Source organism: Actinosynnema sp. CS-041913, assembly GCF_050942485.1.
Classification (GTDB): Bacteria; Actinomycetota; Actinomycetes; order Mycobacteriales; family Pseudonocardiaceae; genus Actinosynnema.
Map to the genome: position 1 here is coordinate 2639632 of NZ_CP192037.1, position 454743 is coordinate 3094374.

Annotated in this window: 440 protein-coding genes, 3 pseudogenes and 1 riboswitch (2 of these 444 cut by a window edge); of the genes and pseudogenes, 259 read left to right on the forward strand and 184 right to left on the reverse strand. The window is 71.5% G+C overall.

All coding sequences use genetic code 11. From position 1 onward, the window contains the following. From ACQPZF_RS12730 to ACQPZF_RS12775, 10 genes are all read left to right on the forward strand, one after another. A protein-coding gene (locus tag ACQPZF_RS12730) for an ABC transporter substrate-binding protein (RefSeq protein ID WP_433271569.1) crosses the window boundary here: on the forward strand, positions 1–159 show its final stretch. Its footprint begins 1377 nt before the window's first position; 159 of the gene's 1536 nt are visible here — the last part of the coding sequence; the start codon falls outside the window, past its left edge; the stop codon is at positions 157–159. A 61-nt stretch (positions 160–220) separates the two neighbouring features. Next, positions 221–1162 (forward strand): ABC transporter permease, encoded by a 942-nt coding sequence (locus ACQPZF_RS12735; RefSeq protein WP_433271571.1) that lies wholly within the window; start codon positions 221–223, stop codon positions 1160–1162. Further along, complete coding sequence (locus ACQPZF_RS12740; RefSeq protein ID WP_433271573.1) at positions 1159–3012, forward strand: dipeptide/oligopeptide/nickel ABC transporter permease/ATP-binding protein; 1854 nt, start codon at positions 1159–1161, stop codon at positions 3010–3012. Before ACQPZF_RS12735 ends, ACQPZF_RS12740 begins: the two co-directional genes overlap by 4 nt. Further along, positions 3009–3848 (forward strand): ABC transporter ATP-binding protein, encoded by an 840-nt coding sequence (locus tag ACQPZF_RS12745; RefSeq protein WP_433271574.1) that lies wholly within the window; start codon positions 3009–3011, stop codon positions 3846–3848. Before ACQPZF_RS12740 ends, ACQPZF_RS12745 begins: the two co-directional genes overlap by 4 nt. A gap of 24 nt (positions 3849–3872) precedes the next feature. Then, positions 3873–4463: a TetR/AcrR family transcriptional regulator gene (locus ACQPZF_RS12750; protein ID WP_433271575.1), complete on the forward strand. Its 591-nt coding sequence runs from the start codon at positions 3873–3875 to the stop codon at positions 4461–4463. Between the two features lie 40 nt (positions 4464–4503). Then, the gene (locus ACQPZF_RS12755; protein WP_433271576.1) at positions 4504–5235 is read left to right on the forward strand and encodes an alpha/beta fold hydrolase; all 732 of its coding nucleotides are present in this window, start codon (positions 4504–4506) and stop codon (positions 5233–5235) included. 321 nt (positions 5236–5556) lie between these two features. After that, positions 5557–7854 (forward strand): hypothetical protein, encoded by a 2298-nt coding sequence (locus ACQPZF_RS12760; RefSeq protein WP_433271577.1) that lies wholly within the window; start codon positions 5557–5559, stop codon positions 7852–7854. An 88-nt stretch (positions 7855–7942) separates the two neighbouring features. Next, the gene (locus ACQPZF_RS12765; RefSeq protein ID WP_433271578.1) at positions 7943–8686 is read left to right on the forward strand and encodes a hypothetical protein; all 744 of its coding nucleotides are present in this window, start codon (positions 7943–7945) and stop codon (positions 8684–8686) included. A 49-nt stretch (positions 8687–8735) separates the two neighbouring features. Then, positions 8736–9422, forward strand: coding sequence for a hypothetical protein (locus ACQPZF_RS12770; RefSeq protein WP_433271579.1), 687 nt, complete (start codon positions 8736–8738; stop codon positions 9420–9422). 52 nt (positions 9423–9474) lie between these two features. Continuing rightward, a complete protein-coding gene (locus ACQPZF_RS12775) occupies positions 9475–9849 on the forward strand; it encodes a hypothetical protein (protein ID WP_433271580.1) in 375 nt (124 codons plus the stop codon). A gap of 30 nt (positions 9850–9879) precedes the next feature. On the opposite strand, the gene ACQPZF_RS12780 is transcribed toward ACQPZF_RS12775, so the two are convergent. After that, positions 9880–11052, reverse strand: a complete 1173-nt coding sequence (locus ACQPZF_RS12780; protein WP_433271581.1) for an MFS transporter — start codon at positions 11050–11052, stop codon at positions 9880–9882. Positions 11053–11140: 88 nt separating this feature from the next. Here ACQPZF_RS12780 and ACQPZF_RS12785 point away from each other — a divergent pair, with 88 nt between their 5' ends. The 3 genes from ACQPZF_RS12785 (at position 11141) to ACQPZF_RS12795 (ending at position 13523) form a co-directional block, all read left to right on the forward strand. Beyond that, positions 11141–12037, forward strand: coding sequence for a LysR family transcriptional regulator (locus tag ACQPZF_RS12785; protein ID WP_433271582.1), 897 nt, complete (start codon positions 11141–11143; stop codon positions 12035–12037). An 87-nt stretch (positions 12038–12124) separates the two neighbouring features. After that, a complete protein-coding gene (locus ACQPZF_RS12790) occupies positions 12125–12652 on the forward strand; it encodes a hypothetical protein (protein WP_433271583.1) in 528 nt (175 codons plus the stop codon). Beyond that, positions 12642–13523: a hypothetical protein gene (locus ACQPZF_RS12795; protein ID WP_433271584.1), complete on the forward strand. Its 882-nt coding sequence runs from the start codon at positions 12642–12644 to the stop codon at positions 13521–13523. The genes ACQPZF_RS12790 and ACQPZF_RS12795 overlap by 11 nt, the downstream gene beginning before the upstream one ends. A 43-nt stretch (positions 13524–13566) precedes the next feature. Here the strand turns inward: ACQPZF_RS12795 and ACQPZF_RS12800 are convergent, their stop codons facing one another. The 4 genes from ACQPZF_RS12800 to ACQPZF_RS12815 all read right to left on the reverse strand — a co-directional run bounded on the left by ACQPZF_RS12800 (position 13567) and on the right by ACQPZF_RS12815 (position 17165). Further along, complete coding sequence (locus ACQPZF_RS12800; protein ID WP_433271585.1) at positions 13567–14226, reverse strand: hypothetical protein; 660 nt, start codon at positions 14224–14226, stop codon at positions 13567–13569. Positions 14227–14383: 157 nt separating this feature from the next. Next, positions 14384–15400, reverse strand: a complete 1017-nt coding sequence (locus ACQPZF_RS12805) for a HEAT repeat domain-containing protein (RefSeq protein WP_433271586.1) — start codon at positions 15398–15400, stop codon at positions 14384–14386. Between the two features lie 25 nt (positions 15401–15425). Beyond that, positions 15426–16202, reverse strand: a complete 777-nt coding sequence (locus ACQPZF_RS12810) for a zinc-dependent metalloprotease family protein (protein WP_433271587.1) — start codon at positions 16200–16202, stop codon at positions 15426–15428. 12 nt (positions 16203–16214) lie between these two features. After that, complete coding sequence (locus ACQPZF_RS12815) at positions 16215–17165, reverse strand: hypothetical protein (RefSeq protein ID WP_433271588.1); 951 nt, start codon at positions 17163–17165, stop codon at positions 16215–16217. Between the two features lie 254 nt (positions 17166–17419). Here ACQPZF_RS12815 and msrA point away from each other — a divergent pair, with 254 nt between their 5' ends. Beyond that, positions 17420–17923 carry a peptide-methionine (S)-S-oxide reductase MsrA gene (msrA, locus tag ACQPZF_RS12820; protein WP_433271589.1) on the forward strand — a complete coding sequence of 168 codons (504 nt, stop codon included), beginning with the start codon at positions 17420–17422 and terminating at the stop codon, positions 17921–17923. After that, positions 17902–18426, forward strand: coding sequence for an MOSC domain-containing protein (locus ACQPZF_RS12825; RefSeq protein WP_433271591.1), 525 nt, complete (start codon positions 17902–17904; stop codon positions 18424–18426). Before msrA ends, ACQPZF_RS12825 begins: the two co-directional genes overlap by 22 nt. 45 nt (positions 18427–18471) lie before the next feature. On the opposite strand, the gene ACQPZF_RS12830 is transcribed toward ACQPZF_RS12825, so the two are convergent. Together ACQPZF_RS12830 and ACQPZF_RS12835 are read right to left on the reverse strand one after the other, a co-directional pair. Continuing rightward, positions 18472–20922 (reverse strand): hypothetical protein, encoded by a 2451-nt coding sequence (locus ACQPZF_RS12830; RefSeq protein WP_433271592.1) that lies wholly within the window; start codon positions 20920–20922, stop codon positions 18472–18474. An 8-nt stretch (positions 20923–20930) separates the two neighbouring features. Next, positions 20931–21575 carry a peptidoglycan-binding protein gene (locus ACQPZF_RS12835; protein ID WP_433271593.1) on the reverse strand — a complete coding sequence of 215 codons (645 nt, stop codon included), beginning with the start codon at positions 21573–21575 and terminating at the stop codon, positions 20931–20933. Between the two features lie 253 nt (positions 21576–21828). On the opposite strand from ACQPZF_RS12835, the gene ACQPZF_RS12840 reads away from it, so the two are divergent. Then, positions 21829–22713, forward strand: coding sequence for a class I SAM-dependent methyltransferase (locus ACQPZF_RS12840; RefSeq protein WP_433271594.1), 885 nt, complete (start codon positions 21829–21831; stop codon positions 22711–22713). A gap of 326 nt (positions 22714–23039) precedes the next feature. Here the strand turns inward: ACQPZF_RS12840 and ACQPZF_RS12845 are convergent, their stop codons facing one another. Next, entirely contained in the window at positions 23040–25940 is a 2901-nt protein-coding gene (locus ACQPZF_RS12845) for a M36 family metallopeptidase (protein ID WP_433271595.1), read from the reverse strand. A 146-nt stretch (positions 25941–26086) separates the two neighbouring features. Continuing rightward, on the reverse strand, positions 26087–26674 hold the full coding sequence (locus tag ACQPZF_RS12850; RefSeq protein WP_433271596.1) for a TetR/AcrR family transcriptional regulator: 588 nt from the start codon (positions 26672–26674) through the stop codon (positions 26087–26089). 74 nt (positions 26675–26748) lie between these two features. On the opposite strand from ACQPZF_RS12850, the gene ACQPZF_RS12855 reads away from it, so the two are divergent. Both ACQPZF_RS12855 and ACQPZF_RS12860 read left to right on the forward strand, forming a co-directional pair. Then, positions 26749–27591: a class I SAM-dependent methyltransferase gene (locus tag ACQPZF_RS12855; protein ID WP_433271597.1), complete on the forward strand. Its 843-nt coding sequence runs from the start codon at positions 26749–26751 to the stop codon at positions 27589–27591. A 175-nt stretch (positions 27592–27766) separates the two neighbouring features. Beyond that, positions 27767–28789: a hypothetical protein gene (locus tag ACQPZF_RS12860; RefSeq protein ID WP_433271598.1), complete on the forward strand. Its 1023-nt coding sequence runs from the start codon at positions 27767–27769 to the stop codon at positions 28787–28789. Between the two features lie 4 nt (positions 28790–28793). Here the strand turns inward: ACQPZF_RS12860 and ACQPZF_RS12865 are convergent, their stop codons facing one another. The 3 genes from ACQPZF_RS12865 to ACQPZF_RS12875 all read right to left on the reverse strand — a co-directional run bounded on the left by ACQPZF_RS12865 (position 28794) and on the right by ACQPZF_RS12875 (position 31200). After that, positions 28794–30596, reverse strand: a complete 1803-nt coding sequence (locus ACQPZF_RS12865; protein ID WP_433271600.1) for an asparagine synthase-related protein — start codon at positions 30594–30596, stop codon at positions 28794–28796. A 21-nt stretch (positions 30597–30617) separates the two neighbouring features. Next, positions 30618–30824, reverse strand: a complete 207-nt coding sequence (locus tag ACQPZF_RS12870; RefSeq protein ID WP_433271601.1) for a lasso RiPP family leader peptide-containing protein — start codon at positions 30822–30824, stop codon at positions 30618–30620. A 121-nt stretch (positions 30825–30945) separates the two neighbouring features. After that, positions 30946–31200, reverse strand: a complete 255-nt coding sequence (locus ACQPZF_RS12875; protein WP_433271602.1) for a hypothetical protein — start codon at positions 31198–31200, stop codon at positions 30946–30948. A 240-nt stretch (positions 31201–31440) separates the two neighbouring features. Between ACQPZF_RS12875 and ACQPZF_RS12880 the strand changes: the two genes are divergently transcribed. The 6 genes from ACQPZF_RS12880 to ACQPZF_RS12905 all read left to right on the forward strand — a co-directional run bounded on the left by ACQPZF_RS12880 (position 31441) and on the right by ACQPZF_RS12905 (position 38405). After that, positions 31441–32565, forward strand: coding sequence for a sensor histidine kinase (locus ACQPZF_RS12880; RefSeq protein WP_433271603.1), 1125 nt, complete (start codon positions 31441–31443; stop codon positions 32563–32565). Further along, entirely contained in the window at positions 32558–33220 is a 663-nt protein-coding gene (locus tag ACQPZF_RS12885; protein WP_433271604.1) for a response regulator, read from the forward strand. Before ACQPZF_RS12880 ends, ACQPZF_RS12885 begins: the two co-directional genes overlap by 8 nt. 106 nt (positions 33221–33326) lie before the next feature. Then, positions 33327–34049: an ABC transporter ATP-binding protein gene (locus ACQPZF_RS12890; protein ID WP_433271605.1), complete on the forward strand. Its 723-nt coding sequence runs from the start codon at positions 33327–33329 to the stop codon at positions 34047–34049. A gap of 2 nt (positions 34050–34051) precedes the next feature. Next, positions 34052–34837 (forward strand): ABC transporter permease, encoded by a 786-nt coding sequence (locus ACQPZF_RS12895; RefSeq protein ID WP_433271606.1) that lies wholly within the window; start codon positions 34052–34054, stop codon positions 34835–34837. Positions 34838–34851: 14 nt separating this feature from the next. Beyond that, entirely contained in the window at positions 34852–35571 is a 720-nt protein-coding gene (locus tag ACQPZF_RS12900; protein WP_433271607.1) for a hypothetical protein, read from the forward strand. Positions 35572–35594: 23 nt separating this feature from the next. Further along, positions 35595–38405, forward strand: coding sequence for a BTAD domain-containing putative transcriptional regulator (locus ACQPZF_RS12905; protein ID WP_433271609.1), 2811 nt, complete (start codon positions 35595–35597; stop codon positions 38403–38405). 11 nt (positions 38406–38416) lie between these two features. On the opposite strand, the gene ACQPZF_RS12910 is transcribed toward ACQPZF_RS12905, so the two are convergent. Further along, on the reverse strand, positions 38417–38926 hold the full coding sequence (locus ACQPZF_RS12910; RefSeq protein WP_433271610.1) for a hypothetical protein: 510 nt from the start codon (positions 38924–38926) through the stop codon (positions 38417–38419). Positions 38927–39212: 286 nt separating this feature from the next. Here ACQPZF_RS12910 and ACQPZF_RS12915 point away from each other — a divergent pair, with 286 nt between their 5' ends. Then, the gene (locus tag ACQPZF_RS12915; protein WP_433271611.1) at positions 39213–40355 is read left to right on the forward strand and encodes an alpha/beta hydrolase; all 1143 of its coding nucleotides are present in this window, start codon (positions 39213–39215) and stop codon (positions 40353–40355) included. Positions 40356–40480: 125 nt separating this feature from the next. Continuing rightward, on the forward strand, positions 40481–41272 hold the full coding sequence (locus ACQPZF_RS12920) for an AfsR/SARP family transcriptional regulator (protein WP_433271612.1): 792 nt from the start codon (positions 40481–40483) through the stop codon (positions 41270–41272). A 24-nt stretch (positions 41273–41296) separates the two neighbouring features. Here ACQPZF_RS12920 and ACQPZF_RS12925 read toward each other — a convergent pair whose 3' ends face one another. Further along, positions 41297–44413: an ATP-binding protein gene (locus ACQPZF_RS12925; RefSeq protein ID WP_433271613.1), complete on the reverse strand. Its 3117-nt coding sequence runs from the start codon at positions 44411–44413 to the stop codon at positions 41297–41299. 164 nt (positions 44414–44577) lie between these two features. Here ACQPZF_RS12925 and ACQPZF_RS12930 point away from each other — a divergent pair, with 164 nt between their 5' ends. Both ACQPZF_RS12930 and ACQPZF_RS12935 read left to right on the forward strand, forming a co-directional pair. After that, positions 44578–46281 (forward strand): RecQ family ATP-dependent DNA helicase, encoded by a 1704-nt coding sequence (locus tag ACQPZF_RS12930; protein WP_433271614.1) that lies wholly within the window; start codon positions 44578–44580, stop codon positions 46279–46281. Between the two features lie 53 nt (positions 46282–46334). Continuing rightward, entirely contained in the window at positions 46335–46820 is a 486-nt protein-coding gene (locus tag ACQPZF_RS12935; protein ID WP_433271615.1) for a general stress protein, read from the forward strand. A gap of 137 nt (positions 46821–46957) precedes the next feature. Here ACQPZF_RS12935 and ACQPZF_RS12940 read toward each other — a convergent pair whose 3' ends face one another. The 3 genes from ACQPZF_RS12940 to ACQPZF_RS12950 form a co-directional block, all read right to left on the reverse strand. Continuing rightward, the gene (locus tag ACQPZF_RS12940; RefSeq protein ID WP_433271616.1) at positions 46958–47119 is read right to left on the reverse strand and encodes a hypothetical protein; all 162 of its coding nucleotides are present in this window, start codon (positions 47117–47119) and stop codon (positions 46958–46960) included. Positions 47120–47407: 288 nt separating this feature from the next. Further along, positions 47408–47650, reverse strand: a complete 243-nt coding sequence (locus ACQPZF_RS12945) for a WGxxGxxG family protein (RefSeq protein ID WP_433271617.1) — start codon at positions 47648–47650, stop codon at positions 47408–47410. Positions 47651–47804: 154 nt separating this feature from the next. Next, positions 47805–50108 (reverse strand): LuxR C-terminal-related transcriptional regulator, encoded by a 2304-nt coding sequence (locus tag ACQPZF_RS12950; RefSeq protein WP_433271618.1) that lies wholly within the window; start codon positions 50106–50108, stop codon positions 47805–47807. 85 nt (positions 50109–50193) lie between these two features. On the opposite strand from ACQPZF_RS12950, the gene ACQPZF_RS12955 reads away from it, so the two are divergent. Beyond that, positions 50194–51285 (forward strand): cytochrome P450 family protein, encoded by a 1092-nt coding sequence (locus tag ACQPZF_RS12955; RefSeq protein WP_433271619.1) that lies wholly within the window; start codon positions 50194–50196, stop codon positions 51283–51285. 222 nt (positions 51286–51507) lie between these two features. Here the strand turns inward: ACQPZF_RS12955 and ACQPZF_RS12960 are convergent, their stop codons facing one another. Then, entirely contained in the window at positions 51508–52608 is a 1101-nt protein-coding gene (locus ACQPZF_RS12960; protein WP_433271620.1) for a hypothetical protein, read from the reverse strand. Between the two features lie 400 nt (positions 52609–53008). Here ACQPZF_RS12960 and ACQPZF_RS12965 point away from each other — a divergent pair, with 400 nt between their 5' ends. The 9 genes from ACQPZF_RS12965 to ACQPZF_RS13005 all read left to right on the forward strand — a co-directional run bounded on the left by ACQPZF_RS12965 (position 53009) and on the right by ACQPZF_RS13005 (position 58540). Then, complete coding sequence (locus tag ACQPZF_RS12965; protein ID WP_433271621.1) at positions 53009–53803, forward strand: hypothetical protein; 795 nt, start codon at positions 53009–53011, stop codon at positions 53801–53803. Then, complete coding sequence (locus ACQPZF_RS12970; protein WP_433271622.1) at positions 53790–54281, forward strand: phage holin family protein; 492 nt, start codon at positions 53790–53792, stop codon at positions 54279–54281. The genes ACQPZF_RS12965 and ACQPZF_RS12970 overlap by 14 nt, the downstream gene beginning before the upstream one ends. Further along, positions 54257–54901 carry a DUF3618 domain-containing protein gene (locus ACQPZF_RS12975; protein WP_433271623.1) on the forward strand — a complete coding sequence of 215 codons (645 nt, stop codon included), beginning with the start codon at positions 54257–54259 and terminating at the stop codon, positions 54899–54901. Before ACQPZF_RS12970 ends, ACQPZF_RS12975 begins: the two co-directional genes overlap by 25 nt. Before the next feature lie 299 nt (positions 54902–55200). After that, positions 55201–56112 (forward strand): hypothetical protein, encoded by a 912-nt coding sequence (locus ACQPZF_RS12980; protein WP_433271624.1) that lies wholly within the window; start codon positions 55201–55203, stop codon positions 56110–56112. Between the two features lie 241 nt (positions 56113–56353). After that, the gene (locus ACQPZF_RS12985; protein WP_433271625.1) at positions 56354–56782 is read left to right on the forward strand and encodes a YbaB/EbfC family nucleoid-associated protein; all 429 of its coding nucleotides are present in this window, start codon (positions 56354–56356) and stop codon (positions 56780–56782) included. Continuing rightward, positions 56779–57096, forward strand: coding sequence for a type VII secretion target (locus tag ACQPZF_RS12990; protein ID WP_433271626.1), 318 nt, complete (start codon positions 56779–56781; stop codon positions 57094–57096). Before ACQPZF_RS12985 ends, ACQPZF_RS12990 begins: the two co-directional genes overlap by 4 nt. Before the next feature lie 15 nt (positions 57097–57111). Continuing rightward, on the forward strand, positions 57112–57813 hold the full coding sequence (locus ACQPZF_RS12995) for a WXG100 family type VII secretion target (RefSeq protein ID WP_433271627.1): 702 nt from the start codon (positions 57112–57114) through the stop codon (positions 57811–57813). Positions 57814–57820: 7 nt separating this feature from the next. Next, complete coding sequence (locus ACQPZF_RS13000) at positions 57821–58312, forward strand: DUF6883 domain-containing protein (protein WP_433271628.1); 492 nt, start codon at positions 57821–57823, stop codon at positions 58310–58312. A gap of 39 nt (positions 58313–58351) precedes the next feature. Beyond that, a complete protein-coding gene (locus ACQPZF_RS13005; protein ID WP_433271629.1) occupies positions 58352–58540 on the forward strand; it encodes a DUF4926 domain-containing protein in 189 nt (62 codons plus the stop codon). A 252-nt stretch (positions 58541–58792) separates the two neighbouring features. On the opposite strand, the gene ACQPZF_RS13010 is transcribed toward ACQPZF_RS13005, so the two are convergent. Next, the gene (locus ACQPZF_RS13010; protein ID WP_433271630.1) at positions 58793–59173 is read right to left on the reverse strand and encodes a hypothetical protein; all 381 of its coding nucleotides are present in this window, start codon (positions 59171–59173) and stop codon (positions 58793–58795) included. Between the two features lie 131 nt (positions 59174–59304). Then, complete coding sequence (locus ACQPZF_RS13015) at positions 59305–60354, reverse strand: polysaccharide deacetylase family protein (protein WP_433271631.1); 1050 nt, start codon at positions 60352–60354, stop codon at positions 59305–59307. Between the two features lie 391 nt (positions 60355–60745). Between ACQPZF_RS13015 and ACQPZF_RS13020 the strand changes: the two genes are divergently transcribed. Genes ACQPZF_RS13020 through ACQPZF_RS13030 form a run of 3 tightly spaced genes read left to right on the forward strand, consistent with a single transcriptional unit; the run spans position 60746 to position 64133 of the window. Next, positions 60746–62059: a putative glycoside hydrolase gene (locus ACQPZF_RS13020; RefSeq protein WP_433271632.1), complete on the forward strand. Its 1314-nt coding sequence runs from the start codon at positions 60746–60748 to the stop codon at positions 62057–62059. 56 nt (positions 62060–62115) lie between these two features. Then, positions 62116–63297 carry a hypothetical protein gene (locus ACQPZF_RS13025; protein ID WP_433271633.1) on the forward strand — a complete coding sequence of 394 codons (1182 nt, stop codon included), beginning with the start codon at positions 62116–62118 and terminating at the stop codon, positions 63295–63297. Next, complete coding sequence (locus ACQPZF_RS13030) at positions 63294–64133, forward strand: DUF3152 domain-containing protein (protein WP_433271634.1); 840 nt, start codon at positions 63294–63296, stop codon at positions 64131–64133. The genes ACQPZF_RS13025 and ACQPZF_RS13030 overlap by 4 nt, the downstream gene beginning before the upstream one ends. 82 nt (positions 64134–64215) lie before the next feature. Here ACQPZF_RS13030 and ACQPZF_RS13035 read toward each other — a convergent pair whose 3' ends face one another. The 3 genes from ACQPZF_RS13035 to ACQPZF_RS13045 are packed head-to-tail and all read right to left on the reverse strand — an operon-like array spanning position 64216 to position 67551. Beyond that, complete coding sequence (locus ACQPZF_RS13035; RefSeq protein ID WP_433271635.1) at positions 64216–65178, reverse strand: sporulation protein; 963 nt, start codon at positions 65176–65178, stop codon at positions 64216–64218. A 25-nt stretch (positions 65179–65203) separates the two neighbouring features. Continuing rightward, on the reverse strand, positions 65204–66247 hold the full coding sequence (locus tag ACQPZF_RS13040; protein ID WP_433271636.1) for a hemolysin family protein: 1044 nt from the start codon (positions 66245–66247) through the stop codon (positions 65204–65206). Continuing rightward, positions 66244–67551, reverse strand: a complete 1308-nt coding sequence (locus ACQPZF_RS13045; protein ID WP_433271637.1) for a hemolysin family protein — start codon at positions 67549–67551, stop codon at positions 66244–66246. Before ACQPZF_RS13045 ends, ACQPZF_RS13040 begins: the two co-directional genes overlap by 4 nt. 149 nt (positions 67552–67700) lie before the next feature. Here ACQPZF_RS13045 and ACQPZF_RS13050 point away from each other — a divergent pair, with 149 nt between their 5' ends. Next, a complete protein-coding gene (locus ACQPZF_RS13050) occupies positions 67701–68099 on the forward strand; it encodes a MerR family transcriptional regulator (RefSeq protein WP_433271638.1) in 399 nt (132 codons plus the stop codon). On the opposite strand, the gene ACQPZF_RS13055 is transcribed toward ACQPZF_RS13050, so the two are convergent. Beyond that, positions 68019–69362, reverse strand: coding sequence for a hemolysin family protein (locus ACQPZF_RS13055; RefSeq protein WP_433271639.1), 1344 nt, complete (start codon positions 69360–69362; stop codon positions 68019–68021). The two genes, ACQPZF_RS13050 and ACQPZF_RS13055, sit on opposite strands and share 81 nt — an antisense overlap. Before the next feature lie 154 nt (positions 69363–69516). Continuing rightward, positions 69517–69870 (reverse strand): MmcQ/YjbR family DNA-binding protein, encoded by a 354-nt coding sequence (locus ACQPZF_RS13060; protein WP_433271640.1) that lies wholly within the window; start codon positions 69868–69870, stop codon positions 69517–69519. Between the two features lie 149 nt (positions 69871–70019). On the opposite strand from ACQPZF_RS13060, the gene ACQPZF_RS13065 reads away from it, so the two are divergent. Together ACQPZF_RS13065 and ACQPZF_RS13070 are read left to right on the forward strand one after the other, a co-directional pair. After that, a complete protein-coding gene (locus tag ACQPZF_RS13065; protein ID WP_433271641.1) occupies positions 70020–70718 on the forward strand; it encodes a hypothetical protein in 699 nt (232 codons plus the stop codon). Between the two features lie 2 nt (positions 70719–70720). Further along, on the forward strand, positions 70721–71335 hold the full coding sequence (locus ACQPZF_RS13070) for a hypothetical protein (RefSeq protein WP_433271642.1): 615 nt from the start codon (positions 70721–70723) through the stop codon (positions 71333–71335). Between the two features lie 6 nt (positions 71336–71341). On the opposite strand, the gene ACQPZF_RS13075 is transcribed toward ACQPZF_RS13070, so the two are convergent. The 7 genes from ACQPZF_RS13075 to ACQPZF_RS13105 all read right to left on the reverse strand — a co-directional run bounded on the left by ACQPZF_RS13075 (position 71342) and on the right by ACQPZF_RS13105 (position 78398). Then, the gene (locus tag ACQPZF_RS13075; RefSeq protein ID WP_433271643.1) at positions 71342–72448 is read right to left on the reverse strand and encodes an ABC transporter permease; all 1107 of its coding nucleotides are present in this window, start codon (positions 72446–72448) and stop codon (positions 71342–71344) included. After that, positions 72448–73332, reverse strand: coding sequence for an ABC transporter ATP-binding protein (locus ACQPZF_RS13080; protein ID WP_433271644.1), 885 nt, complete (start codon positions 73330–73332; stop codon positions 72448–72450). Before ACQPZF_RS13080 ends, ACQPZF_RS13075 begins: the two co-directional genes overlap by 1 nt. Positions 73333–73433: 101 nt before the next feature. Next, on the reverse strand, positions 73434–74102 hold the full coding sequence (locus tag ACQPZF_RS13085) for a response regulator (RefSeq protein WP_433271645.1): 669 nt from the start codon (positions 74100–74102) through the stop codon (positions 73434–73436). Beyond that, entirely contained in the window at positions 74099–75412 is a 1314-nt protein-coding gene (locus tag ACQPZF_RS13090; RefSeq protein WP_433271646.1) for a sensor histidine kinase, read from the reverse strand. Before ACQPZF_RS13090 ends, ACQPZF_RS13085 begins: the two co-directional genes overlap by 4 nt. A 25-nt stretch (positions 75413–75437) precedes the next feature. Next, positions 75438–76907, reverse strand: coding sequence for an amidohydrolase family protein (locus ACQPZF_RS13095; protein ID WP_433274542.1), 1470 nt, complete (start codon positions 76905–76907; stop codon positions 75438–75440). Positions 76908–77030: 123 nt separating this feature from the next. Beyond that, positions 77031–77594, reverse strand: coding sequence for an EF-hand domain-containing protein (locus tag ACQPZF_RS13100; RefSeq protein ID WP_433271647.1), 564 nt, complete (start codon positions 77592–77594; stop codon positions 77031–77033). Positions 77595–77984: 390 nt separating this feature from the next. After that, positions 77985–78398 carry a VOC family protein gene (locus tag ACQPZF_RS13105; protein ID WP_433271648.1) on the reverse strand — a complete coding sequence of 138 codons (414 nt, stop codon included), beginning with the start codon at positions 78396–78398 and terminating at the stop codon, positions 77985–77987. 139 nt (positions 78399–78537) lie between these two features. On the opposite strand from ACQPZF_RS13105, the gene ACQPZF_RS13110 reads away from it, so the two are divergent. Continuing rightward, positions 78538–79437 (forward strand): sigma-70 family RNA polymerase sigma factor, encoded by a 900-nt coding sequence (locus ACQPZF_RS13110; RefSeq protein WP_433271649.1) that lies wholly within the window; start codon positions 78538–78540, stop codon positions 79435–79437. A 90-nt stretch (positions 79438–79527) separates the two neighbouring features. Beyond that, complete coding sequence (locus tag ACQPZF_RS13115) at positions 79528–79944, forward strand: VOC family protein (RefSeq protein ID WP_433271650.1); 417 nt, start codon at positions 79528–79530, stop codon at positions 79942–79944. A gap of 399 nt (positions 79945–80343) precedes the next feature. Here the strand turns inward: ACQPZF_RS13115 and ACQPZF_RS13120 are convergent, their stop codons facing one another. The 3 genes from ACQPZF_RS13120 to ACQPZF_RS13130 form a co-directional block, all read right to left on the reverse strand. After that, complete coding sequence (locus ACQPZF_RS13120; protein ID WP_433271651.1) at positions 80344–81222, reverse strand: GNAT family N-acetyltransferase; 879 nt, start codon at positions 81220–81222, stop codon at positions 80344–80346. A gap of 309 nt (positions 81223–81531) precedes the next feature. Beyond that, a complete protein-coding gene (locus tag ACQPZF_RS13125; RefSeq protein ID WP_433271652.1) occupies positions 81532–81711 on the reverse strand; it encodes an RGCVC family protein in 180 nt (59 codons plus the stop codon). 278 nt (positions 81712–81989) lie between these two features. Then, a complete protein-coding gene (locus ACQPZF_RS13130; RefSeq protein ID WP_433271653.1) occupies positions 81990–82559 on the reverse strand; it encodes a snapalysin family zinc-dependent metalloprotease in 570 nt (189 codons plus the stop codon). 294 nt (positions 82560–82853) lie between these two features. On the opposite strand from ACQPZF_RS13130, the gene ACQPZF_RS13135 reads away from it, so the two are divergent. Beyond that, positions 82854–84566: a glycoside hydrolase family 13 protein gene (locus ACQPZF_RS13135; RefSeq protein WP_433271654.1), complete on the forward strand. Its 1713-nt coding sequence runs from the start codon at positions 82854–82856 to the stop codon at positions 84564–84566. Between the two features lie 37 nt (positions 84567–84603). On the opposite strand, the gene ACQPZF_RS13140 is transcribed toward ACQPZF_RS13135, so the two are convergent. Further along, complete coding sequence (locus ACQPZF_RS13140) at positions 84604–85062, reverse strand: MarR family winged helix-turn-helix transcriptional regulator (protein WP_433271655.1); 459 nt, start codon at positions 85060–85062, stop codon at positions 84604–84606. Positions 85063–85166: 104 nt separating this feature from the next. Here ACQPZF_RS13140 and wrbA point away from each other — a divergent pair, with 104 nt between their 5' ends. The 7 genes from wrbA to fxsT all read left to right on the forward strand — a co-directional run bounded on the left by wrbA (position 85167) and on the right by fxsT (position 97821). Further along, entirely contained in the window at positions 85167–85775 is a 609-nt protein-coding gene (wrbA, locus tag ACQPZF_RS13145) for an NAD(P)H:quinone oxidoreductase (RefSeq protein WP_433271656.1), read from the forward strand. Between the two features lie 51 nt (positions 85776–85826). Then, on the forward strand, positions 85827–87218 hold the full coding sequence (locus tag ACQPZF_RS13150; RefSeq protein WP_433271657.1) for a 3' terminal RNA ribose 2'-O-methyltransferase Hen1: 1392 nt from the start codon (positions 85827–85829) through the stop codon (positions 87216–87218). Further along, positions 87218–89704 carry a polynucleotide kinase-phosphatase gene (locus tag ACQPZF_RS13155; RefSeq protein WP_433271658.1) on the forward strand — a complete coding sequence of 829 codons (2487 nt, stop codon included), beginning with the start codon at positions 87218–87220 and terminating at the stop codon, positions 89702–89704. Before ACQPZF_RS13150 ends, ACQPZF_RS13155 begins: the two co-directional genes overlap by 1 nt. 164 nt (positions 89705–89868) lie before the next feature. Beyond that, a complete protein-coding gene (locus tag ACQPZF_RS13160) occupies positions 89869–90777 on the forward strand; it encodes an effector-associated domain 2-containing protein (protein WP_433271659.1) in 909 nt (302 codons plus the stop codon). Between the two features lie 60 nt (positions 90778–90837). Continuing rightward, positions 90838–92334 carry an effector-associated domain 2-containing protein gene (locus tag ACQPZF_RS13165; RefSeq protein ID WP_433271660.1) on the forward strand — a complete coding sequence of 499 codons (1497 nt, stop codon included), beginning with the start codon at positions 90838–90840 and terminating at the stop codon, positions 92332–92334. 52 nt (positions 92335–92386) lie between these two features. Next, positions 92387–93442, forward strand: coding sequence for an AAA family ATPase (locus ACQPZF_RS13170; protein WP_433271661.1), 1056 nt, complete (start codon positions 92387–92389; stop codon positions 93440–93442). Beyond that, complete coding sequence (fxsT, locus tag ACQPZF_RS13175) at positions 93442–97821, forward strand: FxSxx-COOH system tetratricopeptide repeat protein (protein WP_433271662.1); 4380 nt, start codon at positions 93442–93444, stop codon at positions 97819–97821. Before ACQPZF_RS13170 ends, fxsT begins: the two co-directional genes overlap by 1 nt. A gap of 39 nt (positions 97822–97860) precedes the next feature. Here fxsT and ACQPZF_RS13180 read toward each other — a convergent pair whose 3' ends face one another. From ACQPZF_RS13180 to ACQPZF_RS13190, 3 genes are all read right to left on the reverse strand, one after another. Beyond that, entirely contained in the window at positions 97861–99621 is a 1761-nt protein-coding gene (locus ACQPZF_RS13180; RefSeq protein ID WP_433271663.1) for an aKG-HExxH-type peptide beta-hydroxylase, read from the reverse strand. Positions 99622–100051: 430 nt separating this feature from the next. Beyond that, positions 100052–101539, reverse strand: coding sequence for an amino acid adenylation domain-containing protein (locus tag ACQPZF_RS13185; protein WP_433271664.1), 1488 nt, complete (start codon positions 101537–101539; stop codon positions 100052–100054). Continuing rightward, the gene (locus ACQPZF_RS13190) at positions 101536–102660 is read right to left on the reverse strand and encodes an acyl-CoA dehydrogenase family protein (protein WP_433271665.1); all 1125 of its coding nucleotides are present in this window, start codon (positions 102658–102660) and stop codon (positions 101536–101538) included. The genes ACQPZF_RS13185 and ACQPZF_RS13190 overlap by 4 nt, the downstream gene beginning before the upstream one ends. Positions 102661–102857: 197 nt before the next feature. Here ACQPZF_RS13190 and ACQPZF_RS13195 point away from each other — a divergent pair, with 197 nt between their 5' ends. From ACQPZF_RS13195 to ACQPZF_RS13220, 6 genes are all read left to right on the forward strand, one after another. Beyond that, positions 102858–103127, forward strand: coding sequence for a phosphopantetheine-binding protein (locus tag ACQPZF_RS13195; RefSeq protein ID WP_433271667.1), 270 nt, complete (start codon positions 102858–102860; stop codon positions 103125–103127). A 16-nt stretch (positions 103128–103143) separates the two neighbouring features. Then, the gene (locus ACQPZF_RS13200; RefSeq protein ID WP_433271669.1) at positions 103144–104490 is read left to right on the forward strand and encodes an NAD(P)/FAD-dependent oxidoreductase; all 1347 of its coding nucleotides are present in this window, start codon (positions 103144–103146) and stop codon (positions 104488–104490) included. A 14-nt stretch (positions 104491–104504) separates the two neighbouring features. Beyond that, the gene (locus ACQPZF_RS13205) at positions 104505–105872 is read left to right on the forward strand and encodes a TrpB-like pyridoxal phosphate-dependent enzyme (RefSeq protein ID WP_433271670.1); all 1368 of its coding nucleotides are present in this window, start codon (positions 104505–104507) and stop codon (positions 105870–105872) included. A gap of 11 nt (positions 105873–105883) precedes the next feature. After that, positions 105884–106933, forward strand: a complete 1050-nt coding sequence (locus ACQPZF_RS13210; protein WP_433271671.1) for an amidohydrolase family protein — start codon at positions 105884–105886, stop codon at positions 106931–106933. A 1-nt stretch (position 106934) separates the two neighbouring features. Further along, positions 106935–107414, forward strand: a complete 480-nt coding sequence (locus ACQPZF_RS13215; protein ID WP_433271672.1) for a MaoC/PaaZ C-terminal domain-containing protein — start codon at positions 106935–106937, stop codon at positions 107412–107414. Positions 107415–107513: 99 nt separating this feature from the next. Beyond that, positions 107514–107975, forward strand: coding sequence for an aminoacyl-tRNA deacylase (locus tag ACQPZF_RS13220; protein WP_433271673.1), 462 nt, complete (start codon positions 107514–107516; stop codon positions 107973–107975). Positions 107976–108032: 57 nt separating this feature from the next. On the opposite strand, the gene ACQPZF_RS13225 is transcribed toward ACQPZF_RS13220, so the two are convergent. The 3 genes from ACQPZF_RS13225 to ACQPZF_RS13235 are packed head-to-tail and all read right to left on the reverse strand — an operon-like array spanning position 108033 to position 110737. Further along, positions 108033–109229 (reverse strand): cation:proton antiporter domain-containing protein, encoded by a 1197-nt coding sequence (locus tag ACQPZF_RS13225; protein WP_433271674.1) that lies wholly within the window; start codon positions 109227–109229, stop codon positions 108033–108035. Continuing rightward, the gene (locus ACQPZF_RS13230) at positions 109226–110122 is read right to left on the reverse strand and encodes a DMT family transporter (protein ID WP_433271675.1); all 897 of its coding nucleotides are present in this window, start codon (positions 110120–110122) and stop codon (positions 109226–109228) included. Before ACQPZF_RS13230 ends, ACQPZF_RS13225 begins: the two co-directional genes overlap by 4 nt. A gap of 3 nt (positions 110123–110125) precedes the next feature. Further along, on the reverse strand, positions 110126–110737 hold the full coding sequence (locus ACQPZF_RS13235) for a response regulator transcription factor (protein WP_433271676.1): 612 nt from the start codon (positions 110735–110737) through the stop codon (positions 110126–110128). Positions 110738–111546: 809 nt separating this feature from the next. On the opposite strand from ACQPZF_RS13235, the gene ACQPZF_RS13240 reads away from it, so the two are divergent. Genes ACQPZF_RS13240 through sbnA form a run of 4 tightly spaced genes read left to right on the forward strand, consistent with a single transcriptional unit; the run spans position 111547 to position 116726 of the window. Next, positions 111547–113772, forward strand: a complete 2226-nt coding sequence (locus ACQPZF_RS13240) for a non-ribosomal peptide synthetase (RefSeq protein ID WP_433271677.1) — start codon at positions 111547–111549, stop codon at positions 113770–113772. Beyond that, complete coding sequence (locus ACQPZF_RS13245; protein ID WP_433271678.1) at positions 113769–114752, forward strand: TauD/TfdA family dioxygenase; 984 nt, start codon at positions 113769–113771, stop codon at positions 114750–114752. Before ACQPZF_RS13240 ends, ACQPZF_RS13245 begins: the two co-directional genes overlap by 4 nt. Then, positions 114749–115771, forward strand: a complete 1023-nt coding sequence (gene sbnB / locus ACQPZF_RS13250) for a 2,3-diaminopropionate biosynthesis protein SbnB (RefSeq protein WP_433271679.1) — start codon at positions 114749–114751, stop codon at positions 115769–115771. Before ACQPZF_RS13245 ends, sbnB begins: the two co-directional genes overlap by 4 nt. A gap of 10 nt (positions 115772–115781) precedes the next feature. Beyond that, complete coding sequence (gene sbnA / locus ACQPZF_RS13255) at positions 115782–116726, forward strand: 2,3-diaminopropionate biosynthesis protein SbnA (protein WP_433271681.1); 945 nt, start codon at positions 115782–115784, stop codon at positions 116724–116726. A 78-nt stretch (positions 116727–116804) separates the two neighbouring features. Here the strand turns inward: sbnA and ACQPZF_RS13260 are convergent, their stop codons facing one another. Continuing rightward, positions 116805–118754, reverse strand: coding sequence for a BTAD domain-containing putative transcriptional regulator (locus ACQPZF_RS13260; RefSeq protein ID WP_433271682.1), 1950 nt, complete (start codon positions 118752–118754; stop codon positions 116805–116807). A 269-nt stretch (positions 118755–119023) separates the two neighbouring features. Between ACQPZF_RS13260 and ACQPZF_RS13265 the strand changes: the two genes are divergently transcribed. From ACQPZF_RS13265 to ACQPZF_RS13340, 16 genes are all read left to right on the forward strand, one after another. After that, positions 119024–122389: an amino acid adenylation domain-containing protein gene (locus ACQPZF_RS13265; protein ID WP_433271684.1), complete on the forward strand. Its 3366-nt coding sequence runs from the start codon at positions 119024–119026 to the stop codon at positions 122387–122389. 63 nt (positions 122390–122452) lie between these two features. Further along, a complete protein-coding gene (locus tag ACQPZF_RS13270; RefSeq protein WP_433271685.1) occupies positions 122453–122974 on the forward strand; it encodes a hypothetical protein in 522 nt (173 codons plus the stop codon). Beyond that, positions 122971–123441 carry a hypothetical protein gene (locus ACQPZF_RS13275; protein ID WP_433271686.1) on the forward strand — a complete coding sequence of 157 codons (471 nt, stop codon included), beginning with the start codon at positions 122971–122973 and terminating at the stop codon, positions 123439–123441. The genes ACQPZF_RS13270 and ACQPZF_RS13275 overlap by 4 nt, the downstream gene beginning before the upstream one ends. Beyond that, positions 123431–123916 carry a hypothetical protein gene (locus ACQPZF_RS13280; protein ID WP_433271687.1) on the forward strand — a complete coding sequence of 162 codons (486 nt, stop codon included), beginning with the start codon at positions 123431–123433 and terminating at the stop codon, positions 123914–123916. The genes ACQPZF_RS13275 and ACQPZF_RS13280 overlap by 11 nt, the downstream gene beginning before the upstream one ends. After that, positions 123916–124521, forward strand: a complete 606-nt coding sequence (locus tag ACQPZF_RS13285) for a GNAT family N-acetyltransferase (protein ID WP_433271688.1) — start codon at positions 123916–123918, stop codon at positions 124519–124521. The genes ACQPZF_RS13280 and ACQPZF_RS13285 overlap by 1 nt, the downstream gene beginning before the upstream one ends. Then, positions 124518–125852 (forward strand): ATP-grasp domain-containing protein, encoded by a 1335-nt coding sequence (locus tag ACQPZF_RS13290; RefSeq protein WP_433271690.1) that lies wholly within the window; start codon positions 124518–124520, stop codon positions 125850–125852. Before ACQPZF_RS13285 ends, ACQPZF_RS13290 begins: the two co-directional genes overlap by 4 nt. Continuing rightward, positions 125849–127129, forward strand: coding sequence for a type III PLP-dependent enzyme (locus tag ACQPZF_RS13295; protein WP_433271691.1), 1281 nt, complete (start codon positions 125849–125851; stop codon positions 127127–127129). Before ACQPZF_RS13290 ends, ACQPZF_RS13295 begins: the two co-directional genes overlap by 4 nt. Then, on the forward strand, positions 127126–127389 hold the full coding sequence (locus ACQPZF_RS13300; RefSeq protein ID WP_433271692.1) for an acyl carrier protein: 264 nt from the start codon (positions 127126–127128) through the stop codon (positions 127387–127389). Before ACQPZF_RS13295 ends, ACQPZF_RS13300 begins: the two co-directional genes overlap by 4 nt. Beyond that, complete coding sequence (locus ACQPZF_RS13305; RefSeq protein ID WP_433271693.1) at positions 127386–128330, forward strand: 3-oxoacyl-[acyl-carrier-protein] synthase III C-terminal domain-containing protein; 945 nt, start codon at positions 127386–127388, stop codon at positions 128328–128330. Before ACQPZF_RS13300 ends, ACQPZF_RS13305 begins: the two co-directional genes overlap by 4 nt. Next, a complete protein-coding gene (locus ACQPZF_RS13310; protein ID WP_433271694.1) occupies positions 128330–128887 on the forward strand; it encodes an acyl-CoA dehydrogenase family protein in 558 nt (185 codons plus the stop codon). The genes ACQPZF_RS13305 and ACQPZF_RS13310 overlap by 1 nt, the downstream gene beginning before the upstream one ends. Further along, positions 128884–130020 carry an acyl-CoA dehydrogenase family protein gene (locus ACQPZF_RS13315; RefSeq protein ID WP_433271696.1) on the forward strand — a complete coding sequence of 379 codons (1137 nt, stop codon included), beginning with the start codon at positions 128884–128886 and terminating at the stop codon, positions 130018–130020. Before ACQPZF_RS13310 ends, ACQPZF_RS13315 begins: the two co-directional genes overlap by 4 nt. Next, the gene (locus ACQPZF_RS13320) at positions 130013–130699 is read left to right on the forward strand and encodes a hypothetical protein (RefSeq protein ID WP_433271697.1); all 687 of its coding nucleotides are present in this window, start codon (positions 130013–130015) and stop codon (positions 130697–130699) included. The genes ACQPZF_RS13315 and ACQPZF_RS13320 overlap by 8 nt, the downstream gene beginning before the upstream one ends. Then, a complete protein-coding gene (locus tag ACQPZF_RS13325) occupies positions 130692–132017 on the forward strand; it encodes an MATE family efflux transporter (protein ID WP_433271698.1) in 1326 nt (441 codons plus the stop codon). The genes ACQPZF_RS13320 and ACQPZF_RS13325 overlap by 8 nt, the downstream gene beginning before the upstream one ends. Further along, on the forward strand, positions 132014–132418 hold the full coding sequence (acpS, locus tag ACQPZF_RS13330; RefSeq protein WP_433271699.1) for a holo-ACP synthase: 405 nt from the start codon (positions 132014–132016) through the stop codon (positions 132416–132418). Before ACQPZF_RS13325 ends, acpS begins: the two co-directional genes overlap by 4 nt. Beyond that, positions 132393–133877 carry an AMP-binding protein gene (locus ACQPZF_RS13335; RefSeq protein WP_433271700.1) on the forward strand — a complete coding sequence of 495 codons (1485 nt, stop codon included), beginning with the start codon at positions 132393–132395 and terminating at the stop codon, positions 133875–133877. Before acpS ends, ACQPZF_RS13335 begins: the two co-directional genes overlap by 26 nt. Before the next feature lie 15 nt (positions 133878–133892). Beyond that, a complete protein-coding gene (locus tag ACQPZF_RS13340) occupies positions 133893–135155 on the forward strand; it encodes a LuxR C-terminal-related transcriptional regulator (RefSeq protein ID WP_433271701.1) in 1263 nt (420 codons plus the stop codon). Here the strand turns inward: ACQPZF_RS13340 and ACQPZF_RS13345 are convergent. The 8 genes from ACQPZF_RS13345 to fabG are packed head-to-tail and all read right to left on the reverse strand — an operon-like array spanning position 135122 to position 140695. Further along, positions 135122–135826, reverse strand: coding sequence for a 2-hydroxychromene-2-carboxylate isomerase (locus tag ACQPZF_RS13345; RefSeq protein WP_433271702.1), 705 nt, complete (start codon positions 135824–135826; stop codon positions 135122–135124). The genes ACQPZF_RS13340 and ACQPZF_RS13345 overlap by 34 nt on opposite strands. Then, positions 135823–136590 carry an alpha/beta fold hydrolase gene (locus ACQPZF_RS13350; RefSeq protein ID WP_433271703.1) on the reverse strand — a complete coding sequence of 256 codons (768 nt, stop codon included), beginning with the start codon at positions 136588–136590 and terminating at the stop codon, positions 135823–135825. The genes ACQPZF_RS13345 and ACQPZF_RS13350 overlap by 4 nt, the downstream gene beginning before the upstream one ends. After that, the gene (locus ACQPZF_RS13355; protein WP_433271704.1) at positions 136580–137650 is read right to left on the reverse strand and encodes a beta-ketoacyl synthase N-terminal-like domain-containing protein; all 1071 of its coding nucleotides are present in this window, start codon (positions 137648–137650) and stop codon (positions 136580–136582) included. The genes ACQPZF_RS13350 and ACQPZF_RS13355 overlap by 11 nt, the downstream gene beginning before the upstream one ends. Then, positions 137647–138867, reverse strand: coding sequence for a beta-ketoacyl-[acyl-carrier-protein] synthase family protein (locus tag ACQPZF_RS13360; RefSeq protein ID WP_433271705.1), 1221 nt, complete (start codon positions 138865–138867; stop codon positions 137647–137649). The genes ACQPZF_RS13355 and ACQPZF_RS13360 overlap by 4 nt, the downstream gene beginning before the upstream one ends. Beyond that, entirely contained in the window at positions 138855–139112 is a 258-nt protein-coding gene (locus ACQPZF_RS13365) for an acyl carrier protein (protein ID WP_433271706.1), read from the reverse strand. The genes ACQPZF_RS13360 and ACQPZF_RS13365 overlap by 13 nt, the downstream gene beginning before the upstream one ends. Further along, positions 139109–139573, reverse strand: coding sequence for a 3-hydroxyacyl-ACP dehydratase FabZ family protein (locus ACQPZF_RS13370; RefSeq protein WP_433271707.1), 465 nt, complete (start codon positions 139571–139573; stop codon positions 139109–139111). Before ACQPZF_RS13370 ends, ACQPZF_RS13365 begins: the two co-directional genes overlap by 4 nt. Continuing rightward, positions 139566–139949, reverse strand: coding sequence for a 3-hydroxyacyl-ACP dehydratase FabZ family protein (locus tag ACQPZF_RS13375; RefSeq protein WP_433271709.1), 384 nt, complete (start codon positions 139947–139949; stop codon positions 139566–139568). The genes ACQPZF_RS13370 and ACQPZF_RS13375 overlap by 8 nt, the downstream gene beginning before the upstream one ends. Continuing rightward, a complete protein-coding gene (gene fabG / locus ACQPZF_RS13380) occupies positions 139946–140695 on the reverse strand; it encodes a 3-oxoacyl-ACP reductase FabG (RefSeq protein ID WP_433271710.1) in 750 nt (249 codons plus the stop codon). Before fabG ends, ACQPZF_RS13375 begins: the two co-directional genes overlap by 4 nt. Before the next feature lie 130 nt (positions 140696–140825). On the opposite strand from fabG, the gene ACQPZF_RS13385 reads away from it, so the two are divergent. Next, positions 140826–141794 carry a beta-ketoacyl-ACP synthase III gene (locus ACQPZF_RS13385; protein WP_433271711.1) on the forward strand — a complete coding sequence of 323 codons (969 nt, stop codon included), beginning with the start codon at positions 140826–140828 and terminating at the stop codon, positions 141792–141794. Here the strand turns inward: ACQPZF_RS13385 and ACQPZF_RS13390 are convergent. Then, positions 141735–142691 (reverse strand): NAD-dependent epimerase/dehydratase family protein, encoded by a 957-nt coding sequence (locus ACQPZF_RS13390; RefSeq protein WP_433271712.1) that lies wholly within the window; start codon positions 142689–142691, stop codon positions 141735–141737. The two genes, ACQPZF_RS13385 and ACQPZF_RS13390, sit on opposite strands and share 60 nt — an antisense overlap. A gap of 33 nt (positions 142692–142724) precedes the next feature. Next, positions 142725–143708: a LysR family transcriptional regulator gene (locus ACQPZF_RS13395; RefSeq protein ID WP_433271713.1), complete on the reverse strand. Its 984-nt coding sequence runs from the start codon at positions 143706–143708 to the stop codon at positions 142725–142727. A 73-nt stretch (positions 143709–143781) separates the two neighbouring features. On the opposite strand from ACQPZF_RS13395, the gene ACQPZF_RS13400 reads away from it, so the two are divergent. Further along, on the forward strand, positions 143782–144582 hold the full coding sequence (locus ACQPZF_RS13400) for an ATP-grasp domain-containing protein (protein ID WP_433271714.1): 801 nt from the start codon (positions 143782–143784) through the stop codon (positions 144580–144582). Positions 144583–144614: 32 nt separating this feature from the next. Here the strand turns inward: ACQPZF_RS13400 and ACQPZF_RS13405 are convergent, their stop codons facing one another. The 4 genes from ACQPZF_RS13405 to ACQPZF_RS13420 form a co-directional block, all read right to left on the reverse strand. After that, positions 144615–145877 (reverse strand): YeeE/YedE family protein, encoded by a 1263-nt coding sequence (locus tag ACQPZF_RS13405; RefSeq protein ID WP_433271715.1) that lies wholly within the window; start codon positions 145875–145877, stop codon positions 144615–144617. A 55-nt stretch (positions 145878–145932) separates the two neighbouring features. Beyond that, positions 145933–146148, reverse strand: coding sequence for a hypothetical protein (locus ACQPZF_RS13410; protein ID WP_433271716.1), 216 nt, complete (start codon positions 146146–146148; stop codon positions 145933–145935). 66 nt (positions 146149–146214) lie between these two features. After that, entirely contained in the window at positions 146215–147909 is a 1695-nt protein-coding gene (locus ACQPZF_RS13415) for a hypothetical protein (protein ID WP_433271717.1), read from the reverse strand. Continuing rightward, entirely contained in the window at positions 147909–149690 is a 1782-nt protein-coding gene (locus ACQPZF_RS13420) for a hypothetical protein (protein WP_433271718.1), read from the reverse strand. Before ACQPZF_RS13420 ends, ACQPZF_RS13415 begins: the two co-directional genes overlap by 1 nt. Positions 149691–150096: 406 nt before the next feature. On the opposite strand from ACQPZF_RS13420, the gene ACQPZF_RS13425 reads away from it, so the two are divergent. From ACQPZF_RS13425 to ACQPZF_RS13450, 6 genes are all read left to right on the forward strand, one after another. After that, a complete protein-coding gene (locus ACQPZF_RS13425; RefSeq protein ID WP_433271719.1) occupies positions 150097–150882 on the forward strand; it encodes a hypothetical protein in 786 nt (261 codons plus the stop codon). A 67-nt stretch (positions 150883–150949) separates the two neighbouring features. Then, positions 150950–151360, forward strand: a complete 411-nt coding sequence (locus ACQPZF_RS13430) for a VOC family protein (RefSeq protein WP_433271720.1) — start codon at positions 150950–150952, stop codon at positions 151358–151360. A 1071-nt stretch (positions 151361–152431) separates the two neighbouring features. After that, positions 152432–153433, forward strand: a complete 1002-nt coding sequence (locus ACQPZF_RS13435; RefSeq protein ID WP_433271721.1) for an efflux RND transporter periplasmic adaptor subunit — start codon at positions 152432–152434, stop codon at positions 153431–153433. Beyond that, a complete protein-coding gene (locus tag ACQPZF_RS13440; RefSeq protein WP_433271722.1) occupies positions 153430–154128 on the forward strand; it encodes an ABC transporter ATP-binding protein in 699 nt (232 codons plus the stop codon). The genes ACQPZF_RS13435 and ACQPZF_RS13440 overlap by 4 nt, the downstream gene beginning before the upstream one ends. Continuing rightward, the gene (locus ACQPZF_RS13445; protein ID WP_433271723.1) at positions 154125–155435 is read left to right on the forward strand and encodes an ABC transporter permease; all 1311 of its coding nucleotides are present in this window, start codon (positions 154125–154127) and stop codon (positions 155433–155435) included. Before ACQPZF_RS13440 ends, ACQPZF_RS13445 begins: the two co-directional genes overlap by 4 nt. A gap of 109 nt (positions 155436–155544) precedes the next feature. After that, positions 155545–156054, forward strand: a complete 510-nt coding sequence (locus tag ACQPZF_RS13450) for a hypothetical protein (RefSeq protein ID WP_433271724.1) — start codon at positions 155545–155547, stop codon at positions 156052–156054. 85 nt (positions 156055–156139) lie between these two features. Here the strand turns inward: ACQPZF_RS13450 and ACQPZF_RS13455 are convergent, their stop codons facing one another. Genes ACQPZF_RS13455 through ACQPZF_RS13465 form a run of 3 tightly spaced genes read right to left on the reverse strand, consistent with a single transcriptional unit; the run spans position 156140 to position 158489 of the window. Further along, on the reverse strand, positions 156140–156754 hold the full coding sequence (locus ACQPZF_RS13455; protein WP_433271725.1) for a pentapeptide repeat-containing protein: 615 nt from the start codon (positions 156752–156754) through the stop codon (positions 156140–156142). A 48-nt stretch (positions 156755–156802) separates the two neighbouring features. After that, positions 156803–157552 carry an ABC transporter permease gene (locus ACQPZF_RS13460; protein WP_433271726.1) on the reverse strand — a complete coding sequence of 250 codons (750 nt, stop codon included), beginning with the start codon at positions 157550–157552 and terminating at the stop codon, positions 156803–156805. A 1-nt stretch (position 157553) separates the two neighbouring features. Further along, complete coding sequence (locus ACQPZF_RS13465; RefSeq protein ID WP_433271727.1) at positions 157554–158489, reverse strand: ATP-binding cassette domain-containing protein; 936 nt, start codon at positions 158487–158489, stop codon at positions 157554–157556. Positions 158490–158553: 64 nt separating this feature from the next. Here ACQPZF_RS13465 and ACQPZF_RS13470 point away from each other — a divergent pair, with 64 nt between their 5' ends. Next, positions 158554–159252, forward strand: coding sequence for a TetR/AcrR family transcriptional regulator (locus ACQPZF_RS13470; RefSeq protein WP_433271728.1), 699 nt, complete (start codon positions 158554–158556; stop codon positions 159250–159252). A 28-nt stretch (positions 159253–159280) separates the two neighbouring features. Here the strand turns inward: ACQPZF_RS13470 and ACQPZF_RS13475 are convergent, their stop codons facing one another. The 7 genes from ACQPZF_RS13475 to ACQPZF_RS13505 form a co-directional block, all read right to left on the reverse strand. Further along, positions 159281–160042 carry a phosphotransferase gene (locus ACQPZF_RS13475; protein ID WP_433271729.1) on the reverse strand — a complete coding sequence of 254 codons (762 nt, stop codon included), beginning with the start codon at positions 160040–160042 and terminating at the stop codon, positions 159281–159283. 91 nt (positions 160043–160133) lie between these two features. After that, entirely contained in the window at positions 160134–161381 is a 1248-nt protein-coding gene (locus ACQPZF_RS13480; RefSeq protein WP_433271730.1) for a DUF1501 domain-containing protein, read from the reverse strand. Next, positions 161381–162640 (reverse strand): DUF1800 domain-containing protein, encoded by a 1260-nt coding sequence (locus ACQPZF_RS13485; protein WP_433271731.1) that lies wholly within the window; start codon positions 162638–162640, stop codon positions 161381–161383. The genes ACQPZF_RS13480 and ACQPZF_RS13485 overlap by 1 nt, the downstream gene beginning before the upstream one ends. A 64-nt stretch (positions 162641–162704) precedes the next feature. Then, positions 162705–164024: a carotenoid oxygenase family protein gene (locus tag ACQPZF_RS13490; protein ID WP_433271732.1), complete on the reverse strand. Its 1320-nt coding sequence runs from the start codon at positions 164022–164024 to the stop codon at positions 162705–162707. Further along, on the reverse strand, positions 164021–165445 hold the full coding sequence (locus ACQPZF_RS13495; protein WP_433271733.1) for an MFS transporter: 1425 nt from the start codon (positions 165443–165445) through the stop codon (positions 164021–164023). The genes ACQPZF_RS13490 and ACQPZF_RS13495 overlap by 4 nt, the downstream gene beginning before the upstream one ends. Positions 165446–165526: 81 nt before the next feature. Continuing rightward, positions 165527–166093, reverse strand: coding sequence for a TetR/AcrR family transcriptional regulator (locus ACQPZF_RS13500; protein ID WP_433271734.1), 567 nt, complete (start codon positions 166091–166093; stop codon positions 165527–165529). 73 nt (positions 166094–166166) lie between these two features. After that, positions 166167–166499, reverse strand: coding sequence for a hypothetical protein (locus tag ACQPZF_RS13505; protein WP_433271735.1), 333 nt, complete (start codon positions 166497–166499; stop codon positions 166167–166169). On the opposite strand from ACQPZF_RS13505, the gene ACQPZF_RS13510 reads away from it, so the two are divergent. From ACQPZF_RS13510 to ACQPZF_RS13520, 3 genes and pseudogenes are all read left to right on the forward strand, one after another. Further along, on the forward strand, positions 166492–167319 hold the full coding sequence (locus ACQPZF_RS13510) for a hypothetical protein (RefSeq protein ID WP_433271736.1): 828 nt from the start codon (positions 166492–166494) through the stop codon (positions 167317–167319). The two genes, ACQPZF_RS13505 and ACQPZF_RS13510, sit on opposite strands and share 8 nt — an antisense overlap. A 302-nt stretch (positions 167320–167621) precedes the next feature. After that, positions 167622–168413: pseudogene (locus tag ACQPZF_RS13515) on the forward strand (S1 family peptidase); the annotation flags it as partial. 171 nt (positions 168414–168584) lie between these two features. Beyond that, a complete protein-coding gene (locus ACQPZF_RS13520; protein WP_433274544.1) occupies positions 168585–168779 on the forward strand; it encodes a proprotein convertase P-domain-containing protein in 195 nt (64 codons plus the stop codon). Here ACQPZF_RS13520 and ACQPZF_RS13525 read toward each other — a convergent pair. Further along, positions 168749–168916, reverse strand: a complete 168-nt coding sequence (locus ACQPZF_RS13525) for a hypothetical protein (protein ID WP_433271737.1) — start codon at positions 168914–168916, stop codon at positions 168749–168751. The genes ACQPZF_RS13520 and ACQPZF_RS13525 overlap by 31 nt on opposite strands. A 56-nt stretch (positions 168917–168972) precedes the next feature. Beyond that, the gene (locus ACQPZF_RS13530) at positions 168973–169392 is read right to left on the reverse strand and encodes a helix-turn-helix domain-containing protein (protein WP_433271738.1); all 420 of its coding nucleotides are present in this window, start codon (positions 169390–169392) and stop codon (positions 168973–168975) included. Positions 169393–169662: 270 nt separating this feature from the next. Here ACQPZF_RS13530 and ACQPZF_RS13535 point away from each other — a divergent pair, with 270 nt between their 5' ends. From ACQPZF_RS13535 to ACQPZF_RS13570, 8 genes are all read left to right on the forward strand, one after another. Continuing rightward, positions 169663–171198, forward strand: a complete 1536-nt coding sequence (locus ACQPZF_RS13535) for a sensor histidine kinase (protein WP_433271739.1) — start codon at positions 169663–169665, stop codon at positions 171196–171198. Continuing rightward, positions 171186–171827 carry a response regulator gene (locus tag ACQPZF_RS13540; RefSeq protein WP_433271740.1) on the forward strand — a complete coding sequence of 214 codons (642 nt, stop codon included), beginning with the start codon at positions 171186–171188 and terminating at the stop codon, positions 171825–171827. Before ACQPZF_RS13535 ends, ACQPZF_RS13540 begins: the two co-directional genes overlap by 13 nt. 82 nt (positions 171828–171909) lie before the next feature. Next, positions 171910–172980: a hypothetical protein gene (locus tag ACQPZF_RS13545; RefSeq protein WP_433271741.1), complete on the forward strand. Its 1071-nt coding sequence runs from the start codon at positions 171910–171912 to the stop codon at positions 172978–172980. Then, complete coding sequence (locus ACQPZF_RS13550) at positions 172977–173753, forward strand: hypothetical protein (protein ID WP_433271742.1); 777 nt, start codon at positions 172977–172979, stop codon at positions 173751–173753. Before ACQPZF_RS13545 ends, ACQPZF_RS13550 begins: the two co-directional genes overlap by 4 nt. Next, positions 173750–174067, forward strand: a complete 318-nt coding sequence (locus tag ACQPZF_RS13555) for a hypothetical protein (protein ID WP_433271743.1) — start codon at positions 173750–173752, stop codon at positions 174065–174067. The genes ACQPZF_RS13550 and ACQPZF_RS13555 overlap by 4 nt, the downstream gene beginning before the upstream one ends. After that, entirely contained in the window at positions 174064–175158 is a 1095-nt protein-coding gene (locus ACQPZF_RS13560; protein ID WP_433271744.1) for a hypothetical protein, read from the forward strand. The genes ACQPZF_RS13555 and ACQPZF_RS13560 overlap by 4 nt, the downstream gene beginning before the upstream one ends. A gap of 315 nt (positions 175159–175473) precedes the next feature. Beyond that, positions 175474–176232 (forward strand): hypothetical protein, encoded by a 759-nt coding sequence (locus tag ACQPZF_RS13565; RefSeq protein WP_433271745.1) that lies wholly within the window; start codon positions 175474–175476, stop codon positions 176230–176232. Continuing rightward, positions 176229–177479 carry a hypothetical protein gene (locus tag ACQPZF_RS13570; protein WP_433271746.1) on the forward strand — a complete coding sequence of 417 codons (1251 nt, stop codon included), beginning with the start codon at positions 176229–176231 and terminating at the stop codon, positions 177477–177479. The genes ACQPZF_RS13565 and ACQPZF_RS13570 overlap by 4 nt, the downstream gene beginning before the upstream one ends. A gap of 6 nt (positions 177480–177485) precedes the next feature. On the opposite strand, the gene ACQPZF_RS13575 is transcribed toward ACQPZF_RS13570, so the two are convergent. Next, positions 177486–177821 (reverse strand): ArsR/SmtB family transcription factor, encoded by a 336-nt coding sequence (locus ACQPZF_RS13575; protein WP_433271747.1) that lies wholly within the window; start codon positions 177819–177821, stop codon positions 177486–177488. Positions 177822–177906: 85 nt separating this feature from the next. Here ACQPZF_RS13575 and ACQPZF_RS13580 point away from each other — a divergent pair, with 85 nt between their 5' ends. Then, positions 177907–179313, forward strand: a complete 1407-nt coding sequence (locus ACQPZF_RS13580; RefSeq protein ID WP_433271748.1) for an MFS transporter — start codon at positions 177907–177909, stop codon at positions 179311–179313. A 142-nt stretch (positions 179314–179455) separates the two neighbouring features. Beyond that, entirely contained in the window at positions 179456–180577 is a 1122-nt protein-coding gene (locus ACQPZF_RS13585) for a DUF418 domain-containing protein (RefSeq protein ID WP_433271749.1), read from the forward strand. 89 nt (positions 180578–180666) lie between these two features. Here the strand turns inward: ACQPZF_RS13585 and ACQPZF_RS13590 are convergent, their stop codons facing one another. Beyond that, positions 180667–181116, reverse strand: coding sequence for a nuclear transport factor 2 family protein (locus ACQPZF_RS13590; protein ID WP_433271750.1), 450 nt, complete (start codon positions 181114–181116; stop codon positions 180667–180669). A 188-nt stretch (positions 181117–181304) separates the two neighbouring features. Here ACQPZF_RS13590 and ACQPZF_RS13595 point away from each other — a divergent pair, with 188 nt between their 5' ends. After that, entirely contained in the window at positions 181305–182057 is a 753-nt protein-coding gene (locus ACQPZF_RS13595) for a DUF427 domain-containing protein (protein ID WP_433271751.1), read from the forward strand. A 42-nt stretch (positions 182058–182099) separates the two neighbouring features. Here the strand turns inward: ACQPZF_RS13595 and ACQPZF_RS13600 are convergent, their stop codons facing one another. Together ACQPZF_RS13600 and ACQPZF_RS13605 are read right to left on the reverse strand one after the other, a co-directional pair. Beyond that, positions 182100–182486: an SCO5389 family protein gene (locus ACQPZF_RS13600; protein WP_433271752.1), complete on the reverse strand. Its 387-nt coding sequence runs from the start codon at positions 182484–182486 to the stop codon at positions 182100–182102. A gap of 25 nt (positions 182487–182511) precedes the next feature. After that, positions 182512–183441: an ATP-binding protein gene (locus ACQPZF_RS13605; RefSeq protein ID WP_433271753.1), complete on the reverse strand. Its 930-nt coding sequence runs from the start codon at positions 183439–183441 to the stop codon at positions 182512–182514. A gap of 127 nt (positions 183442–183568) precedes the next feature. Here ACQPZF_RS13605 and ACQPZF_RS13610 point away from each other — a divergent pair, with 127 nt between their 5' ends. Both ACQPZF_RS13610 and ACQPZF_RS13615 read left to right on the forward strand, forming a co-directional pair. Then, the gene (locus tag ACQPZF_RS13610) at positions 183569–184189 is read left to right on the forward strand and encodes a uracil-DNA glycosylase (RefSeq protein ID WP_433271754.1); all 621 of its coding nucleotides are present in this window, start codon (positions 183569–183571) and stop codon (positions 184187–184189) included. Positions 184190–184306: 117 nt separating this feature from the next. Next, positions 184307–184543: a hypothetical protein gene (locus ACQPZF_RS13615; protein WP_433271755.1), complete on the forward strand. Its 237-nt coding sequence runs from the start codon at positions 184307–184309 to the stop codon at positions 184541–184543. Between the two features lie 40 nt (positions 184544–184583). Here the strand turns inward: ACQPZF_RS13615 and ACQPZF_RS13620 are convergent, their stop codons facing one another. Further along, positions 184584–185573: a helix-turn-helix transcriptional regulator gene (locus ACQPZF_RS13620; RefSeq protein ID WP_433271756.1), complete on the reverse strand. Its 990-nt coding sequence runs from the start codon at positions 185571–185573 to the stop codon at positions 184584–184586. 21 nt (positions 185574–185594) lie between these two features. Next, positions 185595–186647: an ATP-dependent DNA ligase gene (locus ACQPZF_RS13625; RefSeq protein WP_433271757.1), complete on the reverse strand. Its 1053-nt coding sequence runs from the start codon at positions 186645–186647 to the stop codon at positions 185595–185597. 111 nt (positions 186648–186758) lie between these two features. On the opposite strand from ACQPZF_RS13625, the gene ACQPZF_RS13630 reads away from it, so the two are divergent. Then, positions 186759–187262, forward strand: a complete 504-nt coding sequence (locus ACQPZF_RS13630) for a DinB family protein (RefSeq protein WP_433271758.1) — start codon at positions 186759–186761, stop codon at positions 187260–187262. Positions 187263–187374: 112 nt separating this feature from the next. Next, on the forward strand, positions 187375–188379 hold the full coding sequence (gene fgd, locus ACQPZF_RS13635) for a glucose-6-phosphate dehydrogenase (coenzyme-F420) (protein ID WP_433271759.1): 1005 nt from the start codon (positions 187375–187377) through the stop codon (positions 188377–188379). 23 nt (positions 188380–188402) lie between these two features. On the opposite strand, the gene ACQPZF_RS13640 is transcribed toward fgd, so the two are convergent. Together ACQPZF_RS13640 and ACQPZF_RS13645 are read right to left on the reverse strand one after the other, a co-directional pair. Next, on the reverse strand, positions 188403–188603 hold the full coding sequence (locus tag ACQPZF_RS13640; RefSeq protein ID WP_433271760.1) for a DUF397 domain-containing protein: 201 nt from the start codon (positions 188601–188603) through the stop codon (positions 188403–188405). Beyond that, positions 188600–189472 (reverse strand): helix-turn-helix domain-containing protein, encoded by an 873-nt coding sequence (locus ACQPZF_RS13645; protein ID WP_433271761.1) that lies wholly within the window; start codon positions 189470–189472, stop codon positions 188600–188602. The genes ACQPZF_RS13640 and ACQPZF_RS13645 overlap by 4 nt, the downstream gene beginning before the upstream one ends. Positions 189473–189761: 289 nt before the next feature. On the opposite strand from ACQPZF_RS13645, the gene ACQPZF_RS13650 reads away from it, so the two are divergent. Then, positions 189762–190208, forward strand: a complete 447-nt coding sequence (locus tag ACQPZF_RS13650; RefSeq protein ID WP_433271762.1) for a hypothetical protein — start codon at positions 189762–189764, stop codon at positions 190206–190208. 75 nt (positions 190209–190283) lie between these two features. On the opposite strand, the gene ACQPZF_RS13655 is transcribed toward ACQPZF_RS13650, so the two are convergent. From ACQPZF_RS13655 to ACQPZF_RS13665, 3 genes are all read right to left on the reverse strand, one after another. Then, positions 190284–191318 carry a sigma-70 family RNA polymerase sigma factor gene (locus ACQPZF_RS13655; RefSeq protein WP_433271763.1) on the reverse strand — a complete coding sequence of 345 codons (1035 nt, stop codon included), beginning with the start codon at positions 191316–191318 and terminating at the stop codon, positions 190284–190286. 70 nt (positions 191319–191388) lie between these two features. Next, positions 191389–191835 carry a cupin domain-containing protein gene (locus ACQPZF_RS13660; RefSeq protein ID WP_433271764.1) on the reverse strand — a complete coding sequence of 149 codons (447 nt, stop codon included), beginning with the start codon at positions 191833–191835 and terminating at the stop codon, positions 191389–191391. Continuing rightward, complete coding sequence (locus tag ACQPZF_RS13665) at positions 191832–193355, reverse strand: diguanylate cyclase domain-containing protein (protein ID WP_433271765.1); 1524 nt, start codon at positions 193353–193355, stop codon at positions 191832–191834. Before ACQPZF_RS13665 ends, ACQPZF_RS13660 begins: the two co-directional genes overlap by 4 nt. Positions 193356–193537: 182 nt before the next feature. On the opposite strand from ACQPZF_RS13665, the gene ruvC reads away from it, so the two are divergent. From ruvC to ACQPZF_RS13705, 8 genes are all read left to right on the forward strand, one after another. Continuing rightward, the gene (gene ruvC, locus ACQPZF_RS13670) at positions 193538–194143 is read left to right on the forward strand and encodes a crossover junction endodeoxyribonuclease RuvC (RefSeq protein ID WP_433271766.1); all 606 of its coding nucleotides are present in this window, start codon (positions 193538–193540) and stop codon (positions 194141–194143) included. Continuing rightward, positions 194140–194730 carry a Holliday junction branch migration protein RuvA gene (gene ruvA, locus ACQPZF_RS13675; RefSeq protein WP_433271767.1) on the forward strand — a complete coding sequence of 197 codons (591 nt, stop codon included), beginning with the start codon at positions 194140–194142 and terminating at the stop codon, positions 194728–194730. The genes ruvC and ruvA overlap by 4 nt, the downstream gene beginning before the upstream one ends. Next, on the forward strand, positions 194727–195791 hold the full coding sequence (gene ruvB, locus ACQPZF_RS13680; RefSeq protein ID WP_433271768.1) for a Holliday junction branch migration DNA helicase RuvB: 1065 nt from the start codon (positions 194727–194729) through the stop codon (positions 195789–195791). Before ruvA ends, ruvB begins: the two co-directional genes overlap by 4 nt. 104 nt (positions 195792–195895) lie before the next feature. Continuing rightward, positions 195896–196240 carry a preprotein translocase subunit YajC gene (gene yajC / locus ACQPZF_RS13685; protein ID WP_433274546.1) on the forward strand — a complete coding sequence of 115 codons (345 nt, stop codon included), beginning with the start codon at positions 195896–195898 and terminating at the stop codon, positions 196238–196240. A gap of 336 nt (positions 196241–196576) precedes the next feature. Continuing rightward, the gene (gene secD, locus ACQPZF_RS13690) at positions 196577–198406 is read left to right on the forward strand and encodes a protein translocase subunit SecD (protein WP_433271769.1); all 1830 of its coding nucleotides are present in this window, start codon (positions 196577–196579) and stop codon (positions 198404–198406) included. A 4-nt stretch (positions 198407–198410) separates the two neighbouring features. Continuing rightward, on the forward strand, positions 198411–199595 hold the full coding sequence (gene secF, locus ACQPZF_RS13695) for a protein translocase subunit SecF (protein WP_433271770.1): 1185 nt from the start codon (positions 198411–198413) through the stop codon (positions 199593–199595). Beyond that, complete coding sequence (locus tag ACQPZF_RS13700; RefSeq protein WP_433271771.1) at positions 199592–200110, forward strand: adenine phosphoribosyltransferase; 519 nt, start codon at positions 199592–199594, stop codon at positions 200108–200110. Before secF ends, ACQPZF_RS13700 begins: the two co-directional genes overlap by 4 nt. Before the next feature lie 438 nt (positions 200111–200548). Next, positions 200549–202843 (forward strand): RelA/SpoT family protein, encoded by a 2295-nt coding sequence (locus ACQPZF_RS13705; protein ID WP_433271772.1) that lies wholly within the window; start codon positions 200549–200551, stop codon positions 202841–202843. Positions 202844–203228: 385 nt separating this feature from the next. Here ACQPZF_RS13705 and ACQPZF_RS13710 read toward each other — a convergent pair whose 3' ends face one another. Continuing rightward, entirely contained in the window at positions 203229–204092 is an 864-nt protein-coding gene (locus tag ACQPZF_RS13710; RefSeq protein ID WP_433271773.1) for a peptidylprolyl isomerase, read from the reverse strand. A 144-nt stretch (positions 204093–204236) separates the two neighbouring features. Here ACQPZF_RS13710 and ACQPZF_RS13715 point away from each other — a divergent pair, with 144 nt between their 5' ends. The 3 genes from ACQPZF_RS13715 to ACQPZF_RS13725 are packed head-to-tail and all read left to right on the forward strand — an operon-like array spanning position 204237 to position 206823. Then, positions 204237–204935: an MBL fold metallo-hydrolase gene (locus tag ACQPZF_RS13715; RefSeq protein WP_433271774.1), complete on the forward strand. Its 699-nt coding sequence runs from the start codon at positions 204237–204239 to the stop codon at positions 204933–204935. Between the two features lie 5 nt (positions 204936–204940). Next, on the forward strand, positions 204941–206203 hold the full coding sequence (gene hisS, locus ACQPZF_RS13720; RefSeq protein ID WP_433271775.1) for a histidine--tRNA ligase: 1263 nt from the start codon (positions 204941–204943) through the stop codon (positions 206201–206203). After that, a complete protein-coding gene (locus tag ACQPZF_RS13725) occupies positions 206200–206823 on the forward strand; it encodes a hypothetical protein (protein ID WP_433271776.1) in 624 nt (207 codons plus the stop codon). Before hisS ends, ACQPZF_RS13725 begins: the two co-directional genes overlap by 4 nt. A gap of 93 nt (positions 206824–206916) precedes the next feature. Here ACQPZF_RS13725 and ACQPZF_RS13730 read toward each other — a convergent pair whose 3' ends face one another. From ACQPZF_RS13730 to ACQPZF_RS13740, 3 genes are all read right to left on the reverse strand, one after another. Then, positions 206917–207780: a spermidine synthase gene (locus ACQPZF_RS13730; protein ID WP_433271777.1), complete on the reverse strand. Its 864-nt coding sequence runs from the start codon at positions 207778–207780 to the stop codon at positions 206917–206919. A 156-nt stretch (positions 207781–207936) separates the two neighbouring features. After that, a complete protein-coding gene (locus tag ACQPZF_RS13735; RefSeq protein WP_433271778.1) occupies positions 207937–209289 on the reverse strand; it encodes a YibE/F family protein in 1353 nt (450 codons plus the stop codon). 72 nt (positions 209290–209361) lie between these two features. Further along, entirely contained in the window at positions 209362–209937 is a 576-nt protein-coding gene (locus ACQPZF_RS13740; RefSeq protein WP_433271779.1) for a hypothetical protein, read from the reverse strand. 275 nt (positions 209938–210212) lie between these two features. Between ACQPZF_RS13740 and ACQPZF_RS13745 the strand changes: the two genes are divergently transcribed. After that, on the forward strand, positions 210213–210839 hold the full coding sequence (locus ACQPZF_RS13745; RefSeq protein ID WP_433274548.1) for a nitroreductase family protein: 627 nt from the start codon (positions 210213–210215) through the stop codon (positions 210837–210839). Between the two features lie 135 nt (positions 210840–210974). Here ACQPZF_RS13745 and ACQPZF_RS13750 read toward each other — a convergent pair whose 3' ends face one another. From ACQPZF_RS13750 to pnuC, 4 genes are all read right to left on the reverse strand, one after another. After that, positions 210975–211421 carry an Imm1 family immunity protein gene (locus tag ACQPZF_RS13750; protein ID WP_433271780.1) on the reverse strand — a complete coding sequence of 149 codons (447 nt, stop codon included), beginning with the start codon at positions 211419–211421 and terminating at the stop codon, positions 210975–210977. Continuing rightward, positions 211409–212200 carry a DddA-like double-stranded DNA deaminase toxin gene (locus ACQPZF_RS13755; protein WP_433271781.1) on the reverse strand — a complete coding sequence of 264 codons (792 nt, stop codon included), beginning with the start codon at positions 212198–212200 and terminating at the stop codon, positions 211409–211411. The genes ACQPZF_RS13750 and ACQPZF_RS13755 overlap by 13 nt, the downstream gene beginning before the upstream one ends. A 99-nt stretch (positions 212201–212299) precedes the next feature. Continuing rightward, complete coding sequence (locus ACQPZF_RS13760) at positions 212300–213379, reverse strand: AAA family ATPase (RefSeq protein ID WP_433271782.1); 1080 nt, start codon at positions 213377–213379, stop codon at positions 212300–212302. After that, positions 213376–214014 (reverse strand): nicotinamide riboside transporter PnuC, encoded by a 639-nt coding sequence (gene pnuC, locus ACQPZF_RS13765; protein WP_433271783.1) that lies wholly within the window; start codon positions 214012–214014, stop codon positions 213376–213378. The genes ACQPZF_RS13760 and pnuC overlap by 4 nt, the downstream gene beginning before the upstream one ends. A 46-nt stretch (positions 214015–214060) precedes the next feature. Here pnuC and ACQPZF_RS13770 point away from each other — a divergent pair, with 46 nt between their 5' ends. The 9 genes and pseudogenes from ACQPZF_RS13770 to ACQPZF_RS13810 all read left to right on the forward strand — a co-directional run bounded on the left by ACQPZF_RS13770 (position 214061) and on the right by ACQPZF_RS13810 (position 225694). Beyond that, on the forward strand, positions 214061–215962 hold the full coding sequence (locus ACQPZF_RS13770; RefSeq protein WP_433271784.1) for an intein-containing Rv2578c family radical SAM protein: 1902 nt from the start codon (positions 214061–214063) through the stop codon (positions 215960–215962). A gap of 503 nt (positions 215963–216465) precedes the next feature. After that, positions 216466–216867: a nuclear transport factor 2 family protein gene (locus tag ACQPZF_RS13775; RefSeq protein WP_433271785.1), complete on the forward strand. Its 402-nt coding sequence runs from the start codon at positions 216466–216468 to the stop codon at positions 216865–216867. Positions 216868–216939: 72 nt separating this feature from the next. After that, on the forward strand, positions 216940–217542 hold the full coding sequence (locus tag ACQPZF_RS13780) for a TetR/AcrR family transcriptional regulator (protein ID WP_433271786.1): 603 nt from the start codon (positions 216940–216942) through the stop codon (positions 217540–217542). Continuing rightward, positions 217539–218300 (forward strand): TIGR03084 family metal-binding protein, encoded by a 762-nt coding sequence (locus ACQPZF_RS13785; protein ID WP_433271787.1) that lies wholly within the window; start codon positions 217539–217541, stop codon positions 218298–218300. Before ACQPZF_RS13780 ends, ACQPZF_RS13785 begins: the two co-directional genes overlap by 4 nt. A 109-nt stretch (positions 218301–218409) precedes the next feature. Next, positions 218410–219908, forward strand: a pseudogene (locus tag ACQPZF_RS13790) (acyclic terpene utilization AtuA family protein). Further along, on the forward strand, positions 219905–221050 hold the full coding sequence (locus tag ACQPZF_RS13795) for an acyl-CoA dehydrogenase family protein (RefSeq protein WP_433271788.1): 1146 nt from the start codon (positions 219905–219907) through the stop codon (positions 221048–221050). Before ACQPZF_RS13790 ends, ACQPZF_RS13795 begins: the two are co-directional and overlap by 4 nt. After that, a complete protein-coding gene (locus tag ACQPZF_RS13800; protein ID WP_433271789.1) occupies positions 221047–222642 on the forward strand; it encodes an acyl-CoA carboxylase subunit beta in 1596 nt (531 codons plus the stop codon). Before ACQPZF_RS13795 ends, ACQPZF_RS13800 begins: the two co-directional genes overlap by 4 nt. Before the next feature lie 8 nt (positions 222643–222650). Beyond that, positions 222651–224519: an acetyl/propionyl/methylcrotonyl-CoA carboxylase subunit alpha gene (locus ACQPZF_RS13805; RefSeq protein ID WP_433271790.1), complete on the forward strand. Its 1869-nt coding sequence runs from the start codon at positions 222651–222653 to the stop codon at positions 224517–224519. Then, on the forward strand, positions 224516–225694 hold the full coding sequence (locus ACQPZF_RS13810; RefSeq protein ID WP_433271791.1) for an acyl-CoA dehydrogenase family protein: 1179 nt from the start codon (positions 224516–224518) through the stop codon (positions 225692–225694). The genes ACQPZF_RS13805 and ACQPZF_RS13810 overlap by 4 nt, the downstream gene beginning before the upstream one ends. A gap of 1 nt (position 225695) precedes the next feature. On the opposite strand, the gene ACQPZF_RS13815 is transcribed toward ACQPZF_RS13810, so the two are convergent. Then, complete coding sequence (locus tag ACQPZF_RS13815) at positions 225696–226658, reverse strand: hypothetical protein (RefSeq protein WP_433271792.1); 963 nt, start codon at positions 226656–226658, stop codon at positions 225696–225698. A gap of 338 nt (positions 226659–226996) precedes the next feature. Between ACQPZF_RS13815 and ACQPZF_RS13820 the strand changes: the two genes are divergently transcribed. The 3 genes from ACQPZF_RS13820 (at position 226997) to ACQPZF_RS13830 (ending at position 230549) form a co-directional block, all read left to right on the forward strand. Next, positions 226997–228166, forward strand: a complete 1170-nt coding sequence (locus tag ACQPZF_RS13820) for a S8 family peptidase (RefSeq protein WP_433271793.1) — start codon at positions 226997–226999, stop codon at positions 228164–228166. Positions 228167–228236: 70 nt separating this feature from the next. Then, positions 228237–229367 (forward strand): S8 family peptidase, encoded by a 1131-nt coding sequence (locus tag ACQPZF_RS13825; protein ID WP_433271794.1) that lies wholly within the window; start codon positions 228237–228239, stop codon positions 229365–229367. Between the two features lie 57 nt (positions 229368–229424). Further along, on the forward strand, positions 229425–230549 hold the full coding sequence (locus ACQPZF_RS13830; protein ID WP_433271795.1) for a S8 family peptidase: 1125 nt from the start codon (positions 229425–229427) through the stop codon (positions 230547–230549). Here ACQPZF_RS13830 and ACQPZF_RS13835 read toward each other — a convergent pair. Beyond that, positions 230528–230986, reverse strand: coding sequence for a GNAT family N-acetyltransferase (locus ACQPZF_RS13835; protein ID WP_433271796.1), 459 nt, complete (start codon positions 230984–230986; stop codon positions 230528–230530). The two genes, ACQPZF_RS13830 and ACQPZF_RS13835, sit on opposite strands and share 22 nt — an antisense overlap. A gap of 234 nt (positions 230987–231220) precedes the next feature. Here ACQPZF_RS13835 and ACQPZF_RS13840 point away from each other — a divergent pair, with 234 nt between their 5' ends. Continuing rightward, positions 231221–232411, forward strand: coding sequence for a S8 family peptidase (locus ACQPZF_RS13840; protein WP_433271797.1), 1191 nt, complete (start codon positions 231221–231223; stop codon positions 232409–232411). A 245-nt stretch (positions 232412–232656) separates the two neighbouring features. Beyond that, a complete protein-coding gene (locus ACQPZF_RS13845) occupies positions 232657–233064 on the forward strand; it encodes an Imm1 family immunity protein (RefSeq protein WP_433271798.1) in 408 nt (135 codons plus the stop codon). Positions 233065–233317: 253 nt separating this feature from the next. Here ACQPZF_RS13845 and ACQPZF_RS13850 read toward each other — a convergent pair whose 3' ends face one another. Both ACQPZF_RS13850 and ACQPZF_RS13855 read right to left on the reverse strand, forming a co-directional pair. Beyond that, positions 233318–233854 carry an NUDIX hydrolase gene (locus ACQPZF_RS13850; protein ID WP_433271799.1) on the reverse strand — a complete coding sequence of 179 codons (537 nt, stop codon included), beginning with the start codon at positions 233852–233854 and terminating at the stop codon, positions 233318–233320. Positions 233855–233895: 41 nt separating this feature from the next. Further along, the gene (locus ACQPZF_RS13855) at positions 233896–235248 is read right to left on the reverse strand and encodes a hypothetical protein (RefSeq protein ID WP_433271801.1); all 1353 of its coding nucleotides are present in this window, start codon (positions 235246–235248) and stop codon (positions 233896–233898) included. A gap of 336 nt (positions 235249–235584) precedes the next feature. Here ACQPZF_RS13855 and ACQPZF_RS13860 point away from each other — a divergent pair, with 336 nt between their 5' ends. Both ACQPZF_RS13860 and ACQPZF_RS13865 read left to right on the forward strand, forming a co-directional pair. Continuing rightward, the gene (locus ACQPZF_RS13860; RefSeq protein ID WP_433271802.1) at positions 235585–235932 is read left to right on the forward strand and encodes a hypothetical protein; all 348 of its coding nucleotides are present in this window, start codon (positions 235585–235587) and stop codon (positions 235930–235932) included. Then, a complete protein-coding gene (locus ACQPZF_RS13865) occupies positions 235929–236444 on the forward strand; it encodes a hypothetical protein (RefSeq protein WP_433271803.1) in 516 nt (171 codons plus the stop codon). The genes ACQPZF_RS13860 and ACQPZF_RS13865 overlap by 4 nt, the downstream gene beginning before the upstream one ends. A 428-nt stretch (positions 236445–236872) precedes the next feature. Here the strand turns inward: ACQPZF_RS13865 and ACQPZF_RS13870 are convergent, their stop codons facing one another. Both ACQPZF_RS13870 and ACQPZF_RS13875 read right to left on the reverse strand, forming a co-directional pair. Next, positions 236873–238138: an IS4 family transposase gene (locus ACQPZF_RS13870; protein WP_433267590.1), complete on the reverse strand. Its 1266-nt coding sequence runs from the start codon at positions 238136–238138 to the stop codon at positions 236873–236875. 153 nt (positions 238139–238291) lie between these two features. Next, entirely contained in the window at positions 238292–238966 is a 675-nt protein-coding gene (locus ACQPZF_RS13875) for a peptidylprolyl isomerase (protein WP_433271804.1), read from the reverse strand. Between the two features lie 161 nt (positions 238967–239127). Between ACQPZF_RS13875 and aspS the strand changes: the two genes are divergently transcribed. From aspS to ACQPZF_RS13895, 4 genes are all read left to right on the forward strand, one after another. After that, the gene (aspS, locus tag ACQPZF_RS13880; protein ID WP_433271806.1) at positions 239128–240903 is read left to right on the forward strand and encodes an aspartate--tRNA ligase; all 1776 of its coding nucleotides are present in this window, start codon (positions 239128–239130) and stop codon (positions 240901–240903) included. A gap of 39 nt (positions 240904–240942) precedes the next feature. Next, positions 240943–241884, forward strand: coding sequence for a DUF389 domain-containing protein (locus ACQPZF_RS13885; protein ID WP_433271807.1), 942 nt, complete (start codon positions 240943–240945; stop codon positions 241882–241884). Between the two features lie 158 nt (positions 241885–242042). Then, positions 242043–243242 (forward strand): hypothetical protein, encoded by a 1200-nt coding sequence (locus ACQPZF_RS13890; RefSeq protein ID WP_433271808.1) that lies wholly within the window; start codon positions 242043–242045, stop codon positions 243240–243242. Between the two features lie 51 nt (positions 243243–243293). Beyond that, the gene (locus ACQPZF_RS13895) at positions 243294–244118 is read left to right on the forward strand and encodes an SGNH/GDSL hydrolase family protein (RefSeq protein WP_433271809.1); all 825 of its coding nucleotides are present in this window, start codon (positions 243294–243296) and stop codon (positions 244116–244118) included. Here the strand turns inward: ACQPZF_RS13895 and ACQPZF_RS13900 are convergent. From ACQPZF_RS13900 to ACQPZF_RS13920, 5 genes are all read right to left on the reverse strand, one after another. After that, positions 244111–245940: an ArnT family glycosyltransferase gene (locus ACQPZF_RS13900; protein ID WP_433271810.1), complete on the reverse strand. Its 1830-nt coding sequence runs from the start codon at positions 245938–245940 to the stop codon at positions 244111–244113. The two genes, ACQPZF_RS13895 and ACQPZF_RS13900, sit on opposite strands and share 8 nt — an antisense overlap. After that, positions 245937–247190 carry a glycosyltransferase gene (locus ACQPZF_RS13905; protein ID WP_433271811.1) on the reverse strand — a complete coding sequence of 418 codons (1254 nt, stop codon included), beginning with the start codon at positions 247188–247190 and terminating at the stop codon, positions 245937–245939. Before ACQPZF_RS13905 ends, ACQPZF_RS13900 begins: the two co-directional genes overlap by 4 nt. Next, positions 247187–248977: an ArnT family glycosyltransferase gene (locus ACQPZF_RS13910; protein ID WP_433271812.1), complete on the reverse strand. Its 1791-nt coding sequence runs from the start codon at positions 248975–248977 to the stop codon at positions 247187–247189. Before ACQPZF_RS13910 ends, ACQPZF_RS13905 begins: the two co-directional genes overlap by 4 nt. A gap of 86 nt (positions 248978–249063) precedes the next feature. Next, positions 249064–250470, reverse strand: coding sequence for a sensor histidine kinase (locus ACQPZF_RS13915; RefSeq protein WP_433271814.1), 1407 nt, complete (start codon positions 250468–250470; stop codon positions 249064–249066). A gap of 10 nt (positions 250471–250480) precedes the next feature. Then, on the reverse strand, positions 250481–251218 hold the full coding sequence (locus ACQPZF_RS13920) for a response regulator transcription factor (RefSeq protein WP_433271815.1): 738 nt from the start codon (positions 251216–251218) through the stop codon (positions 250481–250483). A 796-nt stretch (positions 251219–252014) separates the two neighbouring features. Here ACQPZF_RS13920 and ACQPZF_RS13925 point away from each other — a divergent pair. The 13 genes from ACQPZF_RS13925 (at position 252015) to ACQPZF_RS13985 (ending at position 267548) form a co-directional block, all read left to right on the forward strand. Then, the gene (locus ACQPZF_RS13925) at positions 252015–252590 is read left to right on the forward strand and encodes a hypothetical protein (RefSeq protein WP_433271816.1); all 576 of its coding nucleotides are present in this window, start codon (positions 252015–252017) and stop codon (positions 252588–252590) included. 20 nt (positions 252591–252610) lie between these two features. Next, complete coding sequence (locus ACQPZF_RS13930) at positions 252611–253243, forward strand: copper resistance CopC family protein (RefSeq protein WP_433271817.1); 633 nt, start codon at positions 252611–252613, stop codon at positions 253241–253243. A gap of 31 nt (positions 253244–253274) precedes the next feature. Continuing rightward, positions 253275–253781 carry a G/U mismatch-specific DNA glycosylase gene (mug, locus tag ACQPZF_RS13935; RefSeq protein WP_433274550.1) on the forward strand — a complete coding sequence of 169 codons (507 nt, stop codon included), beginning with the start codon at positions 253275–253277 and terminating at the stop codon, positions 253779–253781. A 90-nt stretch (positions 253782–253871) separates the two neighbouring features. Beyond that, positions 253872–254093: an RNA-binding S4 domain-containing protein gene (locus tag ACQPZF_RS13940; RefSeq protein ID WP_433271818.1), complete on the forward strand. Its 222-nt coding sequence runs from the start codon at positions 253872–253874 to the stop codon at positions 254091–254093. Between the two features lie 740 nt (positions 254094–254833). After that, positions 254834–256315: a sugar transferase gene (locus ACQPZF_RS13945; protein ID WP_433271819.1), complete on the forward strand. Its 1482-nt coding sequence runs from the start codon at positions 254834–254836 to the stop codon at positions 256313–256315. A 50-nt stretch (positions 256316–256365) separates the two neighbouring features. Beyond that, positions 256366–257427 carry a Gfo/Idh/MocA family protein gene (locus tag ACQPZF_RS13950; protein WP_433271820.1) on the forward strand — a complete coding sequence of 354 codons (1062 nt, stop codon included), beginning with the start codon at positions 256366–256368 and terminating at the stop codon, positions 257425–257427. Beyond that, positions 257424–258026, forward strand: coding sequence for a dTDP-4-dehydrorhamnose 3,5-epimerase (gene rfbC, locus ACQPZF_RS13955; protein ID WP_433271821.1), 603 nt, complete (start codon positions 257424–257426; stop codon positions 258024–258026). The genes ACQPZF_RS13950 and rfbC overlap by 4 nt, the downstream gene beginning before the upstream one ends. Further along, complete coding sequence (locus tag ACQPZF_RS13960) at positions 258023–259021, forward strand: NAD-dependent epimerase/dehydratase family protein (RefSeq protein ID WP_433271822.1); 999 nt, start codon at positions 258023–258025, stop codon at positions 259019–259021. The genes rfbC and ACQPZF_RS13960 overlap by 4 nt, the downstream gene beginning before the upstream one ends. After that, positions 259022–260137 carry a DegT/DnrJ/EryC1/StrS family aminotransferase gene (locus tag ACQPZF_RS13965; RefSeq protein WP_433271823.1) on the forward strand — a complete coding sequence of 372 codons (1116 nt, stop codon included), beginning with the start codon at positions 259022–259024 and terminating at the stop codon, positions 260135–260137. Between the two features lie 238 nt (positions 260138–260375). Further along, entirely contained in the window at positions 260376–265193 is a 4818-nt protein-coding gene (locus ACQPZF_RS13970) for a DUF4082 domain-containing protein (protein WP_433271825.1), read from the forward strand. A gap of 53 nt (positions 265194–265246) precedes the next feature. Beyond that, positions 265247–265900, forward strand: coding sequence for a NeuD/PglB/VioB family sugar acetyltransferase (locus tag ACQPZF_RS13975; RefSeq protein ID WP_433271826.1), 654 nt, complete (start codon positions 265247–265249; stop codon positions 265898–265900). Then, on the forward strand, positions 265897–266991 hold the full coding sequence (locus tag ACQPZF_RS13980) for a DegT/DnrJ/EryC1/StrS family aminotransferase (protein ID WP_433271827.1): 1095 nt from the start codon (positions 265897–265899) through the stop codon (positions 266989–266991). The genes ACQPZF_RS13975 and ACQPZF_RS13980 overlap by 4 nt, the downstream gene beginning before the upstream one ends. Next, positions 266988–267548, forward strand: a complete 561-nt coding sequence (locus ACQPZF_RS13985) for an acyltransferase (protein ID WP_433271828.1) — start codon at positions 266988–266990, stop codon at positions 267546–267548. The genes ACQPZF_RS13980 and ACQPZF_RS13985 overlap by 4 nt, the downstream gene beginning before the upstream one ends. A gap of 188 nt (positions 267549–267736) precedes the next feature. Here the strand turns inward: ACQPZF_RS13985 and ACQPZF_RS13990 are convergent, their stop codons facing one another. From ACQPZF_RS13990 to ACQPZF_RS14010, 5 genes and pseudogenes are all read right to left on the reverse strand, one after another. Beyond that, positions 267737–268591, reverse strand: a complete 855-nt coding sequence (locus ACQPZF_RS13990) for an IS3 family transposase (RefSeq protein ID WP_433267953.1) — start codon at positions 268589–268591, stop codon at positions 267737–267739. Beyond that, positions 268588–268908: a transposase gene (locus ACQPZF_RS13995; RefSeq protein ID WP_433274416.1), complete on the reverse strand. Its 321-nt coding sequence runs from the start codon at positions 268906–268908 to the stop codon at positions 268588–268590. Before ACQPZF_RS13995 ends, ACQPZF_RS13990 begins: the two co-directional genes overlap by 4 nt. A gap of 21 nt (positions 268909–268929) precedes the next feature. Then, positions 268930–269130: pseudogene (locus ACQPZF_RS14000) on the reverse strand (helix-turn-helix domain-containing protein); the annotation flags it as partial. Beyond that, complete coding sequence (locus tag ACQPZF_RS14005; protein WP_433271829.1) at positions 269127–270431, reverse strand: O-antigen ligase family protein; 1305 nt, start codon at positions 270429–270431, stop codon at positions 269127–269129. The pseudogene ACQPZF_RS14000 and the gene ACQPZF_RS14005, both read right to left, overlap by 4 nt. Next, positions 270428–271603 (reverse strand): hypothetical protein, encoded by a 1176-nt coding sequence (locus ACQPZF_RS14010; RefSeq protein ID WP_433271831.1) that lies wholly within the window; start codon positions 271601–271603, stop codon positions 270428–270430. Before ACQPZF_RS14010 ends, ACQPZF_RS14005 begins: the two co-directional genes overlap by 4 nt. 93 nt (positions 271604–271696) lie before the next feature. Between ACQPZF_RS14010 and ACQPZF_RS14015 the strand changes: the two genes are divergently transcribed. Next, on the forward strand, positions 271697–272656 hold the full coding sequence (locus ACQPZF_RS14015) for a TolB family protein (protein ID WP_433271832.1): 960 nt from the start codon (positions 271697–271699) through the stop codon (positions 272654–272656). 537 nt (positions 272657–273193) lie between these two features. On the opposite strand, the gene ACQPZF_RS14020 is transcribed toward ACQPZF_RS14015, so the two are convergent. The 3 genes from ACQPZF_RS14020 to ACQPZF_RS14030 are packed head-to-tail and all read right to left on the reverse strand — an operon-like array spanning position 273194 to position 276881. Then, positions 273194–274411 carry a rhamnosyltransferase WsaF family glycosyltransferase gene (locus ACQPZF_RS14020; RefSeq protein ID WP_433271833.1) on the reverse strand — a complete coding sequence of 406 codons (1218 nt, stop codon included), beginning with the start codon at positions 274409–274411 and terminating at the stop codon, positions 273194–273196. Continuing rightward, entirely contained in the window at positions 274408–275847 is a 1440-nt protein-coding gene (locus ACQPZF_RS14025; RefSeq protein ID WP_433271834.1) for a lipopolysaccharide biosynthesis protein, read from the reverse strand. The genes ACQPZF_RS14020 and ACQPZF_RS14025 overlap by 4 nt, the downstream gene beginning before the upstream one ends. Continuing rightward, the gene (locus ACQPZF_RS14030; protein ID WP_433271835.1) at positions 275832–276881 is read right to left on the reverse strand and encodes a glycosyltransferase; all 1050 of its coding nucleotides are present in this window, start codon (positions 276879–276881) and stop codon (positions 275832–275834) included. The genes ACQPZF_RS14025 and ACQPZF_RS14030 overlap by 16 nt, the downstream gene beginning before the upstream one ends. Positions 276882–277027: 146 nt before the next feature. Between ACQPZF_RS14030 and ACQPZF_RS14035 the strand changes: the two genes are divergently transcribed. From ACQPZF_RS14035 to ACQPZF_RS14045, 3 genes are all read left to right on the forward strand, one after another. After that, positions 277028–277891, forward strand: a complete 864-nt coding sequence (locus ACQPZF_RS14035; RefSeq protein ID WP_433271836.1) for a glycosyltransferase — start codon at positions 277028–277030, stop codon at positions 277889–277891. A gap of 14 nt (positions 277892–277905) precedes the next feature. Further along, positions 277906–279165 (forward strand): hypothetical protein, encoded by a 1260-nt coding sequence (locus ACQPZF_RS14040; protein ID WP_433271837.1) that lies wholly within the window; start codon positions 277906–277908, stop codon positions 279163–279165. 66 nt (positions 279166–279231) lie between these two features. Next, positions 279232–280560, forward strand: a complete 1329-nt coding sequence (locus ACQPZF_RS14045; protein WP_433271838.1) for a beta-propeller fold lactonase family protein — start codon at positions 279232–279234, stop codon at positions 280558–280560. Positions 280561–280633: 73 nt separating this feature from the next. On the opposite strand, the gene ACQPZF_RS14050 is transcribed toward ACQPZF_RS14045, so the two are convergent. From ACQPZF_RS14050 to ACQPZF_RS14060, 3 genes are all read right to left on the reverse strand, one after another. After that, on the reverse strand, positions 280634–281473 hold the full coding sequence (locus tag ACQPZF_RS14050) for a transporter substrate-binding domain-containing protein (protein WP_433271839.1): 840 nt from the start codon (positions 281471–281473) through the stop codon (positions 280634–280636). 12 nt (positions 281474–281485) lie between these two features. Then, complete coding sequence (locus ACQPZF_RS14055) at positions 281486–282151, reverse strand: hypothetical protein (protein ID WP_433271840.1); 666 nt, start codon at positions 282149–282151, stop codon at positions 281486–281488. Positions 282152–282212: 61 nt separating this feature from the next. Then, entirely contained in the window at positions 282213–283412 is a 1200-nt protein-coding gene (locus ACQPZF_RS14060) for an MFS transporter (protein WP_433271841.1), read from the reverse strand. A 96-nt stretch (positions 283413–283508) separates the two neighbouring features. On the opposite strand from ACQPZF_RS14060, the gene ACQPZF_RS14065 reads away from it, so the two are divergent. From ACQPZF_RS14065 to ACQPZF_RS14080, 4 genes are all read left to right on the forward strand, one after another. Beyond that, positions 283509–284288 (forward strand): WecB/TagA/CpsF family glycosyltransferase, encoded by a 780-nt coding sequence (locus ACQPZF_RS14065; RefSeq protein WP_433271842.1) that lies wholly within the window; start codon positions 283509–283511, stop codon positions 284286–284288. Next, on the forward strand, positions 284285–286330 hold the full coding sequence (locus ACQPZF_RS14070) for a glycosyltransferase (protein WP_433271843.1): 2046 nt from the start codon (positions 284285–284287) through the stop codon (positions 286328–286330). Before ACQPZF_RS14065 ends, ACQPZF_RS14070 begins: the two co-directional genes overlap by 4 nt. Before the next feature lie 194 nt (positions 286331–286524). Beyond that, entirely contained in the window at positions 286525–288048 is a 1524-nt protein-coding gene (locus ACQPZF_RS14075; RefSeq protein ID WP_433271844.1) for a protein kinase domain-containing protein, read from the forward strand. A gap of 90 nt (positions 288049–288138) precedes the next feature. Next, a complete protein-coding gene (locus ACQPZF_RS14080; RefSeq protein ID WP_433271845.1) occupies positions 288139–288612 on the forward strand; it encodes an SLATT domain-containing protein in 474 nt (157 codons plus the stop codon). Here the strand turns inward: ACQPZF_RS14080 and ACQPZF_RS14085 are convergent. Further along, positions 288599–289384, reverse strand: a complete 786-nt coding sequence (locus ACQPZF_RS14085) for an enoyl-CoA hydratase/isomerase family protein (RefSeq protein ID WP_433271846.1) — start codon at positions 289382–289384, stop codon at positions 288599–288601. The genes ACQPZF_RS14080 and ACQPZF_RS14085 overlap by 14 nt on opposite strands. 76 nt (positions 289385–289460) lie before the next feature. Between ACQPZF_RS14085 and ACQPZF_RS14090 the strand changes: the two genes are divergently transcribed. Next, complete coding sequence (locus ACQPZF_RS14090; RefSeq protein WP_433271847.1) at positions 289461–289928, forward strand: GNAT family N-acetyltransferase; 468 nt, start codon at positions 289461–289463, stop codon at positions 289926–289928. Between the two features lie 156 nt (positions 289929–290084). After that, positions 290085–290576, forward strand: coding sequence for a LuxR C-terminal-related transcriptional regulator (locus ACQPZF_RS14095; RefSeq protein WP_433271848.1), 492 nt, complete (start codon positions 290085–290087; stop codon positions 290574–290576). A gap of 159 nt (positions 290577–290735) precedes the next feature. On the opposite strand, the gene ACQPZF_RS14100 is transcribed toward ACQPZF_RS14095, so the two are convergent. Beyond that, entirely contained in the window at positions 290736–293552 is a 2817-nt protein-coding gene (locus ACQPZF_RS14100; RefSeq protein WP_433271849.1) for an ATP-binding protein, read from the reverse strand. A gap of 281 nt (positions 293553–293833) precedes the next feature. Between ACQPZF_RS14100 and ACQPZF_RS14105 the strand changes: the two genes are divergently transcribed. After that, positions 293834–295057: an ABC transporter substrate-binding protein gene (locus ACQPZF_RS14105; RefSeq protein WP_433271850.1), complete on the forward strand. Its 1224-nt coding sequence runs from the start codon at positions 293834–293836 to the stop codon at positions 295055–295057. A gap of 33 nt (positions 295058–295090) precedes the next feature. Further along, complete coding sequence (locus tag ACQPZF_RS14110; RefSeq protein WP_433271851.1) at positions 295091–295525, forward strand: SRPBCC family protein; 435 nt, start codon at positions 295091–295093, stop codon at positions 295523–295525. A gap of 231 nt (positions 295526–295756) precedes the next feature. Here ACQPZF_RS14110 and ACQPZF_RS14115 read toward each other — a convergent pair whose 3' ends face one another. From ACQPZF_RS14115 to ACQPZF_RS14135, 5 genes are all read right to left on the reverse strand, one after another. Beyond that, positions 295757–297340, reverse strand: a complete 1584-nt coding sequence (locus ACQPZF_RS14115; protein WP_433271852.1) for a phytoene desaturase family protein — start codon at positions 297338–297340, stop codon at positions 295757–295759. Further along, positions 297341–298426, reverse strand: coding sequence for an NAD-dependent epimerase/dehydratase family protein (locus tag ACQPZF_RS14120; protein ID WP_433271853.1), 1086 nt, complete (start codon positions 298424–298426; stop codon positions 297341–297343). Between the two features lie 16 nt (positions 298427–298442). Further along, positions 298443–300743, reverse strand: a complete 2301-nt coding sequence (locus ACQPZF_RS14125) for a Tex family protein (protein ID WP_433271854.1) — start codon at positions 300741–300743, stop codon at positions 298443–298445. Positions 300744–300872: 129 nt separating this feature from the next. Then, the gene (locus tag ACQPZF_RS14130; RefSeq protein ID WP_433271855.1) at positions 300873–301616 is read right to left on the reverse strand and encodes a RibD family protein; all 744 of its coding nucleotides are present in this window, start codon (positions 301614–301616) and stop codon (positions 300873–300875) included. Next, the gene (locus ACQPZF_RS14135) at positions 301597–302892 is read right to left on the reverse strand and encodes a helix-turn-helix domain-containing protein (RefSeq protein WP_433271856.1); all 1296 of its coding nucleotides are present in this window, start codon (positions 302890–302892) and stop codon (positions 301597–301599) included. The genes ACQPZF_RS14130 and ACQPZF_RS14135 overlap by 20 nt, the downstream gene beginning before the upstream one ends. A gap of 477 nt (positions 302893–303369) precedes the next feature. On the opposite strand from ACQPZF_RS14135, the gene ACQPZF_RS14140 reads away from it, so the two are divergent. The 6 genes from ACQPZF_RS14140 (at position 303370) to ACQPZF_RS14165 (ending at position 307214) form a co-directional block, all read left to right on the forward strand. Next, positions 303370–303699: a hypothetical protein gene (locus tag ACQPZF_RS14140; RefSeq protein ID WP_433271857.1), complete on the forward strand. Its 330-nt coding sequence runs from the start codon at positions 303370–303372 to the stop codon at positions 303697–303699. Next, positions 303696–304043, forward strand: a complete 348-nt coding sequence (locus tag ACQPZF_RS14145; RefSeq protein ID WP_433271858.1) for a hypothetical protein — start codon at positions 303696–303698, stop codon at positions 304041–304043. Before ACQPZF_RS14140 ends, ACQPZF_RS14145 begins: the two co-directional genes overlap by 4 nt. A 79-nt stretch (positions 304044–304122) precedes the next feature. Beyond that, complete coding sequence (locus ACQPZF_RS14150) at positions 304123–304923, forward strand: LLM class flavin-dependent oxidoreductase (RefSeq protein WP_433271859.1); 801 nt, start codon at positions 304123–304125, stop codon at positions 304921–304923. Then, positions 304920–305042 (forward strand): hypothetical protein, encoded by a 123-nt coding sequence (locus tag ACQPZF_RS14155; protein WP_433271860.1) that lies wholly within the window; start codon positions 304920–304922, stop codon positions 305040–305042. Before ACQPZF_RS14150 ends, ACQPZF_RS14155 begins: the two co-directional genes overlap by 4 nt. Before the next feature lie 199 nt (positions 305043–305241). Beyond that, a complete protein-coding gene (locus tag ACQPZF_RS14160) occupies positions 305242–306042 on the forward strand; it encodes an esterase/lipase family protein (protein ID WP_433271861.1) in 801 nt (266 codons plus the stop codon). Between the two features lie 236 nt (positions 306043–306278). Continuing rightward, positions 306279–307214 (forward strand): hypothetical protein, encoded by a 936-nt coding sequence (locus ACQPZF_RS14165; RefSeq protein WP_433271862.1) that lies wholly within the window; start codon positions 306279–306281, stop codon positions 307212–307214. A gap of 90 nt (positions 307215–307304) precedes the next feature. Here ACQPZF_RS14165 and ACQPZF_RS14170 read toward each other — a convergent pair whose 3' ends face one another. Next, positions 307305–308438 carry an IS630 family transposase gene (locus ACQPZF_RS14170; RefSeq protein WP_433271863.1) on the reverse strand — a complete coding sequence of 378 codons (1134 nt, stop codon included), beginning with the start codon at positions 308436–308438 and terminating at the stop codon, positions 307305–307307. A 101-nt stretch (positions 308439–308539) separates the two neighbouring features. On the opposite strand from ACQPZF_RS14170, the gene ACQPZF_RS14175 reads away from it, so the two are divergent. The 3 genes from ACQPZF_RS14175 to ACQPZF_RS14185 are packed head-to-tail and all read left to right on the forward strand — an operon-like array spanning position 308540 to position 310338. Beyond that, entirely contained in the window at positions 308540–308863 is a 324-nt protein-coding gene (locus tag ACQPZF_RS14175; RefSeq protein WP_433264812.1) for a hypothetical protein, read from the forward strand. Positions 308864–308918: 55 nt separating this feature from the next. Continuing rightward, entirely contained in the window at positions 308919–309536 is a 618-nt protein-coding gene (locus ACQPZF_RS14180; RefSeq protein WP_433271864.1) for a hypothetical protein, read from the forward strand. A gap of 46 nt (positions 309537–309582) precedes the next feature. Continuing rightward, positions 309583–310338: an enoyl-CoA hydratase/isomerase family protein gene (locus ACQPZF_RS14185; RefSeq protein ID WP_433271865.1), complete on the forward strand. Its 756-nt coding sequence runs from the start codon at positions 309583–309585 to the stop codon at positions 310336–310338. A gap of 18 nt (positions 310339–310356) precedes the next feature. Here ACQPZF_RS14185 and ACQPZF_RS14190 read toward each other — a convergent pair whose 3' ends face one another. The 5 genes from ACQPZF_RS14190 to ACQPZF_RS14210 form a co-directional block, all read right to left on the reverse strand. Further along, a complete protein-coding gene (locus tag ACQPZF_RS14190) occupies positions 310357–310860 on the reverse strand; it encodes a VOC family protein (protein WP_433271866.1) in 504 nt (167 codons plus the stop codon). Between the two features lie 13 nt (positions 310861–310873). Next, positions 310874–311155, reverse strand: coding sequence for a DUF4235 domain-containing protein (locus tag ACQPZF_RS14195; protein ID WP_433271867.1), 282 nt, complete (start codon positions 311153–311155; stop codon positions 310874–310876). Continuing rightward, complete coding sequence (locus ACQPZF_RS14200) at positions 311152–311544, reverse strand: DUF3618 domain-containing protein (RefSeq protein WP_433271868.1); 393 nt, start codon at positions 311542–311544, stop codon at positions 311152–311154. The genes ACQPZF_RS14195 and ACQPZF_RS14200 overlap by 4 nt, the downstream gene beginning before the upstream one ends. Beyond that, positions 311541–311933 carry a phage holin family protein gene (locus tag ACQPZF_RS14205; protein WP_433271869.1) on the reverse strand — a complete coding sequence of 131 codons (393 nt, stop codon included), beginning with the start codon at positions 311931–311933 and terminating at the stop codon, positions 311541–311543. Before ACQPZF_RS14205 ends, ACQPZF_RS14200 begins: the two co-directional genes overlap by 4 nt. A 302-nt stretch (positions 311934–312235) precedes the next feature. After that, complete coding sequence (locus ACQPZF_RS14210; RefSeq protein ID WP_433271870.1) at positions 312236–313060, reverse strand: alpha/beta fold hydrolase; 825 nt, start codon at positions 313058–313060, stop codon at positions 312236–312238. A 70-nt stretch (positions 313061–313130) separates the two neighbouring features. Between ACQPZF_RS14210 and ACQPZF_RS14215 the strand changes: the two genes are divergently transcribed. Further along, complete coding sequence (locus ACQPZF_RS14215) at positions 313131–314156, forward strand: sigma-70 family RNA polymerase sigma factor (protein WP_433271871.1); 1026 nt, start codon at positions 313131–313133, stop codon at positions 314154–314156. Between the two features lie 52 nt (positions 314157–314208). Here ACQPZF_RS14215 and trxA read toward each other — a convergent pair whose 3' ends face one another. Further along, positions 314209–314571 carry a thioredoxin gene (gene trxA, locus ACQPZF_RS14220; RefSeq protein ID WP_433271872.1) on the reverse strand — a complete coding sequence of 121 codons (363 nt, stop codon included), beginning with the start codon at positions 314569–314571 and terminating at the stop codon, positions 314209–314211. A gap of 146 nt (positions 314572–314717) precedes the next feature. Between trxA and ACQPZF_RS14225 the strand changes: the two genes are divergently transcribed. The 5 genes from ACQPZF_RS14225 (at position 314718) to ACQPZF_RS14245 (ending at position 319149) form a co-directional block, all read left to right on the forward strand. Beyond that, positions 314718–315602, forward strand: a complete 885-nt coding sequence (locus ACQPZF_RS14225) for an ABC transporter substrate-binding protein (protein ID WP_433271873.1) — start codon at positions 314718–314720, stop codon at positions 315600–315602. Next, positions 315592–316407 carry an amino acid ABC transporter permease gene (locus ACQPZF_RS14230; RefSeq protein ID WP_433271875.1) on the forward strand — a complete coding sequence of 272 codons (816 nt, stop codon included), beginning with the start codon at positions 315592–315594 and terminating at the stop codon, positions 316405–316407. The genes ACQPZF_RS14225 and ACQPZF_RS14230 overlap by 11 nt, the downstream gene beginning before the upstream one ends. Next, on the forward strand, positions 316404–317162 hold the full coding sequence (locus tag ACQPZF_RS14235) for an amino acid ABC transporter ATP-binding protein (RefSeq protein ID WP_433271876.1): 759 nt from the start codon (positions 316404–316406) through the stop codon (positions 317160–317162). Before ACQPZF_RS14230 ends, ACQPZF_RS14235 begins: the two co-directional genes overlap by 4 nt. 6 nt (positions 317163–317168) lie before the next feature. Next, positions 317169–318638: an aminotransferase class V-fold PLP-dependent enzyme gene (locus tag ACQPZF_RS14240; RefSeq protein WP_433274552.1), complete on the forward strand. Its 1470-nt coding sequence runs from the start codon at positions 317169–317171 to the stop codon at positions 318636–318638. Between the two features lie 79 nt (positions 318639–318717). Next, positions 318718–319149, forward strand: a complete 432-nt coding sequence (locus ACQPZF_RS14245) for a TIGR03667 family PPOX class F420-dependent oxidoreductase (protein WP_433271878.1) — start codon at positions 318718–318720, stop codon at positions 319147–319149. Here the strand turns inward: ACQPZF_RS14245 and ACQPZF_RS14250 are convergent. Beyond that, positions 319143–320174: a hypothetical protein gene (locus ACQPZF_RS14250; RefSeq protein ID WP_433271879.1), complete on the reverse strand. Its 1032-nt coding sequence runs from the start codon at positions 320172–320174 to the stop codon at positions 319143–319145. The two genes, ACQPZF_RS14245 and ACQPZF_RS14250, sit on opposite strands and share 7 nt — an antisense overlap. Before the next feature lie 167 nt (positions 320175–320341). Between ACQPZF_RS14250 and ACQPZF_RS14255 the strand changes: the two genes are divergently transcribed. From ACQPZF_RS14255 to cobM, 3 genes are read left to right on the forward strand one after another with little or no spacing between them, the layout of a single operon-like run. Continuing rightward, positions 320342–320734, forward strand: a complete 393-nt coding sequence (locus ACQPZF_RS14255; RefSeq protein WP_433271880.1) for a pyridoxamine 5'-phosphate oxidase family protein — start codon at positions 320342–320344, stop codon at positions 320732–320734. After that, positions 320731–321900 carry a precorrin-6y C5,15-methyltransferase (decarboxylating) subunit CbiE gene (cbiE, locus tag ACQPZF_RS14260; protein ID WP_433271881.1) on the forward strand — a complete coding sequence of 390 codons (1170 nt, stop codon included), beginning with the start codon at positions 320731–320733 and terminating at the stop codon, positions 321898–321900. Before ACQPZF_RS14255 ends, cbiE begins: the two co-directional genes overlap by 4 nt. Next, positions 321897–322640: a precorrin-4 C(11)-methyltransferase gene (gene cobM, locus ACQPZF_RS14265; RefSeq protein ID WP_433271882.1), complete on the forward strand. Its 744-nt coding sequence runs from the start codon at positions 321897–321899 to the stop codon at positions 322638–322640. The genes cbiE and cobM overlap by 4 nt, the downstream gene beginning before the upstream one ends. Positions 322641–322642: 2 nt before the next feature. Here cobM and ACQPZF_RS14270 read toward each other — a convergent pair whose 3' ends face one another. Next, entirely contained in the window at positions 322643–323698 is a 1056-nt protein-coding gene (locus ACQPZF_RS14270; protein ID WP_433274554.1) for a cobalt-precorrin-5B (C(1))-methyltransferase, read from the reverse strand. A 17-nt stretch (positions 323699–323715) separates the two neighbouring features. Here ACQPZF_RS14270 and ACQPZF_RS14275 point away from each other — a divergent pair, with 17 nt between their 5' ends. After that, positions 323716–324429 carry a cobalt-precorrin-6A reductase gene (locus tag ACQPZF_RS14275; RefSeq protein WP_433271883.1) on the forward strand — a complete coding sequence of 238 codons (714 nt, stop codon included), beginning with the start codon at positions 323716–323718 and terminating at the stop codon, positions 324427–324429. Here the strand turns inward: ACQPZF_RS14275 and ACQPZF_RS14280 are convergent. The 3 genes from ACQPZF_RS14280 to ACQPZF_RS14290 are packed head-to-tail and all read right to left on the reverse strand — an operon-like array spanning position 324404 to position 327638. Next, positions 324404–326017: a precorrin-2 C(20)-methyltransferase gene (locus ACQPZF_RS14280; RefSeq protein ID WP_433271884.1), complete on the reverse strand. Its 1614-nt coding sequence runs from the start codon at positions 326015–326017 to the stop codon at positions 324404–324406. The genes ACQPZF_RS14275 and ACQPZF_RS14280 overlap by 26 nt on opposite strands. Next, on the reverse strand, positions 326014–326634 hold the full coding sequence (locus ACQPZF_RS14285) for a precorrin-8X methylmutase (RefSeq protein ID WP_433271885.1): 621 nt from the start codon (positions 326632–326634) through the stop codon (positions 326014–326016). The genes ACQPZF_RS14280 and ACQPZF_RS14285 overlap by 4 nt, the downstream gene beginning before the upstream one ends. Then, positions 326631–327638, reverse strand: coding sequence for a hypothetical protein (locus tag ACQPZF_RS14290; RefSeq protein WP_433271886.1), 1008 nt, complete (start codon positions 327636–327638; stop codon positions 326631–326633). The genes ACQPZF_RS14285 and ACQPZF_RS14290 overlap by 4 nt, the downstream gene beginning before the upstream one ends. Positions 327639–327689: 51 nt before the next feature. Beyond that, positions 327690–327759, forward strand: a riboswitch (cobalamin riboswitch). A gap of 55 nt (positions 327760–327814) precedes the next feature. Between ACQPZF_RS14290 and cobN the strand changes: the two genes are divergently transcribed. Further along, positions 327815–331378: a cobaltochelatase subunit CobN gene (gene cobN, locus ACQPZF_RS14295; RefSeq protein ID WP_433271887.1), complete on the forward strand. Its 3564-nt coding sequence runs from the start codon at positions 327815–327817 to the stop codon at positions 331376–331378. 131 nt (positions 331379–331509) lie between these two features. On the opposite strand, the gene ACQPZF_RS14300 is transcribed toward cobN, so the two are convergent. From ACQPZF_RS14300 to ACQPZF_RS14320, 5 genes are read right to left on the reverse strand one after another with little or no spacing between them, the layout of a single operon-like run. Next, positions 331510–331743 (reverse strand): ribbon-helix-helix protein, CopG family, encoded by a 234-nt coding sequence (locus ACQPZF_RS14300; RefSeq protein ID WP_433271888.1) that lies wholly within the window; start codon positions 331741–331743, stop codon positions 331510–331512. A gap of 10 nt (positions 331744–331753) precedes the next feature. Beyond that, a complete protein-coding gene (gene rraA, locus ACQPZF_RS14305) occupies positions 331754–332221 on the reverse strand; it encodes a ribonuclease E activity regulator RraA (protein WP_433271889.1) in 468 nt (155 codons plus the stop codon). An 8-nt stretch (positions 332222–332229) separates the two neighbouring features. After that, complete coding sequence (locus ACQPZF_RS14310) at positions 332230–333489, reverse strand: hypothetical protein (protein ID WP_433271890.1); 1260 nt, start codon at positions 333487–333489, stop codon at positions 332230–332232. Between the two features lie 35 nt (positions 333490–333524). After that, complete coding sequence (locus ACQPZF_RS14315; protein ID WP_433271891.1) at positions 333525–334799, reverse strand: hypothetical protein; 1275 nt, start codon at positions 334797–334799, stop codon at positions 333525–333527. A 6-nt stretch (positions 334800–334805) separates the two neighbouring features. After that, positions 334806–335195: a RidA family protein gene (locus ACQPZF_RS14320; protein WP_433271892.1), complete on the reverse strand. Its 390-nt coding sequence runs from the start codon at positions 335193–335195 to the stop codon at positions 334806–334808. Between the two features lie 175 nt (positions 335196–335370). On the opposite strand from ACQPZF_RS14320, the gene ACQPZF_RS14325 reads away from it, so the two are divergent. From ACQPZF_RS14325 to ACQPZF_RS14340, 4 genes are all read left to right on the forward strand, one after another. After that, positions 335371–335523 carry a family 1 glycosylhydrolase gene (locus ACQPZF_RS14325; RefSeq protein WP_433274556.1) on the forward strand — a complete coding sequence of 51 codons (153 nt, stop codon included), beginning with the start codon at positions 335371–335373 and terminating at the stop codon, positions 335521–335523. Further along, the gene (locus tag ACQPZF_RS14330) at positions 335520–336551 is read left to right on the forward strand and encodes a LacI family DNA-binding transcriptional regulator (RefSeq protein WP_433271893.1); all 1032 of its coding nucleotides are present in this window, start codon (positions 335520–335522) and stop codon (positions 336549–336551) included. The genes ACQPZF_RS14325 and ACQPZF_RS14330 overlap by 4 nt, the downstream gene beginning before the upstream one ends. A gap of 25 nt (positions 336552–336576) precedes the next feature. Then, complete coding sequence (gene bla, locus ACQPZF_RS14335) at positions 336577–337494, forward strand: class A beta-lactamase (RefSeq protein WP_433271894.1); 918 nt, start codon at positions 336577–336579, stop codon at positions 337492–337494. Between the two features lie 70 nt (positions 337495–337564). Further along, complete coding sequence (locus ACQPZF_RS14340; RefSeq protein ID WP_433271895.1) at positions 337565–338158, forward strand: D-alanyl-D-alanine carboxypeptidase family protein; 594 nt, start codon at positions 337565–337567, stop codon at positions 338156–338158. Between the two features lie 88 nt (positions 338159–338246). Here ACQPZF_RS14340 and ACQPZF_RS14345 read toward each other — a convergent pair whose 3' ends face one another. The 4 genes from ACQPZF_RS14345 to ACQPZF_RS14360 all read right to left on the reverse strand — a co-directional run bounded on the left by ACQPZF_RS14345 (position 338247) and on the right by ACQPZF_RS14360 (position 346067). Then, positions 338247–338648 carry a lipopolysaccharide assembly protein LapA domain-containing protein gene (locus ACQPZF_RS14345; protein ID WP_433271896.1) on the reverse strand — a complete coding sequence of 134 codons (402 nt, stop codon included), beginning with the start codon at positions 338646–338648 and terminating at the stop codon, positions 338247–338249. A 151-nt stretch (positions 338649–338799) separates the two neighbouring features. Then, positions 338800–341490, reverse strand: a complete 2691-nt coding sequence (locus tag ACQPZF_RS14350; protein ID WP_433271897.1) for an XRE family transcriptional regulator — start codon at positions 341488–341490, stop codon at positions 338800–338802. 82 nt (positions 341491–341572) lie between these two features. Then, positions 341573–344713, reverse strand: coding sequence for a BTAD domain-containing putative transcriptional regulator (locus ACQPZF_RS14355; RefSeq protein WP_433271898.1), 3141 nt, complete (start codon positions 344711–344713; stop codon positions 341573–341575). 181 nt (positions 344714–344894) lie between these two features. Beyond that, the gene (locus ACQPZF_RS14360; protein WP_433271899.1) at positions 344895–346067 is read right to left on the reverse strand and encodes an ROK family protein; all 1173 of its coding nucleotides are present in this window, start codon (positions 346065–346067) and stop codon (positions 344895–344897) included. 173 nt (positions 346068–346240) lie between these two features. Between ACQPZF_RS14360 and ACQPZF_RS14365 the strand changes: the two genes are divergently transcribed. The 4 genes from ACQPZF_RS14365 (at position 346241) to ACQPZF_RS14380 (ending at position 350299) form a co-directional block, all read left to right on the forward strand. After that, positions 346241–347617, forward strand: coding sequence for a xylulokinase (locus ACQPZF_RS14365; RefSeq protein ID WP_433271900.1), 1377 nt, complete (start codon positions 346241–346243; stop codon positions 347615–347617). Positions 347618–347657: 40 nt separating this feature from the next. Then, entirely contained in the window at positions 347658–348206 is a 549-nt protein-coding gene (locus ACQPZF_RS14370; RefSeq protein WP_433271901.1) for a hemerythrin domain-containing protein, read from the forward strand. Between the two features lie 6 nt (positions 348207–348212). After that, entirely contained in the window at positions 348213–348818 is a 606-nt protein-coding gene (locus ACQPZF_RS14375; protein WP_433271902.1) for a flavodoxin family protein, read from the forward strand. 476 nt (positions 348819–349294) lie between these two features. Further along, positions 349295–350299, forward strand: a complete 1005-nt coding sequence (locus ACQPZF_RS14380) for an NAD-dependent epimerase/dehydratase family protein (protein ID WP_433271903.1) — start codon at positions 349295–349297, stop codon at positions 350297–350299. 8 nt (positions 350300–350307) lie between these two features. Here ACQPZF_RS14380 and ACQPZF_RS14385 read toward each other — a convergent pair whose 3' ends face one another. Next, on the reverse strand, positions 350308–350544 hold the full coding sequence (locus ACQPZF_RS14385; protein WP_433271904.1) for a DUF6480 family protein: 237 nt from the start codon (positions 350542–350544) through the stop codon (positions 350308–350310). A 60-nt stretch (positions 350545–350604) separates the two neighbouring features. Between ACQPZF_RS14385 and ACQPZF_RS14390 the strand changes: the two genes are divergently transcribed. The 4 genes from ACQPZF_RS14390 to ACQPZF_RS14405 are packed head-to-tail and all read left to right on the forward strand — an operon-like array spanning position 350605 to position 352655. Continuing rightward, positions 350605–351159, forward strand: a complete 555-nt coding sequence (locus tag ACQPZF_RS14390; protein ID WP_433271905.1) for a nucleotidyltransferase family protein — start codon at positions 350605–350607, stop codon at positions 351157–351159. Beyond that, positions 351156–351404 (forward strand): BON domain-containing protein, encoded by a 249-nt coding sequence (locus ACQPZF_RS14395; RefSeq protein WP_433271906.1) that lies wholly within the window; start codon positions 351156–351158, stop codon positions 351402–351404. The genes ACQPZF_RS14390 and ACQPZF_RS14395 overlap by 4 nt, the downstream gene beginning before the upstream one ends. Beyond that, positions 351401–352141, forward strand: coding sequence for a metallophosphoesterase family protein (locus ACQPZF_RS14400; RefSeq protein ID WP_433271907.1), 741 nt, complete (start codon positions 351401–351403; stop codon positions 352139–352141). Before ACQPZF_RS14395 ends, ACQPZF_RS14400 begins: the two co-directional genes overlap by 4 nt. 1 nt (position 352142) lies before the next feature. Then, entirely contained in the window at positions 352143–352655 is a 513-nt protein-coding gene (locus tag ACQPZF_RS14405) for a hypothetical protein (protein WP_433271908.1), read from the forward strand. A 100-nt stretch (positions 352656–352755) separates the two neighbouring features. Here ACQPZF_RS14405 and ACQPZF_RS14410 read toward each other — a convergent pair whose 3' ends face one another. Beyond that, positions 352756–353274, reverse strand: coding sequence for an SRPBCC family protein (locus ACQPZF_RS14410; protein ID WP_433271909.1), 519 nt, complete (start codon positions 353272–353274; stop codon positions 352756–352758). Positions 353275–353407: 133 nt separating this feature from the next. On the opposite strand from ACQPZF_RS14410, the gene ACQPZF_RS14415 reads away from it, so the two are divergent. The 10 genes from ACQPZF_RS14415 to ACQPZF_RS14460 are packed head-to-tail and all read left to right on the forward strand — an operon-like array spanning position 353408 to position 362710. After that, on the forward strand, positions 353408–353923 hold the full coding sequence (locus ACQPZF_RS14415) for a D-glycero-alpha-D-manno-heptose-1,7-bisphosphate 7-phosphatase (RefSeq protein ID WP_433271910.1): 516 nt from the start codon (positions 353408–353410) through the stop codon (positions 353921–353923). Continuing rightward, positions 353920–354921 carry a glycosyltransferase family 9 protein gene (locus tag ACQPZF_RS14420; RefSeq protein WP_433271911.1) on the forward strand — a complete coding sequence of 334 codons (1002 nt, stop codon included), beginning with the start codon at positions 353920–353922 and terminating at the stop codon, positions 354919–354921. The genes ACQPZF_RS14415 and ACQPZF_RS14420 overlap by 4 nt, the downstream gene beginning before the upstream one ends. Beyond that, on the forward strand, positions 354918–355787 hold the full coding sequence (locus ACQPZF_RS14425; RefSeq protein WP_433271912.1) for a glycosyltransferase: 870 nt from the start codon (positions 354918–354920) through the stop codon (positions 355785–355787). The genes ACQPZF_RS14420 and ACQPZF_RS14425 overlap by 4 nt, the downstream gene beginning before the upstream one ends. Further along, positions 355787–356998, forward strand: a complete 1212-nt coding sequence (locus ACQPZF_RS14430; RefSeq protein ID WP_433271913.1) for a glycosyltransferase — start codon at positions 355787–355789, stop codon at positions 356996–356998. Before ACQPZF_RS14425 ends, ACQPZF_RS14430 begins: the two co-directional genes overlap by 1 nt. Next, positions 356995–357570 carry a D-sedoheptulose-7-phosphate isomerase gene (locus tag ACQPZF_RS14435; protein ID WP_433271915.1) on the forward strand — a complete coding sequence of 192 codons (576 nt, stop codon included), beginning with the start codon at positions 356995–356997 and terminating at the stop codon, positions 357568–357570. The genes ACQPZF_RS14430 and ACQPZF_RS14435 overlap by 4 nt, the downstream gene beginning before the upstream one ends. After that, positions 357567–358850, forward strand: coding sequence for a D-glycero-beta-D-manno-heptose 1-phosphate adenylyltransferase (gene rfaE2 / locus ACQPZF_RS14440; protein WP_433271916.1), 1284 nt, complete (start codon positions 357567–357569; stop codon positions 358848–358850). Before ACQPZF_RS14435 ends, rfaE2 begins: the two co-directional genes overlap by 4 nt. Next, positions 358851–359531: an SDR family oxidoreductase gene (locus ACQPZF_RS14445; protein WP_433271917.1), complete on the forward strand. Its 681-nt coding sequence runs from the start codon at positions 358851–358853 to the stop codon at positions 359529–359531. It begins immediately after the preceding gene. Continuing rightward, entirely contained in the window at positions 359522–360718 is a 1197-nt protein-coding gene (locus tag ACQPZF_RS14450) for a cytochrome P450 (RefSeq protein WP_433271918.1), read from the forward strand. Before ACQPZF_RS14445 ends, ACQPZF_RS14450 begins: the two co-directional genes overlap by 10 nt. A gap of 29 nt (positions 360719–360747) precedes the next feature. Beyond that, positions 360748–362211, forward strand: a complete 1464-nt coding sequence (locus ACQPZF_RS14455) for an aminotransferase class I/II-fold pyridoxal phosphate-dependent enzyme (protein WP_433271919.1) — start codon at positions 360748–360750, stop codon at positions 362209–362211. Positions 362212–362227: 16 nt separating this feature from the next. Further along, on the forward strand, positions 362228–362710 hold the full coding sequence (locus tag ACQPZF_RS14460; protein ID WP_433274558.1) for a DUF6328 family protein: 483 nt from the start codon (positions 362228–362230) through the stop codon (positions 362708–362710). A gap of 25 nt (positions 362711–362735) precedes the next feature. Here ACQPZF_RS14460 and ACQPZF_RS14465 read toward each other — a convergent pair whose 3' ends face one another. From ACQPZF_RS14465 to ACQPZF_RS14475, 3 genes are all read right to left on the reverse strand, one after another. After that, complete coding sequence (locus ACQPZF_RS14465) at positions 362736–363410, reverse strand: DUF6766 family protein (RefSeq protein WP_433271920.1); 675 nt, start codon at positions 363408–363410, stop codon at positions 362736–362738. A gap of 82 nt (positions 363411–363492) precedes the next feature. Then, complete coding sequence (locus ACQPZF_RS14470) at positions 363493–363849, reverse strand: hypothetical protein (protein ID WP_433271921.1); 357 nt, start codon at positions 363847–363849, stop codon at positions 363493–363495. Between the two features lie 17 nt (positions 363850–363866). Further along, positions 363867–365042: a zinc-dependent alcohol dehydrogenase gene (locus ACQPZF_RS14475; RefSeq protein WP_433271922.1), complete on the reverse strand. Its 1176-nt coding sequence runs from the start codon at positions 365040–365042 to the stop codon at positions 363867–363869. A 77-nt stretch (positions 365043–365119) separates the two neighbouring features. Between ACQPZF_RS14475 and ACQPZF_RS14480 the strand changes: the two genes are divergently transcribed. Then, positions 365120–365941 (forward strand): SDR family oxidoreductase, encoded by an 822-nt coding sequence (locus ACQPZF_RS14480; RefSeq protein ID WP_433271923.1) that lies wholly within the window; start codon positions 365120–365122, stop codon positions 365939–365941. On the opposite strand, the gene ACQPZF_RS14485 is transcribed toward ACQPZF_RS14480, so the two are convergent. After that, complete coding sequence (locus ACQPZF_RS14485) at positions 365913–366317, reverse strand: ChaB family protein (RefSeq protein WP_433271924.1); 405 nt, start codon at positions 366315–366317, stop codon at positions 365913–365915. The genes ACQPZF_RS14480 and ACQPZF_RS14485 overlap by 29 nt on opposite strands. 45 nt (positions 366318–366362) lie before the next feature. Here ACQPZF_RS14485 and ACQPZF_RS14490 point away from each other — a divergent pair, with 45 nt between their 5' ends. The 6 genes from ACQPZF_RS14490 (at position 366363) to ACQPZF_RS14515 (ending at position 372673) form a co-directional block, all read left to right on the forward strand. Beyond that, positions 366363–367745: an aldehyde dehydrogenase family protein gene (locus tag ACQPZF_RS14490; protein WP_433271925.1), complete on the forward strand. Its 1383-nt coding sequence runs from the start codon at positions 366363–366365 to the stop codon at positions 367743–367745. 574 nt (positions 367746–368319) lie between these two features. Next, on the forward strand, positions 368320–369051 hold the full coding sequence (locus ACQPZF_RS14495; RefSeq protein ID WP_433271926.1) for a helix-turn-helix transcriptional regulator: 732 nt from the start codon (positions 368320–368322) through the stop codon (positions 369049–369051). 158 nt (positions 369052–369209) lie between these two features. Beyond that, positions 369210–369539 (forward strand): lactococcin 972 family bacteriocin, encoded by a 330-nt coding sequence (locus ACQPZF_RS14500; protein ID WP_433274559.1) that lies wholly within the window; start codon positions 369210–369212, stop codon positions 369537–369539. 91 nt (positions 369540–369630) lie between these two features. Further along, positions 369631–371601 (forward strand): hypothetical protein, encoded by a 1971-nt coding sequence (locus ACQPZF_RS14505; protein ID WP_433271927.1) that lies wholly within the window; start codon positions 369631–369633, stop codon positions 371599–371601. Positions 371602–371616: 15 nt separating this feature from the next. Further along, positions 371617–372273 carry an ABC transporter ATP-binding protein gene (locus ACQPZF_RS14510; RefSeq protein WP_433271928.1) on the forward strand — a complete coding sequence of 219 codons (657 nt, stop codon included), beginning with the start codon at positions 371617–371619 and terminating at the stop codon, positions 372271–372273. Positions 372274–372325: 52 nt separating this feature from the next. Continuing rightward, positions 372326–372673, forward strand: coding sequence for a hypothetical protein (locus ACQPZF_RS14515; RefSeq protein ID WP_433271929.1), 348 nt, complete (start codon positions 372326–372328; stop codon positions 372671–372673). Between the two features lie 72 nt (positions 372674–372745). Here the strand turns inward: ACQPZF_RS14515 and ACQPZF_RS14520 are convergent, their stop codons facing one another. Together ACQPZF_RS14520 and ACQPZF_RS14525 are read right to left on the reverse strand one after the other, a co-directional pair. Continuing rightward, on the reverse strand, positions 372746–373348 hold the full coding sequence (locus ACQPZF_RS14520) for a response regulator transcription factor (protein ID WP_433271930.1): 603 nt from the start codon (positions 373346–373348) through the stop codon (positions 372746–372748). Next, entirely contained in the window at positions 373345–374496 is a 1152-nt protein-coding gene (locus ACQPZF_RS14525; protein ID WP_433271931.1) for a sensor histidine kinase, read from the reverse strand. Before ACQPZF_RS14525 ends, ACQPZF_RS14520 begins: the two co-directional genes overlap by 4 nt. A 108-nt stretch (positions 374497–374604) precedes the next feature. On the opposite strand from ACQPZF_RS14525, the gene ACQPZF_RS14530 reads away from it, so the two are divergent. Both ACQPZF_RS14530 and ACQPZF_RS14535 read left to right on the forward strand, forming a co-directional pair. Next, positions 374605–375507: an ABC transporter ATP-binding protein gene (locus tag ACQPZF_RS14530; protein ID WP_433271932.1), complete on the forward strand. Its 903-nt coding sequence runs from the start codon at positions 374605–374607 to the stop codon at positions 375505–375507. After that, a complete protein-coding gene (locus ACQPZF_RS14535; RefSeq protein WP_433271933.1) occupies positions 375504–376196 on the forward strand; it encodes an ABC transporter permease in 693 nt (230 codons plus the stop codon). Before ACQPZF_RS14530 ends, ACQPZF_RS14535 begins: the two co-directional genes overlap by 4 nt. Before the next feature lie 50 nt (positions 376197–376246). Here the strand turns inward: ACQPZF_RS14535 and ACQPZF_RS14540 are convergent, their stop codons facing one another. The 6 genes from ACQPZF_RS14540 to ACQPZF_RS14565 all read right to left on the reverse strand — a co-directional run bounded on the left by ACQPZF_RS14540 (position 376247) and on the right by ACQPZF_RS14565 (position 382330). Next, positions 376247–376600 carry a hypothetical protein gene (locus ACQPZF_RS14540; protein ID WP_433271934.1) on the reverse strand — a complete coding sequence of 118 codons (354 nt, stop codon included), beginning with the start codon at positions 376598–376600 and terminating at the stop codon, positions 376247–376249. A 62-nt stretch (positions 376601–376662) separates the two neighbouring features. Then, on the reverse strand, positions 376663–377913 hold the full coding sequence (locus ACQPZF_RS14545; RefSeq protein WP_433271935.1) for a UDP-glucose dehydrogenase family protein: 1251 nt from the start codon (positions 377911–377913) through the stop codon (positions 376663–376665). Then, positions 377871–378758: a glycosyltransferase family 9 protein gene (locus ACQPZF_RS14550; RefSeq protein WP_433271936.1), complete on the reverse strand. Its 888-nt coding sequence runs from the start codon at positions 378756–378758 to the stop codon at positions 377871–377873. Before ACQPZF_RS14550 ends, ACQPZF_RS14545 begins: the two co-directional genes overlap by 43 nt. 58 nt (positions 378759–378816) lie before the next feature. Further along, positions 378817–379767, reverse strand: coding sequence for a glycosyltransferase family 2 protein (locus ACQPZF_RS14555; protein ID WP_433271937.1), 951 nt, complete (start codon positions 379765–379767; stop codon positions 378817–378819). Continuing rightward, positions 379764–381380 carry a carbamoyltransferase family protein gene (locus ACQPZF_RS14560; protein ID WP_433271938.1) on the reverse strand — a complete coding sequence of 539 codons (1617 nt, stop codon included), beginning with the start codon at positions 381378–381380 and terminating at the stop codon, positions 379764–379766. The genes ACQPZF_RS14555 and ACQPZF_RS14560 overlap by 4 nt, the downstream gene beginning before the upstream one ends. 29 nt (positions 381381–381409) lie before the next feature. Continuing rightward, positions 381410–382330, reverse strand: a complete 921-nt coding sequence (locus ACQPZF_RS14565) for a UDP-glucuronic acid decarboxylase family protein (RefSeq protein WP_433271939.1) — start codon at positions 382328–382330, stop codon at positions 381410–381412. 61 nt (positions 382331–382391) lie between these two features. On the opposite strand from ACQPZF_RS14565, the gene ACQPZF_RS14570 reads away from it, so the two are divergent. After that, the gene (locus ACQPZF_RS14570) at positions 382392–383240 is read left to right on the forward strand and encodes a glycosyltransferase family 2 protein (RefSeq protein ID WP_433271940.1); all 849 of its coding nucleotides are present in this window, start codon (positions 382392–382394) and stop codon (positions 383238–383240) included. A 21-nt stretch (positions 383241–383261) separates the two neighbouring features. On the opposite strand, the gene ACQPZF_RS14575 is transcribed toward ACQPZF_RS14570, so the two are convergent. Beyond that, positions 383262–383774, reverse strand: a complete 513-nt coding sequence (locus ACQPZF_RS14575) for a winged helix-turn-helix domain-containing protein (protein WP_433271941.1) — start codon at positions 383772–383774, stop codon at positions 383262–383264. 82 nt (positions 383775–383856) lie between these two features. Here ACQPZF_RS14575 and ACQPZF_RS14580 point away from each other — a divergent pair, with 82 nt between their 5' ends. Beyond that, positions 383857–384675, forward strand: a complete 819-nt coding sequence (locus ACQPZF_RS14580; protein WP_433271942.1) for an aldo/keto reductase — start codon at positions 383857–383859, stop codon at positions 384673–384675. A 68-nt stretch (positions 384676–384743) separates the two neighbouring features. Here ACQPZF_RS14580 and ACQPZF_RS14585 read toward each other — a convergent pair whose 3' ends face one another. Continuing rightward, on the reverse strand, positions 384744–385244 hold the full coding sequence (locus ACQPZF_RS14585) for a DUF2087 domain-containing protein (RefSeq protein WP_433271943.1): 501 nt from the start codon (positions 385242–385244) through the stop codon (positions 384744–384746). A gap of 62 nt (positions 385245–385306) precedes the next feature. On the opposite strand from ACQPZF_RS14585, the gene ACQPZF_RS14590 reads away from it, so the two are divergent. Next, a complete protein-coding gene (locus ACQPZF_RS14590; RefSeq protein ID WP_433271944.1) occupies positions 385307–386065 on the forward strand; it encodes a hypothetical protein in 759 nt (252 codons plus the stop codon). Here ACQPZF_RS14590 and ACQPZF_RS14595 read toward each other — a convergent pair. From ACQPZF_RS14595 to ACQPZF_RS14605, 3 genes are all read right to left on the reverse strand, one after another. Continuing rightward, entirely contained in the window at positions 385975–386358 is a 384-nt protein-coding gene (locus ACQPZF_RS14595; protein WP_433271945.1) for a hypothetical protein, read from the reverse strand. The genes ACQPZF_RS14590 and ACQPZF_RS14595 overlap by 91 nt on opposite strands. A gap of 322 nt (positions 386359–386680) precedes the next feature. After that, a complete protein-coding gene (locus ACQPZF_RS14600) occupies positions 386681–387898 on the reverse strand; it encodes an ABC transporter substrate-binding protein (RefSeq protein ID WP_433271946.1) in 1218 nt (405 codons plus the stop codon). 87 nt (positions 387899–387985) lie between these two features. Continuing rightward, positions 387986–388141, reverse strand: coding sequence for a hypothetical protein (locus ACQPZF_RS14605; RefSeq protein WP_433271947.1), 156 nt, complete (start codon positions 388139–388141; stop codon positions 387986–387988). Between the two features lie 208 nt (positions 388142–388349). Between ACQPZF_RS14605 and ACQPZF_RS14610 the strand changes: the two genes are divergently transcribed. After that, a complete protein-coding gene (locus ACQPZF_RS14610; protein ID WP_433271948.1) occupies positions 388350–390314 on the forward strand; it encodes an amino acid transporter in 1965 nt (654 codons plus the stop codon). A 114-nt stretch (positions 390315–390428) separates the two neighbouring features. Here the strand turns inward: ACQPZF_RS14610 and ACQPZF_RS14615 are convergent, their stop codons facing one another. Both ACQPZF_RS14615 and ACQPZF_RS14620 read right to left on the reverse strand, forming a co-directional pair. Beyond that, a complete protein-coding gene (locus ACQPZF_RS14615) occupies positions 390429–392777 on the reverse strand; it encodes a glycoside hydrolase family 65 protein (RefSeq protein WP_433271949.1) in 2349 nt (782 codons plus the stop codon). Further along, positions 392774–393487, reverse strand: coding sequence for an HAD family hydrolase (locus ACQPZF_RS14620; protein WP_433271950.1), 714 nt, complete (start codon positions 393485–393487; stop codon positions 392774–392776). Before ACQPZF_RS14620 ends, ACQPZF_RS14615 begins: the two co-directional genes overlap by 4 nt. Before the next feature lie 59 nt (positions 393488–393546). On the opposite strand from ACQPZF_RS14620, the gene ACQPZF_RS14625 reads away from it, so the two are divergent. Beyond that, on the forward strand, positions 393547–394854 hold the full coding sequence (locus tag ACQPZF_RS14625; protein WP_433271951.1) for an NAD(P)/FAD-dependent oxidoreductase: 1308 nt from the start codon (positions 393547–393549) through the stop codon (positions 394852–394854). A gap of 81 nt (positions 394855–394935) precedes the next feature. On the opposite strand, the gene ACQPZF_RS14630 is transcribed toward ACQPZF_RS14625, so the two are convergent. The 3 genes from ACQPZF_RS14630 to ACQPZF_RS14640 form a co-directional block, all read right to left on the reverse strand. After that, on the reverse strand, positions 394936–395256 hold the full coding sequence (locus ACQPZF_RS14630; protein ID WP_433271952.1) for a DUF3140 domain-containing protein: 321 nt from the start codon (positions 395254–395256) through the stop codon (positions 394936–394938). Between the two features lie 164 nt (positions 395257–395420). Then, complete coding sequence (locus ACQPZF_RS14635; RefSeq protein WP_433271953.1) at positions 395421–396020, reverse strand: SRPBCC family protein; 600 nt, start codon at positions 396018–396020, stop codon at positions 395421–395423. Next, positions 396020–396364: an ArsR/SmtB family transcription factor gene (locus tag ACQPZF_RS14640; protein WP_433271954.1), complete on the reverse strand. Its 345-nt coding sequence runs from the start codon at positions 396362–396364 to the stop codon at positions 396020–396022. The genes ACQPZF_RS14635 and ACQPZF_RS14640 overlap by 1 nt, the downstream gene beginning before the upstream one ends. A gap of 117 nt (positions 396365–396481) precedes the next feature. Between ACQPZF_RS14640 and ACQPZF_RS14645 the strand changes: the two genes are divergently transcribed. The 3 genes from ACQPZF_RS14645 to ACQPZF_RS14655 all read left to right on the forward strand — a co-directional run bounded on the left by ACQPZF_RS14645 (position 396482) and on the right by ACQPZF_RS14655 (position 398899). Next, the gene (locus tag ACQPZF_RS14645) at positions 396482–397132 is read left to right on the forward strand and encodes a hypothetical protein (RefSeq protein ID WP_433271955.1); all 651 of its coding nucleotides are present in this window, start codon (positions 396482–396484) and stop codon (positions 397130–397132) included. Positions 397133–397498: 366 nt separating this feature from the next. After that, positions 397499–398326, forward strand: coding sequence for a hypothetical protein (locus ACQPZF_RS14650; RefSeq protein WP_433271956.1), 828 nt, complete (start codon positions 397499–397501; stop codon positions 398324–398326). A gap of 54 nt (positions 398327–398380) precedes the next feature. Next, positions 398381–398899 carry a sunset domain-containing protein gene (locus ACQPZF_RS14655; protein ID WP_433271957.1) on the forward strand — a complete coding sequence of 173 codons (519 nt, stop codon included), beginning with the start codon at positions 398381–398383 and terminating at the stop codon, positions 398897–398899. Positions 398900–398955: 56 nt separating this feature from the next. Here the strand turns inward: ACQPZF_RS14655 and ACQPZF_RS14660 are convergent, their stop codons facing one another. Together ACQPZF_RS14660 and ACQPZF_RS14665 are read right to left on the reverse strand one after the other, a co-directional pair. Continuing rightward, positions 398956–399243 carry a WhiB family transcriptional regulator gene (locus ACQPZF_RS14660; RefSeq protein ID WP_433271958.1) on the reverse strand — a complete coding sequence of 96 codons (288 nt, stop codon included), beginning with the start codon at positions 399241–399243 and terminating at the stop codon, positions 398956–398958. A 55-nt stretch (positions 399244–399298) separates the two neighbouring features. Continuing rightward, the gene (locus ACQPZF_RS14665) at positions 399299–400156 is read right to left on the reverse strand and encodes a MerR family transcriptional regulator (RefSeq protein ID WP_433271959.1); all 858 of its coding nucleotides are present in this window, start codon (positions 400154–400156) and stop codon (positions 399299–399301) included. A gap of 89 nt (positions 400157–400245) precedes the next feature. On the opposite strand from ACQPZF_RS14665, the gene ACQPZF_RS14670 reads away from it, so the two are divergent. From ACQPZF_RS14670 to ACQPZF_RS14680, 3 genes are all read left to right on the forward strand, one after another. Further along, complete coding sequence (locus tag ACQPZF_RS14670; protein ID WP_433271960.1) at positions 400246–401259, forward strand: chemotaxis protein CheB; 1014 nt, start codon at positions 400246–400248, stop codon at positions 401257–401259. Further along, positions 401256–401978 carry an ATP-binding protein gene (locus ACQPZF_RS14675; protein WP_433271961.1) on the forward strand — a complete coding sequence of 241 codons (723 nt, stop codon included), beginning with the start codon at positions 401256–401258 and terminating at the stop codon, positions 401976–401978. The genes ACQPZF_RS14670 and ACQPZF_RS14675 overlap by 4 nt, the downstream gene beginning before the upstream one ends. 95 nt (positions 401979–402073) lie before the next feature. Then, positions 402074–403915, forward strand: coding sequence for a CheR family methyltransferase (locus ACQPZF_RS14680; protein ID WP_433271962.1), 1842 nt, complete (start codon positions 402074–402076; stop codon positions 403913–403915). 34 nt (positions 403916–403949) lie between these two features. Here ACQPZF_RS14680 and ACQPZF_RS14685 read toward each other — a convergent pair whose 3' ends face one another. The 4 genes from ACQPZF_RS14685 to ACQPZF_RS14700 form a co-directional block, all read right to left on the reverse strand. Beyond that, positions 403950–404297, reverse strand: coding sequence for an STAS domain-containing protein (locus ACQPZF_RS14685; protein WP_433271963.1), 348 nt, complete (start codon positions 404295–404297; stop codon positions 403950–403952). 86 nt (positions 404298–404383) lie between these two features. Next, complete coding sequence (locus tag ACQPZF_RS14690) at positions 404384–404929, reverse strand: hemerythrin domain-containing protein (RefSeq protein WP_433271964.1); 546 nt, start codon at positions 404927–404929, stop codon at positions 404384–404386. Between the two features lie 52 nt (positions 404930–404981). Beyond that, a complete protein-coding gene (locus tag ACQPZF_RS14695; RefSeq protein WP_433271965.1) occupies positions 404982–405980 on the reverse strand; it encodes an NlpC/P60 family protein in 999 nt (332 codons plus the stop codon). A gap of 252 nt (positions 405981–406232) precedes the next feature. Beyond that, on the reverse strand, positions 406233–407087 hold the full coding sequence (locus ACQPZF_RS14700) for a PfkB family carbohydrate kinase (RefSeq protein WP_433271966.1): 855 nt from the start codon (positions 407085–407087) through the stop codon (positions 406233–406235). Positions 407088–407728: 641 nt separating this feature from the next. On the opposite strand from ACQPZF_RS14700, the gene ACQPZF_RS14705 reads away from it, so the two are divergent. From ACQPZF_RS14705 to ACQPZF_RS14720, 4 genes are read left to right on the forward strand one after another with little or no spacing between them, the layout of a single operon-like run. After that, the gene (locus ACQPZF_RS14705) at positions 407729–408133 is read left to right on the forward strand and encodes a YciI family protein (RefSeq protein WP_433271967.1); all 405 of its coding nucleotides are present in this window, start codon (positions 407729–407731) and stop codon (positions 408131–408133) included. Further along, entirely contained in the window at positions 408130–409332 is a 1203-nt protein-coding gene (locus tag ACQPZF_RS14710) for an RNA polymerase sigma factor (protein WP_433271968.1), read from the forward strand. The genes ACQPZF_RS14705 and ACQPZF_RS14710 overlap by 4 nt, the downstream gene beginning before the upstream one ends. A gap of 25 nt (positions 409333–409357) precedes the next feature. Further along, complete coding sequence (locus ACQPZF_RS14715; protein WP_433271969.1) at positions 409358–413176, forward strand: trypsin-like peptidase domain-containing protein; 3819 nt, start codon at positions 409358–409360, stop codon at positions 413174–413176. Positions 413177–413199: 23 nt separating this feature from the next. Then, a complete protein-coding gene (locus ACQPZF_RS14720) occupies positions 413200–413595 on the forward strand; it encodes a DUF1992 domain-containing protein (protein WP_433271970.1) in 396 nt (131 codons plus the stop codon). A gap of 30 nt (positions 413596–413625) precedes the next feature. Here ACQPZF_RS14720 and ACQPZF_RS14725 read toward each other — a convergent pair whose 3' ends face one another. Both ACQPZF_RS14725 and ACQPZF_RS14730 read right to left on the reverse strand, forming a co-directional pair. Continuing rightward, positions 413626–413811: a DUF397 domain-containing protein gene (locus ACQPZF_RS14725; RefSeq protein WP_433271971.1), complete on the reverse strand. Its 186-nt coding sequence runs from the start codon at positions 413809–413811 to the stop codon at positions 413626–413628. Between the two features lie 17 nt (positions 413812–413828). Further along, positions 413829–414686 carry a helix-turn-helix domain-containing protein gene (locus tag ACQPZF_RS14730; RefSeq protein ID WP_433271972.1) on the reverse strand — a complete coding sequence of 286 codons (858 nt, stop codon included), beginning with the start codon at positions 414684–414686 and terminating at the stop codon, positions 413829–413831. A gap of 146 nt (positions 414687–414832) precedes the next feature. Between ACQPZF_RS14730 and ACQPZF_RS14735 the strand changes: the two genes are divergently transcribed. Both ACQPZF_RS14735 and ACQPZF_RS14740 read left to right on the forward strand, forming a co-directional pair. Next, a complete protein-coding gene (locus tag ACQPZF_RS14735; protein WP_433271973.1) occupies positions 414833–415081 on the forward strand; it encodes a zinc finger protein in 249 nt (82 codons plus the stop codon). Then, positions 415078–415992, forward strand: a complete 915-nt coding sequence (locus ACQPZF_RS14740; protein WP_433271974.1) for a Scr1 family TA system antitoxin-like transcriptional regulator — start codon at positions 415078–415080, stop codon at positions 415990–415992. Before ACQPZF_RS14735 ends, ACQPZF_RS14740 begins: the two co-directional genes overlap by 4 nt. Positions 415993–416030: 38 nt before the next feature. Here the strand turns inward: ACQPZF_RS14740 and ACQPZF_RS14745 are convergent, their stop codons facing one another. Beyond that, on the reverse strand, positions 416031–416504 hold the full coding sequence (locus ACQPZF_RS14745; protein ID WP_433271975.1) for a GNAT family N-acetyltransferase: 474 nt from the start codon (positions 416502–416504) through the stop codon (positions 416031–416033). A gap of 101 nt (positions 416505–416605) precedes the next feature. On the opposite strand from ACQPZF_RS14745, the gene ACQPZF_RS14750 reads away from it, so the two are divergent. Genes ACQPZF_RS14750 through ACQPZF_RS14760 form a run of 3 tightly spaced genes read left to right on the forward strand, consistent with a single transcriptional unit; the run spans position 416606 to position 420413 of the window. Next, the gene (locus ACQPZF_RS14750) at positions 416606–418132 is read left to right on the forward strand and encodes an NAD(P)-binding domain-containing protein (protein ID WP_433271976.1); all 1527 of its coding nucleotides are present in this window, start codon (positions 416606–416608) and stop codon (positions 418130–418132) included. After that, positions 418129–419169 carry an alpha-hydroxy acid oxidase gene (locus tag ACQPZF_RS14755; RefSeq protein ID WP_433271977.1) on the forward strand — a complete coding sequence of 347 codons (1041 nt, stop codon included), beginning with the start codon at positions 418129–418131 and terminating at the stop codon, positions 419167–419169. Before ACQPZF_RS14750 ends, ACQPZF_RS14755 begins: the two co-directional genes overlap by 4 nt. Beyond that, complete coding sequence (locus ACQPZF_RS14760; RefSeq protein ID WP_433271978.1) at positions 419163–420413, forward strand: cytochrome P450; 1251 nt, start codon at positions 419163–419165, stop codon at positions 420411–420413. The genes ACQPZF_RS14755 and ACQPZF_RS14760 overlap by 7 nt, the downstream gene beginning before the upstream one ends. Positions 420414–420464: 51 nt before the next feature. Here ACQPZF_RS14760 and ACQPZF_RS14765 read toward each other — a convergent pair whose 3' ends face one another. Beyond that, complete coding sequence (locus ACQPZF_RS14765) at positions 420465–421088, reverse strand: TetR family transcriptional regulator (RefSeq protein ID WP_433271979.1); 624 nt, start codon at positions 421086–421088, stop codon at positions 420465–420467. 94 nt (positions 421089–421182) lie between these two features. On the opposite strand from ACQPZF_RS14765, the gene ACQPZF_RS14770 reads away from it, so the two are divergent. Beyond that, the gene (locus ACQPZF_RS14770) at positions 421183–421851 is read left to right on the forward strand and encodes a hypothetical protein (protein WP_433271980.1); all 669 of its coding nucleotides are present in this window, start codon (positions 421183–421185) and stop codon (positions 421849–421851) included. A 102-nt stretch (positions 421852–421953) separates the two neighbouring features. Here ACQPZF_RS14770 and ACQPZF_RS14775 read toward each other — a convergent pair whose 3' ends face one another. Beyond that, positions 421954–422553 (reverse strand): TetR family transcriptional regulator, encoded by a 600-nt coding sequence (locus ACQPZF_RS14775; RefSeq protein WP_433271981.1) that lies wholly within the window; start codon positions 422551–422553, stop codon positions 421954–421956. Between the two features lie 60 nt (positions 422554–422613). Here ACQPZF_RS14775 and ACQPZF_RS14780 point away from each other — a divergent pair, with 60 nt between their 5' ends. After that, positions 422614–423378 carry a GAF and ANTAR domain-containing protein gene (locus tag ACQPZF_RS14780; RefSeq protein WP_433271982.1) on the forward strand — a complete coding sequence of 255 codons (765 nt, stop codon included), beginning with the start codon at positions 422614–422616 and terminating at the stop codon, positions 423376–423378. An 86-nt stretch (positions 423379–423464) separates the two neighbouring features. Then, positions 423465–424388 (forward strand): aminoglycoside phosphotransferase family protein, encoded by a 924-nt coding sequence (locus tag ACQPZF_RS14785; protein ID WP_433271983.1) that lies wholly within the window; start codon positions 423465–423467, stop codon positions 424386–424388. Between the two features lie 133 nt (positions 424389–424521). On the opposite strand, the gene ACQPZF_RS14790 is transcribed toward ACQPZF_RS14785, so the two are convergent. The 3 genes from ACQPZF_RS14790 to ACQPZF_RS14800 all read right to left on the reverse strand — a co-directional run bounded on the left by ACQPZF_RS14790 (position 424522) and on the right by ACQPZF_RS14800 (position 425569). Beyond that, positions 424522–424782, reverse strand: coding sequence for a helix-turn-helix transcriptional regulator (locus ACQPZF_RS14790; protein WP_433271984.1), 261 nt, complete (start codon positions 424780–424782; stop codon positions 424522–424524). A 74-nt stretch (positions 424783–424856) separates the two neighbouring features. Beyond that, positions 424857–425285, reverse strand: coding sequence for a nuclear transport factor 2 family protein (locus ACQPZF_RS14795; RefSeq protein WP_433271985.1), 429 nt, complete (start codon positions 425283–425285; stop codon positions 424857–424859). Continuing rightward, positions 425282–425569, reverse strand: a complete 288-nt coding sequence (locus ACQPZF_RS14800) for a hypothetical protein (protein ID WP_433271986.1) — start codon at positions 425567–425569, stop codon at positions 425282–425284. The genes ACQPZF_RS14795 and ACQPZF_RS14800 overlap by 4 nt, the downstream gene beginning before the upstream one ends. A gap of 220 nt (positions 425570–425789) precedes the next feature. Between ACQPZF_RS14800 and ACQPZF_RS14805 the strand changes: the two genes are divergently transcribed. Then, a complete protein-coding gene (locus ACQPZF_RS14805; protein WP_433271987.1) occupies positions 425790–426737 on the forward strand; it encodes a tetratricopeptide repeat protein in 948 nt (315 codons plus the stop codon). An 86-nt stretch (positions 426738–426823) separates the two neighbouring features. Here the strand turns inward: ACQPZF_RS14805 and ACQPZF_RS14810 are convergent, their stop codons facing one another. Genes ACQPZF_RS14810 through ACQPZF_RS14820 form a run of 3 tightly spaced genes read right to left on the reverse strand, consistent with a single transcriptional unit; the run spans position 426824 to position 429698 of the window. Further along, complete coding sequence (locus ACQPZF_RS14810) at positions 426824–427597, reverse strand: sulfite exporter TauE/SafE family protein (RefSeq protein WP_433271988.1); 774 nt, start codon at positions 427595–427597, stop codon at positions 426824–426826. After that, entirely contained in the window at positions 427567–428877 is a 1311-nt protein-coding gene (locus ACQPZF_RS14815; RefSeq protein ID WP_433271989.1) for an MBL fold metallo-hydrolase, read from the reverse strand. Before ACQPZF_RS14815 ends, ACQPZF_RS14810 begins: the two co-directional genes overlap by 31 nt. Positions 428878–428930: 53 nt before the next feature. Next, positions 428931–429698, reverse strand: coding sequence for a GntR family transcriptional regulator (locus ACQPZF_RS14820; RefSeq protein ID WP_433271990.1), 768 nt, complete (start codon positions 429696–429698; stop codon positions 428931–428933). Between the two features lie 85 nt (positions 429699–429783). Between ACQPZF_RS14820 and ACQPZF_RS14825 the strand changes: the two genes are divergently transcribed. From ACQPZF_RS14825 to ACQPZF_RS14875, 11 genes are all read left to right on the forward strand, one after another. Next, complete coding sequence (locus ACQPZF_RS14825) at positions 429784–430557, forward strand: NAD(P)/FAD-dependent oxidoreductase (RefSeq protein ID WP_433271991.1); 774 nt, start codon at positions 429784–429786, stop codon at positions 430555–430557. Between the two features lie 81 nt (positions 430558–430638). Then, positions 430639–430959, forward strand: coding sequence for a hypothetical protein (locus tag ACQPZF_RS14830; RefSeq protein ID WP_433271993.1), 321 nt, complete (start codon positions 430639–430641; stop codon positions 430957–430959). A gap of 204 nt (positions 430960–431163) precedes the next feature. Then, the gene (locus tag ACQPZF_RS14835) at positions 431164–431292 is read left to right on the forward strand and encodes a hypothetical protein (protein WP_433271994.1); all 129 of its coding nucleotides are present in this window, start codon (positions 431164–431166) and stop codon (positions 431290–431292) included. Positions 431293–431433: 141 nt separating this feature from the next. Next, positions 431434–433284, forward strand: coding sequence for an asparagine synthase-related protein (locus tag ACQPZF_RS14840; protein WP_433271995.1), 1851 nt, complete (start codon positions 431434–431436; stop codon positions 433282–433284). A 113-nt stretch (positions 433285–433397) separates the two neighbouring features. Continuing rightward, positions 433398–433841, forward strand: coding sequence for a lasso peptide biosynthesis B2 protein (locus tag ACQPZF_RS14845; RefSeq protein WP_433271996.1), 444 nt, complete (start codon positions 433398–433400; stop codon positions 433839–433841). Positions 433842–434110: 269 nt separating this feature from the next. Next, on the forward strand, positions 434111–434233 hold the full coding sequence (locus ACQPZF_RS14850) for a hypothetical protein (protein ID WP_433271997.1): 123 nt from the start codon (positions 434111–434113) through the stop codon (positions 434231–434233). A 69-nt stretch (positions 434234–434302) separates the two neighbouring features. Beyond that, positions 434303–435088 carry a DeoR/GlpR family DNA-binding transcription regulator gene (locus ACQPZF_RS14855; protein WP_433271998.1) on the forward strand — a complete coding sequence of 262 codons (786 nt, stop codon included), beginning with the start codon at positions 434303–434305 and terminating at the stop codon, positions 435086–435088. Positions 435089–435318: 230 nt separating this feature from the next. After that, positions 435319–435828 (forward strand): hypothetical protein, encoded by a 510-nt coding sequence (locus ACQPZF_RS14860; protein WP_433271999.1) that lies wholly within the window; start codon positions 435319–435321, stop codon positions 435826–435828. Between the two features lie 94 nt (positions 435829–435922). Then, entirely contained in the window at positions 435923–436462 is a 540-nt protein-coding gene (locus tag ACQPZF_RS14865; protein WP_433272000.1) for an RNA polymerase sigma factor, read from the forward strand. Continuing rightward, positions 436462–436890 (forward strand): hypothetical protein, encoded by a 429-nt coding sequence (locus ACQPZF_RS14870; RefSeq protein ID WP_433272001.1) that lies wholly within the window; start codon positions 436462–436464, stop codon positions 436888–436890. The genes ACQPZF_RS14865 and ACQPZF_RS14870 overlap by 1 nt, the downstream gene beginning before the upstream one ends. Before the next feature lie 54 nt (positions 436891–436944). Further along, on the forward strand, positions 436945–438945 hold the full coding sequence (locus ACQPZF_RS14875; protein WP_433272003.1) for an NB-ARC domain-containing protein: 2001 nt from the start codon (positions 436945–436947) through the stop codon (positions 438943–438945). Here ACQPZF_RS14875 and ACQPZF_RS14880 read toward each other — a convergent pair. The 4 genes from ACQPZF_RS14880 to ACQPZF_RS14895 all read right to left on the reverse strand — a co-directional run bounded on the left by ACQPZF_RS14880 (position 438921) and on the right by ACQPZF_RS14895 (position 444110). After that, a complete protein-coding gene (locus ACQPZF_RS14880) occupies positions 438921–440465 on the reverse strand; it encodes a hypothetical protein (protein WP_433272004.1) in 1545 nt (514 codons plus the stop codon). The genes ACQPZF_RS14875 and ACQPZF_RS14880 overlap by 25 nt on opposite strands. Before the next feature lie 11 nt (positions 440466–440476). Then, positions 440477–441442: a TolB family protein gene (locus ACQPZF_RS14885; RefSeq protein WP_433272005.1), complete on the reverse strand. Its 966-nt coding sequence runs from the start codon at positions 441440–441442 to the stop codon at positions 440477–440479. Beyond that, on the reverse strand, positions 441439–442650 hold the full coding sequence (locus tag ACQPZF_RS14890) for an MFS transporter (RefSeq protein ID WP_433272006.1): 1212 nt from the start codon (positions 442648–442650) through the stop codon (positions 441439–441441). Before ACQPZF_RS14890 ends, ACQPZF_RS14885 begins: the two co-directional genes overlap by 4 nt. Before the next feature lie 68 nt (positions 442651–442718). Continuing rightward, positions 442719–444110, reverse strand: coding sequence for a CBM96 family carbohydrate-binding protein (locus tag ACQPZF_RS14895; RefSeq protein ID WP_433272007.1), 1392 nt, complete (start codon positions 444108–444110; stop codon positions 442719–442721). Positions 444111–444292: 182 nt separating this feature from the next. Between ACQPZF_RS14895 and ACQPZF_RS14900 the strand changes: the two genes are divergently transcribed. Next, a complete protein-coding gene (locus ACQPZF_RS14900) occupies positions 444293–445447 on the forward strand; it encodes a saccharopine dehydrogenase family protein (RefSeq protein ID WP_433272008.1) in 1155 nt (384 codons plus the stop codon). A gap of 37 nt (positions 445448–445484) precedes the next feature. Here ACQPZF_RS14900 and ACQPZF_RS14905 read toward each other — a convergent pair whose 3' ends face one another. Further along, positions 445485–446339: a LysR family transcriptional regulator ArgP gene (locus tag ACQPZF_RS14905; RefSeq protein WP_433274561.1), complete on the reverse strand. Its 855-nt coding sequence runs from the start codon at positions 446337–446339 to the stop codon at positions 445485–445487. Between the two features lie 69 nt (positions 446340–446408). On the opposite strand from ACQPZF_RS14905, the gene ACQPZF_RS14910 reads away from it, so the two are divergent. From ACQPZF_RS14910 to ACQPZF_RS14940, 7 genes are all read left to right on the forward strand, one after another. Continuing rightward, a complete protein-coding gene (locus ACQPZF_RS14910; protein WP_433274563.1) occupies positions 446409–446999 on the forward strand; it encodes a LysE/ArgO family amino acid transporter in 591 nt (196 codons plus the stop codon). Between the two features lie 158 nt (positions 447000–447157). Then, a complete protein-coding gene (locus tag ACQPZF_RS14915) occupies positions 447158–449008 on the forward strand; it encodes a hypothetical protein (protein WP_433272010.1) in 1851 nt (616 codons plus the stop codon). 19 nt (positions 449009–449027) lie between these two features. Continuing rightward, on the forward strand, positions 449028–450620 hold the full coding sequence (locus ACQPZF_RS14920) for an ABC transporter substrate-binding protein (RefSeq protein WP_433272011.1): 1593 nt from the start codon (positions 449028–449030) through the stop codon (positions 450618–450620). 346 nt (positions 450621–450966) lie between these two features. After that, positions 450967–451359, forward strand: coding sequence for a DUF1508 domain-containing protein (locus ACQPZF_RS14925; protein ID WP_433272012.1), 393 nt, complete (start codon positions 450967–450969; stop codon positions 451357–451359). A 106-nt stretch (positions 451360–451465) separates the two neighbouring features. Continuing rightward, positions 451466–452452 (forward strand): phosphate ABC transporter permease subunit PstC, encoded by a 987-nt coding sequence (gene pstC / locus ACQPZF_RS14930; protein ID WP_433272014.1) that lies wholly within the window; start codon positions 451466–451468, stop codon positions 452450–452452. 10 nt (positions 452453–452462) lie between these two features. Then, complete coding sequence (gene pstA / locus ACQPZF_RS14935; RefSeq protein ID WP_433272015.1) at positions 452463–453566, forward strand: phosphate ABC transporter permease PstA; 1104 nt, start codon at positions 452463–452465, stop codon at positions 453564–453566. Further along, positions 453563–454743, forward strand: partial view of a substrate-binding domain-containing protein gene (locus ACQPZF_RS14940; protein WP_433272016.1) — the 5' portion only. 466 nt of this gene lie beyond the right edge of the window; only the first 1181 of its 1647 coding nucleotides appear in the window; the start codon lies at positions 453563–453565; its stop codon lies off the right edge, out of view. Before pstA ends, ACQPZF_RS14940 begins: the two co-directional genes overlap by 4 nt.

Sequence of the window (454743 nt, forward strand, 5' to 3'; positions counted from 1 at the left end):
ACGGAGCTGCTCAAGCAGCTCAACACGAAGCTGGTCGACCTGGCCTGGTGGAGCGTCTGGTACCAGGCAGACAACACCTACTTCAGCGTCAAGGGGATCACGGTGACGCCGATCACCGGCATGATGTTCCCGACGCTGCGGTTCATCCAGCGCGGCTGACGCGCCCGTGCTCCGGCGGGTCCGTCCACACCGGACGGACCCGCCGGTGAGGAGCCGAGAAATGCTGTCCTTCATCGCGAAACGCCTGCTGTCGGGAATCCTGCTGCTCGTGGTCGTCACGAGCGGGACGTTCTTCCTCGCCTACCTGGCCGTGGGAGACCCGACCCCCGGGTTGCTCGGCAACAGCGCGACGCCTGCCCAGCAGGCCGCCCTGCGCGCCAAGATCGGCTACGACCAGCCGTTGCTCGTCCAGTTCTGGAACTGGTTCTCGAACGCCGCCACGGGCGACTTCGGCACCTCGTGGCGGAACTTCCAGCCGGTCAACGACCAGTTGGTGCTGCGCGTCCCGGTGACGCTGTCGGTCGTGGTCGTCGCGACCGTGCTCTCCGCCGTCGTCGGCGTGGCCGTGGGCATCGCGTGCGGCCTGCGCCCCGGCGGCCTGCTCGACCGCGGCCTCAAGCTCGCGTCCGTGGTGCTGTTCGCGCTTCCCGGCTTCTGGGTCAGCCTCGTGCTGGTCATGTGGTTCGCCATCGAGCTGAAGTGGTTCCCCGCCGTCGGCTACGTCTCACCGGACCAGTCCATCGGCGGCTGGCTGCGATCCATCACGCTGCCCTCGGTGTCCCTGGCGCTCGGCGCGATCGTGATGGTCGCGGAGCAGTTGCGCAACGGCTTCCTCCAGGTCGCCAACCAGGACTTCGTGCGCACGCTGCGGGCCCGTGGGCTCTCCGGCCGGCGCGTCACCACGCACGTGCTGCGCAACGCGTCGCCCGCCGCGCTGACCGTGCTCGCGCTGCTGTTCGTCGGGCTGCTCGGCGGCGCCATCGTCGTCGAGATCGTGTTCAACCTGCCCGGCATCGGCAGCCTGACCCAGTCGGCCTCGCAGATCGGGGACATCCCGGTGCTGCTCGGCCTGACCGCCGTCACCGTGGTGTTCGTCGTCATCGTCAACTTCCTGCTCGACCTCGTGCTCGGGTGGGTCAACCCGAAGGTGCGCGAGCGATGACCGCAGCCCCGTTCCCCGCTACGCTGGCCCCCGTCAAGCGGGTCTCGCTGTGGCGGCGCTACCTGCGCCGCCCCCTCGGGGTGACCGCCCTGGCCGTGCTGCTGGTGGTCATCGCCGCCGCGGTCTTCGCGCCGTGGCTCGCGCCGTACGACCCCAACCTGGTCGACTTCAAGCTCAGCCACGCGCTGCCGGGTGACGGGCACCCCCTCGGCGGCGACACCGCGGGGCGCGACATCCTCAGCCGCCTGCTCTACGGCGCCCAGACCACGTTGTACGGCGCGGTGATCACCTGTGTCGCGGGCCTCCTGCTGGGCGTGCCGGCGGGTGTCGTCGCGGGCTACTTCGGCGGTGTCACGGACCGCGTGTGCTCGTGGATCAGCGACGCGCTCCAGTCGGTCCCGGGCATGATCGTGCTGCTGGTGGTCGCCGCGGGCACCGGCCAGGACTTCACCGTCCTCATGATCGCGCTGGGTGTCTTCCTCGCCCCGGGCTACTACCGGATCACCCGGGCGCGGGCGCTGGCCGTCCGCCGGGAGCCGTACATCGACGCCGCCCGCGTCGCCGGCGTGACCAACCCGCGCATCCTGCGCACGCACATGCTGCGCGCGGTCTACGCGCCGATCGTCGTGCAGACGGCGCTGACCGGCGGGATCGCCATCGGCATGCAGGCGGGCCTGCAGTTCCTCGGCATCGGCTCGGCGTCCACGCCGAGCTGGGGCCAGATGATGAACGACGGCTTCCAGAACATGCTGACGTACCCGCTGATCCTGCTGTGGCCGTCGATCGCGCTGGGGGTCACGATCGCCGCGCTGGCGTTCATCGGGTCGACCCTGGCGGACCTGATCAGCATCCGCACCGAGCAGCCCTCCCGGCGGGCCCGCGCGCGGGTGCGGCAGGAACTCGCCGCGCCCGCGCCCGCGGACCTGCCCGACCGGGTCGCGAGCGGCACGCACGAGCACCGGACCGAGGACTCGGCGCTGCGGATCGAGAACCTGCGCGTCGGCTACGCCACCCGGACCGGGGTGAAGGAGGTCGTCCGCGGCGTGTCCCTGGACGCGGCCCCCGGCGAGGTGCTCGGCATCGTGGGCGAGTCCGGCTCCGGCAAGACGCAGACCATCTTCACCGTGCTCGACCTGCTGCCGTCCGGCGGGACCGCGGTCTCGGACGGCATCTGGGTCAACGGCCGGGAGGTCGGCCGGCTGTCGGCCAAGGAGCGCTCGGCGCTGCTCGGCCGGTCGATCGGCTACGTGCCGCAGGAGCCGATGAGCAACCTCGACCCGTGTTACACGATCGAGCACCAGCTCGTGGAGCCGCTGCGGCACGTGCACGGCCTGTCCAAAGTCGACGCCCGCGCCCGCGCGCGGGAAGTCCTCGTCCGGGTGGGCATCACCGACCCCGACCGCGTGCTGGCGTCGTACCCGCACCAGATCTCCGGCGGCATGGCGCAGCGCGTGCTCATCGCCGGCGCCGTCTCCGGGCGGCCGTCGCTGCTGGTCGCCGACGAGCCGACGACCGCGCTCGACGTCACCGTGCAGGCGGAGGTGCTGGAACTGCTCCGGGAGTTGCAGCAGGAGTACGACATGGCGCTGGTGATCGTCACGCACAACTTCGGTGTCGTGGCGGACATCTGCGACCGGGTCGTGGTGATGAAGGACGGCCGGATCGTCGAGACCGGCCAGGTGGAGCAGATCTTCCGCCACCCCGCGGACCCGTACACGGCCGAGCTGATCAGCGCGTCCCTGGACGACACCGAGGGGCGGCACGAACTGGACGAGGCCTGGGCCCGGGAGTCTCCGGTGGACCTGGACCGGAGCGCCGCGCACGTGGGCGGAGAGGACGACGCGCGATGATCGAGCCCGAGGACACCGCGCCGCTGCTGACGGTGGAGGACTTGGTGGTCGACTACCGGCTGCACCGCAAGCTGCGACTGCGCGCGCTGAAAGGCGTCTCGATCTCGGTCGGCCCGGGTGAGTGCGTCGGGCTGGTCGGGGAGAGCGGGTCGGGCAAGTCGACGCTCGGCAAGGCCGTGCTGGGGCTCGCCGGGGTCACCTCCGGGCGGATCACGTTCGACGGCGAGGACATCACGCACGCGCGTGGCGCCGCGCGCCGTCGGCTGGCCAACGACATCCAGGTCGTGTTCCAGGACCCGTACGGCTCGCTGGACCCCACGATGACGGTGGGCGAAGTCCTCGCCGAACCGCTCGTGGTGACCGGGACGGCACGGGCGAAGGCACGGTCGGTGGTCGCCGAGATGCTCGACCACGTGCGGCTGCCCGCCGACTCCGTGCACCGGTACCCGAGCGAGTTCTCCGGCGGCCAGCGGCAGCGGATCGCCATCGCGCGGGCGCTCGTCCGCCGGCCCCGGCTGATCGTCTGCGACGAGCCGGTGAGCGCGCTCGACCTCACCACGCAGGCGACCATCCTGGACCTGTTCATCGACCTGCAACGGGACACCGGGGTGTCGTACCTGTTCGTCTCGCACGACCTCGGCGTCGTGCGGCGGATCTGCCACCGGGTGTCGGTCATGTACCAGGGCGAGATCGTGGAGTCCGGGCGCACCAGCGAGGTCACGCGGGAGCCCGAGCACCCGTACACGCGGCGGCTGCTGCTCGCCGCGCCGGTCGCCGACCCGGTACGCCAGGCCGAACGCCGCGCCACCTGGCTCGGCCTTCGGGACTCGGCCTGACATGCGTGCATTAGGGTCGTAGCCATGCCGAAGGTCATCGACCACGACCAGCGGCGCCGCGAGATCGTAGAGGTCGCCAAGAAGCTCATCGCCGAGGGTGGCTTCGAGGCGGCCACGATGCGCAGCATCGTCACGGCCGCGGGTTTCGCCAATGGCGCCCTCAAGCACTACTTCGCCAGCAAGGACGACATCATCTCGGCGACGTTCGAGAGCGTCCTGCTGGAGACCGCGCAGCACATGTCCGAACTGGACCCGGAGGCGAGTCCGAAGGAGGCGCTGCGGGGTTTCGTCGAGGGCGCCATGCCGTTGGACGCGCACCAGATCACGTCCGCCCGCGTGCTGCTGGTGCTGTGGGAGCACTCGGTCGCGAACCCGGACCTGGCCCGGCAGTACCGCGACCTGCTGACGACCTGGCGGGCGGAGCTGACCACGCGGATCGCGGCGGCCTGGGACAAGGGGGAGCCACCGGACGCGCCGGCCGTCGGCGTCCTCGCGGACGAGATCATCTCGGTCACCATCGGCGCCAACGTGGCGAGCCTGATGCACCCGGTCGGCGAACTGGTCGACCGCTACCGCGCCTACGTCGAGGCTTTCATGGAGCGGATCGCCGGCTGACCGCCTGGACCCGACCGGACTTATTGTCTACGCTTGTAGAATGACAAGTGTCGCCGCGCTGCCGGCCACCCGCACCCAGCCCACCTCCGAGGTCACCGGCCCGCCGGTCGTGCTGATCCACGGATTCGCCGCGGCCGGCGAGTCCGACTTCCCCGTCTCGCGCTGGGCCGGACCGCTGTCCGCGGCGGGCCGGGAGACGGTCGTGGTGCACCTGCCCGGCCACGCGGGCGGCCCGGCCGTCGCCTCGGCGGACGAGGTGACCACCGCGCGCCTGCTCCAGCGGCTGGCCGACGGCATCGGCTCCACCGAGGTCGACGTGGTCGGCTACTCGCTCGGCGCCCGCCTCGCGTGGGACCTCGCCGCCGCCCACGTGCTCCCGGTGCGCCGGCTGGTGCTCGGCGGCCTCAGCCCGATGGAACCGTTCGGCGCGGTCGACCTCGCCGCCGCACGGGCCGCCGTCCAGGGTGGACCGCAGCCGGGAGACCCGTTGACCGGCATCATCACGAGCATGGTGTCCCGCGAGGGCCAGGACGCCGAGTCGCTGCTGCGGCTGGTCGAGGGGCTGGCGCGGGAGCCGTTCGACCCGGCCGGTCGCGTGCCGGAGGCGCCCACGCTGTTCCTCGCGGGGCAAGAAGATCCGATGGCCCAGGGTATCGAGCAGTTGGTCGCGCGGGTTCCCGGCGCGCGGCTGCGGCGGGTGCCCGGCGACCACATCGGCGCGTTGGCGGGCGAAGAGCTGCGTGCCGCGGTCTTCGAGTTCCTGGACCTCTGACAAATCGCCGACACGAATTCCATTCGACCTGAAATTTGTTATCGACGCGTTTTCGGTCGAACCGAAACCTCTTGCCCCCGGATCACCACCCTCGCTACGGTTCGTCCCGGTTGCCGTATACGGGGGTGGGCGTCGACCGGCCGGATCGGGGCCGGCAACAGGTGATCGAGCGCAGATTGTCCTGCCTGTCGCCGCGCGTTGATCGACGACGGCAAAAGCTGCCGTCCGGGCACAGTCGACTCCCGAAATCGGGAGGGTGTCGTGCAACGTCTGAAAAGATTCGTCCGTACCGCGTTATGCGTCGTTTCGGCGACGTCGGTCATGCTCGTGCCGGCCGTCGGGATGCCGGCGGCGCACGCCGGCCCCGCGTCCGGCGCGGGCCAGGGGGAGGACTGCGCCGCCGCGCTGGACTGGTCGAGTTGCGTGCAAGTGGTGGCGCGACTCGACCGGGCGCCCGCGGTCGGTGAGACCGCGCGGCTCTCGGTGGAGGTGGGCACGGCCGTCGACCTGCGCGGTGCGCGGATCGAGGTCGACCTCCCGTCCGCGCTCGGCTGGGACGAGCGGCCCGCCGGCTCGCGCGTCGACCGGCTCGGGCCGCTGCTGCCCGAGGACGGGGACGGCGTCCACCGCGCCTGGCGGTCGGTGGACCTCGAAGCCGGTGGGACGTTCCAGTACACCGGGTCGGTGCGCGGCGTCGCGGCGGCGGCCACGTCCGTGCGGGCCCGGCTGGTCGGGCCGTCGGACACGCCGGTCGACGACGACGAGCACCTGCTGCTGCTGACCGTCGGGGGCACGAGCGCCGAGTCGTACCTCGGCTTGGACGCCGAACGCAATTCGACCGCGCTGGAAGCACTGCCCGACGGGATGACGCTCACGCCGTCCACGCCGCACCTGGATTTCCAGGCGGTTCCGGCGGACGACCTCCCGGCCCCGCACAGTGACGACCCGCCGTCGTCCGAGCCGACGACCCAGGCCTTGTCGTGCGTGACCGGAACCGTCGGCTACGAATTCCCGGCGGCCACCGGCCACCCGTCGCCCAACATCCAGGTGCAGGCCTGGGACGACGACTCGTTCGGCGGCGACGACCTGCTCGACACCGCGCTCACCGACGGGAGGGGCGGCTTCCGCCTCTGCTTCGACAACGACGACGTGAGCGGCGGCCAGGACGTCTACGTGCGGGTCCGCGCGGAGAACGGCCTGTGGCGGGTCACCGTCGACCTCGGTTTCCTGCGGCCGGTCTACGAGTTCCGGTCGGCGCAGCGCGACGACATCGGCGACGGCCGGACGGTGGACCTGGGCCGGCTCGCACCCGCCGACCAGACCCTGCACCGCGTGCTGCACGCCTTCGACCTGGCGAACGACGCCCAGGAGTGGACGCCCGGCGAGTGCTGGGACGCCCGGGACACCGGTGACTGCCGCCGGATGGAAATCGTGTACCCGGACGACGACGCCAACGACAACAGCCGCTACACCTTGAACGACAACACGGTGCGGCTGGAGCCGGCGGCCCCCGACGACCGCACCGACACCGTCCACGAGTACGGGCACGCGGTCATGGACGACGTCTACGAGGACGCCTACCCGAACGCCGAAAGGTGCTCGCCGCACCAGATGGACCGACGCAGCTCGGAGGGGTGCGCCTGGACGGAGGGGTTCGCGAACTTCTACCCCATGGCGATCTACAACCGGGACGAGTACCGGGGCTGGCGCGTCGAGGACACCGCCCGCTACGACACCGGCGACGACACCGAGGGGCGGGTCACCGGATCGCTGTGGGACCTGATGGACCCGGCCGGTGAGGCCTATTGGGACGGTTGGCAGGAGTCGGCGCGGGACGCCATCTGGGACACGTTCCTGGACAGGAGGTCCAATGACTTCAGGGAGTTCTGGACGCACCGCGGCGAGGAGGGGCACGACGTCGGACCGGGTCCGGCCGGCGCGCTCTTCCAGAACACGATCGACTACGGCTTCCGCTTCCCGATCACCGACGGCGCGGCGCTGACCCGCCCGACCCCGGACCCGCCGCACAACTACCGCTTCGACACCACGTTCGCGTTCTGGTCGGTCGTGGCGTTGCGCCCGCCGGCGGGCGCGGACTACGACGTCAGGGTCTACGACGATTCGGCACACCAGCAGTTGCTGGGTAGCAGCGTGCTGCCGGGCTCCACAGTGGACTTCGTCGCGGTCGACTCGGCCATCAAGGGCACGGGCGACTTCTACCCGGTCGTCAGCCGACCCGCGGGTTCGACGGGCACCGGCGACTACCGGATCGAACTGGCCGCGACGGGGCGATTGCTGATCGGCCCGGTGAGCCAGACCATGGCCGGGCTGGACGACGTCGCCGCCGTCTGGGACATCTGTCCGGGGTCGGGCGGCGCCGACATCACCATCACCGTCACGCCCTCGGACCCGAGCCAGGACGCCGAGCTGTTCCTGATGGACTCGGACCCGGCGGCCCCGGCCACGGCGGTGGTCGGGAGGTCGGCGGCGCTGGCGGAGTCGACCGGCAACGGCCCGAACCAGCCGGAGTCGGTCAGGTTCACCCCTCAGGGCGGCTGCTACGGAGTCGTCCTGGTCAACAAGGCGGGTTCCGGCAGTTACAACGTGACCCTGTCCTGATCACCCGGACGTGGCCCGGGGGCGTTTCCCCGGGCCACGTCCGCCCATTCTTCCGGGAGTCGTCCTGCGTACCGATCTCATGCGCGCCGTGCCGGCCGTCGGGCTGCTCGTCGTCGGACTGGTGGCGTGCGCCACCGGCCCGGACTCGCTGCCGTCCGATCCCGCGACCCTGGTGCTGCGGGTGGACGAGCAGCACAGCGGCCTGCGTCCCTGGGAACGGGGGCCGATCCCGAAGTTCTCCCTGTACGGCGGTGGACGCGTCGTCGTGCCGGGGGAGGGCACCGACGCACTGCGTGCCGCCCGCGAGTACCGGCTCGCCGCCGACGACTACCGCGAGCTGGTCGCGGACGCCTACGCGGCGGGCCTGGACCGCGCCCGCGACCACCCGTATGACGAGCAGACCGACGCTTCCCTCCTGCGCATCACCCTCGACACCCCGAACGGCGTCCAGACCACCCGCGTCACCGCACCGGAGGCGGGCGGCAGCGGGGACCGCGGTGCGGCGCTGGCGTTCGCGCGGTCGCTCCCGGCGCCGCCGGAGTCCGCGACCGGGTACCAGCCGACCTCACTCGCCGTGCTGGCCACCGGCGGAGTCGGCCAGGACGCGCCTGCCGAGCCCTGGCCGTCGGGTCCGCTGGAAAGGGGAACGTCGACCGGGGAAGGGCTGTGCACGGTCGTGTCGGGCGACGACCTCGCCGTGGTGCTGCGGCTCGCCCAAGGCAGACGACAGGAAGACTCGCGGTGGACCAGTGGTGGCAGCACGTTCGTCGTGTCCTTCCGGCCCCTGCTCCCTGACGAGCGCACTTGTGAGGACCTGGATCGCCGGGTGTGACGTCGCCTACTCCGTGAAACGTCCACATCAGAGGGGCGATAGTGCCGTTGTGAAGATCATGGGGGGCTTGGTCGCGGTAGGTGTTCTGGCGGGTGTGCTGGTGGCGTGCGACGCGACGCCCGCGGCAGAGCCCGCGCCGACGTCGTCGTCATCACCGACGACGACCTCCGTCCCGGTGACCACGTCGAGCGCACCGTCGTTGGCCGACCGCCTCCCCGCGATGGTGGAACGCGCCACGATCCCGCGTGACGGCCTGGCCGACTACGGCGTCGCCGCGCCCACCTACCAGCAGTACGCCGTCGAGGGGATGCCCAAGCCGTGTGAAGTGGAGGTCGACGCCGAGTCCGGCTACACACCGGGCCTGTTCCGGGAGTGGGCCGATGGCCGCATCGCCCTGCGGCAGTCCGTCGTGGGCTACTCGGAGGCGACCGGCGCGGAGATGCTGTCCCAGCTCACCGCCGCGACCCGGGATTGCGATTCGTGGAGCGAGGACGACATCAAGCTGAACGTCGTCGGGAACGTGTCCGTGAACCGCCCGGAGGGGGTCGAGGGCTTCCTCGGGTTCTGCGCGTCGGCGACCAAGCCCGGTGAGCAGTACTGGATGTGCGTGGCGTTCATGGCGCGCGGCAACCTGGTGTCGTGCGTCTACACGTTCCGCGACGACGTGCCGTCGGGCGCGCTGGACGACCTGCACGCGATCCTGCCGAGGGCCGTGGACCGCCTCGTCAACGCCTGAGGCGTGCGCCCGCCGGGGCGACCTCCCGAAGGGGATCACTACCATCCACCCGGTGGACCGCACCCGGCTCGGCACGTGGCTGATGATCGTCCTGGCGACCTGCCAGGCCCTGGCGGCGCTGCTCACCAGCCCGGCCGTGGAGCCGACGGTGATCGCCGTGGCCCTCAACGCCGCGGCCGTCGCCTCGGCCACCTGGCTCCTGCGCCACCCCGACCACAACCGCTGGCCGCTGACCGCGTGGGCGGCCGGCTTCTTCGGCTGGCACGCCACCGGCCTGGTCACCCTGGCGGGCCTCGTGACGACCGGGATCGACGCCCTGTTCGTCACCGCCCCGCAACCCGAGCTGTCCACCCTCTACCAGGCCACCCTCGCCGTCGCCGCCGCCTTCGCCGTCCACCTGCTGCTACCCAGGCCCTCCCGCTCCTGACCGGCGGCACCGCGCTCCTGCCCGGACCGGTCACCGGACAGCAGGGGCGCGGCCGAGCACGAGCACCGGCAGCGCCGTCGCGGCCACCGCCGCGCCGAGCCACATCACCGCCGTCAACCCGATCCCGTCGACCACCAGGCCACCGCCGAACGCACCCAGCGCGATGGCCCCGTTGAACACGCCCGAGAACAGGGCGGACGCCGACTCGTGCGCGCCGGGTGCGGCGGCGAGCAGCCACGTCTGGGTGCTCACCGAGACCGCCCCGTACGCCAGTCCCCACACCACCAGAAGCGCCGCCGCGACCGGCACCGACGTGCCCACCACCGGCACCAGCGCCACCGTTGTCGCGAGCACCCCGCTGACGACCAGCAGCGTCGCCCTGGGTGACCGGGCCGCTCCCGCGCCGCCCGCGAAGTTGCCCGCGATCCCCGCCACGCCGTACACGAGCAGCAACGTGGCGATGGTCCCGGCGTGGGCCCCGGACACGTCCTCCAGCACCGGCCGCACGTAGGTGTACGCGGCGAAGTGCCCGACGACCAGCAGAACCACCACGGTGAGGCCGGTCCTCACCGGACGGGTGCCGGCCAGCCGCACCGTGCCGCCCAGCCGCACCGGCCCGCCGACCGGCAGCCGGGGCAGCACGGCCACCAGCGCGAGGAGGACGACCAACGCCAACCCGCCCACGACCACGAAGGACACCCGCCAGCCCACCAACTCGCCGAGGTGGGTGCCCGTCGGGACGCCCAGCACGGACGCCACGGCGACACCGCTGAACACCAGGGACATCGCCGGTCCGGCCGACGCCGGGGGCGCCAGGCGTGCGGCCAGCCCGCCGGCGATCGCCCAGACCCCGCCCACGCCGAGCCCCACCAGCACCCGGGCGGCCACCATCACGGCGAACGACGGCGACCAGGCCGCCAGCAGGTTCCCGAGCGAGAGCACCGCCATGAGCACGCCCAGCACGGTGCGGCGGTCGGTCGCGCCGAACGCCGGGATCAGCAGGGGCGCGGACACCGCCGCGACCAGACCGGTCACCGTCAGGCTCAACCCGGCGGTGCCCTCCGTGACGTCCAGTGCGTCGCCGATCGGGGTCAGCAGCCCCACGGGGAGCATCTCGGAGGTGACGACGGTGAAGGTCGCCACGGCCAGCGCCACCACCGCGGGCCATCCCCGGACGTCCTGACGGTCCTCGATCTTGTGCATGTCCCCAGCCAACCCACGGACTTCATCGGGAACAACGGCCGATCACGCACGCTTGCATTAGCGGGGCTACTGGATCGGGAGGACGTCGGTGAGCGGTCTGGAGATGCGGGAGCTGGAGGCGTTCCTCGTGCTGGCCGAGGAGCTGCACTTCGGCCGGGCCGGTCAGCGGCTGTACGTGTCGCAGAGCCGCGTCAGCCAGCTACTGCGGTCGCTGGAGTCCCGCGTCGGCGCCCCGCTGGTCCACCGGACCAGCCGCCGCGTGAGCCTGACCACGCTCGGCGAGCGGTTCCTCGCCGATCTCGGTCCCGCCTACGAGGCTCTGCGCCGGGCGGTGGACGACGTCCGCGCGGCGGCCGTCGGGATCGGCGCGTCCCTGCGGGTCGGCTTCCAGGGCACCGTCGACGGGCACCTCGCGGACGCGCTCACGCTGTTCGGCGACCGGCACCCGGACTGCGTTGTGGATGTGGTGGAGATCCCGCTGTCCGACCCGTTCGGCGCGCTCCGCCGGCGCGAGGTGGACACGGCGGTCGTGCTGCTCCCGGTGCGGGAGCCGGACCTCGTGGTGGGCCCGGTGTTCTCCCGCCACCACCACACCCTCGCCGTCCCGGCCCGCCACCCGTTCGCCGCACGGGAATCGGTCAGCGCGGAGGAACTCGCGGAGTGCCGGGTCATCGGCGTCCACAGTGACGCACCCGAGTACTGGCGTGCCGTCCACGCTCCGACGCGTACGCCGGAGGGTCGCCTGGTGCCGTCCGGGCCTGCTGTGCACACGCTCCAGGAGGGTCTGAGCCTCGTCGCGGCGGACCGGGGCGCCCTGCTGCTGTGCCGGGCGACGGCCGCCCACCACGCCAACCGCAGCTCGGTCGCGTTCGTCCCCGTCACCGGCCTGCCGGTGTCCGAACTCGGCCTCGTCCGGCACCGCCACCACGCCCAGCCGCGGGCGCGTGCGTTCGCCCAGGCCGTTGTCGACACCCTGCCGGACTGACCGGAACACCCGGAACCTGGGATCGGTAGGGGCTTCGCCCGCCGCAGGATGTGCTCACGACATCAGCGGCCCGGAAGGCGGAACACCGTGTTCAAGAAGATTCGCGACCAGATCAACGACGCGACGCGGCGGGCGACGGCGCGCGGCGAGCAGGACTTCCAGCGGCACGCGGCGCAGTTCCAGCGGGACGCCGCCGCGCAGGGCCACGACATCCGGCCGCACCTGCCGACGGACGGCATGGCCTCGCAGGCGTTCCAGGCGATGAACGAGGATCCGGCGATGGCCGCGTTCCTGGCGCTGCCCGGTGAGGAGCAGTTGCGCCAGCAGCGGGAAGTCAACGCCTACGGCCGGAACCTGCGCAGGCTCTACGATTCCGGTGAACCCGCGACCGCCGTCATCCGCACCCTCGACCCGACCGGGACGACGGTCGCCGGCCAGCAGCAGTACACCTCGGCGCTCGACGTCACCCGGGCGGACGGCACGGCGTACCGAACCACGATCACGCACCTCGTGCCGACCATGGCGTTCCCGCAGTACACGCCGGGCACCAGGCACGAGGCCCGGATCGACCCCGGTGACCCGGCCGAGGTGGGGGTGTTCGGACTTGTCGACTGACCCGCGGTCGAACCCGGTGGACGCGGCACAGGCGCGGTACGACCGCGTCGAGCGTTGGCGGGGAAGCCCGCGAATGCTCGCCGGCGCGGTGGCGGCTTCGGCGGCCACCCTCGTCCTGGGATTCGTGGCGGGACTGGGTTTCGGCGCGCTGGTCGAGCAATTCCGGACCGTGGCGGTCGACAGCGTCTTCGACGACCGCGGCGACGGCGGATCGCCGTACTGGCTGATGTGGGGGACGTTCGGCTTTTTGGGGTGCATCCTCGCGGGCAGAGCGACCGCCGGCGCCGCGCGGCGATACCAGGGACGGCCGTCGACCCCCGCGTTCCCGATCGCCTTGGCGCTGGCGGCGCACACCGCCGGAACCTGGGTGTCGTCACGGCAGTGGCTGCCGCCGCTCGCCGTGGGCGTCGAAGTCGACCCGGTCTTCCACAAGGACGAGGAGTGGGGCGTCTGGGCGTGGGTGATGTACTACGCGGACTGGTGGGTTCCCGCGCTGATGCTCGTGGTGACTTCGTTGGCGGTGCTGGAAACCGTGCGGCTCGGCCGCCGGCAGGCCGCGATGGTCGAGGAGCGGGAGCGACTGCTGGCGCAGGGCCGCCGGGTGCCGGCGGACGTGGTCGAGGTGAGGCTGCTCCGGGTGACGGACAACGAGTCCGGCAACCGGACCGTCGGCGCGGTCGTGACGGTGTCCTTTGTGGACAGCGTTGGAGTCCGGCGCAGGGTGGCCCGCCGTACCCGGGAAGTCGGGATGGTGATCGGGGCAGGTCTCGCGGAAGTGCTGTTCGACCCGGCGCGGCCGACCCGCGAGGAGTCGATCTTCGTGGCGCTCCGGCGTCCTCCTTCCCGCAGCGACTGGCTGCCCGCCGACTGAGACCCGCCGACTGAGACCCGCCGACTGAGACCCGCCGGGCCGGTCAGCCGACCGGTTCCATCAGGTTCGTCACCGAGAGCGGACCGTCGAACGGAGCGGGCCAGGCAACGGTCACGAACGGTCCCTTGGTTCCCTTGCCGGGCAAGGAGAAGCTGACGGTCGCCGCGGGCAGGCCGGCGCCGCTGTCCGGGGCCGTGCGGAGGTACACGACCGCCTCGCGGCCGTCACCCACACTGATCTCGGTGTAGTCCTGGGGTTGGCCTCCGCCGATCTCGACGTCGAGCCGCGACCCGTCCTGGGCCGCGAAGGTGACGTCGCTCAGCGTGCCGCCGATCGTGCACCGGGTCGCGGCGCGCCCGGCGAAGTGGACGGCGAACAGCCGGCTGTCCGCGCTGGGCGAGACGTGCTCGGCCGCGGTGATCTCCAGGTCGCCGGTGGAGCACCAGCCGCCGACACCCGGCACGGGGGCGGTCGGCGGCACGGCTGTGGTCCGCGGCGTGCTGGTGGTCGGCGGCTCGGCGGTGCCGGTGCGGGCAGGGCCGCCGGACGTCGGCACGCCGGTGGTCGCGGCCGTGCTCGCCGGGATGGGCTTGCCGCTGGTGTGCGTCTGCGTGGCTCCACATGCCGTCAGGGCGATCGCCCCGCCGGACAAGGCGGCGGCCAGTGTGCGCGGCACGTTCCTGCGCGGCCGGGCGAGTCTCATCGCGTCCTCCGAAGTGTCGGCTGTCCTTGTGCGGACACTTCAGTGGACGCGCTCGTCGGGCCCCGGTAGACCCGCCGGCCGCGCAGGAGGCACGAACGGGCAGCCGTGCTGCCCTCGGTCACCGGGGGTGGACCGGATCATGCGGGTAGGGGTCGGGTCAGCCGGGTGTGGTGGGCGATGGGGACCGGGTCGGTGTCGCGGGTGGGTTCCGGCGGGTGGCGGGGCGCGAGTACGCGGCGTCCCGCACCGTGAGTGTTCCCGTGGGGGTCAGGTCCGCTCGGAAGTCGAGGGCCGGCGTGCCGGGGGCGTCCACCGCCCGGAGGTGGAGGGCGGTGGTGCCGTCGCGCTCGGTGAGTTCACCGAAGTGGACGAGCTTGCCGGTCGGGCGGACGCCGAAGACCGCCGCGCCCCGGCCTTCGCGCGGGTGGCTCAGGACGTACTCGTAGACGTGCCAGCCGTCCGGGCAGGTCGACTCCTTCAACACCACCGCCGCGACGCGGTCCCGCTCGGCGACGGCCCCGGCCGGCCGGCCGGCGACCTCTTCGGACAGCACCACCCAGATGTGTGCGTTGAGGCAGCGGAACCGGAAGGAGCCCGCTTCGGTCACGGGGGTGGCCGGCAGTTCCTCGGCCAGCCACCGACGGGCGGCCCCGGTCGGGTCGGGCGCCACGCCCTCGATCCGGAACGGGGTCGCCCGGCCCGGGTCGAGCGCCAGGACGGCCTCCGGTTCGGCCAGCCGGTGCGTGCCCAGCCCGAGGCGGTAGGACAGCAGGGTCCGCGCGAACGCCACGCTGCGTGCCGCACCGCCCGCGGGACCGGCGGTGACGGAGGAGAGGGCGTCGAAGGCCGCGCGCCCGCCGATCCGGGCGAGACCGGCGGCGGCGGCGGCGACCACGTGCGGGTCGTCGGCCGTGAGCGCGGCGGACAGGACGCGCTCGTTGTCGGCGGTCGCCTGCCGGCCCAGGGCGACCGCCGCGGTCGTCCTCAGCTCGCTCGGCGCCGACCCGTCGAGGACGATCCGCTCGACCACCGGCCGGACCCGCGCCGGCCCCCGCCGCAGCAGCTCCTTCAGCGCCCCGGTCCGCTCGGCGGTCTCCCCGCCGCCGGTGACGGCCGCCACCAGCTCCTGCTCGTCCACCCCGGGACGGGCCTCCACGTCACTGCGGCTGGTCATGGTGCCCCTCTCGCGCGACGGGCGGTCAACACCCGCTCCGGACCGAACAGTGTCCCAGCATGGTGGTGCCCTGGTTGCCGGTCAGCAGGACCGCCGCCCGCGTGCCGCCTCCGCACGAGGTCGCGCACCGGGTCTGGGCCATCAGGTTGTTGCAGCCGTTCGCCGTGCCAGGGCAGTTCGGCGCGGCGCCGTGGTTGTGGCTCAGGCCGAGGTGGTGGCCGATCTCGTGGGCGAAGGTCCGGGCGAACCCCTCGGCGGCGCGCCCGATCTCGCCGGCGCACACGCCGTCGTCCTTGGCTTCCTTGTCGCACTCGCCGGGGATGTCCGACGCCTTGCCGACGAACGTCGAATCACTGATGTTGCGCACCACGAACGCGTCCACGCCGTCATTCGGCACCGACCAGTCCTCGATGAGGCTGTCGCATTCGTCGGCACTGCCGAGGTCGTCGGCGCCACCGGAATCGGCGGCCGTGATGAACCAGTGCAGCACCCGGCCGACCCCGAGATTGACCTGTTGGTAGATCGCCCGCGTCCGCATTATTGCGTAGTCCAGCTTCTGCCGCGCGACGTCCTGTGCGGGGGCGCCACCGGAAATGGCGTCGAAGCCGACCCGGATGACGTTCAGGTGAATGTGCTGACCCTGACAACCGCGCACGTGGGCCAACAAGGACACCTGGGCGGGCACCCCGGTCGGGTCGGGTGGCACCCGATTCCGGATGAATCCGAAGAAGTCGCCGAGGATCGACGTGGTGCCGCTCGTGTCGATGTCCAGGCAGTTCATGATCGCCTTAACACTGGCCATCGGCCCCACCCGTCACTGGAGTGCCACCAGGACTGGCACGAGGCCGCGTCCCGACGACAGGCCGCCCAACGCCTTGCCGAGGACGGCGCCGAAGCTGCGCCGCGGATCGGCCGCCCGCATGGCGTGCCCCCTCGTCGGCGACGTGGTGAGCATGTCGCCCAGCTCGATCGGGCCGTAGCTCGCGTCGGCCTGGCAGTACACCTTGCCCACGAGCGCGAGCGGGCACCGCGGGGACTCGGACGGCTGCCTGCCCAGGACGATGCCCGGCCGCACGCCGCCGGCGCCCGAGATCACCCCGGCGACCTTGCGGTCGTAGGGCAGTTCGCTCGGGATGACGCCGCCGCCCTCGCTGAGCACCATCACCGTGCCGGCCTCCGCGTCGCCCGCCCCGCCGCGGAGGTCGAAGTCCTCGGCGCAGTCGGCGTTGGAGAGGATGATGTCGCCGGAGCCGCCGTCGAGCTGGATCACGGCGTTGCCGGCGTTGTCGCGGACGATGATGTCGCCCTCGTTGCCCTTGGCTCCGACGGAGAGGACGGCGTTGCCGGCGTCGAGGTGGATGACGTTGGTCCCGGTGTCGTCGCGGACGACGATGTCGCCTTCGTTGCCGGTGGCGCCGACGATGACGGCGGCGCTGGTGGCGTCGAGCGTGATGACGTCCTTCTTGGCGGGATCGCGCAAATGCACGGTGCCCGCCTTGCCGCTGCCGCCGAGGAACAGATCCCCGAGACTCCCGTCCAGCCGTGCGCCGTGGTCGTCCCCGGGGCCCCAGAGGCTTAACGAACCGGTGTTGGTGAGCTGCATGACCTGGAAGCCGCCCGGCGTCTTGTGCGTGATCTGCACAAAACTGGAATCAGGGTCGAAGGTGAAGATTGTGTCGCCGTTGGTGTTCCGGAACTCGACCTTGCCGGTGAAGATTTCTGGCACGTACGGCTCCTCCTCGCCCGGCGACCCGAAGTGGGCCACGGGTTAAGACGTTCCTCCGGATGCGAGGTCCGGACAAGAACCCGATCGGGTTATTAGGGGCCATTGGCATACTTGACGATTCTTCGACATTCGGCGAGGGGGTGGCACCCCCACACGCCGGCCGACGGGTGCGGCGGCGCCGTGGTCGGGGTGTGATGAGCGTCGTCGTCGGAAAGCCGCGCGCGCGGGATGACGGGGGAGGGTGGGAGCGTTGGCCCAGGTAGGTTGGGACGACTGAGGAGCGGAGCGACCACATGGCCACGGTGACCGAGAAGGCTGTTCTCGCGGGCGGGTGTTTCTGGGGGATGCAAGACCTGTTCCGCCGCCATCCGGGTGTCATCTCGACCCGAGTGGGCTACACGGGCGGCGACGTTCCCCACGCGACCTACCGCAACCACGGCAGCCACGCCGAGGCGATCGAGATCGTCTTCGACCCGGCGCGGTTGAGCTACCGGGAGATCCTGGAGTTCTTCTTCCAGATCCACGACCCGACGACCCGCGACCGCCAGGGCAACGACATCGGCTCCAGCTACCGGTCGGCGATCTTCTACGACACCGACGAGCAGAAGCGGGTCGCGGAGGCGACCATCGCCGCCGTGGACGCGTCCGGCAAGTGGCCCGGCAAGGTCGTCACCGAGGTCTCCCAGGCCGGTGACTTCTGGGAGGCCGAGCCGGAGCACCAGGACTACCTGGAGCGCTACCCGGCCGGGTACACCTGCCACTACGTCCGGCCGGAATGGCGGCTCGGCGACCGTTGAGCACGAGCGCGGAGATCGTGGCGCTGCACGTGTCGCCCGTGCACGCCTACGAAGGACGGCCCGCCGACGGACCGCGACCCGATCCGGTGCCGGTCTCGCGCGACCACGTCGTGGTGCGGGCGGGCCTCGGCCTGGTCGGCGACCGCTACTTCAACCACGCCGCGCACCGCTCGGCCGCCGTCACGGTGTTCGCCGTCGAAGCGCTCGACGGCCTCACCGGCAGCCTCGGCCTGACCGCTGCCCCGGACCCGCTGGTCGTGCGGCGCAACATCGTGCTGCGCGGGTTCGACGTGGACGGGCTCGCCCGGCACGACGTGTTCAGCCTGGACTCCGGCGACGGACCGGTGCGGTTCGAGGCGCACCGGCCGGCGAATCCGTGCGCGTGGATGAACACCGTCATCGCGTCGGGAGCGTTCAAGGCTCTGCGTGGGCGCGGGGGAGTGCGGTGCGTCCCTCTTGACGACGGACTGCTACGGCTGGGCTCGGTGACCCTGGTCAGGTAAGCGACCCCTGTCGCACTCCGTTGCGGAGAGCGACAGGGGTCGGCGTCAGCTCGACGGCGGAACGCTGGGCGACGACGGGGCCGTCGTGCTCTCGGACGGCGGTGAAGTGGTGGTCGTCGGGTTGCTCGGCGTCACCGTCGTCGTGGTCGTCGTCGGAACACTGGACGAGCTGGTTGCCCGTGAGGTCTCCGTCGACGTCGTGACGGTTGTCGTCGTCGTGGTGGTGGGCAGCGCGCCTTCCTCTCGCAGCACGTCCAGGATCTGCGCCTTGGCGTTCTCCAGCGCCTGCTGGATCTGCTGGGCCGTCATGCCGGGTACGTCCTGCGCCAGCCGGGACAGCCGGGCCCACACCTCCTCCAGCCTCGCCTTCGTCTCCGGACCGAGGTCCGCGGGCAGGCTGACGACGAGCTGTGCGGCCAGCGCGTAGGTCACGCACGACACGCACGAGTGGTTGACGGCGACGGCGATGTTCTCCGGCACCACCACGTCCGCCTGGCCGACGACGAGGACCACCTGGAACGCGACGGCCACGGTCGTGCAGTCCCGGCACGAGGCCAGCGCGTACGCCTCGTTCCGGTTGTCCACCACGCCGTCGGTCTCCCACACCAGCGCGAAGGAGACCCGGTAGCGGACCGACCCGTCGGTGGTGTTGACGACCAGGGCCTGGTTGTCGCCCGGTCCCGGCGGTTCCGGCCGGTCGAACGGGAAGACCCACGTCGGCGCGTCGGCCGCACCGTCGACCGGCACGAGGACCAGTGCCAGCACCGGCTTGTCCTTCGTGGGCACCGGTGTCCCGCCGGGCCACGCGGTCCGGGCGGTCGCGGTCTCCGGCACGGGTGTCGCCGGCGTGACCGGTCCGGGGCCCGCCGCCAGGCCGGGCACGGCGTCGGCCACCGTGCCGCGTTCGCCGGGCTCGATCGGGCGGTACCGGTCGGGGTTCGGCCACCACGCCCACAGCAGCCCCGCGACCACGGCGACGCCGCACACCGCGACGAGCGCGCGTCGTGCGGGTTTGCCGTCGGTGGCCAGCCAGACCCTCGTGCACATCCGCTGCACGAGCCGGACCAGCAGCAGGCCGATGCCCAGCACCGGGAGGGCGATCGCGGCGACGGACAGCACCCGCACGAGCACGAGCGCCAGGTCGCCGTCGCCCAGCGCCGTGCCCGCGGACCGCCACTGCTCGCCGACGCCGTGCCACGCCGTCGCCACGATCCGGGGGAAGGCCAGCACCAGCAGCGCCGTGGCGGTGAGCAGCAGCGGCACCACGACGAGCACCCAGGTCGTCACGACGACCCGGGCCCACGGCTTGAGCACCTTCGACTCGGGTTTGCCCCAGCGGTGCGGCAGCAGGCCCAGCAGCGTGGGCTTGATGTGCCGGAACAGGTCGGGCACGCCGGTCAGGTCGGCGAGCACGTGGTAGCCGTCGTACCGGACCATCGGCGCGAGCTGGCGCACCATCTGCACGATCTGCGTCGCCACCACCAGCAGCAGCGCGTCCCAGCCGGACAGCCACCAGACGCCGAACACGGCGACCGCCACCAGCGCGTTGAAGTACAGCCCGCCCAGGTCGGTGCGCAGCCGCCCGACCCGGCCGAGCCGGTAGCTGTCGGTGACGTCGGTGTAGAAGGCGGGCCACAGCAGGTACAGGCCGAAGCCCATCGCGCCGGGCGTCGCACCGCCGTACCGGGCGGCAGCGGCGTGCCCGAACTCGTGGAAGCCGGCCGACACCACGGTGACCGCGAACACCAGCAGCAGCAGCGCGGGCTGGTGGAACGCCTGGTGGGTGGCCCCCGCGAGGCCCTTCTCGAACAGGACCCAGAAGGACACCGCCGCGAACGCCGCCAGCGCCGCCGCCACCACCGCCGGGTGGAACAGCCGGGCGAACGGCCCGGTGATCCGCCGGGTCACGGTGGGCTCGGTGACCACGCGGCGCAGGCGCAGGCCGAGCAGCGGTTCGGCCTTGCGGTGCTCCGGTTCGGCGCCGTCGGACAGCCGGAGCACGCCGAGCGGCGCGAGCTTGGTCCCGAGCAGCGTCCGCACGTCGTCGGCGGACACCCGGCGGCCGACGGCCGGCCCGACCACGGCGGCGATGCCGGCGTGGTCACGGTGCCCGTCGACGGCCTGCAACACCCGGTACAGCAGGGGCGTTAGCTGGAGCACCTGGCCGTCGGCGCGGCGGACCAGCGCCGGCGGGCGGCGGTACCCGGAGTCGCGCAACTCGCCGATCAGCTCGACGCCCTGCGCGCGGTGCGGCACGTCCGGCTGGACGCCCTGCGCCTGGTGCGGCAGGCCCGACGCGACGCTCTGCGTGCGATGTGGCGTGTCCGACGCGACGCTCTGCGCCCGGTGCGGGATGTCCGACGCGACGCTCTGCGTCCGGTGTGGCGTGTCCGAACCGACGCCCCGCGACCGGTGCGGCAGGTCCCTTTCCGCCCCGGGCGGGCGGGGCGCGGTGGTCGCGCCCCGCCCGGCCGGGCTCTCCCTCGGCACACTCATGGGATCGCTCACTGGTCGATGTCGGACCTCTGCTCGGCATTCGCCTCGGCGGTGCCGTCGATGGTCTGCTGGATGATGGCGTCCTGCTGCGCGATCGCCGTCGCCGCCGAGCCGTCGGACGCGATGTTCGCGGCCACCGCGGCGTCGATCGGCGCGGCCACGTTGGCGTTGAGGGCCACGGCCCCGTTGATCGGCGCGGCCAGGTCGAGATCGGCCGCGAGGTTGACGTCGACGTTGAGCAGGCCGCCCTCCAGCGCGGCGGCGGGATCGGTGGGCGGCACCTGGACGGCGGGCGCGGTGCCGCCCGGCTGCGGGGCCGGGGTGGTGCCCGCGCCCTGGTCGATGGCGCTCTCCTGGTCGGAGTTGGCCACCGCCTCGCCCGTGATGCCCTGCTGGATCGCGACGCCCTGGTCCGCCAGCGCCTGCGCGGTGGACCCGTTGGACAGCACGTTCGCGCCGACGGCGGCGTCGATCGGGGCCGCGACGTTGAGGTTGCCGGCCAGCGCCAGACCGATCGGCGCGGCCAGGTCGAGACCGAGGTCCAGGTCGACGTTCAGGTCGAGCAGCGAGTAGACCTCCTTGTCCGGCAACGCCGTGCCGCCCTCGGCGGCCAGTTCGTCGATCGACAGCGGGGGCAGGTTCGCTTCGCTCATTCCGTCGCTCCGTTCAGCGGTGTGGCCCGGCCGCTCGGGTGGTCGGGCGGTAGAGGTCAGGTGGTCCAGACCAGTACCCGGGTCGGGCAGGGTGAAACGGCGACGGCGGCGCGTGGTCGGAATCGGGCCGGAAAACCCTCCCGGCGGCGCGATGGCGTTCGACCGAATGGGTGGATGGAAAGCGAAACGTTTTCGCAACACGGCCTGATTAAGTCGGTGGCCCCGGACCGACGCGCGTGGCTAGCCTCGGCCGGTGATCTACGAGCACCCGTTGGCCTACCTGCTCGGGCTTGAGGGCATCGCCTTGTTGCGCGCGTTCACCGGCGAGCACGACCGCGACTTCGTGGAGTCGCGGATCGCCGAGATCCGCCGGCTGCTGGACGACGGGTCGCTGGCCGGCGCGGCCGTGGAGGTCGACCGGGTGACCGCGGTCGACGGCTACCGGGTGTGGTCGGCGACGTACGACCAGCCGGGCAACGCCGCGTTCGACATCGACGGGCCGCTGGTGGAGGAGATCGTCGACGCGCTGCCGGTGGGAGTAGCCCTGGACGCCGCGTGCGGCACCGGCCGCCACGCGCGACCGCTCGCCGAGCGCGGACACCGGGTCATCGGCGTGGACGGCTCACCCGACATGCTCGCGCGGGCCCGTGAACGGCTGCCACAGGGCGAGTTCCTGCTCGGCGACCTGAGCCGGCTGCCGGTGGGTGACGCCGAAGTGGACCTGGTCGTCTGCGGCCTGGCGCTGACGCACGTCCCCGCGCTGGACCCGGTGATGGCCGAGTTCGCCAGGGTGCTGCGCCCCGGCGGGCACCTGGTGATCTCCGACGTCCACCCCGAAGCGGTGGCGCGGGGGTCGGTTCCCTCCGTGCGCGGGCCGAGCGGGCGACCGGGCCGGGTGGCCACTTATCGCCACCTGGTCGGGGACTACCTGCGGGCTGCCCTGCCGCTGGGGCTCCAGTTGCGGCGCTGCGAGGAGCCTCGCCTGCCGGCACCGGCCGAACCGCGGCCACCGGCCACGGCATTGGGGCCTTGGGAACTGTGGCCGTGGTGCCTGGCCGACCTGGTGCCCGACGCGACCCGAGCCGCCAACGCCGACGTTCCCGCGATGGTCGTCTGGCACTTCCAGCTCACGCCGTGATCACCCGGCTGATGGCACGACGCGTGATCACCGGACGGTGGCCTGACGCGGTGATCACCGGCCGATGGCCGGGCGCGGTGATCACCCGGACGGTGGCCCGCCGCGGCCGAAGCGGTCGCGAAGCGTCCTGCCCTGCTCCAGCACGCGGGACGGAGCCTGCCGGCAGCTTGGCCGTTCGATCCGCCGTGATCCGACGAGGGTCGGGCTTTTCGAGATAGCCCTTGACCTGAGACATAGGCCAAGGGATGACCGGACGGGAGCGCCGGTACGTGACCGGCGCTCCCGTGCCCGGCCCTGCCGGAGGAGAGTCGGCAGGGCCGGGCACCTCAGAAGCGGAACGCCTGGAACTCGGCGATCCGGACCGTCTGCGCCACCGCCGGGTTGCCGGTGGTGCAGTCGCTGGTCGAACGCGGATCATCGTGCTGCTTCCCCGCGTACTCCGGCCCTCCCGTGCACTGGTTGCTCAACACCCGGATCTTCAGGTGCGTGGCCTGGGTAGCCGGAATCCGGAACGAGCGCATCGTCAGGTCCGGCGCGGTCGGCCGGGGCACGTCGGCCGGGAAAGCGTTTGCCGGGCTGGTGTACGCGACGCGGAAGTCGGCCGGGTCGGCGCACCGTGCGCCGGTGGCCGTGTTGCACGCCAGGACTTCGAACTGGCGCAACGCCGTGAACCTGTTCTGCCCGCCCGGGTCGGGGTCCGGCTCGATCGCCGGTCGCAGCAGCGCGCTCACCTGCACCCGCCGGACGAGTTGTGGACGGTCGCCGGCGAGGTCCACCGTCACGCCCTTGCCCGCGACCGGCGAGCCGACCGACGCCCAGTTCGTGGCCTCGGTGCCGTCGATGAGCTTGTCCAGGTTCACCCCGTCGCCGGTGGCGGTCGCGCCGAGGGCGCGGGAGGCGATGTTGCGGGTCAGCAGCGGCTGGATCTTGTCGTGCTCGCCCGCGCGGACCGTGCGCCGGAACCGCGTGGTGCCGTAGCCGTCCGCGGTCACCACGAAGTCGTACGTCCCCGGCACGATCTCCAGCGTGTCGGGCAGCGGCGTCGTCGGGTCGGTGTCGGCCACCGGGCGGGTGCGGGCCTCGTAGTCGCCGATGTGCAGCCGTGCCCCCGCCACGGCCGACAGCCGCAGCTTCGCGTTGCGCCCGTGCGGCGAGGCGAAGCTCGGTGTCGGGTCGGCGTCGTTGGAGCCTGCGCTCGCCGCGTCCCGGCCGAGGCCGTGCCGCGCGAACACCGCCCACAGTTCGGGCACGTCCGCGCCGCCGAAGCGGATTTCGTTGGCGGCCAGCGTGGCGTCCCTCATGTCCACGTAGCTGACCGCGCCGGAAGCGTTGAGCAGCAACGCGTCGAACGCCTGCTGCACCCACCGCCGGTTGCCGGGGCAGCGCTCGACCGGCCGCTTGCCGTCCGCGCACGCCCGCTGCGTCGCCGGCGTGCCCAGGCCGTACTTGTCGATCATCGCCTGCCGGAGGTCGAAGCTGGTCGCGCTCCAGATCTCGCCGTCGGCGTGCACCTGCTGGCCGACCAGGTCGTAGGCGATGTTGCTGTAGTTCAGCGAGTTGCGGCTCATGTCGTAGTTGCGGATGCCCGCCTTGGCGTCACCGGTGACGTACCCGCCGACGACGTACCGCGTGTCGCCGCGCGGCCGGAAGCCGTACTCGAACAGGTACTCCATGGCGAACAGGTCGGAGTGCGACTCGTTCATCGCGCCCGCCTGCGCGCCGTTCCAGCCGCTGTCGGGACCGCCGATCAGCCGGCCGCTGATCGCGTGGCCGTACTCGTGCCCGATCACGGACATGTCGTAGTCGCCGTCCACGCACGGGCCGTAGAACCCGCCGGGCGTCGGCTGCCACAGGTACATGTTGGTCGTCGGCGGCACGCCGTCGGGCGGCGTGATCTGGTTGGCGTTGTTGCGGGACGGGAACGTCGGCGGCGCGCCGCCCACCCGGCCGCCCGCCTGGGCGTTGCCGCGCTCGGCGTCACCGCCGAGGCCGCCGCGGTCGCCGTTGTCGGCCTGCATGTTCCAGGTCTCCTCGGTGAAACCGAGGTGGTACGACCAGTCGTGCATGCGGTTGTGCATGGCGAACAGGTTGCCCAGCGCCGCGTCGATGTCGTTCTGCTGCGGGGAGGCGAAAACCGCCGGGTCGCAACGCTTCTCGTGCCACTGGTTGGTCCACGGGTAGGTGTAGCGCCGGTTCTCGCTGGCCGCCGACGTCCGGGTGCCGACCGTGCCGCCGGCGAGGTCGTCCCACTTCTCGGTGGTGCGGCCGGAGTTCCCGGACGAGGTCCGGCTGGTCTTCCCGGTGGCGGGGTCGACGTCCCAGGCGACGCCCTGGTCCGCCGTGCCGACGGTCCGCTCGCAGCCCCGCGCCCGCTCCGCGCACCACCGCACGCGGTTGTCGCGCGAGGAGTAGTCGGCGGGCGGGTTGGCCGGGAACACGTCCCACGCGGCGTTGCCCGAGCCGTGGTCCGGCTCGTGGTCGTGGTCCACCAGGTCCTCGCGGACCAGCAACCCGCCGGTCCGGGCGTCCACGTAACTGGTGGAACCGGTCTCCTCACCCACCTGGACGACCTGGTACGCGGTCCGTGCGGGACCGTCCGGCATGGGCACCGCGCCCAGCCTGACCCGCGTGGCCGTGCCGAGTCCCGCGGCGGCCAGGGCTTCGTCCGGAGAGAGGGTCGCGGGCTCCGGGTCGGTCCGGGTGGGGCTCAGCGACGAGCTGAGGAACACCACCGCGCCGTCCCGGATGCCGAACGCCGCCAGCCCGTCCAGGATCGAGGGCGTGGCGCCGAACCGCTGACGCAGCATGACGTACGCGCCCTGCCCCATCGGGCGGCTCACCAACACCTCCATCGTGTCGATGCTCTGCTGCGTCAACCCGAACACGTCGCGGTTGGCGGTCAGGTAGCCGCGCGCCACCGTCGCCGGATCGCCCGCCACGCGCGCCCGGAGTCCGGCGCGGGGGATCAGCGTCGCGGGCGCGCCGTACCGGTTCCACCGGACGGTCGTGCCGCGTTCGCCCGCCAGCGCCCGCTGCCGGTCGGTCGGCTCCGCCGCCGCGGGCCGGTTGTCGAGGTCGAGGTCGCCCTCGTCGGAGGTGTCACCTTGCACGACGGACGTGCCGCCACCGGATGGCGTGGCGGACGCCGCGCCCGTCACCAGGGTGCTGACCGCCAGCACGCCCGTCGCGGCGAGCGCCGTGGCGCGCCGGAAAGCCTGTCTCCGCATGTGTGAACGCCTCTCTGAGAGCCGTACGAGACCGACGTCACCCGAGCTTTCCGGTTGTGCGCGCGCGGCGGCTAGGCCCGTTCGTACGGCTCACGCGCGGCCGTCCCGGCGAGTCGGGGCGCAGGCGCGAGCGTTTGAGGCTGCCGTCAGGACACGACGTTGGCGAGGACCGTCGCCACCATCCTGCGGAGGGCGGCGGCATCCGGTGGTGCGCTTCCGCGGTCGGCGTGGAGCAGGTGGGCGGTCCCGATCAGGGTGGGCGCGAGTGTGTCGATGTCGGCGTCGGCGGCGATGCGGCCCAGGTCGCGTTCCGCGGTGAGGTAGGCGGCGATCATGTCCACGGCTTCGGTCAGGACCGGGACGCCGGCCGGCCAGTCGTGGCGCAGCCGGGCACGCAACTCGTCCCGGTAGGTGACGAGGGCGACGACCGCGACGGCGACCGACCCGAACAGGGCGGTCAGGGCGTCGGCGAGGCGGTCGACCACGGCCCCGGAGCCGGCGGACTCGCGCAAGGCGGCGGCCTGGGCGTCCATCCGGCCGACGCGGTCGAGCACGAACGCGGCCAGGAAGGCGTCGAAGTCCTCGAAGTGCCGGTGCAGCACGCCTTTGGCGCAGCCGGCCTCGGTGGTGACCGCCCGGCTGGTCAGCGCGCTCGGCCCGGCCCGGAGCAGGATGCGCTCGGCGGCGGCGAAAAGCTGCTCGCGCACGGCGCGGATGGCTGTCCCGGTAGGCACCGCGCACCCCGTTCTTTCGCTCGTTCGGCGACGCCCGCTTGACGAGTGGGCGCTTGCCCACTATTAGTGGGCACATGCCCACTGTACCGCCGGAGCGCACTCCTCAGGCCGAACCCCACCAGGCCCGCGAACTGGCCGAGTCGTTCGGCGCGGACCCCGAGCGCTACGACCGGACCCGGTCCCGCTACCCCGACGCCATGGTGGAGGCGATCGTCGCCGCCATCCCCGGGCCCGAGATCGTCGACGTCGGCATCGGCACCGGCATCGCGGCCAGGCAGTTCCAGGCTGCCGGCTGCCGGGTGCTCGGCGTCGACGTCGACGCGCGGATGGCCGAGTTCGCGCGCCGCGGCGGCACAGAGGTCGAGGTGGCGGACTTCGCCGCCTGGAACCCCGCCGGGCGGGTGTTCGACGCGGTGGTCTCGGGGCAGGCCTGGCACTGGGTGGACCCGGTCGCGGGCGCGGCGAAGGCGGCCGAGGCACTGCGCCCCGGTGGCCGGCTCGCGGTGTTCTGGAACGCGGCCCAACCGCCACCCGAACTGGCGGAGGCCTTCGCCGCGGTCTACCGCCGGGCGATGCCCGACTCGCTCGCCGCCCGCTGGTCGGCGGCGACCGGCTCGGACGGGCACTCGGCGCTGTCCGCGCGGGCGGTCGACGGGATGCGGGCGACGGGCGCGTTCGGCGAGCCGGAGCTGTGGCGGTTCGGCTGGGAACGGTCGTACACCAGGGAAGAGTGGCTGGACGAGGTACCCACCAGCGGCGGCTTCGCCCAGCTCCCGCCGGCCAAGCGGGGCGAGGTGCTGGCGGGCATCGGGGCCGCCATCGACGCGGTGGGTGGCAGCTTCGTGCTGCCCTACACCGCGGTCGTGGTCACTGCGCCGACCCTCCCGTCGGTCAGTGCCTCGGCGGCTCGGCGGTGATGATCCCGCGCGCGCAGTGGACGATGGGCGAGGTGGCACGCGGCACACGTCCAGCCCGTCCACCCCCGGCAGCGTCAGGTCCGGCACCAGCAGGGTGTGAATCCGACCTGATCAGCGGTCGGTCAGGCGGTGCCTTGACGGTGGCAGTGTCGAAATCCACCGTTCGAGGAGCACCATGACCGTCAAACCCATGGCTCTCGTGGCGATCGCGGCCTTCGCGATCACCGTGATCTCCGCCCCGACCGCGTCCGCCGCCACGTGCACGACGAGCTACCTGCCGCTGCCCGCGGACCTGCCCGGCGGCTCCGTCACGGCCGCCGACAGCGGCGGCGGCTACGCGGGTTACGGCTACCTCGCCAAGGGCTGGTCGTACACGGCGCACGCGTTGCGCTGGTCCAACGGCCAGGTCACCGACCTCGGCATGCTGGCGGGCTCCGGCAGCGACGTCGTGGTGACCGGCGTGAACCGGCAGGGCACCGTCGTCGGCTGGGCCGCCGGCCCGCGCGGCTTCCGGTCGCGCAACGGCAAGCTGGAGGCCCTGCCGCTGCCCGCCGGCGCGACCGGCGCGCAGGTCGAGGGCATCAACGACCGGGGCGACATCGTCGGCAGCGTCAGCAGCACCCCGCCGGACACCGCGCCGTGGGCCGTCCACGCGCCGGTGCTGTGGCCCGGCGACGGGTCCGCGCCCGTGCGGCTGACCGGTCTGCCGACCACCGGGCAGGCGAAGGCCAAGGCCGTCGACCAGGACGGCACGGTACTGGTGGAGCACTACCCGTCACGCGACGACGCCTTCGGCGCGACGGCCCTCTACCTGTGGAAGGCGGGCACGGCCCGCAAGCTCGCCAACCCGTCCGGCACGGCCACCGTGGAGGGCCACGCCCTGTCCAACGGCCGTGTGGTGGGCGAGACGTACCCGGCGTCGGGCTACGACGGCAAGGGCGTGCTGTGGGACCGGAACGGCGCCCCGTCCCGCCCGTCGACCAGCGCCTCCCTCGACTCGATCAACCGCTCGGGCCAGTCGGTCGGCTGGTCGCGCGGCGGCTCGGGCAGTTACGCGGTGTGGCAGCTCGACACGCTGACCGCCACCTTGACCGACCACCCGAGCGTCGAGGTCTCCGCCGACAACGGTGTCGTCGGCGGACGCAGCGTCGTCGGCTCGGCGTCGCACTCCAGCCCGACCCTCTGGCGCTGCGGCTGACCCGTCAGGACCCGGTCGTGGTGGTCTGGCCGGTGGCCTGTGGCGTGTTGCCGGTGACGGCCCGGAGCCATGCCTCGCAGGCGATGAGGTCTTCGAGGGCGATCTCCGCGACGGGGTCGGTGCGGGATTCGGGCAGCAGCCTGCGCAGCCGCTCGCGGTCGACCAGGCCCCGTTCGACCAAGGCGGAGTCCGCGAACAGTTCCTGGACGGCGGACATGTTGTGGTGCAGCCCGGTCTGGGACTCGGCGCTGAAGTCGCCTTTGGTGTCGCGGTGGCGGATGACGTCGGGCAGGATGCCGCGCATCGCCTCGGACAGCAGCGCCTTGTACCGCCACGGAGTGGACCGCTCGTGCACCTGGACGGACAGGACGGCCTCGAAGACCGCATCATCCAGGTAGGGCATGTCCAGGAACACGCCCTGCTCGGCGAACAGCGCGGCGAGTTGCTGGTAGCCGACCGTGGTGGACCACAGGGCGAGCACCGCCTGGTGCTGCCCGGGGTCGGCGGCCAGCGGTTCGGCCTGCTCGGCGGTGCGGCGGAGCGCGGCCCGCGCGGTGGCGACGGCCTCCGGCGAGGCGCAGGCGGTGGCGCGCAGCGGTTCCAGCCCCCAGCCGAGGACGGGCGTCCACTCCGACACCGGCGGCCCGGTCAACTCGTCGGCCTGGGCGCGCCACCAGGTGCGGACCGTGCCCGGCCGGGCCAGACCGCGCAGGGTCGCGCCCAGCGGCCACCGGCCCAGCGCCATCAGGCCGCGGAGGTGGCGCAGCGCCACCAGCGGACGGCGTCGCGCCAGGTGGTGGAGGTAGCCGTGCAGGGGTAGGAACAACTCGTCGCCGCCGTGCCCGCCCACGTGCCAGTGGTAGCCGCGCTCGGCGAGCAGGCCGGCGAGGTGGCGCATCTGGGCGTCGGTGCGGGGGCAGGCGGTCGGCTGGTCGGCGTCGATCGCCCGGCACGGATCGGTGTACAGGGGCGGCAGGTCCTCCTGGGCGAGGACCAGGTGCTCGGCTCCGGGCAGGGAGCGGATCGCGTGGTCGGCGAACACACCGTCGTCGTTGCCCACCTCCGCCTCGGCCACCCGCATGGTCAACAGGTCCGGCGTGTGCGGGGCGGCCAGGAAGCACAGGGAGGTCGAGTCCAGCCCGCCGGACATGTCCGCGCTGACCCGGTCCGGCCGGTGCCCCATCGCCTCGACCAGGGCCTGTCGGACGACCTGCGCGCCTTCGGACAGCGGGAGCGCCGGTTCGGGAGCCGACCACCACCGCACCGCCCGCGCCCGGTCCGCGTCCAGGAGCAGGTAGTGGTCGGACGGCACGGCGGACACGCCCTGCCACAGGCTCTGCTCACCCAACGGCGCGGGAACGGCGTCGCCGCACACCACCCGCACCGCCAGGGCGTCCTCGTCGACCCCGGCGCCGGTGAGCGAGGCCAGCAGGTCGGCCCGGTCGCCGGCCACCGGCACCCCGCGGACCTTCGCGTGGACGACCCGACGCAGGCCGGTGACGCCGCCCTGCACCCTGATCCGGCCGTCGACCGAGGCGATCAGGTGGAAGCTGCCCGGCAGCGCGCGCGCCACCCGGTCGACGTCGGCGACCGTCCGGACCTGGGCGGCGAGTTCGGTCAACCGGCCGGTGGTGGCCGGGCAGAACCCGACCACCACCAGACACGTCCGACCCGCGCTCGCCCGCAGCACCGGTTCCGGCGGACCCCAGCACACCAGCCAGGCACGACCCGACCGGTGCGCCGCCACGAGGGCGCCGGAACCCGACACCGCCGCCGCCTGTTCGGCGGCAGCGCTGTCAGGAAGCACCGCGAATCCGCGCATCACCGGTCAGTGGTAGCGACGCCGAAGCCGACGGTCGCGCCCGCGCGGTCCCCGTCCCAACGTGACCTGCGCGAACTGACCCGCTTCGGTCAGCACCGGCCGCTCGTACGGTGTCTTCTTCGTTTCCACGATCAATTCCTCCCGACTACCTGGTGTGCCCGGGATGGCAACCCAGGGCCTCCAGCGTGCGGAGGTCCGCCGTGCGGGCACCACCCAGGGAACGCAGGTTCACCCGCCAGAACAGATATCCTCCACCGGACAGGTGCACCTTGGGGTCGCCGAACACCGCGAGCCCCCATCGCGGGCATCTCCGGATTGGACGGAATGACGGCTCTTACGGCGTGCGCTTCGCGAGATCGCAGGCTTTGAGCGCGTCCAGCGGGCGCACACGTTCCTTGAAGAGCCCGTCGACGCAGCCGTTGTAGTCGCCCTTTTCGCCCTTTGTACATGCGGTGGCGTGGGCGGCGTTGATCTCGTAGCCGTGGTCGTGGAGGTACTCCAGGCACTCCCGAGAGGTTGCCTGCGCCGAGCCGGCGCTGAGCAGGGACAGCGCCGCTGCGGTGGCGGTGGCGGCGGCGAGCGCGGCCACGCGGGCGATTGTCGACACGTCGAGCCTTTCGTTGTGCGGGAACGACCTTCGGAGTCAAACCGACCGGCGGAAGGGAACTCAATACCGGTCACCCTTCTTGGTGACGGGTGGATGCACGAGAAGTCCACAATGGACTGAAAGCCTGATGTCACCGAATGGGCGTCGCTAACACCGCGTGCGCCGTAAGGTCTGCGCGTGGTTCGACTTCGCGCCTCTTCTCCGGATCGGGCACGTGCGGTGATGACGGATGCCGGCGTGGCCGTGTTGTGCGTGCTGGTGTTCTGGCTGCCGTTCGACGAGCGGTCCGGCTGCCCCGTGCCCGTCTACGCGGGGCTGATCGCCGTGCTGGTCACGGGGCTGCTGATCCGGTCGTGGTCGCCGGCCACGGCGTTCTGGCTCGTCGCGGCGTCGACCTTCGCGGGCGTGGTGCTGGGCGTGACGCACGACCCGTTCGTCGCCGCCGCGTGGGCGCTGTACCCGGTCGCCGCCGCGCAGGACAGCGCCAAGCTGTCGTCCGCCATCTCGGTGGGGTTCGGGGCGGCCATCGTCGCGCTGGTGTTCGTGGGCAGCGCGGAGTTCGAGGACACCGTCCGGCTCGCGATGCTGAGCATGCTGGTGCCGGCCGGGGCGTGGCGGCTGGGAACCGCGGTCCGGCGGGAGCGCCAGGACGCCGAACGCGCCGCCCGTGCCGAGAACGAACGCGTGGTGGCCAGGGAACGGCTCCGCGTGGTGCGGGAGGTCCACGACGTGGTGTCGCACTCGTTGGGGACGATCGCGGTGACCGCCGGGGTGGCGGCGCACATCGGGTCGGACGACGCCGAACGGTTGCGGCACAAGCTCGCTCGGATCGAGGAGACGAGCAAGGAGGCGCTGGACGAGCTGCGTGCCGTGCTGGGCGCGGTCCGGGAACGGGGCGAGAGCGTCGAACGCGCTCCTCAACCGGGGATCGCGGACCTGCCGAATTTGGTCGTACGGGCCGAAAACGCCGGTGTGCGAGTGCGTTTGACGGTGGACAGCGTCGACGGCGTCCCGCCGAGTGCCGGGTTGGCGGTGTACCGGATCGTGCAGGAAGGGCTGACGAACACCACCCGGCACGCCCCCCGCGCGCGGTGCGAGGTGACCGTCTTGGGGACGGGCCATAGGATTCACGTCGGAATCGTGGACGACGGCGGAGCCGCGGACGCGCGGTCGAGTGGCGAGGGCGGAGCTGCGGACGTGCGGTCGGGCGGTGCGGGTGGATACGGTCTGATCGGCTTGCGAGAGCGGGTGGAGCTGCTCGGTGGTGAGTTCACCGCCGGGCACCTGGCCGAAGGCGGGTTCGCGGTGCGCGCGGTGATTCCGGTGTCGGAGGGCGGGGATGGGTGAGCGGATCCGGGTCCTGGTCGCCGAGGACCAGGACGAGCTGCGCGCCTCGCTGGGCGAGCTGGTCGCCGGCAGCCCGCGGCTGGTCCTGGTCGGTGAGGCCCGTGACGGCCGTGACGCGGTCAGCGCCGTGACGCGGCTCCGTCCGGGCGTGGTGCTGATGGACATCCGGATGCCGGTCATGGACGGCCTCGAAGCGACGCGGACGATCTGCGCGTCCGCCCCGTCGACCAAGGTGCTGATCCTGACGACGTTCGACCTGGACGAGTACGTGTACGAAGCGCTCCGGGCGGGGGCGTCCGGGTTCCTGCTGAAGAACGCCGGGCCGGCCGAGATCCTGCGCGCGGTGCACACGGTCCACGACGGCAACGCGATGCTCGCCCCGGAAGTGACCCGGCGGATGATCGCCGACTTCGCCGCGCGCCGCCGGAACCCTTCCCTGGAGCGGTTCGACGGGCTGACGGAGCGCGAGCGGGAGGTGGTCGGGGCGATCGTCCAGGGCATGTCGAACGAGGAGATCGCCGCGGAGCTGTTCCTCAGCCGGGCGACGGTGAAGACCTACCTGAGCCGCCTGTTCTCGAAACTCGGCGTGCGGGACCGCACGCAACTGGTCATCCTCGCCTACGAGTCCGGCTACATCGACACCCTCCGATCCTGACGACACCGCCCGGTCGCGTTCCGACTGCACTGTCCGGTCGCGGGAGCCGTGACTGTCAACCTTTGGCCGATGCGCCCGGAGCCGCCGTGCCCGGAGCCTGAACGGCATGATCGACATCACCCGCCTCAGCAAACGGCATGGCCGCAAGCTCGCCGTGGACGACGTCAGTTTCACCGTGGCCCCCGGCCGGGTGACGGGCTTCCTGGGGCCGAACGGCGCGGGGAAGTCGTCGACGTTGCGCGTCCTGCTCGGCCTCGACGCCGCCGACGCCGGCACCGCGTTCATCGACGGCAAGCCCTACCGTGAGCTGCGGAACCCGTTGCGCACAGTCGGTTCACTGCTCGAAACCAGCGGAGCGCACCGCTCCCGCACGGCCCGCGCCCACCTGTCGTGGGTCGCGCGCAGCAACGGCATCCCGAGGACGCGCGTGGACGAGGTGCTGGAAACCGTCGGGCTGGCCGACGACGCGGGCAAGCGCGTCGGCAAGTACTCGCTGGGCATGGGCCGGCGGCTCGGCCTCGCGACCGCCCTGTTGGGAGAGCCCGAGGTGCTGGTGCTGGACGAGCCGGTGAACGGCCTCGACCCGCAAGGCATCCGCTGGATCCGCCGGTTCCTCAGGTCCTACGCCGCCGACGGCCGCACCGTGCTGCTCTCCAGCCACCTCATGAGCGAGATGGCCGACACCGCCGACGACCTCGTCGTGATCACCAACGGCCGGGTCGTCGTCCAGGGCTCGCTGGACGAGATCACCGTCGGCCACGCGTCGCTGGAGGACGCGTTCTTCGCCCACACCTCCGGGTACCGCGCCGGTGGCGCGGGGGAGGAGTGACCGTGCGGAACTCCATCAGTGCCGAGATCCGGAAGCTCGTCTCGCTGCCCTCCACGTTCATCGCGCTCGGCATCGCGGTCGTCGGCACACTGGGTATCGCCGCTCTCACCGCGAGTTCGCTGCGCGGGAAGCTCGCCTCGGGGAACACCGAGTCCCTTGTGGACACTTCCACGATCGACATCGGGTTCGACGTCATGCCCGTCGGCACGGTCGGCGCGATCCTGCTCGGTGTCACCATCGTCAGCAGCGAGTACACCGCCGGCAACAGTGATGTGGGCGGTGGCAGGCAGATCCTGACCAGCCTGGCCTGCGTCCCCCGGCGCGGCCGGCTGCTCGCGGCGAAAGCGATCGCCCTCGCGCTCGTCACCGGCATCCTCGCCGCCGTCACGATTTCCGCCACGACCCTGCTGTCCCAAGCCTTCCTCGGCGAGTACGGGCACCCACTGGGCCGGCTGGTCGACGAACTGGGTTGGCGCGCCGTCGGTTGCGTCGTCTATTGGGTGTTCACCGCGTTGATCGCCTTCGCCATCACCGTCCTCACGCGCAGCGGCGTCATTCCGCTGATCGTGCTCATCGCCAACACCACGCTGGTGTCGGTCACCTTCCTGCTGACCAAGGTCACCTCGTGGGCGAAGTTCCTGCCCGACGTCGCCGGCGCGCAGATGTTCACGGTGGGCTATCCGGCGGAGCAGATGCTCGCCCCGGTCCCCGCGGGCGTGACGATGTGCGCGTGGACCGTGGGGCTGCTCGTCCTCGCCGGAACCGTGTTCGTCCGGCGTGACGCGTGAGCGGGGGAAGCGCTGTGAGCAACAGCCTCCGGAACGTCGTGGCGGCGGAACTGGGCAAGCTGCGAACTCTGCCCGCCGCGCCGATCACGATGGTGTCGACCGCCCTCGGCACGACGGGCCTCGCCGTCGTGCTCGCCGCCCAGACGCCCGGAACCGGACTCCACGCGATCCGCTACGGGCAGATCGGCTTCATCCTGCTCGGCGTCCTCGCCGCGGCGAGCGAGTACAGCGGTGGCCAGATCCGCACCACGCTCGCCGGTGTCCCCAGCCGGACCTTGCTCATGGCCGGGAAGACCATCGCGTACTCGATGTTCGCGGCACTGACCGCAGTGGTCACCGTCGTCGCGTCAGCCGTTGCCGCGCAGGCCGTCGTGGGCCGGCACGGCGTGCCGGTGAGTGACTTCTTCGCGGCGCAGCACCTCGGGCCGTTGCTCGGGGCCGCGGCGTACCTGGTGCTGATCGGGCTGCTGGCCCATGCCGTCGCCTTCCTGACGCGCAACCTCGTCGCCGCGCTCGTCTCCGTGCTGACGCTCGTGCTCGTCGTCTCGCCGCTTTTGATGGCGATGACGCCGTTGGCCGGATATCTTCCCGACCAGGCCGGCGCGACGCTCTACCTGACCGATCCCGTCGCCACCGACGTGCTCACGTCCGTCCAGGGCGCGGGCGTCCTGGGGGCATGGGTCGCGCTGGCGCTCGTCGTCGCCGTCGTCGTCTTCACGAGGCGGGATGCCTGAGGTCGCCGGGGGGAGAACTGGCCGTGGGGGAGTTGCGGGTCCTGGGCGCCGTCGAGGCGTGGGCGGGGGAGCGCCGGGTGGAGCTGGGGCACGCGCGGCAGCAGTGCGTCCTGGTGGTCTTGGCGGTCGACGCGAACCGGGTGGTCAGCGCCGACCAGCTTCTGGAGCGGGCCTGGGGCGACCGCCTCCCGTCGCGGGGGCGGGCGACGCTGCACGCCTACCTGTCCCGGCTGCGCCGTGCCCTGTCCGACGTGCCGGACGTGCAGATCGTGCACCGCTCGGGCGGCTGGGCGCTCCAGGCCGACCCGGACGCGGTGGACCTGCACCGGTTCCACCGCCTGCTCGCCCGCGCCCGCACCGCGGCGGAGCCCGTGACGGAGGTGGAGCAGGCGCTGGGGCTGTGGCGGGGGGACGCGTTCACCGGGCTGGACACCCCTTGGATCTGCGCCGTCCGCGAGACGCTGGAGCAGGAGCGCCGGGCCGCCGAGCTGACCCACACCGACCTGGCGCTCGACGCGGGCCGGCACGCCGAGCTGCTGCCCGTCCTCGCCATCCGGGTCCGCGAGAACCCGCTCGAAGAACGGATGGCCGGCCAGTACCTCGTGGCGCTGTACCGGTCCGGTCGGCAGGCCGACGCCCTGGCGCACTACCAGGCGGTGCGGCAACGGCTGGCCGAGGAGCTGGGCGCCGTCCCCGGAGCCGACCTCCAGGCGCTGCACCGGCGGATCCTCGCCGCCGACGGCACGCTGCACGCGATCGGCGGGAGGGCGTCGGCCCCGGCCGACGAGCACCCCGTGCCGCGCCAGCTTCCCCCGGCCCCACCGCGCTTCACCGGCCGCGTCGCCGAACTCGCCGGGCTGAGCAGCGCCCTGGACTCCGCCGTCGGCGAGAGCGCGACGGTGGTGATCTCGGCGCTGTCCGGCGCCGGTGGCATCGGCAAGACCTGGCTGGCGCTGCACTGGGCCCACCGGAACCTCGACCGGTTCCCCGCCGGGCAGCTCTTCGTGGACCTGCGCGGCTTCAGCCCCGACGGGCAGCCGATGTCCACCGGCGCGGCGGTGCGCGGGTTCCTGGACGCCCTCGGCGTCGACCCCGCCCAGCTCCCGGTCGACCCGCACGCGCAGGCCGCCCGCTACCGCAGCCTGGTGGCCGGCAGACCGATGCTGATCGTGCTGGACAACGCCGCCCACACCGGCCAGATCACCCCGCTGCTGCCCGGCAGCGCCAGTTGCACAGTGCTGGTCACCAGCCGCCAGCACCTGACCGGCCTGGTCGCCGCGCACGGCGCCCACCACCTGCCGATCGACGTGCTCACCGAACCCGACGCCCGCGCCCTGCTCACCGCGCGGCTCGGCGCGGAGCGGGTGGCCGCCGAACCCGCCGCCGTGGCCGACCTGCTGGCCTGCTGCGGCGGGTTCCCGCTGGCGCTGAGCATCGTCGCCGGCCGGGCGCAGATCCACGCCCGCCTGCCGCTGGCCACCCTGGCCGCCGAACTCCACGACGCCGGGCTGGGCGCGCTGGACGAGGACGACGACCCGGCCGCCAGCCTGCCCGCCGTGCTGTCCTGGTCCTACCGCGCCCTCACCGACCAGCAGGCCGGGGTGTTCGGGCTGCTCGGCCTCGCACCCGGCCCGGACCTCGGCCTGTCCGCCGCCGCCAGTCTCACCGGCCTGCCCGTCGCCGAGGCGAGAGCGGCGCTCCGGGGCCTGGCGCAGGTGTCCCTGCTCGACCAGGACGCCTCCGGCCGTTACCGGATGCACGACCTGATCCGCCAGTACGCCGGCGACACCGCGCGGCGCGACCAACCCGAAGCCGACCGCGCCGCGGCGGTGCGGCGGGTGGTCGATTTCTACCTCCACACCGCCCACCACAGCGAACGCCTGCTCGACCCGCACCGCACACCGATCGAGGTCGAGCCCCCGGCTCCCGGCTGCCGGCCGGACCCACCGGCCGACTCGGCGGCGGCGATGGCGTGGTTCGAGGCCGAGCACGCCGGTCTGCTCGCCGCCCAGCAGGCGGCCGTGGCGCAGGGCCTGCACCGGTCCGCCTGGCAGCTCGCCTGGACCCTGGACACGTTCCACCGGCGAAGGGGCCACCTGTACGACCTGCTGGCCGCCTGGCAGACCGGGCTCGCCGCCGCCGAACACGTCGCCGAGGCCACCATCCAGGCACAGGCCAACCGCAATCTCGGGCACGCCTACGCCCTGGTGGGCAGGTACGACGACGCGCTGCGGCACCTGCACCAGTCGATCACGCTGGCCGAGCACGCGGACGACCACTCGGAACAGGCGCACAGCCACCGGGCCCTCGCGTGGGCGTGGGAACGACAGGGCGACGACCGGAAGGCGCTCGACCACGCCACCCACGCCCTGCGCCTCGCCCGCGCCGTCGGCAACCCGACGCAGGAAGCCGCCGCGCTCAACGAGGTGGGCTGGTACGCGGCCCGGCTGGGCGAGTACGACCAGGCCCGCGTGCACTGCGAAGCCGCGCTCACCCTGTTCCAGCGGCACGACAACCGGAACGGCGCGGCCAACACGCTGGACAGCCTCGGCTACATCGCCCACCGGACGGCTCGGCAGGTCGACGCGATCGACCAGTACCAGCAGTCGCTGGCGTTGCGCCGCCGGCTCGGGCACACCTACCAGGCGGCCAACAGCCTGGAGGGGATCGGCCACCCGTACGCGGCGCTGGGCAGGCACCGGGAGGCCCGCACCGCTTGGCTGGAGGCGTTGGACCTGTATCAGTCGCAGCGGCGGGTCGCGGACGCGGAACGGGTCCAGGAGCAGCTCGCGGCGCTTGAGCGGCATCCGACCGAGCACACCGGGAGTGCTTGACCTGCCGGAGATCACGTCCCGGCGTTCGGCGCTCTCCTCCCTGCCGTGGCGAAGACGTCGGTTCCCACCCGGACGCGGAACGGTTCGAGGGCGGCCCGCTGCTGCTCGGCCCGCTCGATCAAGCGGTCGAAGTCGGTGCCGGGCAGACGAGTCCCGAGGTCGGCGAGATCGCGCAGGGTCGTCCAGAGCTGTTTCTTGCCGTCGATGCCCATGGCGAGGATCTCCAGTTCCACGAACCGGCTCAGCGGCGAGTAGCCGGTGAGCCGGCCGTTGGGCTTGAGCCGGCCGACGCGCTCGGCGACGGCCGCCAGCCCGGTCTTGACCGGATTGGTCCGGACCCCGAGCCGGCGCATGATCGTCCGGAACGTCTCGACGTCCTCCGCGATCCCCGCCGCCACCCGGCCCAGCGCCTCGCCGAGTTCGCTGCCGCGGTTGTTGCGCTGCGAGCGCCGCGCCAGCTCGCGCCACAGCACGCCCATCGCGAGCTGGTCCTTGAGGTAGATGCCCAGAAAGTCGTCCATGGCCGGGGGCGTACCCGTGGGCCGGCTGCCGGAACCACGCCCGGCGCTGCTGACGAGCGCACGCCTTGCCCGACGCGGTCGACGAGCGCACGTCTCGCCCGGCGCTGCTGACGAGCGCACGTCTCGCCCGGCGCGGTCGACCGGGCGGGGTGGACGAGAGACCACCTGCCTGGGCGTTTGTCGTACCCGTTCGGGGCTTTTTCCGCCGGATCGCGAGCGGTTCCGGCGTGCTCACGGACCAATGGGCGTGTCCTGTCCGCGGTTCGCAGCAAGGAGTTCCCCTCGCATGGTGACGAGACGTGTGCCGGTTTTCGTGGTCCTGGTGGTCCTGCTGATCAGCTCCCTGGCCGGGCAGGCCCAAGGTGCGCCGCGGGTCGTGGATCCGCCGGGGACGGTGCAGGACGTCGAGGCGCTGCCGCCCGCGCTGGGGCTGGCCGGTGTCGGCGAGGCGTATCGCGTCACCTACCGGTCCACCGACTCCCGGAACGACTCCGCCCTGGTCACGGGCGTGGTGTTCGTCCCGAAGGGCCCTGCGCCGGCCGGCGGGTGGCCGGTGGTGTCCTGGACCCACGGAACGGTCGGGCTGGCGCGGGAGTGCGCCCCTTCGGCCACCGGGTACTCGGCGCACGCCAAGGCCCACCTGGAGGCTTGGATCGCCCAGGGCTACGCCGTCGTGGCCACCGACTACGTGATCCCCGGCGATCCGGGCGTCCACCCCTACCTCGACGGCGGCACCGCCGCGCGCAACGCCGTCGACCTGGTCCGCGCCGCCCACGAGGTCGACGGGAGCCTGTCCCCCCGCTGGGTGGCGGTCGGTCACTCCCAGGGCGGGCACGCCGCGCTGTTCACCGGCTCCTCCGCCACCCGCCACGCACCCGGGCTGGACTACCGCGGCGCGGTCGCGGTCGCGCCGGCGTCGGGCATCGTGGAGCAGCTCGTGGCCCAGGCCGGCCCGACCACCCCGGACACCGTGCCCGCCGCCGGCATCGCGTACTTCGGCTACGTGCTGCGGGGCCTCAAGGCCGCCCGCCCGGACTTCGACCTGGCCGGCTACCTCACCCCCGCCGGAGAGAAGCTGATCGCGGAGAGCGAGCGGCGGTGCCTGGCCGACCTGATCGGGTGGGTGGAGGAGAGCAAGGCCACCGTCGGCGCGTCGCTGAGCAAGCCGATGTCCGAGGGCCGGTTCGCGGAGATCGCGCACCCCGTGATGGACGTCCCGCTCACCGGCTACGACCGTCCGTTGTTCATCGCGCAGGGCACCGAGGACACCGACATCCGGGCCGCCGCCACGAGGGAGTTGGTGGGCGCCTTGCGGGCCGGCGGCAACGAGCACGTCACCCACACCGAGTACGCCGGCCAGGACCACCGGACGGTCCTGAGCGCGGCGTTGCCCGACGCGACCTTGTATGTCAGGAACCTGCTCGGCTGAGCGGCGCCGGGCTGTCCGCCGCCACGCGGACAGCCCGGCCGCTCCTCGTGACACCGCGCGACACACCGGCGTCACGCCTGTACCTGTGCCGGGGAGGCAGCGGGTTCGGGTGAGGGGAGCGGCCGATGCGTGCCGGAATACGACTGTTGGGGCCGGTCGAGGTGTCGGGGCCGCACGGCCTCGTCCCGTGGTCGGGCGCCCGCCGGAGATCGGTGTTCGCGCTGCTCGCCCTGAGCCCCGGGCGGCTGGTGCCCGGTTCCCGGCTGATCGACGGGCTGTGGGGCGACGAGGTGCCGGCCACCGCGCTGAAAACCCTCCAGAGTCACGTCGCGCAACTGCGGAAGGGCCTGTCCGCGGCCGGGCTCGACGGGCTGCTGGTCACCCGCGACCCCGGTTACCTGATCCTGGTCGACAGCGCGCTGGTGGACGCCCACCGCTTCGAAGAGCACGCCCGCGTCGGCCGGCGCGCCCTCGACCACGGCGACGTCCGGGCGGCGGTCGAGCGGTTCGAGGCCGGTCTGGCGTTGTGGCGCGGTGATCCCCTGGCCGACTGCCCGGTCACCGGGTGGGCCGGGGCCGAGATCACCCGGCTGAGTGAGACCCGGGCGCTCGTGGAGGAACAGCGCATCACCGCGCTGTGCCTGCTCGGCCGCCACGCCGAGGCCATCGGCGAACTGGAGCGCCTGGTCGCCCGCTACCCGCTGCGGGAAAAGCTGTGGGAACTGCTCATGGCCGCCCAGCACCGTTCCGGCCGCCCCGCCGACGCGCTGCGCACCTACCGGCGGGTCCGCGTGATGCTGGTCGACGAGGTCGGTCTCGAACCGGGTGCCGGGCTGCGCAAGCTGGAGGCGGCCGTGCTGGCCGGTGAGCCCGAGGCGGACCTGGAGCAGGAGCTGTTGCCCGCGCGGAAGAGGTAGCTGGCGGCCCGCGGTGGGGAGCGGTCAGCGTGGCCGGTAGCCGCAGTGGTGGCCGGTGGTGACGGTGGCGCGCAACAGCTCGGCGGCTGCGGGGTCGGCGGTCGCGATGGCGTCGATGGCGCGGCTGATGGCTTTGCGGACGGCGGTTCGGGCGCGTTCGGCCGGGCCGGTGAAGTGCCGCGGTCGGCCGTTGAGCCCGGTGTTGCGCTCGATCTCGGCGGTGAGGGCGTCCAGTTCGGGCGCCAGGCGTGCCACCCGGGCGAGGTCGGCGGAGCGCCGGGCGTCGGCCATCTCCTCGGCGAGTTCGCGGGCTCGTCGGGTGTAGGCGGCGCGGGCGGTGCCGTCGAGGACGGTGTGGTCGGCGGGCTCCGGCGGCCGGCTCCCGTCGGCGAGGTCGCCGCCGGTGAGGTCCAGCGCGGAGAACTCGACGCCGGGGTGGGCGATCAGGCGGGCGAGGTGGCGCATGCCGATCAGGTCGTCCACCAGGGTCTCGCGGTCGTGGTGGACCAGGAGCCAGCGGTCGCCGGCGCGGCGGACCGCGAGGGTGGGGGAACGGCGTCGGGCCCAGCGGGCGGCACGGGCCGCCATGCCCATCGCGGTCGCGTCGGCGATGGCCAGGTCGAGCAGCTCGGCCGCACGGGCGCGGTCGCCGGGGCCGCCGCGCCGGCGCAGCGCCTCGGCGAGGTCGGCCCGCGCGCAGGCGGTGAGCGGCCGGTTGGCCAGCCGGATGTTGGCGGTGACGGCCCGGTCGAGGTGCGCGACGGCCGTCTCGACCTCGCCGAACGTGAGCGCGGCCAGCCCGAGCGAGCGCTCGGCCGAGCCGAAGCACACCACGGCCATCGACGGCGTGATCGGCCGGTCGGCGAACGGCGCCAGCAGCTCGTACGCCTGTCTGGCGATGTCCGGCTCGGCCAGCGCGGCGGCGGCCTCCACGACGTCGAACAGGCAGCCCAGCCACGTGCTGGACGATCCGCCGGCGGCCAGACCGCGGGCGGTCACGCGGTGCAGGGCGTAGCGAGCGCGGTCGTGCCGGCCCGCTTCGGCGGTGATCAAGGCCAGCGTGGCGTCGAAGACGAGTTCCCCGTCCGGCAGGGTCGGCAGGGCGGCGGTCCGCTCGGCGAGGTCGACCAGCTCGGTGACGTCGCCCCGCAGCCAGCCGATCGTCATGAGCTGGGCGCCGTGGCAGTGCCGGGCGTCCGGGTCGCCGACCTGGACGCCCAGCCGCACGCAGCGCTCGGCCTGCTCCTCGGCCCGCGTCAGCTCGCCCGCCCGGATCAGCCGCATGACCTCCATGGCGGCCTGGACGTACCGGACGCTGTCGCAGGTCAGCAGGTCCGACCGGTGGCGCAGCTCGGTCAGCGACCGCTCGGCGCGCGGGTCGCCGAGGTGGTACAGGTCGACGGTCCGCCAGCACACGCCCACCAGCGTCACGACCTCCAGCCCGGCGGCGGACGCCACCGAGATCAGCTCGTCGGCCAGGTCGAGCCGGGTGCCGGCGTGCTCGGGGGCCAGCAGGGCCTGGTGGCACAGCGACAGCGCCTCGGCCAGCACCCGCGGGTCGCCGGTGCGGCGGGCCTGTTCGAGCGCCGCGAGCAGCCCGCCGATCGGGCCGCCGGCGCGGACGAGTTCGGCGGCGAGCCGGGTGGCGAGGCGGCAGCGCAGCAGCGGGTGCCCGGCCGGCAGGTGCGCCAGCGCCTCCCGCTGCACCGCCACGACCCGCGCCCGTTCCACCCGGTCGCGGTGCTCGTTGACCCACATGCCGCCCAGGCCGAGGGCGGCCTCCGCGAACCGGACCGGGTCGCGCTCGTCCCGCGCGGCGGTCGCCGCCCGGTCGAACAGCGGTCCGGCCTCGGCCAGCCGCCCGCAGAGGTGGACCGCGTACGCCCAGTCCAGCAGCAGCCGCGCCGGCACCGGCCCGAGGTCCGCGGTCCGGTGCAGCCCGGCAGCCGTGGCCAGCAGTGTCACGGCCTGCTCGTAGGCGAAGTGGCGGACCATGGACCGGGCGGCGTCCCGGCAGGCGGCCACGGCCGCCCGCGCGTCGGCGACCGAGCGCGGGGCGGCGTTGACGGCGTGGTGGGCCACCCGCCCCAGCTTCTCGTGGGAGTCCCGGTCCGCGTCGACCCGGATGATCTCGGCCGCCCTGGCGTGCGCGGCGTGCCGCCGGTCCGGCGTGAGCCGGTCCGCGAGCGCCTGCCGGACCAGGTCGTGGCCGAACACGAACGAGTCCGGGCTCGCCGGGCGCACGAGGCCCGTGCCGGCCGCTTCGCGCAGCGCGTCCCGCACCTCCGGCTCGGCCGCGCCGACCATCAGCGCGGCGTCGGCGACGGGCACCGACATGCCCAGGACGGCGGTCGCCGTCAGCAGCCGGACCGTGGTCGGGCGCAACGGGCGCAGCGACTCGTCGACCATGGCGGTCAGCCCGTCGGGCAGCCCGGCGCCGCGCCCGGCCGGCCGCAGCGCCAGCAACCGCCGCAGGACCAGCGGGTTCCCGCCGGCGACCGCGTGCAGCGCCTCGATCCGGGCCGGGTCGGACCGGTCGATGCCGTGGCCGGCGAGGAACGCCCGCGTCTCGTCCAGGTCGAAGCTGCCGAGCACGACCGGGACACCTTCCCGGTCCAGGTCGGACAGCAGCGGCGCGGAGTCGGGGCGGGCCTCACCGGGGCGGCAGGTGGTCAGCACGACCAGCGGCAGCCGGTGCAGGCTCCGCGCGACGAACCGGGTCAGCAGCAGCGTGCCCGGGTCGGCCGCGTGCACGTCGTCCACCACCAGCACGGTCGGCCTGCCCGCGCACGCCCGCGCCAGCTTCTCGCGAACCGCGCCGAACCGCGAGAACCGTTGCAGGTCGACGGTGTCGATCCCGGCGTCCCCGTCCAACAGGGCAGCCGCGTCACCGCCGCACAGGTCGGCCAGGATCGAGTGCCACGGCCACAGGGCCGGCGCGCCGCCATCGGTCCAACACCGCCCCCACACCACCGCGAACCCGGCCGCCCGCGCCCGGTCGGCGCCCTCCTCGCAGTACCGCGTCTTGCCGACCCCACCCGGCCCGGTCACCGTGATCAGCCGCCCCGACCCCTGCCGGGCCCGCTCCAGCGCTGACTGGAGGACGCACAACTCGGTCTGCCTGCCGACGAACTCGTCCATCGCGGTCCCCCCTGAGAACGACCCCGTACCGGGGGAGCCGGGACCACCCCATGCAGATACATACGAATGTCGCCCATGTCCCGCGAGCTTGGGTGCGGCGCGAAGCCCGTGTTCCGCTGTTGGGGTCGCCGTTTCCGGCGGTCGGCTGGTGGTATGCCCACGCGATGACGACTCCGTCGGAGCATGGCAGCAGGCTGCGGCGTCTCGCTGCGGAGAAGTTCGGGTGGGAGCATCTGCGGGAGGAGCAGTCGGCGGCCATGGAGCACGTGATGGCCGGGCACGATGTGCTGGCCGTGCTGCCGACCGGTGCGGGCAAGTCGGCGATCTACCAGGTGCCCGCGTTGCTGCTGGACGGTCCGACCCTGGTCGTGTCGCCGCTCATCGCGTTGCAGAACGACCAGATGGAAGGCATCGACGGCAGCCGGGCCCCGGAGGCGGTCGCGCTGAACTCCGCTCAACGCGGGCAAGAGCGCCGGGACGCCTGGGCGGCCTTGGACGACGGGACCGCGGAGTACGTCTTCCTGTCCCCGGAACAGCTCGCCAAGGACGAGGTGGTCGACGCGTTGGACCGGCTGGGTGTGTCGCTGTTCGTGGTGGACGAGGCGCATTGCGTCTCGTCCTGGGGCCACGACTTCCGGCCCGACTACCTGCGGCTCGGCCAGGTGCTCGACCGGCTCGGACACCCGCGGGTGATCGCGCTGACGGCCACCGCCGCGCCCCCGGTGCGCCGTGACATCGTGACCCGGCTCGGCCTGCGCGACCACCGCGAGGTGGTCGCGAGCTTCGACCGGCCCAACCTGCACCTGTCCGTCGAGCGGTGCACCGACGACGCGGCCAAGCGCGCCGCCGTCGTCGCCCGCGTCCGCGCCCTGGACGCCGACCCCGCCACCCGCCGCGGGCTGGTCTACGTGGCCAGTCGCAAGGACACCGGGCACTACGCCGGGGAACTGGCCGGGACCGGGGTGCGGGTGGCCGCCTACCACGCCGGGATGAAGGCCGCCGACCGCGAGGAGGTGCACCAGGACTTCCTCGCCGACCGGGTCGACGTGGTGGTGGCCACCTCGGCGTTCGGCATGGGCATCGACAAGCCCGACGTGCGGTTCGTCGCGCACGCCTCGGTCCCCGACTCCCTGGACTCCTACTACCAGCAGATCGGCCGCGCCGGCCGGGACGGCGATCCCGCCGAGGCGATCCTGTTCTACCGCCCCGAGGACCTGGTCCTGCAGAAGTTCCTCACCGCGACCAAGGCGCCGGAGGACACCCTCGCCGAGGTGGCCCACGCCCTCGACCGGCACGACGAGCCCGTCCGGCCCGGTCGGCTCAAGGACGAGGTCGACGCCTCCCCGGCCCGCCGCACCAGGGCCGTGAACCTGCTCGAACAGGTCGGCGCGGTGACCACCACCGAGTCCGGCCGCCTCGACACCGGCCCCGGCTTCACCCCCGACGAGGCGGTCGAGCAGGCGGTGGACGCCGCGCGGGCGCACCAGCGGGTGGTCCGTTCCCGCATCCGGATGATGCGCGGCTACGCCGAGACGACCGGCTGTCGGCGGCAGCACCTGCTGGGCTACTTCGGCGAAGAGCTGCTCGACCCGTGCGGCAACTGCGACACCTGCGACGCCGGCACCGCCGAGCGCCGTTCCCCGGGCAGCGACGAGTTCCCCGTCGACAGTTCCGTGCGCCACCCGCAGTGGGGCGTCGGCGTCGTCATGTCGGTCGAGCAGGACCGCGTCACCGTCCTGTTCGACGACGTGGGCTACAAGACCCTGTCCCTGCCCGACGTGCGGGAACACGACCTCCTCGAACCAGAACCCGACGACACGACGTCGAAGGAGCCGCACCGTCCGGGGACGGGGGCCGGTGGCGGTTGAACGGCCCGTCGAGGGGAATCCGCCCGGTGAGTACTCGACGTGGAGGTGTTCCCGTGGCACGACCGCAGAGCGGGACCGGCCGGGACGAACGGGTCCTGCTCGGTTCCTACCCGTCCTACGCCGACGCGGAACAGGTTGTCGACCGCCTGTCGGACGCCGGCTTCCCCGTGCAGCACACGGCGATCGTCGGTCGCGGGCTGAACAGCGTGGAGCAGGTCACCGGCCGGCTCACCGTGCTGCGCGCGGCCGGGCAGGCGGCGCTGTCGGGCGCGGTCATCGGCGCCCTGTTCGGGTGGCTGTTCGGCGCGTTCAACTGGATCGACCCGGTGATCTCCGGGCTGCTGCTGGCGTTGTACGGGGCGATCTTCGGCGCCGTGCTCGGGGCGCTGTTCGGCGCGATCGGGCACGGCCTGACCGGCGGTCGTCGGGACTTCTCCTCGGTGGCGGCGATGCAGGCCGACTCCTACGAGGTGCTCGTCTCGGCCCACCTCGCCGACCAGGCGCTCCAGTTGCTCCAGGGCGGCGCCCCGAACCGCTGAACGTGCGCCAGGGCGGCGCTCCGAACCGCTGAACGTGCCCCGGTGCAGCGCTCCGAACCGCTGAACGCTGGTGCGGACCGGACCACGGCGGTTCTCACGAGCCACCGCCCGACCTTCGAGTGGCTCGGGCGTGCCGCTCAGTCCGGCGGCTCGACCGCGCCCTCTTCCTCGGTGACGTCCTGGGTGGCCGGTGTCTCCCGCAGGACCGCCGGCACCTCCGCGTCCAGTTCCTCCAGACGTGGTGTGCCGGGCGAGTGCGGCGGGTCGGGACTGAGCGGGGTGTCGCCGGGTTCGGTCATGAGCGCCGGTTACCCGGCCGCCGGGGCGTCAAGCCGATCCGCCGGCAGGGGCACCCGGTAGGGGGACGTCGAACATCTGCTCGGCCGCGTCACCCGACACGGCCGAGCAGGAGATCGTGCGCGGGCGGGACGCGCCCGCTGTCACAGCAGGAAGTTCAGCAGGACGGTGAGCAGGATCGACACCACGACCGACAGCACGAGCATCGTCAGACACCCGGCACGGCCTCCCAGGAACTCCACCCTGGTGTTGCCGATGCGCATGGTCGACCTCCCCGCGGGCCGCCCGCGTCACCGTCCCAGGTCGTGCCGTTCACCGACGTGCTGCTTGCGGCGCGCCAAGCCCGCCAGCCCCACCAGGCCGAGCAGCCCCAGCAGGCCCCAGTAGTTGTTCCCGTCGCCGTCGCGGTCGTCGTCCTGTGCCACGGCCACGGCGTCCGGTGTGGCGGCGTCCGCGGAGGCCACCATCGTCGGCACGCCCACCAGTGCCGCGCCGAGGGCGGACGCCGCCAAGAGCCGCTTCACACTGTCCATGTCGTTTCCTCCAGCCGATCGACGGTCGTAGAGGCCACGGGTACCGCCGACGCCGAAAGTCATGTGCCGGTCGGCGAGGACCGCCCGTTCGGGTGGGCAGCCGGTGCGCCGGCGGCGGAGCACGTCACACGTCCGAGGGACGGGCCTCCCCCGATCACCGGCCCAGCGCGTCGGCGAGTTCGGTGCGGGCGGTGATGCCGAGTTTCGCGTACGCGCTGGACAGGTGGTTGTCGACGGTGCGCACGGACGTCACGAGGGCTTCGGCGATCTCCCTGTTCGTCATGCCCCGAGTGGCCAGCGAGGCGACTTCCAGTTCGCGCTTCGTGAGTCGTGGCACGGCGAACGCGGTCAGCGCCGGCGTCCGCGCTCCCTGGCACCGCGCCGCCAGCCGTCCGCACAGCGCGCGGTTGCCCGACGCCGCGGCGGCCTCGGCCGCGTACAGGTCCGCGCCGACCGCGGAAAACCGGTGGGCGACCTGTTCCAGCGCCGCCTTGTCCTTGCGCACCAACGCTTCCGCGTGTTCGAAGTACAGCGGCGCCAGTAGCCCGTGTACGGTCGCGGCGAGTTCCCCGAGGCGGTCGACGGCCTGCCGCGGGTGGCCGAGTCGCACCGCGTCGTGCAGCATCGACGCTTCGACCGCGAGTTCACCGCGCTTCCGCGCCGCGTCGGCCGCGGCGAACGGCGACGCGCCGGTCACCCAGATCCTGGTGTGCTCCAGCGTGAAGTGGGTGTTGCCGTGCAGGTCCGGGCGCAGCGCCTCGGCCTCGGCCAGCAGGCCGCGCCCGTCGTTGCCCCGCAACACCTCCACCGCCGCGAGTTCGATCAGCGCCTGCAAGCGCCGGTGGGAGGGCATGGTGGACGGCTCGGCCTCCCACAGCAGCCGGTGCGCGTCGGACACCTTGCCGCGCAGCCGGGCGGTGGTCGCGCGGTGCACGGCCCACTGCGTGCGCATCGCGTCCCAATTGTCCTTCTCCGCGTGCGCGGACTCCGCGATCGCCTCGGCCGCGAGCAGGTCGCCCGTCATCATCCGGACGAACCACTCCGCGGACCGCACCGTGTCGAGCCCGAGCGGGATGGCGCCGAGCCGGGGCAGCGCCGGGAACTCCTTGACCGGTCGGCCCGTGATCGCGTCGATCATCGCCTCGATCACGGCCTCCCCGGGGTCCTCGCCGCGCAACGCCCGCCGCGCCGCCTCGTGCTCCCCGGCGTCGAACAGCAGGAACGCGCGCACGGCCGGGATCAGTCCGGGCAGGGCCGCCGCGTCCGCGCCGCGCCCGAGACCCCACCGCAGGTTCATCGCGCGGGCCGCCACCAGCTCGGGCGGGTCGTCGGCGGACGAGATCATGGCGTGCACCGCCTCCGCCTCCTCCGGGCGGTCGGTGAAGCCGAGGATCTGCGCGAGCAGGCGGCCGGCCGGGGGTCCGCCGCCGACGGCCCACGCCGCCCGCGCCAGCCGTTCCGCGAGACCGACGTCGAGCGTGGCGCAGGCGCGGCGGGCCGCCGTCAGGAGCAGGTCCGGGTCGTCGGCCGTGCCGCTTTCCAGGCGCAGCACCGCGACGCGCATCGGGTCGTCCAGCAGCGTCGCGAGCCGGCGCTGGTGGTTGTGCGCCCGCACGGTCGAGCACCCGGCGCGCAACGCCTCGCCGTACAGCGGGTGGGCCAGCCGGACGCCGTCGGACAGGGTGACGAGACCGGCGTCCGACAACGACTCCAGGTCCGCGGCGGCGAACAGCCCCACGTCCAGCGGCTCGCCGAACGCGAGCAGCTCCAGGATCCGCCGGCGCGCGTCGGACACCGTGCCGAGCCGGTCCTCGATCAGCTCCACCAGGCGCGGCGGCATCGACCACGGGCCGTCGAGCCGCCACACGCCGTCCCGCTGCACCATGGTGGAGGCGAGCAGCAACTCGCGCAGCAGCAACACGTTCCCCTCGGTGGCGGACCGGAAGCGGTCGACCGCCCGGCTGTCGACCGGACCGCCCAGCGCGGCGGCCAGCACCTCCTCGACATCGGCGCGGCCCAGCGGCGCGAGGTCCAGCCGGCCCAGTAGCTGGTCCTTCCACAGCGCGGTGACGGGTGCCGGCGCGCGTTCGCCCGAGCGGATGGTCACAAGCACCACCGCCTCGCCGTGCTGCACGAGCTGGTGCAGCACCACCGCGCTCGTGTCGTCCAACAGGTGCGCGTCGTCGATGCCGATCACCTTGCCGCGCAACGACTCGCGCGCCGCCCGCAGCATCGCGAGCGGGCCGTCCGGGATCTCGGCGGGCAGCAGCGGCCCCAACGCGCCCAACGGGATCGCGCGGCTCGCCGACGTGGCCCGCACCAGCGGCGTGGTCAACGCCTCCTCCAGCAGCCGGGTCTTGCCCACCCCGGCCGGGCCGGCCACGACCAGCCCGGCGCCGCGCAGCGCGGCCCGGACCGCGGCCAGCTCCTCCGCCCTCCCCACGAACGGCCACCCCATGGGACCAGGCTAGGTGGTCGGCCCGCCGAAGATGGGTGATCGCCTACTCAGGTTCCCCGGCGCGGCGCCCGCCAGGCTGGCGCCCATGCGGATCGACCAGGACTTCTACCAGGACCCGTACTCCTTCTACGCCGAGTGCCGGGCGCTCGGGCCGGTGCGCGTCGAGATGCCGGACGGGACGGAGCCGTGGCTGCTCACCCGCTACGACGACGTGCTGACCGCGTTCGACCACCCGAGCCTGAGCAGTGCGTTCATGCTCAGCGACATGCTCAACCACCTCGACTCGCCGGACCACACCAGGCTGCGCAAGCTGGTCGTGCGGGCGTTCGGCGCGCGGCGGGTCGACATGCTGCGGCCGAGGATCCAGCGGATCGCCGACGACCTGCTCGACCGGTGGGCGGACGAGCCGCTGGTGGACCTCATCGACACCTTCGCGTTCCCGCTGCCCATCCAGGTGATCGGCGAGCTGATGGGTGTTCCGCCCGGCGACCACCCGCTGCTGCGCGAGCTGACCGCGGCGATGGTGCGGCCGGCCGACATGGTGGACGGGTACACCCGGCTGGGGGAGTACCTGAGGGAGTTCGCGCGGACGAAGCCGTCCGGTGACGACCTGACCACCGAGCTGCTGGCGGCCCGCGACGACGGGCGCCTGACCCACGACGAGCTGATCGCGATGCTGATGCTGCTGATCGTCGCCGGTCACGAGACCACCGTGCAGCTCATCGGGAACGGGGTGCTGGCGCTGCTCCGGCAGCCCGACCGGCTCGCCGAGCTGAAGCACGACCCGGGGCTGCTGCCGGCGGCGGTGGACGAGCTGCTGCGCTTCGACGGGCCGATCAGTCCCGGGCTGCTGCGGCTGGCCGTGGCCGACGTCGTCATCGGCGGGGCCCGGATCGAGGCCGGCGACCTCGTGCTGGTGTCGGTCGCGGCGGCGAACCGCGATCCGTCCCGGTACGGGAACCCGGACGTGCTGGTGTTCGACCGGGGGCCGAACCTGGCGTTCGGCCACGGGATCCACCACTGCCTCGGGGCGCGGCTGGCGAGGTTGGAGGGGGAGGTCGCGCTCGGAACGCTGCTGCGCCGCTACCCGGACGTCGCGCTCGCCACCGAGGACGTGACGTGGAAGCAGGCGATCACCCGGGGGTTGACGGCCCTGCCGGTGCGGCCTCGGCCTTGAGAAAGAGGGTGTGGCCGGGACTCGGAGCAACTGGTCGGGACTCGGAGAACGCGGCCGGGGGGAGCGGCCGGGTGCCGGAGGTGTGTGGTGTGCGCGGCTCGGGGCGGGTGGCCGGGAGATAAGGCGGCCGGGTCGATTCGAGGGGTGTCGACCCGGCCTCATCGGAGCGGTGTGACGGGCGGTCGCCGGTCACCTTGTGGTGGGGTAACGCGTGGTTGTCCATCACCGTGTCGCCACCGCGCTCCACTCGTGTGCGAGCCGGCCCGCCAGCTCCATGTTGGCCGCCGCGGCGGTGACCGTCCGCCGGCCGAGTCCGCACGCGGCGGCCACGCCGGCGACCGGTCCGCCGAGGGCCTCCACGACGAGGTCGAGCGCGTGGCGGCTCTCCTCGGGGTGGGTCTCGTTCACCACCCCGGCGATGACCTCGACGCCTCGCCGCAGACGCCGCAAGGCGTCGTAGAACCCGGGATCGGTGGGCGGTGCGGCGCTGTCGTACGTCACCGGCAGGTGCACGGCCGGCACCGGGATACGGCGCTCCACCAGCACGTCGGTGAGGGCGTTGAGGAACAGCACGGCCGATTCGAGGTCGGACGGGATGAAGACCGGGCTGTGCTCCAGGTCGCCGTAGCACAGGTGCAGCACCCAGCGGGCCTGCGGCGCGGCGCCGAGCACGCCCGCCACCTGCTGGGCCAGTTGGCCGGTCAGCTCGGTCCAGGCGGCGCGCGGCGTCCGGTGGTAGGCGATCAGCAGGGCCGGGGACTCCAGTTGCAGGCGCACACGGTCGCCCCACCGCGCGACGAGGTGCGTCACCTCGCCCACGACGGCCGCCTGCGCCACGGGCAGCCACTCGCGCGCGGCTTCCGGCGACCCGAGCGCGAACATCGCCCGGTCGAGCGCGTTCGGGATGCCCACCTGCACGCGCGGCGATTCGGCCAGGCCGCTCGTGTCGAGCATGGGCAGGGCCGCGAACGCCGCCTCGGCGAGGTGCGGCCGATCCATCGCCAGGTCCGCCGGCTGGAGCCGGTGGCCGGGGCGGACCCGGTAGCACGGCATGTCGTCGTAGCCGCGGCTCGCGCCGCTCCGGACCTGTTCGAGCGCGGGCACCTCCGCGAGGTCGTGGGTGAGCCAGTCGATGACCCACCGCGGGTCGCGGTCGAAGGGCAGCGCGGTCAGCTCGGCTCCCGCGCGGTGGTCGAGGAACCAGCCCATCGCGGTGGTCGGGTCCTCGCAGAGCGGGCGGGGCACCGAGCCGACGAGGTGGACCGGTAGCGGCCGGTGCGCCGTCGGCGACGGCGGTCCGGGTCGTTCGGTCGTGTGCGGCATGTCAGGTCCTGCTTTCCCGGGAAGTGGTCGGAACGGAGCGGCGGGCAGCGTCGAATGGCGTCCCCGCGATGATCGGAGCGGGCCTCACTCTGCCGATCAGCGAGCACGTCTGTCCACTTAGGAATTGATAACAGCACTATGATTAAGATCGTCCACGCGTTCGTGTGACCGGTTGAGCGCTCCGTCGTCCCGTTACCCGAAGGTGGTTCCGAATAACGGTGTCGGTTGCGTGGTGCGACCGATGAACGGGTTTGTCCTCCGGCGCCGGCGGCGATACCCAGTGGCCGACTGCCAAAACCCCTTTGTGCGTCAACAGATTTATCGCCGAAATCGGTTGAGGGGCCCTGCGCACGGGGTAGGTCTCGCGAACAGGAACCCGCCGACTGTTGAGGAGTCAGTCGTGACCGAGAACCAGACGGGCGCGGTCCACGGGACCGCTGGACAGGAAGGCGTGGCCCGGCACGCGCAGCAGGCGGCCGGCGCGGTGGCCAGCACCGGGCAGGAGCAGGTCAAGCAGGTGGCCCAGCAGGCCGCCGGCCAGGCGAAGAGCGCCGTGCACGACATGCGGGGGCGGGTGGCCGAGCAGGCCGAGCAGCAGGCACAGCGCGTCTCGCAGCAGCTCTCGCGCATCGCGGACGAGCTGAGCGGCATGGCGGACCAGCAGTCGGACTCGATGACCGCGCCGGTGATCCGCCAGGTCGCGGACACCAGCCGGCAGGCCGCGGGGTTCCTCGACGAGCGAGGCGCCCGGGGGATGCTCGACTCGGTGCAGGAGTACGCCCGCCGCAAACCGGGGACGTTCCTGCTGGGCGCGGTGGTGGCCGGCTTCCTGGTGGGCCGGGTCGCCAAGGGCGCGTCCGGCGCGGCGCGGAGCCAGAGCGGCACGTCCGGCACGGAGCACCGCACGCCGATGGCGCACGCACCCGACGTGACGGCGCCGGCGCCGCGCACCGGCGAGCCGGCGCGGAGCCCGGTGGCGACCGGCGTGGGCGCCGGCCGCACGCCCTACCCCGGCCAGTCCGGTGTGGACAGCCCCGGTCGGCCCACGCCCGGCCCGGGAGGCATGGGTCACCCGGGTCAGTCCGGTGTGGACCCCCGCACGCGGCCGTCCGGTCCGGCGGGCATGGGCTATCCGGGCCAGACCGGTGTGGGCGGCGCCGACGAGACCGGAAGGGGGCCGGATGTCCACCGCTGAGAGCCGCAGGAGCGGACAGCCGGGCGTGCCGCCGGGTGTTCAGCCGGGCGTGCCGGCGGGCGCGACGGCGACGCCGCTGCCCCGCGCCTCCGCCGAGGACGACAACGTCACGATCGGGGAGCTGGTCGGCGAGCTGACGCAGGACCTGTCCCGCCTGATGCGGCAGGAGCTCGAACTGGCCAAGGCGGAACTCCGCCAGGAGGCCTCGAAGGCGGGCAAGGCGACCGGCATGCTCGCCGCCGCCGGGTTCGCGGGCTACATGACCGCGGTGCTGCTCAGCCTCGCGGCCGTGTTCGGCCTGGCGCACCTGATGGGCCTCGGCTGGGCGGCCCTCGTGGTCGCGGTGCTGTGGGGCATCGCCGGCGCGGTGCTGTTCACCACCGGCCGCACGCGGCTGCGCAAGGTCTCGCCGAAGCCGGAACGCACCATCGAGACCCTCAAGGAGGACGCGGAATGGCTCCGACACCCGACCAAATAAGGCACGACATCGACCGGACCCGGGCGGAGCTGGTCGCCGACGCCAACCGGCTGGTCGACCACACCAGCCCCCGGCGCATCGCGGAGCGCCGGGTGCGGGGCGTCCGACACCGCCTGACCAGGATGAGGGAGACCGTGATGGGCACCGCCTCCGACACGAGTTCGACCATGCAGGACCGCGCCCAGGAAGCCACGCACGCGGTGGCCGACCGCACCCAGGAGGCCGCGCAAGCGGTCGCCGGCCGGGCGCAGCAGGCCGCCGAGGCCGTGCAGTCCGCACCGCAGCAGGCGATGCGGCAGACCCAGGGCAACCCGCTCGCGGCGGGCGTCATCGCGTTCGGCGCGGGCCTGCTGGCCGCGACGCTGATCCCGCGCACGCGCACCGAGGAACAGGCCGTGCGGCAGCTCGGCGAGAGCACCAGTGGACTGGCGCAGCCGATGAAGGAGGCCGCCACCGAGTCGTTGCAGACGCTCAAGGAAGAGGCCTCCGACGTGATGTCGAGCACCGCCGGCGAGATGAAGGAAACCGCCTCGCAGGCCGCGCAGACGACCGCCCAGCAGGCCAAGGAGCACGCGCAGGGCGTGGCAGGACACGCCCGTGAATCGGGCCGGATGTCCTGATCCCGCGCCCGGGATCAGTCTCGGCCCCGACCTCGTCGCACGCCCTGTCCCGCCCTGCACGAGCGACCACCCCACCGCCCACGACGGCGGTCGACCGGCTGAACCGGCGCCACGCGGCGCCGGTTCAGCCGTTTCCGCGCGCCTCGGCGGCCGGTGTTATGGCGTAGTGGGAGTAGGTGCGGGCGACGGGCGTCGATACGGTCCGGACTGACGACAAGAAAGAGCAGTGCCCGGCCCTGCCATGTCCCGAGCCGCTCCGAAAAGAGGTCCCTGTGAGTCGAACACGCACCCTGCGCGTGGTGGCGGTCCTTCTCGTCCTGTCCCTGACACCGGGAACAGCAGCCGCTGCCGTGTCCACGGCCCCGGCAAGCGCCGCCGAGCCCTACTGCTACGAGGAACCCTCGCAACCCCAGGCGGACGTGAGCGACCTCAAGGCGCGCTTCACCTCCGCGAACTGGATGCAGACCCTCCAGGCCATGTACAAGCGGCGCTGGCCCAGCGGGGAGGCGCTGGCCATCGCCCAGGCCAAGGACCCGTACTGGAACCAGTTCGTGCGCAAGAACAGCTTCGAGGCGTTCGCCGAGTCGATGATGGTGGCGATCCACGAGGAGACCCACATGTGGGACCTCGACCCGTCGCGGACCAGGTGGAACGTCCACACCGCGGCTTGGATCGACGCCTCCCGGCAGGCCACGGCGGTGCCGCTGCACGACGGCTTCGCCCGCAAGGAGATCCTGCCGCTGATCACGGACAAGCTCAGCGACTCCATGGACGGCATCTACCTGCGCGACCGGACGCAGGGCGACTACCACCTCCAGGGCGTGCTGGCGGAGCTGAACGCCGGTCTGACCGGGCTGCCCGCCGTGACCGTGGTGCAGGAGTACATCAAGGGCGTCGGGGCCAGCAACGCCCGGGACATCGCCGCCACCAACCTGCGCTACCTGCTGCTCTACCTGCGGGTCGCCAAGGACCGGCACGCCACCTACTGGGCCAGGATCAAGAACGAGCCGAAGCTGCGCGAGCTGGTCCTGACCCAGTTCCTGCGCACGGCCTACTGGCTGGAGAAGTCCGCGCCGTACACCGGCAAACTGGGCAGCGTGAACGCCGACAAGATCACCGCGACGAACTACTCGCCGCAGAACATCGCGATCCTGGAGGAATTCACCGGCCGAAAGGTACGCGTCGACACCCAGAAACACTGCACCACCTGAATCACCGCACCGCCCGACAACAGCTCGTCCCGGCCCGGGAGGCGGACCTCTCCGCCTCCCGGGCCGGCCTGTGCGCGGTGGGCGAGTACATTGTGGATATACCGGTTCGCGGTCCGGTATCGGTGCGGAACAAGCCCGGAAAGCCGTGATCCGCTGTTTCGCCTTCCCGTGGCATCTTCCCGTGCTAGGCTCCCCACCTGCGAAGATGGGTGTCGGACGCAGCCCTGGGGGTAGGGGAAGCATGGACAGTCGTGTCTTTGACCCGGATGACGCTCGGCGGCGCCTGGAGGCGTGGCAGGGGCGGATCGACAAGTTGGCCGCCAACACTCAGGCGATGAGCGAGCGCTTTCAGGAACTGCGCGTGACGGCCGCCGATTCCGGCGGACTGGCCGAGGTCACCGTCGACTCCTCGGGCTCGGTGGTGGATTTGCGGCTCGGGCAGCAGATTCAGCGGATGGCGCCCGAGGCGGTCGCCAGAACGATCTTGAGCGTCATTCGGGACGCCAAGGCGAAGCTGGCCGAACGCTCGCAGGAGATAGTCGAGGAGACCGTCGGCAGCGAGTCCGGCGTGGGGCGCGCCGTCGCCGAGCAGGTGGGGCGGCAGTTGCGCCCGCCGGCCCGGGACGACCAGGTGGACGAGGACGAGCCGACCTGGCGGGGGCTCCGATGACCGACGGCTACGCGGTCGACGTCGAGCAGATCCGCGGCCACGCCGCGAACATCGAGGCGTTGAAGGCGCGGTTCGAGGCCGTCAAGGCGGCCAGCTCGCACATCTCCGGGGACGACCAGGCGTACGGGCTGCTGTGCGGGTGGATCTCCGGCGTGCTGGAGGGCAGGCACGTCCAGCAGGACGAGGTCGTCGCCTACGTCGAGGAGAACCTCGCGCTCGCCGCCGAGTCGCTGCGCCAGACCGCCGCCGAGTACGAGGCCGTCGAAGCGGAGCAGGCCACTTCGTTCAGCCGCATCGAGGGCGGACCGCGTTAGCAGGGGGGAAGCGCCGTGAACGACAACTCGCTGGTGGCCGACGTCAAGTCGACGCAGGAGGTGTGGACGGGGTCGAGTCTCGCCGACAGCTTCGAGGGCCTGGTCGACGCGATCAGGTCCGAGGGCTGGGTGGACGACCTGATCGCCGGGGCGGGCTTCGGCGTCGAGGTGGCCGCGACCGTGATGGACCCGATCAGCGCGCTGCTGGCCAACGGCCTGGGCTGGGCCATGGAGTACTTCGAGCCGCTGCGGGAGATGCTGGACGAACTCACCGGGAAACCGGATGTCGTCGCCTCGCACGCCGCCACCTGGAACAACGTGTCCGCCGAGCTGAACAGCATCGCCGCGGACCTCCAGCTCTACCTGGACGGCGACGTCCCGGACTGGCAGGGGCAGGCCGCCGACGCCTACCAGAGCATGATGGCCTACAACGCCGACGCCATCGGCGGGCTCAGCGCGACGGCCGCGGCGATGGCGGTGGCCACGGAGGGCGCCGGCGAGCTGGTGTCCTTCACCCGCGACCTCGTCCGCGACCTCATCGCGGACCTCGTGGCCCGGGTGATCGTGTGGGCCGTCGAGGCGATCTTCGTCGTCACCATCCCGGTGATCGCCTCCCAGATCGCCGCGGCGGTCGTCAAGTGGGCGGGCCGCATCCTCACGTACACGATGGCCCTGGTCACGAGCCTGACCAACCTCACCAAGCTCCTCAACGGATAGGGCGGGCATGGCCACCAAGAAGCCCGGCAGCGGCAAGACACCCGGCGGCGGCGATGTCCCCTCGAACGTGAAGGGCGCGCTCGACAAGGCGAAGGAGACCGCCACCAAGGGCCGTTCGGAGGAGGCAGGCGGGTCCGAGAGCCCGACCACGCCGACCCCGACACCGGCCAAACCGGATTTCGAGAACCCGAAGTTCGACGACCGGAAGCTCACGGACTACGCGCTCAACCCCGAGCACCCCGTCGGCAAGCACAAGGCCAAGGTCATCGAGTCCGCCACCGGCCTGGGCCGCGACGACGCCGCGGCGGTCAAGCAGCAGATCCTGGACCAGGTCAAGGGCGGTGAGACCATCACCGGCAAGGTGGACGAGCACGGCAGCCGGTTCAACAAGGACGTCACGCTGACCGGACCCGAGGGGACCATCACCGTGCGCACCGCCTGGATCGTGGACGCGACGACCGGGGAGACGCGGCTGGTCACCGTGAGCTTCCCGAACTAGACCATTCGGTCTAGAACTCCGAACTACCCAAGGAAAACCATGGAGCTCTTCGAAGTGGTCGAACTCGCCGTGGACCTGCCGGAGGACGGCCTGTCGGCGGGCGCGATCGGCACGATCGTGGACGAGTACCCGGACTCGGGGAAGTACGAGGTCGAGTTCGCCGACGACAACGGGCGGACCATCGCCCTCACGGCGCTGCGGTCCGACCAGATCCGCCCGCGGCGCTGAGCGGGGCCCGGCGATCGGACCGGGCGGCGGCCTCCACAAGCCGGTGCGGCGCCCCGCTGGGGGCGCCGCACCGGGGCCTGTCCATGACATCCGGGTCGGAACTGAAGAGGTCGTGATCGTCGCGGTGGGCGAGGAGTGCTCGGGCGACCATGGTTCGCGACGACACGTTCTTCGGCATCGCGGCGGCCTGTTGCCGGGAGATGCCGCCGAGCGGCCGAGTCGACCGGCTGCCGGGGAAGCAGCCGCGACCGGTCAGGCGCAGCGTCGGTAAGCCGCGCTGGCGAGGTCGGCCGCGTGCCGCATCGCCTGGGCGTGCAGGGCGGTCAGCGACAGCACGTCGGCCTGCTCCTCCAGGTCGCCGTCGACCTCTTCCAGGCGTTCCTCGGCGGTGGTGTAGACGACGCACTCCGCGGCGACGCTCAGCCGGCGCGCGAGGAACGCCACCGCGGTCATCAGGTGCTCCGCCTCGGCCGCGGTGATCGGCACCACCCGCTGCGGCGCCTGGTCGGCCAACTCGTCTTCGGCGGTGCCGAGGTCCGGTGGTTCGGCGCACCAGGCCAGCCTGCTGTCCCAGAGGCCGGCCGCTTCGTGCAGTGATTCGATGAACGGCTCCCAATCGATGTTCCGGTCCATGGTCTGCCACTTCCTCTCTGGCTACCAACCCGGAGTGCCCGCCGGTCACCCGGTTCATGCAGGCCTTTCCCATTCCGGGTGGAAACCTCCGGCGGCCGTTTGAGGACCGCCGGGAAGTGGGTACCGCCAGGTCAGTACGCGACCGCGCGCGCGGCGAACCGCGGTGCGGGCGCGACGCCGCCTGCCGCCGGGTAGGAGATCCGGTCGGCCACGCCGTCGGAGGTGTAGCGGTGCTGCGGGGCCGCGGCCAACTGGTCGAGCCAGACCGCCGAGCCGTACCGGGCTTCGTCGCCGCTCGCGTCCTGGGACCGGATGCGCGGGGTGCTGAGCGGGTCGAAGTCGGCGGCGAACGGCGACGGGGCCGGGTTCGACCCGACCAGCAGGACGCACGCGTAGTCGTACGACATGCCGTCGGCGGCGCCGCGCATCGCCAGCGCGCTGGTGCCGGGCACCGCGCCGAACGGCAGCGCGAGGCTGGTCACCGTGTAGTTCGGCACGGCCTGGTGGATCTCGCGCTGGCCGCGCGCGATCGCCTGCTGCACCTCCAGGTCCGACACCGAGGCGAGGTTGGTGTGGTACTGGGTGTGGTTGCCGATCTCGAAGCCGTGGTCGCGCAGCCACGGCAGGACACCGCTGCCGTCCGACGTCCCGAACGGCGCGGCGTTGACGTACAGGCTCGCCACCGGTCGGAAGCCGGGATGCCGGTCGGCCACCTCGCGCAGGATGGCGATCGCGGTGCCGGGCACCGGCTGCCCTGCGCCGTCCAGCGCGAACTGGGTGGGGTCGCCGTCGTCGAAGGTGAGCACGACCGGGTGAGCGCCGGCGGGGATGTCGATGCGGCCACTCGCGTACTCGGTGGCCGTCACCGGCACGTAGTTCTCGGCGGCCAGCCGTTCCAGCTCGGCGCGGAACGCCGCCGGGGTCCGGTCGTAGACCGACGTCGGCTGGTCGACCAGGCGGTGGTACATCAGGACCGGGACCTGCCCCAGCTCGTTGGCGCGCACGGCGGCCGGGTCCGGTGGCGGGGAGGACTGCTCGGACGGCGCGGACACCGCCGATCCCGCCGCCGGGTTGGCCGCCGGCGGCGGTTGCTCGGGCACGTCCGCGCAGGCGCAAGTGGCCGCGACGAGCACGGTGGCGGCGGCCAGGCGCAGTTTTGATGGCACCAAAGTGTTGTTCACGGTCGGCAAGGTACGCCGATGCGGCGGGGATGCCGCTCAATGTGACACATTAGGACGAATTCTGGTTTACCCACCGCCAACGGCGGTATATGCGCAATGGATAGTGGTGCGCAGATCGGAGTCCACGATGACGGATGCATCGCGAAAGATGAAACGGGTTCTGATACCAGTGGCCGCCGTCGTGGCCTTGCTGCTGGTGGCCGGGGTGGCCGCGACAGTCGTGCACAGTCAGTCGGTCGGCCTTGCCGTAGGTCAGCTTTCTGACGGAACGAGTGTCACCCGATCGGGAATGCAGCGCGTTTCTATCACCACAGCGGATCCAAGTGTTCTCGATCGGGTGACAGTCCAGGTGGATGGACAAATGATCGAAACACAGCGTGATGGAAACGGGATGACATTGAACGGGCTGGACCTGGGCGAGGGCTCGCACACCCTGTCCGTCCGCGCCGCCAACCCGCTGCCGTGGATGCCCGACGTGCTGCTGGAACGCCAGTTCACGGTGGACAACACCCCGCCCACCGTGTCGGTCGACCTGGTGGAGGCCAAGTCGCCGCGCGGCCCGCTGACCGTGCGCGGCACCGCCGACGGCGCTTCGACGGTGCTCGTCGGCGACCAGCGGGTGGACGTCCGGGACGGCCGGTTCGAGGCGCTGCTGTCGTCGGTGCCCGCCCGGCTCCGCCTGGAGGCCAGCGACGAGGCAGGCAACACCGGGCACCACGACGTCGCCGTGAAGGTGCCGCACCCCGGTATGCGCGCCGTGCACATGAGCGCCGCCGCGTGGGCGACCGCCGAGCTGCGGGAGCCGGTGCTGGCGCTGGCCCGCGAGGGCCGGATCGACACCGTGCAGTTGGACATCAAGGACGAGAGCGGCGAGATCGGCTACGACTCGCAGGTGCCGCTGGCCAAGGAGGTCGGCGCGAGCCGCAACCACTACGACGCGCGGGCCACGGTCGACCAGTTGCACGGGATGAACCTGCGGGTGGTCGGCCGGCTGGTGGCGTTCCGCGACCCGGTGCTGGCCAAGGCGTCCTGGCAGGCAGGCGCGCAGGACCGGGTGGCCCGCAACCAGGGCGGCGCGCCGTGGACGGGCCACTACGGCGAGTACGCGTTCACCAACTTCGCCAACCCCGAGGTCCGCGACTACAACATCGCGATCGCGCGGGAGGCGGTCACGCTGGGCTTCGACGACATCCTGTACGACTACGTGCGGCGGCCGGACGGCCCGATCGGACAGATGCTGTTCGCCGGCCTGGCCGGCACGCCCGAGCAGTCCATCGTGGACTTCATGCGCGACACGCGGGAGGTCATCCGCCCGCTCGGCGCGTACCTGGGCGCGTCCGTGTTCGGCATCGCCGCCCACAGCGGCACGGACATCGCGCAGGACATCCCGGCCATGTCGGCGTACGTCGACTACCTCTCGCCGATGGTCTACCCGTCCCACTGGGGTCCTGGGGAGTACGGGGTGGACCACCCGGAGGGCAAGCCCTACGACATCGTGCGAGCGTCCGTCGCGGACTTCGTGGCGTTGACCAAGGACACCGGCGCGACGGTCATCCCGTGGCTCCAGGCGTTCTCCATGGCCCACTCCTACGGCCCGGCCGAGGTGCAGGCGCAGGTGAAGGCGTCGGCCGACGCGGGCGCCCAGTCGTTCCTGCTGTGGAACGCGGCCTGCCGCTACGAGTCCGCCGGGCTGGCGCCCGGATGACCGCACGGCGCTGACCGGAGACCGGGCCGTCGCGAGTGGCAGCAGGAGGCAACGACATGACTATCGGAGATTCCGGGCCGGGGACACCGCCGTCCTTCGGCTGGCAGTGGGGTGGTTACAACCGGGAGGAAGTCGACGCGGCGATCCGGCGGCTCACCGAGCAGTTGGAGCTGCTGCGGACGGACCGGGACGCGGCGGTGGAGACCGCGGAGGACGTGACCCGGCAGCTCGACGCCGCCCGCACCGAGCTGAGCGAGTACCGGATGCTGCACGCGGGCTACTCGAAGGAGAACACCGTCTCGGGTGCGATCCGGTACCTGATGCACGTGGCGCGGCAGAAGGCGGCGAAGGAGGAACGGGCCGCGCGGGAACGCAGCGAGACCCTCCTGCGGCAGGCCGACCAGTACGCCGAGCGGCAGGCGGTGCTGCTGGACGAGACCGAGCAGGAGACCCAGCGCCGGCTGGCCGAGGCCGACCGGCGGGCGCAGGAGATCGTCGAGGGCGCGGTGGGCGAAGCGCACGCGATCCTCGCCGAACTGGTCGAACGCCGGAAAGTGCTCGACCGGTGGGCCGCGGAGATGGGCCTCCCGACACCGCGCGACTCGTCCGGCCCGATAACCACCCAGGCCGACGGCCCGCTCCCCGACGGCCCGCTCCCCGACAGAGCACTGCCTGACCGCGCACGTCTCGATCGCGCGTTGCCTGACCGCGCGTTGCCTGACCGCGCACTTCCCGACAGCGCACTCCCTGCCGGTCCGCCCCTCGCACCCCCGGCCGCCGGCCCGCCCACCGCACCCTTCGTCACCCCGCTCGTCGGGCCTGCCGTGCCCGCGCTGCCCCCGGCGCCTGCCGCGCCTCTCGCGGCCCCGACACCTACCGCGCCCCTCGCACCTGCGGCAACCGCTGATGCCAGCCTGCCCGATGATTCCGCCGCGCCGGCCGCACCCGCCGTGTCCAGTGACCCCACCGCGCCCGCCACCGAGCAGCTCGGCGCACCCGTGACCGAGCAGCTCGCCGCGCCCGCCACCGAGCAGCTCGGCGCACCCGTGACCGAGCAGCTCGCCGCGCCAGCCACCGAGCAGCTCGGCGCACCCGTGACCGAGCAGCTCGCCGCGCCAGCCACCGAGCAGCTCGCCGCACCCGTAACCGAGCAGCTCGGCGCGGACGGCCGACCCGTCGCGCCGATCCTGCTCGAAGACGGCGGCGCACCCGCCCAGTCCACGGCGGACCGCTCATGACCGATCCGGCCCGGCGGCGTCCGCCGTCCGGTTGGGCGGGCGCACTCCACTACCTGGTCGGCCTCTGCCTGGCGGCGGCGACGGTGCTGGCGCTCGACGCCCGCATGCCGTCGTGGCACGTCGTGGTCCACGGCCGGACACCCGTCGGCGTGGCGCCGCCGGAGCCGCCGTCCGCCGTGCAGCGGTTCAGCGCGGAACTGCCTCCGGGCCCGCCGTTCCCGGAACGCGGTGGCGGCACGTGGCGGACCGTGCCGGGCAAGTCCGCCACCACCGCGACCGGAACGGTGCGAACCGGCACCCCGCAGCCCTTCTCGGTCTCGGTGGAAGTCGAGGAGGGCATCACCCTCCCGCAGGGGGACAACACCTTCGCCGCGCGGGTGGACCACGCCCTGGTCCACCCGCGCGGGTGGACGAGCGGCGGCCGGTACGCGTTCCGGCGGGTCGACGGCGAGTACCCCGACCTGAGGATCAGGCTGGCCACCCAGGAGACCGCCCGCGCGCTGTGCGGCTTCGAACTGCCGTATGACACGTCGTGCCGGGTGGGTGCGGCCGTGTACCTCAGCGCGGCCCGGTGGATCCGCGGCGCGTACGCCTACGGCGACGACCTCAGGGGGTACCAGGCGTACACCATCAACCACGAGGTCGGCCACTTCCTCGGCTTCGGCCACGAGCCTTGCCCACAGGACGGCGCTCCCGCGCCGGTGATGATGCAGCAGACGTTGAGCACCGCCAACGACGAGCTGGCGACCATCATCGCCGGCAGCGACCAGGGGGTCGAGGTCGCGCCCGACGGCAAGTCGTGCGTCCCGAACCCCTGGCCCTTCCCACGTCGGTGACGCGAGGTCTACCGGAGAACGGCGTGCCCACAACCAGTCCGCAGTCGGCTCGCGGCCGAGCCGGCGCGGAGGGCGGCGCGGGTCACTCCTCCATGCCGCCGCCGTCATCCTCGAACGCGTCGCCCAGCACCTCGCCGAGCACCATGCCGCCGACCACACCGGCCGCCGCGCCCGCGACCATGCCGCCCATACCCGGACCGCGGCGGCGGCCGTGCTCGTCGTGGTGCCCATAACCCGGCTGTCCGTACCCCGGCTGTCCATAACCGGACTGGCCGGCGCGGTCGGCGATCTGGGCGAGCCACTGGCTGATCGCGCCGGCCCAGTCCGTGGTCAGCGCGTCCTCGTGCGACGCGTGGAACCGGCCGAACGCGTCGCCGCCGCCGGAGAACATCCCGCCGCGCTTGTCCGCCTCCAGCACCACGACGAGTTCGTGCGGGCTGGTGACGAAGGTCAGCTCCACCTGGTTGATCCGCCCCGCGAACTGCGCCGGCGGGAAGAACTCGATCTCCTGGTAGAACCCCAGTTCCTGGTGCACGCCGTGAATCCGGCCGGCTTCGACGTCGGCGCTGCGGAACTGGAAGCCGAGCTGCCCGAACGCGTCCAGCACCCGGTCCTGCGACGGCAGCGGCCCGACCAGGAGCGGGTCCAGGTCGCCCTTGTCCGGCGCGCCCTTGATCACCAGCTCGGTGCGCACGCCCACGGTCATGCCGGGCAGCCGCTGACCGCCGACCGCCGTGATCGGGGTCTCCCATGGGATGGGGAGCTGGAAGGGCACGGCCAGCGGCCGGCCCGCCGGGACGTGCACGCCCTGCGCCACGACGACGCGCAGGAACTCCGAGACTCCGCCGTACTCGTGGTCGCCGCGTTCGACCTCCACCCTGGTCACCAGGGAGAGCACGATCTGGTCGATGTCGGCGTCGTTGCTGCCGCCCTGGATGCGGACCTGACCGGTGATCGTCTGGCCCGGCACGGTGTGCGGGGAGTCCAGGACGGTGTCGACCGACGGTCCGCCGATGCCGAAGGCGCTGAGCATCCGTTTGAACATCTCTGTTCCTCCTGGAACGTGTGGTTCACCTGGTGTGGGGTGGTTTGTCCGTCTCGTCCTCGAAGTCGCCGATCAGCTCTTCGAGGAGGTCTTCCAGGGCCGCGATGCCGACCACGCGGTCGTTCTCGGCCACGAGCGCCAGTTGGGCGCGGTCGCCGCGCATCGCGGTCACCGCCTGGGCCACCGGCATCGTGGCGGGCAGGGTCAGCGGTGTGCTCATCAGCTCGCGGGCGGTCGGCCCGCTCCCGGCGGCGGTGGCCCGCACCGCTTCCCGGATGTGCACCAGGCCCACGAACCGGCCCCGCGCGTCGGTCACCGGAAACCGGGAGCGGCCCGATTCCCGGCTGCGGCGCTCGATCTCCCGGGCGTCGGTCGTCTCCGCCACGCTCAGCGTGTGCTCGACGGGCACCATCACCTGCGACACCGTGGTGTTGCGCAGTTGCAGCATCCTGGTCAGCAGCCGGCGCTGGCCCTCGGGGATCAGGCCGTGCTCGGCGGACTGGCGCACCAGCAGGCGCAGGTCGTCCGGCCGGTGCGCCTGAGCCAGTTCGTCCTGCGGCTCGACCTTCATCAGCCGCAGCAACGCGTTCGTGACGCCGTTGAGTCCACTGAGGACCCAGCGCACGGAGTGCGCGAACGCGCGGAACGGCAGCGCGAGCAGCAGCGCGGAGCGTTCCGGGTGCGAGATCGCCCACGACTTCGGGGCCATCTCGCCGACCACCATGTGCAGGAACACCACCAGCACCAGGCTGAGCGTGAACGCGATCGCGTACGACACGCCGGCCGGCAGCCCGGTCGCCCCGAGCAGCGGGTCGACCAGGTCGGCGACCGCCGGCTTGGCCAGCGCGCCCAGCCCCAGCGTGCACAGCGTGATCCCGAGCTGGGCGCCCGCGAGCATCAACGACAGCTCACGGACACCGGCCACGGCCGCGCGGGCGGCGCGACTGGTTTCGGCGGCCTGTTCCAGGCGGTGCCGCTTGGCGGCGATGAGGGCGAACTCGGCGGCGACGAAGAACGCGTTGGCGACCAACAGGACCAGCGACAGCAGCAGCGACCAGGTGGTGCTCATCGGGCGTCCTCCCGGTCGGCGGAGCCGATCACGACGCTGGCGGGCACGTTGCGCGCCACCGCCGTCACCCGCACGGAGACGCCGTCGAACTCGACCTCGTCGTCCACCTGCGCGGTGCGGCCCAGGCGGTGCAGCACCAGGCCGGACACGGTGTCGTAGCTGTCGTGCGGGGGCAGCTCGACGCCGGTGGCGTCGGCGATCTCGTCCACCCGCATCCGACCGGGCACCCGCCAGGCGCCCCCGCCCAGCGGCTCGATGGCGTCCTCGTCCAGGTCGTCCTCGTCGTGGATCTCCCCGACCAGCTCCTCGGCGAGGTCTTCCAGCGACACGACCCCGGCGAACCCGCCGAACTCGTCCACCACGCACGCGAGCTGCCGGCGCTCGGCCCGCAGCCGTTCGAGCACGGCGGGCAGCGGCAGCGTGGTGGGCACCACGAGCGCCGGCACGGCGATGTCGCCGATGGGCGTCGTGGCGCGGTGTTCCGGCGCCACCGTCAGCACCTCGGCCAGCCCGACCACACCGCGCAGGTCGTCCAGGTCCGCGCCGAACACCGGGAACCGGGAGTGGCCGGTGTCCAGCAGCTCCACCACGCGGGCGGCGGGTTCGTCGGCGCGCACGGTCCGCACCGCCACGCGCGGGGTCATCGCCTGCTCGGCGACCAGTTCCCGGAACCCCAGACCGCGCTCCAGCAGGCGCGACAGCTCGGGGTCCAGGTGCCCTTCGCTGCTCGCCTCGCCGATGATCTGCCGCAGGTCCTCCGGTGTCGCGCCCTGCGGCAGCTCCTCCACCGGCTCGATGCCCAGCGCGCGCAGCAGCCGGTTGGCCGCCGCGTCGAACAGCTTGATCAGCGGGCCCGCGACCTTGAGGTACCCGATCGTCGACGCGCTCAGCGCCTTGGCCAGCGCCTCCGGCCGGGCGATCGCGAAGTTCTTGGGCAGCAGCTCGCCGAGCACCATCTGCACGACCGTGGCGAACACCAGCGCCACCACCATCGACAGCGACACCGCCACGCTCGGCGACAGGCCGGTCAGTCCGAGCAGGTCGGCCAGACCGGTGCCCAGCAGCGGCTCGGCCACGTAGCCCGCGAGCAGCGCGGTGACCGTGATCCCGAATTGGGCCCCCGACAGCATGAAGGACAGCCGCTGTGTGACGCGCAGCGCGCGGTCGGCGGCCTTGTCGCCGCCCTCGGCGAGCTGGCGGAGCCGGCCCCGGTCCACCGCCATGTAGGCGAACTCCTGGGCCACGAAGTATCCCGTGGCCACGGTGAGGGCCACGATCGCGAGCAAGCCGGTGAAGATCAACACAGCGGGCTCGCCACGTGCGGTGGATCCATGATCAGCCGGGTCGAGCCCGGCCTACTACTACAGCCGTCCGTATCGGCGCTGTCAGGCATACTTCACACTAGCACGTGGCACTGTACGGTTAGCGGTGCGTACACGGAGGTGAGTCCAGGGTGACCGACGTCCTGCTCAAGATCGGCGAACTCGCCGCCCGCGCCCAGGTCAGCCCGCGCACCGTCGACTACTACACCAGCCTCGGCCTGCTCAGCCCCGCGAAGCGCACGGCGGGCAACTACCGCCTCTACCACCCGGCCGACATCGAGCGCATCCACCTCGTGCAGCGCTTAGAGGTGCAGGGGGTGCCCCTGGAGGAGATAGCCACCGCGCTGCGCAGCCCGCACGTCGACGTCGGCGCGATCCTGGACCGCATCGACGAGGACCTGCGCACGCTCCAGACCGCGGCGGAGGCGGCCTCACCCGAGGTCCACGGCCTACTGGCCGCCGTCGCCACCCGCGTCCACTCCCTGATCACCGTCGCGCTCCAGATCCCGCCCGACCTGCCCATGCCGTGACGAGCGCCGCAGCCGGACCTCGGTGATGGCGTGGTGGTCCACGCGGAGCACCTCGATCGTCCAGCCCGACACGGTGACCCACTCGCCCGGCCGCTCCGGCACGTGGCCCAGGGCGACCAGCAGGAGGCCGGCGATGGTGGCGTAGTCCCCGTCGGGCGCGTCGGGCAGTTCCACGCCCACGTCGACCAGGTCGTGCATCGGGAACGTGCCGGGCAGCACCATCGAGCCGTCGTCGGCGTTGTGCACGGCCATGACGTCGCGGTCGGTCTCGTCCATGATCTCGCCGACGATCTCCTCCAGCAGGTCCTCCAGCGTGACCATGCCCGCCACCGCGCCGTGCTCGTCCACCACCAGCGCCATCTGCTCGTGCTCGGCCTTGAACCGGCGCAACGCGTCCGACACGCGCACCGAGTCCGGGAACACCAGCGCGGACCGTGCGACGTCCGCCACGGTGGCGTCGTCGCGCAGCAGGTCACGCAGGTGCACCACGCCGACCAGCTCGTCCAGGTGCCCGCCGCGCGCCACGGGAGCCCTGGAGTGCCCGGAGGCGGCCAACTCCGCACGCGCCGACGGCACGTCCGACTCCGCCGCCAACGTGACCACCGCGAGGCGCGGCACCAGCACCTCGCGCAGGCGGCGCTCGTGGATCTCCAGCGCGCCGGTGATGATCATGCGCTGCTCGGGGTTGAGCCCGCGCTGCACCGCGACCAGCTCCCGCAACTCCTCCGGCGAGAGCTGCTCGGAATCCGCCTCCGGCTTGCCGCCGAACAGCCGCACCACCACGTTCGTCGACGCGCTCAGCGCCCACACCGCCGGCCGGGAGATCGCCGAAAGCAGGTCCAGCGGGCGCGCCACCAGCAACGCCCAGCGCAGCGCGTACTGCATGGCCAGCCGCTTGGGCGCCAACTCGCCGAACACCAGCGTGACGAACGTCAGCACGACCGTCACCAGCGCGACGGCCACCGCGTTCGCAGCGCCGCCGAGGAACTCCAGCAGCGGCACCAGCGGCTCGGCCAGCGACACCGCCGCCGTCGCGGAGGCCAGGAACCCGGCCAGGGTGATGCCGATCTGGATCGTCGCCAGGAACCGGTTCGGGTCACGCGCCAGCCGGACCAGCTTGCGCGCGGCGGCCCCTCCGTCCCGCTCCAACGCCCGTAGCTGACCCTCGCGCAGCGAGATCAGCGCCATCTCGCTACCCGCGAACAACGCGTTGAGCAGCACCAGCACCGCAACCAGCGCGATGGTGAATCCGTAGCCGTCCACACCCACCCCGCATCCCCGACCGAGTGAGGGAAACGCTACTGCCGGACCACGTCCGCCACAGCCGGAGGACAGTGGAGAGCGCCTCCGTCATGCGCCGACCGGCGAGAACGCCGTCCGCGTCCACCGGCGTCCCGATCGGAGCGCGTTCGCGGTGCTAGCGGCGGGTGGCCGGGTCGGGGGCCGTGGAGACCAGGTCGTCGGGGGCGGACAGCCGCCAGGCCTCGAAGACCAGTTCGGACAGCTCGTCGGCCTCGATGCCCGCCAGGTGGACGACGACCCAGCCGAAACCGCCGGCCGTGAACTGCTCCTCGAAGACGTCCGGCCGCTCGGACACCAGCGCCCGCTGCTCGGAGAGCGTCTGCTTCAGGCCGACGGTCTGCGTGCGCGGCCAGTAGTACCCGAACCGCTTGCCCCGCACGCTGAACGAGCTGTAGTCGCTGCCCTCCGAGCGCGCCACGTCCGCGAGCCCGCCGAGCACCCGGAAGAACTCATCACTGCCCACCGCCACCGCACGCCCCCACGAAGTCCAAGAGCTCGAAGTATAGGTCGTGGGCGGCCGGTTCACTTCCTGTTCAACCGCGCGGGGCGAATGGCGCTGGTTGTGGCAATCCGGTTGCGGTACAACGGCTTGGACAGTCCCGCTCGGGAGGTGGTCCCGTGTTCAGTTGGAGCGCCGGTGTGCAGGTGGCCGTGGTCGCCGCGGTCCTCGTCGGACTCGCGCTGGCGGGCCGGGGCATCCGGGCGTCGGCCGACGGGGCCTACCGGCGGCACGTCGCCGGGTGGGCGCGGGAGCGGGGGTGGGGGTTCCGGGTCGGGGCCGATGACCTGCCGTGGCGGTACCGGTTGCCGCACGGGGCCAACCAGGGCGTCCGGTTCCGGGTCGACGGTGTGACCGGGGACCGGCGGTTCACGCTCGCGCACGTCAGCCACAAATGGGGTGAGGACGTGGTCGGGCCGGCCCAGTCGCCCGTCGCCAAGCGGGTGGACCTGACCGTGGTGGTGCTGCACCTGCGGAACGACTACCCGGCCGTCGAAGTCGAGGAGCGGAGGGGCGGGGCCGGGGGTTACGGCGTGGTCGGGCATCCCCGGTTCGACGAGCTGTTCGCGGTGTACACCGACGTGCCCGGCGGGCCGGCGGCGGCGGTGCCGGCCGCGGTGGCCGAGGCCCAGGTCCGGGGCGAGGTCCCGGAGTGGGCGCTGCGCGGGCGGGAACTCGTGTGCCGGGAGACCGGGGGCGCGCCGGCTCGGATCCGAAACGCGAAGGTGGCCCAAGCGGTGGGTTCGCTGCCGGGGCACACGCTCGAAGAGCAGGTCGCCCGCGCCGTTCGGATCGCCGACCTGTTGGGTGTGCGGTAGCCGTGGACATCGGTGACTGGGCGGCGGTGTGGGCCGTCGGGTTCGGCGGGCTGACCGTGCTGTCGTACTTCCTGTCCCGCGGGCGGTCGAAGGACCACCTGCGGGCCGCCGCGGACTGGGCGCGGGCGCGGGGGTTCGGTTTCCGGGAAGGGGCCGGGAACCGCGGCTGGGTGTACGAGTTGCGGCGGGGCGCCAACGCCGGGGTCCGGTTCCAAGCGGACGGGGTCGTCGGGGGCTACCCGTTCACGCTCGCCTATGTGGACCACTCGTACGGCGACGCGGACTCCGGTGGTCGGGTCGAGCTGACCGTGGTCGTGCTCCACCTCCGGAACGCTTATGCCGCAACGGAAGTGGAGCAGCGACGGGGGCGTCGGAAGGACGCGGTCGGGCACGCCGGGTTCGACCGGCGGTTCCGGGTGCGCACCGAGGTGGCCGCCGGCCCGGGTGTCGTGGTGTCCCCGGCGCTCGCTGACGCGATGGTCGCCGGGGACCTGCCGACGTGGTCCGTCCGAGAGCGTGAGCTGGTGTGCTTCGTCGAAGGGCGGCAGGAAGCGGTGCTCTTCGACCGTGATCTGGAACGGGCCGTGCGGGTGGCCGGCCTGCTCGGCGTGCGGTGAGGAGGGCTACTCCTCCCGCGCCCAAGCCTTCGCCAGGCCGAGCTTGCCGCCGGTGTGCAGCAGGGAGCCGGAGTAGAGCCGGCTCGCCAGCAGCACGATCAGGACGACCGTGCCGGCCAGCAGGCCCAGTGCCACCAGCGCTTCCCACGCCGCCGCCTGGCCCGCGAACATCCGCACCGGCATCGCGATGGCCGACGAGAACGGCACGAACGACAGCACGGTGAGCACGGTGGCGTTGTCGGCGAAGAACGTCACGCCGAAGTACGGTCCCAGCACCAGCATGATCACCGGGCCCATGCTCGACCCCAGGTCCTCCTGACGGCTGACCAGCGCCCCGGCGACCGCCCACATCGACGCCAGCAGCACGAAACCGAGGATGAGGAACGGCACGAACCAGCCCAGCGCGGGCGCCACCAGGGTCAGCAGGTCCGAGTGCCCGCCCAGGCGCAGCGCTATCGGCGCGGCCACCGCGAGCACCAGCGCCTGGCCGACGGTGAGCAGCGCGTGGCCGGCGATCTTGCCCGCGAGCAGCGCCCGCACCGGGACCGTCGACACCAGGATCTCCACGATCCGGGTCTGCTTCTCGGTCACCGTGCTCTGCGCGATCGCCGTCCCGCCCATGCCGAACACCAGGAAGATGAAGCCGAACACCATGATCACCAGCCGCCGCTGGCCCTGCCCCACCTCGGACGGGTCGAGCAGGTCGACCGGTGGCGCGGTGCGCAGCGCGGCCAGCACGTCGGTGGGCGGGTCGGCGAGGGCGATCACGCGGACGCCGGTCACCGAGTTCCCGTCGGCCGGCACGATCGCCGCCTTCACGTCCTCCGACCGGACGAGCGCTTCGGCGGCGGGCACGTCGGCCACCGTGCGCACCTCGACATCGGCTCCCGCCAACACTTCCGCGGCCTTCGCGCCGACCGCCACGACCTTGGTCCGGTCGCCGCCCAGCACGGTCGGCAGGATCGACATCGCGAACAGCCCGATCACGATCACGCCCAAGCCGATCCAGAAACCCTTGCTGCGCAGGAAGGTCTTCATCTCGCGCTCGGCGATCAGCTTGGTGGCGGTCGCGAAACCCCGCGTCTTGCGGTCGTGGTCCGTCGCGGTGGTCATCAGATCGCCTCCATGAAGATCTCGTCGAGCGTCGGCACGACGGGGGTGAAGCTGCGGACCGGACCGCGCCGCAGGGCGGTCGCCAGGACCTCCTGGTCCGCGTCCGGCCGGCCGTCCAGTTCGAACACGGCACGGGGACCGTCCACATCGACCACCCGGACGCCCGGCACGTCCCGCACCCATCCCGCGTCGGAGGCCACGACCAGCTCGAAACGCGTTGTGCCGTACTGGGCCCGCAGCTCGTCGCGCGCGCCGCTGGCGGCGATCTTGCCGCCGGAGATGATGACCACGTCGTCGCACAGCCGCTCCACCACGGCGAGCTGGTGGCTGGAGAACAGCACCGGCACGCCGTTCGCCGCGCGTTCGCGCAGCACGCCCAGCACGGTTTCGACGGCGATCGGGTCCAGGCCCGAGAACGGCTCGTCCAGGATCAGCATCACCGGGTCGTGCACGAGGGCGGCGGCGATCTGCGCGCGCTGCTGGTTGCCCAGCGACAGCTCCTCCAGCTTGTCCTTCGCGCGGTGCCCCAGTTCGAGCTGGTCGAGCAGGCGTTCGGTGTTGCGCTTCGCGGTGGCCTGGTCCAGGCCGTGCAACTGCCCGAGCCAGCCGATCTGCTCGGCCACGCCCATCTTCGGGTACAGGCCGCGTTCCTCGGGCATGTAGCCGAACCGCTGCCGCACCGCCCCGGTGACCGGCGCGCCCTGCCAGGTGACCGTGCCGCTGTGCGCGGCGAGAACGCCCAGCACGATGCGCATGGTGGTGGTCTTGCCGGACCCGTTCGCGCCCAGGAACCCGGTCATCCGACCGGGCCGGACCTCGAAGGACACCCCGTCGAGGACCTGGTGATCGCCGAAGCTCCGGCCGATCGACGTCACTGTCAGCATGGCGGGAACGCTATGCGGCGGGCGGGCCCGGCACGTCCGGCGCGAGATCGACTCCTGGGGTCCTCCGCGCGGAGGACCCCAGGACTGGGACGCGGCGGATCCTAGGACTGGCCCGGCGCGACGATCCCGTGCTCGTAGGCGAACACGACGGCATGCGTGCGGTCGCGCAGGCCCAGCTTGGCCAGGATGCGCGACACGTGCGTCTTCACGGTCGTCTCGCCCAGGTACAGCGCGGTGGCGATCTCGGCGTTGCTCGCCCCGCGGGCGAGGTGGACCAGCACCTCGAACTCGCGGTCGGTGAGTTCCGCCGGGCGGCGGGACGGCGTCGCCGGGGCCGGCCCGGTGAACCGGGCGATGACGCGGCGGGTGACCTCGGGTGACAGCAGCGCGTCCCCGCGCGCGACGATCCGGACGGACTCGACCAGGTCTTCCGGTGAGGAGTTCTTCAGGAGGAAGCCGCTCGCGCCCGCCCGCAGGGCCTCGAACAGGTAGTCCTCGCGGTCGAACGTGGTGAGGATGACGACCTTGATCGGGTTGTCCGCCCTGGCCGGGCCGAGGATGCGCCGGGTCGCCTCCAGCCCGTCGACGCCGGGCATCTGGACGTCCATGAGCACCACGTCCGGCTGGAGGCGTTCGACCACGGCCACGGCTTCGAGCCCGTCGCGCGCCTCGCCGACCACCTCGATGTCGTCCTCGGTGCCGAGGATGACCCGGAAGCCCGCGCGGACCAGTTCCTGGTCGTCGGCGAGCACCACGCGCAGAGACGTCATGCCGGAAACCTCGCACGGACCAGGTAGCCGCCGTCACGCCGGGGTCCGGCTTCGAGTTCGCCGCCGTGCACCGCGACCCGTTCCCGCATCCCCACCAGGCCGAATCCGCCGCTCCGCGCCGGGGCTCCCGACCGACCGCGTCCGTCGTCCGCGACTTCGACCTCCAACGAGGTCTCCAGGAACCGCACCCGCACGTCGGCCTTGCGCGCGCCCGCGTGCTTCACGACGTTCGTCAGGGCTTCCTGCACGATCCGGTACACCGACAGGGCGACGCCCTCGGGCACCGGACGCGGTTCGCCGTAGACCCCGTGGTCCACGTCGAGCCCGGCCCGCCGCGCCATCGTGGCGAGTTCGGGGAGCTGGTCCAGACCGGGGGACGACCGCTCGCCCTCGGCCACGTCGAGCACGTCCTCCGAGGACTCGGCGCGCAGGACGCCCAGCAGCCCGCGCAGCTCCCCGATCGCGGTGCGCGCGGTGTCCTCGATGGTCCGCAACGCCTCCTGCGCCAGCTTCGGATCGCGGTCGAGCACCCGCCGCGCGGCGCCCGCCTGGACGCCCATGACCGACACGTGGTGCGCCACCACGTCGTGCAGGTCCCGCGCGATGCGCACCCGTTCGGCGACGATCGCGCCCCGCGTGTTCTGCTCCTGCGACCGGCGTAGCTGCTCCGCCCGGTGCACCAGCTCGGCCTGCCGGCGTGCGGAGAGCCAGGCCATGTCGCCGAAGAAGTACGCGGACAGGAAGAACAGCAGGTTGAACACGATGCCGTAGAGCACCGACGCGAGCAGCGGGTCCAGCGGACCGGCCGCGCCCTCGAACGGCGGGGTGGGCTGCAACAGGAACCGCACCAGCCCGTAGGCGAGCCAGCCGAACATGACCACGATCACGGCCACCCGACCGCGCCGCGCCACCGTCCGGTCCCGCGCCCACGCGCCGACCGTGTACATGGCGATGAACAACGCGATCGAGGGGACCATGTTGTCCCCGATCTGCCTGGCCTGCCCGGCGATGAACAGCGCGCTGACCACGAGCAGCACGGTCAGCGGGAAGCGCCGCCGCACCACCAGCGGCACGTTCACCGCGATGCTCCAGACGAGCTGTTCGGCCAGGTGCGGCGCGCCGCCGGCGGCGAACGCGCCCATGCTGTTGACCAGGATCGCCGACACCACGGCGCCGACCACGACGGCGAGCGTCAGCCACCCGTCGTGCCGCTGCTGGGCGGCCGTCGGCCTCGGCCGGCGCCACTGGCTCCACACCGGCTCTTGATCGTCCGAACGCGACCTGTCGTCGGCCGGCACGGCGGTTGTCATGCCCCAGAACGTAGCGCCTCGCCGGTCAGGCGGGTTCGCCGCGAAGGGGCCTGCCGGGGAACGCGTCCAACCGCATCCCGCCGTCGCGGACCACGAACTCGCCGCCCACGAGGAGGTGCTTCACGCCGGTCGACGGCCGGGTCGGGTCCAGGTAGGTGGCCGTGTCGGTGATCGCGCCCGGGTCCAGCACCACGATGTCCGCGTCCGCCCCCACGCCCAGGTGGCCCTTCGCCCGCGCGGCCGGGGCGATCGGGTCCAGCACCCGGGCGGGCAGGTACGCGCAGCGCCGGAAGGCTTCCAGCCAGGACCAGGCGCCGGTCTCGCGGACCATCAGGCGCAGCGCCTTCGCGAACGTGCCCGCCGTGCGGGGGTGCGTGCGGCCGTTCGGTGGCAGTGGCCACTCGCGACTCTCGTGGGTTCCGTCGCTCCACATGACGGGCATCGCGTCGCTGGCCACGATCGAGTCCGGGAACGCCAGGGACCGGTGCAGCAGGCCGGCGTCGACCGGGTCTTCCTCGTCCAGGAACGACACCACGCACAGCGCGGCGGGGTCGGTCTCCCGCAGTTGCCGCAGCCGGCCGACGTCGGCGATCCGTTCACCGGACTCGACCATCATGATGTCCTGCGGGCCGATACCCCAGGCGGGCAGGCGTTCGGGCGCGAGGAAGAACGCGCCGACACCGGTGCTGCCCGCCCCGTACGGGTAGCACTCCACGGTCACCCTCGACCCTTCCGCGCGGGTCTCGGCCAAGAGCCCGAGGACCCGGTCGACGTGCCGGCGCGACGTGCTGTTGACGTGGCAGTGGTGCATCGGCGCGCCGGTCTCGACAGCGGCCCGGACGATCTCCGCACTACCGTCGACAGGCGTCGTCGGGTCGGCTTCCACCAACTCGCGGACATGCGTGTACACCGGCGCGTTCGCCTTCGCGGACAACGAGGCCATGGCCAGGAACTCGGCCGGGTCAGTCCGGGGCGCGTAGCCCAAAAGCACCCCGATACCCAGCGCACCGGCCCCGATCTCCCGTTCCAGCACGGCCAGCCAGGCCCGTAGCTCGGCCGACGACGACGACCGCTGCCAACGCGGATCGTCCAACAACACGAGCCCGCTGAAGAAGTCGGCATCCGGCTCCACGCCCAACAACACCTGCGCACGCGCCGCGCTCCACGAGGCGGAGAAGCCGTAGTTCAGCGGACGACCTCGGGCAGCCGCCTCGGCATAGGCGCGGTCGACCGGAGCCAGACCCGATTCGAGGTCCAAGGCGGTGGTGACACCGTCCAAAGCCTGAAGCCGCTGGCCCGCGATGGAATGGACGTGGCTGTGCAGGTCGACGAAGCCAGGACCGACAACCAGACCGGTCACATCGACGACGGCACCGGACACGTCAAGGGACGGACCGACAGCAGCAACCTTCCCGTCCCGCACCAACACGTCCGAGACCCGATCGAGCCCGGCCCCCGGATCCACGACCCGGCCCCCACGCAACAACAGCGACATGCCCCAGTCCACCACGCCCACGCACGAGGGCACTTCGTCGCCACGGACGAACAAGCCGGCAGACTTCAGCGCACCCCACGATGCAGAACAACAGCAAGCAAGCTTTTCATGAAGGACGGGGGTTTACGCCGGATCGAGAGGACCGAGCAACCAACTGCCCGTGGAGTCCGGGGCGTCGTTGAAGTAGTACTCGCGGATGGCCTCCAACAGATCATGCGTGGTGATGAAGCCATCCGCGTCCTGGTCGAGCCGGCGGAACACCTGCCTGGCATCGCTCTCGGGCAGACTCATCAGCGACCCGGTCCACCGCACATGCTCATCGACGGCCAGTCTGCCGTCGCCGTCGAGGTCCGCGATCTCCATGATCACGTCGAGAAACGGTCGGTACCCCTCGTCGAAGGAAGTCGGGGTCTCCAGCAGGCCCGCGGCGAAGGCGGCCTTGTATTCGGACGGACCGATGCGGCCATCGCCATCGGTGTCGGTGACCGTGGACAGGTGCTGCCACAGTTGCAAGCACAGCTCGTCAAGCCGTTGCCGGGCCGGGGACTCCGGCCCGTGACCGAACTCCTCGCCCAGCCGAGTGGCCGCGGCGACGAAGTCCTCGCGTTCGATGAAGCCGTCGCCGTCGGTGTCATACGTCCGGAAGCGCCGTGCCAGCTTCCGATCAAGGAACGCCGAGATCTCCATCGTCTTCCCGTCCAGAGCGTCGCGGATAGGGCACGTTACAGGCAAGTCGGGCCCAGCGGCGACGACAAGAGCGCAACCCGGCATTACCTTGTCACCGAGTGTGACTCCGGCGCGGTCCGTCACTTCATCACCGAGCCCGCCAAGGGGACGTCGAGGCCGACGGCGTGCCGATCTGCCGGCCGAAGCATGATGGCGCTCATCTGCAGTGACACGGTTCTCTCCCGGTGGACGGCGTTTCCCTCATCAAAGGCTGGAGCGGCGCACAGGCCTCGTCCGGCAACGCGTGGATGGTTCGGCGTCGACACGATCCCGCGTCGACGCCGAACACCCGTCGGTACCGGCCCGGTGGAGGCCGTCTCGGTCACGCTCGCCGGCGGCGTTCCTCGGCGGCTATTCCGCGTAGGGCTGGTCGGTTCCCCGGTCGCTGTGGCCGAGGCTCCAGATGTAGCCGTCCGGGTCCGCGAAGGTGCCGCCGTACCCGCCCCACGGCAGGGCGCCGGCGGGCTTGAGGATCGTGGCGCCGGCCTTCTCGGCCTCCGCGATGATCTCGTCGACCCGCGCCGCACTGCGGACGACGTAGGTGAGGGCCAGCCCGCTGAAGCCGTTGCCTTCCGGGCTCGTGCCCAACTGGTCGGCCAGGCCGTCGCGGCCGTAGAAGCCGACGCGCGAGCCCCCGTCCGATTCGAAGAACACCGAGACGCCGTAGTCGTCCTTGACCTTCCAGCCGAGCCCTTCCACGTAGAACCGCTTGGTCCGGTCCATGTCCCGGACGCCGAGGAGGATCGAGCTGACGTGCGCTTTCATGCCTGGTTTCCTTTGTGCTCGGGGGTTGTGCGAGCCGCCTGAACCGGCAGGTGGGACATCCTGATCGGGCCCGGATGTCACATCGGCGTGGGTTCGCCGGTCAATCGGTATGACAGGTCCGGACGGAGGAATGTGACCGATGGTCGAACAGGACTGGCTCAGTGAGCGGTTCGCCGAGCACCAGGACCGCCTGCGGGCGGTGGCCTACCGGATGCTCCGCTCACCCGGCGACGCCGAGGACGCGGTGCAGGAGGCGTGGCTGCGGGTCAGCCGCGCCGACACCAGCGGGGTGGAGAACCCGGCGGGGTGGCTGACCACGGTCGTCGCCCGGGTCTGCCTGAACATGCTGGAGGCCCGCCGGGCCCGACGTGAGGAGCCGGCCGGGGCGCTGCCGCCCGAACCGGCCACGCCGCACACCGACCCGACCGGCCGGGCCGATCCCGAGGACGATGCGCTGCTGGCCGATTCGGTCGGTGTCGCGCTGATGGTGGTGCTGGACACGCTGACCCCCGCCGAGCGGCTCGCGTTCGTCCTGCACGACATCTTCGACGTGCCCTTCGGCGAGATCGGCGCCATCATCGAACGCTCCCCGGCGGCGGCCCGCCAGCTCGCCAGCCGGGCCCGCCGCCGGATGCAGGGAGCGGCCGTCGCGTCCGACGCCGCGCGATCCCGGAAACGGGAGGTCGTCGCCGCCTTCCTGGCCGCCTCCCAGAGCGGGGATTTCGCCGCCCTGCTCTCGCTGCTCGACGCGGACGCCACGCTCGTTGCCGACCCGGCGGCCGTGCGGATGGGTGCACCCGCACAAGCCGGCGGCGCCGATGCGGTGGCGGCCACCTTCGCCGGACGGGCCGAGGCCGCCCGGCCCGCCCTGGTCGACGGCGTTCCGGCCGCCGTCTGGGCGCACCGCGGCCGGCCGAAGGTCGTCTTCACGTTCGCCACCAGCGACGGGAAGATCACCGGCATCACCCTGCAGGCCGACCCGGACCGGCTCCGCGACCTCGACATCGTGTTCCTCGGCGCCGGCGACACGGAGCCGTGATGACCCGGGGCGGCACAAGAGACGATTCCGGCCGGTCCGGCCGCCGGTCGCCGACCAGCGCACGCCCCGCGAGAACGGAGCCTGACCGGCATGGACCTCACACTCTCGTACTGCACCCTCGCTGTCCACGACCTCGGCGAGGCGCTCGGCTTCTACCGTCACGTACTCGGCTTCCAGGTCCGCGATGACATCGAATTCGAGGGGATGCGATGGGTGAGCGTCAGCCCGCTGTCGCAGCCGGACCTGCAGATCGTCCTCATACCGCCCGACACGGTCCGAGGCGCCTCGCCGGCCGACCGGCAGGCGATCGAGGACCTCATGGCCAATGGACTGCTGGGCCGTCTCGTCTTCGAGACCGACAACTGCGACGCCACCTTCGAGCACATCGAGGCCACGGGCGCTGACGTGATGCAAGAACCGATCAACCAACCCCACGGCGTACGCGACTGCGCCTTCACCGATCCCTCCGGGAACATACTGCGCTTCACCCAACCCCGCCACCAATAGACCTGAGAGGTTGCTATGAATCAGGGTTTTACGCAGCAAGACGGCAGAAAGGCAACCACGGACTCAAAGCGCTCCATAAGCACGCACGTCCGGGCTCAAGCCGGGAACACCAAGCAAATGGACCACATCATCGATAGCCCTAAAATCTGCCAGGGGACGGCCGGAACGCAGCACGCCGCCCGCAACGCAACCCGCCCAGCGTGCCAAGCCGCGTCCAGTCGATACCGCTTCGAGTCCGAACGCAACTGACGCTGCTGGGCGGGTTCCTCTGCAGGCGGCGTGTTGCGCTGACAGCCGTCCCCCGGCAGGCTTTAGGGCCGGCGATAATATGGTCATTTTGCGTAGTGTTCCCAGCTTTATCCAAGACCTGCGTGCTCATGGCGTGCTTTGCGTGCGTGGTTACTCTTCTGCCGTCCTTTTGCGTAGAAAGATCTGCTTTTCGCTGCGGGTTATGAGGTAGTTGCCTTGGCGGTCGAAGCCGGTGATCGTCGAGCCTGCGTCCAGTTCGGTGGTCAGGGCGGTTCGTTGTGCTGACCGCCAGGCCTGTGCGATGCCGGGTGCCGTGCGGCGTAGGGACTCGATGTCCGTCGGGGTGGGGACTGCCACTCGGGGCGCGGTTTCGGTCACTGCCGTCGGTGCGGTTTTGGTGTGGTTGATCAGTGTGGGTCGTGGTTCGGTCTCGGTGTTCGTGGGGTCGGGTAGTGGCTCGGTCAGGGGCCAGGTGACCAGTAGGCGGTCGCTGGCGTCGCCGCTGTTGAGCGCGTCGTCCATGGGGCCGTAGAAGTCGGTGAGGTACGCCTCGGGTCTCGCGCCCAGTTTGGCCAGGTTGAAGTAGGCGTTGCGGCGTACCAACGGGTCGAAGGTCCAGGTGATGGTGGTGATGCCGGACGCCAGTGCCCAGGCGCGCTGGTGGAGTTTGAGCGCCAGGCCGATGCTGCGGCCCTGCGTTGCGGGTGACACGCCGGCGACGTGGCTGTGCAGGTGTCGGTGGTCCGGGAGGCCGTTCATGCCTACCGCGATGCCGACCAGATCGCCGTCCGTGTACGCCCCGGCGACGTAGTTGCCCGCCTTGGCCAGCGCGCGCAGGATGCCCACGGTCAGCGCGGTGTGCTCGGCGGCCGGCTGCCAGATCGACCGGTACAGCTCGTAGGCCGCGCCCAGTTCGGCGAGCGTGTCGAGGGTCCGGACTACGACGCCGGCCCGTGCGGCGGCGTCGTGTGCGTCGCGTCGTGCCCGGTCGAGTGGCGTCGAGGCGGTGTCCGGGAGGAGATCCGTCATGGCAGTCATCCTGGTGAGCGGGCACCGGGAAGTCTTCGGTCGCAGACACCTAAAGGCGTCGGCGCGTTCGTCCGATTCGACGAGCCCCGACCGGTGATCAGGCGGGTCGGCCCAGCAGGTTGCGGATGCGCAGCGGACCAGCTCACGGGTCTGCCCGCCGGCGACGCCGACCCCCGATCACGACGGCACGGCGGTGGTGGGTGGGACGCGGTAGCTGCCGCGCCCGGCTCTGTCATGTCGCGGAGGCACCCTTCGCCGACCTGCGGGGTAGCCGCCCCGGGCACCTCATTCCAGTACTTCGAACGCCGCTCAGCCGCTGCCCGCGCAGACACAGCCACGCTCGTGCCGCCCGGTGGCGGTCGCGGTGCAGAACCGCAGCGAGATCGCGTCGTGCTCGGTCAGCCGGTGGGGGCACACGGCGCACTTGTCCGTGTCCCGCTCCTCCACCGCCGCACCGGGGACCTGCGGGTTCACCTGGACACTCGGCATGTCGTGCTCCTCGGATCGGTGTGCTCACGGCCGGGTCGCACGTGCTTCCGTTCCCGATCAGCCGGCGACCGACTCGCGATGCGCCGAGGACGACGCCGGCTCGACTGCCGGCGCACGGAACGCTCTCGGTACCGGCGATGCTACGCCGTCGCCGCCCGCCGGTCCTGCCGGTGCCGACCCCCGGCCCCGTCGCTGCCACCGCACAACGGCTGCCCGAACAGCGAAAGGCCTCGTGGAGCGACTGGGCGCCGCCCCACGAGGCCTTCACGAACCCGGGCTCAGTACACGTAGCACTCCGTGCTCGCGTAGTTCGCCGCACGGACGTCGGTCGAAGCGAGCTGACCGCGGAACTTGCGGTCGACCTCGGCACGCTCCGCCGTGTTCGGCAGGTCGTTCTTGCAGGAAGCCGGAGCGCTGGAACCGGACATCAGGTCGGTGCACAGACCGGTCCTGCGGTCGGGCAGACCCAGGATGTGGCCGATCTCGTGGGTCGCGATGCGGGGCCGGTAGTGGCCCTGCTGGACGGCCTGGCGTCCCATGTAGACGGTGCCGTTGCCCAGCGTTCCCGGGTAGGCGCGGGGCCAGCCGTTGTCCGCGAGGATCCGGATGTTCGTCGGCGTGCCCGGACCCTTCTTGACCAGCTTGACGTTCGCCACGGAGTTGTTCCAGTTCTCCGCGGCCTTGTCCCAGTCCGCCACGAACTCCTGGGCCTGGGCGGTGTCGTAGTACAGGGTGCGCACCAGCGCCTTCGCGTCCGCCGCCGACGCGCTGGGCACGGTGACCGCCACCAGCGGCAACAGCAGACCCAGGGCCAGTACGGCGGCACGCGCGACCTTTCGCACGAGCATGGTGATCTCCTTTGAGCAGGGAACAGCAGGGAACCGGTGACAGGGAGGCTCCCGCAGCCCAAGTAACCATGGGTAGCCGACGATGACCAGACCCGTACGGAGGGTTGTGTGGGCTGGACGCGGGGATTGGTGTGTTCCGAACAAAGGTGCTACCGCCGCCCGTCGTAATCGGCTGCTCCGGATGCCGGCATACCTGTCCTTTAATCGAACACCCGCTTTCTGTTGCCGGACACCGGGGCGTCCTGCGTAGGGTGGACCCCGACGTCGTCAGGTAACCGTCTGCAAAGGACTTACATGGCACACGACCGGACGTTGGCAGCCCCGTGGTGGACCTCCGCCGTCGTCTACCAGGTCTACCCGCGCAGCTTCGCCGATTCCGACGGCGACGGGATCGGCGACCTCCCCGGCATCACCGCGCGGCTGGACCACCTGTCGCGGCTCGGCGTGGACGTCGTCTGGCTCTCGCCGGTCTACGCCTCGCCGCAGGCCGACAACGGTTACGACATCTCCGACTACCAGTCCGTCGACCCGGTGTTCGGGACGCTGGAGGACTTGGACCGGCTGCTCGCCGAGGTGCACGCGCGCGGCATGAAGCTGATCATGGACCTGGTGGTCAACCACACGTCCGACGAACATCCGTGGTTCGTGGAATCACGGTCCTCGAAGGACAGTCCGAAGCGCGACTGGTACTGGTGGCGGCCGGCGCGGGACGGGTTCGAGCCGGGGCAGCCGGGTGCGGAGCCGACCAACTGGGAGTCGTTCTTCTCCGGTCCCACCTGGACGCTGGACGAGGCGACCGGCGAGTACTACCTGCACCTGTTCGACCGCAAGCAGCCCGACCTGAACTGGGAGAACCCCGAGGTGCGGCAGGCGGTCCACGCCATGATGCGGTGGTGGCTGGACCGGGGCGTCGACGGCTTCCGGATGGACGTAGTCAACTTCCTCTCGAAGGACCCCGCGCTGCCCGACGGCGCGACCACCGGGTTCGGCGCGCTCGGTGACGGTTTCCCTTATTACGCAATGGGTCCGCGCATCCACGAGTTCATCCACGAGATGCACCGCGAGGTGTTCGAGGGACGCGACGGGCGGCTGCTGACCGTCGGCGAGATGCCCGGCGTCACGTGGGAGCAGGCCCGGCGGTTCACCGATCCCGCGCGCCGCGAGCTGGACATGGTGTTCCAGTTCGAGCACGTGTCGCTGGACCACGGCCCGGCGGGCAAGTTCGACCCGAGGCCGCTGGACCTGCGCGACCTCAAGGCGTCCCTGGGCCACTGGCAGGCCGCGCTGGCCGAGACCGGCTGGAACAGCCTGTACTGGAACAACCACGACCAGCCCCGCGTGGTGTCGCGGTACGGCGACGACGGGCGGTGGTGGCGGGAGTCGGCGACCGCGCTGGCCACCGTGCTGCACCTGCACCGCGGCACGCCGTACGTCTACCAGGGCGAGGAACTGGGCATGACGAACGCGCCGTTCGAGCGCGTCGAGGACATGCGGGACGTCGAATCGCTCAACTACCACCGGCTGGCGGTGGAGGCGGGCGGCGACCCGGAGGCGATCCTGCGCGGACTGCGCGCGATGGGCCGCGACAACGCCCGCACGCCCGTGCAGTGGGACGCCGGACCCAACGCCGGGTTCACCACCGGGGAGCCGTGGATGCGGGTCAACCCCAACCACTCGTGGCTCAACGCCGAGGCGCAGTACGACGATCCGCGGTCGGTGTTCAACCACTACCGGCGGCTGATCGAGCTGCGTCACACGTATCCCGTTGTGGCGTTGGGGGATTTCCACATGCTGCTCGGCGACGACCCGCACATCTACGCGTACCGGAGGGGTTTGGGCGACACCAGGCTGCTCGTCGTCGCGAACCTCAGCGGTGAGGAGCAGACCGCCGTGGTGGACGACGACTGGTCGGCGGAGGATCTGGTGCTGTCCAACGTCGACACGGCACGCGTGGACGGCGGTCGGGTGGTCCTGGGTCCGTGGGAGGCGCACGTCTTCGTGCGTTGAGTCCGGCCGCCGGCCGCCGGCCGCCGGCCGTCAGTCGTCAGCCGTCGCGCCAAGCCCGCTGCCCTTCGACGACCGCTCCGAAGGCCCGCTTGAACTCCGCGAACGACGCCACGCCGAGCGCCCGCGCGTGCCGTTCCTCGATAGCGGCCAGGATGGCGTCCGACCGGGTCATCTGGTCGAGCCCGCGCGCGGTCGGCACGACGAGTTTCGCGCGGCGGTCGGTGGGGTCCGGGCGGCGCTCCACGTAGCCGAGGGCCTCCAGCTCGTCCAGCAGCTTGCCGACGACCTGCTTGTGCTGCCCGGACTGGCGGCCGAGATCGGTGGCGCGGCTGCCCTCCTCGTCCAGGTAGGCGAGCACCGCGCCGTGCTGCGGGCGCAGGTCGGGGTGGCCCTGCGCGGCCAGGGTCTCGAACAGCTCCTCCTGCACCGCGAACAGCAGCCGGCTGGTCAGCACGCCCAGGTCGGGGTCGGTTCGCTTGCGGTCGCTCCGGCGCACGCTCCTCCTTCAAGTCACCTGCGGTGATAGTCACCTATTTTGACTATCACCTCGTCTGACTATACCGTCTTCGGCAGCAGATCACCCGCTGAGGAGCACAGGTCATGAACAGCCAGGTCAACGTCTCCGTCGTGTACTACTCCGCCACCGGCACCGTCGCGGCCATCGCCCGGGAGATCGCCGAAGCCGCCGGGAAGGCGGGCGCGGAAGTGCGGCTGCGCAAGGTCGCCGAACTCGCGCCGCGGGCCGCCGTCGACGCCAACCCCGCGTGGCGGGCGAACGCCGACGCCACCGCCGGCGTCGAGGTCGCCACCGCCGACGACCTGCTGTGGGCGGACGCCGTCATCATGGGCACGCCCACCCGGTTCGGCAACGTGTCGTCGCAGCTCAAGCAGTTCCTGGACACGCTGGGCGGGGTCTGGCACCAGGGTCTGCTGGCGGACAAGGTGTACAGCGGGTTCACCGCCACCGGCACGCTGCACGGCGGCCAGGAGTCGACGCTGCTCGCGCTCACCCAGACGTTCCACCACTTCGGCGGCATCGTCGTCGCGCCCGGCTACACCCACCCGGACAAGTTCGTGGACGGCAACCCGTACGGCACCTCGCACCACGACGCGGGCGGCACGGCCGCAGTCGACGAGGTCACCCGCGCGGCGGCCAGGGTGCAGGCCCAGCGGGTGGTGCGGTTCGCGCGCACGGTGAGGGCGGCGTGAGGTTGCGTTAATCGGGCGCGTCCGCCGCTCGCGGTCGTCCACACTGGCCGGGTGCTGTTGACGTTGACCACCACCCACCGCCCCGCGACCGACCTCGGGCACCTGCTGCACAAGCATCCCGATCGGGCGCAGTCGTTCACCACGTCCTCGGGGACCGCGCACGTGTTCTACCCCCGCGCGGACGAGGAGGAGTGCACCGTCGCGCTCCTGTTGGAAGTCGATCCCGTGGCGCTCGTGCGAGGTCCCGGCAGCACCCTTACCCAGTACGTCAACGACCGCCCCTACGCGGCCGGCTCGCTGCTGACGGTCGCGCTCGGCTCGGTGTTCCGCACCGCGATGAACGGCCGCAGCGAGTCCCGCAAGGAGTTGGCCGCCACGCCGATCCCGCTCACCGTGCGCGTCCCGGTGCTGCCGCACCGCCTGGTGGAACGGCTGTTCACGCCGCTCGGCTGGACCGCGAGCATCGCGCCGATCGCGCTGGACGAGCACGGCGACTCCCGTTACGCCGACGTCACCCTCACCGGCACGCTCACACTGTCCGACGCCCTCAAGCACCTGTACGTGCTGCTGCCCGTCCTGGACGGCAGCAAGCACTACTACGTCGCCGAGGACGAGGTGGACAAGCTGTTGCGCGCCGGTGAGGGCTGGCTGGGCGGCCACCCCGACCGCGAGCTGATCACCACCCGCTACCTGATGCGCCGCCGCCCGCTGGTGGAGTCCGCGCTGTCCCGGCTCGCCGACGTCGAGGAGGTCGAGCCGGAGGAACTGGACAACGCGCTCGCCGGACCCCGCGTCTCGTATGCCGACCCCGCCGTCGCGCTCGCCGGCCCCCGCGTCCCGCTCGCCGTGCAGCGCCGGGAAACCGTGTTGGCACAGCTCAAAGAGGCCGGGGCGCGGCGGGTGCTCGACCTGGGCTGCGGCGGCGGCGCGCTGCTGCGGGCCCTGCTCGCCGAGCCGGAGTTCACCGAGGTCCACGGTGTCGACGTGTCCGCGCAGGCGTTGCAGGTCGCGGCGCGCACGCTCGGCGTGGCCCGGATGGGCGACCGGCAGCGGGCGCGGCTGACGTTGCGGCAGTCGTCGCTGACCTACGCCGACCCGGACCTCGCCGGGTACGACGCGGCGGTGCTGATGGAGGTCGTGGAGCACCTGGACCCGGTGCGGCTGCCCGCGCTGGAGCACTCGCTGTTCGTCGTCGCCCGGCCGCGCACCGTGCTGGTGACCACGCCGAACGTCGAGTACAACGCGCTGTTCGACACGTTGCCGGCGGGGCGGTTCCGGCACTCGGACCACCGCTTCGAGTGGACGCGCGCGGAGTTCCGCGCGTGGGCCGGCGGTGTCGCGCGGCGGCGCGGGTACGCGGTCCGCCACCTGCCGATCGGGCCGGAGGACGCCGAACGCGGCGCGCCGACGCAGCTCGCGGTCTTCACCCTGGGGGACGACTGATGGAACTCAAGATCCCGGACCTGTGCCTGGTGGTGCTGGTCGGCGCGTCCGGCTCGGGCAAATCCACGTTCGCGCGCAAGCACTTCGCGCCCACGCAGATCCTGTCCAGCGACTACTTCCGAGGTCTGGTCGCCGACGACGAGAACGACCAGTCGGCGTCCGGCGCGGCGTTCGAGGCCCTGCACTTCGTGGCGGGCAAGCGGTTGGACGCCGGCCGCACCACCGTGGTGGACGCGACGAACGTGCAGCGCGCCGACCGCGCGCACCTGATCGAGCTGGCGCGCGAGCACAACGTGCTGCCGGTGGCGATCGTGCTCGACCCACCGGAAGAGGTCTGCCTGGCGCGCAACGCGTCCCGGCCGGACCGCGACTTCGGGCCGCACGTGGTGCGCCGGCACCGGGCCGCGTTGCGGAAGTCGGTGAAGTTCCTCGGCAAGGAGGGCTTCAAGCGGGTGCACGTCCTGCGCACCCAGTCCGAAGTGGACGATGCGGTCATCGTGCCGGAGCGGCTGCTCAACGACCTCCGCCACGAGCGCGGGCCGTTCGACGTGATCGGCGACGTGCACGGGTGCCGCGCGGAGCTGGAGGAACTGCTCACCGGGTTGGGTTACGACCTGGTGCGGGACGACGAAGGCCGCGCGGTGGACGCCGTGCCGCCGGCGGGTCGGCGGGCGGCGTTCGTCGGCGACCTGGTCGACCGGGGGCCGGACACGCCCGGCGTGCTGCGGCTGGTGATGGGCATGGTCGAGGCCGGGCACGCGTTCGCGGTGTGCGGCAACCACGAGCAGAAGCTCGTCCGCGCGCTGCGGGGCCGCAACGTCCAGGTCAAGCACGGCCTCGCCGAGTCGTTGGCGCAGCTCGCGGGGGAGTCGGAGGAGTTCCGCGAGCGAGTGGAGCGGTTCTGCGACGGCCTGGTCGCCCACTACGTGCTCGACGGCGGCGACCTCGTGCTGGCGCACGCCGGTCTGCCGGAACGCTTCCACGGCCGCGCTTCCGGGCGCGTGCGCAGCTTCGCGCTGTACGGTGACACCACGGGCGAGACCGACGAGTACGGCCTGCCGGTGCGCTACCCGTGGGCGAACGAGTACCGGGGGCGGGCGACCGTCCTGTATGGACACACGCCGATCCCGGAAGTGGAGTGGGTCAACAACACCTTGTGCCTGGACACCGGTGTGGTGTTCGGCGGCAAGCTGACCGCGCTGCGCTACCCGGAACGCGAAGTCGTGTCGGTGCCCGCGCACGAGGTCTGGTACGAGCCGGTCCGACCGCTGGTCGCGGCGGCTCCGGTACGCGAGCCGGACGTCCTGGCGCTGTCCGACGTCACCGGCCGCCGGGTGATCGACGCGGCCCACCTGGGCCGGATCACGGTGCGCCCGGAGCAGTCGGCGTCGGCGCTGGAGGTGATGAGCCGCTTCGCGATCGACCCGCACGCGCTGCTGTACCTGCCGCCGACGATGGCCCCGACCGCGACGTCCCGACGGCCGGACGTGCTGGAGCACCCGGAGGACGCCTTCGCCGAGTACCGCGCCGCCGGCGTGCGCGAGGTGATCTGCGAGGAGAAGCACATGGGCTCGCGCGCCGTCGTGTTGGTGCGCCAGGACTCCGGCGCGGTCTACACCCGCACCGGGCGCCCGTTCTTCGACGGCGGCCTGGCCGACGAGTTCCTGGCCCGCGTGCGCGCGTCCGTGACGGAAGCGGGCCTGTGGGACCGGTTCGAGACGGACTGGCTGCTGCTGGACGCCGAACTGCTGCCGTGGAACGCCAAGGCGACCGGTCTCATCAAGGACCAGTACGCGGCGGTGGGCGCGGCGGCGGTGGGCGCGCTCACGTCGGCCGCGGACGTGCTGGCGCGTGCCCGCGACCGGGGTGTCGACGTGGCCGACCTGTTGTCCCGCACCGAGTCGCGCCTGTCCAACGCCAGCGGCTACCGCGACGCCTACCGGCGGTACTGCCGGCCGACCGACGGCCTCGACGGCGTGCGCCTGGCCCCGTTCCAGCTCCTGGCGGCCCGCGGGCGGACGTTCCACGACCGTGACCACCGCTGGCACCTCGACGTGCTGTCGACGCTGGAGGGCGACGCGTTCACCCGCACCCGTCACCTGGTGGTCGACACCGCGGACGACGAGCAGGTGGCCGCCGGCATCCGCTGGTGGGAGGACCTGACCGCGGCGGGCGGTGAGGGCATGGTGGTCAAGCCGCTGGCCAACCTGACCCGGGGCGGGCGGGGTCTGGTCCAGCCGGGGATCAAGGTCCGGGGCCGCGAGTACCTGCGGATCGTCTACGGCCCGGACTACACGGAGCCGGCGAACCTGGAGCGCCTGCGGCAGCGGCGCCTGGGCACGAAGCGGTCACTGGCGCTGCGCGAGTACGCCCTGGGCCTGGAGGCCCTCGAACGGGTGGCCCGCGACGAGCCCCTGTGGCGCGTGCACGAATGCGTGTTCGCGGTGCTGGCGCTGGAATCCGAGCCGGTGGACCCGCGGCTGTAGGACCTGCCGGACCGCGCGTTGCGCCGGGTGGCCCCGTCCGGACCACCCGGCGCAGAGCACCTTGGTCCTGCCGGGCGATCATTCGCCGCTGCTCTCACGCTATCGGCGCACTCGTGGTTACCGTGGGCGTGCGCGCACACCGGAACCGATCGAGGTGATCGTTTGTGTTATCGCACGAGTTCCCGCTGCCGTACACGATCCTGGTTTTCGACGTCGACCGTTACGGTGATCCGTCGCGCACCGACCTCCACCGCACCGCCGTGCACGACGGGCTCAACCGGGCGGTGCGGCGGGCTTTCGTGGTGGCGGGGGTCGAGTGGGATTCCTGCGACTGGCAGGACGGCGGCGATGGCGCGCTGATCTTGATTCCGGTGGACACGCCCAAAGCGGTGGTGCTGAACCGGGTGGTCCGCTATCTGGCCGACCACATCCGCGAGCACAACGAGGTGTCCGCGCCCGGCGCGGGCATTCGGCTGCGATTGTGCCTGCACGCCGCCGACGTGCGCCGCACGGAGTACGGCGTGGTGGGCAGCGGCATCATCCTGGTCAGCCGTCTGCTGGACTCCGCAGAATTACGGAATGAATGCCGGAATTCGCCCGAGCCGATCACGCTGGCGGTCACCGACTGGTTCTTCCGCGAGGTGGTCCGGCACGATCCGGTGGCCGATCCGGCGAAGTTCCGGGAAATCCGCTTCCGGGTGAAGGAGACGGAAACCGCCGCCTGGGTGAAGTCCGCCGGGCACCCGCCACCGCCGGTCGCGCCACCTGCCCCGGCCTCGCCGGATCGGCTGACGGTGCTGGTGGAAGCCCTGATGGAAGTGCCGAGCGTGCGAGACGACCTCGGCCGCCAAACGCTCCTCGAACTGCTCCCGCGGTCGATCGGTGGAGCCGTCCGCTACCAGCCGCGCACCCGTCCGCACGTATTCGAACTGGTCCGGACTTGTCGCGACTACGACGACGGTGTCACCGCGCTGTTCACCGCCCTGCGCCAACTGGAGGGCGACTCCGGGCCGGTCCGCCGCGCGGAAGCCGCCGCACGCGAATGGACCCGCGCAGAAGAGGAGATCGGATAGCCCGGCCGGCCTTACGATAAGACCGGGGCGCCATGGCGGACAACCAGAGGGGGAGCCGACGTGCGGACACCACGGGAGCCGGAACAAGAAGTCTTATGGCAGCTCGTCGATTCCCTGAGCCACATCCCCGTGCTCGCCGAGCTGCACGGGCGCAACCTCGTCGTCAGAATGCTCTGCGACGAACTCGGCGAAGTGCTGCCGATCGAGGAGCAGGGCTACCGGCTCATGCACCTCTACGACATCGTGGTGGCCTGCCGGCAACGTCCACTGGGGTTGTCCGCACTTGTGCGGGTGGTGGGCCGTTTGGACAAAGGCTCGCGGCACATGGCGAAAGTGCGCAACGCCGTTTACGACATGACGGTGCTGCCGTACTGGCCGTTCGAAGTGCGCCACACGGTGATCACTTTGCTGCGCGAGGTGCACGTCGAGGATGTCGACGAGGTGTACCGCGCGGTCGCGGGCCCGACCGCGCCGCAGCTTCCGCCGAACTCCGACTACCTGGACGCCTTCAGCCTGCTGGAGACCCTCAACGCGCGGCCGGACGGCCTGCCGAAGCCGCTGGTGTTCATCGAGCACCTGGCGGCGCGGGCCCGGCCGGAGGTGGCGCTGGAGCTGCACCGCTGGGCGGGCGTGCAGGGCGAGCGGCTGGGACTGGCCGACGAGCTGCGCGCGGTGCGCCACGACTTCCGCGACGCGGAGGCGCCGCTGCGCCGGCGTCGCAAGTCCGACGGCTTCCTGGTGTTCTCGCTGCAACGGGTCGGCGCGACGGGCGACCGGTTCGAGCTGGTGCACTGGCGGCAGCTCGGCATGCAGGACGGGTGGTACCCGATGCGGGTCGCCGAGCACGTCGGCGACCTGGAGTCGGTCAAGCACGCGGTCGCCGCGCTGATCGTGCACATCGAGGGCCACTGGGCCGACTTCGACCCGAGCTACCACGTGGAGTTCGTGCTGTCGGCGGAGATGCTGAACCTGGACGTCGACCAGTGGAGCTGGGAGACCGACCCGGAGGGCGTGCCGCAACCGCTGGGATGCCGCTACCCGGTGGTGGTGCGCAGCCTGGAGCGGATGGGCAAGCGGCAGTGGCACCGCGAGTGGCGGGCGCGGTGGGCGGAGCTGGCGGCGCAGCTCGACGACGACGGCGTGGTCGCGGAGCGGTCGGCGTGCTGGGGCCGGGACGGCGGCCAGGCCGGGCTGCGGGAGCTGATGGCCGCGTTCGACCAGTGCCCCGGCGCGGTGTCGCTGGTGCTCAGCTCGCCGCCGCGGGCCGAGCGCCCCGGCCGGGAGCAGATCGCGGTCGGGCTGCGGGCGGGCGTGCCGGTGGTGCTGTGGCACCGCGACAAGTGCGACGGCGGCTTCGTCAAGCTCGCGCGCGAGCTGCTGCACACCGGCGACCGGCGCGGCCTGCTGGAACGGGTGCGGCTGGCCCGCACGGTGGCGTTCGCCGAGGGCCCGGACACCGCGCACCCGGCCTACGCGCTGACCGTCCTGTACGACGACCCGGGCCGGATGGTCGTGCCCCTCCACCCCAAGGCGCCGGAAGGAGCGTCGGCGGCATGAGCACCGAGACGGACGCCGTCCACACCAGGGCGTCGGAAGGAGCGTCGGCGGCATGAGCACCGAGACGGACGCCGTCCACACCAGGGCGGGAGCGGCCCGGTGGGGCATCTACCGCGGCACCGCGGCGAAGGCGTCGGCCCCGGCCGGACCGTGGCCGCCCGCTCCGCCGTGGCGGCGGTTCACCGGGCAGGGCTCCGCCACCAGGCCGGCCGACGACGGCGGTGAGGCGGACCGCCACGTCGGCAACATGCCCGGCACCCTGCGCATCCCGGACCCCCGCGAGGTCGAGATGGTGAACGCCGCCATCAGCCTCCGGCGGCCCCTGCTGGTCACCGGCGACCCCGGCGCGGGCAAGTCGACGCTGTCCTACGTCATCGCGCGCGAACTCGGGCTCGGCCCGGTGCTGCGCTGGCCGGTGACCAGCCGCACCCGGCTGCGCGACGGCCTGTACGACTACGACGCGATCGGCCGGGTGCAGGCGACGGCCGCGGGCGACCGCGACGCCGATGGCGAGACCGACATCGGCAAGTACATCCACCTCGGCGCGTTGGGCACCGCGCTGCTGCCTTACGACCTGCCCCGCGTGCTGCTCATCGACGAGCTGGACAAGGGCGACATCGACCTGCCCAACGACCTGCTCAACGTGTTCGAGGAAGGCGAGTACGACATCCCGGAGCTGGCCCGGATCAGCGGCAGCCGGCCGGAGGTGCTGGTCCGCACCGCCGACCACGGGTGCACGGCGGCGGTCACCGAGGGCGTCGTCCGGTGCCGCGAGTTCCCGGTCGTGATCGTCACCAGCAACGGGGAGCGGGAGTTCCCGCCCGCGTTCCTGCGCCGCTGCCTGCGGCTGCACGTGGCGCCGCCGGACTTCCGGCGGCTCGGCCAGATGGTGGCGGCCCACTTCGGCACGCCGGAGGGGATCGAGCTGAAGGGCCTCATCGAGCGGTTCCTCGACCACAGCAGGCAGGTCGGCGGGCTCGCGTCCGACCAGCTCCTCAACGCCGTGCACCTCGCCCTGCAACTGGCCACCTCCGGCTCGTACCAGCCCGACCAGGCGCGGGACGAGCTGCTGGAGGCGATCTGGCACCCGTTGAGCCCCGAGTCGTGATGGGCGGGCGGCGCGGGCAACCGGAGTGGGCGGGGGTGCGGGCGGCGGTCGCGCAGTCGGCGCGGCCGTCGGGCGACGCGTCGGCGGACCTGTCGAGCGACGCGCTGTCCGTGCGGGAGTTGCGGGACGCGATGTGGCTCGCGCTGGTGCTCAGCGGCGAGGACGCGCTGCCGTCGCCCGCGGACTCGCCGTGGCGGCCGGCACCGCCGGCCGGCGCGGGCGACGACCTCGCCGCGGACCGGGACGACGGGGCGGCGGGCGGCGCCGTGCCCGACCGCGGACCGGGGCGCGGCGCGGCGGACCTGGCCTCGGCGGCGTCCCGCCTGCGCGAGTGGGCGATCAACGCCCGGGGCGCGGTCAGCGGTCGGGCGGCGGAGGGCTCGGGGCCGTCGCTGGGCGCGTCGTCGGCGTGGCCGACCGTGCCCTCGCTGCCCGACCGGCGGCGGATCGTCCGCGCGCTGCGCCCGCTGATGCGCGGCTCGCCCTCGCCGCGTGACGAGGAGCTGGACGAGGAGGCCACGGCGGTCCGGGCGGCGCAGGACCGGCTGTGGGTGCCGGAGTGCCGGCCGACCTGGTGGCACCCGCTGGAGGTCGTGCTGGTCGTCGACCGGGCCGGGTCGATGGCGATCTGGCAGCAGACCGCCCAGGAGTTCCGGGACCTGCTGGTGCACCAGGGCGCGTTTCGCGACGTGCGGCTCTACCACGCGGACTTCTCCGCGCGGGCGCCCGCGGACCTGGTGCTGCGCCCGGAGACCGCCGAGGCCCGCCCGATGGCCTGGACCCGCCTGGCCGACCCGACCGGCAGGCGGCTCGTCCTGGTGCTCACCGACGCCGTCGGCGAGGCGTGGCACACCGGGGCCGCCGAGCACGTGCTGCACCACTGGGGGCAGCGGATGCCGGTCGCCGTGGTGCACATGCTCGAACAGCGGCTGTGGCACTGGGGCGGCCTCGCCGCCCGGCGGGTCCGGCTGTCCGCGCCCAACCCCGGCGCGCCGAACGCCCACCTGCGAGTCTCGCCCGCCGAACCCGACTTCGCGGTCCCGGACGGCGTGGCTCACGGCGGCATCCCGATCCCGGTGCTGGAGCTGTCCGGCTCCTGGTTCGGCGGGTGGGCCCGGCTGCTGAGCGCGCCCGGCGCGGAGTGGGTGGAGACCACCGCCGCGCTGGTCCACCCGTTCGAGGGAGCCGCCCCGCCCACCTCGCCCGTGCTGCCCGCCCCGCCCGCGTCACCTGCACCGCCAGTGCCGCCAGTGCCGCCCGTGCCGCCGGCCGGGTCGGTGCCGCCCACGCCGCCCGAGTCCGTCGGGGACGACGGCCCGCCCACCGCGCGGGAGAAGGTCCTCGGGTTCCGCACCGTCGCGTCGGCGGCGGCGTTCCAGCTCGCCGGCCTGCTGGCCGCCGCGCCGCTGGACCTGCCGACCATGAAGCTCGTGCAGCGCGTGCTGCTGCCCAAGACCGGCCTGTCGGTGCTCGCGGAGGTGCTGCTGGGCGGGCTGCTCGTGCGCGACCAGGGCGACGGCCCGCCGGATGTGTTCTACGACTTCCACGTCGGGGTGCGGGAGGAGCTGCTGGCGGGCGCGCACCGCGCCGACACGGTCCGCGTCGCCCGGCTGGTGGCCGAGCACGCGGAGCCGGGCGCGACCGTGCTGCGCAACCTCGCCGCCGCGCTCGACCAGCCCGAGACCGCCCTGCCCGAGATCTCACCCGAGAACCTGCGCCACGTCCGGGTGCAGGAAGCGGTGTTCCGCGCCCTGTCCGGCCCCTACCTGCCCAGGGCGAAGCGGCTGGCGGCGCGGCGCCAGGAGCTGACCGCCGGCACGGGGGGCCAGCGGGGCGCGGCCGGGGTGTCCACCGGAGGAGGCGACATGACCACGCGTGAGCAGCATGGTGGGCCCGTCCAGCAACCACTGGTGTGGGGTCGGGTGCCCCTGCGCAACAAGGACTTCGTCGGCCGGGAGGCGCTGTTGGAGCAGCTCCGGCGCAGACTCGCCGAGGGCGGCGCGACCGCGGTCCTGCCGGAGGCCCTGCACGGCATGGGCGGCGTCGGGAAGTCGCAGACGGTGGTGGAGTACCTGCACCGGCACGAGTCGGAGTACCAGCTCGTGTGGTGGGTGCCCGCCGAGCACTCGGCGCAGATCAAGACCAGTTTCGTCGAGCTGGCCCGGAAGCTCGGCCTGCCGGCGGGCTCCGCGGACGCCGCCGTGCCCGAGGTGCTGGCGGCGCTGGCCGAGGGCAAGCCGTACCCGCGCTGGATCATCGTCTTCGACAACGCCGAGCGCCCCGAGGACCTGCGGCGCTTCCTGCCCACCGGCCCCGGCCACGTCGTGGTGACCTCGCGCAACGCCGACTGGAGCGGCCACGCGCACGCCGTGCAGGTCGACCTGTTCACCCGCGCGGAGAGCATCGAGCTGCTGCACCGCCGCGGCGGCGAGCTGGCCGAGGCGGAGGCCGACGCGCTGGCGGCGGCGCTGGGCGACCTGCCGCTCGCGATCGAGCAGGCGGCGGCCTGGCGCGCGCAGACCGGGATGCCGGTGGTGGAGTACCTGGAGCTGTTGCGGCTCAACCGGGACGAGCTGATCGAGGCGGGCACGTCCGACGACGACCAGTTGCCGGTCGCGGCGGCGTGGAACGTCCCGCTCAACCTGCTGGGCCGCGACCACCCGGCGGCGCTGCAACTGCTCCAGATCTGCGCGTTCTTCGGCCCGGACCCGATCTCGCTGCGGCTGTTCCGCGGCGTGCGCGACGCGCCCGTGCCCGCCGAGCTGGGCGAGGCGCTGAACGTGCCGATCAAGCTCGACCGCGCGATCCGCGAGATCAAGAGGTACAGCCTGGCCAAGATCGACCACCGCAGCAACACCATCCAGCTTCACCGCCTGGTCCAGGCGGCGGTGAAGAACCGCCTCGGGCCGCGCGGCCGGGAGAACATGCGGCACGCGGTGCACGTGCTGCTGGTCAACGGCGACCCGCAGGTGCCCGAGGTCGCCTCGAACTGGCAGCGCTACGCCGACCTGCTGCCGCACGCGGTGGCGTCCGAGGCGATCGACTGCGAGTACACGTGGGCGCGCGCGATGATGACCAACTTCGTCAAGTACCTGCTGGCCAGCGGCGACTACGACGGCGCGACCGACCTGTCCGAGCACGGCGTCGAGGTCTGGCGCACGACGCTCGGCGACGACAGCCTGGAGACCCTGGAGATGCGCCGGCTGCACGCCGTGGGCCTGCGGCGGTCGGGCCACGTGCAGGAAGCCATGCTGCTCAACGCCCGGACGTACGAGGCGCTCCGGGCGGCCGTGGGCGACGACCACGAGCAGGCGATCAGCATGCGGGACGTGATCGCCGCCGACCGGCGCTCGCAGGGCCGGTTCACCGAGGAGCTGGAGATCCAGCAGGACGTGTACCGCACGGCGTGCCGGGTGCTGGGCGAGGACGACCCGAACACCCTGCGGTACGCCCACAACCTGGCCGGCTGCTACCGCCTGATGGGCGCGTTCGACCGGGCGCACGCGCTGGACGCGGAGACGCTGGAACGGCGGACCGCCGTGCTCGGCTCGGACCACCTGTGGACGCACCGGTCGCAGAGCGCGCTCGCCACCGACCTGCGCGAGCTGGGCAACTACGAGGCGGCCCGCGCGATGCAGGACGCCACGCTCCGGCGCCAGCGGAACCTGCTCGGCGAGAACCACCCCCACACGATCGGCACGAGCCGCAACCTCGCCGTGGCCCGCTGCCGCGCGGGCGACCACGAAGGCGGCCGGGAACTCGCCGAGGACTGCTACACCCGCTACCGCAGGCGGTACGGCGAGCGGCACCTGGACTCCGCCACGTCGCTCATGACCCTCTCGGTGGACCTGCGGCACCTGGACGACATCGAGGGCGCGATGGAGATGGCGGAACGCAGTCACCTGCTGTTCGCCGAGATCCATGGTGAGGACCACCCGCACACCCTGATCGCCGCGACCAACCTGGCGGTGGACTACCGGCTGGCGGGCGTCGTGGAGCAGGCCGCGGCGCTGAACACCCAGGTGACCGCGACGCTGCACCGGCACTTCGGCGGCAACCACCCGTTCGGGCTGGTGAGCGCGACCAACCTGGCCAGCGACCTGGCCGCGCTCGGCGACCACGCGCGGGCCACCGAGCTGGACGAGGACACGTTCCGGCGGTCGGCCACCGTGCTGGGCGCGGACCACCCGTCGACGCTGGCCGTCGGCCTGAACCTGGCCATCGACCTGCGCAACCTGGGCCGGCTGGAGGAGTCGTCGGCCTTGCAGGCCAGAACGGTCGAGGGGCTGCGCCGCGTGCTGGGCGAGCGGCACTCCACGACCGTCCTGGCCGTCAAGCTGGTCCGGGCGAACTGCGACATGGACACGATGCAGCTCTGAAATCAGGGCAAGCTCTGAAATCAGGGCAAGCTCTGAAGATCACGGTCGGGACGCCGCCAGCCACCCGGAGAGCCGGCCCGGATCCGGGTGGACGCCGGTGCGCGCCAGCACCGCCAGGTGCAGCGCGCGCACCACTTCGGGCTCGCGCACCAGGGTGTCCGAGCGGAGGGACAGCGCCAGGCCGGCCCACGCCTGGTCGTCCGCCGGGTCGGCGCGCAGCCGTTCCTGGTAGGCGGTGGCGGCTTTCCCCACGTCGCCGGTGACGTAGGCGATGTCGGCCGGGTCCGCGTCGAGCGTGTCCGGCGTCCGGCCGAGGGCCTGGGCCTTGAGCAGCGCGGCCCGGTCCGAGCCCCCCGCCGCCGGCCGGTCCGCGACCTCGCCGCGCACCCGGAGGCCCGCCGGCCGGGCGCGGCCGGCGAGCCACGCGTCGGCCAGCGCGGCGACGTCCTCCGCGTTCGGCTCGACGTGCTTCACTCGCCAGAACGCGCGGTGGTCGGCGACCAGGTCCGCCACCGGTCCGGTGCGGTCCGCCGGCGTCAGGTCCGCCTCGCACGCGGCGAGGCGGCGCGAGAGCGAGGTCAGGAACAGGCGTCCCCACTCGTTGAGCCGGGCCGTGGCGGCGATGTCGTCGATGGCCGAGCGGACCTGGAGGGACCGCTGCACGAAGGCGAAGCCGGCTGCCGCCGCCCGGTGCGCGGGCACGTGCCGGCGGCGGGCGTGCCAGAACTCGACCACGCTCGCGAACGCGTAGATGCCGTGCAGGACGCCGTTGAGCGGTCGGGGGTCGTCCCGCCACGGCGCGTAGAAGTGCCGCCCGTCCTCGGTTTCGTGCAGGCTCACCAGTTCGAGCACCGCGTTGAGCTTGGAGTGCTGCAACTCGTGCACCAGCGCGTCGGCGAGGTCGTCGGCGGACGGCTTCTCGCACAGCGCGACCGCACCGAACGCCGCCGCCGAGGACGCGCCCACCAGCTTCTCCCCGCCGGTCAGCGGCACGATGCTGAGCAGGCCCTCGGACAGCTCGGCCGCGTAGCCCCGGTGCCAGCTCACGAGCACGGACCACGCGTCGTCCAGTTGCGCGCACCACCGCTCGAACCCGTTGTCGGAGAGCGGGTTCGGCGGCGTCGGGGTGTCGGCGAACGCGCGGTGCGGGTCGGTGTCGTCGAACACCACGTCCAGCCGCGCGCCGGCCGCCGCCGACCGGTGCCGCCGGGCCGCCCGGAACTCGCCGTCGAGCGCGGTCCCGGCGAGGCTCAGCGTCGTCCGCGAGCCGGCGCGGGAGAGCAGCACGAAGTCGACCCCGTCGGCCACCGGGACGTCGAACCGCCCGACGGTCGGCAGGCTGACCACGCCGTGCGAGACGGGCACCCGCAGCGTGAACGAAAGGCCGGCCCGGACCGCCGAGGCGGCGGCCACCGCGTGCACCACGCCGATTTCCGCGCGAATCGCCGCATTGTCGGCGAACCCGCCGTCGAGCCTTTCGAGCGCGCGCCGCAGCCACAGCCCGACGGCCGGGAACATGATGACGTCGTCGACCAGGTCGGGCGCTTCGTCCTCGACCCGGAGGAGCAGCCGCCAGGCCTCTTCGAAGTCCGGGGGAACGGCTTTCCGATCGCCATTCCGGCGCATTTCCAGGACGAATGCGAGCAGCAACTGCTTGCGCTCGGCGTTCTCCGACCGGCGCAGCGTGCCCAACGCCTCGCCGGTGACGGGTCCGGCGCAGATCGCGCGGAAGACGTCGAGTGGCAGCGCCGCGCCGTCCAGCGCTCCCCCGGTCGGGGCGGCGGCGGGGTGGTCAGTCACGTTGTTCTTGGACGAGATCGGAAAGCCGCTGTTCACGTACCTTTTCGACGGTCCGCCGGAGAGCGGCGTCGAGAACCGGGGACCGGACCGACGCCAACGTCCGCAGGGACAGCGAGCTGAGGTCAAGCGGACGTGATCCCACATAAGGTGGCGGACTCGCCGTCACTCGGGCCTCCCATTGGCACAGTGGATTAGCGCGCCGCCTCGACGGCGGCCGGAAAGCGTACCGTAGCAACGGGTTGAGTGGTACCGCAGGCTGGGTGTCACATCGATCGGGAAACCGCAATAATGCGGCCCCGATAGAGGCCGTGCAATGCCGCTTAGCGCCATGCGGGGATACTAGACACCGGACTGCGCCTCGGGTAGCGGATTTGTCGATTACGTGGTAATCGCGTTCCGGTTCGCCGGCGGCCGAGGTCGCCCGCATTGCTCAGGGCGCTTCGGGGCCGAGCGCCGCCAGCGCCCGGCGGTCCACCTTGCCGTTCGCCGTGCGCGGCAGGCAGGGGAGCGGGTGCACGCGGTCCACGATCATGTGGCGCGGCAGCAAGGACGCGCAGTGGCGTTTCGCGTCCAGGACGGTGAACCGGTGGCCCTCCGCGAGCACCACGTAGGCCACGAGCGCGGCCTCGATGCCGGTTCCGGTGACGGCCACCGCGACCTCGCTCACGTCGGGGTGGGATTGCAGGGCCGCTTCGACATCGCCGAGTTCGATCCGGTTCCCCCGGACCTTGACCATGTTGTCCCGGCGGCCCAGGTAGTGGAGGTCGCCGTCGTCGCGGAGGACGACCCGGTCCCCGGTGGCGTACGGGCCGGTGTGCGGCTCGGCCCCGTGGTAGCCCAGCATCACGGTCGGGCCTGCCACCACCAACTCGCCCTCTTCCCCTTGCGCGGCCGGGGTTCCGTCGTCCCGGACCACCCACGCCCGGTCACCCGAGCAGGCCCGTCCGATCGGCGCCGGGCGGGTCCAGTGGTCCGGGACGTCGGCCACCTCGTAGAACGTGCACACGTTCGTCTCCGTCGGGCCGTACAGGTTCAGCAGGCGGACGTCGGGGAAGTGGGCGCGCAGCGCACGCAGGTGGTCCACGGGATAGGGTTCGCCGGCGAACAGCACGGCACGCAGGTGCGGCAGGTCGGCGGTGAGCAGGCCGCCGTCCCGGGCCATCAGGATCAACACCGACGGGACCGAGTACCAGACCGTGATCCGTTGCGCGGCAAGGAGTTCCACCAACAGCCGGGGTGCGTAGGCGGTCTCCTGGGGCACCAGGTGGACCGACGCGCCGGTCAGGAACGCCACGTACAGGTCGAGCACCGACAGGTCGAAGTGCAGCGGGGCGTGGTTGGCGAAACGGTCCGCCGCCTCGGCCTTCAACTCCTCCGCCGCCCACTCCACGAACGCCAGCGCGTTGCGGTGGGAGATGCGGACGCCCTTCGGCGTGCCGGTGGAGCCGGAGGTGTAGAGGATGTAGGCCAGTTCGTCGGGCGACGGCCGGACCTCCGGCAGCGGCTCCACGCGGTCGCCGCCCGAGTTCCCGGAGTCCGATCCGCCCAACTCCACGCGGAGGGTGGGGAACTCGTCGCGCAACGCCTCCTCGCCGTCCGAAGACGTGAGCACCACCTTGGGCGCGCAGTCGCGGATCACCCGCACGGCGCGGTCCACCGGGCTGAGCGGGTCCACCGGCACGTAGGCCGCGCCCAGCCGCAACACGGCCTGCATCGCGACCACGGCCGCCCTGGACTTGGGCAGCCACAAGGCCACCCGGTCACCGGGACGAACGTCCACAGCGGACAGTCGATGACCCAGGCGGTCGGCCTCGGCGTCCAGCTCCGCGTAGGTGAGGCCGCCGTCGGCGGCGGTCACGGCGACCGAAGACCCGGATTCCCGTGCGCTGTCCCGGACCAGGTCGTGCAGGAGTCTCACAGTCCCAGCTCCTTGGCGATCTGTTCGAGCTGCATCTCGGACGTGCCGGAGAACGTGGTGGCCGCCATGGCGTCCAGCAGCTCGTGTGACACGCCGGAGTCGACCCGCACCCCGGCCCCGCCGAGCACCCGCATCGCGAACGCCGCCGTGTCCACGGCCACCTCGCTGATCGCGAGCTTCGCGGCGGCCACGTCCAGCGCCGCCCGCTCCTCCCGGTCCAGTCGCCAACACGCCCGCCACAGCAGCAGCCGGGCCGCCTCCCACCGCACGCGCAGCCGGGCGATCCCGTGCGAGACCGCCTGGTTCTGCCCGATCGGGCGGCCGAACTGGCGGCGTCGCCGGGCGTGCTCCACGCACCGGTCGAGCAGCCGCGCCGCCTGGCCGAGGTAGGCGGCGAACAGGCAGCTCCGCTCCCACCGCATGGACGACTGGAAGATCGCCGCGCCCTGCCCCGGCACGCCGAGCACGTGGTGCGCGGGCACGCGGCAGCCGTCCAGCCGGACCTCGCCGACCGGGCAGGTGGTCAGCACGGTCTTGTCGAACGCCTCGACGGTCAGGCCGGGCGTGTCCCGCTCCACGACGAACGCGCTCACCCCCAGGTGGGCGAACTCCGGGTCGGTGGACGCGTACAGCACGAACACGTCGGCCAGCGGAGCGTTGCTGACGAAGGACTTCACGCCGTCCAGCACGTACTCGTCGCCCTCCCGCCGCGCGGTGGCGCGCAGGGCCGTGACGTCGGAGCCCGCGTCCTCCTCGGTGATCGCGTTGGCCCCGACCCACTCGCCCGACGCCAGCAGCGGCAGCACCCGCTTGCGCACCCGGTCGTCGCCGTGCTCGGCGATCGGCATGGCACACGCGAACAAATGGGCCAGCGAGGCGAACACCAGCCCCAGGTCCGCGCAACCCGCGCCGAACGCCTCCATGGCGCGCGCGGTGTCCAGGAACCCGCGTCCGGACCCGCCGTGCTCGGCCGGCACGCTGTAGCCCAGCAGCCCGGCCGCGCCGCAGCGCAGCCACTGCTCCTGGGTCAGGGTCGCCGGCCGGCCGTCCGGCCACGCCCCGGTCTCCGCGCGGACGCGGTCGTAGTCGGCCTGCGCGGCCGGGTGCCATCCGAAGTCCACGCGACCAGAGCGTAAGCAGCGCGGACGGCCCTGTCCTCCACTGGAATACCGGTCCGGACCTGGCCGCACGGACAGGTCGGCACACCGTCGAACGGCCGGCCGCGTCCGCCATTCCGATGGAAGACAGCGGTTTTCCACCTCTCATAGCATCCGGTGGCACGTCCGGTGTGCGGACGCGGACGGTTATGGAGACGTCGATGGAACACGCTGAGGTCCTCGGCACGCTGACGGAGTTCATCCAGCGGAAGGTGCTCGACTCCGCCGCCGGAGTGGAGATCCTCCCGGACACCCCGCTGCTGGAGTGGGGCATCCTGAACAGCCTGTCCACGACCAGCCTCGTCGTGTTCATCGGCGAGCGGTTCGGCGTCGACGTGCCCGCCGAGCGCATGGTGGGCCGCAACTTCCGCGACCTGGACAGCATCACCCGGCTCGTGCTGGACCTGGAGAACGACGTCCGGAAAGTCTGACCTGGGGGAAACTGTGGTGGCAGACATCGACTTCGACATCGGCATCATCGGCGGTGGGCCCGCCGGCTCCACGATCGCCTCGTACCTCGCCAAGGCGGGCCTCTCGTGCGTGGTCCTGGAAGGGGAGCTGTTCCCCCGGCCGCACGTCGGCGAGTCGCTGATCCCGGCGACCACACCCGTGCTCGCCGACATCGGCGCGCTGTCCAAAGTGGACGAAGGCGGGTTCCCGCGCAAGTACGGCGCGGCCTGGACCTCCGCCACCCGCAGCGACATCTCGTCCATGGGCTTCCAGCTCTCCCACGGCTTCAAGGCCGCGGAGGTCGAGTTCCGCGAGCGCGACCAGAAGGGCGTGGACCAGGACTACACCTACCACGTCGACCGCGGGCAGTTCGACCTGCTGCTGTTGCAGCACAGCGAATCCCTCGGCGCGAAGGTGTACGAGGGTGTGCGCGCGCTCCGCGTCGAGTTCGAGGAGGACGTCAAGCGGATCGTGTTCACCATGGGCCGGCGCGAGATCGGCCTGCGGGTGCGGATGGTGGTGGACGCCAGCGGGCGCAGCACCATGCTGGGCCGCCAGCTCAAGCTCAAGGTGCCGGACCCGGTGTTCAACCAGTACGCCATCCACACCTGGTTCGACGGGCTGGACCGGTCGGCGCTGGCGGTGGACCGGAAGCAGGCCGACTTCATCTTCATCCACTTCCTGCCCATCACCGACACCTGGGTGTGGCAGATCCCGATCACCGACAGCATCACCAGCGTCGGCGTGGTGACCCAGAAGAAGCACTTCACCGCCGCCCGGCAGGAGTGGGGCCCGTTCTTCGACCAGGCCATGGGGAGCCGGCCGGACCTGGCCGACGCGCTGCGCAAGAGCGAGCGGGTGCGGCCGTTCAAGCCGGAGGGCGACTACAGCTACGCGATGCGGCAGGTGTGCGGCGACGGCTGGATGCTGGTCGGTGACGCGGCCCGGTTCGTCGACCCCATCTTCTCCAGCGGGGTCAGCGTCGCCATGAACAGCGCCCGGATCGCCTCCTACGACATCCTCGCGGCGGCGGAGACCGGCAGCTTCGCGAAACCCTCGTTCGAGCGGTACGAGACCAAACTGCGCCGCGCGGTGGGAAACTGGTACGAGTTCATCTCCATCTACTACCGCCTCAACATCCTCTTCACGGCGTTCGTCGCGGACCCGCGCTACCGACCGGACGTGCTGCGGATGCTCCAGGGCGACGTCTGGGACGGCGACGGCGAACCCGTCGCGCTGACCCGGATGCGGGAGATCACCCGCGAGGTGGAGGAGAACCCGGACCACCTGTGGCACAACCACTTGGGCACGCTGCGCGCGCCCAGCCAGGCGCCGATGTTCTGAGGGGACGTGGTGACGTGAAGAAGTTCCTGCTGTCCGAAGACGAGATGCCCGCCCAGTGGTACAACATCCTGCCGGACCTGCCCAAGCCGCTCCAGCCGCCGCGGCACCCGGTGACGCACGAGCCGATCCGGGCGGAAGACCTCCAGCCGCTGCTGCCGGACGAGGTCATCGCGCAGGAGTTCAGCCCCGAGCGCTGGATCGACATCCCCGACGAGGTGCGCGACGTCTACCGGATCTGGCGGCCCTCGCCGCTGTACCGGGCGGACCGGCTGGAGAAGGCGCTCGACACCCCCGCCAAGATCTACTTCAAGTACGAGGCGGTGTCGCCCGCCGGATCGCACAAGCCGAACACCGCGGTGCCGCAGGTGTTCTACAACGCCCGCCAGGGCGTGCGGCGGGTGACCACGGAGACCGGCGCGGGCCAGTGGGGCTCGGCGCTGTCGTTCGCGGGCAGCCTGTTCGGCGTCGGCGTCACCGTGTACATGGTGAAGGCGTCGTTCGCGCAGAAGCCGCACCGGCACTCGCTGATGGCGACCTGGGGCGGCGAGGTCTTCCCGTCGCCCAGCACCCGCACCCAGGCCGGCCGCAAGATCCTCGCGGAGGACCCCGACTCGCCCGGCAGCCTCGGCATCGCCATCAGCGAGGCGGTGGAGGACGCGCTCGCCCACGACGACACCAAGTTCGCGCTCGGCTCCGCGATGAACCACGTGGTGCTGCACCAGACCGTGATCGGCCTGGAGGCCAAGCGGCAACTGGAGCTGGCCGGCGACTACCCGGACGTGGTGGTCGGCTGCGTCGGCGGCGGTTCGAACTACTCGGGCCTGGCGTTCCCGTTCCTGGCCGACACGCTGACCGGCGAGCGCACCGGCACCCGGTTCATCGCCGCGGAGCCGGCCGCGTGCCCGACCCTGACCAGGGGCAGGTACACCTACGACTACCCGGACACGGCCGGCCTCGGCCCGCTGCTCCACATGAAGACGATGGGGCACGGCTTCATCCCGCCGCCCATCCACGCCGGCGGCCTGCGGTTCCACGGCGACGCCCCGACGCTGTGCCTGCTGCACGAGGAGGGTTACGTCGAGGCGCGGGCGTACAACCAGAACGAGGTCTTCACGGAGGCGGTGCGGTTCGCCCGGTCCGAGGGCTTCGTGATGGCGCCCGAGTCGTCGCACGCCCTGCGCGGCGCGGTGGCCGAGGCGCTCGCGGCGAAGGAGGCGGGGGAGGCGCGCACCATCCTGTTCGGGTTCTCCGGGCACGGGCACTTCGACATGGGCGCGTTCGACTCGTTCCTCGCCGGGCAACTGGAGGACTACGAGCTGCCGCAGGAGCAGATCGACGCCGCGTTCGCGGACCTCCCGCTGGTCGAAGCGAAGACGGTCTGAGGCGCGCGCGCGTGGACTGGATCGACGTGCACCACCACGCCTACCACGGGCGGCTGGCCGACGCGCTGGCCGCCCGCGGCGTGACCCACATGGCGCCCGGCGTGCCGGTGCCGCGCTGGCGGGTCGACGACACGTTCCGGGTGATGGACGACTGCGGCCTGGCCGCCGCGGTGCTGTCGGTGCTGGTGCCGGACGCCGCGCTGCGGCTGCCGGACGCGGCGGACCTGGTGCGCGCGACCAACGGCTGGACCGCCGACCTGGTGCGGGAGCACCCCCACCGGCTCGGCCTGCTCGCGACCTTGCCGCTGCCCGACCTCGACGCCTCCCTCGCCGAGGTCGGGCACGCGTTCGACGTGCTGGGCGCGGACGGGGTGGTGCTGCCGGCGAGCCTCGCCGACGGCGCGCTGCTCGGCGACCCCCAGCTCGACCCGCTGCTGGCGGAGCTGGACCGGCGGGGCGCGGTGGCGTTCGTGCACCCCAACCCCGGCTACCGGTGCTCCTGCACGGGCGCGCCGGACTCGGCCGCCGCCGTGCCGCCGCCCCTGGTGGACTTCGTCATGGACACCACCCGCGCCGTGGCGAACCTGCTGTTCCGGGGCGCGTTGCGGCGGTTCCCCGGCATCCGGTTCGTACTCGCCCACGGCGGCGGCACCATCCCGTTCCTCGCGGGGCGGCTGGAGCTGGCCAAGACCTGGGTGCTGCCCGACCGCAACGGCCGGCCGCGGAAAGGCCCGGCGCAGAACGATCCAGTGCAGAACGATCAAGCGCAGACCGATCCAGCGCAGAACGACCTGGCGCAGAAGGCTTTGTTACAGGACGACTCGGTGCATGCCGAGCTGGGCCGGCTGTACTACGAGACCGCGCAAGCGTCCTGGGCCGGCGCGCTGGCCTGCGTGGACGCCGTCGCCGAGCCGGGGCACGTGCTGTTCGGCACGGACTTCCCGTTCATGACCGCCCCGGTGGTCGCGGCGACCCGCCGGGAGGTCGCCGCGCACCGCGCGGACATCGGTGGCGCCGGGCTGGCGCTGTTCCCCCGCCTGCGGGCGGCGGCGAGGAGGTAGCGTGCGCTATTTCGAGGATTTCCGGATCGGCGACGTGCACGAATTGGGCAGTCACCGGATATCCGCCGAGGAGATCCGCGCATTCGCCCACCAGTACGATCCGCAACCCCGGCACATCGGCCGTTCGAGTGAACCGCCCATCGCCAGCGGGTGGCAGGTCGCGGCCACGTTCATGCGGCTGTACGTGAATTCCGTGGTGAACGGAGCAGCGGCCGAGGTTTCGCCGGGAATCGACGAGCTGCGCTGGCTGCGCCCCGTGCGGCCGGGAGACCTGCTGGTCGGGCGGATGACCGTGCTGGGCAAGGCCGCGTCGCTGTCCCGGCCGGACTGCGGGATCCTGCGGCAGCGCGGCGAACTCGCGGACGAATCTGGCCGCCCGGTGCTCCGGTTCGTCTTCCACGGACTGATGCGCAGGCGTTCCGCCGAATCCGCCTCGGGCGGCCCCGGGTCAGTGCCCGGCGACCGTGCCGGCCGGCCCTGAATTCGTGCCCGGCGACCTCGAATCGGCGCCGGCCGGCCCTGAATCCGTGCCGGGCGACCCTGCCGTCGGGGAGGGGGCCCGGCCGGATATGCTCGGCGCATGAGCGGACCCACTCCCGCGCAAATCCTCGAAGCCGCCGCCGTGCCTTTCTCGTCTTTCCCGCACGCGCCGATCCGGACTTACGAGGACATCGAGCGCGAATTGCGGCTGCCCGCCGAACGGCTGCTCAAGACCCTCGCCTTCCGCACCGACGACGGGTTCGTGCTGGTGTCCATGCCGATGCTGCTGCCCGCCGCGTACGGCAAGATCGCCAAGGCCGCCGGGGTGTCCCGGTCGAAGCTGCGCCGCGCCGGCGAGGCCGATCTCGCCGTGCTCGGCATGGCGCCCGGCGGCATCAGCCCGCTGACCGACCTGGACGACAAGACGGTCGTCTTCCACACCACCGTCCCGGACATGGGCAAGGTCTACTGCGGCAGCGGCCGTGACGACGTGACCATCGAGGTGGACGCGGCCACCCTGGTCGACCTCGTGCGGCCGGTCGTCGCCGACGTCGCCGGCTGACCCACGCCGGCCGTCCCACGCCGCCTGACCCACGCCGGCCGACTCGCACCGGTCGACTCACACGGTGACCAGCTCCGCACCGCGCTTCCGGTGCAGCAGCTTCACCAGCGGGCCGGTCATCATCGTGGTGACCACGGCCATCAGCACTAGCTGCGAGTACAGGTCGCGGTCCAGCAGGCCCAGTTGCAGACCGATGCTGAGGATGACCAGCTCGGTCAGGCCGCGCGTGTTGAGCAGCGTGCCGAGGGTGGCCGACTCCCGCCAGCCCAGCCGGCACAGCTTCGCGGCAAGCAGCGCGCCCGCGAACTTGCCGCCCACCGCGACCAGCATGATCAGCCCGAACCCGGCGAACCCGGCCCACGTGGTCCGGGACAGGTCGACCTGGAGTCCCGCCACCACGAAGTAGACCGGCAGCAGCAGCACCTTGCCGACCTGCTCGATCCGCAGCGTCACGCCCGCCCGCAGGTCCGCCGCGTCCCCGCGCGGCATGACCAGGCCGAACAGGAACGCGCCGAAGATGAAGTGCAGGCCCATCCACTCGGTCAGCGCGCTCCACCCGAGCAACCCGATCAGCACCACCGGGAACATGTCCCGCCGGGACCGCGCGACCCGGGCCAGCAGCGGGCGCACCACCCACCAGCTCACCGCCGCGAGCGGCAGGACGAGCAGCAGCCGCCACTGCTCCGCCGAGCCCGCGCCGAGGGTCGCGATCGCCACCGCGAGCAGCGACCACGCCAGCAGGTCGCCCAGCGCCGCGCTGCCCAGCGCGAGCGTGCCGACCCTCGTGCGGGTCATGCCCCAGTCGCCGAGCATCCGCGCCAGCACCGGGAACGCCGTCACCGCCATCGCGGTGCCCAGGTAGAGCAGGAACGCGAGCCGCCCGTCGGCGGGCCGCAGCATGGTGGCCAGCAGCACGCCCAGCGCGAACGGGGTCAGCATCGACCCGAGCGACACCACGGCGACCGAGCCGAGCCTGCCGCGCAGCAGCTCGCGGTTGAACTCCAGGCCCACCAGGAACATGAAGAACACCAGCCCGACGTTGGCCAGCGAACTCAGCATCGGCCGGATGTCGGCGGGGAACAGCGCGTCCGCCACCACGCCGCCGAACAGCGTCGGCCCGACCAGCACGCCGGCCAGGATCTCGCCGATCACGGCGGGCTGCGCGAGCCGCGTCGCCACCGCGCCCAACACCTTGGCCAGCGCGACGATCACCGCCAGCGCCACCAGCAGCGCGACCACCTGGTGCGAGTTCACCGGACCCCGACCCGTTCCCGGTCGCGCGCCGGGCGCAGCCCGATCGCGAGCCCCGCCAGCACCAGGCACGCGCCCGCGAGATCCGCGAGCCCCGGCTCGCCGGTGCCCAGGACGACCGTCGACACCACCGCGCCGACCGGCAGGAAACCGGAGAACAGCCCGGCTTTGTCCGCGCCGAGCCGAGGCAGGGCGCTGTACCAGCACAGGAACGCGAACACGGTCACCACCACGGCGAGGTAGCCCAGCGCGAACGCCTCGGACGCGGTCGGCACGCGCACCATGTCCGCCCCGTCCACCAGGAGCCCGACGACCACGAGCTGCGGCACGGCGAGGGCGGCCGAGTAGGCGGACACCCGGATCGCGCCGAGCCTGGTCAGCACCGGCAGCGCCAGCAGGGAGAACCCGGCTTCACAGGCCAGCGCCCCGAACGCGAGCAGCAGGCCCAGCGGCGTGCCGCCGCCGAACCCGGTCGTCACGGCGACCCCGGCGACCACGACCACGGCCGCCAGCAGCACGCGTGGCGCGGGTCTGCGCCGTTCCATCACCGGCCCGAGCAGGGCCAGCACGATCGGCACGGCGGCGACCACGGTGCCGACGGTGGCCGGGTCGGCGAACCGGGTGCTCTCCACGATCAGCACGTTGAACGCGGTCAGTCCGGTCAGCGCCAGCATCAGCAGGAAGAACACCTCCCGCCCGCTGAGCCGGACGAAGCCCTTGCCGAACGCGCGCGCCACCGCGAGCAGCAGCAGCGCGCCGACGAGGTAGCGGAGCGCCTGCCCGCCGTAGACGGGGTAGTCGTGCAGCGCGGGTGACACGCCGGTCAGCGTGCCCACGCAGAACATGGCGGTCGCGGCGCCGAGCGCGCCGCGCTGCCCGTTGGTCAGGGAGCGCAAGGTTCACGGCCTCCGTGCGGTCTCGGTCAGCTCGCCCACGTTGATCAGCCCGGTCTCGTAGGCGTAGGCGACGGCGCTCGCGCGGTTGGGCAGGCGCAGTTTGCGGAGCAGGTTCTGCACGTGGAACTTGACCGTGCTCTCGGTCAGCGACAGCCGCCGCGCCATCTCGGAGTTGGTCTGCCCGCACACCAGCAGCCGCAGCACGTCGGTCTCGCGGCGGGTGATCCGCTCCAACGGCGGCCGGCCGCGCTCGGCGGCCCGGGGTTCCGGCAGGCCCGCGTGGTCGCGGCGGGCGAAGAACGCGTAGCCGGCGGCCAGCATCCGGATCGCGCTGAGGAACTCGTCGGGCTCGGAGGACAGCGGCAGCACGCCGACCCGGGGCGCGTCCGGCAGCATCCGGCAGGCCGCGTCGGCGCTGTCGTCCACCACCAGCACGCTCACCGACGGCCTGCGGTCCAGCAGCCGGCGGACCGCCACGGGCGGGTGCGGCACGTCGGCGAGGCAGCCGAGCACCACCACGTCCGGTAACTCCTCGGTGTGCCGGGCGAGACCTTCGAAGGTGTCCACCTGGTGGGTGACCTCGATGCCCGGCGCCTCGTCGATGATTTTCCGCATGCCTATCCGGAAAAGCGTTCTCCGTTCCGCCAGCACAATCCGCGTGCGATTGCCGATGAGCGCGTTCTTCACAGGGCCGGCCCCCAAGCCTGGTCTGCGTGCGACGATGCCGGCACCGGCGGAGCGAGCAGTGCGAAGAATGCGCTCGGCAGGCGCCCGGTTACGGACACGGCGGTCCGGCCGCGCGCATTGTCGCCTGCGCCGTTCGGCCGTCCGCGTAGGATCGGTCAGTATCCGATCGGCCTGCGGCAGGAGCGGTCCGAGCTCGTCTCGCCGGACCTCCCGCACCGCCGTGGCGAGCCGCGGTCGTGGACCGGCTGCCGCCCGGCGACCGGTAATCCGGCGCCCGTGGGTGTGTTCTCCATCGTGCCCCCAGTTCCCCCGTGATGGTCCACGTTGGACGAATTCTCCCCGTTGCACGATCGATAGTTCACGTTTACCACGATCAACTCAACCTACAACCCGAGATTGAGCCGAACGGTGGACAGGCCGGTCGCTCGGCGGAAGCCTGCGGTGCGAATTCCCGAAGTGCGCTTCCGCTACCTGGGGGAAGCGCCCAGGGCGACCGCCGTCCGCCCGCGCCGGCCCGATCCCCACGAGTGCGTTCCGGAACGCGGTCGGCACCGTGCCGCCTGCCCGGCTGAACCTGCCGGTTCCGGGTCGGAGCCGAGACCTGTGGCGGCGGTGCGTGGCGGGTGTTCCGCGCGTGGACCGTTTTCCGGACGCTTGGAAACTATTCCGATATCGGCTGGAAAACGGGTCCGGTTAGCGTTGCCTTGGCGTCGTCGTCGGCATACGCGGAGGATTTGGTGGAAGTCGGCAGCCATGTGGTGGACCTCCCCGTGGAACTCCGGGGGATCGCACCCTATCCGGCACTGGCCGCGCACACGCGCGTCCAGGGCGCGATGAGCGGTGAAGTCGAAGTGGTCACCGGCTATGTGGCCCCGACGGGCGGACCGCCGGCAGGGTGGCGGGTGGAGCTGGGGGAACAGTCCTGGGTGGAACTGGCCGACGATCTCCGACCGGTCGCGGCGACGGATTTCCGGCACGTTTTCGACCGTTCTCCGGAGCCCGTTCCAGAATTGTCCGGTGCGGTTTCGCTGTGGGTTTCCCTCGGTGCCCGGCTGCGCCTCGACTACTGGACCGAATCCTTTCGGTCGGACCAGGTCGAGCGATTGGCGTCCTATTACTTGAACGCACTGCGCGCGGCCGTGCGGGAACCGGACGCGCCGCACGGCGCGCGGTCGCTGCTGTCGCCGGCGGAACTGCGGTTCCAGGTCGAGGAGCTGGCGGGGCCGGTGCGCGAGTTGCCCGACCGGCGGTTCGCGGAGCTGTTCGAGGAGCAGGTCCGGCGCACCCCGGCGGCGGTCGCCGTGGTGTGCGGCGGGCGGTCGTGGACGTACGAGCAGCTCAACCGGCGCGCGAACCGGCTGGCGCGGGCGTTGCTCGCCCGCGGGCTGACGGCCGAGGACGTGGTGGCCGTGGTGCTGGAGCGGGACCTGGAGTGGGCGGCGTGCGTGCTCGCGCTGTTCAAGGCCGGGCTGGTCTACCTGCCGGTGGAGCCCGGTTTCCCGCCCGCGCGGGTGGCCGCGATGCTGTCGCGGGCGGGAGCGGCGCTGGCTGTCACCGAGCCCCGGCACGCCGCCGTGGTGGGCGACGTGCCGACCGCGTTCTTCGACGATCTCCGGGGCGGGTCCGACGACGATCCCGGTGTCGCCGTCGGCGCCGGCCAGGCCGCCTACGTGTACTTCACGTCCGGCTCGACCGGTGAGCCGAAGGGCGCGGTGTGCGAGCACGCCGGGATGCTCAACCACCTGCTGGCCAAGATCGAGGACTTGGGCGTGCGGGAGGGTGACACGGTCGCGCAGACCGCGTCGCAGTGCTTCGACATCTCGCTGTGGCAGTTGGTGTCCGCGTGGCTGGTCGGCGGGCGCACGCTGATCGTGGAGCAGTCCGCGGTGCTGGACGTGGACCGGTTCGCCGCGCTCGTCGGCGAGCAGGCGGACATCATCCAGGTGGTGCCGTCGTACCTGGAACTGTTGCTGCACAGGGCGAGCGGGCTGCGCCGGCCGCGTTGTGCGAGTGTCACCGGGGAACCGCTGAAGCGGGAGCTGGCCGACCGGTGGTTCGCCGCGTTCCCGGACAAGGCGCTGGTCAACGCGTACGGCCTGACCGAGACCTCGGACGACACCAACCACGAGGTGCTGACCGCGCCGCCGGCCGGTCCGGTGTCACTGGGCCGGCCGGTGCGCAACGCGCGGATCGCCGTGGTGGACCGGTACCTCAACCGGGTGCCGTTCGGCGCGCCCGGCGAGATCGTGTTCTCCGGGGTGTGCGTCGGGCGCGGGTACCTCAACGACCCCGAGCGGACGCGGCAGAGCTTCCTGCCCGACCCGGAGACGCCCGGCGGACGGCTCTACCGGTCCGGCGACTTCGGGCGCTGGTCGCCGGACGGCAAGCTGGAGTTCCTCGGCCGCCGGGACGCGCAGGCCAAGGTGCGCGGCTTCCGGGTCGAGCTGGGCGAGGTGGAGAACCACCTGCTGAAGCTGCCGGGCGTGCGGGACGCGGCGGTGGTCGTGGTGGAGCAGGCGCTGGTGGCGTTCTTCACCGGGGACGCCGTGGACGTCCGCGTGCGGCTGGCCGGGTCGCTGCCGGACTACATGGTGCCGTCCCGGTGCCACCGGCTGGACACGCTTCCGTTGACGCACAACGGGAAGATCGACAAGCGCGCACTCGTGGAACTGGCCGCGGCGGCGCGTGGGGAGTCGGCGGACCGCAGGGAGTCGGCGGAGCGCGGGGAGCCGGCCGGGCCGGGTACCGCCACGGAGCGGTGGATCAGCGCGGCGTGGGCCGAGGTGCTGGGCGTGCCGGTCGAGTCGGTCGGGCGGGACGACGATTTCTTCGCCCGCGGCACGTCGTTGTCGGCGGTGCGGCTGGTGCTCAAGCTCGATCGGGTCGTCTCGCACGCGGAGCTGGTGGCGCACCCGGTGCTGGCCGATCTCGCCACCTTGGTGGAGACGCGGAGGGCGATGTGAACGTGCTGGTGCGACAAGGACAACCGCCGCTGGTGCTCGCCGACGGCCCGGACCGGGCGGTGGCTCATCGGGACGGGTTGAGGGCCGATGGGTCGGACTGGGTGGCGGCGCACCGGGACGGGTTGCGGGCGGTGGTCGCCGAGCACGGCGCGGTGCTGGTGCGCGGTCTCGGTCTGGCGGACCTCGCGGGCGTGCGGCGGGTGGGGGAGGCGCTGGTCGAGCGGCCGTTCGAGGAACGGGAGGGGTTTGCCGCCCGCGAGCACTTCGGCGACGGGCTGCACTCCTCGGCGCTGTGGCCCGCCAACGACGTGATGTGCATGCACCACGAACTCAGCTACCTGGCCGCGCCGCCGGGCACGCTGCTGCTCGCGTGCCTGCGGGCGCCGGAAAGCGGTGGGGCGTCGGGGATCGCGGACGGCGCGGAGGTGCTGGACGCGTTGCCCGCCGACCTGGTGGCACGGTTCGAGGAACAGGGCTGGCTGCTGGAACGCAGCTACCACGCGGACTTCGGCCTGCCGTGGCCGGAGGCGTTCGGCACGGACGACCGTCCGACCGTGGAGAAGTACCTGGCGGACAACGACATCGACTGGCAATGGTCTCCGGGAGGCGTGCTGCGCACCCGCCAGCGCCGGGCCGCCGTGGTGCGGCACCCGGTGGATGGGCGGCGGATCTGGTTCAACCAGGTGGCGTTCCTCAGCGAGTGGACCATGGACCCGGACGTGCGCGACTACCTCGCCGAGGTGGTCGACGGCTTCCCGCTCAACACCCGTTACGGCGACGGCGAGCCGCTGACGCCGGACGTGGTGCGTCTGATCAACAAGACCTACGAGGCGTACACCCGGGTGACGCCTTGGCAAGGGGGAGACCTGCTCGTGCTGGACAACATCCGCACCGCGCACAGCCGCGAGCCCTATCGGGGCGACCGGCGCGTCATCGTGACCATGGGCGACCCCGTCCGCGTCGAAGGTGTGCGCGGATGACCCCGCGGTTCGCGGTGGTCCCGGGCGAGCAGGTGCACCGCGCGCTCGCCGGGACCGAGAATTCCGTGGTGTCGCTGATCGAGGACGCGTACCGGCTGCACGGCGACGGCCGGACGGTGAACCCGCCGTCGTACTTCCTGCGGTTCCCGGACCGCCCGTCGTCGCGGATCATCGCCCTGCCCGCGTCCCTCGGCGGCGACGCACCGGTGGACGGGCTGAAGTGGATCTCCAGCTTCCCGGACAACGTCCCGTCCGGCCTGCCGCGCGCGTCGGCGGTGCTGATCCTCAACGACCCGGAGACCGGCTACCCGTTCGCCTGCCTGGAAAGCTCCATCATCAGCGCGGTCCGCACGGCCGCGTCGGCGGCGCTCGCGGCGGACTGGCTCAACCGGGGCCGCGACCGCCCGACGCGGGTCGGCTTCTTCGGCTGCGGGCTGATCGCCCGGTACATCCACACCTACCTGGCGGGCACCGGCTGGCGGTTCGACGGGGTCGGCGTGCACGACACGTCCGCCGACCACGCCCGGCAGTTCGCCGACTACCTCCGGCAGTCCGAAGTGGACGTTCGGGTGCACGAGTCGCCGGAGCGGCTGGTCCGGTCGTCGGACCTGGTCGTGTTCGCCACCGTGGCGGGCCGTCCGCACGTGACCGAACCGGGCTGGTTCGCCCACGACCCGCAGGTGCTGCACATCTCGCTGCGCGACCTGTCACCGGAAATAGTGTTGGCGTCGACCAACATCGTGGACGACGTCGAGCACGTGTTGAAGGCGGACACCTCCGTGCACCTGGCGGAGCAGCGGGTAGGGCACCGGGACTTCCTGGACAGCACGCTGCACGACGTGATGACCGGCGCGGTCGAGCTGCCGCACGACCGGCCGCTGGTGTTCTCGCCGTTCGGGCTGGGCGTGCTGGACCTCGCGGTCGGCCTGCACGTGTACCGCGAGGTCGAACGGGCGGGCGGACTCCACGTGGTGGACGGGTTCTTCCACGAGCTGCGCCGCTACGGCGCACCGGCCTGAGGCGGGCCGGATGCCGATCATCGCGGCGCCGCAGGACTTCCACGCGGACGACCTGTTCGTGGACTTCACGGCGGAGTTCGGGCTGTACCTCAAGTGCGAGGGCTTCAACTTCGCGGGCTCGATCAAGCTCAAGGCCGCGCAGGCGATGATCGCGGCGGCCGAGCGGGACGGGCTGCTCGGCCCGCGCTCGGTGATCGTGGAGTCCTCGTCGGGGAACCTCGGGGTGGCGCTGGCGGTCCTGGCCGCCGACCAGGGCTACGACTTCCTGTGCGTCACCGACACCCGCTGCAATCCCGCCACGGTGCGGATGATCGAGGCGCTGGGCAGCCGCGTGCACGTGGTCACCGAGCCGGACCCCGTCGACGGGTACCTGGGCGCGCGGCTGCGGCACGTGCGGGACCTGGTCCGGGCCGACGACCGGCACGTCTGGCTCAACCAGTACGAGAACGCGGCGAACTGGCAGGCGCACTACCGCACCACCGCGCCCGCGATCGCCGACCGGTTCCCCGCACTGGACGTGCTGTTCGTCGGCGCGGGCACCACCGGGACGCTGATGGGCTGCGCCCGCTACTTCCACGAGCGGCGACCCGGGGTGACCGTGGTGGCGGTCGACTCGGTGGGCTCGGTGACGTTCGGCGGCCCACCGCTGATGCGGTTCATCCCCGGTCTGGGCGCGGGTGTCCGGCCGCCGATGCTGGACTTGGCGCAGGTGGACGATGTTGTGCAGGTGACCGAGTCCGACGCGATCGACATGTGCCATCGCCTGGCGCGCAAGGGTTTCCTGTTCGGCGGGTCGACCGGCACGGTGGTGACGGGTGCGGCACGGTGGCTCGCCGACCACGGCGCGCGGCAGGCTGTCGCGATCGCGCCGGATCTCGGTGACCGGTACGTCGACTCGGTGTACGAGCCGTCGTGGGTGCGCGAGGTGACCGGCCGGCTCGACGCCGTGCGGTGACCGCATACGAACGGAGAACGCCGCCCACGACTGGTCGTGGGCGGCGTTCCCGCTGTCCGGTCTCCGGCGCGGACCGGGCTAGCTCGCCACGGACACCGCACAAGCGCCCGCCGCCGCGCTCGTGGTGCTCGCCAGCTCACGGGCGACCTCGCGCAGCCCCATCTGTGCGGACTGCGCGATCACCGCCGCCAGCGAGGCCCGCTCGGTCGCGAACCACCCGGCATCGTCGACTCCCGTGGCGCCGCACCGGTGTCGCGCGTCCCGCGCCTCCTCCAGCCAGCGCGTGAACGCCCGCCGGCACGCGGCGCGGCGGGCGTCGCCGGAGTCCTCGCACGCGGCCCGTTCCCGGCCGAACAGCCGCACCAGCTCGGGGAGCCGGTACCGCCCGCCGGCCACGTGCAGCAGGTGCGCCTCCACCAGCTCCTCGACTAGCTGCTCTGCCTCCACCGGGTCGGCGTCCAGAGTGGACGACGCGATCCACGCCGGGAAGTCCGGCACGGACAGCAGGCTCAGCCTGCGGAACATCTCCTTCGCCCGGTCGCCGAGCCGGTCGTAGCTCGCGGCCAGGGCCGCGCGCACACCGGTCGGGCCGAAGCTCACGTGGTCCAGCCGGGTCCGGTCGTCGGCCAGCTTCGCCACCAGCTCGCGCGCCGTCCAGTGCGGCTTGGACGCCAGCAGGGCGCCCACGCCGCGCAGCGCCAGAGGCAGGTCCTCGCACAGCTCCGCGACCCGGTCCAGCACCGCCTCGGACGTCGGCCGGGCCCGGGTCAGGTCGGCCAGCAGCAAGCTGGAGTCGTGACGGGCCAACGGGTCCAGGTGCAGTGACAGCCCGGTGGGCACCTCGCAGATCCGCCGCCGGCTGGTGACCACGACACAGCACCGCTCGTCGCCCGGCAGCAGCGGCTGCACCTGGGCGAACGACTCGGCGTCGTCCAGCAGCACGAGCATCCGCCGCCCGTGCGCCATGCTGCGGTAGAGCGCGGTGCGCTCGGTGGTGTCCTCCGGGACCTGCCCCGCGGGCACGCCCAGCGCCCGCAGGAAGCCCGCCAGCACGTCACGCGGGTCGGCGGGCCCGGCGGGGTGGTGGCCGTGCAGGTCGGCGAATAGCTGCCCGTCCGGGAAGCGGTCCGCCACCTGTCTGCTCCACTGCACGGCCAGTTCCGTCTTGCCCACGCCCGGCCCGCCGCTGATCGACGCGACCGCGAGGGACGAGCCGGGCGCGGCGACGAACCGGTCCAGCGCGGCCAGTTCCCACTGCCGGCCGACGAGTGCCGTGATGCGCGGCGGTAGCTGCGCGGGCGTGCGCACGACCGCCGGGCCACTGGCGGAGGTGAGCGTCGGATCGTCCCGCAGGATGGCGTTGTGCAGCCGCTGCAACTCCGGCCCCGGCTCCAGGCCGTGCTCCTCGATGGACTGGCGGCGACCCCGCCGGAAGGTGTCCAGCGCCTCGGCGCGCCGACCGGCGCGGTAGAGCGCGAGCATCAGCAGCGCCCGCACCTTCTCCCGCGCCGGGCTGTCCGAGACCAGCGTGGTCAGCTCGCCGATCAGCTCCTGGTGCTGCCCCAGGTCCAGCCGCAGCGAGAGCAACTGCTCCAGGGCGGACAGCCGCAGCTCCTCCACCCGCGCGCGGTGCGTCGCCACGTGCCTGCCGGGCACGTCGGCCAGCAGCGGTCCGCGGAACAGCGCGAGCGCGCGGTGCAGGGTGTCGGTGGCCGCGGCGGCGTCACGACGTCGCACGAGGTCGCGCGAACGGGCCACCATGGTCTCGAATTCGAGCAGGTCGATCCTGTGGTCGGCGGCGCGCAGCCGGTAGCCCGGCGCGCTGGTGGTGATGACCTCCTGGTTCCATCCGGCGTTCTTGAACGCCTTGCGCAGAGCCGCCACGCAGATCGCGATCTGCGTGCGGGCGGTGGTGGGCGCGTGTCCGTCCCAGACGACGTCGGCGATGTGCTCCATCGGCACGACGCGGTCGGCGGACAGCAGGAGCACGGCCAGGACGGCGCGTTGCCGTGGCGCACCGGGGTGCACCAGCCGTCCTCCTAACCGTGTTTCCAGCGTGCCCAACAGCCTGAATTCCAATTGCTGATCCAAGTCGGCCCCCCCGAACTTGTTGATGTGGCCGGACCCGGTTCGCAGGTCCGGCCACGCGATCGCCGACACCGTATCCCAGCGACAACGCCCGGTGCAGGGGTGATCAGCAGATCCGTTCCGACCGGTCGGTCGGTCGTACCCCGGTGCGGCACCGGCCGAAATGACTTCAATATCGGACCGAAAAGGCCGCTGCCTAGGTTGACTGCGTGCTGGACGAGGCGGGTGAATGGGGCGGGACGGCGCGCGTTCTGCCGGAGGTGACGGTCGTCGGGCTTTTCCGGCGGCAAGTGGAGCGGACGCCGGACGCGGTCGCGCTGGTTTCCGGCGGCGAGGCCATTTCCTATCGTGAGTTGCACGCCCGGTCGAATCGGCTCGCGCGGCGGCTCCGGTCGTGCGGCGCGGAGCCCGGCCGGCGGGTGGCGGTGGTGCTGCCGAGGTCGGTCGACCTGGTGGTGGCGCTGCTGGCCGTGCAGAAGTCGGGCGCGGCGTACGTGCCGGTCGATCCGGGCTACCCGGCGGACCGCGTGCGGCAGGTGCTGGACGACGTCGAGCCGATCCACGTGCTGACCGGGGAGGAGGTCCGGTCGCCGCTGGTGGCGGAGTTCCCGGCGGACGACCTGCCGCCCGCCGCCGGTCCGGCCGACCCGGTCTACGTGATCTACACCTCGGGTTCGACGGGCCGGCCGAAGGGCGTGGTGGTGCCGGTCCGCGCGCTGGTCAACTTCCTGCTGTGCATGGCGGAGCTGATCGGGCCGCGGGCCGGCGACCGGCTGCTCGCGGTGACCACGCCGTCTTTCGACATCGCCGCCCTGGAGCTGTACCTGCCGCTGCTGGTCGGCGGGACGGTCGTGGTGGCCGAGGACACGCGTGACCCGGCGGCCCTCGCCGAGATGATCCGGGAGCACCGGATCACCCACCTCCAGGCCACGCCGTCGTTGTGGCAGTCGCTCGTCGCGGCGGAGCCGGAAGCGTTGCGGGGCTTGACGATGCTGGTCGGCGGCGAGGCGCTGCCGACCGCGCTGGCGGCTCGCATGGTGGAGCTGGGCGCGAGCGTGCGGAACCTCTACGGGCCCACCGAGACCACGATCTGGTCGACGTCGGCGGAGGTGCGCGCGGGTGAGCCGCCCACCATCGGCGTCCCGATCTGGAACACCACCGTGCACGTGCTGGACGCCCGGCGGCAACCGGTGCCGGACGGGGAGGTCGGCGAGCTGCACATCGGCGGCCTCGGTGTGGCGCTGGGGTACTGGCGGCGTCCCGAGCTGACCGCCGAGCGGTTCCCGGACGACCCCTGGGGCCCGCCGGGCGCTCGCCTCTACCGGACCGGGGACCTCGGGCGGCGGCGTGCCGACGGGCGGCTGGAGTACCTGGGCCGGACCGACGACCAGGTGAAGGTGCGGGGTTTCCGGGTCGAACTCGGCGAGGTGGAGTCCGTGCTGGGCACGCACCCGGCGGTGGCGCGGGCCGCGGTCGCCGCGCGGGACGACGCGGCGGGGTTCAAGCGGCTGGTCGGCTACCTCGTGCCCGCCGGTGGTGCTGTCGAGCTCGCCGACGTCCGCGCGTTCGCCGCCGGCGTCCTGCCCGCGCACATGCTGCCGTCCGTTCTCGTCGAAGTGGCCGACTTCCCGTTGACACCCAACGGGAAGCTCGACCGCAAGGCGTTGCCCGACCCGGACCCCGGCGCGCTGTCCTCCGGGCGGAAGCCGCGCACCGAACGGGAGACTGTGCTGTGCGCGCTGTTCGCCGAACTGCTCGGGCTGCCCGAGGTCGCGGTGGACGACGACTTCTTCCGGCTGGGCGGGCACTCGCTGCTGGCGGCCCGGCTGGTGACCGGTATCCGGTCGCGGCTGGGGGTGGAGGCGCCGGTGAGCGCGGTGTTCGACGCGCCGACCGCCGAAGCGCTGGCCGCGCACCTCGACGGCGTGACCGGGCCGCCGCGTCCGGCGGTGCGGCCGACCGGTGTGGCCGAGCCGCCGCTGTCCGCCGCGCAGCGCGGGCTGTGGCTGCTGCACCGGTTCGAAGGGCCGAGCGCGCAGTACAACCTCCCGTTGCTGCTCACGTTGTCCGGCGCGCTGGACGTGTCCGCCCTGTCGGCCGCGCTGACCGATGTGGTGGACCGGCACGACGTCCTGCGCACGGTCTACCCGGAAGTGGCCGGCGAGGGCCGTCAGGTCGTGCGGCCCCTGGCGGAGGTCCGGCTGTCCGCGGTGGACGTGCCGCCCGGTGGGCTGGACGCGTCGGTGGCGCGGGAGAACGAGCGGCCGTTCGACATCGAGACCGAGGCGCCGTCGCGGTTCAGCCTGTTCCGGCTCGGTCCGGACCGGCACGTCCTGCACGTCCTCGTGCACCACATCGCGTGCGACGGCTGGTCGGTGCGTCCGCTGGTGGAGGATCTGGCCCACGCCTACCGCGCGCGACTGGCCGGTCACGCGGTGGAGTGGCGTCCGTTGCCCGTGCGGTACGCGGATTTCACCGTGTGGCAGCACGAAGTTCTCGCTGGTCTGCTGGACCGCCAGTTGGAGCACTGGACGCGGGCGCTGCATGGGCTGCCGCCGGTGCTCGACGTGCCCGCGCTCGGCAGGCGGCCGGCGAGGCGTTCGCTCCGCGCGGGAGTGCGGGAGGTCCGGCTGGACCGGGCCGTGCACGCCCGGCTGGCCGCGCTCGCGCAGCGCTCCGGCACGACCGTGTTCATGGTCCTGCAAGCAGGTCTGGCCGCGGTGCTGAGCCGGTTCGGAGCCGGTGACGACATCGCGATCGGCTGCCCGGTCGCGGGACGTGCCGACGACGCGCTCGACGGGCTGGTGGGGTACTTCGTGAACACGCTGGTGCTGCGGGCGGACACGTCGGGCGACCCGACCTTCGCCGAGTTGCTGCGCCGGGTGCGGGCGGCGGACCTCGCGGCCTACGCGCACCAGGACGCGCCGTTCGAGCGGGTGGTCGAGGCGGTGAACCCGGTGCGGTCGGCCGCGCACCACCCGCTGTTCCAGGTGATGCTGACGCTCCACAACCAGCAGCCGCCCACCGTGGAACTGCCCGGCCTGAGAACCGCGGTCACCGAGCCGCGTCCGGAAGTGTCCAAAGTAGACTTGGAGTTCGAGCTTCGTGAGACGTTCGCGGCCGACGGCACGCCCGACGGGATCGTGGGCGAGCTGGTGCACGCGCTGGACTTCGTCGCTCCCGACGCGGCGGAGCTGCTGATCGGCGCGCTGACCGGGCTGCTGGACGAGGTGTCGGAGTCGCCGGACCGGCGGATCGGTGGGCTGTCGGTGCCGGAGTGGCGCGCGACGGCCGCGGCCGAGGCGGCGGACGCTCCGGTTGCGCGGCGATCGCTCTCGGACGCAAGGGAAGCGCGGCTGTGCGCGCTGTTCGCCGAGGTGCTGGGCGTGGAGACGTGCGGTGTGGACGACGACTTCTTCAAGCTGGGCGGCCAGTCGCTGACCGCCGTGCGGCTGATGAGCCGGGTGCGCACGGCGTTCGACGTGGCGATGCCGATGCGGCTGTTCTTCGAGGAGCCGACGGTGGCCGGTGTGCTGGCCCGGCTGGACGGCGTCGCGGCGGAAGAGTTCGGATAACCGACCGATAGTCCGCGTGGCTAGATTCGACCCGACCGACAAACACGAGGCTGGAGCGGGAAAGTGGTGGAGTTCGAGTCCCGGCCGTACGGTCCGGAATACGAGGATCCGGTGGGCCGGCTCTTCGAGTCGTCCGATTTCTGCTACCGCACGACCATCCCGATGACGTTGGGGCACGCGGACATCCGGCGGCTGGCTGCCGGGTCGCGCGTGGTGCTCGCGGACGGCCTGCCGGTCGGCCTGTGGTCGGTGGACAGCCTGCTGTGGTCGGCGGCCGGGCAGGACGTGCACTCCGGGCTGTACCTGCTGCACCTGCGGCTCGCGTCGTTCGTGCCGGTGGAGTGGTGGCGGGCGGTGTACCGGCGGGTGCTCGACCACCTCCGCGACCGCCAGGAGGTGGCGCGGATCTCGTTCGAGGTCAACGAGTTCGACCTGCTGGGTCAGGACGTCGCGGAAGCGCTCGGGCTGCGGGCCGAAGGGCTGCTGCCCGACCTCGTGGAACGGGACGGACGCCGGTGGGGCCGGTGGACCTACGGCGCGGTGTGGCCGGTGGCGGCCCCCGCCGGGCGAAGGGGGGACTGGTGATCACGCTGTCCGGGTACCGCCCGGCGCACGCGGACCTGCTGCACGGCCGGTGGCTGCCGGGGGAGCTGATCGCGCCGCGCCACGACGGGAGGGTCGCCGAGTTCGGCGCGGTGGACGTGCCCGAGCCCGGCCTGTGCGACGAGGAGCGGCTGCTCGTCGCGGTCGGCGCGGGCCTCGTGCGGTATTGCGACATCGACTGGGTGGACCGGCGGGCCCGGCTGGAGATCCGGCTCCTGTCGGACTTCCACCCGGACGGCACGCACAACCTGCTCGCGCGGGCGTTGGAAACGGCGTTCACGGTGTTCGCGCTCAACCGCGTCTACGGCTACGTCACGCCCGGCGGTCCGGACGTCGCGCCGATGCTGCGGGAAGAGGGTTTCGACCGCGAGGGCGAACTGCCCGGCGCGGTGCGGGTGGCGGGACTCGCCGTGGGGCGCACGATCTGGGGGCGGCTGCGTGAGCGCTAGCGACGCGATGGCGCTGCGGCCGGTGCCGGCGGCGGACCTGCGGGACGTGCTGCGGCGGATCACCGACCACGGCGACGAGATCCTCGGCGTGGACCCGCGCCGGCACAACCTGGCCACCATGCGGCACCGCCTGGCGGACATGGGCGCGCGGCTGTTCGAGGTGGTGCTCGGCGGGGTGCCGGTGGCGGTGGTCGGGCACACGGTCAACCCGCTGAACCGGGACCAGGCGACGGTGAGCGTGGCCGCGTTCGACCGGGCGCACGGCGCGGCGGCGGTGTGGACGCACGTGACGGAACTGGCCCGCCGGCACGGGACCGGCTCGTTCCTGTGCGCCGGCGCGGACGGCTCGGAGGCCGTCGAGGCCTACCAGGCCGTCGGGTTCACCGAAGTGGGAAGGATGAGGATGCACCTCTACCGGGCGCACGCCTACCGCGACGCCTGCGTGCTGCACCTGTCCCTGCGTGAGGGGCCCTGATGGCCGACCTGCTGGGCAGACTGGTGCTGCGGCACCTGGAGCACGAGGACGTCGACCTGCGGGTGGACGCGCAGTACGACGAGCGGGTCGCGCGCAACATCGCGGGCCACCTCGCCCTGACCCCGCGCGACGAGCTGCTGAGCCGGTTCCGCGAGCACGTGGACGACCCGGCGAGCGGACGGCTGGAATATGTCGTCGCGAAGCCGGGCGGCGAGACCGTCGGGTACATCTTCCTGACCGGCCTGGACTGGGTGAACCGCACCTGCGACCTGTCGATCACGATGCTGCCCCGGTTCCGGACGGGGCTGGGGTACCTGGCGCTGATGTGCGCGTTCGACTACGTGTACGGCTGCCTGAACATGCACGCGGTGCTGACGATGGTGTTGGACGTCAACGAGATGATGGCGTCGGGGGAGTGGAACGCCAAGCGCGCCAACGTGACCAGCACGCAGGCGAACTACACCGACGGCGCGTTCCGGGCGGTGCACGTGTGGACTCAGACGCGCCCGGAGTACGAGGCGATGATCGCCGAGGGGCGTGCGCGCATCGCGGCGATGCGGGAGCGGTTGGGCAATGGGCTCGGCAAGGAGGTGGGGGCACGGTGAGCTTCGAGCGTCGGCTGAAGACCGCCCTGGTGGGTGACGCGACGGCCCGGTTCGTCTACATCGGCAACTTCGAGGTGGAACGCGCATGGGCGCGTGGCGAGCCGAAGCTGCCCGGCGCGGGCATCTCGTTCGCCAACGCCACGGTGAACCGGATGGAGGAGATGGGCGTTCTGCTCGCCGGGCCGGACGACGTGGTGCTGCTCAAGGAGGACGTCGACGCGGAGTTCGCGGCGTACCTCGACCGGGTCGGCGCGGCGGGCGGCGTCACGCTGCCCGTGGGCGAGCACGACCCGGAGCTGTCGGTCACCGACGACGCGCTGGCGTCGCCGGACGCGCTGGACCGGTTGCGCGCGTTGGCGGACGGCCGCACCTACCTGATGCCGATGGGTGTCTCCGAGGCGGAGGAACGGCTCGCCAAGGCCACCGGCCTCCCGCTGGCGGGTGTCCCTTCGGCGGTGTGCAAGGCGGTCAACGGCAAGGCGTACGGCCGCCGGCTGGTCGAATCCCTCGGCCTCACCTCGATTCCGGGCGCGGTGTGCGAGACGGCCGGCGAGCTGGCCGACGCCGTGCGGGCGCACCTGGTCGACGGCGGCAAGGTGGTGGTCAAGGAATCGCTCGGCGTCTCCGGGCGCGGCATGGTCGTGCTGGACACGCCGGAGAAGGCCGAGCGGCTGGCGCGGATGGTGGCCCGGCGCGGCGCGGACGCCCCGGTGGACCTGGTGGTGGAACGCTGGATCGACAAGGCCGCCGACCTGAACTACCAGTTCATCGTCTCGCGGACCGGCGAAGTGGCCTTCGAGACGGTCAAGGCCGCCGTCGTGGCAGTCGGCGTCCACAAAGGACACGAGTTCCCGCCGGAACTGCCCGTGCACGTTGTGCCCGCGCTGACGGCGGCGGCGGACCTGATCGGCCGCGAGCTGTACGCGGCGGGCTACTTCGGGGTGGTGGGCGTGGACGCCCTGCTGGCGGGGGACGGCACGCTCTACCCGTGCCTGGAGATCAACGCCCGCTTCAACATGGCGACCTACCAGAGCCGGATCGCCGAGCGGTTCATCGGACCCGGCAAGCACGCGGTGGCGGCGACGTTCGGGCTGCGGTTGGCGAAGAAGCACAGCTTCGCCGAGGTCGCCGAGGCGCTGGGGGACCTGGTGTTCGAGGCGGAGCACGGCGTGCTGGTCAACGCCTTCGCCACGCTCAACGCCCGTGCCGAGCCGGGCGGCGGGTTCCCCGGCCGGATCTACGCGCTGTGCATAGCAGACAGCGCCGACGCGGCCCGCGCGCTCCGGGCGGACGCGGAAGAACGGCTCAAGACGATGGCAGGTGACCGGTGAGCATCCAGAACTTCCGTGAGCTGGCCGACGAGTTCGGCACCCCGCTCTACGTCTACGACGGCGACGAACTGGCGGGCGGCCTGCGCGAGCTGCGCGCCAAGCTGCACCCCGCGCTGGAGGTCTTCTTCTCCCTCAAGTCGAACCCGAACATCAGCGTGTTCGCGCTGCTGCGGGCGAACGGCGCCCGCGCGGAGGTCTCGTCCCTGGTCGAGCTGCGCACGGCGCTCACCGCCGGCGCGTCCCCGGAGGACGTGATCTTCCTCGGGCCGGGCAAGAGCGACCGCGAACTCGAAGCGTGCATCGCCGCCGGCATCTACGCGATCGTCGCCGAGTCCGTGGACGAGGTCGGCCGCATCGACCGGCTGGCCGCCGAACACGCGGTGCGGCAACGGGTCCTGCTGCGGGTCAACCCGGCGACCACGCCCGGCGGGTCGCGGCTGACGATGGGCGGCAAGCCGCGCCAGTTCGGCATCGACGAGGCGGTGGTGCTGACCCTGCGCGACCTGCCCACGGAGCACCCGCACGTGGACATCGCGGGCGTCCACGTCTACCTGGGCACCCGCATCCTGGACGCGGACACCGTGGTGGCCAACACGAAGTACGTGCTGGACCTCGCCGAACGGGTCGCGCGCGAGACCGGCATCCCGCTGGACGCCGTGGACATCGGCGGCGGCCTGGGCGTGGCCTACTTCGACGGCGAGCACGACCTGGACCTGGACGCGCTGGCGGCCGGCCTGAACCCGGTGCTGGCGGAGTTCGTGGAGAACCACCCCGGCACGCGGCTGATGCTGGAGTCCGGCCGGTTCCTCACCGCGAAGTCCGGCACCTACGTGATGGGCGTGCGGTACGTGAAGGAGTCGATGGGCGAGCGGTTCGCGGTCACCGACGGCGGCACGCACCACCACATGGCGGCGGTGGGCATCGGCTCGTTCGTCAAGCGCAATTTCCCGGTGGCGCTGCTGGACCGCGCGGCCGACGGCCCGGTGGGGCCGTGGCACCTCAGCGGCCCGCTGTGCACGCCCAACGACACCATCGCCAAGAACGCGGCCCTCCCGCCGCTGCGGGTGGGCGACCTGATCGGCGTGCTGCGGTCCGGCGCGTACGGCCCGACCGCCTCGCCGGGCCTGTTCCTCGGCCACGGCTTCCCCGCCGAAGTGCTGGTGCACCACGGCACACCGCACCTGGTCCGCTCCCGGGACACCCCGGAGGACCTGCTGCGCCCCCAGCACCTGCACGACTTCTCCGACCACGACGAACGATTGCGAGCAGAGCTGTGAACCGCACCGACATCATCGAGCACGTCCGCATCGCGCTGTCCGCGGTGCTCAAGCGCGACCTGGTGGACTTCACCGAGCAGACGCGGCTGTTCGAGGACCTGGCGCTGGACTCGACCAGCGTCATCGAGCTGCTGATGGGCTTGGAGGACCTGATCGGCCTGGAGGTCGACCCGGACGACCTGGAGCCGGAGGTGTTCGCCACGGTCGGCTCGCTGGCCGACTACATCGACGCCCGCGTCGGTTCCGCCGTGGCGCCGTGACGCTCGGCCTGTCCGGGGTGCGGGTGGCCGTGCCGGCGAGGTCCGAGCCGGTCTCGGACATCCTCGCCCGCAACGGCCGTCCTGCGTCGGAGCAGCGGCTGTTCACCAAGATCTACGAGCTGCGGGACAGCCCGACGCTGGAGCCCGGCGCCCGGTTCGAGGACCTGCTGGTCGACGTCGGCCGGCGGACCCTCGGCGGCGACGGCGCGGACCTGGTGCTGTACGGGCACACCCTGCTGTACCAGGAACACCTGTATCGGCCGGGTTTCGCCGACCGGGTGCGCACCGGCCTGGGCCTGCCGGACGTGCCGTTCTACGGGCTCTCGCACGTGGCCTGCACGTCGGTGCTGCGCGCGGTGGAGGTCGCCGGCCGGTTCCTGAGCCGTCCCGGAGCACAAGCGGGCGAACGGGTCCTGGTGCTGGGCGGCGACCACGGCAGCGCGTGCGACCGGTCGCGGGTGGTGCCGTCCACGACGGTCATGGGTGACGCGGCGGTGGGTTTCCTGGTCGGCCGCGACACCGGCCGCTACCGGTACCTGGGCGGCGCGGGCAGCCGCGACACCCGGTTCCACCGCAGCCTGCGGATGACCGCAGAGGACACCGCGCTGTTCTGGTCGGTGTGCGCGGACCTGCTGATCGCCACGGTGGACGCGGCGCTGACGAAGGCCGGGCTGACCCGCTCCGAGGTCGACTGGGTCATGCCGCACCTGTCGAACGGCATGTTCTGGCGGTCGTTCAGCCGCGCGTCGGGCATCGCGCGGGACCGGATCCGGCTGGAGCTGCTGCCGGAGCGCGGGCACACGTTCGGCGTGGACGCGCTGGCGGCGCTGGACCACCTGGACCGGTCGGGCGGCCTGGCGGCGGGCGACAAGTGCCTGCTGGTGTCCATCGGCCAGGGCGCGTACTTCCAGGTGGCGGTGGTGGAAGTGGGGGAGGGGTAGTGCTGGAGTACGAGCGGCTGGCGCACGCCGACGGCCTCGCGGCCGGGCTGCGCGCGGCACTGGAGGGCGTGGACGCGCGGGCAGTCGCGCCCGGCGAGGTCGTCGCGGTGGCGGAGGTCCCGGCCGGCGCGGACGTGGTCGCGCACAGCCTGGCCGAGGCGGAGGGCATCGCGTTCGTGCGCAGCGCGGCCGATCGCGAGTACGCCGCCGACACGGCGCTGGCGGTGGCCGCCGCGCGGTTGGGCGGCACCCGGCGGCTGCTCGACCAGGCGGTCGAGCACCTGTCCGGCCGCGAGTCCGGCGGGGAGCCGTTGACGCGCAAGCAACTGCTGGTCGGTGCGGTCGGTGACCTGGTGACGGCGGCCGGGTACGCCCGGCACCTGTTGGCGGCTGCACGGCCGGTGGCGGCGGACATCGCCGAGACGCACGACCGGATCACCGACATCGACTGGCAGGTCGCGATGTTGTTCGGGGCCAACGGCTATCTCGCGGAGCACCCGGCGCGGGGCGCGCATGTGTCTGCGTTGGTGGCGAACACGTGGGTGAGTGGGCGATGATCGAACTGGACGAGCGGACGCGGGTGTTGCGGGACGTCGGCGCGGAGTGCGCGAGCGAGCTGGCGGGCCTGGCGCTCGCGGTGGACGCCGACCCCGAGGACATGGCGCCGCACCTGGGTTCCGAGGCGCTGCGGCTGATCCGGCTGATGTGCACCCCGGAGCGGTTCCGGGAGGAGCCGTTGCGGCTGGGCGGTTTCGACTACGGCGACGCGAGCTGCCTGCAACGGGTCGTCGGCACGGCGGCGCTGGCACGTGGCGACGCGGGGTCCGTGCTGGCCGCGCCCGGCCCGGCGCTGGCCGGGATCGTGGTGGACGTCCTCGCCGGCGAGGACCAGCGGGAACGCTTCTACCGCAGGCTTTCTGACGGCCGCACGTGGACGTTCTTCGCGATGACCGAGCCGCGCGGCGGCAACGACGCCACCGGCATGGTGACCAGGCTGGACGAGAAGGAGCCGGGCACACGCGAGCTGCACGGCACCAAGCGGTACATCGGCAACGGCGCGCGCGGCGACATCGGCGTGGTGTTCGGCCGCACCGGTCGCAGCGCGCTGTCGATCAGGGCCGCGTTGGTGGAAACCCCGCTGGCGCGGTGCGACCGGCGTCCGCTGGACACGGTCGGGTTGCGCGGCGCGCGGCTGAGCGAGCTGGTGTTCAGCGGCACGACCGTGGACGAGGGATCGTTGCTGGGCAACCACCTCCCGGTGTCACGACGCGGGATGTGGGGCGCGGTCAAGACGTTCCTGTCGATGCGGGTGCAGGTGGCGGCGATGGCCGTCGGCACCGCGCAGGCGATGTTCGACCAGGTGACCGCGCAACGCCCGAACGCTCCCGGTGCGGATGACGTGCGGCTGCGGCTCGACGCCGCGCTGACCCTCCTGTACGAGGCGGCGGACGCGGTGGACCACGACCCGGACCGCGCGTACTCGTCCTCGGTGGCCAAGCTCGTCGGCACCGCGTTGGGCGTGGAGGTCGCGCGGTGGGCGGCACGGTCGCTGGGACCGGCGTCGCTGCTGGTCGACCCGTTGCTGGAGAAGCGGGTGCGGGACGTCTACGCGTTCGAGTTCATGGAAGGCACCACGAACATCCAGCGGCTCCAGGTCGCCCAGGGACACCTGCGGGGTTCCGGTGGCTGAGCTGAGCGTGCGGGCCATCGCGGCGGCGGTGGACGAGCACCCCGAGTACCGGCGGGTGGCGGCGTTCGAGGGCGACGCGGCGATGCTGGACGTGGCCGAGACGCTGGCCCGGTTCCGCGGCACACCGGTCGGCAGGCTGCGGTTCCTGGCCGACGACCACAAGGCCGACGTGGCGGTGGCCGCGCTCGCGGCGCTCGGCCCGCCCGACGAGCCGCAGCCGCTGCTGCTGGTGCGCGCCGACCCCGACCCGGACCCGTTCGTCGCGGTGCTGCCCAGGATCGTGCACGACCTGCCGTGGGTGTCCGAGGAATTGGGCATCACCCACCTGGAGGAACTGTCCGGCACCGCTGTCGTGGAGCTGCTGAGCTGGCTGCTCGACGAGCGCGGCGCGACCGTGGTGATCGCCGACCAGCCCCCGGTGGTCGTCGGCGAGCCGAAACCGCTGTCGGCCGTGGCCTTGCGGGTGTCCCACGGAGGCGGGCCGCTGCGGATCACCGGGTGGGGCTCCGGCGAACCGGCCCCGAGCACCCACGTGTTCGGCGGGCCGGGACCGTGTGACGGGTGGCGCGGCCTGTCCGAAGCGGTGGCGGACGGGCGGGTGGTCCCAGGACACTCGGTGACCGTGGAGGTGCGCGGCCCGGCCCTCGGCTGGGTGCGCCTGGAAGCGGGGGGTGGCTGAGACCGTGCGGTACCGGCGGATCGCGGCGTTGGCGGTGCCGATGGCCTTGCAGACGGCCACGATGCTCGTCGGGCAGGTGGTGGTCGTCGCGCTGATCGGGCGCATGGGCGACGGCGCGCAGTACGTGCAGGCGCTGTACGCACCCGTCGAGTTCCTGCTGATCGCGCTCGTCAACGGGTTCGCGGTGAGCCTTCAGGTGACGACGGCCCGGCGGGTGGGCGCGGGTGCGCGGGAGTCGGTCGCCGGGTACTACGGCGGTCTGCTGCGGCTCGGGCTGGTGTCCTACGCGGTGTTGGCGGCGGTGCTGATCATGTCGGCGGGCGCGCTGGGCGGGCTGGTGGACATCGCGCCGGAGCACGCGGACCGGTTCCGGGCGTTCCTGGTGGCGATGGTGCTGGTCGGGCCGTTGCGGCTGGGTGGAGAGCTGTGCTCGGCCGTGCTGCGCGGGGTGGGCCGGGGTGTGGCGGCGGCGCTGCTCACCGTGACCTATGTGGTGTCGACGGTCGTGGGCGTGGCCGTTCTCGGGCTGGGTCAAGGACTCGGGCTGACGGCGGTGCCGGTGGTCGCGGCGGTGGCCGGCGCGGTCGAGCTGGTGGCCGGGCTGGTGCTGTTGGGGCGAACCGGGTTGCTGACCTGGCGGGGCGTGCTGCGGTGGCCGTCGGACGTGCCGCGGCTGGCGTTGGGCGTGGGGCTGCCGGTGGCGGCTTCCTACGTGCTGCTGTTCGTGGTGAACCTGCTGTTGGTGCGGATCGCGGCGGCGGGCGGGCCGGACGCCGTGGCCGGCTTCAACGCCGGGTACACCGTGCAGACGGCCGTGTTGGTGCCCGCGATCGGGTTCGGTTCGGCGATCGCCGTGCTGGTCAACCAGGGTGTCGGCGCGGGTGATCGAACGGTTGCGGCGACCGCGTTCCGGCGCGGGGTCGTGCTGGTCGCGGCCGGATACGCGGTGGTCACCGTCGCGTTCCTGCTCGGCGGGGCGCCGTTGGCGAGTCTGATGGCCGGTGATCCGGCGGTGGTCGAGCAGGCGCGCGCGTTCTTGACCGTGGTGGGGCCGACGTTCGGCTGCACGGGCGTGGTGCTCGCGGTGCTGACCGTGTTGCAGCAGGTCGGGCGGGGCGGGCTGGCCGTGGCGTTGAACCTCGGCTACTTCGCGCTGATGGTCGCGGTCGGCTGGTGGGCGGTGGACGCTAGCGGTTCGGTGGGCGCTCTGCACTGGACGATGGCCGTGATCGCGGTCGCGAGCGTCCTGGTCGGTCTGCCGGTGGCGGCGTGGTCGGTGCGGCGTGCCATCACGCCGGTCGGGGTGAGGGTGGCATGAGGATCGGCGTGGACATGGTGCGGCTGGCCCGGTTCGCCCGGATCGCCGAGCACCCCCGGATGCGGCGGGCGTTGTTCACCGCCGCCGAGCTGGGCGACGTGCTCGACCTGGGTGCCGAGCGGCGGGCGGAACGGCTCGGCGGGCGGTTCTGCGCCAAGGAGGCCACCGCGAAGGTCCTGCGGCGCGGTCTCGGGCAGGGGCTGCGGTGGCCGGACATCGAAGTGACGAGCGACGAGTGGGGCGCGCCGGTGGTGGCGTTGCACGGCGGCGCGCGGCGGATCGCCCGCGCGGCGGGCATCAGGTCCGTCCTGGTCTCCATCACGCACCAGGACGACCTGGTGGTGTGCGTCGCGCTGGGCATGACAGGGGGGCACGATGACGAGGACTTTGGACGACACTGACACTCTGGGCGACTGGTTCGCCCGCGGCCTGCGGGCGAACCCGCACGGTGTCGCGGTGCGGGTGGGCCGGACTTCCCTCACCTATCAGGAGTTGCACGAGCGCGCGTTGGGTGTGGCGGGCGCGGTGCTCGCGGTCGCCGACGCTCCCTTGCGGGTCGGGCTGCTGGCGGGGCGTTCCGTGGAGGCGTACGTGGGGCTGCTGGCCGCCGTGTACAGCGGCGCGGCCGTGGTGCCGCTCAACCGCGAGTACCCGGCCGAGCGCACCGGGCGGATGATCGCGGTGGCCGGGCTGTCCGCGCTGATCTGTGACGACCGCGCGAAGCTGCCCGAGCTGCCCGAGCTGCGCGGGGTTCCGGTGGTGGACGGGGTGGGCACATTGGCCGCGCCGGTGCCGTGCTCGCCGGACGACACGGCGTACGTGATGTTCACGTCGGGGTCGACCGGGACGCCGAAGGGCGTGCCGGTGCTGCACCGCAATGTCGGGCACTACCTGCGGGTCGTGCGGGAGCGGTACGGGTTCACGCGGGACGACGTGTTCTCGCAGACGTTCGACCTGACCTTCGACCTCGCGGTGTTCGACTTGTTCGCGGCGTGGGGGAGTGGTGCGACGGTGGTGGCGACGCCGCCCGGCGCCCTCGTGTCGCTGCCGGACTTCCTGACGTCGCACGGGGTGACGGTGTGGTTCTCCGCGCCGAGCGTGATCTCCTTCGTGCGCCGCACCAGGGGGTTGGCGGCGGGCAGCATGCCGACGCTGCGGTGGAGCCTGTTCTGCGGTGAGCCGCTGCCGGCCCGGGATGCGGAGGACTGGCGGGTGGCCGCGTCCCGTTCGACGGTGGAGAACCTCTACGGGCCCACGGAGTTGACCATCTCGTGCAGCGTGCACCGCTGGGATCCCCTTGCCTCCCCCGGGCGCTGTGTCAACGGGATCGTGCCGATCGGCTCGGTGCACGCCGGTCTGCGGCACGTCCTCGTCGACCCGCGGGGCGTTCCTTCCGATGAAGGCGAGTTGTGCGTGACGGGGGCGCAACTGTTCCCCGGCTACCTGGACCCGGCGGACGACGAAGGCCGGTTCCTGGTGCACGAGGGCGAGCGCTGGTACCGGACCGGTGACGTGGTGCGGGCGCTGCCGGACGGCGAGCTGGCGTTCCTCGGCCGGGTCGACCACCAGGTGAAGATCCGCGGGCAGCGGGTCGAACTATCCGAAGTGGACTGGGGGTTGGGCCGGGTCGCGGGCGTCGAGCGTGCCGTCACGGTGGCGGTCGGTGGCGAGCTGGTCGCGTTCTACGTCGGGCTGGAACGGCCGGCCGTGGAGGTGCGCGAGGAGCTGGCGGTGACGCTGCCCAAGCACATGGTGCCGCGGCACGTCGTGCACGTGGCCGGTTTCCCGCTCAACCCCAACCGCAAGATCGACCGCACGGCGCTGACCCGGCAGGCCGAACGCGTCGTGTCCGGCGGCTGAGCGGTGGACGTCGGGGTGCCCTTGGGGCGACAGGAGCTGCTCGACCGGCTGGAGCGGGCAGTGGGGCCGGGCCTGACCACGCTGGTCGGCCCGGTGGGCGTGGGCAAGAGCGTGCTGGCTGCGGCGTTGGCGCGGCGGCGGCCGGACGTGCGGCTGGCGGACGTGCCTTCCGGTGGGCTGGTGGCTTCGGGCGTGCCCGTGCTGGCGACCGGCCGCGAGCCGTTGCGGCTGCCCGGCGAGGTCGTGGTCGAGGTGGAGCCGTTGGCGCTGCCGGAGAACGGTCTGCCGCTGGAGGTGTTGGCCGGCGTGCCGTCCGTGGCGGTGCTGGTGCGGGCGGCGCGGTCGGTGCGGCCGGGGTTCCGGCTCACCGAGGCGAACCGGGACGACGTGGTGAAGCTGTGCCGGGAACTGGACGGGGTGCCGTTGGCGTTGGTCCGGGCCGGTGAACGGCTCAAGGTCGCGCAGCCGGGCGAGTTGCTGGCCCGTGTGCCCGAGCTGCTGCCGGAACTGGCGGAGCACGTGGCGACGCTGCCGGGTGCGGCGGCCGACCTGCTGACCGGGTTGAGCCTGTTCGCGGCCGATTTCGGGGCGGACGCGGTGGAAACGGTCACCGGACGCCCGTACGCCACCACGTGGGACCTGGTGGAGCTGTTGGTGGACAAGCGGTTCCTCGTCGTCCGCGAACCGGAGACGGGTGGTCTGCGGTTCCGGCTGCCGCCGACCACCCGCGCGTTCCTGGTCGGCCGCAACGGTTCCGACGTGCGGCGCAGGCACTGCGGGTTCGTGCTGGCGGAGATGGGCGCGCGGGCGGACGTGGTTCCCGAGGACATGGCCACCGCGTTCGGGTTCCTGACCGCGCCGGAGGAGGCCCGCCGGTTCGCGTTGGCGGCGGCGGAGTACCACGCGGCACGCGGCGGGCTCGACGAAGGCCTGGTGTGGCTGCGCCGGGCGCTCGGGTTGACCGAGCGGCCCGGCGCACCCGCGGCCTCGCCGCTGACCGCGCGCCAGGAGGAGGTGGCGGAGCTGGTCGCGCGTGGCCTGACCAACCGGGCGATCGCCCGCAGGCTCGGGATCTCCGAGTGGACCGCGGTCAACCACGTGCGCGAAGTGCTGCGCCGGCTGGACATCTCGTCACGGGTGGAGGTGGCGCGGTGGGTGGCCGCCCGCGCTCCTCACCCGCACCCGCCCGCCGCCCCTCGCCCGCACCCGCCCGCCGCCCCTCGCCCGCACCCGCCCGCCGCTCCTCACCCGCACCCGCCCGCCGTGTCGCGGTCGTAGCCGCCGACCCGGTCGAGGGCTTCCGCCGGGACGCCGTCGACCGGGTCCGGGTCCTCGCTCCGCTGCAGCGCCGCGACGAAGTCCGCGACCCGGTCCAGGCCCCAGAACCGTTGCCGGCCGAGCTTGAAGTACGGTGCGCCGAACACGTCGTCGTGGTAGGCGTCCACCAGCGCGCCGACACCTTCGGCCTTGATGTCCTCGTCGTGGGCGGCGGCGAGCAGGTCGTCGGCGTCCAGCCCCACGGACACGGCGAGCTTCGCCAGCACGTCCTCGTCGCACACGTTCTCCGCGCGCTCCCAACGCGCCGCGGTGACCGCGTCGTAGAATTCACGGCCCGCGCCGAGGTGGGTGGCGCGCACCCACGCCAGGTGGGGCCGTTCCCACCACGGCTCGCCGATGTCGACCGGCCAGCGCATCGGGTAGCCCAGCCGCGCCGAGATCCTTTTGGTGTCACCTAGGATGTAGAGGTGCTTGGCCTTGCTCATCGGCGTGTACAGGATCTCGGCGTCGCGGTCGGCCAACGCCTTCACGGTGGCGTCGTCGGCGTCCCAGTACGGCCGGAACGCGATGCGCCGGTCGGCGTCGGGCAGCAGCTCGCGCAGCCGGCGCACCGCCATCCAGCTATACGGGCTGCGGAAGTTGAAGTAGAGCCGGGGAACGCGCCTGGTCATGGCTGGTGGACCTTCCGGTGTTCGGTGACGCGCAGGAAGCCGACCAGCCGCGCGGCGACGTCGTCGGCCTGCCGCACGTGGCAGCAGTGCGTGTAGTGCGGTCGGCGGTCGACCCGTGCCGACGGCATGGCCTGGGCCAGGAATCCGGCCCGGTCGGCGCTCAGCGCGGGGTCCTCGTCGCCGACGAGCACCAGCGCCGGCACCTCCACGGTGGCCAGTGACAGGCTGGTGGTCTCCACGAACTGCCGGTACAGCACGTCGATCCCGGCGTCGCCGACGCGCTTCAGCGCCAAGTCGGCCATGGTCTCCAGCAGTTGGCCGTCGAGCAGGCGTCCCCGTGCGGCGAGGGCGACCCGCAGGCCGTCGAGCACCGCGTAGCGGAACACCGCGACGAAGTCCTGGCGCAGCAGGTCGTCCACGCTCCGCCTGGGGTCGCGGTAGAACGGCGCGAGCAGCACGACACCCGTGACGTCCCGTGCGCCGCCGTCCGCCAGGTGCTCCAGCACGGCGTTCGCGCCGAACGAGTGCGCGGCGATCGCGTGCGGACGTGCCGGCAGCGCGTCGAGTGCTCGGGAGATCACGGTTCCCGGCGCCCGCTCGGCACGCCAGGCGTGACCGCCGGATGCTCTCCACGGCAGGTCGGCCGCGAACACCCGGTACCGGTCGCGCAGCCGCAGCGCCAGCGGCTCCCACTCCTGCCAGGAGCCCTCCGCGCCGTGGAACGCGGCCAGGACCGGGCCGTCGCCACCCAGGTCAGTCCACACTGCCGAGCACCGCCACACCCGCCGAGCCGTCCGCCGACACCGACGTGACCACCGAGCACCGACCGGCACCGGCCCGGTGGTGCGCCAGCAGGGCCGCGAGCTGGAACGCGCCGGACGCCGCGTCGCACTCGCCGACGAGGTTCTTGACCGGCAGGCGTTCCACGTCGCCGAGCACGGCGGCGATGCCGGTGCGTTCGGCCGCGTCCAGGTCGTCGTCGCCGCGTTCGCTCGTCGCGACCGCCCACACGTCCGACGGCGCGAGGCCGGCGGAGCCCAGCGCACGGGCCAGGCAGAGTGCCAGGGTGCGGTCGATGTCGTCGCCGACCGCCGATTCCACCGCCAGCACCCGGGCTTCGGCCTTGCGGCCTGCCGCTCGTGCGGTGTCGGGCCGTTCGACGACGAACACCGCCGCGCCTTCGCCCAACGGGACGCCGTCCGTGCCGTGGCGGACCCGGTGGTGCCACGCGCGATGCGGGCTGAGTTCTTCGAACGCGCCCGCGAGCACGGTGTCGGCGTGCCCGCGCGTCAACGCGTTGCGCGTGTAGCGCAGCACCTGCACCAGCGAAAGCTGGCCGCCGGCGACGGTCGCGTTGACGCCCTTGAGGCCGTGCCAGATCGCGGAACGCCCGGCCGCGCAGTTCATCACCGTGGTGGGGAACAGCATCGGCTCGACCAGGTACGGCTTGTCCTGCACGAGCGTGTCCCGGTCGTACTCGGCCACCGACCGCACACTCCCGGCCGTCGTGCCGAGCACCACTCCGCTGCCGTCGGCGTTCTCGTGATCGACCAGCAGACCCGAGTCGGCCAACGCGTGCCTGCCCGCGACCAGGGCGAGCGCCGTGCCGCGGTCCAGCGAGCTGGTTCCTTTGCGCCCCAGGTGTTCCCGGACCTGGAAGTCGACCATCGCGGCGACCGGTCCCACGGGGAGCTGCCCGTCGAACAGGTCCCCCGGATCGGTGACGCCGCTGCGGCCCGCCAGGACGGCGGCGGCGAAGTCGTCCGCGCCGATACCGGTGGGCGAGGCCACGCCCCACCCGGTGATCGCGAGTTCGCGGCTCACCCCAGCCTCCCGAAGATCGTGATGGCGTTGTTGCCGCCGAAGGCGAACCCGTTGTTCTGCACCACGTCCAGCCGCGCCGGCCGGGACCGGTTGGGCACCGGGTCGATGCCCGCCAGCGCCGGGTCCGGCGTGCGGTAGTTGACGGTCGGCGGCAGGAACCCCTCGGTGATGCCGAGGATCGCCGCGATGGCGCCGAAACCGCTGGCCGCGCCCATGGTGTGGCCGAGCATGGACTTGATGGAACTCATCGGCGGCGGGCGGTCGCCGAAGACTTCCTTGACAGCCTGGGCTTCCGCCAGGTCGTTCGCGGCGGTGCCGGTGCCGTGCGCGCAGATGTAGTCCACATCGGACGGCACGATGCCCGCGCTGTCGTGCGCCTTGCGGATGCACTTCGCGATGCCGACCGGGTCCGGCGCGACCGGGTGGTTGGCGTCGCAGGTGAGCCCGTAGCCCATCACCTCGGCGTAGATGAACGCGCCGCGGCTCAGCGCGGAGTCCAGTGACTCCAGGAACAGCGCGCAGCCGCCCTCGGCGGTGATCACCCCGGACCGGTCCCGGTCGAACGGCGCGCTCGCGTGCTCCGCCAGCGCGCCGAGCCGGTAGAACCCGGCGTGCGCCCACCGCACGGTGGAGTCCGCGCCCGCCGCCACCATGTAGTCCGCCTCACCGCTCGCGATCAGGTCGTAGGCGTACCCGATCGCGTAGTTCGCCGCGGCGCACGCGGTCGAGAGCGTCATCGCCTCACCGGTCAACCCCAGCTCGCGGTTGACCGCCAGCGCCAGCCGGGACGCGGGCAGCTTGCCGACCGCGTCCGGCGACGACGCCGCGAACCCGTCGGCCACCCACTCGCCGCTGAGCTGCTGGAGCACCCGCGACTCGCCGCTGGTCGTGCCGACGCACGAACCCGACCGCGCGGCGGACAGCACCGCGGGGTCGATCTTGGCGTCCTCCGCCGCGAGCCGGGCCGCCGAAGCGGCGAACAGGCTGCTGCGGCCCCACTCGGCGGCGTCCAGGACGCGAAGGTGGTCGCCGGGCGCGAAGTCCGGCACCTCGCCCGCGACCACGTGCGGGAACCCGGTGGTGTCGAAGCTGGTGATCGGCGCGACCCCGCTGCGACCCGCGCGCAGCGCCGCGCCGAACTCCGCGACCCCGGTCCCGATGCTCGACACCGGGCCGAGCCCGGTCACCACGACCCGGCGGTCCACTACTCGGTCCACTGGGCGTACTTCGCGACGACGTCGTACAGGGCTCGGAGGCTGGTCATGTTCGGCAGCTCCTCCTGCGGGATGTCGATCTTGTACTTCTTCTCGATGCGGGCCAGCAGCTCGATCGCGCGCAGCGAGTCCGCCTCGTGGTCCTCCGCGAACAGACCGTCGTCGGTGACCTCCCCGACCTCGACCTCCATCACGTCGGCCGTGATCGCGCGCAGCTCTTCCAGGTGCTGGTCGACAGCCTGGGTCATCGTTGTCCTCCTAGGGTTTCGGGTACCGCGAGGCCGAGCATCGAGCCGACGGACGCGATCAGGCGTCCGTCGACCCTCGTTTCGCCGCGCAGCAGCGCTTTGTCGTGCGCGGCGTGGTCGAGGTGGACTTCGTGCCGGAGCACGTCGCCCGGGAAGGCGCTGCCGTGGATCGCGAAGTCACGCACCGAGCCGAGCATCGGCGTGCGCTTCTCCGTGCTGTCCATGGACAGCAGCCACAGCAGGGCGCCCGCCTGGCCGAGTGATTCCAGCAGCAGCGAGGCCGGGTAGGCGTAACCCGCGCGGGACAGGCCGTCGGGCAGGTCGGCGTAGCAGGGTTCGCTGCCGCTGACGGCCTTGACGGCGACGATCCGCCGGCCGGGCTGGACTTCCAGGACCTGGTCGACCTGGAGCATCGGGTGGCGGTGGGGGAGCAGCGCACGGACCTGCCGGTGGTCAAGCACCGCCGAGCACCTGCCCCAGCTCCAGCTTGACGCGTGCGGTCTCCCGCCCACCGGAGTGACAGCGCGCGTCGACGTCGAGCCGTCCGTTGTGGCGTCGCAGGGTGAAGTCGACGGTGAGCGTGTCACCCGCCGTGACGGGCGCGGTGAACCGCGCCGACTTGACCTTCGCGAGCGCCACCGGCGGCCCGTGCTCCTCGGCGATCCGCCGGGCCGCCCGGTACACCGTCTCGATGGTGAAGACACCGGGGTAGACCGGGTTGCCGGGGAAATGCCCGACAAGGTAGGGATCGGTGGCCCGGACCGTGCGGACACACCGGTACCCGTCCGCGCTCGCGGTGACCTCGTCCGCCGCGGCCGGCGGTTCGGCGTAGGTCACAGCACCAACCCCCCATCCACCGCGACGACCTGGCCGGTGATGTAGGAAGCCCGGTCGGACACCAGGAACGCCACCAGGTCGGCCACCTCGTCGGCGGTGCCGAACCGCCGCAACGCGACCGCGTCGGCGATCTTCGCCCGCGCCGCTTCGCCGAGCCCGGCCGTCATGTCGGTGTCGATGAGACCGGGCGCGACCACGTTGACCCGCACGTTGTAAGGAGCCAGCTCCTTGGCGAGCGCGAGGCTCATCCCGTTGACACCGGCCTTGGACGCGGCGTAGTTGGCCTGGGTGGCGTTGCCGTGCAGGCCGATGACCGAGGACACGTTGACGATGACGCCCCGCTTGGCCTTCATGAACGCGAACGCGGCGGCCTTGCAGAAGTGGTAGGCCCCGGTGAGGTTGGTGTCCAACACGGCCCGCCAGTCCCGTTCGGGCATCAGCACCATCGGGTTGTCCCGCACGATACCGGCCGAGTTGACCAGCACCGACGCCTTGCCCAGCGCGCGGTCGGCGTCGGCGAGGAACCCCTGGACAGCCGCCCCGTCCGCCACGTCGCACCGCGCGTGGAACGACCGGACCCCGAGGTTCTTCAGCTCCTGGGCGGTCTTGCGCCCGGCTTCGACATCGGCGAGGTAGCAGAAGGCCACGTCGTACCCCTCGGCGGCCAACCGCGACACCACGGCCCGCCCGATCCCCCGGGATCCGCCGGTGACCACGGCGACCGGGCGCTCGTCGTTGCTCTGCACGTGTTTCCTCCTTGGTCGCCGTAGAGCATGTCGGCGGGGGAGGAGGCGTCACAATGGCTGGCACCTGCCATGCCCGCATGGCTGGTCCTGGTGATGCCGGCCGGCGGGAACACCGGGATCGTTGCGGTCCATGGACCTCCGCACCGCCACCCCCTCCCACGCCAGGCTGATGGGCCTCGGGGCCATGCGCCCGACCCGTGTGGTGACCAACGACGAGCTGTCCACCCGCATGGACACGTCCGACGAGTGGATCCGGACCAGGGTCGGGATCTCGACCCGCCACTTCGCCGCGCCGGACGAGAGCGTCGTCGACCTGGCGGAGGCGGCGGGCGCGAAGGCGGTGGCGGACGCGGGCCTCGCACCGTCCGATGTGGACACGGTGATCGTGGCGACCTGCACGACCCCCAACCAGATCCCCAACGCGGCGGCCCGGGTGGCGTCCCGCATCGGCATTCCCGCGCCGGGGGCGTTCGACGTCAACGCGGGCTGCGCGGGCTTCTCGTTCGCCCTGGGCACGGCCACGTCACTGGTGACCTCCGGCACGGCGCGACACGTGCTGGTCATCGGCGCCGAAAAGCTGACCGACTGGATCGACCCGGACGACCGCGCCACCGCCATCATCTTCGGCGACGGCGCGGGCGCCGCCGTCGTGGGCCCTTCGGAGCGCGCCCTGATCGGGCCGACCGTGTGGGGCAGCGCCGGCGACCTGGCCGGCACCATCGCGGTAGGCGACCACGGCTACGTCGTGCAGGACGGCCCCACGGTCTTCCACTGGGCCACCACGAAGATCGCGCCGGTCGCGCGCCGGGCGGTGGAACGAGCCGGCCTGGCCCTGTCCGACATCGACGCGGTGGTACCCCACCAGGCCAATCTCCGCATCATCGAGGCCCTGCTGCGGGACCTGCGGGAAGAAGGCGCCCGTGACGACGTCGTGGTGGCACGGGACATCGTCCACTCCGGCAACACGTCGTCAGCCTCGATCCCGTTGGCCTTGGAAGCGCTGCGCTCCGACCGGAGCCTGAAGCCGGGCGCGGTGGCTCTACTGGTCGGTTTCGGAGCGGGTCTCTCCTACGCGGCCCAGGTGGTCGTCTGCCCGTGATCCGAACGTGTCGCGAATCGCGTCATCGACCGCACCGGCCGTGCCTCCGCCGATGAACAGCTCACGCAACAGCAGGTTCGACAGGTGGGCCGGGTCCAAACCCGATTCCTTGCCTGCGAACGCGTGCACCAGACCGGTCAAGCGCAACCCCACCCGCACGACCGCCGGGGACAGGGAACGGACACGTCGCGGATTGCCGGTGGCCGCGGCGATACGCGCGAACATCTCGCGCCACGTCAGATTCTCGTCGCCGATCGGGATGTCCGCCCCGGACGCATCCTCCAACGCCTCCACCGCCACCTCGGCCACCCGAGCCGCCGTGGTGGCAGCGCTCCCTCCCGGCGGCGCGACCAACGGCGACCGGGATCGCGCCCACCTCTCCAGCGGCCCGGACCAGTTGGGCAGGCGGTTCCCGGCACGGCCGAAGACGAACGGGAGTTCCAGCACCGCCACGGGAAAGCCACCGGCCGCCCGTGCCGCACGCGCCTGCTCGACGCGGCTGCGGATGTACGGGTGCAGCTCCGTCAGCCGCCACTCCGGGTGCTCGCGGTGGAAGTGGGTGTAGTAGGAGCCGAGCACGACAGCCCGGGTCAAGCCCTCCTCGCGAGCCGCCGTGAGCAGTCTCGTGACCGGCTCCGCGTTGCCCTTGAAGAACACCGGATACGCGGGCTTGCGCGGGACGTCCCGATCGTCCACGCCCGCCGCGAACACCACACCGTCGTGACCGGCCAGCAGCGTGCGCAGGTCGGCGACGGTCGCCGTGGTCGCGTCGAGCGCGTGGTCCACACCGGCCCGGCGGGTGCGGGCGACGGCGGTCGACTCGTGTCCGCGTCGTCGGAGTCGCCCGACGATGTGCTGCCCGACCAGCCCGCTCGCACCCACCACGAGAATCCTCATGGGAGGATCATGCCGGTCGCGGCGGTTCGCCGTTCATCCCGTCGCACGACCGTTCGGGAACACCTCCCCGAACTCCGGATGCTCCGCCAGGAACCGCGTGTAACGGGGCTGGCGGGCGACGATGTCCCGGTACGCCACCCGCGCCAGCTCCACCACCTGGTCCGCGAACGCCGCCGCCGGACCGCCCGCGTGCCAGCCGATCAACGTCCGCCACCGCAGCGGACTGCCCGTCAGCGCCACCGGCACGACCCCGGGGATGCTGCGCACCAGCGGCTGCGCCACACCCACCACATCGCCCTTCTCCACCAGCTCGATGCAGCTCACGACGTCGGTCTCCTTGATGCTCAACGGCGTGAACCCGGCCCGGCTGCACGCCGCGACCAGGCAGTCCGCGAGACACCCGTCGCCGGGCGGCCCGGCCCAGTGCTCGCAGGACAGCTCCGTGAGGTCCACCTCGTGCCGCGCGGACAGCGGGTGCCGCGCGGACAGCAGCACCCACACCGGCTCCACGGACAGCTCCTGCCACGTGATGCCGGAACGGCCCGGCGGGCGCTGGTCCCCGCACATCCCGGCGATCGTGAAGTCGAGCCGCCCGCCCGCCGCCATCCCGGCCAGCTCCTCGATCGACCACGACACCTGCGTGGAGACCTGGAGGTCCGGGTAGCCGGCGGCCAACTGGTGCACCAGCCCGCCCAGCACGCGGCCGGTCGCGCCGCCCAGCCGCAGCCGGGTCGGCACGGACGCCGAGTCGGCGGCCAGCCGGGCGATGTCGTCGCGCAGGCCGGACGCCGTGGACAACAGCACCTTCGCCCGCGCGAGCACGAGTTCGCCGAGCGCCGTGGGCGTGGTGCCGCGCCGGTCGCGTTCGAACAGCGGGCCGCCCACCGACTGCTCTATCCGGCGCAACTGCGTGGTGACGGCGGGCTGCGCGAGGCCCAGCACAGCGGCGGCGCGGGTGATGCTGCCCGCCTGGGCCACCGCGCATACCAGTCGGAAATGGCGCAGCTCAAGCTCCATACCACGCACGCTAGGCGTCACGGCGGCGTGGCGGAAGACGGTGCTCCCGCCGGTCCGTGCTTGGCTATGGTCCGTGGCGAACGGGCGTTTTCCCCAGACCGGGACGCGGCACTTCGTGGCCCAGGTGGAGCAGGCCGCGGCGGAGGCGGGCGCGAAGGTGCGCTGGCACTCCGACCACTGGCTGGCCGAGCTGGTCGCCGACGACCGGCGGGCGCTGGTGATCGGCCAGGTGTTCCCGGTGAACAACGCCGCGTCGGCGCAGGTCGCGACAGACAAGGTGGCGACCTGCGTGCTCCTCGGGGACGCGGGCCTGCCCGCCGTGCCGCACCACCTGCTGCGGTTCGCGGGCCTCGCCGACCCGGTGGCGCTGACCCGGTCGCTGGTCGGCCTGCCCGCCGTGCTCAAGCCGCACCGGGAGAGCAGCGGCGTCGACGTGCTGCGGGCACGCGACGACGAGGAGGCGCGGCGGGTGCTGGACCACCTGGCGGGCCGGTACCGGGCGATCGCCGTGTCGCCGTTCCTCGCGATCGAGGACGAGTTCCGGGTCGTCGTGCTCGACCGCGAAGTGCTGCTGGTCTACCGCAAGGCGATCGCACCGGGTGAGTGGCGGCACAACCTGAAGTTCGGCGCACACCCCGAACTCGACGTCACCCCGACGACCGCCGCACCGCTCGAAGCGCTGGCCCTGGACGCGATGCGGGTGCTGGACCTGCGGTTCGCGAGCGTGGACGTGGCACTGGTCGCCGGCCGGCCGATGGTGCTGGAAGTCAACAGCGGGGTGACCCTGGAACACTTCAGCCAAGCCGGCGAACGCCACCACGCCATCGCCACCGACGTGTACCGCGCGGCCGTGCGCGCCTGCCTGCACACCTGACGCGCCCACCCCCGGCGGTGCGGCACGGCTGATCAGCAGACGCTGTCGCTCGGCTTCGGGTTGGCCAGCCCGAACACCGGACGCAGCCGGAGCCCGAGCCACGTGCCGCCGAGCGCGAACAGCCCCCACAGCCACCCGTGCAGGCTGCCCACCGAGATACCACCGAGGTAGGCGCCGATGTTGCAGCCGCCCGCGAGCCGTGAGCCGACCCCCATCAGGACCCCGCCGAGGATGGCGGCGACCGCGGTGCGCCAGGGGATCCGGCGGTGGAGCCGCCACGCGCCCGCCGCTGCCGCCGCCACCGCCGCGCCGATCATGATGCCGATGTTGGTCAGACTCGTGCGGTCCACCCAGATCGGCCCGGCGAGCGCCTTCGCGTTGGCCTGGGTCTGCCAGAACTCCCACGTCTCCGGCTGCAGGCCGACCAGTTGCAGGAGCTTCGCGCCCCACAGCGCGAACGCGAACGTGATGCCCCAGATCCCGCCGGACACCAGGAAGACCCCGGCCGCCAGCACACCGAGCACCACCGCGCCGACCAGCATCGGCCACGCGCCGCGCAGCACGCGCGCGAAGCCGTGCGCGGTCGGCACGACGTCCGCCGGCGGCGGGTTGCGGCGGGCCTGCACGACGCGGGTGAGAGCGACGATCCCGACCAGCGCGGCGATCGTGACCAGCCACGAGCCGAACCAGCCGACGTGGTCGGCCAGCAGCACGCCGGGCAGCGCGGGCCAGCCGTCGAACAGCGGGAACGCCCACGTGTAGAGCACCGACCCGGCGATGAAACCACCGAGCGTCAACACGATCGCGGACTGGCCGGAGCCGACCGCGAACAGCGTGCCGGACGCGCACGCGCCGCCGAGCTGCATCCCGACCGCGAACAGCACCGCGCCGACCAGCAGCGCCAGGCCGAGCGGCCCGCCGGTGGCCGTGGGGACCGAGCCGAACAGCCCGGAGCCGGTGGAGACGATGAGCGCGATCAGCGTCGCGGCGGTGCCGAGCAGGAGGCTGTGGGCCCGCACGCCCTGGCCGTTGCCGACCGCGACGAGCTGCCGCCACGCCGACGTGAACCCGAACCGGGAGTGGAACAGCGCCAGGCCGAGCCCGAGGCCCAGCGCCAGCAGCGCGCCGGACTTCCCGCCGTAACTCGCCCAGACGTGCCAGGTCAAGCCGACCGCGAGCCCGCCGGCCACCACCAGCGGCACGACCCGCACCGGCTCCTCCGGCTGCGGTGTCGGCGCGGCGCACGACGTGGGGGAGGAGAGGAACCTGTTGACTGTCGAGGATGTGGACGCCACGGGTGCTCCTTGGGTGGGGCCTGGCCGCCGAGAGGCGACGGCCAGGCCGCTCGGTTCAGTTCGGGATGATCCCGTTGGGTGCCTTCACCACCGACTGGACGAGCCCCAGCACGGGCACGCCGAGGACCGGGGTGAACGTCCAGAGGTTGTGCAGGTCGGAGGTGTCCGGCTCGTCCACGACCACCGGGTCGGCGAGCGCGGGGCCGGCCGCCCCGGTCAGCGCCAGTCCGGCCAACACGGCCGCGACCAGCGCGCGGGAAACGTTCTTCATGGTCATTCCTTCCTCAGTAACGGTTCCGGCTGTCGCCGGCAGGTACTCCCTGCGTTCTTCCGATGTTCAGGTCAGTAGTGCGCTCACCGGCACAACGGTCGCCTTGGGCACCCATTGGCCGGCCAGTTCCTCGGTCATCGGCATCCCCGGCGCATGCGCCTCGCCCGGCCCCATGGGCATGACGGTGACCTGTGCGGCGGCGAAGATCCGCACACCGTCACGGCCGCGCTGGTCGCCCAGCCACGCGTCGAAGCCCGCCGGGGTGGGGTTCGCGCCGCCGAACCTGTTGCCCACGGCGACCGCGTAGCCCACCGGCAGCGGTTCCCTCGGGTCGAACCGCAACGGCACGGACACCGTCGTCACGGCCGTGACCAGCGGTGTGGTCAGCAGCCACGGCGCCAGGTAGAGGCCGTGCGCGTAGACCGGGCGTTCCGCCTGCTGCGCGCCGGCCGCGGTCAACGCGCCGTAGGCCGCCGACCAGCCCGAGACGGCCAGCAGAACGTTGTCCGGCCGGGGTTCCGCGTCGACCCGGAGGCCGGCCGAGTCCGCCGCCTCACGGACCACCCGGGCCGCTGCCGTGCCGCGTGGCGTGGTGTCCGAGGCGAGTGTGATGCCGCCGGCTCCCCGTGCATCCAGGAAGCCGACCAGCTTCCGTAACGCCTCTTCGTCCTCAGTGGACAGTCGGTCGGCCGGGCAGGACTCCAGCACCTCCTTCCGATCGGCGAGCAGACCGCCCAGTGCGGCGCTCGCGCACTCCGGGTCGACCACCGGACCCGGTCTGCTGCCGGTGTCGACCTCGACCACGGCCTCGTCGGAGCCCGAGGCCAGCACGATCCGACTCCTGCCGGCCGGGAGTTCGACCTCCGCCCAGGTCCCTTCCGCACCCGCGCGGGGCACCGCGGGCACCGCGCCCACCCGGATGCCGTCGCCCGCGCCCGCCGGGAGGTGCACCAGGTTCCGGCCCGGCCGGTGCGGGGCGACTAACACCGGAACCCGTTGCCCGGCAAGGACTGTCTCCACCAGCACCGGCACGCCGGGAGTCGGCAGGTCCGCCGGGCGTGGCACCGCCGCGATACTGCTCCACGCCACGAACGCGAGCACGATCCCCGCCGTGCCGTACCGGTACGCGCGGTCGGGACCGAGGAGCGTGACCACCAACGGCAGCACCACCACCGCGAGCAGCGTCACGCCGAGCCACGTCTCGTACACGCGGCGGTCGAGCGCGATCCCGGACACGCCCAACCGGACCGCGCCCGCGACGACCAGCGCCACACCCAACGTCAACGCGAGCTGGCGCGCCCGCAGCCCGGCGCCCACGTCCGCCGCCGGCACGGCGAACGTGAGCACCGCCAACCCGAACCACGTGACCGCACCGGCCACGTAGACCGTGTCGACCACGAACTCGACACCGGATCGCCCCGCGGCGGTCTCGATCACCAGCAGCAGCACCAGGAGCACCGCCACACCGCGGGCGGCCTTCGGCCTGCCCAGCAGGGCCGGCACCGCCGCGACCAGCACGACGTGCGCCGCCGCGCCGACGGCGGCGACGTCCAACGCCACCGCGGAGACCACCGCCGGCGCTGCGGACAGCGCCGACACGGCGGCGGTGAACCGCACCGCGTTCCGCGGTAGCGCCGCCACCTGCGGCCGGATGATGCCGACCCCGGCGACGAAAGCCGTGGCCAGCAACAGGACCAGCCGCAGCGTCAACGGCCAGGCCGACGTCCCGACCGCGTCGAGACCACCGTGGGGGTGTTCCATCACTTCACGTCGGCGTCGGCGACGACGAACAGCTCGGAGTGCGGCTTGGCGTTGCCGAACGGGCCGTGCGGCCAGTTGGCCCGGTTGAAGTTGATCCCGACCTGGCCGCTGAACTCGTCCTTGAACGCCGTGTCCAGCGACAGCTTGCCGTCCGGACCGACCTTGAGCACGTTCACCTTGTGGTCACCGTCCAAACCGGACCGTGCCACGAAGTAGTTCGACACCGCGATCCGTTGCGGGGAAAGCGTTTCCTGGTAGAGGCCGTCCGCGCCCAGCTCGAAGTTGTCGTACGCGCCCCAGTGCGGACCGGCCGCCGACTGGCCGGGGTTGATCGGCGCCGCACCCGCGACCGTCGGGCAGTCCGCCTCCGCGCCGCCGTTCCGCGCCTCGGCCAAGGTGTCGATGCGGCACTGGAAGTCCGTGCCCGCCGCGAGCAGCCGCTGGATGTCCAGCACGTACACGCCGCCGGTCGTGCCCGGGTCGTCCGGACCCAGCGCGCCCTTGCCCCGCCCGGAAATCGCCCGGTACAGGTACTTGTCGTCCGGGCTGGTCTGGATCCAACCGCCGTTCGAACCGCCGCCGTTGCTGTCGTTGCCCGCGAAGATCGCCTTGTTCGCGGCCCCGTCGTCGAACACCTCGTACCAGTGCGGCTCGGCCGCCGTGATGTCCGGCGTGTAGTGCACCGCGCCACCCTGCATCGTCTGGGCGAACGCGCCCTTGTGGTGCGGCAGGTTCGTCACCGTGGTCTCCATCACCGCCCGGCTCTCCGCGTGCAGCGGGTCCGCCGGATCGGCCCGGGGCCCGTCCTGGAGGTAGGACACCGCGCGGAGCCTCGGGTTGTCCCGCTCGGTGATGTCCCACGTCCGCACGGTCGGCCGGCGCAGGTACGGCGACGGCTGCTTCACCGGGTCCAGGATGATGTTGCGCGGCTCCGCGTAGTCACTGGTGACCAACGTGTTCAGGTCCTCGCGGGCCTGGATGCCGTGCGGGTTGGCACACGTCGGCGCGGCTAGCTGGGGCAGGTTCGCGCACAGCTTGGCGTTGTCGCCCTGCGGCGTCGCGGCGGAAGTCTGCGACAACACCCTGCCCGTCCGGTCGAACCGGACCAGCGCCCCGGGACTGCCCGCGAACCCGTTGCCCACCACCGCTTGCCCGTTCGCGTACAGGTACGGACCGGGCACCACCGGACCGCCCATGTACGTGCCGTACGCGGTGCCGTCCTTGAGCGTCCAGTAGGCGTCCGGCACCGAGCCGCCGAGCGTGTTCGTCGGCAGGCTGATGCCTTTGAGCTTCAACTCGGGCAACGCGCTCACGTCGAACGCGTAGGTCGCGGCGGCGAACAACGCGCCCGCGTAGACGGTGTCCCCCTTGTGCCACACGTACTGCATGTGGTGCGGCTCGTTCTCCACCAGCGGGCCCACCGTGGCGGTGTTGACCACCTTGCCGTAGCTGGGCGAGCCTTCCGTGGCGTCGATGACGGCCAGGAAATCGGGACCGGGCAAGGCGTTGACGACCTTGCCGAGCCCACCGCCGAGCGAACCGGGCAGGTTCTTGAGGTCCTTCACCAAGGTGTCGGCGATGTTCTCGTCACCCGCCCACACCAGCAGCCACTTCTTCCGCTGTCCGCCGGCGGCCACGAGACTGCCGACGAGGTGGTTCCTGACCCAGTACTGCTTGCCGTCCGACGCGGTCTTGGTGTCGGTGGTGGTCCGCACGTCGGCGTACGCGCTGGTGCTCTCCCCGGAGTAGGTCACCGCGCCGGCGGCGAGCACGACCGCCACGGCGCTGATCAGAGTTTTTCGCCATCGTGGCGAGTTGGACAACATGCACACCCCTAGTTGCGAAATGCCATCGGAAATGGGCGCGGCGAATGACCGGAATGGTCATCACGGCTCTCGGGAGTGTCAAACGCGACCAATGGGTGAGACGCCGAGAGGTGGTGGCCGGGTTCCCCTGAACGGAGCACGGTGTTGGTTCGAATTCGCGTCATTCTTGCGAACGGAGTGTTAACCGCGCAGGTAGAAGTGCCTTTGTGGTGATCACAGACGGTCATCGTGGGACGGCCGCGCCGAACGAACCCGAATGAATCCGAACGATCCGGATCCCGCGGACCGGCGACATTCGAACCCTTTCGGTGCGCTGCCCAGTTGTGCCGGGTGCGGCCGTCGACCCCGGAAAGGAAGCGCTGTGTCCGTCCACGAGTTCGCGGAGAGCCTGCGAACACTGCACGTCGAATGCGGCAAGCCGAGCTACACCCGCATACGGGAACTCGCGCCGGAACACCCACTGCCACCCGCGACCGTCAGCGAAGTCCTCAACGGCAGACGGCTGCCCAAGGCGGACTTCGTGCAGGCGTTCGTCCGAGCCGTCCTGCGCCACCGCGACGGCGGCGACTCGCGGCGGCACGACGACGAAGTGGCGCGGTGGCGGAGGAAGTGGCAACAGGCTGTGCTGCGCCCACGCCGTTCACCACTGGATCGGGGATTGGCGGCGCAGGATGAGGAGGGCCGGCGGTGGGGTGACGCCACGTTGGGGTGCTTCGCGCTGTACGGACTGGACGGCGAGGCGGTTTACATAGGACAGGCCGACACGTCTTTGGGCGGCGCCGTGCGGGCACGGCTGGCGATGCTGCCCGACCCCGTGGCCGAAGTGGAGCTGTGGCCCGCTTGGCACCTGTCCACCGCCGGGCCGGCACTGGACCTGTTGGAACGAGGTGTCTACCGGAAGGCGTTCGGCGCACCGGTGGACCTTCCCCCGTCACACCGGTTTGCCTTGGGCGGCAACGACGACGACGCGTGCATCGCCCGCCGAGCCGAAGACCTGGCCCGCCTGGCGTCGTCCGTGCTGGACGGCGGGCCGGCCGCGCAGGACGTGCGCCGGACACTGGCCGTTCAGGCAACCCAACTCGCCCGGCTGGCGACGGCCCGTTTCACGCGGCTGACCGGACAGTCGGTATGGGAGGCGGACCTGTGAAACGCCGCGTTAGCGCCGGGCGGGATGTGTTGCGAGGATGTGCCCTCAACCCTCCGAGGAGGACCCGATGGCCTCAAAACTCAACCCCTACATCAACTTCGCGGGCGACGCGCGCGAGGCGATGAAGTTCTACGAGGACGTCTTCGGCGGCACGTTGCGCCTGAACACTTACGGTGAATACGGCTCAGCGGACGCGCCCGAAGCCGACAGGATCATGCACGCGACGTTGGAGACGTCCAGCGGTTTCACGCTGATGGGCGCGGACACGCCGCCGGGGATGCCGCACAACCCCGGCGAGAACATCACGGTCAGCCTCAGCGGCGACGACGGCGACGAACTGCGCGGCTACTGGGAGAAGCTGTCCGGTGACGGCCAGGTGACCGTCCCGCTGGAGAAGCAGATGTGGGGCGACGAGTTCGGCGCGTGCGTGGACCGGTTCGGCATCCCGTGGATGGTGAACATCACCCCCCGAAGCTAGCTCCGGACACGGCCCTCAGCCCGCGGTACGGCGGGGGACAAGTCTGGGCGCAGAGCCAGGTCTGACGGAATCCGGCTGTGTCGTCGGATGCCCGTCAGCCTGCCCGGCCCACACCCGCTTCCGGGCGCCGTCGGATCGCACGCGCCAGGCCCGCCACCTCAGAGTCCGTTCGGGACCGACGCGGGATATTCACCCCATCCCAAACGACAGTTTCGGCGCTTCGACCACGGGAGCTCTCGCACTCCGACAAGCCGCCAGCAGCGACCGAGCCAACTCCTCGGCCCGAACGGGAGGACAGCCACGTACGAACGGGAGGACAGCCACATACGCCCGTCGGAGCGCTACACGGCCGCACACCACGCGCCGCCCTGCGCCCCCCATACCCGGACCTGCCACACCCCGCGAGGGCCGAGAGCCGCCCTGCCCCGCGCACACTCGACTCGCCCGCGCCCACTCGACTCGGCTCCGGCCTACGCCCGATAGCGGCCTCGATGACCACCCGGCCGCCGCCGGCTCGGACTCAACCAGCCGCCGACCGGGGGCGACCCGCCGCCAGCCGGGCCGATCCACCGCCAGCCGAGTTCGTCCAGCCGCCGACCGAGGCTCGACCCACCGCAGACCGAGGCTCGACCAGCCGCCAACCGGCCCAAGCTCGTCGCGAGGGCACAAGCCCCAAGCCCGCACCCAGCCGACCACGGGACCGCCCACATGCCCCACCGACCACAGCGGTACTGTGCGTTCACAGTGGTTCGCGAGATCCCCATGAGGACCCGACCACACCGACGGAGCGATCAGGTGGCCGCCGGGCCGCCGCGCTGTCTTTTTTAACCGGCAACGAACAGCATGGCGGAAAAGTGGCAGGTTGGCGACGGATTCACTACTTGAAGTGAAAGTTCGTCGTCCGGTAAACCTATAGGGCCTCCGACCGCATTGGGGGTGCGTGGAGCGGGGGAGTGGCAGGTTGTGCCATTGGGGCGTCTTCTTTCGGCGCCGATGCAACCCCGCGCGGCGCTCATGCGTCATGTCGGTAGGTTTGGCCGAACCGGCGTGGGATCTGTTGGGGGGAAACCGGTGTCGAAACGAGTGCTGTCGCCTGTCCTGGGACTGGCGGGGCTGGTGGTGCTGTTGGCCGCCCAGGCGTGCACGTCCGGCGGATCGCAGGCGGCCAACCCCGACCTCGCTCCCCGGGGCACCACGATGACCACCGCCAAACCGACGCGGCAGGACCTCAGCAACAAGGTCAGCCTCACCGGCAAGGTGACCATGAACCCCGTCTTCGGCCTCACCGCCCCGGTCGCCGGGCAGATCCGCTACCTGACCGTCCCCGAAGCCCAGGCCACGCCCACCAAACCGACGCGGGTCGCCACCGTGTGGGCCGACGGCCTGCCCAACCACGTCGAAGTGCCCGCCGGGGCCACGTTCGGCGGCCGGCTGGTGGACGACCGGTCCACGGTGACCGCCGGGATGCCGGTCGTGTCGGCCAAGTACGCCGGGTACGGCATCGTCGCCGACATCAACGGCGAGCAGGCCTACCAGATCTCCGACGCCTCGCAGGGCACCGTCCAGGCGCAGATCAAGAACGGACCCGGGCCGTTCGCCTGTTCGTTGCTCGGCACGATCGCCGCCCTGCCCTCGGGCACCGTGCCGGCGGCGCCGCCCGAGCAGCCGGAGGAGCCGGAGCAGCCCGAGGGAGGCCGGCCTACCGGTGCGGCAGTGCCGGAGCAGCCGAAGGGCTCGTCGGACCCGACCGGGTTGCGGCTGGTGTGCACGGCGCCCGACGACGTGAAGCTGATCAACGGCGCCACCGCCACGCTGGAAGTCGTCACCGCCAACGCCGCCAACGCCCTCGTCGTCCCGGTCGAGGCCGTCGCGGGCGGGCAGGGCAAGGGCAAGGTGGACGTGCTCGGGCCGGACGGGACGAAGCAGACCAAGGACGTCGTGCTCGGGCTCACCGACGGCAAGGTGGTCGAGATCAAGGAAGGCCTCACCGGCGAGGAGACGCTGGCCGTGCCGGGGCCGGACCTGCCGCGTGCGCCGGACGGCCAGGCCAGGCCCGAGGCGGGGTCGCGATGACGCCGCTCATCCGCCTCACCGGCGTCACCAAGACGCTGAAGGGCCAGGAGGAGCCGCGGGTCATCCTGAACGGCGTCGACCTGACCGTCCACAGTGGAGAGAGCATCGCCATCCTCGGCCGCTCCGGTTCCGGCAAGAGCACGCTGCTGAGCGTCATCGGCCTGTTCGACCGGCCCGACGCCGGCCAGTACGTGTTGGGGGAACAGGACATCACCCGCATCCCCGAACGCAAGGCCGCCGCGCTGCGCAGCGCCGAGTTCGGCTTCGTGTTCCAGCGGTTCTTCCTGCTCAAGCAGCTCACCGCCGCGCAGAACGTGGCCATGGCGCTGGTCAACGGCCAGGGCTGGCTGCCGCGCCGCAAGCGCCGGGCCAAGGTGCTGGCCGCGCTGGACCGGGTCGGCATCGCGCACCTCGCCAAGCACAAGCCGCCCAAGCTGTCGGGCGGCGAGCAGCAGCGGGTCGCGATCGCGCGGGCGCTGGTGCGGGAGCCCAGGGTGCTGCTGGCGGACGAGCCGACCGGCGCGTTGGACACCGAGACCGGGAACATCGTGGTGGAGGCGTTGCGCGCCACCACGGACCAGGGCTGCGGGCTGGTGCTGGTGACCCACGACCAGGACCACGCGGCGAAGATGAGCCGGGTGCTGCGGCTGTCCGACGGGCTGCTGAACCCGGCCGCGGAGCGGGTGGTCGTGTGATCCGGCTGTCGGGGCGGCTGCGCTCGTCGCTGGTCATCGGCGGGCAGGGCATCCGGGCGCGCAAGCTGCGCACGTTCCTGTCCATGATCAGCCTGTTCATGGGTGTGCTCGCGGTCGTCGTGGTGCAGGCGGGCGCCGAGATCGCGAACCGCGCGATGCTCGCGGATGTCGAGCTGTCCCAGGGCAGGGACGGCACCCGCCTGATGTACCTGAACCCGGAGGGCAAGACCGTCGAGACCGCGCTGGAGGTGCTCGCGGGACGCTCCGACGCGGTGGCGATGACCAGCGCGTCGGCGATCATCGGCGAGCCGGGTGTCAAGCCGGTCAACGAGGGCGGCGGCCCGATCGACCAGCCCGGCAACTACGGGCGCAACATGACCTGTGACATGAACGGCTGCTACGAGCTGCCCGACGAGAACGAGGGCGCTCCGTCCGGCCAGGCCGTGGAACTCCAAGTGGTCGGGTTGACCGGCGACATCCGCGCGTTCCGGCCGTTCCGGACGGTTTCGGGGGAGTGGTTGGACTTCGGTGGCGATCCGTCGCTCGCGCCCCGGCTGGTGTTGAACACCAAGGCGGCGGAGGCGTTCCAGCGCTACCAGGTGCCCGCCGAGATGCGGCTCCAGGGCTCGACCGTCAACGCCACGCCGCGCTTCGTCGGCGTCGTGGAGGACGGCGGGTACATGCCCGCCGCCTACGTCCGGTCCGACGAGCTGCGAAACTGGCTGCCGGCGGGCGGCATGGGCAGCGGCAACCGGAGCGGTCCGGGGCTGCAAGTCATGTTGTCCCCCACGGCCACCGAGGTCGAGCACACGCTGCGGGCGCGGCTGGTCGCGGGTGGCACGCCCGCCGACCAGATCAGCGTCAACACGGTCAACTCGCTGGAGCGCATGTCGACCGAGCTGCGCCTGATGCGGCTGATTTTCCTCGGCATGGCGGCGCTGGTGCTGCTGATCGGTGTGGCGGGCATCCTCAACGTCGGCCTCGCCACGGTGGGGGAGCGGATCGAGGAGTTCGCGCTGCGCCGGGCGGTCGGCACGCCGCGGTTGCTGTTGGCGGGCATCGTGCTCGCCGAGACCCTGCTGACCGGTCTGCTCACCGCGGCGGCGGCGATCGGCGTGGGGGTGGCCGGAATCCAGGTCGCGGGCAGTGTGTTCGGCTCCCGCTACCCGTCCTTGCAAGGCGTCGAGTTCCCGTGGCAGGCGGGTGTCGCCGGGGTCGTGGCCGGCCTGGTGGCCGGTGTGCTGGGCGGACTGGTGCCTGCGCTGCGGGCGGCCCGCATCCCGATCGCCACCGTGATGCGGGCGTAGTCGGGCGTCGCCAGGTTCACCCCATCAGGTTAGGAATGGGACGGCGGCGGCTGCGACCATGTATCTGTGGTGCGACGAAGCGTCCCTGTCCTACGGGGGAGGACCGGTCATGGACGACATGGCGCAGTTGCGCGACAAGCACGCGAAGCGTTTCGACATGTTCGACGCGAACGGCGACGGAATCGTCCGGCAACGTGATTTCGCGGGGCTCGCGGAACGGCTGGTGCGGCGGTTCCGCATTCCGGCGGATTCGATCGGGGCGGAGCGGATCAGGGCCGCCTACGAGATGTTGTGGCTGTCCCTGCTGGCGAGCTGCGGCGGTGACGGGCGGGTGACGCGTGCGCGGTTCGTGGCGGCGCTCGGGGCCACCGACCTGCCGTGCCGGGTCGGCGCGGCGGACGCCGTCGCGATCCGGGAGTGCGGCGCGGCGGCGGACGGCGTCGTCGACATCGAGCACGTCGCGGAGGTCATCATCGCCCTGGGCGCCCATCCGGGTGACGCGCCGGTGATCAAGGAGGCGCTGAAGGCGGACGGCAAGCTGCTCCCGCTGACCACCGTGACGCGCCTGGTGTCGGGCTACTTCGCCGACGACACCCCGTCCGGGCTGTACGGCCGCTAGCGCAAGCCGCGACGGGTCGAGGCCGGGCTGACCGCGGAGCACGCGGCGGCGAGCCCGCGCGGTACTCCGGGCTCGCCGGCCCGGCTCAGCCGATCCGCAGGCCCAGGGCGAGGGCGATGGTGATGGCCTGTTCCGGCTCGATCCGGGCCCCGGCCAGCTTGACCGTGGTCGGGTCGATGCCGGACAGGTCGGAGCCGCGCAGGTCGGCCTTGGTGAAGTCGGCGCTGTGCAGCCACGCCTCGGACAGGTCGACGTTCGCGAACTCGGCGCCCTGGCACCGCGCGCCGGTCAGGTCGACGTCGTGCATCCGCACCCCCTTGAACGAGGCCCGACGCAGGTCCAGGCCCGGCATGCCGACGAACGACCAGTCGCCGCCGACCACCTTCAGCAGGTCGAACGAGCCCCCGTCGAACATGCTGCCGACCACCTTGCAGTCGGTGAACGTCGCGTCGAAGAACTCGCACCTGGTGAACGTGCAGTTCAGGAACGCCGCCCCGGTGTGGGTGGAGGTGTTGAACTCCACGCCGCGGAACACGCACTCGCTGAAGGTCGAGCCGTTGTTCGCCAGGTCCGCCATGTCGACGTCGATGAACTCCGTGCGCTCGTAACGCTCTCCGGCGATCTCGTTGACCGTCCAGTCGCGGTCGAGCACGGTCGTGTCGGTGGGCGGTGCCGGGGTGCCTCGTCTGCGTTCAGCCACCCCGGCACTATCTCATCAGGACACCCACCCCGACGGCCGTGCCGGTGGTCACGGGGCGGTGCGGCGGCGGAACAGCAGGGTCGCGCCGACGACGCCGGCCACCGCGAAGCCCGTGCACCACAGCACCGCGAGCACGCCGTTGCCGCCGACCGGCCCGCCCAGCATGAGCCCGCGCAAAGTTTCGATGATCGGGGTCGCCGGCTGGTTGTCGGCGATGCCGCGCAGGGCCGCCGGCATCGTGTCGGTCGGCACGAACGCGCTGCTCAAGTACGGCAGGAACAGGACGACGAAGGAGAACGCGCCGGCCGCCTCGGGCCGTTTGGTCAGCATGCCGAAGCACGCCCCGAGCCACGAGACGCCCACCATGAACAGCAGCAGCACCCCCGCCACGCCCAGCCACGCGAGCGGCCCGCCGGCCGGCCGGAAGCCGATCAGCAGCGCCACCACCAGCACCAGGGACGTCGCCACGGCGTTGCGCACGACGCTCGCCACCACGTGCCCGGTGAGCACGGCCGAACTGGCGATGGGCAGCGAGCGGAACCGGTCGATCACGCCCGTGGTCATGTCGACGTTCACGCCGACCGCCGTGCCCGCCGCCCCGTAGCCCGCGCACAGCAGGATGATCCCCGGCACCACGTAGTCGACGTACTGCGTGCCCACGGAGATCGCGCCGCCGAACACGTACACGAACAGCAGCAGGGTGACCACCGGCAGGATCACCGAGACCAGCAGCGCGTCCACGCTGCGCATGCTGTGCCGCAGCCCCCGCCCGATGAACGTGAGTGAATCGCGCAGCATGTCAGACACCTTCCGGGAGGCGGACGCGCTCGGTCAGGGACAGGAACACCTCGTCCAGCGTGGGCCGGTGCTGGTCCAGCCGGTCGACCTGGACACCGTGCCGGTCGAGCAGGTCGAGCACCTCGCGGACGTGCCGGGCGCTGCCGTCGCCGACCACCCGCAGGCTGAGCTTCTCCCGGTCCGCCAAGCCGTCCAGGGTGGCGGCGGCCCGGCCGAGGGTCGGCTCGTCGGGGAAGAACAGCTCGACCGTCCCGGTGCCCGCCGTCGCCTTCAGCTCGGCGGTGGTGCCCTCGGCGACGACCTCGCCGTGGTCGAGCACGGCGATCCGGTCCGCCAGCTTGTCGGCCTCCTCCAGGTACTGGGTGGTGAGCAGGACGGTCACGCCGGACCGCGCGAGGTCGGCCACGGCCGCCCACACCTCGCGTCGGCTGCGCGGGTCCAGGCCGGTGGTGGGCTCGTCCAGGAACAGCACCCGCGGGCGGGTCACCAGGCCCAGCGCCAGGTCGAGGCGGCGGCGCATGCCGCCGGAGTAGGTGGCGGCCCGGCGGTCGCGGGCGTCGGTGAGGTCGAAGCGCGCCAGCAGCTCGTCGGCCCGCCGGTGGGCTTCGCGGCGGTCCAGGCGGCGGAGCTTGGCCATCATCACCAGGTTCTCGCGGCCGGTGAGCAGTTCGTCCACCGCCGCGTACTGGCCGGTGAGGCTGATCGCGGCGCGCACCGCGCGCGGGTCCTTGGCGACGTCGTGCCCGGCGACCCGCGCCGTGCCGCCGTCGGGCCTGATCAGGGTGGCCAGGATGCGGACGGTGGTGGTCTTGCCCGCACCGTTGGGGCCCAGCAGCGCGAACACCTCGCCTTGGCGTATGCCCAGGTCAAGTGCCTTGAGCACGGTGTTCCCGCCGAACGACTTGCGCAGGCCCGCCGTCTCGACTGTGTATGTCATACACTCAGTGTATCCCGCATACTGATCTAGACTGCAAATCCGCGACGAGCACGGATGCGAGGACATGGACGAGTCGGTGTGGGAACGGCTGGACCGGCCCGAGAAGGAGCCCAAGCCGGGGTTGAGCGTCCGCCGCATCGTGCGGGCCGCGATCGAGCTGGCCGACGCCGACGGGCTGGCCGCCGTGTCCATGGCACGGGTCGCCGAACGCCTCGGGTTCACCACCATGTCCCTCTACCGGCACGTGCGCAGCAAGGACGAGCTGCTGATGCTGGTGCTGGACACCCTCGCCGAACCGCCCGCGAGCCTGCGGGAGCCGTTCGACGGGTGGCGCGAGGGCATGGAACGGTGGTGTCGCGAGCACCTGGCCGTGCTGCGCAGGCACCCGTGGGCGTTGCAGATCCCGACGGACGGCCCGCCGACCACGCCCAACCAGCTTGTGTGGATGGACCACGGCCTGCGCGTGCTGGAGGAGACGCCGCTGCCGCCCGCCGACCGGATGTCCGTCCTGCTGCTGTGCACGGGATTCGTGATCAGCCAGGCGCGGTTCGCGATCGACGTGTCGGCCGAGGCCGAGCGGGTCTACGGCGCGGTGCTGGACGAGGTCGTGGACGGGGAACGCCTGCCCGCGCTGCGCCGGGTCCTGGACGCGGGCACGTTCGACCTGGCCGGCGCGCCCGAATCGCAGGACTACGACTTCACGTTCGGCCTGGCGCGCCTGCTGGACGGGGTGGAGCGGCTGGTCGAGCGGTCCGCGTCGTGACGCGCGGGCGTGGAACCGCGTGGAACCGTCAGCCGACGACGATGCGCGTCCAGGTCGGGCGGTGCCGGGTGAGGTGTTCGGCGTCCTTCAGGTAGATGTCGGCGTGCCCTTGTTCGAGGTGGCGGGCGAAGTTCGGATCGCCGGCGGCGGCCTCGCCGCGCATGAAGTCGACCAGGGCCAGCAGGCGCGGCGCGAGGGCGTCGACCACGTCCAGCCGATCGCCGCGCGTGCGGCCGTACGAATCGAGGAACAGCCTCGCCCGTCTGGCCTGTTCGGGAACCGGGGGGCTGTCCACTGTGGACATGGGGGTGAACCGGTAGAGCGCGTAGGCGAGGTCCCAGCGGCGTGGGCCGGGATGGGCGGCGTCGAAGTCGAACACGCCGGTCGTCTCACCGTGGTCGAACACGCAGTTGTAGGGCGCGAAATCGCCGTGGCACACCACTTCCACCGGTTCCACGGTCGGCAGCCGCCACCGGCGTCCGGTCTTGTCCGGCAGGTGCGCGGTGGCGTCGTGCACCCGGCGTAACAGCTTCGCCGCGCTCACCAGCGCGCTGTCCCGCCGCGCCTGCTCGGGCACCGGGTCCGTGCCCACCTCGCCCGGCAGGAAGTCCAGCACCTCGCGCCCCTGCTCGTCCACGCCGTGCCAGCGGGGGACACCGCGCACCTGCGCGGCGGCGAGCCGGCCCAGCAGCCACTGCACCGCCTCGCTCCACGCGCGCACCGGCCGCCGCACGGTGCGCCCGATCCGGACGACCGTGGTGGTGCCGCCGGAGAGCGCCTCCCCGTCCATGCGGTCGACGCTAACCGATCGCCACCGCGGGGCGAACCGATTTAACCGGTGCCGCGGGCGACTCAGCCTGAGCCCCAGGGCAAGGCAGCGGCTAGGTGCGGAGCAGGCCGTCGACCCGGCCCTGGTGGTCGTCCAGCACGCGGCCGGGGTCGGTGCCGAGGACGTCGGACAGCACGGTGGCGTAGACGTCCCGGAAGTCGGTGGTCTGCTTCAGGTCGCCGTCGTCCAGGTCGGTGAGGCTCGGCTGCGCGCCGTAGAAGCCACCACGGACCCTGTCACCCAACAGGAACACCGGGCCGGCGGTGCCGTGGTCCGTGCCGTCGCTGCCGTTGGCCCGCACGCGGCGGCCGAACTCCGAGTACACCAGCACCACCGTCCGACGGCCGCGGTCGGTGCGCTTCATCCGCTGCGCGAACGGGGTCAGGGCGCCGTCCAGCTCGGTCAGCAGGCGCTGCTGCGTGTCGCGTTCGTCGGCGTGCGTGTCGAAACCGCCCAGTGACACGGAATAGACCCGCGTCGGCACGTCCGCCTCGATGAGGTTCGCCACGATGTCGAGCTGCGCGGCCAACTGCGAGCTGCCACCCGCCGACGCGCCCTTGTCCCGCTGCTCGTCCGGATCGTCCTCTGTGGACGGATCCGGTGCCGCCCCGCCCAGTACCCGCACGGCGTTGTGCAGGTCGGCGATCGACCGCGACGCGCGGGACTGCCACGCCTCCTCACCCGCCTGCGGGGTGCCCAGAGCGGCGAAGGCCGCGCCGAGCTTCCCGTCGGGCAGGGCCAGACCGCCCAGCGGCAGGGAAGCGGCGGCGGTGTGGGCCCCCGCCAGCATCGGCGGCAGCACGGGCTCCACGGACAGCGCCCGCAACGGGTCCGCGCCGGTCGCGTCGAGCCAGCGGCCCAGCCAGCCGGTCGGCACCGAGGTGCGGGGCGAGGCGGTCTGCCAGATCGCCATCGAACGGAAGTGGCTGTGGTCCGGCGCGGGGTAGCCGACGCCGCGCACGATCGCCAGACCCTGGTTGTCCCACAACGACTTCAAGCCCTTGAGACCGGGGTTGAGGCCCAGGCCGTCGCCGAGGTCGAGCACGTCCTCCGGCTGGTACGCGAGATCCGGCCGGGCGTCCTGGTAGGCCCGGTCCGAGGCCGGGACCACGGTGTTGAGGCCGTCGTTGCCGCCGTAGAGGGTGACGACGACCAGCACGGCCGCGTCCGGGGCCGGCGGGTCGTCGGCCGCCGCTGTCATCAGGTCGTCCCAGGCCACGCGGGTCGCGCCGACGGCGAGAGCGCCCGCGGCGGTGACTCCGGACAGCGTGAGGAACCGGCGTCGGGTCAGCTTGTCCATTACCTGCTCACCACGTATTCGGGGGCGCACGCGGCCACGGCGGCCAGGTGCCCGGGGTTGTCGGCGACGTTCGCCAGCGCGTCACGGGTCCGCTCGGACCAGGTGTCCACGCCCAGCCGGTCCCGCACGGCGTCGACGCCGGTGACCGGACGCAGGTCGGCGTTCTCGGCGATCAGCTTCGCCACTTGGAGCCGCGCCACGCCCGCCGCCGTGGTCAGCCACGCCCCGCCGGCCGCCCAGCCGCCGACGCTCGGCGGGCGGAACGGCAGTTGCCCCATGCCGCGCAAGCCGTTGCCGAGCTGCTTGACCGCCTTGCCGCCCAACGAGTCCCACCGCACGCCCAGCGCCCGCATCAGCCCGACCGCCCACTCCACCGGCTGCTTGACCAGCGTCGTGGCCTGGTCGCGGAACGCGGGTTCGTCGGCGATCGCCCGCAGCACGGATCGGATGTCCTTGCCATAGGCGGAAACCAGTCGCGCCAGCACATCCGGGGCGGGTGGGGTCGGTGACACCAGCCGGAACCACAGCCGTCCCACGACGAACTCCGCGGACTCGGGACGCGCCAACACGGTATCCACAAAGGACTGAGGGGTGAAGTCCGCGGTGACACCGAGGATCGTCTTGGGCTTGTCGTCGTGCCGTTTCGGGACCAGCTCCGCCTCGGCCGAATCCCGCCGCACGGTCCACCCGGTCAGCGCACGGGCGGCCTCGCGGACGTCCTGCTCGGTGTAGTGGCCGATGCCGAGCGTGAACAGCTCCAGGAACTCCCGCGCCAGGTTCTCGTTCGGCGACCCGGCCCGGTTGTCGTTGCCGTCCAGCCACAGCAGCATCGCCGGGTCCACGATCACCGCCCTGGCCAGCGCCGGGAACCCGTCCAGGCCCAGCCGCCGGAACGTCTCGTTCTGCGCCAGCATGTGCCACGGGCTGCGCACCTTCTGCTCGCTGGTCGCGAAGTGCCCGTGCCAGAACCAGGTCAGCCGCTCCGCCGCCGTGTCGGTCGCCACCATCCGCTCCAGCCACCACCCGGACAGCCTCTTCTCGTCGGCCGCGCGCAGCCGGTTGGCCTCCTTGCGCGCTTGTTTGTCGCCCTTGGCCACCACGGGCGGTGCGAGCGCGAGGTCGGGGGTGGCGGCGGCGGACGGGGCGAGCAGCCGGTCCAGCGTGTCGGCGAAACCCCGGTCCAGGTCGCCCGGCCGTGGGCCGAAGCCGAACCGGTCGTGCAGCCTGCGCACGGCGGCCCGTTCGTCGAGATCCGGCATGCCCGCAGCATGTTGCGCGGCCTCGGGCCGCCGCCACCCCTGTCGCACTTCCTTCAGCAGACGCTCAGCGGTGGTCGGCGTCGGCGACCCACGAGCCGTGGATGCCGGAGGGGACGCGGCGCGGCAGTTCCACCACGGCCACGGGACCGCGCCGGAGGTCGGTCGCGTCGAGCACGAGCAGCTCGGACGCGTCCCGGGCGAGGTCGCTGACGATCGTGAGCAGGTAGCCCTCGTCCTCGCCGCTGCCGGCGGGCACGAACACCGCCTCGCCGGGCATCCGCCGCCCGCCCATCGGCGCGAGCTGCCGCGAGCCGGACACGTGGTCGTACTTGACGATCGAATACCCCTCGTGACCGCCGCCGGGGAACGCGACCGCGTAGCCGAACCGCGTGGCCCGTCCCAGCCGGTCCTCGTTGATGGTGGGGAACTCGGTGGTCAGCCCGTCCAGCGTGGCCTCCCGCGCGACACCGGACGCGGGGTCCAGCGTCCAGCGGTGGCTGATCGCGCCGGTCAGCGGCTCCGGGCCGTGGCCGGGCGCGCCGGTCCACCACTTCCACGACGTCTCCCACGCGGCGCGGTCGTAGCGCGGGCCCTCGACCACCACCCGGCCCCGCACGTCCTCGTAGGCGTTGGCGACGTGCAGCAACGCGCCCGGCTCGACCTCGAACCAGGTGACCTCCGGCGCTCCGACCCGTGGCATCACACCGATGCGCGGCGGGTAGCCGTCGCTCCACCGGTAGGGGATGCCGGACTGCTCGGCGGGGTCGAACACGACCGGCAGGTCCAGCCACACCACGTAGTTCTCGGTGAGCCCGAAGTCGTGCATCAGCGACGGTCCCGCGCCGTCCACCACCTCGACCCGGTTGATCTCGCCGGCGGGGGAGGCGACGTAGTAGGTCAGGTGCGGCGGGAACGGCGAGTAGCCGTAGAAGTGCAGCTCCCCGGTGACCGGGTCCTCCTTGGGGTGCGCGGTCATCGCGGTGGTCAGCCTGCCGTGGAAGTCGAACGCGCCCACCGTGTCCAGCTCGGGCGTCAGCTCGTACGGGAGGTTCGCCTCCTGCAACGCGAGGATGCGCCCGGCGTGCTCGATCACGTGCGTGCCCGCGACACTGGCCTTCAGGTCGTTCGACGCGTCGCCGTCCAGGGCGGGAGTGCGCACCCACCGGTTGCGGTACCACTCGGCGCGGCCGTTGACCAGCCGCAGGCCGTGCACCATGCCGCTGCCCTTGAACCAGTGGCTGGGCGTGACACCGGGCTTGGGGTTGTGGCCGTTGCGCAGGTAGCGGCCCCGCAGTTCCGGCGGCAGCGTGCCGCGCACGGTCAGGGCGGTCGCGGTGGTCTCGTCCGGCACGGGTGTGTAGTGGCCTTCGAGGTAGGGCTTCATCGCTGTGCTCCTTGGAGTGTCATGACGGCCGTGACGACGGCGAGGACGGCTGTCGCGGCGAACGCCGCGGCGAAACCGGTGGTGGTCGCGACCAGTGCGGCCAACCCGATCGCACCGCCGACCTGACGACTGGTGTTGACGATCCCGCCGGCCACCCCGGCGTCGCCGGCGGGCACTCGGGTGGCGTCGACGGTGAGGTGGACGAACGCGACGCCGAGCCCGGCCCCGGTGAGCAGCGACGGGCCGAGCACGTCGAACGGGAACGCGGGACCGGTCGCGAACCACGCCAGGCCGGCGGCCAACGCGAGCAGTGCGACCGGTAGCGCCCTGCGGGGCAGTCGTGGGGCGAACGTCGAGCCGAGCACCACCGCGCCGGCCAGGGGGAGTTGGGCCAGACCGGCGATCAGCGGCGAGTAGCCGAGGATTTGTTGCTGGTAGAGGGGGAGGAAGTAGAAGAGGCCCACCCACACCGCGCCGAGTGCGGCCATGGCCGTGTTCGCCCGGCCGGTGGTGGTCAGGGTGCGCATGAGGGTCGACCGGCGTTGGGTGATCACGAAGATCGTGAGGAGGGCTGCGCCTGTCGCGATCGGGAGGACGGGTTGGGGCGCGGTCAGGCCGTAGGTGAGGGCGACCAGGCCGCCGGTGGCCGTGACGGCTCCGGTGAGGCCGAGACGTCCGCCGGTTCGGGTGTCGCTCGGGGTTGCGGTGTCGCCGACGGTTGCGGTGTGGCTGCGGATCGGGGTGTCGCTGGCGGTCAGGGTGTCGCTGGCGGTGGGGGTGTTGCTGCGGGTTGGGGTGTCGCGGGGGACGAGTCGGCGGGTGGCGATGATCGCCGCGACCGCGACCGGGACGGTGACCAGGAAGATCGCGGGCCAGCCGAGGGTGCCGGTGAGGACACCGCCCAACAACACGCCCGCCGCGCCGCCCGCGCCGGAGACACCGCCCCAGACACCCAGTTTCGCGGGGTGGTGGCGCAGGATCAGCGCCAGTGCGGCCGGCGCGAGGAGCGCGGCTCCGCTGCCCTGGACCGCTCTGGCGGTGATGAGGATGGTCGCGTCTCCGGCGAATCCGGCGGCCAGGGAGCCTGCCGTGAACGTGGCCAGGCCGGCCAGCAGGATTCGGCGGGCACCCAGGGCGTCGGTGAGTTGGCCGCCTGCCAGGAGCAGTGCGCCGAACGCGAGGCCGTAGCCGTTGACCACCCAGGACATGCCGGTGGGGGTCAGGTCGAGGCCGGTGCGGATGGAGGGCAGGGCTACGTTGACGATCGAGGTGTTGAGGACGACCAGGAACTGGGCGGTCGCGAGGACGGCGAAGGCTTTGCCTCCGGCCCCCGAATCCATTGTCCCACGGGGCACCGACAATCCGGCCGGCTCGGGGCTGGTGCCGGGGTTGGTGCTGCGGATGGTCTTCCGGCGGCGCATGATCCCTCCCTTCGATTGTGACTGGTCAATCACTCACTATTCAGGCCGCGTGATGGCCGGTGCTGCGATCGGCCGTTTCGGTCAGTAGTGCCGGATGCCGGCGGACAGGGTGCGGGCCCAAGGGGCGTCCACGTCGGGCGCGTCGACGGCCACGACCAGGTGGCACAGCATGCCCCGCGCGAAGAACTCCTGCACCTGCGTCTCGCTCGCCCCCGACACACCGCGCACGTACTCGACGGTCCGGGCATAGCCGCGCTGCACGACCTCGCGCACCGCAGGCTCGGAGATCGCCGCGCACTGGGCGTGCATCTGGATCAGCAGCAGCGCGTTGTCCTCCGCGATGAGCCTGGCGTAGACGTCTCCCATCACGGCCAGCACAGCCTCCGGCGAGCTGCCCTCCGCCTTGGCCACGCCATCGCCCAGGCTCTCGCGGATCCGGGTGAAACACCGCTCCACCACGGCCAGGAAGAGGGCTTCCTTGTCGGGGAACAGCCGGTAGACGTAGGCCTGGGAGATGCCCGCCGCCTTGGCGACCTCGCCGGTCGTGGTGCCGTAGTAGCCCTTGGCCCCGAACGTGCCCAGCGCGGTCCGCAGCACCGTCTCCCGGCGTTCGTCGGCGGTGGACAGGCGGCGTTCGGCGTTCAGCATAGGACTAATCAACCACTCACACTTCACCCTGTCAAGTTCGGGTGGATTCACGACCATGCGAGTCGATCGGTGCCTAGGGTGCCCGCATGTCACGTCGCTGGGTGGTTCTGATGGCCGTCGTGCTCGCCGGCTGCGGCACGTCGTCGCCTGCGGCGGCGCCCCCGCCGTCTTCCGCGCCTACCTCGACGACGACCACCACGACAACAACCACCACCACCACGACCACGACTACTGCGACCACCAGGCCGCGCCCGGCGCACGGGAACCCGGCCGGAACGGCGACCGTCCCCCCGGAAGCCGGACCGGAGGACAGTTCCAGGCCCGCGACCGTCGTCGGCGCCGGCACGCCCGCGAGTTGCACGTCCGAAGCCGTCGTCGCGGCGGTGGCGGCGGGTGGTGTGATCACGTTCGACTGCGGTCCCGACCCGGTCACGATCGAGCTGACCGCGACCGCCGAGGTGCGCAACGACGGCCACCCGGACGTGGTGATCGACGGCGGCGGCCTGGTGACGCTCAGCGGCGGCGGTCGGCGGCGCATCCTGTACATGAACACGTGTGACCGGGCCCTGGGCATCACCACCTCGCACTGCCAGGACCAGGACCACCCGCGCCTCACGGTGCAGCACTTGACGTTCGCCGACGGCAACGCCACCGGGGAGACCACCGAAGGCGGCGGTGGCGGCGCGGTGTTCGTGCGCGGCGGGCGGGTGAAGGTGGTCGACTCCCGGTTCCAGGGCAACAAATGCGACCAGACCGGACCGGATCTCGGTGGTGCCGCGCTGCGCGTGCTCAGCCAGTCCGGGAACCGCCCGGTCCACGTCACCGGCAGCACGTTCGAGGGCGGGGTGTGCTCGAACGGCGGCGCGTTGAGCAGTATCGGGGTGTCGTGGGTGGTGCTCAACAGCGTGCTGAGCGGCAACTCGGCGATCGGCCGCGGCGCGAACCCCGCCCGTGACGGCACGCCCGGCGGCGGCAGCGGCGGCGCGATCTACGTCGACGGCAACCGGTTCACGGTCCGCATCGCGGGTTCGGTCGTGGAGGACAACCGGGCGAACGAAGGCGGCGGCGCGGTCTTCTTCGTGAGCAACGACCGCAGCGGCACGATGTCCGTCGAAGGCTCGACGCTGCGCCGCAACCCGAGCGCCGGCTTCGAGACGCCGGGCTACCGGGGGATCTTCTTCCTGGGTGCGGCCGATCCGGCGGTCAGTGGGTCGGTCATCCAGTAACACCGCAGAAATACCTGGAACGCCGGAAAAACTCCCGTCGATCGTCGGATTGTGAGCGAGCCTTCCGGCTGCGCATCATGAGCCGCCGGCGTTGGTCCGGTGTTCGACTCCCTGCTGACTCGACGTCCGGCCACCCTGCGAGCACGACCGGCCGGGCGCGGGAAGGAACGACTGTGCGCACCACAGCGAGAAAGGCGATCGCCCTTGCCGCGGGCATCGCCGCGTCCCTGGCCGCGTTCGGCGGCCAAGCCTCCTCCGCACCCTTGCCGCCGGACCCCGGTGGCCAAGCCTCCTCCGCGGCTCTGCCGCAGGACCCCGGCGGCCAAGCCTCCTCCGCACTCCCGTCGCCGGACCCCGGTGGCCAAGGCTCCTCCGCACCCCTGTCGCCGGACCCCGGCGGCGTCACTCCGCAGGTCGTCGGCGGCACCCCGGCCGCCAAGGGCGAGTTCCCGTGGATGGTCCGGCTGTCCATGGGCTGCGGCGGCGCGATGTACACCGAGCAGTTGGTGCTCACCGCCGCCCACTGCGTCGACAGGTCGGGCAACAACACGAGCATCACCGCCACCTACGGCGTGGTGGACCTCCAGGACACATCGGCGGTCAGGAGGACGTCCGCCTACGTCCACCGGTCGCCCACGTACCCGACGTCCACCGGCGGCGACTGGGCGCTGATCAAGCTGGCCAGTCCGATCACCGGCGCGGCGCTGCTGCCGATCGCCACGACCACCACGTTCAACTCCGGCGTGTTCACCGTCGCGGGCTGGGGCGCCACCCGTGAGGGCGGCGGCCAGTCGCGGTACCAGTTGAAGGCCCAGGTCGACTTCATCGACGACACCACGTGCAAGAGCGCCGACCCGTACTACCGCGACCTGATCCCCTCCGCCGAGATCTGCGCGGGCGACCTCGCCACGGGCGGCGTCGACACGTGCCAGGGCGACTCGGGCGGCCCGATGTTCCGCCGTGACAGCGCGGGCGCGTGGCTCCAGGTCGGCATCGTCAGCCACGGCAACGGCTGCGCGCGGGCCAACAACCCCGGCGTCTACACCGAGGTGAGCACGTTCGCGGCGGCGATCAAGGCGGCGGCGGACAGCCTCGGCGGCGGCACGAACCCGCCCGGCAAGACCTTCGAGAACACCGACGACGTGACGATCCCGGACGCCGGCGCGGCGGTGTACAGCAACGTGGCGGTCGCCGGCGTCACCGGCAACGCGCCGGCCACGCTGAAGGCCACGGTGGACATCAAGCACTCGTGGAGCGGCGACCTGGTGCTCGACCTGGTCGCGCCGGACGGCTCGACGTACCGCTTGAAGAACTCCAGCAACGCCAACACGCCCAACGTGAACACCACCTACACGGTGAACGCGTCGTCGGAGGTCGCCAACGGCACGTGGCGGCTCAAGGCCCAGGACGTGTACGGGCAGGACACCGGCTACATCGACTCCTGGAAGCTGACCTTCTGACCCAAGGCGTGCCACGCGCACGACGGGGCCTGCCGCGAAGGTGGGCCCCGTCGTCGTGTCCGCGGGTCGAAGCGGCTCACCGCACCGGCCTGCACCACCGGCCCGATCGCGTCGCCGTTGATCTCGTTGCTGTGCACCGGGCCACGGTATCCGCCGTCGGCCGCACGGGTCAGGGGGTCATCCCGCGGAGCGCTCAGCGCGTCTCCGACCGCGCCGTGGACCAGGCGTGCCGGTAGTCGCTGGGCGACATGCCGTAGGTGCGGCGGAACAGCCGGCTGAAGTGCGCGGCGTCGGGGAAACCCCACCGGGACGCGACGACGTGCACCGGTTCGCGTCGGGTCGCGAGGTCGTGCCGGCTGCGTTCCAGCCGCCGGTGGCGGATCCAGCCCGCCACGCCCAGGTCCTGGCCCGCGAACAGCCGGTGCAGTTGCCGGGTGGAGACGTGGTGCGCGGCGGCGACCACCGCCGGGCACAGGCCGGGATCGGCGAGGTGGCCGTCGATGAACGCGCGCACGCGTGCCACCAGGGCCTGCCGGTGGCCGTCCGGCGGCGGGCCGGCGTCCAGTCGGCGCGCCGGCAAGGCCGCCGGCAGGTCCAGCGAGATGCGCGCCATCCGGGCCGCATGCTCCTGCCATCCGCCCGCCGCCGGTTGCCGCCGCGAAGCCGATCGCCTGAACTCCGTGTGCAATTCGGCCTCGACCACGCCCGTCACCCCCGGTGTCGCACTGCGCGCTCGCCTTTGAGCACCGCACTGCCCGACCATGGTTACCGAAGCGGACCGTAATCCGTCAACCACCCGCTGTTAACGGCCATGCCGTCAACACGTCTCCCCGCGAGTGGTCTCGCGGCCATTTCCCCCGCCGCCGACGGCTACCTTGGGCCCATGGTGCTGTCGTCCGCGATCTTCGTGGTGAGCGCGGTCTACGTGATCGCGGGCGTGATCAGCCGCCACGCGCAGCCGCGGAACCGCATCGGCGTGCTGATGGTGCTCGTCGGCGTCGTCTGGTTGCTGGACTACCTGACGTACCGGCAGCCTTTCCCGGTCCTGGTGGTGGTCAAGTCGTGGCCCGCGATCCTCGGGCACCTGGTGGTGGCGTTCCCGACCGGCCGGCTCAGCACGGTGCCGCGCCGGCTCGTCGTGGTCGCCGGGTACGCGGTGGTCGTGGCGCTGACGGCGGCGGATTCGCTGTTCGACGGGCGGTGGGCGGACGCGGTGCAGCGGGCGGAGACGCCCATGACGGCGTTGATCGGGCTGACCATGCTGTCCCTGCAACTGCACCGCTGGAACCGCAGCAGCCTGGCGCAGCGCCGGACGCTGACGTCGATGCTGGGCGCGTCCGTCGTGGCGGTGATCGTGTTCGCCGCGTGGGAACCGATGGAACGCGCCGGTCTCGACCCGCCTGCGGTGGCGTTGATGCTGGCGCTGTCCGGAATCCCGTTCGCCTACCTGGCGGGCCTGCTGCGGCGGCGGATGGACCGCGGCGGCGTGGCGGACCTGGTGGTGCGCCTCAACGGTGACAGCCGGCACTCCGGTGTGCAGGAGGCGTTGGCGGCCACTTTGCACGACCCGAACCTGCGGGTGGCGTACTGGATGGCCTCGCAGGAGCGGTACGTGGACGCGTCCGGCCGCCCGGTGGAGGCGGAGGAGGGCTTCGTGCAGACCCGCGTGGACCGGGGCGGTGTGCCGGTCGCGTTGCTGCTGCACGATCCCGTGCTCGACCTGGAACTGGTGGACGCGGCGTGCGCGGCCGTGGCGCTCGCCCTGGAGAACGAACGGCTGACCGCCGAACTGCGTGCCCGGCTGCGCCAACTGGACGAGTCGCGCGCGAAGCTGCTGCGGGCGAGCGAATCCGAGCGGCGGCGGCTGGAGCGCGATCTGCACGACGGCGTGCAGCAGCGGCTGTTATCGGTGGCGATGACGTTGGGCCTGGCGGAGACGACGCCACCGGACCGGGGCCGGAAACTGGTCGGTGAAGCCAAGTCCGCCGTGCTGGCCACCATCGACGATCTGCGCGCGGTGTGCCACGGCATCCACCCGCCGGTCCTGACCGAACGCGGTCTGCGCGGCGCGGTGCGCGAGCTGACGGCGCTGGCCGAACCGGGGGTCGAACTGGTGATGGACGTGGCGGAACCGGTGCCGCCGCAGGTGGAGACCACGGCGTACTACGTGGTGGCGGAGGCGCTGGCGAACGTGACGAAGCACGCCGAGGCTTCCCGGACCCGCGTCGAGATCAGGTCGGACGGCGGTTCGCTGGTGGTGCGGGTGGACGACGACGGACGCGGCGGCGCGGATACGCGCGACGGCTCGGGCCTGCGCGGGCTGGCCGACCGGGTGGAGGCGACCGGGGGGACGATGAAGGTGTCGAGTGGCGTGGGTTCGGGCACGAGCGTGCTGGTGGTGCTGCCGTGCGGATCGTGATCGCGGAGGACTCGACCCTGTTGCGGGAAGGGCTGACCAGGCTGCTCGCGGAGGCGTCGTTCGAGGTCGTGGCGGCGGTGGAGGACGCCGACGCGTTGCTGGAGTCGGTCGACCGCCACCGGCCGGCAGTGGCCATTGTGGACATCCGGATGCCGCCCACGCACACCGATGAGGGGTTGCGGGCCGCGTTGGCGTTGCGGAAGAAGTACCCGGACACCGGGGTTCTCGTGCTGTCGCAGTACGTCCGGGTCAGCTATGCGGCCGAGCTGTTGGACGCGGGGGCGGACGGGGTCGGGTACCTGCTCAAGGACCGGGTCTCGGATCTGGCGGAGTTCGCCGCGTCGATCCGACGGGTCGGGTCCGGTGGTTCGGCGTTCGACCCCGCCGTGGTGAGCCGGTTGTTGGGGCGGCGGCGGGATCTCAGCGACAGCCGGTTGACCGAGCGGGAACGGGCGGTGCTCGCGTTGATGGCCGAGGGGCGCACGAACCAGGCCATCGGGCAGCGGCTGTTCATCGCGGAGCGGACGGTGGAGAAGCACTGCACCAGCATCTTCACCAAGCTGGATCTGTCGGCGAGTCCGCATGACCACCGGCGGGTGCTTGCCGTGTTGAGGTTTCTGAACGGTTGAGCCTTCCGCGCCGGCGGCCCGGTGCCGTTTCCGGCGCGTTGTGGTGGTCGGTCCATGGTGCGGTTAACCGCACCATGGACGGGTGGTGGCACGGTTACCGGTGTGGTGGGCGGTCGGGACCATGGTGGCCATGGTCGAACCGGGGCGGATCAAGGCTTCCTATCGCACGGATCTCATCACCGTGCTGCTGGGCACGTGGTTCTCGTTAGGGTTGTTCCTCGACGCTTGGGCGCATTCGAACGTCCCCGAGCTGGAGACGTTCTTCACGCCGTGGCACGCGGTGTTCTACTCCGGGTTCGCCGCGACCGGCGCGTGGATCCTCTGGGTGGTCTGGCGGAACATGCAGCAGGGGCGCCGGGGGCTCGCCGCCATCCCCCTCGGGTACGGGCCGGCGGTGTTCGCGTTGCCGGTGTTCGCGCTGTGCGGGCTCGGGGACTACCTCTGGCACACGTTCCTCGGGATCGAGCAGGGGATCGACATCCTGTTCAGCCCGACGCACCTCGGCCTCATCGCCTCGATGATCACCATTCTCACCACGCCGTTGCGCACGGCGTGGGCCGACCAGGACGTGCAGGCCCCGTCACTGGTCCGGTTCCTGCCGTCGGTGCTGGCGCTGGCGTTCACCGCCTCGCTCGTCCTGCTGTTCGCCTCCTACGCCGACGCCACCATCTACCAGGCGAACGGCATCGTGCGCGCGTTCAGCTTCGACAAGGCGGAGGGCGGGAGTTCGGGCACGAACCGGCTGGCCGCGTCGATCACCGTCACCAACCTGATCCTGCTGACGCCGTTGCTGTTGGCGGCACGGCGTTTCCGCGTCCCGGTCGGCACGGCGACCATCCTCCAGATCGTCGTCATGCTGCTCAGCACGGCGGTCGCGAACTACGAGAACCTGAGCACCGCCGCCGCGTTCGTCCTGTCCGGCATCGTGATCGACGTGCTGCTGTGGAAGCTGCGCCCGTCCGAGGAGCGGATCCGCCAGTACCGGGTCTTCGCGTTCGCCGCGCCGTTCGTCACCTGGGTGTCCTTCTTCGCCTCGGCGGGCATCACGGTGGGGCGGATGCCCAGTGTCACCGAGATGTGGACCGGGGCGCCGATCGCCGCCGGGCTGCACGGGCTGCTGCTCGCGGTGGTGCTCGTGCCCGTCCGGCGGTGAGGGTCCTGCTGCTGGTGCTCGGCCTGCTGCTGGCGACCGCGGCTCCCGCCCACGCGCACGCGGGCGGCCTGACGCCGCAGGACCACCTCAGCCGGGTCACCGGGATCGAACCGCCGCTGCCCGGCGTGGCGGCTCGGATGGTCAACCACGGCACGCAGTTGGAGATCCGCAACGACGGCCCGGAGCCGGTCGCGGTCGCCGGGCACGTGGTCGCGCCCGGCGAAGTGTGGCGGTTCCGGGACGAGCGCACCACGGCCCCGACCTGGGAGGTCCCGCTGGGCACGGCCGTGGTGCGCGGCCGGGTCGACGCGACACCGGGGCCGAATCCGTTGTGGTGGCTGCTGGTCACGCTCGCGCTCGCGGCCGGTGGCCGGTTCCTGGGGCGCTCGAAGGCGTTGCTGGCCGGGGGAGTGGTCGTGGTGACGGTGGCGCACATCCTGCACGCGGTGGGCTCGACGCTCGCCGTGACCGGGGGGTCGTTCGTGCCGCTGATGGTCGGGGCCGGTGGTGTCGGGTTGGTGTGCTGGCCGTTGGCGGGAGTGGCGGTGGGCGCGGCGGTGCGCCGCAAGCCCGCCGCGGCGTTCATCGCGGCGGTGGTCGGCGCGATGCTCGTGGTGGCCGGGATTCCGGACTTCGACAGCTTCCGGTTCTCCCACCTGCCGTTCGCCGGGCCGGCCGATGTGGACCGGCTGCTGGTCGCTCTCACCCTCGGCGGCGGTCTCGGGTTGGCCGCCGGCGGGTTCGCGTTCATGAGGAAGGAAATGGACCGGTGATCCGTGTTCTGCTGCTCGTGCTGCTCGTGGTGGCGGGCTGCTCGGCCGCGCCCGCCCCGCCCAGTGGCCCGCTGGTGCTCCAGCTTTCGGTGGACCAGGCGTCGCCGCAGCGGTTCGAGGCGGTCCGGGGTCAGTCCGTCGAGCTGACCGTGACCAGCGGCCAGGCCGTCGATGTCCACGTGCACGGGTTCGACGTGCTGGCCAAGGCCGACGAGGGCAAGCCCGCCGTGCTGAAGTTCGTCGCCGACCGGACCGGCACGTTCGACGTCGAAGCCCATCCCGACACGCTGCTCGCGCAGTTGGTGGTGCGGTGACGGTCCTGGCGCACGGCGTCGGCGAACGGCACGACCTGCCGCTGCCCCTGGACCTCGTGCTCCAGGGCGCGGCGGTGGCCCTGCTGGTGTCGTTCCTGGCGCTCGGTCTGCTGTGGACGAAGCCGCGTTTCACCGCCGCCGAACCCGCGGGCCACCGCGAGTGGTGGCCGGTGCAGGTGCTGCTGCTCGCGGCACTGCCGTTCGTGCCGGCCACCGCGTGGCCGCACCTGGTGTTCGTGCTGTTCTGGGTCGGCCTGGCGGTGGTGTCGATGTTCTTCGGCCCGGTCTGGCGGGTGGTCAACCCGCTGCGGCTCGCCGCGCGGTGGTCGTTCGGTCGGCGGTACCCGGCCCGGCTGGGGCATTGGCCGGCCGCCGCGACCCTGCTCGCGTTCACCTGGGTGGAACTGGTCGAGCCGCACGCCCTGCCGTGGTTCCTGACCGGCTATGCCGTGCTCAACGTCGCGGGCGGCGTGGTGTTCGGGAGGGCGTGGTTCGAGCACGCGGACGGCTTCGAGGTGTACTCGACGCTGCTCGGCAGGCTGTCCCCGGTGCGCGGGAACCCGTTCCGCTCCCTGGCGGCGACACCGGTCCGGCCCGGCCTGGTCGCGGTGGTCGCGGTGTGCCTGGGCTCGACGGCGTTCGACAGCATCGGCGCCACGCCGACGTGGGCGCGGCTGGCCCCGGTGCCGGACTGGGTCGGCCTGGTGGCGACGGTCGCCCTGGTGGCGGGCAGCTACCTGCTGGCGTGCCGGGCGTTCGGCGGGGAACTGGCGCACTCGCTGGTCCCGATCATCGCCGGCTACGTGGTGGCGCACTACTTCTCGCTGCTCGCCGTCGAGGGCCAGCGCGGGGTCGCCCTGCTGTTCGGGGTCGACGGCTTCACGCCGGACGACCTGCTCGCCGCCCCGGCGGTGGTCGCGTCGGTGCAGATCGGCGCGGTGCTCGCGGGGCACCTGCTGGCCGTCGTCTCGGCGCACGACCGGGCGCTGTGGCTGCTGCCCCGGCAACGCCACCTCACCGGCCAGGTGCCGCTGCTGGTGCTGATGGTCGGCTACACATCGGGTGGTCTGGCGCTGCTGTTCGCCGGGTAGAGGCGCACAATCGGGTGGCACGGAGAGACGACGGCCACGAGGCGCGTGGTGCCGTTCCCCGTTGTCGGCAACGGAGTGTTGTCGAGGATTAACACGTTCGGGGCAAACTTGTAGCCCGACAAGGGGTAATTATCCACATCCAGACGGGTCGACAGCGCCGCGCACCCGCTTGAGGTGGTCCCCCTTCACCTGTCGGCTTGGCTTTGCGCGGCACAGGGATGAACAACCTTGTAGCGGGAACGGAACCATCACTACCTTCCGGAAGCGTGAATTCGTAGATCTGTGGAATTCATTCCGGGTGGTGAGAGGACCGAAATGAACGTTTACGCCACAGGTCTGCTGTGGGTCGGCGGGGCGGCCATCGTCGCCGCCGTGCTCGCGTACCTCATCCGCAAGTACGGCGCGGAAGAGGGGCGTACGGCCAACAACGAGGCCGCCGGGCAGGTGTTCACCATCGTCGGCGGCCTGCACGCGGTCCTGGTGGCGTTCGTCCTGATCGCCCTGTTCGACGCGGCGGGTGACGCCGACCAGTCGGCGTACAAGGAGGCGGACGGCCTGGTCGCGGCGACCTGGGCGGCGGACGCGCTGTCCAAGGAGACCGGTGACGAGATCCGGGAGCTGTCCCGCACCTACGCGGACACCGTGATCAACGACGAGTGGCCGAAGCTGGCGGACGGCCAGGAGGTCGAGTCCAACGGCTGGTCGCAGATCGATCGGATGCGGCAGGTGGTCGCCTCCGCGCCCGCCGAGGACCAGTGGCAGGTCGACCGCAAGACCGAGGCGGCGAACCGGCTGTGGCAGGTGTACCAGGCCCGGCAGGAGCGCGTGGGCGCGGCCGGCGGCGGCATCAGCTCGGTCGTGTGGTTCGTGCTGGTGGTGGGCTCGGTCCTGGCGATCGGCCTGCCCCTGCTGTTCGGCGGTCCGCTGATGCGCACGCACGTGATCATCGTCGCCACGCTCGCCGCGACGATCACCCTCCTGCTGTACGCGACCTACCAGCTCCAGAACCCTTACGCGGGCAGCGCGGAACTCGGCCCGGACGCGTTCCGGGCGGCGATCGAGCGATTCGGATGATCGAGGAGCTGGCGTTCGCGGTGTGCTCGACCATGCAGGTCGAGGCGGGGAACCGCGGTCCGTCGGCGGTGTACCTGGTGGACCTGCCGTCCGGCGAGTCGCGGTCGCTGGGCAGGTTGGACGTGCGGCTCAACGCGATCGGCTACTCCGCGCCGCAGGACAAGGTGTACGGCATCGACGAGCACGGCCGGGTGGTGGTGCTCGACCGCGCCGGGCAGCAGCTCGACGTGCCGTCGCACCCCTCGCTCCTGCTGAAGTACGCCACCGCCGGGGCCGTGGTGGACGAGCGGCTGGTGGTGCGGGTCGGGTACCGGCTGCTGTCGGTGGACGTGGACCCGGCGAGCGAGGACTACCTGGAGGTCGTGGACGAGACGTGGATGTGGCCGCCGCACGAGGCGCTGACCATGGACGACTTCGACGTCGACCCGGCCACCGGGCAGCTCTACGGCGTGGTGGCGTTCCGGCACGGGCCCGCGTACCCGGTGACGATCGACCCGTCCAACGGCAGGATGCGCAAGGTGCCCGGCGCGGGGCGGCTGCCGGGCGGGAGCGGTTACGGCGCGGTGGTGTTCGGCCGGGACGGCGCGCTGTACGTGACGAACAACGAGGTCCACGGGCGGAGCACGCTCTACCGGGTCGCGCTGGACGGGTCGGGCGTGGTGACGGAGATCGTGTCCCGCAAGGCGGTGCGCACCCTCGACGCGTCGGGCTGCCTGGACGTGCCCGATCCTCCGACGACGACGACCACTCCCACGCCGACGACCACTCCTACGCCCACACCGACGACGACTCCGACTCAGACGACGACTCAGACGACGACCACCACTCAGACGACGACGCCGAGTCCCACTCCCACGCCGACCCCCACGACACCCAGCCCTACTACTCCGAGCCCAACGACACCGGGCCCCACCACGCCGAGCCCGACTACACCGAGCCCGACGACACCGAGCCCGACCACGACCACCACTGAGCCGGTCGTCCCGGCGCTTCCGATCGTGCCCCCGCGGCAGCCCCTGGTCCCGCCTCCGCCTCCACCCCCGGCGGAGGAGACCACGACGACGACCCCGACGACCACGACCCCGACGACGACCTCGAAGTCCTGGGTCCGGCCTCCGGAGCCGCGTGCCGAGGCGGTCAAGGACCTCAAGAACAACGTGCGCGACCAGCGTCGATGGGGTCTGGTGCTGATCATCCTCATCCTGGTCGCGGGCGCGTTGGCCCGCCAGCACGCGCGCAGTCGCTAGCCGCGGTCAGGGCGCGTACTGGTCCACCGTCTCCGGATCGGCCCGCACGCCGTGCAGCACGGCGTCCAGCAGGCCGGGGAAGCGCGCCTCCAAGTCCTCGCGGCGCAACGACAGCAGGTGCTCGCGCCCGGACGCCCGCTGCCAGATCACGCCGCTGTCCCGCAGCACGCGCCAGTGGTGGGTGAGCGTGGACTTGGAGATCTCCTTGCTCAGCACCGTGCCGCACGGGTGTTCGCCGCCGCCCGCCAGCACGCGGACGACGGCCAGCCGCATCGGGTTGCCCAACGCGGTGAGCACGTTCTCCAGTTTGATCTGGTCCCGGTCGGGGTGATGGCCGATCACCCACCCAGTGTACGACAGTACGAACGTTGTCGTACGATCCGACGGTACGTAAATCATCGTACTATCGGACCGTAAGGACGTGCTCGTGGCCGACCATCGCAAGCCGGGCCTCAGCCTCGCGCTGCTCGCCCTGGCTCAGTTGATCTTCGCGCTCGACCTCAACATCGTGTTCGTCGCACTGCCCGACATCGGCGCGGAACTCGGCTTCACCAGCCAGACCCAGCAGTGGGTGGTCAGCGCCTACGTGGTGCTGGCGGGCGGTTTCCTGCTGCTCGGCGGCCGGGCGGCGGACCTGCTCGGCCGGCGCCGGATGTTCGTGCTGGCGCTCGCCACCTACGCCGTGTCGTCCCTGGCGGGCGGCTTGGCGACGTCCTCGGAAGTGATCATCATCGCCCGCGCGGTGCAGGGCATCGGCGGCGCGCTGCTGCTGCCGTCGACGCTGTCCCTGCTCAACAACCTGTTCGAGGAGGGGCGCAAGCGCAACCGCGCGCTGGCCGTGTGGGGCGGCGCGGGCGCGAGCGGCCTAACCGTCGGCGCGCTGCTCGGCGGCGTGCTGACGGAGAGCTTCGGCTGGCCCGCCGTGTTCTTCGTCAACGTGCCGCTGGCCGGAGCCGTGGCGTTGGCCGCGCTGGCGGTGATCCCCGCGGACCCGCGCGGGCACGAGCGGCGGAAGTTCGACCTGCCCGGCGCGCTGACCGTGACGGCGGGCGCGACGCTGCTGGTGTTCGTGCTGGTGCAAGGGCCCGAGGTGGGCTGGACGTCACCCGCGGTCCTCGTCGCGGCGGTGCTGGCTGTGCTGCTGCTGATCGCGTTCGCGTTGATCGAGGCCCGCAGCGCGGACCCGCTGATGCCGCCTCGGCTGCTGCGCAACCGGAGCCTGGTCGTGGCGATCACCGTGACGGCGGTGTTCATGGGCACGTTCGGCGCGCTGCCGTACTTCCTGACCGTGCTGTTGCAGACCGTGCACCAGTTCTCGGCGCTGCAAGCGGGTCTGGCGTTCCTGGTGCCGTCGTTGGCGATCGCGTCCGGCACCCAGCTCGGCGAGCGGATGGCCACCAGGCTGGGCGTCCGCGCGACGTTGATCACCGGCTTCTCCATCGGCATCGTGGGCACCGTGGTGCTGGCGTTCGCGTTCGACGCGCAGAGCACGTTCATGGCGTCCGTGCCGGGCCTGGTCGTGATGGGCGTCGGGCAGGGCATCACGTGGACGGCGATGTGGATCGCCGCCGCGTCCGGTGTCGCGGACCACGAGCAGGGCGTCGCGTCGGGCTTGGCGTCCACCACGCTGAACCTGGGCAACGCGGTCGGCCTCGCGGTGCTGATCGCCGTGGCCAACGCGGGGGTGCCCGAGGGCGAGGCGGCACGGGCGGCGACGGCGGACGGAGGCTTCGTGGCCGTGCTGCTCACCTCCGTGGGAATGGTCGTCGGGCTGCTCGTGGCGTTCGCGCTGCCGCGCCAGGTGGCCGTGGCGAAGGAACCCGTGCCGGCCTGAGGTGGACGGTGTGCCTGCCGACGTTGTCCGGCACACCTACCCGGTGTCCGTCGAAGGTGCGACATCCGGGAAGACCATCGGCCGACTCGGGGAGGTCCGGGGCCGCCCTAGTTTCTACCGGGGAATTTCACCGGAGGGGGATATGGGCGGTCGGATCACGGCTTTGGACGTGCTGCGCGGCGTCGCCATCCTGGGCACGCTCGGCACCAACATCTGGATCTTCACCGATCCGGCGGGGCCGAGCGGGTTCCTGGCGGGCGCGTCGGGCGCGGGCGAGGCGTTGCTGCGGATGGCCAGCAACGGCAAGTTCCTCGCGCTGTTGTCCATCATGTTCGGGATCGGGTTGGCGTTGCAGCACGACTCGGCGGTCCGGCGCGGCCTGCGCTGGCCCGGCTGGTACCTGTGGCGGTCGGCGTTGCTGCTGTTCGAAGGGCTGCTGCACTTCGTGCTGATCTTCGAGTTCGACGTGCTGATGTTCTACGCGCTGGTGTCCGTGCTGGTGGCGTTCCTGGTGGGGCGCAGCGGTCGGGTGGTGCGGGGGTGGCTGGTCGGCGCTCTGGCGGTGCACGTGGCGTTCGTCGGGCTGTTGACGCTCGGGATGCTCGCCGGTGAGGCGTCGGTCAGCGGCGGACTCGCGATCGACACGTCGAGCTGGCCCGCGCACGTCCAGTCGCGGCTGGACAACTTCCTGGCGCTGCGGCTGGAAGCGGTGTTCGTGCTGCCGTTGAGCACCGTGCTGTTCCTGGCGGGCGCTCGGCTGCTGCGGGCCGGCGCGTTGGAGGATTCCTTGCGGGGACAACGCATCCAGCGCCGGCTGATGGTGTGGGGCCTGGGGGTCGGGCTGCCGCTGAACGTGCTGACGACGTTGGCCGGCGGGGCGTGGTTCGCCGTGGACCGGTATTTGTGCGCGCCGCTGGTGGCGTTCGGGTTGCTGGGCGGGGTCACTGCCCTGGTCCATCGGATGCGTGCGTCGGCCGGGCCGGTGCGGCGGGGTGTGACGGCGGTCGGGCGGTCGGCGTTGACGTGTTACATCGCGCAGAACCTGATCGCGTCAGTGCTGTGCTACCAGTGGGGGTTCGATCTGGTGGCGCGGTTCGGGCACTGGGGCGTGTGGTTCACGGCAGGCATGTGGCTCGTCGTGTCGGCACTGCTCGTGGTCGGCGCGTCGTGGTGGATGGCCCGGTTCCGCCGTGGTCCGGTGGAGGCGGTGTGGAACTGGGCTTACCAGGCGCCACAACGACGCCCGGCGGCTCCGGTGGGTTAGGCGAGTCGTTCCGCGCGGGCAGGGATGCGGCCGGGCGTTCCGGCACGGGGGCGAGGGTCAGACGAGGCGTTCCGGCACGGAGCCGAGGGTCAGGCGAGGCGTTCCGGCACGGTGGTCAGCGGGTACTTCCGCCAGAAGTACGCGTCGGCCGCGTGCTGGTCCGCCGCGAAGTTGACGGCCTCGGCGATCTTGCCGTCCCGGATGCGGAACGCCAGCGCCCAGGTGATGTCCAGCCCCTCGGGGTCGGTGCTCCAGCCCCGGTGCAGGTCGACCACCCACTCGCCGTCGGCGGCGAGGAAGATCGGCTCGGCGCGGAACCCGGCCTTGGCGAGCTGCGCGAAGAACGCGAGCACCTCGGTCGCGCCCACCTTCGTGCCGGACAGCGGGTGGTGGCCGGGAATGGTCCACCGGATGTCGTCGGCGAAGAACTCCGCCAACGCGGCGACATCGTCACCGCCGTAGGCCTGGTAGAAGCGGTGGACCAGGGCCACGTTGGGGTGCGGCGGCGCGGCTTCGGCCGGGGAGACGTCGGAACTCACCGGTCCAGCCAACCAGCGCGAGCGGCAGCGGTCCAATACCCGTGCCCATGCCGGACCGGCATGAGCGATCTACGTCTCACCGCCCTCGACACGCTCCGGATGTCCAAGACCGGAGCCGCCTGAAGGGGTGAAGCCGACGGCATCCGGTGTTACCACCGATACCCGTCGCCGGGCGTAGCGTCGGTGCCATGAGTGCTTCGGAACGCGGACGAGTTCGGGTCGAGACGGGGACCAAGCGAGTCCGGGCGTATCTGGCGGGCGAACTGGTGGCGGACACGGTCCGGCCCGCGCTGGTGTGGGAGAAGCCGTACTACCCGACGTATTACGTCCCGGCATCGGACGTGAAGGCGTCCCTGGTGCCGACCGGGGAGACCAGGCGCTCGCCCAGTCGGGGCGACGGCGCGGTGCACGACGTGAAGGTCGGCGGCGCGGTCGCGGCGGGCGCGGCGCTGCGGTACCCGGAGTCGCCGTTGGAGGCGCTGCGCGACCTGGTGCGCCTGGAGTGGGACGCGATGGACGAGTGGTTCGAGGAGGACGAACCCGTCTACGTCCACCCGCGTGATCCGTACACCCGGGTCGACGCGCTGCCCAGCAGCCGGCACGTGCGGGTGGAGGTCGGCGGCGTGACGGTGGCCGACTCGCACCGCCCGGTGATCCTGTTCGAGACCGGCCTGCCGGCCCGGTACTACCTGCCGTTGACCGATGTGCGGATAGACCTGTTGCGGCACACCGACCTGCGTACGAGCTGCCCGTACAAGGGCACGGCGGAGTACTGGTCGGTGGCGGTGGGCGACGAGGTGCACGAGAACATCGTCTGGGGCTACCGGACGCCGTTGCCGGAGAGCCAGAGGATCGCGGGACTGGTGGCGTTCTACAACGAGAAGGTGGACATCTTCGTGGACGGCGAGCGGGAGGAACGGCCCCGCACCCACGTCGGCTAGCACCGGCGGGCGGGACGGCGACGGGCCGTCCCGCCCGGGTGTTCAGCAGTCCCGCAGCTCGGGCGACTGGTTGAGCAGTTGGCCCCGTGGTGACACGAACGCGCGGTAGCGGTCGCTGTCCACCGCCGACGGGGCGAAGGCGGCGACCCGGTGGCAGTTCTGGAAGGCCAGCGTGACGCCGAAGTGGCGTTCCAGGCCGCCTCGGATGGCGTCGGACGCGAGCGCCCGCAGCAGCTCGCCGCGTTCCCGCTCGCTCGGCGGGGGGCCGGCGTGGTCGGCGAAGTCGTTGCCGCCCAGCGTGTTCGCGACCTCGCTGATCACCTCCCAGGCGTAGGGCAGGGACTCCCGGACGCATTGGACGAACTCGGCGTCGTCCACCGCGCCCTGCTCGGCTCGGGCCAGCAGTGCGGTGGGAACGTTGAGGGACAAGGGTTTCTCCTTCAGGCTGGGACAATCAGGCTGGGACGAAATCGGGGTCTACCTGGTCGGCCAGGTGCGCGCCGGCCCAGGCGTTGGCGTTGCGCAGGTGGAACTCGACGGCGAGCCGCTGGTACGCCGCCCAGTCGCGGCGCACCCGGTCGGCCGCCTCGCGCAGGGTGTGCAGCGCGCGGCGGTTCTCCGGCTCCAGCTCGGCGATCGGCCGCACGTGCCCGCGTTCCGCCGCCCGCACGTGCGCCGAGCGGCCGATCCACGTCAGCAGGTCGTCACCCACCCGCTCGCGCAGGAACGCGATGTCCTCCGGGCCGTCGACCTTGTTGCCCACCACGGCCACCCGCACGCCGAAGTCGCGTGCGTGGCCCACGTACTGCCGGTACACGCCGACGCTGCGCACGGTCGGCTCGCAGACCAGGAACGTCAGGTCGAAGCGGGTGAACAGGCCCGAGGCGAACGAGTCCGCGCCCGCCGTCATGTCGACCACCACGTACTCGTCCGGCCGGTCGACCAGGTGGTTCAGCAGCAGCTCGGTCGCGCCGACCTTCGAGTGGTAGCACGAGACGCCGATGTCGTCGTCCCCGAACGGGCCCGTCACCGCGAGCCGCACGCCGCCGACGGTGCGGACGCACGCGTCGTAGATCGGGTTGTCCTCCGCCAGGCGCAGCAGCCGGGAACCGCGGCCGGGCGGCGTCGTCTTGATCATGCCCGCCGCGTCGGGGATGCGCGGGTTGGCGCCGCGCAGGTGTTCCTTGATCAGCGGCAGGTGCCGGCCGAGCGCCGGCAGGCGGGCCGCGTCCTCCTCGGACATGCCCAACGCCACCGCCAGGTGCTGGTTGATGTCCGCGTCGATGGCCAGCAGCGGGTGGCCCTCGGCGGACAGGTGGGAGGCGAACAACGACGCCAGCGTGGTCTTCCCGCTGCCGCCCTTGCCCACGAAGGCGACTTTCACGACGCTCCTTGTTGGCAATGGTATCGGTAATCATTACCAACATAGCGGGTGATCGCGAACGCTCCGCGACGGGGATCCGCCCGGACGGCGGATGGTCGGAGGTCGCCGTCCGTTGGAAAGTCGGCGGGTGCCCTCCAACGTGTTCCCGGCGTCGCCCAAAGGCCACCGCGACCCCCGGATCGTCGCCCGCAAGATGACGCTCCTCCAGGCCCCGCACATGAAGCCGCTCACCGAGTTCGCCCGGCGGATCGCCGACGAGCGCAAGGCGGACGTCCCGCTGTTCGACCCGGCCAGCGGCGGCGTCAACGCGAAGGTCCTGCTGCTGCAGGAATCACCCGGTCCCGCGTCGCCGCCGACCCGGGCGGGGTCCGGCCTGGTCTCGCTGGACAACGACGACCAGACCGCCGTGAACGGCTTCACCGCCCTGGCGGAGGCGGGCCTGTCCCGGCAGGCGTGCCTGAACTGGAACGTCGTCCCCTGGCACCTCAAGGGCCACACGCCGACACCCGCCGAGCTGCGGGCCGCCGTGCCCTACCTCGTCGAGCTGCTGCGCATCCTCAAGGACCTGAAGGTGGTGGTCGTCCTCGGCACGCCCGCCGGCACCGGCTGGAACCTGTCCGGGCGCGGCTACGGCCTGAAGGTGTTCAACGCGCCGCACCCGTCGCCGCAGTCCATCAACCGGGACCGGGCCGCGCGGTGGCCGCAGTTGGTGGACGCGTTCCGCCAGGCGGCGGCGGCCATCGCGTAGCGCGAAAGTGCACGAAATCGGAATCGGTACACCCGGAATTTCCGCGGGTCGTGTCGATCCCCGGCAGGCTGCTTCGTCGAACGGGTTGTAGAGACCCGGATCGAAGGAGTCAGTGCCATGACCGCCCTCCCTCTCACCCACCGCGACCGTTCCGTCCTGCGCGCCGTCGCCGCCGGGCGCTGCAGCTACGCCTCCGGCACGCTGCTGGTCGACGGACTGTGCTGCTGCGACCAGTTCGTCGGGCCACGCCTGGCGCAAGCCGGCCTGATCGGCACCCAACCGGGCCCGGCCCGCCTGACACCGACGGGGCAGGTGGTGCTGGAGTCGGGCCGGGCGCCGGCGAGCGCGGCGTGAGACCGGTTCAACCGCAGTGCGGCTGCTCGGCCCCGCAGCGTCACGGCGTCAGCTCGTCACGCACCGCCTCGGGTGGAATCGCACGGTCGATGCGACCCCGCAGCTCCTGCAAGTAGGCCACCAGCTCGGGCGGCTCGTGCACCTCGAACTCGCAGCCCAACTGCACCAACTGGAACGCCAGGTACTCCAGCGTGTCGGTGTGGCTGCGCACGTGCGTCCGGGTCTCGCCGACCGGCTCCAAGGCCTCCGGTGAGTCGCCCAACCGCTCCCGGACGTCCGCGATCGGCAGGTGCACCGTCACCACCGCCCGATAGGTCGGGGCGAGGCTGAACATCCGCTCCCGCACGTAGGTCGCGGTGTCCGGCGCCGGCAGTTCCCGCCGCTCCACGCGGACGCCCGTGGGCAGCAGCCGTTGCATCCGGTCGACCCGGAAGATGCGCCAGTCGTCCCGCTCCAGGTCGAACGCCAGCAGGTACCAGCGCCGACCGGACGGCACCAGGTGGCCGGCCTCCACGTGCCGGCGGCTCTCCGCGCCGTCCGCCGCCAGGTAGTGGAACCGCAGGCGCTCGCGGTTGGCGATCACGGACGCCAGCGTGGTCAGGTGCTCCGGGTCCACGGTCGCCCCGCCGGTGCTCAACGACACCGGCACGGTCGCCGCGCCGAGCGCGCTGACCCGGTGGCGCAGGCGGGACGGCAGGACCTGTTCCAGCTTCGCCAGCGCCCGGACCGAAGCCTCCTCGATACCGGTCACCGCCTGCCGTGCGGCGGTGCGCAGACCGACGGCGATGGCCACCGCCTCCTCGTCGTCCACCAGCAGCGGCGGCATCGCGGTGCCCGCCGCCAACCGGTACCCGCCTTCCGCGCCCATCGTCGCGCGCACCGGGTAGCCCAGGTCGCGCAACCGGTCGATGTCCCGGCGGATGGTGCGCGGGCTGACCGCCAGCCGCCGGGCCAACTCGCTGCCCGGCCACTCGCGCGGGGTCTGGAGCAGGGACAGCAGGGACAGCAGGCGGCCGGGGGTGTCGCTCATGCCGACCAGGATGACGCACAGCTACTGGCCGAACACCTCGGTCAGCTCGGCCGGCGGCACCTCTTCCAACTGGGCGTACGTGCACGACTCCGGCGTGCGGTCCGGGCGGAAGCGGACCAGGCGGCTGGTGTGCCGGAACCGCATCGCCTGGAGGTGCTCGTAGCGCACCTCGGCCACCAGCTCCGGGCGGACCGGTTCCCAGGACAGCGACTTGGCAGGCGCCCACCGGCTCTGCCCGCCCGGCGTGGTGGCATCGACGCGTGCCCACTCGCCCCACGGGTGGTCCTCCAGCGCGCGTTCCTGATAAGGCGCCAGCTCGTCCACCAGCTCCCGGCGGCGGGCGGCGCTGAAGCTGCTGGCCACGCCGACGTGGTGCAGCGCGCCCGCCTCGTCGTAGAGGCCGAGCATCAGCGAGCCGACGCCCTCGCCGTCCTTGTGCCGGCGGAACCCGGCGACCACGCAGTCCGCCGTGCGCTCGTGCTTGACCTTCCACATCACCCGGCGGTCCTGCTCGTAGTGCAGGTCGGTGCGCTTGGCGACCACGCCGTCGAAGCCCGCGCCCTCGAACCGGGTGAACCAGTCCTGGGCCACGTCGGGGTCGTCGGTCGCGGGTGTCAGGTACAGGCCGGGCGTGTCCCGGAGGGCGTTCTCCAGCAGGTGGCGGCGCTCGCCGAACGGTGTCGCGGTCAGGTCGCGGTCGCCGAGCGCGAGCAGGTCGAACGCGACGAACGCGGCCGGCGTCTCGACGGCCAGCTTCCGCACCCGCGACGCCGCCGGGTGCAGGCGAAGCTGGAGGAGGTCGAAGCTCAGGCCGTCGGGCGTGACGATGACGATCTCGCCGTCCACCACGCACCGCTCCGGCAGGCCCGCGGCCAGCAGTTCGGCCACCTCGGGGAAGTAGCGGGTCAGCGGCCGGTCGTTGCGCGAGCCGAGTTCCAGCTCGCCGCCGTCGCGGAACACCACGCAGCGGAAGCCGTCCCACTTCGGCTCGTAGACCAGGCCGGGCTCGCGCGGCACCTCGCGCACGGCCTTGGCCAGCATCGGGCGCACGGGTGGCATCACGGGCAGGTCCACGCGGGGAGCGTAAGCCGGAATCGGAATTTTCACCCGCAGTGGGAATCGAGGACCGTAGTTGACCGCAATGGGCCTTAGAGTCGTCCACAACGACGACGGAAGAAGGCAGCCATGACCGGCACCGCGCAGTTGACCACCGAGCAGACCGACCTGCTGACCACCCTGGCCAAGCACCGCGGCTTCCTGCGCTTCACGGTGGCGGGCCTGACCGACGAGCAGGCGCGGGAGACCCCGACCGCGAGCGCGCTGTCCCTCGGCGGCCTCATCAAGCACGTGCGGGACATGGAGGAAGGCTGGATGCGGTTCGCGGTCGGCGGCGCGGAGCTGATGGAGAGCGTCCAGGGCGACTGGGTGAACGGCTTCCGGATGCTGCCCGACGAGACGCTGGAAGGCCTGCTCGCGGCCTACGAGGAGACCGCGCGCAAGACCGAGGAACTGGTCGCCGGCCTCGACCTGGACACCTCCCACCCGCTGCCGGTCGCACCCTGGTTCGAAGCCGGCGCGTCCTGGACGGTCCGGCGGGCGCTGTTGCACCTGATCGCGGAGACCTCGCAGCACGCCGGCCACGCCGACATCCTCCGCGAGACGCTCGACGGCCAGAAGACGATGGGCTGACCGCTCCCTACCGCTCCCGTCGCCGGTCATACCGGTTGTGAGTTTCCCCGCGCGCTGCGGGCCGGACAGGTCCGTAGAGTGCGGAAGGGGATCAAGGCGACAGGGAGCGGCAATGGGGTTGCAGATCGGCTACAAGGCCTCCGCGGAGCAGTTCGGGCCACGGGACCTCGTGGAGTACGCCGTGCGGGCCGAAGAGGTCGGCTTGGACAGCGTGACGGTGTCCGACCACTTCCTGCCGTGGCGGCACGAAGGCGGGCACGCGCCGTTCGCGCTGTCCTGGATGGCCGCGGTGGGGGAGCGGACCAGCCGGGTCCGGATCGGCACCAGCGTGCTCACGCCGACGTTCCGCTACAACCCGGCGGTGATCGCGCAGGCGTTCGCCACCATGGCGCTGCTGTACGAAGACCGGGTCTTCCTCGGCGTCGGCACCGGCGAGGCGCTCAACGAGATCGCCGTCTCCGGCCGGCAGTGGCCGGAGTTCAAGGAGCGCTTCGGTCGCCTGCGCGAGGCGGTCAGGCTCATCCGCGAACTGTGGACCAGCGACAACGTCAACTTCTCCGGCGACTACTACACGCTGGTCAACGCCAAGGTCTACGACCGGCCGGAGCGCCCCGTGCCGATCTACATCGCGGCGGGCGGCCCGACCGTGGCCAAGTACGCGGGCCGCGCGGGCGACGGGTTCATCTGCACGTCCGGCAAGGGCATGGACCTGTACACCGAGCAGCTCCTGCCCGCCGTGGCCGCGGGCGCGGAAGCCGCCGACCGCGACCCGGCGGACGTGGACCGGATGATCGAGATCAAGCTGTCCTACGACCGCGATCCCGACGCGGCACTTGAGAACACCCGCTTCTGGGCCCCGCTGTCGCTCACGCCCGAGCAGAAGCACAGCGTCGACAGCGCCGAGGAGATGGAGCGGCTGGCGGACGAGCTGCCGATCGAGCAGGTGGCCAAGCGCTGGATCGTCGCCTCCGATCCGGAGGACGCGGTGGCGCAGATCAAGCCGTACCTGGACGCGGGCCTGAACCACCTGGTCTTCCACGGTCCCGGGCACGACCAGGAGCGCTTCCTCACCCAGGTGTCCGAGGACGTCGTGCCGCTGCTGCGGAAGCTGGACTAGACAGCGCCCCCAGCCTCCCCGCCTCAGGTCGTCGTACTGCCCGTCTTTGCCTTGGCGAGGAACGCGGTGATCCCACGGCGGGTGAACGTCAGGACCGGCCCGGCGTCGCCCGATTTGCTGTCGCGGACGGCGATCAGTGACGTGTCGGACCCGGTGCCGACTTCTACACACGCGCCGTTGCCGGTGGACCGGCTGGCCTTCCGCCAGTTCCAGGTCGTAGTCATGCGGCTAGCTCCCTTCGGACTGCGTCGATCAACGACAGGGACTCTCGTGGTGGCAGCGCCAACTCCATCAGCCGGTCGCCGACCTCTACGTACCTGTCGATAACGTCAGTATCGTCGTAATACCGCCCGCCGGACAGGTCTTCGAGGTAGACGACTCCAGGATCACGAGGGATCGGGAATTCGAGCCTGATGAAGCCACCGTGGAATCCCTGGTGCGCTCCGGCGCTGTAGGGCAGCACTCGGATCGTGACGTTGTCCCGGTCGCCTAGCGCCAACAGGTAGGCGAGTTGTTCGGTCGCCACGTCCCGGCCGCCGATCTCCTTGCGCAGCACGCCCTCGTCCACGATCGAGACGACTTCCAGCCGGGGGTCGGCCCGGTCGAGTGCCGCCTGTCGACGCATCCGGAGGTCGACCACCGCGTCGAGCTGGTCGCCGGGCAGGTCGTCGCCGAGGTGGCCCCGCACGGTCGCCGCCGCGTACCGGCGGCACTGGAGAATGCCCATGACGACCAGCGCGTCGTAGGTGATCACGCGGCTGGCTCCCTGCTCAAGGCTCACGTACATGTCGAAGCCGGTCGGCAGCTTCATGTCCGCGAGATCCAGTTCCACGATCGGCCCGGCGGTGCGCACGCTGGAGATCAGGTCCTGTAGGTGCGAGACCAGTTCAGGGGCGCCGTAGTACGGCAGCAGGATCTCGACGTCAGGCAACTTCGGCAGGTTCCGCCCGCTCTCGAAGTGCGTGATCCGAGTCGACGCCGTGTCCAGCCTCTTGGCGGCGTCGGCCTGGCTGCGCCCGGCGGCCTCGCGCAACCGACGCAGCTCGAACGCCACATAGCGGCGGACGACGGTCGGAGTCGTTGACAGCGGCACGCTACCTCCTGACAGGCGGTTCACCCGGTCAGCGTACTAGTCACGTAAGTATTAACTGGGTAATGTCTCACAAGTGAGGTCGCTCACTTCAACGCACATCATGCCTGACTCCACGTCAACGCCTGTTCACGGGTCGTGGCGGGGTCATCGCCGAGGTATGTGCCACACCGAAGAAAGGAATCCGACGATGGCGCACGGTGGAAACGGGGTGGCGGGGTCATGACGTGGATGCGGGACGATGTCCGCTGCGCCGTGGGTCTGACGGGTCGGCGACCGCGTAGAGGTCGCCTTGCTGGGCAGCCTGGAGTCCGGCGTCTCCCTGACGATCGGCGCGGAGATCGAGATCGGGTTGGGCGAGTCGCACGTGCGGGCGCTACGGGACCAGGCCGCGACGGCATTGCGTGACACCGCGCTGCTCGCCGCCGCCCAGGACCTGACAGGCACTGCCTGGGACGCCGGGGCACAGGCGCGCACCGCCGCAGCGGTGGCGCGGGAACAGGCCGAGGCCGCACGTGCGGCGGGCGCCGTGGAGCAGGCGGACCGAGCGGTCGAAGCGGCCCGTTGCGCGACGGAGGCCGCCGAGCACGCGAACGCGGCCGTCCAGGCGGCATCCGACGCGATGGACGCGGCCAACGACGCCGCCGAACACGCCAGGGCGGCTGCCACCCTGGCCGCCCACGCCGCCGGGCAGGCAGTCCCAAGCGGACCGGCTGAATCGGCGCCACACCTGGTATGAGAGTCGGATTCCATGGGCGTCAACCGCTCGACGGTCATGTGGGTCAAAGCGGTGAGCTGCAGCCGGGTCCGGCGTTCAACGGCGGTGCGCTGGCCGCGCCGGCTCCGATGCGGTTCGCTCACGCCCAGGCTCGACAAGCACCGGCGGGCCGAACCGGGACACCACGCCGGGATCGCCGAACAGCGTGATCCCGGCGATCCCGTCCACCGCGAGATCCAGCACGATCACCGCGTAAGCCCGATACACGCCATCCTGACCACGCAAGTACGACACAGCCCCCGGCCCGCCGTTCACGGCCACCGGCACCACCCGCCAGTCACCGGGATCACCCACGGCATAAGTGGCGATGAACGGCGCGCAAGTCGCCTTGCCCGAGAACCACGTCGAGGACGGAGGCATCTCCAGGGTCGCGTCGGCGCGCAACAGTTCCTCCAGAGCCGCCGCGTCACTGGTCTCGAAAGCCTTCACGTACCGCTGGAGCAGTTCGCGCGCCTCCCGCTCCATCGGCTCGGACGCCCGCCTCTCCGGGTCGACCGAGTCCAGCCGCACCCGCGCCCGGCGCAGCGCGCTCTTCACCGCCGCCGTCGACGTGTCGAGCATCTCGGCGACCTCCGCCGCCGGAAAAGCGAGCACCTCACGCAGCAGCAGCACGGCCCGCTGCCGCGAAGGCAGGTACTGGAGACTCGCCACGAGAGCCAGCCGGATGCTGTCCCGGGTCGCCACCACCGTCGCCGGGTCGTCCTCCTCCGACGTCACCAAGGCGTCCGGGATCGGTTGCAGCCACTGGACTTCCGGCCCGGCCGGCACGGGCTCCCGGTACGGGTCGCCGCTCGGCCCGACCAGCCCGGACGGCAGGACGCGCCTGCTGTGGTGCTGCAACGCGGTCAGGCAGGCGTTGGTCGCGATGCGGTACAGCCACGCCCGCACCGACGAACGGCCCTCGAAGTTCCCGTACGCCCGCCACGCCCGCAGGTACGTCTCCTGCACCAGGTCCTCGGCGTCCTGCACCGAGCCCAGCATCCGGTAGCAGTGCGCCAACAGCTCGCGACGGTACCGCTCGGTGTCGCGCGCGAACTGCGTGTCGTCCGGCATCGCCAATTCCCCCTGCACGTGGTTCGCCCGGACACAAGTCGGGCGGTGACACCGGTTGAGACCCGGCCGAAGCCGGAAAGGGTTCGGGTCAGAACCGGCAGAAGCGGCGGATCCGCTCGGCGTGCGTCGGGTAGACCGGCTCCAGGTCGGCGGCCTTCGCGAAGGTCACCACGTCGTCCGTGTACGGCGGCACCACGACGGTGCCCACCAGCGACCAGTCGCCGGCCGGCTCGCTCGCCTGCCACACTCCGGGCTCCACGGCGATCTGCGGACGCTGGCCCGCCGCCAGGTCCAGCCCCACCACGGGTTCCTCGACGGTGCCGTCGGGCCGCAGCAGCAGCATCCGCAGCGGCGCGCCCGCGTGGTAGGCGTAGATCTCCAGGTTCGTCAGCCGGTGCAGGCCCGAGAACTCCGGGGCCCGCAACAGGTAGTAGATGGCCGACGCCTCCACCGACCGCCACGACTGCCCGAAGTGCCCTCCTTCCACGGGTAGCTCCGCCAGGCCCAGTAACTCGACGGCCTCGTCCGGGGTCATGTCAGTTCCGCCTCCACCGATCCGTGCACCACGACCATGCCCTTGCCCAGTCGTTTCGCCGTGTACATGGCCGCGTCGGCGCTGCCCAGCAGGTCGTCCGCGGTGAGCGCCGGGTCGTGGGTGGCCCGGTGCGAGATGCCGATGCTGGCCCGGATGCGGTGCTCGCCGCCGGCCGTCCGGTGCGGGTGCGACATCGCCTCCAGCACCCGGTTGCCGATCTCCTCCGGCGGCGACGGGTAGCCGTCCACCAGGATGCCGAACTCGTCGCCGCCCAGCCGGGCCACCGTGTCCTGCGGGCGCACGCAGTGCTGGAGGCGCTCGGCGACGATCCGCAGCACCGCGTCGCCCTCCGCGTGGCCGTAGTTGTCGTTGACGTCCTTGAAGCCGTCCACGTCGATGAACAGCACCACCAGCGGGTCCGGCCCGTCCAGCGCGGCGTTGAGGCGCTCGCGGAACAGCACGCGGTTCGCCACCCCGGTCAGCGGGTCGTGGTACGCCTGGTGCCGCAGCCGTTCCCGGCTGTCCCGTAGCTGTTCCAGCAGCCGCACGTTGTCGATCAGCGTGAATAGCTGCCGCGCGATCACCAGCAGCACCACGCCGAGGCCCACGTAGATCTCGAACGGGTTCAGCCGCACGCCGGTCGCCGTGCCCACCACGATGAACAGGCCGGTCACCAGCATCGGCAGGTACGGCACCAGGATGTGCAGCATCTCGCCCGCGCGCAGCCGGCCCGACGCCGAGCGCTCCCGGCTGCCGCTGCTCGGCGCGATCGAGGACAGGAAGAACAGTGCCGGGCACACCATGAAGCCGATGTCGGCGGCCGTCGGGATGGTGGTCGCGCCCTTGCTCACCAGGAACGCGAACACCCAGCCGGACGCGGACTGCGCCAGCGCCGCCACCGCCAGGAACAGCACCGGAAGCTGTCGCACCGAGCGGTGCGACCACGACGACACCAGCAGCACGACCAGCAGCACCAGGTACGCCGCCGGGTGCGCCACCACGGTCGCGAAGCCCGGACCGGAGGTGGCCCACGCCCGCACCATCGACTCCAGCAGCGACACCCAGGTGAGCACGAACAGCGAGCCGACCACGATCAGCCCGTCCAGCACGATCACCAGCCGGCTGCGGTGGTTGGGCAGCGACCCCGTGCCGCCGTGGCCCAGCACCAGCACCGCGAACAGGGCCAGCACCGGCACCAGGATGAACCCCAGCGGCGCGACCGTGGTGGACGGCAGCGAGACGCCCAGGAACACCTGGCCCCAGATCCACGCGCACAGCCCGACCACGAGGCTCGCCATCGAGGCAGCCATCCACAGCCGCCAGCGGCGGGCCGTGCCCTGCCTGCGCAGGCCGGCGCGCCAGTAGCAGACCATCGCCGCCGTCGCGCCCGTGAGCTGCGTGAACTTGTCGATCGCGACCGACGTCGGACGGTCCAGCACCCCGGAGACGACCAGCGTCACCACGCCGACCAACAGCAGGCAGACGGCAGCGGTGACGGCGCTGAACCGCCTCAGGGTCATGGCACCCCGCCTATGCCGCGACTGGAGTCGATCAGTGGGACCGAGCCACTGTAGTGACCTGGTGACGCTGTGTCGACCGCAGGGTGTCCGTTGGTCACTGAAAGCGTGTCGCTCCAGGTACGCGGGCTGCCACCCGGTACGGTTCGAACTGGTGTTCGTGGCGGGCTTTCGAGGGGACCAGCGTGCGCGTGTTCGGAGTCGACCCCGGCTTGACCCGGTGCGGTTTCGGGGTGGTCGACGGCGGTCCCGGCCGCACCGTGCGGCCGATCGCGGTGGACGTCGTGCGCACCCCCGTGGAGGCGGACCTGGCCGAGCGGCTGCTGCTGCTCTCGGACGCGGCGGAGGAGTGGCTGGACCGCTACCAGCCGCAGGTGGTGGCCGTGGAGCGGGTGTTCAGCCAGTACAACGTGCGCACCGCGATGGGCACCGCGCAGGCCGGCGGCGTGGTCGCGCTCGCCGCCGCGCGGCGCAGCCTGCCGGTCGTGTTCCACACGCCGAGCGAGGTCAAAGCCGCCGTCACCGGGTCGGGTCGGGCGGACAAGGCCCAGGTCACGGCCATGGTCACCAAGCTGCTCGGCCTCAAGACCGCGCCCAGGCCCGCCGACGCCGCCGACGCGCTGGCGCTGGCCATCTGCCACCTGTGGCGCGCACCGATGCGGTCGCGGCTGGAGGAGGCCCAAGCGAGGGCGGCCGAACTCGCCCGGACGCACCGCGCGAGACTTGCCGAAGCCAGTGCCCGGCTGTCGGCCCCGCCGACGGCGGCCAAGACCGGAGGGAAGACCAAGTGATTTCGTCGCTTCGTGGGCAGGTGCTGTCCATCGGACTCGATCACGCGGTCGTGGAGGTCGGGGGTGTCGGCTTCGCCGTGCAGGCCACGCCCGCCACGCTGGCCGCGCTGCGCCGCGGCGAGGAGGCCCTGCTGTCCACCGCGCTCGTGGTGCGGGAGGACTCGCTGACCCTGTTCGGGTTCGCCGACGCCGAGGCGCGCGAGCTGTTCGGGCTGCTCCAGACGGTGTCCGGGATCGGGCCGAGGCTCGCGCTGGCGACGCTGGCCGTGCTGGAGCCGGACAAGCTGCGCGCCGCGCTGGCCGAGGGCAACCTCACCGTGCTCACCCAGGTGCCCGGCATCGGCCGCAAGGGCGCGGAACGGCTCGTCATCGAGCTGCGGGACAAGGTCGGGCAGCTCCAGACAGCGCCCGCCGCGGCGCAGGGCACCGGCCAGGTGCGCACCCAGGTCTCCGAAGCGCTGCTGGGCCTCGGGTTCCCGGCGAAGCAGGCCGAGCAGACCGTGGACGCCGTGCTCGCCGAGGACGGCGCGCTGGGCACGTCCGAGGTCCTCCGCAAGGCACTCGCCGCGTTGGGCCGCAAGCGGTGAGTGCCGAGTTCCCGGAGGAGGACGACACCCTCAACCCGCTGCCGGACCCCGCCGAGCGGGACGTCGAGTCCACCCTGCGCCCCAAGGACCTGCACGAGTTCGTCGGCCAGCCGAAGGTGCGCGAGCAGCTTGAACTGGTGCTGCACGGAGCCCTGCGGCGCGGCTCACCGCCGGACCACGTGCTGCTGTCCGGCCCTCCCGGCCTCGGCAAGACCAGCCTCGCCATGATCATCGCGGCCGAGCTGGGCGCGTCCCTGCGCATCACGTCCGGCCCGGCGCTGGAGCGCGCGGGCGACCTCGCCGCGATGCTGTCCAACCTGGTCGAGGGCGACGTGCTGTTCATCGACGAGATCCACCGGATCGCCCGCCCCGCCGAGGAGATGCTCTACCTGGCGATGGAGGACTTCCGGGTCGACGTGGTGGTCGGCAAGGGGCCGGGCGCGACCAGCATCCCGCTGGACATCGCCCCGTTCACGCTGGTCGGTGCGACCACCCGGTCCGGGGCGCTGACCGGGCCGCTGCGCGACCGGTTCGGGTTCACCGGGCACATGGAGTTCTACCGCGCCGACGAGCTGGAGCTGATCATCCGGCGGTCCGCCAAGATCCTGGGCGTCGACCTGCGCGAGGACGGCGGCCGGGAGATCGCCGGCCGCTCGCGCGGCACACCCCGGATCGCCAACCGGCTGCTGCGCCGGGTGCGGGACTTCGCCGAGGTGCGCGCGGACGGCGCGGTCACCCTCGACGTCGCCCGCGCCGCGCTGGCCGTGTACGACGTGGACGAACTGGGCCTGGACCGGCTGGACCGGGCGGTGCTGGGCGCGCTGGTCAGGTCGTTCGGCGGCGGCCCGGTGGGCGTCTCGACGCTCGCCGTCGCGGTGGGGGAGGAGCCCACCACCGTGGAGGAGGTGTGCGAGCCCTACCTGGTGCGGGCCGGTATGTTGGCCCGCACGCCGCGCGGCCGGGTCGCGACCGCCTCGGCGTGGCTGCACTTGGGGCTCCAGCCGCCCGCGAAGGCCCCCGGTGAGGCCACCCGCACGCTGTTCGACGACGCCGGCGACTGATCGGGATTGCTGACCTGGCACAATCGGCGGCGGCACCCCAGAAATCCGGACGTTCCGGGCAGACCTGTCCCGCCGCGCCGGTTGAACGGAGAATGATGGGCAACCTGTCTTCCTTGATGTTCCCGCTGTTGCTCGTGCTGCTGGCCGTGCCGCTGTTCCTCAGCGCGCGGAAGCAGAAGCGGGCGGTCGCCGAGCAGCAGAAGCTGCTCAACTCCCTGGAGCCGGGTGACCGGGTCATGACCACCTCCGGGCTGTACGCGACCGTCGCCGACGCGAGCGACGAGACGACCATCGACCTGGAGATCGCCGAGGGCGTCGTCACGACGTGGCTGCGGCAGGCGGTCCGGGAGAAGGTCGTGGCCGACACCGAGACCGACGCGGTGGTCGACGACGTCGACGAGACCGACGCGGTGGTCGCCGAGCCGGTTCAGCAGGACACCAAGAAGTAGCGAGGAAAGGCAATGGGGTTGTGCCGCGCAAGCGGCACAATCCTTTCGCCGCCGCGTGCCGATTCCCGTGCTGAATCACCGCTCGCGACCAGGTCAAGTGTGAACGCCGAACGGCCGATGCGATTGGCCCGGTGAACGCCTTATGGCTGGTCGGGGATTGCTCCGGGGCGGTCCGCAGCCGGATGAGATCCGGTGACAGACAACTCACACGGTGCGGGGTACGCTGCGCAATCACCCGGCAGGGCAGTGCCGGGCGGGCAAGCGCTGCCTTGATCCGTGCACACGGTCGCGGCGGCGTTCGACATCATCTTCGGAGTTCTAGGAGACGGACGGACCGTGGCACCTCCGGCCGGGCAAATCCGCCCCGCGAAGTACTTGGGCGCGTTTGTCCTCATCGTGGTCGCGATGTACTCCTTGGTGTTCTTCACCGGGGGCGGCAAAGCGACTCCCAAGCTCGGCATCGACCTCCAGGGTGGCACGAGGGTCACGCTGACCGCACGTGCCCCGGACGGCCAGACGCCGACGGAACAGGCGCTCGACCAGGCCCGGGAGTTGATCGAGACCCGGGTGAACGGGCTCGGCGTCAGCGGCGCCGAGGTCGTCCGCGACGGCACCAACCTGGTGATCACGGTCCCCGGCTCCGACAGCGAGGGCGCCAAGCGCCTCGGCCAGACGGCGAAGCTGAACTTCCGCAAGGTGGTCGGCTCCCCGCTGCCGAACGCGCCGGAGCCCGCGCCCGCGTCGTCGAGCGCCCCGGCCACCTCGGGTTCGGCCGCGCCGACCACGACACCGGGCGCCCCGTCCGGCTCCGAGACCGCGTCCGCGCCGACCACGACGGCCCAGGGCAGGCCCGCCCCGGCTCCGGAGGTCCAGCCGGCGACCACCGAGTCGCCCGCGACCACGACGTCGCCCGCCACGACGACGTCCGCGCCGGCCAAGCCCGAGGTCGACTGCCGCAAGGTGTTCAGCGGCGAGTACTCGGAGAAGCCCGAGGACTCCATCAACGAGTCCCGCACCTGCCGCCAGGACCCGGCGCTCACCACGCTGGACGCGCAGACCGTCTCGCAGGCGCTGACCGCGTTCACGTGCCCCAAGAAGGACCCGCTGCTGGGCAACGACGACCCGTCGCTGCCGCTGCTGACGTGTGACCAGAAGAGCGAGTTCAAGTACGTCCTCGCGCCGGTCGACCCGCCCAAGGACGGCACCGTCAAGGACGACGACTTCAGCCTCTACTCGCGGCTGAGCGGCGAGGACATCGACAACGCCGTGTCGGGCACCGACCCGCAGGGTGCCGGCTTCATCGTCAACCTCACCTTCAAGGGCGACGGCGGCGACAAGTGGGGTCAGTTCACCTCGGCGAACGTGTCCCAGCAGGTCGCCGTGGTGCTGGACAGCCAGGTGGTGTCCGCGCCGAACATCAACGAGCCCATCCTGGGCGGTTCGACGCAGATCTCCGGCAAGTTCACCCAGAAGGAAGCCGACGGCCTGGCCAACGTGCTGAAGTACGGCTCGCTGCCGCTGTCGTTCGAGGCGTCCGAGGCGGAGACGGTGTCCGCGACGCTGGGCCTGGCCTCGCTCAAGGCGGGCCTGATCGCGGGCGGCATCGGCCTCGCGCTGGTGTTCCTCTACTGCCTCGTCTACTACCGCCTGCTCGGCGTGCTGACGATCCTGTCGCTGGTCCTGTCCGGCGGCGTGGTCTACGGCGTGCTGGTGCTGCTCGGCCGCTGGATGGGCTTCACCCTCGACCTCGCGGGCATCGCCGGCTTCATCGTCTCCATCGGCATCACGGCGGACTCGTTCGTCGTCTTCTTCGAACGACTGAAAGACGAAGTGCGCGAAGGCCGGTCGTTCCGCTCGGCCGTGCCGCGCGCCTGGGTCCGGTCCCGTCGTACCATCCTGTCGGCGGACGCGGTCAGCTTCCTCGCCTCGGCCATCCTGTGGATGATCGCGGTGGGCCAGGTGAAGGGCTTCGCGTTCACCCTCGGCATGTCGACCGTGCTCGACCTGGTCGTGGTCTTCCTGGTCACGCACCCGCTGGTCGTGCTGGTCTCCAAGTCGAAGTCCCTGTCCAACCCGAAGCTCTCCGGCTTGGGCGGGGCCGTCCAGGCGGGCGCCGACGAGCGGGCCCTGTCGGCCGGCAAGAACGCCGCCGTGAAGGAGGTCTGATCCGATGGCACAGTCCAAGGGCAGTGTGTTCCACCGGCTGTACGTCGGGACGGGCGCGTTCGACATCATCGGCAAGCGCAAGCGCTGGTACATCCTCTTCGGCCTGATCCTGCTGGTGTGCACGGCGTCGATCCTGTTCAAGGGCTTCAACGCGGGCATCGACTTCACCGGCGGCACGCGCGTCCAGTTGCCGGCCGTGTCGGCGTCCGGCGAGATCGGCAACGAGGCGGCCAAGGAGAGCTTCACCAAGGCCCTGGGCCATGAGCCCACCGCCGTGCAGACCGTGGGCACGGGCGCGTCGGCCACCATCCAGATCCGCACGGAGACCTTGGACGCGGCGCAGGTCGCGACCCTCAAGGCGGCCCTGAACGCCGACCTAAAGCCCACCGGCGGCGTCGAGACGATCAGCGACAGCGCCGTGTCCGCGTCCTGGGGTGGCGCGATCACCACCAAGGCGTTGATCGCGCTCGGCGTGTTCTTCCTCGCCGTGGCGATCTTCCTGGCGCTCTACTTCGAGTGGCAGATGGCCGTCGCGGCGCTGGTCGCGGTGGTGCACGACGTCGTCATCACGGCCGGCATCTACTCGCTGGTGGGCTTCGAGGTCTCCCCGGCGACCGTGATCGGCCTGCTGACAATCCTGGGTTTCTCGCTCTATGACACGGTCGTGGTGTTCGACAAGGTCAAGGAGAACACCAGAGGAATCCTCGGCTTGACCAGGCGGACCTACGGCGAGGCCGCCAACCTGGCCGTCAACCAGACCCTGATGCGGTCGATCAACACGTCACTGATCGCCCTCCTGCCGGTCCTGGGCCTGCTGGCGATCGGCGTGGGCCTGCTCGGCGTCGGCACCTTGAAGGACTTGGCGCTGGTGCAGCTCACCGGTATGGCGATCGGCGCGCTGTCGTCGATCTACATCGCAACCCCGGTAGCCGTGGACCTGAAGATGCGCGACCCGCGCTACCGGGCGCAGGCAGCCCGCGTGAAGGCCCGCCGCGACAACCTGGCCCGCAAGGCCTCCGGCGAACCGGCCACCGGCGGCGACATCGTCGTGGAGTCGACGGACGACGAGTCGCTCCAGGCGGAACTCCGCAAGGAAAAGGCCCTGACCGCCGCAGCCGGCGTCCCGAGCCGAACGGGCAAGACGGCCGCCGACACCCGACGCCGCCCAACCGGCAAGAAGCACCGTTGAAGCTGGACCGAGCCCTAGGGCTACTGCGTGAGGTCCCGGACTTCCCCAAACCAGGGGTGGTCTTCCGGGACCTCACGCCAGTCCTGGCCAATCCCGACGCGCTGCGCGCGGTAGTGGACGCCCTACAGGACAAGATCCACCCGGACACCGAGATCGTGGCGGCAATCGAGTCCCGGGGCTTCCTCCTGGGCGCGGCCCTGGGCTACGGCTGGCGCTACGGCGTGGTGCCCCTGCGCAAACCGGGCAAGCTCCCCGCCGTAGCCCAGCGGGTGTCGTACGACCTGGAATATGGAACGGCGACGCTGGAACTGCCGGCGGACTCCATCAGCCCAGGTCAACAGGTGGTAGTGGTAGACGACGTGCTGGCCACCGGCGGCACGGCCGCAGCAGCGTGCGCACTGGTGGAACGAGCAGGCGGCGTAGTAACCGGCGTGTCGGTAGTCCTGGAAATCCAGGCCTTGGGCGGCCGAGACCGCCTAGCCGGCCGCGAGGTAGACGCCCTACTGGCCATCTGACCAGCCACAGCCGCCTGCTCCGCGCTCTTCGCGGTGGCGCGCTTCACGCTCGTCGCCCCGGCGCGCGCAGCGCGCACTCCGGTCGGTGGGCTGCGTGTCATCCCCGTATGGCCTGCCCGCAGGGCAACCGCGCTTGGGTGGGGAGTGCAAGCACGCTTTTCGCTTGCGCTCCCGACCCAAGGGTGGTGGTCTTTGACCAGGTCATACGGGGATGGCACGACGCCCGAGTCCTGCTTTTGTGATCATCCTTGGCGGCCTGCCAGTCCGGCGAGGACGCTTTTCAGAACGCAAATCAGCAGAGACCCCCTCCAAACGCCCGACCCGTCCGACCGAACCCCCACCTGCAGTTCACCGTGTGAACTTCACCGCTCATCGGCCAGCACCCCGGCCAACCCCCACCACAGAGCTATCCTCGATTCCTAGCCCCGAGGAGCGTGGTTGAGCCAAGACACCGAACCAACAGCGACGCCGGCCCCGGCAAGGCCCCCGTCGGCCACGAGGCGCGTGCGCGCACGACTCGCCCGCCGGATCACGGCCCAACGGGCGGCCCCGGTCAAACAGGTCCTGGAACCCCTGGCCGCGGTCCACCGCGACCTGCACCCCAAGGCCGACCTGGCCCTCCTCCAGCACGCCTACGACGTGGCCGAGGAGAAGCACCGCCCCCAGCGTCGCAAGTCCGGTGACCCCTACATCACGCACCCGCTCGCGGTGGCCACCATCCTGGCCGAGCTGGGCATGGACACCACCACGCTGGTGGCCGCACTCCTCCACGACACGGTGGAGGACACCGACTACTCGCTCGACCAGCTCCGCGTCGACTTCGGCAACGAGGTCGCGCTCCTCGTGGACGGCGTCACGAAGCTGGACAAGGTCAAGCTGGGCGCGGCGGCCGAGGCGGAGACCATCCGCAAGATGGTCATCGCGATGGCCAAGGACCCCCGCGTCCTGGTCATCAAGCTGGCCGACCGCCTGCACAACATGCGCACCATGCGCTTCCTCCCGCCGGAGAAACAGGCGCGCAAGGCCCGCGAGACGCTCGAAGTCCTCGCGCCACTGGCCCACCGCCTGGGCATGGCCACGGTGAAGTGGGAACTGGAGGACCTGGCGTTCGCCATCCTCCAGCCCAAGAAGTACGACGAGATCGTCCGCCTGGTGGCGAACCGCGCCCCGTCGCGCGACACCTACCTCAGCGGCGTGATCAACGAGCTGTCCTCCCAGCTTGAGGGCGCGCGGATCACCGCCAAGGTGGAGGGTCGTCCCAAGCACTACTACTCGATCCACCAGAAGATGATCGTCCGGGGCCGCGACTTCGACGACATCCACGACCTGGTGGGCGTGCGGATCCAGGTGGACGAGGTCCGCGACTGCTACGCGGCCATGGGCGTGGTGCACGCGCTGTGGCAGCCCATGCCGGGCCGGTTCAAGGACTACATCGCGCAGCCCCGGTTCGGGGTGTACCAGTCGCTGCACACCACCGTGATCGGCCCGGACGGCAAGCCGCTGGAAGTGCAGATCCGGACCTACGACATGCACCGGACCGCCGAGTACGGCATCGCGGCGCACTGGCGGTACAAGGAGACCCGGGGCACGCACAGCGGCAAGGGTGTCGAGGTCGACGAGATGGCGTGGATGCGCCAGCTCCTCGACTGGCAGCGCGAGGCCGCCGACCCCGGTGAGTTCCTGGAGTCGCTGCGGTTCGACCTCGCCGCGCGGGAGATCTTCGTCTTCACGCCGAAGGGCGATGTGGTGACGTTGCCGACCGGCTCCACGCCGGTCGATTTCGCGTATGCCGTGCACACCGAAGTCGGGCACCGGTGCATCGGGGCGCGGGTGAACGGCCGGCTGGTGGCGCTGGAGCGCAAGCTGGAGAACGGTGAGGTCATCGAGATCTTCACCTCCAAGGCGGAGGGCGCGGGGCCGTCGCGGGACTGGCTGTCGTTCGCCGCCTCGCCCCGGGCCAAGGCGAAGATCAAGCAGTGGTTCGCGAAGGAGCGCAAGGAAGAGGCCATCGAGGTCGGCAAGGACTCCATCACCAAGGAAGTCCGGCGGGTCGGGCTGCCGTTGCAGCGCCTGGTGTCCGCCAATTCCATGGGTGCGTTGTCCAAAGAGCTGCACTACCCCGATGTGTCGGCGTTGTACGCGGCGGTGGGGGAGGGGCATACCTCTGCCCGTCATGTGGTTCAGCGGTTGGTTGCCCAACTCGGTGGGGTCGACCATGCTGAAGAGGAGCTGGCTGAGCGTTCCACGCCGTCCACGGTGGCTCGGCGGCGGGTTACCGGGGATGCCGGGGTCATCGTCAAGGATGCCGCCGATGTCTGGGTGAAGTTGGCTCGGTGCTGCACGCCGGTGCCCGGGGATGACATCCTCGGGTTTGTCACCCGGGGTGGTGGGGTTTCGGTGCATCGGACGGATTGCACCAATGCCGATGAGTTGTTGCAGACTCCTGAGCGGTTGTTGGATGTGGAGTGGGCTCCTTCTTCCTCTTCCGTGTTCTTGGTGGCTATTCAGGTTGAGGCGTTGGATCGGCATCGGTTGCTGTCGGATGTGACCAAGGTGTTGGCCGATGAGAAGGTTAATATTCTTTCTGCTTCGGTTACTACTTCTCGGGATCGGGTGGCGGTTAGTCGGTTCTCGTTCGAGATGGGGGATCCCAAGCATTTGGGGCATGTGTTGAAGGCTGTGCGCAGTGTTGAGGGTGTTTATGACGTGTATCGGGTTACTTCGGCCTCCTGATTCAAGACGAAGAGCTAAAAGCGACGCTCGCCGCTTGGCAGGCCGCCAAGGAGTGGGTAGGGCGTCGTGTTCTCCCCGTATGGCCTGGTCAAAGACCACCACCCTTGTCCAGGGAGCGCAAGCGAAAAGCGTGCTTGCGCTCCCTGGACAAGCGCGGTTCCCTGCGGGCAGGCCATACGGGGAGAACACGAGGCCCCGGGCTGTGCTGGCGCGGGCTTCTTGCTGCTGTGTGTTGGCGTCAGCGAAACGTCAGTAGGCGGTGTCACGATCGGGTTGCCGGGTGCCTCACACGCCGGCGGGGAAGACGAAAGGGCCCCGGCACTCCTCTCCCGAGTGCTGGGGCCCCTTCGCGTTTGTGCCTAGGAGTCGGTGATCGTCTCGAACTTCAGGAGACGGTGGCCGTCTCGAACTTCACTTCCTTGTTCGGCTTTCCGCCGCCCGGGGACGGGTCGAAGGAGCCGTCGTGGCCTGCTCGCGCCACCTCGTCCACCAGTTTCAAGCCGGCTTCGTCCAGGCTGCCGAAGACCGTGTAGTCCGGGGATAGCTGGGCGTCGCCGTAGACGATGAAGAACTGGCTGCCGTTCGTGCCCTTCTGCGTCTCCTGGTCCAGGCCGGCGTTCGCCATGGCCAGGTAGCCCCGGCCGTAGGTCAGTTCGGGCCACGTCTCGTTGTCGAACGCGTAGCCCGGTCCGCCGCTGCCCGAGCCGGTCGGGTCGCCGCACTGGAGCATCTGGAGGCCCTGGGTGCCGATGCGGTGGCACGTGGTGCCGTCGAAGTAGCCCTGCTTGATCAGGCTGACGAAGCTGTTCACCGTGCACGGGGCCAGCGAGCGGTCCAGGGTCAGTTTCAGTTCGCCGATGTTCGCCTTGATGGTGGCGGACGTCGTGCCGGTCGACGGGACGCCTGCGGCTTCGGGGGCCTTGGTGCCCTCCTTGGCCGACGCTTCCTTCGACGGGCGGTATTCGCAGTTCACCGGGTCGGCTAGGGGGGTCGGGCGCTTCGGGAGCGCCTTGACCTCGCTCGGGATCTGGATGGGCGCGGCGCTCGTGGAGCTGGCTGCGGCGTCGTCGCCGCTCTTGCCGAAGTCGGCGGTCGCCAGGAAGTAGGCGCCACCCGCGACAACGACCACCAGGCCCGCTGTCACGACCACGGCCACGATCCGGCGCCGCTTCGCGCGCTCCGCCCGGCGGACAAGCTGGCGCTCCAGCTTCCGCTTGGCCTGCTCGCGGCGCTGCACGTTGGTCGGCACCTGCAACCTCCCTGTTCTCGCGTCGACCGGCGACGATCGGACAGCAGTCTAGGGGGCTCGTATATAGCTGGCGTCAGGCGGATAGGCTGGTTAACAGGTCCATAGGCATCTGTTGCCGTTCCGTTGCCGACGAGAGGTGTCCGCGTGCTGGTGATCGGGTTCCCCACCGGCGCCCTCCAGGCCAACTGCTTCCTGCTGGCCACGGAGGCCGGCGGGCCGTGCGTGGTGGTCGATCCCGGGCAGGACGCGGCCGAGCCGGTGGCCGAGGCGCTGCGCGAGCACCGCCTGTCGCCGGTCGCCGTGCTGCTCACGCACGGGCACTTCGACCACACGTTCTCCGTCGCGCCGGTCTGCGACGGCAATGACATCCCCGCGTGGATCCACCCCGACGACCGCGTGCTGCTCTCCGACCCGTTGAAGGGCATCAGCGCCGAGTCGCGCGCGTTCTTCGGCGGCAACCTGGAGATGCGCGAGCCGCGCGAGGTGCGGGCGCTGGACGACGGCGCCGAGTTGGAGCTCGCGGGTCTGCGGCTGACCGTCGACCACACACCAGGCCATACCGGCGGGTCGGTGATGTTCCGCGCCGGCACCGAGGAGGGCGGACGGCTCGTGCTGTCCGGCGACACCCTCTTCGCCGGCTCCATCGGACGCACCGACCTGCCGGGCGGCGACCACCGCGCCATGCTGGCGTCACTGCGCTCGAAAGTGCTGACGCTGCACGACGACACGGTGGTCCTGCCCGGCCACGGGCCCACGACGACCATCGGCCGTGAGCGCCTGAGCAACCCGTTCCTGCTGGAACTGGGTGATGACGCGCCCGCCGCACCGCACCGAGGACTGTAGACACCGTGACCGCGTTCTCCGCCCCCAAGGGCGTGCCCGACTACTTCCCGCCTACTTCCGCCACGTTCCTGGCGGTCCGCGACATCCTGCTGGGATCCGCGCGCCGTGCCGGGTACGGCTACATCGAGCTGCCCGTCTTCGAGGACACCGCGTTGTTCGCGCGCGGTGTCGGCGAGTCCACCGACGTGGTCACGAAGGAGATGTACACCTTCACCGACCGCGGCGGCCGGTCCATCACGCTGCGCCCCGAGGGCACCGCGGGCGTGATGCGGGCCGTCATCGAGCACGGCCTCGACAAGGGCCAGTTGCCGCTGAAGCTCGCGTACGCCGGCCAGTTCTTCCGCGCCGAGCAGCCCCAGTCCGGCCGGTACCGGCAGTTCCACCAGGTCGGCGTCGAGGCCGTCGGCGTGGACGACCCCGCGTTGGACGCCGAGGTCATCGCGATCGCCGACGAGGCGTTCCGGGAGATGGGCCTCACCGGGTACCGGCTGGAGCTGACGTCGCTGGGCGACTCGTCGGACCGGCCCGCGTACCGGGAGAAGCTCCAGGCGTTCCTGGCGGAGCTGCCGCTGGACGACGAGACCCGGCGGAGGGCGTCGATCAACCCGCTGCGCGTGCTGGACGACAAGCGCCCCGAGGTGCGGGCGATGGTCGCGGACGCGCCGCTCATGCGCGACCACCTCTCCGACGCCTCGCGCGCGCACTACGAGCAGGTCAAGGGCTACCTCGACGAGCTGGGCGTGAAGTTCGTGGAGAACCCGCGCATGGTGCGCGGCCTGGACTACTACACCAAGACGTGCTTCGAGTTCGTGCACGACGGCCTGGGCGCGCAGTCCGCCATCGGCGGCGGCGGCCGGTACGACGGGCTGATGGAGCAGTTGGGCGGCCAGCCGCTGTCCGGCGTCGGTTTCGGCCTGGGTGTGGACCGGTCGCTGTTGGCGTGCCAGGTTGAAGGCGTGCAGCCGGGTGACGTGTCGCGGTGCGACGTGTACGGCGTGCCGTTGGGCGAGGCCGCGAAGTCGCGCCTGGTGGCGTTGTCGGGCGCGTTGCGGGCGACCGGCGTGCGGTTCGACCTGGCGTACGGCGGCAAGGGTCTGAAGGGCGCGATGAAGGGCGCCGACCGGTCCGGCGCGCGGTTCGCGCTGGTGCTGGGCGAGCGGGACATCGAGGCGGGCGTCGTGCAGCTCAAGGAGTTGGCCACCGGCGACCAGCGCGAGGTGCCGCTGGTGGACGTGGTCATCTCGGTGCGGGAGGCGTTGGGCCGGTGAGCGACCGCATTCCCCTCGACCTGCTGGACCCGGCCGCGGTGCGCAAGCGCGCGCGGACGGTGGGCATCGGCGCGCTGATGGTGGCCGCCGCGTTCGGCGGGTTGCTGGGACTGCTCGCCGGCCGCACCGCCGGTCTGGTCACGGCGGCCGTGTTCGCCGTGCCGCTGCTGTTGTTGGCGTGGTCGGAGGCGCGTCGGCGGGTGTGGCTGGAGGGCCACGTCCTGTCCGTGCGCGCCTTCGGCACGCGTTCGGTGGACCTGCACACGGCCGACCAGCTCGACCTGCTGGTGACGGACATGCGCGGCAGCCGCACCGTGGGGCTGTTCGTGCGCGGCGGCGGCAAGGCGATCAACCTGGCGCTGGCGATCTACGCCGGCACCGGTGGGCGTGAGCAGGGCGTGTTCGGGTTGCGGAAACTGGCCGACGTGCTGGCCGGGCGTGGTGACGCGCCCGGCCTGGTGTTCTCGGAGCTGCTGGTGGCGCAGTTGCGGGCGGAGGCCCGCGGGGTGGTGGCGGCGGACCGGCCGCTGTACCAGTTGGGGTCGCTCGCGCCGTCCGGCCGGTTGGCGCAGAAGCTGAACCCGGACGCCATTTCGCGCTTCGTGTCGACGTTGGACTAGGGCTCGGGCCGGCGCTCGGGTGTGGCCGGCGAACTGCCGGACCGGCGCTCCGGCACGCTCGTCGGCGGTGAGGCCGTGCCCGGTGGTGAGCGGTCAGTCGGCCGGCAGGCCCCAGGTGCCCCTGGGTGGCGGAGGGGACTGGGTGGCGGTCTCGTCCGTCGTCGTCGGCGCGCCGCCGATGAACCTGGTCAGCGAGGCGTCGTGGGCCACCCGTCCGGGGAACGGGTCGCCGGCGGTGCGGCGGGCCAGGTCCGCGATGGGCAGTTCGACGTACGAGCCGAGGAGCACGAAGTTCCCGAAGCGGCGGCCCCGGAAGACCGCGGGCTCGGCCACCACGCACACGTGCGGGAACACCGCCCGCACGGTCGCCGCCTGGGCTTTCGCGAAGGCCAGCGGGCCGCCGTCGCCGATGTTCGCCGCGTAGATCCCGCCGCCGCGCAGCGTGCGGGCCGCCAGCTCCACGAACTCGACCGACGTCAGGTGCGCCGGCGTCCGCGCGCCCGCGAAGACGTCGGTCACCACCAGGTCGAACGTGTCCTCCGGGGCCTTCGCCAAGACCTCGCGGGCGTCGCCGTTGCGGATCTTCACCCGCCACGTGCGGTTCAGCGGCAGGAGGCCGCGCACCAGGTCGATCAGGGCCGCGTCGATCTCCACGACCTGTTGCGCCGACTGGGGCCGGGTGTCGGCGATGTACCGCGGCAGGGACATCGCGCCGCCGCCCAGGTGCAGGGCGCGGATCGGGTCGTCGTCGGGCGCGATGAGGTCGGCGACGTGGCCGAGCCGGCGGACGTACTCGAACTCCAGGCGGCGGGGGTCGTCCAGGTCCACGTGCGACTGCGGGGTGCCGTTCAGGCGCAGCGTCCACGCGCGGGGCACGTCCGGGTCGGGGACCAGTTCGGCGATGCCCGAGTCGACCTCCCTCGTGACGGTCTCGTCGGCCTTCCGGGTGCGTCCCACACCGGTGATTATCCCGGTAGCGCCTGGCTGCGCCGCCTGCGGTCGGGCAGCCGGTCCGCGAGTCTGCCCAAACGCTCCGCGGTGCCCCGCAACCTGCCGGCACGCGGATCGACTCGTCCGGCCCGCCGGTGTTGCCCGCGAGCGGCGCCGGGCACGTCAGACGGGCCGCCGCCACGGCCCCTTGTCCGGGTCGTACCCGGTGCGCAGGTCGCCGGTCACCCGCGTCCACCGGTCCGGCGCCGGCTCCTCGTCGTCCCACTCGTCCGCGGGCTCGTCGTAGGGCTCGTCCTCGTCCGCGAACTCCGGTTCGGGCACGTCCTCCCGGCCCGCGACGAAAGCGGCCAGCGCCGTCGTGATCGGCACGGCCGCGACCAGGCCGATGCTGCCCACCAGGGTGCGCACGACCTCCTGGGCCACCTCTTGCGCGGTCAGGATCTCGCCGAGGCTCCGGCCGGACAGCGAGAACGCCAGCAGTAGCGGCAGCGCCGTGCCCGCGTAGGCCATGACCAGCGTGTTCACCACCGAGGACAGGTGGTCGCGGCCGATCCGCGACCCGGCGGCGTACAGGTCGCGGAACCCGAGCGACGGGTTGGCCCGCCGCAGTTCCCACACCGCGCTGGTCTGCGTCACGGTCACGTCGTCCAGCACGCCGAGCGCGCCGATGATCGTGCCCGCCAGCAACAGCCCCCGGGTGTCGATGCCGTGCCCGAGCAGCGACACCAGGTTCGCGGTGTCCTGGTCCAGCCCGGTGAGCTTGCCGAACGCCGCGAACACCGCGCCCAGCACGCCGATCAGCGCGAGGCTGACCAGCGTCCCCAGCACCGCCGCGGAGGTGCGGGCGGACACGCCGTGCGTCACGTAGAGGACCACGAACATGATCAGCCCGGCCCCGACCACGGCGACCGTCAGCGGGTCCTCGCCCGCCAGGATCGAGGGCAGCACGAACAGCACCAGGACGACGAAGCTCAGCACGAGCGCGCCGAGCGCGGCCAGCCCCCGCCAGCGCCCGAGCAGCAGCACGGCCGCCACGAACAGCACCGCGAGCAGCAGCATCGGCACGCCGCGCTGGAAGTCGGCGAGCTGGTAGGACTGGCCGGCCGTCGGATCACCGCCGCCGAACGACAGCACCACCGCGTCACCCACGCCGAACGTCGGCGAGCCCGCCTGGTCCGGCACGGGTATCCGCACGTCGCGCCCGGCCGCCGCGCCGTCGGTCATCCGGACCGTCACCAGCACGCACCCGGTCCCACCGGCCTGCTCGGTCTCCGGCCCGCACCCGCCGCGCGCCACGGCCGTCACGTCGCCGCGCACCGGCATCTGCGTGAGGCCGGCGTCCGCGCCGGTGGGCTGCTCGTGGCCGAACGGGTAGAGCAGCAGCGCGCCCACGACGGTCGCCAGCACCAGCGGCAGCAGCAGGACCAGCAGCAGCTTGCGGACCGGCGCGGAAGACGGCTCGGCGGGGTGGCCGTGCCCGTGGCCGTGCGCGGCGATCAGGTCCTTGGCGTGCACGCGCTCATACTGCCCGATCATGAGACGCGCCGCGGACCGTCGCCCGGAGTCGACGGCCCGGGGCGGTGGAGCCTAGTTGTGGCAGACCATGGCGCTCTTGAAGACCAGGATGTCGGTGACCGGGTCGTTCAGGAAGCCGTACTTGACCCCTTCGCCGACCGGCGCCGCGTCCCAGCTCACGCCCTCCTCCAGCGCCGGGTACGCGGCGCGCACCTCGGCCTTGGTCGCGCCGGTCCGGACGCCCTCGGCGGTCTGCACGTCGCCCTTGACGATGATCGAGGCGACTCCCGTGCCGTCGTTCTGGACCCACACGCCGCCGTTGCCGGACTGCAGCGGGTACAGCTCGCAGGTTTCGCCGGCCGGGCCGGCCACGCCGCCGACCAGGCCGGTGGCCTCCAGCTCCTCCTTCGTCATGCCCAGTTTGATCGCGCCGAACCCGGAGTGGTCCAGGACCGGCGTCGGTTCCGACGGGTTTCCGGTGGGCACGACGGTCCCGGCCGTGGACGAGACGCTCGGCGTCGACACGCTGGGCGTCGTAGTCGTGGTCGTCGTCGCGGTGGTGCTCGACGAAGCCCGCTCGCCCTGGTCGCACCCCGCCAGTCCCGCGCCGAGCACCGCGGCGACGAGCATCGCACCGACAGCCTTCATCTCGTTGCCCCCTATACGCACGACCGTGGCGCGGGCACGCCGACGTTGTCCACAATGGACCATTCGGGCACACCCCGCCACTTTCCCCTCGGCGTCGTCCCACGCGCGGTCACGAGTCGATCACGTGCCGCATGTTCGCTATCCGGACACTTCGGTGCGAATTTCGGGTAGAGGTCTTCAATCGAAACGGCTCGGGTGCCACAGTCCGTGGGGTGACGAACTGGACTCCCATCCACGGCCGGGACTTCGAGCCGGTGCCCTACCGGCCCGCCCGGATGCCGATCGAGCAGTCCCTGCGCACGGCGGCCGACCTGCGCGCCCGCATGGACGAGCGCCGCACGGTCCGGATGTTCTCCCCGGATCCCGTGCCCACCCAGGTCGTGCTGGACGCGATCGCCGTCGCCTCCACCGCGCCGAGCGGGGCGCACCAGCAGCCGTGGACCTTCGTCCGCGTGGTCGACCCCGAGGTGCGCAAGGCGATCCGGGCCGCCGCCGAGCACGAGGAGCGCATCTCGTACAACGGCCGACTGGGCGACGAGTGGCTGGACGCCCTGCGCCCGCTGGGCACCGACGACGTCAAACCGCACCTCACCGACGCGCCGGAACTGGTGGTCGTCTTCCAGCAGCGCTTCTACCTCGAACCCGACGGCAGCAGCCGCAAGCACTACTACGTGGACGAGTCGGTGGGCATCGCGGTCGGCATGCTCCTCACCGCCCTGCACCTCGCGGGCCTCGCGGCGCTGACGCACACGCCGTCGCCGATGAAGTTCCTGGGCGAGGTGCTGGGCCGCCCGCGCAACGAGAAGGCGTTCGCGGTGGTCCCGATCGGCTACCCGGCGGACGACTGCGTAGTGCCCAACCTGGTCCGCAAGACGCTGGACCAAGTCATGGTGACCATCTAACCCGCCGCACGGGTCCTCTTGACGGCTGCCGCCGCGGAGGCCGCCGACCGGGCTTCACCCGCAGCCAGGTCGGCGGCCTCCATCGCCTCGTTCGCGATCCGGACCGACTCCTGGGCTCGAAACCGGCCGAGGCCGTCACCCGGCCGTTGGGTACCACGCGGGGGGTGTCTGCCAGGTAGAGGCGGTCGGTCGCTGCCCCTCCATGGTCAGGTACTCGTGCGCGGCCCGGCGCACCACGTCCAGCGGGATTTCGGCGTCGGCCGGGTATTCGGTGTCCGAATTCATGTAGTAGTACAGGATTCGTTCGTCCTGGTTCGCGTTCGTGTCGGACGCGGCCTTGCTGAACCAACGCCCGTCCGGTGCGTTGTAGACGAGTGCACCCCGGTCGGCCTTGCCGTGCACGCCGACGTCCAGAGTCCTGCGGCGCATATTCATGTCCACCGGTCGGGCTGGTTTCAGGTGCACGATGATCCGGCCGTCCCATGCGGCCACGGTGTCCAACACGGCGTCCAGCTCGCCCGGGGTGCGGACGGTCACGGCGTCGTCCTGTTCTTCGTCGTACCACGCCTCTAGGTCCACCACGGTTCGACTCCTCCTGTGTAACGGGTGCGGGTTCGGGTGCCGTTGGCGGTTTGTCCGTGCACCGTCAAGGTCGATCCTTCCGGCAAGAGGATCGGCACGAGGGTGTCACAGGAATCGTCGCGCCCGCGACACGGCCGGTGGTTGATGATCAGCGTGGCGTGTCCGATGCCGTTCGCCACCATGTGTGCGGCCAACTTCTGTTCCACGTCCCCGGAACGCCCGGAACCGCCAGGCATCCCCATCCGGGCCAACTGGTTCTGAACCAAAGCGGAGTCCTGATCGAACCCACTTCGAACCGCTCGGACGGTACCGTCGGGCGCAATCCACTGCCCGTGTGTCTTCTGACCGGTGTTGGGCACCACTGGCGGAGGCAACTCGCGTCTTAGCTGTTCGATCCGTTCGGGCGGGATCACGGGCGGGTCATACGGTTCGACCTGCCGGGCCGGGGGCTGTTGCTGTGGCTGCGCCGGGAGACCGGCGGGCCGCTGACCAGTCGGGGCCTGCTCGGCCGCCAAACGGTCCGCGTAGCGCTCAGTCTCTTTCACGGCCTCGTTCAGCAGTGGCCACAGGTAACCCTTACACGCATCCACTACCCCGGTGAACGCGGCCAACACCTGCGCCCCGTCCGATTCGAGGTGACGCGCGCCTTCCAACGCGCGAGCCAACATGTCGTGTGCCGCTTGGGCCAGGTCTTCCGCCTGTTCCAGCGCGGCGCGGGCCTGCATGCCTTTCGTGCACGCGGCCCGGACCCCTGCGCCCACGTCCCCGATCGCAGCCACCCCGCCTCCCGTCTCCCGCGTCAGCGTGGCACAAGGGTCCGACCGCCACCGGGCGGACAGACCTGGACATTTTCGGCCGCTAAAGACCGCGCTGACGGCCTAGCCCAACGGGTCCGTGAAGCGGAAGTGCTCTGCCAGCACCGATTCGCACGCCGCCGCAGCCTGCTCCAATCGGGCGGCAGGTGAGCCGGTGACCAGCAGCCAAGGCACGCCCCGCTCCTCCAGACCCGCACGGAACAGCCCGGTCATCCACGTGCGCAGGTGCTCGCCGTCCCGCCACCCGTCCTGCTCGAACGGCACGCCCTCGTGGTCGGTCAGCAGGTACAGGGCGGGCCGGTGGGCGGCGGGCGCGATGGCCGCGTGTGGTGCGCCCAGGTAGCGGTGGCCCCACACGGTCGCGGCCCAGGAGTCGTTGTCGCACACCAAAACCGGTCGTTCGGCGGCTGCCGCGTCGGCCAGTTCCCGTTGCCGCTCGGCCACGTCCTGGAAGTCGCCGACCGTCCACACCAGACTGTCGACGGACGCGGCCGGGTCGAAGGCTCGTGCGGCGGCCAGTTTGTGCTCGGTGTGAAGCCGGCCGTATTCGGGTACCCAGGACGCGCCGAGGTGCGCCGCGAGTTGTCGCGACAGCGTCGTCGTGCCGGTGCTCTCGGCCCCGACCACGACGATCCGCGCGCACAGGCCGGCGCGCGTCGCGGGCGCGAGGTGGTGCCAGTTCGCCCGCGGTGACGCCCGGACGGTCGTGCCGGAGACCGGGTGCGCGGATCGTTCGAGGTCGACCAGGACGTGGTGGGCGCCAAGGCGTTTGGCCATTTCGTCACCGTAGGACTCACTGGAGAACACGGCGTCGACCGGCGCGAGCGCCGGATCGCCGTCCAGGATCGCCCGCCGCGCCAGTACGGCCCGCGTCACGCCCATGTGCAGCTCCCACACCGTGTCGCTGTGGAAGTCCATCGGGTGGTCGTCGACGTCACCGAGGATCACCAGGCCCGGTGTCCCCGCGTGCTCGGCCCGCAGCCACGCGACCCGTGACGCCACCGGGATCGACTCGACCGACGACGCCAGCACGGTGACCGTGACGCGGGAACTGCGTGCGACCGCCGTCCGGATCAGGTGGTGGTGGCCGGCGTGCGGCGGGTAGAACTTGCCCAGCACCAGGGAGTGCGCGAACTCGGTCATGCCGGCACCCGGTCCGCCCGCAGGGCACGGGTCCAATTCCGCAGACCCAGCACGCACAGCACGATGAACCCCAGGTAGAGGATCGCGGTCAGCCACAGGTCCTTGTAGGCGTACAACGGGACGTAGATCACGTCGGCGGCGATCCACAGCCACCAGCACTCGACCTTCTTGCGGGTCTGGCCCCACGTGGCCAGCAGGGACAGCACCGTGGTGATCGAGTCCGCCCACGGCACGGTCGACGTGGTGAACGAGATGAGCACCCACGCGATCAGCAGTGTGCCCGCAACGCCTGCCGCGAGCAGCCACCACCACTGCGTCGGGGTTGTGCGGCTGACCGGCAGCGGGGTGTGTTCGGTCCCGCCGCGCAGCCATGCCCACCAGCCGTAGAGCGCCAGCGCGATGTACACGAGCTGCAAGCCCGAGTCCGCGTAGAGCCCGCCGGTCGCGAACAGCACGAGGAACGCGAGGTTGTTGAGGATGCCGATGGGCCAGTTCCACGGGTTCTGCCGGGCCACCAGCCACACGCACAGGGCGCCCGTGACGAAACCCGCCACCTCGCCCCAGCTCGTCGTGACGCCGGCGAAGGTGACCGCGGGGGTGTTGAAGGGCCAGAGGATGACGTCCAGTAGCGACAACGGTACTCCGTTTGACGGCAGTTCGAACGCGTGTTCGAATGTGGGCATGCGATGGGACGGGCAGAAGGACGGGGCGGACCGGCAGCAGGCTCTGCCGGGGTTGCCGGGACTGGTCCGCAGCGTACGAACTCCCGACTTCGCCGATGTCGTGTTCCACGAGGTGCGTGCCAAGTCCGTGCTCAACAAGGTCCCCGGCGGCCGGTTGCCGTTCGGCTGGACGGTCAACCCGTACCGGGGCTGCACGCACGCCTGCACCTACTGCCTGGCCGGCGACACGCCCGTCCTGCTCGCGGACGGCCGCACCAAGCCCATCGCGGAACTCTCGGTGGGCGAAGAGGTGTTCGGCACGCACGAGGGCCGGTTCGTCGCCACGCGGGTCCAGGCGCACTGGACGACCGTCAAGCCCGCGTACCGGCTGACCCTGGAGGACGGCACGCAGGTCGTCGCGAGCGGCAGCCACCGGTTCCTCACCGACACCGGCTGGAAGCACCTCACCCCCGGCCGCTGCGCGGACTTCGAGGAGCGGCCGTTCCTGGTGAAGGGCGCCCGACTGGTCGGGACGGGCCGGTTCGCCGCGCCGCCGACCGTGAACGACGAGTACCGGCGCGGCTACCTGTGGGGCGTGGTGCGCGGCGGCCTGCCCGGCGACCCGGATGTGCTGGCGCGGGCGCAGGAGTACGCGGCGGGCGAGATTCCCCGTGAGGGCGACCTGATCGAGTGGCCAACCGTGCCCGGTGACGACTGGTCCAAGGGCTTCCTGGCGGGCCTGTTCGACGCGCGCGGCTCGGCTACCGGCGGCGAACTCGTGGTGTCCAGTTCGGACAGTGTGGTGTTCGAGGCGGCTGTGTTGGCGTTGATGCGCCTGAAGATCCTGCATGTGGTGGAGGTGCGCGGGGTGCGGATCATCGGCGGCCTGGCGGAGAAGCTGCGCTTCCTGCACCTGACGAACCCCGTCGTGGCACGCGGCAACGCCGTGGAGGGCATGGAGGTTCCTCGCCAGACACAGCTCGCCGTCGTGTCGGTCGAAGCGCTCGGCGTGTCGCGGACGTTGTACGACATCAGCACCGGCACCGGGGACTTCGTGGCGAACGGGCTGGTCAGCCACAACTGCTTCGCCCGCAAAACGCACACCTACCTCGATCTGGACGCCGGTCGCGACTTCGACACGCAGGTCGTGGTGAAGGTCAACGCGGTGGAAGTCCTTACGACACAACTGAAGTCTCGACGCTGGCAGCGCGAGCACGTGGCCATGGGCACGAACACGGACCCGTACCAGCGGGCCGAGGGCCGGTACGCGCTGATGCCGGGGATCATCAAGGCATTGGCGGACTCCGACACGCCGTTCTCCATCCTGACCAAGGGGACCGTGCTGTCGCGGGACCTTTCGCTGTTGCGTGCAGCGGCTTCGCAGGTGTCCGTCGGTATCGGTGTGTCGATCGCCTTGCTGGACCGCGAATTGCAGGCCGGGCTGGAGCCGGGCACGCCGAGTCCGCAGGCGCGGCTGGAACTGGTGCGCAAGATCCGCGAGGCCGGGCTCCCGTGCGGGGTGTTCGTCGCGCCCGTGCTGCCGGGGTTGACCGACTCGGTGGAGCGGCTGGACGCGCTGCTGGCGGAGATCGCGGCGGCGGGCGCTTCCGGGGTGACCGTGCTGCCGCTGCACCTGCGGCCTGGTGCGCGGGAGTGGTTCGCGCGGTGGCTCGTGCGGGAACGTCCGGACTTGGCTGACGGGTACCGGAAGCTCTATGCGCGCGGCTCGTACGTCGACGCCCGTTACCGGCGGTGGCTGTCGGCCCGGATCCAGCCTCTGCTGCGGCGGCACGGCTTGGATGTGAAGCGCAGCCTCGACACGGTGGGCGTGCCCGGCGATGAGGATGGGGTGTGGCCGGAGGGCAGCCTTCCGGCAGCCTCTGACGCGCGGGTCGATCAGGAGCAGTTGACTTTGCTCTAACGACGGCAGGGACGCCAGCCTGATCTGACAGCCGTCTTTTGCTCTCGTTTTTTACGCAGAAGGACGGCAGAAGAGGGACCACGGACTCAGAGCGCTCCAGAAGCACGCAGGTCTGGGCTCAAGCCGGGGACAGCACGCAACGGGACCACATCATCGGGAGCCCTAAAGGCTGTCGGGGGACCGGTGTCAGCGCAACGCGCCGCCCGCAGAGCGACCCGCCCAGCGTGCCAGGTCGCGTGCCTTCGGCCCGAAGAGCACGCGACCTGGCAGCCGCAAGTGCGCGATCCGTAGCGCGCGTGGCGTTCCAGCCGTCCCTGGCAGCATCAGGGGCTTAGCGATGATGTGGTGCCGCTGCTTAGCGTTCCCGGCTTGAGCCCAGACCTGCGTAGGTGCTGGTCGCCTTGCGTTGTGGTTTCTCTGCGGTGGTGTCGTTGCGTAAAGATCTATTTCTTTGAGGAGGTGGTCTCCGCTGGTGCCGTACTTCGTACGGTACACTGTACGGCATGAGTGCTGTGCCGGGTAGTGGTGCTGGGTTCGTGCCTTCGGATGAGGACGTGGCGGGCGTCCTGGAGTGGTTTGCGCGGTGGGACGCGTTGGCGGTGGCGAAGGATGTCGAGGCGATGGCCGGGATGGCGTTGTTCCCGGTCAACGCGGTGACCGATGGGTCTGCGGAGTCGTGGGACCGGGCTCGGTTCTTGGTCGACATGGCTGCGCAGCTCGGGGAGGGCGATGTGGAGATGGAGTCGGTGCGGACGCCGGTCTTCCTCAACGCCAACCTCGTCTTCGTGGTCACCGACGCCACGATCACGGTGGGGGAGTACTCCCAGGTCGTGCGGTACGGCGACCTGTTGGTGAAGAAGGACGGGGCCTGGCTGTTCCAGACCATGGTCCAGGGTGGCTGGTGATCTTCTGGGCATGAGCCGCGCCACTAACAAGCAGTCTTGACTGTTTGTTAGTGGCGCGGAACACTCGTCCGTATGGCCATCGAGACGAGACGGCGGCAGGCCGACCGCAGTCGGGGCACCCGGCGCAAGCTGATGGAGGCTACGGTCGAGTGCCTGGTCGAGCTGGGCTGGTCGGGGACGACCACCACGGTGGTTGCGGAGCGCGCCGGTGTTTCGCGTGGGGCGCAGTTGCACCACTTCCGCACGCGGGGTGAACTCGTCGCGGCGGCGGTCGAGCATCTAGGTGTGGAGAGTGTGCTGCACCTGAAAGAACGCGCCGCGCGGCTCAACGGGGGTTCGCCGCAGGAGCGCATCCCGGCGGTGGTCGAGCTGATCGCCGATTTCTACGCCAGCGACCTGTTCACGGCGGCTCTGGAACTGTGGGTCGCCGCGCGCACCGACGCCGACCTCAAGACCGTCGTGGTGCCGCTGGAAGTCCGGCTGGGCCGGGAAACCCACCGCCTCGCGGTGGAGCTGTTGGACGCCGACGAGACCAAGCCGGGCGTTCGTGAAGCCGTGCAGATCACCCTCGACCTGGTGCGCGGCCTGGCGTTGGCCAACCAGCTCACCGACGACGGGAAGCGGCGCAAGCGGATCGTCCGGCACTGGGCGCGGATGCTGGAGGCCTCGCTGTGATCACCGGAATCCTGGACGACCTGCGCGCGGAGAGCGCCGTGCTGGACGAGCTGGTCGCGCCGGCCGACTGGAGCACGCCCACTCCCGCCGAGGGGTGGACGATCGCGCACCAGATCAGCCACCTGCGGTGGACCGACCGGATCGCCGCGCTCGCCGCGACCGACCCGGACGGGTTCGCCGAGGCGCTGAGGACGGCGACGCCGGACCTGGTCGACCGGGGCGCGGAGGAGCCGGTGACGCCGGCCGAGTGGCGGGCCGGGCGAGTCGCCCTGGAACAAGCCCTGTTGGCCGTGCCGGCGGGTGCGAAGGTGCCGTGGTTCGGGCCGCCGATGAGCCCGGCGTCCATGGCCACCGCGCGGTTGATGGAGACCTGGGCGCACGGGCAGGACGTGGCCGACACGTTGGGCGTCACCCGTGAGCCGACGGCTCGGCTGAAGCACGTGGCGCACATCGCGGTCCGGGCGTTCGGGTACGCGTTCCTGGTCAACGGCCTGCCGGCGCCGGCCGAGCCGGTCCGGGTGGAGCTGGTCGGGCCGGGTGGTGAGCGGTGGACCTGGGGGCCGGAGGGCGCGGCGAACCGGGTCAGCGGGCCGGCGTTGGACTTCTGCCTGTTGGCGACGCAACGGCGGCATCGGGAAGACCTGGCGGTGACGGCGACCGGGGAGGTGGCGCGGGCTTGGCTGCCGATCGCGCAGGCCTTCGCCGGGCCTCCCGGCTCGGGGCGGGCAAAGGGATCGGCCGAGCGGGGGCGGTCGTGATCCAGACCGAAGCGAGGCGGGCAACGGGAACGGCTGAGCGGGGGCGGTCGTGATTCGGATCGGCAACGCCTCCGGTTTCTACGGCGACCGGTTCTCCGCCGTGCGAGAGATGGTGGAGGGCGGGCAGCTCGACGTCCTCACCGGGGACTACCTCGCCGAGCTGACCATGCTCATCCTCGGCCGCGACCGGCTGAAGGACGCGAACCTCGGTTACGCCCGCACCTTCCTGCGCCAGCTCGAAGAATCCCTCGGTCTCGCCCTGGAACGCGGGGTGAAGATCGTGTCCAACGCGGGCGGGCTCAACCCCGCCGGGTTGGCGAAGGCGATCGACGAGCTCGGGTTGGGCGCGAAGGTCGCCTACGTGACGGGCGACGACGTCCGGGAGCGGTTCCCGGACGCGTTGACCGCGAACGCCTACCTCGGCGCGTGGGGCATCGCCGAGTCGCTGAAGGCCGGGGCGGACGTGGTCGTCACCGGTCGGGTCACCGATGCGTCGCTGGTCGTCGGTCCGGCCGCCGCGCACTTCGGGTGGGCGCGGGACGACTGGGCGGCGCTGGCGGGCGCGACCGTCGCCGGGCACGTGCTGGAGTGCGGCACCCAGGCCACCGGGGGCAACTACTCGTTCTTCACCGACATCGACGTCGCCAGGCCGGGTTTCCCGATCGCCGAAGTCCACCAGGACGGCTCGTCGGTCATCACCAAGCACGACGGCACGGGTGGCGCGGTCACCGTCGACACCGTGACGGCCCAACTGCTGTACGAGATCGGCGACCCCGCCTACCTCGGGCCGGACGTGGTGAGCCACTTCGACACGATCCGGCTGGAGCCGCACCCGCGCGGCGTGCGGATCTCCGGGGTCGAGGGCAGCCCGCCGCCGGAGACCGTGAAGGTGTGCCTGAACTTCCTGGGCGGCTTCCGCAACGCCACCACGTTCGTCCTGTGTGGACTCGACATCGAGGCGAAGGCCGCGCTCGTGCGGAGCCAGTTGGAGGACGCGATCGGCTCCGACGGCCTGACCTGGACGCTGGCGCGCACCGAGCACGTCGACGCGGACACCGAGGAGGCCGCCGGCGCGCTGCTGCACGCGGTGATCAAGACCACGGACCCCAAGCGGGCCAAGGCGTTCTCGCGCGCGGGCATCGAGTTGGCGTTGGGGTCGTACCCCGGTTTCCACGTGACCGCCCCGCCCGGTGACGGCACGCCGTTCGGCGTCTACCGGGCCGCATACCTGCCCCGGGACTCCGTGCGGCACCAAGCCGTTCTGCCGGACGGGAAGGTGGTCGGCGGATGAGGCTTCCGCTGGGCACGATCGCCGGCGCGCGGTCCGGTGACAAGGGCGGCGACGCCAACCTGGGTGTCTGGGTGCGCACCGACGAGCAGTACGCGTGGCTGGTCGGGGAGCTGACCGTCGCCCGGCTCAAGGAACTGCTGCCCGAGGCGGGCGAGGTCGTCCGCTACGAGCTGCCGAACCTGCGGGCGCTGAACTTCGTGCTGCACGGCCTGCTCGGCGACGGGGTGGCCTCGTCCACCCGGTTCGACCCGCAGGCCAAGGCGTTGGGCGAATGGCTGCGCTCACGCCACGTCGACATCCCGGAGGTGCTGCTGTGACGACGCTGTTCGAGACCCCGGAGCGCGCAGAACTCCGGGCCACCGTGCGGAGGTTCACCGAGCGGGAGGTAGTGCCGCACCTGGCGGACTGGGAGCGCGCCGGCGAGCTGCCGCGTGAGCTGCACCGCACGGCCGCGAAGATCGGCCTGCTGGGCATCGGCTTCCCCGAGCACGTCGGCGGCGCGGGCGACCTGATCGACACCGTCGTGGCCACCGAGGAGTTGATCCAGGCGGGTGGCTCGTCCGGTCTGGTCGCGGGACTGCTCACGCACGGGATCGCGTTGCCCCACATCGTGGACTCCGGCAACGAGGACCTGATCGACCGGTTCGTCCGGCCGACGCTGGAGGGCGAGCTGATCGGCGCGCTGGCGGTCACCGAGCCCGGCGGCGGGTCGGACGTGGCGGCCCTGCGCACGACCGCGCGCCGGGAGGGCGACCACTACCTCGTCAACGGCGGCAAGACGTTCATCACCTCCGGCGACCGCGCGGACTTCGTCACCACGGCGGTGCGCACCGGCGGACCCGGCTACCAGGGCGTCAGCCTGCTGGTGGTCGAGAAGGGCACGCCCGGCTTCGGTGTGGACCGGCGGTTGGAGAAGATGGGCTGGCACTGCTCGGACACCGCCGAGCTGTCCTTTGTGGACGCACGGGTGCCGGTGGCGAACCTGGTCGGCCCGGAAAACGGCGGCTTCGGACTGATCATGCGCCAGTTCCAGGTGGAGCGGGTGTCGCTGGCGGTGCAGGCCTACGCCACCGCCCAGCGGTGCCTGGACCTCACGATCGCCTACACGCGGCAGCGGGAGACGTTCGGCCGCCCGCTGATGGGCCGGCAGGTGGTGCGCCACAAGCTGGTGGAGATGGCGCAGCGCATCGACCTCGCCCGCGTCTACACCAGGGACGTCGCGGTGCGGGTGGCGAACGGCGAGGAGTGCGTCGCCCAGGTCTGCTTCGCCAAGAACGCCGCCGTGGAGGCGTGCTCGTTCGTCGTGGACGCCGCCGTCCAGCTACACGGCGGCGCGGGGTACATGCGGGACAGCGAAGTGGAACGGCACTACCGGGACGCCCGCATCCTGGGCATCGGCGGCGGGGCCACCGAGGTGATGGTGGAGCTGGCCGCGAAACGATTGGGGTTCACCGCATGACCACGCTGCGCACCAGGCTGGACACCCGGTCCGCCGAGTACCGCGAGAACCGGGAAGCGTTGCTGGGCAAGCTGGCCGAGCTGGACGCCGAGCAGGCCAAGGCGCTCGCGGGCGGCGGCCCGAAGTACACCGAGCGGCACCACAAGCGCGGCAAGCTGCTCGCGCGCGAGCGGATCGAGCTGCTGGTCGACCAGGACAGCCCGTTCCTGGAGCTGTCCCCGCTGGCCGCGTGGGGCACCGACTACCCGGTGGGCGCGAGCGTCGTGACCGGCATCGGCGTGGTCGAAGGCGTCGAGTGCGTGATCGTCGCCAACGACCCGACCGTGCGCGGCGGTGCGAGCAACCCGTGGACGCTGCGCAAGACGTTCCGCGCCAACGACATCGCGTTGCAGAACCGGCTGCCGCTGATCGGCCTGGTCGAGTCGGGCGGCGCGGACCTGCCGAGCCAGAGCGAGATCTTCATCCCCGGCGGGCGGGCGTTCCGCGACCTGACCCGGCTCTCCGCCGCCGGCGTCCCGACCATCAGCACGGTGTTCGGCAACGCCACGGCGGGCGGCGCGTACGTGCCGGGCATGTCGGACTACGTGGTGATGATCGACGAGCGCTCCAAGGTGTTCCTCGGCGGCCCGCCGCTGGTGAAGATGGCCACCGGCGAGGAGTCCGACGACGAATCCCTGGGCGGGGCCCGGATGCACGGCACGACATCGGGTCTCGCGGACTTCGTCGCCGAGGACGAGGTCGACGCGATCCGGCTGACCAGGCGGGTCGTGGCAAGGCTGAACTGGCGCAAGCTCGGTCCCCGGCCGAAGGAGTCCGAAGCCCCCCGCCACGACGAGGAGGAACTGCTCGGCCTGGTGCCGACGGACCTGCGAATTCCGTTCGACCCCAGGGAAGTCGTCGCCCGGATCGTGGACGGCTCGCGATTCGACGAGTTCAAGCCCGACTACGGCGGCAGCCTGGTCACCGGCTGGGCCGACCTGCACGGCTACCCGATCGGCATCCTGGCCAACGCGCGGGGCGTGCTGTTCAGCGCCGAAGCGCAGAAGGCCACGCAGTTCATCCAGCTCGCCAACGCGAGCGACACGCCCTTGCTGTTCCTCCAGAACACCACCGGCTACATGGTCGGCGCGCAGTACGAGCAGGGCGGCATCATCAAGCACGGCGCGATGATGATCAACGCCGTGTCCAACAGCAAGGTGCCGCACCTGACCGTGGTGATGGGCGCGTCCTACGGCGCGGGCAACTACGGCATGTGCGGTCGGGCCTACGACCCGCGCTTCCTGTTCACCTGGCCCAACGCCAAGTCCGCCGTGATGGGGCCGGTGCAGCTCGCGGGCGTGCTGTCGATCGTCGCCCGGCAGGCCGCCGCCGCGAAGGGGCAGGAGTACCACGAGGAGCACGACGCGGTCATGCGGCGGATGGTCGAGGGCCAGATCGAACAGCAGTCGCTCGCGGCGTTCCTGTCCGGGCGGCTCTACGACGACGGCGTGATCGACCCGCGCGACACCCGCACCGTCCTCGGGCTCTGCCTGTCGGCGATCCACAGTGGACAGATCAAGGGCGCCGAGGGCTACGGCGTCTTCCGGATGTGAGGACTACCGTGATCGCGAAGCTGTTGATCGCCAACCGGGCCGAGATCGCCCGCCGGATCATCCGGACCTGCCGCGAGCTGGGCATCAGCCCGGTCGCGGTGTTCTCCGACCCGGACACCGACGCGCCGCACGTCCGCGAGGCCGACGCGGCGGTCCGGCTGCCCGGCGCGTCGCCCGCCGAGACGTACCTGCGGATCGACGCCCTGGTCGACGCCGCGAAGGCGGCCGGCGCGGACGCCGTGCACCCCGGGTACGGCTTCCTGTCGGAGAACGCGGACTTCGCGCGGGCCGTGTGGGCCGCCGGGCTCACCTGGGTCGGCCCCGATCCCGAGGCCATCGAGGCGATGGGCTCGAAGGTCGCCGCGAAGAAGCGGATGGCCGCCGCCGGCGTGCCCGTGCTGCCCGAACTGGACCCCGGGTCGACCACGGAGTTCCCGGTGCTGGTCAAGGCTTCGGCCGGGGGCGGCGGGCGCGGGATGCGGATCGTGCGCTCGCCCGGCGAACTGGCGGAGCAGGTGGCCGCGGCCCGCCGGGAGGCCGAGTCGGCGTTCGGCGACGGCACGGTGTTCTGCGAGCCGCTGCTGGAAGGCGCGCGGCACGTGGAGGTGCAGATCCTGGCGGACGCGCACGGCACGGTGTGGACATTGGGGGAGCGGGAGTGCTCCATCCAGCGGCGGCACCAGAAGATCATCGAGGAGACACCGGCTCCGGGCGTGGAACCCGAGGCGCGGCAACGGCTTTTCGACGCCGCGACCAAGGCGGCCCGCGCCATCGGGTACGTCGGCGCGGGCACGGTCGAATTCCTCTTCACCGACGACCAGCGGTTCCACTTCCTGGAAGTCAACACCCGGCTCCAGGTGGAGCACCCGGTCACGGAGGAGGTCTTCGGCGTCGACCTGGTGGCGTGGCAGCTCGCGATCGCCGAGGGCGAGCGGCTGCCCGAGCACCCGCCGGAGGCGAGCGGCCACGCCGTCGAGGCCCGTCTGTACGCCGAGGACCCCGCGCAGGACTGGCGGCCCGCCACCGGAACCCTGCACCGCTTCCACGTGCCGGACGGCGTAAGGGTCGACAGCGGAGTGGAGGACGGCAGCGAGGTCGGGGTGCACTACGACCCCATGCTGGCCAAGGTGATCGCGTGGGCGCCGACCCGGAAAGCGGCGATTCGCAAACTGGCGACCGCTTTGGACCGGTCGGCCGTCCACGGGTTGGTCACGAACCGCGAACTTTTGGTGCGCACGTTGCGCCATCCGGCCTTCGTCGCCGGGGATACCCATACCGGGTTCCTGCACCAGCACGCTCTCGTCGAGCCGCCGCGAGTGGACATTTGGCCCCTTGCGCTGGCGGCTGCCGTGGCCCTCGCCGAAATTCGTGGGACCAACCTACCGCTGGGCTGGCGCAATCTCCCGTCGCATCCCCAGAAAACGGTGTTCGAATTCGCCGGTGAAACCGTGGAAGTCCGCTACCGGCACACCCGTCGCGGGGTGCTGACCGACTCCTCGGTATGCGTGGTGAGGGCGTCACCGAGCGAAGTCGTGCTGGAGCGGGACGGGGTCCGGAAAGCCCTGTCCGTGGCGGTCTACGGGGACCTGGTGGTGGTCGACGGGGTGGCGCTGCGGCTCGTGCCGCGCTTCCCCGAGCCGCAGGCCAGGCTCGCCGAGGGCGCGACCGTCGCGCCGATGCCCGGCACCGTCGTCCGGGTGGCCGTGCAGCCCGGCGAGACCGTCGAGCCGGGCGCGGAGCTGTTCGTGCTGGAGGCCATGAAGATGGAGCACCGGGTGCTCGCCGCGACCGGTGGCACGGTCGCCGAAGTCCTTGTCCAGCCAGGGGAACAGGTCGACGCGGGCGACGTGCTCGCGGTAGTGGAGGCTGCGTCGTGACGAACTTCGTGGAGAGCGCGGAACGGCGTGCGCTGCGCCAGGCCGTCGCCGGCCTGGCCGCCGAGTACAGGCACGGGTACTTCGTCGCGAAGGCGCGGGCGGGGGAGAAGACCGACGAGCTGTGGGCCGAGGCGGGCAAGCTCGGCTACCTCGGCGTGGCCGTGCCCGAGGAGTACGGCGGCGGTGGCGGCGGCATCGGCGACCTGGCCGCGGTGTGCGAGGAACTGGCCGCCGCGGGCTGCCCGATGCTGCTGATGGTGGTGTCGCCGGCCATCTGCGCGACCGTGATCGCGCGGTTCGGCACGGCGGAGCAGAAGCAGCGCTGGCTGCCCGGTTTCGCCGCCGGCACGACGAAGATGGCGTTCGCCATCACCGAGCCGGACGCGGGCTCCAACGCCCACAAGATCGCCACCGCCATCCGGCGCGAGGGCGACGAGTGGGTGCTGTCGGGCGGCAAGTACTACATCTCCGGCGTGGACGAGGTGGAGGCCGTCCTGGTGGTGGCGCGGCACGTGGCGCCCGAGCGGGACGCCGCGGGCGGCCGGCCGCTGCTGATGCCGTCGCTGATGATCGTGCCGACCGATGCCCCCGGCTTCACCTACCAGCACATCCCGATGGAGGTCGTGTCACCGGAGAAGCAGTTCACCTGCTTCTTCGACGATGTCCGCCTCCCGGCGGATGCGCTGGTAGGGGCCGAGGACGCCGGGTTGGCCCAGCTTTTCGCCGGGCTCAACCCGGAGCGGATCATGGCGGCCTCCTTCGCCACCGGCATGGCCCGCCGCGCCCTGGACCAGGCGACCGAGTACGCCCGCACCCGCTCGGTCTGGGACACGCCGATCGGCGCGCACCAGGGCATTGCGCACCCGTTGGCGCAGTGCGCGATCCAGGTCGAACTCGCTCGGCTGATGACCCAGAAGGCCGCGGCTCTCTACGACGCTGGAGAAGACCGGGCTGCGGGTGAGGCGGCCAACATGGCCAAGTACGCGGCGGGGGAGGCGGTGGCGGCGACGGTGGACCAGGCCATCCAGGTGCACGGCGGCAACGGTCTGTCAGCCGAGTACGGACTCGGTGCCCTGCTCGCCGCGTCGCGGCTGTCCCGGATCGCGCCGGTGAGCCGTGAGATGATCCTGAACTTCGTGGCGCAGCACACCCTCCGGCTGCCGCGTTCCTACTGAATCAGATCCACTGCCAGCGCAGGCCCACCGCTCCGGGACCGAAGTCCAGTGCCACGGCGTACGCGTAGCCCCAGGTGTCCACCGGGGTTTCGCGCACGTCGGCCGGTTCCCCACCGGCCAGGTCGGTCGTGAACTGCTCGCACCGCACCGGCCTGCACCGGGAGTCGTACCGGACTTCCAGCACGTATTCCCGGACCGGGTGCCGGAACCGGCGTGAGTAGGTGTTGTCGTAGACCGGGTGGTGCGGCGCCACGTGGATCAGCTCGTACTCCACGGCGGTGCGCTCTCCCCTGCGCAGTGGCCGGTCGAACAGCAGTTCGGCGATCATCAGACCGTTGCGCGGGTCGGCGGAGACCCGCCCCAGTCTGCACGACCGCAGCGTGCCGATCACCGGCAGCGGGTCGCCGGGCAGCCGGGTGTCGTAACCCAGCAGGACCCGGTCCACGCCCGCCCGCTCGGCGCGCAGCACCTGCCGCGACCGCACCCGGCGGGTGCTGCCGTCCATCGCCAGCTCCACCTGGTCCCGCAGGCTCAGCCGGGTCAGGTCCTGGTCGGTGGTGGTGTCCACGTCGGCGAGCAGTTCGGCGATCGACTCGTAGTCGCCGGCCGCGGCCCACGCCTCCGGCCCGGTCGTCCGCACCCTCGGCCGCGCCTTCCCACGTGGGCGCGGCGGTCCCAGCAGCGTGCTCAGTCCACCTTCTCCTACCTCCAGGATCTCCTCCAAGTGCCCGACCGCGGTCAGTGAGTCGGGCCGTTCCGGGCGGCGTCGCCCGGACTGCCAATAGCTCAGCGCGGCGATGCTCACCGCCACGCCGCGTGACCGCAGCTTGTGCTGGATGCGTTCCAGGCTCAGCCCTTTCGCCCGGATCGCCGATCGCAATGCGTCCGCGAAGGGGTCCGCTCCTGCGTCGATGCGTCGGGGATCGCGTACCCGCGATTCCGTCCCGACGACTGGCGTAGGCATCTCCGCTCCGTTCTCCCGAGGACAAGGCGAGCGACGTTATCGTGGGAAATCACTCCGACGGTAGAGCCGATCGGGTTTCCCGGCGTGAATTTAACCGAATCGGCGGGCAAAATCCGATCGGCCATGGAATGTTTGAATTCTCATTAACAGCCGCGGTGTGAAGGAGGGGGCCGGGCAGACGTCCCACCGCCGCTGGGACGTCTGGTCGCTTCCCGGTACCCGAACCGCCGCATAGCCTCAGGGACGTGGGGTGATGTGAAGCACACCACGCGGTCGGGCCCTGCCCCTTGCCGCTCGCGGGCGCCGAAGACCGTTCCCTGCGAAGAACGGGAAGATGTATGCGCAAGCTCAGGTGGACGGCCGGACCGGCCGTCGGAGCAGCGGTGCTCGCCCTCGTGGCACCGCCCGCACAGGCCACCGAGGGCACGATCCTCTCCGCCGGCACGGCCGAGGCGATCCCGAACAGCTACCTGGTGAAGCTGAAGGATTTCTCCACGGTGCGGGCGAACTCGCTCGCCGCGCGGTTCGGCGGCCGGGTCGACCGCATTTTCTCCACCGCGTTGAATGGGTTCTCCGTCACGTTGTCCGAGCGCGCCGCCAAGCGGCTCGCGGCGGATCCGGCGGTCGACTACGTAGAGCAGAACCAGGTCGTGCGCGCGGACGCCACTCAGACCGACCCGCCGTCGTGGGGGCTGGACCGGATCGACCAGCGCAACCTGCCGCTGGACCGGAGCTACACCTACGAGACGACCGGCGCCGGCGTGAACGTCTACGTCATCGACACCGGCGTGCGGATCAGCCACCGCGACTTCGGCGGCCGGGCCAAGAACGGCTTCGACGCGGTGGACAACGACAACGTCGCCCAGGACGGCAACGGCCACGGCACGCACGTGGCGGGCACCATCGCGGGCATCATCCACGGCGTCGCGAAGGACGCCACGATCCACGCGGTCCGGGTGCTCGACAACGGCGGCAGCGGCTCCACCGCCGGCGTCGTCGCGGGCATCGACTGGGTCACCCGCAACCACGTCAAGCCGGCCACGGCCAACATGAGCCTCGGCGGCGGCGCCTCCGCGACGCTGGACGCGGCCGTGCGCCGGTCCATCGCCGCCGGCGTCACCTACGGCGTGGCGGCGGGCAACAACAACGCCAACGCCTCCGGCTACTCGCCCGCCCGGGTGTCCGAGGCCATCACGGTCGGCTCCACCACCAACACCGACGCGCGGTCGAGCTTCTCCAACTACGGCAACCTGGTGGACGTGTTCGGGCCCGGCTCGAACATCACGTCCACCTGGCACACCAACGACACCGCGACCAACACGATCAGCGGCACCTCGATGGCGACCCCGCACGTGGTCGGCGTCGTGGCCCGCTACCTCCAGGCCAACCGGGCGGCCACGCCCGCGCAGGCGCAGACGGCGATCGTGAACGCGGCGACCGCCGGCAAGGTCACCAACCCCGGCTCGGGTTCCCCGAACCGGTTGCTGTACTGGGCCCCCACGGCCTGACCCGCCCTGTCCACAACGAGACCCCGGCGTGCTCACGCCGGGGTTTCCCCATCCCTGCAAAGGAAAGCCGATGCGCAAGCTGTTACCCGGCCTGGCCGCCGCCGCGCTCGCGGTCGCGGTCGTGGCCACACCCGCCGAAGCCGAGGGCGCGATCCTGCACGCCAACTCGGCGCGCGCGGTGCCCGGCAGCTACCTGGTGAAGCTCAAGGAGGGTTCGGACCTGGGGCGCGTGTCGTCCCGGTTCGACACCGTCGACCGCGTTTTTTCCGGGCCGTTCAACGGTTTCTCGGTGCGGCTGAGCGCGAAGCAGGCCCGCCGGCTGGCCGCCGACCCGGCCGTCGAGCACGTCGAGCAGGACCAGGTCGTCCAGGCCGGTCCCACCACGCAGCCCAACGCGCCCTGGGGGCTGGACCGGATCGACCAGCGCGCCCTGCCGCTGGACGGTACGTACAGCTACACGTCGACCGGTGACCGGGTGACGGTGTACGTGATCGACACCGGGATCCGGATCACGCACCAGGAGTTCGCCGGCGGCCGGGCGTTCCACGCGTGGGACGCGGTGGACAACGATTCCGTGGCCCAGGACGACAACGGCCACGGCACGCACGTGGCGGGCATCATCGCGGGCAAGGTGCACGGCGTGGCCAAGGGCGTGCGCGCGGGGGCCGTGCGGGTGCTCAACGCCCAGGGCAGCGGCACGACCGCCGGTGTCATCGCGGGCGTGGACTGGGTGACCCGCAACGCGCAGAAGCCCGCCGTGGCCAACTTCAGCCTCGGTGGCGGCGTGTCCACCTCGCTGGACAACGCGGTGCGCGCGATGATCAAGTCCGGGGTGAGCGCGTCCGTGACGGCCGGCAGCAGCGGCAGCGGCGCGATCAACACCTCACCCGCCCGCGTCACCGAGGCGATCGTGTCCGGCGCCACCACCCAGGCCGACGCGCGTGCGTCGTTCTCCAACTACGGCCCCGGCGTCGATCTGTTCGCGCCGGGGACCGGCATCACGGCCGCCTGGCACACCAGCGACACCGCGCTCAACACGTTGAGCGGGACGTCGATGGCGACCGGGTTCGTGTCCGGGGTGGCGGTGCGTTACTTGCAGTTCAACCCCACCGCGACACCGGCCCAGGTGCACGCGGAACTCGTGCACGAGGCGACCCCGCTGCCGTTCGGCAGGCTGTTGTACTGGTCGCCCACGAGGTAACACCCGGGGCACGTGACCCGTGTTCCGGTTCTCCAACCCCTGCGAAGGAAGACATCCATGCGCAAGTTGTTGTCCGGCCTGGGCATAGCCGCCTTGGCCATGGGATTCTCGGCCGTCCCGGCCCAGGCGGAGGGCGCGGTCCTGCACGCGAACTCGGTGTGGGCGGTGCCCGGCAGCTACGTCGTCAAGCTGAAGGACGTGTCGGCGCTGAGCGACGTGACGTCCCGGTTCGACCGGGTCGATCGCGTTTTCTCGGGGCCGTTCAAGGGTTTCTCGGTCAGCCTCAGCGACCGGCAGGCCCGGCTGCTCGCCGCCGACCCGGCGGTGGAGTACGTGGAGCAGGACCAGGTGGTGCGGGCGTTCGCGACCCAGCAGGACGCGCCCTGGGGCCTGGACCGGATCGACCAGCGGAAGCTGCCGCTGGACACCGAGTACCGCTACACCTCCACCGGCCGCGGCACGACGGCCTACGTGCTCGACACCGGCATCCGGGTCACCCACGAGGAGTTCGGCGGCCGGGCGTGCAACGGCTGGGACGCCGTCGACAAGGACGACGTGGCCCAGGACGACCACGGCCACGGCACGCACGTGGCGGGCCTCATCGCGGGCAAGACGTACGGCGTGGCCAAGCAGGCGAAGGTGTGCGGCGTGCGGGTGCTCGACGGCAACGGCAGCGGCACCACGGCCGGCGTCGTCGCGGGAATCGACTGGGTGGCGAAGAACGCGCAGAAGCCCGCTGTGGCGAACCTCAGCCTCGGCGGCGGTGCGTCGCAGGCGATGGACGACGCCGTACGCAGGCTGATCACCTCCGGCGTGACGGCGTCCGTCACCGCCGGCGGCAGCAACGCCGACGCCGTCAACTACTCGCCGGCACGGGTGTCCGAGGCCATCACGTCCGGCTCGTCCACCAACACCGACACCAAGTCGACGTTCTCCAACTTCGGCAAACTGGTCGACGTGTACGCGCCGGGCGTCGGCATCCAGTCGGCGTGGCACACCAGTGACACGGCGGTGAACACGATCAGCGGCACGTCCATGTCGACCGGGTTCGTGTCCGGCGTGGCGTTGCGGTACCTGCACAAGAACCGGAAGGCGACGCCCGCCGAGGTGCAGGACGAGATCGTGCGCGCGTCCACGCCACTGCCGTGGGGCAACCTGCTCTACTGGTCGCCCGCGAGGTGATGGGCCGGGGCGAGGTCGTGCTTCATCACGACCTCGCCCCCGTCGACCTCGCCGGTCTCCACGAACCCGAACGCCGCGTACAGGCCGTGCGCGACGGCGTTGCCGGGCATGAGGCTCAGCGACAGCCGGGTGCGTCCTTCCGAGCGCGCGACGTCCGCGATGGCGGCGAGCGCCTTGCGCCCCAGCCCGCGCCCCTGCGCCCTCCGGTCGATCATGAAGCGGACGATGTGGAGGACGCGCGGCTGGTCCCGGTAGAGCAGGGTGAAACCCACCAGGTCGTCGCCGGAGTACATCGCGAGCGGCTGCATCCGCGGCCGGTGGATCCACGCGTCGGCGATCGACCGCAGGTTGGTGGCGACGAAAGCGCGCTGCTCCTCGTGGACTTCGAGGTCGATGACGGCGCGGTAGTTGTCCTCGGTGACCGGTTCCAGACGCATGCCGGGAAACTAGCGCGCGATTTCTACCACGGCTCCCGGAGGTCGGGAAAGCGCTGGTCAGAGCATTTCTTGACACTGCGCTACAACTGGCAATCTTTCACACTTGGCGACCGTTGCCGGTCTGCTTAAGTTGGTGACTGTCAGCGAGGGCTAGGTGGCCGAGCGTCACACCCGTTCCCTGCGTGCTGTTCGGCGGGTGGGCGTCGCGGTCGCCGCATCGAGAACGGAATCTGCATGCGACAGTCACGACGGGTCCGGTTCCTGGCCGGCGTCGGCGCGACGGCCATCGCCGCCGCCACGACGACGACCCTGTTGGCTTCCCCCGCCCAGGCCGCCGAAGGCGAGATCCGCGCCGCCGACGCGGCCCAGAAGGTGCCCAACAGCTTCATCGTGAAGCTCAAGGACGGCACGACGGCCACCGCCGCGTCACTGGCCGGCCGGTACGGCGGCAAGGTCGACCGCGAGTTCCACAACGCGCTGCGCGGCTTCACGGTCTCGCTCCCCGAATCGGCCGCGAAGCGCCTCGCGGCGAACCCGGCCGTGGAGTACGTCGAGCAGGACCAGGTCTTCCACGTCACGGCAACCCAGACCAACCCGCCGTCGTGGGGCCTGGACCGCATCGACCAGCGCAACCTGCCGCTCGACTCCAAGTACAGCTACACGTCCACCGGGGCCGGCGTGAACGTCTACGTCGTCGACACCGGCGTCCGCATCAGCCACTCGACGTTCGGCGGCCGTGCCCGCAACGGGTACGACGCGGTCGACCGGGACAACGTCGCGCAGGACGGCCACGGCCACGGCACCCACGTGGCCGGCACCGTCGCCGGCAGCCAGTACGGCGTGGCGAAGGGCGCCACCATCTACGGCGTCCGCGTGCTGGACAACAACGGCAGCGGCAGCACCGCCGGCGTCGTGGCCGGCATCGACTGGGTCACCGCGAACCACGTGAAGCCCGCCGTCGCCAACCTGAGCCTGGGCGGCGGAGCGTCCTCGACCATCGACAGCGCGGTCCGTCGGTCCATTACGGCCGGCGTCACGTACGCGATCGCAGCCGGCAACAGCAACACGAACGCGGGCAGCTCGTCCCCGGCAAGGGTGACCGAGGCGATCACGGTAGGGGCGACCGAGCGCACGGACGCACGCGCCAACTACTCGAACTACGGTTCCGTGCTGGACATCTTCGCCCCCGGCTCGGGCATCACGTCGTCCTGGCACACCAACGACTCGGCGACCAACACCATCTCCGGCACGTCGATGGCCACTCCGCACGTAGCAGGCGCAGCAGCCCGCTACCTGCAGAACAACCGCTCGGCGACACCCGCTCAGGTGGCCAGCTACCTGGTGGGGCAGTCCACGCCGAGCAAGGTGACCAGCCCCGGCTCCGGCTCCCCGAACCGCCTGCTCTACCTCGCCCCGACCGCCTGACCAAGCCCCAGCCGACAGGGCCACCCCCGCACACCAGCGGGGGTGGCCCTCCGGCTTTCAGACCTTGGCAAGCGGACAAGGCACCCGCCCGTCACCCGCACGGGCATCACCGCCGACGCCGGTCCCGTGCAAGGCTGACGCCCAGCGCGCGACAAGACGTCGCAAAGGCGTAGTTGCGCGATCCGTTCAGGTGAGACCACGGGCGTTCGCCTACCGAGGAGGGGTATCCCACCATGGCGCGGGCTTTGAACGTCTACTACGAGAGGCAACACACGGCCGATCCGGTTGTCATCACCACACCCGATGTAGTCCGGGACCTGTTCACCGACGTGCGCGCGAAGTACAAGGCGGGTACCGCCCTGCTCATGACCGTGGTTCCCGCAGACGCCCCCTGGGCTTCGGAACTAACGGTGGGTATCGACGGGGACAAGGGAGCGTTGCGCTACGCCGGTGAGGACAGCCCTCCGACAGGCTGGTTCAGCAAGAGCGTCACCCCCAGCAACCCCGAATCCGTCGTCTACTACTTCGTCACAGCCGACAGCGAGTTCCCGCCGCACGCGGAACTAGCCGTGACGGAACTCGAAGCAGCAGTGATCGACTACCTCACGACCGGCCAACGCCCCAGCAGCATCGAGTGGCAAACAGTCAGGTGATCCCAATCCTGTCCCGGGCACATGACCCACCCTCAGTCCGACACGCCGCGCCAGCCGTGGCGCGCGCGGCGCGCACACCGAGCGGTGGGCTACGGGGATGACACGACGCCCGAGTCCTGCTTTTGTGATCATCCTTGGCGGCCTGCCCAGCGGCGAGCGTGCTTTTCGCTCTTTGGCTCAGCGCGATCGCGACAGCTCGAAGAAAATCTCTAGAAGACCCTATCGCGACACGCGAGCACACTGCTGAAGACAATCAACCGGCGACACACCGAGTGTTGTGCAGAATCAGCAGTGCGGCCACCGTGTTCGCAGACCGTATCTCCCCACTGCGGATCAGTTCGGGAACAACTTCCAGCGAAACCCACTCCCGACGTTTGGACTCGAAGTCATCCTCCGGGTGCCCGACGTATACGGCCCCGTCCGCCTGATAGACATGATGCAGACAATCGGAAAGTCCGTTTGACGGCTCAACCGTCACCAGATGATGGAGCGGGCCGGCTCTCCAGCCAGATTCCTCCAGCATCTCACGGGCTGCGGCTTCCGCCGGCGTTTCGCCCTCCTCGATCACCCCGGCAGGCAGCTCCCACCCCCACGTCCCGGTGATGAAGCGATGCCGCCACAGCAGAAGAACCTCGTTTTCATCGTTGACGGCCGCAGTGAGTGCCACAGCACGTTGGCGGATGACGAAGTGTTCGAGGTGACGCCCATCAGGAAGCGCGACATCGGCGAGATTGACCTGGAACCATGGATTCTCGTAGACGGGTCGCTCGCCAAGGTTCTTCCACTCCATCGGACCAGACGCCTTTCGACAAGGGCTAGGTTGTCGTCACTTCACCAGGGTGAAATGGTCAGAAACCGATCAATCTTCTCGGTGGCTTCAGAGGTCGTGTCCGAGGACAGGTTGGCAAGAGCTGAACGAATCGTCCTGAACCTGGCGTTCAGGCGACGCGACTCCATCCCCTTGGCGCTGTCAACCATCTTGATCGTCAGGATCGATGCCCGGTCGACTGCACCCAGTCGCAATTCCAGGGTCACTATTGACGCCAGCCGATTGACTCGACCGCGAGCATGTGCAGGGATCGTGAACAGACGGTCCGCGTACCGTTGTGCCGGCGTAAGGTCTCCGAGTTCCGTCAGTGCGTCGACAAAATGAGCCTCGGTCAACCCGTGCTGCACGTAGCCGATCTCCGCCGGTGTACTACCCGCACTGACCCGGGTTGCACATGCTTCTGCCAGTGACATGGAACGGTACGTTCCAGTCGAGTCTTTCAGTTGGGCATGGGCCTTTGCCGCCATTCCGTACAGGTCGGCCTGAAGCGCGCCCGGCAGTCGGCAATCCGCGTTGAGTGCGAGTTCGGTCAGGCTGATCGCCTGCCTTGAGGCACCCAGGGCAATGCCTTGATTCGCCATCAAGGCCAGAACGTACGCCCGGAATCCTGCATCGCTGGCCAGTTCGGCCAGTGTGAGTGCCTTCCGGAAATGACGCTGCGCTACCCCGTGATGCTCGCCGTCATAGGCGCATACCCCGGCGAGCGCCACCAGTCCGCCAGTCGCCCGGTACAGTTGTCGCCTATTTCCTTGAGACTGGGAATGAGATTGAGCGAGCAGTGGCGAAACGTGTTCTGTCAGGAACCTCGTCAACCTGTCCTGCGTCATCGGCCCACCGAGATTGCGGTACATCATCTCGAAGTGGTTGCGCGCGTCGCTCAGAGCAGAGAGATCGAGTGCGGCGGCTTCGAGTGACACAAAAAACGGGCTGTCAATCGGGTCGCCGATCTCGGTGTCGCCTGGGAGGTCCGATGCACCCTCAATCGAGAGTCGACGGTGGCCGGGAAAGTCGAACCAGAGCATGTGCCGAGGGAGGCGCAATTTCTCCGCATAGCTCCTCAGCCTGTCCAGGTTCTGTTCTGGCCGACCGTTCTCCGGCCTGCTCACCTGCGCTTGTGTAAGGCCCAGCCAGCGTCCGACGGTATCTTGGTTGATCGTCCTCCCGTACAACTTCAGCCAATGCGAGTGGTGCCGGTACGCCTTGATGACATGGCCGATGTGCTGACTTTCAAAAGCGGCGCAGAACTCTTCGGTCTCGAAGAACTCATGCCTGAGCAGAGTTGGCGGGCGGTGAAGTCCTTTGCGCTGCTCCTGATGGCAGTGATCGCACAGGCCGGCCGCATTGCCGTCCGCCAAAGGCGCACAACACCCGTGGCACCGTCCATCGCCGTGAGTCCGGCGACCTGAAAAGCCCGTTGTGGTCATGAACTTCCCCTGACGGAGCCGTGTGTGGCCTGCCCGTCTAAACAGCGTACATGCGGCATGGCCTTCCCACCAACGGGTGATGCTGCAGTCAGCTTCCGACCTGCTCGACCAGGCCCTATGTCAGTTCGAGCATAGCGTATTCCAAGTTTGATATGGATGTCGACGGAGGCTCGTGGCTGACTTGTGTCAGACAGTGGCAGTCGCTGAAACGGCGACCTGCTCAGTGATGGTGGACACGCAACCTGTTCGATGTAGGAGGCAAACGTCATGACAGCAGTACTGGCTTGTGATCCGGTCGACGAGGCGTGTGGGTCTGGCAGTTCTCCGTCTTTCCCGGAGGAAGAGTTCGAGGCGTTGATTCAGGGGATGATCGTGGACAACGCGCCTCGGTTGTTCGCGGTGGTGCAGGAGTACGGGGAACGCGTAGACGCACGTGTCGGCGCGTGGGGACTGGCGTTCTCGGAGCACGCGGAGGTGGTCTCCACCGACGGCACGTTCCGCATGGGTGTCCAGTCGGCGGACGATGCGTTGCGCTGGTTCGAAACGGCGGGCGTCACGGCCCGTGTGGTGTGGGCTCCGGTTGCGGGTGTCGCCTCGGTCGAGGTGACACAGTGACGGGCGGTTTGGAGTGTGCGCTGGCGTGCGTCGAGCGCGGGTGGCCGGTGATTCCGGGTGCGTTGTGGCACAACGACAACTACATGGACCCGGTTTTCGGGCGTGAGTGGGAGTCGTTGGAGTTGTGCCCGGCGGACATGGCGGTCACGGAGGAGGGGTGGGTTCGGCGTTGGTGGCCGGTGTTGCCCAGTCGCTTGATGCGTTCGACGCTGGTGGTGACTGCGGCGAACCTCGTCGGTGTGGCGTTGGAATTGGAACGGGCGGAACGCATTGTCAAGCGTGCGGCGTTCACCGACGATCCGACTCCGGTGGTGGTGGTTCCGGTCTTTGAGCGGCCGGCGGTCTTCCTGCTGTCCTCATCGCGCGGGTTGAGCGGTGAAGAGATCCTGCCTATCGGTGCGACAGTGCCACTGCCGCCATCCACGGTCGAAGGACGGGAGGTGTCCTGGTTGTCGCCGATGGCCGAGTGTGAGGGGTTGATGACTGAGCATCTGGCGTTGCTCATGATGTGAGTTCAGCGGTCCCTGGGTGGGCTCGCGGTTGCCAGCTCCCGCTGCTCGTCTGAAGAATAAAAGCGGGCGCTCGCCGCTGGGCAGGCCTCCGGGGGGAAGGGCAAGGCGTCGTGTTCTCCCCGTATGGCCTGTCAAAGACCACCACCCTTGTCCAGGGAGCGCAAGCGAAAAGCGTGCTTGCGCTCCCTGAACAAGCGCGGTTGCCCTGCGGGCAGGCCATACGGCAATGCCGCTAAGTTAAGACTGGTGAGCGGAGTTGGATGGTGGCTGGTCCGTCGTGTGTCGTGGTGTGGTCGCCGGGTTTTTTGACTCGGTAGGAGTTGTGTCGTCCGCGTTTGACGACTCGTGGGCAGGTGCGGTGTCGTCGTCCGGTGGTGCGTTTTCGGAGGATTTCGTGGTGGGTGTCGCGGAGTGCGGTTCTTCGGTGGTCAGGGGGAAAAGTCCGCCTGGGCGACGACCTGGCGGCGGATGGTTCTGAAGGCGCGGATGAAGGACAGGCGGTCGGGGTCTATGTCGGCTTCGTCGGCGGCCCGGCACATCAGTGTTCGGATGGCGTGGTGGGTGAGCAGCAGTGCCCAGATTTCCTGGCGGACCATGTCGGGGGATTTCGACCGCAGCACTCTGGCCGGGCCGCGTTGGTGGGTTTTGATCTCGTCGAACGCGGACTCGATCTCCCAGCGTTGGTGGTAGGCCCAGGCCAGCTCGGCGGCGGTGGCCTCGGCCGGTTCGGTGATGGTGGTGGCCAGGCAGATCAGTTCGCCGCTGCCGTTGCCCTCGCGGTCGGGCACGTCGTATTCGACCACCCGGACGGGGAATCCGTGTCCGGGGTCGACGTCGCGTCCGGCGCGGGCGTTCTCGATGAGCTTCGTTCTTTGTGCGGCCTGGACGGCGGGGTTGATCAGGAGCGAGGTGTAGGAGCCGTCGGGCAGCCATTCGAGCACGGGCAGGGTGACGCCGGAGCCGATCCTCCACAGCAGGTCGGCACCGGTGTCGACGTACCGGCCCCACAGGGCGTAGCTGTAGAAGTTCCGGTCGGCGGTGACGACCGTGCCCGGTTCCGCCGACCGGGCCAGGACATCGGCCAGGGCCTTCTCGTTCCCGCGGTATCCGGCGACGATGGCGTCGACGATCGCGTGGGAACCGCATTCCGCCAACGCCACCACCAGCACCTGGGGAAACCCGCTCGCCTTGGACTCGTTGCCGCTCTTGCCGAACTCCGCGACATTCCCCGGTGTGTCGGGGACGTCCAGCATGAAACCGTCCACGGCCATGAGCCGACGCGATCCCAGCCACGCCCCCCGCGTGCCGGGTTCCGCGACCGGGGCGGCCACGCTCTCGAACAACAGTCGCAGTGGCTCCGACCCGAGTCTCTGTCGGGCCTGGGTGATCGCCGATGTCGAGGGGACGTGCCAGTCGTCCCGCCAGGACGCCATGGATTTCAACGAACCGACGAGTTTCCGCATGACCTCCTCGTAGTCGTCCTCCGGGAACAGACACATCGCCTGACAGAAACGCACCATCACATGCGCCGGTAACAACCGTGTCCGCTGCTCCCGTTTCCCCGTTTCGACCAACACGTCCTCGATCACATCACGCGGAACAACCTCGGCAAGCACCCCCAGGGAAATCCGGTCGACCAACCGCACACCCGCGACATCCTTACCGGACTTCTTTTTCCTGCCAACCCGCGCCACAACAGAATTCTACCGCAACAGACCCTAACTTAGCGGCATTGGGCCATACGGGGAGAACACGAGGCCCTTTGCGTGCTGGCGCAAGCTCCTAGTTGTCGTGCGCGCGATCTTGGGGCTGCGGTGGTCCAGCAGGTTGCGGTGTCGGCAGTGCCGTTACTTCTCTTCCTTGACCGTGGTGAACTTCAGCTCACGAATCGGCTTCCCGTCGTTCTCGCTGTACCCGGGCACGACGCCACCGGTAGCGACCTTGTCGATCACGTCCATTCCCCGGGTCACCTCACCCAGCACCGGATAATCCGGCGGAAACTCGCTGTCCTTGTACACGATGAAGAACTGGCTGCCGTTGGTCCCCGGCGTACCCCGATTAGCGATACCGATCACGCCGCGCTTGTACCCGCCGGTCTTGGCGTCCGGGTCGTCGTACTTGTAGGTCGGACCGCCCTGCCCGGAGCCGACGGGGTCACCGCACTGGACGATCCAGATCCCCTGGGTGGTCATCCGGTGGCAGCTATTCCCGTTGTAGTACCGCTCGTCGACCAGGTGTCGGAAGCTGTGCACCGAGCACGGGGCGGAGGCCGCGTCGAAGGTGAACTCGATGTCGCCCCCGCTCGTCTCCAGGGTGAACACGACCTCGCCCTCGACGGGCACCTGGTCGCCGTCCGGCAGGGCGACGGCTTTGGTGTCGGCGTCGGTCGTCACCGATTTGTAGTCGCACTTCACCGTCGGCACCGGAGGCAGCGGGCCTGCTACCGGCGTGCCTTGGACGGTGTACGCGCAGCCGGTGGTCAGCAGGACCAACACGGCACTCAGCAGCAGGCGTCTGGCCACCCGGTGATCCTAAGGTCACCGGTCGGCCCCACGATGGTGTTGGAGGAAACCTGGTGGCGTCTTCCGCGGGGTCGTTGGCTAGCCTTGACGACCAGTCGCTGTTCCGCTAGCACGACGTCGGCCGAGCCGAGCCGACCACGAACACGAGGAGAGCAGTACCCGTGATGCGCACGCACGAGGCCGGGACGCTCCGCGCCGAGCACGCCGGGCAGTCCGTCACCCTGACCGGGTGGGTGGCCCGCAGGCGCGATCACGGTGGCGTGATCTTCATCGACCTCCGGGACGCCTCCGGGGTCGCGCAGGTCGTGTTCCGGGAAGGCGAGATGGCCGAGCGCGCCCACCGGCTGCGTTCCGAGTTCGTCGTGAAGGTCGTCGGCGAGGTCACCCGCCGGCCCGAGGGCAGTGAGAACCCCGAACTGCCCACCGGCGACATCGAGGTCTACGCGTCCGAGCTGGAGGTGCTCAACGAGGCCGCGCCGCTGCCGTTCCAGTTGGACGAGCACCTGGAGGTCGGCGAGGAGGCCCGGCTCAAGCACCGCTACCTGGACCTGCGGCGCAGCGGGCCGGCCAAGGCGATGCGGCTGCGCAGCGAGGCCAACCGGATCGCGCGGGACGTGTTGCACGGCGAGGACTTCGTGGAGGTCGAGACCCCCACGCTGACCCGTTCGACGCCGGAAGGCGCGCGGGACTTCCTGGTGCCCGCCCGGCTGCGGCCCGGGTCCTGGTACGCGTTGCCGCAGTCGCCGCAGCTTTTCAAGCAGCTCTTGATGGTCGGCGGGCTGGAGCGGTACTACCAGATCGCCCGCTGCTACCGGGACGAGGACTTCCGCGCCGACCGGCAGCCCGAGTTCACCCAGCTCGACATCGAGATGAGCTTCGTCGAGCAGGACGACGTGATCGCGCTCGGCGAGAAGGTCATCACCGCGCTGTGGAAGGGCCTCGCGGGTCACGAGATCGCCCGGCCGTTCCGCCGGATCTCCTACGCCGAGGCGATGGCCAAGTACGGCTCGGACAAGCCGGACCTGCGCTTCGACCTGGAGCTGACCGAGCTGACCGAGTACTTCAAGGACACCCCGTTCCGGGTCTTCCAGGCGGCGTACGTGGGCGCGGTGGTCATGCCCGGCGGCGCGAGCCAGCCCCGGCGCACGCTCGACGCGTGGCAGGAGTGGGCCAAGCAGCGCGGCGCGAAGGGCTTGGCGTACGTCCTGGTCAACGAGGACGGCACGCTCGGCGGCCCGGTCGCCAAGAACCTGTCCGACGCCGAGCGCGACGGCCTCGCGAAGGCCGTGGGCGCGAACCCCGGTGACTGCGTGTTCTTCGGCGCGGGCGACCCGGACGGTGCGCGGGCGCTGCTGGGCGCGGCGCGGGTGGAGATCGCGCACCGGATCGGGCTCATCGAAGAGGGCTCCTGGTCGTTCGTGTGGGTCGTGGACTTCCCGATGTTCGAGGCGACCGACAAGCTCGGCGACAACGACGTCGCGGTCGGCGGCGGGCAGTGGACCGCGCTGCACCACGCGTTCACCTCGCCCACCCCGGAGTGGATCGACCGCTTCGAGGAGGACCCTGGCAACGCCAAGGCCTACGCCTACGACATCGTCTGCAACGGCAACGAGATCGGCGGCGGCTCGATCCGTATCCACCGCGCCGACGTGCAGCAGCGGGCGTTCGCTGTGATGGGCATCGGTCCGGAGGAGGCGCAGGAGAAGTTCGGCTTCCTGCTCGACGCCTTCAAGTACGGCGCGCCGCCGCACGGCGGCATCGCGTTCGGCTGGGACCGGATCGCCATGCTGCTCGCCGGCGCGGACTCGATCCGCGAGGTCATCGCGTTCCCGAAGAGCGGCGGCGGCTACGACCCGCTGACGGCCGCGCCCGCCCCGATCACCGCGCAGCAGCGCAAGGAGGCCGGGGTCGACGTCAAGCCCCAGCCGCGGGCGTAGCGGCGGCGGCGGGCGGGGCGGTCGGGCACAGTTGTGGGCATGCTGCACATGCGGGCCGTCTGCCCGGTCGACCTCACCGACCAGGTGTTGGCCGCGCTCAAGGAACACCCCGGCGTCACGCACGTCGTGCTGCTCCGGGGCGCGGCCGTGGACCCCGCCGGCGACGTGGTGGAGGCCGACCTCGCCCGGGAGGCGACGGACGAGGTGGTGGACGCGCTGTGCGCGCTGGGCGTCGACCGCCTCGGCGGCCTGACGCTGGAGCAGATCGACACGGCGTTGTCCGACGCGGCGGACCGGGCGGAGGAGGCCGCGCCCGGTGAAGGCGCGGACGCCGTGGTGTGGGAGGAGCTGATCTCCCGCACCGGAGAGGAGTCACGGCTCAACGCCACGTTCCTGGCGTTCCTGACCATCGCGTGCCTGCTCGCGGCGGTGGGCGTGGTGACGAACTCGCCGGTCACCATCGTCGGCGCGATGGTCGTCGGGCCCGAGTTCGGGCCGCTGGCGGCGATCGCGGTGGGGCTGGTGCTGCGGCGGTGGGACCTGGTGCGGCGGGCGGCGCTCGCGCTGGCGGCCGGGTTCCCGCTGGCCATGCTGGTCACGTTCGGCGCCGCGGTCGTCGGCTCGTACACCGGGCTGTTCGACCGGGACACCCTGATCGACGCCCACCAGGTGGACTTCGTGTTCCAGGTCGGCCCGTTCTCGCTGATCGTGGCCCTGCTGGCGGGCGCGGCGGGGATGCTGTCGATGACGTCGGCCAAGTCGGCGGCGCTGGTCGGGGTGTTCATCTCGGTGACGACCGTGCCGGCGGCGGGTTACGCGGCGATCGCGGCGGTGCTGGGCCAATGGGCCGTCTGCGGCCTGTCGGTGCTCCAACTGGCGGTCAACCTCATCGGTATCGTCATGGCCGCCACTGCGGTGCTGGCGCTGCGCAACCGCCGCAGCCGGACCCGTGACCTGGGGAGACCGCTTTCCCGCGGGTGACGGTCCCGGAATTTCCCGCGATGTGGGAAGCGCGTGCCAACGACTGACTTGGTTTCAGTATCGCCAAATGGTGGCCGAAGCATGCATATGAGCACTACCGTCACGGTGCCCGGACGGGTTCTGTCAGGTCGGTGACCACCGGGGTAGGGTCGGAGGGGATGAGCGTGGAGATCACCGCCGGCCCGGCGGACATCGACGACGCCGCCAATTCCGACCTGCTCGCCGCGGTTGCGGCTGCCGAGTCCGTGTTGAGCGGGCGGTTCGGCGCGCCCGTGCGGCTGGCCGATCCCGAACGGCTCGGCGGAGCGGGCCGGTCTGTGGTGGTCCGGGTGCGGGTGGCGTCGACGCCGTTCTCGCTGCCCCGCACGCTGGTCGTGAAGCGCTACCCGTCGGCGGTGGCCGACCGGGATCCGTTCGCGCACGAGGCCGTGTCGCACAAGCTGCTCACCGCGCTGCCCGGCGAGGACCGGTTGACACCGGAACTGGTCGCGCAGGACAACGGCAAGCGGCTGGTGGTGCTGGAGGACCTGGGCAAGGCGCCGCGGCTGGCCGAGAAGCTGCTCGGCTCGGACGCGCGGGCCGCCGAACGCGGGCTGCTGTCCTGGGCGCACGCCATGGGCAAGCTGCACGCGACCACGGCGGGCCGGGACGCGGATTTCGACGCGCTGATGCGGCGGCAGGGCAGCCAGTGCTGCGCCGATCCGATCGCGGTGGACGTGCACGCGGCGCTCGCCGGGCTGCCGGCACTGCTGGTTGAATCGTTGGAAGTCGAGACGCCGCCGGCGGTGCTGGCGTTCGCGGAGCAGGCCGTGCGTAATTTCGTCACGTCCCGGCGGCGCGCGTTCAGCCCGTCCACGTCCTGCCCGGACAACCACCTGGTGACCAGCAAGGGCGTGCGCTTCCTGGACTTCGAGGGCGGCTGCGTCCGGGACATCGTGTTCGACGCGGCGTGCCTGCGGGTGCCGTTCCCGTCCTGCTGGTGCGCGTACGGGCTGCCCGCCGGCATGTCCGAGGCGATGGTGGCGGCGTGGCGGGCCGAGGTGGGCTCGGTGTGGCCGGACCTGGACGACGACGCGGTGTTCCTGCCCCGGCTGCTGGAGTCGCAGCTCCTCTGGGTGTGGTTGAGCACCTGGCGCGGGCTGCCGGGGCTGGGCTCCGCGCTGCCTTCGGGGCACCGGCAGTTGGACTCGCCGCCGCGCAGCACGGTGCTCACCGCGCGGTGGGTGCGGCTGAGGTCGGACGCGCTGGCGCAGGGCGTGAAGCACGTGGCGGCGCACGCCGAGGCGATGATCTCCGCCTTGGTCTCCCGGTACGGCACGCAGGCCGCGGAACTGCCGCTGTACCCGGCATTCCGGTAGCGTTCCGCCGGCTTTTCCCGGGTGGACACGTCGCTGCGCGATCGTCATCGGGTGGCCGAAGTGGTGCGAAGCCTGGTGGTCCTGGGGGATTCGACGACGGTCGGGGTCGGCGACCCGGTCCGCGGTGGGTGGCGGGGCGTGGGTCCGCTGCTGGCGGCGTCTTTTCCGGAAGCGCGTTACCTGAACCCGTCGTTCACCGGCGCGCGGGTGGCGTCGGTCCGCTTCGAGCAGTTGCCCGGAGCGTTGCGGGCACGTCCGGACGCGGCGGTGGTGCTGGTGGGGATGAACGACACGCTGCGCTCGGACTTCGACGCCGTCACGTTGCACGAGGATCTGGACGCGATCGTCGGCGAGCTGGTGGCGGTGGGCGCGGCGGTGGTGACGGTGCGGTTCCACGACCACAGCCGGGTGTTCCGGCTGCCGGGCGCGTTGCGCAGAGCGCTGTCCGCGCGGATCGAGGAGCTGAACCGGGTCATCGACGCGGTGGTGCGGCGGCACGGCGTCGGGTGCGTGGACCTGAACCTGATGGACGGCGCCTACTCGCTGGACACCTGGGCGGTGGACCGGCTGCACCCGTCCGAGCTGGGGCACCGGAAGCTGGCGCGGGCGTTCGCGAACCGGTTGGCGGAACAGGGTTGCGAGGTCGTCCGGCCGGTGAGCCTGGACTGCACGGGCGGTCTCCGGGTCACCCCGGTGCACCACGCGGCGTGGCTGGTGTTCAAGGGCATCCCGTGGCTTTGGCGGCGCGGCAGGGACTTCCTGCCGTACGCGGCGGCCATCATGTACCGGTCGTGGATCGGCCAGGCGGAGCAGGGGGCGGCGGTCGCGGCCGAAGTCCACGGCCACCGCCCCGTCGAGGCGGAACGGGCTAGCTGAGCCGGTAGACGGTCCAGTCGCCGACCGTGGTGGCCTCGAAGTTGTCGGCCACCCAGGCGGCGATGTCGCTGTTGCCGCCGCCCGGCCCGGCCATCCGCCCGCCGGACACGAAGTAGCCGATCCGGCCGTCCCGCACGTACTGCTGGAACTCCTCCAGCGTCGGCGCGGGGTCGCCGCCGCTCCAGCCGCCGATGCCGATGACGGCCTTGCCGCTGGCCAGGGACAGGTCGGAGGCGGCCTGCGCGCTGACCACCGCGGCGGCCCACGTGCCGGTGGTCTCCTTGAGCAGGGCGGCCATTTCGGGGGAGGCGTTGCTGCCGTCGCCCGAGAGCTGGACCTGGCCGCCACCGTCCGAGCCGCCGTCCGACGGTCCGGCCGAGACCTCGGCCGGGCCGGACATCGGGATGGAGCCGCCGTGCGGGGTCGCGGCCGTGGCGACGGCGAACGCCGCCGACGACAGCAGGGCCGTGACCGCGGTGATCGCGGCGGTCCGCTTGACGCCCATGACGATCGCCGTGGCGACCAGGACGGTCAGTGCCAGCACGGTCCACCGGATCGCGGGCAGCCACTCCGAGACCCGGTCGAGCAGCGCGAAACCCCAGAACCCGGCCGCGGCGACCATTACCGCGAGCGACAAGCGGACCGGCAGGTGCGCCCGTCCTCGCCACATCTCCCGGCCCGCGATGGCCACGATCGCGGCCACGCCCGGCGCGACGGCCACCGTGTAGTACGGGTGCGTGATGCCGCTCATGAGGCTGAACACGAGGCCGTTGACCAGAACCCACAGGCCCCACAACAACAACGCGGCCCGCGTGCGGTCGGTGCGCGGCGCTCGGCGCGTGAACCATAGCCCGGCCAGCACGCCGATGATCGCGGCGGGCAGCAGCCACGAGACCTCCGCGCCCATGCTGGCGCCGAACAGCCGGCCGATGCCCGCGTCGCCGCCGAAGGCGAGGTTCGCGTTGCCGTCGCCGACCGTCATCCCGCGACGCCCGCCGCCGAAGATGCGGCCCAGTCCGTTGTAGCTCATCGCCAGTTGCCACAGCGAGTCGTTCGCCGAACCGCCGATGTACGGCCGCGACCCCTTCGGCCACAGCTCGACCAGCGCGATGAACCACCCCGCCGACACGACGACCGCGAGACCCGCGCCCAGCAGGTGCAGGAACCGCTTGGCGAGCGTGGTCGGCGCGGCCACCAGGTAGGCCACCGCGAACGCGGGCAGCACCTGGAACGCCTGCCCCATCTTGGCCAGGAACGCGAACCCGACCGCCACACCGGCCAGCGCGAGCCACTTCCACGATGCCTTCTCCAGCGCGCGAACGGTGCAGTACGCGCCCGCCACCATCAGCAGCACCAGCAGCGCGTCCGGCAGGTTGAACCGGAACATCAGCACTGCCACCGGGGTCACCGCCAGCGCGGCGCCCGCCAGCAGCCCGGCCACCGGGCCGGACGTGCGCTTCACCGTGGCGTACAGCAGCCACACCGCCAGCACGCCCTCGATCGCCTGCGGCGCGAGGGCGGTCCAGCCGGAGAACCCGAAGACCCGGGCGAACAGCCCGCTCACCCACAGCGCGGCGGGCGGCTTGTCGACCGTGATGACCCCGCCCGCGTCCAGTCCGCCGAACAGCCACGCCGTCCAGCTCTGCGCGCCGGCCTGGGTCGCGGCGGAGTAGTAGCTGTTGCCCCACCCCGAATCGGTGATGTTCCACAGGTACAGCGCCGCGGTGCCGGCGAGCAGCACGACCAGGGCCGGCGTCGTCCAGTTGCGGCTCGGGCGCGGCTCGGCCGCGTGGGGGGAAGTCGCCGTGAGGGTGGCGGTCATGGGGTGGACTCCAGAGGACGGTTTCGGAAGACCCAGTTGCGCAGCAACAGGAATCGCAGGATGGTGGCGAGCAGGTTGGCCCCCACGACGGCGGCCAGTTCGGCCGCGCCGCCGGGCGTGGAGAAGTGGTGCAGCAGGGCGAGCGAGCCGCTGGTGAGGCCCAGCCCGAGGCCGAACACGAGCAGCCCCTCGAACTGGTGGCGGGCCGCGCCGTGCCGGCCGCGCACGCCGAACGTGAAGCGGCGGTTGGCGGCGGTGTTGGCGATCGCCGTCGCCAGCAGTGCCACCAGGTTCGCGCCCTGCGCGCCCAAGCCGTTGCGCAGCAACACGAACAGCAGCAGGTAGGCGAGCGTGCTGGCGACGCCGACGGTGGCGAACCGGACGAGCTGCCGGAACAGCCCCCTCGGCACGCCGGGGGTGTCCGGCTCCAGCGGCTCCCGGCCGAGCTGCGCGCGCAGCTCGCCGATCGGGATGCGGCCGGTGAACAGGCCACGCGCGACCCGTGCCACGCCCTTGAGGTCGGCCACCGCGGTGGACAGGAGGTCGACCCGGCTGTCCGGGTCGTCCACCCAGTCCACCGGGACCTCGTGGATGCGCGCGCCCGCCCGTTCGGCCAGCACCAGCAGTTCGGTGTCGAAGAACCAGCCGGTGTCCTCGACGTGGGGGAGCAGCCGCCGGGCGACGTCCGCGCGGATCGCCTTGAATCCGCACTGGGCGTCGGAGAACCGGGTGGCGAGCGTGCCGCGCAGGATCAGGTTGTAGCAGCGGGAGATGAACTCGCGCTTCGGCCCGCGCACCACCCGCGCGCCGCGGGCGAGCCGGCTGCCGATCGCCACGTCCGAGTGGCCGGAGATGAGCGGCGCGACCAACGGAGCGAGCGCGGCGAGGTCCGTGGACAGGTCCACGTCCATGTAGGCCAGCACCAGGGCGTCCGAGGCCGACCACACCTTCGACAGCGCTCTCCCGCGCCCTTTCTCGGCCAGGTGGACCGCCACCACGTTCTCGAACTCGGCCGCCAACTCCTCGGCGGCCGACCAGGTGCCGTCCGTGCTGGCGTTGTCGGCGATGGTGACGCGGAACCGGTACGGGAAGGTCTGGGTCAGGTCGGCGTGCAGCTTGCGCACGCACGGCGCGAGATCGCGTTCTTCGTTGTACACGGGGACCACCACGTCGAGCACGGGGGTCGTCGTGAGCGTCGCGAGTGACATGAGGTCAGCCTCTGGCGCTTCGCTGGGCGCCTGGTGTGTCATCGCTGTGCGCCCGCTGTGAGGTCGTAGACCGCGACCTCGCCGACCGTCGTGACCTCGAAGTTGTCCTGCACCCACTCGGCGATCCGCGCGGACGCGTCGCTGCCCGTCTCGGCGCGCATCCCGGCCCCGCCGACGAAGTAGTGGATCTGTCCACTTCGGACATGCGCTTGGAACTGCTCCAGCGTGGGCGCGGGGTCGGTGCCGTTGAAGCCGCCCACGGCCATCACCGGCACACCACTGCCCAACTGGTAGCCCGCCGCGTTGTTCGACCCGACCGCCGCGGCGGCCCAGGTGTACTTGCCGCTGTTGCTCCGGAGCAGTTCGACCAGTGCCGCGTCCGGCGTCGGCGCACTGAGCAGGCCGCCGCCGTTGGGTCCGCCGCCGGGCCCGATCAACACGACGCCACCGCCGCCACCCGGCCCGCCGGGCATCCCGCTGTTCGGCCCCGCACTGGGAATCGCGCCGGAGTGCGGCGTCGCGGCGGTGGCCACGGAATACGCGCCCGGCCCGAGCAGCGCGGCCACCACGGCGACCGGCACGACGACCGCCGGCGGCGCGGTCGTGGAGAGGAACAGGCCGACGGCGGCCAGCAGCCCGAGGAAGAGGACGGTCGCGGCCAGTCCCGCCGACCAGTCGAGCAGCAGCAGGTAGCACTGGAGCGCCGTGATCGCGAGCGCGCCGGAAAGCGCCGCCGCCGCAACGGGTTCCTGCCGCCGATGCCACAACGCCGTGGCGCCGATGCCGATGATGGCCCCGATCGCCGGCGCGAGGGCCACCGTGTAGTACGCGTGGATGATGCCGTTCATGAAGCTGAACACCGCGGCGGTGACGATCAGCCACCCGCCCCACAACACCAGCCCCGTCCGCTGCCGCCTGCCCGCCGCCCAGCACCCGGCGATCAGCAGCACCAGGGCGGTGGGCAGCAGCCACGCGATCTGACTGCCCATCTCCGTGCCGAGCAGCCGGCTCCACCCCGTCGAGCCCCACCCCCGGCCGCCGCCGACACTGCCGACCTCGTCCCCGGTGAGCCGTCCGAAACCGTTGTACCCCAACGTGAGTTCGAGAACGCTGTTGTGCTGCGACCCGCCGATGTAGGGCCGGGCGCCGGCCGGCACCAGCTCCACCGCCAGCACCCACCACCCGCCGGCGACGACCACCGAGCCCAACGCCACCGCGAGGTGCCAGGCCTTGCGCACCGCGGTGGTCGGCGCGGCCAACAGGTACACCAGCCCGAACGCGGGCAACACCAGGAACGCCTGGAGCATCTTGGTCAGGAACGCGAACCCCACCGCCGCGCCCGCCAGCGCCAACCACGTCCAGGACGCGTGCTCCGCCGCCCGGACCGTGCAGTACGCGCCGAGGATCAACAGCAGCACCAGCAACGCGTCCGGGTTGTTGAACCGGAACATCAGCACGGCGACGGGCGTCAACGCCAGCACCGCGCCCGCGATCAGCCCGGCCGCCTCACCGGCGGTCCGCTTCACCGTGGCGTGGAGCAGCCAGACGCTCGCCACGCCCATCAGGGCCTGGGGGACGAGGATGCTCCAGGCGTTGACGCCGAACAGCCGGGCCGACAGCCCCATCACCCAGGTGGCGGCCGGCGTCTTGTCGACGGTGATCGAGTTGGCCGCGTCCGTGGAGCCGAAGAACCAGGCCTGCCAGCTCTCCGCGCCCGCCTGGGCGGCGGCGGAGTAGTAGGCGTTGGCCCATCCGGAATCACCCAGACGCCACAGGTACAGCACCGCTGTCCCGGCCAGCAACAGCAACAGGGGTAGTCGCGCTCGCATGACGCCGAGCGTGCTGGCGCAGCCTGGGCGTCCCTTGTGCCTACCCTGTGAGCCGCCTGTGCGCTTCCGACGTCCGGCGCACCGCCTCAGCGGGGGAGTCGGACGGTGAACTTCGTGCTGCCCGGCCGACTCACGACCGACACCTCGCCCCCGTGCGCCGCGACCACCGCCGCGACGATCGACAACCCCAGCCCCGTGCTGCCGGCGGCCCGGGACCGCGACGTGTCACCACGCGCGAACCGCTCGAAGACCTCGGGCTGGAGGTCGGCCGGAATCCCTGGCCCGTCATCGGCGACCGTCAACTCGACCTGCCGGCGCGACGCCCGCAACGCCGTCGTGACGGTGGTCCCCGGCGGGGTGTGGGTGCGGGCGTTGGACAGCAGGTTCGCCAACACCTGCTGCAACTTGTGCTCGTCACCGCTCACCGTCACCGGCTCGGGCGGCAGCTCCAGCCGCCAGTCGTGGCCGGGCCCGGCGATCCGCGCGTCGCTCACCCCGTCCACGATCACCCTGGACAGGTCGACCCGGTCACGTGCCAACGGCCGCCCGGCGTCCAGCCTGGCCAGCAGCAGCAGGTCCTCCACCAACGAGGTCATCCGCACCGCCTCGGACTCGACCCGGCGCATGGCGTGACCGATCTCCTTCGGCACCTCGTCCGTGGTGCGGCGGGTCAACTCGGCGTAACCCCGGATGGCGGTCAACGGCGTCCGCAACTCGTGACTGGCGTCCGCGACGAACTGCCGCACCCGCATCTCACTGTCGTGCCGGGCTTCCAGCGCGTTGCCGACGTGGTCCAACATGCGGTTCAACGCCAGCCCGACCTGGCCGACTTCGGTGTCCGGGTCGGCGTCCTGCGCCGGCACGCGCTCGGCCAACGCTACTTTTCCTTGGTGCAACGGCAGTTCGGCGACCCGACCGGCGGTGGCGGCCATCCGCTCCAGCGGTTGCAGGGTCTTCCGGACGATCAACGCCCCGGCCATCGACACCGCGATCAACCCGGCCAACGCCACCCCACCCAGGATGAGCCCCATGCGCAGCACGATGTTGTCCACTTCGGCCAACGGCAGACCGGTGATCATCACCGTGCCGTCGAGCGTCTTCACCGCCAGGACCCGGTAGTCGCCGAGTTCGTCGCCGAGGAACACACTGTGGGCCTTGGCGTCCGCCGGCACGGACGTGAGCAGTGCCATCTCCGCGGTGGGCAGGTTCTCGGGATCGTCACCCCCGGGCTTGAGCCGCGCGGCGTCGACCAGTCCGGGCCGGACGAACGCCACCAGGGTGCCGGGCCCGAACCCGGGACGGTCCAACGGACTGGGCGGCGGCAGACCGGGCATCGGCGGGCCGAAGCGCTCCACCCGCGCGGAGGCCTCGTACAACTGCTGGTCGAGCCGACCGACCAGGAAGTCCCGCAACGCGAACCCGGTGACCACCCCGATACCGGCGCAGACGATGGCGATCAACACCACCTGCTCGACGATCAGCCGAGCGCGCAACGACCACCGCTTAGGGTGCAGGCTTGAGGACATACCCCGCGCCCCGCATCGTGTGGATCATCGGCGCACGCCCGACGTCGATCTTCTTGCGCAGGTACGAGATGTACAGCTCCACGATGTTCGCCTGCCCACCGAAGTCGTAACTCCACACCCGATCGAGGATCTGCGCCTTGCTCAACACCCGCTTGGGGTTCCGCATCAGGAACCGCAACAACTCGAACTCGGTGGCGGTCAACTCCACCGCCTGCCCACCCCGCCGCACCTCACGGGTCTCCTCGTCCAACACCAGATCCCCCACGACCAACTCGGTGCCCGCAGTAGCCTCCGCGACCCCGGTCCGCCGCAACAACCCGCGCAACCGCAACACCACCTCTTCGAGACTGAACGGCTTGGTGACGTAGTCGTCCCCACCAGCCGTCAACCCGGCGATGCGATCCTCGACAGCATCCTTGGCAGTCAGGAACAAGACCGGCAACCCAGGCACATCGGCCCGCATCCGCCGCAACACCTCAAGCCCGTCGAGGTCCGGCAACATCACGTCCAACACGACCACGTCCGGCCGGAACTCCCGGGCGACCCGAACAGCGGACAATCCGTCCAGCGCAGTGCGAACCTCCCACTTCTCCATCCGCAGAGCCATGGACATCAACTCGGCCAAAGTGGACTCGTCATCAACGACAAGAACCCGAACCGGACTCCCATCGGCCCGACGAAGCTCAGGAGAAGCAACGGAACGCATACCCGACATCCTGAAACCACCTCTTGAGCCCACCCTGTGCCAACCCTGTGTACCACCTGTGAACACCGCCAGCCCGCTCACACCAACCCCGCCAGCACAGCAGCAAGAGGCCTGCGCGAGCCCACCGACCCGAGGCTTGCGCGAGCCCACCGACCTGAGGCTTGCGCGAGCCCGGCAGCCCGAGGCGTGCGCGAGCACAGAGAAGGGGCCTCGTGTTCTCCCCGTATGGCCTGCCCGCAGGGGACCGCGCTTGTGCTGGGAGTGCAAGCACGCTTTTCGCTTGCACTCCCAGCACAAGGGTGGTGGTCTTTGACCAGGCCATACGGGGAGAACACGACGCCTTGCCCTTCCTCCTTGGCGGCCTGCCGGTCCGGCGAGGACGCTTGAAGCCCTTCGACCCAGCGCGATCGCGACCGCCTCAAGATCAAAAGATCAAAAGCAACGCTCGCCGCTGGGCAGGCCTCCGGGGAGGGAAGGGCGTCGTGTCCTCCCGCATGGCCTGCCAGAGGCAACCACACGCGTCAAGGGGCCCTCGGGGAGGCTCAGGCGGTGCCTCTTTTGTGTTTCCGGACCCCTTGACACGCGCGGTTGGGCTGCGCCCAGGCCATACGGGAGAACACGAGGCCCACCGCTGTGCTTGCACACAGCCCCAACCGCGCGGGTCTCCAACCACCGGCACCAACCACCAACCACCAACCACCAACCACCAACCACCAACCACCAACCACCAACCACCTAAGACACGCACAGCCCGTGCCCAACGGTCACACAGCTCACGCACAGGGTTCGTCGGGAGCGTGGCCCCATGACTACCGAAACCGAGAACCCGACCTGGGGTGAGGAGCCACCACCGCAGGCCGCCGCTCCCGGACCGAGTTGGACCCCTCGCAAGACACTGATCGCGGTCGCGGTGGCCGTGGGGATCGCCGCTGTGGGCGGAGGGGTCATCTACGCCGCCGGCAATTCCGAGGCGGCCCAGATGGGCGGCATGAACGGCAAGGGCGGCAACGGCCTGATGGTGATGGGGCCCGGACCGTTCGGCGACACCGCGCACGGTGAGTTCCAGAACGGCGAGGTCACCGAGGTCGGCGACTCCTCCATCACGGTCAAGAGCACGGACGGGTTCACCGAGACCTACCAGATCACCGACGACACCCGGGTCAACGGCGGACAGGGCAACGTGCAGAGCCTCGCCACGGGCGACCAGGTCATGGTCGTCTCCAACGGCGACAACACCGCCCAGACCATCATGGAGAACGACGGCCGGGGCGGCCGTGGCAATGGCCAGCAGCCACCCGGCAACAACAAGGGCGGCGACCAGGGCAACCAGGGCAACCCCGGCAACCAGGGCGACGGACAGGGGCAGCAGCCCACCCGGTAGACCCGGTAGAACTGTCCGTTATGAAGCGACTGGCGCTCTCGGCACTCCTGGCAACGCTCGCCCTGCTCGGCGCGGCGCCCCCGGCGTCCGCCCACACCGAGCTGCTGAGCAGCGACCCGGCGGACGGGGCCACCCTGCCCCAGCCACCATCCCGGCTGACGCTGACCTTCAGCGAGCCGGTGCCCGCCGAGAGCGCCACCGTCACCGTCACCGTCCCGGACGGCACCCAGTGGAAGTCCGGCGAGGCGTCGGTGTCCGGCGCGACGCTGACCGTTCCGGTCACGCCGGACCCGGCCCCGCCGGGCCAGTACGTGCTGAACTGGCAGGTCGTCGCCCTGGACGGCGACTACGTCAGCGGCTCGACCACCTTCTCGCTCACTGCCCCGGCGACGGCCGTCCAGCCCACCCCGGCTCCCCAGCCGGGCACCCCGACCACCGCGCAGGACGGCACGTCGACGCCGCCGACCAGCGAACCCACCGCGGTAACGATCTCCGCGTTCGCCTCGGACCCGCCGGCCACCCGGTCCGCCGCCACGGACGACGGCGGTCTGCCGGTCTGGGTGTGGGTCGTCGGCGCGCTGCTCCTGGTGGCGGTCGGGGCGGCGGTGGCGCTGCGGCTCAAGGGCCGCAAGTCCGGCGAGACCCCGGAATGAGGGTCGACGGCGTGCCGGGGGTGCCCGCGTGATCCTTCCCGACGTGCTCGCGCCGGACCTCGACGTGCTGTTCTGCGGCATCAACCCGGGCCTGCTGTCCGCCGCCAGAGGACAGCACTTCGCCCGGCCGGGCAACCGGTTCTGGCCGGCGCTGCACCTGTCCGGCTTCACGCCCCGCCTGCTGAAGCCCGCCGAGCAGGCCGAACTGCTCGACTACGGCCTCGGCATCACGAACCTGGCCACCCGCGCCACGGCCAAGGCCGACGAGCTGACGCCGGAGGAACTCCGTGCCGGCGGCGCACGCCTGACCGAGCTGGCGGCGGCCTACCGGCCGAAGGTCGTCGCGATCGTGGGGATCACCGCCTACCGCACGGCGTTCGACCGCCGCACGGCGCGGATCGGTCCCCAGCCGGAGCCGATCGCCAGGTCCCGCCTGTGGGTGCTCCCCAATCCCAGTGGGCTGAACGCCCACTACCGGCTGGCCGACCTCGTCACCGTCTTCGGGGAACTGCGGTCAGAGGTCGCGCAGGCCTCGTAGGACCCGTTCCGGCTCCGGCAGGGGGCCGGGATCGGCTCCTCGTCGAGGACCCTTGGAACGGCGCGGTCTGTGCTGCGCGATGATGGCGCGATGCGCATCCGCGAGGTCGAGATCTCCGACGACATGATCAGGCTCGGCCAGTTCCTCAAGCTGGCGGGACTGGCGGAGAACGGCGCGCACGCCGGCGAGCTGGTGGAGGACGGGGAGGTCACGGTCAACGGCCGGGTCGAGGAGCGGCGGGGCGCGCAACTGCACGACGGCGACGTGATCTCGGTCGGGACCGAGAAGGCCCGCCTGGTGGCGAACCGATAACGGTTCGAGGGGACCAGACGGGAGTCCGACGCGTGTTCCAAGATCGGCGACCGGGCGTGGCGTCGGTCACGCCGAATGCGAGCCCCCGTCGGTTGTGTGTCGACAGTCGGCACACGGAGTCCGCCCACCCGCCGGCACTTCCGTGCGCCCCGTCGATCGCCGGCGTGACCCTCAGGCCGCCATTGTGCGCGCTGAGTGAAGTAAGTCACTGATCATCCACCGGGTGGCGGCGGCATTTGTGCGGTGGTGACGGGAAGTGGCCGGACCGTTGCGCCGAATAGTCGCCACCGGCCTGTGAATGGGTGATGTCGGGGTACCACCCGCAGGCTCCTCGCTTAGGGACTTAGGGCCTTTTTCGGACGGTGCCGGCCCCGCCGGGAAACCGGGTGTAACGGAAGCCGTCCCAGATTCGATGATCCTGCCCGCCCGTGCTCGACGGCTGCTTGCCGGCCACTGTGGACAGGGCTCACCTGGCACTGGCCGGAGTTTCCTGGCCCCGTCGAAGGGTGACCGCACGTCACCCGGCGGTCCTCCTGGGTGCTCGACAGGGTGGCCTCAGGAATCACCATCCGGGAACTTGTTCACTGTCCGTGTAACGCGCCGGCCCGGCCTGACGAATGACGGTTAGCCGAGGCGATTAAAACGCCGACCGCACATTTGCCGAACACACCACGCGGGTCCGTCGGGGGATGCCCTGCGATGTTGCACGTCCGAACCGGCCCAACCGGGGGAGCACAGCGATGAGCGAGCAGGTCCAACCCACGCGACGCAGACCGGTCGCGGGGGTGACGACGACCAACCGCACGACCCATCCCACGGTCAATAGCTGGGAGCCCGCCTACCGGTACGGCGTCATCGCCGCGGACATCGTCTGCACCATCCTCGTGGTGGTGCTCGCGGGCGCGGTGCTGTCGGCCAACCACCTGACCTTCGGACCGCTGCCGCTGCTCGCCCTGGAGGCGGTCACGGTCGCGATCGTCGTCGGGTCGCTGTTCCTCAACCGGGCGTGGAACACCACCGTGCTCGGTCAGGGCGCGGAGGAGTTCCGCCGGCTCGGCCGGGGCCTCATCGGCTCGGTCGTCGCGCTGGGGCTCGGCGCGCTGGCCGCCGGGCTGCCCGGCGCACGCCTGTGGGTCTTCCTCGTCGGACCGGCGATCGCGCTGGTGGCGTTCCCGGTCCGCTACGCGCTGCGCCGTCCGCTGCACCGGGCGCGCGGCGAGGGCAAGTGCCTGCTGCCGGTGCTCGCGGCGGGCAACGTGGACACCGTCAAGGACCTGATCAGCCGGACCCGGCGCGCGCCGCACCTCGGCTGGCGGGTGGACGCGGTGTGCACTGTGGACGGCCGTGCGGACATCGGCGTGGAGCTGGAGGGCACCCCGGTCGTGGGCCGGTTCGGCGAACTGGCCGAGCAGGTGCGCCGGGGTGGTTACCGGATCGTGGCCGTCACGCCGGACGCCTACTGGACGCCGCGTCGGCTCCAGCAGCTCGCGTGGGACCTGGAGGGCACCGGGGCCGAGATGGTCGTCGCGGCGGCCCTGATGGACTTCGCCGGCCCGCGCCTGCACGTCACCGGCGTGTTGGGTATGCCGCTGCTGCGGGTCACCGAGCCGTCGTTCACCGGGTTCCGCCGGGTGATCAAGACCCTGGTCGACAAGGTCGGGGCGTTCCTGCTGGTCTGCCTGCTGGCGCCGGTGCTGCTCGCGGTCGCGGTGGCGATCATGGTCGACACCAGGGGACCGGTGCTCTACAAGCAGCGCCGCGTGGGCAAGGACGGCAAGCCGTTCACGATCGTCAAGTTCCGCACCATGGTCACCAACGCCGACGCGCTGCGCGCGAAGCTGGCGCAGGTGAACGAGGGCGCGGGCGTGTTGTTCAAGATGAAGCGCGACCCCCGGGTCACCGCCGTCGGCCGGGTGCTGCGCCGCTACTCGCTGGACGAGCTGCCGCAGTTGCTCAACGTGCTCGCCGGCTCGATGTCGCTGGTCGGACCCCGGCCGCCGCTGCCGGAGGAGAGTGCCAAGTACGCACCGGACGTGCGCCGCCGCCTGCTGGTCAAGCCCGGCCTCACCGGCCTGTGGCAGGTCTCCGGGCGCAGCGACCTGTCGTGGGAGGAATCCGTCCGGCTCGACCTGCGCTACGTCGAGGACTGGTCGCTGGCGCTGGACGCGCTGATCCTCTGGAAGACCTTCCGGGCCGTCTTCGGCGGCCAGGGGGCCTACTGATGACCCGCCTACGTACGTCTCCCAGCGGAGGCGGCGACAAGGAGATGGAGATGGACCAGCCGATCGGCATCGCCGTCATCGGCGCCGGGTACTGGGGACCGAACCTGGTGCGCAACGCCCAGGCGACACCCGGCCTGAAGCTGCGCTACCTGTGCGACCTGGACACCGAGCGCGCCCGCCGGGTGCTCGGCGACTACTCGACCGTGCGGGTCTCCGACTCGCTGGACGACGTGCTCGCCGACCCTGCCGTGGACGCGGTGGCGATCGCCACGCCCGCCGCCACCCACCTGCCCGTCGCCATGGCCGCGCTGCGCGCCGGCAAGCACGTGCTGGTGGAGAAGCCGCTCGCGGCCGGCTACGCCGCGGGCCTGGAGCTGGTGCGGGAAGCCGAGGCGCGCGGCCTGACGCTGATGCTCGACCACACCTTCGTCTACACGCCGACCGTGCAGCACCTCCGGGAGCTGGTGCGGGGCGGCGAGATCGGCACCGTCCAGTACCTGGACTCGGTGCGGGTCAACCTGGGCCTGGTGCAGCCGGACGTGGACGTGCTCTGGGACCTCGCGCCGCACGACCTGTCGATCTTCGACGCCATCCTGCCCGACGACGTGCACGTGGTGCGCGTCTCGGCGCACGGGTCGGACCCGATCGGCGCGGGGCGCGCCTGCATCGGCCACCTGACGCTGGAGCTGTCCGACGGCGTGCTGGCCCACGTGCACGTGAACTGGCTGTCCCCGACCAAGATCCGCACCATGATCGTGGGCGGCTCGCGGCGCACCGTGGTGTGGGACGACCTGAACGTCGTGCAGCGCATCTCGGTGCACGACCGCGGCGCGGACGTCATCGAGGGCGACGAGGAGCGCACGCAGGCGATCATCTCCTACCGGCGTGGCGACACCGTCGCGCCCGCGCTGCCCGAACGCGAGGCGTTGCGCGGTGTCATGGCGGAGTTCGCGGCGTCGATCACCGAGAAGCGGGCCCCGCTGACCGACGGCTGGTCGGGGCTGCGGGTGCTGGCCATCCTGGAAGCGGCGTCGGCGAGCCTGGCGGCTCGCGGCGAGTTCGTGACCGTGCGGGACATCGGTTCCGCGAAGTTGGAAGAGGCGGTTGCATGACTGGGCTAGCGGCCCCTAAGCAGGGCATGGACATGACGGTCACGCCGACCGAGATCGAAGGCGTGTTCGTCATCCAGCCGGAGTGGTTCGAGGACGAGCGCGGCTTCTTCTTCGAGTCCTACAGCAAGCGGCGCTGGGAGCAGCACGGCCTGTACCTGGACTTCGTGCAGGACAACCACTCCCGGTCGGCGAAGGGCGTGCTGCGTGGTTTCCACTTCCAGAACTCCCTGGCGCCCCAACACCGCCTGGTCCGCTGCACGGTCGGCGCGATCTGGGACGTGGTGGTCGACATCCGCGCCGGCTCGCCCACGTTCGGCCGGTGGTTCGGCATCGAGCTGTCCGCGACCAACCGCACCCAGCTACTGATGGGCCCGGAGTTCGCGCACGGCTTCGCGGTGCTCTCCGACATCGCCGAGGTGCAGTACAAGACGACCGGCTTCCACCACCCGGCGGCCGAGGGGCTGCTGGCGTGGGACGACCCGGACGTCGGCGTGCCGTGGCCGATCGAGAACCCGACCCTGTCCGCCAAGGACAGCACGAACCCCAGCCTGGCGACGTACCTGGCCAACCCGGCTTTCCACTATGGAGAAACAGCGTGAACCTGCGTGACGCACGTGTCCTGATCACCGGCGGTGCGGGCCTGATCGGCTCGACGATCGCCGACCACCTGCTCGACGAGGGCGTCGCCGAGATCGTCGTGCTGGACAACCTGGTGCGCGGCCGGATGGAGAACCTGGCCGGGCCGCTCGCCGCCGGCGCGGTGAAGTTCGTGGAGGGCGACCTCCGCGACGCCGAGACCGTCAAGTCCACGATGGACGGTGTCGACCTGGTGTTCCACCAGGCGGCCATCCGCATCACGCAGTGCGCCGAGGAGCCCCGGCTGGCGCACGACGTGCTGGCCACCGGCACGTTCAACGTGCTGGAAGCCGCCGTCCAGGCGAACGTGTCCAAGGTGGTCGCCGCCTCGTCGGCCTCGATCTACGGCCTGGCCGAGGTGTTCCCCACCGAGGAGAGCCACCACGCGTACGCCAACCGCACGCTCTACGGCGCGGCGAAGGTCTACAACGAAGGCCTGCTGCGCAGCTTCAACGAGATGTACGGCCTGGACTACGTGGCCCTGCGCTACTTCAACGTGTACGGCCCGCGGATGGACGTCTTCGGCGTCTACACCGAGGTCCTGGTGCGCTGGATGGAGCGCATCGCCGCCGGCACCCCGCCGCTGATCCTCGGCGACGGCAGCCAGACCATGGACTTCGTCTACATCTCCGACATCGCGCGGGCGAACGTGCTGGCCGCCAAGACCGACGCCACCGACGAGGTGTTCAACGTCGCCTCCGGGGTCGAGACCAGCCTCGCGCAGCTCGCCGACGCGCTGCTCGACGTCATGGGCCGCACGGACCTCAAGCCGGAGCACGGCCCGGAGCGCAAGGTCAACGCGGTGCCCCGCCGGCTCGCGAGCACCGAGGCCGCCCGTGAGAAGCTCGGCTTCGAAGCCCGGGTGTCCCTCCACGAGGGACTCGCCAACCTGGTGGCCTGGTGGCAGAAGGAGACCGCCGACGGAGTCGGCAATCAGACGCTGCAAGGAGTTCGCTAGATGATTCCGATCACCCGCCTGTACGTCGGCCAGGAAGAGGCCGACGCCGCGGCCGAAGCGGTGCTGTCCGGGTGGCTGTCGGTCGGCCCGCGCGCGGCGAAGTTCGAGGAGCTGGTGGCCGAGCAGGTCGGCGCGAAGCACGCGGTGGCCGTGAACAGCGCGACCACCGGCCTGCACCTGGCGCTCGCGGCGCTGGGCATCGGCGCGGGCGACGAGGTGATCTGCCCGTCGTTCACGTTCATCGCGACGCCGAACTCGATCCGCTACACCGGGGCCACCCCGGTGTTCGCCGAGATCGACGAGCGCACCTACAACATCGACCCGGCGCACGTCGAGCGGCTGATCACGCCGCGCACCAAGGCGATCATGCCCGCGAGCCAGATCGGGCTGCCGGCCGACCTGCACGCACTCAAGGAGATCGCGCGCAAGCACGGCCTGCACCTGGTCGAGGACGCGGCGCCCGCGTACGGCGCGACCATCGACGGCGTCCGGCTGGGCACCATCAGCGACATCACGGTGTTCTCCTTCGACGCGCGCAAGATCCTCACCACCGGTGAGGGCGGCGTGGTCACCACCGACGACGCCGAGGTGGCGGCGAAGCTGAAGGCGCTGCGCGCGCACGCGGCCTCGATCTCCACGCTGACCCGGCACACGTCGACGGCGGTGATCTCGGAGAGCTACGACGAGGTCGGCTTCAACTACAAGATGACCGACATCCAGGCCGCGGTCGGCGTGGTGCAGCTAGGCAAGCTGGACCACGTCGTGAAGACCCGCCGCGCCCTGGCCGCCCGCTACGACGAATTGCTGGCGGGCAACGACTCCCTGATCCTGCCGCACGAGCCGGCCGGGTTCGGGCACGTGTACCAGTCGTACCTGGTGCGGTTGACGGACCACGCCCGGATCGACGTGATGAACGCGATGGCACAGCGCGGTGTCGCCACCCGGCGCATCACGGCGTGCCACCTGGAGCCCGTGTACCACGCGGGTGACGCCACCCCGTCGCTGCCGGTGACGGAGAAGGTGGCGGCCGACCACATCCTGCTGCCGCACTTCGTCGGGCTGACCGACGAGGAGCAGGACGAGGTCGTCGAGGCGCTGCACGCCGCCACCGCCTAGCGGTCGGCCGCGTCGGCAGGAACCCGGTGGCCGGGGGCAGGGCCCGGCCACCGGACCTTCCGACGTCATTGTTGACCACGCGGAGTGACTACGAGGTCCGGTCTCGCGTCGTCATCCAATCGAGATCACCTTTGTGCTAACACCTTCACATTTTTCACCGACTTCCGAGGCAACGAAGGTTGCACTACGGGGAGTAGTGACTACCGCGCTACTGAGCGTTCGAGGAGTTGAGTGGCCGATGACGTCGCCGGTTAGACGTCTTGTCAGGACGCTGTGCGCTGTGCTCATGGTGACCGGTTGTGTCACACCTCTTGTCGTCCTGACGGCCACAGTGGCGAATGCCGCGCCGTGCGACGCCCCCGTGGTCAACAAGGTGCTCTGCGAGAACACCAAATCCGGCACGCCGGACTGGCAGGTCTCGTCCCGCGACGACTCGATCCTCGGCTACACGACGGACATCAGCGCCACCCCCGGTGGCCAGGTGGCGTTCAAGATGCTGACGAACGCGTCCTCCTACACCGTCGACATCTTCCGGCTCGGCTGGTACAGCGGCGTCGGCGCGCGTCAGGTCGGCTCGGTGTCCCGCAACACCCCGCAGAACCAGCCGCCGTGCCTGCGCGACACGCCGAGCGCTCTCATCGACTGCGGCAACTGGGCCGTGTCGGTCACCTGGAACGTGCCGGCGGACGCCGTCTCGGGCCTCTACTACGCCCGCGTGACGCGCAACGACAACGGCCTGCGCAACGAGATCGCGTTCGTGATCCGCGACGACACCAGCACGTCGAAGATCCTCTTCCAGACCTCGGACTCGACGTGGGTCGCCTACAACCGCTACGGCGGCAACTCGCTGTACTTCGGCGACGGCCCCGGCCAGGGCGGGCAGGCGTACAAGGTGAGCTACAACCGCCCGTACACGGGTGGTGACGGCGACGAGAACTTCATCTTCAACGCCGAGTACCCGATGCTCCGGTTCATGGAGCGCAACGGGTACGACATGAGCTACACCACGGACGTCGACAGCGCCCGGCGCGGCCACCTCATCAAGAACCACAAGGTGTTCATGGCCGTCGGCCACGACGAGTACTGGTCGAACGAGCAGCGCGCGAACGTCGAAGCCGCCCGGGACGCGGGCGTGCACCTGGCGTTCCTCACCGGCAACGAGATCTTCTGGAAGACCCGCTGGGAGAAGAGCATCGACTCCTCCCAGACGGACTGGCGCACGGTCGCCTGCTACAAGGAGACCAAGGGCACCCAGAACGACGGCCTGAACGACTGGACCGGCACCTGGCGCGACCCGCGCTACAGTCCGCCGCAGGACGGCGGACGGCCGGAGAACTCGTTGCTGGGCAACATCTTCACCGTCAACGGCCGGCGCGACGACTCGCTCCAGGTGCCGGCCGCGTACGGCAAGATGCGGCTGTGGCGGCACACGTCGTTGCAGAGCATGGCCGCCGGCACCACCTACACGTTCCAGCCGGGCACGCTCGGCTACGAGTGGAACACGGTGGAGGACAACGGCTACCAGCCCGCGGGCGTCGGCCAGTTCTCCCGCACGACGGTCGCCATGCTCGACGGCCCGTACGTGCTCCAGAACCACGGCGACTACTACACGCCGGACACCAAGACCCACGCGATCACCTACTACAAGTACCCGTCCGGGGCGCTGGTGTTCGGCGCGGGCACGGTGCAGTGGGCGTGGGGCGTGGACGACGAGCACGCCTTCCTCACCAACACCCCGACCTCCGACATCCGGATGCAGCAGGCGACGGTGAACTTCCTGGCCGACATGGGCGTCCAGGCCTCGACGCTGATGCCCGGCCTGGTGCAGGCGACCGCGTCCGGTGACACCACGCCGCCGGCCGTGACCTACACCAGCGTCCCGGTGCTGTCCAAGGTCGGCCAGCCGTACACGTTCTCCGGCACCGTGACCGACGCGGGCCAGGTGACCGGCGTCGAGGTGTCCACCGACGGCGGCGTGCGCTGGCACCCGGCGGTGTGGCAGGCCGGCCAGACCGCGTGGAGCTACACCTACACGCCTCCGGCGTCCGGGCCCGCGCAGCTTCGCGTCCGCGCCGTGGACGACTCGCTGAACCTGTCCACCCCGGCCGCTGCTTCGCCCGGTGTCGCGACCCGGACCTGCCCGTGCGGGATGTGGACCGACAACGACACCCCGAAGACGCCGGACATCCTGGACGGCTCCGCCCTGGAGCTGGGCGTGAAGTGGCGTGCCAACACCGACGGTTACGTCCGCGGTGTCCGGTTCTACAAGGGACCGGGCAACACCGGCACGCACACCGGCACCCTGTGGTCGTACGAGGGGCAGCAGCAGCTCGCCACCGGCACGTTCGTCAACGAGACCGCGTCCGGCTGGCAGACCCTGCTGTTCCCGGTCCCGGTCGCGGTGTCGGGCAACACCACCTACATCGTGTCCTACCTGTCGCCGACCGGGCACTTCTCGGTCGACACCGAGTACTTCAGCCGCAGCTCCCGGTACCTGGAGCCGTTGACCGGCCTGCAAACCGGCGTGGCCGGCCAGAACGGCGTCTTCCGCTCCGGCGCGGGCTTCCCGGACCGCAGTTCCCAGGACAGCAACTACTGGGTCGACGTGGTGTGGGCGCCGGACCCCGGCCCGGACACCCGCGCGCCGGAACGGGTGAGCACCAACCCGCTGGCCGGCGCGGCGAGCGTCGGTCTCAACCCGACGCTGAGCGTGACCTACGACGAGGCCGTCAACCCGGGCACCGTGCAGTTCACGCTGACCGGTCCGGGCGGGTCGGTCGCGGGGGCCACTTCGGTGACGGGCAACGGGAAAACCGCCCAGTTCACGCCGAACGCCGCGCTCACCACCGGCACGACCTACACGGCGAGCGTGAAGGCCAAGGACGCGGCGGGCAACGAGACCCCGTTGCACAACTGGTCCTTCACCACCGGCGCGAACCGCCCGGCGACCTGCCCGTGCACGGTGTGGGACGACTTCGCGTCGCCCGCGACGCCGAGCGCCGACGACAGCACCCCGGTGGAGCTGGGCACGAAGGTCCGCTTCAACGGCAAGGGCGAGGTGCTGGGCGTCCGGTTCTTCAAGGGCGCGGGCAACACCGGCACGCACAAGGGTTCCCTGTGGTCGTCGAGCGGCCTACTGCTGGGCACCGGCACGTTCACCAACGAGAGCGCGAGTGGCTGGCAGACACTGACGTTCGCCTCGCCGGTCGTGGTGCAGGCGAACACGACCTACGTGGTGTCGTACTACGCGCCGAACGGCCACTACGCCGTGACACCGGGCTACTTCAACGGGCAGAGCGCGAGCTACGGCGCGATGCGTGCGCTGTCCAACGGCATCGACGGCCCGAACGGCGTCTACCGCTACGGCGTCGGCGGCGGGTTCCCGCAGTCGTCGTTCAACGCGGCGAACTACTGGGTCGACGTCATCTACAAGAACGGCCTCAACGGCGACACCACCCCGCCGACGCTGGACAACCGCACGCCGGGACCGGACGCGACGAACGTGGGGCTGAACTCCTCGCTGTCGCTGGCTTTCTCGGAGGCGATGGACCCGGCGTCGACGCAGATCTGGCTGTCCGACCCGGGCGGCGCGAAGCTGTACGGCACGGTGGCGCTCTCGGGTGACCAGAAGACCGTGACGTGGACGCCGAACGGCGCGTTGAAGCCCAACACCCGTTACACGGCAAGCGTTCTGCTCGCCGACGTGAACGGCAACGCGATGACGTCCACCGCCACCTGGTCGTTCACCGCGTCCACCACGGCGTCCTGCCCGTGCTCGCTGTTCAGCACGGCGACCGTGCCGACCACCACGTCGGCCGACGACAACGGGGCGTACGAGCTGGGCGTGCGGTTCATCCCGACGCAGAGCGGCCAGATCACCGGCGTGAAGTTCTACAAGGGCGAGGGCAACACCGGCACGCACACCGGCTCGCTGTGGTCGTCCGCGGGCGTCCGCCTGGCGACCGGCACGTTCACCGGCGAGACGGCGAACGGCTGGCAGACGTTGACCTTCCCCTCGCCGGTCACGGTGGCGCCGGGGCTGGTCTACACGGCGTCGTACTTCGCGCCGAACGGCCACTACTCGATCGACAACGGCTACTTCCAGGCCTCCGGCGTCAACGCGCCGCCGCTCACCGCGCCGCAGACCGGCGAGGGCAACCCGAACGGCGTGTTCCAGACCGGCGGCGGCTTCCCGACGACGTCCCACCAGGGCAACAACTACTGGGTCGACGTCGTCTACACGCCCAACAGCGACACCACGGCGCCGGTCAGCTCCGGCCACACCCCGCTGACCGACGCGGTGGACGTCTCGCTCACCACCCAGGTGACGGCGAGCTTCGACGAGCCGATCGACCTGACCAACACGCAGTTCGCGGTCAGCGACCCCGGTGGCGCGAAGCTCGACGGCACGCTGACCCGGTCGGCCGACCAGCAGACGGTGGTCTGGACGCCCGCCGCACCGCTGGCCGCGGCCACCCGGTACACCGTCAGCGTGCGGGCGGCCGACCTCGGTGGCAACATCATGGCCACGCCACTGACCTGGTCGTTCACCGCGGCGACCAGTCAGACTTGCCCGTGCTCGCTGGTCAGCGCGGCGACGGTGCCCACGGTGCCGTCGGCGGACGACAGCGGGGCGTACGAGATGGGCGTGCGGTTCACACCGACGGCCGACGGCCGGATCACCGGGGTGAAGTTCTACAAGGGAGCCGGGAACACCGGCACCCACACCGGCACGGTCTGGTCGGCGGACGGGTTGCCGCTGAAGACCGGCACGTTCACGAACGAGACCGCGACGGGCTGGCAGACGCTGACGTTCGACACGCCGCTGACGGTGACCGCCGGCACGACGTACGTCGCCTCGTACACCGTGCCGAACGGCCACTACTCGGTGAACCACGGCTACTTCGCGGGCTACACCGTGACGTCGCCGCCGCTGTCCGCGCCGGCCACCGCCGAGGGCGCCCCGAACGGCCTGTACCAGGTCGGCTCCGGGTTCCCGACGAACAGCCACCAGGGCAACCACTACTGGGTCGACGTGGTCTTCGAGACCGGCTGAGACCGCCGGCCGGGTCCACCGCGGACCCGGCCGGCCCACGCGAGGGGAACACGATGACGCCACGGCCGCTGCTGCTGGTCGGCGGAGCGGGACTGGCGCGCGAGGTGCTCGCCGCCGTCCGGCTCCTGCCCGACGAGTGGAAGCCGGTGGGAGCACTGGACGACGACCCGTCCCGGCACGGGGCGGATCTGGACGGCCTGCCCGTGCTGGGCGGCTCGGAGCTGGTGCGCGAGATGCCCGACGCCGCCGTGCTGGTGTGCATCGCCAGCGCGCGGCGGCCGTTGGGCCGGATGAACGTGGTGCGGCGGCTGGATCTGCCGGAAGACCGGTGGGCCACCGTCGTGCACCCGGCGGCGTCCGTGCCGCCGGGCAGTGTCGTGGGGCCGGGAACGGTCCTGCTGGCGGGGGCGGTGGTGACGACGCCGCTGCGCCTGGGTGCGCACGTCGTGGCCATGCCCCACGTGCTGATCACCCACGACGACGAGGTCGGCGACGGCGTGACGCTCGCCGGCCGCGCCTGCCTGGGTGGTGGGGTCCGGGTCGGTGAGAGCGCTTACCTCGGCCAGGGCTCGGCGGTGCGGGAAGGCGTGTCGATCGGCGCGGGCGCGGTCGTGGGCATGGGCTCGGTGGTGCTCTCGGACGTGCCCGCGGGTGAGGTCTGGGCGGGGATACCCGCCGGACGGCTGCGAGAGGGGAACGGTTCGTGATCGACATCCCGCTGGTGGACCTGCGTGCGCAGCACGAGCAGGTCGCCGACGAGGTCGCCGACGGCTGGGCGCAGGTGCTCAAGACGACGGCGTTCATCGGCGGCAGGCAGGTCGCCGAGTTCGAGGCGGAGTTCGCCGCCTACCAGGAGGTCCCGCACTGCGTCGGCGTCGGCAACGGCACCGACGCCATCGAACTGGCGTTGCGGGCGCTGGACGTCGGGCCCGGCGACGAGTGCGTGCTGCCCGCCAACACGTTCATCGCCACCGCCGAGGCGGTCGCCCGGTCCGGCGCGACACCCGTGCTGGTGGACTGCGTCGCCGACACCGGCCTGATCGACGTGGACCTGGTGGCGGACGCGCTGACCGAGCGCACCAAGGCGATCCTGCCGGTGCACCTGTACGGGCAGGCGGCTCCGGTGGAGAAGCTGCGCGGGTTCGGCGTCCCGGTCGTGGAGGACGCGGCGCAGGCGCAGGGCGCGCGGCGGCACGGGGTGGCCGTGGGCGGGCTGGGCGACATCGCGGCGACCAGTTTCTACCCCGGCAAGAACCTCGGCGCGTACGGCGACGGCGGCGCGGTGCTGACCCGCTCCGACGAGCTGGCCTCGGCGGTGCGGCTGTTGCGCGAGCATGGGTCGCCGCGCAAGTACGAGCACACCGTGCTGGGTTTCAACAGCCGGCTGGACACGTTGCAGGCCGTGGTGCTGTCGGCGAAGCTGCGCCGCCTGGACGACTGGAACACGGGCCGCCGCGCGGCGGCCGACCGGTACTCGTCGCTGCTGGCCTCGGTGCCGGAGGTGACGCTGCCGGTGGTGCTGGAGGGCAACGTGCCGGTGTGGCACCTGTACGTCGTGCGGGTGCCGAACCGGGACCGCGTGCTGGCCGCCTTGCACGCGGCTGGGATCGGCGCGGGTATCCACTACCCGACGCCCGTGCACCTGACCGGCGCGTTCGACTCGCTGGGCCACGCGCGCGGCGACTTCCCGGTGAGCGAGGAGATCGCGGGGGAGATCCTGTCCCTGCCGTTGTTCCCGGAGATCACGGCCACGCAGCAGGAACGGGTCGTGGCCGCGTTGGCGGAGGCGGTGCGATGAGCGTCTTCGTCCACCCCAAGGGGTTGTGCGAGAGCGAGGACGTCGGCGAGGGCACCCGGGTGTGGGCGTTCGCGCACGTGCTGCCGGGTGCGCGCGTCGGGCGTGACTGCAACATCTGCGACAACGCCTTCGTGGAGGGCAAAGCCGTGCTGGGCGACCGGGTGACCGTGAAGAACGGCACCCTCGTGTTCGACGGCGTGGTGTGCGAGGACGAGGTGTTCCTCGGGCCGAACGTGTTGTTCACCAACGATCTCCGGCCTCGGGCGGCGATCCGCCGTGGGGGCGACGACCTGCTGTCCACTGTGGTCAGACGTGGTGCTTCGCTGGGTGCGGGCACGGTGGTGGTGTGCGGCGTGGAGATCGGCGAGCACGCGTTCGCCGCCGCCGGTTCGGTGGTGACGAAGGACGTGTCCGCGCACTCGTTCGTCGCCGGGAATCCCGCCCGGCACAAGGGCTGGGTGTGCTCGTGCGGGCAGCGGCTGGACGCCGGGCTGGTGTGCCCGGACTGCGGCAACCGTTACGCCGAGGGCGACAAGGGCTTGGTGCCCCAGGGCTGACGGCGTGGCAAGGCCTGGCACCCCCAATGGCGTGACAGGGCCTGGTGGCCCAAGGCTGACGGAGTGGCAAGGGCCTGGTGCCTCAGGGCTGACGGAATGACCAGAGCCTGGTGGCCCGGGTCAATGGGTTTCGGAGGGGGTCCGCCGCTCTGAACTGGTCCCCGGAAGTTGGACTGGCTAACTGAAGGTTAGGCCGTGAGGGCCTGGGCTCGGTACTCGACCGGGCTCAGGCCCTTGAGCGTGGTCGAGATGCGGGTGGTGTTGTACCAGTCGATGTACTCGTCCAGCGCCGTGGTGAACTCGGTGACGGTGTCGAACTTGGTGTGGTGGAACAGTTCTTCCTTGAGGTGGCCGAAGAAGTTCTCGGCTATGGAGTTGTCCAGGCAGTTGGCCCGCCGTGACATCGACTGGGTCAGGCCCGCGTCGTCAAGCAGTTTCCGCCAGGAGGCGTGCTGGTACTGGAACCCTTGGTCGGAGTGCACCAGCGGCGAGGTGCCGGCGGGCAGGGTGGCGATCGCCTCGCGGAGTGAAGAGTTGGTCAGCTCCAGCGTTGGCGACGGGCCACAGGAGTAAGCGATCACGGATCGGTCGAACAGGTCGATGATCGGGGACAGGTAGAGCTTGCGGTCACCGATGCGGAACTCGGTGACGTCGGTGACCCACTTCGTGTCCGGCGCCGATGCGGTGAACTGGCGGTTCAGCGTGTTCTCGGCGGTCGTGCCGGTCTGCCCGAGCCAGGACCGATACCGGCGTGGCCGCCGGACCTCGCAGACCAGGCCGAGGATGTTCATCAGCTTGAGCACGGTCTTCTTGGCCACCTGCCGGCCTTGACGGATCAGCATGATGTGGATCCGCCGATGCCCGTAGCGGCCACGGGCGGCCTCGAACGCCTCGATGATCGCGGTCTTGAGCCCGGCCTGCGGATCAGGTCGCGTGAGCCGGGCCTGGTGATGGAAGAACGTCGACCGGGCCAGGCCGGCGACCGCCAGCAGCACCGGCAGCGGGTAGTCGGCCTTGAGGGCGGCGATGACCTGGGTTTTCACCCTCGCCCCTGCTCCCTCAAGGCCCGCAATTTTTCCAGGTAGGCCACCTTCGCGGACAACCGCAGGTTCTCGGCCCGCAACCGTTCCAGCTCATCCGGTTCCGAAGCCGGTGGCGCCGCGGGCCGGCCTTTCCGCCTGGGGCGCAACGCTTCCTCTCCCTCGCGCCGATACGCCCGCACCCAGTTCTCGACCAGCTTGGACGAGGACAGGTCGTGCTCGCGCGCCAGCTCGGCCGCGGTCGCCTCACCCGCCACGAACCGGCGCACGACCCCGAGCTTGAACTCGAACGTGAACGACCGCTTGCCCGGATTGTTCATCAGCGCTCCCGCGCCTCTCAACCTCCAACGATCATGCAAGCGTCGCACCGCGGCCCTGGACACACCCAACCGGGTTGCCACAGCCTTCGGACCATACCCGGCCTCGAACAACGCCACAGCGGACTCCCGCTGCCCCTCGGACAACGAACTTCGTGGATGCACCAAACCGCTCCCCGGAAGTCGGAACTGGATTCCCAGTCCAACTTCTGGGGAGCGGTTCACTCGGCGGACCCCTTTTCCTGCTTCGCGATCCGCAGCATGGCCCCGGACAGGCCGATCATGGTGAACACCAGGCCGGTCGCGACGCCGAAGCCCAGCAGGTCGAACGTGAACGCCCCGATCCCGCCCCCGAGCACCGCGCCCAGGCCGCACGCGGCCAGGCCGCGCAGGTGCTCGTCCTGGCTGATCAGCCGCACCCGGAGCACCGCGAAGCCGGCTGCGAGGAACATGCCGATCAGCGCGAACAGGCCGAGGTAGCCGTTCTCGATCAGGGTCAGCAGGAACTGGTTGTCCAGGATCGTGTACTTGGTCGGTAGGAACGTGCCGAAACCCCGCCCCAGCAATGGGTTCAGGTCGATCTGCTCGGCCGCCGCCGCGTAGTCCGCGGTGCGCGCCTTCACACTCGGGTCGTCCTCGATGTTGGAGAACATGCCCCGAATCGTGCCGAACAGGCCCGGCACCACGAGGCTCGCGCCGACGAAGAAGCCGCCGCCGACCACGAGCGCGGTGACCTTGCGCTTGCGCGGCAGGGTGAGGATCATCACGACGCCGGTCACCGTCATGACCAGGATCGCCGTCCGGGACAGCGAGGTCATCGCGCCGAGGCCCACCAGGGCCAGGCAGATCAGCCACCGCTTGTAGGGCGTGCCCTCGTCCCGTGCCTTGAACACGTAGTGCGCGCCCAGCGGCACGGCCGTCGCGCAGACCAGCCCGTATTCGATGGGGTGGTTGGTGGTGCCGGTGGGGCGGCGGAAGATGGATCGCGACTCCATCACCGCGTAGCCGTTCTCCTGCGCCCGCAGGCCGGGGATGCTCACGTACGAGGCGAGGTCGATGCCCGCCCCGAACTGCACCAGGCCGACGAACGCGATGACCGCGGCGCAGCCGAGGATCAGCTTGAGCACCTTGTCCAGGCGTTCCCTGGTGCGCACGGCGTCGCAGATGAAGACGGCGACGCTGATCGTGGCCACGATCCGGACGATGCTGGAGTCGGCGACGGTCAGCTCGTCGGTGGGCAGCCAGCGCCTCGTCGCCACGCCGTAGGTCGCCAGGTGCGCGGCCAGGTAGAGGCCCACGGCCGTGCGCACGACGTTGCGGCCCTTGCCCATGCCGAGGGTGTCGACCATCTGCGTGGCGAGCCAGAGCACGCCCAGCAGCAGGGCGACGACCAGGGCGGGCGGCAGCGTCATGGGGACGAACGACAGCACCAGCCGGGCCGGGATGATCAGCAGTGCGATGAGGTAGACGCAGACCAGGGTCGCGCCGTCTGCCCGTTGCCGCACCTGCCGGAGCTGCTCGGTCAAGTTCTGTCTTCGTTGGTCGGCCAGGCCGGCTTGGGCGGCACGGCGATCTTCACGGTCTTCTCGCTGGCGGTCGGCTGGGCGTTCGGCTTCACCGCCGCCTGCGCGCCCGGCTGCGCGGTCGGCTTGCCGTTCTGCTGGCCGCCCGGCTGACCGCTCTGCTGCGCGCCGGGCTTGGCCTGCTGACCGCTCTGCTGCGCGCCCACCGGTCCGCCGGGCTTGGCCGCCTGTGCGCCCGGCTGCGCGGTGGGCAGCCCACCGGGCGGGGTCTTCGGCGGTGGGCCGGGCTTCGCCGCGTTCTGCACCGGGGCCTGCACCTTGACGGTCTGCTCGCTGGCCGTCGGCTGCGGGCGGCGCACGGGCGGGCCCGACGGGCGGCGTGGCGCGCCGGTCACCGTGGCGTTGGTCTGGTGGTTGGTCGGCGGGGCTTTCGGTGGCGCCTGTGCCTGTGCCTGTGCGGGGGCCGGGGCGTCGGCGGGCGCGCTGTCCTCGTCCGGCTCGGCGTCGTCGGCGGCAGCGGCCCGTGCCGCCCGTTCCCGCCGCCGGCGCAGGTGGTTCATGATGCTGTCCGACCCGAACGTCGCCGCCGTGGTGAGCAGCATCAGCAATACGAACGCCGCGCCCGCGTACCGGACCTTCCCGCCGATCTGCGCCTCCGCCGCTGTCGGGTTCACGATCACCTGCGAGGTGATGAACGTCGACTCCGGGGCCTTCAGCTTGCGCTGCTGGTCCTCCAGCTCCCGGGTGGCGAACTCCAGCACCGTGGTGACCATCTTCTCGGCCGCCTCGGGGTTGTCGCTGTCACCGACGACGAACAGGAACGGCCCGTTCTGCCCACCGCCGGTCACCGTGTAGTTCAGCGGCGAGTCCTTGGTGATGCCCAGTTGCTCGCGGGTCTTCGGGTCGGCGAGGATCTGCGACAGGATCTGCGAGGTGGTCGCCAGGCTGCCGTCGAACGCCAGCAGCGGGTTGATCTTCACCGCTTCCTCGGGCGTCACCTTCTGCGAGAACGTGCCACCGGCCGCCGGCGTGGTCAGCACCATCACACCGGAGGACTGGTAGCGGGTCGGGATGGACAGGAAGATGCCGGCAGCCACCGCGACGGCGACCACCGCTGACGGCACGGCGATGTACCACCGCCTCCGCAGCGTGCGCACGGCGCCCCAGAAATCCATCCGCTCCCCGATCCACGTTTACCCTCAGTGCGTGACCGCAAGGTGTTGTTACTCTGAAATCGGCCGACTCGCGCCTTGTCGTTACAGGTGGTGATGGACTTGGGCACGCGACGCGTCGCGCTGGCCGTCAGCGCCATCGTACTGGTCGTGGCGGCCGGTGTGGTGTATGTGGCCACCGTCGTCCAGGACCGACCGGTAACCCCCGTGGCCTCTGTGGACGCAGACCTGATGTTCGTGGAACTGGCGGACGGCCGCAGCCGGGTGGAACAGGTGGCCCTGACCGATCCCGGCGTGCGCAGCGGCACGGAAATGGCCTGTCAGCGGGTGTACCGAGCCGGCGGGACCACGGTGTGCCTGCGCTTGGCGGGACCAGGCCCGACCTACGCGGCCGAGGTCTCCCGCGATGGTCGGGTGGTCCGCACGGTGCCACTGCCCGGCGTCCCCAGCCGGGCGAAGGTCTCGGCCTCCGGACAGGTCGTCTCGTGGACGTCCTTCGTGACCGGCGACTCGTACTCGGTACCCGGCGGGTTCTCGACGCGGACCGGGTACGTGGACCTACGCGGCGGAGAGGCCGTGGAGTCCCTGGAAGGCTTCACCGCAGAGATCGAGGGCAACGTCCACACCGCTCAGGATGTGAACTATTGGGGACTGACGGTAGCTGCGGACGACCGGACCTTCTACGCAACCCTGGCCTCCGGCGGCTTCACGTGGCTGGTGAAGGGTGATCTGACAGACCGTCGCGTGACGTCACTGCGCCGCGACGCGGAGTGCCCTTCCCTGTCCCCGGACGGCACGAAGATCGCCTACAAGAAGCGAATCGGCCGCCTGGGCCCATGGGACTTGGCCGTGCTGGACCTCACAACGGGAGAGGAACACCGCCTCCCGGGCACAGCGGGGATCGACGACCAGGCCACCTGGCTGGACAACGACCGCCTCGCCTTCGCGGCAGTACCCAAGGACTCGAAGCTGGCCGCCATCCACGTAGTACCGGCAGACGGCGCAACAGACGCCAAACTCCTGATCTCAGACGCAACCTCCCCAACACCGCTCTAACCCACACCCACCGACGCACAGCGCTCTTCGCAGTGGCGCGCGCAGCGCGCACTCCGGTCGGTGGGCTGCGTGTCATCCCCGTATGGCCTGCCCGCAGGGAACCGCGCTTTTCCTGGGGATGCAAGCACGCTTTTCGCTTGCATCCCCAGGAAAAGGGTGGTTGTCTTTTGACCAGGTCATGCGGGGATGACACGACGCCCGAGTCTTGCTTTTGTGTACATCCTTGGCGGCCTGCCTGTCCGGCGAGGACGCTTGTAGCTTGTGGTCTTGAAGCGGTCGCGACCGCTCTGAGACGAAGAGCGACGCTCGCCGCTGGGCAGGCCTCCGGGGAGGAAATGCCAAGGCGTCGTGTTCTCCCCGTATGACCTGGTCAAAGACCACCACACTTGTTCAGGGAGCGCAAGCGAAAAGCGTGCTTGCGCTCCCTGAACAAGCGCGGTTGCCCTGCGGGCAGGCCATACGGGGAGAACACGAGGCCCCTTTGTGTGCTCGCGCAAGCTTTTAGCTGCTGTGCTCGCGCAGGCTTTTGGCTGTTGGTCAGACGAGTAGTTCGCGGCGGAGTACCTTCTCCAGTTCGTGGCCTGCCGCGTCCCAAGAGCGGCTGGATACGCTGGCTGAGGCGGCCTCCGCCACGGTGGCGAAGTCGGGCGTGGTGACGGCGTCGGATAGTGCCCGTGCCAGGTCGTGCGGTGTGGCTGGGGCGTATCGGACGTGGTCGTTGTCCAGCACGATGCGGTTGTGCTGTGCGTCGTTGACGACGGGTAGGCAGCCGGCGGCGAGCATTTCGTGTGGTACCAGGGAAACGTTGGTCATGGAGAGTGTCAGGCCCGCGTAGCAACGGTTGTAGATGTCGTTGAGCTGGTCCGGGGTGATCAGGCCGTGGTCGATGTGGCGTGGGCCCAGTTTGCCGATTTTCTCGCCATACGTGTGGATCGTGATGTCGGGGTGTTGTTCGGCGAACAGGTCCAGGGCCAGTAGGCCGATCTCGATGGCGCGGCGGGGTGCCGATCGTCTGGCGTAGAACACGATGCCGTCTCGGCGGGTGTTCTTCTTGAGGTGGTATCGGTCCGCGTCGCAGCCGAAGTCGAACCAGTCGGTGGGCATGGCCATGTCTGTACGCAGCTTCTCGGCCAGGAAGCGGCCGGCGGTGAAGCCGTGGAAGCCCATTCGGTACGTGTTCTCGGCCAGCGCCGACAGGCCGCCGACTGGGAAGAACCACGGTTCGTAGTCCTGTACGAGGTAGAAGCGCTTGCCGGCGCAGGGGTCGTTGAACGCCGGGTACGCCGTCATCCAAGCGGTGGCGAAGACGGCGTGTGCGTCGGCCATGCCGTCCGTGACGTCCAGGATTTGGCCTCGGAAGCCCGGATATGCCGAGCGGATCACGGGTTCGTGGTCCGCCGCGCGGCTGCCGTACACGTCGTACAGGTACAGCCGGCAGGTGTGGCCCAGTGACTCCAAGTGCTGGATGAGCCGGAACATCGTCGTGTGGCCACCGGAACCGGGGGCGGGCGGTGTGCTCACCCAGTTGACGGTCAACGAGCCGTCGGCGGGGATCGGGGGCACGGTCACGGGTCGGCGGGTGGTGATGTCGGCGGCGCGGACGTCCTCCAGGCGGACCGGGAAGACCTCGGAGTCGGCGCCCAGCCGCTTGGCGGCGGTGCGCAGGGCGCGGGCGCCGAGTTGGCGCACGCCTTCTTCCCGCACGATTCGCGAGACCTGGTGCGCGCGTCGCTGGAACACCTGGACAGCCCTCACGCCTTACCCCTTCGCAGCAGACTCAGCGCCTCGTGGCGCAGAGGGAAGACAACAGCGGTGTAGGTCAGCAGTGACAGCGTGCCGCCGATGAGCAAGCGCCACAACGCGCCCGGGATGAACCACTGCACGGTCTCGGCCACGGCGATCATCGCCACGCCGCCGAGCACGGGGCGTGCCACGGCCGCGCCCAGCACCCGTGCCCGCACGCCGTAAGGGCGGAACGCGATCAGATAAGCGGGCACGATGAACACCAGCACCACGACGCTCTGCGCCAGTGCCACGCCCCGGATGCCGTCCAGGTGCGCGCCCAGCGCGAGCAACGGCACCAGAGCCGCCAGCCACACGACGTGGATGACCAGGATCGCCCGCGACCGCCCGGCACTGGCCAGGTAGTCGTAGCCGAGTTCCAACGCGACCCGCATCGCGCCCAGCAGCACCAGCGCCGCCAAGGCCGCAGCGGTGGGCGCCCACCGTTCGCCGTAGACGGTGCGCACCAACGGATCGGCCAACGCCGCCAGCAGCACGCACGCGGGCACGGTGAACAGGGCCAGCAGCGCCAGCGCACGGGCGAACGTGCGCTGGAATAGAGCCGGGTCGTCCCGCACCTTGGAGAACGCGGCGAGCGACACACTGCGCACCGGCTGGGAGAACGCGGCCACCGGCCAGTTCGCGAGGTTGGTCGCGAGCAGGTAGTAACCGAGCGGCAACGTGCCGAGCACGCTGCCGACGATGATGCTGTCCACGTTCAGCACGCCGAACACCAGCAGCGACGCACCCGCGAGCGGCAGCCCGAAGCCGAGGACTTCCCGTGCCCGCTTCCGGTCGAACCCGGGCCGGAACCGCTGCTTGGTGAACGCGAACATGACCACGGCGGCGGTCAGGTTGGTGGCGATCCGCGACCACGCGAGGCTCCACGCGCCGAAACCCATCAGGGCCAACACGATCACCACGGCGGTGCCGACGACGAACGCCGACGTGTCCGCCGCGAACTTGTGGTCCTGGCGGAATTCCCGTTGCAGCAAGGCGCCCGGCACGGCGGACGCGCCCGCCACCACCAGCGCGACCGACATGAGCTGGATCACGCCCGTCGCCTGCGGTGTGTCCATGGCCTGCGCGAACCACGGGGCGCCCAGCACGCAGATGCCGCACAGCAGGCACCCGGAGAGGACCGACAGCGTGGTGACCGTCGGCGCGAGTTCCTCGATCGGCTCGTCGGTGCGCACCAGCGCGACGCTGACGCCCATCTCGCTGACGCTCAACACGATGTTGAGCACCACCAGCGCGACGGCGAACACGCCGAACTGCTCGGGCGCGATGAGCCGGGCCAGCAGGACGCCGACGCCGACCTGCGAAACCCGTTGCAGGAGGCTGTTGACGGCGCTCCAGCGGATCGCCGAGGTGACCTTGCCCTCCAGGGTGGTCACTGTCCGCGCCACTTCCAGATCTGCTTGCTCAGCAGTCCCCGGCCGCGCTTGACCAGGTGCGCGCCGACGAACACCTGGGTACGGCTGCACAGCCTGGGGCCCAACGCCTTGCGCCGGCGCAACGCCCGGTACTCGGGCAGCCGCTCGGTGTGCGGGTAGACCGAGCGGGCGAACTCGACCAGCTCCTCGGTCGGGATGTCCGCCAGCTTGTCCCGGTCGTACGCCCGAACGGCCCGCCACAGGGCGTCCTTCGCGATGGACCGGTTGGCCAGGTGCTTGAGCCGGGGCGGCAGGTCGGGGTGCTCGGCGAAGAACCGGTCGAACACGGCCTGCCGCTGCTCCAGATCGGCGAACACCGACGAGAACTGCGTCCGGAACATGCTCTGCTGGTGCACCCGGTAGTACGCGGCGGGTTTCCCGCGCACATAGCCGATGTCGGAGACGGCCGCGATGCGCATCCACATCTCCAGGTCGCCCGCGTGCGGCAGGTCCGGCCGGTAGCCGCCGACCCGCTGCTGGATAGACGTGCGCACCACGGCCTCGGGCGAGGACAGCACGTTCTGCCCGGTGCGGCAACGGTTTTCGATCCAGTCCACACCGGACCACACGGTGCGTCCGGCCGGGGGAGCCACGATCGAGGGCAGGTCGTCGTGATCGGAGTAATAGACCACCCTGCCGTAAACCATGCCCACGTTCGGGTTCGCCTGGAAGACCTCGGCGGCACGGGCGAGAGCGCCCGGCGCCAACAGGTCGTCAGCGGACAGCAGCACGGTGTAGTCGGCCTTGGCCCACTCCAGCAGGCCCTCGTTGTAGGTGGCGATGTGGCCCTGGTTGACCTCGTGCCGACGGCCCTCGACACGCGGGTCCTGGGTGAGTTCCGCCATCACCTCGGGCGTGTCGTCGGTCGACGTGTCGTCGATGATGAGGATGCGCACGTCCACACCGGGCTGGTCGAGCACGCTGCGCACGCACGCGCGGAGGAACCGCGCGTAGTTGTAGCAGGGGATGACGACGTCGACCGTGGGTCGTGTCGGGGCTTCTGTCACGTCCTAGACATCGGTCACGGCGACGGATCGTTAACCGCCGCCGGCAACTTCGGTCACGGATCGTCAACGCCCGACCGTACTGTGATCACCGCCCGGATAACGATGGGCGCGCGATCCCGATGTACCGGGCAACGGAAGGGGTCGTGATGGACCACGTCATTCTGACGCGCTTCAACCTGCCGTCCGTCGGTGCGGAGAGCATCGTGCGGGCGCGGGAGGGGTGGCTGACCGAGCGCGTCGGGCTGTTCGAGCGGTACTGCCTGCCCTCGGTGCGCGCGCAGACGTCCGCGAACTTCAAGTGGATCATCTACTTCGACCCGGAGAGCCCCGAGTGGCTCAAGGACCGCATCCGCGAGCACGGCGACGCGTACACGCCGGTCTTCCGCGAGCAGGTCAGCCGCGCGGAGCTGGTCGAGGACCTCGCGAAGCTGTTCCCGGTCAAGGGCGACGAGCTGATCACCACCAACCTGGACAACGACGACGGCCTGGCCGCGAACTTCATCGCCCGGCTTCAGGGAGAACGCGCCGCGCGCGGTCGCCGCACCGCCCTCTACCTGGCGAACGGCCTGGTCAAGAGCCCGAGCGGGCTGTTCGCGCACCACGACAGGGACAACGCGTTCGCCTCCCTGCGGGAGAGCTGGGACGCGCCCATCACGTGCTGGGCGGACTGGCACAACCGGCTGCACCGGCACGCCGAGGTGGTCTCGGTGGGCGGCGCGCCGGGCTGGCTCCAGGTCGTGCACGGCGGCAACGTGAGCAACCGCACGCGGGGCAGGCTCGTGTCGCCCGCGCCGTACCGGCCGCTGTTCGGCGATGCTCTGGACGACGTGCCCGAGCCGGACGGCCGGGTGCTGGCCCGTGACCGGTTCGTGGGGCACCCGCTGCGGGTGGCCCGGGACGGGGCCAGGTTCCTGGCCAAGAACACGGCGATGCGGCTGCTCGGACCGGGCGGCTTCGAGAAGGCGAAGAAGGTCCTGGCCACCCGCGGCCGGGTCAAGTCGCCGAGCTGAACGAGGACGCGCTGATGGCTCGTGCACGACTGGTGTTGGCTGTGATCCTCGTCGCCACGGCGTGCACGGCGGAGTCCGCCCCGCCGCGGCCCGCCCCGCCGCCGTCCGCGGCGCCGGCCGGGCCCGTGGTCGAGTACTACGAGAAGTGGGCGAACGGGCCCAACCCGACCGGCGACCCGAAGGTCTTCCCGATCAACGTGTGGATGCAGGACCCGTCCTCGATCGAGAACGGCGGCAAGATCGGCACGGCGTACCCGGAGATCGGCGTCGCCTTCGGCCTCGGGCTGTGGGAGGACGAGTGGTGGTACCTCCGGCGGGAAGGCCTGCTGGAGACCGGCTGGCGCGTCTACCCCGACGCGAAGCGGGTCGACGCCGTCCTCGCGGACACCGCGCACGCGCGCAACTACGTGGGGTACCTGATCGCCGACGAGCCGGACATGAACAAGGTCTACGGCGACGTGTTCCACCCGGAGATGCAGCCGTCCGCGATCCTGGCCAAGGCGAACGAGGTCCGCGCCAAGGACCCGTCCCGCCCGACCTACCTGAACTTCGGCGTGTGGATGGGCACGCCCGGCGGCGGCGTCGGCTACGGCCACATCGAGAAGTCCTACGAAGAGGACATGCGGACGTACTGCTCGGCGGCGGACATCGCGTCGGCGGACTACTACGGGTGGACGCACCCCGACCGCGGTGACCGGGTGGGCGCGTTCAGCTACGGCGAGGTCATCGACACCATGCGCAAGTGGTGCGGGCCGGACAAGCCGCTGTACGGGTTCGTGGAGACCGGCCACCCGCACACGCACGGCGAGACCATCACGCCGGACCAGCTCGAATCCGCCGTGTGGAACACGATCCTGCACGGCGCGACGGGCATCAACTACTTCGCGCACAGCTTCTACACCGAGGGCCGGGGCGAGTACTCCAGCGTGCTGACCCGGCCGGAGATCACCGCGCGGGTCAAGGCGGTCAACGCCAGGCTGGAGTCGCTCGCGCCCGTGCTGAACGCGGGCAACCTGCCCGGCGTGTCCGCGAAGAGCGACAACGACATCCCGGTTTCCGTGCTGCACAAGGAGGCCGAGGGCGCCAAGTGGGTGATCGCCCAGACCGACGGCGACACCGCTCGCCCGCGCAGCGGCTCGGCGCGGGTCGGGATCACCGTGCCGGTGGAGTCGGGGACGGCGACCGTGGTGGACGAGAACCGGACCGTATCCATCGAGAACGGAAAGATCGTGGACGACTTCGGGCCCTACCAAGTGCACGTCTACCGGTTCTAGCTAACGGCCGGGACCTCTACGGCGATTGGGGCAATGCGGGATCCCAGCCGACATGGAGGCCGACCGATGCCCAGAACAGACCGGCCCAGCACGCTCCGCAGGCAGTTGGCACTCGGCGGGACGGTCGCGCTGGCGGCGGCCCTGCTGACCGTGCCCACGGGGACGGCGGTCGCCGCGCCGACCCGCGTCCTCGGCTACATCGCGAACAACGGCGGCGGGGTGTCCGTGCTCGACACGGCGACCGACACCGTCACCGGGACGCTGTCCGACTCGAACGGCGATTCCCCTTACGGCGTGGGCGTCGCGTTCGACGGCGCGCGCGGCTACGTGACGAACGTCCGCGACGACACGCTGACCGTCATCGACACGCCCACCAACACGGTCGACGCGGCCGTGCCGGTGGGCGACGGTCCGGCCGGTGTGGTGGTGTCGCCCAGCGGCGGCCACGTGTACGTCTCGAACTACCTCGCGGGCACGGTGTCCGTGGTGGATGCGGCGACGCTGACCACGACCGAGACCATCCCCGTCGGCCCGAACGCGGACGGTGTCGCTCTCACCCCGGACGGCACGCGGCTCTACGTGGCGCACGACGTGCCGGGCGCGGGCACCGTCTCCGTCGTGGACACCACGACCAACACCGAGCTGACCGAGATCGCCACCGGCCACACGCCGACCGCCGTCGCCGTCACCCCGGACGGCGCGAAGCTGTTGGTGGTCAACAAGTTCTCCGACAACGTGGCCGTGGTGTCGGTCGCCACCAACGCCGTGCTCGGCGTCATCCCGGTCAGCTTCGTCCCGCACGGCATCGCGATCTCGCCGGACGGCGCACGCGCCTTCGTGACCAACAGCGAGGGCGACACACTGTCCGTGCTCGACATCGCGGCCATGGCCCCCGTCACCGCGATCGCGGTGGGCGACCGGCCGATCGGTGTGGCGCTCACCCCGGACGGCGGCAAGGCCTACGTGACGAACTCCGGCGGCGGCACGGTGTCCATAGTGGACACAGCGACCCTGGCGGTGGTCGGCACGCTCCCGGTCGGCGTCAGCCCGGTCGGCATCGCGGTCCACGCCGTGCCGGCCGCGCCCACCGGGCTGGCCGCCGGCCGCGCGACGCTCCAGTTGCGGCTGCTCGGGTTCACCGTGCGGGGGATGGACGCGACGCTCACCGAGTCGCACACCGGGAAACCGCTGGTGGGCAAGAAGGTCGTGTTCCGCACCGTGAAGGGGCACCCGCTGTGCACGGCGGTGACCAACTCGGCGGGCACGGCCACCTGCAACGCGGACGTGCCGCTGCTGGTCGGCCTGGCGACGCTGCTCCAGGGCTACACGGCCGCGTACCCCGGCGACAGCACGCACGGCCCGTCCGTCTCGCACGGCACGATCGGCCTGCTGTAGGAGACTCGCGGCCCGGTCCGTCTCGCCCGGCACGGTCGGGCTGCGGTGGGGAACCCGGTGGCTCGGCCCGTGCTCAGGCGCACGGGTCGAGCCGGTACGGGTCCGGTTTGTGGCCGGTCGGGTCGAGGTCGCCGAAGTTCGACCGGAAGAACTGGTCCCACGCCCCGTTGGTGATGAACGTCTTGATGCCTTCGGTCATCTGCTCGCAGAGCGCCCGGTCGCCCTTGGGCAGTCCGATGCCGTAGCGCTCCTGCGTGCCGAACGTCACGTCGAGCACCTTCAGGCCCGGTGTCTGCCGGACGAAGCCGTGCAGGATGATCTGGTCCGTGGAGGCCGCGTCGACCTCCTTGCGCAGCAACCGGTCGATGCACTGCCGGGTGCCGGCCTCACTGGTGGTCGTGACCCGGTTTCGCATCCAGCCGGACGTGAGCTGGTTGTAGGACGTGCTCCCGGCCTGGCTGCACACCGTCTTGCCGGACAGGTCGTCGAGCACCTTGATCCGCTCGTCGCCCTCGCGCACCATGATGCCCTGCTGGGTGATCAGGTACGGCCCGGCGAAGCCGATCTTGCCGCGCCGCTCGTCGGTCATCGAGAACGTGTGCACCACCAACTGCACGCGGCCCAGCGCCAGCGCGTTGACGCGGTCGGCGATCAGCACGTCCACCTCGACGGGCGCGAACTTCGGGGAGGTGTTGTTGCCCAGCCAGCGGTAGAGGTCGACGTCGAAGCCCCGCCGGTCGTGCGAGTCGGGGTCGAACACGGCCAGCCCCGGGATGTCCGTGCCGACGCCGACGACGACCGGCGGGATCAGGGTGCCCTGGTTGGTGGACTGCGGTGAGCTGGAGCCGGCCGGCGCGGTGCAGGCGGCCAACGCGACCACCGCCGCGAGTGTGGCCGCGACCCGTCTGGTCATCCCTCGTCCTCCTCAGTTGTACAGCACGGCTTCGGTGACCCCCAGGTCCACGGCGCAGGCCTCGTCGGGGATCGTCAGCGTGACCAGCACGCGGGCCTCGCGGGTGGTGCCGCCGAGGTCGAGGCGGACTTCGCGGCCGGAGAGGCGCTCCTCCAGCGGCGGGTCTTTCCGGCCGTCCCGCACCAGCGTGATCGCGAGGCGCGCGGAGCCGACGCAGTCACCCACCGATTCGTGGTTCACCAGGGTGGGGGTGAAGAACAGATACCGCCGTTCGGGTGGCTTGCCGGGGACGCCGAAACTGGCCTGCTCACCGTCGGTCATTCGTTCGCCGTTGGAAATTTCCACCAGATCGGTGACCGGCACGTCCGGTTTCACCACCACCAGCCAGAAGAACAGACCCGCGATCGCCCCGATTGCCGCCATCGCCGCGGCGAACATCCAGCGCGGCGCCGTTTTCCGCGGTCCCCGGCGCGGTGGTTCCGCATTGGTGCGGGCGGTCGTGCGCTGGAGCCCCAGCACCGTCACCACCAGCGAGACCGTCCCGACCAGCACGGAGACCGCGTCCGCGATGCCCTGACCCTTGTTGCCCAGCAACAGCAGCCACACCACGAATGCGGAGACGCCGAGCAGCAACGGGGCTGCCCACAACAACTGGATTGCCCACCACGGACGCTTCAAAGGCCGGCTCCGGATCACTCCGTCGGGAAGCGACCACGATATCGGTTCAGGGGCTGCGGTATCAGGACATTCGCCAAGCCAGCACAACGGCGAGGACGAGTGCGCCGATCGCAGCGTAGACCGCGGTGCCGAACGCGGCGAACTGGAGCAGGAACCCGAAACCGACCGAGGACACCAATCGGGTGAGAGCCTGACCCGTTTGGACGACGGAAAGGCCCGAGGCGCGCAGCGACTCCGGCACGAGGGTGCTCACGCGGGCGGAGAGCACGCCGTCCGTGGCGGCGTAGAACAGGCCGTGCAGCAGCAGCGCCGCCCCGGCGCCGAAGTACCCGCTGCCCGGCGCGAGCAGCAGGACGTACACCGCGAGGAGCAGCACGTGGCCGGCGAGGAACACCGGCCAGCGCCCGACCTTGTCCGCGAGCCGCCCGATGGGCGCCGCGGCGGCCAGGAACACCAGCGCGGTGCCCAGCGGCATCAGCGGCAGGACGGCCTGCGGCACGTCGGTCGCCTTCTGCACCAGGATGAACACGAACGCGTCGGACAGCGTCGCCAGCCCCAGCACGGCCGCCGCGATGGTGACCTTCCGGTAGCTCGCGTCCTTCAGCAGCGCCAGGCCGGCCTTGATGGACGGCTTCGGCCCCTTCGTCGCGCGGGCCGGGTTCTCCCGCACGAACGCGATCAGGACGATCAGCCCGATCACCGCGAAGCAGGCGCTGACCACGAACACCGGACCGGCCACGATGCCGATCTGGTAGAGCAGCAGGAACGTCACCAGCGGGCCGAGCAGCGCGCCCACCGTGTCCATGGCGCGGTGCAGCCCGAACGCCGCGCCGAGCCGGTCCGGGGGAGTGGCCAGGGAGATCAGCGCGTCCCGGGGCGCGGTCCGCAGGCCCTTGCCCGCGCGGTCGGCGGCCATCGTCGCGCCGATGCCGAACGCGTTCGCGCCGACCGCCGGGAAGACCAGCTTGGTCGCCGCGGACAGCCCGTAGCCGACGGCGGCGACCGCCTTGTGCCGGTGGGTGCGGTCCGAGAGGTGGCCGCCGACGAGCCGCAGGACCGCCGTCGCGCCCGTGTACAGACCGTCCAGGATGCCGAACTGCGCGTACCCCATCTGGAGCGTGTACAGCAGGTAGACCGGCATGAAAGCGGTGATCATCTCGGCCGACACGTCGGTCAGGAGGCTCACCGTGCCCAGCGCGACCACGGTGCCCGGGACCTTGCCCTTGACCCGCTCGGCCGGACGGACGGAAGCGACGTACATGTCCTCGTTATCGGTTACCGCGGGTAGCCGTTACCAGCGTCGACGATCACGTCGCCGGCCGGTAACGGGGACCTGCCCGAACCCGATGTCGCGGGTATGCCGCAGATCCCGCAATCCCACGTCCGGGTGGGTGCCGTCGACGTGTGGTCCGTCAGCGAGTCCGGTGTCGCCGATCACGTGACGCGGTCGTGGCAGCGGGGTGAGGGCGGCGCCATCGTCACCGCGAACGTGGACATCGTCCGCGCCGCGAGCCGCGCCCCCGAGCTGGCGGCGCTGATCGCCGAGTCCGAGATGGTGGTCGCCGACGGCATGCCGGTGGTCTGGGCGGGCCGGCTGGCGGGCGTCCGGGTGCCGGAGCGGGTCACCGGCGCGTCCCTGGTGTTCACGCTGTCCGAGGCCGCCGCGCGGGAGGGTCGCTCGGTCTACCTGCTGGGCGGCAGCGACGGCATCCCGGAGAAGGCCGCCGACGTCCTCCGCGCCCGCTACCCGGGCCTGCGGGTCGCCGGCACCGACTCGCCGAGGTTCGGCTTCGACACCGACCCGGAGGCGACCGCCGAGGCCGTGGCGAAGGTCGTGGAGGCCAAACCGGACCTGGTGCTCGTCGGCCTGGGCTTCCCCAAGCAGGAACGCCTGATCAGGCTGCTGCGCGCGGAACTGCCGGAGGCGTGGTTCCTGGGCTGCGGCGCGGGCATCCCGATGGCGGCGGGCGAGTTCCGCCGCGCCTCGGGCGTGGTGCAGAAGATGGGCGCCGAGTGGCTGCACCGGCTGGCCCTCGAACCCCGCCGGCTGGCCAAGCGCTACCTCCGCGACGACCTGCCGTTCGCGTTCCGCCTGCTGTCCGACGCCCTCCGCATCCGCTTCAGCCGGGAGACGTGACCGTGCCGCTTGCCGTGGTCGTAGTGACCTATCACAGCGCCGACGTGGTGGAGGAGTGCCTCAGGTCCGTCGCCGTGGCCTTGGAGTCCGTTCCGGACGGTCGGGTGGTCGTCGTGGACAACGCGTCGACCGACGACACGCTCGACGTCGTGGCCAGGGTCGCGCCGGACGCGCAGGTCGTGGCGCGGCCGACCAACGACGGGTTCGCGGCGGGCGTCAACGCGGGGTTCGCCGCCGCGCCGGACTGCGACGTCCTGGTGCTCAACCCGGACGTGCGGCTGGAGCCGGACGCGATCACGCTGCTGCGGGCGGCGCTCGCCCTGCCCGGCACGGGCATCGCCGCGCCCCGGCTGTTCAACGGCGACGGCAGCCGGCAGCTCTCTCTACGGCGTGCCCCGAACCCGTTGCGCGCCTTGGGTGAAGCGCTGCTGGGCGGCACCCGGGCGGGCCGGACCGGCGCGTTGGGCGAGCTGGTGGTGGACCAGCGCCGCTACGAGACGGCGGGCTCGGCGGACTGGGTGACCGGGGCCGCGTGGCTGATCTCCCGCGAGTGCCGGAACGCGACGGGAACGTTGGAGGAGCGGTACTTCCTCTACTCGGAGGAGACCGAGTACATGCTCCGCGCCGGCGAACGCGGGTTCGGCATCCGCTACGAGCCGCGCGCCCGCGCCGTGCACCTCGGCGGCGAGCAGTCCACGTCGCCCGTCCTGTGGTCGATGGCCACCACGAACCGGGTCCGGCTGGTCCGGGAGCGCCACGGCCGCCTCGCCGCGTTCGCGATGTGGTGGGCCGTGCTGCTCAACGAACTGCTCCGCGCGCCGCGCGAGCCCAAGCACCGCAAGGCGATCGGCGACCTGCTCCGGTGGCGGCACTGGCCGGCCCGGCCCGGCGAGGAGCACGGCTGGATCTGCTTCTCCGCCCAGGACTGGTGGTACCACAACCGGGCGCACTCGGACTTCCAGCTCATGCGGTCGGTCGCCGAGCGCCGGAAGGTGTTGGTGGTCAACAGCATCGGCATGCGGATGCCGACGCGCGGCAACAGCACGCACGTGGCCCGGCGCATCCTGCGCAAGCTGCGCAGCGTGGCGAAGTTCGTCCGCAAGCCGCTGCCGAACTTCTACGTGATGTCCCCGCTGCCGCTGCCGTTCTACGGCTCGCCGTTCCTGCGCCGGGTGAACGCCGTCCTGGTGCGCGCGCAGGTGCGGCTGGTCGCCACGGCCCTGCGGCTGCGCACGCCCGTCATCATGGTCACCATCCCGACCGCGTGGGACGTGGTGGCCCCGATGCGCAAGCACAGCCTGGTGTTCAACCGTTCGGACCGGCACTCGGACTTCCCCGAGGCCGACCGCACGTCGATCGAAGCGCTGGAGCACCAACTCCTGGCGCACGCGGACCACGTCGTCTACGTCAGCCACGCGCTGATGGACGAGGAGCGCCCGCGCACCGGCGACCGCGCCCACTTCCTGGACCACGGCGTCGACATCGACCACTTCACCGCCCGCCCGCAGTTCGAGTGGCCGGACGACATCCGCGCCATCGACGGCCCGCGGATCGGCTTCTTCGGCGCGCTGGACGACTTCGTGGTCGACTTCGACCTGCTGGAACGCCTCGCCGTCGAGCTGCCGGCCGCGTCCATCGTGCTGATCGGCGACGCCACCCACCCGATGGAGCGCTTCGACAAGTACCCGAACGTCCACTGGCTCGGCTTCCGGCCCTACGACACCATCCCGGCCTACGGGTCGGCGTTCGACGTGGCGATCATGCCGTGGCAGGACAATAGCTGGATCAGGCACTCCAACCCCATCAAGCTCAAGGAGTACCTGGCCCTGGGCCTGCCGGTGGTGAGCACGGACTTCGCCGAGCTGGCCGGGTACACCGACCGGGTGCGCGCGGCGCGGGGGCACGCGGAGTTCGTGGAGGCGGTCCGGCAGAGCCTCGCCGAGGGCGGCCTGCGCCCGGCGAACGCCCTGCGCGCGTCGGTGACCCGGTACTCGTGGCATTCCAGGGCGGCGGAACTCGTGGCCCGCGCCGAATCACGCTGACCGCTCGGACCGGGGGCTCTCGACGCCGGGACAGCTCCCCGCCGGCGCTGGGTGCCGGGGCTGTCCGACGCCGGGCCGCTTCGGGTCGGGACTGCTCCAGGTGGCGGTGTTTCGGGCCGGGTGCTTCGGGCTGTGGTGCGTAGAACTACCCGACTTCGCCGACCACGGCCTCGGACGCCTCTAATGTGGGTGTCGTGCAGCCACTGCCTCCGAACGCCCCTCCGCGGATCGGCGACTACACGCTGCTCGCCGCCCTGGGCCGAGGCGCGATGGGATCCGTCTACCTCGCCCGCTCGCGCGGCGGGCGGCCGGTCGCCGTCAAGGTGGCGCGGCCCGAACTGGCCGACAACCCCGAGTTCCGGGAACGGTTCCGGCGCGAGGTCGAGATGGCCCGGTCCGTCGGCGGTTTCTGGACGGCGACCGTGGTCGGCGCGGACCCCGACGCCGAGCGGCCCTGGATGGCCACCGAGTACGTGCCCGGCCCCACCCTCCACCAGGCGATCCTGGACTACGGCCCGCTGCCCGAGCGGGCCGTGCGGCGGCTCGCGGGCGGGCTGGCCGAGGCGCTGGTCGCGATCCACGGCGCGGGCCTGGTGCACCGGGACCTGAAGCCGTCCAACGTGCTGCTGGCCAACGACGGCCCGCGGGTGATCGACTTCGGCATCGCGCGGGCGCTGGAGCACTCGGCGCTGACCGAGGCCGGGATCGTGTTCGGCACCCCCGGCTACCTGTCGCCCGAGCAGGTCGTCGGGTCGAAGATCAGCCCGCAGAGCGACATCTTCGCGCTGGGCTCGGTGCTGGTGTACGCGGCGACCGGCGCGGGTCCGTTCGGCGAGGGCGCCACGTCCGCCCTGGTCTACCGGGTGGTGCACCAGGAGCCGGACCTCAGCCGCGTCCCGCCCGGCCTGGTGCCGCTGATCGTGCCGTGCCTGGTCCGCGAGCCCGCGCACCGGCCGACGCCGGCCCGGCTGCTGGAGCTGATCGGGCCGCCGTCCAGCGAGCCGTCGTGGCTGCCCGCGCAGATCCGGACGCTGGTCGAGCAGCGGCACACCGAGCTGCGGGAACTGCCCGCCAAACCGCCGACCAGGCTGCTCGCCGAGGAGCGCAAGCCGCCGACCCGGCTGATGGTGGAGGACCCGCCGCCGGCGGTCGACCTGCCACCGGTGCCGCCGAGCGGCCCGATCCGGCCCTACACGCCGCCCCTGAAGAAGCGCGGGGCGCAGTTCAGGACGTCCCGGGCGGTCGGCCTTGGGTGGACGGCCGCGCACGCGTTCGCCGCGATCGTGGCCGGCTCGATCACCGATCCGGTGGCCGGCGCGCCGGGCGGGGTGCGTCTGGCGGCGTTCGTCGTCTTCCTGGTGTTCGCGGTGGCCGCGATCAGGCTGCTGGTGGCCGCGGTGAGGCCGCAGTTGACCATCGACATCGGGCCGGACGGGATCACCGTGTCCAGCGGCGAGGAGAAGCGGCGGCTGCCCTGGTACGCGATCTCGCGGGTCAAGGTCGAAGGGCACGGCTCGCGGCCGTGGGTCGTGGTGTGGCTGGTCGGCGCGGCGCAGACGCCGGAGACGCTGGGGCGCGGCAGTTTCCAGTCGTACAAGGGCGGCGTGCGGATCTACCCGATCTCCCACGAGCGGTACCGCAAGCGGCGGGAGCGGGACGTGGCGGAGCTGCGGTCGGCACTGGCCTGGTACGGCCCCACGGTCTACGACCCCCGTTGAGGCCGGCCTGGTAGGCCCATGCTCTACGACCCTCGTCGGAGGCGGCATCAGACGGCCCGCGCCGCTCAACACCCCCGTTAAAGTGCGTGCGTGAAAACGCCCGAGGAGCCCAAGAAGACCGGTCTCACGACCTTGGAGCTCGCGCAGGACCTGCTGGCGCGCGTGGAGGAGGCCACCCGGTACGGCCGATCGCGCAAGGACCGGTTCCGGCGGCGCTCGACGCTGCTCAAGGTGGCGACCCTGGGTCTGTCCGCGACCGCCACGATCATCCTGGGCTGGCAGGACCTGGACTTCTGGACCGGCCTGGCGTTCTCGCTCGTCGCGCTGACGACGGTGGTGGGCGCGCTGGAGCCGTTCTTCGCGTGGCGCTCGCTGTGGGTGCTGATGGAGGAGTCGCAGTACCGCTTCTACCGGCTGCGCGACGACCTCGGGCACTACCTCGCCGCGCACCACCCGGACGAGCTGGACCGGGCGCACATCGAGGAGCTGTTCGTGCGCTACCAGGAGATCTGGGCGCGGTTGAGCGACCGGTGGCTGGAGTTCCGGAAGATCAGCGACCGCTGAACGTCGCCCGGCCCGGCCCGTCGGCGAGGAACGACCGCACGCCGCCGCGCAGGTCCTCGGTCTCGAAGAGGTCGGCCGCGATGGCCGTGATGTGCTCGTTGGCCTCGGCGACGCCGCCGCGCTCGTAGTGCGCGAGCACCTGCTTGGTCGCGGCGTGCGCCAGCGTCGGACCGGCCGCCAGCGACTGGGCGAACCGCAGCGCGGCGTCGTCGAACCCCTCGTCCGGCAGCACGCGGTTGACCACGTTCCACCGTTCCAGGGTCGCGGCGTCGTAGCGGTCGCCGGTCATCACGAACTCCTTGGCCCGTCCCACGCCCGCGCGGGCGGCCAGCCGTTGCGTGCCGCCCATCGTGGGGGTGAGCCCGACGACCTTCTCCACCAGGCCGAACTCCGCCCGTTCGGCGGCCAGCAGGAGGTCGCACGCCACCGCGACCTCGAACGCCCACGTCAGGCACAGCCCGTGCGCGGCGAACACGGTCGGGAACGGCAGCGCGGCCACCCGTTCGGGCAGGTCGAGCATCTGGTCGAACAACGCCTTGGCCTGCCCGCGGGTCTCCTGCGCGGCGAACAGGCCCACGTCCACCCCGCCGCTGACCACCTTGCCCTCGAAGCGCACCAGCAGCCCCCGCGCGGGCCGGTCCTCCAGGTCGCCGACCGCGCCGTCCAGCAGGTCCTGGAGTTCGGCGGTGTAGAGGTTCAGCGGGGGAGCGTCGACGGTGAGCACGGCCAGACCCGCCGCGTCCCGCTCGACGCGGACCTGTTGCGCTGCCACGGGCGAGGACTTTACACGCGTCCGGAATGACGAAAACCACGTGTCCGAATGGCCCAATGGGGGTGAGAATTGCGCGGTGACGACGTGGACCGTTCAGCCGGTAGCCGCCGACGGCGCGGAGGCGCGTACCCTGATCCGCACCTACCTGGCGGACATCATCGGCCGCTACTACGGCCGGCCGGCCACCGATGCCGAGGTCGACCAGGCGATCTCCGACGACCCGACCGACGACCTCGTGGCGTTCTTCGTCGGACGCCTCGACGGCAAGCCGCTGGCCTGCGCCGGGTTCCGCCTGGTCGACCCGGGAACCGCCGAGTTGAAACGGCTGTTCGTCCATTCGGCCGCGCGGGGGCTGGGTGGCGGAGCGGCACTGCTCGCGGCGGTGGAGGAGGCGGCTGTCTCGATTGGCGCTACGGCCATTCGCCTGGACACCCGCGCTGACCTGGTCGAAGCCCGGAAGCTGTACGCTCGGCACGGTTACGCTGAGGTAGCGCCCTTCAACGACGACCGCTATGCGGAGCACTGGTTCGAAAAGCGGCTATAGGGGTCATCAGGTTTCGGCATCCCCCGTGTGAGGTCTCTCACTTGACAGTGAATAAGGCCCCCAGTTGAGTATGTGGCGAAAGTTGGCCGCGGATATGAAATGGGGATCAGTCCAGTGGCTTTCGCCGTTGAGTTGACATTTCGTGATGCGCGGCAGGTGCGGAGATCCATTCATCTGGCCCATCGCGAATACTGGCGCCCGCTCGCCGAGCAGGGCGTGCTGGTCGGCACGGGACCGTGGGCCGACGGCTCGGGGGTGCTGCTGATCTGCCAGGTGCCGGACGAGGCAGCGGCCCGGGACCTGGTGCGGGGCGACCCGTACGTGCGGTCGCAGTCGATCGCCGAGGTCCGCATCCGCCAGTGGCACGTCCTGCTGGGCGTGCCGGAGGGCGAACGGGTGCCGGGCATCGTCCGGCCGCGCGACGGCCAGAGCGCCGAGGCGCGTGCGCGCGAGCCGTTGACGCCGCACGAGCACCGCATCGCGCTGATGATGTTGGAGGGCATGACCAACCGGCAGATCGCCGAGCACTTCTCGGTGTCCACCCGGGCGGTCGAACTCCACATCACCCGCATCTACCGCAAACTGGACATCGGCCGCCGCGCCCAGCTCGCCGCGGCGATGCCCTGGGGCCAGCGCTCGTACCTGTAGCACCGCTCGTGGCAGCACCTGGCGAGGCCCTGGGGAGAACGCTCTCCCCGGGGCCTCGCCAGCGTGTGGGAACGCTCTCCCGAGGTCTCGCCAGCGTGTCGGAACGCTTTCACCGAGACCTCGGCAGCGTGTGGGAACGCTTCCCGGAGCGCTCGGGCGCTAGGCGAGCAGGTCCGCCCGTGACGCCACGCCCAGCTTGCGCAGTACCCGTGCCACGTGTTGCTCGACCGTCCGGGGCGACAGGAACAGCACGTCGGCGATCTCCCGGTTGGTCCGCCCCTGCGCCAACAGCCGCGCCACGTCCTGCTCGCGCGGCGACAAGGCGTTGCCGTACCCGCGCCGCCCCCGCCGCGAAGGTGTCGCCACCCCGGCCCCGCGCACGAGGTGCCGGCACCGGGCGGCGTCCCGGCTCGCGCCCAGCGCGTCGAACCGGTCGGCCACCTCGCCCAGCGCGGCCACCGCCGACCCGTCACCGCTTTCCACGCCGTACAACGCGATCCGCTCGGACAGGGTCGCCGAGTAGTACGCGAGCCCCAGCGCGTCGGCCGCCCGCCGGGCGTCCTGCAACAGGAACACCGCGTCGTCGTCCCGACCCATCGCGACCAGCGCCCGGCACACCTTGAGCGCCACGTGGGCCAGCGGCGCGTCACGGTCGGCGATGCCCGCCGCCAGCTCCTCCACCAGCTTCGTCGCGTCCTCGACGCGCCCCGCCGCCCGGTACGCGTCCACGGCCGCCGGCGCCAGCTCGCCCGCCCACGCCCACACTCCCTTGCGCCGCATCAGGTCCAGCCCCCGGTCGGCCTCCGCGCACGCCCGCGCGAGGTCGCCGCGCTCCAGCCACAGCCGGCACAGCGCGGCGAACCCGCCCAGCGCGACCGGCGTGATCGAGTTCTCCACCGACCGCACACCGCTGTCCTCCAGGTGCCGCTCGGCCTCGTCCCACTCGCCCCGCGCCACCGCCAGGCAGCCGAGCACGAGTGAACTCTCGCTGGCCACCGGCAGCAGTTCGCGGTACTCCTCCAGCAGCCGCCCCGCCCGCGTCACCAGCGAGCCCCAGTTCCCCGAGTACCAGTCCAGGTGGATCCGGGTCGACTGCCCGGTGCTCTCGGTGAACGGCACGCCCGCGCCGACCGTGAGCCGCAGGCCCTTGTCCAGGAAGTCGCGCGCGAGGTCGAAGTGCCCGACCAGCGCGCAGGCGTCCGCCAGGTTGCAGTTCGCCCGCGCGAGGTGCCGCCGCGTCTCCACGTCCGCGGACGTCGCCGGCAGCCTGTCCAGTTCGGACACCACGCTGTGGTCGCCGATCGACACCCGTGAGCCGAGTTCGTTGGCCAGCAGCGAATACCGGACCTCCGGGTCCTCGCAGGCCTCGATGTACGAGTCGACCACCCGCATCCACCGCTGGTGCTCGGCCAGCGGCGTCGCCCCGATGAACGGCTGCGCCAGCACCGCCCGCGCGCGCATCGCCATGCCCGGCCGGTCGGTCAGCTCCTCCACGGCGTGTTCGAGCTGCATCCGGGCCTGCACGGTGCCCTCGAACTGGCGGATCAGCAGGAAACCCAGGTTCATCCGCACCTCGCCACGGGCGGCACGGGACAGGCGGCGGTCGTTGAGCAGGCGTTCCAGGGTGGTGCGCGGGTCGTGCTGGTCGATGCCGCCGCGCGCCACCTGACCCAGCTTCACCGCCAGTCTGTCCACATCGGACGGTGTCAGCGAGGCCTCGTCCAGCAGCCGCTGGTACAACCGGGTGGCGGTGGACGGGTCGCCGACCTCCAGCGCCCGGTCGGCGGCGGCCTCGCCGTTGCGCAGCCAGTCGGCCAGCCTCCCGGCCCGGCGGCTGTGCTCGGCGAGCTGCATGAACGGCCGTGGCGTCACGTTCCCCAACGCGCTCAACGCCCGCAGGTGCAGCCGCTGCCGCTCCGGCCCGGTCAGCGTGTCGTAGACGGCCTGCTGCGCCAACGCGTGCCGGAACCCGTACCGCATGTCCGAAGCCTCGTGCAGCACCCCGCTGTGCAGGGCGTGCGTCAACGCGGGCCGCGCCCGTTCCTGTTCCACCGCGCCGACTTCGGCCAGCAGCTCCTCGGACGCGGGCACGCCCAGCACGGCGGCGGCCTGCGCGATCCGCCGCCCGGTGGTGGGCAGCCGGTCCAGCCGTTCGGCCATGGCGTCCCGCAGCAGCGCGGGCACCTCGACCTCTTCCAGCAGCCGCCAGTCCGGGTCGCGCAGCGCGCGCAGCATCTCCTCCACCACGAACGGGATGCCGGCGGTGCGCTCGTGCAACCGCGCGGCGAACTCCGTCGACACCCCGTCGACGTCGAGGATCGCGGCGGTCAGGTCGTGCACCTGCGCCGCGTCCAGCGGGGCCAGCTCGACCACGACCCCGGTCACGCCGGCGGGCGGCCGGTAGGCGCTGCCCAACCCCATCCCGCCCGGCGCGTCCTCGCGGCGGTAGGTCACCAGCACGGTCAGGTTCGGCGGCGGGTCGGCCATCAGGAACCGCAGCAGGTGCCGGCACCCGTCGTCGGCCCAGTGCAGGTCCTCCACGACCAGCAGCGCGGGCCCGAGCGCGGCGACCACCTCCCGCACCGCGCGGAACAGGTGGTGGCGCTCGTGCCGGGGGTCCTCCGGACGCGGCGGCGGGCCGGGCAGCCGGTCGGCGATCTCCGGCAGCAGCGGTCGCAGCACCCCGGTGACCGGGCTCAGCGGCACCCGGCCGAGCAACCCGCCGACGGTGCGCAGCGCGTCGAGCACCGCCCCGTACGGGAACGGCTCCCGCAACGGCTGGCAGAACCCGGTGAGCACGCGCAACGGCGCCACCTCCGGCCGGTGCAGCAGCTCGCGGACCAGTCGGCTCTTCCCCACACCCGCCTCACCCACCACCAGTGCGACGGACGGCTGCGCGGCGACCGCCCCCAACAGCGCAGCCAACTCGTCACCCCGGCCGACCAGGACGGGAGAGCTGGTGCGCGGTGGCGTCATGCGGACACTCCAGGAGATCGGCCGACCCCAGTATTAGAACCCGGATCGTTCACGGACAGCACCCCTCGCGTTCATCGGCGATGACCATCGATGGCTGCTCCGTTCGGCCCAATGAACGCTGGAAATTATCTCGGAATCAATTCCGAAAAGCCTCGTGGCGGGTGCGGTGCGGATCGGCGGTCGGGTGGTCGGGGAGCGTGGGCCATCTCACAAGATTAGGCCATCCAGCCGGGTCCGACGAATACTCCTACTGGTCGGTAACAGCAATCCGGGAGTAATTCGTGCGTAACCTCGCCATCGGCCTCACTGCCGCGCTGCTGGTCGGCGGCTGCGCGGCCGGGGAGGAGAACAACCAGGTCAAAGCCGGTCCCGGCGTCACGGACCAGGCCATCTCGTTGGGTGTCCTGACCGACCTGACCGGCCCGTTCTCGTCGACGGCGCTGATCCGCATCAAGGGCTACGAGCTGTTCCTGGGCGAGCTGAACGAACGCGGCGGCATCTGCGGTCGCAAGGTCGAATTGACACAGGAGGACCACGGCTACAACGTCGACCGGGCACTGGAGGGCTATTTCGAGCTGGAGCCGAGGGTGCTCGGCTTCATCGACGTGACGGGCGCGCCGATGACCGCCGCGATCGCGCCCGACCTGATGCAGACCCGAGCCGTCGCCGCGCCCGCGTCGTGGTCGGCGTCGCTGCTGGGCAACCCGCACATGATGATCGTCGGCACTACTTACGACCTGGACGTGATCAACGGCCTGGACCACCTCCGGCGCGAGGGCGTGTTCCAGGACGGCGACACCATCGGCCACATCCACGTCGACAGCGACTACGGCCGCAACGGCGTGGAGGGCAGCACGTTCGCCGCCCGGCAGTGGGGCCTGAACCTGATCACCAAGTCCGTGCCGGAATCCACGACGGACGTCATCACCCCCGTGCAGGAACTGAAGGCGGCCGGCGCGAAGGCGGTCTTCCTGAGCACGTCCCCACCCCAGACCGCGACCGCCGTCGCCACTGCCGAGAAGTCCGGCTGGGACGCGCCGTTCCTGGTCAACGCCGTCGGCTACGACCCGATGATCCTGACTTCCCCGGCCGCGTCCGCCGTGCTCAAGCGGGTGCGGGTGGTGTCGCCGATCGCGCCGTACGCGGCGGACCTGCCCGGCCCGCGTTCCGTGGCACAGGCGTTCGAACGCAAGTACCCCGACCTGGAGCCGACCGGTTCGGTGGGCCACGGGTACGCCATCGGCGTCGCGTTCGCGGCCGTGCTGGAGAAGGCCTGCGCGAACCGGGACCTCAGCCGAGACGGCGTGCTGAGGGCGTTCCACGACACCAACAGCGTCGACACGGACAGCATCACCGGCCCACTGCGATTCTCGCTGGTAGGGCGGCCGTCGAGCACCCAGTCGTACATCGCGAGGCCTGATGCCCAGGCCCCCGGCGGTCTGGCCGTGGTGGCGAACCTGTTCGAATCCGATCTGGTGAAGCTCAAGGGCACCCGGGCGAAGTAGTTTCCACCGGCGCACGCAGGGAATCCACCGGACATGGTCGAAGTGAGCCTGCGGGTGCCAGTGCCGGTGGACCAGGTGTTCACCGTGCTGGCGGACGGCTGGTCGTACGCGAGCTGGGTGGTCGGAGCGGCGCACATCCGGGAGGTGGACGCCACCTGGCCCGCGCCCGGCGCACGAATCCACCACAGCGTCGGCCCGTGGCCGTTGCAGGTGAAGGACGTGACCACGGTAGCCACGTCCCGCCCACCGCACGAACTGGAACTGGAGGCCCGCATGTGGCCGCTCGGCGCGGCCACCATCCGGTTCGAACTCACCGAGGAAAACGGCGAGACCAAGATCCGAATGCACGAGAAGGTAACACGAGGCCCCTTGTCCCTGCTCCCGGAGCAAGCACAGGCGGTAATGTTGGTCCCACGCAACAGGGAATCACTGCACCGCCTAGCGGACCTGGCAGTAGGAAGAAAATAAATAATACGCAACGACACCACCGCACAATGCGCAACGACACCACCGCAGAGGAACCACAACGCAAGGCGACCAGCACCAACGCAGATCTGGTCTCAAGCCGGGAACGCTAAGCAGTGGCACCACATCATCGCTAAGCCCTGAAGCTGCCAGGGACGGCTGGAACGCCACGCGCGCTACGGAACGTGCACTTGCGGTTGCCAGGTCGCGTGCTCGGGCCGCATTTTTTTAATTTCAGTCGCGGTAGAGCGCTCTGTGCAGGCCCTGAATCATCAGTCGGTAGCCGTCGCCTGCCATGCCGTTGCGGGCCAAGGCCGCTCGTGCCGCATTTGCCCCCGCCGCTCCGTGCACACCGCCGCCTGGATGTGCCGAAGCGCCCGCGAGGAACAAGCGGTCCACCGGGGTGTCCGATCGTCCCAAACCCGGCACTGGCCGGAACACCAACTGCTGGTGGATTGCCGCCGTGCCCGCGTTGATCGACCCTCCTACCAGGCTCGCGTTGCGGGCCTCCAGTTCGGCAGGCCCGTGGATCGCCCGCGCCACCACCAGGTCCCGGAACCCTGGCGCGTGCTGCTCGATGAGCTGTTCCACGCGGTCCGCCCGCCGTCGCAATCGGTCCACCGACCAACTCTCGCCGCGTGGCACGTGGGTGTACCCCCAGGCTGCCTCGGTGCCCGCCGGTGACCGGGTCGGATCGGCGGTGGTCATCTGGCCCAGGATCACGAATGGTGTGCGGGGAAGCCGTCCGGTCGCGATTTCGGTGTTGCTGAACGACAAGCCGTTCAGGTCACCGCCGAGGTGCACGGTGCCGGCGCTCTTGGCCTCGGTCGCCGTCCACGGGATCGGGCCGGACAGCGCCCAGTCCACTTTCACCGTGGCGTCGTCCCATTCGAAGTTCGCCAGATCGGCCACCAGCCGGCCCGGCAGGTGCTCCGCGCCGACCAGACCGAGGTACAGGCTCGGCGCGGGCACGTCCGCCAGCACCGCTTTCCGGGCCCGCACCAACCCGCCCGAAGCGTCCCGCACACCCAGCGCACGTCCTTGCGCGACAACGACTTGCGTCACGGCGCGACCACACTCGACCAGGCCGCCCAACCGGCTCACCAGAGCCTCGGAGAGCTTCCCGGCACCCCCTTGCGGCACCGGGTAGCCGAAGTCCTGACCGAGCATCGACAACAGCCACCCGAACGCCGTGCTGCCGGCCTGATCCGGCCCCAGATCGGTGTGCATCGCGTTGCCCGCCAACAACAACGGCGCACCCTGTCCGACGAACCGCTCGTTCCCGAACGCCCGCACGGACTGCACGAACATCCGGCCGAACCGCAACGCCTCGGCCGGCCCCAACGCGCCGAGCAGTCCGGCGCCCGCCCGCACCGGAGGGAACGGCCGCATCAACGCCTCGATCAGCCCGTCCCGTACCCGTTGCCAGCGTTGGAACTCCTCCTGCCAGGCCGCCCCGTCACCCGCGCCGAAACCCTCCACCGACGCGGCGGTCCGGTCGACGTCCATGGACAGCAGTACGGCCCGGTCGTCCGGGAGCACGTGGGCCAACACCTCGGGCGCGCGCTGCCACCGCAGCCCGTGCCGCTCCAGGCCCAGACCGGCGATCACCGGCGAAGCGGCCCCGAGCGGGTAGAACGCGCTGAACAGGTCGTTGTGGAACCCGGGCGCGGTCAGCTCGGCGGTCCGCACGGCGCCGCCCGGCTCGTCGGCCGCCTCCAGCACCAGCACGTCCCACCCGGCGTCGGCCAGCAGGTTCGCCGCCACCAGCCCGTTCGGACCGGACCCGATGACCACGGCATCCACGTCGTCGCTCACTCAACCCCCTTGGCTCTGCCCCATCGGACGCCCCCACCCCAGTCTGCGCCACCGGAGGCCGGCATGGGGAGCAAGTGGACCCCAGAGTCCTCGGCCCTCCGACACGGCGGAGGCGAACTCGGCCAGCGCGCCGCGCGCGTCGTGCCGGGGCCGCCAGCCCAGCGACCGCAGCCGTGAAGTGTCCACAATGGACGCCTGATCGGCGAGGCGCAGCCAGCCGGGGTGGATCGGCTGCAACCCCGCCCGCCACGTGGGCCAGGCGATGTTCTCCAGCAGCCGCAACGGAACCGGCAGCCGGAAGCCGCCGAGCGCGCTCGCCAGCTCGTCCGCGTCCAGCACCTCGTCGGAGGCGACGTTGAACGCCCCGGTCACCCGTCGCCGCAGGATCAGCGTGATCGCCCGCGCGACGTCGTCGGCGTGCACGACCTGCGCCCGCAGCCCGTTCCACAGGGGAACCGGCAGCCACCGCCGACCGACCAGGAAGGGCGGGATGAGCGGACTGAGCACCCAGCGGTCCACCTCCGCCCCGGCATCCGGCTGGACCACCGCGCACGGCCGGACCCGAGCCACGTCGTGCCCGTCGAGCAGCCGCTCCAACTGGGCCTTCTGCAGGCTGTACGCACTGCCCGGCACACCGCCGCACGGCCAGTCCTCGTCCACCCGGTGGTCGGCGGGCGTGTAGGCGGCGACCGACGAGGCCACCACGACCTGCGGCACCCCGGCTCGCTCGGCCGCCGCGAGGACGTGGGCGCTGCCGTCCAGGTTGGTGCGTCGCATGGCGGGCTCGTCCACACCGGGCTGGATCGCCCACGCCAGGTGCACGACAGCGTCCGCCCCGGAGAAAGCCCTGGTCAGCAGGGCCTCCGCCGAGGGCGCGCCGAGATCGCAGCTCAACCACGACGTGCTGCCGGGCACCCGCCGGGCGGTGCCGAACACGTCCGTGTCACCCGCTCCGGTGGTCGGGACCGCGCCGGCGGGCACGCGCCGGGCGATGCCCAGCACGTCCGCGTCCGGCAGGTCGGCCCGCAGGACCCGGCGCAGGGCCGTCCCCAAGTTGCCGCTGGCACCCGTGACGACGACCCTCATGCCAAGCCGGGTACCCCTACTTCGACCCGCCAAGCCCCGCCCGCCGCAACGCCTCCGCCATCGCACCGTTCGCGGGCGGCTGCTGCTGGCGTTGTTGCTGGCGTTGTTGCTGCTGACGGGGCCGCCCGCCGCCGCGCTGCGGCTCCTTCTGCGGCGCCTTGCGGCCGGGTTCGTCCTGCAACCTCAAGGTCAACCCGATCCGCTTGCGCGGGATGTCGACGTCCAGCACCTTCACGCGCACCACGTCACCGGACTTGACCACGTCACGGGGGTCCTTGACGTAGGTGTCGGACAGCGCCGAGATGTGCACGAGGCCGTCCTGGTGCACGCCGATGTCGACGAACGCCCCGAACGCCGCCACGTTGGTCACCACGCCCTCCAGCACCATGCCGGGCTTGAGGTCGGCGATCTTCTCCACGCCGTCGGCGAAGGTCGCCGTCTTGAACGCCGGCCGCGGGTCGCGCCCCGGCTTCTCCAGCTCGCGCAGGATGTCGGTGATGGTCGGCAGGCCGAACGTGTCGTCCACGAAGTCCTGTGGCCGCAACGACTTCAGCACCGCCGTGTTGCCGATCAGCTCGGTCTTGGCGTGCTGCTGGATGCGCCGCACCACCGGGTACGCCTCGGGGTGCACGGAGGACGCGTCCAGCGGGTCGTCGCCGTTCGGGATGCGCAGGAAGCCCGCGCACTGCTCGAACGCCTTCGGGCCCAGCCGGGGGACGTTCTTCAGCGCCGTGCGGGACCGGAACGGGCCGTTCGCGTCGCGGTGCAGCACGATGTTCTCCGCGAGGCCCGCGGTGATGCCGGAGACGCGGGTCAGCAGCGGCGCGGACGCGGTGTTCAGGTCGACGCCGACCGCGTTCACGCAGTCCTCGACCACGGCGTCGAGCGAGCGGGACAGCTTCGACTCGGACAGGTCGTGCTGGTACTGGCCGACGCCGATGGACTTCGGGTCGATCTTGACCAGCTCGGCCAGCGGGTCCTGCAGCCGGCGGGCGATCGACACCGCGCCGCGCAGCGACACGTCCAGGTCGGGCAGCTCGGCGGACGCGAACGCCGACGCCGAGTACACCGACGCGCCCGCCTCGGACACCACGATCTTGGTGAGCTTGAGGTCGGCGTGCCGCTTGAGCAGGTCGACGGCGAGCTTGTCGGTCTCGCGCGACGCCGTGCCGTTGCCGATGGCGATCAGCTCGACCTGGTGCTGCCGGGCGAGGGCGGCGAGCTTGGCGATCGACTCGTCCCACCGGTTCGCGGGCACGTGCGGGTAGATCGTGTCGGTGGCGACGACCTTGCCGGTCGCGTCGACCACGGCCACCTTGACGCCGGTGCGGAAACCGGGGTCGAGGCCCATCGTGGCGCGGGTGCCGGCGGGCGCGGCGAGCAGCAGGTCCCGCAGGTTGGAGGCGAACACCTTGACGGCCTCGTCCTCGGCGAACTGCCGCAGCCGGGACCGGAGGTCGATCCCCAGGTGCACGAGGATGCGGGTGCGCCAGGCCCAGCGCACGGTGTCGGTGAGCCAGCGGTCCGCCGGGCGGCCCTGGTCGTCGACCCCGAACCGGGAGGCGATGCGCACCTCGTAGCCGGTGGGCTCGTCGTCGTCGCCCGGTTCGAGCTGGAGGTCGAGGACCTCCTCCTTCTCGCCCCGGAAGAGGGCGAGGATGCGGTGCGACGGCAACTTCGCGAACGGCTCGGAGAAGTCGAAGTAGTCGGCGAACTTGGCGCCGTCCTCCTCCTTGCCCTCCCGGACCTTGGACGCGACCCGCCCCTGCTGCCACATCCGCTCGCGCAACTCGCCGATGAGGTCGCCGTCCTCGCCGAACCGCTCCACGAGGATCGCCCGCGCCCCTTGCAGGGCGGCGGCCACGTCCGCGACCTCCTCGGTCAGGTAGGCCTGGGCGGTCTCCTGCGGATTCAGCGTAGGATCGTTCAACAATCCCTCGGCCAACGGCTCCAGACCCTGCTCGCGCGCGATCTGCGCCTTGGTCCGCCGCTTGGGCTTGTAGGGCAGGTAGAGGTCTTCGAGCCGGGCCTTGGAGTCGGCGGCGAGGATCGAGGCTTCCAGGGCGTCGTCGAGCTTCCCCTGCGACCGGATGGAGTCCAGCACGGCGGCCCGCCGCTCCTCCAGCTCACGCAGGTAGCCCAGCCGTTCTTCCAGCGTGCGCAACTGGGCGTCGTCCAGCGCGCCGGTCGCCTCCTTGCGGTAGCGGGCGATGAACGGCACGGTCGAGCCGCCGTCGAGCAGGTCGACGGCGGCACCGACCTGTCCGGCACGCACGCCCAGCTCGTCGGCGATCCTCTGGTGGATGGCTGTGGTCACCCCGGCATTGTGCCCGCATGCGCCCCGTGCGGGGGTGGAGGGGCGACCATGGGCGGGTCGTGCCATTCGGGTGAACCCCGGTAACGGATGGTCGCGCCACCGCCGTTCAGCGAGCGCGCCATCGACCGTTCAGCGCGAACGCACCGTCCGCGCCACAAGCCGCACATCAGCCCCCGACCGCGCCACATCGACCAGTTCCAACCGCAGGATGCCGGACATGCTGCGGATTCCCGCGTCCCCGAGACCGCTCTTGCCGGAGCCGAGCAGCGCCGGGGCGACGTAGTTCACCACGCGGTCGACCAGCCCTTGCGCGATGAAGCTGCCCGCCAGCGTCGGTCCGCCTTCGAGGAAGACCGCCCGCACACCGCGGGCGTGCAGGCCCGTGAGCACGGCCGGCAGATCAAGCCCTCGGTCGGCTCGCTTGACTTTCAAGACATCCACCACACCGTTGAGGTGGGAAGCGTCGGCGCCTTCGGCGACCACGACGAGTGTCGGCGCCGCGTCGTTGCAGACGTTGGCGTCGGCGGGCGTCTTCGCGTTGCTGTCGATGACCACCCGAAGCGGTTGGCGGTCGGGATTGTGCACGATCGCGAGGTCGAGCCGAGGGTCGTCGTTCCCGCGCACCGTGAGGTTGGGGTTGTCAGCCTGCTGGGTGCCGGACCCGACGACGGTCGCGTCACAACCGGCCCGGAGCAAGTGCACCTCCGCCCGACTCTCCGCGCTGGTGATCCACTGGCTCGTGCCGTCTTCGGCAGCGATCCGGCCGTCGAGAGTGGCGGCGAACTTGTAGACGACGAACGGGCGGCGGTGCTGCCGGACGACCGAGTCCCACTCGTCCCGGCCGACCAACTCGTCAACGCTGAGCGCGCCCACGCACGTCCCCTTCGTTCCTGACCGCTTGGACGAACTCGTCCACGCTCGGAAGTGCCCGCCAAGGCAGCATAAGCGTGGCGCTGGTCGCCAACTCGCGGACAGTGCGGTGCGACCGGGTGTCCCGCGCGATCCGCAAGGCTTCCGCACCGCTCTCCAGCGCGGCTTCGGGAAGACCGGCTCGGGCGGCAACCGCCGTCCGGCGCGCGAGGTGGAGGCCGCGCTCACGGTGGAACGATCGTGGCCACTGGCGCAGGACGTCGTCGTACTCGGTGAGTGCTCGGGTGTGGTCGCCGAGCGCTTGGAGAACGGCGGCGCGCTGCACGGACACGTAGCTCGCGGTGCAATAGCTGCCCAGCGAGTAACGGTCGTTCGTTGAGACTGCCGCTCCGGCGAGCGCTTGGGCGCGGTCGATGTAGCTCATGGCCATGCGCTCGTCGCCGTCGAGGGCACTGGCTTGGGCGGCTTGCTGGTGGATGGCAGCTCGGACCTGGGCGCCGGCCACCTGTCCGTCGTAGCGGAGGGAAGCCTGGGCAAGCGCGACCGCTTGCGCCCGTTCGCTCAGGAACTGCGCCTGTTGGCTCATCCGCATGAGTACATAGGCGGCGATGTCGGCATTGCCGGACGAATGAGACCACTCAAGGGCTCGATTCGACCAGATTCTACCCGCTTGAAAATCACCGAGATCGTCGGCGAGCCAGCCGCGGAACTCGGCGAACAGTGCACCGATCTCGAATAGCCGCCCGCGAGAACGGGGCTCAATCCGCTCGTGCAACTGTGAGATAGCGCCGACTTGCTCGCCTGCCGAGCGCACCAGGTTGCCCGCTCCGAGCAAGCTGTCGGCCGATACCAGTGCATCCCGCAGTGCTACGAAGTGATCGATCACTATCGGGTCGACGTACCTTCGGGTCGATTGGCCTGCCACATCGATCCCGAGAGCCGGCAGTGAAGCCGCGAGACCCGCTACCGCTCCTAGAAATCCACGCCGTTCCACGTTGCGCCCTCCAGGTGCTGCTGCTTGTCGATTCAGTCGACGCTGAGCTCTGGCAATGGCGACCGCTCGTTTGAGGACGTCGGCTGAAACGCTGAAGCTGTCCGCGTAATGCTGTTGCCAGTACGGCGTCAGCATCCGTTTTTCGGATTCCCAGCGGGACACCTCGTTGCGAGTGACCGCTCGGCCCGCACGCTGCGACAGCACGTCGGCTTGTTCACTCTGGGAGCGGCCGGCGTCCAGGCGGAGCCGCCGCAGGAGCGCCCCGATGCTGGTCGGTTCGTGCATGTTGTCATCCTGACGCTGGAAGCCGGGAACGTCACCATTGTGGCCCCCCTTTCCGGCCACCTCGGCTCACATGGCCACCTCTCGCGGCAACTCCGCTCGAACGGTCGAACGGTCACGCTCATTCCGGGCATCAGCGCTCGGATACCAGGAGCTCGGTCGACCACGGCTCTTGTGACGGCCAAGGCCGCTCCAGGGCAATGGCGTCAACCGCTCAACAGTCAAGAGAAAGGCGAGAGTGTGCGACCTACTACACCGGATACCGAGACTGCCGAGTTGCAGGCAGCTCTTGGGTACGTGGCCCTGGGCTGGCCCGTTGTGCCGGGAGCCGTATGGCAGGGCGGGAAGTTCATCGACCCTGCGAGCGGGCTGCCCGCTGAGAAGGTGGCCCTGCGTCCGGCCGGGTCGGCTACCGCTGACCCGGAGTTGGTACGCGAGTGGTGGTCGGCTCCCAGGGGCCAGGCACCCGCTGTGCTGGCGGTGACCGGACCGACCCTCGGCGCGGTGTCGGTGCACGAGTCGCTGGTCGAGGAGATCGCCGGTCACCCTTGGTTCCAGACCAGGCCGACGCCCGTACTGGCAATCCCCGGAATGCCGCTGGCCTACTTCCTCGTGAAGCCGCCCTGTCCACTGATGCTGGTGCGTGACGAGGTGCGACTACTGCCGGACGGCACAACGCTGCCACTGCCCCCGGCAGCCATCGGGGACACGGCGGCTGAGTGGTTGGTGTCGCCGGAAGAGGTGGGTGGGGTCATGTTGCCGGGAGACGAATTCGAGGCGCTGCTCGGCAGTCTGAAGGTGGCGGCGTGAGCGTTCTGATGGATCGCCCGGCCCCGGAGCCGAAGTGGGGTGAAGAAGAGTTCGCCCACGTCATGCGGGAGATGGCGATGGGCGAAGCTCCCCGACTGTTCTCGATCGTCGAAGAGTACGGCGAGCGCATCGATGCACGGGTGGCAGGTTACGGCTTGGCCTATGAAACCGGCGTGGAGGTGAACTCGGTCGAGGGTGATTTCCACCTGAAGTCCGAGAGTCCGGAGAGCGCACGGAGACTCTTCGAGCTGAGTGCCCAGTTGCGCGGTGCGCGGACGCACGTGGTGTGGGTGGACAACCCGACCAAGCCCGTCCGGCTCCAGGAACGGGACCAGGTCTGCTGAGTGGCGTCAACCGCAGGAGGCAGCCGGGGCCCCGGCTGCCTCCTGCACCGAGGGCGACGGATGTGGAAAGGTTCGGGACATGCGTTGTGGGATCGTGTTGCCGTTCTTCGACGCCCCTGATGTGGCGTCCTGCGCGCGGCTGGCCGAGTCGGCCGGTTGGGATGGGGTGTTCCTCGCCGAGTCGGTGTGGGGCGTGGACGCGTGGGTGGCGTTGACCGCCGCCGCCATGCGCACCTCGTCGTTGACGTTGGGCACGATGTTGACGCCGTTGCCCCGGTTCAAGCCCTGGGACGTCGCGTCCAAGGTCGGCACCCTGGACCGGCTGTCCGGCGGCCGGGTGCGGTTGGCGGTGGGGCTCGGTGCGCTCCACCCGGGTTGGACGGCGTTCGAGCGGGATCAGGGTCGGGCCGAACGGGCTCTGCTGCTGGACGAAGGTTTGGCGGTCTACGACGGTCTGATGCGCGGTCAGCCGTTCTCCTTCTCGGGCAAGCGTTATCAGGTCCAGGCGACGGACTTCTTCCCGCCACCGCCGACCGTGCAGCAGCCCCGCGTCCCGGTGTGGGTGGTCGGGGCCTACCCGCGCGAGGCGTCGCTGCGGCGCGCCGCGCGGTGGGACGGGCTGTTGGCGAACATCGTCGGCGACGGTGACGCGCGTGGTCCGGAGAGTCCGGCCGAACTCGCCGCCGTCGTCACCGAGGTGCGGCGGCTGCGGGAGTCCCTGGGACTGCCCTGGGAGGGTTACGACGTGATCGCGGAGGGCGTCAGCCCGGTCGACGTGGGGGAGTGGGCGGCGGCCGGTGCGACGTGGTGGATCGAGTCGGACTGGGAGACGACTCCCGACGCGGTCCGCGAGCGCATCGCCGCCGGGCCGCCGAAGTGATCGCGCTCGGCATCCGCGACCGCTCCGGGCGGGACGGCACGGGCACCGCGGTCCTGGTCGCGGTCGGTGACGTGGCCGAGGTGGAGCTGTACGGCGACGCGCTGGTCGAGGAGAAGTAGCAGGCCGGCGTGGGGAACGCCGCAGGGTGCTGCACCGGGGGTGAGCACCTCGTCCACCAGACCAGGCGCGACCCGAACTCGCGTCCGGCGATGACCAGAGGTTCGCGGGCGTCGAGATGTATCTGGGACTGGTGCATCCGATTCTTTGGAAACATCATGGTTTGTGCGGGGCGCTCCACGACGAGCCGGGGGAGGGGCCATGTCGGCACTACCGGAAGTCCCCTCGTCGGAACGGCCGGACCTGCACCTCGTGCGCGGTTCCGCGCCGAGCCTGCTCTGGTACCTGACCGAGCCGACCAGGGCGGTCGTGGACCTCGGGCAGTTCGCCGCCACCCGCTCCCTGCTGCGTGCCGCGCCGAGCGGTGACGGGCACACCGTGCTCGTGCTGCCCGGCCTGGGCGCCGCGGACGGGTCCACGGGGTTGCTGCGGAAGTTCCTGACCGGTCTCGGTTACACCGTGCGCGGGTGGGGGCTCGGGCGCAACATCGGACCGTCCGTCGGGGTCGTGGACGGCATGCGGGCCCTCCTGCGCGAAGTCGGCGCGGAACGCCCGGTGAGCCTCGTCGGCTGGAGCCTGGGCGGCATCTTCGCCCGTGAGCTGGCCCGCGAGCACCCCGGGCTGGTGCGCCAGGTCATCACGCTGGGCAGCCCGTACGCGATGACCGACCTGCGGCAGACCAGGGTGAACCCGGTGTACCGGCTGCTCGCCCGGTTCTACCGGGCCGGCGCGGACATGCCGCCGCCCGAGCACACCCGGCCGCCGTTCCCGGTGCCCGCGACCTCGGTGTACTCGAAGTCGGACGGGATCGTGGCGTGGCAGACGTGCATCGAGGAGCCGGCCGCGTGCCGCGAGAACGTCGCCGTCGCCTCCAGCCACCTCGGCTACGGCTACAACCCGACCGTGTGGTGGGTCATCGCCGACCGGCTGGCACAACGTGAGGGCCGGTGGCGCCCGTTCACCCCGCCGCCCGGGATGGCCCGGATGTTCCCGGCTGCCTGAGGTCCCAGCCGCCCGAGGTCCCAGCCGCCCGAGTTCCCAGCCGCCCGAGTTCCCAGCCGCCCGAGTTCCCAGCCGCCCGAGTTCCCAGCCGCCCGAGTTCCCGACTGCCCGAGGTCCCCGCCGCGCGGGGAAACGATCACCCGATCAACGCCTTGCGTTGGCCGTCACTTCACCGCAGGGTTCCGCGTGGCCCGTTGGCTCTGCCGACGGGCCACATCCCTGACGGAAGGTGGAGCATGGTGTTCTCTGCGCGCAAGGGCGCCGCGTCCTTACTGGCGGCGGTCGGGCTGTCGGTGTTCCTGACGACCCCGGCGGAAGCGGCCACGGACGCCGAGTTGGCGTTCCGCTGGGCCCCCGTCCACTACCAGGACACGGATTCCTCGGACTACGACGCCGACTACCTGTCCACTGTGGACTTCGACGGCGAGTGGACCACGCTGAACAACTGGGAGAGCCAGGACGACTCGCTGTTCCGGCTCACCGGTGCGGCGTACTACTCGGTGGTGGAGACGTCGACGCACTGGTTCATCGCCTACAGCTTCTACCACCCGCGTGACTGGGAGGACTTCCCCGACCCGTTCGAGCAGTTCACCCACGAGAACGACATGGAGGGCCTGCTGGCGACCGTGCGCAAGGACGGGTCGGCGTTCGGCCGGCTCGAAGCCGTGGTCACCGTGGCGCACAGCGACTTCTACTCCTACGTGCCCGCCGGCAGCACGTTCACCGGCGGTCGGGAGAACGTCGACGGGACGCTGCTGGTGCAGGACCAGCGGCCCACCACGCGGCAGGAAGCCAAGGGGCACGGGCTCTACGCGTGGAACGGCGCGGAGTTCCCCGGCGGCGACGGGGTGGTCTACGTGCCCGCCGCGACCGGTGAGGTGCCGTCCGGCGGCAACGACCGCTCCGTCGGGTACCGGCTGGTCGACACGTTCGCGGCCGGCGGGCTGTGGGCGCGGCGGTCCGACTCGGCGACGTTCGCGGGCTGGGGCACGCTCCGGGGCGACAACGGGAAGAACAACGCCGCCAACACCGCGTGGGGCTGGGACGACGGCAACGACGGCAGCGACCTGCCGCGCGGCCTGCTCGCCACCGACCCGGCGTACCTGGTGTCCGTGTACTTCGCGAACCGGGGCGACTTCAGCCTCACCTACACCCGCAACGCGTACCGGTAGATCACACCAATCGGTGGTCGCGGGCGGAACACCACCTCGCCCGCGACCGCTCCGCCTTAGTGGTCGCTTTCGGAAGTTCTTCGGGGGTGGTCATACCGCGTGTGGAAGCTCGGCGGGGGCGTCCTGGCGTTCGTGCTCGCTGATCCTGGTCAGGAGATCGTGCAGGTCCCGGCGAGTGAACTTCCATTGGAAGGGCTTGGCGGTCGCGTTGTAGCGCTTCTCGAAGTCGGCCAGTCGTTGCTCGACCTCGGCCAGGTCGGTGAAGTCGTTGGGCGACACGACCTTGCGTTGCACAACGGAGAAGAAGATCTCCACCTGGTTCACCCACGAGGCGTGTACCGGGGTGTGCACCATGACCGCGTTCGGGAACCGTGCGGCCAGCCGATCGATCGCGGTCTTGCCGCGATGGGAGGATCCGTTGTCCACCACCCAGAACACGCGCTTCGCCGAGGCATACGGCTCACACGTCATGACCTGCTCGGCCAATGCCATGAACGGCACGATCCCCGTCGTTGGCGCGCACCGCCCGAACACCCGCGCCTGCTCCACGTCGTAGGCGGCCAGATACGCCACCGCGCCACCCCGCTCGTACTCGTGGTTGACCCGCATCATCCGCGCCCGACCGGGTGGCAGACTCGGGTGACAGCGGCACCGGGCCTGGATCGAGGTCTTCTCGTCACTGGAGATCACATACTCCCCGGACCCCAGCCGCCTGCCCTCCCAGCGACGTTCATACAGGTCCAGCACCCGCCCGGCCTTCGCGGCGAAGTCCGGGTCACGCGGAAACAGCCACGACCGGTACTGCCACGGTCTGATCGCCTCCCGAGCCAGCCACCGCCACACCGTCGAGGCCGACATCGCCTCGGCCACGCCCTGGGCCACCGCCTCGCGGGCCAGTTCCGGACACGACCACCGCGACAACGGCGCCCCCGCGCGGGCCGGCACCTGACAGGCCAGCGCCTTCACCTGCGCGACCTGCACCGGGGTGAACCGCGTCGGACGACCCGACCGGGCCCGATCGGCCAACCCCGCCAACCCCTGCGCCGCGAACCGGCCCCGCCAGGTCCGGACCGTGTCCACCGTGACTCCCACCTCCGCCGCGATCGCCGCGTTGGACCACCGGCGGGCGGCCAGCAGCACCATCCGTGCCCGCACCTTGTCCCGATACGGCGTCTTCCGGCCCCGGGCACGCCGGGTCAGCACCCGCCGCACCGCACCGGTCACCGTCACAGGACAGGCTTGGACCACGGGCATCGCGACCGGCTCGTTTCATGATCGACGGTCAGGGGCGGCGTCCAGGATGCCGATCGGGCACGATGTCGGTCATGGCCACCCCACCGGAGTCCACCAAGATCTCTGTCGGGCAACGGTTGCGCGCCCACGCCGCAACGCACTGGCCACAGGCGGGCGACCTGGAATTCCGCTACCGCGGCGCGTTCGTCTATGTCGAGGCACACCTGCCCGACGGGAGGGTGCAACCCCTGATCCGGTTGCGGTATGGCGGCTCGGCCCGGCATTGGGGCTTCGGGCTCTACCTGGCCAGCAGCGACCGCTACGAGAACCAGATTCTGCCCTCCGGGTTCCCCAGCGGCAGCCCCGAAGAAGCCCTCGACTGCGCCTGCCGCCTCTACCTGGACAACCCCTTCTGATCAGGTCGTCACGACCCCCGAAGAACTTCCGAAAGCGACCACTTAGGCTCCGCCCATGGTCACGTCCACACCGCCACTGCTCGCCCGCGTGGTGACGGAGATTCTCGCCCCGTGGGTGCTGGTGCTGAGCTTGCCGCTGCTGGTCGCCTGGCACGCCACGGGAAACGCTTTCCAGACCGTGGTGTGGGGGTTGGTGGTCGGCGTGACCGGCTCGGTGATCCCCATGGCGGTGGTGGTGCGCGGTGCGCGGCGGGGCCGCTGGAACGGCCACCACGTGACCAACCGCGAGGGCCGGCTGGTGCCGCTGTTCACCTGCGCGGCGTCGCTGGGCACCGGCATCGCGCTGCTGGTGGTGGGCGGCGCGCCGCACCGGATGCTGGCGTTGTCGCTGTCGATGTTCCTCAGCCTCGTGGTCAGCATCGCGATCACGTTCGGCGCGCCCGTGCCGGGTGGCGGTCGCGGCTGGAAGGTCTCCGTGCACACGGCCGTCGCGGCGGGCGCGCTGGCGGTGCTGGTGGTCACCTTCGGACCGTGGACGCTGGTGTTCGCGCCCGCCGTGGCGCTGGTGGGGTGGTCGCGGGTGGCGCTGGGGGACCACACGGTGGCGCAGGTCGTGGGCGGCGTGGCGCTGGGCCTGGTGGTCGGGGGCCTGACGTTCTGGTGGCTGGCGTGAGGCCGCTCACCACCCGCCGTCCCGGTCGCCGATCTACCCTCCGGTAATGACGCTGAGACTGGACATGTCCGGCCCGGTCGCCACCCTGGCGATCGACCGGCCCGCCAAGCGCAACGCCATGAGCTTCGAGATGTGGTCCTCGCTGCCGGGTCTGCTCGCGCGGGTCCGGCAGGCCCCGGACGTGCGGGTGCTGGTGATCCGGGGCGGGGAGCACTTCTCGGCGGGTGCGGACATCAGCGAGTTCTCGACGTTGCGGAAGGGCGCCGAAGGCGCGGCCCGGTACGGCGCGGCCGTGCACGACGGCGAGCGTGCCATCGCGAACCTCGGCAAGCCGACCATCGCGGCGGTGCACGGGTTCTGCGTCGGTGGCGGGTGTGAGATCGCCTTGGCCTGTGACCTCCGGATCGCTTCGGCGGGGGCGCAGTTCGGGATCACGCCGGCCAAGTTGGGGATCGTCTACAACCTCACGTCCACCAAGCGGTTGGTGGACGTGGTGGGTCCGGCCTGGGCCAAGCAGATCCTGTTCAGCGGGGAGTTGATCGACGCGGCGACTGCGCTGCGGATCGGTCTGGTGAACGAGGTCCACGAGGACGTGGATGCCCGGGTGAAGGAGTTGTCCGAGGTGATCGCGTCACGGGCTCAGGTGAGCGTGCGCGGGGCGAAGACGATCGTCGACCTGATCACCGACGGGCAGCACGAGGAGGACGCCGCGGTACATGCCTTGTACGACGAGGCGGTGCACAGCGCCGAGTACGCGGAAGGCGTGCGGGCGTTCCTGGAGAAGCGCTCGCCCCGGTTCTGAGGCGCGGGTCCGGGAGCATCAGAGCAGTTCCTCGCCCTCGAACCGGCCCAACTCCTCGCGGTAGAACTCCAGACCGACACCGTTCGGGTCGCGGAGGTACAGGCTGTCGTCCGCGCCCCGGTCGGGCCCGACGTACTCCACGCCCTCCGCGTCGAGCTTCGCCCTGATCGAGGCGAACCGCTCCGCCGCCACGGACAGCGCGAGGTGCTGCACCCCGCCGATGGTCTCCTGGAACGGCGGGTGGTCGTGGCCCGGGAAGTCGAAGAACCCCAGCAGGTTCCGGTTGCCGAGGTCGAAGAAGAAGTGGCTGGAGCCCGCGTAGTCCCGGTTCTCCACCAGCTCCACCAGCGGGAAGCCGAGGAACTCCTGGTAGAACCGGATGGTCTCCTCGACGTCCCGGCAGATCAGGGCGATGTGGTGCACCCCGCGGGTGGGCGGGGCGCCGCCGCGCAGGTACTGCGAGCGCAGTGCCGCGCGGCGGCTGCGGATGGCGTCGAGTTCGGCTCCCCGGGGTGGTGGCACGGGTCTCAGGCTGTCACTTGTCGACGTCCCGGGTGTCGCCGGGCCACTCGCCGGTGAGCTTGTCGTAGCCGGTGGCCCCGCCCCGGTCGATCGCGGCCTTCACCAGGCCGAAGATGGCGCCCTGGATGGTCGCCGCGAGCAGCACCTCGCCCCAGCCCCGGTCGCGCTGGGTGGCGGTCGGCGCGACCTTGTCGCCGCTGATCACCTTCCACACCTGCGCGAACAGCTTGCTCGCGGCCAGTCCGCCGAGCACGCTGAACAGCATCCCGAGCGGCCGGTACAGCAGCTTGTTCATGACCGCCCCCCACGGACCAGGCGCCACACCAGCAGCACGGCCGCCGCCACGCCCAGCGCGATCGCGGCCGGGTGCCTGCGCATCCGGTCGGCGACCGGCGGCGGCAGGGCGTCCACCGCGCGCGACGCCTTGTCGGACACCCGGGTCGACACCTGGGCGACGGTCTCCTGGGCCTTCTCGGCGGCGACGACGGCGGCCGTGTTCACCCGTTCGGCGACGGCCGTCGCGCCTTCCTTCACCTGCTCCACGCTCTCGTGCGCGGTCTCCTTCACCCGGGCGGGCACGTCCGCCTTGTGCACCAGTGCCTCCACGGTGTCGCCGAGTTCGACCCGGGTCTTCTCGATGTCCGCGCGCAGCGCGGCCGGGTCCTGCGGAACGTCCTTGCTCATCGGTGCGCCCTCTCCTTGACCTGCGAGATGTCCCGCCGCACGCCGTCTACGGCCTGCTCGGGAATGGGCGGCGTGCCCCGGTCGATGCGCTTGCGGCCGATCAGGGCGAGCACACCCGCGACGGCGAACACCGCGACCGCGACCACGAACGCCGCCAGCCACGCGGGCAGCACCAGCGCCAGCACCAGGATCAGGCCCGCGATCAGCGCCATCACGCCGAACCAGGCGAGCACGCCCGCGCCGCCCAGCAGCCCGGCGCCCACGCCGACGTGCCTGCCCTTGGTCTTCACCTCGGCCACCGCCAGCCGGATCTCCTCGCGGGCGAGCCTGCTGACTTGTTCGGACAGTCGGCCGACCAGTTCCGCGGTGGACGGGTCGGTGGGGTTCATGGGCCGTCTCCTCTCTCCGGCCCAGGACTACCCACTGGGTGCGGTGTGTACGCACGGCTGTTCGGGGAACCCGTGGGGGGCCAGGATCGTCGGCCTACCCGTAGACGAGAGCAGGTCGCACCGGGTTTCACCGGCACGGCGCAAGCCGTGACGCCGGAAGCAGAGAACGGGTGGACCCGCCTGCCGCCTGCGATCCGGAGCGAGGGTGGGGGGCGCCGGAAACGGCGCCCCTCCTCGCATTGGGCAACGGTCGGGCCGTTGTCCCCGCAGTCACCTGTCCGGCACGGCCGCATCCGGAACGGTCAGCCGTTCAGCACGGCCCTCAGCTTGACGGCGAACGCCTCAGGGTCTTCCGCGAAACCGATGTGGCCGCCGGGGAACATGGTGGGTTCGGTGCCCAGTGCCGTGGCGAGCGCCCGGGACGTGCGGTCGCATAGCTGGTCGCCGGACTTCTCGCCGATGCCGATCAGGACCCGGGACGCGGTGGCGCGCAGGTTCGCGAGGTCTGGCGTCCAGCGGGTGGTTGCCCGCATCATGCGCCCGTACTGGTAGTCGTCGTCCGCGATGGACTGGGCGTCGCGTTCACCGCCGGCCATCTCCTGGACGACCTGTTCCGGCAGGTGGATGTTGGCCAGCACGAGGAACTTCCGGAACGCGCCGACGGGGTCGCCGGACTGGTAGGTGGCGATGATCTCCTCGGTCCGCGCGCGCACCTCCGCGCGGTCGTCCACCAGCTCGCTCAACGGCGGCTCGTGCGCGATGACGGTGTGCGCGACCTCGGGGTGGGCCTGGGCCAGGGCCAGCACGCTGACCGCGCCGCCGCTGGAGCCGAGCACCGCCGCCGGACCCGCGTCCAGGTGGCTGATCAGCCGGTACAGGTCGTCGGCGCGCTGCTCCGGGGTGGAGTCGCGGTCGCGGTCGTCCACCGGGCTGCGGTTGATGCCGCGCGGGTCGGTGGTGAGCACGGTGTGGTCGGCGGCGAGGAGGTCGGCCAGCGGCTCGAACGGCCTCGCGTCCATCGGCGCGGCGACCAGCACCACCAGCGGGCCGTGGCCGCGGACCTCGTAGTGCAGGGACGCGTCGTCCACCCGGAGGGTGCCGACGGTGACGGTGGACGTGGTGCTCATTGGATCCTCCAGGGTGGGTTTGCGCCCGTTCGGAGGTAGGTGACTCTTACCGCGAGGCAGAATCGTCGGTGTGAGCGAAGTTTTTTCCACGACGGCCGACGCGGACGCCGAGCTGGACCGGGCGCGCTCCGGCGACGACGCCGCTTTCACGCGCCTGGTGGAGCCGTTGCGGCGGGAGCTGCACGCCCACTGCTACCGGATGCTCGGGTCGGCGCACGACGCCGACGACGCGTTGCAGGACGCCTTGTTGCGGGCCTGGCGGGGGCTGGCGCGGTTCGAGGGGCGTAGCTCGCTGCGGTCCTGGCTGTACACCGTGGCCACCCGCACCTGCCTGGACGTGGTGGACCGGCGGGGCAAGCGGGCGCTGCCGGTGGACCTCGGGCCGTCGAGCGACCGGGTCGTGGTCGGCGACGCGCCGGTGACCGAGGTGGCGTGGCTGGGGCCGTACCCGGACGCGGGCCTGGCCGCCGGGCCGGGCGCGCGGTACGAGCAGCGCGAGGCCGTGGAGTTGGCGTTCGTCGCCGCGCTGCAACACCTGCCGGGCAACCAGCGGGCGGCGTTGCTGCTGTTCGAGGTGCTGGGCTTCTCGGTCTCGGAGATCGCCGCGACCATGCGCACGTCCACCACCTCAGTGAACTCGGCGTTGGCGCGGGCCCGGCGGATCGTCGCGGAGAAGGTGCCGTCGGCGACGCAGCAGCAGGCGCTGCGGAAGATGGAGGACGCGCGGCTGCGGGAGGTCGTCGCTGGCTTCACCACCGCGCTGGAACGCGGGGACGCCGCCGCCCTGGTCGCGCTCCTCACCGAGGACGTGACCTGGGCGATGCCGCCGATGGCGAACTGGTACGCCGGGCGCGCGGCGGTCATGGACTTCGCGGTGAGCGTGCCGCTGGGCTCGTGCGGGGCCTGGCGGCACCTGCCGGTGAGCGCGAACGGGCAGCCCGCCGTGGCCTGCTACCTGTGGGACGAGGCGGCCGGCACGCACCGCGCGTGGTCGGTGAACGTGCTGACGGTGCGTGACGGGCTGATTGCCGGCATCACGTCGTTCGTGGGCGCGGAGCACTTTCCGCCGTTCGGCCTGCCGGACTGCCTGCCGTAGCCATGGCGAAGGGGCGGGACTCCGCGTCCCGCCCCTTCGCCGACAGCCGTGCTCAGGCCTGCTGGTCGGCGACCTGCTTGCGGACCTCTTCCATGTCGACCTTGCGGGCCTGTTCGATCAGGTCCTCCAGGGCCGCTTCGGGCAACGCGCCCGGCTGGGCGTAGAGCACCACGCCGTCGCGCACGATCATCAAGGTCGGGATCGACCGGACTTCGAAGGCGGCGGCGAGCTGCTGCTGGTCCTCGGTGTCGACCTTGCCGAACACGATGTCGCCGTGCTTCTCGGCGGACTTCTCGTAGACCGGGGCGAACTGCCGGCACGGACCGCACCAGCCCGCCCAGAAGTCGACCAGGACCATGTCGGAGCCGCCGACCACCTCGTCGAAGTTCTCCGCGGTCAGCTCCACCGTGGCCATAGGTTCTCCTCGCTCTACTGGGGGGACGCACCCCCGGTTACCCCGGACAACGGACGGGACACCTCGGACATTCCCTTCTACAGTTTGTAGACGTCTTCAACGACAAGTTGTAGTTTTCGGGTCACCGACAGTACGGAGGTGTGCCCGTGCTCCGCTGGTTCGCTCCACTCGCCGCCCTCGTCGCGTTGACCGCCTGTGCGACCGCCGACCCGCCCGCCGGCAGTCCGCCGGTGAGCGGTGCGGCGCTCGGCACGGTCGCGAAGGACGACGCGCTCGCCGCGTTGCTGCCGCCGCAGGTCGCCCGGTCCGGCAAGCTGCGGGTCGGCTCGAACATCCAGAACCCGCCGAACAACTTCTACGCCGAGGACGGCCGGACGCCGGTCGGCTCCGAGGTCGACCTCGTGCGCGCGGTCGCCGCGAAGCTCGGGCTGTCGGTCGAGCACCAGGACATGGCGTTCAGCTCGCTCATCACCAGCCTCCAGGCCGGCCGCATCGACGTGACCATGGCCGCCATGAACGACACCGCGGAGCGCCAACAGAAGATCGACTTCGTGGACTACTTCACCTCCGGCATCACGATCATGGTGCAGAAGGGCAACCCCGCCGGTATCCGCGGCCCGGACGACCTGTGCGGCAAGGCGGTCGCGGTGAACCTGGGCACCAGCCAGGAGCAGTACGCCAAGGGCCACCGGTGCGCGACCGGGCAGATCGAGGTGACCTCCACCGACAGCGACACCCAGAACCAGAACCAATTGCGCACCGGCCGGGTCGCCGCGATCCTCAACGACCTGCCCACCGCCGTCTACGTCGCCAGGACGGCGGGCGACGGCGGGTTCTTCGAGGTGGTCGAGGCGGCCCCGATCAACGGCGGCCCGTACGGCATCGGCGTCGGCAAGGACACCCCGCAGCTCACCGAGGCGATCCGGCGGGCGTTGCAGGCGCTGATCGACGACGGCACGTACCGGAAGGTCCTGGAGCACTGGGACGTGGCGCAGGGCGCGATCGCGAAGGCGACCGTCAATGGCCGGTGACGAGTTGACCGTGGTCCCGGTGCGGCACTGGGGGCGGTGGGTCGGCGGTGCGCTGATCCTCGTCCTGCTGGCCCTGCTCGGGAAGGCGCTGTCCGAGGCGGAGATCGACTACGCGGCGGTGCCGGGGTTCTTCTTCCACGACATCATGCTGCGCGCCCTGTGGAACACGGTGCTGCTGGCCGTCGCCGCGCAGGCGGGCGCCATCGTGCTCGGTGTGCTGATCGCCCTGCTGCGGCGGTCGGCCAACCCGGTCGCCCGGTGGTTCGCCGCCGGCTACGTGTGGCTGTTCCGCGGCCTGCCGGTGTTGTTGCAGATCCTGCTGTGGTTCAACCTGGCCCTGGTGTTCGAGCACATCTCGCTTCCCCTGCTGTTCGAGGAGAAGACGAACGTGCTGGTCACCGCGTTCGTCGCCGCGTTGCTCGGGCTGGGGCTGAACGAGAGCGCGTACATGGCCGAGATCGTCCGGGCGGGTCTGGGCAGCGTCGACCACGGCCAGGTGGAAGCGGCGAAGGCGATCGGCATGACACCCGCGACGGCGTTGCGCCGGGTCGTGCTCCCGCAGGCGATGCGGGTCGTCATCCCGCCCACCGGCAACAACTTCGTCAACATGCTCAAGGGCACGTCGATGGCGTCGGTGATCGGCTTCCTCGAACTGGTCCACGCCGCCAACAACATCGCGTCCCGCAACCTCCAGATCATGGAGACGCTGCTGGCCGCCGCCGCGTGGTACATGGTGGTGGTGAGCGTCGCAGGCGTGGGGCAGCACTTCCTGGAACGCTTCTACGGCAAGGGAGTCGCCCGATGAGCCTGGTGCGTGCGGTGGGGGTGCGGAAGTCGTTCGGGCGCACGGAGGTGCTGCGCGGGGTCGACCTCTCCGTCGACCAGGGCCGGGTGGTGTGCCTGCTCGGGCCGTCGGGCGCGGGGAAGTCGACGTTCCTGCGCTGTGTCAACCACTTGGAGACGATCGACGCGGGGCGCATCCTGGTCGACGGCGAACCGGTGGGCTTCCGTTCGCGTGGCGGCAAGCTGTACGAGTTGCGTGAGCGGGAGGTCGCACGGCAGCGGCGCGGGATCGGGATGGTGTTCCAGCGGTTCAACCTGTTTCCGCACCGGACGGCGGTGGAGAACGTCGCCGAGGGGCCGGCGCACGTGCTGGGTGTGCCGCGCCGGAAGGCGCTTTCCGAGGCCGGCGAGCTGTTGGCGCGGGTCGGTCTGGCGGACAAGGCCGACGCGTACCCGCACCGGCTGTCCGGCGGGCAGCAGCAGCGCGTGGCCATCGCTCGGGCGCTGGCGATGCGACCCCGGCTGATGCTGTTCGACGAGCCGACGTCCGCGTTGGACCCCGAGTTGGTGGGGGAGGTGCTGGCGGTGATGGCTGACCTGGCGCGGTCCGGGATGACCATGATCGTGGTGACGCACGAGATCGGGTTCGCCCGGCAGGTGGCGGACGAGGTGGTGTTCCTGGTGGACGGGGCGGTGGTCGAGTCCGGGCCGCCGGAGCGGGTGCTGGACAATCCGGCGGAACAACGCACACGGCAGTTCCTCGCGAAGGTGCTCTAGGTGGTCATGCGCATCCCGTCCTCTTATCTGGTCCAGTTCCAGGAGCCGACGGGCTACCTGGACTTCGCCCGCTTCGGGCCGCCGTCGCACGCCGTGGTGGAGGAGCACACCCGGCTGCTGGAGCGGTCGTCGTTCGCCGGTCCGTCCACTGTGGACGAGCTGATGCGGCAGGAGCCGCGGGCGAAGGCCGCCGCCGCTCGGCTGTGCGGTTCGGACGCCGACCACGTGGTGCTGCTGCCGAACACCAGCACGGGCCTGTTCCAGATGGCGCTGGGGGTGACGGGTGAGGTCGCGGTGTCACCCGCCGAGTTCCCCGCGAACACCTACCCGTGGGTGCGGGCCGGTCGTGCGCGGGTGCGCTGGCTGGACCCCGGCCCGGTGACCCCCGAATCCGTTCGGGAGGCGCTCTCCGAGGACGTCACGGCGGTGTCGGTGAGCGCCGTCGACTTCCGCACCGGGTATCGCGCCGATCTGGCGGCGTTGCGCGAGGTGGTGGGCGACCGGCTGCTCATCGTCGACGGCATCCAGGGGTTCGGCGTGGTGGACGAGCCGTGGTCGGCGGCGGATGTCCTGGTGGTCGGCGGCCAGAAGTGGCTGCGCGCCGGGTGGTCCACCGGCTTCCTGGCGATGTCCGACCGGGCGCTGGAACGGGTCGAGCCGGTCGCCTCCGGCTGGACTGGCGCGGCGGACGCCGGGTGGTTCGACGGCTCCGTCCACCCGGTGGCGGCGGGCGCGGCGGCCTGGTCGGTCACCAACCTGAGCCCGGTCGCGGCCGGCGCCCTGGCCACGGCGCTGGAACTGGTCGAGCTGGCCGGCGTCCGGGCGCTCCACGAGCGGATCGTGCGGCGGTCCGACGAACTGGCCGATGTGGTGCGGTCGGCGGGTGGGGCCGTGGTGTCCGAGCAGGTCAGGCGGGCGGGCATCCTGGCCTTCACGCTGCCCGACGTGCCCGCGGCCGTGGTCGGCGAGGCGTTGGCGGAGGCGGGCGTGACGGCGACCGTGCGGCCGGAGCACGTGCGCCTCTCGCCCCACGCCTCCACGTCCGCCGAGACGGTGGAACGGGTCGCGTCGGCCCTCCGCCCGCTGCGCCGGGCCGCCGGCGGTGGGCTGCCCGGTGCAGTGGCGGCCGGTGCCGGCGTGTCCGGCGGCGGGGTGTCCGGCGGCGGGGTGTCCGGTGCCGGCCTGTCCGGCGATGGGCTGTCCGGTAGTGGGGTACCCGGTGCTGTGGTGGCCGGTTCCGCCGTCGAGGCCTTTCCCGGCGACGTGGACACCCTCCAGCGGCTCCTGGTCGAACGGGCCGTCGGGTCCGTCGGCGTGCCCGTCGAGCTGATGAAGAAGGCGCACAAGTCCCAGGTCGTGCGGGTGCTGGACGAGGCCGGGCTGTTCCTCATCCGGGACTCGGTCGACTACCTCGCCGGCGTCCTCGGCGTCACCCGGTACACGATCTACAACTACCTCAACGAGATCCGGGCGTGACGCGGACGGGTCCGGCGCGGAATAGCGGCCCGCGCCACGGTGTTGAGAGCTGTCGATCACACGACCACAGGAGATGATCATGACCTTCGCCCTGCCCGACCCCGCCACGGAGTTCGGCGCCCGAGTGGCCCGCCAGTTGCGCGAGGACATGATCGCCTGGGTCACGTCGGTGGACCGCACGGGCACGCCGCAGCCCGCGCCGGTGTGGTTCCTGTGGGAGGACGACGACACCGTGCTGTTCTACAGCTTGCCCACCGCGAAGCGGCTGGAACGGCTCCGGGAGAACCCGCGCACGTCGTTCCACCTCAACGATGAGGGACTCGGGAAGCAGGTCCTCGTGCTGACCGGCGCCCTGACCGAGGAGCCGGGCGTCCGGCCGGCGCACGAGCACACCGCGTTCGCCGCCAAGTACGGCAAGCTGGCGACGGACACGTTCGGGTCGACGGAGAAGTTCGCCGAGCTGTACAGCGTGCCGCTGGTGTTCCACCCGGAACGCGTGCGCGGTCACTGAGCACCGCCTTCGTGGACCGCGGCGTACACGGCGTCGCGGGCCGCGTTGGCCTCGCGGTCGGTGAGCGTCCGGGTCGGGTGCCGCAACACCAGGCGCAGCAGCACGTTCTTCTGGCCGGGCCGGGCGCCGAGGCGTTCGACGGCGGCCGGCGGCAGCAGGTCGACCGGTGTCTCACCGAGGATCTCGACCTCCTCCACCACATCGCCGACGGTCGCCCGCACGGTGTCGCCGATCGTCTCCGCGTCCTGCTCGGGCCGCACGGCCACCGAGACGTCCCGCGAGATCGGCGGGTGCTTCGACACCGCCCGGTACGGCGCCAGGTCCAACATCTGCGCGGCCACCCGCGGATCGTCGGACGACAGCAGCCGGATGTCCGGGATTCCCTTGCGCAGCATGAGCAACCGGTCCAGCCCCACCCCGAGCGCCAGGCCGTGCACGTCGTGGGGCAGCCGTGCCCGGTCCAGCACGTGCCGCGCCACCACCCCGCATTCGGCGACCTCCAGCCACTCGCCGCCCACCAGCACGTCCACCTGCCGTCCGCGCTCGGTGTACGGGTGATCGGCAGGCGTTGTGCGGTAACGGGCTCCGGGCACGGCGGCGGTGATCACGGCGTCGACCAGCTCGTCCAGATCGGCTTGGTGGTGGGAGATCCGCCACAGGTCGAGCTGGTGCGGCGTGCCGGAGTGCACGCGGTCCACGGCGTCGCGCCGGTAGACCATGCCGACGCAGGCGATCAGCACGTCGTCCCACACCTCGGCGCGCAGCACCCGCAGCGCGGGCGGGACCATGGCGGACGTGTGGCTGCGCAGCATCCGTCCGTCGCCGGTGTAGCGGGTGTAACGGGCGTCACGGGTGACGGCGTCCGGCGGGTAGCCCAGGTTGGTGTAGTTGTCCTCGACGCTGACCTCCGGGCGGTCCCGGACGACCCGGAGTTCGGCGGGAGCCGGTGCGGCGGCAAGGATCTGGTCGAGCACGAGCTGCATGGCGTGCGGCCCCTGTGCGGGGTCGGTGAGATCGCGAGGCATCGCGGGAGGTCCTTTCGGAGGTGGGCTTCGGCTGGTTCCCCCGAGCCGGCCCGCCACCGGGACCGCGGCTAGCGCACGCCCCGAATGGCCGGGTCTCCCGGCCGGGGGCGGTGAAATCGACGCGTCACGTTTTCGACCATAGCGGGCCCGTGCCGCATGATGCACCCATGTTGTCTGCCAAGGGCGAGGAGTTCCGGTCGTTCTGGACCGAGCGCCACCTGTGCACCCTGACCACCCTGCGCGCCGACGGCACGCCCCACGTCGTGCCGGTCGGCGTCACGCTGGACGTGGCGTCGGCGACCGCACGGGTCATCGCCTCGCGCGGCTCGCATAAGGTGCGCCAGGTGCTCGCCGCCGGCCCCGCAGGGGCGCTCGTCGCGGTGTGCCAAGTGGACGGCAGGCGGTGGTCGACGCTGGAGGGTCGCGCGGTGGTCAGGCAGTCGGCGGACGAGGTCGCGGACGCGGAGCGCCGGTACGCCGAGCGCTACCGGCAGCCGCGGCCCAACCCCGAGCGGGTCGTGATCGAGATCGCGGTGACCCGCGTGCTGGGCACGGTGTGATCACCGTCGTCGGCATCGGAGCGGACGGCTGGGCGGGCCTGCCGGACGCGTCCCGCCACGAGATCGCCGCAGCCGAGGTGCTGATGGGCAGCGCCCGCCAGCTCGCGCTGGTGCCCGGCTCGTTCGACCGGGTGCCGTGGCCGTCGCCGCTCGTCCCGGCGCTGCCGGGGCTGCTGGCGGCGCACGCGGGCCGCCGGGTGTGCGTGCTGGCCAGCGGAGACCCGATGTTCCACGGCATCGGCTCGACCCTGGTCCGGCTGCTCGGGGCGGACGCCGTGCGGGTGGTGCCGCACCCGTCGTCGGTGTCGCTCGCCTGCGCCCGGCTGGGGTGGGCGGTGGACGCGGTCGACGTGGTGAGCCTGGTCGGGAGGCCCGTGTCGCTGCTCGTGCCGCACCTGCACCCGGGGCGGCGGGTGCTGGTGCTGGGCGGGTCGCCGCCGGAGGTCGCCGCGCTGGCCGGTGACGCGCGGCTGACCGTGCTGGAGCGGTTGGGCGGGCCGGACGAGCGCGTGCACCACGACCTGGCGGACGCCGATCCGCTGCACGTGCTGGCCGTGGAGTGCGGGTCGGGCGGGTACTCGCTGGTGCCGGGGCTGCTGGACGACGCCTACGAGCACGACGGGCAGCTCACCAAGCGCGAGGTGCGGGCCGTGACTCTGGCTCTGCTCGCGCCGAGGCCCGGTGAGCTGCTGTGGGACGTGGGCGCGGGGTCCGGCAGCATCGCGGTCGAGTGGTCGCGCACGCATCCGTCGTGCCGGGCGATCGCCGTCGAGCGCGACCCCGTGCGGGCGGAGCGGATCGGTCGGAACGCGGGTGCGCTGGGCGTGCCGGGGGTCGAGGTGGTGGTGGGGGAGAGCCCCGCCGCGCTGGACCTGGCGCCGCCGGACGCCGTGTTCATCGGCGGTGGACTCACCGCGCCCGGCGTGGTCGAGCGGTGCTGGGACGCGCTGCCGCCGGGCGGGCGGCTGGTGGCCAACGCCGTCACGCTGGAGTCGGAGGCCGTGCTCGCCCGGTGGTACGGGGTGCTGGGCGGGTCGCTCACCCGGCTCGCGGTCAGCCGGGACACTCCCGTGGGCGGCTTCACCGGCTGGCGACCGCACATGCCGGTGACCACGTGGGCCGTGACGAAGGAAGACACCGTGCCGGAGCCTGAGGAGAACCAGTGACCGTCCACTTCATCGGCGCGGGGCCCGGTGCGGCCGATCTGCTGACCCTGCGGGCCGTTCGGCTGCTGGAGACGTCCCCGGTGTGCCTGTACGCGGGGGCGTTGGTGCCGACCGAGGTCCTGTCGCACTGTCCGCCGGACGCCCGGCTGGTGGACACGGCGAACCTCGACCTGGACCGGATCACCGACGAGCTGGCGGCGGCCCACGCGGCGGGTTCGGACGTGGCGCGGTTGCACTCCGGTGACCCGTCCGTGTTCAGCGCAATGGCCGAGCAGATGCGTCGGCTGGACGCGTTGGGCATCCCCTACGACGTGACGCCCGGTGTGCCCGCGTTCGCGGCGGCGGCGGCGTCGCTGCGCCGGGAGCTGACCGTCCCCGGCGTGGGCCAGACCGTGATCCTGACCCGCACCTCGGCCCGTGCCACGCCCATGCCGCCCGGTGAGGACCTGGCGGCGCTGGGGCGGTCGCGGTCCACGGTGGTGCTGCACCTGGCCGTGCAGCGGATCACCGAAGTGGTCGCGGAACTGCTGCCGAACTACGGGCCGGACTGCCCGGCGGCGGTGGTGGCGTACGCGAGCCGTCCGGACGAACTGGTGCTCCGGGGGTCGCTCGCCACGATCGCCGCGCAGGTGGCCGAGGCCGGGGTCAAGCGGACCGCGGTGATCATCGTCGGCGACGTCCTCGCCGCGGAGGACTTCACCGACAGCCACCTCTACTCGACCGCCCGCTGCCGCCCGTGACGCTACGCGCGGCCGACGATCGTGCCCGCCCGGTCGATGACGATCACGTCGACCGCGACCGGAGCGCCTTTGAGCACGTCGTCGGCGGTGGCCTTCGCCCGCACGGCGATCAGGTCGCCCAGCGGGACGCCGGCCTCCTGGCACAGGTGGAGCGCGCCGAGGGCGGTGTTGGCGTGGCGGACGGCCTCGGCGAGGTCCGGGTCGTCGACCAGCGACGCCAGGAAGTCGTGGTTCACCTGGGAACGGCCCGAGTGCAGGTCGAGGTGGCCGTCGGCGAGCTTGGACAGCTTGCCGATGCCGCCCGCGATGGTCAGCCGGTCCACCGGGTGCCGCTTCAGGTACTTCAGCACCGCGCCCGCGAAGTCGCCCATGTCCAGGAGAGCGCTCTCCGGCAGCCCGTGCACGGTCGCGGCGACCTTCTCCGACGTGCTGCCGGTGCATCCGGCGACGTGCCGGCGGCCCTCGGCGCGGGCCACGTCGATGCCGCGCCGGATGCTGTCGATCCACGCCGAGCACGAGTAGGGCACGACGATGCCGGTGGTGCCCAGGATGGACAGGCCGCCGAGGATGCCCAGGCGCGGGTTCCAGGTCTTCCGGGCCAGTTCCTCGCCGTGCTCGACGGAGACCTCGATGACGACGTCCCCCGTGCCGCCGTGCTCGCGGGCGACGCGTTCGACGTGCTCGCGCATCATCCGGCGCGGCACGGGGTTGATCGCGGGCTCGCCCACCGGCAGCGGCAGGCCGGGCTTGGTGACCGTGCCGACGCCGCGGCCCGCGCGGAACACCACGCCGGTCCCCGGCTCGCCGTGGCGGACCGTCACCTCGATCAGCGCGCCGTGCGTCACGTCCGGGTCGTCGCCCGCGTCCTTCACGACCGCCGCGCGGGCGTGGTCGGCGGCCAGTTCCTCCTTGGCCAGCGCGAAGCCCGGCGTCTGGCCCTTGGGCAGCAGGATCTCCACCGGGTCGGGGAACTCGCCGGTGAGCAGCGCGGTGTAGGCCGCGGTGGTGGCGGCCGTGGCGCAGGCACCGGTCGTCCACCCGTAGCGCAGTTTCACGATGTCAGGATGCAACAGCGATGAGAACGGTGTTGGTCCTGGGTGGCACGGGCGAGGCGCGGGAACTCGCGCGCAAGGCACCCGCCGGGACGCGGGTGATCTCGTCCCTCGCGGGGCGCGTGACGTCGCCGAAGCTGCCCGTGGGCGAGGTCCGGATCGGCGGCTTCGGCGGGGTCGGCGGCCTGGTCGCCTATCTGCGCGCCGAACGGGTGGACGCGGTGATCGACGCCACGCACCCGTTCGCCGACCGCATCACGGCCAACGCGGTCGCCGCGACCGCCGAGGCCGGCGTGCCGCTCCTCGTGCTGCGCCGCCCCGGCTGGACCGAGCGGGCCGGCGACCGCTGGACGTGGGTCGACTCGATCGCCGAGGCCGCCGCCGTGGTCGGTGGTCGGCGGGCGTTCGTCACCACGGGACGGCAGGGGCTGGGCGCGTTCGCCCGTGGGGTGGCGCGGACCGTAGACCCGCCCGAGGACGCCACCGCGTTGGAGATCATCTTGGCTCGCGGACCGTATACCGTGGACGGTGAGCTGGAGCTGATGCGGCGGCACCGCGTCGAAGTCCTGGTCACCAAGGACAGCGGCGGCGAGATGACCGCCGCGAAGCTCGTCGCCGCCCGTCAACTGGGCCTGCCGGTGGTCGTCGTCCGCCGCCCGCCCGCGCCCGCCGCGCCCACCGTCGACACGGTGGACGCGGCGGTCGACTGGCTCACGAGGGGTAGCGCCGGGGCGTGAACACCGTGCCCCGCCGGGTGACCCGGGTCTGCGAGGACCCGATCAGCAGCAGGCACCGCATGTCGACTTCGGCGGGGTCGAGGTCCGCCAGCCGCACCACCCGGACGGTCTCCTCCGGGCCGCCGACGTCCCGGCCGATCACCACGGGCGTGTCGGGGGAACGGTGCTCAAGCAGGAGGTCCCGCGCCGCCGCGACCTGCCACGTGCGGCTGCGCGAGGCCGGGTTGTAGATCGCCAGCACCAGGTCGGCCTTGGCGGCGGCGGCCAGCCGTTCGGCGATGACGTCCCACGGCTTGAGCCGGTCCGACAGCGACACCACGCAGTAGTCGTGCCCCAGCGGCGCGCCGACCCGGCTGGCGACGGCGTGCGCGGCGGTGAGGCCGGGCAGCACGCGCACCGGGACCTCCGCGAACTGCTCCTCGGCGGCCACTTCGAGCACGGCGGCGGCCATCGCGAACACGCCGGGGTCGCCCGACGACACGACCGCGACCCGCCGGCCGCGCTTGGCCAGGTCCAGCGCGAACGCGGCCCGCTCGGACTCGACCTTGTTGTCCGAGGCGTGCTTGCGCTGCCGGGGGTTGGTCGTCACCCGGTTCAGGTAGGTGATGTACCCGACCAGGTCGTCGGCCTCGGAAAGCGCCTTCCGCGCCTCGGGGGTGAGCCATTCGGGGCCCGCGGGGCCGAGACCCACGACGACGACCTCACCAGGTTGCGCCTCGCCTGACCGCGCCACCGCATCGGCCTGCTGCGCGCCGCTCGCCGCGCCTGTTACGTGCGCGGTGGTGGTCGGGTTGGCTGTGTGCGCGCTGGTCGCGGGGTCCGCCAGGTGCGCGGTGGTGGTCGGGTTGGCCGCGTGCGCGTCGATGGCCGCGCCTCCCGCGGTGGCCTTGCTGGGCAGCAGGGCGAGCGAGAAGTACGGCACGCCGTCGGGGTCCACTTCGGACAGTGGCGCGGTGCGCTGCCCGCCGGTCGTGGCGCGCTCGACGTACCAGGCCTCGTCCAGCCGCCCGGCCCGCTCCAGCGCCTCCCGCACGTGCGGGAAGGTGCGGCCCAGCTTCATGATCGCCACCGGGTCGCCCGCCGCCAGGTGCTCGGCCAGCGTCTCCGCCGGCAGCGTGCCGGGCAGCACGGTCAGCACCTCGTCCCGCTCCACCAGCGGCTTCCCGAGCACGGCCGAACCGGCGCTCACGGACGTCACACCGGGCACGACCTCGGCCGGGTACCGGTGCGCCAGCCGCTTGTGCAGGTGCATGTACGAGCCGTAGAAGAACGGGTCGCCGGCGGCCAGCACCACCACTGTCCGGCCCGCGTCCAGGTGGGCCGCCAGGCGGGTGGCGCACTCGGCGTAGAACGCGTCGATCTCGCCCTGGTAATCGTCCGAGTCCTCGGTCGTCACCGGGTAGACGAGCTGTTCCTCGACCTGGTCGCCGCGCAGGTAGGGCTCCGCGATCCGGCGGGCCACGCTCCGGCCGTGCCGGGCGCTGTGGAACACGACGACATCGGCTTCGCCGATCAGACGGGCCGCCTTCACGGTCACCAGCTCCGGGTCGCCCGGCCCCACTCCGACGCCGTACAGCCTGCCCGTCATTCTTCCTCGCTCGCGATCGCGTTGACGGCCGCCGCGGTCATGGCGCTGCCGCCCCGACGCCCGCGCACGACCAGGTACGGGAGCGCGCTGTCCGCCAGCGCCTCCTTGGACTCGGCCGCGCCGATGAAGCCGACCGGGATGCCCAGCACCGCCGCCGGGCGGGGCGCGCCGGCCGCGATCAGGTCGAGCAGGTGGAACAGGGCGGTCGGGGCGTTGCCGATGGCGACCACCGCGCCGGCCAGCTTGTCGCCCCACAGCTCCAGGGCCGCCGCGCTGCGGGTGTTGCCCAGTTTCGCCGCCAGCTCGGGCACCCGCGGGTCGCCCAGCGTGCAGAGCACCTCGTTGTCCTTCGGCAGCCTGCGCCGCGTCACGCCGGACGCGACCATCTTCGCGTCGCACAGGATCGGCGCGCCCGCCAGCAGCGCCTCGCGCGCGGCGGACACCACGTCGGGGGAGTAGGCGATGTCCCGGACCAGGTCGACCATGCCGCAGGCGTGGATCATCCGCACCGCGACCCGCGCGACGTCCGCCGGCAGGCCGGCCAGGTCGGCCTCGGCGCGGATGGTGGCGAAGGACCGGCGGTAGATCTCCGCGCCGTCCTTGATGTAGCTGGTCACCTGATCTCCTCGTACCCGTCGCCGGTCGCGACGAACTCCACCACGTCGCCGGCGGGACGCCCACACCGCCGTGCGCAGCCCGACCAGTGCACGCGGCCCGCGTGCGGCGTCCCGATCCACCGCGCGGCATCCGCTCGCACGTCCGACAGCGACTTCGCGCAGCCCGGCCGCCCGGTGCACGCGCTCACGCCGTGCCACGGGGACTCGGGGTCGGTGAACAGGCCGGACGTGTCCGTGCCCGCCGGCACCACGACGCTCCGCCACGGCGTGATCCGCACCGGCGCGCCGGCCAGCAGCCGGGCGTCCAGCCTGCCCAGCGGAACGCCCGCCACCACCCGGTCGCCCACCGGTCCGGGTGCGACCGGGATCACAGTGGCGGCAAGGACTTCCGAACCCGGACCGCCCAGGGCGGCCGTGATCTTCCGCACACCCGAGTCCACTTCGGACAGCCGCCACGCCGTGCCGCGCAGCTCCTGGAACAGCCGGGCGGCCCGCACCACGGCGGCCACTGGATCGGTCACGCGGAGGCCCGAGTCCCGCCCGGCGAGGAACAGCGCGTCACCCACCAGGCCGATGTCGCCGCCGAGGCCGCTGACCGCCGCACCCACCGTGACCAGGAAGCGGCCCGGCAGGTCGGCCAGTTCGGGGAGCCCGCACAGCGCCCCGTCGATCGCGTCCACCAGGTCCTGGTTGTCCTCCAGCGGCGCGGCGATGATGTTGCGCATCCGCTCGTGGGTCCGCGAGGGCAGCAGGCCGGCGTCGCGCAGGCGTGCTGCCAGCTCGTGCTCCGCGCCCGGCGCCAGGCCTCTGATCTGCACGTTCGCCCGCGAGGTCAGCTCGATCCAGCCGTCGCCCAACTCCAGCGCGGCGGTGCGGAGCACGTCGGTCCGCGCCGCCGACAGCGTGCCGCCGGGCACCCTGATGCGCGCCAGCCCGCCGTCCGCCGCCTGGTGCACGTCGACGGCGCCGGGGCAGGCGTCGGGGCGTTCGCGGTCCTGGGGCATGGGCTGGATGCTAACCCCGGTTAGGGTGACATCCGAACGGCGAAGCAACAGGAGGAAGCCGGTGCGAATCCGGCGCGGTCCCGCCACTGTGACCGGGCGCGAGCCCGGGAGTCAGGAACTCCGCCCGCCGTCCCCTACGACCTGGGGCGAGGACCCCCGAGGGATGGAGCCCGCACGTGATCCTGCTGTTGTCGACTTCCGACACGGACCTGCTGTCCGCCCGTTCCAGCGGCGCCGACTTCCGACTGGGCAACCCCGCCCGGCTCACCGTGGACGACCTGCCCGACCTGGTGGAGGGCGTGGACCTGGTGGTCGTGCGCATCCTGGGCGGGCGGCGGATGTGGGAGGAGGGGCTCGACCGGCTGCTGGCCGGCCCCCGTCCCGTGGTCGTGCTGGGCGGTGAGCAGAACCCCGACGCGCCGCTGATGGAGCTGTCCACGGTGCCCGGCGGCGTCTGCGCCGAAGCCCACGCCTACCTGGCGCACGGCGGCCCGGCGAACCTCGCGGAGCTGCACAAGTTCCTGTCCGACACGGTCCTGCTGACCGGGTTCGGCTTCACCCCGCCGCAGGCCGCGCCGACCTGGGGCGTCCTGGAACGGCCCGCGCCGGCCAACGACGGCCCGGTGGTCGCCGTCCTGTACTACCGGGCGCACCACGTCGCCGGGAACACCGCGTTCGTGCACGCCCTGTGCGACGCGATCGAGGCCAAGGGCGGGCGTCCGCTGCCGGTGTACTGCGCGTCGTTGCGCACGGCGGAGCCGGCACTCCTGGCGGAGCTGGGCACCGCGGACGCGCTGGTGGTCACCGTGCTGGCGGCCGGCGGCACGAAGCCCGCCACCGCGTCGGCCGGCGGTGACGACGACGCCTGGGACGTGGGCGCGCTGGCCGCGCTCGACGTGCCGATCCTGCAAGGGCTGTGCCTCACCAGCAGCCGGGCGGCGTGGGACGAGAACGACGACGGACTGTCCCCTTTGGACACCGCCACGCAGGTCGCCATCCCCGAGTTCGACGGCCGGATCATCACCGTCCCGTTCTCCTTCAAGGAGATCGACGAAGACGGCCTGACCGTCTACGTGGCCGACCCGGAACGCGCGCTGCGGGTCGCCGGGATCGCCGTGCGGCACGGGAAGCTCCGCCACATCCCGCCCGCCGAGCGCCGGATCGCGGTGATGCTGTCGGCGTACCCGACGAAGCACTCGCGCATCGGCAACGCGGTGGGCCTGGACACGCCCGCGAGCGTCGTGCGGCTGCTCAACGCGTTGCGGGACAACGGCTACGACATCGGTGACGACCTTCCGGGCGTCGATGATCTGGACGGCGACGCCCTGATCCACGCGCTGATCGCGGCCGGTGGCCAGGACGCCGACTGGCTCACCGAGGAGCAGATCCAGGGCAACCCCGTCCGCCTGCCCGCCGCCCGCTACCGCGAGTGGTACCGGACGCTGCCCGAGGACACCCGCGCGGACATGGAGCGGCACTGGGGCGAAGCGCCCGGCGAGCTGTTCGTGGACCGCTCGAAGGACCGGGACGGCGAGATCGTGCTGGCCGCCCTGCGGTCGGGCAACGTCGTGGTGATGGTCCAGCCGCCACGTGGCTTCGGCGAGAACCCGATCGCCATCTACCACGACCCGGATCTGCCGCCGAGCCACCACTACCTGGCCGCGTACCGCTGGCTGGAGGCGGAGTTCGGCGCGGACGCGGTGGTCCACGTCGGCAAGCACGGCAACCTGGAGTGGCTGCCGGGCAAGACGGTCGGCATGTCGGCGGGCTGCGGCCCCGACGCGGCGCTCGGCGACCTGCCGCTGATCTACCCGTTCCTGGTCAACGACCCCGGCGAGGGCACCCAGGCGAAGCGCCGCGCCCACGCCACGCTGGTCGACCACCTGGTGCCGCCGATGGCCCGCGCCGACAGCTACGGCGACATCGCGCGGCTCGAACAGCTCCTGGACGAGCACGGCAACATCGCCGCGATGGACCCGGCCAAGCTGCCCGCGATCCGGGCGCAGATCTGGACGCTGATCCAGGCCGCGAAGCTGGACCACGACCTCGGCCTGGAGGACCGGCCGCACGACGCGGAGTTCGACGAACTGATCCTGCACGTCGACGGCTGGCTGTGCGAGGTGAAAGACGTCCAGATCCGGGACGGCCTGCACATCCTGGGCGAAGCGCCGACCGGCGAGACCCGGGTGAACCTCGTCCTGTCGATCCTCCAGGCGAAGCAGGTGTGGGCCGGCCAGGTGGCCGCGCTGCCGGGGCTGCGCGAGGCGCTGGGACTGGCCGACAACACCCGCGCGTCGACCGACGCGGTGGAGGCGCAGGCGCGGGCCCTGGTGCAGGCCATGGAGGACGCCGACTGGGATCCGGCGGTCGCCCGCACGCTGACGGACTCCGAGGACGTGGCGAGGATCCTCGAATTCGGCGCGCGCGAGGTCGTGCCCCGGCTGGCCCGCACGACGGACGAGATGGCCAACGTCCTGCACGCGTTGAACGGCGGCTACGTCCCGGCCGGCCCGAGCGGGTCGCCGTTGCGCGGCTTGGTGAACGTGCTGCCGACGGGCCGCAACTTCTACTCCGTCGACCCGAAGGCCGTGCCGTCGAAACTGGCCTGGGAGACCGGCCAGGCGATGGCCGACTCCCTGCTGGAGCGCTACCGCGCCGACACCGGCGAGTGGCCCCCGTCGGTGGGCCTGTCGGTGTGGGGCACCAGCGCGATGCGGACGTCCGGCGACGACATCGCGGAAGTCCTCGCCCTGCTGGGCGTCCGCCCGGTGTGGGACGACCAGTCGCGGCGCGTGACCGGGCTGGCCGCCATCCCGCTCGGCGAGCTGGGCCGGCCGCGCATCGACGTGACGGTCCGGATCAGCGGCTTCTTCCGGGACGCCTTCCCGCACGTGGTGGCGCTGCTGGACGACGCCGTGCGGCTGGTCGCCGACCTCGACGAGGCCGCGGAGGACAACTTCGTCCGCGCCCACGCCCGGACGGCGTTGGCGGAGCACGGGGACGAGCGGCGGGCGACCATGCGGATCTTCGGCTCCAAGCCCGGCGCGTACGGCGCGGGCCTGCTGCCGCTGATCGACAGCCGGAACTGGCGTGACGACGCGGACCTGGCCGAGGTGTACGCGGTGTGGGGCGGGTACGCGTACGGGCGCGAACTGGACGGCGTCGAGGCACGGCCGGACATGGAGAGCGCGTACAAGCGGATCGCCGTCGCCGCGAAGAACATCGACACGCGTGAGCACGACATCGCCGACTCGGACGACTACTTCCAGTACCACGGCGGGATGGTGGCGACCGTCCGGGCGTTGACCGGCAAGGCGCCGGCGGCCTACGTCGGCGACAGCACGCGGCCGGACGCGGTGCGGACCCGGACGCTGCACGAGGAGACGAACCGGATCTTCCGGGCGCGGGTGGTGAACCCGAGGTGGCTGGCGGCCATGCGCAAGCACGGGTACAAGGGCGCGTTCGAACTCGCCGCGACGGTCGACTACCTGTTCGGGTACGACGCGACGACCGGTGTGGTCGCGGACTGGATGTACGAGCAGCTCACCGCGAGCTACGTGCTGGACCCGGAGAACCGGAAGTTCCTGGCCGAGTCGAACCCGTGGGCGCTGCACGGCATCTCGGAACGCCTGCTGGAGGCCGCGGACCGAGGGCTGTGGGAGCACCCGGAGCCGGAGACGCTGGAGGCGCTGCGCGCGGTCTACCTCCAGACCGAGGGCGACCTGGAAGACGGCCGCTGACCCTTCCGCGGTGGCCCTTCGTCGGCCTCCCCTCCGCTACCGGTCGGAGTGGAGGCCGGTGACTCCTCCGCGGTGGCCCGTCGTCGGCCGCCCCTCGCCACCGGTCGGGGTGGGGAGGGGCGGCCGGGTGGTCAGTCGAGTTCGGCGGGTTTCGTCGTCAGTCGGTCGATCCGCTTTTCGAGTTCCTTCTCGCGTTGCGCCAGCCGGGCCCTGACCAACGTGACCAGCTCTTCCGTGTCGTAGCTGAGCAGGTACTTCGCGATCGCCTTGCGGATGATCTCGGACACCGAGATCTCCTCCGCCACCGCGATCAGCTCCAGTTTGTCGAGCTGGCGGTCATCCAGTCGTACGGTCGTGTTCTTCACCCGCCGACCCCTAGGAGGTCTGCATCACGACGACACCGTCGGCGTCGCACACGACCCGGTCACCGGAGCGCAGGGTGACGTCCTCCAGGGTCACCGGCACGCCGACCTCTCCCGGACCGTCCACGGGTCCGCGCCTCGGCCAAGTGCCGCGCGCCCAGACCCCGATGGGCATGTCCGCCAAGGCATCCGTGTCCCGCACCAGGCCGTCGACGACGATGCCCTGCCACCCCTGTTCGAGGGCACGAGCGGCGAGCCGGTCGCCGACCAGGGCGTAGCGCGCGGCCGTGCCGCCGCCGGCCACCACGAGGATGCGGTTCTCGCCCGGTCCGGCCAGCACCTCCCGGATCACCTGGTTGGCGTCACCGGTCCTCGCCGTCTCGATGCGGCCGTCGAGCAGGCGGACCCCGCCGTACCGGATCAGCGGGACGGGCAGCACCAGGGCGGAATCGTTCTCGTCGCACAGATCGGAAGTGTTCATCGTGTTCCTCACAGAAGGTTCTTGAGCAAGGCTTCCAGCCAGGACGCCGCCTCGGCGGACAGGACGCCGACCGTCATGGCGGAGCTGACGGACCGGATGAAGCCGGGGCTGCCGGTGGCGGCGTTCCGGACCACCGCCCGCAGGCGCGCGTCCACTTTGCCCAGGTCCGCCCGGTCGGTGCTGGTGTCGGCCAGCGTCGCCAGCTCGACCAGCTCGGTGCGGGTGTCGTCGTCCGCGTAGTCGTGCACGGCCCGCGCCACTTCGGCGAGCACTCGCGCGTACCGGTCGGCGGTCAGCGCCTCCAGCGCGGTCAGGGTGATGTCCACCTGGCGATCGGTGAACCTCTCGTGCGACGCCAGCGCGCCCGCCAGCAGCGTGGTGACCTGCGTGAGCTGGTCGCCCCGCGCGCTCACCTCCGCCTCCAGCACGCTCGTGATCCGGCGTTCCGCGTTGAGCCGCGCCTGCGCCAGTTCGAGCGCGCCTTCCAGCCGCACGCGTTCGATCGCCGAGGTGGTGAACGAGGTGACATCGCGGACGCCGCTGATGACCTGGCCGTAGTGGTCCAGGGTCCGTTCGATCTCCTCCTTCGCGTCGGCCGTTTCGATGATCAGGCGGACCGTGAGGTCGTTCTGGTGGATCTTCACCCGCGCGCCCTGGTCGCCGTGCCGCTCGCGCACTATGGTGGCGAACTCGTTCAGCACCATCATCCCGGCGTTGAAGTAGTCGGCCGGGAACTCGATGAACCGCTCGATCACGTCCGGGCCGTGGGACAATTCGCTGAAGTGGACCCGGTGGTCGATCCGCACCAGCAGTTCGTAGCAGAGGTTCACCGTGAACACCTGGCGCTGCCTGCGGTCGTCCTCGGCGGACACCGCGCTTTTCACCAGCGCGCACGAGTCGGCCGGCGGCAGGTCCAGCCGGATGCTCCCGGCCAGGTCCTTGGCCCTGTCCAGCGCTTCGGCGTACAGCTCCTCCTCGGCCTGGCCGAGCCCGAGGAGGTCGTTCAACGTGGTCGACAACTGTCCCTGGAGCAGGGCGGCCCGCTTCTTGAAGCTCTCCGTGTCGTCGTACTTGCGGTGGGCTTTCATGGCGAGGACATGTGACCGCTGCACCGTGACCAGCGTGCCGCGGATCCGGTCGAGGTGGGCGGCGAAACCATCGCCGACGGCGGTCTCCGCGGTCAGCAGGCCGATACCGCACGCCAATAGTTCGAGAATTCGGGAGACGTCGTCGGCAGGGTACTGACGCTCCATGAGATCAGTGGCCATTGCATATCCCCTAGGTCGACATCCGTGGCGGTCGGCTAAGCGGCCGTGAGACCGAGTCGGAGGTCGAAACTGTACTGGACTTCGGCGAAGTCGCCGGCCAACGCGCGGATGAGCGAGAGCTGCGACCGGGATGGTCGATCCGATTCGGTGAAGGACACCAGCGTCCGGGCGATCAAGGCCATTTCCGGAACGCCCATGCCGGTCCGGGTGACCGACTGGACACCGATCCGGAGCGCGTCCACGCCGTGCACCCGGCGCGCGTTGACGCTGATCCCGGCGCGGATCAACCGCTCGGCCCACTGCCGGGCCGGCAGCTCGGTCCCGGAGGCCACGAACACCTCGTGACTGCTGGTCGGGCACCCTGCCGGGCCGATGACGCGGGCGCCGAGGCCGGCCAGCTCCCCGGCCAGGGCCCGGGCGTTGACCAGCATCGCGTCCGCGTACCGCTCGCCGAATTCCTCCATTTCGAGGAAGGCCACATACGTGGCGATGGCGTGGTGGGTGTGCTGGCTGGACACGAGTCCGTTCGACAGGGCATCCCCGATCTTTCGCGCCCGCGCGGCCGTGTTCGACGCGATCACCGCCTTCTGCACGCCGGGGAAGCTCTTGTGGGTGTTGCCCTGCACGATGTCGGCGCCTTCGCCGAGCGGGTCCTGGAACCTCTTGCCCAGCATCAGCCCCAACGTGTGGGACGCGTCGTAGACGAGCAGTGTGTCGGCGCCGACGATCGTGCGCAGTCGGCGAACGGGCTGGGCGGCGAGCGGCAGCCCGTGGTCGAACAGGATCATCTTCGGGCTCGGGTGCCGGCCGCTCTCCCGCTCGAATCGCGCGGCGTCCACCGTGAACAACTCGTCGTGCCAGGGCAGGTAGGCGGAGCGTCGGCCGAGGCGCTGGAGCAGGTAACGGGTGGCGAAGTGGCCGCCGTGCTCCGGGCTGATCGACAGCACGAGGTCGCCGGGTTCGGTGAAGGTGATCAGCGTCGCCAATATCGCGTGGACGCCGGAAAGGGGGCGGAAATCGACGCCGCCCGCCGTGAGGGCGTGTTGCGCGAACCGTGTCGCGGCTTCTTCGAGCGAGGCGACGCCCGGTAGTCCGCGCAGGATGAGGCCGTGGGCGTCCACCACTTTTTTCCGGGCGTGTTCGGCGAGCGACCCGATGTGGTAATCGGTGGCCAGCGGGCTGGCGACCAGTCGCTGGACCAGTCGGGACGGTCTGCTTTCGTAGGCGGTCAGCCGCAAGAGGCCCGTCGACGATCGCTCTTCATGCTCGATGGCCCGCAGGAGGCTGCGTAAGTCGTGTGCTGCGCACATCTTTCCTCATCGTCTTTCGTGGGCGACCGCGTCGACCGCCAGCGCGTATCCGTGGTGGACACCGCCGACCTCGATCACCGACCGGGCGGGCCGGGCGGAGCCGAACTGGAGGGCGAACTCTTCGTTCACCTCGGACCAAGCGGCCACGTCCCGGAGGTACACGGTCACTTTGAGGATGTCCTCGGCGGCGCACCCGGCCCGGCGCGCGATGGCCAGGACGTTGCCGATCGCCTGCCGCGCCTGGTCTTTGACCGGCGACTCCTTGGTCAGGTTCGCCCCGAGCGGGAGTTGGGCGGAGATCCACACCTGACCGTCGGGCGTCTTGGTGGCTTGAACGTAGTGGCCGAGTGGTTCGGGCGCTTCGGCGTCGTTGACTCGAACGATCGCGCTGTTCATGGCGAAAGCTTACGGGCGCATGCGTCAGTGCGCAAGGCGCATTGCGCATGCGCGCATGCGCAACGCGTCCGGAATGTGTGGAGTGTTCATGTTCCGCAGTGGTGCGACTTGTCCGCATGAGTGTCCACAGTGGACGTACCTGCTCGCCGGCCGGGCGCATTCCGCCCAGTAGTCGATCAATGGCGATCTCGGCGAGGAGGGAGGTGTCGAGCGGTTCGGGATCGCACATGTCGACTACGAGACGCGGTTGAGGACACCTAAGATGAGATCCATGTGGTACTCGCAGGTTGCCGCCGGCAACGCACCCGCAGCGATGGCCGCCTCGTGAGAGATGCCGTCGACCCGCCCAAGGCACGCCGACCCAACACCCGGCTGGAGGAGGTCGCCCGCGCCGCCGGGGTGTCGAAGTCGACCGTGTCGAGGGTGATCAACGGCGAGCCGTACGTCAGCGCGAAGGCGCGGGAAGCGGTCCACCAGGCCATCAGGCGCCTCGGCTACAGCCCCAACCAGGCGGCCCGCACGCTCGCGGGCAGTCGGGCGAACTGCATCGCCCTGGTCGTCTCCGAGCCGGGCAGCCGCGTGCTCGCGGACCCGTTCTTCGCCGGCGTCCTGCGTGGCGTGCACGCCGAGCTGACGGGCAAGCGGGTCCAACTGGTCCTGATGATGAGCAAGGACGGCGACGAGCAGGACCTCGTGAACTACCTGTGCGGCGGCCACGTGGACGGCGTGCTGGTGATCAGCCTGCACGGCCAGGACCCGCTGCCCCGCACGCTGGTCGACGCGGGCCTGCCCACCGTGGTCGGCGGCCGGCCGCTGGGCGCGGGCGGAGTGCCCTATGTGGACTCGGACAACTTCAACGGCGCGCTGGAAGCCGCCCGCTACCTGGCTTCGTCCGGCCGCAAGCGCATCGCGACCATCGCCGGCCCCCGGGACATGGCCGTCGGCATGGACCGGCTGTCCGGCTGGAAACGAGGCCTCGGCCAAGCCCGGCTGGCCGCGGACCTGGTGGCCTACGGCGACTTCACGCCGGACAGCGGCGCGGCGGCCATGGCGGAGCTGCTGGCCCGGGAGCCGGATCTGGACGCCGTGTTCGTCGGCGCGGACATCATGGCCCTGGGCGCTTTGCAGACGCTGCACGCCCACGGCAGACGAGTGCCGGAGGACGTGGCGGTCGTCGGCTTCGACGACCTGGTGATCGCCTCCACGGCCGCGCCGCCCCTGACCACGGTCCGACAGGACGTCGAACAACTGGGTCGCACGATGACCTGGCGGTTGATGGCGGAACTGGCCGGCGAGGAGAACCTCCCGCCGTTCCTCCTGCTGCCGACCTCGATGGTGACCCGCTCCAGCGCGTGAGCGGCCCGGCAGCGGAGGGAGGACCATGACACCTGCCGTCAGCCGTCGTGCTCTGCTGGGGATGGCGGCACTGCTGCCGTTGGCCGGCTGCACGGAGGGTGGGACAGCCGCTCTTCCGTCCTCTTCGTCCGCGCCGCCCTCCCCGTCCACCACCGCGGTGAACGAGCACCACGAGCACTTGGCCGGGCTGGAAGGGAAGTTCGACGCACGCCTAGGGGTGTATGCCCTGGCGACCGGCACCGGCGCCGCCATCGCCCACCGGGCGGATGAGCGATTCGCGTTCTGCTCGACGTTCAAGGGACTGGCGGCGGCAGCGGTCCTGCACCGCAATCCGTTGTCGCACTTGGACACCGTCGTCCGGTACACCCAAGACGATCTCCTGGAGCACGCCCCCGTCACCGGGCAGCACGTGGCCACCGGGATGACGATCCGCGAGCTGTGCGACGCCGCCGTCCGCTACAGCGACGGCACGGCCGGCAACCTCCTGGTCCGCGACCTGGGCGGGCCGGCCGAGCTGACGGAATACACCCGCGGCCTCGGCGACGCGGTCACCAGGATGGATCGGATCGAACCGGACATCACGACAGCCACACCGGGAGATCCGCGCGACACGTCTTCTCCGCGGGCATTGGGCGCGGATTACCACAAGATCGTGCTGGGGGACGCGCTGCCGGCCGAGAAGCGCGATTTCCTGCGCGCTCTGCTGGAACGCAACACCACCGGCGGCGAACGCATTCGAGCCGGTGTGCCGCAGGGCTGGACCGTGGCCGACAAGACCGGGACCGGTGACTACGGCACGCTGAACGACATCGCCGTGGTGTGGCCGCCGGATTCCGCGCCGCTCATCATCGCGATCATGTCCGGCAAAGCCACCGCGGACGCCGAATACGATCAGGCCCTCATTGCCGAGGCCGCCGCATATGTGATCGCCACCCTCACCTGACCGCGGACCCGCTATGACCGTGATCACCAAAACTGGGGTGGTCGCGCTTTCGGTGGGTAGTTTCGGTCCGGTGCCCACCACACCCGCCACGAAAAAGAGCCGCACGGTGATCGGTGCGCTGCTGGTTCTGGTGCTCGCGGTGGCCGCCGTGGCGGCGCTCGGCGTGACCGGCCGGGTGACGTTGGCCTACGACCGGCAGGCCGGGCGGCCGGCGGCGATCCTGGAGGAGATCCCGGGGCCGGAGACCGGTCCGGCCTGCCCGATCGACGGCCGCTACGTCGACGAGCAACCCGAAGGCCTGCGCCCCGACGTGCTGGACGCCTGGCGCCGGCTGCGGGCCGCGGCCGGGGAGCAGGGCGTCCGGATGTGCGTGCAGGACGGCAAGCGGAGCGTCGGCCAGCAGCAGCGGGAGTTCGCCGATGCCGTGCAGCGGTTCGGCACCGCCGAGCTGGCGGCGCAGTACGTCCTCCCGCCGGAGAAGTCCATGCACGTCAAGGGAACCGCGGTGGACGTGCAGCCACTTGAGTCGGCGGCCTGGGTGGAGCGCAACGGGCGCGCGCTGGGGTGGTGCCGCCGTTATCTGAACGAGGAATGGCACTTCGAGTACCACCCGGACTACGTGGCCGGGTGCCCGGCGATGCTGCCGAGCGCCGCCGGGAGCTGAGCCCCGCTCGCCGGACGGGTGGCTGGTCGGCGCGATCGTGCTGGGCCGGCGGTAGGCCGGCGCACTCGCGTGCTGGGCCGGCGGTTGGTCAGTGCAGCCCTCGTTTGGCCTGCCGGCGAAGCTGGAGGATCCTGGCCGCGCCCACCAGCGCCACCGTCACCGCGCCCCCGATCGCGGCGAACAGCAGCGCCACGCCCAGCGGCAGCGTGCTGGAGATGCCCAGGAAGTTGATCGTCGCGTCGGTCAGGTTCTGGAGGATGAAGACCAGCAGGATGATCAGCACGACGATCGAGGCCAGCACCGCCACCCAGGTGCCGCTGATCCGGGTCGGCCGCGGTTTGCGGGGCTTGGACGCGGCCGGCCGGTCGCCGACCTGGGACGGGCCCGCCGAGGTCAGACCCGCCTCCGGGGGACCGGCCAGGGGCGGACCGTCCGGGATCGGGGCGGCCGGGATCGCGGCGGTGCGGTCCTCGTCACGGGGAGTGGTCACGCCGCGATTATCGACCCGTTGGTGTGCGCCCGCCAGCGGGGCGGCGGGCTGGTGCCCGGATCGGCCGAACGGCTGCCGGTGGGCGGGCTGGTGCCCGGATCGGCCGAACGGTCGCCGGTGGGGCGGGCCCGTGCCCCGGATCGGCCGGCCGTCAACTGCACGGCGGTTGGTAGTCGATGCCGGAGAAGTTCCGGCGCCACTCGTCTTCGGAGATCGGGTCGTAGACGGTTTCGCACAGCGTCGCGATGGCGACGTCGACGTCGAACTGCCACGACCGTGTCGTGCCGTCGGAGTTCGAGGTCACGACCCAGTCCGGGGCGTCGCCGAAACCGATGCCGTAGATGCCGGCGGTCCGGCCGCTGATCCGCGCCCGCTGGGCCGGGTGGTGCGGGTCGGCCAGGTCCCACAGGCGGACCGTGTCGTCCTTGCCCGCGCTCGCCAAGGCCGTGCCGTCCCGGCGGAAGCCCAGGCTCAGCACCGTGTCGGAGTGGCCTTCCAGGGTGGCGATCTTCGTGGGGGCCCACGCGTTCGTCAGGTCCCACAGCCGGATCGAGCCGGACTTGCCGGCCACCGCGATGGTGCGGCCGTCGGGGTGCAGGGCGAGGGTCGAGACGTCCTCGCCGTCGCTCAGCTCGCCGATCTGCCTCGGCTCGCGCGGGTCCTCCAGGCTCCACAGGCGGACGGTGCTCTGGTTGTCGATGGTGGCCAGGACCTTGCCGTCGAGGCTGAACTCGATGTCCGCGATCCAGCGCGGGTGGTTCTCCAGCACCGCCAGCGCCACCGGTTCGCGGGGGTTGGACGTGTCCCAGACCGTGGCCTCCGAGGTGCCGTCCACGGTCACCAGGACCCGGCCGGTCACCGGGGCGAACGCCACGAGGGTGAGGGGGCCGGTGAACGTGTGGGCGACGACCGGGTTGCGCACGTCGGTCACGTCCCAGATGCGGGGGTCCGTCTCCGCCGTGGTCGCGTAGGCGCGCTCGGTCCGCGTGACGACGAACGACGTCACCGTGTTGCGCGGGACCAGGTAGCCGCCGAGCCGCTTGTTGATGCGGTCGTCGGCGATGTCCGGGACGCGGGCGATGGGCACCTGGGTGCCGTCCGGGCTCAGCGCCTGGCCGGTCAGCACCGACCGGCTCACCATGTCCAGGCTGGTCGCCGCGTGGGCGCTGAGCACGCGGTCGCGCAGGTCGTCGGTGCCGCTGAGGCGGTAGGCGGCGATCAGCATCTGGTGGGCCAGGTTCGGGTTGTCGTCCCGGCGGTTCTCCGCCTCGTTGGCCACGTAGCGCGCCACCGACAGGTTCCGCTCCCACGCCGCCTGCTGCTGCGCGCGGCTCGCCAGCACCACCGCGCCGCCCGCGAGCACGAGCAGCACCAGCAGGAGCGCGACGAGCTGCCGCAGCCTGCGGGTGTGGCGGTGGGCGAGCCGGCGTTCGCGGTCCCGCGCCGCGAGGCTGTCGGCGAGGAAGTCGCGTTCCATCACGCTGGTCCGGACGCCGTCGCGGCGCGTCCACTCCACGGCGGTGTCCAGGCGCGAGCCGCGGTAGAGCGCGTCCGGGTCGCGGCCCAGGGAGTCCCAGGTCGCGGCGGCCTCGGTGAGCTGGCGCATGGTGCGCAGGCCGTCCCGGTCGCCGGCCAGCCAGTTGCGCAGCCTGGGCCACGAGCGGATCAGGGCCTCGTGGGCGATCTCCACCGTGTCGCGGTCGAGGGTGAGCAGGCGGGCGTGCGCCAGGCGGTCGAGCACCACGTCGATGTCGACGTCGGTGTCCAGTTCCGCGCGCGGCAGTCGGCGTTTGGTGTCCTCGGTGCCGTCGCCCAGGGCCGTCAGGCGCAGGAACACCTGTCGGGCCAGCGCCCGCTGCTGCTTCTCCAGGGAGGTGAACGTGCGCTCGGCGGTCTGCGCGATGGCGTGTTGGATGCCGCCGGCCGCTTCGTAACCGGCCAGCGTAAGCGTGGTGCCGCGGCGGCGACGCCAGGTCTCCAGCAGCGCGTGCGACATCAGCGGCAGGACGCCCGCTTGGCCCGTCGCGTCCGCGATCAGCCTGCTGACCAGCGCTGTTTCCACCGTGCAGGACGCTTTGACGGCGGGCTGCATGATCACTTGGCGGAGTTCCTCGGGCCCCATCGGGCCCAGCAGGAGCTGGCTGTCGGTCAGCGCTTCGATCAGTTCCGGGTACTGGGCGCAGTGGCCGTAGAAGTCGGCGCGCACGCCCAGCACGACCCGGCAGCGGGCGGTGAGCAGGGCGTCCACGAAGGCCGCGCGCTGCTCGGCGTCCGGGCACAGGGTGAAGACCTCTTCGAACTGGTCGACGACGATCAGGTCCTGACCGAGGTCCAGCTTCTCCGGCCGCACGTCCAGCTCGCCGGGGGTGGTGAGCACGGTCGGACCGGGCAGCCGGGGCACCAGGCCCGCCCTGAGCAGCGACGACTTGCCCGCGCCGGACGCGCCGAACACGGCCACGAACCGGCGGCCGATGATGCGCTTCTCCAGGTCCTCCAGGACGCGGTCCCGGCCGAAGAACCACTCGGCGTCCTCCGTGCCGTACGGGGCCAGCCCCGCGTACGGCGGGTGGCCCTCCTCCGCGCTCGGGGGCGTGGGCAGGACTTCGGCGGCGACCTGGTGCCAGCGGTCCTCCCACTCGGCCTCGTCGCCCTCGCAGGCCCGCACGTAGGCCAGCGTCACGGCGAGGCTGGGCAGCTTCCGGCCGCCCGCCGCGTCCGACAGGGTGGTCGCCGAGTAGTGCGCGCGGGCCCCGAGCTGCCGGTAGCTGTAGCCGCCCGCCTTGTCGCGCAACGACCTCAGGTCGGCCGCGAACTTCAGCAGCGGACTGTCACCGACATCCAACGGGCGCTCTCCACGCGGCACCGGTTCACCCCCTGACCAGGTTCCCCGATTCTCCGCAGCGTCCGGGGTGTCGTCCAGGCTCTCAAACTCGACCTCGCAACGTGTCGGCTTCGGGTGCGCGCATCCGGGTGAACAGGTCGAGGGCCGTCCGCCAGTGTGCCGGGTCCGGTTCCACGTGGCCGAGCAGGAGCAGGGTGTGCGCCTCACCCGGCCGGTGGCCCGTCGTGCGGTGGGTCTCCAGGGCCTCGCGGGCGTGCGCGACGGCTTCGGCGGTGTTGCCCTTCGCGAGTTCCGCGCGGGCGAGGGCGGTCAGCGCCTTGCCCTCCACGACCCGGTAGCCGGCCTTGCGGGCGATGGCCAGGGCCTCGTCCGGCCGGCCGTAGCCGATCAGCGCCTCGGCTTCGAGGAAGTCGTCGCCGGTCTCCCGCGCCAGCGCGACGGCCTGGCGGTAGCAGTCCTTGGCGTCGGCTGGCTGGCCCGCGCGGCGGTGGATGTCGCCGAGCACGTGCAGCGCGCCGGCTTCGATGCGGCGTTCGCCGGTGTCCCTGGCCAGCATGAGGGACGTGCGGGCGTGCTCGTAGGCGGTGGGGAGGTCGCCGAGGTCGTTGTGGATGGCGGCCAGCGTGGTGAGGTTGCCCGCTTCGGCCACCCGTGCGCCGATCTCGCGGTGGATGCCGAGGGCCTCGGTGAGGTGCGCCAGCGCCCGGTCCGGCTCGCCGCGGGTGTGCCAGAGTTCGCCGACGTTGCCCAGGGCGAGCGCGATGCCCTGCGGCGCTCGGGCTTCCCGTCTGAGCCGGAGGGCCTGGGTGAAGTAGTCGGTGGAGTCGGCGAGCCTGCCGAGCTGCCACGCGACGATGGCGAGGTTGTTGAGACCGGCCATCTCGCCGGCCGGGAGGCCGTGCCGGCGGTCGATCTCCAGTGAGCGGGCGAAGTGCTCGGCGGCTTCGGTGAGGTGGCCGGACTGGCGGTGGATGCCGCCGAGGTTGTTGTGCGCGGAGGCCTGTCCGGCGGGCCAGTCGCCTTGTTCGGCCAGCCGCAGGGCGGCCGTGGAGTGCTCGATGGCCTTGGCGTGCTCGCTGCGCAGGAAGTGCAGGTTGGCGAGGCTCAGCTCGGCGGACGCCCGCGCGGCCGGGTTCTCCGCCGCGGCGTGGCGGGCGGCGCGGGCGACGGTCAGCCAGTCGACGGTCGCCATGCGGAGCCAGAAGTAGCCGCGCAGGGCGTCGGACAGCAGCCAGGCGTGCTGTGCGATCTCCGAAGGCTGGTCGGCGGCGGGCTGGTCGGCGGCGTGGAGGACGGCGGCCACCAGGTTGGCGCGTTCGGCGTCCAGCCAGGCGGAGGCCTGCGCCTCGTTCTCGAACAGCGGCTGCGGGTCCGGGCGGGGCAGGCGGGCCATGTCCGGGTAGAGGACGGCGGCGGCGGCGTCCGCGTGGGCCGTGTACCAGTCGTAGAGGCGTCGGCCGGCCTGGGCTCGGCGGTCGGCGGTCTCCTCGGCCTGCACGCGTTCGCGGGCGTAGAGGCGGAGCAGGTCGTGGGCGCTGTACCGGTCGCCGTCGCGGTGCAGCAGGTGCGCGTCGGTGAGGGTGGACAGCAGCTCCTGCGTCCCGGGCAGCGGGAATTCCGCGAGCGCCGCCGCCGCGTCGGCGGTGAAGTCCTGGCCGGGGACGACTCCGAGCAGGCGGAACAGCCTGCGCGCGGGTGCGGGCAGGGCCGAGTAGGACAGGTCGAACGCGGCGCGGACGGCGGTGTCCTCGTCGGCTTGCAGGGCGGTGAGGCGGTTGCCGCGGCGCAGCTCGGCGACGTGGTCGGCGATCCGGCCGCCGGGGAAGTGCGCCGCGGTGATGCGGAGGGCCAGCGGCAGGTGCGCGCACAGGGCGGCGAGTTCGGCGGTGGCCGCCGGCTCGGCCGCTGTCCGGTCCTCGCCCAGCAGGGCGGCCAGCAGCCGCGTCGACTCGGCGGGCGTGAGGACGTCCAGCGCGATCCGGGCGGCCCCGTCCTTGGCGACCAGGCCGGTCAGGCGGTCGCGGCTGGTGACGACGACCAGGCAGCCCGACCCGCCGGGCAGCAGCGGGCGGACCTGGTCGGCGGACGCGGCGTTGTCCAGCAGCACGAGCACCGCGCGGTCGGCCAGCGTGCTGCGGTAGAGCGCGACCGCTTCCTCCAGGTCCGGCGGCACGCGTTCGGGGGCGGTGCCCAGGGCGTGCAGGAAGCGGGACAGGACTTCCAGCGGACGGCGGGGCGGCAGGGCGTCGTAGCCGCGCAGGTCGGCGTAGAGCTGGCCGTCGGGGAAGCGTTCCCGCGCCTCGTCGGCCCAGCGGACGGTCAGCGCGGTCTTGCCGACGCCGGCCATGCCGGACACGACGACCGCGGCGCCGGAGCGGTCGTCCCGGGCCTTCGCGGCCTGCCGGTCCAGCTCGGCGAGGGCCGTCCAGCGGCCGGTGAACGACCTGACCACGGCGGGGAGCTGGCGCGGGACGGCGGTCCCGGGTGTGCGGTCCAGGGTGCGGTCGGCGCGCAGGATCTCGACGTGCAGGCGGCGGATGCCGGCGGACGGCTCGATGCCGAGCTGGGTGTCGAGCGCCTCGTGCAGGCGCTGGTAGGCGGCCAGCGCCTCGGCTTGGCGTCCCGTGCGGTAGAGCGCGAGCATGAGCTGGCCCCAGAGGCGTTCCCGCAGCGGGTGCTGGCCGGTGAGCGCCTGGAGTTCGCCCGCGACCTCCTGGCCCAGCGCGAGGCGGGCGTCGATGTTGTCCTCGACCACGGACAGCTTCAGTTCTTCCAGCACGGTCACCCGGGGCCGGACGATCGGCGGGATCGGCAGCCCGTCCAGCACCGGCCCGCGCCACAGGCCGAGCGCCCGGGTGAACCGCTCCGTCGCAACGTCGAACCGCTTGTCCCGCAACGCTTCCCGGCCTTCCTCGACCAGGTCCTCGAAGTGCGTGGCGTCCAGGTCGGGCCGGGCGACGTCGATCGCGTAGCCGTCCGGCCGGGTGTCGATGGCGGCGTCGGGTTTGAGCAGGCGGCGCAGGTCCGACAGGTAGGTCTTGAGGTTCGCGGCGGCGGAGCGGGGCAGTTCGTCCCACAGCGCGTCGGTCAGCGCGTCCGTGGACGTCGGCGCGTCGCGCAGGAGGAGCACGGCGAGCAGGACCCGTTCTTTCCGACGCGCCGGCAGCAGCAGCCGACCGTCGCGGTCGCGAACCTCCAGCGGGCCTAAGACACCGAAACGCACGGAACCCAGCGTAGTGATCCCGGTACACGTCGATGTGTACCGGCATGTGTACCGCTGATCAGGATGCTGGCTACCAGGGGACGGTGACCAGGGGGCACCGTCCCCTCGGGGGTCTCCACCTGGGGCGCGTGGCTTTGTCGCGGTCGTGGTGGGTGGCTTCTGGTGGTGAGGGCGCGTGGCGTCAGGCGAGGGTCGACGTCACGAACAGGTCGGGGTCGGCCAGGATCGCGCGGATCGCGGTGCCTGCCGCGCCGCGCATCGCGGCGTCGGAGGCGAGTGGCGACGCGACCACCCGCACCGGTGACCAGGCGGAGCCGACCACGCGGTGCTCCAGTTCGGCGAGCAGGGGTCCGCGCAGCCACGGTTCCAGGCGCGCGTAGGTGCCGCCCAGCACGACCGTCGGCAGGTCCAGCAGGTTCACCGCCCCGGCCAGCGCCACGCCCAGCCACGTCGCCGCCGCGCGGACGGCCGTGGTCGCGGCCTGGTGGCCGGCGTCCAGCCCGGCCAGCAGTTCGGACACGTCGGCGACCCCCGCGGCGCGCACGATCTCGTCCTGGCCCGCCAGGCGTTCCAGGCAGCCGCGTGAGCCGCACGGGCACCGCGGTCCGTGCGGGTCCACGGACAGGTGACCGATCTCGCCGCCGTAGCCCGACACCCCCTCGAACAGGGCGCCGCCCACCACGATGCCCGCGCCGATGCCGATCTCGCCGGACACGTGCACGAAGTCCGGTGCGCCGTGGCCGTGCCACAGTTCCGCCAGCGCGGCCAGGTTCGCCTCGTTGCCGACCAGCACCGGCGCGTCCAGCGCCACCCGCCGGGTCAGCTCGCCGCGCACGTCCACCTCGCGCCAGCCCAGGTTCGGCGCGACGCGCAGGATGCCGCTGGCGGACTCGACCAGGCCGGGCACGGCGACGCCGACCCCGCCGACCGGCACGTTCTGCTTGAGCGCCAGGCGGATCGCGGCGGCGACCTTCGTCAGCACGCGCGCGGGGGCGGACGCGCGGTTGTCGCTGGGGCGCAGCCACCTCGCGCGGACGCGGCCGGTCAGGTCGACCAGGCAGGTGGACACGTAGTCGACGCCGATCTCCACGCCCAGGCCGTGCGGTCCGGCGGGGGACAGGTGCAGCGCGGTGCCCCGGCGGCCCGGTCCGGGGCGGGCCTGCGCCTCGCCCTCGACCACGAGACCTGCGCCGATCATCCGGTCCACCAGGCTGGACACCGTAGCCTTGGTCAGGCCGGTGCGGGCGGCCACGGCGGCGCGGGACGAACCGGGCGCGGACGCGATGGTGTCCAGCACCAGGGCGGAGTTGTGCCGGCGGACGGTGTGCTGGCTCGCGGGGCGCGGTCTGGACACCTCGCCGATCCTAGCGGGGTCCTGCGATAAGTTCAGTCATCAAACTTTTATGGAGAGTCTATTGTGGACTTCCTGAACAGTGATGAGCCGGATGTCTCCCTTGCGGCGGAACGGGGTTGCGGGTTCGTGCAGTTGGCGCAGTTCGTGTTGGAACACCTGATGGGCGCACGCCGATGATGCTCGTGGCGGGCGTCGACTCGTCCACCCAGTCGTGCAAGGTCGTGGTGCGCGACGCGGAGTCCGGCGCGCTGGTCCGGGAAGGGCGGGCGGCGCACCCGGCGGGCACCGAGGTCGACCCGGAGGCGTGGTGGAACGCGCTGCACACGGCGATCGCCGCCGCCGGCGGGTTGGACGACGTGGCTGCGGTGTCCGTCGCGGCGCAGCAGCACGGCATGGTGTGCCTGGACGCGGATGGCTCCGTCGTGCGGCCCGCGCTGCTGTGGAACGACACCCGCTCGGCGGGCGCGGCGGCGGACCTGGTGGGGGAGTGGGGCGGGCCGGCGAAGTGGGCCGAGGCGGTCGGCAGCGTGCCGGTCGCCTCGCTGACCGTCACCAAGCTGCGGTGGCTGGCCCGGCACGAGCCGGCGCACGCGCGCCGCACCGCCGCCGTGTGCCTGCCGCACGACTGGCTGACGTGGCGGATGGCCGGTGCGGCGAGCCTGGACACCCTCACCACGGACCGCAGCGACGCCAGCGGCACCGGGTACTGGTCGCCTGCCACCGAGGACTACCGGCCGGATCTGCTGGAACTGGCGTTCGGCCGGGTGCCCGTGGTGCCTGCGGTGCTCGGGCCCGCCTCGTTGGCCGGACGGTTCGGCGCGGGCGCGGGGGACAACGCCGCCGCCGCGCTGGGCGTGCAGTCGCGGCCCGGTGACGTGGTGGTGTCCATCGGCACGTCCGGCACGGCGTTCGCCCGCGTCGCGCGGCCGGTCGCGGACCCCACCGGCACCGTGAACGGCTTCGCCGACGCGGAGGGCGGCCACCTGCCCCTGGTGTGCACGCTGAACGCCTCGCGCGTGCTCGACGCCACGGCCGCGTTGCTCGGCGTGGACTTGGCGGAGCTGTCCCGGCTGGCCCTGAGCGCTCCGGCGGGCGCGGACGGCCTGGTGCTGGTCCCGTACCTGGAGGGCGAGCGGACGCCGAACAAACCGGACTCGACCGGGGCGCTGCACGGACTGCGCCTGGACACCGCGACGCCGGCCCACCTGGCGCGGGCGGCGGTCGAGGGTCTGCTGTGCAGCCTGGCCGACGCGGTCGACGCCTTGGCGGCGGTGGGCACGCCGGTCGAGCGGGTGCTCCTCATCGGCGGCGGTGCGCGGTCGGAGGCTGTGCGGACGCTCGCCCCTGCCGTGTTCGGCTGCCCGGTCGCCCTGCCCGCGACCAGCGAGTACGTCGCGGACGGTGCCGCGAGGCAGGCGGCTTGGGCGGTGCGCGGACTCGCCGGCCCACCGCACTGGTCGGAACTCACGTCCACCCTGTTCGAGGCCGACCCGACACCCTGGGTCCGCGACCGCTACGCCGCCGTGCGGGACCTGACAGCCGTCCGGTGACCGCGTGATTCGGCCGGCCGGGTGCGGGTAACCACGGCACATGGCTGACGAAGAGGACGTGATTGCCCTGCTGGTGCGCCAGCACGAGGAGATCCGGGAGCTGTTCGCCGAGGTCGAGACCGCGCACGGGACCGAGCGGACCGACGCGTTCCGCCGGCTGGTCAGACTGCTCGCGGTGCACGAGACGGCCGAGGAGGAGGTCATCCACCCGGCCGCGCGGAAGGGCGACGGCGGCGACGCGATCGTCGACGCGCGGGTCGCCGAGGAGCACCGGGCCAAGGAGCTGCTGTCCACGCTGGACGAGATCGGCCCCGAGGCGGAGGGCTTCGACACCCTGCTGCGCGAACTGCGTGACGACGTCCTCGCCCACGCCCGACACGAGGAGCGGGAGGAGTTCCCGAGGCTCCGGGCCGAGTACGACGGCGACCGCCTGCGTGCGCTGGCGAAGGCCGTGCGCGCGGCGGAGATGATCGCACCCACCCGACCGCACCCGGGCGTGGAGTCACCCGCCGCGAACATGCTGCTCGGACCGCCGATCGCCATCATGGACCGGGCCCGCGACCTGATCCGTTCGGCCTTGGGGAGGTGACGTGCCATGCGCGCGGTGGTTTTGAACTGCTCCTTGAAGGGCTCGTCGGAGACGTCCAACACGCAGCTACTGGCGAACGTCGTGGAAAGCGCGCTCCGGGAACGCGGCGTGGACATCCACACGATCCGTGTAGTGGACCGTTCGATCCTGCCCGGGGTGTCGACGGACATGGGCGAGGGCGACGACTGGCCGGCCATCCACGAGGAACTGCTGAACGCCGAGATCCTGGTCATCGCGACGCCGACGTGGCTGGGCCGTCCGTCGTCCGTCGCGCAGCGGGTCCTGGAGCGGATGGACGCCATGCTGTCGGAGAAGGACGCCGAGGAACGCCCGGTGGCGTACAACCGGGTGGCCGGGGTGGTCGTGACCGGCAACGAGGACGGTGCGCACCACGTCATCAGCGAGGTGTCCGGGGCGCTGATCGACATCGGGTACACCGTCCCCGGGCAGTCGTGGACGTACTGGAACATGGGGCCCGGACCGGGACCGAGCTACCGCGAGACCGACCACAAGCACGACTGGTCGGAATCGACCGGCAAGGCAATGGCGTCGAACTTGTTCGCGGTAGCCACAGCCTTGGCAACGAGCCCGATCCCAGCACCGCCCAGTTGACAGTCAAAAGCCTCTTTTGCATTAGTTTTTTACGCAGCTTGACGGCAGAAGAGGGACCACGAAGCAAGGCGACCAGAACTTGAGCAGGTCTGGGCTCAAGCCGGGAACATTAAGCAACGGGACCACATTATCGGTAGCCCTAAAGGCTGTTGGGGGACCGGTGTCAGCGCAACGCGCCGCCCGCGAAGCAACCCGCCCAGCAGATCGACTCGCGTTGCTGTGGGCTTGGCGCGACCTGGCAGCCGCAAGTGCGCGTTCCGTAGCGCGTGTGGCGTTCCAGCCGTCCCTGGCAGCTTCAGGGCTTATCGATGATGTGGTCCCTTTGCTTAATGTTCCCGGCTTGAGCCCAGACTTGCGTGCTTATAGGGCGCTTTGAGTCCATGGTCCCTCTTCTGCCGTCTTTCTGCGTAAAGCAAAGATGTCAATCATCGGTCCTGGTGTGGGTTGCGCCCGGCGCCCGTGGGTACCCGCTCACCATGAGGATCGTCGTGACCGGTGCGACCGGCAACGTAGGCACCGCACTGCTGCGCAGGCTTGCCGCCGAGCCCGATATCCGGGTGCACGGCGTCTCGCGGCGTCCGCCAGCGCCTGAACCGCCCTACGACGTCTCGTGGACGCCGTTGGACCTGTCCAAGAGCGGTGCGGAGGAGCCGTTGGCGGATGTGTTGCGGGGCGCGGACGCGGTGGTGCACCTCGCCTGGAAGATCCAGCCTAGCCACGACGAGGCCGAGCTGTACCGGACGAACGTGGCGGGCAGTGACCGCGTCTTCCGGGCGACCCGCAAAGCCGGTGTGCCGCACTTGGTGCACATGTCGTCGGTCGGCGCGTACTCCCCGGCCGTCAAGGACCACACCGTGGACGAGAGCTGGCCGACGGACGGCATGTCGAAGTCCTACTACAGCCGCCACAAGGCCGCCGTCGAGCGGCAGCTCGACCGGATCGAGCGGGACAGCCCCGGGTTGACGGTGACACGGATGCGGCCGGCCCTGATCCTCCAGCCGGACGCGGCGGCCGAGATCAAGCGCTACTTCCTCGGGCCGCTGGTGCCGTCCGCGTTGTTCCGGGTCGACCTTCCGGTGCTGCCACTGCCCAGGACGATGGTGTTGCAGTTCGTGCACGCCGACGACGTGGCGGACGCCTTGGCGGTGGTGGTGCAGCGCAAGCTGCCGGGCGCGTTCAACCTGGCGTCCGATCCGGTGATCACCCCGCAGGTGTTGGCGGAGGTCATGCGCACCAGGCACGTCCCGCTCCCGCCGACCGTCCTGCGTGGACTGGCGAGGGTGACGTGGCTGCTGCGCCTCCAACCCACCTCGCACGGCTGGGTGGACCTGGCGCTGACCGTGCCGCTGCTCGACGCGGCCAAGGCGCGTGACGAACTCGGCTGGGCGCCCCGCCACAACGCCCGTGACGTGCTGCGTGAGCTGCTGGACGGTCTGGGGCGGCGCGAGGGCGTGTCCGCCAGTCCGCCGCTCAAGCCGTAACGCCGGCCCTAGAACAGGTTCGCCCAGCCCATCACCTGTGCCACCACGAAGCCGAGTGCCATCACGGTGATGATCAGCACCACGATCAGCGCCGCGATGTTGCGGCCACGGGACGGCATGGGCTCGCGGTGGGACAGGCCCGAGCTCTGGCCGGACTCGGGCGGGGTGTCGCCGGGGGCCACGCCGCCGCCCGGTTCGAGACCGGGGGTGCGGGCGGGATCGGGGTCTGGAGGGGTCGCTGTCATGCCCCTCCGGGTACCCCTACCGTCCAGTGTGAAGCGTGGGCGCGTGGGGTAGTCACAAGCATGAGCGGCGTTCAAGACGACTTGCTGCGCACGTTGACCAAAGTTGCCAAGGCGCTTCGCGCGCAAAGCATCCCGTTCGCCCTGGCGGGCGGGTGCGCCGTGTACGCGCGAGGTGGCCCCGCGACCGAGCACGACGTGGACCTACTGGTGCGCGAGGAGGACGCCAAACCTGCGGTGAGCGCGCTGGTGGCGGCCGGGATGCGGGCGGCGGACGCGCCCGAGGACTGGCTGCTGAAGGTGTACGACGGCGATTCGCTGGTGGACCTGCTGTTCCGGCCCAACGAGATCCCGGTGACCGACGAGACGCTGGCCCGCGCCGAGGAACTCGCCGTCGGCTCGGTGACGTTGCCGGTGATGCCCGCGACCGAAGTGATGATCAGCAAACTCCTCGTGCTGGACGGCCACCGGTGCGACTTCAGCGAGCTGCTGCCGTTCGCGCGCGCGTTGCGGGAGCAGATCGACTGGGCGCACGTGCGCGAGGCCACCGCCCATTCCCCCTACGCCGAGGCGTTTCTGGTGCTCACCGAACGCCTGGACATCAGGAGCACCCCATGACTGCAGAGCAGTACCTGTCCGCACGCCTGCGCAGGGCGCTGGCCGAAGATCCCCGCACCGCCGAACTCGGGGTGCGGGTGACCGTGCGGGGGGACCACGTGATGCTGTCCGGCGACGTGGCCTGCGCGGAGCGCCGGGACGAGCTGGAGGCGGTGATCCACGACATCGCGCCGGAGCTGACGGTGCTGGACGACGTGAAGGTCGTGCCGGTCGGCGAGCCCGACGGCAGGGAGGAGTTGCGATGATCCGCGTCGCCGCGGTCGGGGACGTGCACCTCGGCGAGGACGCGCGGGGGCGGCTGCGCCCCGCGCTGGAGAAGGTCGGTGAGCACGCCGACGTGCTGCTGCTGGCGGGGGACCTGACCCGGCACGGCACGGTCGCCGAGGCACGGGTGGTGGCCGACGAGTTCGGCGGCCTGCCGGTGCCGGTGGTGGCGGTGCTGGGCAACCACGACTACCACGACGACAAGCCCGCCGAGGTCACGCAGGTCCTGCGGGACGTGGGCGTGACCGTGCTGGAGGGCGAGGCGGCCACGTTCGACATCGCCGGCCACACGCTGGGCGTCGCGGGCGTGAAGGGGTTCGGCGGCGGGTTCGCGGGCAAGTGCGGCAGCGCGTTCGGCGAGCCGGAGATGAAGGCGTTCATCCACCACACCATGGAGATCGCCGAGAACCTGGAGGGCGCCCTGCGGAGCCTGGACACGGACGTGAAGGTGGCGCTGACGCACTACGCGCCGGTGCCGGACACGCTGCGCGGCGAGCCGCCGGAGATCTACCCGTTCCTCGGCTCCTACCTGCTGGGCGAGGCGATCGACGCGACCGGCACGGATCTCGCCGTGCACGGGCACGCGCACTTCGGCGTCGAGCAGGGCCTGACGCCGGGCGGGGTGCGGGTGCGCAACGTCGCGCAGCCGATCATCCGCACCGCGTTCACCGTGTACTGCGTCGAACCCGCTGTCGAACCCGCTGTGGTGGAGGTGTGACATGACGGAAGCCAAGCCCTCGGGCCCGTCCGTGGTGTGGGCGGGACCGTCCGGCGCGCCGGTGGTGCTCGTGCTCGACCCGGCGGGCGCCGCGCCGCACGGTGAGCTGCCCGCGACCTGGCGGCCGTTGACCGAGCACCTGCGGGTGGTGTGGTGCCGGCTGCCCGTGGCGGACGAGCCGCTGCACGAGGCGGAGGCGGTGTTGGCCGACCTCGCCGACCAGGAGGTGCACCTGGTGGCGGGCGCGGCGGCGGGCGCGGACGTCGGCGACCTCGCCAACCGGTACCAGGGTCGCATCCGCTCGGTGCAGACGTTCGCCGCCCCGCTGCCGCTCGGTCACCCGGACGTGGTCTTGGCGGTGCTGGAGAAGCTGCTCGCGCAGGACGTGGTGCCGCACGACGCGGGTCTCGACATCACGAAGGACGACCCCGGTCGGGGCTCACTCCTGGGTGACGCCGCTACGGCCCTGTGGCAGTCGGTATACCAGTTGGCCGAAGGCTTGAGGCGGGGCTGACTGGTCGAAAGCGATCCCTGAACTTACCGCACGACAGAACCGCTCGGCCTCGGTGAGGCCGAGCGGTTTGCTGTGGAACTTCAGTTGCGACTCTTCGCACTCACCTGATCGGGTCGCCGGGCCGCCCGCCGTCAGGCAGGTCGTGGCGCGTCTCGCCGGCCTGCGGAGGACGGTTCACGTCGCCCCGCCAGCCGCCGGTCTCGGCACCCCGGCCCTCGATGAAGTGCTTGAACCGGTCCAGGTCGCCGGAGACGCGGTGCTCGACCACGCCCAGCGCGGCACCGGCCTTCTCGGTCAGCGTCTGCGGGTCGTACTCCATCTGGAGGTGGACCCTGGTGGACCTGTCGTTCAGGCGGTGGAACGTCACCACGCCGCCCTGCGGAGGACCGTCCACGGTGTGCCACGCCACCCGCTCGTCCGGGTGCTGCTCGGTGATCTCGGCGTCGAACTCCCGTTGCACACCACCGATCTTGGTCACCCAGTGCGTCCGGGTGGCCGTGACCTGCCGGATGCTCTCCACGCCCTCCATGAAGCGCGGGAACGACTCGAACTGGGTCCACTGGTTGTACGCGGTCGTGACCGGAACATCGACGTCCACGGACTTCTCGATCGTGGTCACTGGAAAACAACCTCTCCTCTTGTCGACTGCACACCACAGGTACCCCGGGGGCCCGCGCCCCACACATGGGTGACAGTCAGTAGCGCTTCGCCGGAATGGGTTTGCGAGCCGGCTCACCGGCTAACTCTCCTCTGTGGACCAGTACCCCCAAGCCGTGTTGTTCGACCGGGACGGCACGCTCATCCGCGACGTGCCGTACAACGGCGACCCGACGCGTGTCTCGCTCATGCCGGGTGCCGTGGAAACGGTGGGTGAACTGCGGAAACTGGGTGTCCGGACGGGTGTGGTGAGCAACCAGTCCGGGATCGGGCGCGGGCTGCTGTCCTGGGAGGGCGTCGCCGCGGTCAACGCGCGGGTCGAGGAGTTGCTGGGCCGGTTCGGCACGTGGCAGCTTTGTCCCCACCACCCCGACGACGGGTGCGCGTGCCGGAAGCCCCGGCCGGGGCTGGTGCTGGCCGCGTGCGCGGCGTTGAACGTCGATCCATCGCAAACGGTGGTCATCGGCGACATCGGGGCGGATGTGGACGCGGCGCGGGCCGCCGGGGCGTTCCCGGTGTTGGTGCCGACGCCGCGGACGTTGCGCGCGGAGGTCGACCGCGCTCCTTGCGTGGCCAAGGATCTCGCGAGTGCGCTGGCGGTGATCCGGTGAGCGCGACGCGGATTCTGGTCGTCCGGCTGGACAGCGACGGGGACGTGCTGCTGGCCGGTCCGGCGGTCCGCGCCGCCGCCGCGGCCGGCGAAGTCGTGTTGCTGTGCGGGCATTCCGGGGCGCAGGCGGCCTCGCTGCTGCCCGGTGTGGGACGGATCGTGCGGTGGGACTGCCCGTGGATCGTGTCGCCGCCGCCGGCGGTCCAGGAGTCGGATATCGACGGGATCGTGGCTCTGCTCAACGGGATTCGCGTGGACGTGGCGTTGATCCTGACGTCGTTCCACCAGAGCCCGTTGCCGTTGGCGCTGTTGTTGCGGCTCGCCGGGGTGCCCCGGATCGTGGCGCGTTCCACCGACTACCCCGGCTCGTTGCTGGACGTCCGGCTCCGCGACGACCCGGACGTGCCGGAGTCGGAGCGGGCGCTGAGCGTGGCGCGGGCGGCCGGGTTCGAGCTGCCGCCGGGTGACGACGGCAAGCTGGCCGTGGTGCCGCCGCCGGAATCGTCCATTCCGTCCCCTTATGTCGTGCTCCACCCCGGCGCGTCCGTGCCGGCGAGAGCGTGGTCGCCGGACCGGTCCGCCGAGGCGGCGCGAGCGCTTTCCGAGGCAGGGCACCGGGTTGTGGTGACCGGTGGGCCGGGGGAGACGGCGTTGACCGCGCACGTCGCCGGCGCCCACGCGGTGGATCTCGGCGGGCGCACGACGTTCGCCGAGCTGGCCGGGGTGCTGGCCGGCGCGGAAGCGGTGGTCGTGGGCAACACCGGCCCCGCGCACCTCGCCGTCGCCGTCGGCACGCCGGTGGTGTCGCTGTTCGCGCCCGTCGTGCCCGCCGAGCGGTGGGCTCCGCACGGGCGGCATGTCCTGTTGGGCGACCAGAACGCGCCGTGCGCCGGCTCCCGGGCCCGCGAGTGCCCGGTGCCCGGCCACCCGTGCCTGGACCGGGTGTCACCGGCCGAAGTGGTCGCCGCCGTAGACGAGTTGGTTGGGGTGCGGACGTGAAGGTGTTGCTGTGGCACGTGCACGGGTCGTGGACGAACGCTTTCGTCCGGGGCGGACACGAGTACCTGCTGCCCGCCCCGCCGGACGGGATAGGGCTCGCCGGTCGCGACTGGCCGTCCGCGCGTGAGGTGCCGCTGTCCGAAGTGGACGCCGACGTCGCGATCGTGCAGCGGGTCGAAGAGCTTGCCCAGGTGCCACCGGGCATTCCGGTGATCTACCTGGAGCACAACACGCCGTCCGCGCCCAGCCGGCGGCACCCGATGGCCGATTGGCCCGGACTGCTGGTGCACGTCACGCACTTCAACGAGCTGATGTGGGACTGCGGGACGACGCGGACGGTCGTGGTGGAGCACGGTGTGGTCGATCCGGGCCACCTCTACACGGGGGAATTGCCGCACGCGGCCGTGGTGGTGAACGAGCCGGTTCGCCGGGGGCGGGTTGTGGGTACGGACCTGCTGGAGCGCTTCGCGGCAGTGGCGCCGCTCGACCTCTACGGGATGGGCACCGAACAGCTCGGCGGCCACGGCGACCACCCGCTGGACTCGCTGCACCGGGAGCTGGGGCGACGGCGCCTCTACCTGCACCCGGTGCGGTGGACCTCGCTCGGCCTGTCGCTGATCGAGGCGATGCACGTGGGCCTGCCGGTGGTGGCGCTCGCGTGCACGGAGGTCGTGCGGGCGGTGCCGCCGGAGGCGGGCGTGGTGTCCACCGACGTGGCGGAACTGGCCCGCGGCATGGCCGCGCTGATCGCCGATCCGGCGCTGGCGCACGAGCACGGCAAGCAGGCCAGGGAGTTCGCACTGGCCCGATACGGCCTGGACGCGTTCCTGCGGAACTGGGACCGGTTGTTGGCGGAGGTGAGTTGATGAGGATCGCGATGGTGTCCGAGCACGCGAGCCCTCTGGCGGCGCTGGGAGGCGTCGACGCGGGAGGACAGAACGTGCACGTGGCCGACTTGTCCGCCGCGTTGGCGAGACTGGGGCACGAGGTCACGGTCTACACCCGCCGCGACGACCCGGAGCTGCCCGAGCGCGTGGCCACCGGTCAGGGCTACGACGTGGTGCACGTGCCCGCCGGGCCCGCCGAGTCGGTCCCGAAGGACGAGCTGCTGCCGTACATGGGTGATTTCGCCCAGTTCCTGCGGAAGCGCTGGCGTGCCGAGACCCCGGACGTCGCGCACGGCCACTTCTGGATGTCCGGCCTCGCCGCCGTGCTCGCCGCGCGCGACCTGAACGTGCCGGTGGTGCAGACCTTCCACGCGCTGGGCGTGGTGAAGCGGCGGTACCAGGGCAGCGCCGACACCAGCCCGCCGGAGCGGGTCGCCACCGAGCGGCTGATCGGGCGGGAGGTGGACCGGATCGCCGCGACGTGCGGCGACGAGGTGTTCGAGCTGATCCGCATGGGCGTGCCGCGCTCGCGCATCTCCGTGGTGCCGTGCGGGGTGGACCCCCGGCTGTTCCAGCCGGACGGCGAGCAGGCCCGGCGGAGGCTGCCGCACCGGCTGGTCGCCGTCGGCAGGCTGGTGCCGCGCAAGGGTTTCGCGGATCTGATCACCGCGTTGCGGTCGCTGCCGGACACGGAGCTGGTGATCGCGGGCGGCGCGGCGGACATGAGCGCGGACCCCGAGGCGCGGCGGCTGCTCGACCACGCGCGGACGCTCGCCGTCCGCGACCGGGTGCGGCTGGTGGGCCAGGTCTCGCGGTCCGACATGCCCGCGCTGCTCAGGTCGGCCGACGCCGTGGTGTGCGTGCCGTGGTACGAGCCGTTCGGGATCGTGCCGCTGGAGGCCATGGCCTGCGGTGTCCCGGTGGTGGCGTCCGCCGTCGGCGGGCTGACCGACACCGTGGTGGACGGGGTCACCGGCGCGCTGGTGCCGCCGCGGCAACCGGTGGCGCTGGCCAGGACGCTGCGGTCGCTGCTGACCGATCCGGCGCGGCGGGAGGCCTACGGGTTGGCCGGCGCGGACCGGGTGCAGGTCCGCTACACGTGGGACCGCGTCGCCGAGGACACCGAGCGGGTGTACCTGCGGGCGGGCGCGGGTCGGACCGAGGCAGTCGCGGTGGGAGGTGCGCGGTGAGCGTCGAGCGGCACTTGCAGGGGTTGGCGGAGTCGCTGGCCGGGTTGCGCGCCCAGGCGCCCAGGATCACGCGCTGGGGCGGGCTGCTGGCGCGCCGGCTGGCGGACGGCGGCCGGCTGCTGGCGGCGGGCAACGGCGGATCGGCGGCGGAGGCGCAGCACCTCACCGCCGAGCTGGTGGGCCGGTTCCGGGACGACCGCGCGCCGTTCTCGGCGATCGCGCTGTGCTCGGAGACGTCCAGCGTGACCGCGATCGGCAACGACTACGGGTACGAGCAGGTGTTCGCCAGGCAGGTCACCGCGCACGCCCGACCCGGCGACGTGGTGGTGCTGCTGTCCACGAGCGGCAAGAGCCCGAACCTGCTGGCCGCCGCGCGCGCCGGACGGGAGGCGGGCGCGCGGGTGTGGGCGTTCACCGGTCCCGCGCCGAACCCGTTGGCGGCCGAGGCGGAGGAAACGCTGGCGCTGCCGGGTGAACCGGCCAACGTGCAGGAGGCCCAGCTAGTCGCGGTGCACGCGTTGTGCGCGGCGTTCGAGGCCGCGCTGCCCGCCGCCTCCCGGAGGGTGTCGTGAAGCTGGCCGTCGTGGGCGACTCGCTGCTCGACATCGACATCGAGGGCGCCGCCGAGCGGCTGTGCCCGGACGCTCCGGTGCCCGTGCTGGACGTGCACGAGGAGCACGTCCGGCCGGGTGGCGCGGGGCTGGCCGCCGCGCTGGCGGTGCGGGACGGGATCGACGTGACGCTGGTGACCGCGCTGGCCGACGACGCCGACGGGGTGCGGCTGCGGGACGCGCTGGCCGGGGTGCCCGCGGTGATCGGGCACACCCCGGCGGCCACGTCCGTCAAGGCCCGGCTGCGCAGCGGCGGGCACTCCATCGCCCGGATGGACCGGGGCGGCGGCCGTGGACAGCCGTCCGTGACGGACGAGATGCTCGACGCCGTCCGCGACGCCGACCTGGTGCTGGTGTCCGACTACGGCCGCGGGCTCGCGGCCGACGAGCGGCTGCGGGACGTGCTGGCCCGCCTGCCGGTGGTGTGGGATCCGCACCCGCGTGGCCCCGCGCCGACGCCCGGCGCGCGGCTCGTGACGCCGAACCACAGCGAGGCGGACAGGTTCAGCGGCGAACCCGACGCGGCGGACGCGGCGCGGTCGCTGCGGGACCGCTGGGCGGCCCGAGCCGTCGTCGTCACGCTGGGAGCCAACGGGGCTCTGCTGCACACGGGCGGCACTCCGGTCGCGGTGCCCGCGCCCCGGGTCGCGGTGGTCGACCCGTGCGGCGCGGGGGACAGGTTCGCGGTCACGGCCGCCGCACGGCTCATGGCGGGTGCGGCGGTGGACGACGCGGTCGCCGCCGCGGTGACGTCCGCCGCCGAATTCCTCGCCCGGGGCGGCGCTTCGGGCTTCCGCCCGATTCATCTGTCCACAGTGGACGGAACGCGGGCGCGTGGCGGCGTGGTGGTCGCGACCGGCGGGTGCTTCGACCTGTTGCACGCCGGTCACGTCCGGACGCTCGAAGCGGCCCGCGCGCTGGGCGACTGCCTGGTGGTGTGCCTCAACTCCGACGAGTCCGTGCGGCGGCTCAAGGGCCCGGAGCGGCCGGTGACCCGGCAGCACGACCGGGCGGAGGTGCTGCGTGCCCTGGGGTGCGTGGACGAGGTCGTGGTGTTCGGCGAGGACACCCCGGAGCGGATGCTCGCCGAGCTGCGGCCGGACATCTGGGTGAAGGGCGGCGACTACCGCGCCGAATCCCTGCCCGAGGCCGACCTGGTGCGCACGTGGGGCGGACGGACCGTCGTCGTGCCCTACCACCGGGGGCGGTCGACCACGGAACTGCTGGCGAGGAGGGGCTGAATGCTGGGCCAGGTGCTGGTGACGGGTGGCGCGTCCGGACTGGGCGCGGCCGTGGTGCACGCCGTCCGGGAACTCGGCGGGCAACCGCTGGTGCTGGACAAGGCGGCGCCCACGTCGGACGAGGTGGCCGACTTCGAGTCGGTGGACCTGAGCGACACCAGGGCGGCGGAGCACGCCGTCCGGGCGATCGCGGACCGCAACGGCGGCCTGCGGGCCGTGGTGACGGCGGCGGGCACGGACGCGTGCGGCAGGCTGGACGAGGTGCCCGCGGGCGACTGGGACCGCGTGGTGCTGGTGAACCTGCTCGGCACCGCCGCCGTGGTGCGCGCCGCGCTGCCGTACCTGGACGGCGGGCGGGTGGTGACGGTCGCGTCCACCCTCGGCCTCAAGGCGGTGAGCGACGCGACCGCCTACTGCGCCTCGAAGTTCGGCGTGGTCGGCTTCACGCGGGCGCTGGCGGCCGAGACGGCGGGCCGGGTGGGCGTGACGCTGCTGATCCCCGGCGGGATGCGCACGCACTTCTTCGACGACCGCGCCGAGCAGTACCGGCCGCCGGACGACAGCAGGCTCAACCCGCCCGAGCACGTCGCCGACGCGATCGTGTTCGCGCTGCGCCAGCCGCCGGGGTGCGAGGTGCGGGAACTCGTCGTGGCGCACAGCGAGGAGGGGTCGTGGCCGTAGCATCGCGGCGCGACACCGGCCGTGCGCTCGCGAAGATCCTGCTGCCCACGCTGGCGAAGGGCGTCATCGTGCGCCGCCGGTCGGCGACGGCGCTGGCGGAGAAGGTCCAGGCGGACGCGACCGCCATCGACACCATGAAGTCGTTGCGGGAGCGGTACGGGCCGGCGCCGCTGCGGTTGCGGGTCACCGGGCGGAGCGTCGCGCTGGTCCTCGACCCGGCCGACGTGGGCCGGCTGCTCGCCGCGTCGCCGCAGCCGTTCGCCTTGGCCACCAAGGAGAAGCGCGCCGCGCTGAACCACTTCCAGCCGGACGGCGTGCTGGCGTCGCGGGGCGAGGAACGGGAGCGGCGCAGGCGGTTCAACGAGGAGGCGCTGCGGCCGGAGAAGATCGACGTGGAGTCGGTGGTGCTGGACGAGGCGGATCTGCTGACCCGCCACGTGACGAGCACCGGCGAGCTGACCTGGGACGCCTTCGCGCAGACCTGGTGGCGGGCGGCGCGGCGGATCGTGCTGGGTTCCGGCGCGCGCGACGACGAGGCGTTGACCGACGACCTGAAGACGTTGCGGCAGAACGCCAACTGGGCTTACCTGCACCCCCGCCGGAACCGGCTGCGGCACCGGTTCGAACGGCGGCTGCGCGAGCACCTGGAGCGCGGCGAGCGCGGCAGCCTGGCCGGGGTGGGATCGCCGGACGAGCTGGTCGGGCAGGCGCCGCACTGGCTGTTCGCGTTCGACGCGGCCGGGATCGTGACGATGCGGGCGCTGGCGATGGGCGGTTCCGGGCCGGCGGGGGTGCTGGAGTCGGCCCGGCTGTGGCCGACCACGCCGGTGATCCTGCGGGAGAGCACCGCCCCGACGAAGTGGCGGTGCACGTGGCTGCCGGAGGGAACCACGTTCATCGTGTTCACGCCGTATTTCCACCGGCAGTTCGGGGACGAGTACCGGCCGGAGCTGTGGCCCACGTCGGAGCCGGCGCTGGTGCCGTTCAGCGGAGGTCCCGGCGTGTGCCCGGGACGCGACCTGGTGCTGGTGAGCGGCGGTCTGATGCTGGACACGCTCCGCGAGCACCTGGCCGTGCCGACCTTGGGACCGCCGCTGCCCGCGACGCTGAACCACTTCGCGCTGACGCTGCCCGCGACCCGGAAGGCCGGGGCTGTCCGCGACCCGGACGTAGGACACCGGGTTTGACTCCTCGGAAGAGGTGGCACACGAGGCTCATGGACCATTCTCAGGCGCCTGTTCTGGACGCGATCGCCGAGTACCACCGACAGGGGCACGTCCCGTTCATCCCGCCCGGCCACAAGCAGGGCCGGGGCGTGGACCGGCGGGTGCTCGACGTGCTGGGCGAGGACGTGTTCCGGTCCGACATCATCATGATGAACGGCCTGGACGACCGGATGATGAGCCAGGGCGTGCTGGCCAGGGCCGAGGAGCTGATGGCGGACGCGGTGGACGCGGACCACGCGTTCTTCTCCACCTGCGGCAGCTCGCTGTCGGTGAAGACGTGCATCATCACCGTCGCCCGGCCGGGGCAGCAGATCCTGGTGTCGCGCAACGCGCACAAGTCGGTGATCGCCGGAGTGATCATCAGCGGCGTCGAGCCGGTCTGGGTGCACCCGCGCTGGGACGCGCACTGGCAGTGGGCCTACCCGCCGTCGCCGGAGGACGTGGCCGACGGGTTCTCGCGTGCGCCGGACGCCGCCGGGATGCTGCTGATCACGCCGACCGACTACGGGACGTGCGCGGCGATCAGGGCCACGGCGGACGTGTGCCACCGGCACGACAAGCCGCTGATCGTGGACGAGGCGTGGGGCGCGCACCTGCCGTTCCACCCGGACCTGCCGTCGTGGGCGATGGACGCGGGCGCGGACCTGTGCGTGACCAGCGTGCACAAGATGGGCTCGGGCCTGGAGCAGGGCTCGGTCTACCACCTGCGCGGCGACCGGGTGGACCCGAAGGTGCTCAAGCTGCGGGCCGACCTGCTGGACACCACCAGCCCGTCCGCCCTGGTCTACGCCGGTCTCGACGGGTGGCGGCGGCAGATGGCGGAGAACGGCAAGGCGCTGCTGGAAGGCGCCCTCCGGCTGGCCGCGGCGGTCCGGGGCCGGCTGCGCGACCTGGTGACGGTGGTGGAGCGCGAGCACGTGGTGAGCCCGGACCGGGCCGACGACCACGACCCGCTCAAGATCATCATGGACCTGTCCGAGCTGGGCATCACCGGCTACACCGCGAACGAGTGGCTGCGCGAGCACCACCAGGTCGACGTGGGGCTGTCCGACCACCGCCGGATCGCCGCGCAGATCACCGTGGCGGACGACGAGGAGAGCGCGTTGCGGCTGGTCACGGCGATGACCGACCTGGTGGCGAAGGCCGCCGACCTGCCCCGCGCCAAGCCGCTCGACCTGCCCGAGCCCGGCGAGCTGGAGCTGGAGCAGGCCATGCTGCCGCGCGCGGCGCACTTCGCCGAGGCGGAACACGTGCCCGCGCGGGAGGCGGTCGGCCGGATCTGCGCCGAGACGCTGAGCCCGTACCCGCCCGGCGTGCCGGCCGCGCTGCCCGGCGAGGTGATCACCGAGGCCGTGGTCGACTACCTGCTCAGCGGGCACGAGGCGGGCATGTACCTGCCGGACCCGACGGACCCGTCGCTGCGCACCATCCGGGTGGTTGACCGCGCACGTTGACGGGTATTCGGTGCCGGTGAGCGAAGCCGAGCTCTCCGACCAGCGGCGACTGGCGCGCAACCTCAACGAGCTGCTCCAGGAACTCCGGGTGGCGCAGGCCGGCGTGCAGATCCTGTTCGGTTTTCTCCTGTCGATCGCGTTCACCGAGCGTTACGCGTCGGCCGACAGCTACGTGCGCGTCACGCACATGATCACGGTCCTGTTCGCGGCCGGATCCGTGTCGCTGCTGACCGCACCCGCCGCGTGGCACCGCATCCTGTTCCGCCGCGGTCGGCGGGAGGACATCATCGAGGTGGCCAACCGGTTCGCGGTGGTGGGGATGGGGTGCCTGGCCCTCGCGATGACCGGGACCATCCTGCTGTTGGCCGAGGTGGTGATCGGCGGTTGGCCGGCGATCGTGCTCGGCGCCCTGGCCGCGGTCCTGTTCGGCACGCTGTGGTTCCTGCTGCCGTGGCGGGAACGCTGCCAGGACACCGTCGACGCCGAGGATCTGGACTGAGGTCCGGCGCGCGGAGTCTCCGTAGCTAGCCGGACTCGTCGGTGGTGTTGTGGGGCGCGCCGACCGGTTTCGATTCCGAGGAGCCGCGTTGGCGCAGGTACACGCTGAAGATGGCCATCGAGCCGATCGCCAGGAACTCCGACTGCCAGTTCTGCAACGACCGGTTCCAGAAGTCCGCCGACAGCACGTAGTCCCACCACGACACCGGGTCCTGGAACTGGACGAGCTGCTCGTTGTTGTACGCGCTGCGCCCCGCGATCGACTGGGTCAGCCACGAGCCCAGGAACAGGCCCAGCATCACCAGTCCGAGCGAGTTGGAGTACAGCCTCGTCCGCCACCCGCCCGCCCGCGCCCACGGCGGCGACTCGCGTTTGAGGTGCGGGCCGAGGTACTGCTGCTCGTCGGACTCCGGGCCCAGCCGGTCGGCGGGCTTGGACTCGTTGGAGCCCCGCTGCATCAGCCAGACGGTGGCGAAGATGAACAGGAAGAACTGCAAGTACTCCGACTGCCAGTTCTCCGCCACGTCCACCGCGAAGTCCGACGACAGCACGTACTGCCACAGCCCGATCGGGTCGCCGCCGTCCGTCAGCCGCCGCGCGTTGACCTCCGCGTTGCCCGCGAACGCCTGCCCCACCAGGGAACCGAGGAACAGCAGACCGAACACGAGGCCGAGACCGTTGTCCCGCAGGAACCTCTTCACAGACCCATCACCCCGATGACGCTGAAGCACACCAGCAGCCCGACCACGCCGACCAGGTAGACGTAGAACATCCCGCGCTGGGTCACGGCCCGCCCACCTCGCACGAGTAAGGGCGGTCGGGCACGGGTTCGCAGCCCGCGCCCGAGATCCGCCAGCCGGACGACAACTCCCGCAGGAACAGGGTGTCGGAGCTGGTGCGGACGCGCCCCGCGTCGCCCCAGACCTCGACCTCCTCGACCGTGCCACCGGGAATGTCCACAGTGGAGCAGTCGACGTCCTCCTTGGCCCGCTCGGTCAGCAGTTCGCACATCCGCGCCGAGTCGCCGGCCGCCACCGCCGAGACGAACTCGTCCGCCGTGCGCCGGGCGAGGTCCCCGGTGCCCGAGCCGCAGCCGCCCACCGTCAGCACCGTGGCCAGCAACACCAACCTCCGCGCCATGATCGGACGGTGGCCCCTCATGGCTGCAACAGCACTTTGACCGCGTTGTCCCGCTTGCGCTGGAACATCTCGTACGCGTGCGGGGCCTCGGTGAGCGGCAGGCGGTGGGTCGCGAAGTCCTCCGTGCCCAGCGGGTCGTCGTCGCCCAGCAGCGGCAGGATGTCGTCCACCCAGCGCCACACGTTCGCCTGGCCCATGCGGAGCTGGATCTGCTTGTCGAACATCGTCAGCATCGGCAACGGGTCCGCCATCCCGCCGTACACGCCGATCACCGAGATCGTCCCGCCGCGCCGCACGATGTCGATCGCCAGCCGCAACGCGTGCAGCCGGTCGATGCCCGCCGTCTTCATGAACCGGGCCGCGATGGCGTCCGGCAGCAGCCCCACGGCCTGGTGGCCGAGCTTCGCCACGGGCGCGCCGTGCGCCTCCATGCCCACCGCGTCGATCACGGCGTCCGGCCCTCGTCCGCCGGTCAGGTCGCGGATGTGGTCCACCAGGTGGCTGTCCCGCACGTCCAGCACCGTCACACCCCGTGCCCGCGCCCGGTTCAGCCGTTCGGGCACCAGGTCGACGCCGATGACCGTGCTCGCGCCCCGGTGCCGGGCGACCCGCGCCGCCATGTCGCCGATCGGACCGAGCCCGAGCACGACGACGCTGCCCTCGCCGACGCCCGCGTATTCCACCGCCTGCCACGCGGTCGGCAGCACGTCCGACAGGTAGACGAACCGGTCGTCCGGCGGGCCCTCGGGCACCTTGATCGGCAGCGTGTTCCCGAACGGCACCCGCAGGTACTCGGCCTGCCCGCCGGGCACCTGCCCGTACAGCTTGGTGTACCCGAACAGCGCGGCGCCCGAGCCCTGCTCCCGCACCTGCGTGGTCTCGCACTGCGACTGGAGCCCCTGCCCGCACATGAAGCACGAGCCGCACGACACGTTGAACGGGATCACCACCCGGTCACCGGGCCGGAGGGCGGTGACGTTCCCGCCCACCTCCTCGACCACGCCCATCGGCTCGTGGCCGAGGATGTCGCCCTCATCGATGAACGGACCCAACACCTCGTAAAGGTGCAGGTCGGAGCCACAGATTCCACTGGACGTGATGCGCACGATCACGTCGGTCGGCTCCTTGAGCACCGGGTCGGGGACCTCGTCCACGCGCACGTCCCGCTTGCCGTGCCAGGTGACGGCCTTCATGGATTTTCTCCCTTCCTCTTCCGGGGGGCGTTCCCTGGACCGGGTGTCGCAAACGTGGTCGGGGGTACCCGGCCGCCATGGGCACTCCACTTCCAGAAGACCGCAGGGGCGCGCCGCTGCGCGCCGTGGTGACCGGGTCGGACTCGGGCATCGGCGAGGCCATCGCGGTGGCCTTCGCCGGCGGTGGCGTCGACGTCGGCATCACCTACCACCAGGACGCCGACGGCGCCGCGCACACCGCCGAGCAGGTCCGCGACCTGGGCGTCAAGGCGGCCGTGCGCCAGTTGGACCTGGGCGACCTGCCCACCGCGACGGCCGTGGTGGACGAGTTGGCCGCGGAGCTGGGCGGCATCGACGTGCTGGTCAACTGCGCCGGCACGGGCACCGCCACGAAGGCCATGGACATGGACTTCGACACCTGGCGGCACGTGCTGTCGGTGGACCTGGACGGCGCGTTCCTGTGCTCGCAGCGCGCCGCCCGGCACATGATCGAAGCGGGCAAGGGCGGTCGGATCATCAACATCACCTCCGTGCACGAGCACGCCCCGCGCGTCGGCGCGGCCCCCTACTGCGCGGCGAAGGCCGGCCTGGGCGCGTTGACCAAGGTGCTGGCGCTCGAACTGGCCGAGCACGACATCACGGTCAACTCCGTCGCGCCGGGCGAGATCGCCACGCCGATGACCGGCCAGGAGGACGTGGACCCGCGCACCCAGCCCCGGCCCGGCTACCCGCTCGGCCGCCCCGGCCACGCGAAGGAGGTCGCGGCGGTGGTGGCGTTCCTGGCCACTCCGGCGGCCGGCTACGTGACCGGGGCGTCGTTCGTGGTGGACGGCGGGATGCTGCTGATGGGACCGCAGGCGTCCGGGATGCTCACCGACTCGAACTGGCGCGAGCCTTAGTCTTCTTCTGGTTGGCCTTGTCGATCGCCTTGACCAGCTCCTGCTTGGTCATGGTCGACCGGCCGGGCACGTCCAGCTTCTTCGCCAGGTCGTACAGGTGCTGCTTGCTGGCGTTCGCGTCCACCCCGCCGGCCGTCTTGCCCTGCTTGGGCGTGCTGCGGGCGGCCTGCTTGTCCGACGGGCCTTTGTGATCCTTGGGCTCCCAGTGGTCGCCGACCTTCTCGAACGAGTGCTTGAGCGCCGAGAAGGCCGTGCGGTGCGAGCGTTCGCCCTCCCCGTAGGACTCGACGGCCGAGTCGTGCGCCTTGATCCACGTGCGCTGGGCCTTCTTCGACGACCGCGCGACCGTGCTGGGCAGTTCCTGGCGTCCGGGCATGGCCCCTCCTGTGTTTCGGTTGGGCGCCTCGGGTACCCGATCGCCATGACGGACATGCGTGCCCTCGACATCCACAGTCCGCTCGACGGCCGGCTGGTGGGCTGGCTGCCCGCCGCGTCGGAGGAGGACGTGGCCGGCGCGGTCCTCACGGCCCGTGCCGCGCAGCCCGGCTGGGCGGCCACCCCGGCGGCCGAACGGGGCGCCGCCCTGCGGTCGGCGGCGGCGTCGGTGCGGGCGCACGCGGGGGAGCTGGCGAACCTCGTGGAGGCCGAGACCGGTCGGCCGTTCGGCTCCGCGCAGGAGGGTGTGCTGGCCGGCGTGTCGACCTTGGAGCAGTACGCCGAGCTGGGTCCGGTCCACCGTGGACGGTCGCTGCTGGGCTCGTGGGACGCGACGGACTTCATGGTGCCCGAGCCGCGCGGCGTGGTGGTGGCGCTGACCCCGTGGAACGACCCGGTGGCGGTGGCGTGCGGACTGCTCGGCGCGGCGCTCGTGACCGGCAACACGGTGGTGCACAAGGCGAGCGAGCGCTGCCCGCACGTCGGGATGCTGCTCGGCCAACTGATGTCGCCCGCGTTCCCGGACGGCGTGTTGCAGAGCCTCACCGGGGACGGTTCGGTGGGCGCGCGACTGGCCGCCGACCGGCACGTGGACCTCGTCGCACACGTCGGCGGCACCGCGACGGGCCGTTCGATCGCCGCCGCGACGGCCGCCACCGGGGCCAAGGCGCTGCTGGAGAACGGCGGCAACGACCCACTGGTGATCGACTCCGACGTGGACCCGGAGTGGGCGGCCGAGCAGGCGGCGCTGGGCGCGTTCACCAACGCCGGGCAGTTGTGCACGTCGGTCGAGCGCATCTTCGTCCACGAGGAGATCGCGCCCGATTTCCTGGACGCCCTGTGCCAGGCCGCCCGCTCGTGGACACCCCAGCCGCTGGTCGACGCACGGCAACGCACCCACGTGCACGAGCACGTGTCGGAGGCGGTCGCGGACGGTGCGACGGTGCTGACCGGCGGATCGGTGCCGGACGGCTCGGGCTCGCACTACCCGGCGACCGTGCTGGGCCGCTGCACGCCCGACATGAGGGTGATGCGCGAGGAGACGTTCGGCCCGGTCGCGCCCGTGCGGGTGGTGGAGTCGTTCGAGCAGGGCCTCGCCGAGGCGGCGGTGGACGAGCACGGGTTGGCGGCGACGGTGCTGACCGGGTCGATGGCGCACGCACAGCAGGCTTGGCGGACGCTGCCGGTGGGCACGGTGAAGGTGAACGCGGTGTTCGGCGGTGCTCCGGGTGGCGCGGCCCAGCCTCGGCGGATGTCCGGGACCGGGTTCGGGTACGGGCCGGAGTTGTTGGACGAGATGACCACCATGAAGGTGGTGCACTTGGGTCAGATCCAGCCTTCGTCTCAGGCGAGGCGGGCGGCTTCGTAGCGGGTGCTGGTTTCGGTGTGACGCGCTGAGCCTGAACCTGCGGCCCCACATCCGCCACGAGGCTATCAAGAATCGAGATGTGGCACACAGCCGCTACGGTGAACTTGTCGGGACGCTGTCGGGGGCAGGTCGTACTGCGAGATACCGCTTCCTCGGGTTCTTACGTGCACAACCGCCGAACGGGCCGTTCCATCGGCCGGGTGCGTGCACGGAGTGTGACACCGGCTTTCGTCAACAGTGAACGTGGAGTCGGCTGTATCCGTTGCGGTTCAAAACCCTTGTTGCCCGGAGTGGTCGTGTTGATACCGTCGTGTCGGCGGAGGCGCCGGCCTAGCCGAGGTGGACTATTTTCGCTCGACAGTGAGGGCTCCGATTTGTGTCCTGATCGGAGCAACTTCACCAATTGAGACGACGATCCGTGGTCGAATGATGTGTGCTGCTGAACCTGGGTAGTTCTTTTCGGTGGTCGTCGTGAAGATCAATTGACCCCGTTCGGTCGCAGGTATAGCCTGGCTCGGCTCGCGATCGTGGTCGGGTGCGATGGGAGGGGGTTCGGCGTGGGGGGAAATAGGCTGTGAGAGGTGATTCGTCACCGGAGTATGTCGCCGGGTTCGATCCGGGCGTACTGGTGCGTATTCTCGTCGTGGTTCGAAATCCAGTACTCGGTGCGGGCGTGGCTGCGGTTCTCGGCAAGCGGGGCAACGTGGAGACGATGGTCTTTCCGGACGGGGCACGGGTCACCGCCGAAGGTATCGGCGCAGAATCTCCTGATGTCGTCATCGTGGACGTCGGTCGGAAACGGGATTTGCGTGAATTGCTGAGGATGCGAGCGGAGAGGGTTATCTCTGGGGTTGCCGTCGTGGCGGTGCTCGTAGATGACCGTTCGACATTCGAAGAGATGTCGGATTTGTTGCAGTCCGGCGTGGACGGCATTGTCTCGGCCGAGGACAGGCCTGCGCATCTGGTGGATGTGGTGGAGGTCGTTCGCGGCGGTGCGCGATGGATCAGCCCAGCCCTGGGAGTGCGGTTGCTGGACCACTTGGCGGAACGTTGTCTCGTGCACGTCCGGGACAGTGGAGCGGTCGATGTCCCGTTGACCCCGAGCGAGCGGACGGTGTTGCGCATGGTTGCCGACGGGCACACTGACCGCCAGATCGCGGGGCGGTTGCAGCGCAGCGAGCGCACAGTGAAGTACCACCTGGGGAACCTGTTGGCGAAATTCCAGGCCAGCAACCGGGCGCACCTCGTCAACCTGTCCATTCGGGCGGGTGCGCTGCCTGTCGGCTTCCCGAAAGTGCAGGGTTGAACTGGTCGAACGACACGGGATTCGGTCGACTCGACGCGCTTGACTCGTGCTGCCGCCCAACGCGGTGGCCCGAGATGTGGCACGGAAGCCACGTCCGGTGTCGTGACCCCGGGGTCGTGCAGGGGTCGGCCTTTTGAGGAGGACAGTCCGTGAAGCAGATGATCAAGACCGCTTTGACCGCGGTGGCATTGGCCGCTGCGGTGATGGGAGCCGCCGCGACGCCCGCGAGCGCATGGGTCTCGGTGGGAAAGAACACCCAGTATCCGTCGTCGGGTGGCACGTGGGAGTACGGCTTCTGGGACGTGAAGCTCCGTTCGTACTACAACGTGGGCGTGTGCCACGGGTCCACGGTGATCAGGTACATCGACGGTTCGGAGACCTCTCGTTCCAGAAGCGTCGACACGGCCGGCGGTCAAACGTCCATCGCGGAGATCAGCACCGTGAACTCCCCTGGTCTGGAAGCCAACTACTACTACCGGACCTGCTGAATCGTTGGTACTCCGGCCCCGGTGAACGCACACGCCGGGGTCGGAGTACGCTGTTGATCGCCAGTTCGACAGGAACTCCGGGGGAGAGCCGTTGTACCAGCGGGTCGTCGCGATCGTCGCGGGAGCGCTGTTCGCATTATTGGCATTGGTGGCGATCATTGTCACCGATATGCACGACCGGGAGTACCCGCAAGCCATCGGCGCGCACGGCCGGGTGGGGCTGGATTTCGGGGCTTCACCGCTTTCCGACGCGCAAGCGTTCGACCGACTGGCTGAACTGGACGCGGAGCTGGGGCTGGGCCTGGTCAAGATAGCGCCCGACCTGGCCGGTGACGGCGAAGTGGACCGCAAAGTCTTCGTCAGCTTCGCCGACCGCACGACCACCGAATTCGATTGGTTCAGTGGAGGAACGGCGCAAGTGATCGGCAGGGAACGCCTGGCCAATTCATACGCCGACGGTTCCTACCTGCTGACGGGTGACGGTTCCCGGGTCGACGAGTTCGTCGCGGCGTTATCGGCCGAGGGCGTGGTGGTCCGTGCTCGGACCGCTTCGGTTTCCGAGTCGTTCGAATTCGTGGTGAACGAGGGCAGTTTCCTGTCGGCGGTTCTCGCCGCATTCGCGATGATCGTCGCATTGGCGTTGTTCTGGCTGTCGATGAAGGCCCGGGGCCGGGCGCTGCGGGTGCTCGGCGGCTGCCCGGTGTGGCAGATCCATGTGCAGGACCTGAGTGGTTTCGCGGGGGCGTTGGCCGTCTCGGCGGCGGTGGTCCTCGCCGCTTCGACGGTCTATGTGGGTCTGGCCTACGACTGGCTTTACGTCGGGACGTTCGTCGGCGTGCTGGTCGGACTGCAACTCGCGGTGACCGCCGCGGCCCTGCTGGCCGTGGTGGTCATGTCGGCCACCGCGTGGCCCACCGTCACCATGCTCGCCATGCGGCAGCCGGCTGTGCGCAGCCTGCGGACCGCCGCCGTGGTCGTGCAGGCGCTGTCGTTCCTGCTGGTCGTGTCGTCGGCGGGCCCCGCCTGGACGGCCTATCGGCAGGCGTCGGCGACCGCCGCCGACACGGCGATGTGGCGGCAGCTCTCCGACCAGGTCGGCATCGAGTTCGGCCTCGGCGAACAGGAGATGGTCGCGGTCGAGGCCGATTTCGGCAAGGTGGTGCAGGACGCGGAGTCCCGCGGCGTCGCCGCGCTGTCCTACACCTTCGCGGAGCAGGCCCGGCCTGCCGGGTTGGTCGACTACTCCGCCGTTGCGTTGGTGAACCAGCGCTGGCTCGACCTGGTCACCGAAGGCGCCGCGCAACCCGCGCTGGAACCGGTGCCGCGGGCCGAGGCGCTGGAGAACACCCGGGGCCTGGCGGCCACGCTGGAGCTGTGGTCCCGAGACGGTTCGCCGGGTGAGGAAGTCCTCGCGGGGATGCGGTTCTTCCGGCCCGTCCAGGGTTACCGGCTCCCAGTCGCCCAAGGCGGTGGTGGCGGGCAGCTCGTGTTCCTCGACGACGTCCTCGTCGCGGTGCTGTCCTCCGCTCACAGCGTGGTCGACGACAGCAACCTGACCTCGATGGCGTCGACGCGCAACCTGGTGTTCAGCGGGGTGGGCGCGACGCAGGAGTTGTTGCAGCGCAACGGGTTAGGCGTTGACTCGTTGTGGGGACGGGGGATCACCGGGCAGTTGCGGGTGATCTACATCGCCGAGGACGGCATCCTGCTGGCGCAGTTCACCGCGTACGTCACGTGGCTGCTCAACCTGGCCCTGGCCGCGCTCCTGGTCGCCTTCGCCGTCGCCGCCGCGATCAGCGCGCTGATCACGGCGCTGCTGCACGCCAAGCGCGATTTTCCGTTGCGGTTGGCCGGCCGGTCGTGGGCCCATGTCCTGCGGGGCCGCGTCGCTGGAGAAGTCCTGGTCGGGGTTGGCCTTGTCGGCCTCGCTCTGCTCTTCCAGCGGCCCGAGGGGATGGCGGCGGTGCTCGTGGTCGCCGCCGTCGGGTTGCTGATCGTCCCGCTGTGCCACGTGCTCGCCGCCCGCTGGTGCTTCGCCGGCGTCGGCCGGCGTCGGATCTGATCGGAGACTGCGCGGATGTTGGTGCGAGCCGAAGGCGTCGGCGTGGCCATTGGCGGACGGGCCGTGCTCGACGGGGAGACCCTGCGCTGTGCGCCGGGGACGATGACGGCCCTGGTCGGTCCCAGCGGGTCCGGCAAGACGACACTGCTGCACTGCCTCGGGCTGCTGCTGCCGGTGGACCGAGGCCGGATCGTGATCGGCGACGACGACGTCACGGGGTACGGCGCCGCGGCGCGGCGGCGGTTCTGGCGCGATCACGCGGCGTTCGTGCTGCAGGACTACGGGATCATGGACGAAGAGTCCGTGGCGTTCAACGTCACCATGAGCGCGGGTCTGTTCGGCAGGCGGGCCACCGGGGACCTGGACCGGTTGGCGCGCGTGCTGGAGCAGACCGGCCTGGGTGGTCGTGAGGAGGAGGTGGCGAGCCACCTCAGCGGCGGGGAAAAACAGCGGCTCGCGCTGGCCCGCGCCATCTACAAGCAGGCCGAGGTGGTGTTCGTCGACGAGCCGACCGCGTCGCTCGACGCGACGAACCGCCGCAAGGTGATCGACCTGTTCGCGGACTTCGCCGCCGGTGGCTGCACGGTGATCGTGTCGACGCACGACGCCGAGATGATCGAGGCATGCGGGTCGCGGTACGAGATCGGCAGTGCACGTGCGGTCACGGCATGATCAGCCGGGGATCGCGATTCGGGTCGACGCAGGGGAGTGTGCGGTGAAAGCGATGTCGAAGATCGTCGTCGGGGTGGTCGCGGTGCTCGTCGTCGGCGGAGGTGTCGCCGTGGCCCGGTACGGCTTCGGGTCGTCCTCGACGGACGCCCACCCACCGTGCGACCAGTTGCCCAGCCCGACCGAGGTGTCCGCCGGGCTGACCGGGAACAAGGAGTTGGCCGACGAGATCAGGGCCGTGGGCGGTGACGTCTCGGTGGACGTCGGCACTCCATGTGACGGAGACCGGAACCGTGCGCTGATCCAGGTCACCTACGGATCGGCGGACGAGCGTGAGGCGGTTCAGCGGCTGCTGTCCGCCGGGACGGGCTTCGGCGTCCCGGTGCACCTGGTCGAACGATAGCGCGGTATCCCGGAGGATCGTGGCTGTGGGCGGCTGGTTGTCCGCGAGCCTTCTCAACGTGGTGCGCGTGGCTCAGATCCAGCCTTCGTCCCAGGCCAGGCGGGCGGCTTCGTAGCGGGTGCTGACGCCCAGTTTCGTCATGGCGGACGACAGGTAGTTGCGCACCGTCCCGGTGGCGAGGTGCGCTTCCCGCGCGATCACGGTCACCGTGCCGCCGCGCAGGGCGTGCCGCAGGACGTCGAGTTCGCGGGTGGTCAGGGGGCAGGCGTCCTCGGTCAGGGCGGCGGCGGCGATCTCGGAGTCCACGTAACGGCGGCCGGCGTGCACGCCGCGCAGGATCGAGGCGAGCTGCGACGCCGGCGTCGTCTTGGGCACGAAGCCCCGGACCCCCGCGCTGAGCGCCCGCCGCAGCACACCGGGCCGCGCGTGCCGGGTCACGATGACGACCGCGACGCCCGCCAACTCCCGCACGGCCTCGGCGGCGAGCACCCCGTCGCGCCGGGGCATCTCCAGGTCGAACACCGCGATGTCCGGCAAGTGGGCGCGCACGGCGGCGACGGCGGCGTCCCCGTCGCTGGCCTGCGCCACCACGGACAGGTCGTCCTCTAGTTCGAGCAGCGCCGCCAGCGCACCACGGATCAGGTCCTCGTCGTCGGCCAGCACGACCCGGATCACGACCGGACCAGCCCGACCAGCTCGAACCCGTCCGCGCCCGACGAGCCCACCTCGATCTGCCCGCCCACGGTCGCGAACCGCTCCCGCAGCCCGGCCAGCCCGGCGCCGTCGAACCCGAACCCGGCACCGTCGAACCCCATTCCGACACCGTCCTCGGACCGGACCCCGTCGTTGCTCAGCCGAACCCGGACCTGCCCGTCCGCCACGCTGATGTCGACCGCGCACCGCCGCGCCCGGCTGTGCCGCAGCACGTTCGTCGTCCCCTCCCGCACCAGTGCCCCGAACAGCGGCTGCAACGGCGGCGGCACGTCGGTCGCGTCGCCGGACACCGCCGTCTCGATCCCGGCCGCCCGCAGCACGCCGACCGCGTTGGTGATCTCCGTGCCCAGACTGGCCCGCCGGTAGCCCTGCACGACCGCACGGGTCTCCCGCAGCGCGGTCCGGGCCAGCTCGGCGATCTCGTCCGCGTGCTTGCGCGCCGCCGGGTCGTCCCGCCCGATCAGCCGGGCGGTCAGCTCGCCCTTCAGCGCGATCGCCTGGAGGTGGTGGCCCTGGATGTCGTGCAGGTCGGCCGCGAACCGCAACCGCTCCTCCGCCACGGCCAGCGCTTCGGACGTCTGCCGCGCCCGGTCCACTTGCAGCACCGCGTCCCAGAACCACAACTGCGCGAGGTCGGACAGCACGAACGCGCACACCAGCACCACCGGCAGCACCAGCGAGCCGACCATGTCCGGCGAGCGCAGCACCCCGCCCGCGAGGATCGCGGCGACCGTCCCCGCGGCCACCAGGACCCACCGCGACCCCGCCGGCCGGTTGGCCACGACGTGCGCGATCACGGCGGCCGGCAGCAGGTACCACGCCATCGGCACGGGCGTCTGCGTCCCGGCGAACGCGAGCGCCCCGAGCGCCACCGCGAACGTCGCCAGGTGCTCCCACGTGCGCCGCTCGTCCCGCCCCAGACCGCCCATCGCCGTCCGCAGGTACCGGGCGTGCTGCACGCTGACCACCACGACGGCAGCCGCGAGCCCCGCGGTGCCCCACCCGTACCGGCCGGTGGACATGTCGAAGGTGGTCACGGCCGCGACCATCACGCCCGCGCCGACCACCGACCACCAGGTCCAGCGGCGCAGCGTGCTGATCTGTGTCACGTCACGAATCTACGAGCCGAACCGCCCTGGTGTCTGCTGACATCTGTCACATGATCCGGTGCGCGGCGGCACTGACGGCGCGCCCGTGCCGTCGCGAACATGGTCGCCATGCGGAACCGGGTGATCGACGTGGCGGCGTTGCGCTGCCGGTACGGGGACTTCGAGGCGGTGCGCGGGGTGGACCTCGCGGTGGACCAGGGCGAGCTGTTCGCGCTGCTGGGCACCAACGGGGCGGGCAAGACCACCGTCCTGGAGACGCTGGAGGGACTGCGCCGGCCCAGCGCGGGACGGGTGCGGGTGCTCGGCGTCGACCCGCACCGCGACCGGGCGGCGATCCGGGCGCGGACCGGGATCATGCTCCAGGAGAGCGGCTTCCCGGGTGACCTGACGGTGGCGGAGATGGCGCGGCTGTGGCGGCGCGGCGACCACGGCGACGCCCTCGAACGGCTCGATCTGGGACACCGGCGGGACGTGCGGATCAGGCAGCTTTCCGGCGGCGAGCGGCGGCGGCTGGACCTGCTGCTGGCCGTGCTCGGGAGGCCCGAGCTGCTGTTCCTGGACGAGCCGACCACGGGCCTGGACCCGGAGTCGCGGCAGCGCACCTGGGAGGTGGTGCGCGAGTTGCTCGCCGAGGGCACGACGGTGGTGCTGACCACCCACTACCTGGAGGAGGCCGAGTCGCTGGCGCACCGGCTGGCGATCCTGCACGAGGGCGTGGTCGTGGTGTCCGGGACGCTGGTGGACGTGCTGGCCGCGCAGCCGGCGCGGATCTCGTTCGACCTGCCCGGCCGGCTCGGCGTGGACGCGCTGCCCATGCTCGGCGGCGACGTGGTGCACAACCCGTCCGGCCGGGTCGACGTGCGTACCCGGCACCTCCAGGAGGACCTGGAGATCCTGCTGACGTGGGCGCGGCGGGACGGCTTGGCGCTGGGCAGGCTCCGGGCCAACCACGCGTCGCTGGAAGACGTCTTCCACGCGGCCCGCGGCGGTCGGGAGGTGATCGCCGCATGATCGCCGCACTGGGCGTCGTGGAGCTGAAGCTGCTGCTGCGCAACCGGACCGCCGCGACGCTGGCGCTCGTGATGCCGCTGCTGATGGGCGGCTACTTCGCCATGTCCCTCAGCAGCGACGGCTGGCCGGTGGCCATCGCCCTCCAGTTGCTGACCACGTTCGGCTTCACCGTCTACGTGACGGTCACGACCTCGCTGACGTCACGCCGCCAAGACCTCTACCTCAAGCGGCTGCGCACCGGCGCGGCGTCGGACGCGGTGGTGCTGACCGGCGTCGTGCTGCCGTCCGTGCTGCTCGGGCTGGTGCAGGCGGCGCTGCTGCTGGGCATCAGCGTGGCGTTGGGCGCGCCGCTGCCGTCCCGGCCGGAGCTGGTGGCGTTGGCCCTGGTCGGCGGCCTGGCGATGAGCTGCGCGGCGGGCGTGGCCACCAGCGGCGTCACCTCGACCGCGGAACTCGCGCAGATCACCACCGGGCCGTTCTTCCTGGCCCTGCTGGGCGGCGGCGCGTGGGCGATGGGCTCGTCGGACGCCCGGACCCTGCTGGTGCCCGGCGGTGGGGTCGCCGACCTCGTCAGCGTCGCCTGGGGTGGTGAGGGGGATGTCGGCCTGGCCGTGCTGTCGCTGGCCGGGTGGACGGCCGTGGGGTGCGCGCTGTCGGTCCGGTTGTTCCGGTGGGACGCCCGGCGCTAGGCCGGTGGTCCGCCTTGGACTACGGCTGGAAGGCCCGCCTTGGACGGCGACTAGAACAGCGGCGTGAAGACGCACTCGAACCCGGCCTTGATCCCGGGCCGGTGGGTGGCGGCCATCCAGAACTCGCCGGCCCGGACGACGCCGCCCACGTAGGTGTCCCCGTAGCCGACGCTGGTGGTGGGCGGGCTCTGCGGACCGGTCAGCAACCGCATCCGCGCCGTCCGCCCGCCGACGAAGTACACGGCCACGTACCCGGACGTCCTGGCCTGGTAGACGGTGTTCAGCGCAGCCTGGAAACGGTCTTCGCCTTGGAGCAGCGTTCCCAACAAGCCGGTCAGGTGCGCGACGCGGTCTTCCAACTCCTGGACGCGGGTGTGCAGCGCGTCGTCCCTCGATTCCAACACGTCTTGCCTCCTGGACCACGTGGCTGCTCTTGGTCCATGAGGTTAAGGGCTGGGACGCGGCACTAGTCGGCGGCCCGCCCGGTCGACACCAGGCGGATGCCGCTCTCCGTGACCTTGTCCGCCGGCAGCAGGTTGCGGGTGTCCACGATCACCGGCCGGCTCATCCCGGCCGCCACGGCCGGCCAGTCCAGTTCGGCGAACTCCGGCCACTCGGTCAGCACCACCAGCGCCGACGCGTCGTGAGCGGCGTCCAGCGCGGTCTCGGCCACGTGGACCGGGCCGGTGTCGGCGGTGACGCACGGGTCGTAGCCGGTGAGCACCGCGCCCTCGTCGGCCAGCAGCCCGGCCACGGCGAGCGCGGGGGAGTCCCGCAGGTCGTCCGTGCCCGCCTTGAACGTCAGGCCCAGCAAGCCGATCCGCGTGCCTGCCAAGGGGCCGGCGGCCTCGCGGACCTTCTCCACCACGCGGCGGGCCTGGCGCTCGTTGGTGTCGATGGTGGCGCGCAGCAACGGGAAGTCGACGTGCGCACCGTCCGAAGTGGACAGCAACGCCCTGGTGTCCTTGGGGAAGCACGACCCGCCCCAACCGGGACCGGGCCGCAGGAAGGCCGCGCCGATCCGCTCGTCCAGCCGCATCCCCTCGGTGACGTCGCCGATGTCCGCGCCCGCCTGCTCGCACAGCTCGGCGAGGCTGTTCACGTAGGACAGCTTCATGGCCAGGAAGCAGTTGCTGGCGTACTTCACCAGTTCGGCGCTCGCCCGGTCGGTGACCAGCGCGGGCGCTTCCGGGTACAGCGCGAGGACGCTCCGCGCGGCCGACTCGTCGTCCGCGCCGACCACGATCCGCTGTGGCCGCAGGAAGTCGTCCACGGCGTGGCCCTCGCGCAGGAACTCGGGGTTCGACACCACCGGAACCCGTTGGGACCGCGCGATGTCGTCGGACGTGCCGATCGGCACCGTCGACTTCACCACGAGCACGCACCCGTCGGGCTCGGCGTCACCGAGCACGGCGTGCACGGCGCTCAGGTCGGCCTCGCCGTTCTCCCCGGTAGGGGTCGGCAGGCACAGGTACACGAACTCCGCATCGGCGAGCGCCTCCCCGTTGTCCGTGGTGAACGCGAGCCGGCCGGTCCGCAGGCCCTCCGCGACCAGTTCGGCCAGCCGGGGTTCGTGCGCGCCGATCTCGGCCCGCCGCAACGCCGTGACCTTGCCCTCGTCCACGTCCGCGCACACCACGCGGTGCCCGAGGTGGGCGAAGCAGGCGGCGGTCGTCAGACCGACATAACCCGCGCCGATGACGCCGATCCGTGCCATGGCACACCTCCCAACGCCGTCAGGACTTCCTCGACCGTGATCCGCAGGAGACCGGGGTCCGGGTGCTCCGCGAACGTGTCCCCGGTGGTGCCGTGCCACAGCACCCGGTGCGGCCCGTCGCGCGGTCCCCACCGGTCCGGCGACACGGGACCGAACAGCACGACCGACGGCGTGCCGTAGGCGGTGGCGACGTGGGCGACCCCGGTGTCGCCGCACAGCACCGCGCGGGCGCCGGCGACCAGGTCCAACAGTGACGCCAGACTGCCGAGCGACGTGCGCGCGACGCCGTCCGCGACCTCGTGCACCAGATCGGCTTCGGCGGGGCTGCCGGTGACCACGGCGGCCGGTCCCAGCGCCCGCACGACGGCGCGGAACCGCTCCGCCGGCCACCGCCGCGCGCCGTGGCTCGCGCCGGGGTGCACCACGATGTCGCCGCCGCCGGCGGTCCGACCGGGCAGGCGGAGGTCCTCCGGGTTGCTCGGGATGCCGTTGCGCATCAGCAGTCGGCACCAGCGGTCCACCTCGTGCTGGTCCTCGCGCCACGGCACCTGCGTGCCGTGCGTGATGAGCCGGGCGGGCCCCGTCACGCGCAGCAGGTCGACGCTCTCCGGCCCGCGCCCGTGCAGGTTCACCGCCAGGTCGGGCTCCTCGAAGTCGACCGGCTCCAGGCCCGACGTCGGCAGCAGGTGGTCCACCGCGCCGATCCGGTCCACCGCGTCGGCCAGCCACCCCGGCGCGGAGAGCGTGATCTCCGCGTCCGGGAACTCCCTGCGCAGCCCCCGCAGCGCCGGCACGGCCGTCAGCAGGTCGCCGAGCCCGAGCGCACGCAACACCAGAATCCTCATCGCCGCACCGCCCGGTGCCGAGGTTCGCCGAGGCCGAGCGCACGCAACACCAGGGCCGTCATCGCCGCACCGCCCGGTGCCGCAGTTCGCCGCGCACCCGGTGGGCGCAGGCCGCCGGTGGGATGGCCACGCTGGTCACCACCATCCGCAGCACCTCGTCGGGCGTGCGGGGGCCGGGCGCGATGCGCTCGGCGGCGAAGCGGGCGGTCAGCGCCGCCCACACCGCCCCGGTCACCAGCGCCGCCCTCGACCTCAACAGTCCTAACACGACGGTCAGGACACCGGCGGCCGTGGTGAGCGTGTGCCGCCGGAGCCGCCCCGGATGCCCGCCGATGCGCGAACGCCACCCCTCGCCGAGCAGCCGGCGCATCAGGGCGTCGTCGGCGTTGCCGCGCTGCTGCCGCAGGCTGGCGAAGAAGTCCGACCGCCGCACCGGGTGGGTGGTCTCGCGGGAACCCCGCACGATCCGGTACCCCTCGTCCAGCAGGCGCAACGCCAGCTCGGCGTCCTCCCGGTACGCGCGGGGGAAGCGCTCGTCGAACCCGCCCACGTGGACCAGCGCGGCCCTCCGGTAGGCCATGTCGGCGGTGATCCACCGCGCGTCGGCCAAGCCCGCCGTGCCGCGTTCCCAGTCCGTCGGCCGACGGTCCTCCGGCAGCGGCACGGTGATGCGGGCCTGCGAACCGGCCACGTCCAGCCCCAGGCCGTCGAGGTCGTCCGCCAGCCGGCGCTTCCAGTCCCGCGGCGGCACCACGTCGTCGTCCAGGAAGGCGATCCACTCGCAGCACGCCGCCCGCCAACCCGCGTTCCGGGCGGCGGCCGGTCCGCGTCCGCCGCTGCGCAGGACCCGCGCCGCACGCGTCGGCGGCAACGGTCCCGGCGTCGGCCGGTCGTCCACCACGATCACCTCGCGCGGCGGCGGGCCCGAGCCGTGTTCGAGCGCGTCCAGGATTACGCTGAGGCTGTCGCGGCCCACGGTCGGGATCACCACGGCGTAGTCCGGGCTCATCGGCGCACCACGAATCGCCCGATGGCCAGCAGGTCGACCGGCGCGGAGCCGAAGCACTCCAGCGCGTCCCGCGGGTCGTCCACCATCGGCCGCCCGGCGGTGTTCAGGCTGGTGTTCACCACGACCGGAACCCCGGTGCGCTCGGCGAAACCGGTGAGCACCCGCGCCATCAGCGGCTCCTGTGCGGGATCGACGGTCTGTACCCGCGCGGTACCGTCCACGTGCACGACGGCCGGGATCTTGTCCCTCCACTCAGGACGGACATCGTGCACGAAAAGCATGTAGGGACTGGGTATCGGGCCGCGGGTGAACAGCTCGTGCGCCCGTTCGGCCAGGACCATCGGCGCGATCGGCCGGAACTGCTCCCGCCCCTTCACGTCGTTGAGCCGGGCGAGGTTGTCCGCGAAACACGGGTTGGCCAGCAGCGAACGGCGGCCCAGCGCCCGCGGCCCGTACTCGCTGCGACCCTGGAACCACGCCACGACCTGGTTGTCCGCCAACGCCTCGGCCACCGCCGCGGCGACGTCGGCCGGCTCCTCGTAGGCGATCTTGGCCCGGCGCAGGTACTCCTCGATCTCGTCGTCGGTCCAGCCGCGGCCCAGGTCCGCGCCCGGCATCGGCGCGGCGGGCTCGCCTGCCTCGGCGACGACGTGCAGCGCGGCCCCCAGCGCGGTCCCGGCGTCACCGGCCGCCGGCTGCACCCACACCTCCTCGAACGGCCCCTCGGCGAAGATCCGGGTGTTCGCCACGCAGTTCAGCGCCACCCCGCCCGCCATGGTCAGCCGCCGCTGCCCGGTGCGCTCGTGCAGCCACCGCACCAGGTCCAGCAGCACCTCCTCGACCCGCACCTGCACGCTCGCCGCCAGCTCCGCGTGCTCGCGGGTCATCTCGTCGTCCGCGCCGCGCCGCTTCGCCAACGTCGCCCAGTCGACCGGCGTCACCGCGAACCCGCCGTCCCCGGTCGGCCGGATGTGCTCGCGCATCAGGTCCAGGTGCACCGGCGACGCGTAGGACGCCAGCGCCATCACCTTGTACTCGTCACTCGACCGCAGAAAGCCCAGGTGCTCGGTCAGATCCTCGTAGAGCAGCCCCAGTGAATGCGGGAGCTGTTGCGCGGCAAGCGTTTCGAGTCGGTGCCCGCGATAGCTGCCGGCCAGGTGCGACCCGCACTCGCCACGCCCGTCGGACACCAGCACGGCGCAGTCCCCGCCGAACGGCGCGGCCAGACCGGTCGAACCGGCGTGCGCCACGTGGTGCGGCACGAACCGCACGATCTCCGGGTCCAGCCCCGGCAGGGCGGTGGACAGGAACTGCGGCGCCCGGCGGGCGTACTCGGTGCGCAGGTCCTCCCACGGCACCTCGCTGTCGGGCGGGACCATCGACGGGTCGTAGGAGTACGCCACCGCGTCCAGGTCGGCGGGTGACAGGCCCGCGTGCGCGAGGCACCAGCGGGCGGCCTGTTCGGGCAGCTCCCACGCGGAGAACGGCACCGGCCGCTTGCCGTGTTTGCGGCGCGAGAAGCGCTCCTCCTCGGCGGCGGCCACGATCCTCCCGTCCACCACCAGCGCCGCGGCCGGGTCGTGGAACACGGCGTTGATTCCGAGCACGCGCACGGTCATCCCCTTTCTTGCGCTGCGCCGGGCTATCCGACGAGGTGCCGGTGGAACGACCGGCGCAGGCCCTCGGCCAGGTCGATCTCCGGCTGCCAGCCCAGCAGCTCGCGGGCCAGCGTGATGTCCGGCCGCCGGCGGCGCGGGTCGTCCTCCATCGGCTCGACGTGCCGGATGCCCGACCGCGAGCCGGTCACCTCGGTCACCCGGCGGGCCACCTCCAGCACGGTGACCTCCTCCGGGTTGCCCAGGTTCACCGGTCCGGCCTGGTCGCTGTCGGCCATCGCGAGCAGCCCGCGCACCAGGTCGTCCACGTGGCACAGCGACCGCGTCTGACTGCCGTCGCCGTGCACGGTCAGCGGCTCGCCCGCCCGCGCCTGCCGGACGAACGTCGGGATCATCCGGCCGTCGTCGGGGCGCATCCGCGGGCCGTAGGTGTTGAAGATCCGCACGATGCCCGTGTCCACGCTGTGCTCCCGGCGGAACGCGCAGGTCAGCGCCTCACCGAAACGCTTGGCCTCGTCGTAGACGCTGCGCGGCCCGATCGGGTTGACGTTGCCCCAGTACGTCTCCCGCTGCGGGTGCTCCAACGGGTCGCCGTACACCTCGCTGGTCGACGCGACGACGATCCGGGCGCCCTTGCGCGCGGCCAGCTCCAGCGCGTGCAAGGTGCCGAAACCACCCGACTTCATCGTCTCCACCGGCGACCGCAGGTAGTCGACGGGAGACGCCGGGCACGCCAGGTGCAGCACGAGGTCGACATCGCCGAGCAGGTCCAGCGGCTTGGCGACGTCCGCCACCACCAGCCCCGCGCCCTCCGGCACGTTGTCCGGCGACCCCGTGCGGAAGTCGTCCACGCACACCACCCGCGTGCCCCGGCGCAACAACGCCTCGCACACGTGCGACCCGAGGAAGCCCGCCCCGCCGGTCACCACCGCTCGTTCGAAGCCCATGTCGAATGAGCTACCCGTGGAATCCACGTGTAACCACTTCGATGGCGGGTAGTACCCGGCGGTGGCCGAGACGACGGTGGTGATCGCCACGCGGAACCGCGTGGCCGAACTGGTGCACACGCTGAGCCGGCTCGCCGCGCTCGACGTGCCGATCGTGGTGGTGGACAACGGGTCGTCCGATGACACGGTCGGCCGGCTCCGCCGCGACTTCCCGCAGGTAGAAGTGCTGGCGCTGACCCGCAACGCGGGCGCTACCGCCCGCAACATGGGCGTCCGACGTGCCCGGACGCCGTACGTGGCGTTCTGCGACGACGACTCGTGGTGGGCGCCGGACGCGTTCGACCGGGCCGCGGAGCTGTTCGCGCGCTATCCGCGGCTGGGCCTGCTCGCCGGGCGGACCGTGGTGGAGCCGGAAGGCCGGACCGATCCGATCTGCGTCGAGATGGCGGAATCCGCCCTCGGCACACCGCCCGACCTGCCCGGACCCGCCGTGCTCGGGTTCCTGTGCTGCGCGGCGATCGTGCGGCGGGCGGCGTTCCTGAAGGTCGGCGGGTTCCACCCGGTGCTGTTCTTCCGGGGCGAGGAGCGGCTGTTCTCGTGGGACCTCGCCGCGGAGGGGTGGGCGTGCGCCTACGTGGACGACGTGGTGGCCTACCACCAGCCGTCCCGGTCGAGGCCGACCAGTTCGGCGGGCAGGCGCACCGCGTTGCGCAACGACCTGCTCACGACGTGGTTGCGTCGTCCGTTGCCGGTGGCGGTGGGGGATGGGTTCGCGTTGGCTCGGCGGGCGTTGGCCGATGGTGACTGCCGTGCGGCGTTGGCCGCGGCGGTGTGTCGGCTACCGGCTGTGGCGTGGCACCGGCATCGGTTGCCACGGGAGGTGGAACGTCAGATCGCGCTGGTGAATTAGCGCGCCGACCGCGTCGGAGCGTCACCCGGCCAAGGCGTCGTGCTCCACGGAGACCGCGAACGGGTTGTCCATGCGGTAGCCGACGCCACGCACGGTGGTGATGAGGGAGGCCGCGTCGCCCAGCTTCCGGCGGATACGGCGCACGTGCACGTCCACTGTCCGGGTGTCCACGAAGGTGGTCGTTCCCCACACGTTGTTCATCAGCGACGTGCGGCGGTGCACTTGGCGCGGGTGTGTGCAGAGGTGGTGCAGCAGGTCGAATTCCAGCCGAGTCAGCTCCACGTCCACCCCCCGGTGCAGCACCCGGCGGGAGTCCGCCAGGATGCGCAGCTCGGGTTCGGCGCGCGGGACCGGCAGGTCCACCACCACGTCCGCCTGGGGCAGGTCCAGTGCGGCGCGCAGCGCCTCGGCGAGCTGTGCGGCGGTGTCCACGACCTGTGCCGTCGTCGCGCTGAGACGGATGACGACCGTCACGTCGACGGTTGTCAGATCGTCGACGGTCGTCACATCGGGGAGTGCCTTCACGACAGCCACCCGCAGATCGGATCAGCCACCAGGCAAGGGCGTCAACGCCGTCCAGGAAGTGGGAGTCGTTGACAACGGGCATGATGGCCTCATGATGACCACGACCCTCAACAACGGCGTCAGCATGCCGCAGCTCGGCTTCGGCGTGTTCCAGGTGTCCACACAGGACACCGAGGACGCGGTCGCCGAGGCGTTGCGCGTCGGCTACCGCAGCATCGACACCGCCGCGGCCTACGGCAACGAGGAACCGGTCGGCCGCGCCCTCGCGGCGTCCGGCATCGCGCGCGACGAGCTGTTCGTCACCACCAAGCTGTGGAACACCGACCAGGGCTACGACGAGGCGCTGCGCGCGTTCGACACCAGCCTCGGCAAGCTCGGCCTGGACCGGCTCGACCTGTACCTGATCCACTGGCCCGCCGCCGCCCGCGACCGGTACGTCGATAGCTGGCGCGCACTCGGCAAGGTGCTCGCCGACGGCCGGGTGCGCGCGATCGGCGTGTCCAACTTCCAGATCCCGCATCTCGAACGCGTGATCGAGGCGACCGACACGGTGCCCGCCGTCAACCAGATCGAGCTGCACCCCCGGCTCCAGCAGGAGGAGCTGCGCCGCTTCCACTCCGAGCACGGCATCGCGACCGAGGCGTGGAGCCCGCTCGCGCAGGGCGGCGACCTGTTGCGCGACCAGGTGCTGACCGCGGTCGCCGACAAGCACGGCCGCACGCCGGCGCAGGTGGTGCTGCGCTGGCACCTCCAGTTGGGCAACGTGGTGATCCCCAAGTCGGTCACGCCCAGCCGGATCGCCGAGAACTTCGCCGTCTTCGACTTCGCGCTGGACCAGGACGACCTGGACCGGATCGCCACCCTGGAGACCGGCGAGCGCGTCGGGCCGCACCCGGACGAGTTCGCCTAGCGGTCAGCTCTCGACCGGGCCGCTTCGATTGGCGGTCAAGACTCGACCGGGGCCGCCTCGATGAGCGGTCAGCTCTCGGCTGGGCCGCCGGAACGCCAGTAGAACCCGTCCGCCCGGTCCAGCAGCCCTTCGTCCACGAGGTACCGGCGCACCGTCACGTGGTCGACCTCGCCGCCGTCGCACCAGGCGCGCAGCACCTCGACCACCTCCCGCTCGGGGTACCGCCGTCCCGGCTCGAACGCCGTGCACACCTGCTCCAGCACAGCCCGCCGCCGCCCGCGCTGCGCGGGCAGCCGGACCAGCCGACCGTCCCTCAGGAACGGATCCTCCGGAACCCGCTCGACCCGACTGGCCTGTTCGAACAGGTCCTGACGCACCAGCATCTCGTTTGGCTGCCCCGCGACCAGCCCGGCGGTGCGCAGCTTGCGCAGCGCGGCGTCCACCCGGCGGGCGTCCACACCGGCCTTTTCGACGATCTCCGCCGGGTTGCGGGCTCCCAGGACCAGTGCGGCGACCACCCGCAGTCGAATGGGGTCGGCGAGCAGTCCGATCAGCGCATCAGGAGTCACGGGTAGAGCTAACCGAAGCCGGCTGTCTGGTGCACGCGCATTAGGGGCGGACCTTAATACCCGTGCGCACTGATCACCTCTTCCCCCTGGCGTCGGTGGAGCCCGTCTTCGGGATGCCCACCGAACACGCCCGAAAATTCCAGCAGGTGGCCGCGGAGCAGGACCTCGTCATCGACGTGCGGGCCACGAACCCGCACGCGGTGGCGTGGCTGCGCGACGGCGCGTTGCCCAAGCCGGAGCCGGTGAAGGCCAAGACCATCGACGACCTGGACGTCCGGCTGGGCGCGCGGGCGCGGCACCGGGGACTGGTCGGGTTCTTCCGGCCCCTGTTACCCCGGCACGGCGTCACCGAGCGGCTGTGGAGCCGGTTCGCCCAACGACGCGACGAGTTCGACGCGCTGGGAGCCAAGATGGCCCAGCTCGAACGTCGCGGTGAATACCTCGTGCGGGACGGCGTGGTGCACGGCTTCGACCGGCGTGGCAAGCTGCGCCCGCTGACCGGAGACCACGACGTGTTCGACATCCACGCTTCCGGCGGCCGGGCGCTCACCACGCGGCGCTACCACCGGGCCGTGACGACCATGATGGACCTGGAGATGGGCGTCACCCACGGCGCCCACATGTACTGGCGCCCGACCACACCCGCCGACCGGGTCATGTTCGAGTCGATCGCCCGCAGCGCCAGTCCGAAACTGCGCTTCCACCCGGACGGCACGATGAGCGCCGGGGACTACCGCCGGCCGAACGCGGGCACCAGCGCGATGACCAGACCTGCCAGCGCGGTGCGGCCGTACGCGACGGTCTCCAGCGTGGGTAGCTGAAGCCACCCGGTGGAGCTGTCCACATCGGTGATGAGGAGCTTGCCGTAGACCAGCAGCAGCGCGATCCCGTAGAGACGCGCGTACTCGTGCTTCCACGCGAGCACGAGGCCCACCAGACCCGTGCACACGTGCAGGGTCTGGTTGCCGGGGCTGAGCGGGAGCACGGGCACCAGCGCGACCACGACCTGCAACGCGCCGACGATGAGCGCGAGCAGTTGTGCCCGGCTCAGCCGCGGCCTGGTCTCGGGGTCGCCTTTCCCGGTGTTGTCCTTCACCGGCGCCTCTTTCCGCATGGGCTCGGGTTACCCGGACGCTCCGGCGCGATGCCCGGACCTGGATACTTTCCTCTTCTGAAGCCCGCTTGTCCGCACTTTCGGGTGGTGTTTTCGGCGAGCGGCATGGAGGCGGGTGCGAGCGGTGGGCGGGCTCTTCGGTCCAGGGTTCGGTGGACCGTTCGGTCTAGTCCGGCGCGGGTTGGTGGTGTGGTGGGTGTGGGTGTGGCGGTGTGGCGGTGTCGTAGACCGATCGGTCCAGTCCAGCGCGGGCCGGTGGTGCGGTGGGTATGGTGCGGCGCTGCGGTGGGTGGCTTGCGGTTGGGGCGGTGTGCGCCCCGGGTCAGCGCAGCAGGGGTTCGAGTTTCGCCCGTGCGTCGCCCGCCGCGTCCGTCGGAGAGCGTTCGCCGCCCAGCACCTGGTGCGCCATGGTCCAGATCGCCTCGGAGACCTGCGGGTACTTCGGGCCGTAGGCGGGCCGTGCGCCGGGGAGTTGGGCGGCGAACGCGGGCACGTTCGGATCCCACTGCCAGCCCGGGTCGTCGATCGTGTCCGCCCGGTTGGGCAGGGCGTTCAGCGCCGCCCCGAACTCGGTCGCGTTGTCCCGGTTCTCGGCCAGCCACGTCAGCACGTCCCAGGCCCGGTCGGCGTGCTGCCCGCCGCGTCCGAGCACCCACGCCTCCCCGCCCAGCGGGGCCACGCTGCCCGCCACCCCGGCGGGCAGCGGCGCGGAGACCCAGTCCAGGCCCGCCTGGTTCATCGCCGGGATCGACCACGGTCCGTTGATCATCATCGCGCACCGGCCGGCGACGAACTCGCGCTCGGCGTCGGAGTTGGTCCACCGCAACGCGTCCGTCGGCGTGCTGCGGTCCGCGTTCACCACACCGTCCACAAAGGACAGGGCCTGCACCGACGCGGCCCCGCCGATGTCCTTCACCTCGCCGCCCGCCTGCCACAGGAACGGCAGGAAGTTCGCCGTGAGGTCGTTGCCCGTCGCGGCGAAGCACAGGCCCCAGCGCCCCTCCGCGGTCAGGGCCTTGGCGGTGGCGCGCAGTTCGTCCCACGTCCGGGGAGGCGAGTCGATGCCGGCGGCCTTGAGCAGCTCCCGGTTGTAGAGCAGGGCGGTCGTGCTGGTGCGCAGCGGGACGCCGTAGAACTTCCCGTCGTGCTGCACGCTGTCCCGCACCGGTCCGAGGAACTGGTCCTTCACGCCCCACGACGAGAACCGGGGTGTCAGGTCCAGGATCGCGTCCCGCGCGGCCAGTCCCGGCAGCGTCGCCACGTCGACCGCCGCGATGTCCGGGAACGTGCCGGCGCCGGCCGCCTCGGCGAGCCGGGCGTCGAACTCGGCCCGGGGGACGGCCGTCCGCTCGATCTCCACCTCGGGGTGCGCTTCCCGGTAGCGCTCGACCAGCGAGTCGACCGCCTCGTCGGCCATGGGGGAGTGGTCCAGGTAGTCCCACCAGGTCAGCGTGACCTTGCCGACCGGTTCGGGGGCGGCGCCGCCGCACGCCGCGACGGCGCACAGGAGGGCCGCCGTGAGCAGTGCCCGCACACTCATGCCGCTCGCACCTTTCGACCCAGGCGGCGGCCTTCGTCAATCGGACGGTCAAGTCGTCCTACCCCGGCGCGGGAGGGGGTGTCAAGATCAGGCTTGCGTGTGTTCGTGCGGCTGCGGCTCGGCCGGCGTGGTCTGGCCGCCGGGCCCGAGGGCCTGCGAGGCGGCCTCCGGAGCCGGGCCGCCGAGGTCGACGTCGGCGAGGTAGGTGGCCGCCAACTCGTCGTAGATCGGTGTTGAACTCACATTTCGGGATACTGTCCGGCGGAACGTCCCGGCGCTGCCCATCTCACCTGTGTGGGTTACCCATAACCAGGTGAAAACCGCATTGATGCGGAGACGATCCCCGCTGTGCGGTACGCCGACCCGGTGATGCATCCTGTCGCCGCCGGCTTTCGGACGTGGCGAGGAAGACCCGGTGGTCGCCGGGCACGGACGCACGGGGGTTCGTCGCATGAGCACTGCGCCTGAGTACGCGGTCCCGGCCACGGTGGATAGTCCGGTTCGTCCCGTGACGCCCCGTTCCGCGCTCGGCCGGTGGCTGTTGCGCCACCGCGTCGCGCCGGTCGGACCGGAGAGCGACGAGGCGCACGCCAAGCCCCAGGCCTGGTGGAAGGTCATGTGCCTGACCGGCGTCGACTACTTCTCCACGCTGTCCTACCTGCCCGGCATCGCGGCGCTCGCGGCCGGCGCGCTGTCGCCACTGGCCACCCTGCTGATCGTGGCGCTGACCCTGCTCGGGATGCTGCCGATGTACCGACGGGTGGCGGGGGAGAGCCCGCACGGGCAGGGCTCGGTGGCGATGCTGGAGAACCTGCTGCCGTTCTGGCGCGGGAAGATCTTCGTCCTCGTCCTGCTCGGCTTCGTGGCCACGTCGTGGATCGTCACCATCACGCTGTCCTCCGCCGACGCGACCGTCCACCTGCTGGAGAACCCGCTCGCGCCGGACTTCCTGCACGGCTACCAGGTCGCCATCACCGTCGTGCTGCTGCTGGTGCTCGGCGGGGTGTTCCTGCTCGGGTTCAGCGAGGCGGTCGGCGTGGCGATCCCGCTGGTGGCGGTGTTCCTGCTGCTCAACGCGATCGTGGTGGGCGCGGGCGTGGCGGAGCTGATCGCCGAGCCGGTCGCGCTGTCCCGCTGGACCGACGCGCTGACCGAGGGCCACGGCGGGTTCTTCGGCGTGCTCGGGCCCGCCGTGCTGGCCTTCCCGCTGCTCGTGCTGGGCCTGTCCGGCTTCGAGACGGGCGTCAGCATGATGCCGCTGGTGGCCGCGGACGGCCTGGAGTCGCGGATCCGCAACACCCGCAAGCTGCTCACCGCCGCGGCTCTGATCATGTCGGTCTACCTGGTGGCGACCAGCTTCATCACCACCGTGCTGATCCCCGAGGAGGCGTTCCGGCCCGGCGGCGAAGCCAACGGGCGCGCGTTGGCCTACCTGGCGCACGAACACCTCGGCGGGGTGTTCGGGACCGCGTACGACCTCAGCAGCGTGCTGATCCTGTGGTTCGCGGGCGCGTCCGCCATGGCAGGCCTGATCAACATCGTGCCCCGGTACCTGCCCGGGTACGGCATGGCGCCCGAGTGGGGCCGCGCGGTGCGGCCGGTGGTGCTCGTCTACACGGTCATCAGCATCGGCATCACCATCGCGTTCAAGGCCGACGTGAACGCCCAGGCGGGCGCATACGCGACCGGCATCCTGGCCATGATGGTGTCCGGCGCGGTCGCCGTGACCATCTCGGCGTGGCGGCGCCGGCAGCGCGGCGCGGGCGTCGGCTTCACCGTGCTGACGCTCGTGCTGCTGTACGCGCTGGCGGAGAACGTGCACGAGAAGCCGGACGGCATCGCCATCTCCGCCGCGTTCATCCTCGGCATCATCGCGATCTCGCTGGTGTCCCGGGTGTCCCGGACGACGGAGCTGCGCGCGGACCGCATCGAGTTCGACGAGCCGGCCCGGAAGTTCGTGACCGACTCGCTCGCCCACGACGGCGCGCTGAACGTCATCGCGAACAAGCGGCAGGCGGGCGACCGGGCCGAGTACGCCGCGAAGGAGTCCGCGCAGCGCGGCATGAACCCGGTGCCGGACCCGGCCGACGTGCTGTTCCTGGAGATCGACGTGATCGACCCGTCGGAGTTCAGCGACGTGCTCCATGTGCGCGGCGTGGAAGTGGCCGGCTACCGCGTCCTGCGGGTGGAGAGTCCGGCCGCGCCCAACGCGATCGCCGCCGTGCTGCTCGCGTTGCGCGACACGACCGACGTCCGTCCTCATTGCTACTTCGAGTGGTCGGAGGGCAACCCGCTGGCCCACCTGTTCCGCTACCTGATCCTGGGGCAGGGCGACACCGCGCCGGTGGTGCGGGAGATCCTGCGCAAGGCCGAGCGGAACCCCGATCGCCGCCCCGGGATCCACGTCGGAGGCTGAGCGCCGGTAACGGGGGTAGCCGCTCGCACGATGAGCGCGTAGGCGGCCATCCCCCAGGCCGTCTGCAAAGACCCGGCCGGGGCTCCACTCCCCCCAGGAACCCCGGCCGGGCGCTTACCCTTCGGCTCCGGACGGCACCCGCCGGACCGGCGCCCGACCGGCGGGCTGGCGCACGTCCGGCGGCGTAGGCGGGTCCGGAATGGGCATTGTCACCGGCTGTCCCGGTTCGAGCACAACGGGTTCACCGTGGTGTGCGGTGCGCAACGCGTCGCCGGACACGATCCGGTACGTGGCTTCGGTCCGGCCGACGTTCACGCAGAGCCTCGTGCCCCGATAGGACATCCGGAACTCCAGTTGCTCCAGGCCCGGCGCGAGACGGGGCGCGAAGGTGAGGCCGCTGTGGTCCCGCATCCCGCCGAACCCGGCGACCAGGCCGATCCACGCGCCCGCCAGGGACGCCATGTGCAGTCCGTTGTGGACGTTGTGGTGCAGGTCGTGCAGGTCGGTGAAAGCCGCCTCGGCCAGGTAGTCGTACGCCAACTGGAGCTGCCCGACCTCGGCCGCCAGCACGGATTGCGTGCCGGCGGACAGTGACGAGTCGCGCACCGTCCGTTCCTCGTAGTAGGCGAAGTTCGCGGCCTTCTCCTCCGGGCTGAACGCGTCGCCCCGGACGTGCATGGCCAGCACCAGGTCGGCCTGCTTGATGACCTGCTTGCGGTACAGGTCGAAGTACGGCTTGCTGAGCAGCAGCGGGTAGGCGTCCGGATCGGTGCCGGCGAAGTCCCACTCGGCGTGCGAGGTGAATCCCTCGGCCTGCTGGTGCACGCCGAGCATGGTGTCGTACGGAATCCGCATCCGCTTCGCGGCCTTCTGCCACTCGGCGATCTCGTCCGCGGTGACCGCCAGGCCCGCCGCCCGGTCCGGGTTCCGCTCGCACGCCTCGGCCGCCGACCGCAGGTTCTTCTGCGCGATCAGGTTGGTGTAGACGTTGTTGTCGACGATCGCCGAGTACTCGTCGGGCCCGGTCACGCCGTCGATCCGGAAGCCGTCGTGCGGATCGTTGTGGCCCAACGACATCCACAGCCGCGCGGTCTCCACCAGCAGCTCCGTGCCGCACTCCCGGTCGAACTCGGCGTCGCCGGTCGCCGCCGTGTACTGCGCGACGGCGTGCGCGACATCGCCGGACACGTGGAACGCCGCCGTGCCGGCCGGCCAGTACGCCGAGCACTCCGCGCCGTTGATGGAACGCCACGGGAACGCGGCCCCGTGCTGCCCCAGCACCTGCGCGCGCTCGCGGGCTTTGTCCAAAGTGGAGTGACGCCAGCGGAGGGCGTCCCGCGCCGCGTCCGGCACGGTGTAGGTGAGCACCGGCAGCACGAACATCTCGCTGTCCCAGAACGCGTGCCCGTCGTAGCCCGGCCCGGTGAGGCCCTTGCCCGGAACGGCCCGGGTCTCACCGCGCGCCCCGGCCTGGAGGATGTGGAACAGCGCGAACCGCAACGCCTGCTGCAACTCGTCGTCGCCGACCACCTCGATGTCCGCGACCTCCCAGAAGTCGTCCAGGAACGCCTTCTGCTCGGCCAGCAGTCCCTGCCACCCGGTCTGCCGCGCGCCCGCCAGCGCCGCGTCGACCTGCGCGCGCAACGCCGGCACCGACCGCTGCGCCGACCACCCGTAGCCCAGGTACTTGGTCAGCCGCAGCGATCCGCCGGCCGGCACGTCCACGGCGGCGGTGAACCGGGCCAGGTCGCCCTCGGCGTGGATGCCGGTCCGCACGCCGTCGCCGGCCTCCAGCTCGTGGTCCATCGCGGCGGCCATCCGCAGCCCGGAGTGCCGGGTGTGGTGCGCGAGCACCGCCCGCGTCCCCTCCGCCCAGGCGAAATCGGCCACCAGCGGCGCGTCCAGCGCCGCCGCCACGCGCGGGTCGCCGCCCCGGTGCTCGATCGGCTCGTTGGCCAGCAGGTCGGACTGCACGACCAGTTGCAGGTCGTCCTCCGGCTCCACGACGTAGTGGATCGCGGCGACCGCGCGCTGCGTGAACGACACCAGCCGCTCGCTGCGGACCGTGATCCGCCTGCCGGTGGGGGATTCCCACTCCGTGCACCGGCGCAGCGTGCCGGTCCGGAAGTCCAGCTCCCGCTCGTGCACGTGCGCCCAGCCGTAGCGCATGTCCAGCGGCTCGTCCTCCACCAGCAGTCGGATCACCTTGCCGTCGGTCACGTTCACCACCGTCTGCCCGGCCTCGGGATAGCCGTAGCCGCCTTCGCCGTAGGGCAGCGCGTGCTCCTCGTAGAAGCCGTTGAGGTACGTGCCGGGCAGGCCGCGCGGCTCGCCCTCGTCCAACGTGCCGCGCATCCCGATGTGCCCGTTGGACAGCGCGAACGTCGACTCGGTGCGGCGCAGCTCCGGCACCGACAGCCCCCGCCACCGCAGCGACCACGGCTCGATGTCGTACCCCGTCACAGCAGCTCCGCCAGATCCTCGACCACCACGTCCGCCCCGTTCTCCCGCAACGCGTCCCGCTGTCCCGCCCGGTCCACACCCACCACGTAGCCGAAACCGCCCGCGCGGCCCGCCTGCACACCCGCCAACGCGTCCTCGAACACGGCCGCCCGCGCGGGCTCCACGCCCAGCAGCCGCGCGCCGGCCAGGAACGAGTCCGGCGCCGGCTTGCCCAGCAGGTGGTCCCGGCTGATCACCACACCGTCCACTCGCGCCTGCATGTACTTCGACAGGCCCGCCGCGTCCAGCACCCGGTCGGCGTTGGCCGACGACGTGACCACGCCGATCTTGAACAGCCCCTGCGCCGCCTCCAGGTAACGCACCGTGCCGGCGTAGGGCGTGACGCCCTCCTGTCGGATGATCGCGTCGATCAGCTCGTTCTTGCGGTTGCCGATGCCGTGCACGGTGTCGCGGTCCGGCGGGTCGTCCGGCCGGCCCTCGGGCAGGGTGATGCCGCGCGACGCCAGGAACGTGCGCACGCCGTCGTACCGCGGCCGGCCGTCCACGTACTGGATGTAGTCGGACTCCGCGAACGGCGGCTCGCCGCGTGGCCGCAGGAAGTCGTCGAACGTGCGCCGCCAGGCACGGCGGTGCAGGACGGCGGTGCTGGTCAGCACCCCGTCGAGGTCGAAGAGGCAGGCGGTGATGCCGTCCGGCAACCCGAGTTTCATGGTCGGTGTCTACCCGTTCGCGTCGTGGGGTACCCGGAGGTCCGGGAGGTGATCGCACCATGGGCAAGCCACGTGTGCTGGTCGTCGGCACGGGATTCGCGGGCTACCACTGCCTGCGCGGGCTGGAGCGCGCGCTCCCGCCGGACGCGGCTGACCTGGTCGCGGTCAATCCCACCGACTTCATGCTGTACGTGCCGTTGCTGCCGGAGGTGGCGGGCGGGACGCTGGACCCGCGCCGGGTCGCGGTACCGCTGCGGCCCAAGCTGCCCCGGACCCGGCTCGTGCAGGCACATGCCACCAGCGTGGACCTCGCCGCGCGCACATGCACGGCAATCGACGTGGAAGGCCGCTCCCAGGTGGTCGAGTGGGACCGGGTCGTGCTCACCTCCGGCAGCGTGACCAGGCTGATGTCCGTGCCGGGCGTGGCGGAGCACGCGTTCGGCTTCAAGTCGGTGGCCGAGGCGGTGTTCCTGCGCGACCACGTGCTGCGCCAGGTGGAACTCGCCGAGCAGACCGACGACCCGGCGGAGAAGGCCGCGCGCACCACGTTCGTCGTGGTCGGCGCGGGCTACACCGGCACCGAGCTGGTCGCCCAGGGCCAGTTGCTGGCCCAGGAGGCCCGGCGCGGTCGGTCCGGTCTCCCGCCGATCCGGTGGGTGCTGGTCGACCTGGCCCCGCGGGTGCTGCCGGGGCTGGACGAACGGCTGTCCGGGCCCGCGGAGAAGGTGCTCCGGGCGCGCGGGGTGGACGTGCGGCTGGAGACCAGTGTGTCCGAGGTCACCGCGACCTGCGCGAAGCTGACCGACGGCACCGAGATCCAGACCCGGACCGTGGTGTGGTGCGTCGGCGTGCGGCCGGACCCGCTGGTCGAGTCGGTGGACCTGCCCACGGAGAAGGGCCGCCTGGTGGTGGGGGAGGACCTGACCGTGCCCGGTCACCCGCACGTGTTCGCGGCGGGCGACGTGGCCGCCGTGCCGGACGTCTACAACGGCGGCAAGCCCACCCCGATGACCGCGCAGCACGCGGAACGGCAGGGCAGGCTCGCCGCGCGCAACGTCGCGGCGTCGCTCGGCCACGGCAGGCCCCAGCCGTACCGGCACCGCGACCTCGGTTTCGTGGTGGACCTCGGCAACGGCCAGGCGGTGGCCAACCCGCTGCACGTGCCGCTGACCGGGTGGCCCGCGAAGATCGTCGCGCGGGGCTACCACCTGCTGGCGATGCCGGGCAACCGGGTGCGCGTGGCGGCCGACTGGCTGACCGAGCTGCTGGCCCGCCGCCAGGTCGTGCAGTTCGGCTTGGTGCCGGCGGCCGGCGTGCGACTGGCCGACGCGGACCGGGTGGACGCCGGGCCGGTGGTCCGGCGGTAGGCCGTGGTGCGGCCCGGTGGCGTGTCGGAGGGGCGTGCCGGCGGATGAGCGCGGAGCGGTATGAGGTCAGGCGGGATGAGGTCAGGCGGGCTTCAGCGGGTCGTGGCCGATGGACATCAGGCGGTGGCGCCAGTGCGCCTCGCCGGCGGTCGGCTCCAGGTCGTCGCGGCGCTGCGCGTGGACCCGGTCCACCACCTTCCGCATCACCCGCACGTCCTCGGTGGTCAGGTCGGTCCGTCGTTTGCGGAGCACACGCAGCACGTCCTGCCCGGTCGGGGTGCCGGCCTGGTCGGGCAGCGACTCCGTGTCCTCGTCCGCCGAGCGGGTGCGCAGCCAATCCTCCAACTCGTGCGAGGTCATGTTCACTACGCGGTGGAACTCGTCCCACAGGGTGTCGGTCATGGGGCGGAGGGTTGCCGGTTTCGCCGCCGTCGAAACCCCTCTTTCGCGGAACCGGAACGCCGCCCGCGGTCGTCCGCCACGTCGTGCGGCGCCGACACAACCGACCCCGGCTTCGACGACGTCGAGTCACCGCCGACCAGCGTCGAAGCCGAGGCCCACGAGCCCTAACCCAGGTCCGGCGCGAACTGCGCCCTGGACACCGCGACCGACGCGGCCAACTCCTCCTCCGTCGCCGTCCCGGAGTCCCGCACCACGGCCTCCCAGATGTCGATCGAACCCAGGTTGAACTCCTGGACCGCGGGTGAGTTGGCTGCTTCCACCGGGTCGCCCGTGGCCTCGCCCGCCAGGTACAGCGCGAGCCCGAGGAACCCGCCGTCCCAGCCCGGACCCACGTACAGCGCGCCGCTGCCGTTCTGCGCCAGCTCCAGCGGCACGGTGTGCTCCAGCTCCACGACCGTCTGGTCGTCCCGCGCGGTCAGCCGCAGCTCCACGATGCTGTCCGCGCTGCCGAACGTGACGCGCAGCAGCTTCGGCGGGTCGCAGACCAGGATGTCGCCGCCCGCGTTGCCCTCCAGCGCGAACGACCCGCCTTCCCGCAGCTCGCCGCTGATCGGGAGGAACCAGCGCTTGAGCCGGTCCGGGTCGGTCACCGCTTCCCACACGTCGTCGGCGTGCGCGTCGTACGTGCGGCGCAGCAGCACACCCACGGTCTCACCGCGCCGCACGGCGCGGTGGACGGCCTTGAGCTGGCCGGCGATGTCCATCACTGTGGTTCCTCCTTGAGTCGTCGCTCCCGCTTGCCGCGGGCGAGTTCGGTGGCCAGCGCGTCGAGGTGACCGCTCCAGAACCGCCGGAACCGCTCCAGCCACTCGTCCACCTCGCGCAGCCCCCTCTCGTCTACCGCGTACAGCCGCCGGGCGCCTTCCGGGCGGACGCGGGCGAAGCCGTTCTCCCGGAGCACCCGCAGGTGCTGGGACACGGCGGGCTGGGAGATCCCGAACTCGCGCCGGACCACCGCCGTGAGGTCGCCGGAGGTCTGCTCGCCGTCGGCCAGCAGCTCCAGGATGCGGCGGCGCACCGGGTCGCCGAGTACGTCGAACGCGTGCACGACCAGTAGTTTTAAGGCTCGACTTATATAAGTCAAGCCTTGTTGCTCGGGAATTGTCGTACCTCCCTGGCATCATGTCGAACAGGTGTTCGGTACGCGTTCGGAAGGGAGCTTGGGATGCGCGTACAGCTAGATCCCCGGCAGTGGCCCGGCCGTGTCATCCCCGAGACCGACCTCGAAATCGACACGGCCGTGGAGGCGCTCTGCCTGCGGGCGAACTGGTCCGACGCCGACCGCGCGGGAGTGCGGGCGGTCGTGGGCCCCTGGTTCGCCGAGGGCTGGAGCGTCGACGCCCTGCTCGCGGCCGTCGACCGAAAGCCGGACGGGAGCAGGCAGGGCGCCCCCAGGAACCGCGACCAGGTTGCGCACGACTTCCTCCGCGCGCGGCTCCGGTCGTGGTGGCAGGGGGGCGCGCGGCGGGCGCGCCCCCCAGTCGCCGGCATGACCCTGGGTCAGTGGTGGCGGGTCAACCGCCGCAACGCCCGGCTCACCAGCCCCCAGCCGCGCAGGCCGCTGGGCGAGGCCGGTCGGCTGGCCCAGGAGCAGTCCCGCGAGCGGGTGCGGGCGAGGCTGCGAGATCCGGTCGAACGGTCCCGCGCCCGCGCCCGCCGGTGGCAGGAGGTGTTGGACAGCCTGCTGGTTCCCGGTCAGCGGGCGCCGACGTTCGATGACTCGCGGAAGCTGCTCGCGGACATCGTCCAGGTGCCGTCGCACCCGGTGTGCAGCCGCTGCGGCTGTCGGACGGGGGTGATGTCACAGGCGGCTTGAAGAGCGGGGGCTTGAGAAGCGCGGGCTTGAAAGCGGAGGCCTGGAGAGCGGAGGCCTGGAGAGCGGAGGCCTGGAGAGCGGAGGCCTGGAGAGCGGAGGCCTGATCCACTCGAATCGGTCCGTGGCTTCGCCGTGCCCTGAAACGGTTCGGATTCCGCGTGCCGTGGCGTGGAGATCACACCCTACCTCGCCGAGTCCGGCCGCGTTCGACCGGGGCACTCGCGCGGGGCAGCCGTGTCGCCGCAGGCCGTCCGCGTCGAGGACAGCGGGCACATGTCACCTGGTCAGGTGAAATGCCGGGGGTCGTCCTGCGTGTACGGCGAGCACTGGTGGCATCGGGCCCGGCACTTCCGGTACTAACGCCCGGTGCTGACATCCCGAGCGTGGCGAGTGTGGCTCGTCGGCGCCATCCTCCTGCCCGCTCTCCTTGCGGGGTCAGGGGTTTTCGCCCGCGCGCGGACGGCCGGGCAGGTGTCCGACGTCCCGCCGGGCCGACTCACCCTCGCGGTCCACGCCGGCGAGGTCGTGCTGGCGGGCGACGTCGCGGACGAGGTCGAGCGCGGCGCCCTCGCCGACGCCGTCCGGGCCGCGACCGCCGCCCGCCGGGTGACGGACCTGGTCACCGCGAACGGCCACCGGCTGCCCGTCCCGGCGCACACCGCGGCCGACCTGGTCGCGGCGGCGGTCGACGCGCGTGCCGCCGACTTCACCGCCGTGCTCGCCGAGAGCACGCGGACCGTGCGGGCGACCGTCCCCGACGAGACCCGCGCCGCCGCCCTGCGCCAAGCCCTCTACCAGGCGGGCGTGACCGACCACGAGGTCGAGGTGGGCGTCCCGGAGTTGGACTTGGGTGCGTTGCAGCACTCCGTCACGGCGCTGGTGCGGGACGACGGCGGCTTCGGCTTCGAACCGGGCACGGCGTCCCGGCAAGGCCACGGCCCCGGGCCGGCCGACCGGGTGGGCCGCCTGCTGCGGGTCGCGCCGATGGCGACGATCACCCTCAACGGCCACGCCTCCACCGAACACCCCGACCCGCGCGGCCTGGCGCAGCAGCGGGCCGACCTGGTGCGCGACCTCCTCGCGGCCGAGGGCGTGCGGCCCGACCGGCTCCGGACGGCGGTCACCGTCGACGCCGGCCCGGAGAGTTCGAACCCGTCCGCCCGCCAGGTGGACGTCCTGATCAGCGCGAGGTAGACGTGCTGATCAGCACCGCTCTGATCAGCACGTCCTGATGAGCTAGGAGTGGCAGTGTTCTGGTTGTTCGCCCAGATGTTCGTCCTGTGCACACTCGCGTTCCTCGCGGGGGCGGTGCTGACGTGGCTGCCGCTGCGCGCCACCATCCGCGACCTGCGCACCGACCTCACCCGCCCGATCCTGCGCCCGGCCCTCCCCGCGACCGCCGTGATCATCCCGGCGCAACCCGAAGACCAGGCCCTCGGAAATCAGCAGCCCGCCGATGTCCAGCCCGCCGATGTCCAGCCCGCCGATGTCCAGCCCGCCGAGTTGCAGCCCGCCGATGTGCGGCCCGCCGATGTGCAGGATGCCGAGTTGCGGCGCACTTACGAACATCGGCGGCCCGACCTGTCAGCGGCGGCGCAGTCGGCCGTCGAGGTCAAGGGCAGTTCGAAGTCGATGATCTTCCACACCCCGGACTCGCCCTACTTCAAGCGCATGAAGGGCGACGTCACCTTCCGCTCCGTCGCCGAAGCGGAGCGCGCGGGCTACACCCAGTGGCGGCCCAAGAGCGCGGCAGCGGCAGCACGTTGACCGCCAGCCACCCCGCGCGCCGTCCCGGTCGCGCCACCCGACCCGGCCGCGGCGGCTCAGTCGCGCTTGTGGTTCGCGGAGATCAACCTGCGCAGCTCACTCTCGCCGAGCCCGCCCCAAACGCCATAGGTCTCCTCCACGGTCAACGCGTGCGTGCGGCACTCGCTCAACACCGGACAGCGGGCGCACACCGCCTTGGCGCGAGCCTCCCGGAGTTCGCGAGCGGCCCCGCGCTCGTTCGGGGTGTGGAAGAACAAGGCGCTGTCCAGGCCACGGCACAGACCTCTTAGCTGCCAGTCCCACGACGCGGTGACCGGCTGGGGCAGACGGGACAACTCAGGCATGGGATCACGTCCTGTGCTCGGCTCCCGCACAGCCTAAATTCGATTCAAAATCGGTTCAACTCAAGCAGGTGTCGACGGCTTCGGGCAGCGACGCCACCCACCGCGCACCGGCCGGCACGGGCTCCCACCCGGGACCGCCGAGCAACACGACCTGGCCACGTTCCAGCAGCGAAGCGACCGGGGCCGACAGCGCGTAGTCCGCCACGTGCGCCCACAGCACGACCACCCCGGGCGAGAGCAGGCTGACCGCGTCGAGCAACGCGGCAGCCGGCACCCGCGCGCCCAGGTTCCGCGAGGCGCACTCCCGTTCGGCGAGCGCCGCGCCCAACACGTCCAACGGCAGGCTGTGCTGCTCCTCCGGCGCGCACGCCGACAACACGGGCAACCGCCCCGCCACCGGCACCGGGAACCGCGCCGCCTCCGAACGCAACGCCCCCGAGATCGCCGCCGTGGCCAGGTGCTCGACCTCCACCCCGTTCCCCTGCGCGGACACCCGCTCGCCCAACGCGATCAGGAACGGCATCAGCACGTCCTGCCACGCCCGCACCACACCGTCCCGCGCGATCAGCGTCGCCGCGAGCGTGCTCATCAACGGCAGGTCCAGCCGGGCGGCGGCGCGGGCGAACCCGCGCGCCTCCTCCGACTCCACGGCCAAGGCGTGCGGCCCGCCTCCCGACCGCGCCCGCGAAGGCGGCGGGTCGCCGAGGGCCACTGCGGCGGCCGACGCGGGGGCGACGCCCTGACCGGTCAGTTCCAGCATCCGCCGCAGCCGGTGCACGTCGTCCTCGCTGTAGCGGCGGTGCCTGCCCTGCTCGCGGGTGCTCGGCCCGAGCCCGTACCGCCGGTCCCAGGTGCGCAGGGTGACGGGGGAGACGCCGAGCATCCGCGCGACCGCTCCGGCACTCCAGCGCACCGCACACCGCCATCCGCGTCATGTCCGCCGGTCGGAATGGTAGCGAGTAGCGTGAGGTGAGGCCGGGTATCCACCGCCGGAGGTGACGGATGCCAACCAGGGACCTGATCGTCGTCGGAGCCTCCGCGGGAGGCGTGGAAGCGCTGCGCGCGTTCGTGGCGGGCCTTCCCGAGGACCTCGCGGCGGCGGTGGCGGTCGTGCTGCACCTGCCGGCGGGCGGCACCAGCGCGTTGCCCGCGATCCTCCAGCGGAGCGGGCGGCTGCCGGCGGTCAGCGCGAAGCACGGCATGCCGCTGCGGCCGGGCCGCATCCACGTCGCGCCGGCGGACCACCACCTGCTGGTCGTGGAGGGCGCCGTCCACCTGTCGCACGGCCCCACCGAGAACGGCCACCGCCCGGCGGTGGACGCGCTGTTCCGGTCGGCCGCCGCCGATCGCGGTGCCGGCGTGATCGGTGTCGTGCTGTCCGGCGCGCTGGACGACGGCGCGGCCGGCATGGTCGCGATCGCGAACCGAGGGGGCCTCACGATCGTGCAGGATCCCGAGGAAGCGCTTTACGCGGGCATGCCGAGCGCGGCGCTCCGGCACGTGAGCGTCGATCACGTGCTGCCGGCGGGCAAGATGGGGGCGGTGCTGCGCGACGCGGTGGGCGTCGAGGTGCCGGACGGCGACGACTCGTCGCGGATGCTGCGCCTGGAAGCCGCGTTCGCGGCGAACGACGGCGGAGCCGACCCTCGTGAGGTGAACGAATTGGGCAGACCATCCGACTTTAGCTGCCCGGACTGCCAGGGCACGCTGGTCGAGCTGGAGGTCGACGGCAGCCGGTTCCGCTGTCAGGTCGGGCACGGCTGGACCGCCGAAGCACTGCTCGACGCGCAGGGCGTCACCCTGGAGAAGGCCCTGTGGACGGCGCTGCGCACGTTGGAGGAGAAGGCGAACCTGGCGCGTCGGATGTGCGCCGACGCGCGGGCACGGGGCAGTGATCTCCTGGTGCAGCGCTTCCAGCGGACCGAGGAGGAGTCGACCGCGGCGGCCGACGTGCTGCGCAACCACCTGATGTCCGGTTCGTTCCTCCGGCACAACCACGCGGAGCACAGCACGTGAGCCTCGACTTCCAGGTCGCCCTCGAAGCAGGCGCCGCCGTGGTGCGGCCGACCGGTCTGCTGGACCTGACCACCTACGTCGAGTTCCGGGACGGGCTGCTCAAGTGCGCGCTGGACGAGCCGCTGGCCGTGGTGGTGGTGCTGGACGAGGGTTTCGCGTTCGCCACGCCGGCCGCGATGTCCGTGTTCACCACCGTGTGGATGCGGGTGTCGGAGTGGCCCGGCGTGCCGGTCCTGCTGGTGGGTGCGTCGCAACCACACCGCGCGACGTTGGAGGAGGGCGGCGCGGGCCGGTACGTCCGGCACTTCCGGAGCGTGGCGGACGCGCTCACGGCGGCCGGTGAGCGGCCGGTCCGACGGCGGGACGACACCTGGCTGCCCGATTCGGCGGTGGCCGCGCTGCTCGCCCGGCGGTTCGTGCGCGAGACGTGCCGGCGCTGGCAGTTGTCGCACCTGCTCGACGCCGCGTTGCTGGTGGCCAGCGAACTGGTGGAGAACGCGGTCCACCACGCGCGCTCCGCACCCCACCTGCGGCTGGAGCTGCGCGCCGACCGACTGACCATCGCGGTGCGGGACGACGCGGAACCGATGCGGAAGAAGCCGGCCACACCGTGGGCCGATGGGCATGGGCTCTCGCTGGTCGAGAGGTTCAGCCGGGTGTGGGGCAGCTCGCCGTGGCCGGGCGGCGGCAAGGTGGTCTGGGCCGTGCTCGGCGACTAGCGGAGGTCCCGCCATCCTGGCGGAACGCCCGGTGACGGGCCGGCGGACGTGCCTTGATCGGGTGGCGCGCGCTAGGCCGAGTAGCGTCTGGGAGCGTGAGCGATGGCGAAACGTCCGACGACTTCGAGGAAGTGCTGCGCTACCTGAAGGAGTCGCGGGGTTTCGACTTCACCGGCTACAAGCGGGCCAGTCTCATGCGGCGCGTCCGCCACCGGATGAGCCAGGTCGGCATCGACACCCACCTCGACTACATCGACCACCTCCAGGTCAACGCCGACGAGTTCAACGCCCTGTTCAACACCATCCTGATCAACGTGACCGGCTTCTTCCGGGACGTCGAGGCGTGGGACTACCTGCGCGAGGACGTGCTGTCCGCGATGCTCGCCGAACGCGGGCCGGACGACCCGATCCGGGTGTGGAGCGCCGGGTGCGCGTCCGGTGAGGAGGCCTACAGCCTGGCCATGACGCTCGCCGAGACGCTGGGCGTGGACCGGTTCCGGCAGCGGGTCAAGATCTACGCCACGGACGTGGACGAGGAGGCGCTGACCCACGCCCGGCAGGCCGTCTACGGCGAACGGGAACTCCAGGGCGTGCCGCCGGAACTGGTGGCGAAGTACTTCGAGGCCCAGAACGGCCGCTTCGCGTTCCGCAAGGACCTGCGGCGCTCGGTCATCTTCGGCCGCAACGACCTGGTGCAGGACGCCCCGATCTCCCGCATCGACCTCCTGGTCTGCCGCAACACCCTGATGTACTTCAACCAGGAGACGCAGGCCCGGATCCTCGGCCGGTTCCACTTCGCGCTGGCGCCGCGCGGCGTGCTGTTCCTGGGCAAGGCCGAGATGCTGCTGTCGCACAGCCGGATCTTCGACCCCATCGACCTGAAGCGGCGGCTCTTCCGCCGGACCGTGACGGGGGCCGGCGGTGGCACGCACTTCGTCACGCAGGCGTTCGTGCAGGACCGCCGGATCGACGTGGGCGGGCTGGACCAGCTTCGTGAGCACGCGTTCTCGGCGAGCCCGGTCGCGCAGGTCGTGGTGACCGGTGACGACGCGCTGGCGCTGACCAACCGGCAGGCCGAGACGCTGTTCGGGCTGGGCGCCAAGGACGTCGGACGCCCGTTGCGCGACCTGGACCTGTCCTACCGGCCGGTGGAGCTGCGCGGGTACGTGGAGCAGGCCCGGGTGGAGCGGCGGGCCCTGCGCATCAAGGAAGTGGAGTGGACCCGCTCGCTCGGCGAGTCGCTGTGGTTCGAGGTCCACGTGAACCCGCTGCTCGGGAAGGACGGCCTGGTCCTGGGCGTGTCGATCGTCTTCCACGACGTCACCGCGGCGCGGCGGCTGCTGGACGACCTGGAGCACGCCAACCGCCAGTTGGAGTCCGCGTACGAGGAACTCCAGTCCACCAACGAGGAGCTGGAGACCACCAACGAGGAGTTGCAGTCCACTGTGGAGGAACTGGAGACCACGAACGAGGAACTGCAGTCGACCAACGAGGAACTGGAGACGATGAACGAGGAGCTGCAGTCGACCAACGACGAACTGCAGGCGATCAACGACACCCTGCGGGAACGCACCCTCGAACTCGACCAGGTCAACGAGTTCCTGGAGTCGATCTTGACCTCCCTGCGGGCCGGCGTGATCGTGCTCGACCTCCGGCTGTGCGTGATCGCGTGGAACCGGGGCGCCGAGGAGCTGTGGGGGGTGCGGCGCGACGAGGCCGAGGGCGCGCACCTGTTCAACCTCGACATCGGCCTGCCGGTGGACGAGCTGCGGCAGGTGGTGCGGCAGGCGCTGGCCGACGCGTCGTTCCTGACCGAGCTGAAGCTGGACGCGGTCAACCGCAAGGGGCGGAGCGTGGTGGTGCGGGTGGTGTGCAGCTCGCTGCGGTCCAACTCGGGCACGCCGAACGGCGCGATCCTGGTGATGGAGCAGAGCTGACGGATCACGAGGCGTCGGGCCGACCGGAGCGGGGCTAGCCGACGTCGGTCACGCTGCTCGTCACGGCGAAGACCCGGAGCAGGTCGGTCACTTCCAGCGGGCGCAGGACGGCCGGCGTGGAAGCCACCACGCGCAGCCGGACGCCGGCGGGTTCGACCTCCGAGTGCAGGGTGAGCAGCACGTTGATCCCGGCGGAGCCGAAGAACGTCACCTTGGTGAGGTCGAGCACCAGCGTCCGGCCTGCCGCGGGCAGGTGGGCACGCAAGAAGTCGATCACACACGGCGCGGTGGCCATGTCGATCTCACCGGACACCTCGATGACGACGGTGTCCGCGATGTGATCCAACGCGGACAGCTCGACCGCGTCGGCGAAGTCTTCCATGGCCGCTCCCACGTGGACCGGGCGACAGGTGCGGCTGTCTGCTCAACCGGCACCCAGCCTAGGCCCTCGCCGTGGGGCGGTGCACATCAGGATGAGTGGAGCTGCTTCTCCAGTTGCGCCTTGCTCATCCCGGAGGCGCCCGAGATGCCCGCGTTCTGCGCCTGGGCCAGCAGTTCTTCCTTCGTCGCCTGCCCCGGCAACTCGCCCATGTGCCGCGCCCGGCTCTCGGCGAACGCCCGGCCCAACTCGTCGCGGCGCGTGGAGTCGAGCCGCGACCGCATGCCGGGCAGCACCTTGGACTCCTCTTCCTCCACGTGGTGCAGGACGCCTTCGACCAGCTTCTCCAGCACCTGGTCGAACCGCGGCGACGTCGGGTCCGTCCCGACCAGCTTCGCCAGCAGTTGCTCGGCCTCGACGTGCTCCTCCTGGCTGTGCGCGATCTCGTCGCTCTCGTCCGCCTCGTCGCGGGCCACGGGGTAGACCGAGTCCTCCTCGGCACGGCTGTGCGCGGTGAGCACCGCGGACAGCACGGGCACCAGCAGGGGCCGCTTCTCCGGGTGGTTCTTCAGCTCGTCGAACAGCCGCTCCACCTCGCGGTGGTCCGCCATGATCAGGTCCACGACGTCGGGCATCGCAGGTCTCCTCACTTCGCACGTCGAACGTCGAAGCGGGGGTACCCGGGATTCAGTCGACTACCCGCCGGATGGTGCTGATCGGCCCGATCGACTCGATGTCCTGGATCTTCACCGGCACGCCCTCGGTCGACGCGTGCACGGCCCGGATGCCGTCGATCGCCATCGACACGTGGTGCTGGTCGGCGTAGTAGATGACCAGGTCGCCGGCCTTGACCTCGTTCAGCGACACGGCCCGGCCGATGGTCGCCTGCCCGTAGGTGGTGCGCGGGATGGCGATGCCGGCGGTGCGGTAGGCCGCCTGCATGAGACTGGAGCAGTCCCACGTGTTCGGGCCGTTCGACCCGTACACGTAGTCCTTGCCGCGCTGCGCCAGGGCGAACGCCAGCGCCTCGCCCGCCTTGCCCGGCGGCACCGGGACGGGCCCGGTGTAGCCCTCGGCGCCGAGCGCGTCCCGTTCGGATTTCGGGAGCGCCCGGTAGACGTCGCGGGCCTCGGTGATCTGCTCGTCCAGCGCGGTCTTGCGCTGATCGATGTCCCTGATGGCCTGGTCCGCGTTGGCGGCGGCCTCGGTGGCGCGGCGCGCGGCGTCGTTGGCCTTGTCCACGGCGGCGGTCAGGTTGGCCATCGCCTCGGCGTTCTCGCCGGCCAGCACGCCGAGCGCGGACATCCGGTTCAGGAAGTCCTGCTGGGAGTCGCTGACCAGGATCGCCGAGAGCTGGTTGAACCGCGCGCCCTCGAAGGAGGCCTCGGTGAGCAGGTCGACGTGGCCGCGCAGCTCGTTCTGCGCCTGCTGGGCCTGGTCCAGGTCGCGGTTGGCCTGGTCCAGCTCGCCCTGCGCCCTGGCGAGGTCGTCCTGCGCGCGCAGGTGCTCCTCGTTCAGCTTCTCGGCCTGGGTGGTGAGTTCGTTGTACTGCCGCAACGCCTCGGAGGCGTTCGGGGGCACCGGATCGGCCGCCGCGTGCGGCAGGGACATTCCGCCGACCAGCGCGAAGACGGCGGTGGCCGCCAGAGCCGCGCGGACGGTGCGCTGAACGGGGTACGACGCCACGGTCGCGCGGTCCTCCTCGAAACCAGGTGTAGCCCGAACGGGTCACCCCGCGTCCAGGTCTCGGACAGGTTACGGAACAGGGCCCCGTTCGTCCATCACCGGGGCCCTGTTCCGGCCGGTCAGGGCAGCCGGCGCCGCCCATCGGCTCCTGCGCCACGTGGTGCATCCCGACCAACGCGACCGTGCACACCGGCACCCACCAGAGGGAGCGGCGTCGGGCGATCACGCACGCCACCGCACCCCCGAGGGGTGTCACACTCGAAGTCCGGTGAGGTCGGACCGCCCACCCGGATGCCCGACCGCACGGCCGGCGGCAGCCACCGCAAGACGCCCGGCATCCCGAGGGTGGTCACCGCGCACGAGCGCAAAGGCAAGCGCCGCAACAAAAGCATCACCGCCACCCGTGGTGTCCACAACGTCCTCTTCGGTCAACGGCACCACCGCGTCACCCGAGGACCACACCAGGACGTTCGCCTCGCCCTTGACCTCCAACGCCACCAGCGAGGGCCCGCGACCCAACAACTCCCGCCCGGCCTTGACGGCGTCCTCAGCCGAAGAGATCCGCCGCCCGGTCAACACCTCGCCTTCGTGGTGGTCGGCCCGCACCACGTCGGCAGCGGCCAACTGCTCCTCGGAAGCCGTGCCATCCAACACCACCAACCCGTCGGCACGGCGGATCGCGGCCATCACCGCAGCGGAAGGCTGCTGGAGCTGCACCACCACCGCGTCGGCCTCGGCCAGAACGGATGCCGTCACGTCGTCCTCGGTCACCAACGAGGAGTCCGGAAAATCCTCCAGATAACGCCACTGCCCGTCGCACACCACGTTCACGATCAACGCACTACGCCCACGCCGGACAACAGCCGAGACATCAACACCATCCGCCCGCAGTTGCTCGACGAGCCGCCCACCGACCTCGTCCTCCCCGGCAACCCCGACCACAGCCGCCGACGCCCCCAACTGCACCAAGTCGACCGCGATGTTCGCACCCTTGCCGCCAAGCATCTCCCGACGTTCGAGGACCGGCGCAGTCCCCGACGCACCGGGCACCTCCGGCACGACGAGCACGAGGTCACGAGCAATCTGACCCACCACAGCGATCCTCATGACAAGGCCGTACCCGACAGCGCCAGACTCAAACAGACCACCGACAGAAATCGCAAATCAAAAGAAAATAATACGAAACGGCACCACCGCAGAGGAACCACAACGCAAGGCGACCAGTACTTACGCAGGTCTGGTCTCAAGTCGGGAACGTTAAGCAACGGGACCACATCATCGCTAAGCCCCTGAAGCTGTCAGGGACGGCTGGAACGCCACGCGCGCTACGGATCGTGCACTTGCGGCTGCCAGGTCGCGTGGCTCCTCGCGAAGGTACGCGGCTTGGCACGCTGGGCGGGTTGCTCTGCGGGCGGCGTGTTGCGCTGACACCGGTCCCCGGGCAGCCTTTAGGGCTTCCGATGATGTGGTCCATTTGCTTAGTGTTCCCGGCTTGAGCCCAGACCTGCTTATGTACTGGTCGCCTTGCTTCGTGGTCACTCTTCTGCCGTCAAGCTGCGTAAAAGGCGAAAGCAAATGTGGGCCATTCTTCTTGGCGTTCTTGGCGTTGTTGTGAAGATCGAGTGTGGTGGCGGGTCACTGTCCGGCTGGTGACGTGGCTCACATTCGGGCATGTCGAGGACGGTGGATGGGGGCCGTCCTACGGGTGTAAGCGCCAAGATGGGCGCGACTGACACCGAGGAGTCGACATGGCCAAGTTCCTGCTCCTGATGAACTACGGACCCAGCGCGAACTGCGACCTCCCGACGAGCGAGTGGGCGCCTCAGGACGTCATGGCGCACATCGACTTCCAGCGCGAGTTGGCCGCAGAGCTGAGTGCCAACGGCGAACTGGTCGACGGGCAGGGTCTGGCCGCCCCGGAGCTGGCCAAGACGGTCGTCTACACCGGCACGGGGGCGCCGGTCGTCACCGACGGGCCGTTTCCGGAGTCGAAGGAACTCCTCGCGGGCTACTGGTTGGTCGACACCACGTTGGAACGCGCCCTGGAGATTGCCGCGAAGGCGTCTGCCGCGCCCGGTCCGGACGGTGTGCCGTTGGGGCACCCGATCGAGGTCCGGGAAGTGATGAGCGCCCCCGTGACGCCCGACCGGTGAGCGCGGTCATCGAGGACCTGTTGCGTGAGCTTGCGCCCCAGGTCCTCGGCGTGGTCGTGCGGCGGTACGGCGATTTCGCGCTCGGCGAGGACGCCGTGCAGGAGGCGTTGCTGGCGGCGGCCGTGCACTGGCCCGAGGACGGGGTGCCGGACAACCCGCGCGGCTGGCTGATCCAGGTTGCCGTGCGGAAGATGACCGACCTCCTGCGCAGCGAGGCCGCCCGCCGCAGGCGTGAGGACGCGGTGGCCGTCGAGCCGTCGCCGGGTGAAGTGTCCGAAAAGGACGACACGCTGATCGTGCTGTTCCTGTGCTGCCACCCCGCGTTGACGCCCGCGTCGGCCATCGCGCTGACCCTGCGCGCGGTCGGCGGGCTCACCACGGCGGAGATCGCGAACGCGTTCCTGGTGCCGGAAACCACGATGGCGCAACGGATCAGCCGCGCCAAGCAGACCGTGAAGAAGGCCGGCTCGACGTTCGCCATGCCCGGACCCGAGGAGTGGCCCGAGCGCCTGCGGTCCGTGTTGCACGTGCTGTACCTGATCTTCAACGAGGGCTACACCAGCAGCGTCGGCGGCGAGCTGCACCGCACCGAGCTGTCCGGTGAGGCCATCCGCCTCGCCAGGGCCGTGCACGCGCAACTGCCGGAGAACGGCGAGGTCGCCGGTCTGCTCGCGCTGATGCTGCTGACCGACGCCCGCCGGCCCGCCCGCACCGGCCCCGCCGGCGAGCTGATCCCGTTGGAACAGCAGGACCGCACGTTGTGGGACAAGGCCTTGATCACCGAAGGCGTCGACCTCATCATGGCCGCCGTCGCCCGTGGCGCGATCGGCGAGTATCAGTTGCAGGCCTCGATCGCCGCCATCCACGACGACGCGCTGCGCGCGGAAGACACCGACTGGCCTCAGATCCTGACCATGTACGGCCTCCTGGAACGCATGTCCGACAACCCGATGGTGTCGCTCAACCGGGCGATCGCCGCCGCGATGGTGCACGGCCCGGCCACCGGTCTGAAGCTCATCGACGCACTGGACGCACGGCTGCCCGGCCACTACCGCGTGGCCGCCGTCCGCGCCCACCTCTACGAGAAGTGCGGCGACGTGGACCGCGCGATCGAGCACTACCGGACCGCCGCCGCCCGCACCACGAGCACGCCCGAACAGCAGTACCTGCTGACCCAGGCGGCTCGGCTGGCCCCCTGACGGGTTCTCGCTACAGTTACCGCTCGTGACCATCGGTGACCGGATCGCTCCGGCCCTGCTCCGGGTGCGGGTGTCCGGCCTGGTCGTCGGCGCGGGTTTCCTGGTGACTCCGTCGCTGGCCGTGACCTGCGCACACGTCCTCACCGACGACCCCACCGCCGAGCACCCGCCGGTCGACCCGGTGCTGGTCGACTTCCCGCTGCTGGGTGGCGCTGCGGTGGCGGCGCGGATCGTGTCGTGGCGGCCCGTCGAGCCGGACGGGTCGGGTGACGTCGCCGTGCTCGGGCTCTGCCCGCCGGACGGCGCGAGGCCCGTGCCGCTGACCGGGTCCGACGACGTGTGGGGCCATCCGATCCGGGTCTGCGGCTTCCCGGCGGGGTTCGAGGACGGGCGGTGGCTGTCCGGTGCGCTGCGCGGCAGGCAGGGCACGGGCTGGTTGCAGATCGAGGCCGACGGGCCCGTGCGGTCCGGGTTCAGCGGTGCGCCGGTCTGGGACGAGACGGCCGGCGGCGTCGCCGGGATGCTCGTCACCCGAGCCGGCGAGCGGACCGCTTTCCTCGTCCCCGCAGCGGCGCTGGGTGTGTCGTCCGAACTGCCCAACCCGTTCCGCGGCCTGGAAGCCTTCGGCGAGCAGGACTCGCCCTACTTCTTCGGCCGCGACCACGACATCGCCCGCCTCCGCGCCCACCTGGCCGACCGGGACCTCGTGCTGGTCGTCGGCCCCTCCGGCAGCGGCAAGTCCTCGTTGGTGAGAGCGGGTCTGCTGCCGTCGCTGAGGCACGACGGCGTCCACATCTCGGCGCTCAAGCGCACCCCCGGAGCCACCGCCGCCGAGACCTTCGCCGACCTGACGTCCGACGTGGAACCGGGGCGCTCGCTGCTCTTCGTGGACCAGTTCGAGGAGATCGTCGACGAGGACCCGGCGCTGGCCCGCGAACTCCTCACCCTCGTCACGAACGCGCTGTCCCCGAACCGCCGCGCCGTGCTGACCATGCGCACGGACTCGTTGGACGGCCTGCTGACCGCCACCTCGGCCGACGCGCTGGAGCACGCGGCCATGCTCGTCGGCCCGCTCGGCGGCGACGGCCTGCGCGCCGCCATCACCGGGCCGGTCAAGGCGGTCGGCGGCGTCGACTTCGAAGACGGCCTGGTGACGAGGATCCTCGCCGACGCGGGCGACGAGCCGGGCCGCCTGCCGCTGGTCGAGTTCGCGCTCACCGAACTGTGGCCGCGAAGGACCGCCGGCCGCCTGACCCACGAGGCGTACGACGAGATCGGCGGTGTGTCGGGCGCGCTGACCCGCTACGCCGACCGCGCCCTGTGGCTGCCCGCGACCAGGGCCCGCGACGTGCTGACCCGGCTGGCCCGGCCCGACGGCAACGGCGGATACGTCCGGCGACGGGTCCACGTGTCCGAAGTGGACGACCGCCGGACGTTGGAGACGTTGGCCGCCACCAGGCTCGTGGTCATCAGCGACGACGTCGCCGAGATCGCCCACCAGGCCCTGCTGGACCGCTGGGACCGGCTGCGCGGCTGGCTGGCGGCGGACCGCGAGTTCCTGGCCTGGCGCGCGGACCTGGACCACCGCATCACCCAGTGGGAGGAGTCCGGCCGGGACCGCAAGAGCCTGCTCGGCGGCGTGGCGCTGGCTCGGGCGTCGTCGTGGCGGGACAAGCGGGAACTGTCGGCGCGGGAACGGGACTTCATCGACCGCGGCCGGTCACGGCAGCGCCGGGAGGTGTGGAACTGGCGGGTCGTGACGGCGGTCATCACGGTTATCGCACTCGTGGCGGGTGTGCTGCTGGTCCGCACCGAACGGCAGCGCGGTGAACTGGGGGAGCGGCTGCGGGAGGCCAACGCGACCGTGCTGGGCCAGGAGTCGTTGCGACTGCGGGACATCCAGCCGGAGACCGCGTTGCAGCTCGCCTTGGCCGCGTGGCGGGAAGCGCCCGGCAACCCGAGCGCCTACCAGGCCCTGCTGGCCCAACGGCAGGCGTGGTGGTCGGTGGCGGAGGTCATGCCGCGTGACGCGGCCGGCGCCGTGGCGAACCGGGACGGCACCGTCATCGTGACCCGGGACGACAAGGACAAGGCCACGGTGTGGCACGGCGACCAAGGTTGGGTCGTGCCGACGGAAGGCGTGGGGCGATACGCGGTCAGCCCGGACGGCACGACGCTCGCGATGACGACCAAGTCCGGGCACCTGGTCCTGTGGGACATCGCGGGGCGGACCGAAACGCGGCTGCAAGCAGACCTCGACGTCGCCACGAGTTCCTTCCGGTTCGACGCCACGAGCGGGAGCCTGACGCTGGTGGCCGGCCACCGGCTGGTCGCGTGGGACCTCCGGACCAAGGAAGTCCTGGTCGACGTCGAATGGGGCGAAGGCGACGCCGTGCTGCTGCCCGACCGGCGCACCGTCCTGGCCGAGACGACCTCGTCCGACGACGTGAGCCAGGTCGTGCTGCGCGAGGTGACCGGGCGCGAGCTGAAGCGCTTCCCGGAGCTGTCCAGGATTCTCGGCAACGGAGAGGCGGTCGTCTCCTGCGTCCCGGACGGGCTGCGGCTTCAAACGGTCGCCACGGGGGAGGACCGGCACATCGTGGTCGGCCGGAACCCCTGCTACCCCTCGGACAAGCCCCGCTGGCTGGCGGGCGACGGCTCCGGCCGGTTCCTCAGCCTCGTTACGGAGCGCGAGAACTGGGACGACGTCACGACCTACCTGCACTGGCCCACCGGCCGCCAGTACAGCGTCCGGCAGCGGGCGACCCTCGCCCACGTCGTCGGACGCCTGACGTCCGAGGGCGCCACGTTCACCGCCATGGTCGCCGGCCACCGGGTCGCGACGCGCCTCCACGCGGACCGCCCGGACCCGTCCCGGCTTGCGCCGTTCCCGAATTCCGCCCACGTCGCGTACCACCCGGACGGCCGAACCTGGGCGGCCGTGATCGAGGAAGGCGTGCTGATCGGCGACCGCCTGGTGCCGTGGCCGGAGGCGCGGCGGGCGCGGTTCACCTCGGACGGCCGCCGGCTGCTCGGCACGGACGGCCGCGAGCTGCGCGTCTACGACGCCGCCACCCTGAACGAGGAACGCCGGCTCCGGCCGCCGGGAGAGGGAGAGTCGGGGCTGTCGTTCGTGCTCCTGTCGGACCACGAGGTGGTCACCTTGTACGGGGGCAACCTCACCCGGTGGCGCTTGGACGCCGACCCGGCGCCCGACCCGTTCCCGCTGGCGTCGGACTCGGCGCGGCTGCGGTTGATCGCCGACCGGGGCACGATCCACGCCCGTCCCGGCCATCCGGGCGAGATCGTGCTGGACTCGCCTTCGGGCTTGGAGCTGTGGGACGTCGCCACCCGCCGCCTGGTGCGGCCGTTGGCCGGTTTCGAGAAGATCCGCCGGGGTGAGTTCGCATTCGACGCGTCCGGGACTCGGGTGGCCGCCGTGGAGTCCGGCGCGCCGGGCGTGCAGGTGTGGGACGTCGAGCGGGGGGTTCGGCTGGCGCGGTTCCCGGTGGACGCGCGGGAGATCGTGGCGTTCCTCGATGACACGGTCATCGTGGAGGTGTCCACGGGTGTGCAGGTGTGGCGGGACGCGACGATGGTCGCCGACATCCCGCTGTTCGACGCCGTGTGGGGGAGCTTCCGCGTGCGCGACCGGGCGCTGCACTACCTGGCGCGGCAGTTCCGGGGCGACGGCAAGGCGGTCGTGCGGGAGTGGTCGCTGCCGGTGCACCCGGAGGACGTCTTCGACCAGCTCTGCGGGATGGCCGACCGGGAGTTCACCGACGAGGAGAAGGACCGGATGCTGCCGCCGGGGGTCTCCGCCGGACGGCCGTGCGACCGGTAGCCTGAAGGTAGGGGGTGATGGGCATGACTGAGCGCAAACCCGCTGGTGTGAGCTTCGAGACGTGGATCGAGCGGCAGATCCGGGAGGCCCAGGAGCGGGGCGAGTTCGATGATTTGCCGGGTGCCGGGAAGCCGTTGAGCGGGTTGTCCGGGCCGCACGACGAGCTGTGGTGGGTGAAGGAGAAGATCCGCCGGGAGGAGGGGACGGCGCTGCCGCCGACCCTCCGGTTGCGCAAGGAGGCCGCCGCCGCTCGCGAGGCCGCCGGGCGGGCCGGGTCGGAGGAGGAGGTGCGGCGGATCCTCGGCGAGATCAACGAGAAGATCCGGGACGCCATCCGCAAGCCGATGTCCGGGCCGCCGCTGAATCTGATGCCGTTCGACGTCGAGCACGTCGTGGCGGAGTGGCGGGAGCGGCGCTGACGCCCCCGGCGGGGTGCCGGGGGCGGTGTGTCACGCGTTCTTGAGGGTGTTCAGGAGTTGGGTGAAGGCCGTGGTGTCGAAGGTGAGCACCGGGCCTTCGGGATTCTTCGAGTCGCGGACGAGCAAGCCGGCGGTGTCATGCGCCAGTTCGACGCACGCTCCGCCGTTGCCGCCGCTGTAGCTGGACTTACGCCATTGGGTGGGGACCGAGGCCATAAGCCGGGACCTCCTTCTCAGGTCGACAGTTCGCTCACGACTGTAGCCAGGAGGGCACTGCTCTTGGTGGGTGACAGAGCGGTGCCCGCCACGTGTCGGAAGGTTGTCTCGTACTGGGCGACGTGGCTCGGCTCGTCCACCGAGTTGGCCGTGGTCAGGCTTTCCAGGTACACGATGTTGCGCTGGTTGTCGGCGAACCTCAGCAGGATGAACGGGAAGTTGGCCGCCGCGTGTGCGCCGGCGCTGAACGGGATGACCTGGAGCGTGATGTTCGGCTGCCCCGCCAGCTTTCGCAGGTGCTGCAACTGCGCCTTCAGCACTGCCGGGCCGCCGACCTGGGTGCGCACCGCCGCCTCGTGCAGGATGACGTGCTGCAATTGCGGGGTCGGCCCGGTGATCCGGGCCTGGCGTGACTGGCGAGCCTCGATGAGTCGTTCGACCTCGTCCGGATCGTGGTTGGGGTTGGCTTCGATCAGCGCTCGCGCGTAGTCGGCGGTCTGGAACTGGCCTGGGACCAGTTCCGGGTGGTAGAGCAGGACTTCGGTGGCGATCTGCTCCAGGTTGAAGTACCTCCGGAAGAAGTCGGGCAGCACCGTGCCGTACGGGGTGCGGGGACGGCGCTTGCGGGCTTCGCGGGCCAGTTCCTCGATCGGCTTGCGGGCCTGCTTGGAGGCGCCGTAGAAGTCGAGCAGGACGTGCAGCTCGGCCGCGCGTATAGCCACGTCGCCGACTTCGATGCGCCGGATCTTGGCCGGTGAGCACTCCAGCACTTCGGCCGCGTTGTCCTGGGTCTTGCCCATGGTCTCGCGCAGGGACGTGAGCGCCATGCCCAACTGTCGCTTGTAGACTGTCGGGCTCGCGCCGTTGCCGGACATGACCACCTCAGCTTTCCTCGGCTTTCCTGGTGCCCGATCAGTCTGCCGGACATCGGCGGAATCGTCCTTCACTCAATGGTGTACTCCCCAACCTGCACCTGCAAGCTTTAGCGTTTTCCTGCCCGTTCAGGCCAGGGGAGGACCCGATGACCCGCGCTTTCCGCTGGATGCCGCACGACGGCCGCCGGCATGCCATCCGCAGTGAACTCGCACCCCGCGAGGAGGGGGCCACGCTGTGCGGCCTGCCGCTGACCGTCCCGCCGTCCCAGTCCTACGTCAACTGGTGCTGGCCGACCTGCGCCGACTGCGACGTCGCGTGGCGCACCCACGAGGGCATCGCGGTGTTCCCGGGGCAGCGGACCGACCGGCCGGACCAGCCGGCGTGCGCGCGATGACCGGGGAGCCGGGCGCGATGAGCTTCCAGTCGTTCGTCGCCAAGGGGTACGCCGAGGGGGAGACGATCCGCGCGCTGGCCGCCGTGACCGGCCGGTCGTACGGGACGGTGCGCAGCGCGCTGGTCGCCGGCGGCGTCCGGATGCGCAAGCGCGGCCACCGGCCCACCACGACGATGATGGCGGTCGCCGACGCCCGTGCGCGGCGCGAGGAGCTGTCCGTGGAGCTGCTGCGCGCCCGGCTGTCCTCCGGCCTGACCGGCGCGGCGGCGGGCAAGCGGGCCGGCATCAGCCAGTCCAAGGTGTCCAAGGTGGAGACCGGTCGGCTGCTGCCCAAGGTGGTGGACGTCGCGCGGCTGGCCGACGTCTACGGCGTGTCGCCCGAGGTGCGTCGCAGGCTGCTCGCGTTGGCGGCCAAGGTGGTGCGGGACGCCGAGCACCGGAGGGCGGTGCTGCACCGGGGCGGCGCGCGGCGGCAGGTGGCGATCGCGCGCGCCGAAGCCGACGCGCGGACCGTGCGGGCGTTCGCGGTGTGCGGGGTGCCCGCTCAGCTCATGCGCGAGATCAGGCCGAACGTGCGGCTGGTCGTGGTGATGTCCGAGGGGGCTTTGCGGTCCGCGTCGGAGCACTGGGATCGGCTGCGGCAGGTCAGTCGGCAGAGGAACGTCGAGTTGGGCGTGATCCCCTGGCACGTCCGGGTCGACCTGCCGGACGCGGGGTTCGTGGTGTTCGACGAGAGCATGGTGGTGTTCGATCTGTTGGCGGGCAACGTGGTCATCACCGACCCGGACGATGTGCGCGGGCACTTGCGGAGTTTCCAGCGGTTGCACGGCAGTGCGTTGTTCGGTGACGGGATGCGGGCGCTGCTCGACAGTGCGCGGTCGGAGTTCGAGCAGCGGCGGTCGGCGCTGTAGCCGTTCACGGGACACGGGCAATCCCGGTCGGCCGAATGCTAGATGCCCTTGGCCATGAAGATCCCGGTGCGCGAAGGGTCCGAGACCAGGTTCCGCCGTCGTCCGGTGGGGGTGAAACCGAGGCGGGTGTAGAGGGCGATGGCGGCGGTGTTGTCGTCGGTGACCGCGAACTCCATCACGGTCGCCCCGCGTTCCCTGCCCCACTTGACGATCGCGTCGATGAGCCGTTCGCCGAGCGACTGCCCGCGTGCGCTCGGCGAGACCCACATGCCGGTCGCGTCGAGCACGCCGCTGCCGTCGCCGCGCAGCGAGCAGCCGGCCATGCCGAGCCAGACGTCGTCGTCCTCCACCACGAACATCACCCGGTCGGCAGAGGTGGTCCACGGCGTCCAGTCGACCGCCTCCTCCGCCTCCCTGGGCCAGAAGTAGGCGTGCGGCGCGTCGTCCAGCGCTTGGAGGCGCAGCGACCGGAGGCGGTCGGCTTCGCCTTCCCGAACCGGTCTGATGTCCATTCGCGCACTATGCCGGCCCGGAAGTGAACCAGAGTCGACCGCGGCGGCGTAATGGACGGCAGGGCGCAACGAACGGCAGGCAGACACCCTCGGAGGTGCGCATGACCGACGTCGACTACCTCGTGATAGGCGCCGGACCGGCAGGATTGCAGTTGGGCTACTTCCTGCACCAGGCCGGCCGGAGCTACCGCATCCTGGAGGCCGGGCCCGAACCGGGCACGTTCTTCCGGACTTTTCCCCGGCACCGCAAGCTGATCTCGATCAACAAGCCGCACACCGGCTCCAGCGACCCGGAGCTGAACCTGCGGATGGACTGGAACTCCCTGCTGTCCGACGACCCCGACCTGCTGTTCACCCGGTACAGCGCGAGGTACTTCCCGCACGCCGACGACCTCGTGCGGTATCTGGCGGACTTCGCCGAGAAGACCAAGCTCGACATCCGCTACGACTCGCGGGTGGTCGAGGTGCGGCGGGACGGGCACTTCGTGGTGCGCGACCAGCGCGGCGAGGTGCACACCGCCGAACGGCTCATCGTCGCCACCGGACCGTCGAAGCCTTACGTGCCGGGAATTCCCGGCATCGAGACGGCCGAGTCCTACCACACGGTCAGCACCGACCCGGCGGACTTCACCGACCAGCGCGTGCTGATCATCGGCAAGGGCAACTCGGCGTTCGAGACCGCCGACAACCTCGTCGAGACCGCCGCCGTGATCCACGTGGCCGGGCCGCACTCGGTGCGGCTGTCGTGGCAGACGCACTTCGTCGGCCACCTGCGGGCGGTGAACAACAACTTCCTCGACACCTACCAGCTCAAGTCGCAGAACGCCGTGCTGGACGGCAACATCCTGGACATCCGGCGCGACGGCGACGGCTATGTGGTCACGGTGAGCTTCGTGCGGGCGGACGAGGTCACCAAGGACCTGCGCTACGACCGGGTCATCGCCGCCACCGGGTTCCGGTTCGACCCGTCCTGCTTCGCGCCGGACTGCGCGCCGGAGCTGGTGATCAACGACCGGTTCGCGGACCTCACGCCGGAGTGGGAATCGGTCAACGTGCCGGACCTGTACTTCGCGGGCACCCTGATGCAGGTCCGCGACTTCAAGAAGTCCACCAGCGGCTTCATCCACGGGTTCCGCTACTGCGTCCGGTCTCTGCACCACATCCTGGAGCGCAAGTACCACGGCGTGGCGTGGCCGCACACCGAGGTCGCGGCGGACGGCTTGGCCGACGCGATCGTCGAACGGGTCAACCGGACGTCCGCGCTGTGGCAGCAGTTCGGCCACCTCGGCGACGTGGCCGTGCTCGACGGCGACCGGGTCCGCTACTACGAGGAGCTGCCCGTCGCGTACGTGCCGGAGTTCGCCGACGACTGCTACGTGATCACGCTGGAGTACGGGCCGGACCACGACAAGGTGGACCCGTTCGACATCTCCGTGCGCCGGGTCGCGCAGAACGCGCCCGAGCAGGCCTTGGACGCCGCCTACCTGCACCCGGTCATCCGGCACGTCCGGCACGGTGAAGTCCTCGCGGAGCACCACTTGGCGGAGAACCTGGAGAACGAGTGGACCGGCGAGGAGACGCACCGCGCGCCGCTCCGCCGGTTCCTGGCCGCGCAGCCGGTCCGATGAACACCGGCGCGGTGTCCGTCGCCGAGTTGCGGGACGAAGCGCGGCAGCGGCTGCCGAAGGCGGTCTTCGACTACATCGACGGAGGTGCGGACGACGAGCACACGGTGCGCGCCAACACGTCCGCCTATGCCCGGATCGGTCTGGTCCCTCGCGTGCTGCGCGGCGGCGGCACGCGCAGCCTGACCACCCGGCTGCCCGGTGCGGAGATCGCGTTCCCGCTGGTGCTCTCGCCGACCGCGTTCCAGCGGCTGGTCCACCCGGACGGCGAGGTCGCCACCGCGCAGGCGGCGGCCAAGGCGGGCACGGTGATGGTGTGCAGCATCGCCGCCACCACGCCGATCGAGGACATCACGGCGACCGGCGCGGACGTGTGGTTCCAGCTCGACATCCAGCCGGACCGCGCTTTCACGGCCCACCAGGTGGCACGGGCCGAGCGGGCGGGCTGCCGGGCGCTGGTCGTCACGGTGGACACGGCGGTGTTCGGCAACCGCGAGCGCGACCGGCGCAACGGGTTCACCGAGCTGCCCGACGGGCTGCGCTGCGAGAACATGGTCGACGCGGACGGCGTGCTGCGCCGGGTCGAGTTCGACGCGGACCTGACGTGGTCGGACCTGGACCGGCTGCGTGACCGCACCGGATTGCCGTTGGTGCTCAAGGGGATCACGCACCCGGAGGACGCCCGCCTGGCGGTGGAGCACGGCGCGGCGGCGGTCCTGGTGTCCAACCACGGCGGGCGGCAGCTCGACACCGTCCCGGCCACGGTAGACCTGCTGCCGGCGGTCGTGCGGGCCGTCGACGGCCGCGTTCCGGTGCTGCTCGACGGCGGCATCCGGCGTGGCACGGACATCCTCAAGGCCTGCGCCCTGGGCGCGACCGCCGTCGGCATCGGCCGGCCCGTCCTGTGGGGTCTGGCGGCCGGCGGCCGGGAGGGGGTCGAACTGGTCCTGGAACGGCTCCGGGCCGAGCTGGAGCGGGCGTTGGCGCTGTGCGGGTGCGCCGGGCCGGGGCAGCTCACCGAGGACGTGATCCGGTGGTAGTCCTGGCGGTGCTCGCGGTGCTGGGCAGTCTCCCCTACTGGCTGCCCCGGACCGTGGTCGCGGCCCGGATCAGGATCTTCGCCCGGATCAACGGGGACGAGGGCATCCCGGTGCCCGGCGACCTGGTGGGCCTGGAGGACTTCCGGCGGGTGTACGAGGACCCGGCGGCGGACGGCCGAAGCCGGGGCGCGGTGCTGTCCGACCTGTTCTGGTACTGGCTCGCGCCGGGACCGCAGGTGCACCAGGAACACCTCGAACCCGGCCCGCGGTACCAGGACGTGGCCCGCACCACCCGGCGCGTCCTGGCGACCACCATGGCGCACGCCGAGCGGTCGGCCACGGAGTGCGCGGAACGGGTCCTCGGTGGACTGGGCGGTCGCCGCCTGGTCCGGTTGCGGGACCTGATGATGCCGATCTGGGCGGAGTTCAACTACGAGCTGGTGTACGGGGAGAAGTGCCCGCGGCACGCGCGGGACCTCATCATCGGCAACGCGAACGACGTGGTGTCGTCCATCAAGTGCACCGGTCTGCGGCACATGGATCGGCGGGAGCGGCTGACGACGTACCTGCTGGACAATCTGCACCGGGTCGCGCACCCGCTGCCCGCCCTGCTCGACGAGCAGGAACGGGCCTGGTACCTGCAGGGCACGTTCTTCAACACGGCCGTGGTCCAGTCGTCCGAGGCGATGACGCACCTGCTGCTCGTGCTGGCGGAGAAACCCGGTGCGCAGCAGCGGATCGCGGACGGCGACGACGCCGTGCTGGACGAGGTGGTGGACGAGACGTTCCGCCGGTTCCCGCTGTTCGGCATCGCGCACCGCATCACGTCGGCGGACATCGTGGTGGACGAGCGCCGCACCATCCCGAAGAACTCGGTGCTGTGCTTCAACTACCCGGCGTTCCACGAGGCGGGCGGCAGCATCCCGTTCGGCGTGGCGGGCAACCGGCCGTGCCCGGCGCGGGTCGTCGCGCCGATCACGATGCGGGCGGTGGCGCGGGCGGTGCTGACCCGTTTCACGGTGCACTCGACGGCCCGGCACACCCGGTCGATGCCCAACCGGGGACCGTGCGTGCTGGTGCCGCGCGGTGGCCGGAAACCGTTGGCGCTGCTGGCGTTCGTCCGCGCCCGCGACCGCTGGGAGGACGTGTGGCGCGGCGTCGTGCAGCTCGTCCTGGGCACCTACATGGTGTGGGACGCCCGGCGGCAGCGGCTGTGCCAACGCCACTTCGCCGGCCACGACTGAGAGGCAGGCGCATGGACGACGCGGCCGGGCACAGGGCGGAGGTGGTGTCGGTTAGCTGACCAGGGCCGTGGCGCGCACGTGCGCACGGCGTTCCGGGGCGACCAGGTGCTCCAGCCGGTGCCGCCACATGGTGGCCAGCCGGTCCGCCGGGTCGCCCCGGCTCGTGATCACGGTCATCGCCTGCGAGCCGATGACGGCGGCGGCGATCCCGTCCGCCTCGTCGCGGGTGTCCAGGCCGGGCCGCACCTCGCCCGCCGCGACGGCCTGCCCGAGCAGGTCGCGCACCATCACCACCAGACTGACGAAGTGCACACCCGCCAGGAGTTCGAACAGTTCGCTGGTGAACAGCAGACGGACGCCCACCCGGACGGTTCGGTCCGTGTGGGTCAGGGAACCCATCCGGTGAGTCAGGTCGATGAGCGTCTGCAACGGCCCCGCCCCGGAGTCCTCCACCTCGGCGCGCACCTCGTGCCAGCGCCGGAAGTGCTCCTCCACGACGGCCACCGCGAGCGCTTGCTTGGAGGGGAAATGCCGGTACAGCGCGCCCTTGGTGACCGAGATGGCACGGCACACGGAGTCCAGCGAGGTGCCTTCGTAGCCTTGGCGGTCGAACAGCTCGATGCTCGCCGCGACCAGCCCGGCCCTGGTGCGGGCACCCTGTGCCAGGTCGTTCAAGGAGTCCTCATCTCGGCGGGCAACGCCTCTCGATCACAAAGGGTAGGTACCCGGACACGTTCAGGTCAACACATCGCTGTCGCCGGGGCTCTCCATGCGTGACGACCGGCTGGAAGTAGAGCTGTCCGGCGCGGACGGCGTCGCGGTCCTGTCGGCGTTCGGCCTGCTGGGGCCTGCCACGTATACCCGGATGCGGGACGTGCTGCTGAAGACCGTGCTGGCGCTGCCGAGGGGCGTCGTGGTGGACATGACGGACCTGCTGGTGGACCGGGACGGGGCGGGCGGTGTGTTCCAGGCGGTGTGGGCGCAGGTCGAGGACTGGCCGGGGGTGCCGATCCTGCTGGCCGCGCCCGGGGACTCCGGCTGCTTCTCGCTGCCCAGCTACCCGACCGTGGGGGACGCGCTGGCCACCGTGGGCGAGTCCCCGACCCGCCGGGTGGTCCGGACGCCGCTGCCGTTGCGGGGCGGCGGCGCGTTCGCCCGCCTGGTGGCGGAGGAGACGTGCCGGATGTGGGGGTTGAGCGCGGTCGCCACCGATGCGGCCGACATCGCGCAGGCGCTGGTGGGCCTGGTCGCCCGGGGTGTCCGCCCGAGCGTCTGGCTGGAGCGGTGGCAGGGCGGGCTCGTGGTCGGGGCCAGTGAGGACACGGTCGTGCCGTGCAATGCGCTGGACCTGCGCTACGCGGCGACCGGTGGGATTCGCTGCGGCTGGTCCACGACGTGGTCCGACGGCACTCTGGTGTGGGCGGTGCTCGACTGCTGACCGCTGTGGGACGGGGTGCACGCCGGACCGGCGGGGAAACGCCCGAATCGTCCGGGTCGGCGGCCTGGCCGGACTCGCCGCACCCGGGCCGGAACGACGACCTCACACCCGGAACTTGCGCGGCGGCTCCACCCGCAACGTGGCGCACACCTCCGGGCGGGCCAGGGCCGGCAGCCAGATCCGCCACACGCCGGCGACCTGGCGGAGCACGCCGTCCGGGTGCTCCACCGCCATCGACATCAGGTGCACGCCCACCAGCGCCGCGATCACGGCGTCCGCGCACGCTTCGAGGTCCAGGTCGTCCCGCAGCTCGCCGCGGTAGTCCGCGGTGCGCAGCAGGTCCCGCACGGTCGACGTCCACTGCGCGATCTGGCGGTCGGCCACGTCGTCGCAGATCGGCGCCTGGAACAGCAGCCGCTGCACCACGGCCCGGTCCTGGTTCACCAGGTAGCCCAGGTCCACCATCACCTGCAACGGGCTGCGGTGGACGCGTTGCAGGTGCTCGCGGTTCTTCGCCCACTCCCGCGCCTGCCGGTCCAGCACCGCCACCGCGAGCGCCTTCTTCGAGCTGAAGTGGCCGTAGAGGGCACCTTTCGTCACGCCTGCCCGGTCGCACACGTCGTCGATGGTGGCGCGCACGTAGCCGTCGCGGTCGAATGCCGCCGCTGCCGCCGTGAGCAGACCGTCCCTCGTGGTGGTCACGGACACGATTGTCCTCGGCTCGCCGGGCACACCACAACCACTGTCTGCGAGCATGGCGGGATGGGCAGCCGACGACCGGACGAGGAGCGCCGCGGGTGGCTGTGGAGCAGGGTGCGCCGTCTCGCGGCGGACGAAGGGCTCCCGGTCGGCACGCGGCACGTCTGCCTGACCGCCGCCGCCGTGCTCGCGGCCCGCGACGTCGTGGTCTACCAGGTGGCGGACCACAGCCGGTGGGAACCGGTGTGCGTCAGCGGTCCGGTCGGCGACCTGGTGAGCGAGGCTCAGATCACGCTCGGCGAAGGCCCCGCGGCCGACTGCATGCGCGACGAGCACCCGGTGTCGGCGAGCGACCTCACGGCGGTCGAGGAGGTCGCCCGCTGGCCGGTGCTCGGCCCGTTCGCGCTGTCCCACGGTGTCGCGGGGATCCTCGCGTTCCCGGTGATGATGGGCGCGGTCGTGGCCGGCTGCCTGGAGGTGCTGCGCCCCACGCCGGGCCCGCCCACCCACCGGGAGGTGGCGGACGGCCTGCTGCTGGCGGACGCGGCGACGGTGACGCTGCTCAACGCCGTGCCACCGCCGTTGGGCGCGGACCCGTTCGCGGACGAGGTCGAGGCGCGCTGGGCGTCCGTGCACCAGGCGACCGGTGTGGCGGCCGTCCAGTTGGACTGCGACCTGGCGACGGCGTTCGTCCGGCTGCGGGCGTACGCGTACCTGGCCGGGCGGCGGCTGGGCGACGTGGCGGCGGACGTGCTGGCGCACCGGCTGGAGTTCCGCGCGGAACCGGATGTCGAGCCCGACACCAGGCCCGAGGCGGGTCAGGGGTGAGCCCCGGGTCGCACGGTTGACCGTGGAAGATTCGAATCGGCCCTCCGCGGCCGGCGATGCCCCCTGACTTGCCGAAGGAGTCCGACATGAGCGCGCCGAGAGCAGTCGAGGTCCCGGATTCCTTGGCGGCGTCTTACGCCAAGGCTTTCGGCGAGCCGGGCACGGCGTGGATCGCGGCACTGCCCGCGCTGGCCGCGCGACTCCTGGACCGCTGGGAGCTGCGACGGGACGGCGAGGCCGGGGCGGGAGAAGCCTCGCTGGTGTTGCCGGTACTGCGCAAGGACGGCACGGGCGCGGTCCTCAGGCTCCAGTTGCCCAGGGAGGAGACCACCGCCGCGCTCATCGGGCTGCGGACGTGGGACGGCGAGGGAATGGTTCGGTTGCTCGACCACGATCCGGGCAGCGACGCCATGCTCCTGGAGCGGTTGAACGGCTCCCGCACGCTCACGTCGATCGAGGACGACGACGAAGCGATGAGCATCCTCGCCCAGCTCCTGGGGCGGTTGGTCGCGGTGCCCGCGCCGCCGGGACTGCGGAGCCTCGGTGACATCGCCGCCGGGATGCTGGAGCAGGTCCCGCGAGCGGTCACGGCCCTGGCCGACCCCGCCGAGCGGCGACTCCTGCGTGGCTGGGCGTCGGCGGTGGCCGAGCAGGCCGGCGAGCCCGGCGACCGGATGCTGCACTGGGACCTGCACTACGACAACGTCCTCGCCGCGGAACGCGAGCCGTGGCTGGCCATCGACCCCGAGCCGCTCGCCGGGGATCCCGGCTTCGACCTGTGGCCCGCCCTGGACAGCCGGTGGGACGACGTCGTCGCGAAGGGCGACCCCTCGCGCGTGCTGCGGCGCCGCTTCGACCTGCTCACGGAGGTGCTCGACCTGGACCGCGCGCGTGCGGCCGGCTGGACGCTGGGGCGGCTGCTGCAGAACTCGCTCTGGGACGTCGAAGACGGCGAGACCGCGCTCGCCCCGTCCTCCATCGCCATCGCGGAGTCGTTGCCGAACCGTTGAGGCGGTCCCCGGTTCCCGGCCGCGGGTGGACAAGTGCTCCGGGGCCTATGGGTGAATATGCGCCATTGCGGCCCGCATTCGGTGTGCGGGGGCGACCGGTCGCACGGGTGGCGGGCAATGCGCATTCGGCGGGTCAATGCCGTCGGCGGGAGGCGCGCTCGATTGCGGCGGCGCGTTCCAATTCCTGCTGTGGGGTGTCCAGGACCTGGCCCAGCCAGCTTCGCCAGTAGGGGCCGGGGATGCGCTTGCCGCGTTCCCACCGGGACACCTCTTCCCTGGTGACACTGGTGTTGCCGGACGCGGCGTGCAGCCGCTCGGCCAGGTCGTCCTGGGTCAGCCCCCGCCCACGTCTCAGTTCGGCGAGGATTTCACTCATCGGTCCGGGCAGTGGCACGACGGCATCCTTTCCGCTCTGTCCGACGGTTTGCCCGCCATTGTTCCAGCGCGGGCGTTCCGGCCGGGAAAGCATCACGGTGATACCGGTGGAACATCCTGTGCGAGTGCACGTGCAATAGCAAGCGTGTCCGCATACATGCGGAATTCGGTGATGCGTCCGCTGTGAACGCTGACCGCCACCGCGAAGTCGTACGACACGGCCGTGCCGGTGGCCTGCACGCGTGCGTGCAGCCGGCCGGTGAGCACCGCGTCCGGCCCGTCCACCACCAGACCGCGGGTCGTGATGCCGGTCAGCTCCAGCACCGCGCGGAACGCCAGGAAGAACGACTCCACCTCGCGCGGGTTGCGCACCTCCACCGGCCACGGCGCGCCCGGCACCGGAGCCGTCCACCACCGCACGCCGTCGGCGAACAGCCTGCTCAGCCCGGCGGTGTCCTTCGCGGCCCACCGGGCGACGAGTCGCTCCACCACCATCGTGACGTCAGCGCGGCTGCGCGTCATGCGCCGTCCACGATCTGCACCGCACCAGCGGCTCCCCTCCGATGCTCACCGCGCATGCTTACCGGGCACGGCCTTCCGACCACCGCGCGGCTCGCCGACAGGCGGGTGGCGGCGCGGAACGGGAGACCCGGCGGCACGCCGCGGAACCGAGGGAACGGCGTGTCCGGATCGGCGGGCCCCATCGATCCGGCGGGTGTCCGCCCGTCCGCCGGCCCCAGCGCGTCATCCGCCCCTCCCGGCCGTCGCGAAAGGCGCAGCGCGGTCGCGACGGCCTGTTCGTACATGAGTACTCCTCCGGGCGTCGGCTCGTGACCGCCACGCCGTCAGAGCCGCGATTGATCACTCCACAGAGACTGGTTCGGACCACTGGGTGGTCACAGAGGCCAAAGTCCTCCTCCAACGGGGGAATCCACGAGAGTGGTACCGCGAGTGGATGGCGGGCGCGTGCCCCGAACCGCGAGTTTGATCGCTGCTACCCCTCTGACCCGACTGTGAGGTGCGGCGATGGCGGAACGGAGATCTGTGCCCGCGCGCATCGGCATGGGCGACGTGGAGCGGCTGGAGGCGGAGACCGAGCGACTGCGAGGTCTGGACTACCGGCAGGGCGGCGGCGTGTGCCGGGACGCGGTGATCGTCACCGCCGCGTGGAACGACCAACTGCTGCGGTCGACGTCGACGGAGATCGTGCGGACCCGGTTGCACGTGGCGCTGGCCGACGTGCACAACCTCGCGGGGTGGACGTGCTTCGACACGGGCCTGGAGCAGGCCGCCACCCGCCACTGGGACCAGGCGCTGGTGCTGGCGGCCGAGGTGGGCCACCAAGCCCTGATCGCGAACATCCACTACCGGTCCGGCCGGCTGCGCCTGCACAACGGGCGGCGGCGCGAGGCCCTGGAGGTGTTCGACCGGGCGGTGATGGCGGCGAAACGGGCCCGCTCCCACCACGCGACCGCGATGCTGCGGGCGAACGAGGCCTGGGCGCACGCGGGCCTGGGCGACCAGGGCATGGCCGTGATCCGCCTTCGCCAGGCCTACGAGGACTTCGCGCGGCCGTCGGCGAACGGGGTGCCGGCCTGGGCGCGGTTCTTCGACGAGACGGACCTCTCGGCACTGACCGGTGTCGTGCACACGGAACTGGCCCGCACCGTGGACCCCGGCCACACGGCGACCGCGATCCCGGCGCTGACCGCGGCCATCCTCGGCTACCCGGACGCCATGACCAGGAGCCGCGCGCTGAGCATGATCGCGTTGACGGCGAACCACTTGCTGGACAACGACTTCGCGCACGCCGACCTGGTGGGCAGGCGGGCGATCGCGACCGCGGGAACGGTCAGCTCGATCCGCGTGGCCGACCGGCTGCAACCGTTGCGGCACCTGGCCGACCGCTACCGAGGCGATCCGCACGCCCAGGCCCTGGCGGCGCGCATCGCCGCGTTCATCCCGAGCCTGTGACCCGCGTCAGGCGCTTCGGGCGGTTCGGCCGGGTCTCCAACCCGCGTCAGGCGCTCCGGGCGGTTCGGCCGGGTTTCCGACCGGCGTCAGGCGCTCCGGACCGCGTCCACCACCATGAACGCGGCGACCCCGAGCAGGGCCACCGCGAACACCCGTTGCAGGATCAGGCCGTCGACCTTGGCGGCCAACCGCTTGCCGTCCCACGCGCCCAGCAGGGCTGTCGCGGCGAACGGTCCGACCAGCGCCCAGTTCACCGCCGGCACCGTCCCGACGCGGGTGACGAACGCGGCGGCGGCGTTCACCGTGATCACCAGCAGGCTGGTGCCCACCGCCGCCGACATCGGCACCGCCAGCACCCCGACCAGCGCCGGCACGGTCAGGAACCCGCCGCCCACGCCGAGGAACCCGGTCAACGCGCCCAGCCCGGCCCCGGCTCCCGCCGCGCGCCCCGGCCGCACCGCGCCGGCCTCCCGACTCCGCCGCCGGAGCATCAGCACCGCCGCGACCGCCGCGATCACCGCGAAGGCCCCGGTCGACACCGCCGCCGGCACCCGGTGCGCGACCAGCCCGACGATCGCCGCCGGCAGCACGCCGGAGGCCGCGAACAACGCGCCCAGCCGCCACCGCACCGCGCCCGCCCTGGCGTGCGCGAACAACGCGGTCACCGATGTCGTCACGACGATCAGCAGGCTGGCGGTCGTCGCCTGTTGCGGGCTGAAGCCCAGCAGGTAGATCAGCGCCGGGACGGCCAACACGCTGCCACCGCCGCCCAACGCGCCCAGCGACAGCCCGACCACCGCTCCCGCCACCAGCGCGAGCACGAGCGCCGTCATGACGAACCGGCTCTGGCCGGCGTCCACTCGTCATCGATGTGCACGACCTCCCGCCCCGCGCGGTGCAGGAGACTGGCGGCGATGCCGGCCCGGTACCCGGACGCGCAGTGCACCCAGACCTCGCCGGGCGGCACCTGGTCCATCCGCCGGACCAGCTCGTGCAAGGGGATGTTGACCGCGTCCGCGATGTGCCCGGCGTCGAACTCGTCGACCCGCCGCACGTCCAGGACGACCGGCTGTTCGGCGCGCTCGTCCAGGGCTGCCCAGCTTACCCGCGGGTAGCCGGTCGTCGGCAGCCCTGTCACGTCGCCGACGGCAGGGTGGTCGACACCGATCCGGGACAGGTCGCGGATCGCGGCACGCACGTCGTCCTCCGCGCCGACCAGCGTGATCGGCTCGCCCCACGGCAGCGTCCAGCCGAGGTAGGTGGTGAAGCTGTCGCCGTACTCGATGCCGACGGTGCCGCGCACGTGCCCGGCCGCGTAGGCGACCCTCGAACGCAGGTCCACCACCCAGTGACCGGCGTCGATGCGCGCACGGAGTTCGTCGGGCCGCAACGGTGCCGGCACGGTCAGGTCGGCCGCGCCCGGCCCGCTCCGGTTCAGCGGGGCCATGTGCGCGTAGTACGACGGGTACGCGGTCAGGTTCGCGATCAGCGTCTCGACGAAGTGCTGCTCGTCCTCGTCGGTCAGGGCGTGGTTGGTCGCCCGCTGCTCGCCGATGGTCGACGCGTCCGCGCCGGTCGCCGGGCCGGACGAGCAGAAGCTGCCGAAGCCGTGGGTGGGGTGGAGCGTGGCGTCCTTGCGCGCGTGCCCCGCGAGGGTCCGGGCCGAGCGGTACTGGGCGCGGGTCAGGTCGGCGGTCTTGTCCGGCGCGACGAGGTCCGTGCGGCCGACCGACCCGAACAGCAGGCTGCCGCCGGAGAACACCGCCTGCCGCCCGTCGTGCGTGACGACGTAGGCCAGGTGGTGCTCGGTGTGGCCGGGGGTGGCCAGCGCGGTGACCGTCATCGAGCCGACTTCGAACACGTCGCCGGGGCGCACGGGGTGGCGTTCGCAGGCGACGTCCTCGGCGGCGGCCACCAGGTAGACCGCGTCGTGCCGGCGGGCCAGCTCCGGACCGCCGGTGACGTAGTCGTTGTGCACGTGGGTCTCGGCGACGTGCGTGATCCGGACGCCCAGCCGCCTCGCCAAGTCCTCCACCCGGTCGATGTCGCGCTGCGGGTCGACCACCAGCGCCACCGTGCCGTCGTGCGCCAGGTAGCTCCGGTCGCCGAGCGCCGCGGTGTCGATCGTCTCGACGTTCATGCGCGCACCTCCATCATATGTCCGTACATTATGACGGACGGGAGGTGAGCGCGTCAGCGGGCCGTCACGGACCGGGTCGTCCGGCGCCCGCCGGTCACCGCGAACTCGGCCGTCACGGCGAACCGGTCGCCGCGCACCATCGTGTGCCGCCACTCCACCGGACGCCCGGCCGCCCGCCCCTGCCGGTGGATGGACAGGCACGCCACGTCCGGGCCGCACTCCAGTAGAGCGCGCTCGGCGGCGGTCGGCACCACGGCCTTGATGTTCTCCCGGCTGGTGTCCAGGCGGACCCCGGTGCGCCGGGTCAGCACCGCGTACAGGCTGGTGTGGGTGAAGTCGGCGGTCAGCAGCGGTGCGGCGAGGTCGGCGGGCAGCCACGCCCGGTCGATCGCGAACGGCTCGCCTGCGGCCAGCCGCAGCCGCTCCAGGTACACCAGCGGGGTCGATCCTTCGAGGTCGAGCTGGTCGGCGATCACCCCGTCGGCCCGGACGTCGAGCACCCGGACGACGCTGCGCTGCTCCAGCCCGGCCGCTTCGACCGAGGCGAACAGGCTGTACAGGGTGTCCAGCGGCTGCTCGACGTCGGCCGCCGGGCTGACCCGCGGCTGCCGGCCGCGTTCGGCGACGACCAGACCCTCGGCGCGCAGCCGTTGCAGGGCCTGCCGCACCGTGTAGCGGCTGACGCCGTAGTCGTCCATCAGCGCGAGTTCGCCGGGGAAGCCCGCGCCGAACTCACCCGACCGCAGCCGGGTGACGAGGTCGTCCTGGAGCTGCCGCCACAGCGGCAGCGGTCCGGACCGGTCCAGTGCTCGGGGTGCCACCAGCGCAGTTTCGCACTGTCCTGTACTCCCGTTGGGATCACCGCTAGCTTGCGATGTACGGACATTTGAGGCTAGAGGAGGCGCGGTGGACGGCGGCATCGTCATCATCGGCGGCGGCACGGCCGGCATCTCGGTGGCCGCCCGATTACGCCGGGCCGGCCGGCGCGACGTGACGGTGGTCGAACCCTCGGCGGTCCACCACTACCAACCGCTGTGGACGCTGGTCGGCGGCGGACGGGCGCCCGTGTCGGCGGCGGCGCGGTCGATGGCGTCCGTGATGCCGCGCGGCGTGCGGTGGGTCCGCTCGGCGGCGGTCGAGGTGGACCCGTTCGCGCGGCGGGTCGTCCTGCGGGAGGGCGGCGAGGTCGGGTACGGCCACCTCGTGGTGTGCCCCGGGATCCAGTTGGACTGGGACCGGCTCGACGGGCTGCCGGAGGCGGTCGGGCACAGCGGGGTGTCCAGCAACTACTCCGCGACGCTCGCCCCGGAGACGTGGCGGCTCATCCGTGAGACCACGTCCGGAACCGCCGTGTTCGCCATGCCGTCCGGTCCGATCAAGTGCGGTGGGGCGCCGCAGAAAATCGCCTATCTGGCGGCGGACTATTGGCGTGAACGCGGTGTGCTGGGGCGGATCGACATCCACCTCGTGCTGCCGACGCCGACGATGTTCGCCGTGCCCGAGTACGCGTCGGTGCTGGAGGATGTCGCGCGGCGGTACGGGATCCACGTGCACCTGGAGAGCGAGATCGTGCAAGTGCGGCCTTCGGCTCGCGAAGTGGTGCTGCGCGGCCCGACCGGTGAGAGCGTTCTCCCGTACACGATGGCGCACCTCGTGCCGCCGCAGAGCGCTCCGGACTAAATCAAGTCCTCGCCACTGGCCGGGCCCGGCGGGTATGTCGACGTCGACCGGCACACGTTGCGGCACAACACATTCCGCGATGTGTTCGCACTGGGCGACGCGGGATCGACACCGAACTCCAAGACCGGTGCCGCCGTGCGCAAGCAGGCTCCGGTGCTCGTGGAGAACCTGCTGGCGGTGCTCGCCGGCAACGAACCGACCGCGTCCTACGACGGCTACGCGTCCTGCCCGATCACCACCGGCCGACGCACGCTGCTGCTCGCCGAGTTCGACTACTCCGGCCGCCCCCGGCCTTCCCTGCCGTTCGTGGACACGCTTCGGGAACGGACCGACCACAACCTGTTCAAGCGCCGCGCTTTGCCGTTCCTGTACTGGAACCTGATGCTCCGCGGCCTCGCCTGACCGCCCACGTTCGGCTTCGGGCACGGGTGACGCCGTTGCGTGGTGCGGGAGAACACGGTGGGGGCATGGTGCGGCCCGGTCGTGTGGTTCGGTGCTGCCTGGGTTGGCGTTGGCCCTGCTGGTTGTTTCGATGGATGTGCGGAGAACCCGGGAGCACTTTGGACACCGGCGTTCGCGCGAGGGTCCTGGAGAGGAGTACTGCGCATGGACAACAAGAAGGTTTACGAAACGCCGCGGCTGGAGATGGTCGGCCAGTTCCGTCAGCTCACCCGCCACTTGTGGCACGGCGAAAGGCGCGATGGCCGTCGCCACCACTGGCGTTCCGTGAGCTGACGGGACGGGGACGATCGGGTTGCGATCGTGAGGAACGGGCGTGGTCCGGTGCCCGCGGTATGCGCCGGTCCGCGCCCGTTCCTCCGTCCCCCGGTGGTCGGGAGACCTGTCTGACGGTGACGGCAACGGGACTGGAGTGACATGCGCGATGCGGACGGCGGGCGGCAGGAGTGGTTCGTGGTGCTCCCCGATCACGAGGCCGCGGCCGGCGTGGCCGGACGGGTGCCGGGCGCGGTCTGCCAGGTCGCGCACTCCTCGGGTCGGCCGTGGCTGGTGGGGCGGTGGGATCCGCGGAACGTGCGGGTGGGTGTGGCGGGGCGGACGAGGTTGGCGTTCATCGGGTCCTGCTCGGTCGCCTCGCAGGAGGTGGCCGGGTTGGCCGGGCGGCTCAACGAGGCGGGCGACGTGCCGCGGGTGGCCGCCGGGGTGGCGGGCAGCGTGCACGTGGTGGCCTCGGTGGACGGCGCGACGGTGGCGCTGGGCACGGTTTCGGGCCTGCGGCGGGTGTTCCACGCCGAGGTCGGCGGTGTGACGGTCGCGGCAGACCGGGCCGACGTGTTGGCGGAGCTGGCCGGCGGCGGGGTGGACGAGCAGGCGCTGGCGCTGCGGCTGGTGACGGCGAGCGATGCGCTGCCGATCGACCTGGATCGGCCCGTGTGGCGTGGGGTGACGCCGGTCGCGGAGGACGGCTGCCTGGTGGTCGAGCGGGACGGCCGGCGTCGCAGCGTGCGGTGGTGGTGGCCACCGGAGCCGGTGCTGTCGTCGCGGGAGGGCGCGCACGCGTTGCGAACCGCCCTATCCGATGCGGTCGGCGCGCGGACCGGGTCGGGGCACCGGTTGAGCGCGGACTTGTCCGGCGGGCTGGACAGCACGACCCTGTGCTACCTCGCCGCCCGGGGCGGGCACCCGTTGACGACGTTCTCCACCGACACCGGAGACCCTGCCGACGACGACCCGGAATGGGCCGACCGCGCAGCCGCCGGCCTGCCGGGCGGGGTTTCCCGGGTCGTGGTGCCCGGCTCCGACCTGCCGCCGCACTACGCCGACCTCACCGAGCGGGGCCCGGCCTTGGACGAGCCCTTCCCGGGCGTGGGCGACCGCCCCGAGTTCGGGCTGATCGCCCGGCTGCTGGCCGCTCGCGGCGCGGAGTTGCACCTGACCGGTCAGGGCGGTGACGAGGTGTTGCAGGACAGCCCCGACTACCTGGCCGACCTGCTGCGCACCCGGCCGCTGCTGGGCATCCGCCGGTTGTGGACGCACCGGCAGGCCGGGCGGTGGCCGTGGTGGCGATTGCGCGCTCACCTGTTGCCCGTCAGCGATCGCGACCGACTGGCGACCGCCGCCCGCGCCCTGAGCACCACGCTGCCCCGCGACGCGGTGCCCCGCGACCCCGTGCACCTGCCGCCGTGGGTCACTCGCGCGGCGGCGCAGTCGGTGCGCGAGTCCCTCCTCGCGGCGGCAGCGGGATGCTCGGCCCGACACGGCGGCGACACCCAGACACGCCTGGTGCGGGGCGTCCGGTTCTCCGCTCGGGCCAGCCGCCTGCTCGACCAGTTCTCGGCGGCGGTAGGGCTGCCGCTGTCCGCGCCGTACTTCGACACCGCGGTGATCACGGCGTGCCTCGCCGTGCGTCCGCACGAACGGACCGATCCGCACGCCTACAAGCCGCTGCTGACGGCCGCCATGCGCGGGATCGTGCCTGCCGCGTCCCTGGCGCGGCGGACCAAGGCCGAAGGCTCCGCCGTCGCCTACCGGTCGCTGCGCGAGAGCCGTGCCAACCTGCTGGCCATGTGCGAGGACTCCCGCCTCGCCGAGCTGGGCCTCATCGACCCGGCGAGGTTGCGCGAACAGTGCTCTACCAGCCTCTGGACCAGTCCTTACCTGCCGGTCGCGCTGTCCGACACGCTGAGTTGCGAACGGTGGCTCCGCGACCTCCGCCCGGAGCCCTCCACCGAACGCGGCACCGCCGTCGTGGCCGCGCCCCACCCGTGACCCCTGAGACCCGGCACGACGTTCGAGCCCGCGACGGCCGAGCACGAAAGGACCACGGACGTGACAGCAACGGCGTTCCACGTCGACACCGAAGGCCGTCTGGCGGTGGGCGCATGAGCACCCCGTCGGCGCTACCCCCACGCCGGCACCTCCCCCTCGGGCGCCGGCTGGCCGCATTGGTGGCGGTGCTGATAGCCCAGGGGCTGTCCTTCCTGCCGCCCGCACGGTTGGCGACGTTGCTGCGGACGTTGCGCGCCGGCGCCCGACCCGCCTCGTACGACGTGGCCGCCCGCGCCCGTCAATCGGTCACCACCGTCAGCACGTACTGCGCCGGCGAAGGCTGCCTGACCCGGTCGATCGCCACGACACTGCTCTGCCGCACCCACGGCGTCTGGCCGACCTGGCGGGTCGGGGTCCGCACCGCCCCGTTCGCCGCGCACGCCTGGGTCGAAGCCGACGGCCGCCCGGTCGGCGAACCACTCGGCGTCGAGCAGTTCCACGTCCTGGTCACGGTCCACCCACGGCCGGCAAATCGAGCACACTTGCACACTGATTGACCAGAACTGCATGGTTAAGCCGACCTAGGTGCAGTCATGAGCAAGACGGTGTGCGGTGGTGTTCGCGGTGGGCGTCGATGTCGGCGGATGTTCGACGCCTCCACCGCCACATACGCGGAAAACGTCGCCACCACAAGGGAAGTCGCCGAGGTCTGTCGCGGTAGGCAGTTCACACGCCATGACGACTCGTGACGCCCGGTTGGACTTCGACTCGTCGTCACCCTGAAGTCCACTGTGGACGTTCTGCCCGTGCTGCACGGCTCTTTCGGGTGGTCTGCGCGGGCAGCCTGCCGCCGGGGTCGCCCCGCGACACGTGCGTGCGGATCGTCGCGATCGCCCGTGACGCGGGGGTGCGCGAGTTGCACGACGAGGTGGCGGTCGAGTCCTTCTGAGACCTGCGCGTCGGGAACACTTCTGCGCAACTGTAATGTGCATTAAGGTTCCGGCCCAGGAGGTAGCCAGTGAATCGGTACGAGCGGTTGAACGCGCTGCTGGAGCTGTTGGCGGAGCGCGGCAAGATCGAGGTCGACGACATCGCCGAGGAGCTGGACGTCTCCGGGGCGACCATCCGGCGCGACCTCGACCACCTCGCCGAGCAGCGGCTGCTCACCAGGACCCGGGGCGGCGCGGTCGCGCACTCGGTCGCCTACGACCTGCCGCTGCGGTACAAGACGGTCCGGCGGGCGGGGGAGAAGCAGCGCATCGGGCGGGCGGCGGCCGAGCAGGTCGCACGTGGCGCGGTGGTCGGCATGAACGGCGGCACGACCACGACGGAGGTCGCCCGTGCCCTGATGACCAGCGCCGACGTGGGCGGCGCGGAGGGCGACGGCGTGATCACCGTGGTCACCAACGCGCTCAACATCGCCAACGAGCTGGCCGTCCGGCCGCAGGTGAAGCTGGTCGTCACGGGAGGCGTGGCGCGGCCTCAGTCCTACGAGCTGATGAGTCCGCTCGCGGGTCGGATACTGAGTGGACTCAGCCTGGACGTGACGTTCCTCGGCGTGGACGCGATCGACCCCGATGCCGGCGCGTCCGCCCACCACGAGGGGGAGGCCGACATCAACCGGATGCTCGCCGAACGGGCGCGCAGGGTGGTCGTGGTGGCCGACTCGTCCAAGATCGGCGCGCGGGCCTTCGTCTCCATCTGCGCGATCAACCAGGTGCACCTGCTGGTGACGGACACCGAGGCGCGCGAGGAGGACGTGCGCCGGTTCCGTGAGCGGGGTGTCGAGGTCGTCCAGGTCTAGCGCCTTTGGGTTTTGACTGGTGCTTACTAAGCTTGCTGTACGAGCGGGATTGCTCATTCTCGGAACTTCATAGGCTGTGCACGTGCACCGGGAAGGTCCGCAATGGACTGTGTGGTGCGGCCGGTGCGGTACGACTTTCGGATGAAGTCTCAGGGCCGGCGGGCGGTAGGTGTAACGGCGCATTCGGTCGTACCGAAGGACCTCCTGTAGCCGCACCCGAGGAGGCCGTTGTGTCGTCCACGCCAGACCCCGCGCCGTTAGGCACGTTCGTCCCGGAGCCCGCGCAGTCGGGTGTGCCCGGCCCACGACGGTCGGGTGGCCGCGCGTTGGTTCTGGTCGGTGTCGGGGTGTTCGTGACGATCGCCGCGATCGTCGGGTTGCTGCTCGTCGTGAAGAAGCCCGTCGAGCCGCGGGCGTTCGAACTGCGCGGCACGATGACCCTGGAGAAGGGGGCGACGGCCGCCACGCGGGGGCGGGGCGAGTGCGCGGGGGAGCGCGGATACGACGACATCGCCGAAGGTGCGCAGGTGACCGTGTACGACGCCGCCGGCAAGGCGGTGGCCCTCGGTGAGCTGGCGGACTCGGCGTACGAGGGCGCCGGGCAGTGCTCGTTCACGTTCGCGGTCGCGGAGGTGCCCGTCGGCGCGCGCATCTACCAGATCGAGGTCACCCACCGGGGCAAGGTGTCGTTCGAGGAGTCCGCCGCGAAGGCCGGCGAGGTGGCGCTGACTCTCGGCTGACCACAGGGCTGACAACAGGGGCTGACCACCGCATCACCACCGTCGGGTGGGGCATCTGGTTGGCATGGGTGTGTGTGCGGAAGAATCCACCGTCGTGGGCGAGGACAACGCAGCGCTGCTCGCGGCAGCCGCGCGGGGCGACCAGGCGGCCTGGAACGAATTGGTGACCCGGTACGGCGCGCTGCTGTGGTCCATCGCCCGGGGTTTCCGGCTGAGCACCGCGGACTGCGCGGACGTCGTGCAGAGCACGTGGCTGCGGCTGGTGGAGAACCTCGACCGGGTGACCGAACCCGAGCGGCTGGCCGGGTGGCTCGCCACCACCGCGCGGCGGGAGTGCCTCCAGCTCTTACGGCGGGTCGAGCGGCAGCGTGAGGCCGGTGTGCCGGTGCCCGAGGCGGCCGACGAAGGGCCCTCCGTGGACGAGGGGCTGCTGATCGCCGAACGGGACCTCGCGCTGTGGCGGGCGGTCGATCGGCTGTCGGACAAGTGCCGTCAGTTGATCCGGGCGCTGATGGCCACGCCGCCGTTGAGCTACGTCGAGGTGGCCGCCCTGCTGGACATGCCGGTCGGCAGCATCGGGCCGTCGCGTGGACGGTGCCTGGAGCAACTGCGCGCGCTCGCCGAGGAGCTGTGATGGACGACGACGAGCTGATCGAACGACTGCGGGCGGTGTCCGCGGAGGTGGACCCCGTGCCGGTGTGGGTCGAGCTGGCCGCCTACGCGGCGCTGTCGACCCGGCGGCTGGACGCGGAGCTGGCCGAGCTGACCCACGACTCGTGGACGGACACGCCGCAGCTAGTGCGGTCCGGGACCGGCCCACGCCTGCTGTCGTTCGAGGTCGGCCCGGTGTCGCTGGACGTCCAGGTCGACGCGGCCGTGCTGCGGGTGCTGGTGGCGGGCGCGTCCGGCGACCTCGTGGTGGAGACCGCGGCGGGGGAGCGGACCGCGCCCATCGGCGCGGACGGCTGGGTCTCGGTGTCCGACCTGCCGGGCGGCGCGCTGCGGCTCCGCGTGACCGGCGACGACGGGCAGGTCGTGGTCAGCCGCTGGTTCACCGCGTGATCGGCGGGTTCGGGGATGACCGCCGGATCACCGCGTGATCGGTAGGGTTCCGGTGTGACCGACCGGAACGAGATGAGCGGCTCGGCGCACGTCGTGGTCCAAGCCGGGGCCATCCACGGCGACGTGCATTTCCACCGGCCCGAGGCGCGCGTGCCCAGGCAACTGCCGAACCGGATCGAACGACTGCTCAACCAGGTGCGCGTGCTGGCCGAGCTGGAGGCCGGCGTCGCGGACCGTCCGCCGCTGGACGACCCGGTGGTCAAGGTCGTGCTCGGGCCGCGCGGCAGCGGCAAGTCGACGGTCGCCACGTCCTGGCTGCACGAGTGCGAGGACCGGTACCCGGACGGCCAGCTTTACGCGAACCTCGGCGCGTGGACCGACCACCAGGCCGCGCCCGGCGAGGTGCTGGGCGAGTTCCTGGCCGCGCTGGGGGTGCAGCGCTCCGAGCTGCCCGCCGACCTCGCGACCCGGTCGGCGGCGTTCCGGTCGCTCACCCACGGCCGGTCGTTGCAGGTGTTCCTGGACGACGTGGTGTCACCCGCGCAGGTCCGGCCGCTGCTGCCGGGGCGTGGCGGGTCGGTCGTGGTAGTGACCGGGCACGGCGCGTTCGGGGCGTTGCGGCAGCAGAACGCCACGCTGATCGACGTCGACCCGCTGGAACGGGACATGGCCGTGGAGCTGCTGCGGCAGTTCGCGGGCGACCGGGTGCGCGAATCGGCCGCGCTGGACGCCGTGCTGGCCCTGTGCGCGGGGCTGCCGGTGGCGTTGTCGTTGATCGGCGGTCTGCTGGCGCAGGAGCCGGACCTGTCGTTGGCGGGACTGCTGGAGGAGCTGACCGACCCGGACGGCGGCATCACCCGGCTCGCGGTGGGTGACGAGCCGACGCTGTCCTCGCTGTTCGACGTCACCTACGCGCGGTTGTCGGCCGACGCGCAGGCGGTCTACCGGGCGTTGGGCGTGCATCCGACCGGCGAGCTGTCGATGGACGCCCTCGCCGCCGCGCTGGACACGACGCCGGCACGGCTGCGCGGTCCGGTGCGGGAACTGGTCACCCAGCGCGTGGTCGAGAAGCCCGGCCGGGTCGTGGTGCACGCGTTGGTGCGGGAGCACGCGGCGACCGTCGCCGGGGCCCCGGAACCGGTGCTGGACCGGCTGATCGCCTGGTACCTGCGGCGGGCGGTGGCGGCGGACGCGCGGCTGATGCCTCAGCGCGTGTGGCGTGGGCGGCTGTTCCCCGAGCTGGTCGTGGACGACTTCGACGGCGACGCGCGGGCGTGGATGGACGCGGAGCGGGGCGCGTTGCGGGCCGTGGTGGGCGCGGCGTTCCGGCGCGGCGCGTTCGAGGCCGTGGTGCAGTTGTGCGTCGTGCTGTGGTCTTCGTACGAGCCGGGGAAGTACTACGACGATCTCCTTGCCACGCACCGGGATGGTGTGCGGGCGGCGGAACGGCTCGGGTGGGACGCGGCGCGCTCGGTGCTGTTGACCCAACTGGGATTCGCGTACCTGCACCGGGACGAGCCGGCCGAAGCCGCGCGCGTGTGCGCGGAGGCGATCGAGGTCGGCCGGCGGATCGGCGACGTGGAGGCCGAGGCGACGGCCGTGGAGTGCGCGGGTCTGGCGGCACTCGCGGCCGGGTCGGCGGAGGCGCGGGAGCTGTTGCGGCACAACGAAGGGCTCGCGCTCTCGACCGGCGACCCGCGGCGGATCGCGTTGGCCCGGTTCCACCTGGCGAAGGCCGTCGACGGCGCGGACGCCCTGGCGCTGCTGGACCAGGCGCTGGACGGGTTCCGCGGGCTGCCCGAGCCGGAGCCGCGCAACCTGGCCAAGATCATGCTGTGGCAGGGGCGCAAGGGCGGTGACGCCGCCGTGCTGGAGCGGGCGTTGGCGATCGTCGAGGACCACGACTGGCCGTTCGACCGGGCGCAGACCCTGGAGGCGCTGGGTGAGGTGACAGGGGAAAAAGACTACTATACAAGGGCTTTGGAGATTTATCGCCGGCACGGGTTCGTGCGGGCCGCCGCGCGGGTCGGTCAGCTTTTGGCCAGTCGCGCGTAGACCACCGATGCCCGGTGCGGTCCGTCGGCCTCCACCCGGTGGCCGTCACGGGTGCCGATGAGCCATCGGCCCGGTGCGGTCGGCATGGCGGCGACCACCAGGCCGGGTAGCGCGTCCAGGGTCTCGGTGAGCCACGCTTCCGCGTTGCCGGGCCGGTGGTGGAGGACGATCTCGGCCGCCTGCAACCGGTTCGCGTCCGGCGTGTCGGTGCTCACCACGAGGTGGCAGCCGGGCGGCGGCCGGCCGACGTGCGCGGCGAACCGGGTCACCCGCTCGCCGTCGACCCTCGCCCAGTGGTGCGTCACCGGGATGGGGCGGACCTCGGCGGGCGGGACCGTGCGCACCTCCGGATCGACGGGCGGCTCCGGCAGGTCGAGTAGTCGGTGGAACTCTTTGCGCAGCAGAGCGAACGATTCGCCGGGGACCGAGGTGGCCAGCGCTGCCGCGGCTACGGCTTCCGGCGGGAGGCCGTCCCGGTGCACCCGGTCGAGCTGGGCGCGCAGCGGTTCACGGGTGAGCCGGGGCGCGGCGGCGAGCAGCTTGCCCACGGCCGACTCCGGGTCGACCTCGTGCTCGGCCGCGGTGGCCAGCAGCACCGGACGGCCCAGCGCCGCGCCGTAGTAGGTGACCGAGCCGTGGTCGCCGACCACCACGTCGGCCGCGACGAGCGCCGCCCGCCAGCCCTCGGCCGGCGGCAGCGCGAGCACCCCCTCGCAGTCGTCCAGCCAGCGCCGGACCTGCCAGTCGGAGTGGCCGTGCCAGGTGTTCGGGTGCAGCGCCACCGCCACCTGGTAGTCGTCCAGCGGCAGCGCGGCGCGGACCCGGCGGGTCAGGTCGGGCAGCTTGCCGAACAGGCTCTCCGCGCCCCAAGTGGAGGAAATGACGACCAGCCGCTGGTGGGGGAGCACGCCGAGCGCGGCGCGGTAGGAGGCGCGCAGCGGGAGGCCGGCGAGCATCCGGTCGAAGCACGGGTCGCCCGCCACGACCGCCCTGGGCACGGCGGGCGGGCAGGACCGGGCGAGCCGGTCGAGCTGTTCGTCGTGCGAGAGCACGATGGACGCCGGGACCACTTCGCCACCGGACAGCAGCCATTCGGCGGAAAGCCCGAAAACCGATTTCCGATTTCCGATTTCCGATTTCCGATTTCCTGGCGAGTATTTATTGTAACCCATTCCGTGCGGCAACACGATCAGGGGCGCGGCCAGCCGGTCGAGCGTCCCGCCGTGGCTCGTCGCCACCGCCAGGTCGAACCCGGCGCTCACGGCCTGCTCCCACGGGATGGCCAGAACGCCCTGCGCCGTCAGGAACTCCGCCGTGCCGGGGGTGAACGCCGACGACTCGGTGCAGGAGAACACCACCTGCACGCGGGGATCGCGGGCGAGTGGCGTCAGCACGTCGAACAACCGGGTGGCCGAGGTGACGTTGTGCACGACGCCCAGCACGGTGCGCTCGACCCGGCGAGTGGCCCACGGCGTCTCGCCGGGCCGGGCGGGCACTTCGGTCCACCGCGCGTCGAACACGAGCGGTGATGCTAGCCGATCACCGGCGCGGGGGAGTTGGCCTCCTGCACCAGCACGCTCGGCGCGCCGGTGGCGTCGGCGGGCACCACCCACACGTCGTTCACGCCGTCGCCGCGCTGCATCCCGTACGCGATGGTGTGGTCGTCCAACCACGTCGGCTGGTCGTCCACGCTCCGCGTCTCGGCCAGCGGCGTGGTCTTCATCGTCGCCAGGTCCAGCGTCGACAGCCGCCAGCCCTGTTGCGGATCGCCGTTGACGGCCGCCTTGTACGCGATCCGTTTGCCGTCCGGCGACAGCGACGGGCACTCCACGTTGTCCGCCAGCGCCCGCACGGTCCGTGCCGCGAAGTCGCCCTCCATCAGGTACCGGTGGCCGCCGGTCGACATGGTGGCGTAGAAGCGGTTGTCGTCGGCGAACGTCACGCCCCAGTAGTTCCGGTCCACCGTGCGCACCTGCTCGCCGTCCACAATGGACGCGAAGTCCTCCAGCGACTGCACCAGCGTCCCGGTCTCCGTGTCCAGGATGCCCGTGCTGGTGGAGAACCCGTTGGCCGCGTAGGAGTGGCCGTCCACGAACAGCGTCCACGCCACCATCCGGCCGCTGGCCGACACCCGTGCCCGGTTCGGGAAGCCGGTCATCGGCACCGTCCGCAGCTCACGCAGCGACGAGTCCAGCACCGCCAGCTCACCCGACTTCAACGCGCCCACCGGACGCAGGCACGCGGTCGTCCCGCCCGCCGTGTACGCCCGGTCGCACCGTTGGTCGGTCACCTCGCGCGGCCCGGACGGGTCGGTGCGCGACACCGTCGACAGCTTGCCGTTGCTGAGCACCTGCAACCGGGGCCCGCTCACGACGCCGGACGCGATGTCGGCCTCGGGCGCTGCCGACAGGGCCGTGTAGCCGACCGCGACACCGGCCAGCGCCAGGGCGGCGACGGCCGTGACGGCGATCCGGGCCCGGGTGGGGAGGGAGTTCACGATCGCCGTCCCAACAGTGCGGCGGTGGCGGCCAGGGCGAGGGCCACCCCGAAGGCGGCCAGGCGGGTCGCGGTCTCCGGACCCCAGAACTGCCAGGCGAGCCCGAACAGCACCGACGAACCCAGGTACGCCACCGCCTGCCCGCTCTGGACCAGCGCGATCCCCGTGCTGCGCAACCGCTCCGGCAGCAGCGGACCGGCCAACGCCATCAGCACGCCGTCGGTCGCGGCGTAGAAGAACCCGTACAGCACCAGGACGACCGCGAACAGCGGCCAGCCGCCCAACGGACCGAAGATCAGCAGGTACACGGCGATCAACGACGCATAGCCGCCCAGCACCACCGGCAGCCGGCCGACGCGGTCCGCCAACGCGCCCAGCGGAGCGGCCAGCAGCAGGTACACCAGGCTCGTGCCCACGGCGAGCAGCGGGAACCAGCCGATGGCCAGCCCTTCCCGCTTCTGCAACAGCAGGTACACGAAGCCGTCGCCGATCGTCGCCAGCCCCAGCACGGACGCGGCCAGCACGACCCGCCGGGCGCCCTTGTCCCGCAACAGCCCGGCCGCCGCCGACGGGCGCACGGGCGTGGCCGGCACGGCGGAACGGTGGTCCCGCACGAACATCACCAGGATCACCACGCCCAGCGCGGCGACGCAGAAGCTGGTCACGAACACCGAGTCGAACGACCCGCCCGCCGCCGCCAGGACCGCCAACGCCACCAGCGGCCCGGCGAACGCCCCGATCCCGTCCATCGCCCGGTGCACGCCGAACGCCCGCCCGAGGTCCGCGGCCGGCGTGGACAGCGTGATCAGCGCGTCGCGCGGCGCGGTGCGCAACCCCTTGCCCGCCCGGTCGGCGGTGATCACCGCGCCCAGCAGCGCGGTGGACGTGCCGGCGGCGAGCAGGCCGAGCTTCGCCACCGCCGAGAGCGCGTAACCGAAGCCCGCCACGGCTTTCCGCTTCGTGGTCCGGTCGGCCAGGTAGCCGCCGACCAGCCGCAGCAGGGTCGTCGCCCCGGTGTAGACGCCGTCGATCAGGCCGTACGCGGCGGGGCTGAGCTGGAGGACTGTCACGAGGTAGAGCGGCAGGACGGCGGTGACCATCTCCGACGAGACGTCGGTGACCAGGCTGACCGCGCCGAGCGCGAAGACGTTGGCGCTCAGGCCTTTCCAGCCTGCGGTCCGGGGGCGGTCGATGGTGGACAGGTACACGGCGGGACCTCCTTCCGGGCAAGGGGTGCCGCACCCGGCCGGACGACGACCGGGTGCGGCGGCCGGGATCAGTGACAGGCGGTGGTGCCGCTGTCGGTGAAGGACTTGCCCGCCTCGGGCACGAACTGCCAGTCGAAGCTGTTGCTGTGCAGCGTCAGCTTCAGCACGCCGTAGGTGTCGCTGTTGCGCACCTCGCTGTTGGGCTTGATGGTGCCGAAGCTGTAGTGGCTGGCGCCGCCCATGCCCGCGACGAACGTGCGGATGCCGCGGGTCGTGTCGAGCGCGCCGCTCGGGTTCTGCGGCGCGAAGCGCTCGTACTGGTGGTTGTGGCCGAACAGCACCACGTCGGCGTTGTGGTCGTACAGCGCCTGGAACAGCGGGCGCGTCGACGTCGACGGGGCGTGGTTCGCGCCCGACGTGAACAGCGGGTGGTGCCAGTACGCCGCCGTGCACGGCTTGGTGCCGGCCGCCAGGTCGGCGCGCAGCCACTGCTCCTGCGCCGAGCCCGCCGACATGCTGATGTTGGAGTTCAGCGACACGATGTGCCAGTTGCCGAGGTCGTACGAGTAGTAGCCGCGGCCCGACGGACCGGCCTGCGTGCCGAAGTAGCCGTAGTAGCCGGTCGCGCCGCTGGTGTTGTAGTCGTGGTTGCCCGGCGACGGCCGGGTGCGGGCCTTGTGCCTGCCCCACGTCGGGTCGTAGTAGTTGTTGAACTCCGTGGTGGTGCCGCTGTTGTAGACGTTGTCACCGGTGGTGTAGACGGTGCCGGGGATGTTGTCCAGCAGCGCGGCGGTCGCGCTGTCGCCCGAACCCGAGTTCGAGATGTCGCCCGCCCCGACCAGCACCGGGTCGCCGCTCGGCGGCGGCGTGGTGGTCGTGGTCGTGCCGGTGGTGACGACCAACTGCGGGGCGGTCGCCCCGGTCTCCCGCGAGTCGTAGTCGGCCCCGTCGCTGCTCGACGAGGTGACGCCGATGCTGAACGTGCCGTTGCCCGTGACGTAAGAGGTCACGTCGACCTCGTACCAGGCGTTGCGGGCGACCGAGCCGAGCGAGCCCAGCGTGGCGCCGTCGATGGCGGGCTGGTTGTTCCAGGTGACACCGGTCTCCGACCACGTGGTGTTGCTCATCGACCGGAACGTGCCGCCGTTGGGGCTCTGCGAGCCCGAGACGTCGTCGGTGTGCACGCGCAGCTTGGCGTTGCCGACCGTGCCGGACACACCGGAGACGGTGAACTTGAGGAAAAGTCGCTTCACCGGTGAGTTGTCCACGCCGAGCTGGCCGGACGTGCCGTAGTTCGTGCCGGCCGCGGAGTTGTCGACGTGGGTGTCCGCGGAGGGGGTGAAGGTGGTGGTGGCGGCCGACGCGGCGGGGGCGTTGTCGGATGAGGCGACGATGGTGAGAGTGGTCGCGATGAAGACGCCTACGGCGACCACCGCGAGCGGGGCCCTACGACCTGACATGCCGAAACCCTTCGCTTCCTGATGTACGGGACAAGGGCCTGGGGAACGGTAGGCACGCGCGGGCACGATGGAGTGATCACCCGAAGGCGGGATGATGAACTGCGCGCTAACGCCGTCACCCTGTGCGTCACTCCGCATACTTGCGGTCGTTGGATCGTGAACGAGGCTCGGAGAGGCGGCGGATGTACGACTTGGTGTTGTTCGGGGCGACCGGGTTCACCGGTGAGCTGACCGCGGCGTACCTGGCGGCGAACGCGCCCGAGGGCACGCGCTGGGCGTTGGCGGGCCGCAGCCCGGCGAAGCTCGCGGCCGTGCGGGAACGGCTGGCCGCGGTCGACCCGGCGTCGGCGGACCTCGACCTGCTCACGGCGGACGTGACGGACGAACGCTCGCTGCACGCCGTCGCGGAGTCGGCGCGGGTGGTCGTCACCACCGTCGGGCCGTACGTCCACTACGGAGACGGGCTCGTGGCGGCCTGCGCGCGGGCGGGGACGGACTACGTCGACCTGGCCGGTGAGCCGGAGTTCGTCGACCTGACCTACCTGCGCCACCACGCGACGGCGGCGGAGTCCGGCGCGCGGCTGGTGCACTCGTGCGGTTTCGACTCGATCCCGTACGACCTGGGCGCGTACTTCACCGTGCGGCAGCTCCCCGAGGGCGTGCCGATCTCGCTGGACGGGTTCGTGAGCGCGTCGGGCACGTTCTCCGGCGGCACGTTCCACTCGGCGGTGACGGCGTTCTCCCGGCTGCGCTCCTCCGCGTCGGTCGCGCGGAAGCGGCGTCGCGCGGAGGGCCGGCCGGCCGGTCGGATCGTGCGCGGCAAAGCCGGGAAACCGGGTCACGACAAGAGGATCGGCGCCTGGGTGCTGCCCGCGCCGACCATCGACCCGCAGGTGGTGCTGCGCTCGGCGGCGGCGCTCGACCGGTACGGGCCGGAGTTCTCCTACGGCCACTACATCGCGGTGAAGAAGCTGCCCATCGCGCTGGGCCTCGTGGGCGGCGTGGGCGCGTTGGCGGCGCTGGCCCAGGTGCCGCCGGCCCGGCGGTGGCTGCTGGACCGGAAGAAGCCCGGCGAGGGGCCGACCGCCGAGCAGCGGGCCGAGGCGTGGTTCAAGGTGGTGTTCTTCGGCGAGGGCGGCGACCGGCGGGTGGTGACCGAGGTGTCCGGCGGCGATCCCGGTTACGGCGAGACGGCCAAGATGCTCGCGGAATCCGCGCTGTGCCTGGCCTTCGACCACCTGCCGGAGACCTCGGGCCAGGTCACCACGGCGGTGGCGATGGGTGACGCGTTGACTTCACGGCTGGTGAAGGCCGGCATCAGGTTCGCCGTGCGCTAGAAGTCGGACCGGATCGTTTCCCGCACGCGGCCGGTCCTCAGTGGAGTTCTCCCCGTGCCGCCCGGAACACGGCGTCGGCGACGCGTTTGAGCGGTGGGGAGTCGAGCTTCCACTGCTGCCAGTACAGCGGGACGTCGACGGGGCGTTCGGGGTGGAGGTGGACCAGCCGGCGGTGGCGCTTGATCTGGTGCTCGCTGAGCAGCGCCCAGCCCGCGCCGGCGGCGACGGCGTCCTCGAACACCGGGCCGTCGGGCAGGAGGTGGCGGTGTTTCGACGCCTGCCGCCCGGTCACGGCACGGCAGAACGCGTCCTGGAGGTCGTCCTTCTCGTCGAACACCACCACCGGGACTTCGGACAACGCCTTGCCCTGCCACAATTTCGCGAACGCCCGGCCGGCCACGGCGTGGTAGCGCATGCTGCCGAGCGGCCGGACGCTGCACCCCTGCACCGGCCGCGGTGACGACGTGACGGCCGCGACGACGAGGCCCTGCCGCAACAGCTCGGCGGTGTGGTCCTGGTCGTCGCGCAGCAGTCCGAGCACGATTCCGTCATCGGCCGCCAGTTCCTTCACCGCCTCGCGGAACCAGGTCGACAGGGAGTCGGCGTTCACCGCGACCTGGATCGGCGTCGGGCGTTCGACCAGGCCGAGGCCGGCGAACGCGTCCTGCTCCAGCAGCGCCAGTTGGCGGCCGTAGCGGGCGATCGCCGCGCCGGACTCGGTGAGCCGCGCCGGTTTCGCGCGCACCAGCAGCACCCGGCCGGTGCGCTGCTCCAACGCCTTGATGCGCTGGCTCACCGCCGACGGTGTGACGTGCAGCGCTCGCGCCGCCGCGTCGAACGTGCCCTCGTCCACCACGGCCAGCAGGGTGCGCACCGACTCCGGATCCAGCATCACAGCCGCTAATGTTACGTAAGGAAATGTAGCTGGCCTTACCAACGACGCTTTCTTAGCGTGGCGAACGTGATGTACGCGCTCCTCGCCGGCCTCGGCGCCGGACTGTCCCTGATCGTCGTCATCGGAGCCCAGAACGCGCTGGTGCTCCGGCAAGGTGTGCTGCGCCAACAGGTTCCGGCGATCGTGGCGATCTGCGCCGCCTCCGACGCCGTGCTCATCGCCCTCGGTGTCGGCGGCGTCGGCTCCCTCCTCACCGCGTGGCCGCCCGCGCTCACGGCCGTCCGGTGGTTCGGGGCGGCGTTCCTCATCGGCTACGGCGTGCTGGCCGTGCGCCGGGTGCTGCGGCCCGCCGCGTTGCGGCTCGGCGGCACGGCGTCGGCGGCCATCGTCACGTGCCTGGCGCTGACGTGGCTCAACCCGCACGTGTACCTGGACACCGTGCTGCTGCTGGGCACCGCGTCGACGTCGTTCGGGGACGACCGCTGGTGGTTCGGGCTCGGCGCGATGGCGGGCAGCGTGCTGTGGTTCACGTCGCTGGGCTTCGGCGCGCGCAAGCTGTCCGGTCTGTTCACCCGCCCGTCCGCCTGGCGGGTGCTGGACGGGGCGGTCGCGGTCGTGGTCACGGCGACCGGGGTGTCCCTGCTGCTCGGTTCCTGACTCCGCATTTGTCGGGGTCCATTCCGGCGGTGCGGAATGCGCTATGCCATGTCGACGCGAATATCACCGGCCTAGATGGATTTCACCCGTAATAGCCACGCGATCACGTAACATTGCGCGCCTGAAAGGCAGTCGGCTTCGCCCGCGGAGGAGTGCGCATGTTCGTGGGTCGGTCCGGCCTGGTAGCGCTGGTCGAGCAGTTGGTGCTGGTCGACGGCACACCGCCGGTCCCGACCGGCCGGGACCGCCCGGTGCTGGTGATCGAGGGATACGGCGGTTCCGGGCGCACCGAATTCCTGCACACGCAGTGGTCGCGGTGGAAATCCGATACGCCGACCGTGTGGGTGGACGCCCGTTTGGTGGATGACCCGGACACCCATTCGCTGCGTCCCCTGCTGATTGCCGTGATGCAGGGGCTGAGTGACAAGGTCGGCGGGTACGAGGTCAAGTTCCCGCGCGTGGTGCTCGCGCACATCGCGATGGAGAGCCCGGTGGCCGACGTCGACCCCGAGCGGGCCAAGCAGACCATGCGGCGGCGGCTCATCGAGTACCGCGACCGCGACGCGCTGATCACGCTGGTCGGCGAGCTGCTGCGGACCTCGCTCGGCGCGGTGACCCCGAACGTGCCCGGCGGCGACGTCGTGGCCGACGCCGTGGCGCAGGGCATCGTGGACCGGCTGCGGCGGGCGTCCAAGCTGGCCAAGTTCACCTGGGACGAGTCGCTGGCCTGGTTCGGCCACCAGGACAACGGCCTGCGCTTCGACCCGGTCGCCGCGCTGGTGCAGCTCAGCAGGCAGGCCGCGATCGACACCCCGGACGTGCGCGGCGACGTGGACGACCTGCTGGTCGCCGCCCTGCTGGCGGACGTGCGGGAGAGCCTGGGGAAGGTGGCCGGGCGGCCGTGGAACGCGCTGGTGCTGCTGGACGAGGGCGACCTGCCCACCGCGCGGTCGTTCGTCACGGCCCTGCTGCGGATGCGGCGCAGCCGGGCCAACCGCTCGCCCGACCCGTCCGCGACACCCACCGACCCGCTGGTCGTGGTCACCACCAGCGGCGGCCGGCTCGCGGGCGACCTGCCCGGCCGGGACGAGGCGCGCCCGTCGTGGCTGGCCATCGACCTCGGCGAGCTGACCGAGCAGGACGTGCACGACATGGCCCGCGCCCACATCTGGCCGCCGGAGCTGGGCACCCGCCGGGTGTCCGACGCGGTGTACCGGCTCACCGGCGGCCACGCCGCCGCCACCGACCTGGTGCTGCGCGCCCTGGAGGCCGCGCCCGGCCTGGTGGACCGCGTGGACGAGGTGCTGGCCAGGCCGGGCACCACCGCGAGCCACACCGTGGAGGAGGAGCTGCTCGGCCGGATCGTCAAGGGCCTCGGGCCGGGTGGCGAGGTCGGCGAGCACCTGGTGACGCTGTCCGCCGCCCGCCACCGGGCCGAGGCGGGGAAGCTGCGGGAGCTGCTGGACGAGCCGCCGGGTCTGGACCTGATGATGTCCACGACCCTGTGGTCCGGCCGCGGTCCGCAGGGTCAGCCCGCCCTGCCGAGGTTCGTCCGCTACCTCGGGCTGCGCGCCCTCGCTGCCCGCGCCGGGGGCCCGGACTGGACCGGGATGTTCACCGCGCTGCGCGACCAGGCGCTGGAGGACGGCGACCACGCGGGCCGGCTGCACCACGAACTGGCGCTGGGCAACACCGCCCTGGTCGCGGACGAGCTGACCGAGCTGCTGCCGGACCTGCCGGGCGAGGAGTGGCTGGCCCTGCTGGACGCGATCACCGCCACGCCGCGGCTGGTCGCCGACCCGCACGCGGTCACCGCGGGCGGTCGCGACCTGGTCCGCCGCCTGGTCGACACCCTGCACGCGATCGGTGACCCGAGGCTGAGCGAGCGGCGGTCGCTGTGCCGCCGATACCTGTTGGCAGAGAACGACTTCCGCACCTTGGCGGGCTCCTCCGAGGCGTTCCTGCTGCGTGCCCAGCACTACCACCGCCTGGCGGACCGGCTGTGCTGATCGGAAAGGAGCCGCGGCCATGCCGCCGGAAAAGCTGACGAACAGGTACTACTTCGGGATCTACCCCCGCCCGCCCAAGTTCTTCCGGAGCTGGTGGGACAAATGGCTGCGCGTCGTGATCGCCTCGGCCGTGCTGGTGGCGGTGGTGCCCGGCTACCTGGCGGTGGACTGGGTGTCGGCGCGGGTGTCCTGCCGGGACGGCCTGCCGTCCGGCGACATCTGGTCGCAGGGCGGCGAGTGCGTCGGCGTGTCCGCCGGGCCGTACGCGTTCGGCCTGGACGCCTTCGGCCCGGTGCTGGCGAAGATCGCCGAGCAGAACGCCGGCGCGGGCCAGGCGGGCTGCCAGCCCGGCGCGGAGCCCGTGACGGTGGCCGTGCTGTCCACGCTGACCACGCCGAACGGCGGCGGGCGCGTCCTGCACGAGATCGAGGGCTACGCCGCCGCGCAGGCGCGGGCGAACGGCGTCGGCTGCATCCACCCGCTGCGACTCAAGATCGCGCACATGGGCGCGACCCAGCAGGCGGCCACGGAGGTCGCGGAACTGCTCCGGGACGACCCGTCGGTGGTGGCCGTGGTCGGCATGGGCCTGAGCGACCAGCGCTCGGCCGACGCCGCGGACGTGCTCGGGGCGCCCGGCAAGCCCATGCCGATGATCGGCGCCCTCATCACCGCCGAGGGCTTCGACGCCGACGGCTCGGCCGGCGACCGGCCCGACTACTCGACGTGCGACGAGAGCGCGAGCTACGACAACGGCGTCGGCGAGGGCTACTTCTACCGCGTCTCGCACCGCAACGCCAAGCAGATCAAGCTGCTCGGCGACTTCCTCAAGGCCGCGCCCGACTTCATCGTGACGCCGAACGACAAGCGCGACCCGTACACCTGCACGGCCCTGCCGTTCGTGCGCAGACTGGGCGAGCGCCCCGAGGTGAAGTTCGACCCGACCGACCCGGCGACGGTGAGCCTGGCGGCGCAGCGGATCTGCGGGCGGCCGGGCGTTGTGACGGCGTTCTACATCGCACGCAGCCGGGATCTGGGCCGGTTCCTGCGCAGCATCGACGAGCAGTACCGCAACGGTTTGTGCGAGGCGTCCGCCATCACCGTCGTCAGCACGTCCGACGCGGTGCGGATGCGCGTGCCGGAGGACGACCCCGAGCTGGAGGGCGCGCGGAAGCAGGCGCTGGGGTCCACGGTGTTCCGCAACGGCACGCTGCGGCTGGTTTACACGCCCTTGGCGGACGCGGACTCGCTGCGCGGCGGCAACACCGAGTTCGCGGCGCTGGAGGACCGGTTCAAGGCGGGGGGTTTCGACCCGAGGCACCTCGACGGCGGGTGGGCGATCAACGCCTACGACGCCCTGTACACGGTGTCGGAGGCGATGCGGACGTTGAGCGCCAACAGCGAGGTGACCCGCAGTGTGCTCAACAGCGCGATCAGCGGGTTCGCGGCGGGTAGTGGGCGTCTCGGCGCGGGTGGTCAGATCGAGTTCGACAACAGCGGCAACCGGACGGGTGATCCGGTGGCGGTGCAGTTGTGCCCGCCCCGTGAGGGCGATCGCCCGGTGACGGTGCGGGTGGACGCGCAGAGTTCGCCGGCGGGCACTCACTGCCGGTAGGGCACGGCGTCCCCGAGCGGGTGGAGTTCTTCGCCGGCGGGTACCCACCGCCGGCAGGCCACGGCTTTCCCGAGGGGTCGCGATTTTTGCGGTCCTGTTGGCAGCCGGTGGAATGCATTGGCGCCGAACACACCGGTCGTTGAGCCGGTTGGTGGATTCTTCGCCGATCGGGATTCGCGCTGTGCCTGCCCTTAACCAACCGACCATGTGGCGCTCACCTCCCGGCCCTCCGCCCGTGCTCTGACGCCGTGAGGGTCCGGGGTCAGGGGGCGGCTGCTTGAGGGGCTGGCGCGTCCCGGACGGGGACCGGTCGTCCGTCGCGACCGGGTCCGACTGGAGGGCGTTCGTGGCACGTTTTCAGTGCTACCGCACCGCGGGAAGCGGTGTCCGGTGGCGGTTGCTGGGAGGCAACAACCGGGTGTTGGGCGTCGGGGTGCGCAGTCATGACGCCCATCTCGACGCGTTGGCCGAGATAGCCCTGGTGCGGGTGAGCGCGACCACCGCCGCATTCGTCATCGAGCACGCCGACAACGGGTCGTGGTGGTGGCGGCTGGCCGACCTCGCCCGCTCCGCGCAGGGTTTCGCGCGCCGGGTGGACGCCGAGCTGGCCGCCGGGCGGTTCCGGAGCCGGGTGGCGCCGGCCGAACTGGACCCCGTGCTGGCGGTGTTCCAGCCGGGGAAGAGGGGCCGGTCCAGCCGGGGACGTGCAGACGTGTGGCCGCAGCGACCTGTTGGTTGAGTGTTCACCTATCGGGTGGACCGCTGTCATCGCGTGGGTTTTCCCTTGCCGTGCCTCGCGAATTCGCAATCCGACCACTCTGCCGCGATCGAAGGAGAAGGCGCCCATGACGGCCGAAACCGACCGGCCTCGGGCCATCACGCCCGCGACGCCGATCGGCGACAAGGTGTTCCGCGGCGCCGTGCGGTTCAGCGGCGTGCTGGTCCTGCTGATCATGGGCGGCATCGGCGTCTTCCTCGCCTACCAGGCGATCCCGACGCTCCGCGTGCTCGGCTGGAGCTTCTTCACGGAGAACCTGTGGCGGCCCGAGTCCAACCGGCTCGGCATCCTGTCCATCGCGCTGGGCACCCTTCAGGTCGCGGTGGTGGCGATCGTGATCGCCGTGCCGGTCGCGATGGGCACCGCGCTCTACATCTCCGAGTACGCGCCGCTGAAGCTCAAGCGCACGCTGGTCGCGCTGCTGGACCTGATGGCCGCCGTGCCCAGCGTCGTGTACGGCCTGTGGGGGTTCTTCTTCCTCCAGGAGGAGATCATCTACCTCTCCCGGTGGCTGTCGACCTACCTCCGCTTCCTGCCGTTCTTCGAGGTGCGCACGGACGTGACGGCGGCGGTGTGGGAGCAGTCCGCCTACACGTCGTCGGTGTTCATCTGCGGTGTCGTGGTCTCGATGATGGTCATCCCGATCACCGCGTCGGTGATGCGCGAGGTGTTCTCCTCCGCGCCGGCCGGCGAGCGGGAAGCCGCGCTGGCGCTGGGATCGACGCGGTGGGGCGTGATCCGGTCGGTGGTGCTGCCGTTCGGGCGCGGCGGTGTCATCGGCGGCACGATGCTGGGCCTGGGCCGCGCGCTGGGCGAGACGATCGCCGTCGCCCTGATCATCTCGCCCGCGTTCGACGTGAAGTTCCGCGTCCTGGAGAAGGGCGGCAACACCATTTCCGAGCTGATCGCGTTGCGGTTCGGGGAATCCAGTCCGTTCCAGTTGTCCGCGCTGCTGGCGGCGGGCCTGGTGCTGTTCCTGTTCACGTTGCTGATCAACGTGCTCGCTTCGATGGTCGTGGCCCGCAGCCGCAGCGGCGCCTCGACGGAGATCTGAGGACTTGTCGATGACGATGCTCGCCGAACCCGCCGTGGAGGCCGAGCGGCGGGACGAGGCCCGGGAGCAGACGCCCCGCAGAATCGGCGGACGCACCCTGGACGACGTGCTGGCCGCGGTCGGCTCGGCGGTCGGCGCGGTCGCGCTGGTGTGGGTGCTGTACGAGAACCTGCTTCCCACGTCCGGGAAACTCGGGTTCGTCGTCTCCTGGTACCTGGCGTTCCTGCTGCTCTACGCCGGCGTGACCGCGCTGCGCCACCCGCGCACGGTGATCGCGGACCGGGTGGGTTCCGCCGTGGTGCACGCGCTGGCGGTGCTGCTGGGCCTCGGCCTGGTGCTGGTGGTCGGGTTCACCTTCGTGCGCGGTGCGGAAGCGCTGGGGCACGCCAACTTCTGGGTCTCCGACCTGAGTTCGGCGGGCCCGCTGGACCCGTTGGAGGAAGGCGGCGTGCTGCACGCCCTGCTCGGGTCGCTGGTGCAGATCACCATCGCCACCGCCATCACGCTGCCGCTGGGCGTGGCCTGCGCGGTGTTCCTCAACGAGGTCGGCGGCCGGTTCGCCCGGCCGGTGCGCACCGTGGTGGAGGCGATGACCGCGTTGCCGTCCATCGTGGCCGGTCTGTTCATCTACGTGACGGTGCTGGTGTTCGCCGGGTTCCAGCGCAGCGGGCTGGCCGCCGCGCTCGCGATCGGCGTGATGATGCTGCCGATCATCGCCCGCGCCGCCGAGGTGGTGCTCCGGGTGGTGCCCAACGGGTTGCGGGAAGCCAGCCTCGCGCTGGGCGCGTCGCAGTGGCGCACGGTGTGGCGGGTCGTGCTGCCCACCGCGCGGCCGTCCCTGGCGACGGCACTGATCCTGGGCATCGCGCGGGGCGTCGGCGAGACCTCGCCGGTGCTGCTCACGGCCGGCTACACCACCTACCTGAACGCCGACCCGACGTCCGGGCCGATGGTGTCGCTGCCGCTGGTGACCTACACGCTGGCCCGTTCGTCGGAGAAGGTCGACCAGGTCCGGGCCTTCGGCGCGGCGTCGATCCTGCTGGCGTTCGTACTTCTGCTGTTCGTGATCGCGCGCCTGGTCGCGCAGCGGTCGACCAAGGGGGGACGTCGGTGAAGCGCTTGGCCCTGGTGGTCCTGCTGCTCCTGGTCTGGGTCACGCCGGCCGAGGCGGGCCGGATCGGATCTGCCACACCGGCCGAGGCGGCCCGGACCGCCTCGGCCGCCGCGGCGCAGACCTACTACCCGATCCGCGGCTCGGGCTCGTCGTGGAGCGAGAACGCGATCAAGCAGTGGATCGCCGACGCCAGCACGATCGGCCTGCCGGTCAGCTACTCCGGCTCCGGGTCGAGCGCGGGGCGGCTGGACTTCGCGCAGAAGATGAACGACTTCGCGGTGTCCGAGATCCCGTTCCAGGGCATCGACCCGACGACGGGCAACGCCGACAACTCCAACGGCAGGCCGTTCGCGTACATGCCCATCGTGGCCGGCGGCACGGCGTTCATGTACAAGATCACCATCAACGGCCAGTTGGTGCGGGACCTCCGGCTGCGCGGCGAGACCGTGACGAAGATCTTCACCGGCGCCATCACGGACTGGTCCGACGACCAGATCACCGCCGACAACAACGGCCGGCGGCTGCCCGCCAAGCGGATCGTGCCGGTGGTGCGCTCGGATGGCTCGGGCACCACGGCGCAGTTCACGCTGTGGATGTCCAAGCAGCACCCCGGCCAGTACTGCCCCTTCTTCGCGGAGCATGTGGACCCGGCCAAGGCGTGCGGGCTCACCTCGTACTACCCGACGTTCGGCAACGCGGTGGGGCAGGTCGGCTCCTCGCAGATGGCGGGCTACATCTCCGCCCAGTACGGCGAGGGCACCATCGGCTACGTCGAGTACTCCTACGCGCGGGCGCTGAACTACCCGGTCGCCAAGGTCAAGAACGCGGCGGACTACTTCACCGAGCCGACCGACACGAACGTCGCCGTGGCCCTCCAGTACGCGCGGATCGAGCAGGACCCCGCCAAGGAGACGTACCTGACGCAGATCCTGGACGACGTCTACAACAGCGGTGACGCGCGCACGTATCCGCTGTCGTCGTACTCCTACATGATCCTGCCGATCTCCGAGGACGGCAAGATCACCACGGACTCCGGCCGGTCGCTGGCCAAGTTCGCCCGCGACTTCCTGTGCCAGGGCCAGCAGCACATGGGCAAGCTCGGCTACTCGCCGCTGCCGCTCAACCTGGTGCGCGCGGGATTCGAGCAGGTGACCAAGGTGCCCGGCGCGGAACAGGC

Bases quoted from the DNA above. Each gene is read 5' to 3' on its own strand.
- ACQPZF_RS12735 (WP_433271571.1), top strand. From the start codon at position 221: ATGCTGTCCTTCATCGCGAAACGCCTGCTGTCGGGAATCCTGCTGCTC.
- ACQPZF_RS12740 (WP_433271573.1), top strand. From the start codon at position 1,159: ATGACCGCAGCCCCGTTCCCCGCTACGCTGGCCCCCGTCAAGCGGGTC.
- ACQPZF_RS12745 (WP_433271574.1), top strand. From the start codon at position 3,009: ATGATCGAGCCCGAGGACACCGCGCCGCTGCTGACGGTGGAGGACTTG.
- ACQPZF_RS12750 (WP_433271575.1), top strand. From the start codon at position 3,873: ATGCCGAAGGTCATCGACCACGACCAGCGGCGCCGCGAGATCGTAGAG.
- ACQPZF_RS12755 (WP_433271576.1), top strand. From the start codon at position 4,504: ATGACAAGTGTCGCCGCGCTGCCGGCCACCCGCACCCAGCCCACCTCC.
- ACQPZF_RS12760 (WP_433271577.1), top strand. From the start codon at position 5,557: ATGCTCGTGCCGGCCGTCGGGATGCCGGCGGCGCACGCCGGCCCCGCG.
- ACQPZF_RS12780 (WP_433271581.1), bottom strand. From the start codon at position 11,052: ATGCACAAGATCGAGGACCGTCAGGACGTCCGGGGATGGCCCGCGGTG.
- ACQPZF_RS12800 (WP_433271585.1), bottom strand. From the start codon at position 14,226: ATGAGACTCGCCCGGCCGCGCAGGAACGTGCCGCGCACACTGGCCGCC.
- ACQPZF_RS12805 (WP_433271586.1), bottom strand. From the start codon at position 15,400: ATGACCAGCCGCAGTGACGTGGAGGCCCGTCCCGGGGTGGACGAGCAG.
- ACQPZF_RS12810 (WP_433271587.1), bottom strand. From the start codon at position 16,202: ATGGCCAGTGTTAAGGCGATCATGAACTGCCTGGACATCGACACGAGC.
- msrA (WP_433271589.1), top strand. From the start codon at position 17,420: ATGGCCACGGTGACCGAGAAGGCTGTTCTCGCGGGCGGGTGTTTCTGG.
- ACQPZF_RS12825 (WP_433271591.1), top strand. From the start codon at position 17,902: ATGGCGGCTCGGCGACCGTTGAGCACGAGCGCGGAGATCGTGGCGCTG.
- ACQPZF_RS12830 (WP_433271592.1), bottom strand. From the start codon at position 20,922: ATGAGTGTGCCGAGGGAGAGCCCGGCCGGGCGGGGCGCGACCACCGCG.
- ACQPZF_RS12835 (WP_433271593.1), bottom strand. From the start codon at position 21,575: ATGAGCGAAGCGAACCTGCCCCCGCTGTCGATCGACGAACTGGCCGCC.
- ACQPZF_RS12845 (WP_433271595.1), bottom strand. From the start codon at position 25,940: ATGCGGAGACAGGCTTTCCGGCGCGCCACGGCGCTCGCCGCGACGGGC.
- ACQPZF_RS12855 (WP_433271597.1), top strand. From the start codon at position 26,749: ATGCCCACTGTACCGCCGGAGCGCACTCCTCAGGCCGAACCCCACCAG.
- ACQPZF_RS12860 (WP_433271598.1), top strand. From the start codon at position 27,767: ATGACCGTCAAACCCATGGCTCTCGTGGCGATCGCGGCCTTCGCGATC.
- ACQPZF_RS12880 (WP_433271603.1), top strand. From the start codon at position 31,441: ATGACGGATGCCGGCGTGGCCGTGTTGTGCGTGCTGGTGTTCTGGCTG.
- ACQPZF_RS12885 (WP_433271604.1), top strand. From the start codon at position 32,558: ATGGGTGAGCGGATCCGGGTCCTGGTCGCCGAGGACCAGGACGAGCTG.
- ACQPZF_RS12890 (WP_433271605.1), top strand. From the start codon at position 33,327: ATGATCGACATCACCCGCCTCAGCAAACGGCATGGCCGCAAGCTCGCC.
- ACQPZF_RS12910 (WP_433271610.1), bottom strand. From the start codon at position 38,926: ATGGACGACTTTCTGGGCATCTACCTCAAGGACCAGCTCGCGATGGGC.
- ACQPZF_RS12915 (WP_433271611.1), top strand. From the start codon at position 39,213: ATGGTGACGAGACGTGTGCCGGTTTTCGTGGTCCTGGTGGTCCTGCTG.
- ACQPZF_RS12920 (WP_433271612.1), top strand. From the start codon at position 40,481: ATGCGTGCCGGAATACGACTGTTGGGGCCGGTCGAGGTGTCGGGGCCG.
- ACQPZF_RS12925 (WP_433271613.1), bottom strand. From the start codon at position 44,413: ATGGACGAGTTCGTCGGCAGGCAGACCGAGTTGTGCGTCCTCCAGTCA.
- ACQPZF_RS12930 (WP_433271614.1), top strand. From the start codon at position 44,578: ATGACGACTCCGTCGGAGCATGGCAGCAGGCTGCGGCGTCTCGCTGCG.
- ACQPZF_RS12940 (WP_433271616.1), bottom strand. From the start codon at position 47,119: ATGACCGAACCCGGCGACACCCCGCTCAGTCCCGACCCGCCGCACTCG.
- ACQPZF_RS12945 (WP_433271617.1), bottom strand. From the start codon at position 47,650: ATGGACAGTGTGAAGCGGCTCTTGGCGGCGTCCGCCCTCGGCGCGGCA.
- ACQPZF_RS12950 (WP_433271618.1), bottom strand. From the start codon at position 50,108: ATGGGGTGGCCGTTCGTGGGGAGGGCGGAGGAGCTGGCCGCGGTCCGG.
- ACQPZF_RS12955 (WP_433271619.1), top strand. From the start codon at position 50,194: ATGCGGATCGACCAGGACTTCTACCAGGACCCGTACTCCTTCTACGCC.
- ACQPZF_RS12960 (WP_433271620.1), bottom strand. From the start codon at position 52,608: ATGCCGCACACGACCGAACGACCCGGACCGCCGTCGCCGACGGCGCAC.
- ACQPZF_RS12970 (WP_433271622.1), top strand. From the start codon at position 53,790: ATGTCCACCGCTGAGAGCCGCAGGAGCGGACAGCCGGGCGTGCCGCCG.
- ACQPZF_RS12975 (WP_433271623.1), top strand. From the start codon at position 54,257: ATGGCTCCGACACCCGACCAAATAAGGCACGACATCGACCGGACCCGG.
- ACQPZF_RS12985 (WP_433271625.1), top strand. From the start codon at position 56,354: ATGGACAGTCGTGTCTTTGACCCGGATGACGCTCGGCGGCGCCTGGAG.
- ACQPZF_RS12990 (WP_433271626.1), top strand. From the start codon at position 56,779: ATGACCGACGGCTACGCGGTCGACGTCGAGCAGATCCGCGGCCACGCC.
- ACQPZF_RS13000 (WP_433271628.1), top strand. From the start codon at position 57,821: ATGGCCACCAAGAAGCCCGGCAGCGGCAAGACACCCGGCGGCGGCGAT.
- ACQPZF_RS13005 (WP_433271629.1), top strand. From the start codon at position 58,352: ATGGAGCTCTTCGAAGTGGTCGAACTCGCCGTGGACCTGCCGGAGGAC.
- ACQPZF_RS13010 (WP_433271630.1), bottom strand. From the start codon at position 59,173: ATGGACCGGAACATCGATTGGGAGCCGTTCATCGAATCACTGCACGAA.
- ACQPZF_RS13020 (WP_433271632.1), top strand. From the start codon at position 60,746: ATGACATTGAACGGGCTGGACCTGGGCGAGGGCTCGCACACCCTGTCC.
- ACQPZF_RS13025 (WP_433271633.1), top strand. From the start codon at position 62,116: ATGACTATCGGAGATTCCGGGCCGGGGACACCGCCGTCCTTCGGCTGG.
- ACQPZF_RS13030 (WP_433271634.1), top strand. From the start codon at position 63,294: ATGACCGATCCGGCCCGGCGGCGTCCGCCGTCCGGTTGGGCGGGCGCA.
- ACQPZF_RS13035 (WP_433271635.1), bottom strand. From the start codon at position 65,178: ATGTTCAAACGGATGCTCAGCGCCTTCGGCATCGGCGGACCGTCGGTC.
- ACQPZF_RS13040 (WP_433271636.1), bottom strand. From the start codon at position 66,247: ATGAGCACCACCTGGTCGCTGCTGCTGTCGCTGGTCCTGTTGGTCGCC.
- ACQPZF_RS13075 (WP_433271643.1), bottom strand. From the start codon at position 72,448: ATGACCACCGCGACGGACCACGACCGCAAGACGCGGGGTTTCGCGACC.
- ACQPZF_RS13080 (WP_433271644.1), bottom strand. From the start codon at position 73,332: ATGCTGACAGTGACGTCGATCGGCCGGAGCTTCGGCGATCACCAGGTC.
- ACQPZF_RS13085 (WP_433271645.1), bottom strand. From the start codon at position 74,102: ATGACGTCTCTGCGCGTGGTGCTCGCCGACGACCAGGAACTGGTCCGC.
- ACQPZF_RS13090 (WP_433271646.1), bottom strand. From the start codon at position 75,412: ATGACAACCGCCGTGCCGGCCGACGACAGGTCGCGTTCGGACGATCAA.
- ACQPZF_RS13095 (WP_433274542.1), bottom strand. From the start codon at position 76,907: ATGTCGCTGTTGTTGCGTGGGGGCCGGGTCGTGGATCCGGGGGCCGGG.
- ACQPZF_RS13100 (WP_433271647.1), bottom strand. From the start codon at position 77,594: ATGGAGATCTCGGCGTTCCTTGATCGGAAGCTGGCACGGCGCTTCCGG.
- ACQPZF_RS13105 (WP_433271648.1), bottom strand. From the start codon at position 78,398: ATGAAAGCGCACGTCAGCTCGATCCTCCTCGGCGTCCGGGACATGGAC.
- ACQPZF_RS13110 (WP_433271649.1), top strand. From the start codon at position 78,538: ATGGTCGAACAGGACTGGCTCAGTGAGCGGTTCGCCGAGCACCAGGAC.
- ACQPZF_RS13115 (WP_433271650.1), top strand. From the start codon at position 79,528: ATGGACCTCACACTCTCGTACTGCACCCTCGCTGTCCACGACCTCGGC.
- ACQPZF_RS13120 (WP_433271651.1), bottom strand. From the start codon at position 81,222: ATGACGGATCTCCTCCCGGACACCGCCTCGACGCCACTCGACCGGGCA.
- ACQPZF_RS13125 (WP_433271652.1), bottom strand. From the start codon at position 81,711: ATGCCGAGTGTCCAGGTGAACCCGCAGGTCCCCGGTGCGGCGGTGGAG.
- ACQPZF_RS13130 (WP_433271653.1), bottom strand. From the start codon at position 82,559: ATGCTCGTGCGAAAGGTCGCGCGTGCCGCCGTACTGGCCCTGGGTCTG.
- ACQPZF_RS13135 (WP_433271654.1), top strand. From the start codon at position 82,854: ATGGCACACGACCGGACGTTGGCAGCCCCGTGGTGGACCTCCGCCGTC.
- wrbA (WP_433271656.1), top strand. From the start codon at position 85,167: ATGAACAGCCAGGTCAACGTCTCCGTCGTGTACTACTCCGCCACCGGC.
- ACQPZF_RS13155 (WP_433271658.1), top strand. From the start codon at position 87,218: ATGGAACTCAAGATCCCGGACCTGTGCCTGGTGGTGCTGGTCGGCGCG.
- ACQPZF_RS13170 (WP_433271661.1), top strand. From the start codon at position 92,387: ATGAGCACCGAGACGGACGCCGTCCACACCAGGGCGGGAGCGGCCCGG.
- fxsT (WP_433271662.1), top strand. From the start codon at position 93,442: ATGGGCGGGCGGCGCGGGCAACCGGAGTGGGCGGGGGTGCGGGCGGCG.
- ACQPZF_RS13195 (WP_433271667.1), top strand. From the start codon at position 102,858: ATGGAACACGCTGAGGTCCTCGGCACGCTGACGGAGTTCATCCAGCGG.
- ACQPZF_RS13220 (WP_433271673.1), top strand. From the start codon at position 107,514: ATGAGCGGACCCACTCCCGCGCAAATCCTCGAAGCCGCCGCCGTGCCT.
- ACQPZF_RS13235 (WP_433271676.1), bottom strand. From the start codon at position 110,737: ATGCGGAAAATCATCGACGAGGCGCCGGGCATCGAGGTCACCCACCAG.
- sbnB (WP_433271679.1), top strand. From the start codon at position 114,749: ATGACCCCGCGGTTCGCGGTGGTCCCGGGCGAGCAGGTGCACCGCGCG.
- sbnA (WP_433271681.1), top strand. From the start codon at position 115,782: ATGCCGATCATCGCGGCGCCGCAGGACTTCCACGCGGACGACCTGTTC.
- ACQPZF_RS13285 (WP_433271688.1), top strand. From the start codon at position 123,916: ATGGCCGACCTGCTGGGCAGACTGGTGCTGCGGCACCTGGAGCACGAG.
- ACQPZF_RS13315 (WP_433271696.1), top strand. From the start codon at position 128,884: ATGATCGAACTGGACGAGCGGACGCGGGTGTTGCGGGACGTCGGCGCG.
- acpS (WP_433271699.1), top strand. From the start codon at position 132,014: ATGAGGATCGGCGTGGACATGGTGCGGCTGGCCCGGTTCGCCCGGATC.
- ACQPZF_RS13335 (WP_433271700.1), top strand. From the start codon at position 132,393: ATGACGAGGACTTTGGACGACACTGACACTCTGGGCGACTGGTTCGCC.
- ACQPZF_RS13345 (WP_433271702.1), bottom strand. From the start codon at position 135,826: ATGACCAGGCGCGTTCCCCGGCTCTACTTCAACTTCCGCAGCCCGTAT.
- ACQPZF_RS13365 (WP_433271706.1), bottom strand. From the start codon at position 139,112: ATGACCCAGGCTGTCGACCAGCACCTGGAAGAGCTGCGCGCGATCACG.
- ACQPZF_RS13385 (WP_433271711.1), top strand. From the start codon at position 140,826: ATGGACCTCCGCACCGCCACCCCCTCCCACGCCAGGCTGATGGGCCTC.
- ACQPZF_RS13390 (WP_433271712.1), bottom strand. From the start codon at position 142,691: ATGAGGATTCTCGTGGTGGGTGCGAGCGGGCTGGTCGGGCAGCACATC.
- ACQPZF_RS13395 (WP_433271713.1), bottom strand. From the start codon at position 143,708: ATGGAGCTTGAGCTGCGCCATTTCCGACTGGTATGCGCGGTGGCCCAG.
- ACQPZF_RS13410 (WP_433271716.1), bottom strand. From the start codon at position 146,148: ATGAAGAACGTTTCCCGCGCGCTGGTCGCGGCCGTGTTGGCCGGACTG.
- ACQPZF_RS13415 (WP_433271717.1), bottom strand. From the start codon at position 147,909: ATGGAACACCCCCACGGTGGTCTCGACGCGGTCGGGACGTCGGCCTGG.
- ACQPZF_RS13430 (WP_433271720.1), top strand. From the start codon at position 150,950: ATGGCCTCAAAACTCAACCCCTACATCAACTTCGCGGGCGACGCGCGC.
- ACQPZF_RS13440 (WP_433271722.1), top strand. From the start codon at position 153,430: ATGACGCCGCTCATCCGCCTCACCGGCGTCACCAAGACGCTGAAGGGC.
- ACQPZF_RS13450 (WP_433271724.1), top strand. From the start codon at position 155,545: ATGGACGACATGGCGCAGTTGCGCGACAAGCACGCGAAGCGTTTCGAC.
- ACQPZF_RS13460 (WP_433271726.1), bottom strand. From the start codon at position 157,552: ATGCTGCGCGATTCACTCACGTTCATCGGGCGGGGGCTGCGGCACAGC.
- ACQPZF_RS13465 (WP_433271727.1), bottom strand. From the start codon at position 158,489: ATGACATACACAGTCGAGACGGCGGGCCTGCGCAAGTCGTTCGGCGGG.
- ACQPZF_RS13470 (WP_433271728.1), top strand. From the start codon at position 158,554: ATGGACGAGTCGGTGTGGGAACGGCTGGACCGGCCCGAGAAGGAGCCC.
- ACQPZF_RS13475 (WP_433271729.1), bottom strand. From the start codon at position 160,042: ATGGACGGGGAGGCGCTCTCCGGCGGCACCACCACGGTCGTCCGGATC.
- ACQPZF_RS13480 (WP_433271730.1), bottom strand. From the start codon at position 161,381: ATGGACAAGCTGACCCGACGCCGGTTCCTCACGCTGTCCGGAGTCACC.
- ACQPZF_RS13485 (WP_433271731.1), bottom strand. From the start codon at position 162,640: ATGCCGGATCTCGACGAACGGGCCGCCGTGCGCAGGCTGCACGACCGG.
- ACQPZF_RS13490 (WP_433271732.1), bottom strand. From the start codon at position 164,024: ATGAAGCCCTACCTCGAAGGCCACTACACACCCGTGCCGGACGAGACC.
- ACQPZF_RS13495 (WP_433271733.1), bottom strand. From the start codon at position 165,445: ATGCGCCGCCGGAAGACCATCCGCAGCACCAACCCCGGCACCAGCCCC.
- ACQPZF_RS13500 (WP_433271734.1), bottom strand. From the start codon at position 166,093: ATGCTGAACGCCGAACGCCGCCTGTCCACCGCCGACGAACGCCGGGAG.
- ACQPZF_RS13530 (WP_433271738.1), bottom strand. From the start codon at position 169,392: ATGGCGCGCATCTCGCTGGACCTGCCGGCGGCCTTGCCGGCGCGCCGA.
- ACQPZF_RS13535 (WP_433271739.1), top strand. From the start codon at position 169,663: ATGGTGCTGTCGTCCGCGATCTTCGTGGTGAGCGCGGTCTACGTGATC.
- ACQPZF_RS13565 (WP_433271745.1), top strand. From the start codon at position 175,474: ATGAACGTTTACGCCACAGGTCTGCTGTGGGTCGGCGGGGCGGCCATC.
- ACQPZF_RS13570 (WP_433271746.1), top strand. From the start codon at position 176,229: ATGATCGAGGAGCTGGCGTTCGCGGTGTGCTCGACCATGCAGGTCGAG.
- ACQPZF_RS13585 (WP_433271749.1), top strand. From the start codon at position 179,456: ATGGGCGGTCGGATCACGGCTTTGGACGTGCTGCGCGGCGTCGCCATC.
- ACQPZF_RS13595 (WP_433271751.1), top strand. From the start codon at position 181,305: ATGAGTGCTTCGGAACGCGGACGAGTTCGGGTCGAGACGGGGACCAAG.
- ACQPZF_RS13615 (WP_433271755.1), top strand. From the start codon at position 184,307: ATGACCGCCCTCCCTCTCACCCACCGCGACCGTTCCGTCCTGCGCGCC.
- ACQPZF_RS13620 (WP_433271756.1), bottom strand. From the start codon at position 185,573: ATGAGCGACACCCCCGGCCGCCTGCTGTCCCTGCTGTCCCTGCTCCAG.
- ACQPZF_RS13630 (WP_433271758.1), top strand. From the start codon at position 186,759: ATGACCGGCACCGCGCAGTTGACCACCGAGCAGACCGACCTGCTGACC.
- fgd (WP_433271759.1), top strand. From the start codon at position 187,375: ATGGGGTTGCAGATCGGCTACAAGGCCTCCGCGGAGCAGTTCGGGCCA.
- ACQPZF_RS13640 (WP_433271760.1), bottom strand. From the start codon at position 188,603: ATGACTACGACCTGGAACTGGCGGAAGGCCAGCCGGTCCACCGGCAAC.
- ACQPZF_RS13660 (WP_433271764.1), bottom strand. From the start codon at position 191,835: ATGACCCCGGACGAGGCCGTCGAGTTACTGGGCCTGGCGGAGCTACCC.
- ACQPZF_RS13665 (WP_433271765.1), bottom strand. From the start codon at position 193,355: ATGACCCTGAGGCGGTTCAGCGCCGTCACCGCTGCCGTCTGCCTGCTG.
- secF (WP_433271770.1), top strand. From the start codon at position 198,411: ATGGCACAGTCCAAGGGCAGTGTGTTCCACCGGCTGTACGTCGGGACG.
- ACQPZF_RS13740 (WP_433271779.1), bottom strand. From the start codon at position 209,937: ATGAAGGCTGTCGGTGCGATGCTCGTCGCCGCGGTGCTCGGCGCGGGA.
- ACQPZF_RS13745 (WP_433274548.1), top strand. From the start codon at position 210,213: ATGCCGATCGAGCAGTCCCTGCGCACGGCGGCCGACCTGCGCGCCCGC.
- ACQPZF_RS13760 (WP_433271782.1), bottom strand. From the start codon at position 213,379: ATGACCGAGTTCGCGCACTCCCTGGTGCTGGGCAAGTTCTACCCGCCG.
- ACQPZF_RS13770 (WP_433271784.1), top strand. From the start codon at position 214,061: ATGCGATGGGACGGGCAGAAGGACGGGGCGGACCGGCAGCAGGCTCTG.
- ACQPZF_RS13775 (WP_433271785.1), top strand. From the start codon at position 216,466: ATGAGTGCTGTGCCGGGTAGTGGTGCTGGGTTCGTGCCTTCGGATGAG.
- ACQPZF_RS13780 (WP_433271786.1), top strand. From the start codon at position 216,940: ATGGCCATCGAGACGAGACGGCGGCAGGCCGACCGCAGTCGGGGCACC.
- ACQPZF_RS13800 (WP_433271789.1), top strand. From the start codon at position 221,047: ATGACCACGCTGCGCACCAGGCTGGACACCCGGTCCGCCGAGTACCGC.
- ACQPZF_RS13815 (WP_433271792.1), bottom strand. From the start codon at position 226,658: ATGCCTACGCCAGTCGTCGGGACGGAATCGCGGGTACGCGATCCCCGA.
- ACQPZF_RS13820 (WP_433271793.1), top strand. From the start codon at position 226,997: ATGCGCAAGCTCAGGTGGACGGCCGGACCGGCCGTCGGAGCAGCGGTG.
- ACQPZF_RS13825 (WP_433271794.1), top strand. From the start codon at position 228,237: ATGCGCAAGCTGTTACCCGGCCTGGCCGCCGCCGCGCTCGCGGTCGCG.
- ACQPZF_RS13830 (WP_433271795.1), top strand. From the start codon at position 229,425: ATGCGCAAGTTGTTGTCCGGCCTGGGCATAGCCGCCTTGGCCATGGGA.
- ACQPZF_RS13835 (WP_433271796.1), bottom strand. From the start codon at position 230,986: ATGCGTCTGGAACCGGTCACCGAGGACAACTACCGCGCCGTCATCGAC.
- ACQPZF_RS13840 (WP_433271797.1), top strand. From the start codon at position 231,221: ATGCGACAGTCACGACGGGTCCGGTTCCTGGCCGGCGTCGGCGCGACG.
- ACQPZF_RS13850 (WP_433271799.1), bottom strand. From the start codon at position 233,854: ATGGAGTGGAAGAACCTTGGCGAGCGACCCGTCTACGAGAATCCATGG.
- ACQPZF_RS13860 (WP_433271802.1), top strand. From the start codon at position 235,585: ATGACAGCAGTACTGGCTTGTGATCCGGTCGACGAGGCGTGTGGGTCT.
- ACQPZF_RS13885 (WP_433271807.1), top strand. From the start codon at position 240,943: ATGCTGCACATGCGGGCCGTCTGCCCGGTCGACCTCACCGACCAGGTG.
- ACQPZF_RS13890 (WP_433271808.1), top strand. From the start codon at position 242,043: ATGAGCGTGGAGATCACCGCCGGCCCGGCGGACATCGACGACGCCGCC.
- ACQPZF_RS13900 (WP_433271810.1), bottom strand. From the start codon at position 245,940: ATGACCGCCACCCTCACGGCGACTTCCCCCCACGCGGCCGAGCCGCGC.
- ACQPZF_RS13905 (WP_433271811.1), bottom strand. From the start codon at position 247,190: ATGACACACCAGGCGCCCAGCGAAGCGCCAGAGGCTGACCTCATGTCA.
- ACQPZF_RS13910 (WP_433271812.1), bottom strand. From the start codon at position 248,977: ATGCGAGCGCGACTACCCCTGTTGCTGTTGCTGGCCGGGACAGCGGTG.
- ACQPZF_RS13920 (WP_433271815.1), bottom strand. From the start codon at position 251,218: ATGTCGGGTATGCGTTCCGTTGCTTCTCCTGAGCTTCGTCGGGCCGAT.
- ACQPZF_RS13925 (WP_433271816.1), top strand. From the start codon at position 252,015: ATGACTACCGAAACCGAGAACCCGACCTGGGGTGAGGAGCCACCACCG.
- ACQPZF_RS13930 (WP_433271817.1), top strand. From the start codon at position 252,611: ATGAAGCGACTGGCGCTCTCGGCACTCCTGGCAACGCTCGCCCTGCTC.
- ACQPZF_RS13940 (WP_433271818.1), top strand. From the start codon at position 253,872: ATGCGCATCCGCGAGGTCGAGATCTCCGACGACATGATCAGGCTCGGC.
- ACQPZF_RS13945 (WP_433271819.1), top strand. From the start codon at position 254,834: ATGAGCGAGCAGGTCCAACCCACGCGACGCAGACCGGTCGCGGGGGTG.
- ACQPZF_RS13950 (WP_433271820.1), top strand. From the start codon at position 256,366: ATGGACCAGCCGATCGGCATCGCCGTCATCGGCGCCGGGTACTGGGGA.
- rfbC (WP_433271821.1), top strand. From the start codon at position 257,424: ATGACTGGGCTAGCGGCCCCTAAGCAGGGCATGGACATGACGGTCACG.
- ACQPZF_RS13965 (WP_433271823.1), top strand. From the start codon at position 259,022: ATGATTCCGATCACCCGCCTGTACGTCGGCCAGGAAGAGGCCGACGCC.
- ACQPZF_RS13970 (WP_433271825.1), top strand. From the start codon at position 260,376: ATGACGTCGCCGGTTAGACGTCTTGTCAGGACGCTGTGCGCTGTGCTC.
- ACQPZF_RS13975 (WP_433271826.1), top strand. From the start codon at position 265,247: ATGACGCCACGGCCGCTGCTGCTGGTCGGCGGAGCGGGACTGGCGCGC.
- ACQPZF_RS13985 (WP_433271828.1), top strand. From the start codon at position 266,988: ATGAGCGTCTTCGTCCACCCCAAGGGGTTGTGCGAGAGCGAGGACGTC.
- ACQPZF_RS13995 (WP_433274416.1), bottom strand. From the start codon at position 268,908: ATGAACAATCCGGGCAAGCGGTCGTTCACGTTCGAGTTCAAGCTCGGG.
- ACQPZF_RS14010 (WP_433271831.1), bottom strand. From the start codon at position 271,603: ATGGATTTCTGGGGCGCCGTGCGCACGCTGCGGAGGCGGTGGTACATC.
- ACQPZF_RS14015 (WP_433271832.1), top strand. From the start codon at position 271,697: ATGGACTTGGGCACGCGACGCGTCGCGCTGGCCGTCAGCGCCATCGTA.
- ACQPZF_RS14035 (WP_433271836.1), top strand. From the start codon at position 277,028: ATGGACCACGTCATTCTGACGCGCTTCAACCTGCCGTCCGTCGGTGCG.
- ACQPZF_RS14040 (WP_433271837.1), top strand. From the start codon at position 277,906: ATGGCTCGTGCACGACTGGTGTTGGCTGTGATCCTCGTCGCCACGGCG.
- ACQPZF_RS14045 (WP_433271838.1), top strand. From the start codon at position 279,232: ATGCCCAGAACAGACCGGCCCAGCACGCTCCGCAGGCAGTTGGCACTC.
- ACQPZF_RS14050 (WP_433271839.1), bottom strand. From the start codon at position 281,473: ATGACCAGACGGGTCGCGGCCACACTCGCGGCGGTGGTCGCGTTGGCC.
- ACQPZF_RS14060 (WP_433271841.1), bottom strand. From the start codon at position 283,412: ATGTACGTCGCTTCCGTCCGTCCGGCCGAGCGGGTCAAGGGCAAGGTC.
- ACQPZF_RS14065 (WP_433271842.1), top strand. From the start codon at position 283,509: ATGCCGCAGATCCCGCAATCCCACGTCCGGGTGGGTGCCGTCGACGTG.
- ACQPZF_RS14100 (WP_433271849.1), bottom strand. From the start codon at position 293,552: ATGACGCCACCGCGCACCAGCTCTCCCGTCCTGGTCGGCCGGGGTGAC.
- ACQPZF_RS14110 (WP_433271851.1), top strand. From the start codon at position 295,091: ATGGTCGAAGTGAGCCTGCGGGTGCCAGTGCCGGTGGACCAGGTGTTC.
- ACQPZF_RS14120 (WP_433271853.1), bottom strand. From the start codon at position 298,426: ATGAGGGTCGTCGTCACGGGTGCCAGCGGCAACTTGGGGACGGCCCTG.
- ACQPZF_RS14135 (WP_433271856.1), bottom strand. From the start codon at position 302,892: ATGCACGAACCGACCAGCATCGGGGCGCTCCTGCGGCGGCTCCGCCTG.
- ACQPZF_RS14150 (WP_433271859.1), top strand. From the start codon at position 304,123: ATGCGTTGTGGGATCGTGTTGCCGTTCTTCGACGCCCCTGATGTGGCG.
- ACQPZF_RS14160 (WP_433271861.1), top strand. From the start codon at position 305,242: ATGTCGGCACTACCGGAAGTCCCCTCGTCGGAACGGCCGGACCTGCAC.
- ACQPZF_RS14165 (WP_433271862.1), top strand. From the start codon at position 306,279: ATGGTGTTCTCTGCGCGCAAGGGCGCCGCGTCCTTACTGGCGGCGGTC.
- ACQPZF_RS14175 (WP_433264812.1), top strand. From the start codon at position 308,540: ATGGCCACCCCACCGGAGTCCACCAAGATCTCTGTCGGGCAACGGTTG.
- ACQPZF_RS14180 (WP_433271864.1), top strand. From the start codon at position 308,919: ATGGTCACGTCCACACCGCCACTGCTCGCCCGCGTGGTGACGGAGATT.
- ACQPZF_RS14185 (WP_433271865.1), top strand. From the start codon at position 309,583: ATGACGCTGAGACTGGACATGTCCGGCCCGGTCGCCACCCTGGCGATC.
- ACQPZF_RS14195 (WP_433271867.1), bottom strand. From the start codon at position 311,155: ATGAACAAGCTGCTGTACCGGCCGCTCGGGATGCTGTTCAGCGTGCTC.
- ACQPZF_RS14200 (WP_433271868.1), bottom strand. From the start codon at position 311,544: ATGAGCAAGGACGTTCCGCAGGACCCGGCCGCGCTGCGCGCGGACATC.
- ACQPZF_RS14205 (WP_433271869.1), bottom strand. From the start codon at position 311,933: ATGAACCCCACCGACCCGTCCACCGCGGAACTGGTCGGCCGACTGTCC.
- ACQPZF_RS14210 (WP_433271870.1), bottom strand. From the start codon at position 313,060: ATGAGCACCACGTCCACCGTCACCGTCGGCACCCTCCGGGTGGACGAC.
- trxA (WP_433271872.1), bottom strand. From the start codon at position 314,571: ATGGCCACGGTGGAGCTGACCGCGGAGAACTTCGACGAGGTGGTCGGC.
- ACQPZF_RS14230 (WP_433271875.1), top strand. From the start codon at position 315,592: ATGGCCGGTGACGAGTTGACCGTGGTCCCGGTGCGGCACTGGGGGCGG.
- ACQPZF_RS14235 (WP_433271876.1), top strand. From the start codon at position 316,404: ATGAGCCTGGTGCGTGCGGTGGGGGTGCGGAAGTCGTTCGGGCGCACG.
- ACQPZF_RS14240 (WP_433274552.1), top strand. From the start codon at position 317,169: ATGCGCATCCCGTCCTCTTATCTGGTCCAGTTCCAGGAGCCGACGGGC.
- ACQPZF_RS14245 (WP_433271878.1), top strand. From the start codon at position 318,718: ATGACCTTCGCCCTGCCCGACCCCGCCACGGAGTTCGGCGCCCGAGTG.
- ACQPZF_RS14250 (WP_433271879.1), bottom strand. From the start codon at position 320,174: ATGCCTCGCGATCTCACCGACCCCGCACAGGGGCCGCACGCCATGCAG.
- ACQPZF_RS14255 (WP_433271880.1), top strand. From the start codon at position 320,342: ATGTTGTCTGCCAAGGGCGAGGAGTTCCGGTCGTTCTGGACCGAGCGC.
- ACQPZF_RS14275 (WP_433271883.1), top strand. From the start codon at position 323,716: ATGAGAACGGTGTTGGTCCTGGGTGGCACGGGCGAGGCGCGGGAACTC.
- ACQPZF_RS14280 (WP_433271884.1), bottom strand. From the start codon at position 326,017: ATGACGGGCAGGCTGTACGGCGTCGGAGTGGGGCCGGGCGACCCGGAG.
- ACQPZF_RS14290 (WP_433271886.1), bottom strand. From the start codon at position 327,638: ATGCCCCAGGACCGCGAACGCCCCGACGCCTGCCCCGGCGCCGTCGAC.
- rraA (WP_433271889.1), bottom strand. From the start codon at position 332,221: ATGAACACTTCCGATCTGTGCGACGAGAACGATTCCGCCCTGGTGCTG.
- ACQPZF_RS14310 (WP_433271890.1), bottom strand. From the start codon at position 333,489: ATGGCCACTGATCTCATGGAGCGTCAGTACCCTGCCGACGACGTCTCC.
- ACQPZF_RS14315 (WP_433271891.1), bottom strand. From the start codon at position 334,799: ATGTGCGCAGCACACGACTTACGCAGCCTCCTGCGGGCCATCGAGCAT.
- ACQPZF_RS14320 (WP_433271892.1), bottom strand. From the start codon at position 335,195: ATGAACAGCGCGATCGTTCGAGTCAACGACGCCGAAGCGCCCGAACCA.
- bla (WP_433271894.1), top strand. From the start codon at position 336,577: ATGACACCTGCCGTCAGCCGTCGTGCTCTGCTGGGGATGGCGGCACTG.
- ACQPZF_RS14365 (WP_433271900.1), top strand. From the start codon at position 346,241: ATGATGCTCGTGGCGGGCGTCGACTCGTCCACCCAGTCGTGCAAGGTC.
- ACQPZF_RS14370 (WP_433271901.1), top strand. From the start codon at position 347,658: ATGGCTGACGAAGAGGACGTGATTGCCCTGCTGGTGCGCCAGCACGAG.
- ACQPZF_RS14375 (WP_433271902.1), top strand. From the start codon at position 348,213: ATGCGCGCGGTGGTTTTGAACTGCTCCTTGAAGGGCTCGTCGGAGACG.
- ACQPZF_RS14380 (WP_433271903.1), top strand. From the start codon at position 349,295: ATGAGGATCGTCGTGACCGGTGCGACCGGCAACGTAGGCACCGCACTG.
- ACQPZF_RS14385 (WP_433271904.1), bottom strand. From the start codon at position 350,544: ATGACAGCGACCCCTCCAGACCCCGATCCCGCCCGCACCCCCGGTCTC.
- ACQPZF_RS14390 (WP_433271905.1), top strand. From the start codon at position 350,605: ATGAGCGGCGTTCAAGACGACTTGCTGCGCACGTTGACCAAAGTTGCC.
- ACQPZF_RS14395 (WP_433271906.1), top strand. From the start codon at position 351,156: ATGACTGCAGAGCAGTACCTGTCCGCACGCCTGCGCAGGGCGCTGGCC.
- ACQPZF_RS14400 (WP_433271907.1), top strand. From the start codon at position 351,401: ATGATCCGCGTCGCCGCGGTCGGGGACGTGCACCTCGGCGAGGACGCG.
- ACQPZF_RS14405 (WP_433271908.1), top strand. From the start codon at position 352,143: ATGACGGAAGCCAAGCCCTCGGGCCCGTCCGTGGTGTGGGCGGGACCG.
- ACQPZF_RS14430 (WP_433271913.1), top strand. From the start codon at position 355,787: ATGAGGATCGCGATGGTGTCCGAGCACGCGAGCCCTCTGGCGGCGCTG.
- ACQPZF_RS14445 (WP_433271917.1), top strand. From the start codon at position 358,851: ATGCTGGGCCAGGTGCTGGTGACGGGTGGCGCGTCCGGACTGGGCGCG.
- ACQPZF_RS14455 (WP_433271919.1), top strand. From the start codon at position 360,748: ATGGACCATTCTCAGGCGCCTGTTCTGGACGCGATCGCCGAGTACCAC.
- ACQPZF_RS14470 (WP_433271921.1), bottom strand. From the start codon at position 363,849: ATGGCGCGGAGGTTGGTGTTGCTGGCCACGGTGCTGACGGTGGGCGGC.
- ACQPZF_RS14475 (WP_433271922.1), bottom strand. From the start codon at position 365,042: ATGAAGGCCGTCACCTGGCACGGCAAGCGGGACGTGCGCGTGGACGAG.
- ACQPZF_RS14480 (WP_433271923.1), top strand. From the start codon at position 365,120: ATGGGCACTCCACTTCCAGAAGACCGCAGGGGCGCGCCGCTGCGCGCC.
- ACQPZF_RS14485 (WP_433271924.1), bottom strand. From the start codon at position 366,317: ATGCCCGGACGCCAGGAACTGCCCAGCACGGTCGCGCGGTCGTCGAAG.
- ACQPZF_RS14490 (WP_433271925.1), top strand. From the start codon at position 366,363: ATGACGGACATGCGTGCCCTCGACATCCACAGTCCGCTCGACGGCCGG.
- ACQPZF_RS14500 (WP_433274559.1), top strand. From the start codon at position 369,210: ATGATCAAGACCGCTTTGACCGCGGTGGCATTGGCCGCTGCGGTGATG.
- ACQPZF_RS14510 (WP_433271928.1), top strand. From the start codon at position 371,617: ATGTTGGTGCGAGCCGAAGGCGTCGGCGTGGCCATTGGCGGACGGGCC.
- ACQPZF_RS14515 (WP_433271929.1), top strand. From the start codon at position 372,326: ATGTCGAAGATCGTCGTCGGGGTGGTCGCGGTGCTCGTCGTCGGCGGA.
- ACQPZF_RS14530 (WP_433271932.1), top strand. From the start codon at position 374,605: ATGCGGAACCGGGTGATCGACGTGGCGGCGTTGCGCTGCCGGTACGGG.
- ACQPZF_RS14535 (WP_433271933.1), top strand. From the start codon at position 375,504: ATGATCGCCGCACTGGGCGTCGTGGAGCTGAAGCTGCTGCTGCGCAAC.
- ACQPZF_RS14545 (WP_433271935.1), bottom strand. From the start codon at position 377,913: ATGGCACGGATCGGCGTCATCGGCGCGGGTTATGTCGGTCTGACGACC.
- ACQPZF_RS14550 (WP_433271936.1), bottom strand. From the start codon at position 378,758: ATGAGGATTCTGGTGTTGCGTGCGCTCGGGCTCGGCGACCTGCTGACG.
- ACQPZF_RS14555 (WP_433271937.1), bottom strand. From the start codon at position 379,767: ATGAGCCCGGACTACGCCGTGGTGATCCCGACCGTGGGCCGCGACAGC.
- ACQPZF_RS14565 (WP_433271939.1), bottom strand. From the start codon at position 382,330: ATGGGCTTCGAACGAGCGGTGGTGACCGGCGGGGCGGGCTTCCTCGGG.
- ACQPZF_RS14580 (WP_433271942.1), top strand. From the start codon at position 383,857: ATGATGACCACGACCCTCAACAACGGCGTCAGCATGCCGCAGCTCGGC.
- ACQPZF_RS14595 (WP_433271945.1), bottom strand. From the start codon at position 386,358: ATGCGGAAAGAGGCGCCGGTGAAGGACAACACCGGGAAAGGCGACCCC.
- ACQPZF_RS14600 (WP_433271946.1), bottom strand. From the start codon at position 387,898: ATGAGTGTGCGGGCACTGCTCACGGCGGCCCTCCTGTGCGCCGTCGCG.
- ACQPZF_RS14610 (WP_433271948.1), top strand. From the start codon at position 388,350: ATGAGCACTGCGCCTGAGTACGCGGTCCCGGCCACGGTGGATAGTCCG.
- ACQPZF_RS14620 (WP_433271950.1), bottom strand. From the start codon at position 393,487: ATGAAACTCGGGTTGCCGGACGGCATCACCGCCTGCCTCTTCGACCTC.
- ACQPZF_RS14625 (WP_433271951.1), top strand. From the start codon at position 393,547: ATGGGCAAGCCACGTGTGCTGGTCGTCGGCACGGGATTCGCGGGCTAC.
- ACQPZF_RS14630 (WP_433271952.1), bottom strand. From the start codon at position 395,256: ATGACCGACACCCTGTGGGACGAGTTCCACCGCGTAGTGAACATGACC.
- ACQPZF_RS14635 (WP_433271953.1), bottom strand. From the start codon at position 396,020: ATGGACATCGCCGGCCAGCTCAAGGCCGTCCACCGCGCCGTGCGGCGC.
- ACQPZF_RS14645 (WP_433271955.1), top strand. From the start codon at position 396,482: ATGCGCGTACAGCTAGATCCCCGGCAGTGGCCCGGCCGTGTCATCCCC.
- ACQPZF_RS14660 (WP_433271958.1), bottom strand. From the start codon at position 399,243: ATGCCTGAGTTGTCCCGTCTGCCCCAGCCGGTCACCGCGTCGTGGGAC.
- ACQPZF_RS14670 (WP_433271960.1), top strand. From the start codon at position 400,246: ATGCCAACCAGGGACCTGATCGTCGTCGGAGCCTCCGCGGGAGGCGTG.
- ACQPZF_RS14685 (WP_433271963.1), bottom strand. From the start codon at position 404,297: ATGGAAGACTTCGCCGACGCGGTCGAGCTGTCCGCGTTGGATCACATC.
- ACQPZF_RS14690 (WP_433271964.1), bottom strand. From the start codon at position 404,929: ATGCCCGACGTCGTGGACCTGATCATGGCGGACCACCGCGAGGTGGAG.
- ACQPZF_RS14700 (WP_433271966.1), bottom strand. From the start codon at position 407,087: ATGAGGATCGCTGTGGTGGGTCAGATTGCTCGTGACCTCGTGCTCGTC.
- ACQPZF_RS14705 (WP_433271967.1), top strand. From the start codon at position 407,729: ATGGCCAAGTTCCTGCTCCTGATGAACTACGGACCCAGCGCGAACTGC.
- ACQPZF_RS14720 (WP_433271970.1), top strand. From the start codon at position 413,200: ATGACTGAGCGCAAACCCGCTGGTGTGAGCTTCGAGACGTGGATCGAG.
- ACQPZF_RS14725 (WP_433271971.1), bottom strand. From the start codon at position 413,811: ATGGCCTCGGTCCCCACCCAATGGCGTAAGTCCAGCTACAGCGGCGGC.
- ACQPZF_RS14730 (WP_433271972.1), bottom strand. From the start codon at position 414,686: ATGTCCGGCAACGGCGCGAGCCCGACAGTCTACAAGCGACAGTTGGGC.
- ACQPZF_RS14735 (WP_433271973.1), top strand. From the start codon at position 414,833: ATGACCCGCGCTTTCCGCTGGATGCCGCACGACGGCCGCCGGCATGCC.
- ACQPZF_RS14740 (WP_433271974.1), top strand. From the start codon at position 415,078: ATGACCGGGGAGCCGGGCGCGATGAGCTTCCAGTCGTTCGTCGCCAAG.
- ACQPZF_RS14745 (WP_433271975.1), bottom strand. From the start codon at position 416,504: ATGGACATCAGACCGGTTCGGGAAGGCGAAGCCGACCGCCTCCGGTCG.
- ACQPZF_RS14750 (WP_433271976.1), top strand. From the start codon at position 416,606: ATGACCGACGTCGACTACCTCGTGATAGGCGCCGGACCGGCAGGATTG.
- ACQPZF_RS14755 (WP_433271977.1), top strand. From the start codon at position 418,129: ATGAACACCGGCGCGGTGTCCGTCGCCGAGTTGCGGGACGAAGCGCGG.
- ACQPZF_RS14770 (WP_433271980.1), top strand. From the start codon at position 421,183: ATGCGTGACGACCGGCTGGAAGTAGAGCTGTCCGGCGCGGACGGCGTC.
- ACQPZF_RS14780 (WP_433271982.1), top strand. From the start codon at position 422,614: ATGGGCAGCCGACGACCGGACGAGGAGCGCCGCGGGTGGCTGTGGAGC.
- ACQPZF_RS14785 (WP_433271983.1), top strand. From the start codon at position 423,465: ATGAGCGCGCCGAGAGCAGTCGAGGTCCCGGATTCCTTGGCGGCGTCT.
- ACQPZF_RS14795 (WP_433271985.1), bottom strand. From the start codon at position 425,285: ATGACGCGCAGCCGCGCTGACGTCACGATGGTGGTGGAGCGACTCGTC.
- ACQPZF_RS14800 (WP_433271986.1), bottom strand. From the start codon at position 425,569: ATGTACGAACAGGCCGTCGCGACCGCGCTGCGCCTTTCGCGACGGCCG.
- ACQPZF_RS14805 (WP_433271987.1), top strand. From the start codon at position 425,790: ATGGCGGAACGGAGATCTGTGCCCGCGCGCATCGGCATGGGCGACGTG.
- ACQPZF_RS14815 (WP_433271989.1), bottom strand. From the start codon at position 428,877: ATGAACGTCGAGACGATCGACACCGCGGCGCTCGGCGACCGGAGCTAC.
- ACQPZF_RS14835 (WP_433271994.1), top strand. From the start codon at position 431,164: ATGGACAACAAGAAGGTTTACGAAACGCCGCGGCTGGAGATGGTCGGC.
- ACQPZF_RS14840 (WP_433271995.1), top strand. From the start codon at position 431,434: ATGCGCGATGCGGACGGCGGGCGGCAGGAGTGGTTCGTGGTGCTCCCC.
- ACQPZF_RS14845 (WP_433271996.1), top strand. From the start codon at position 433,398: ATGAGCACCCCGTCGGCGCTACCCCCACGCCGGCACCTCCCCCTCGGG.
- ACQPZF_RS14870 (WP_433272001.1), top strand. From the start codon at position 436,462: ATGGACGACGACGAGCTGATCGAACGACTGCGGGCGGTGTCCGCGGAG.
- ACQPZF_RS14895 (WP_433272007.1), bottom strand. From the start codon at position 444,110: ATGTCAGGTCGTAGGGCCCCGCTCGCGGTGGTCGCCGTAGGCGTCTTC.
- ACQPZF_RS14900 (WP_433272008.1), top strand. From the start codon at position 444,293: ATGTACGACTTGGTGTTGTTCGGGGCGACCGGGTTCACCGGTGAGCTG.
- ACQPZF_RS14905 (WP_433274561.1), bottom strand. From the start codon at position 446,339: ATGCTGGATCCGGAGTCGGTGCGCACCCTGCTGGCCGTGGTGGACGAG.
- ACQPZF_RS14915 (WP_433272010.1), top strand. From the start codon at position 447,158: ATGTTCGTGGGTCGGTCCGGCCTGGTAGCGCTGGTCGAGCAGTTGGTG.
- ACQPZF_RS14920 (WP_433272011.1), top strand. From the start codon at position 449,028: ATGCCGCCGGAAAAGCTGACGAACAGGTACTACTTCGGGATCTACCCC.
- pstC (WP_433272014.1), top strand. From the start codon at position 451,466: ATGACGGCCGAAACCGACCGGCCTCGGGCCATCACGCCCGCGACGCCG.
- pstA (WP_433272015.1), top strand. From the start codon at position 452,463: ATGACGATGCTCGCCGAACCCGCCGTGGAGGCCGAGCGGCGGGACGAG.